The organism is Alkalicoccus chagannorensis DSM 18086 (genome assembly GCF_000429725.1).
In the GTDB taxonomy this organism is placed as follows: Bacteria; Bacillota; Bacilli; order Bacillales; family Salisediminibacteriaceae; genus Alkalicoccus; species Alkalicoccus chagannorensis.
The window spans coordinates 1-461,373 of the sequence record NZ_AUCK01000001.1 but is presented as its reverse complement, the minus strand read 5'-3'; the positions used below and the strand labels follow the sequence as shown (position 1 = coordinate 461,373).

Genomic DNA, 461,373 nt, shown 5'->3' with positions numbered 1-461,373 from the left:
CTTCGTATTGTGCTCCGCCGGCCGGTTGGAGGAGCGCTCCAGCCACTCGTGAGAAACGTAAATCCGCAGACAGTGGATGAAATCAGCTACAGGGCGATTGCCATCGGTTTTCCGATTTTCACCCTCGGGGGATTGATTTTCGCCATGATCTGGGCGCAGATTGCCTGGACCCGTTTCTGGGGCTGGGATCCGAAGGAAGTATGGGCTCTGATTACCTTCCTATTCTATGCAGCATATCTTCACCTTCGTCTATCCAGAGGCTGGCAGGGAGAGCGCAGTGCATGGCTCTGTGTCATTGGTTTTGCGCTGATTATGTTCAACTTAATTTTTGTGAACCTGGTGATCGCAGGCCTTCATTCGTATGCATAAGGGATGCAGCTTTCTGCTGACCTGTGAGATAATTAAGTAGCCAGGAATATGCCGGGACCGAATCAAGTTATGTTGAGACGGTCCCTTTTTTGGAGGGATAATAGATGAGCAGTCAGGAAACGAGGCTCCTTGTTGTTGATGATGAAGAACGTATCCGCCGTCTTCTTCGTATGTATCTGGAGAAGGAAGGCTACACAATTGAAGATGCTGAGAACGGGGAGAGCGCCCTGGAGAAAGCGTTAAAGTTCGATTATGACGCGGTCATTCTGGATCTGATGATGCCCGGGATGGACGGGATGGAAGTGTGTGAAGAAATCAGGAAACAGAAAGGGACGCCGGTCATCATGCTTACAGCAAAAGGTGAAGAAGTGAACCGGGTCCAGGGGTTTGAAGCAGGTGCTGACGATTATATCGTCAAACCATTCAGCCCGAGGGAAGTCGTGCTGCGGGTGAAAGCGCTTCTGCGGAGATCTTCGTCGACAAAGTTTCTTCATACGGATACGAAAGAAAAACAGCTGTATGAATTTCCTTACTTGACCATTGATGATGAAGCTCACCGTGTCACAGTGCAGGGAGAACATGTCGGTCTGACACCGAAAGAATACGAACTGCTGCTTTATATGGCGCAGGCTCCTGATAAAGTATTCGCCAGAGAGCAGTTACTCAAAGACGTGTGGAACTATGAATTTTTTGGGGATCTGCGAACGGTGGATACACACGTGAAACGACTTCGGGAAAAATTAAGTCAGATCGAGCCGAAAGCCGCAGACATGATCAAAACTGTCTGGGGTGTCGGCTACAAGTTTGAGGTGGAAACAGCCTCATGATGTTCTGGCGCAGTGTCGTCGGCAAACTCTGGTTTACGATTCTGCTGCTTGTTTCGGTCGTCCTGCTCGTTCTGACCGTGCTGCTTCTTGAGTATTTTGAGCGGTTTCACTACGAACAGGCGGAAGACGAGCTGATCAATCACGCGGACTTGATTGTGACGTTTCTGGAAGATGAAACGACGGGAGGAGAAGCGCTGGAACTGAGTGAAACTATCTCCGGTTCCTACTCCTCCAATGCCCTGCTTGTCGGAGAAGATGGCTATTGGTATACAGATGAAGAAGACGAGGAGCGTCTGCCGTTATCTTCCTTTTATGAAGATGAAGTGCTTGCTTCCGTCCTGGAAGAGGGGGAGGAGGCCGTGACGGGATCCGGCTACATAACCCCGGAGGGACAGTATCAGGATAGAGAAATGATGATTGCCGGCATACCGGTGCAGTTTGCGGATGGTGAAGAAGGGGCACTATATCTGTATCAGCCTCTGGATGTGATTGAGGAAGCTTCGGATCAGACGAAACAGATTATCTTTTTTTCTGCAGGTATTGCTATCATCCTGACGACGGTATTTGCTTTTTTTCTCTCGTCGAGAATCACAGCACCCCTGCGTCAAATGCGGACAGCTTCCCTGGAAGCGGCCAAAGGAAATTTTGAAACAAAGGTACCCGTGCAGTCCAAAGACGAAATCGGCCTGCTTGCGATGGCTTTTAATCGCATGGGAAGAGCACTCAATACGAACATTGAAGCATTGAATAAAGAAAAGGAACAGCTGGCCCGTATTTTAAGCTCCATGGCAGATGGCGTCCTGACATTCAGCCGTGCAGGCGACATGATGGTCACGAACCCGCAGGCGGATACGTTCCTGGATGCGTGGAGGTATGAGCATGGCCTTCCGGATAAGGCAGAACCGGAAGAACTGCAGCTGCTTCTTGAGAATGTGATGACAACCGGACGGGAACATTCAGATGAATACTCTATCCAGGGAAGATCCTGGGTGATTCTGATGACGCCGTTATATGACGATAAAGAAATTCGAGGGGCTGTCGCCGTACTTCGGGACATGACAGAAGAACGACGGCACGACAAGCTTCGTAAAGATTTTATCGCCAACGTGTCCCACGAATTAAGGACCCCGATATCCATGCTCCAGGGGTACAGTGAGGCAATTGTCGATGACATAGTCGAGACACCGGAAGAGAAAAAAGAGATGGCTAGTATTATTTACGACGAATCGCTGCGGATCGGCCGTCTCGTCAATGAACTGCTCGATCTGGCGCGTATGGAAGCCGGCTATATTACATTGACGAAAGAAGAAATCGATATTCCTACATTTGCAGATAAAATCATCCGGAAGTTTCAGGTTGTTGCCTCCGATCAGCAAATTGATCTCCGTGGGGACATCAGCGAAGAAAAGGCGTTTATCTACGCTGATCCGGACAGGCTTGAGCAGGTGATGACGAATTTAATCGATAATGCGATCCGTCATACGTCGGAACGGGGCACGGTACTGTTCCGAACGGTGAAGGAGGAGAGCGGTGTTCGTCTGGAAGTTCAGGATACAGGAGCCGGTATCCCCGAAGAAGACATCCCGTTTGTATTTGAACGATTTTATAAAGCGGATAAAGCGCGGACGAGAAGTCAGTCCGGAACGGGGCTTGGCTTATCTATCGTAAAAAACATTGTAGAAGCTCATAACGGAAAAGTGCAGGTGCATAGTAAAGCAGGTGCCGGTACGACGTTCAGTGTCTACCTGCCGGATGACATAAATGAGGAGGCTGAATATGAAGATTTATACAAAGCACGGGGATAAAGGGGAAACGCAGCTGATTGGCAGAAGGGTCCGTAAAACGAATGAACGCGTTGAGGCGTACGGTACAGTCGATGAACTCAACAGTTTTTTAGGGGCTGCAGTCGTCATGCTGGAGCAGAACGAACTGTACGCAGATCTGGTTGCAGAGCTGATCGAGATTCAACATGAATTGTTTGACCTTGGAGGCGATCTCGCCGACGTCACGGGAAAAAGAACGTGGGCTTTAGCAGAGACGTCGATCCATAGACTGGAGAGCAGTATCGACACGTACTGGGAAGAAGCTCCAGAAATAAAAACCTTCATTCTTCCCGGAGGAACGTCTGCCGCTGCGCAGCTCCATGTCTGCCGTACCGTTGCCAGAAGGGCAGAGCGTCTAGTGAGCGGGATTGAAGATGAGCATGAAGTTGCTCCACAGGCACTTCCTTACTTAAACCGGCTCTCCGATTATTTCTTCGCTGCAGCAAGAGCGGTGAATGCAAGAGCGGGCCGAAGCGATGTATTGTACAAGCGCGGCGGGAATGAGTTTAAGTAACGACAGTCTTGCGGGAGAAAAGCTCTTTTGAGGGCTTTCAATTGAAGCCGGCCGATTCTCTTCTGAGCACCGGTTTGTCTGTATGCACGTAGGATCATCATAAAAAGAACCACGCTGGGGGCCTGCTCTCCAGCGTGGTTCTTTTTTGATCTGCAGGAACGTATAAGCTGTCATGACAGGGGAGCAGGATCGAGGGAAGTACGGGAAATTAAACATGCATTTATCCCTCACAAAGCCTGCAGCGCACGCGGTTGCAAATGAAACGCGCACAGCGCTTTTTTTCTTGAAAGAGCATTGTGAAGCAAATAACTTTATCCGGTGGAAAATATCCTGAAAATAACGCAACCCGTTGTCACATTAGATATCGTGACTTTAAACGTCGGAGAAACGGTCTTTTTTTGCTGAGAAATCGTAAGACGAGCGAAAAATAGTTTTCCGGGATTGCCTGCATGGGCAGGAGGCCTTTGTCTCTACACCGATCAGTACAAAAGAAGAGACCTCCCAGTACGGGAAGCCTCAACTTGGTACTGTTTATACGTGGATTTCAATGTCAGCCTGTTCATAAAGGTCTTCGATATACTGACTAAGGCGCAGTTCATTCATGAACTCATCCTCTACATCTTCGAATTCCTGACCTTCCATTTCAGGGTTCTGCATCTGGGCCATTTCAAATTGTTCTCTAGCTTCATCTTCATCTACATCGTACTCGTCTTCATCGATGTGATCGAGAGAAACGAGTTCAGCAATGCGGAGATCCATGCGGAGAACTTCTTCGAGATCGCCTTCCAGTCCCTGGGAAGCGAGGAACTCATCGATTTCTTCTTCAGATTCAAACTGTGCTTCAAACTCTTCGACTTGATTTTGTACTTCATCTTCATCAACGTCAATGTCAAGCTCTTCTGCTTCTTGAGCGAGCAGCTCCCGGTTGATCATTTGATCAAGGATTAACTGCTGCTGCTGCATCACCATCATGTCAGCTTCCTCATCTTCCATTCCCTGTTCATCAAGCAGCATCTGGATCTGAGCAAACTGTGGATTCTGCTGAACTTCTCCTGCTGTCAGCTCTTCTCCATTGATGGTAGCGACTACTTCATCTTCTTCCATGTCCAGGATGTTTTCGCCGTCCATGTCGGCAATATCATCGTGCATTTCATCGTCCATCGCGTCGTTCATTTCACCGTTCATATCACCATTCATATCATCATCCATGGCATTATCATTATTCATGTTATCGTCTGCATCATTATTCTCTGCAGCGTTTGGATCGTTATCTACTTCAACGTTGTTATCGTTACCGTTAACATCGTTGGCATTGTTGTTGTCTCCGTTTTCTTCGTTGCCTCCACAAGCTGCAGCGACAAGCACTGTAGAAAGAGAGAGAGTCATTAAACCTCGGCGAGTCATTTTTTTCATAATCGATATCAACCTTTCTTTGAATAAGTCCCATTACTGAGTATAACTGTATCACACCTGTTGGATGCATGACAATTTGCGTAATCTATAAAACTATGGTGCGGCGCTGAATAAGTCATTTGATACAGTGTTGATAATTGACTGTAACAGAGTAGGACATCGATGCCAACCGTGTAGACCTTATTTGATAATCTTCCATGTTTGTTGGGGCAGCTAAAGAGAATATCAGTCTTCAAAGTATGCAGGCAGCCACGTTGTCGTCAGCACAAAAAGTGTCTGCTCCTCATAAAGAAAGCTTGGTTTATGCGCCTGCTGCTTTTTGTTTAAGACTGCCGACTTCTAGCGGCGTGCTCGGCCGTCATACGAGCCTCCGCGGGTCGTTCACGCGACAAGAGAAAGACCCGCCAGCATAATGTCTGACGGGGAAGGACCAGCTTCGTTATGGTTGATGGAACCTTGGGAAAATTAACCTAACTCAATGGAGGAGACCGAAACGATTTCATCGATTTCCTCAAATGCACGGATGACTGGTTCTTTGCATTCTTTATCTGTTGAGAGCAGCATAATTGCTTCGCCGCCTTCTTCTTTACGGCCGACCTGCATCGTAGCAATGTTGATGTCGTGACTGCCGAGAAGCTGGCCGACTTTACCGATCACCCCGGGGCGGTCATTATGACGAACGTAAAGACTGTGCGGAGCTGGTTGGAAGTCGATTTGAAACCCGTTGATTTCAACAATGCGGGGGCCGATTTCTCTGCTGAATGTGCCGTGCACATGGATTTCCCGGCTCTCACCGCGGACGACTGCTTTGACGAAGCTCGCATAACCTTTTGATTCGCTTTCGTGCCGCTCCAGCAGTTCAACATCGCGTTCTTTTGCCACAACCGACGCATTCACTTCGTTGACGTAGTCGTCCACTCTATGACGGAAGAAACCGGCAAGAAAGCTTCGGTTGAAGAGTCCGGTTTCCTGGTCGGAGATTTCGCCAGCATAGCTGATTTCCACCTGCTTCACCGGCTCTTTAAAAAGCTGGGAAGCGGTATCGCCGAGTGTTTTTGTCAGCTTGGTGAAGGGAGAAAACTTTTCAAATGCATCCTGATCAAGATAAGGGAGGTTCAGCGCATGAGGCGCAGGGCTCCCGCATAAATAATCAAGCACTTCTTTTGAGACGGACTCTGCCACATTCTGCTGGGCTTCTGAGGTTGAAGCAGCGATATGTGGTGTCGTAATCACTTGAGGCAGCTTCGTGAGCGGATGATTCTGCGCCGGTTCTTCTTCAAAAACATCGATCGCAGCACCTCGGACATGACCAGACTCCACCGCCCGGAAAAGGGCATCCTCATCGATAATGCCGCCGCGTGCACAGTTGAGGATGAAAACACCGGGTTTCGTCTGCTTCAACGTCTCGTCATTAAGGAGGCCTTTAGTATCTTTCGTCAGGGGAGTGTGTACCGTGAGGACATCACTCTGTTCCAGGATTTCCTCGAGAGAGACTGCTGTCACATGATTTTTTTCAGCACGGCTTTGTGTAAGGAAAGGATCAAAGGCAAGCACATTCATTCTAAAGGCTCTGGCTCTGGAAGCAATTTCGGCGCCTATGCGCCCAAAACCGATGATACCGAGGGTTTTCCCGTATAGTTCCGCGCCCTGGTACTTTTTTCTGTCCCAGCGTCCATCTTCCATAGACTGGTTCGCCTGAGGGATGCTTCGGACGAGGGATGCCATCATCGCGAACGTATGCTCGGCAGTAGAGATGGTATTGCCATCGGGTGCATTGACGACAACGACTCCGTGAGCAGTTGCTGCATCAATATCCACATTGTCCACGCCGACACCGGCGCGGCCGATGATTTTCAAATTCGGCATTGAAGTCAGAACCTGTGCTGTCACTTTCGTTGCGCTGCGGATCAGCAGGGCATCTACTTCGTCCAGAGGAGTCGTGGTTGTATCAATCGATTCCTGGATTACGTTCACCGCTGAACTTTCCAGAATAGGCTGAAGTCCTTCTGCACTCATTGCATCTGATACGAGTACAGTGAATGTCTTTTTCTCATCTTTAACAACCATGAGTATACCCACCTTCACTTTCTTCTCTTATGATTTTTATATCGTAACACGTTTTTCAGAAAATTTGGGTAGTACACGCTCAAAAAGCAAAAGTTTTTTTCGTGTGGACGCCTGGGGGATGTTTTCTTTCATCATAAGAGGGGCGCAGGTTCGAGCGGCTTCAGCCGGATGCCTGGTTACCGGGGTTGGGAGGAATAAAAAAACCGCCGGCAGTTGTACCGGCGGAATGGGAGAAGTGGGAGCGGCAGAGCAGTCCGCGCTTCCTTTCACGGCTTCATGTAAAACCGTTCAGTTTTTGAGTGCAGCTGCCAGAAACTATTCGAATTTCAGCGCATCGCCGTTGAACGGCTCTTCCGCAATCTTGATGGAGTCCGTAGGACAGCCGTCAAATGCGTCTTCAAGATCTTCGTATAGATCTTCCGGCACTGCTTCTGTGCCTTTATTGTCATCCAGGATGACAAAAGCGATGCCTTCATCATCATAGTCGTAAATATCTGGTGCTGCAGCTCCACACGCGCCGCATGCAATACATGTATCCTGATCTACAATTGTGTATTTAGCCAATGTTGATCCCTCCTGAATTTTACAGCTGGTGTTATCATAATGATACGTTCATTCATCAGCTTCGCCTTCATATTTTACTCCTAATATGCTCATATTTCAACAGTTGAGAAAGGTAATATGATATCATCTTTCTTGTTTCAACACTCCTGAAGAAGGGAGATCAAGCGATGAATACAGTCGATTTTTTATCCATGATCACGGGACGAATGAACGGAATGAGAACCGCTATGGGAGCCGTTCATCTGCTCAGAGGCAAGCGGTCCGGGCAGTCCATTCAGGATGCTTCGCTCTTTCAGCTGAACAGATGGTACGGAAGCTTAAAGCACATACCGGAAGCTGACCTGCAGCGCATATTAGAGGCGATGAAAAATCGTGGCGACCTGATGGAATCAGACGGCTGCGTCTTTTTAGGAGAAACGGGCCGGCGCAGAGCCGAGAAGGCCGAACGGTTCTTTCAAGATCATCCGTATCACGCACAGCGGTGGGAATGGAATGGAGAGGCGCAGCAGCTCTGGATGCGTCTGTCTCTCGCGGTGCAGCTGTACAGCTGGCGGGCCGATCAACAGCAGGTTTTTTACCCCGTCTATGCGGATAGAGAAGCAAGAGCATCCGTGCGGCACTATTGGAAGCATCATCCAGATGGACGCGCGACATTATACCGCTTTCTCTATAAATTTATGAATCAGATTCCGCAGGAGGAAGCAGACCTGTTTGTTTTTCAGCTGAGCGGAAGCCGTCTGCAGGGCCGCACGCTGACCCAGATGCGTCCGAAAGACGAGCAGCTGGCTTCCTATTTTCTATTCCGAACCTCTCTGCACCGCATGCTGCATGATGGTCCAGATGAAGGAATGGAAGCTTTATTCCCCCCGGTCAATCAAAAAAGCTGGACCGAATCTGCTGAAAAAACGAGAATGCTTCTTCAGAGAAAATGTCTAGACATGGATCAACTTGCCGAAATAAGGCAGCTGAAACGAAGTACAATCGAAGATCACCTTGTCGAGCTTGCTATCTCCGATCCTGATTTTCCAATCAGGGCATTTCTGCCGGAGGAAAAAGAAACCGTGATTCTTCGAGCCAAAGCACTTCTTAGAGGTGAAGCGAAACTAAAGAAGGTGAAAGAGAGCGTGCAGGAAGATGTCGATTATTTTCAGATCCGGCTGACGCTTGCACGACAGAAGAAGGAGGAAGCTTGATGCAGGAACTGTTAAAAAAAGTAGGCATCGCTTCATTCAGACCTGGACAGAAGGAAGTCATTGCTTCGGTACTGGAACAACGGCATACACTCGGAATCCTGCCGACCGGCAGTGGGAAAACGTTGTGCTATCAGCTTCCATCCCACGTTTTCGAAGGAATGGTTCTCGTTGTCTCTCCACTCATTTCCTTGATGGAGGATCAGGTGAATCAGCTGAAGATGATGGGGGAAAGGCAGGTAGATTTCGTCAACAGTACACAGAACAAAAAGGAAAAAAAACAGGTTCTGAAAAACATAGAATCCATCTCCATTCTCTATGTGTCGCCGGAAATGCTTCAGCAGACGTGGCTTGTGGACAGATTAAACAAGCGCAGCGTATCGCTTTTCGTCGTTGATGAGGCACATTGTCTTTCCCAGTGGGGGCACGACTTCCGGCCGGAGTACAGGCGGCTCGACAGCATCAGAGAAAAAATTGGAAGCCCGCCTGTTCTGGCCCTGACAGCGACAGCACCTCCTGAAGTAGAGAAAGATATCTGCCAGCAGTTATCCATTGAGAGGAGCTGTGTCTTCCGCCAGTCGGTAGACCGGGAGAATATCTTTCTCGAAAAAAGGGACACTGCATCCGCCAAAGATAAATGGGAGATGCTGTCGACGTATCTTTCCAAAGTTGAGAAGCCATGCCTCGTGTATACCGGCACCCGCCTGGAAGCGGAAGAAGGCGCGGCGCTGCTGGACGGGGCGGCCTTTTACCATGGGGGACTGCCTTCCAGTGAGCGGACGCTGATCCAGAGCCAGTTTCTATACAATCAGGCAGAGGTGCTGTTTGCCACGAATGCTTTCGGCATGGGAGTAAACAAACCGGATATCCGAACCGTTATTCATGCATACATGCCCGGATCCATCGAGCAGTTTGTGCAGGAAATCGGCAGGGCAGGCCGGGATGGACACCAGGCAAGAAGCGTGATCCTCCACGCCCCGGACGACCCTTTTCTGCCGCATCGCTTTATTGAACAGGAATACCCGGATGATGGCTGGCTGGAGCATACATTCTATCCAGCTGCCGCTGCGGGGCACACGCTGGATGAGCTCCAACTTCCTTTGGAGATATCTGATGACATGCTGCAGATGCTCCGTGTACACCTGGAGGACCTCGGCCTCCTGGAGAACAATCGGCTGCGGGAGGCGCCGGACGCCCTGAAGAAAATACAGGAGTTGAATAAGCGCTATCAGCGCCGCATGCAATATAAGAGAAATCAATTGAAGCAGATGAATGAGCTCTTATCCTCGCGGCAGTGTATCCGCAGCGGGCTGTTGTCTCATTTCGGTGAAAAGCAGCAAGATAAACCGTCCTTCTGCTGCACGAACTGCGGTGAATCGCTGCCACTCCCGGACACGGTATCTCCGGGCGGGGGTTCCCCTGACGTTGAAACGTGGCAGGATCGACTGAAGCTGCTTTTGTATCCGGAGGAGAGTTCATGAAAAACAAACAGGCAGAACTGCTCCAGCAAATGACGGATCAAGAAGTTTATGCGAACGTATGGTTTACGCAGCTGCTCATAGCCGCAGCTGCTTTTACGGGCGGTTGGATCGTATTCAGCCATCCGCTGTATCCGCTCCAGCTGATTGAGTTGGAATGGAGCGCTGCAGCGGCAGGGACCGTGTTTGCCGCCGTGATCGTGCTGCTGCAATGGCTGCTGTACGCTGTGCTGCCATCTTCCTGGCTGGATGACGGCGGAATTAATGAACGTATTTTTTCCAGGATGCCTGTCTGGATGATTGCTGTACTTACCTTCTTTATCGCCGTGGCTGAGGAATGGCTTTTCCGCGGTGTGCTTCAGGAAACGTTCGGCATTATCGCAGCCTCTCTGCTTTTCGCGGGCATCCACATCCGCTATCTCTCTAAGCCGGTGCTTCTTTTTTTCGTCACGGCGATGAGTTTTGGTTTCGGCCTCGTTTATATGTGGAGTGGAAATCTCCTTACCGTCATTACTGCTCATTTTCTCGTCGATTTTATACTTGCTCTCGTCATCCGCTTCCGATCCGACCAAAACGGGGCAGTCGGTACTGGTGTAGAGGAGGAAAACTTGCTATGATGGAAAAAGTGGGGTGATGATCATGGCTCATGAAGAGGAAGAACGTAAAGCAGCTTTTCCTCCAAGAAGTGCAAAGCACCAGCGCAGAAGAGTAAGCCGGAAAAGAAAAAAGAAAAAAGGGAAGGGAAGGCAGGTCCCGCTTATTCAATTGTGGCTGTTTTTGTTCCTGTCGCTCGTTCTTGGCATGGCGACTTTTCCGCTCTGGGGCGGCATCCTTCAGTAGAGGGATCATCCGTGCGGACAGAGAAAAAGAGAGCGTTACCAAATGAGGATTCAATATCATAATCTATTGAAGGGGGTGCAGCTGTCCTTCGGGGCGGCGGTACATATGAGTATTCCATCAGACATGCACATCGCGCAGCAGGCTTCCATGAAGCCGATTCACGACATCGCGGAGAATCTCGGTGTTTCACCCGGAGACCTGGAACCTTACGGCCACTATAAAGCGAAGCTTTCGCCTGACGTACTGAAGAAGAACAGCAGCAGCCCGGATGGCAGGCTGATCCTTGTGACGGCGGTCAATCCAACGCCGGCAGGGGAAGGAAAGTCCACGATGACGGTTGGGCTCGGACAGGCGCTGAACCATACAGGCCGAAACGCGGTGGTTGCATTAAGGGAACCGTCGCTCGGGCCGACACTTGGGATGAAAGGCGGTGCCTGTGGAGGGGGTTACAGTCAGGTTGTGCCGATGGAAGATATCAACCTGCACTTCACCGGTGACATCCATGCAATTACGACAGCACATAATGCCCTGACAGCTCTGATCGATAACCACATCCACCGTGGGAATGAGCTGCAGCTGGATCCGAGAAGGCTCACCTGGAAGCGTGTCATGGATATGAACGACCGCTCACTCCGCCATGTAGTGGCGGGACTCGGGGGCCCCCTTCAGGGAGTACCGCATGAAACGGGATTTGATATTACGGTTGCCTCTGAAATCATGGCTATCCTCTGCTTGGCAGATGGGATACAGGATTTAAAAGAACGCCTGAAGCAGATGCTCATCGGATATACATATACAGGAGATCCAGTGACATGCGGAGACCTTGGTGCTGAAGGTGCGTTGACACTTCTGCTGAAAGAAGCGGTGAAGCCCAACCTGGTACAGACGCTGGAGAACACCCCTGCGTTGATTCACGGAGGGCCGTTTGCCAATATAGCGCATGGATGCAACAGTGCTGCTGCTACGAAAACAGCATTGAAGCTCGGCGACTATGTCGTAACAGAAGCCGGTTTCGGGGCCGACCTTGGGGCAGAAAAGTTTTTGAACATTAAAGCGAGAGCCGCAGATCTGCATCCTGATCTCGTAGTGCTGGTGGCAACCGTTCGAGCATTGAAGATGCACGGCGGAGTCTCGAAAGATAAGCTGAAAGAAGAAAATCTCGAGGCTCTGGAAGAGGGCATGAAAAACCTGGAAAAACATGTGGAGTCGATCAAAGCTTTCGGACTGCCGGTGCTTGTCGCTGTAAATAGTTTTATCCATGATACAAAAGAGGAGATTGCTCTGCTGCATGAGCTGTGCCGTCAACGCGGCATTGATATAGAAACAGCCGATGTGTGGCAGTATGGAGGCAGTGGTGGAGAAGCCCTGGCGGAACGAGCGGTACAAATGATCGAGGAAGAAACCGCTTCTTTCAAACCTCTCTATACGCTGGATACGTCCATCCCCGACAAAATTCAAACCATTGCCAGGCAGGTATATGGGGCTGCGGATGTCCAATTCAGCGCGGAGGCGGAAAAACACTTGAAAGAAATAGAGAAACACGGATGGGATCAACTTCCTGTCTGTATGGCGAAAACACAGTATTCGCTGAGCGATGATCCTTCCCGCACCGGGCGTCCTGAAGGTTTCACCATTCATGTACGAGAATTGAAGGTCTCAGCAGGTGCCGGCTTTATTGTAGCTTTGACCGGAAAAGTTATGACCATGCCGGGACTGCCGGCACGTCCCGGCGCGATGGATATGGATGTTAACGAAGAAGGAGAAGCGCAGGGGCTCTTTTGATCGGCGTTTGATCGATGGTTCAGGAGTGCTCATCCAGCCGTTGAAAAGCGGGTGTCCTGCTCCTGTTTTCGAACATAAGTAAAACTCGAGAACAGACGGTCACTGTCCGTAACGGTACGACTGCCGGCAGACAGCAGACAGCGCCCTTCCTCCTGCTCTGCTGAGCGTGTTCAGCGCATGCTGCAGTTGGAGGAAGCACCTGGTCTGTATGCTTTCTTTTCAGGCCTCCCGGTGTTAAGCTGTTCTCTGCAAGAAATCGGCATGGATCATGAACTTGTATTCCAGGTGTGGGGGCACGATATGAAAAAAAGACTGCTTACAGGGCTCGCTCTGCTGGCGGCAGCGGCTGGATGGATGAAGAGCAGCGCTGTCTTAACAAAAAAAGAGGTACGCACAGTGCCATTTTTTCAGAGTGATGAGAAGAAAACGCTGCTGTTCGTTGCAGATCTTCACAGCAGAAAACTGAGGAGACAGGATCTCCCCAGAGAAAAAGCAGACTATGTTCTTATCGGTGGAGACCTTGCTGAACCTGGGACACCGATGTCTGTCGTTCATTGGAATCTGCAGATGCTTACAAAAGCAGGCCCGTGCTTTTTTGTCTGGGGCAACAATGATCATGAGCTTGCTGAAAAACTGGCACCGCTCCTGAAGCAATACGGTCTGACCGAGCTGAATAATACTGCTGTTTCTATGGATAACGGCAGCTGGTTCCTGGCAGGGGTGGATGATGCGACCTCTTATAGAGATAATCTGCATCAAGCAATGCGCCATACCGAGGACCCGGTGCTCCTCCTTTCACATAATCCGTACATTGACTGGGAGTCGTTCAGGAGTGCTCGGTTAGTTCTATCGGGTCATACCCACGGCGGGCAGATCCGGATCGGCCCATTTGGCGTTGAACCGCTACCGGGCTGGTATGCTTTTGACGGGAGGCTGATCCTGTTGAGCAGCGGCTATGGAACGACCAGAGTGCCGTTGAGATTAGGCACAAGACCTGCTGTGCACCTGATTCATTTATGTCCAGCGGAGGAATAACTTGCATCATATACGAATGTCCTATATGGTTGAATCAATAGTATTATTATTAGCAGCGAAGCAGGTGACATCATAATGAGCGAGCCCCAAGGGAAATATAATATCAAAGCGGTATCCAATCTTCTCGGTGTTCACGCGGGAACGCTCCGGGCCTGGGAGCGGCGGTATTCTATTATTGAACCTGTCCGTAACGAGGCGGGGCATCGTCTGTACACAGAGGATCACGTCCGGATTTTGAAATGGATTGTCAATAAAGTAGATAATGGGTTTACCATTGGTCAGGCGGTAGACCTGCTGAACAACCAGGAAGAAGCAGCGTACATCGATGACGATCCGCGCTATATTAATCAGATGGACCAGCTCCAGGAACAGATCATGCATGAACTGCTGCGGTTTCAGGAGAAAAAAGCCCATGATCTGATTGACCGGGCATTCGGTCTTTTTTCGACGGAAAAAGTGCTGATTCACATTATGGGCGGTATCATGATGGAGATTGGTCTCCGATGGGAGCGTGGAGAGATCCGGACAGCACATGAACATTTTGCCACGTCGATTCTCCGGACGAGAATCGGCATGGTCTTCCAGTCTCTTCCGGTAAACAGTTTTCTGCCTAAAGTAATCTGTGTCTGCGCTCCTGAGGATCAGCATGAAATTGGCCTGCTGATCTTCACGTACTTTCTTAAACAGAGAGGATACGAAACAGTCTATCTCGGCAGTGGTATTCCCGGCGAAGACGTCGCCTATGTAGTAGAGGAGCTTGGTGCAGCGTTCACCGTTATCTCTACGACGATTCCCGCTCACAAAAGAAACGCGCTGCGGCTGGCCGAATCTCTCTCCAGACAATATCCTGATCTTCGGGTAGGGCTCGGTGGTTATGCTGTGCAGCATTTCTCAGAAGAGGAGATAGAACGGGTTTCCGGCATGCTTGTCGGTTCGAACGAAGACGAATGGCTCCGCTGGCTGAAAAACGGCTCCTGATAAGGAGCTTTTTCTTATATGATAGGACTGTATAAGTTTTCATACAGTCTGACGGCGGTTCAATGCGCTGCTGGGAAGAAACAAAGAACGTTTTCTTCCTCAAAAAGCTTGCTGCGCTTCCCCACGCCGTTCCGACCAAAAGGCGCTTCGCGCTTTTGTTCTAGGCGTAACTTTACACATACTCATGGACTGCCGACGAAGGCTGGAACGGCATCACTGAACAACGCTGCGAACCGGGGTGTATTGACACCATCATCCTGCAGGAAAAGAACCGGTCATCGTGTTTCGGGCGAGCATGCTGCCACTGCCAGAAGCTCTTTATGCCTTTGGTGCAGAACCTGCGGAAGAGGTGGCATGCACAAAATTGGTAAGCTCGTTTGTCTAATTGTTAAAAGGGTATGGAAAAACAGCACACACTTCTTTATAGTAAAAGGTGAGGAAGGTTTGAGAAAAGAACCGATTCGACACTTGAGGTGAAGAGGATGGACGAAAAAGAAAAGAACAATGAGCAGCATCAGGAGAGAGGAAAAGAGCCGGATGTGCTTGATTCGACTCAGACAGTCATTCATAAAGCGCTCGGCAAGCTCGGATACTCCGATGAGGTATATGAACTAATGAAGGAACCGATGCGGATGATGACCGTGCGGATTCCAGTGAAGATGGACGACGGATCGACGCAGATTTTCACCGGGTACAGAGCGCAGCATAATGATGCCATCGGTCCGACCAAAGGTGGAGTAAGATTCCATCCGGATGTGACGGAGACAGAGGTGAAAGCGCTCTCGATCTGGATGAGCCTGAAAGCAGGTATCGTGAATCTTCCATACGGCGGAGGGAAGGGCGGCATTGTTTGTGACCCACGCAACATGTCGTTCCCGGAAGTGGAGCGGCTCAGCCGCGGCTATGTGCGGGCAATCAGTCAGATTGTAGGACCGACAAAAGATATTCCTGCTCCAGACGTACTTACCAATTCTCAGATTATGGCATGGATGATGGATGAGTACAGCAGAATGAAAGAGTTTGATTCTCCAGGCTTTATAACTGGTAAACCGATTGTGCTCGGCGGCTCGCATGGACGCGAGTCTGCAACAGCCAAAGGTGTAACGATTTCTATCAAAGAAGCGGCGAAACGGAAAGGCATTCATCTCGAAGGGGCGAGGATCGCCATCCAAGGTTTTGGAAATGCCGGCAGCTTCCTGGCTAAGTTCATGCATGATGCCGGTGCAAAAGTTGTTGGAATTTCTGATGTGCAGGGAGCTCTGTATGATCCGGAAGGACTGGATGTTGACTACCTTCTCGACCGAAGAGACAGCTTTGGCACGGTGTCCAACCTGTTTAAAAATACGATATCGAATCATGAGCTTCTGGAGCTGGAGTGTGATATCCTGGTTCCCGCTGCAATTGAAAATCAAATTACAGAAGAAAATGCAGACCGTATTAAGGCAAACATTGTTGTGGAGGCTGCGAACGGCCCGACAACCATGAGGGCAACGGAAATTCTTTATGATAGAGGGATCCTCGTCGTACCGGACGTCCTTGCGAGTTCCGGTGGAGTGACGGTTTCCTACTTTGAATGGGTTCAAAACAATCAAGGGTACTACTGGGAAGAAGAAGAGGTAGAAGAGAAGCTTGAAAAACTGATGGTACAGGCATTCGATAATGTATATCGAGTAGCACAGATGCGGAATGTAGACATGCGTCTGGCAGCCTACATGGTGGGAGTCAGAAAAATGGCCGAAGCCAGTCGGTTCCGAGGCTGGATTTGAGTATTGGCTCAGTCAGATGCAGCAGGATCTGTTTCAACATAAACGAAAGCTCACAGCCTGATTCGATAATCGGGCTGTGGGATTCCGTCAAAAGACGACGTCTCGATGGTTGGCAGAGAGATGTCGTCTTTTTATGATTATTCCGGGCCGCTTCAGCGTATAACTCTCTGCCGGCAGGAAGTGTTGTAGCTGATAAGAATGTATGCATTCTCATCGAGGGAAACGGCGTCGCGCGCTGCGCGGGAAGCAGGAAGACCGCTTTCTTCCCTTCAAAAACGTGCGGCAAACGCCGCTCGTACAAATAGACGCGCTGCGCTTTCGTTCTTAGGAACCCTGCTATCGAACAAAAGAACGCTCCGCGAAATATTCTTCTGACGTTCAACAAGACTTGTCCTGTGGAGGAGAGTCCGAAACGTTTAACATGTCTCGATGTTGAGCAGAGCATGAAAATGCAGGTCTCTGCAACTGAGAGTGAGGAACATGCAGCTCTGCTGGGCAGACAGGAAAGCCGCGCCGCCCCAGCACTCCACTGCATGCATCTAGTAATCACATTTTGAACAAGGGTTTTGAGCTTTGGCGTGTCTTGTATTAAACTATAACAAGCAGAACAAAGGAGGATTTTTCGTGCAGAAGGAAAAAATCATTATTATTGGAGCTGGACCATGCGGCCTGTCTGCAGCGATTGAACTCCAGCAGCGAGGGTATGATCCCCTCGTTATCGAAAAAGGAAACATTGTCGAAGCCATCTACCGGTACCCGACCCACCAGCAGTTTTTTTCTACGAGCGAGAAGCTCTCCATCGGCGGCATTCCATTCTACAGTACGGAACGAAAGCCGAAACGGAATGAGGCCCTGGTTTACTACCGCAAAGTAGTAGAAGAAAAGCAGGTGCGGGTCCATGCATATGAAACCGTCACAGGCGTCGAACGGGATACATCCTTTACCGTGACAACGAAAAAGAAAGGAGGGGTCCGCAAGTATGAAGCTGAGGCAGTCGTCATCGCCACGGGCTATTATGACTCCCCGAACTACATGAATATTAAAGGGGAACATCAGCCCCATGTGTATCATTATTTTCATGAAGCGCATCCGTTTTTCGGTCAGAAAACAGCTGTGATCGGGGGTAAAAATTCCGCCGTCGACGCTGCGCTCGAACTCGAAAAAGCCGGGGCGGATGTAACGGTGTATTATCGGGGCAGCAGTTATTCCTCAAGCATCAAACCATGGATTCTGCCCGAATTTGATTCGCTCGTACGCAAGCATGCCATCCGCATGCATTTCGACAGCTCTGTGGAGGAAATCAAGGAGTCCACACTTCTGGCGCGGACGCCGGATGGGCTCCTCGAAGAAGAGGCGGACTTTGTGTTCGCGATGACCGGGTATCATCCGGACCATTCTTTTATAAGGAGCATCGGTGTGCACGTAGACGAAGCGACGGGCAGGCCGGAAGCAGACCCGGAGACAATGGAGACGAATGTAGCGGGTGTTTATATTGCAGGTGTCATTGCAGCCGGCAACAATGCGAATGAAATTTTCATTGAAAACGGCAGGTGGCACGGGGAGAAAATCGCGGATCACATTACTTCACTCGTGACAGCTGACCGCTGACAGGAGGAAACGGATGAAGAAAGTAAAGATTTTGACTACAGGCGGCACAATTGCCAGCAGGAAAAATGAAGAAGGACGTTTGGAGGCAGGTCTCTATACAGGGGAGGAGCTAGCCTCCCGACTCGGACTTCCTCAAGATATTCATATCTCGATACGCTCGGTTTTCCAGAAGCCGAGTGTACATATCACAACCGAGGATATCCACCATCTATATGCGTGTGTAAAGGAAGCGGAAAATGAGGTGGACGGCATCGTCATCACCCACGGAACGGACACATTGGAAGAATCGGCGTATTTCATGAGTCTGATCTACGGCGGGGAGAAGCCGATTGTGTTTACCGGATCCCAGCGCGGGCCGGACGCTCTCGGAAGTGATGCCTACATCAACCTCCGGCATGCCTGCTACACCGCTGCAGCCCCGGTGATGACAGGCATCGGGACCGTGGTCGTCTTTAACGAAAGAATTTTTTCTGCTAAATATGTAAAAAAAGAACACGCGTCCAATATTCAAGGGTTTAACGCTTTCGGTTTCGGCTACCTCGGTATCATCGATAACGATGCTGTGCACCTGTATCAGAAACCGGTAATCCGTGAATGTTTTGCAGCGGCAGATGTGCCGGTAAACGTCGAGCTTGTCAAAGCCGCAATGGCTGCATCCCCCGGTTATCTTTATGCCTTAATCGAAGACCCTCCGGATGGAGTTGTGATCGAAGGGATGGGGAGAGGGCAGGTACCGCCATCGTGGATTGCTCCGATCGAGACCCTGGTTCAACTGGGCACAGCTGTTGTGCTGACTACGTCAGCGGAAGAAGGAAACGTCTATACGACGTATGAATACCCGGGGAGTGCCTGGGATATGGAAAAATCAGGAGTAATCCTCGGTCACGATGAAGACAGTAAAAAAGCAAGAATGAAACTTACTGCTTGTCTGCAGGCGGGCAGCAGCGCATCGGAAGCATTTTAATAAGGTGTTTATTCTGATCCTTACAGCAGCGGCTGCCCCTGCTGCGGCGCTTCTATTTTTCTTTTATATGAAAGATGAGTTCGAGCAGGAACCACCGTCCTTCGTACTGAAGTGTTTTTTTCTCGGAGGAATGCTCGTTGTTCCTGCACTCTTCCTTCAGTATGCTCTCTCAGAGGCTGCGGAGCAGACGTCGGTCGTGCATGCTGCTGCAGGTGCTGGTATCGAAGAGTTTTTCAAGTGGTTCCTGCTGCTCGTGTTTGTCTACCCGCATGCGGCGATGAATCAGCGTTATGATGGTATTGTCTATGCAGCAGCGGCTGGTCTCGGCTTTGCTTCTGTAGAAAATGTTCTTTATTTAACGGCGTATGGCCTGGATACAGCTTTCTACCGGGCTCTGTTTCCGGTCAGTGGCCACGCGCTCTTCGGCGTGGTAATGGGATATTATTTTGGCCGTGCCAAATTCGCTCCGGACAAAAAAGGGATGTTTTTAACGGCTGCTCTGATCTTTCCCCTGCTCCTTCACGCTGGTTACAACGCCGTCCTTCGTGCACCAGCAGCTTCACAATGGCTGCTTCCCGCGTTCATGCTTGTTCTATGGGGGGCTGCAGTCTGGAAAGTAAAGCGTGCAAACACGGCACAGCGCATGGCGTCACAGCGCGAAACTTGAATGCTGCCGCACTTTCATTGTATAGTGGTATAATAAAGTGAAGGAAAGGAAGTGACGTCGTTGCCTGAAACAAAACAGCGCTATAAAGTGATCATCCGTTGTGAAAACTGTGGAGAGAAGTATATCCTGCGTGGACGACCGAACGAAGCAGGAGGCTTTGATACAGGATTTAAGCGTTGTGTCTGCGGCAATGAAACGGCCTTTGACATGGATGTTTCACCCGAGTAGCACTCCAATAACAGGACCAGCCTTCAGCATGCTTTAGCAGCAGTACGTATAGATGAAAGAAGGATTGCGCCCCCATGAATTAGAGGGTAAGAGCGCTTTTGATCGATAGAACAGCCGCTAACCGGTTGAAAAAAGGCACCAGAAGCGATTTATCTTCTGGTGCCTTTTTGTCCAGGAGGGACACGCTGCAGCAGCAGAAGCCGCCGGTCTGCGTAGATGACATGCAGCGGCGGCCGGTGTACCAGCATGAATTCCTTCTGCTGATACCGCCCATGGAAGGCTTTCGTCCGGTATGTGTGGCGTTGAAAAGGCTTGATTTATGTATGCGGGACCAACATAATAGAATAGGAACGGATGGGGGAGGAGGAAGCAGCTTGATTAAAGTCGGGAATATGATTCATCTGGAAGCAGAAGATGAAGAATCAGGCGTAGAAAAACTCAGGAGCAAAATTCTTGATTACGATAAGGACCGTATTTACATAGACTATCCAATCTCTGAAAAAACCGATAAACAGCGTTTTTTTCTCGATGGGACGCAGTTCAACGTCTCGTTTATTGGAAAGGATGAAGCTGTCTACAGTTTCAGAACGGAAGTGACTGGAAGAGCGAGAGACCGGGTGCCGATGCTGGTGCTCAAAGATCCTGGGAAAGACAATTACACCCGGATTCAACGCAGGGAATTTGTCCGGCTCGATACGTCGCTGGATGCTGCTTTTTATAGTCCTGATGATCTATTTGAACCTTTCACGACAACGACGATAGATATCAGCGGCGGTGGGATGGCAGCAAGACTGCCGGAGACGTTGACTATTAAAAAGGGAGAGCTCGTTGACATCTGGTCTGCCGTTCCATTCCGCAACGGAGATATTGAATACCTGCGACTGAAAGCAGAGACGGTCAGAGTGGTTCCGGGTACCGGGTGGTCAACCGGATCGTTCAAATTTATCGGTATTGATGAGTCCATGCGTCAGAAGATTGTCCGCTACATCTTTGAAAAGCAGCAGGAATATAAAGAGCGAGGGTTGTAAATACAAGTACTGATTATTGGAGGGAACGTTGTGAGCAGCAGAACAGACAGCAGGGCCAATATCGCGGTGGATGGTCCCGCCGGCGCCGGAAAGAGCACGGCAGCGAAACTATTGGCTGAACGACTTGGGTTTGATTATATCGACACGGGGGCGATGTACCGCGCCTTGACGTGGAAAGCGGTCCAGGAGAAGGTCGATGTGCATAATGAACAGGAACTGGAGCGGCTTCTTCAGGAGATGAAACTTGTGATGAAGCCCGCCGGGGGGGAAATAGACATCTTTGCGGATGACAGGCGGATTACAGAGGAAGTGAGAAGCAGTGAAGTCACCAATCAAGTTTCCTATACGGCAGCCCACCAGAAAATACGCAGCGGAATGGTCGAGAAGCAGAAGCGGATGGCTTCCGGCGGCGGCTGCGTGATGGACGGCCGGGATATCGGTACCGCCGTCCTGCCGGATGCGTCGTTTAAATTTTTTCTCACCGCTGAAGTGGAAGAGCGTGCCAGGAGACGCCATCTGGAGCAGCTGGATAAAGGGATTGAATCAGATCTGGAGACGCTGAAAGAGGAAATTGCCTCTCGGGATAAACTGGACTCCGAGCGTGAAACTGCACCACTGCGAAAAGCTTCCGACGCCGTTGAAATTGATACAACAAGCATGTCACTTGAAGAAGTTGTTGAAAAAATGTATAAAATAATCACAAAGCGGGTAAATGATTATGAGTAAACTATATTCTACAGGTCAGTTTGTCTGCAGAACGTTTTTCCGGCTTTTCTTCCGGGTCCGGATTCTGGGCAGAGAGAATATCCCGGAAGGGGAAGGGGTCATGCTCTGCAGTAACCACATTAATAACCTGGATCCGCCGCTTCTGGGAGCCTTTATTAAACGGCAGACCAGATATATGGCCAAGTCGGAACTGTTTCATGCTCCATTGTTGAAGCAGCTGCTGCCGAAGCTGGGCGCTTTTCCCATCAAAAGAGGAACAAGCGACCGTCAGGCACTTCGCAATGGGCTGTCACTATTGAAACAGGAGGAAGTGATCGGCATTTTTCCTGAAGGTACACGCAGCCGCACAGGAGAATTGGGAGAAGGTATGACCGGAGTAGGGTTTTTTGCCCTTCGCTCGCAGGCTGTTGTGATACCGTGCGCGGTGGTCGGAAGTTATAAGCCATTCTCAAAACTGCTGCTTGTCTACGGTGAGCCTCTCGACATGGAAAAACTACGGCGCGAGAAGGCCGATGCTGAAGAGGCCACGAAAGAAATCATGAACGGAATCCAGAATCTTTTAGATAAATATAAAAAATAAGCAGGAATCTGCGGACAGACTGTAGAAGTAACACTAGTGAAGAAGTATAGGCCCGGTTTTGACGGGATATAGGGAGGTAATTGTCCATGGTAGAAGAAATGAACAATGAAATGACAGACTTTCGTTCACTGTCTGTCGGAGATCTTGTGACAGGTACAATTGCAAAAGTAGAGGATAAACAGGCTTTTGTAAATGTCGGCTACAAAATGGATGGCGTGCTGCCAATCAGCGAATTATCCAGTCTTCATGTTGAGAAAGTCAGCGATGTCCTCGCAGAAGGAGAAGAACACGAGTTCAAGGTAACGAAGCTTTCAGAAGATGAGCTTGTTCTCTCCAAAAAAGCAGTAGCTGCTGAAAAAGCATGGGAAGAAATGGAAAAGAAGCTGGAAAGTGGAGAGATTTTCGAAGCGGAAGTCGCTGATGTTGTAAAAGGCGGCCTCGTCGTAGATGTTGGTGTCCGCGGCTTCATTCCGGCATCACTGGTAGAACGTCATTATGTAGAAGATTTTTCATCTTATAAGGGTAGAACGCTGCGTCTGAAAGCAGTGGAAATGGACAGAGAACGCAACAAGCTGATTCTTTCTCAGCGGGCCGTGCTGGACGAAGAAGCGTCGCTGAAAAAGAAAGATACCCTGGAGAAGATTCAGGAAGGAGACGTCATTGCCGGTACCGTACAAAGATTGACGGACTTCGGTGCCTTCGTTGATATCGGTGGTGTAGACGGACTTGTTCATATTTCCCAGATGGCACATCAGCATGTGGAGAAGCCGTCCGATGTCGTTGCTGAAGGAGATCAGGTGAATGTGAAAGTCCTTTCCGTAGACCCGGACAATGAACGGATTTCTTTATCTATCAAAGATACACTTCCAGGGCCTTGGGAGCAGATTGCTGCTAAGATCAAACAGGATGATGTCATCGAAGGTACAGTTAAGCGCCTTGTTTCCTTTGGTGCATTTGTGGAAGTGGCACCTGGAGTAGAAGGACTTGTTCACATTTCGCAGATTGCCAACCGCCATATCGCAACACCAGGCGAAGTGCTTTCTGAAGGCGACACCGTCGAAGCGAAAGTACTCGACGTTAACGTCGGCGAAAAACGAATCAGCCTGAGCATCCGTGTCCTGCAGGACGACAATGAAGAACAGCAGTCCGGCGGTTCGCAGGATGATTACCAGAATGAAGATGAAGGCGGATTTTCCGTCGGTGATATGATTGGTGATCAGCTGAAAAAGTATAAATAAGCGCTGTGATCAGCGATGTTAGATGATAGCAAGCAACGGCCTGCAGTTGATCTGCCCGTTGCTTGCTTTATCATGTTTTAGACGGTATGCAGAAAATCCGACCGGTTCTGCTGACGGTTTAGGATAAAGGTATTGAAAGTCAGCAGGTAAAATCGTAAAGGGAGTGGCAGCAATGTCCAGAAGCCAGCGCAAAATAGACCACATCAAACATGCACTTAATCAGGAACCGCCGGGCGGTGGATATGACGACATCCGCTTTGTGCATCAAAGTCTTCCTGAAACCGATGCAGCCGACGTGAATCTGAAGCAGAAGTTTCAGGGGAAAGATTGGGATTATCCAGTCATGATCAATGCGATGACCGGCGGAGGAGGCACGGAAACGGAACGATTGAATGAATCCCTTGCGGAGGCATCCGCATACTTGAAGATACCGATGGCTGTAGGCTCACAGACAGCCGCAGTGAAAGACGTTTCGCAGGAGCACAGCTATACCATTGTTAGAAGGAAAAACCCGAGCGGTCTTATTTTCGCCAATGCCGGCATGGATTGTACATATGAACAGGCGTTACGCTGTGTAGACATGATTGAAGCTGATGCGATGCAGATTCATTTAAACACGGTACAGGAGCTCGTCATGCCGGAAGGGGACAGAGCCTTCAGCGGGATTCTCGCAGGACTGGAAAAGCTGGTGCGTGATCTGCCAGTACCGTTGATTGTGAAGGAAGTCGGGTTCGGGATGAGCCGTGACACGATAAACAAGCTGAGCAGTATCGGTGTTTCCCGCATTGATGTCGGCGGAAGAGGCGGGACGAATTTCGCCTCTATCGAAAACGCCCGGCGGTCCCTGCCGCTCGAGGGATTCAACAGCTGGGGGATGACTACGGCGGAAAGCCTGTTGGAGGTACGTGGATTCGGCGGTCATGTGACGGCAGCAGGCGGCATTCGTGATGCCGGGGATGCCGTGAAATCATTTGCACTCGGGGCAGATGCAGTCGGCATGGCCGGCCCTGCCCTGCGGATGGCGAATGAAGGAGGCACCGAAGCTGTCATCGACGGAATGAATCATATGATCGAAGAAATTCGATTTATCATGACCGCCCTCGGTACCGAAACGGTCGAAGCCGTCCGGCATGTTCCGTATGTGCTGCATGGTTCATTAAAAGAGTGGGCAGAACAGCGGCCGTCTCAGTAGTGTTCCGAAGAGGAGCAGCCAGAAAAAGAAGAAAAAAAGGCTGATCTCTGGACACGGTCCCAGTTCTCACTGCTTCATGTTATAATAACGTAGGCAAGCTCCGTCAACAGCCTTATACCCGTCTGTACCTCCTGACACAGGGGGAAATAATACTCAGAAGGGGACGTCTAGACAGCCGCTGCCAGAAAAGATAGATTTGTAAAGATAGAAAGTGGGGAACAATATTGTCAAAACCAGTATTAGCTGTGGTCGGAAGACCGAACGTAGGAAAATCGACCATTTTTAACCGTTTAATTGGAGAGCGTCTTTCCATCGTAGAAGATAAACCCGGGGTTACGAGGGATCGTATTTACAGCTCGGCGGAATGGCTCCATCATCAGTTTTTTATCATTGACACCGGTGGCATCGAAATGACCGATGAACCGCTTCTTACACAGATGAGGATGCAGGCGGAACTTGCCGTGGATGAAGCCGATGTGATCTGTTTCGTCGTCGATGGCAGGCAGGGCATGACAAGTGCCGATGAAGAAGTAGCAAGGCTGCTTCAGCGTTCGAATAAAGATGTTATCGTGGCCGTGAACAAAATGGATGACCATTCGATGCATGAAAAAATTTACGAGTTTTACAGTCTCGGTATCGGCGACGTGTATCCGGTTTCGGGGTCCCACGGTCTCGGATTTGGTGATCTTCTCGATGCCGCATGCAGTATGTTTCCGCTGGACGCTGATGATCCATACGAAGAGGATACGATCCGCATGAGTCTGATCGGACGACCGAATGTGGGTAAATCCTCGCTTGTGAATGCCATCCTCGGAGAAGAGCGGGTCATCGTCAGCAGCATTCCCGGGACAACAAGGGACGCGGTAGACACGCCATTTACGAAAGAGGATCAGGATTATGTCGTCATTGACACAGCCGGCATGCGGAAAAAAGGGAAAGTATACGAGTCCACGGAAAAATACAGCGTACTGCGGGCGCTGAAAGCGATCGACCGTTCGGATGTTGTTCTGATGGTGCTGGATGGTGAAGAAGGTATTATCGAACAGGACAAAAAGATTGCTGGGTACGCTCACGAAGCAGGGCGAGCGGTTGTCATCGTCGTGAACAAATGGGATGCCGTCGAGAAGGACGACAAGACCATGAATGAATTTGAAGAGAAAATCCGCGGCGAATTTCAATATATGGATTATGCGCCCATTGTGTTCCTGTCCGCGAAGACAAAGCAGAAACTTCACAACCTTCTTCCGGTCGTGAAAGAAGTGAGTGAATCTCAGAACATGCGGATCAAGACAAACGTACTCAACGATGTCATCGTCGATGCGGTCACATCGAATCCGACCCCAGTGGGACACAGCGGAAGAAGGCTTAGGATTAATTACGCAACACAGGTTTCCGTGGCACCTCCGACGTTCGTACTATTCGTCAATGATCCGGAACTGATGCACTTCTCCTACAGACGCTATATTGAAAATAACCTGCGCCGTGCCTTTGGCTTTGTCGGTACGCCGATTCGAATTCTCGAGAGAAAGAAAAGTGATTAACCAGCCCTTTTACTAGAGAAAGGAGGTGGAATCAGCATGATTATTGCAGCTATCGTGATATCTTATCTGCTTGGAGCGGTCAGCTTCAGCTATTTGATGGGGCAGTTGTTAAAAAAGCTTGATATTCGCGAGCATGGCAGTGGCAATGCCGGTGCCACGAATACACTGAGAGTACTCGGGAAAGGCCCGGCTGTCATCGTGCTGCTTCTGGACTGTGCGAAAGGTATCGGCGCTGTCTGGATCGGCTGGTCCATGACAGGAGGCGACCCACTGGCCGGAGCAGCTGCAGGTGCGGCCGCTGTGATTGGGCACAACTGGCCTGTTTATTTCGGTTTCCGCGGCGGTAAAGGCGTTGCGACGACCATTGGTGTATTAGCGACACTAGTATTCCTGCCGGCTCTTGCGGCAGGCATTACAGCTATAATTTCTATCATTATTACCCGCTATGTGTCGCTGGGATCCTTGATCTTTGTATCAGGAACGGCCGTCATCACCTTGACGTCGTCTTTCTGGCATCTATACCCATGGGAATACACTTCCGTTGTCGTCCTGCTTGCGGTTTTATCCATCTGGAAGCATCGAAGCAATATCGAAAGGTTACGGAGCCGAACGGAGAGTAAACTCGGACAGTAAAGCAGACCGGAGGAGGAATAATCATGAGCAGCACTGCGGTAATCGGTTCAGGCAGCTGGGGAACAGCTCTGGCTAGTGTCCTGCATGACAACAATCGTGAAGTAAGGTTATGGACGAGATCAGAAGATCATGCTGAAACGATGAAACGAACAAGAGAAAACCCGAAATATTTGAAGGGAGCACCTCTTGGGAGCCACATTCATCCAACTGCCTCTATAGAAGAGGCGGTATCCGGAGCATCGCATATCGTTCTTGTCGTCCCGACGAAAGCGATACGGGATGTGATGGAGCGCATGCGCCCTTATCTAGAACCGGATGCCCTGCTCATTCACGCCAGTAAAGGAATCGAACCAGGGTCCCACCTGCGGATTTCCCAGATTATCCATGAGTATGCTCCGGACCACATGATCGCCTGCCTCAGCGGACCGAGTCATGCAGAGGAAGTCTGGCAGCAGCAGCCGACGACGGTTACAGCGTCCTCGCTTCACATGGAAGCAGCCGAGGCGGTCCAGGATCTGTTCATGAATCAGGCCTTCCGTGTCTATACGAACCCGGATCTGATCGGCGTTGAAATCGGTGGTGCGTTGAAAAACATCATCGCGATCGGCTCCGGCATGACCCACGGGCTCGGTTTCGGCGATAACGCGCGTGCGGCATTAATGACGAGAGGGCTCGCGGAGATATCGCGGATCGGAACACGCATGGGAGCAGATCCGCTGACCTTTTCCGGCTTGTCCGGACTGGGAGATTTAATTGTTACATGCACCTCCGTCCACAGCCGGAATTGGAGAGCTGGGAACATGATTGGCAAAGGATACTCCGTGGACGCGGTCGAGTCGGAAATGGGAATGGTTGTTGAAGGGATGAGAACGACAAAAGCAGCGGCGCAGCTTGCAGAAAAACTGCAGGTCGAGATGCCGATCACCGAAGAGCTCCATCAGGTTCTGTTTCATCGAAAAGATGTAAAAGAAGCCGTGGAGGCGCTGATGGGAAGAGTGAAAAAACGGGAGGCAGAAGGGCTTATGCTCGGTCGTCCTGCCGTTATGGAAGATGATCCGCTCGACCATTTTGAACCATAAATGCGATAACGCCGCTCCGGATTCGGCGCTGGATCAAAAGAAGATAAGCAGGAACCATCGCGCCGGGAGTCTCTTCCGGCGCGATGGTTTCCGTGGAGACGTGCTTGTTCCCGCATGGACTGAAAACACGCGTGGGCGCTGTTTTCCTCGTCGGCAGGATGCTTCTTTATGAACAAATCGTGACAATTCGTCAGAAGAGGCTCGCTTCCTTCATACCAAAGTGTGTTTGAACATGCGTTCCGCTGCGCTGATATGCTATAATTGCGGCGCAAACAGCTCGAGAAGGGGGGATGAACAACATGTTTGAAGATCCATTACTCAAAATGTGGATTTCCTTTATTGCGATGGGACTAATGTTTCTCTCCGTAGTTATTACTATATTCACGAAAGAAAAATTGACAGGTTTTTTTCGATATACACTGCTGTCTTTAAGTTTCGTCTGCATTGTCGTCTCCGGATTGATTGTCATATTGGTGACCTTCAGTGGTCCGGTGCCGGAATAAAATTTCAGAAAGCAGAGGGATGAGTTATGAAAGTCCTGCCGTCCGCTTCACTGCTTGCTGCTGTCCTTCTTCTTACAGGATGCATGTATCCTCAGGAAGAACGAAGCCGTAATCATGGACCGAATCAGGAACAGCTCGACCGAGTACAATCAGCTGTTGACCAGTTCCATGAAAACCGTGGAGTGCTTCCAATCGCCACAAGAGATGCGGATACCCCGATTTTCCAGCGGTATCCTATCGAATTTTCACAAATTGTTCCATCCTATATGAGTGAACCACCGGGAAATGCGTTTGAGAATGGTGGAGACTACCTGTATGTGCTGACGCATGTGGAAGAAGAGCCGCAGGCAGGCCTCATTGATCTTGGAACGACCAGCACCATCCAGGAATTGGAACGAAATATCCACGATTATCGGGCTCAGCACGACTATGCCCCAGTTGATGAAATCGTAGGGAACGAACTGCTGCTCCTTGATTTCGATGCACTCGGGTATGAGGAGCCACCAACAGTAGCAAGTCCGTTTCACCCTGACCATCGGCTTCCGCTCCTGTATACGACGCAGGGGGATGTGATCATTGACTATTCTCTGGATATTGAATATTATGTGGAAGAATACGGAGCTGACAGTATCGATGACGAAGATCTCCGCTGGCTTCTCGTTGAGCACGCGCCTTTCGTTCCGGCGTATTCGATGCCTCAAAAACAAAGCGGCGGCGACATTGTCTTTTTCGATGAGGAATCAGGTGAAGAGATTTCCCAAGCTGCTGAATGACAGGAGCAGGTGCACACAATGTGTCATCCGTTCGGCCTGCGTGAACCATAGAGGCTATGCCGGCTGCATTTTTTCCGGCGTAACCTTCTCTGGTTAAGGCAGCGGGCTGATACCGGCTGCGCTGTGTATAATAACATAAGTGAATCCTAAAATATGGTACATCCTTCTTTCAAAACACGGTGACTTGGATTTCACCGGAGGGGTTTACTTTAGAACAGCTCTATGATGCGGGTTAAGCCGATCTATCCTGAATTACCCATATTTAACAGGAATTTAATTAAAAATCGAAGAAATCCTGAAAAAATGTTGATTTCATGGGCTTTTTCGTTTAACATAAGCCTTGTTATACCGTGTGTAAGCGGGTAGCCTGGAAGTGAGTTTTCATGAACGATTACTTTACAGGGAGGTGAATTGCATGAATAAAACAGAACTGATCAATGCAGTTGCTGAAAAAACGGATCTTTCCAAGAAAGATGCGACTGGCGCTGTAGATGCGGTATTTGACATTATCACAGAATCTCTCCAGAAAGAAGAGAAGGTTCAGCTGATTGGTTTCGGTAACTTTGAGGTCCGTGAGCGGGCTGCACGTAAAGGCCGTAATCCTCAGACAGGGGAAGAGATTGAAATCCCTGCGAGCAATGTCCCTGCATTTAAACCAGGTAAAGCTCTGAAAGACGCTGTAAAGTAATTACATAAGTTTCCTTATGTAATAAAGAACCCGGCAGAAACTCTGTCGGGTTTTCTTTTATGTGAGGGAAATGGATACGTTTTTATAAAGGGGGAGGCGGGGGCTGTGTCCGCTGCATGAGAAGAAAGCAGTCTATTTTTGTTTTGTCATCAACAGAAACGCAGTTCATTTTCCGGCAGGGGGCTTCTGCTCTTTTTGTTACTGCTTATTCTGCACTGGAACAAGTGCTCGCGTTTTCACGGGAATCGCTTTGCTGGAAGGATGTGTCGTTCAACGAAGCGCAGCTGCCTTTAGTAGGTTATGGTCGTGCTTTTCCTGCTTTTATGAAAGGGGTCTTCAGCTTGATCCCGGCCGTGCTGATTTGTTGTACGCGCACTTTTGGTTGTGCTATGCTCAAAAAGACACAAAACTAAATTACATCCACGATGGAGGCTGAAAACTATGAGCCAGTTTGACTATGATAAAATTCAGCAGGCGGTTACGATGATTCTGGAAGCAGTCGGGGAAGACCCATCCCGTGAAGGTCTTCAGGATACGCCGAAACGGGTAGCAAAGATGTATGAAGAAGTTTTCCAGGGACTGCATCAGGACCCGAAAGAGCATTTCAGCACAGTGTTTGGGGAAGACCATGAAGAGCTGGTCCTCGTCAAAGACATCCCGTTTTATTCGATGTGTGAACACCACCTGGTGCCGTTTTTCGGCCGGGCCCACATCGGCTACCTTCCACAGGGCGGTAAAGTCACCGGACTGAGCAAGCTGGCGCGTGCGGTGGAAGCTGTTACGAAGCGCCCGCAGCTGCAGGAGCGCATAACCTCAACGATTGCTGATTCTATGGTTGATACACTGGATCCAAGGGGAGTTATGGTGATTGTGGAAGCTGAACACATGTGCATGACGATGCGCGGAGTGAAGAAGCCTGGTTCCATGACCGTAACGTCGGCTGTCCGCGGATCATTTAAAGATAATGAGGCGGCAAGAGCAGAAGTACTTTCTCTTATCGGACATACAGCCCGTTGACTGCTGCAGGAAAGGAGTGGCTGTCTGTGAGCCAGAATAATGACTATATAGTGATCAAAGCCATGGAAGACGGTGTCAACGTGATCGGACTGACACGGGGGACGGATACACGGTTCCACCATTCGGAGAAACTGGACCGCGACGAGATGATGATTGCTCAATTTACTGAACATACCTCAGCCGTGAAAATCAGGGGGAAAGCGGTCATCCAGACGTCCCATGGAGAGATGAGTACGGATGACGGTGCATAATCAGCGGAGGACAGAGGAGTCACGACAATCTGCTTCGATTCCTTCCTAGAGGGAACGTGGTTATGCTATACTGAACAAGCGATAAAGAAACTGCCCGGCCCCGGGAATACCGGCAGTCTGGAGGAAGCTGACATGACCGCAATTTATGATAACGTGCATACTCTACACCGGCTGACATCCGAATTTCGTCATCGGGTGACCCACCCGTATGTGCAGCGGTTCATTCCAGAACCTGTGCTGAACCCATTGCAGGCGGGTGTCCTATTAAACGTTCTGGAAGGAAAGCAACTTAACGAAGATCAACGAGTATCGACAGCCCTTGCTGCTCTTCTTGTGCAGACAGCGATGGATATTCATGACGAGATCGGGAACATCGAAGTAACGAACGAGGCTGACCGGAAACAACGTCAGTTGACCGTGCTTGCCGGAGACTATTTAAGCAGTCTTTATTATACGATTTTAGCGGAATCCGGCGATCCGGACTTCATCAGCGTTTTTTCGGCATCCGTACAGGAAATAAACGAAGCGAAGATGAGAATGAAATACAGCACAAGTATGCGGGAAGCGTTCCCGCACTATATTACAGCAAGAAGTTCTCTGGCTGTTCATACGGCTGCATCGTGTGGTCAAAGCAGCCTGGCTCCTGCCATCAGGCAGCTCTTTTTACTGCAGGCAGCGGCAGGAGAGGTTACCGACGTCCTGTTTGAAGATGTACAGCCGCTCGTCGCAGCTCAACGGGAAAACATGCTCAGCGCTGCCTATTTTCGATTTAAGAGCGAAGCAGCCGAAGCCGGTGAATCGGTTCCGGGATTTCTAATGTATGAAGCTGAACGCCTGAGAACGCTTGTGGAGCACAGGAGTGGGTGAGTTCGTTGCAGACCAATAAAGAAAAGCGTGTACACGAAGTATTCGAATCGATTTCCGGCCATTACGACCGTATGAATGCAGTGATCAGTTTCAAGCGGCATGAACGCTGGCGGATCGATACGATGGAAAGAATGAGCGTATTTCCCGGAGCGTCAGCCCTGGACGTCTGCTGCGGCACCGCAGACTGGACGAGGCAGCTGGCGGATGAAGCCGGTGAAACGGGGCGGGTTGTCGGTCTCGATTTCAGTCGGTCCATGCTGAACGAAGGAGAAAAGAAAATACAGGGGTACCCTCAAGCATCGTTGATACAGGGAAATGCGATGGAACTTCCTTTCGAGGACAATTCGTTTGACTTTGTCACTATTGGATTCGGACTGCGGAACGTCCCCGACTATGTCCAGGTGCTTAAAGAAATGAATCGGGTCGCCAAACCTGGCGGCCTTGTTGTATGTCTGGATACGTCGAAGCCGACGCTGCCTGTCATTAAACAGATGTACTGGTTCTATTTTTCTACGGTTATGCCGATGATGGGCCGGTTGTTTGCGGACAGCTATGAACAGTATTCCTGGCTTCAGGAGTCAACCAAAGCATTCCCCGGAAGAAGGGGGCTGGTCCGCTGCTTCTTTCAGGCAGGGTTTACGAAAGTCCGTGTAAAAGCATATGCGCTTGGTGCGGCAGCGGCCCACTTTGCTGTCAAACCTGGGGGAGAGTAAGAGATGCTTCGTAAAACAAAAATTATTCTTGAAATGATAAAATTTGAACATACGGTTTTCGCGCTGCCTTTTGCCTTTTTAGGGGCGCTTCTCGGGAGCTGGTCTATTCTCGGCACGTGGCCTGCATGGATGGATCTGCTTTGGATTACGGTGGCGATGGTTGGTGCGAGAAGCGCCGCGATGTCGTTAAACCGAGTGATTGATGCCCGGATCGACAAGGAGAATCCGCGCACGGCTGGCAGAGCTATACCGGCAGGACTGCTGTCCATCGCTGAAACGATGCTGTTTATCATCGTATCGTTTGCCGTCTTAATTTTTGCAGCCTTTCAGCTGAACATGCTGGCTGTGTACCTTCTTCCTGCCGCCGTGTTTTTCCTTGTCTTCTATTCCTATACGAAACGCTTCACATGGGCCTGTCACGTTTTTCTCGGGTGTACCATCGGCCTGGCCCCGCTCGGAGGATGGGTCGGCGCGGCAGGCTCATTAAATTGGGAGGCGTTCGTCCTTTTCACTGCTGTGGCACTATGGACCGCAGGTTTTGATGTTATCTATGCAACACAGGATGCCGAGTATGACCGGGAAGTGAATCTGCATTCAATACCGAGCCGGTTTGGCATTGCCCCTGCGCTCACGTTTGCAAGAATGTTCCATCTTGTCAGTTTCGCTTCGATGACGGCGCTTGTCTTTATTACTCCTCTCAGCTGGTTGTTTGGAGCTGGCGTTTTGATTGTCGGTGCGATCATGGTGTATGAACATACGCTCGTTAAACCTCACGATCTCTCTAAAGTGAACGTTGCTTTTTTTACGATGAACGGGATCATCAGCATCACGATGCTGACCTTTGCGATCGGAGATTTATGGATGTAAATAAAGGAGGCTGCTCGCATGGCTCTTCATGTGGGTGAAATAAAATATACAAATATACAGCCGATGTTCTCCAAGCTGCCGAAGCAAGCGCTGGAGGATGAAGGATTTTCTTTTTCCACTGCGGTTCCTTCCCAGCTGAATGAGCGAATGGCTCAGGGCACAGTGGATGTCGGGGGCATCAGCTCTTTTGAGTATGCCCGTCATGCAGAAGAGTATATGCTGCTTCCGGAGCTTTCGGTTGCTTCTGATGGTGCTGTCGGCTCGATCTACCTGTTCAGCCGGTTTGCCGCTGAGGAGCTGGAGGGCAGAAATGTTGCCCTGACAGCCAGTTCTGCAACATCGGTTCATCTTCTCAAGCTGATCCTGCAGCGGTCATACGGTGTGCAGCCGTACTATCGGGTGATGGAGCCGGATCTGGAACAGATGCTCTCCGAGTGTGATGCCTGTCTCCTGATAGGAGATGACGCTATTCAGGCATCCTTTCAGACAGAGGAGAAGATGTATCAGTATGATTTGGGCTGGGAATGGAAAACTTTCACCGGTTTTCCGATGACGTATGCGCTTTTTGCTGTACGTTCTGCTGCGGCAGCCAGGCACCCGTCATCTACGGAGCGGATACATGAAGCTTTTAAGGAAAGCAGGAAATCAAATGAAGCAGAGGATTTTCAGCAGCTGACAAGCTGGGCTCATGCAGCGTTTGGAGGAGGATTCGACTTCTGGCGCTGTTATTTCCGGACGCTGCAGTACAGATTCACTGCAGAACAAAGAAAAGGATTGGAACTCTTTTATCAGATGCTGGAAGAAGAAGGGTTTCTTCATACTGCTCCGGATTTAACCTTCTGGAAGCCTGAAAAGAGAGATGCGGCTGATAAGGTGGATATAACATGAAACTCACGGATATATACCGGCAGTACCGCCGGGATATTGCTTTTTTGGAAAAAGAAATAGAGAAAAACACGTCTTCAGAGCACCCAGTACTGCAGCAGGCATCTTCTCATATCCGCAAAGCCGGTGGAAAAAGAATAAGGCCTGTGTTTGTGCTTCTCAGTGCCGGCTACGGGGAATACGACCTGGACAGATTAAAAAATGTCGCCGTACCGCTTGAACTGATTCACATGGCATCCCTTGTCCATGATGATGTCATTGATGATGCAGACAAAAGAAGAGGCAAAATGACGATTAAAGCGAAATGGGATAATCGTACAGCCATGTACGCGGGCGATTATATGTTTGCAAAAGCTACAGAAATGGCAGCAGCGGGCGGACAGTCGGAAGTTCATCTGATCCTCTCCAGAACCATGCGGGAAATGTGTCTCGGGGAAATTGAACAGCTCCGGGATCAATTTGTCATTCACCAGCAGCTTCGTGATTATCTCCGCAGAATCAAACGAAAGACTGCACTGCTGATTTCAGCCAGCTGTGAACTTGGAGCTGTCGTAAGCGGAGCAGAACCGCAGTATATCCGGGCCCTTCGTCAGTATGGCTATTATGTCGGGATGGCTTTTCAAATTACAGATGACATTCTGGACTTTGTCGGGACGGAAAAGGAACTCGGTAAGCCTGCTGGAAGCGACCTCGTGCAGGGGAATGTCACGTATCCGGCGCTGTACGCGATGCAGCGGGACGAGGAGCTTCGTAAAATGGTGACAGGATATATGATGAATCCCGATAATGAAGACCTGGACATTGAAGAGGTTATCAGCCGGATTCGAAGCACTGGTGCTGTGGAAGCGTCAAAAGAGCTTGCTGATCTGTACGTGCAAAAAGCGCAGGACGCTCTTCATCCTCTTCCGGGAGATACTGCACCCCTCAAAGAGATAGCAGCTTATATCGGCAGTAGAAAATTTTAGCTGTCCGGCTGCTTTCTTCTTCTGCTTCCCTGAGACTTTGAAGCATGTCAGAACCTTATATTTGTAAAAAGTGTGTTGAAAGCGTTGTCATCGGTTCTCCCTTTTGCTATAGTGAGATAGGATTAAAAATGTATGCATATGAGGAGTGGACTTGATGGAACAATCGTTTGTTATGGTAAAACCAGATGGAGTCAGACGCGGGCTGGCGAGCACTATCATGCAGCGCTTTGAGCAGAAAGGGTATCTCGTTCGTGGTGCCAAGCTGATGCAGATGAGCAGGGAGCTTGCTGAAACGCACTATGCAGAACATAAAGAGCGTCCTTTCTTCGGTGATCTGACGGCATTTATTACGTCAGGCCCAGTATTCGCTATGGTTCTTGAAGGCGAAGATGTTATTACAGAGGCGAGAAAAATGATTGGCAGTACCGATCCAAAAGAGGCAGCACCGGGAACGATTCGTGGAGACTTTGCGATTAAAAAATCCGAGAACATTATCCACGGCTCCGACTCTCCGGAAAGTGCGGAAAGAGAAATTCATCTTTTCTTTCAGGCTCAAGAGCTGATCCCATCTCAGGGGTCAGAAGCATCTGTCAAATAATCCTGAACCAGCTGCCGGTTGATGCGCTGATACCGTCATCTCCCCCGCAGGGTTGCGTTTCCGTCTGACATTCGTCAGGCGGATTCTTTTTGTACACGTCGTTGTTCAGCTGCCAGGTTTTCTTTCTTCGTGGAGATGCTGTCCCATTGTTCATCATGGTGATGTATCAAAATCTCCGTCTGTTTCATTCAAATCGGACTGCTTGGTATAAAAAAGAGGAGCGGGTGAGCGGGCATCACGTGTCTACACCTTCCCCACACCGGGGAGTAAAAGGGCAGATGGTGGCGAATCAACGAAGGAGAAGGGACCACTTAAATGAAAAGAGGAGCAGTCCCGGCTGGCACCAGCCACGTCAAGGACACCAGATGCAGAGGTTCATCCGGATGAAAGTTATCTGCGGATGGATGGACAGAACAAGGGATTTGGCTTAGAGTAGAGAAAATAACATCACTGCTGGGGGAGTCACGATGGACGACTATCAGACATTCATTCAAGCGATTTACAAGAAGACCGGTATTGACTTGTCTCTTTATAAAGAGGCGCAGATGAAACGCCGGTTGACCTCATTAAGAGATAAGCGTGGCTTTCGCAGTTTTGAAGCCTACTACCAAGCATTAACGAAAGACCAGGAATTGTTTGAAGAGTTTCTGCAGCGGATGACGATCAATGTATCTGAATTTTTTCGGAACCGCCCGAGGTGGGACGTTCTGGATCAGAAGCTCTTACCTGCACTTGTCAAAAACACGCCGAAGCTGAAAGTCTGGTCTGCAGCATGCTCCACCGGCGAAGAGCCTTACTCTTTATCGATTCTTCTCCGCAAGCATCTGCGGTCGGACCGCTTTTCGATTCTGGCTACGGACCTGGATCAGTCTATTCTCGACAGGGCCTGTTCCGGCTATTACACCGAGCGGGCGCTGAAGGAAGTGACGGAGCAGCATGTGAACGCCTACTTTGACAGCGAAGGCGCCGCCTACCGGGTGAAGAAAGAACTGCAGCAGCCGATTACCTTCCGCAGGCACAACCTGCTCGCTGATCCGTACGAGGAGGGTTTTGATCTGATTGTCTGCCGGAATGTGATGATATACTTTACGGAACAGGCGAAAGCAGAGATTTATCAGCGTTTCAGCCGTGCGCTGAAGCCTGGAGGCCTTCTTTTCGTCGGTTCAACAGAACAAATCTTTAATCCTGAGCAGTATGGATTAAAGACCGCTGACACGTTTTTTTATCAAAAAAGCCAAGGATGATTTCTGAAAATTGAGGTCTTCCTCTTGAAATTCTTTGTTATATCATGAACAATGGATGTACAGCAATTTAACGCATAAAAGCGATAAAGAAAGCAGAGGATGATGCATGATGAGATTTTTAACTGCAGGAGAATCACACGGTCCCCAGCTGACCGCAATTGTAGAAGGGGTGCCGTCCCAGCTTCCGCTGACAGCGGAAGATATCAATGAGCATCTCGCCCGCCGTCAGAAAGGGTATGGCAGAGGGCGCCGCATGCAGATCGAAAAAGATCAGGTACAGATCATGAGCGGCGTCCGTCACGGAAAAACGACGGGAGCCCCCATTACGCTTGTAATAGAGAATAAGGACTGGACTCATTGGACGAAAATCATGGGTGCAGAACCGTTATCTGAAGAAGAAGCAGAGAAAGTAAAGCGAAAAATTACGCGGCCGAGACCGGGTCATGCTGATTTAAATGGAGCAGTGAAGTACCGGCATCGGGATATGCGGAATGTACTGGAGCGCTCCAGTGCCCGAGAAACAACGGTCCGTGTTGCTGTCGGTGCGCTCGCTCAGGTGATTCTGCGTCAATTCGGCATCCGGCTCGCCGGGCATGTACTTGAAATCGGCGATGTAAAAGCGGCGCAGCTCGATTTCAGCTCCGTGGAGAAGCTGAAAGAAGTAACCGAGTCTTCTGAAGTGCGCTGTCAGGATGAAGAAGCTTCGGAAAAAATGAAAGCAGCCATTGACGATGCGAAAAAGAATGGTGATTCGATCGGCGGGATCGTCGAAGTCATTGCTGAGAATGTGCCGATCGGTCTTGGCAGCCATGTTCATTATGACCGTAAACTTGACGGGAAAATAGCCAGGTCCGTCCTCAGTATCAATGCTTTCAAAGGGGTGGAGATTGGTCTCGGATTCGATGCTGCCCGGATGAAAGGGAGCGAAGTACACGACGAAATCACGTACGATGAAGAAACAGGTTTCGGACGGAGCTCGAACCGCCTCGGCGGCTTTGAAGGGGGCATGACGAATGGCATGCCGATTGTCGTGCATGGTGCGATGAAACCAATACCGACTTTGTATAAACCACTTCAGAGTGTAGATATCGATACAAAAGAGCCGTTCACAGCTTCCATCGAACGCTCAGACAGCTGTGCTGTTCCTGCTGCAGCTGTTGTATGTGAAGCTGCTGTTGCCTGGGAAATTGCTGATGGATTCCTGGAAAAATTCGGATCTGACACCATGGAGGATATTCACAAGTCCTACGAGGCTTACATGAAAGAAGCGAGGGAGTTTTAAATGACGGCTGAGAGCTTGTGGATCCAAAGTCAGCATCACCAGTATCCTGTATTCGTTGAATCGGGCATTCGGAGCCGCACAGGAGATCTGCTGGCATCCAGCTGTCCTGGAGCGTCCTCCGTCCTGATTGCTGTAGATGAGCATGCTGCGCCGCTGTATCTTGAGGAAATCAAAGCTTCGTTCGATCAGCCGCCGTTTGTGTATGTCGTTCCTTCGGGAGAACAGGCGAAGTCCGAGGAAGAGTGGAGCCGCCTGTTAACATTTGCGCTTGAATGCGGACTGGATCGAACTTCGGTCATCATCGGTCTCGGCGGAGGGGTCACAGGTGATCTTGCCGGCTTTGCTGCTGCCTCCTATATGCGCGGAATCCGTTTTATCCAAATGCCGACGACGCTGCTTGCTCATGACAGCAGCGTCGGAGGGAAAACAGGCATCAACCATGAACTTGGGAAGAATTTGATCGGTGCCTTTCATGCCCCTTCAGCAGTCTTTTATGATCCGGACATGCTCCACTCTCTTCCGTTAAAAGAATGGCGCTCCGGCTATGCTGAAGTGTTGAAACATGGGTGGATCCGCCGCCCGGACTTACTGGAAGCATGGATGCAGGAAATAAAGCATCTGCCTGTCACTTCCGGTGAGAAGCTGAACAACCTCCTCCTCTCTTCGATTCAAGTGAAAGCAGACATTGTGGAGGAGGACGAACGGGAGTCCGGGATCAGGGCGTACTTGAATTTCGGTCATACGCTCGGGCATGCAGTTGAATCGGCCGTCGGCTATGGGGAGTTGACGCACGGGGAGTGCGTCGCGGTCGGGATGCTTTTTGCCCTCCGGTTGAGCGAAGAAGTGTACGAAACAAAACTTCATCCTGCCTCCTTTGAGGATTACCTTGAAGAACTTGGTTTTACTACGTCGCTTCCGGCAGGCCTTTCGGCAGATGCATTGATGAAAAAAATGAAACTGGATAAAAAAGCAGGGGCGGGGGAGCTCCGGTTTGTACTTCTTCAGGAAGCAGGGAAGCCGGAGCTGAAGCACGTAGATGAAGCCCACGTCCGTGATCTGCTTGAAAGGAGTTTATCATGATAAGAGGGATCCGCGGAGCGGTTACTGTAGAAGAAGACCGTCCTGAACTGATTCATGACGCTGTCATCCGCGTCGTGCGTGATATGGCTGACGCTAATGATCTTCATCCCGAGCAGGTCGCTCAAGTGATCATCACCATGACGGAAGATTTGACGTCAACATTTCCTGCCGGCGCAGTAAGAAAAATGGAAGGGTGGCAGTTTGTACCCGTTATGTGTGCGCAGGAAATTCCGGTGCCCGGCAGTATGGAAAAGTGCATCCGTCTGATGGTGACCGCGGAGGTTTCCGTTTCCCAGGCGGAAGTCCAGCACGTCTATCACGGAAAGGCAGCATCGCTGCGTCCGGATTTAAAGGCTGAGCAGAGACAGTAAGAACAGCATAGCAGAGCTGAGCGGAGAAGAGCTGATACAGCCTGATCCGCTTCGTCATTCTATTGATGAGGTGAGACGATGTTTTCAATGACAAAAGAAACATTCCGAACAGAGGCAGCGGTGTACCGGACAGTTCCGCTGTCGGCAACGGTTGTTGCAGATACCAAGACGCCGATCCAGCTGTTTCAACAGTTTGATCAGGAGGCGGCATTCCTGTTAGAAAGTAAAGATCCTGTTTCCCCGTGGTCGAATTATTCTTTTATTGGTCTGACGCCGACTTCGTTCCTGCAGGATGAAGAAGAAACTTTCGTACACCGCGGAAGAGACGGCACATTCTATTGGAAGGAAGCGGATCTTCAGACTGCATGGGAGAGAATCATGGATGAGCTGCACATGTCACCGAAGCTTCCGGATCTGCCGTTTCCCGGCGGAGCTGTCGGGTATCTCGGTTTTGAAGGGTTCCGTTATTATGAGCCGCGTGCCGGGGGGGCGGAGCCCGGAGTACATGATGCCAGGTTTATGTTCTGCAGCACGATTCTTGCTTTTAACCATAAAGAAGAAACGCTGACGCTCGTTCATTTTCAACAGACAACCGCCGGGGTGGACAAGGCCTACGATGAAGCAGAAGGCATTCTCCGGGACTTGATGCAGCGGATCGAGGAAAGCCCGGCCTCCGGATTTCCACTGATTCCGGTGGAGGATGAAGTACCGGATGACGTCTTTGCCGGGGTGACATCGAATTATTCAAAAGAAGGATTCGAAGCAGATGTACAGAAAATCAAAGATTACATCGCCCAGGGAGACGTGTTCCAGACTGTCTTATCCCAACGTTTTGAACTACCTGTACAGTCGGACGGATTTTCCTTATACCGGGTGCTCCGGAAAGTGAATCCGAGTCCGTATTTGTATTATATTCGATTCGATGATCAGGATATTATCGGGAGTTCACCGGAAAGACTGGTCAAGGCCGACCAGGACCGGAAGCTGGAGATTCATCCTATCGCCGGGACGAGGCGACGCGGTGCAGACAAAAAAGAGGATGAAGCATTAGCTGCAGAACTGGCAGCCGATGAAAAAGAACAGGCGGAGCATCTGATGCTCGTGGACCTTGCCAGAAATGACATCGGCAGGGTCAGCGAATACGGAAGTGTAGAGGTGCATGACTTGATGGACGTCTCTTATTTCTCCCATGTCATGCATTTAACGACCCGGGTGACCGGAATGCTGCGGGAAGACGTGCACCCGTTTGAAGCTCTCTATTCCACGCATCCAGCAGGTACTGTCTCCGGTGCTCCTAAAGTACGGGCGGTGGAAATCATCCAGGAGCTTGAAAAGCAGCATCGTGGCGTTTATGCCGGTGCTGTCGCTTACTACGGATTCAACCGGGCGATTGATTCCTGTATTGCAATCCGTACGATTGTGCTCAAAGATGGCCGAGCTTACGTTCAGGCAGGCGCAGGAGTTGTTCAGGATTCGGTTCCTGCTTTAGAATGGGAAGAGACGAGAAACAAGGCGAAAGCACTGCTTTACGCCATTCAGTTAGCAGAGAAGAGAACAGCAAAGGAGGAGATCCTGTCCTATGAATCTTCACAAAGTAATGACAGGTGATCAGTTGAGCAGAGAAGAAGCCCGGCAGCTTGTCGAAGCGATGATGAGCGGGTCGGTAAGCAGAGAAGAGATGGCTGCCGTACTTGCAGTGCTTTCCTACCGCGGAGAAACAGCGGAGGAGATTGCCGGATTTGCATCCGGGATGATCAACAAAGCGGTAAATGTAGAACTGCCGATGCCGCTTCTGGATACGTGCGGAACGGGAGGAGACGAGGCTGGAACGTACAACATTTCAACAGCTTCAGCGATCCTGCTCAGTGCTCTCGGAGTTCCTGTCGCAAAACACGGAAACCGGAGCGTATCATCTAAAAGCGGGAGCGCAGATGTGCTGGAAGAGTTGAACGTTCCGTTTCAAACCGGTCAGACGGCGGCGGAAACGAGGCTTAAGGAACATCACCTGACCTTTTTCTTCGCGCCGTTTTATCATGAAGCCATGAAGCACGTAGCTCCGGTCAGAAAGGCACTTGGAAGAAGAACGATTTTCAACCTCCTCGGGCCGTTGACGAACCCGGCACAGGCGTCGCATCGGGTCATCGGTGTATACAGCAGGGAGGCTGCTTCCAAGATGGCTGAAGCCGCACGGCTGCTGAATATCGAACGGGTCCTCTTCGTCACAGGAGAAGACGGCCTTGATGAAGTGACAACCCAGGGGGTTTCCCACGTTATCGAAGTATTCGACGGTCAGCGCAGGGAATACGATGTCACCCCTGAAGACTTCGGCATGTCACGAACCTCACTGGAAGGTGCCACTGCTGCGGATGCCGCAGAAAGTGCCTCGATCATCCTTCAAGTATTCAACAAGGAAGGCTCCCGTGCTGCCGAGCAGCTGCTGCTGCTGAATGCGGCGGCCGGGCTCTATACGGCCGGCCGGGCTTCCACCTGGAAAGAAGGTGTGGAACTGGCGAGTGAAGCACTCGGGTCTACCGTTCTGCAGCATATGGAAGCACTTCAGACAAAGGAGCGGAACAAAGCATGAGTATCCTGACGACTATTAAAGATCGGAAAAAGGAAGAAATCCGCAGCCTTCATCTGCCGGAGCGGGCCGATGTGAGCAGAGAGAAGCGTTCATTTGCAGATTCTCTCCGTCGTGCTTCCCTGCAGCCGGGTGTTATCGCCGAAGTGAAAAAAGCATCTCCTTCCAAAGGCGTCATTGTAGAAGATTTTCATCCGGCTTCAATTGCTGCCGAGTACGAAGAGGCTGGAGCGGCAGGGATCTCGGTGTTGACCGACCGTGATTTTTTCCAGGGAGACAATGCCTATCTGACTGCAGTGAAGCAGACAGTAGGACTCCCCGTGCTGCGCAAAGATTTCATTATAGATGAAATTCAGGTCCGGGAGGCGGACTTGATTGGAGCCGACGCTGTCCTGCTGATTGCAGCCATTCTTGACCGTGCACAGCTCCAGGAGCTTCATGATCAGGCTGTTGAAGCGGGAATGGAAGTTCTTGTAGAGGTTCACAACGAAGAAGAGGCGGAGAAAGTCCTTTCCGTTATCCGTCCCGCCCTTTTCGGGGTTAATAACCGGGATTTAAATACGTTTGAAACGGATCTGGAAGTGACGAAACGGCTGGCAGGATACACACCGGAAGGCAGTCTTCTCATCAGTGAGAGCGGTGTCCACACCGCTGCAGATGCTCAAAGGCTCAAGTCCTATGGAGCCTCAGGGCTTCTCATTGGAGAAGGGTTTATGCGGAGTCAGTCCCGGAGCAGTTTTCTGCAGACGCTGCTGGGTGGTTCAGCATGACAAATCTGAAGCTTTGTGGAACCTCAACCTATGAGGACTATGTAAAAGCCGTTTCTGCACAACCAGATGCTGTCGGTTTCATTTTTGCTGACAGCAGGCGGCGGGTATCCCCAGTGGATGTAAAAGGGTGGACACGTAAATACCCTGCACCGGATGTCCTGCTGGCAGGCGTGTTCGTGAACGAAACTCCTGAGACGGCGGCACGGACGGCAGATATTGCCGGACTGCATGTCATTCAGCTGCATGGAAACGAAACCCCTGCACAGGTGCTAGCACTCCGTACGTTGACGAGTAAAAAAATATGGAAGACGATTCATCACGGACCGGACGCCCTCGGTTGGATGCAGCAGTTCGAAGGGCTCGTAGACGGGTATGTCATAGATACGAAAACAGACAGTCAGTGGGGCGGCAGCGGCATTCAATTTGATTGGAAGACAGTACCAGCCTATACGAACGAAGCCTCCCGGCAGGGTGTCTTCTGCTGGACGGCTGGAGGAATTAAACCGGAGAATGTTCATGAGCTGCTCGCCTATGCACCGTGGGGAATCGATGTTTCTTCCGGTATAGAAACCGATGGAAAAAATGATGAAGGGAAGATTGCTGCTATGAGTAAAGCTGCGAAAAGTCGTTATGCTGCGCCGGACAAACTTGGCCGCTATGGGGACTTCGGTGGTAAGTATGTTCCCGAAACGCTGATGTTTGCCCTGGAGGAACTGGAGAATGCGTACCGGGAAGTAAAAGACGATCCAACGTTCCAGGAGGAGCTGGACAAGGAGCTGAAAGAATACTCCGGACGGCCTACAGCTTTGACGCACGCACCGCGCCTCTCCGAATATTACGGCGGTGCACAGATTTATTTGAAGCGGGAAGACTTAAACCACACCGGCGCGCATAAAATAAATAATGCGCTGGGGCAGGCCATTCTGGCAAAACGAATGGGGAAAACCCAGATTATAGCAGAAACAGGTGCTGGTCAGCACGGGGTCGCCTCCGCAACGGTTGCCGCTCGTTTTGGTATGAGCTGTAAAGTGTTCATGGGTGCAGAGGATATTAAGCGGCAGGAGCTGAACGTCTTCCGTATGCGTCTGCTTGGAGCAGAGGTAATCGAGGTAACTTCCGGCGGGAAGACGTTAAAAGATGCAACAAACGAAGCGATCCGGCACTGGGTTGCGAACGTCAACGACACCTTTTATCTGATCGGCAGTGTCGTCGGTCCGCATCCGTACCCGATGATGGTCCGGGATTTTCAAAGCATCATTGGAGTGGAGAGCCGTGCCGGTATGCTCGAACAGCTCGGCAGACTGCCGGATGAAGTCGTCGCCTGCGTCGGCGGGGGAAGCAATGCGATGGGGATGTTCTACCCGTTCCTGAATGATCAAAGCGTTCAGCTTGTCGGTATCGAGGCTGCAGGAAAAGGCATCGATACGCCGTTGAACGCAGCAACGTTGACAAATGGACGCAAAGGGGTGCTGCACGGCTCACTTTCCTACCTGATTCAGGATGAAGAAGGAAATATCATTGAACCTTATTCTATTTCGGCCGGGCTTGACTACCCGGGAATCGGTCCGGAGCATGCACACTTAAAAGATACGGGAAGAGTAAAATATGAACCGGCGACCGATGACGAATCGATGAGAGCACTTGAAGACCTCTGCCGTAAAGAGGGCATCCTGCCGGCTATCGAGACCGCTCATGCACTGGCCTATGCGGCCAGAGAAGCGGGCAAACGAGGGAAGGATGAAACGATGCTGATTTGTCTTTCCGGCCGTGGAGACAAAGATGTAGATACGATTCAGGAAGCACTGGAGGGCACCAGCGAATGAACCGATTAACGAATGATACGTTCCAACAGAGCAGGGAAAAATTTGTTCCCTATATCATGAGCTCCTTCCCTGATTATGATTCTTCGATCGACATTGCGCTGTCGCTGGAAAAAGCCGGAGCGGATGCACTGGAATGGGGCGTGCCATTCAGTGACCCGCTCGCAGACGGTCCAGTGATTCAAAAAGCAGGAGAGGCAGCGCGGAGAGCCGGAGGTGGACTGAAGACAGCCATTGCCGGAGCAAAAGAAGCGAGGGAACGCGGACTAGCAATTCCGATGGTCCTCTTCACCTATGTTAATCCTGTGCTCTCTCTCGGATATGAACAAGTACTGGACCGGATGCAGGATGCAGAAATGGATGGCATCCTAATACCGGACCTTCCTCACGAAGAGGCAGCAGAGCTGAGAACACGCTGCCGTGACCGGGGAATTTCGCTGATCAATCTGGTTGCGCCGACATCGAAGTCAAGGATGAAAGAGATAGCCGGTCTTGGAGACGGATTTTTGTACTACGTGACTTCTCTTGGGGTGACAGGTACAAGGGAAAACTTCAACAAAGATCTGGAACAGTCGATCCAGGAGCTCAAACAGGCTTCACATGTTCCTGTGCTCGCAGGATTCGGCATCTCCAAAGCGGAGCACGTCCAGTACTTTCAGCAGATTGCAGACGGCGTCATCGTCGGCAGTGCGCTCGTTCAGTTCATCACCGATAGAAGCAGCGCGCTTCTGTCCGATCAGCGTGAGCAGGCTCTGGAAGAAATTGAGGACTTTGTAAGAGAACTGACTGAAGGAGGGCAGCCTGTATGAAAGTAAAGCAGTCGATGGTAGGCCTTACGCCTTACCAGCCCGGCAAACCAATAGAAGAAGTGAAAAAGGAGCTTGGTCTGGAAGAAGTGATCAAGCTTGCTTCCAACGAAAATCCGTACGGAGCATCCCCGTCTGTCGGACCTGCCGTACAGGAAGCCCTCGGTAATGTTGCGGTGTATCCGGATGGATATGCCAAGCTGCTGCGGATGCGGACAGCGGAAAAACTCGGCGTGAGCGAAAAGCAGCTCATTTTCGGGAACGGCTCGGATGAAGTAATCCTGATTCTCTGCCGAGCGATGCTTGGACCGGAAGATAATATCGTAACCGCGGTTCCAACGTTTCCGCAGTACAGACACAATGCGGTGATTGAAGGAACAGAAGTGAAAGAAGTACCGCTGCAGGATGGGGTCCACGACCTGGATGCCATGGCAGATGCAGTAGATGAGAAGACGAAGATCGTCTTTGTCTGCAATCCGAATAATCCATCGGGAACGTATGTAAATGAAGAAGCTTTCCGGGACTTCATGAAGAACATTCCGCCTCATGTGCTCGTCGTCAGCGACGAGGCTTATGTGGAGTATGTCCAGGCGGATGACTACCCGGATACGATTCCGATGCTGAACACGTACACGAACCTCCTTATTCTTCGTACGTTCTCTAAAGCTTACGGCATCGCTTCTCTGCGCGTCGGTTTCGGCATTGGCCATGAGGCGCTCGTCCAGTCGATTGAACCAGGCAGGGAGCCTTTTAATACGAACAGCGCGGCCCAGGCGGCGGCTGTCGCAGCATTGGAAGACGAAGCCTTCCTTCAGGACTGCGTAGCGAAAAACACGGAAGAACGGCAAAAAATGGAGCAGTTCTGTGAAGAGCATGGCTTCTCCTACTATCCTTCAGAAGCGAACTTCATCCTCATGAGCGTCGGCAGACCCGGTGGAGAGGTATTTGAAACGCTGCTGAAGGCTGGATTCATCGTTCGTAACGGGGAAGCACTCGGTTTTCCTGACTACGTCCGCATTACCCTCGGCAGCAGCAGCCAGAACGAACGCATTCGTCATGAACTGCTGCAATGGCTGAAGCAGGAGGTTTAATGTGGTCAAAAAGGTGTTTATTGCCGGCCTCGGCCTGATCGGCGGGTCACTCGCCCTGGCTGTAAAAAAGCAGCATCCTCAAGTGACCGTGACTGGTTTTGATATTGATGATCAGGCCGTGAAATTGGCCAGCAGCCTGCAGATCATCGATGAAGCGGCTCCGAGCCTGGAAACTGGAGCGGCGGAAGCAGATGTTATTATTATGTCCGCTCCTGTTGAAAGTACGATCCGTTTGATTCATGAACTGGAGCAGACAGACCTGAAACCCGGCGTTCTGATTACGGATGTCGGAAGTACGAAGCAGTCCGTTGTCCAGGCGGGCAGAAAACTCACTGCTAAAGGAGCTGTTTTCATCGGAGGACATCCGATGGCGGGTTCCCATAAAACAGGTGTGGAAGCTTCCAAGGAACGGCTGTTTGAGAATGCTTTTTATGTTTTAACACCGACCGAAGATACTCCTGCGGGCTCCCTGATCCAGCTGCAGAACCTGCTTCGGGGAACGAAGGCGAAATTCATGGAACTGGACCCGGAACAGCACGACAAGTACGCCGGCCTTATCAGTCATCTCCCTCATATCATTGCTTCTGCGCTCGTCCATCAGATGGATGAAACCGGGAAGGAAGAGCCGGTCGTCCAGCAGCTCGCTGCAGGCGGCTTCCGGGATATCACCCGGATCGCGTCTGCTTCTCCTGCTATGTGGCGCGATATTCTTATGCATAATAAGGATACGCTGCTTCCGATGATGGCGGACTGGCGCGGCAGAATGGAAGAAATAGAGCGCCTCCTCGCAACCGGAGATGAACAGGCTGTGTATGCATTCTTTTCGGACGCAAAAGCTGCCAGAGACCGACTTCCTTCCAAACAAAAAGGGGCAATTCTTCCTTTTTATGATTTGTATGTCGATATTCCGGACCATCCGGGTGTGATTTCCGACGTGACAGCAATCCTGGCGAAACAGAATATCAGCATTACCAATATCCGTATTATCGAAGCGCGTGAAGGAATCATGGGCGTGCTCCGCCTCAGTTTCCGTTCAGAAAGTGACCTAATCTACGCGAAAGCAGTTCTGAAAGAACATATGTATGAAACATACGATGCACCATAAACCGAGGAGAGGATGAAGCACGAATGGATAGAGTCATACAGCAGGCGGAACACCCCCTCCGCGGCGCGGTGACGATTCCAGGGGACAAGTCCATCAGCCACCGGGCAGTACTGTTCGCATCCATTGCCGATGGAACGAGCGTCATACGTGGTTTTCTGCGTGGCGAGGACTGTCTGAGTACGATCCGCTGCATGCGGGCTCTTGGAGTTGAAATCGAAGAAACGGAGAACGAAATCATGGTGCACGGCAGAGGAGTGCACGGCCTGAAAGAGCCCGAAGCACTGCTGGATGTCGGCAATTCGGGCACGACGATCCGCCTGCTGTCCGGCATCCTCGCAGGGCAGCCGTTTGGAACAGCGCTGGCGGGGGATGATTCCATCGCCAAGCGACCAATGAGGCGGGTCACGGGTCCGTTGAAGATGATGAACGCTGCGATTGACGGCAGGGACCATGGACAGTTTACGCCGCTCTGGATCCGTGGAGGTTCCCTGCAGGGAGTGCATTTCTTTTCCCCGGTTGCGAGCGCCCAGGTGAAGTCCGCCGTTCTTCTTGCCGGTCTCTATGCAGCTGGTACGACAACGGTCACAGAGCCGGATATTTCGAGAGATCATACGGAGCGGATGATGGATACGTTCGGCGTGACGGTAGCCCGCAGCGGGCGGTCTGTCTCCATTGATGGAGGCCAGGAACTCCGCGCTGCAGAGGTGGAAGTCCCCGGTGACATTTCTTCCGCCGCCTTCATGCTGACAGCTGGAGCGCTCGTTTCCGGCAGTGAGGTGACAGCAGCAAATACAGGGATGAACCCCACTCGGACAGGAGTGGTGGATGTTCTGCAGCGGATGGGGGCGGATTTGACAGTGGAGAACGAACGAATGCTGGGGGGAGAGCCCGCAGCAGACCTCCGTATCCGTGCCGGCCGGCTGAAAGCAGTCGAAATTAGTGGTTCAGACATCCCCCGGCTGATTGATGAGATTCCCGTGCTGGCTCTCGCAGCAACGCAGGCAGAGGGAACGACGCGGATCAAAGATGCTGCTGAATTGAAGGTAAAAGAGACGAATCGTATCGACACGGTCGTGAACCAGCTTAACAAACTCGGCGCTTCCTGTGAGGCTACTGAAGATGGGATGGTCATTCATGGACCGACGCCCCTCTCCGGTGCCGAAGTCGAGAGTTTCCATGACCACCGCATCGGTATGACCATGATCCTTGCGGGGCTGATTGCAGATGGAGAAGTGACGGTCAAAGATACCGAAGCAGTCAATGTTTCCTATCCGGGCTTTTTCGAACACCTTTCTTTTCTTCAGTCGTCGTCGCAAGCACAGTGAGCAGACGTCCGCACAGTTGAATAAACAGAAGAAGCCGTCCCGCAGGAGGAGCCGGCTTCTTTCTTTTTCCACACCATGAAAAACCTAGGGCCACCTGATATTCCAGTTGTACAATTGGCAGCGCTTCTGGGAAAATGAACAAGGTAAAGGAGTGAAGCGTAATGAATGAAAAACTACAGGAAGCCATTAAAAATATTGAAGAAGGCTATCATGAAGAAGGGCTTCAAAAAGTCAATGAGCTTATTAAAGAGGCCGATGATGAAACGAAGAGAACAGCAGCAGAACTTTATTACGAGCTTGGGCTGGTCGATCAGGCACTGGAGCTGGCGGAAGAATTAATGTTCCGGTATCCGGACCACGGTGAACTGTTTGCTTTTGCATCCGAGTGCTATATCGAGCTCGGGAGAGAAGAAGAAGCGGTCGATATGCTGAATGAAATCGGGGAAAAAGATCCGAGCTTTGTCCAGGCGAGGCTGCTTCTCGCTGATTTGTACGAGCATCAGGGACTAGAGGAAGTAGCAGAGACGAAGCTGCTGGAAGCAGTAACCCACATGCCTGAGGAGAGCGTCCTGCAGCTTGGTCTTGCGGAATTTTATTTGAACCGCGGAGACTATCAGCAGGCAGTCAGCTATTACAAAAAGGTGATTTATCAGGGGAACCTGCCGGATGATCTGCCTGTCCACCCTCAAGTCCGCCTGGCAGAAGCGTATAGTGCGAGCGGGCAGTTTGAAGAGGCCCTGGAACATTATAAAGAAGGACTCAAAGAAGAACAGACGGCTGACGGTTTATTTGGTTTCGGCATCACTTCACTGCAGCTGCAGGATTACCAGACGGCAGTTGACGCGTTTACGCAGCTGCTGGAACAGGATCCGGACTATACAACAGGCTACGGCCCTCTTGCGAAAGCTCAACTCGCGATGAAGAAGTGGGAGGACGCTCAGGAAACGCTGCAGGAAGGGATTCAGCGGGATGAATACAACGAAGAGCTCTACCTTGAAATGGCCCGGCTTCAGCTGTCCAGAGGCGCAGATGAAGAAGGGCGTGACTTCTTAAAGCGCGTGATCGCGCTGAATCCGTCCAACGTAGGCGCAGTCCAGGAAGCTCTTTTTTACTACGACGAAGAAGAGGATTACGAAGAGATGCTGGAACTGATTCGTTTTCTGGATGATTATCATGAGTTTGATCCATTGTACGAACGTTTCCGGGCAAAGGCTCTGTTTGAAGAAAACGATGTTGCAGGAGCTGCTCAGGCAATGGATGTCGCCGTATCCAGCCTCGCGCGGGACGAACGTCTTCTGGAAGAGGCGGCCGTGATGTTTTTTGCGAACAGGCAGAAAGAAAAAGCCGTGCCGCTGCTGAAAGAACTGCTCGAAATGGACCCGGAGCGAGAAGACATCCGACAACGCCTTCAGGAAGAAGAAATTTAGCAGGAAAGCGCTTTTTTTGCAGGATTACGAGAACGTGCGTAGAATAAGTACTGTAAGCACAAAAATATGATACCCAGTAGTACATGGGAGGGATCTGCAGTGAATAATCCGATACCAGTGATGGACAAAAAGGAATTTTTGAAATGGTTTCTGGAGAAATACCAGCTGAAGCGCCGGGAATGTGCATGGCTTCTCAATTTTCTGATGAGTGATGACATGCTGATGGAACGAGTGCACTTTGTTGAACATGCAGAGCATTGTCCGAAAGCATTGATGATTTCATCCAACGATGTCGATCAGGTGCCTTTTGCCTTTCACAAACACCGCCACGTGACGATGGATGCAGAGAAATCTTTTCATGATATCAGACTGAACCGGAACGAGGATATTTACATCCAGCTGAATTTTCAGGATAAGCTGGCACTGCCGAACTATGCCGCTGTCCTGGAGGAAAACCCGTACCTGCCTAAAGATGAAAAGGAAGCGTCCGTGAATGCGCTTCTGGCCGAACTGGTACTCGATGAATCGATGCGGTCGGTTAAAATGCTGCAGCTGGAAGAACAGATTGATGCAGCGCTGGAAGAACAGGATAAAGAACGGTTTATTGAGCTTTCCAGAACGTACTCCCAATTAAAAGCCCTTGAATCCTAGGGCTCTTTTTTCTGCGCACGCAGTCAGACTCAGGAAAGGAACGATTTTGTTATGAAATGGACGAATGCAGATGCCGATCTCTATCAGAAGGCGAAGGAATATGTTGATACAGCGGTTATTCCGCTTGTGCCTGCTGCGGGTGGAAAGAAACTGGAAGAATCCATTATGATGGGGGAGTTTGTCGAACATTTGACTGATTATCTGGAACGGCAGTATAAAGGACGGGTGTTTCTGCTGCCTTCGTTTACTTACCTGAGGGGGGAGACGGGTGCTGCAGACCGCCTCCGTGAATGGACGTACCATTTCGAGGAAGAAGGGTTCCAGCATTTCCTTTTTGTGACTGCCGATATGGCATGGCGTCAGGAACGGATGGAAGATGCAGGTGAGCTCGTCTGGCTGCCGGCATTTGATGTCTCCGGACTGGATGGAGCCCAGCGCAGACAGGCTGTTGAACAGCAGGCGCAGCAGATCATTCCGCTTATGACCGGAAAGTGGTCCTAGGCTGGGCGGGACACACTATTATTCTTCAAAAGTGATTGTCTGCTCACGATTGACACGGCAGTATTTGATGGGCTATGATGATTATGTCTTAGTATGATATTTTCTTTTATTGTGTGTAGAAACGGAAGTGAGGAGGGAAGGTCGTGAGCGAGAAAAAACACCGAGTGTCAAGGCGCCAGTTCCTTACCTATACACTGACCGGTGTAGGTGGTTTCATGGCAGCAGGAATGCTCGCTCCAATGGTCCGCATGGCACTGGATCCCGCGCTGGAAGTCGGCGAAGAGGGTGACTTTGTGTCCGTGGGACTGAGTGAAGACGAGGTATCGGAAGAGCCTCAGCGCGTGGACTTCACGAGAGAAATTGAAGACGGCTGGTACGAATCCGAGCAGAACCAGTCTGCCTGGGTGGTCCGCATAGATGGAGAAATTCTAGCATTGTCTCCAATATGTACGCACCTCGGCTGTACGGTTGACTGGGGAACGAACGATGACCATCCGGAAGAATTTTTCTGTCCATGTCATTTTGGACGGTTTGAACGGGACGGAACAAACGTTGCGGGTACGCCGCCGACAAGGCCGCTTGACGAGTATGAAGTCGATGTCAGGGACGGTATGATTTATCTGGGAGATATCAATCAGCGTGGTTAATGAAGGGGGGCCAACACTTTGCTGAATAAAATCTACGATTGGGTGGATGAACGGCTCGACATAACCCCTCTTTGGCGCGATATCGCCGATCACGAGGTTCCTGAGCACGTCAATCCGGCCCATCACTTTTCGGCTTTTGTTTACTGTTTCGGCGGGCTGACATTCTTTGTCGTCGTCATTCAGATTCTGTCAGGTATGTTCCTGACAATGTATTACGTACCGGATATCATTCATGCCCACGAATCTGTTTATTACCTGCAGAACGAGGTAACGCACGGGATGATTGTACGCGGCATGCACCACTGGGGTGCCAGTCTGGTTATCGTTATGATGTTTTTACACACCCTGCGTGTTTTCTTTACCGGTTCCTACAAAAAACCGCGTGAATTGAACTGGGTGGTCGGTGTGCTATTATTCTTTGTCATTCTTGGTCTAGGTTTCACAGGATACCTTCTGCCATGGGACATGAAAGCTTACTATGCGACAGTAGTAGGACTTGAAATTGCGGAGGCAGCACCGTTCGTCGGCGAATTTGCTCGGATACTGCTTGCCGGTGGAGACGTCATAGGTGCTCAGACGCTTGCCCGATTCTTCGCGATCCACGTCTTCTTCCTTCCGGGAGCGCTGCTTGGACTGCTGGGAGCCCACTTCTTCATGATCCGTAAGCAGGGTATTTCCGGACCATTGTAAAAAGAAAGGAGGAGAGGACAATATGCATCGCGGAAAAGGCATGAAGTTCGTCGGAGACTCACGGGTTCCGGCGGAACGTAAACCGAACATACCCAAAGACTATTCTGAGTATCCTGGTAAAACAGAAGCCTTCTGGCCGAACTTTCTTTTGAGAGAGTGGATGGTCGGAGCGGTATTTCTGATCGGGTACCTTGTATTATCCGTAGCTCATCCTGCGCCGCTTGAGACCATTGCGGACCCTACAGAAACCGGATACATTCCAATTCCGGACTGGTATTTCCTTTTCTTATATCAGCTGCTGAAATATGAATTCGCTGCAGGTCCATACACAGTGATGGGAGCTGTTGTTATACCGGGAATTGCCTTCGGCGCTCTGCTGCTGGCCCCTTGGCTCGACGGCGGGAAAGACCGACGTCCTCAGAACCGGCCGATCGGCACCGGCCTGATGCTCCTCGCAGTTGTCGCTATCGTTTTCCTTACCTGGGAATCCGTTGACCAGCACGACTGGACAGCAGCAGATAACTACGCGGTAGATGCCGAAGAGCTGGATATAGATGAGTCTGCGGAGGGGTATGAAATTTATCAATCGCAGGATTCCTGTATCGGCTGTCACGGCGGAGATATGCAGGGCGGAGCAGCCGGCCCGAGCGTATTCGAAAGTGACTACGATGAAGAAGAGATCATCGATCTTATTCAGAACGGTATTGGTGAAATGCCGGCAGACCAGTTTGACGGGTCTGATGAGGAACTTCAGATCCTTGCTGAGTACATCGCTGCGGACGGCCAGCCGGAAAACGGCGGCGGTAACGGAGACGATGGTAACGATGACGATGAGAACAATGATGAGAACGACGAAGACGAAGACAACAACGAAGAGAACCAAGAGAACGAAGAGAACAATAACGAATAAAACGAGGGGAGAGCCGGCTGATGTGTGTGTCCGCCGGCTCTCCCTCTGTCTGTCCGGGAGGTAGCCTGCGTTGAACGAATACATAGCAAAAGTGCTGCTGGATAAACCAATATTATGGACGCTTTTTCTCATCAATGCGGCAGGAACAATATACGGATATTACTGGTACGAACAACAACTGATGCAGACACCTTGGTATTTTCTTCCTTTTGTGCCGGACAGTCCTACAGCGAGTTTATTTTTTACGATTGTACTTGCCGGTTACATCTTCGGAAAACAGTGGCCGCTGATTGAAGCACTGGCAGCGGTGACGTTAATCAAATATGGGGTTTGGGCAGTCGTCATGAATGTGTCAGCAGGTGTCGTAGGCGGGGAGCCGATCAGCCTCGTGAGCTGGATGCTGATCTTTTCCCATGCGGGTATGGCGCTGCAGGCACTGCTGTATCTGCCGTTTTTCAAACTGAAGGCATGGCATCTTATATGTACGGCAGTATGGACGATACACAATGATATCATTGACTACCTCTTCGGGATGCACCCCTGGGTCGCTCGATCGCTGACCCCCTATCTCAGCGAAATTGGCTACTTCACGTTCTGGCTCAGCCTGATTTCTCTCGGGGCAGTCTGGTGGGGAAATAAGGCGTGGCGTCCGCTCTTTCAGCAGTTCGCAATGATTGACACTTCTAAAAAGTTTGACTAAAATTGATGTTAGACAACGAGAGGGGAGGAAGATACATGTTCGGCTCTATGACAGCGTTTATTATTTATTTCGCAATCCTGCTTATTGTCCCTCTATGGGCCAGCTCCAGGGTGAAAAGCACCTATAAAAAGTACTCTCAGGTACGTGCCTCTTCCGGAATGACCGGCGCAGAAACAGCGCGCAAGATTCTCGATGACAACGGGTTATACAATGTGTCGATCGAACCGGTCAAAGGACAGCTGACGGATCATTACGATCCACAGTCTAAAGTGGTGCGGCTCTCAGAAGGCAACTACTACGGTAACTCAGTAGCTGGTGCAGCCGTAGCCGCCCATGAGGTGGGCCACGCCATCCAGGATGCGGAGAATTATGCTTTTCTCCGGTTCCGTTCTTCTCTCGTCCCTATGGCGAGTTTTGGTTCAAATGCATCGATTTTCCTCATCATCGGCGGCATGCTGCTGACGATGTCCGAGTTAATGCTTGCCGGGATCGTGCTCATGTCCTTCGCAGTTCTATTTCAGCTCGTGACACTGCCGGTGGAATTCAATGCTTCCACCAGGGCCATGGACCAGGTTGTGGCCAGTGGCGTCATTCAGAACAACGAAGAGCGTGAGACGAAAAAAGTGCTTAACGCAGCTGCACTTACGTACGTAGCATCTGCTCTCGTCGCGGTCATTGAACTGATCCGTTTCGTGCTGATGTACTTCATGATGGATGATTAATCAGGACAACCGGGATGGAAAGATGCCCGGGCGAAGAAAGAAGAGGCTGGGACAACATCGTTCTCCAGCACGTTAAAAACGCTTTCGATGATCCGATTGGATCGTCGAAAGCGTTTTGTTTGTATAACATCATCATGAACCTGCCTCCCCTGCAGTGAACGTTCTCACATTCTCTCCAGGAAGGGCAGCCTCTGTTTCACCTGGAGATCTTTTTTACACGTTAGGAATGTGTACGTTTTTTTGCAGGGGGACGGCGGCGATGTCGGCTGCGCGGGAAGCAGGATGCCCGCATGGTTTCCTCAACGAACCTGCGATACAAGCCGTTCCGACGAAAAGCTGCTCGGCACTTTTGGTCTGGAGATATCAAGCCCGTACAGTCTGGACAGTGGGTTGATTATGGAAAGACAAGCACTCGGGAAAAGGGAGAGCTGAAGATGTCCTGCTGCTGTTCTTTCAACGGTCAGCGGAAGGCTTGCCAGCGACAGGCGATGCTCCTTGGGGGAAATCACCCTTGCGATGCAGAAAGTCCTCACCAGAGACAGGCTGAGGACTTCTTTCGATTCTGGTATTTTCAAGCCTTTTTCTTTAAAGGATGGATGGAAGACGAGGCGGGACAATGACTGGTTTTAGCTGCCGCTGTGAATGCATGCAGCACCTTCCGTTTTTCGAAACCATCCGAACTATATTCGGAAAGAACGTGCTGCTTCGACCGGCTGGCGGTGAAAACCGAGAGATTCAGTCCTGAGCGGCCCGGTATGCCGACGGTTAAAAAGGCGGGAGCGCCCGATGTTGATCCATGAAGCCTACCCCTGCACATGTTTAGTACTTAAGGAACCTGAATTGGCTTCTTATCTTCATCCAGGGTGAATCCTTCCCCCATGATGTCCTGAACGTCCATTAACGTAACGAAAGCATGAGGGTCTGTGCGTGCAATCAGCTGCTTTAAGCGTACCATTTCATTTCTTGATACAACGCAGTACAATACTTCTCTGTCAGCACCGGTAAAAGAGCCGCGCCCCTGCAGCAGGGTGGCGCCGCGGTCCATTTCTTCGAGAATGGATTTTGCCAGAATCGGGGCATTGTTTGAAATGATCATTGCTGCTTTCCCAGAATAGGCGCCCTGCTGAATAAAATCGATGACTTTGGCAGCGATAAACACGGCGAGCAGGGTGTACATCGCTTCGCGGTAATTCAGGTAGATCAGTGACGTCGTAATAACACCCGCATCAAACACGAACATGGTTCGTCCCATGCTCCAGCCGTAGTATTTGAATCCGAGTTTGGCGATAATATCGACGCCACCGGTCGTACCCCCGTAACGGAAAACAATACCGAGACCTGTCCCGATGAAGACGCCGGCAAAAAGGGCTGCGAGGGTCATATCATCGTGAAGAGGGATTTCTATGAACCTGAATTCCTGAAACACCCATAGGAAAATAGATACGGCAAATGTACCAATCAACGTATACAAAAAGACAGTGCGGCCGAGCACTTTCCAGCCAATGAAGAAAAGAGGGAGATTGAGCCAGATGTTGGAATAGGCAGGATTCAATTCAAACATGAAGAAAAGCAGCAGCGTAATACCGGTAAAACCTCCGTCAGCCAAGTTGTTTTCCATGTTAAAATAGACGAGTCCGAAAGACATTACCGCCGAACCTAAAAGAATGAATGCAATATTTTTGGCATGCTGCCATGGTTTCATGATGCACCTCCAAGTATAGAGAATCGATGTGTGCGTCCGTTTCAGTCAATCGTTGGAAAGAGACATACGACTCTATTACATCGCAGTCATGTGCCTGCGTCAAGCTCATACGGGAAGTTTACGGGCAGCAGTCTGCTCTATTTGTCAAAATCAGACGAATCGGCTACGATGATGGTGGAGTACATAGCAGGTATGGAGGGATGGACGTGACGAAATCAACGGAAGACATGCAGCAGGAAGTAGATCAGTACATCGGACAGTTCAAGGAAGGCTATTTCGGACCGCTCTCCATGATGGCCCGGTTAACTGAAGAAATGGGAGAACTGGCAAGAGAAGTGAACCATTTTTATGGAGAAAAGCCAAAGAAAGCATCCGAGGGAGAAAAAACGATGGAGCAGGAGATCGGCGATGTCCTGTTTGTGATGATCTGCCTGGCGAATTCGCTCGATATCGACCTAGAAGAGTCGTTCGATCTGGTGATGGAAAAATTTAAAACAAGAGATAAAGACCGATGGACAAAGAAGGAGGATGCCTGACATGACGAGAATTGCAGTCGCAGGACCAAGAGGGAATATGGGGAAGGAAGCGGTGCAGCTGGTTGAGCGAACGGACGGGTTTACCCTGGCAGCTGTGATCGATCATCGTTTCAATCAAGGGAAGATGATGGATGCCGAAGGGATGGCGGATCTGGATGTTCCCGTGTACAAGGACGTCGACAGCTGCTTCACATCGGAAAAAATCGATGTCCTCGTAGATCTCACCAATCCGGAGACGGGGAAAGTTCATCTGCGTAAAGCATTGGAGCACCGAGTCCGGCCGGTCGTCGGGACGACCGGATTTTCAGAGGAAGATATTGACGAACTAGGTCGTCTTGCAGAAGAGAAAGAGCTGGGCGCGCTGATCGCTCCCAACTTTGCAGTGGGAGCCATTCTTCTAATGAAATTTTCCAAAATGGCTGCAGCTTACATGGAAGATGTCGAAATCATTGAACAGCACCACGACCGGAAACTCGATGCGCCTTCCGGTACAGCGATGAAAACAGCGCAGATGATCGCGGAAGTGCGGAAGGAAAAACAGCAGGGACACCCTGAAGAATCGGAAGCATGGGCTCATGCACGAGGTGCAGACTATGAAGGCATGAAAGTGCACAGTGTCCGTCTTCCTGGGCGGGTGGCCCATCAGGAGGTTCTGTTTGGAGGCGAAGGGCAGACCTTGACTCTGCGGCACGACTCCTTGAACCGGACGTCGTTCATGCCCGGAGTTAAACTCGCGATTGAGGAAGTGCAGACTTATACGGGACTGGTATACGGACTGGATCAGCTTATAACGCTGGAAGGAGATCAGTGATATGAATATTGCATGTATTGCACATGACAAGAAAAAAGACGACCTCGTTCAATTTTTGACAGCATATGAGCCGGTGCTGGAGCCGCATTCCCTTTTTGCAACTGGAACAACAGGGCAGCGGATTATGGAGGCGTCAGATCTGCATGTGGAACTTTTTCGTTCCGGCCCGCTCGGTGGAGACCAGCAGATTGGCGCACTGATTGCGGAAAACCGCATGGATCTCGTCTTTTTCTTCCGGGATCCGCTTACAGCACAACCCCACGAACCGGACATCAATGCCTTGATCCGTCTCTGTGATGTATACAGCATTCCACTCGCAACCAATATGGCGACTGCGGAAGTACTGATTGCAGGTCTCGCGAGGGGAGATCTGGCGTGGAGAGAAATTGTGCGCGGCGAGGCAAGGGGGAACTCCTGATGGCCGATGTGCTCTGCGTCGGAGCTCATCCGGATGACATTGAAATCGGCATGGGAGGAACCGCTGCTAAAGCTGCAGCGTCCGGGAGAAGCGTGGAATTTCTCTCCTTGACGGAGGCAGAATGTTCTTCGAATGGAAATCCGTCCATACGCCGACAGGAAGCCGCAGAAGCGGCTTCCTGTATCGGAGCGGGACATACCATATGGACATTTCCGGACAGAGGGCTGCATCTTCATTCGGAGGACATACGTGCCGAACTGATTCAACTGATCCGTTCGCTCCGGCCGGGTCTTGTATTTGCTCCAGCTGCTCCCGACCGACACCCCGACCATGAAACATGCGGCAGTCTCGTGCGTACCGCTTGTTTCGATGCCGGTGTCAAAAAAATCGGAACGGGCCCCCCATATCGGCCTGAAAAGCTGTATTATTATCAGATTAACGGGCTCGGCAGACCCGACACAGCTGTGGATATATCAAGTACGGCTTCGTTGAAGCGGGAGGCGCTGCAGTGTTATGCGTCCCAGTTTGAAGGGGGATCTGGTCAAACGGCGACTCCACTAACAAAAGGATACCTGGATGATACTGCTGCAAGAGATCGTCTTTACGGTCGGGAAGCGGGAACAGAAGCAGCAGAAGGGTTTCAAGTGGAGGGGCTGCCGATACTGCCCTTATTTGAGGAGTTTTCATCATGAAAATAGGAATCACGTGCTACCCGACCGTCGGCGGATCCGGCGTGGTTGCCACCGAACTCGGCAAAGCCCTTGCTGCAAAAGGGCACGATATTCACTTTATAACCTCGAGCATGCCCTACCGATTGAATGGAGGGGAATCGAATATTTATTTTCATGAAGTAACGGTCAGTTCCTATGCTGTGTTCCAGTACCCACCTTACGATCTGGCACTCGCAAGCCGGATGGCGGATGTCATTAAGCGGGAGGAACTCGATGTCCTGCACGTTCACTATGCTGTTCCTCACGCGGTGAGCGCCTACTTGGCGAAAGAAATGGCCGGAAGTGATGTGAAAATTGTAACGACACTGCATGGAACAGATATTACCGTGCTTGGATACGATCCTTCCCTATCCGACATTATCCGTTTCGGCATCGAAAAATCGGATGCGGTCACTGCTGTATCCCATGACTTGATCCGCCAGACGAGAGAACTGCTGGATGTAGAACGACCGGTTGAAACGGTTTATAATTTTGTGGATCCGGACATATATTACCCAAGAGAAGATAAAGAAATACGGGAATCGATCGGGCTTGATGAAAGCACGTTTATCATGTCCCACGTCTCCAACTTCAGAAAAGTGAAACGGGTGGAGGACGTCGTACATACGTTTGCTCGTGTTAGACATGAGCAAAAGGCTGCGCTGCTGCTGATTGGGGAGGGGCCTGAAATGCCCGTCATCCGACGGCTGACAGAAGAACTCGGGGTCGAGGACGATGTGATTTTTGCCGGCAGTCAAAAAAGAGTGGCTGAGCTGCTTGCAGCCAGTGACGTGAATCTCCTTCTGTCTTCAAAAGAGAGCTTTGGATTAGTTCTTCTGGAGGCGATGGCCTGCGGGGTTCCTGTCATAGGTTCCGATGCAGGTGGCATCCCGGAAGTAATCGAAGAAGGCATCAGCGGCTTTATCCGCCCGCTCGGAGATATTGATGCGTTTACAGAAGCTGCGCTGCAGCTGGCCGAAGATCAACCGCTGCAGCGGCGTATGGGATTAGCTGCTGCTGAGCGGGTACAGACGACGTTTAACCGCGATTTGATTGTGCAGCAGTATGAACGTGTGTATCTCCAGGCGTGCGGTCGATGACGATGAAGCGAGGACGCAGCATTTTGAATCAATGCTCAGCGTGCGGAATCGAGGCCTTTCTTGTCGGGGGAGCCGTCCGCGACTATGTAAGAGGAAGTATCAGTCAAGATCTAGATGTAGCTGCAGCGGCAGATGAAGCTGATTTACGGCGCTGTTTCGGCCGGGTCGTGCCCGTCGGGAGGCAGCATGATACGTATTTGATCTTCCCTTTTGGAGAGCCGGTGGAAGTAACGAGAATGAGAACCGGACTGAAAGAGGATTTAAAGCGGCGGGACTTTACCATCAATGCGATGGCTATGGACCGTGAGGGTACACTGATAGATCCGTATTCCGGAAGCAGACACCTGCAGGAAGGCATCCTTGCTTCTCCGGTGCCGGAGACGGTTTTTCAAGAGGATCCTCTGAGGATTTTACGAGCAGTCCGGATGATGACGGAATTTGAATTAGAGATGGAGCCGGTGCTGTATGAAGCCTGGAACAGGGACTGCCGACGGACCGAAGAGGTGCCGGCGGAGCGTCTCGTGAAAGAAATGGACCGCTGGAGAAAAATCCGCTGGCATAAGGCATCTTGGAAACGGGCAGCCACACTGCTTCTCCGCTGCAGCCTGCCGATTCATCCCGATCCGGATCAGGTGCAGCGCTTCCCGCAGGGGGAGGTCCCTGCGGCTGTCTGGTGGGCACTTCTGCTCCCGGAGCAGGCATTATCGATGCCGGGACTTGCTGCAGACGTGCGCAGAGGAGCTGCGTCTATTCGAAGAGCAGTTGACAGAGTCCCATGGTCGGACTGGGAACTATACCAGCTCGGTCAGAAAAGGCTGGAAGAGACGCTGACCTGTCTCTGGATGTGTGGCAGCAGTATAGACGTCCACTATTGGATGGGAAAGTATCATCAGCTTCCGATCCACGAAACATCTGATCTGCAGGTGAATGGGAGAGATTTTCAACACCTCTCCGGGAGGGATATCGGCACTCTGCTGAAAAAACTGGAGTACGACGTAGTAACAGGGCAGCGGCAGAACAGCAGAGAGGCCCTGATGAATGCTGGGAGGATATACGATGATTAAGACAGACTTGCTGCGACTGCTGCAGCAGACACCGGGCTATGTATCCGGGGAAGCAGCTGCAGCAGAGCTGAACTGCTCCAGAACGGCTGTCTGGAAAGCCGTCCAACAGCTGGAAAAAGAAGGATATGAGATCCGAGCAGTCAGACGAAAAGGATATGAGCTGCTTACCGACAGCGGCACGTTCTCAAGCCACGGGCTTGCTGCTGCACTCCGGCATCCTCGACGGATTGAGCATTTCGCTTCGATCCCGACGACGCAGACGAAGGCGAATCAATTGGCGGCTGAAGGAGCCGGAGCCGGCACCGTTGTCTCTGCGGATGAGCAGACAGGCGGCCGTGGACGGCTCGGCAGGCCATGGGCGACGGCGGAGGGTACCGGTTTGGCGGTCAGTATTATTGAACGTCCGGATATCGGGATAACGGAAGCTCCGGCTATTACGATGGCGGCGGCAGTCACTGCAGCCGAAGTACTGGAGAAGCACGGGGTTCATCCTGCGATTAAGTGGCCGAATGACCTGCTGCTCGAGGAGAAAAAAGTGTGCGGCATTCTGACGGAGATGCAGTCAGATCCTGACGAAATCCGGTCGATTGTCATCGGGATCGGCATGAACGTGAACGAGACGTCGTTTCCTGCAGACATCCCTGCTGTTTCGCTGTATCAGCATACCGGTGTCGTGTGGAACAGAACCTCATTGACGGCAGAGCTGCTTGATCACTGGTTTGAGCAGCTGCAGCTGTTTGAGCGCGAGGGATTTGCCGCTTTTAAAGACCGTTGGGAGAAAAGAGCATATAGAATCGGCATGGAGATTACCATCCATCAGCCCCGTGGTGACATAACCGGAACGATGGAAGGGATTGACGAGACAGGCAGGCTGCTGCTCCGTCTGAGTGACGGGACGCTGCAGCCGGTTGTCTCCGGAGATGTTCCGATTGGATGATTTCGACACAATGCCTGGAAATTGATATAATATGAGCTGGACAGTACCAGAAGGACTGTACCGGAAAGACACCATCAATGGAAAGACTGCCTTGATCCTGATTATAGGACAGGGACAGAAGGAGGCTGACATGAAGCATACAACAACTTCTCTGAAGAAGATGAAGCAGGAGAAGGATCCCATTGTCATGATGACTGCCTACGATGCTCCAGGTGCTGGGGCAGCGGAAAAGGCGGGCGCCGATGTCATCCTGGTCGGCGATTCACTTGGCATGACAGTGCTCGGCTTCGACTCTACGGTTCATGTGACGATCCCTCATATGACACACCACGGGAGCGCCGTAAAGCGTGGAGCTGCGGAGACATTTATTGTTATTGATATGCCATTTATGGCATCAAGGATCAGCAGTGCCGACACGAAAAAAGCCGCGCTGCAGCTGATGCAGCAGGGCGGTGCGGATGCTGTGAAAATGGAAGGCGCCGGCCCCCTCGTCCAGGAGACGGCTGAACTGACAGCCGGAGGCATTCCGGTAGTGGCCCACCTCGGGTTGACTCCGCAGACGGTCGGCGTGGAAGGTGGATATAAAGTGCAGGGGAAAACTCCGGAAGCACAGAAGCAGCTGCTGGAGGATGCGGAGGCGCTCGAACGCGCAGGTGCATGCATGCTGGTTCTGGAATGTGTACCGGAGGAAACGGCGAAGCTCGCTTCAGAACAGCTCCAGATTCCGGTGATCGGTATTGGCGCAGGACGCTGGACAGACGGTCAGGTTCTGGTATACCACGATATTATCGGCATGTATCAGGGACATCAGCCGAAATTTGTCCGGCAGTTTTCAGATGCCGGCGCGGTTGCCGAAGAAGGACTGGCTGCTTATAAAGAAGCGGTGAAGAAGCGGGAATTTCCGCAGGAGGCACACGCATTTCAACCTTTAAAGGAGACCTATTAAGATGGAGGTCATCCGCACAAAAAGCGAATTGAAAAGTATCCTGCAGCGAAGAAGGAAGGAGCAATCCCGGATCGGCTTTGTTCCGACGATGGGATATCTCCACTCCGGCCATACGTCCCTGATCAACGAAGCAGCCGCAGTAAGCGATGTGACCGTTGTATCTATTTTCGTTAATCCTCTGCAATTCGGAGAGGGGGAAGATTTCACAACGTATCCCCGCGACGAAGATCACGACCAGAGAGAAGCCCGGAAAGCCGGGGCGGATATTCTCTTCCTGCCTTCCCCGGAAGAAATGTATCCATCTCCGATGCGTTTTAACCTGCACGTGCAGGAAGGAGCCGATGTCCTCTGCGGTGCCTCCAGGCCGGGTCATTTTGACGGAGTAGCAACGGTTGTCATGAAGTTGTTTCAACTCGTCACCCCTGATGCTGCTTTTTTTGGACAAAAAGACGCGCAGCAGGCGGCACTGATCACAAACATGGTCGAGGACTTCGATATTGATACTCGTATTCACGTAATCCCGACCATCAGGGAAGAAGATGGACTTGCGGAGAGTTCCCGGAATGTCCGGCTGCTGCCCGAGGAGAGGGAGGAAGCGCCTCAAATCTACAGGATTCTGAACGAGGGGGCTTCCCTGGCAGAGAAAGACGGTCCCTGGACGGCAGAATCGTGGATGCAGGATGCCTTTCAAGCCTTGTCGGGAGAACTTGACTATGCAGAAATTCGTTCGTACCCAAGCCTGAAGCGGGAACAGGATCGCACCATGATTGCTGCCGCCGCATTAAAGTACAAGCACGTGCGATTAATCGATAATGTGATCTGGAACACAGATCAAAGGAGAGAAACAGAATGAGAGAAATGATGAGTGGGAAACTGCACCGTGCAGTCGTAACCGAAGCCAATCTGCAGTATGTCGGCAGCATTACCATCGATCCCGAGCTGCTGGAGGAAGTAGACATGCTCGAGAATGAAAAAGTGCAGGTGGTAAATAATAACAACGGTGCCCGCCTGGAAACGTATATAATCCCTGGTGTCAGAGGCAGCAGAACGATTTGTCTGAACGGAGCAGCTGCCCGGCATGTCCAGCCTGGGGACCACGTTATTATCATCGCGTATCAGTGGATGGACCATGCACAGGCGCTGGAGCACGTACCGAAAGTGGCGGTACTTGATGAGGAGAACAATGTGGTACAGCGCATTGGGACAGAACCGGCTTCCACTATTCTCTAGCCGTTCGAAGAGCAGTAAGAGGAGAGAGTGCCCTGCATTCTCTCCCCTCCTGTGATAGAAACGTTCATTTCAGCATCAGGAGAGGGTACATATTATGAAATTTGTCGTAGTGGATCTGGAGACAACCGGCGTTTCCCATGAAAAGGGAGACCGGATGATACAGCTCGCCTACAGCGTGCTGCAGGAAGGAGCGATCACACACTCCTATGATACGTATGTACACACAAACGTACAGATACCTGAGTTTGTCGAGCATCTGACCGGCATTGAGCAGCCTCACCTGGATCATGCCCCGCAAGTCGATGACGTGCTTCCAATTCTGCTTCAGGAATTAGAAGAAGCATATTTTGTGGCCCACAACGTAGACTTCGATCTGGCTTTTCTAAATGAATCGCTGGAGGAAGCTGGATACACCGCGTTTTCCGGACCGGTCATCGACACCGTCGAGCTCGCGCGCCTGATGTATCCTTCAGAGGAAAGCTACCGACTATCGGACTTAACAGCCTCCATGCAGATCACTCATGAGCATCCGCATCGGGCAGGAAGCGATGCATGGGCATCAAGCAGGCTGCTGCTGCAGATGATTGAAGCAATGTCGGAGCTTCCGCCCGCTGCGATCAAACATCTGCTTGCGCTGGAACCTGCGCTGAAAAGTGACCTGCGTCCACTGCTGGAGAGCTTGTATCGCAAAGCAGAGGTAGCAGATGGGCTCGAAGAGTATCGAGGTATCGCGCTCCGGACTTCTTTGGAGCGGGTAGTAGAAGAGAGGAAACCAGGAAGTTTTGCCTCCTTTCTGGAGACCTGGGAGGAAAAAGCAGCAGCTGCGATTCCCTCGTTTGTGAGCCGGGAGGGACAGAATGACATGATGTCGTTCGTGCATCGCAGTTTTTCAGAAGACAAAATTGGTCTCGTGGAAGCGGGAACAGGTACAGGCAAAACGCTTGCCTATCTGCTGCCCGCCGTTCATCATGCTGCTTCAAACAACAAAAGGGTCGTCATCAGCACAGAAACCATCCAGCTGCAGGAGCAGCTGCTGTACAAAGAAATCCCGGTTGTTCGAACGATGCTTTCATACGACTTTCAAGCCGCTTTGTTAAAAGGGCGCAGTCACTATCTCTGTCTCCAAAAGCTCGAGCAGGTGCTGGAGCATACGCTGGAGGATAGTTACGAGATTACCCTTTCGAAAGCACAGCTGCTGATATGGCTGACGAAAACAGAAACGGGGGATCTGGAGGAAATCCAGCTGGCTTCTTTGTCCGATCGGTTTTACCGCATGATTGCGAGTGACAAAGATTCCTGTGCAGGACCAGAGTGTCCCTGGTTTTCCCGTTGTTTTTTTCAACGGGCGGCCCGGTCGGCACGCCAGGCGGATTTGGTCATCACGAACCACGCTCTGTTGTTTACGGATGTCGTGCACGGGGCGAGTTCGATGCCGTCTTATCAGTCTCTTGTCATCGATGAAGCTCATCACTTAAAAAAAGCGGCGGAGCGGCAGTACCGTGCTCAGCTTCATTATACAGACGGTACTGCACTTTTTAATGAACTGCCTGCTGCTGAAGCGGACTGGAAAGAAGCGGCCGGAGCATTAAGGATGGAGTGGAACGACTTGTTTCACGCGCTTGCCGCTGCAGCGGGACGCGGAGAAGGTACGACGGACACCGGTGACAGAACGAAGCAGCTTCATCGTGATGGGGACTGGGAAGAGCTTCGAGAGGTCAGCAGCCGGACAGAACGTGGACTGATGCGCGTAACGGAGATGCTGAGAGCGAATGAAGAAGACCGGCTTCTGCAGGAATTTGAATCACTTGCGGCAGCACTGCAGGTGTTTTTTGGAGAATGGGAAGAATCCTTCGTGTACTGGATTGAACGTCCGGACAAAGGACCGAAACAAGCGGTAACGTTGACGGCGAGCCCCGCAGATGTTTCCGACACGCTCGCTGACCATTTTTTCTCCAAGAAAAAAAGCGTCATCTTAACGAGTGCGACGATGACGGTCAATCAATCTTTCTCCTATTTGATTCGGGAGCTTGGGCTCGAAGATTTTGAGCTCGCCGAGAAGCTCGTCGCTTCCCCGTTTGACTGGAAAAATCAGGCTGCCTTATTTCTCCCGACCGATATGCCGATGATACAGCAGGATGGAGAGGAAGTGTACATTGAAGCGCTGACTCATGCTGTCTACCAGTTCTCTCAAATAACAAACGGGAGGATGCTGGTTCTGTTTACTTCCTACCAGATGCTGCGCCGCGCCTACCAGCAGCTGACCAAGGTGATGGATGAATCCTACCTCGTTATCGGTCAGGGGATCCAGTCCCGGAGCCGGTCGAAGCTTGTAAAAATGTTTCAGCAGTTTGATCACACGATTCTACTCGGGACAAGCAGCTTCTGGGAAGGGGTCGACATCCCGGGAGATGACCTGCAGATGATTATTATGGCACGGCTCCCTTTTTCCCCGCCGAATGATCCTTTATTCCAGGCGAAATCCGAGCGGCTCAAAGAAAAAGGCGGTTCTCCTTTTATGCAGCTGGCACTGCCGGAAGCAGTGCTCCGGTTCAAACAGGGATTCGGCAGGTTGATCCGTACGGAATCCGACCGCGGGATTGTCATGGTACTCGACCGACGCATTCAAACGGCACGTTACGGGAAAAAATTCATTGATTCCCTTCCAGACGTTCAGGTGGAGACAGCTCCTCTGCATGAATTGGAATTGAAAACAAAAGCCTGGCTCGGGAGAGGGGAGGAGAACGAATGACGATACATGCGTGGAAACATGTCTGGATTGTGGAACCCGGCAAAGCTCCTCTTTACGGCAACTTTGTCATTCAAGAAGAGACGATTCTAGGTTCAGGAGATGTCGATATCCCTGAAGGGGCTGTGGTCCACGAGGGAAAGGGGCGGTGGATACTGCCCGGATTTGTGAACACACATGGTCATGCGGCGGCCTCTCTCATGAGGGGGGCTGGGGATGACATGATGCTGCAGGACTGGCTTGAACAAGTGATGTGGCCGAGAGAAAAGCAGATGAACGAACACCATGCTGCTGCAGGTCAGGATCTTGCGCTGGTCGAGATGCTGAAAACGGGGACCACCACGTTCCTGGACATGTATCATCTCGGAGTGAGACGCCTGGCTGAAAAAACGGCGGAAATCGGCATGAAGGCGGTGATTGGCCGCGGGATGATCAGTTTCGGCAGCGACAGCGCGAATCAGGCGAAACTGGAGGAAACCCGTTCCCTTATCAAGGATTTCCATGGATATGACAACCGCCTGCGGGTCTGTGTGGCTCCTCATGCCCCTTATACCTGCCCTCCCGCCTTTCTGCAGCAGGCCTCTGAGCTTGCGCATACAGAGGGCGTGCTGCTTCATACACACTGCGCAGAAACGACGCAGGAAGTCCGGCAGCATATCAAGTCGTACGGACTGCATCCGGTTGATCATCTCTATCAACTTGGCCTTTTTGATAACGAGCTTCTTCTTGCTCATGCAGTCCACGTGCAGGATTCGCATCTGGAACTGATGGCTGCACACCGAACGGCTGTTGCTGTTAATACTGTTTCCAATGCGAAACTCGGGTCAGGCATCCCGCCTTATGTGAAGATGAAAGAAAAAGGAGTGCGTACCGGGCTCGGCACAGATTCTGCTGCCAGCAACAACAACCTCAGTATGATCGAAGAGATGCGGTTCACAGCAATGCTGCCGAAAGCGTACGAACAGAACCCTGCCGCGACACATGCAGGTTCCGTCTGGCAGGATGCCACGGTCCATGGAGCGGACATACTCGGATTTCCCGGGAGTGGCAGCCTGGCGCCCGGTTCGCCGGCGGATTTTCTGATTGCGGATCCGCAGCAGAGTTTTTCCGTCCCTTTTTCACCGGAGAAAGCTGCTTCGCACCTTGTCTATTCGATGCAGTCCGACGCGGTGAAAAGTGTCTGGATATCCGGAAGAGAACTCATGAGGGAGAGGGAACTTTTAACTCTGGATGAAGAAAAGGTACTGTATGAAGCAGACAAAAGTGCAGCCGGCTTGCTATAATCAAGAAGGAAGCCCGAAGGAGGAATCAGGATGGATGATGAGATCAAATTGTTAAATAGAGCCACGTTTCAAAAGTCCAGCGATGCGTATAAAATTGTCGATGTGCTCAACCGGACACTCAAAGACCGGGAGCTGATGTTTGGACTGGCACTCGATCCAGAAGATGAAGAATCGATGATTCTCTCCATCTATGATACGAAGGGAACGAATGACTCATGAGAATCCTGATTCTTGTCATCCTGCTGCTGACGGCTGCAGGCGGAGGCATGTTCTATTATACGTACCAGGCATCCCAGTCGCCGTTGGAAGAACGTCAGGAAGCGGCTTTGCAAACCGCATCGGCAGAAGCCGCTGTTGCAGAAGTGCATGCCGTCGATTTTTATCACGGGGACGCCTCCTACCAGGTTTTTGACATCACCAATGAAGAGGGGATCCGTCAGTTTATCTGGGTTGAAGAAGAGCCGGATGACCTGGAAGAGGAAGCAGGGGACGAAGAGGAAGCAGCATCCGACTGGGAACCGTCTGTCGTGATCCGCGATGCAGAAGCCGGCATTTCCCCGGATGCCGCGAGGGAAACCGCAGCGGCGGAAGCGTCCCCTGTCCAATGGCGTCATACGAAGCTGGGGATCCGTGGAGGAGAACCGGTCTATGAAGTACACTACATCAACGAGGATGAGCAGTTCGGCTACCTGTACGTTTCTTTTGAAGATGGGTCCTATGCCGGCAGTTTTCATTTCGCTGAGCAGCCGCTGTAGAGCTGCTTCGGCATTTTATTCTGATGAGGAGGAGAGATACACTTGAAATTTTCCAGTAAAGTTGAATCCATAACCCCGTCGTCGACCCTTGCGATTACTGCAAAGGCGAAACAGCTGAAAGAGGAGGGTCATGATGTCATCGGGCTCGGTGCAGGCGAACCGGATTTTAATACACCGGACTACATCATCGAGGCAAGCTGTCAGTCGATGAAAGACGGTCATACGAAATATACGCCGGCTGCAGGACTGCCCGCGCTGAAAGAAGCCATATGCACAAAATTCAAAGAAGATAACCATCTTGATTATCAACCGGAGAATATTATTGTTTCTACTGGGGCGAAGCATTCCCTGTCCTCGATTTTTCAGACGATTCTGCAGGACGGCGAAGAAGTCGTTATTCTGACTCCTTACTGGGTCAGCTATCCAGAACAGGTGAAAATTGCCGGAGGGATTCCGGTATACGTTGAAGGGAAAGAGGAAAATCAGTTCAAGGCTACGAGGGAGCAGATTGCCGGAGCCTTGTCACCGAACACGAAGGCGTTGGTGATCAATTCACCGTCCAACCCGACAGGAATGACGTATTCGGAAGAAGAACTTCGTGAAATTGGGGAGTTGTGCCTCGAAAAGGACATCCTGATTATTTCTGATGAAATTTACGAAAAGCTTCTTTATGACGGCCAAAAACACATATCAATTGCCCAGCTTTCTCCAGAGTTAAAAGAGCAGACGCTGGTCGTCAATGGCGTATCCAAATCCCATTCTATGACCGGCTGGAGAATCGGCTATACGGCGGGACGGGCAGATATCATCAAAAGCATGTCGAACCTGGCGAGTCACACGACATCGAACCCGGCGGTCATGGCTCAGCACGGAGCGATTGCTGCCTACACAAAAGAGGACGGTTCTGTCGAGACGATGCGTCAGGCATTTGAAGAGCGGCTGAACACCGTCATCGACAAAGTGAATGATATACCGGGATTCAGCTGTCAAAAGCCGCAGGGGGCGTTCTACTTGTTCCCGAATGTACGTGAAGCGGTAGAAGCAAGTCCGTACGCGAATGTGAATGAATGGGTGGAAGCTCTGCTGGAAGACGCCAAGGTCGCTGTCGTACCAGGGGATGGCTTTGGTTCTCCGGATAATATCAGACTGAGCTACGCGACGAGCCTGGATCAGTTTGAGGCAGCGCTGGACCGGATCGAAACTTTTGTGAAAAATACAATGAATCAATGATGCTGGATGGAGGGTCTTTTTTTGAAAACAACGATTAAACAGATTGGCAGTCATGAAAACGAAGAGGTCACGATCGGCGCCTGGTTGGCGAATAAACGATCCAGCGGGAAAATTGCATTCCTGCAGCTGCGGGATGGGACGGGTTTCATTCAAGGCGTTGTCGTCAAGAGCGACGTAGGAGAGGAAGCGTTTCAGCAGATCAAAGAGATCAGCCAGGAAAGCTCGCTGTATGTCACCGGGGTGGTCAAGGCGGACGACCGGGCTCCTTCCGGGTATGAACTCGGGGTGACAGGAGTGGAAGTGATCCACGAAGCAGTTGATTATCCGATCACACCGAAAGAACACGGAACGGAATTCCTCATGGACCACCGCCATCTATGGCTGCGCTCAAAAAAGCAGCATGCGGTTATGGTAATTCGTAATGAAATTATCCGGGCTACCTACGAGTTCTTTAATCAGGAAGGATTCGTCAAAATTGATCCGCCGATCCTGACGGGCTCTTCCGCAGAGGGGACGACGAATCTGTTTCATACGAAATACTTTGACGAAGATGCCTATTTGTCTCAGAGTGGCCAGCTCTATATGGAAGCTGCAGCTATGGCATTTAATAAAGTATTTTCGTTCGGTCCTACTTTTCGAGCTGAAAAGTCGAAGACACGCCGGCATCTCATCGAGTTCTGGATGATAGAACCCGAAATGGCATTTATGGATCATGAAGAGAGCCTGGAGCTCCAGGAACAGTATGTCTCGTTTATCGCGGAAGCAGTACTCGCGAACTGTGCACAGGAGCTGGAAGCGCTCGAGAGAGACACGGGGGCACTGGAAAAAATTCAAGCACCATTTCCGCGCATCAGCTATGACGATGCAGTAGCGTTTCTGCAGAAGGAAGGACATGAGATCGAATGGGGAGAGGATTTCGGCGCTCCGCATGAAACAGCGATCGCCGAAGCGTATGAGAAACCTGTCTTTATAACAAATTATCCGAAGGACATTAAGGCATTTTACATGAAGCCGCATCCGGACCGGGATGATGTAGTTCTCTGTGCAGATTTGATCGCACCGGAAGGATACGGAGAAATCATCGGCGGATCTCAGCGTATAGATGATGAAGCACTGCTGCAGCAGCGGTATGATGAACATAACCTGTCTGCAGATGCTTATCAGTGGTATATGGACTTGAGAAAATACGGCTCCGTGCCTCATTCCGGATTTGGTCTGGGATTGGAGAGGACGGTAGCATGGATCGCCGGTATAGAGCATGTCCGGGAGACAATTCCGTTTCCGCGTCTGCTCAACCGTCTCTACCCGTAAGCTGAAGAAGGAAAGGATCGATGCAGATGAAACGAGCACAAGCTGTTCAATGGATGCAGCAGCGCCATCTACAGATTCCCGCACTGCTGATAAGCCATTACAAGGAGCTGGGATTGAATGACGCTCAATTTACAGCGCTGCTCCACGTCATTCAGTGGAAGGAGGAAGGAGTGGAACTTCCTTCCCCCCATCACCTGGCAGAGCGGATGACAGCCGACGAACAGGAGTGTTCCAGACTGCTGAACGGACTTTGTGCTGCTGGTTTTCTTCAAATTGAAGAAATGGTCATCCAGCAGCGCAGAACAGAATGCATACTGACCGATCCGCTTTATGAGAAACTGTACGATTATCTCTGCAGCGAGGATCAGCAGCAGGAGGACGAAGAGCGGCGCATGCTGGAAGGACGACTTTTCTCTAGTTTTGAAGAGGAGTTCGCCAGACCACTGACACCGATGGAAATGGAAATGATCTCGATGTGGCTGGATGAGGATGGTCATTCTCCTCAGCTGATTGAAGGCGCTCTTCGCGAAGCCGTCATTTCGTCGAAAATCAATTTCCGCTACGTCGACCGCATCCTTCACGAGTGGAAGCGAAGCGGTATTCAGACCCTCGATCAGGCAAAAGAACACGGGGAATCCGTGCGGCGTCATCATAAAAAGAAAGCACCGCAGCAGTCATCAGTCAAACCTGCTCCAGGATACAACTGGCTGGAGGGCGGGTCCTCCTTATGCTGAACAAGACACAGATCAGAAGAGTACTGGACACGTTTGAGTCGATGTATCCGGATGCGGACTGTGAACTGACGCACAGCAATGCTATGGAGCTCACTGTGGCGGTAGTTCTGTCGGCTCAGGCAACGGATGCGCTCGTGAACAAAGTAACGCCGGATCTATTCCGAAAATACCGTACGCCGGAAGATTACCTTGCCGTGCCGCTAGAGGAACTGGAGAACGACATCCGGCGGATCGGCCTCTTCCGGAGTAAAGCGAAGAACATTCAGAAGCTCTGTCGTGCGCTGCTTGATGACCATGACGGTAAGGTACCCCGGGAGCGGGACGAATTGATGAAGCTCGCCGGCGTCGGCCGGAAAACGGCGAACGTCGTTGCTTCTGTGGCTTTTGACGAACCGGCGATCGCCGTTGATACCCACGTAGAACGTGTAAGCAAAAGGCTTGGCTTATGCAGGTGGAAGGACTCGGTACTGGAAGTAGAGAAAACATTGATGAAAAAAATACCGGAATCAGAATGGTCGGCTACTCACCACCGGATGATTTTCTTCGGAAGGTATCATTGTAAATCCCAAAAGCCGTCCTGTCCGGTATGTCCGCTCCAGGACATCTGCCGGGAAGGGAAAAAGCGTATGAAGCACGTATCGGGTGAATAAGCTGCACGCTCTCGTTCGTCTTCTATCATGCCGACAGGCAGAGTCTTGCGCCAAAAGTTCCAAATAAGAAAAAACGCTTCCGATGATCCCAGTGGATTGTCGGAAGCGTTTCGTTTTTACATAGACATAACACAGCAGGCTCATAGCCAATCATTCCCAGGCTTCCTGGCGAGAGTCGTCGTCAAAGAAGGTTCTAAAATATATGTTGGGGTGTGGAAACAACGTTTACGCCGATTTCCTTCGTTTTCGGCGGACGCTTGTCAAGGGGCGCTGCCCTCAACGATCATTCGCGGAGCGAATGAGGATGTTCGGACTGTGCTCCTGCGTTTACTCGTCGCAAGAAAACCGGTCGCTGCTTCTGTACCGTCGCCTTCTGCTCGGGCACGCCAAAAGCCGTATGTCATCTTCTTTTTTTAAGAGCGGGATAAGGTCAATCGGCGTCCGGTGACGCTTATGATAGTTTAGAAACAAAGGATTCCTGCATCACCGGCGCCCATGGCAGGTAATTCGTCAGGACATCGGCTTCCAGGGAAAGCAGGTTCGGATCTCCAAAAACGACACGCCGGAAGCAGAATGCTTCCGGCGTGCTGACAGCTGCGCGGACGTGCTGGGCTCGTTTCCTGGCTGTAAGCCCTGTTATTGATTGTTTCCGTTGCTCGTAGTCTCATTCGAATTGTTGTTAGTGCCGGCTTCGCTGTTGTTTTGACTGTTTTCATCGGCACTGCTGGTAGAGGCGCTGCTATTGTTCTGGTTGTTACCATTTGAGCTGCTGGTAGAGGCGTTGCTGTTATTCTGGTTGTTACCATTTGAGCTGCTGGTAGAAGCGTTAGCGTTGTTATTACTACTATTATTATTGTTACTGTTTGTGGCGTTGTTTTCCACGCCGGAGGTCTGCCCGTTACTGCTGTTTTCACCTCCGGAGTTATTCGCTGGTGCGTTGTTTTGAGGGGCGTTGTCCGCACCGTTATTTTCGGGTTCAGCTGTATTTTCTTCCGGTGCCTCCACGTTATTTCCCTCATTGTCCGTCTCGTTCGTACCGTTGTTGTTATTGTTCATGTTGTTATCCTGGTTTTCGTTGGCGTTCTCTTCTTCATTCAGGTCGTTTGGTTCGTTGTTGTTGTCGTTGTTCTCTTCCATGTTCTCATTTTCTTCTTCTAACTCATCATCCGGAATGGTAACCTGAACTTCAGCTGCATCGCCGGCGGAACTGCCGTCATCGGCATCCACTGGGGTTACTCTGATCGTATAGGTGCTTCCCGGCTGCGGATTGGTGAAGGAGAAGGACATGGCATCGGTTCTTTCTTCAGCCTGTACCGAACCATCTGAAACTGCTTCTACGTTGAAGTTAAAGAATTCAAGCTCTTCTTCCGGGAAACTCCACGATGCTTCAATAGAATCAGATGCTTCGTTGTAGGAGGCTGATAGATTCTGAATACCGGAAGCTTCTTCTATTTCGAATTCCTCTGAGACGCTTCCCGGCTCCGTCCCTCGAACAAAGAGCTCCTGAATAATCTCACTCTCCGGTGTAAAATCACTTGGCAGCATGCCCGTCGCGGCTTCGATGTCCATTTCGATCACGGAATCCGGTCTTGTAAAGCTGCTGCTGTTTTCATCATGGGCGAAATTCATCACTTCCTGGAACAAGTCCTGTGAAATATGGTGTTCGTTCGCTGCACGATCAATATACCCGTCGTTAAAGCTCGGATAGCCGGTCCACACTGACGTCGTCAGTTCTGGTGAATAGCCGACAAACCAGGCATCAGGAATGGCATCGGCATCCGCCGGAATTCCGTATTGTTCCCGGTCCTCATCCTGGAAGTTCGAAGAGCCGGTTTTACCAGCAACATCAAAACCGTTCATCTGCATTCTCGCAGCTGTTCCATCGGTGATGACATCCCGGAGCATGTCGGTCACCATGTAGGCGGTATAATCATTCATCGCATTCGTTCCTTCCGGTGCCAGATCGATTTCCTGACCATCCGGAAATTCGACCCGGGTGACGGTATGAGGTTCGTTATACACTCCTCCACTGCCGAAGGCTGCATAAGCGCCGGCCATTTCCATGGAGGAGGCTTCATTCGTTCCGAGAGCGAAGGATTCATTCATCGTCTCGAAATCCATGCCCAGCCCGCGGGCAAAGGATTCACTATTGTCCATCCCCGCTTCATTCAGTGCTTTGACTGCAGGGACGTTCAAAGAGTCCCGGAGTGCTTCCCTCATGGAAACATCACCACGATGACTGCGGTCAAAGTTACGCACTTCTCTGTCTTCGGTCTGATACTGATATGGTTCATCTGCAATTTGTTCGTATGTGGACCACTGCTCTACGTCAATAGCGGGGCCGTAGGAAAAAATCGGCTTGGCCGTAGAGCCGACCGACCTGGAAGGATTCGTGGCCCAGTTATAGCCGCGCAGGGTTTCGGACGCTTCCCGGATGCCGCCGATAGCCTGAACTTCTCCACTTGCAGTATCCATCACGGTAACACCGGCCTGCATCAGTTCATCAGGAAACTGAATGACCTCTCCGCTTTGAATCAATCCTTCAACATGGCTCTGAAGGTCCTGGTCGAGGTTCGTGTGAATCGTTAATCCCCCAGTATAAATATCGGACGATTCGATACCGTCAATCGCTTCCACTTCATTCAGCACCTGATCGATATAGGACTGGTAGGCATTCGTGTCACGTTCGGTCTGTTCCAGCTGTTCGGAGACAGGCACCGCTTTTGCGGCCTCTCCTTCTTCTTCCGTGATTTTATCATAGTGAACCATCTGATTGATGACGACATTACGACGGTTCTCTGCCTGTTCCGGATGATTGAACGGATTGTGTGCGTTCGGACGCTGCGGAATTCCTGCAAGCAGAGCAGCATCTTCAATGTTAAGCTCTGACAGATCTTTGTTGAAATAATAGTTGGACGCTTCGACAATACCGTAACGGCCGTCGGAGAAGTAGATCGCATTCATGTACATTTCCAAAATCTGATCTTTTGTATACTGCTGTTCCATTTGAACGGCAAGGTACTGTTCCTGCAGCTTTCTGGTCATCGTTTTATCGAAATCGAGGAACAGGTTTTTCACCACCTGCTGCGTAATGGTGCTCGCTCCCTCAGCGCCGAAGCCGCCGCGGACGTTCGCTAACACGGCACCGCCGAGGCGGCGGATATCAACACCGAAGTGGTCGTAGAATCGTGCATCTTCAATGGCGAGAACAGAATCGATCATCACCTGCGGCACTTCTTCTATGTCTGCAGAGCGTCTGTTCTCAGAAGACTGCAGCGTCGTAATGACTTCACCCTCCCGGTCCAGAATCTCTGGATTCTGTTCGAGTGTGAGCCGGTCATGGTCCAGAGGAGGAGCATCCCGAATGATGGCGAATGCGGTAATACCTCCTGCGACAATACCGACGGCAAGAAGCAGCAGCAGGGCTATCAGCGTCTTCTTAATCAGGCCTCGGCTTTTTTTCTTGTTCTTTTCCGGTTTTTTAGATGTTTCCCGTCTTTTCTTTCTGGACAGCTCTTCTGCCATCACTCATCTTCCTTTCTGTCTTGACTGTCGATGTAGTCATCCACAGCCTTGAGAAAATCGATCCTCGGCAGAAAACCGACAGGTACATGATAGCCTGCCGCTTCAATGTCTTTTTTCGGAATGGATTTTCTCGTTTTATCTTTATTTTCGTACCAGTCGACGATCACGGCTGCAGGAACAAGATAGACTTCTTTGTGTGCGCGGAAATGCATCAACAGAAAGCATGTTCCGCCGTGGGCTTCTGCCTGCTTCATGTGATCAATCTGATGAGCATGAATGTTTTTCAGAGGAAAACTCGTTTTGTTGCGCGTTTCCTTCGCTTCAAAGTCGACATAGCGGCCCCGGTAAACCCCATTGAAATCTGTGGTGGACGGCTGCTGAAAATACGCTTCCGTCACTACCGCTGCACTCCGTTTCGGGTAGTGCACCCGCACAATCTGCAGGGGGGTTGGTTTCTTGTGAATCACCGCTTTGTCTCTGGCAAGATAGAACGCACAGGACTCCTGAATATCCTCTTCAAAACGCATTCCCCGGTTCGAGAATGTGTTCTCATGTTGTTTGACGTTATTTTTATCTGTGGAGATACGCTTTTTAACAAATTTTTTTCCATTCGGATAATGTATAGTCAACTTGCTTCCCTCCAGACCGCTGGAATCATCCATTAATGGTATCACAACAAACAGCGGAGGCAATACTATCGCAGGAAAATAGAGAATTTGTTACAATCGCTCTGAGGTGAACAGCATGAGCACATATAGCAGATTAATCGAATTAACGGTCGAGTTGAAAAAGAAGACCGATGAGGCAAAAACGTATTTTGAACGGCACCGTCTCGGTGGGGAAGAAGCAGACTTTTATCAGGACGTCAAACCGTTCGCCGACAGCGTGAGACAAACAGTAGAGGAATGGGAGCCGCTCGTAAGAAGCATGATACAAACGGAGAAGCCAGCGTATCTGCATGAGCAGCAGATCGATACGATGCTCGAGAACATGGAGATGGCAGCTGTTACCTGCTTCCAGCAGGATACGAAGAAGAAACGATTCCAGGAGCGGTATAAATCCATTCATTATACGCTGTCCATGGTTGAACAGGCGGTGGAAGCATGAAGCTGTTGAACGCAGCAATTCTATTGCTGCTTCTCACTGCCTGTGGCGGGCAGGGGGAGTGGGAGGATGATAACCGGAATGCAGAAGATGAAGAAGCGTTTATTCTCAGCTATCTGGATGACTGGGAAGAGAGCCTGGAAAGTGGCAGCTTCAGCTACATGGAACCGTATTACATTCTGAATAACCACGGGTATCACAACGAACGCCGCTATCATCAGCAGCTCGTTTCCTCGAGAACCATCGAGAGAGTAGCAGCGGTAGAAGAGACAGTGCCTGAAGTTAATGAGTACGAGGAAGAGCGGATCCGGATGACGATCACGTATGAAATTGAAGAAGGCGGAGCGGTCACGGAAGAAACGAGAACTCGTTTTTTCTATCTCGGCGAAGATGATGGCGAGCCTGTGATCGAAGCAATTGGGAGAAGAAGTGATGAGGACGAATAAAGAAGAGGACCGCCCTGATGGATGTCAGGGGCGGTCCTGCCGGGACGAAGCGAAGCGGAGCTGCAGTCCCGGGTCATCCGGTTTCGTATGAAGCATTAAATGCGCTCGATGTCGAAGACGCGGAATCCTTCTTTTTCCAGATGCTGCACGAGCTGATCAAGCAGGGCCTCGGTTGTTTCTTTCGGCAGCGTGACAATCACTCTTCTGAAAAACGTGCTGTCATTATCGAGTGTCATCATGCTGTGAATAGTGGAGAACTTTTTGATGCTGTCCATAATCGTACTTAATGCACCTTGATACTCATGAGTGGAAATGGTCATTGTGTAATTTCCTCTCTCAATGCCCCAGGAGTCTTCCAGCAGCTCCATCACGTTAGCGTGCGTCAAAATGCCGGAAAAACGCTGCTGTTCGTCGATGACCGCAAGGTAAGGGTAGCGTTTAATGTTTGTGAACACTCGAAAGAACGATGCCTGTTCGTCAATATGTACAAATTCATCTTCGACTAAGGAAAGAATGTTGTCGGTCTCGCTGCTGTCGTTATACAGCAGCTCTCTGTAAAGCACCTGCGCATAAATATTGCCTTTAAACTGTGTGCCGGTTTTGTCGAGAACGGGAATACAGCGGTACCCGCTTTCTTCGAGTGTTTTTCTTGCTTCAGCGACCGTCATCTGATCATGGCAGGTGACGACGTTTTCTGCCGGAATGATATTGTACTTAATTTTCATGTTATTCAACCCTTTCTTTTTTACCCTGAGTTTCTCTATTATAGAACAAACAAGGCAGCATTGGAAACCTGTTTTCCAGTTGTATGGTATGATAGTACTGTTGAACAGGTCGAACGAAGAGGCTGCAGATTGAAAAAGCAGAGATAGTCTGCGGATGGAGGAGACGATCATGGAAGCATGGATCATCATTGATTATACCGAAGATTTTGTTGCGGATGATGGAAGGCTGACGTGCGGAGAGCGCGGTCAAGCCATCGATTCCGCAGTGGCAGGGCTCATTGAGCAGGCAGTGGAACAACAGGACTTCCTCGTTTTTGCAGTGGATGCGCATGAACAGCAGGATCCTTGGCATCCTGAAACGAATTTGTTCCCGCCGCACAACATTATTGGCACAAAAGGCCGGCGTCTGTATGGACAGACTGGTGAGACGATGGCTGAACTGGAACCGGAGCAGTATTATTGGATGGATAAGTCGAGGTACAGCGCTTTTGCGGGAACGCCGCTCGCACAAAAGCTTCGCGAACGGGGAATTACGTCGATCCATCTGGCCGGCGTCTGCACCGATATCTGCATCCTGCATACCGCGGTGGATGCATATAATCAAGGCTTTGATATGACGATTCACGCCGATGCAGTAGAGAGCTTTGATCCGGAAGGACATGCCTGGGCGCTTCGTCATTTTGAAAATACGCTAGGGGCCGTAGTGGAAGGAAAAAAACAGGATTGACCAATGGATTGGCAGGGTACGTCTGCAGTAGGAGGGATGCTGAATGGAACTGCATGGAACTAGAAAAAAGCTGGAAGATGTAGCGCACGCCGCCCAGGAATTGAAGAACTCCTATTTACGGCTGGACGAAAATGCGAAACAGGAATTCAAAATCGGATACCACATGGAAGTCGAAGTGGATGAACTTGCCAGAAGGCTCTTTGAATGGTCAGAAACACAGCTGGAGCGTAAGCACGGAGAAGAATAACCGTCTGCTTCTGCACGTAGATAAACAAGGTGCTTCACCGGCGGCCGTCCCTGGCAGACACTGGGACGGCTCTCGCTGTGTGAGAGGAAGGAGCATGAATATGCTGATTGATATAAGCCAGTACATAGAAGAAGCGATGGAAGTCTGGCCTGGGGATGAAGCGGTACAGTTTCGGACTACCATGTCCATCTCGGAAGGGGAGGCGGTTAACGTCTCTGCTGTCACGATGAGCACGCACACAGGCACGCACATGGATGCCCCTTTTCACTATGATCAGGACGGTATAACCATTGAGGACGTCCCGCTTGATGCCTGTATCGGCACGTGCAGGGTCATCGAAATGTATGGAGAAGACACCATAACTGCAGCACATTTGGAGAGCCACAAGCCTTTCTCCGAAACACGGCTGCTGATTCGAACGAGTGATCATGGACATGGATACGAACAATTTCCTGTTCTGACGGCAGAGGCCGTGCACCTTTTAGCGGAGGAGGGGATCCGGCTGATCGGCATTGATGGTCCTTCCATAGATCCGCTTGAAAGCAAGGTGCTGCCGGCCCATCATGCCTGCCGGGAGAACCGCATCATTATTCTGGAGGGGCTCCGCTTCCGGGAGGCGCGGGCGGGAACGTACGACCTCGCAGCTCAGCCGCTGGCATTAAAAGGTAGAGACGGTGCCCCGGTCCGGGCTGTATTGAGGCCGGTCACCGTATGACACAGTACTGGTTTTTCTATACCCCGCTCTGCGGCACCTGCGCGACAGCGTCAGCCTGGCTTGATATACTGGAAGCATCGGGGGATATTCAAGTAGAAAGAAAAAATATCAGCGAGTATCCGCAGACGGCTGTGGACTGGGAAATCACCAGTGTTCCCTGCCTGATGAAGACGGTAAACAATATCCCTGAAGCGCGGATGTACGCTATGCAGGATATTACAGCGATGTATGAATTTTTAACGAGGTGATGAAATGACAGTACCAGCATTTACGCTGCCGGAAATAACAGGAGAACAAGAATGGTCGCTCGAAGACTTTCAGGGGAAGCCGCTTCTTTTGACGTTCTGGGTCTCCTGGTGCCCTGACTGCCAGAGAGATCTGGAAGCAAAGCGTACATTATACGAAGCGATGACGTCTAGTGAACTGCAGGTCGTCATGATTCATGTCCCCGGCCGTGAAGGAAGCAGGGAAGCAGGGCTGGAGCACTACGAAAAGCAGGAGTATCCATTTTTATCTCTACAGGATGATGGGCAGAAAACGTACGATGCCTACCAGGCAATGACGCTGCCGACGACCGTGGTGGTGAATAAAAATGGAGGACTGGAAGCGAAGTTCCATGATAAGTCCTCCATCCAGGAAATGATGCCGGCTATTGCGAATGTTATGATGTAGGCAGGGATCCGTTCCGGTAGACATGTTCGAGCAGAGGGACTGCCTGGGCCGGATAGCCGGTGTCGTGAAGGTCCTGAACCGCCTGGTCTACATTATACTGAACTCTTCTGTGTTCCGTATGGATCCCGCTGTCCGTCCGGTGGATGATAACGTAGGAAGCGGCAGGGTCCCCATCAAATGGCAGACCGATGCTTCCTGTGTTGATGATTTTTCTTCCCGCCATATGACGCTCATGGGCCGTGTGGATGTGACCATAGGCAAAAAACTCTGCCTGCGGATGGGCATCAAACCAGGATTCAAAAGCTTCTGACGGTGCGTCGGCCCGGACCGGTGGAAATGGATCCTCCGGTTCAGCATGAAAGGCGAACAGCCGCCGCTTGTTTGTAAGCGGGATATCGAGATGAACCGGCAGCGCGTGGAGGTAGCTGATGTCATCACTGCTCAGCTGCGAAGCAGTAAACGTCTGTTCGACTCTCATCATCTCCAGAGCAGCGTCAGGCACTTCACCATCCTTGATCCCGCGGACCGTCCATAAATCTGCATTGCCGACAATGACACGATCCGTTACCGAACGAACGAGGTCGAGCGAAGCTTTCGGCTTCGGTCCTCTAAAAGCAATATCACCGAGACAGATGTAATCAGATACGCCCGCGGATGATGCGTCTTCTAATACAGCATGCAGGGCCTGTTCATTCCCGTGAATATCAGATAAAAGTGCAGTTTTCATGTTATCCTCTCCTTCAAAGCATTTGGTGATACTGTATCAGAGAAGGACAGAGAGGACCAGTCGAAACTGCTGTTACTAATAGATGGAGGTATTTTTGATGAAAATTACTGCAATCGAACCGACGCCAAGCCCGCACACGATGAAACTGACGCTGAGTGATGCGCTTCCTTCAGGTGATGCAAACAACTATAAGCCTGATACTGCGGATCAGGCACCGTCGTTTGTGAAAGATATTCTGCAGATTGAGGGAGTCAAAAGTGTTTACCATGTGGCGGACTTCATCGCGGTTGACCGTCATCCGAAAAGCGACTGGCAGACGATCCTCCCGCAGGTGAAGCGGGTGTTCGGTGAAGAAGCGGAAGAGCAGAGAGCACAAATCGATGAGCACTACGGAGAGATTCAGGTGTTCGTACAGACGTTTAAATCGATTCCGATGCAGGTACGCGTGACCGATGGAGAGGAAGAAAAAAGGGAAGCTCTTGCTGACCGGTTTGCTGCTGCCGCAGGTGAGGCTGCACTTCCGGAAGACAATATCGTCATGATGAGGCGCTGGGAGGAACAGCGTGCCAGGTATGGCGATCTTCACGAGACAGCGGTTGATGTGAAAGAGGAACTTGAAGCGTCTTATGATGAGGCAAGACTCCGGCAGCTCGTCCAGGAAGCAGCAGCACCGGAGAAGAAAAAAGTCGAACGGGACTGGCTGACTGTGACGTTGGATATGCTGGATGAACCAGACTGGCGTACTCGCTTCTCCTATCTGGATAAAATGGATCCAAAAATCGAGGATCTCCCGGTACTGGAGAAAGCACTTCACGATGAAAAGTCATCGATCCGACGCCTGGCGGTTGTTTATCTCGGGATGATTGAAACAGAAGAAGTTCTTCCGTATCTGGAACAGGCAATGGAAGACAAGTCGGTAACCGTCCGCAGAACAGCAGGCGATGCATTCTCGGATATTGGAAGCGAAAAAGGAATACCGGCTATGATCCGGGCTTTAGAAGATAAGAGCAGGCTCGTCCGCTGGCGCGCGGCCATGTTTTTGTATGAAGTCGGCGATGACACCGCGCTGCCGGCGCTGAAAAAAGCGGAAGAAGATCCTGAATTCGAAGTCTCCCTCCAGGCGAAGCTTGCAGCCGCCAGAATTGAAGGCGGCGAGGCGGCAAAAGGATCAGTATGGAAGCAGATGGCAGAAGCGTTTGATCAGGACAAGGGGGATAATGAGAATGGACAATGATATCAAAAAAGAACTCGAAGAACGGAACCTGGAAGAAGTACTGGAACTGGTACAGGACGCAGAAAAAGGGCACTTGAAGGAACTGGAACTGGCAGCACCGCTTGGACTGTTGAGAGACGAGGATCTCAATAAGCGGGTGCTGCAGTATCTTGAAGAGCAGGGTGTCGAAATCATCTATGTGGATGAGACGGATGAGTAAAGGAGGAGGCTTATGAGGGCACTCCCGGATCAGCCGCTCGCGGAGCGTACACGCCGCGTCTGGAAAATAGGCGCGGCCTTTGAATCATTATTTCTACTGTTTATCCCTGCAGGCTACTGGGGATTGATGCAGGTATGGGAACTGCCTTCATGGATCCTCTATGCTCTTGCCACTCTTTTTCTGCTTACAGCCATGTTCAACATATTTATTATGCAGACACTAAAATGGAACAGGTGGCGCTATCAGATATACGACAACGAAGTGGAACTGATGCGCGGGGTGCTGGTGAAAGAGCGCGTCATCATTCCTATGATCCGGGTGCAGCATGTCGATACACGTCAAGGACCGATTATGAGGCATTACAAACTTGCGTCGGTAACGGTCTCAACCGCTGCGACGATTCATGAAATCCCGGGGCTGCGAACGGAAAAGGCGGATGAACTGCGTGATCAGATCGCCAGACTCGCCAGGGAGGCAGATCCGGATGAATAGCTGGCAGCGGCAGCACCCCGCCGCAGTTTTTATCTCTTTCTTAAGCAGCTTGAAACAATTGCTCATCACGCTTGTCGTCGTATTTATATTCGGGCAGACATCCGACGGCATGCCGCTGTTTGTCATGCTCGGTGTCTTTGGTCTGATTCTACTCTTTGCCCTGTTGAACGGGTTCATCAGCTGGTGGCGCTTCATGTATTATCTGCAGCCTGAAGAACTGCAGGTGAAGCAGGGGCTGATTTTCCGAAAAAACCGCTTTATCCGCCGCGACCGCGTACAGAGTATTGACATTAATGCCAACATTCTTCAACGATTGTTCGGACTGGTCGAGCTTAGAATTGAGACCGCCGGGGGAGGCAGCGAACCGGAATTCCGTCTGATCGCCTTGAAACGGGAGACCGCTGAAGCGATTAAAGGAGAACTGCTTACGCGCAGAAAGAGAGAAAATCACGTTTTTGGCTATGCAGGAGAAATCAGCGAAGGAATGGATCATGTGGTGAGCCGTCAGGATCATGCTCCTGCAGCGAAGGAACCCGCGGAAACGCCAATATCCTATTCATGGGAACTTGGTATACCAAGGCTTCTCATCGCTGCGGTGACGTCCAGCGGTGTTGGCATCGCAGCTACGTTCATTGCTGCTGTCGTATCCCAGGCTCCGCAATTCCTTCCCGACTGGATTCTTAATCTGGCTGTCGGATGGATTGTCCAGTCCAGTATTGTTTATGTCGGAATGTTTTTCGTTACCGTCCTCTTGTCTGCATGGGTGTTTACGATCATCTCCACTACGTTGAAATATGGCTACTTTACCGTGAAAAAGCAGGGGAAGGATATTCATATTTCACGAGGTGTCCTGGAACAGCGTCAGCTGACGATTCAGTCAGACCGTATCAACGCCGTCCGGATTGTACAGAATCTGCTTCGTGAGCCGATCGGTTACTGTGCCGTGTATGTCGAGAGTGCAGGCGGCGGCACAAAAGACGAAGATTTATCAACGATTCTGCTGCCGCTCGTCAAGCGTAGTCAGGTACAGGACGTTCTCAAGGAGCTTGCACCACAGTATGCCCTGCAGCCGGACTATGAAGGGCTTCCGAAAGAAAGTATGAGAAGGTATATGATCAAGCTGATGATACCTACGCTGCTAGCAGCCGCCGTCCTCACGTATGCGTTCTCCTACGGCTGGATCAGCTTCCTGCTTCCCATTCTTGGAGGGCTGCTCGGTTATGTTCAGTATAGGACAGCAGGACTGACGACGATTGATGAGTATTTATGCTTGAAATCAAGAGCAGTGTCACGAAGTGAAGTCCTCCTGCCAAGACCAAGAATTCAAGACATGGGATTCTCTCAGAACCCCCTGCAGCGGCTGAATGAACTTCATACGCTGTATGTATCGGTGCTTACGACAGTGATTGGGAAAACCTTCTCCTTGAAACACATCAGTCGTACACAGCAGGAACGCTACATGCTTTGGTATTCGTATCAATACAGTCTGGGTGACGAGAACCGCATGCTGGATACAACAATGCATGAAACAGGAGAGAGTGAAGCTGAAGACGCGCCTCAAAGGTAACAGCAGCGAGATAATTTCTGCTGAGCGGGTGCCGTTCAGAGTACCTCTGCCCTGGAAGCATGCATGTCACACAGGTCCGAACAAGAGGCGGTCATTCGAAACGGCTGCAGCTGCGGCGCATGCCGTTCGCCAAGAGGATCTATGGTTGGTGCTGATGAATAAGTGCATGATGCTGAGCGAGTAAAAAAACGCTTCCGATCGTCCGTCTTGGATTGTCGGAAGCGTTTTTTCTGAAGATAGTAATAACGAAACCGGCTCACGGAAGGGAGCTGCTTCATGCTTCCTGCCATGAGTGCAGAACCCCTCTCCGTTTGTCTGCTGCTCACCGTCATGTTGATGAAACGCACATCCACGTGCAGAAAGTTTAAGATAGCCGAGTTGAACAAACGGATTTCCTCCAGATCCTATCAGGATCGCAGCAGGCTGCACGTGAGCTGAAAAAACGTGAAAAAATCGGCTTGATGCGAAAAACAACAAGCCTGCGGTTAAAGAAGGAGGGAGGAGCTGTCCGCCTGTGTGTTCAAGTATAGTAATGGATCAGTTTTCATACAAGAAGACGGCGTCTTCATGCGCTGTACGGGGAGAAACAAAAACGTCTTCTTCCCTCAAAAGGCTTGCAGCGCTTCCGCACGCCGTTCCGACCAAAAGGCGTTTTGCGCTTTTATCATCGGACGTTCAACTGAAGCCTCCCCGCGTGCCGGCTAGAGCTTCTGTCAAAGAAACAGGATAAAAAAAGAAGACTGGAAGCGTCAAAAGGGGACGTTTCCGGTCTTCTTACAAGGGTTTTCATTGCCCTCCCTAAAAAAGGGGAGGGCCTCTGGTATATCTGCTTTTTGACTCAGCTTTCGCTGTCTGACGACAACGTCGTTGCATACGTGGTGATCAGCCGTTCACCCTGGTCGGTGGTGAATTCAAATCGGTCGAACGTTTCATCCTCTTTATCATCATGAATGGTGCGCTCATAATGATGCTGCACGAGAAGCTGACTCGAGCCGTGACCATAGGTAATGAAGTTTACTCCTGCAAACGACCCGTTATCGTAAGAGGAAAGGAGCTGCATCAATAACGAATTATGGCAGTGTACGTGATACTCATGGCTGTACTGCAGGCGGGAAAGACCACGTTCAAGTGCCTGGAGCGCCGGCTTTTCCAACTCGTTTCGAAGCATTTTGTAAGGGTCAAACTGGTCCTTGTTCAAGCGGATTTCCTGACCTTCAGATACCCGGATGCTCCGTCCTTCCTTTGTTTCAAAGGTAGAATCTGCTTTAAAATAAGCAGGTGTCCACCGGCCTTTTGATTTAATCTGGAATTCAAAAGGGCACCCGTCAAGGGATAATGCATCGTCCTGCTCCTGATCATGGATCGCCAGGCCGTGCTCACCCTGGATCACGTGGTAATAGGCGAAGCTTTCCTCCTGCAGGACATGTTCCATCTGCCACTGTCGAAGTTCTTGTTGAATGATAGTTCGTACATATTCGCTCTGCTCCAGATTTTCTGTTTCTATATCCCAGCGGTATTTCAACGCTTCTGCGTAGGACTCCCGGTAGGAAGCCGTGAATTCACCATCAAATCTCGCCAGCGCTCTCCCGGGAAAGCGGACAGATTCTTCTTTCTCGTATTTCAGTGACTGGAGTCCGTTCATGTCCTCGTTTAAAGATGGAATCTGGAGGATGCCTTTGATGGTAACGACGCCCTGCCATGGTTTTTTGGGCTCTGCCTCGACATCGTCGAGCACGCCGATATAGATCCCCTGTGTACCTTCATCCACAGTAACGAGTCCACCGGTCCATTTGAATGCTTGTTCTCTATTCATTATAATCCCTCATTTATTTCATTCTCCCAATATCTTATCATTTCCTACGTTAATCTACCATTCTTCGAGACTGAAAAGCAAGACAGGCCTAAATGACTAACGCCGGGTCAGCATAAAATACAAAATAATGGATGTATTATAACAACTGGCTGACAAGCAGCGCACAATGCCCCCGGGGAGGGGGATTATGTTGCAGTCTGTAACGAAGTTAAACATAAATGTAATCGTCCAGTAGCACCATTGTCCCTGTAAGAAAAATCACAAGAAGGTATGATAGAGACAGTAGCAGTAATGAGTAGAGCCGAGGTGTCAAGATGCTGAAAACCGAATGGAAAAAGGCAAACGCAGAAACAGCATTGAAGCAGAAAATTCTGCTCGTGCAGCAGGGGAATAAAGAAGTCGAGAATGAACTGATCATCGAATACAGCCCGTTTATTAAAAGAATGGTATCCAAAGTCTGCCGCAGATTCGTGGAATCCGGCAGGGATGAGGAAATCAGCGTTGGAATGATGGCCTTTCATGAGGCCCTGCACCAGTTTGATACGAGCCGGCAGAGTGCGTTCCCTTCTTTTGCTTCTGTCGTAATCAAACGGAGGCTGATTGATTATATCCGGAAAAACAAGCGGAGCATTACGGCGCTGTCAATGGACTTTACGGAACCTTCCTGGGAAAGGAGAGAACATCCAGCAGAGGCAGAAGCTGCCTATGCATGCTACCTTGCGCAGAACCGAGCGCGGGAAGTCGAAGCCGAAATCGAAGAGCTGAAAAGAGAACTATCCAGGTTTTCCATTTGTCTGGAGGACGTCGCAGATCAGCGTCCTATTCACGTAGATGCCAGGTCGAATATGCTGCAGACAGCGAGGATGATCGCAGGCCAGCCGGACGTGGTGGAAAGACTGAAAAAGAAAGGCAGACTGCCGATGAATGAAGTCATGCGGTGTGTTGCTGTCAGTAGAAAGACCATCGAGCGGAACAGACGGTATTTGATTGCCCTCGTTGTCGTCTTCACCGGAGAATTTGAGCGTATTCAGGAATTTCTGCTGCAGCGCTGCCGCAGTTCAGAAGAGGCGGCAGCCGTCATTTAAAACATGTTCTCCTTCACATGTTCGGGGGAATAGGCTGAAGCATGCTCAGACGCTTTTCACATGGCACCTATGATTCTTTTGGAAAAGAAAAAAACAAAAACCCCCCCTTATCAGGAGGAGAGGGCGGCGACGCCAGAGGGATCAAGCGCCGTCCTCTCCTCCTCACAATGCGAAGATCATTGAAGGCAGCACTCATTCGCAGGCGTCCGCCTGCAACGGAAGAAAAGATGCCGCGGAAACGAAGCTCTACCCCAACATTTATTTTAGAACTTATAAAAACAGCTGGATGGGCTACTGCTCATCCAGCTGTTTTTGATGACGGCGCATCAGTGTCGACGTTTTTGTGTGCTGATGATCTTCCTGTTCGTAACGGAGCTGCTGTACTTGCAGGACGTGGTTCATTCTGTCCATTCTCGTTTTTTCGAGATCTTCTGTATAGCTGCGCAGATGCGTGAGCATTCTAGCCAGTGAGTTTTCCACTCTCGGCGCAGATTCCTGCCTCTGTGTGTCGGAGAGGGAGCTGAACGTGCGGATCAGATCCGGAATATCGTGCAGCATCATCCGTTTCAGTTCATAACGTTCCTCGACGGCGAAGAGGTGATATTCCTCCGTTGCCTGCTGCAGCTCTTCTTCGAGAAGAGAAAGATGTTCTGTCATCGATTCGGTGAGGCCCTTCGTTTCACGTCTGAGCTCCTGGAGAGACTGCTGCATCATGAGCGGTTCCTGCGCAGGCATTGTGGACGTGCTCTCAATGGCAGCCGGTTTCGCTTCCTGACCCGGAGGGAGCAGTTCTGTCGTTTGCCCGGAGAGGGACATGTCCAATCGGTGCAGGTGATAGAACAGTGTTTGAAAACTCTCATGACGGCGGACGCTTCGCACGTAGGTTCTGCCGCTCTTTTGATAATAAATCGTGGAGTCAGCCACTTTTCCGGATCCGTTTTCTGATTTATGGTGGGACCGGTGTACCGTAATGAATACCCGCTTTTTCATGGTCGAAGCTGATTTGTGCGTGTCGATCATTTCCACCAGAAGCTTTTTCGGTTTCATTTTGACTTTGTAGGTAAAACCCTGAATGCTCCGCTTGAATGTCTTGTTCATCCGCGGAAGTTCAGCCAGAGCTGCCAGATCCGATATAAATTCCTCCGCTTCGTAAATGAATTCACGCATATTTTCATTCATGAGTGATGGTTCATCAAGCGGCTTCATATAATTTGGCAGGAGCGGCTGGAGCCAGGCTTGTTCAAGCAGCCTGTCCCGCCAGTTCATAGCGGTCATTTGTTTCCCTCCTTCCGGCGAAGCCAGCTGTGTGCTTTACTTGAGAAGTTTCTGTTCCATCTGTTGATTCAGCTCATCCATTTCCGAGATGAACTTCTTGCTGGAGCTGATGATACGCTGGTTGGACTGTTCTGTCATTTCGATTGCAGAATAGACGTCTTCATATGCTTTGCGGAATGTTTCCATGGCAATAGCCGGTTCTTCCAGTGTCCGCATCGTTTCTTCGCTGTTGGATTTGAGCATCTCAGCATTGCTGAGGAGCATCTGTTCTGTCGATTTATTGACGCTCTGCACAGCATCGATAACCTGTCTCTGGTTACTGAGCGCCATCTGGATAGACGCTGTAACGGTGATAATGTTTTTCGTCATCGTGATGGAGTTGAAGATGGCTTCCTCCAGCTTATCGTTATTTTCAACAATAATATCGACAGAGGCAAGCGACTGCTGAAGCACGAGCACCGCCTGCTGCATGTTTTTAACACGCGAGAGCACTTTTTGCTGCCCTTTTTGTACGGGTGTAGGATCTTCCTGCCATTCCGGTTTGCGGAGTTCTTCCTCCAGCATCAGATTCAGCTGCTTGCCGACCTCGATTTGTTCATTCAGGCCGGAGATCCGGTCTTTAGCAACGTCTTTCAGCTGGTGCAGCATAACGGTATCTTCCTGCAGCTTGTCCTTTCCATGCAGCAGTCCTTCGATAATCGTGTTGACTTCGTTTTCTACAGACTGGTACTTTTGTGCGTATTTTTCAATCGGACTGCGCCGGACCATTTTCGAGAGGAATTTTTTTACTTTTCCCTGACGAAGATAATCCGGTTCGAGTTCGCCCACTGTTTCTTTCAGTTTAGAGAGCTGATCCGGCAGGCTGTGATTCGGGTCATTCATCATATCCGAGACTGGACGTTTCAGCGCTTCCAGGGATTCTCCGGCCCTTTCCTGTTCTGCCGCCCCGAGGTCATTGAGTGAATCCAGAATCTCTTCAATATTTTTCGTGTTCCGCAGTCTCGTTACATACCCTTCCGCTTCTTCGCGTCCCTGGTTGGTCTGCGGCACTCCGATATTCTGTTCCTCTTCTTTTAGAAATGAAGAAATGTCCTCATTGTTAGGAGCACTCTGCTGCTCCTGTTCTTCCTGCTGTTCTTCTGCTGTATGGTCATTGGTTTTATTTTCCTGTGTCAATTCGGCTACCCCCTTCATAAAATAAAGGCTACTCTTTTATATACGTTCCCTTTTTATCGAGGTTTCATGTATGTTTATTATAGCTTCTTCGAGAGGACGGCACAATCAATAGAGTGTAGAGGCTCCGCACATACTACGATGCATCGGCATATGATACGATAGCATACAGTTGAAAGTGGAACGGGGGATTTGATGACGACGCGCGGATGGGAACAGTTTGGGCTGCAGCCTGTTCCAGAAGATAGGAAAACATCAACGGCCTGGGATTTTATGCGGATGCAGACCGTGATCAATGTGAATGCCGGTAACATGCTTGTACCTGCTTTAGCCGTTCTGGAGGGGGGACTTTCCTTTCTGCAGGCGGTATGGGTGACGCTGCTGGGATCGGCAGCTGCCTACATCTTTGTTTCGCTGCTGTCTCTGGCCGGTTCCAGACAGGGAATTCCGGGACAGTTTGCGCTTCGTTCCATGCTCGGCAGGATGGGGGCGGTTCTGTTTGCTTCCCCTCTGCGGACCGTCACGTCATTATACTGGTTTGGCGTGCAGGCGCTCGGCGGTGCCTATTTTCTACATACGTTTCTGACGAGGGCAGGGGCATCGATTCCATTTCCGCTGCTGTCCTTTCTCCTGGCGCTTCTCATGGTAATAACGGCGCTGGTAGGCTTTGAGGCGATGAAACGCTTTTCGGCTTATTTTATGCCGGTGCTGGCACTTGGTACAGTAGCGATGTTTTTCGTATTTTTCTATTCTGGAACAGCGGCAGAAGTGACAGCGGCCGGTTCTCCTGATCCTGCGTGGCACGTCATGGTGTTTTTCGCGAGTCTGGCATTCGTTCAATACGTTTCCGGCGTTACTTCTTCCTCTGATCTTGCACGGTATGCGGTGAGTCCGGCTCAAGGTTTCTGGGGCCTGTTCGCCGGCAATGTTACAGGGTATTTTCTCACCGCTGTGCTGGGTGCCTGGACTGCTGCCGCTGCAGGGGACTGGAACGCGTTTTTGATAACAGCTGAGATGAATATCCATCCGCTGCTGACGGGAGTGATCGCTTCAGCAGCTGTCGGCAGCATGTTCATTATTAATGTTAACAATGCGTATACAGGCGGCTACAGCCTGCTCAACAGTGTTCCTGCATTAGGGAGAATGCGGGCGGCCTGCCTGTTTGGAGCCGCAGCAATTGCAGTCAGTCTGATGCCGCAGCTGGTGGAGGAGGCCGAATCCTTCATCTCCGGACTGGGAACCCTGGTCATACCATTGACGGCTGTCGTCTGTGCGGAATTTTTGATCCGGCATAAAACATGGCTGCAGCCGGCAGATCGAGCGTGGAATTTTGCAGCCTGTGCATCCATCGGAACTGGAGCCGTAGTCTATATGCTGCTGCCCCAACAGGCTGCACCCGGCTTTACTGTTTTCTTCCTTTCATTTGTTATGCAGGCTGGCTGGATTATTTTCCGGCAGAAAGAGAACCGGATTCAGCAGCAATTCAATCAGAAAGAAGGGTGATCTATGTGTATTATCAGTGTCTCGATCAAGCAGCATGAAGCCTATCCATTTGTGATGGCGGCCAACAGGGATGAATTTTATCACCGGCAGTCAGAAGGGCTCCACTGGTGGGAAGAACGTGACATTCTTGCAGGCAGAGATCTCGAACAGGGGGGCACCTGGCTCGGGGTGAACATGAACGGGGAGATCGCAGCGGTGACGAACATCCGGAATCCGGATGAATCGAAGCAGCCAGCTTCCCGTGGCTCTCTAGTTACATCCTGGCTGGAAGACAAAAAGCAATTTGACGAGAAGCTGAAACACCCGGAGAAATTTAACGGGTATAATCTGCTCTACGGGACGATGCGGGAGGTTTATTACACAACGAATGGCCAAGCTCCTGACAAGAAGCTGGCAGAAGGGGTCCACACCCTCTCCAACGCGAATATAGAATCGGCCTGGCCAAAGACGGAACGGCTGAGAGAGAATCTGCTCGATACGCATCGACGGAACCTTCAAGGGGGCGAGCTCGAAGATGCCTTGCTTCACGCGCTCGAAAACCGGGATATGTATAGCGGAGAGGACCTTCCAGATACCGGTGTTGGTATCGATCTTGAAAGAAAATTGTCTCCGGTCTACATCCACATGGACGGGTATGGAACGAGATGCAGCTCGATTGTTTATGCAGATTGGGAAGGAACCATTACGTTTCTAGAGAAAAATCAGCGGACGAAAGATATACGCAAGTACAAGTACCACGTACCGGGACTATTTGACTAATTAGCGCCGTTCATGTGTGAGGTCCGAGTGTTTGTGGTATAATATAACTACAAACGACTTCAACATCATGTTGTAAAGGACGGATGAATCATGGACCGAAAACAAGCCGGCCTTCTAACCGGAGCAGCACTCTCGACGATAGGGGTATGGTCGGCGGTATTGGTCACTGCATGGAGTGGAGGGTCCGCTGAAGACCAAGTTTCAGACAGTGTCGATCCACTCAATGATAATGATGCTGGCTATGCAGAAACGGTAGAGGATGAACAGACAGACCGCAGCATCCTTGATAACGCGTATGGTTCGGAGACAGAAGACGATGGAAAAATGGAACTAAACGATGAAGACCTGCCGGACGCAGAACAGAACCAGGAGAATAATGGTAACGCCGCTGATGACGACGAACAAGCGGAGACCTCCGGCACGCCGACGAACGAAGAAGAAACACCCGGCGAAGCAGAGCGGGATTCCGGTTCCGGTGAATCCACCGAAGTAAGAGAAGTGAGAGAAGGGGATTCGATCGGCTATGGTGATGGTGTGTCAGTCGAGGAAGTATTGGAGCGTCTGAACGACAGCGAGCAGTAAAAGCGCAGCGGTCATCCTGAACGAGAACATTTTTTACCGCGCAGGTAAAACAAGCGCCGGAAGCAGACCAGCTTCCGGCGCTTTTGTTCAAGTATAAGAATGGATAAGTTTTCATTATGGGGGACGGTGTAGCCAGCTGCTCGGGAAGCATGAAAAACTTATGCTTCCCTCAAAGAACCTGCGGTACATGCCGTTTCGACCAATAGGCGCTCTGCGCTTTTGTTCATTCCGCCGTTCATGGCAGTGGTATCGTTCAGCGCTCCTCCAGCTCTTCCGCCACCTTCCGGCCGAATGCGCCGAGCGAGCCTGTCAAGTAAGCTTCGGCGGTACCCGGCAGTGTTGATCTGCACGAAGCTTCTGCCAGCGCGTGAGGATAACCGTGTTCCGCTGCTTTCGTGGATAATCGTGATGCAGAGGTCACCGCCTCTTTAACTGCAGCTTGATTCATGGTCCATACAGCCGCTTCCTCAGCAGAGATAACCGGGGCGATACGTTCAAAAAGAAGACGGAGATGGTCTGTATGCCGCGCAGGAAGGGGTTGGTCTTCCATCACAAACGCACCGGCTCCTTCCGTTTTTAAGCGGGAAGCATGGCCCGCAAATTTCACACCAGCCCACTGATAGTCCGGGTACATGACGCGCAGTTCATCGGTATGGAGACTCGTGCTCAGGTTGACGAGAGTTGTTCTGGTTAAGTCCGCGCCGGCTGCCGAGACATCCTTGGGGAATGACTTCAGACGATCCGGCGGAAGTGCAAGCAGAAGGCAGTCCAGTCCGCTTAATGAAGGTGCTGAAATGCCGCGCATCAATCGATAAGCGCCGGCGTATCTTTCCCGCTTGTCTTCATCCGGGTGATAGAGCGCTCCCGGCATGCCTGCCAAGTTCCACTGATGCAGAAGTGCACTACCGAGTTTTCCGGCACCCGCGATGCCCCATGTTATTCGATTCATTGAAATCTCCTTTCTGGAAGGCTTTCCTAAAAATATTCCGCGTGTCCAGTCTTCTCTTTATTGGATCTGTCGCCGTATGTCCCTGTACAGCGCACACAAGGCATGCGGGCGGCAGTTTTGCGTACATGATCCCTGAGAACGGCATCTCTCTTTTACTCGAACGGGAGAGGACACGTCGGGAGTATGTCTGCCTATACCCGGGAAGCGAGGTTCTTTAAGCATGAATGCCGCTTACGTGGATCGGTTATGCGCATGTACTGGTGTTACAACGGCAGATGTGATAAAGTCGGAAGTGCAGATATCTTTGCGTTTTCCGGATGAAGGAGGGATCGTATGTTCAGTGGAATTGGTGTACCTGGACTGGTTTTAATTCTTGTCATAGCACTAGTGATTTTCGGACCGAAGAAACTTCCAGAAATCGGACGAGCTATGGGTCAGACACTTAAAGAATTTCGAAATTCAACAAAAGACCTGACGCAGGATGACGATACAGACAGTAAGAAACAAGAGTAGAAGAAGAGAAGCCCCCGCTTCCCATGCAGGGCTTCTTTTTATGTAACGATGATGCCATGAAGTACCCGGACGGGTCCGGGGATGTCTTTCCGGATGGAAAAAAGGAGTAGTCTATGGTCAAGCAGAGTATGGAAGTAACAGAACACCTGGATGAATTAAGAAAACGGATTATTCTTGTCCTTTCCGTTTTCATTCTCTCTTTTATAGCAGCCTTTATCTTCGTGCAGGACATCTATAACTGGCTGACCCTGGATGTGGATATGACGCTGGCGGTACTGGGACCGCTCGATATCATTCTGATATACTTCAGCATTGCGGCAGTTGTTGCCGCAGGAGTGACGATTCCAGTCGTGATTTTTCAGATCTGGCGTTTCGTAGCTCCCGGTCTGACAGGAGAAGAAAGAAAAGTAAGTGCGGCGTATATTCCCGTTTCCCTTCTTCTGTTTGCCGGTGGATTAAGTTTCGGCTATTTTATCGTTCTGCCGCTCGTACTGGATTTTCTGCTGGCGCTGGGAGAGGGAACGTTTGAAACGATGTTTACAGCCGATCGGTATTTTTCTTTTGTGCTGCGGATGACAGTGCCGTTTGCAGTTCTTTTTGAGATGCCGCTTGTGATTATGTTTCTTACGAGTATTGGGGTAGTGACGCCTTATGGGCTTCATAAAAACAGGAAGTATGCCTATTTCATCATCGTCATTGTCAGTGTACTCGTATCACCTCCGGATTTTCTATCCGATATTCTTGTGATCATCCCGCTGATTTTCCTGTATGAGATCAGCATTAGTCTTTCTAAAGGGGTTTACCGCAGGCGTCTGAAGAGAATCGAGGCGGAGGAATGATGGATCCGCTCTGCGTGTCAGCGGACAGTTCCCTTTTTCTGCAGAGACGAAACGGCGCCGGAAGCGTGATTGCTTCCGGCGCCGTTTTGGCCGGGATAGGAGATACCTTGCCGCTGGTAAGATGATGTAAGGCTCCGGACCGGGCACGGTCCATTTGCCGTAAACCTATGGCAGTATCACCTGGCGGCCCTCACGCAGAGCAAGATGAACGGGCCCGCTGCTGTGCTGGAGGGTTTCAAGGGCAGTAGTGATTTCATTCATGGAAGCTTCTTCGCTGCAGTCGTATTCATCAATATCAAGATGCAGCACGGGACATTCCCGGAAATGGTGAATCCATTGCTGATACCGGTCGTACAGCTCCTGCCAGAAAGCTGTCGGCGTTTCGATCTCCATCTGCCTTCCGCGTTCATGGATGCGGCGGAGAATACTGTCGAAAGAACCATTGATGAAGATGAGGACGTCCGGCTTCGGGAAATAAGGATTCATCACCATGGCTTCAAACAAGGAATGATACGTGTTGAAATCACGTTCGGTCATATTGCCCTGATCGTACTGAAGCTTGGCAAAAATACCAACATCTTCGTAGATACTCCGGTCCTGCACATAGCCGAGACCTTCTTCGTGCATCCGTTTCTGCTGCTTGAATCGTTCGGCAAGAAAATACATCTGCAGATGAAACGACCATTTGGAAAAATCCTCATAATAATCTTCCAGATAAGGATTTCCGTCGACTTTTTCAAACGCAGCGCGGAAATTCAGCCTATCGGCCAGTGCGTTGGTGAGGGTCGATTTACCAACACCGACCGTACCGGCAAGGGTGATCAGGGCATCGCTTTTAAGGTTATGATTGGGTGAAGTCATATAGGGCTCCTTTCTTACAACAGGTTCTGTTTCTTCGTTAACGCCTCTTCCAGCTGATCTGTGATTCGTTCAAAATCCTGTTCGTTTTCTACAAAGTCCAATTCATCACCGGAAATGGAAATAACGGGAATCTCCGGATAGACGCGCTGATGATCCCTCATCAGCTGGTCGTAGTCGTGGCTGAGCTGCGCGAGGTAAGCAGGGTCGATGGACTGTTCCATGTCTCGGCCTCTCTTTTGAATGCGCTGCAGCAGCGTATCCAGGCTGGCATGAAGATAGACAATGACGTTCGGCCTAGGAAGGTCATTCGTCAAAATATGATAAATTCGTTCGTACTTTTCCAGATGAGCTTCTTTGAGCGTCTGTCGGGCAAAGAGGTGGTTTTTAAAGATGTGGTAATCACTGACAACGGGATACCCTTTTTGAAGATGCGTGGTGTAAAGGTCCTCGAGCTGCTTGAAACGATTACATAGAAAGAACATTTCGGTTTGAAAGCTCCATTCATCTATGTCCTCATAAAATTTAGATAAAAACGGGTTCTCATCCACAATTTCATTCAATAAATGGTAGTCGTATTTCCGGCTGAGTTTTTGAGCGAGCGACGTTTTACCGACACCGATGGCGCCCTCAACGGCAATAAACGGAGCGTGGAATTCTCTTGTCACACAGGAAGCCTCCTTCGATATGTATACCGGGTCTTCCGTAAAAAATGAAGAAGGGGATACCCCGGTTCAAATTCGGTTGTAGTTGATCACGCAGCAGCCGCTCCTGAAGCAGCAAAAACTATTCTATCATATCCAGAGCTAGAGAAGTAGAGAGGTTGCACGTATTCATACGAGAGTCTTGAAAATGATACACGTGCGTACCTGTGTATTCATCCCGTACATCGATTCTGCCCATCCCTCCGCTGGATGAAGCAGGAACATGACAAGCAGCGGCAAGTCAGCAAAAACGTGAGGCTCGCGGGGGAAAACGAAGCCGGGTCCACAGTTGGATGGCGAGCGCAGCAGAGGTGTGACTTAACAAACGTCAGATAACTATAGTATCCTATAGATAGAGCAAATGTAAGCGTCAAGAAGTAATGGAAGGAGCTGAGAAAGTGAGCGGGCAGGTACAGATTGTAACAGACTCCACACTCGATCTAGACGAAGAACTGATCAGCAGGTACGGCATCCATGTTGTTCCTTTATCCGTAACGGTAGACGGTGTATCCTACAAAGACGGGGTGGATGTCAGCAGAAAAGAATATTTAACGATGCTGACATCAGCAGAAGAGCTTCCGAAAAGTTCTCAGCCTTCTCCAGGTGATTTTCAGGAGGTCTACGATAATTTATATCATCAAGGACACAGCAGCATCGTTTCCATCCATATGAGCAGCGGCATGAGCGGTACATATACGAGTGCGGAACAGGCGGCAGCGCTGACAGAAGCGGAAGTATCTGTGATTGATTCTGCCTACATCTCGACGGCACTCGGATTTCAAGTATTGGAAGCGGCCGTCATGGCAGCTGACGGCCGCAGCCCGGATGAGATAATAGACCGGCTGGAGCGGGTCCGCAGCAGTACGTCCCTTTACATTATGGTGGATACGCTTGAATATCTGCTGAAGGGCGGAAGAATCGGACGCGGGCGGGCGCTCGTCGGTTCCCTGCTTAAAATCAAACCAATTGCTTCGCTGGAGGATGGGGTGTACACACCGGTTACGAAAGCGAGAACCCATGCTCAAGTACTGAAGCAGCTGCAGCAGTTATTTGAAAAAGATACGAACGGGAAGACGGTAAAAGGCGCGGGCATTGCGCATGCAGGGGCCCTGGAACTCAGCGGAAAGCTGAAAGAAAAGCTTGCGCCTGCCAGCGGGGCAGAGATCAGCATCATCGATACAACACCGATTATCAGCACACATACAGGACCAGGGGCAGTAGCCCTCATGTTTTATACAGAACCAGACGAGGAGGCGTAGCTCGTGAAACATACGGGATTAGTACTGGAAGGCGGAGGAATGCGGGGCGTGTTTACCAGCGGCGTTCTGGAGTACCTCCTGGAGAACGACATCTCTTTTCCTTACGTAGTGGGTGTTTCTGCGGGAGCGTGCAACGCAGTCTCCTATATCTCCCGTCAGTCCGGGAGAAATAAAGCCGTAACCGTTGATTATGCCGAGCATCCGGATTATATATCGGTAAAACGTCTCCTGCGCCAGGGAGAGCTGTTCAACATGGATTTGATCTTTAACCAGATTCCGAATAAGGAAGAACCATTTAATTACAACCGATTTTTCTCTTCAGAACAGCTCTTCTATACTGGAGTTACGGATTGTGTATCAGGAGACACGGTGTATTTTGAAAAGCAGGAACTGTTCGATGACCTCAACAAAATTTTACGGGCATCATCTTCTCTCCCCGTAGTGGCTCCAGTCGTTGAGCATGACGGCAGAGCTTTCATGGACGGAGGGATCAGTGATCCGATTCCAATCGGAAAATCAGAAGCAGATGGAAACAGCAGACACGTGATCATACTGACACAGCCGAAAGGGTACAGAAAAACGCCGGCACGAAGAGGCATGTGGTATTTCCGGCGGAAGTATAAGGACTATCCCGGCCTGATCCGGGTCGTCGAAAACCGCTACCGTATCTACAACGACACGCTGGATAAGATTGAGAGGATGGAAGAGGCTGGAGATGCCGTCGTCATTCGTCCGGAAACTTTGTATGATGTCTCCAGAACAGAGAGAAAGAAAGAAAAGCTCGAGGTGCTTTATTGGCACGGCTATGAACAGATGAAAGAACGGGCGGAGTACATTGCCGCTTTTGTCGATGAAAAACTCGTCAAGTAACCAGCAGCTGAGGAAAGAGCTGCTTGGCCGAAGCTGCGCAGCGGTTCCGTTCAGGCCGGAGCAGTCATCCGTGTTCAGCTGCCCTGTCAGCCGGGGCCGTCTCATATTCTTATAGAGACGGCCCCATTATTCTAGTATGATATTACGTGAGTCGAACTATTTTAGAGGTCGTGTTGTTATGGGTAAACGAAATTTAATCATCATGTGGACCGCGAATTTTTTTGTTGCTGCAAGTGCCACCATGGTGCTGCCGTTCCTTTCTATATATATCGAAACGTTCGGCGATTTCAGCGACGCCTATGTGCAGCGCTGGTCTGGATTTATTTTTGGCATCACGTTTCTTGTTGCTTTCGTGGTGGCGCCGTTCTGGGGACGATTTGGAGATAAATTTGGAAGGAAAAAGATTCTGATCATTACCGGCTACGGGGTTGCTCTGACAATCATTGCTATGAGTCTGGTAGACAGCACGGCTGAATTGTTTGTTCTTCGTGCGCTGATGGGAGTAGTGACAGGGTTTATTCCTACGTCAATGGCGTTGATTTCCGCGCAGACGGCGAAGCACGAAGCCGGAAAAGTGCTCGGTACGCTGCAGATGGGGACAGTCTCCGGCGGCCTGTTCGGCCCTGTTATCGGCGGATTGCTTGCAGATGCTTTCGGCTTTACTTATACTTTTTTCATAACCGGTATTGTCATTATGGCAGCTACTACGCTTGTTGCTTTCGGCATTAACGAGTTCGTCAGAGAAGAAAATGAACCTGCCGCTGAAAAGAAATCCATGATAGAAGTCATCAAGTGGACGATCTCCAGTCCAATTCTGCTGATGGTGATGATTCTGTCTTTTGTCGTGCAGACAGCGAACTTCAGTATTCAGCCGCAGCTTGCTCTTTATGTCGGCCAGCTGACGGAGGCAGAAAACCTTGCTTTTCTTGCCGGTCTGGCGTTTTCTGTCACAGGGCTGGGAAATCTCGTGGCAACAAGAATTTGGGGTATTCAGGGCGATCGTCATGGCCATGATAAGATCGTCATGATCTGTCTTGTGCTGTGCGCATTGTTTTTCCTGCCTCAGGCGTTCGCCGGCTCGGTTTCCGAGCTGATCGTTCTCCGTTTTTTGTTCGGGATCGCACTCGGAGGCATCATTCCCTGCGCTACTGCCTATATCCGTACAAAAGCACCGATGGATATTCAGGGGGAAGTGCTCGGTTATAACCAAAGCTTTCGTTTTCTCGGCAACGTGGCAGGCCCGGCAGCTGGCGGGGCATTTGCCGGCTCGTTCGGTATTGCGTCGGTGTTTTATTTATCTACGGGACTGCTGCTGGTGATGGCTGTATTATTTTATATTGTTTACAAAAAAAGTGGATGAGCATAAAGGAGAGTCTACATGCTGTTGACGTCGAAAGAGAAAAAAATCCTGATCCGGCTGTTAAAAAAGGACAGAAGGCGTCTATTCGGCGGGGAATCAAAAGAAGACATTGATGAACTGCTGGAAAAACTGGAACAGAGCCGGAGAAATGAATCCATCAATGAAACAAAACCGTCGAAATTATAGAGGGATATCGTATGGTCATCGGCGCTCCGGTACGATATACTAACTGACGGAGTAGAAAGAGAGGTGATCTTTTGCAGTCAATCTGGAATGCCGCTGTAAAATACCACATTCGAACTGTGGTCATAATTTCTATCGTAGTTAATCTTCTGGTTGTGGCATTGTCCTTCATCCCTGGTTATGTAGGAGAGCTGCCCTTCCTGGTTACCCAGCTGCCGCTGTTGAATGCGGTCATGAATTCATTTACGTTTTTATTTCTTCTTGGTGCATTGTTTGCCATCTTAAAACGGAACATTACACTGCACTACCGGCTGATCTACTGTGCTTTTACGACAACTGCAGTATTTCTCGTCTCCTATGTAACCTTTCATTTTATGGCTGAATCGACGCCGTTCGGCGGGGAAGGCTTCATTGCCGGTTTTTACTACTTTATTCTAATTACACATATCATCCTGGCCGCAGCGATTGTTCCGCTTGCGCTGATGAGCTTCTTCACGGGGTATAAAGATATGCGGAGTGTGCATAAGAAGTGGGTGCGCTGGACGATGCCGCTTTGGCTGTACGTCAGCTTTACAGGCGTCCTTGTCTACATCATGATCAACCCGTATTATTCTTTTTAGAGATGGTTAACGTGCACAGGTCTAATCTGCTTCACGCAAAGTGAAGGGAAAGAGCAGAGACCGACACGAATGCGGCTGACGACGGCATAACGAGCCTCCGGACCTTCATCGGCCGCGGGCTCGTTTTTTGATGTGTTACGAAAGTCCGAATCATGCCTTGAAGGAGCCGTCTCCCATCTGATGGAGGAGGATGACAGGCCAGCTCTTGACAGCAGGCAGGTTTATCGGTGCTGCCGTCGGTTATACGAAGGAACGTTTCACGAAAGCAGCTGACAGCGTGCTTTATCAGCCACCCTCCACACAGCACGAAACAGAGCGGCTCCTTCCCGGAGCCGCTCTGTTTTTTACTTTTCGGCATGCATGATTTCCGCTCCGTGGATCTTAATTATCGTCCATCGTGGAAAGATCCCCTGTCGGTTCATCAAGCTCCCATGCTTTGAGCACACGACGCATGATTTTCCCGCTCCGCGTTTTCGGCAGGTTATCGCGCACCTCAATTTCACGGGGAACGGCGTGAGCTGCCAGTTCTGATTTAATAAACTTTTTAATTTCGTCTTTCAATTCGTCCGATTCCTCATACCCGGAGCGAAGAGCGACGAAAGCTTTGATGATGTGACCGCGGATCTCATCCGGCTTCCCAATGACGCCAGCTTCAGCAATGGCCGGATGCTCAACGAGTTTACTTTCAATTTCAAACGGACCTACCCGCTCGCCGGCAGTCATGATGACGTCGTCATTTCGACCCTGGAACCAGAAGTAGCCGTCTTCATCCTGATAAGCAGTGTCTCCAGAGACGTACCACCCTTTGATTGCAAAATATTCGTTGAACTTCGGTTCGTTATTCCAGATTTTACGCATCTGTGCAGGCCACCCAGTTTTAATGGCCAGGTTGCCCATCTCGTTCGGCGGGAGGACATTGCCCTGATCATCAACAATCGCAGCATCAACGCCTGGGATCGGTTTTCCCATGGAGCCTGGTTTAATCGGCTCTGTCGGGTAGTTACAGATGAGCATGGCTCCTGTTTCTGTCATCCACCATGTATCATGAATACGGAGGTGAAAGACCTCCCATCCCCAGCGGACAACTTCCGGGTTCAACGGCTCACCGACACTCAGAATGTGGCGGAGAGAGGAAAGGTCGTGGTTGTCCAGCGTCTCCTGAGGCGCTGCCATAAGCATACGGAACGCAGTAGGGGCGCTGTACCAGACGCTTACGTTGAATCGATCAATCGTTTTGTACCAGTCATCCGGCGAAAAGCGTCCGCCGCGGACGACGTTGGTCACGCCGTTGAGCCATGGACCGAATATACCGTACGACGTCCCCGTGACCCAGCCTGGGTCAGCTGTACACCAGTACACGTCATCTTCGCGGAGATCCAGCACCCATTTCCCAGTCTGATAATGCTGGAGCATTGCGTAATGGACGTGGTACACGCCTTTTGGCTTGCCAGTAGAGCCGGATGTGTAATGAAGAATGAATCCATCTTCCAGATCCACCCATTCGATTGCACTGTCATCTTTTGAAGCCGCTTTCATTTTTTCGTCAAAATCAATAAACCGTTCGTCTTCACCAGCCTTGGATGCAGCACCGGAGAGCGCGATCATTTCCAGATCGGGCAGATCGTCTATCGGTATCCGGGAGAGAAGCTCATCTGATGTGACGATCATTTTAGCACCACTGTCCTCGAGGCGTGCTTTCACAGCATCGTGCATAAAAGCTTCGAAAAGCGGTCCGACGACAGCACCGATCTTTACCGCACCGAGCAGAGCAAAATAAAGCTCCGGACTTCTCGACATAAAGATGAAAACGCGGTCGCCTTTCTTGATTCCAAGATCCCGCAGAGCATGTGCTGCCTGATTGGTTTTTTCTTTCATCTCAGCGAAGGTATAAGATTCCTCGCGCGATGCATCGGAGTAGAGCAGTGCCGTTTTGTCACCTCTGCCTTCCTCCACATGACGGTCTATTGTTTCGTACGCTATGTTTACATTTCCGGTTTTGTTCCACGTAAATACTTCTTTCGTCTGCTCCCAGTCGAAGGTTTCTCTCGTCTTTTCGTAATCTTCGAGCTGAAAGGATCCTTGTGCTGCCTCTAGTACTTCCATGCGGACACCTCCAATAAATGTTAAAACCTACAATATCATCATACCTCACCTTGTTCAGAAAATTCAATCGTAATATTCAAATTACCGAGGTCCCCCCCTGGCAGGCTGACCGTTCGACAAGTAGGCTACTGCACGAGAAATGCGTGCATTCTCGACAGCGGTTTCAATCCGGACCCGTGCTGGATAGAGACGATCTGTCGTTCATATTATAAGTGGAAAGGACCGCGACAGGCTTCCCCTTTTGATCCCCGACCAAAAGACGCTCCGCGCTTTCGGTCTGCATTTCTTTTTTGACCGCTTCCCCGCAAGATATTTTCAATTTTTCACAGCTTTCTGTTAAAATAGAAGAGTATGTAAACCATTTCAAACTACATAGGCCGCTACGAAGGAGGATGTTGTATGAATTACCGTACAGAGAAAGACACGCTGGGAGAAGTGCAGGTTCCCGCTGATAAATGGTGGGGCGCACAGACGCAGCGCAGCAGGGAGAACTTCAAGATCGGAGAAGAGGTTATGCCGCGAGAGGTGACTGATGCTTTTTCCATCCTGAAAGAAGCCTGCGCAGCAGCGAACCAGCGGCTAGGCAGCATGGATGAGACTAAGGCGGACATGATCCAGCGTGTCTGCCGCGAGGTGCGGGAATCACGAAGCTACGAACACTTTCCGCTTGTAGTATGGCAGACCGGAAGCGGTACGCAGTCCAATATGAACATGAACGAGGTCGTGGCTTTCCGCAGCAACGAGCATTTTGAACAGGAGCAGTCAGAGCTGCGTATTCATCCGAATGATGACGTGAACCAGTCGCAGAGTTCCAACGATACTTTCCCGACGGCCATGCATATTGCAGCACTGAAAGAAGTGCATGAAACTCTGCTGCCGTCCCTGCAGAAGCTCCGCAGCACGTTTGAATCCAAGGCGGCACAATTTGATGACGTTATTAAAATCGGCCGTACCCATCTTCAGGATGCGACGCCGCTGACACTCGGCCAGGAAATGAGCGGCTGGGTCCATATGTTGAGAAAGTCGGAAGAAATGATCGGTCAGTCAGCAGAACAGCTGCGTAACCTCGCTATCGGGGGCACGGCAGTGGGTACCGGTATTAACGCCCACCCGGATTTCGGCAGCATGACAGCGGAGGAAATTTCACGGATCACCGGTGTCACGTTCCATTCCTCTGAGAACAAGTTCCATGCATTAACAAGCCACGATGAAATCGTCTATGTTCATGGGGCATTAAAGGGGCTTGCAGCTGATTTAATGAAAATCGGCAACGACGTGCGCTGGCTTGCAAGTGGTCCACGCTCCGGTATTGGTGAAATTACGATCCCGGCCAACGAACCTGGAAGTTCTATTATGCCAGGGAAAGTCAATCCTACTCAGTCTGAAGCCTTAACAATGGTAGCCTCCCAGGTGATGGGAAATGACGCTTCCATCGGTTTTGCAGCGAGTCAAGGGAACTTTGAACTCAATGTATACAAACCGGTAATCATCTATAACTTCCTACAGTCCATCCGACTGCTTTCTGATGCGATGGTGTCGTTTAACGACAAGTGCGCCGAAGGTATCGAAGTCAATGAGGAGATCATCAATAAGCACGTGAAAAACTCGCTCATGCTCGTGACCGCGCTGAACCCGCATATCGGCTATGAGAAGGCCGCAACCATCGCGAAAACGGCGTTTGAGAAAAATTCAACGCTGAAAGAAACTGCCGTGGAGCTGGGGTACTTAACAGAGGAACAGTTCGACGAATATATCGATCTCGAAAATATGGTAAGACCAAAGGGGAATTAATCCGTGGGTATTTTTGATCTTCATTGTGATGCTCTGCTGCGCTTGCAAATGGACCCGTCCCTTTCATTCACAGATTCGCCGGAACTGGACGTAAACCTGGAAAAGCTGCAGCAGGGCGGGGTGCAGGTACAGCTTTTCGCTGTCTTCGTTGAGCCCGATATTCCATTTGATAAAAAGTTTGAGCATGCTGCGGAACAGGTGGATCTGTTTCATAAAAAAGTACTGGAACCCCACGAGCAGGTGGTTCACATCACCAGCTGGGAGCAGATTCTGACGCTGGAAGAGAATCAGATCGGCGCTGTCCTGACGTTGGAAGGGGCGGATGCATTCGGGAATGATCCAGAAAAACTTCGTTGGTTTTACCGAGCAGGTGTTTTATCGATGGGACTGACGTGGAATAATGCGAACCTGACTGCTGACGGCATCGGTGAACCGCGCGGCGGCGGACTGACGGAATGGGGAATGGAAGTCGTCCGGGAGAACAACAAGCACGGTGTCTGGACAGATGTTTCACACTTGTCGCTTCAGGCATTTGATGATGTGATTATCGAAGCTGACTATCCAGTTGCTACACATTCAAATGTATACGCTGTGTGCGGGCATAGAAGAAACTTGAATGATGATCAGATCCAGGCTCTGATCGAACGCGGAGGACTCATGGGTATGGTCTTTAATCCGCCCTTCACTGCTGATATCGAAGAAGAAGCATCGATCCAGGGACTGATTGAACACATTCAGGCTGTCCATCATGCCGGAGGCGCAGACATTCTGGCTCTAGGATCTGATTTCGACGGCATCGAAACGAAAATTCCTGAGCTGAGTGATGCTTCTGAGTATCCGAACCTCATTCACCAGCTCGAAGGAGTGCTGGAAGATGCGGATACGGCGAAAATTAAATATGGGAATGCCATTCAGTTCATAAAAAAACACTTTTCGTCATAAAGCCGATGAAGTCAAAAGTTCGTGTTGAACGAATTCATTCGAGGGGACGGAAGCTCAACCTTCGTCAACGTTCCGGCAGGAGAAGAATACCGAATGCTGATCGGCTTACAAACAAAAAACCACGGTGGAAGATACTGCTTCCAGCGTGGTTTTTTGCAGAGGCGTTCGAATTGTCTGCCGTCTGGCTGTTGGAAAGACACTTTCTGACAGCCAGGCTCGTTCTGCGGGCTGATTGTTATCACACTTATGCAAGGAACTCCATGCAGCAGGGACGGACAATCGAGAGCCTGTCAGTGAGCGGTGCTCTGCGATTCCCAGCGCTGTTCTTTCTCCAGCGCTGTCTCATGAAAAGAACAGGTCGAACTGCTGCACCGGACAGCGCGGTAAATGTATAAGGTCCCGCTGCCGTCCCGTTCTGTGCTGATGGTCTGCCAACGGTGAGAGTATAAATGAGAATTGCACTCAGGGCAGGTGGATCTCATTGTACCGCCTCCTTTTTACTACCATACCAGCAATAGTCGGAAAATTCAATATAATCGTTTTGTTTTCTGGATCTCCTTCTTCAATGATAAACTACAGGTACAAACTGAAGGAGGAATGCTGATTTATGAAAAAGGCTGTATTCGCAGGGGGCTGTTTCTGGTGCATGGTCCGTCCGTTCGAAGAGACCCCCGGCATTCACTCTGTGGTATCGGGATATACCGGTGGTAAAACGGAGAATCCGACGTATGAAGAGGTATGCTCCGAGACAACGGGACACGTGGAAGCTGTTGAAATCACATATGATCCGGAACTCATAAGTTATCACTATCTGCTTCAGCTGTTCTGGCAGCAGATTGATCCGACAGACCCGGGTGGACAATTTCACGACCGGGGGGGATCCTATACGACAGCCATTTTTGTCGCAGACGAAGAACAGAAGGAAGCCGCTGAAAAGTCGAAAAAAGAACTCAATGAGAACGGTCCGTTCCAGCAGCCGATCGTGACAAAAATTCTGCCTGCAGAAACGTTTTACCCGGCTGAAGATTATCATCAGCGCTATCACCTCAAAAATCCGATGCATTATAAAATGTATTACCACGGAAGCGGCCGAGCCGGCTTTATTAATAAATACTGGAAGGAGAATCAGTCATGACGAGCTACAGCAAAGATCATTTGAATGACGTTCAGTATAAGGTAACCCAGCAGGACGCAACAGAACCGCCTTTTCAAAACCCGCTTTGGGATTTCTTTGAGGACGGCCTCTATGTAGATATTGTATCAGGAGAGCCTTTATTTGCATCTTCTGATAAATTTGAATCCAACTGTGGATGGCCGTCTTTTACGAAACCAGTATCCGAAAAAGCTGTCACCGAGCACACAGACACCACGCATTTCATGGTAAGAACGGAAGTGCGCAGCGCAGAAGCCGATTCGCATCTGGGGCATGTATTTCCTGATGGACCTCCCCCGGGTGGACTGCGTTACTGCATCAATTCAGCTTCGCTGCGCTTTATTCCGCTGGAAGAAATGTCGGAAGCAGGGTACGGCAGTTATATAGAACAAGTAAAGAACAAAGCATAACGGCACGCTGCCAATATAGGTTGACAATCGAAGGTCCGGCGGCTGTTCCTGGCAGAAGGCGCGCTTTAAGATGGGCTTTACATCCGTAGACAAAGCCGCGCCGGACATTTCCTCCGGCGCGGCTTTTCGCTGTCGGGATGCTCCTGCTGCGGAGGACCCGTCAGGATCTTATTCGATTCAGTGCTGCTGCGATTTCATACCGTCTCGGCATAGCAAGGCTGCCTGGATGACCCTGGAAAGGAGAAACAGCGTCAATGCCGTCTTTTTCTATCAGGTTCATGCAGTCGTCCAACAGCTGTGTCAGCGGACGGGGCGACTGCTTTCCGGCCCACTTCAAGACAGCAGCAATCGTTTCGGTCTGACTCGAAGAAACGAGCTGCTCCACATCGTGGAGCGGGAGCGGTGTTTTTCCAATCGATATTTGATGCAGACCTCTTGCCTGAATTTTTCCTTTCTGGTCCAGTTTCTTATTAATGACATCTGCATGGAAGGGACGTTCCAGGCTCCCGGGAAATGCAGCTTCTCCTTCCATGCTTCGAATCGTCCTGAATTCGTCCGTCAGCTGGGCGGCTCTCTCGGTCACATCGTAAGGAATGTACTCATCCATCATAATCACCCTGTCGGCAACGTCGAAATAATCCCCCGATCCACCGAGCACGAGAATCGTGGAAATCCCTTTTTCATCAAATAACTGGCGTACGCGGTCTATGAACGGGGTGATCGGCTCTTTATCCCGGCTGACGAGCTTCTGCATCCGCGCATCCCGTATCATAAAATTCGTGGCGCTGGTGTCTTCGTCAATAAACAAGGTCGAGGCGCCGGCTTCCATCGCTTCTACAATATTTGCGGCTTGTGAAGTACTTCCGCTCGCATCGGCAGAAGTGAACGTTTCGGTCTTCTTTCCCATAGGGAGTTCATTAATGAAAGGCGATATGTTCACATTCCGGATCGAGCGCCCGTCCTCTGCCCGTATCTTGACCGCTGACGCGTCTGCCAGGACATATTCTCTGCCGTCTCCTGGTTCGTGATTATAAACACCATGTTCGAACGCCTGCAGGAGCGTACTTTTGCCGTGATAGCCGCCTCCGACAATCAATGTGACTCCTTTTTCGATACCCATTCCGGAAATGCTGCTTCCATCAGACAGGGAAAAGGTGAACCGAAAGGCTTCCGGACTTTGAAACGGGATGACGCTGCCTTTCATCGGCTTGGAGCTGGCCCCGCTCTCCCTCGGAAGGAGTGCCCCGTCGGCAGCAAAAGCGACGAGATTATTTTCCTTCATTTTCTGGCGGAGCAGTACTTGGTCATCCGCGAGCTTTATAATCCGCTGCAGTCCGTGCATGTCCAGTTCCCGAAGCGTCTGTTCGGCCGTTTCAGGAATGAGTTCGGTAAGCAGCTGGGCAGCCTGTTTGCCAAGAATTTTTCGTCCTTTAGCAGGAATTCCGCATGAAATTCGGAATTCGACACGATCCTGATCTATATAAACGGAACTTCTGTCCAGCATCTCCGGTCCCGGCGTATCGATCATGACCATTCCGCTCTTTCCGGTACCTCCGACCGATGTCTGTTGTTTTCGGCGGGTCTTCTCGAAGGATGACGTCAAATAGTGCTTTACTGCCGTTCGTCTGGCAGTCGTGTCAAAATGGTTACTTTCAACCGGAGTGGACGACAGCGGGAACGATACACGAATTCTGCTTGGCGCTGCGAACGGATCTCCCTGTACATAATCTATATGAAGCTTCCGGCCGGAAGCTTCCTCATACGTGCCCTGTATCGATTTTAATGCGCGGTAGGATTTATTATCCATGCTGCGCAGCTGACTGTTGAGTTGTTTTACATTTGAGGTCATTACACAATCCTCCCACAATTTTTTAGAAATGAGACTTCTATGTCTTCGCACGAAGCAGAAATGATGTATAATAGTAATCAGAAAATAACGTAATTTCTGCTCAACGGGGCTTTACCCCGGGGGTGGATCAGATAAAACCACTTTTTGTTCAGGAGGCTCTCATTATGGGCAGATGGCTGAAAGCAGCGGTCAGAAATGTGTTTCTTGCGTGTGCACTGACGACAGGGTTACTGATTATTACGGTTGCAACAGCTGTTTTTTTCTGGCAGTCTACAGAAGAAGGACGTCTTCCAGCTAAAACAGCGGTTGTCCTGCACGCGATCAATAATAATCTTGTCGACCTTGATATTGATATTACACCACCGAGAATTGTGTCCGGAGGCAGTTCCAGCGGAGGAGCTCCTTCGATGCTGAAGGAAGATATTCAAATCCCTGTACAGGGCGGCGGCCGCGTGGATGCCCGTATGTACCGACCGCGTGGAGAGGGACCTTTTCCCATTGTCATGTATTACCATGGCGGCGCTTTTCTTGAAGGGTTCGGCAGCATTGATACCCACGATGACCTGATCCGCTCTATTGCAACGGAAACAGACAGTATCGTTATTGCTCCGGCATACAGATTGGCACCGGATCATGTTTTCCCGGCGGCGGCAGAAGACAGCTATTCTGCCCTGCAGTGGGCAGACAGAGAAGCCGATACGTTCAATGGGGATACGGATAGAATTTCTGTAATGGGGGACAGTGCCGGAGGAAATCTGGCGACGGTCACGGCAGCGATGGCGAGGGACAGGAACGGTCCGGATCTGGAAGCGCAGGTGCTCCTGTATCCACTTACGACATTCCAGGACATCCCGCTGGCTTCGAGGGATATTTATGATTCCGGCTATTATCTGCTGTCACGCTCCGTCATGTACCGTGCCAGAGATGCCTATACACCGGAAGAGTGGATGTGGTCCCATCCCTACACCTCTCCGCTGCAGGCCGAGAACCTGGAAGATCTCCCGCCGGCACTGATCGTAACCGCGGAATTTGATCCTCTTCGGGATGAGGGGGAGCAGTACGCGGAACGTCTGCACGAAGCCGGTGTGCCTGTTAAAACATCCCGGTACCAGGGTGTCATGCACGGATTTGTATCCTTTTATGAAGTGATGCAGAGTGGCCGGAATGGGATGAGCGAAGCTTCAGCCTTTTTAAATCAATCGCAGGAGAATCAGCTCGTATTCCATGAAGAGTATGAGTTGACAGTCAGGGAGACGCCTCAAGGAATCGAGCGTGCCCGGGAACAGACGGAAGCTTTCGCGATCGCCGCCTATCTTATCGGAAGATCCGGCGCGGACGCTATCAGTTCAGAATAAGGTGTTGGTGATGGATGGAACAGAGTTATAAGGACAAACTGGAGTGGGGGATCCGCGCTGCCGGTGCGGCTCTCCTGCTTTTCGCTGTTATTTATTTTATTTACTACTTTTATATTGCAGCTGTATTTGGTCTGCGGGAAGGACTGCTTCCCGTCTTGATCGGCGATGCTGTGTTTCTCTTGTTTATCCCGGCCGGGATTCTGCTGCTGCTGCTGAAGCCTCTCGGCTGGTGGCTTGCGATGGCGTCGTTCTGCTACCTGCTTCTGGCCAAAACCGTTTCCGTTCTTGCAGGTATTCTGCTCGACACGCTCGGAATTGCTCCTGAGGGTGGCACGGCATTTCAGTTTTCGCCTGATGTGCTGCAGCTCGTGCTCTATGGCGGAGCGCTGATTCTGTTATCCGTCAGACCGGTCCGGCATGCTGCAGGCGTGCAGACCGAGCAGAAAAAATTCAGCGCGTTCTGGTACGTTTTTCCGCCTGCCCTGCTGCTCTATGCGTTTTACTTTTACGCTTCGTTCCAGCAGTGGACGTAGCAAAGATACATAATTAACGAAGGAAGTGTCAGAATGAGGGAAGAACAAATCAATTCTGAAGTGCGGAGGCTTCAGATTTCCGGTATACGGCAATTTTTCAACCAGGTTCAGGCATATCCGGATGCTGTGCAGCTGACACTCGGACAGCCGGATTTTCCGACCCCGGAACATATTAAACAGGCGGCAAAGTCCGCAGTGGACCAAAATAAAACAACTTATACTGCCAACGCAGGGACGATGGAGCTGCGGTCGGCGGCAGCAGCCTGGCTGGCTGAAAAATATGATCTTCACTACGCTTCTGATACAGAAGTCATCGTCACGGTGGGCGCTTCGCAGGCATTGGATGTGACGATGCGGACGATCCTGGAGCCGGGTGATGAAGTCATTATTCCCGCTCCGGTATATCCGGCCTATGAACCGCTCGTGCGGCAGTGCGGCGCAGAAGTCGTGTACGCTGATACCCGTGCCACTTCGTTTATGCTGACGCCGGATCATTTGAACGAACTGATCACCGATAAAACGAAAGCTGTGATGCTCCCTTATCCGTCTAATCCTACCGGCAGAGTGATGAAACGGGAGGAGATGGAGGCGCTGCACCGTATACTGAAAGAAAAAGAACTCTTTGTCATCTGTGATGAAATTTACAGTGAACTGCGCTATGATGGTACCCATGAATCCATTGCTTCGCTGCCGGAAATGAAGGAAAAAACGATTGTCATAAACGGACTGAGCAAATCGCACTCCATGACAGGGTGGAGGATTGGATTTCTCTTCGCTCCAGCATGGATTGCATCACACATGATTAAAGTACATCAGTATAATGTCAGCTGTGCATCTTCCGTCTCTCAGGCTGCTGCGCTGGAAGCGCTGACGAAGGGAAGCGGAGATCCGGAGGCGATGAGGAAAGAATACGCACAGCGCCGCAGATTTGTGGTTGACTCTCTTCGTGACATCGGTGTGCCGGTTGTAGAGCCGGAGGGGGCTTTTTACGTCTTCCCGGATATCAGCAGCAGCGGACTCAGTTCCGAAGCCTTCGCTGTGCAGCTGCTCGATCAAGAAGAACTGGCCGTAGTACCCGGCACCGCGTTTTCAAACTTTGGCGAAGGCGGCGTCCGTCTGTCTTATGCGTACAGCATGAGAGAGCTGGAAGAAGCAATCGAACGTTTCCGTCGATTCTGGTCCCGATGTGTTCCTCAACGCAGCGGATAAAACAGCGGTTATGCCGCTGAAAAAATGTAAGAAAAATGCGGCGCCTCAGCAAACTAACCTTTGAGGAAACTGGTAGATGATGATAGAATAAGTGTGTAAACGCTTTAGGATTGCACGGGAACATACTACGTATTCACAATTCACTGGAGGTAGCAGAACATGGGTAGTGAGTCAATTAATTTGAATGAGGGATGGACACAATTTTATGGTCCCAATCTCGGCTATATGCTGGAAATGTACGATGTTTATCAGCAGGATCCGGGTGCAGTTGAAGAGGATCTGGCTGCCTTTTTCGATCGATGGGGAGCTTACAGAGAACCTGTTTCGGCTGATCAGACGGCACCATCTTCCGGTGCTGCAGGCAGCAGAGGTGACTATTTCACAGCTGTCAACGCAATGAGACTGGCGGAGTCTATCCGCAGAAACGGCCATTTGATGGCGGATGTATTCCCAATCCGCATGAAAGAACCGCCGGAAATGTTTCACTACAGCGATTTTGACCTGACTGCAGAAAATCTTAAGCAGGTCCCCCCGGAACTCCTTTCACCATATAATCATGATTCCTTTAATAACGGTCTGGAAGCGATTGAGCACCTATACGACACGTATACGAACAAACTCGCATTTGAATTCAAACATGTGAACAATACGCAGGAGCGCTCCTGGCTGTTTGAAAAAGTCGAATCCGGTGATTATCTTCCGGCGTTGACAAAAGACATCCGCCACCAGCTGCTCGAGCGTCTGAATCACGTAGAAGGCTTTGAACATTTCATACATAAAACGTTCAAGGGTCAGAAGCGTTTTTCTATTGAGGGACTCGATACGATGGTGCCGATGCTGGATGAAGCAGTGACGGAAGCTGTGGAAGACGGCGCAGAAAAAGTGATGATCGGCATGGCGCACCGGGGACGATTGAACGTGCTTGCCCACGTACTCGGAAAACCTTACGAACTCATTTTTTCGGAATTTCACGATGCTCCGAACAAAGACCTTGTTCCTTCAGAAGGGTCTGTAGGAATTAACTACGGCTGGACCGGGGATGTGAAGTATCACCTTGGAGCGGACCGGGAAATTAACAATTCCTCGAAAGATACGACGATTACGCTCGCCAATAACCCGAGTCACCTGGAATTTGTGGATCCGGTTGTGGAAGGACTTGCGCGTGCCGCGCAGGACGACCGTTCAGAGCGTGGCAAACCAAAGCAGGACATGAGCAAGTCGATGCCGATACTCATTCATGGGGATGCCGCTTTCCCTGGACAGGGAATCGTCGCTGAGACATTAAACCTCAGCCGCCTGGAAGGATATGCTACCGGGGGAACTTTGCATGTTATTGCAAACAACCTTATCGGATTCACCACGGTAAGTGATGATTCCCGTTCAACGACGTACGCTAGTGACCTCGCAAAAGGGTTCAATGTACCGGTCATTCACGTCAATGCGGACGATGTCGAAGCTTGTCTCGCTGCCATGCACCTGGCCTATCTCTACCGTAAAGAATTCAGTAAAGATATTGTGATTGATCTGATTGGTTACCGCCGCTATGGGCATAACGAAATGGATGAACCACTGGCTACCCAGCCTCAGCTGTATAAAAAAGTGCAGGAGCATCCGACTGTTTTTAATATTTATGGAGAAAAGCTGATAAATGAAGGGCTTCTTAAGCAGGAGGATTTCGACAGCATGCGCGGCGAACTGCTGAAAGAACTCGAAGGCTATTTCGAAAATATTAAAGGCAACAAACGGGAGAATATCGACGGAGAAATGAATCCGCCGGAGTATGTTGAAGACCGTCTGGAAGGCGTCGAGACGAAAGTCGACAAAGATACTCTCCGTCGTATTAATAATGAACTGCAGGAATATCCTGAAGGCTTCACCGTCTTTCCGAAGCTGAAGAAAATTCTCAGCCGGCGCATTGATGCGTTTGATGAAGGTGGAGGCATCGATTGGGGCCATGCAGAGACGCTGGCATTCGGTACCATCATCTCGGAAGGAACACCGATTCGGTTAACGGGACAGGACTCTGAGCGGGGGACCTTCTCTCAGCGTCATCTCGTACTCCATGACTATGATCAAAAGCAGTCTTACTCGCCTCTGCACGGATTGTCCGATGCGAAAGCATCTTTCACGGTTCATAACAGTCCGTTATCGGAAGCGGCCTGTGTCGGTTTTGAATATGGGTATAATGTGCAGTCACCTGAAACGCTCACCCTGTGGGAAGCTCAGTACGGAGATTTTTCCAATGGAGCGCAGGTCATTTTCGACCAGTTCATCTCTTCAGGAAGAGCGAAGTGGGGACAAAAGTCAGGGCTCGTTCTGCTTCTCCCTCACGGGTATGAAGGTCAGGGACCGGAACATTCTAGCGGCAGAATGGAGCGCTTTTTGACGCTGGCCGCTGAAAACAACTGGCACGTAGCGAATTTGACCCGGGCCAGTCAATATTTCCATCTGCTCCGCCGGCAGGCAAAAATGCTGAAAGAAGATGTGATTCGTCCATTGGTGCTGATGGCACCAAAAAGCCTGCTGCGAAACACCAATGTAGCTTCGGATCTGGAAGAGTTTGCAGAAGGCGAATTCCGTCCGGTCATTCCTCATCCTGATCTGGCTTCGAAGCCGAAGAAAGTGAAGCGGGTTGTCTTCGCTTCCGGGAAAGTGGCTGTAGATCTCGAGGAAGCACTGGAAGAGAGTGGGAAGACGCCGGAATGGCTGCAGATTCTCAAAGTGGAGGAACTGTATCCATTCCCAAGGAAACAAATAAAAGACGTGATCCAGGACTATACCAACCTGGAGGAGATCGTATGGGTTCAGGAAGAGCCTCAGAACATGGGGGCGTGGCACTACATTTACCCTCATCTGCAGAGCCTCACCAGTGGAGATGTGCCGGTAGAGTTTATTGGACGCCGCCGCCGATCGAGTACGGCCGAGGGAGATCCTAAAGTGCACAAAATGGAGCAGAATCGAATCATTGAACAAGCACTGAACCGAGATGCCGAAGGGAGCAATGACTAATGCTAGAAGTACAGGTACCAGAACTTGCAGAATCCGTAACGGAAGGAACCGTCGCCGAATGGCTGAAAAAGCCGGGTGACTATGTGGAAAAAGGGGAAGATATCGTCGAGCTTGAGACAGATAAAGTGAACGTGGAAATCTCCGCAGAAGAAGCCGGCGTGCTGAAAGAAACAAAAGCGGAAGAAGGAGACACAGTGCATGTCGGAGACGTCATTGCTGTGATTGATACCGAAGCATCTGAAGGAACTGCTGACAGCAGCGGATCCGGAGACGAGGCGCCGAAGAAGGAAGAGAAGAAAGAAGAGAAACAAGAAGCACCGAAAGAGAAGCAGCAGCCGGCCTCTTCAGAGAGCAGCAGTAGCGAAACTTCCGCCGGCAGCGGTGAAGAACGAGTTGTGGCTTCTCCAGCCGCACGGAAATATGCACGAGAAAAAGGAATCAAACTCGAAGAAATCTCTCCTAGAGATCCTCTTGGACGCGTACGTAAAGAAGATATCGATGAGCACGGTTCTAAAGGAGCCTCCAGCGCTCCAAAGAAAGAGGAGCAGGCGCCTGCAGCGGATCCCGAGAAGCCGGTTATCCGTGAAAGAATGTCCCGCCGACGTCAGACGATAGCGAAGCGTCTTGTAGAAGCACAGCAGACAGCTGCAATGCTCACAACCTTTAACGAGGTTGATATGACCAATCTGATGGAACTGCGAAAGCGTCGTAAGGACAAGTTCCAGGAAGACAATGATGTGAAACTAGGTTTTATGTCGTTCTTCACGAAAGCCGTCATCGGTGCGTTGAAAAAGTACCCGTACGTCAATGCGGAAATTGACGGTGACGAAGTTGTACTGAAGCAGTATTATGACATCGGGATGGCTGTATCGACAGATGACGGTCTTGTCGTTCCGGTTGTCCGAAACGCGGACCGCCTCGACTTTGCCGGTATCGAAAAAGAAGTTGGAACACTTGCGGAGAAAGCGCAGAAGAAGAAGCTGAAACTTGATGAACTGCAGGGAGGAAGCTTTACCATTACCAACGGCGGGGTATTCGGTTCTCTTTGGTCCATGCCGATCCTGAATACACCTCAGGTGGGTATTCTAGGTATGCACAAAATTCAGATGCGTCCAGTTGCCATTGATAATGAACGATTTGAGAATCGTCCAATGATGTATATCGCTCTGTCTTATGACCACCGTATTATCGATGGGAAAGACGCTGTGCAGTTTCTCGTCAAAGTGAAAGAGCTGATCGAAGATCCTGAACAGCTCCTTCTGGAAGGCTGATTCACATTGTAACGTTGAAGAATCCGGGACGCGGAGTCCTTGATACCAGGCTTCCGGCTGTCCCTTATGGACGGCCGGAAGCCTTACTTCTGCACATACACGTATAACGACAGAAGGCGGTGAACGCAGAGACGTTCACCGCCTTCTGTATGAACCGTATTTTCTGGTTCAGGCGGACGCTTGCTGAGGGGCGATGCACTCAATGATCCTTGCGTGGAGAGGAGGATTTCCGGACGGCACTTGATTCATCTGGCATTGCCGCCCTTCACTCCTGAAAAGGGTTCGTTTTTTTCTTTTCAAAGAGATTCATAGCTGCCATTGGAAAAGCGTCTGATCATGCCTGTGCCTGTTCAACATGTGAATGAGAACCAATTTTCTGCGGCATGTTGTTTCCTTTTGCAGTAAACGTCAAAAAATACGTACGTGTTAATTGGTGCGCTTTTTTCTATACGTAGAACCAGCTTCGAAGTAGAAAGAATCATGCATGAGCAGCCTTTCTCATGATCAGGAAGAACGAGCTTCTCGTCGAGGATTGCGAGGACCGAAGGCGGTGAAGGTTGATACGTCCCTCCAGTACGTGATGGAAATCATGCCGAACCTGCTCTTCATGGAATCAGATGCTCTGAAGAAGCACCTGTCATGGGCTCCGGCGATGCAGGGGAAAAAGGAGTTGAAGACGAGCCATGCGAAGCATGCAGTCCGCCCTCTTGCTAAACGGATTCTGTGACACGCTTACCTTCTTCATGACCGTGGACATTAATAAACAGATACAATCCCAGCACAGGCTTTCGTCGGTAAGCGCAGGGAGAAGCATAGATATCCTGCTGATGTGATTTTCGCTCCTCTGCCTTGATGCTAAAGGAAACGAGCTTCCTTTCCGCCGTTTTGAAGGTGACGGCGGACCCGAGGAGGTGGTACCCCATCTGCATTTGCTGGATGGGATTCGTCCTGCCAGCCAGTCTCTTTTAACGCAGCACGGTGCAGAATACATTATGGCAGACGTGTATTTTTGCATCCGGCTTCGTTCAATAGCATAATGGAGACAGACACAGTCGATACTACTGCTGCATACAGTCAGCTGGAGAGGAGGGAGTGCAGCCGGCGCTGAGGCCCGGTTCACGTCAGAAATGAGAACAGAAGTACTGGTAGTAGGATCCGGATTTGGAGGGATCACCGCCGCTTCCCTGCTGCAGCGAAGCGGAAAGCAGGTTCACCTGCTGGAATCGGCTGCAGAGTGGGGTGGCTCCGCCGGCAAATTCCAGCGGGGACCGTATCGGTTCCCTGTTGGAGCTACGGTAATGATGGGCCTTGAGAGAGATGGAATTCACGATAAAATCAACCGCTATCTGGGTATTCACGTAGAGGCAGAGCCGCTCGAGACAGCCATGCTCGTGCATGCTGGAGAAAGAACATTTACGTACTATCAGAACCGGCACGCTTTTTTAAGAGAATGGGAGCGGCATCTTCCGGAACGTGCCGGTGCCATTCGAGCTTTTTTTGAAGAAGTATGGGCGTTTGCATCGATTTTGCGCAGACACATGACGACGTTTCCTGTCCTGCCTCCGGGGAACTTGCTGGAGGCGGCAGCTGTGCTGCGCGGGGCAGGTTTAAAATCACCTTTGCTGCTGCCGCACTTGACCAGCACACTGGAAAAACTGCTGAAGAAACATCATCTTCAGCACGAATCACGGTTCACCGAGTTTCTCGATGGTGTGCTCCTCGACAGCATGCAGACACGCTACAAAGATTGTTCCATGCTGCTCGCCTGTACAGCGCTGGATATTTATCACAGGGGGATATGGTATGTAAAAGGCGGTCTTTATCGATTAATCGAAGAAATGACAATCCGTTTTCAAGAAGACGGTGGCACCTTGAAAAAGCCCCGAAAAATCACCCGCCTGGAACCTGTCCCCGATGGAGGATGGGAAGCAGTGGATCACCGCGGAAATGTCTATGAGGCGGAGCAGGTGGTTGTGAACATGCCGATTAAAAATGTATATGATCTGCTTCCGGCGGAAATGCAGCCAGCTGCAGCAGCCCGCTGGAAAAAAGAAATTGATCCGGAAAGGCAGTGGGGAGCTGGGGTTCTCTACGCGGCGTTTAAAGATATCGTTCCCGATCATGAGCCTCTGTTTCAGCAGTTTCTCATCGATCCGGAAGCTCCGCCAGTGGAGGATAATCATTTTTTTGTTTCACTGTCAGCACGAGGAGATACCCTGCGGGCTCCGGAAGGGTATCGGACCATGACTGTGTCGACCCACATTCATATTCAACGATGGAACGAGTCACAGGAAGCGTATGACAGCAGGATGGCTGCTCTTCGTAAAAATGTGACGAATCGATTGAATGAGCGGTGGCCGGGATTTATCGATGCGGTGGAGAAGCTGGAACAAGGTGGTCCCAGGGCGTGGGAACGTTTTACCCAGCGCGCGTCCGGAGGTGTCGGTGGATTTCCGCAGACCCCGGATCAGGCTCTTTGGAATGCAGCATCCCACCGCACGCCGTTTCCCGATTTATATATTGCCGGGGATAATGTATTCCCAGGAGCCGGCTCTATTGCCGCCGCAAGTTCCGGTGTGCATGCTGCTCGGACGATAACAGGGCGGCGGATCCTTTAAAATTGAGGTGACACGATTGACGGATAGATATTCCCGAAAAGATAAAGAAGAGTTTCCTCCAGGAGATGATGACTTCTGGGATGATGAGTTTATAGAGGATGATATCGTGCCGGAGGACGATGAAGAGGACGAGTTCGGCGGATCAGAAGAAAAACCGAAAGAACCACTTTATTTTGACGGCGAAAGGTACATGACCCGGGAGGAATTTTTTAATCCCCCGGACGAAGTACAGGAGTCCGTACCAAAACGAAAATCGAAACGATTTCTCAAAGTGACGATCGCTTTCGTGCTTACTGCCGCTCTGCTGGTCAACGTATTTTCTGTCTGGCCGCAGCTGTTTAATTTTCCAGCTGCAGCATTCTTATCGAATGCTGCAGAGTTACGGGGCAATGAGGAGGTTCAAGGGTATAAGGACTCGGTTGTTGTTGTGCGTGCAGATGATTCCAAGGGCACGGGCTTCGTATTCGATGACGGGATGATCATGACAAACGAACACGTGATTCGTGATGGGGTGGACGTCACGGTGCATTTTGAAAATGGCGATGCCTATCAGGTGGAAGTAGTCGAAGAACGTGAAGACCTCGACATTGCCATCCTGGATACCCATGCACAGGAAGACTGGGATCACCCCGAACTTCCACTGGATGGAGACTGGGAAGAGAGGCAGGAAGTTTACGTTATCGGCAACCCTGGCTTCTTTAATTTTATTCCAAACGAAGGAGAACTGCTCGGCCAAGTGCCGATGTCGAGTAAAGAAGAACCGGTCACCGCTCTGGACGCGCCGATCTACCGGGGATCCAGTGGAAGTCCGGTTATTACCGGGGATGGAGAGGTCATTGCCGTGGTGTATGCGACATCGAACATTGAGCATGCTGGTGAGTCTATGCGGGCTGGACTGGCAATCGATATGAACTGGATTGTAGACGAGATGGATACGATTGACTTTACTACAGAGACCGAGTAGCGTTTGTACCCCGTGAGTGTGACTCGATTCCAGCAACCTGCACGAATCACCCCTTGCAATTTCGCAGGATTATTGAGATAATGGCTGATGGTTTTAAGAGACGGGAATAAGAAATACTGGAAAGAGGGATAGGAATGAAAGAATCCATTTACGGGTACACCATGCCTGCACTGGAAGCGTGGTTTACGGAGCGTGGACATAAAGCGTTCCGTGCGAAGCAGGTGTGGGACTGGTTATATAAAAAGCGTGTCGATTCCTTTGATGAAATGTCCAATATAAAAAAAGAACTGATTGAGGAAATAAAGGGTGCTTTTACGATGCAGACGCTGGAAGTTCATTCTAAGCAGGTCTCTTCGGACGGCACGATGAAATTCCTGTTTCGTCTGGAGGACGGCAACCTTATCGAAACTGTACTGATGCGCTTCGACTACGGCTCCTCTGTCTGTGTGACGACACAGGTCGGCTGTAACATCGGATGCAGCTTCTGTGCCAGCGGTCTGCTTTCAAAAGACCGTGACCTTTCCTCGGGCGAAATTGTGGAGCAGATTATGAATGTTCAAAAGGCAATGGATCTCGAACAGAAGGAACAACGCGTGAGCCACATTGTCGTCATGGGCATCGGGGAACCATTTGATAATTACGATAATCTGATGTCGTTTCTGCGGGTCGTCAATAACGATTCCGGCCTCGCTATCGGCGCGCGTCACATCACCGTGTCGACGAGTGGTATCGTGAAGCGGATTTACGACTTTGCTGATGAGAACATTCAGGTGAATCTGGCTGTTTCCCTTCACGCACCGAATAATGAGCTTCGAACGCAGATCATGAAAATCAACAAGGCGCAGCCTATTGAGAAGCTGATGGATGCCGTTGATTATTACCTTGAAAAAACGAACCGCCGGATTACGTTTGAATACATTCTCCTTGACGGGGTGAATGATGATAAAGCAACGGCATTGGAACTGGCTGAATTAATCAAAGATAAGAAGAAGCTCTCCTATGTGAATCTCATTCCTTACAATCCGGTAGATGAATATATTAACTACGAACAGAGCAGGAAGAGCAACATCCTCACGTTCTTTGATACACTGATGAAGCAGGGCATTCAGTGCGGCGTCCGGCATGAACAGGGCTCCGACATTGATGCAGCCTGCGGTCAGCTCCGGAGTAAGCAGATGCAGAAGGATAAAGAAGCGAAGAAATCAAAAGCCCGGGCAGGAGAATAACAGTGAGTGGACGTGATGTCCTGTTGGACTGTCCCGCTGTTTTTCAACTGATAAGGGATGGTGTATCTGCAGCCGCATGTTCGGCTGCTCACGTCGATGGAACACGTGTCATCACCGAAGCTGCTTCCCGCACCGTATGACGATGATCCCGCCGGAAAAAAATCCGGCGGGCATTTTTTTAAGTATAAGAAAATATACGTTTTCATACAAGGTGACGGCGGCTCCATGTGCTGCACGGGAAGAAACAGAACCTTTTTCTTCCCTCAAAAAGCTTGCGGTACACGCCGTTCCGACCAAAAGGCGCTCGGCGTTTTTGGTCAGAGGAACTGCTTATATCATTTCTTTTAACGAAAACGGAGGAACTCGCAAGTCCTCCGGCTGACAGGTGCATCAATATGCAAGCCGTTCTTCCCGTTTAGAGCAGCAGCACTATCTGGGATAAAACAAATGGAGGTGAAAGCAGTGAAAGCATTATTTTTTGATCTGGACGGCACACTGCTGCCGATGGATACGGACAAATTCGTAAAGCAGTATGTACAGGAGCTCGCGCCGAAAACGGCCTCTCTCGTAGATCCGCAGACGTTTACGAAAGCCCTCTGGAAAGGGACAGAAGCGATGATGAAAAGTACGGATCCGTCAACAACGAACGAGACCGTGTTTATGGAAACGTTTCTTCCGGAAGCTGGGGTGAAAAGAGAAGAGATTGAACCCGCTCTGGCTCATTTTTATGAGCATGATTTCGGACAGTTTCATGTCTGGACAGAGAAAGACGAAGAAGCAGGCAGACTGGTGGATACTGCCTATCAGATGGGCTATGAGATCGTCATTGCCACGAATCCTCTGTTCCCAGAGCGGGCTGTGCAGCACCGGATTGAATGGGCGGGCATCAATCCCGAGCAGTTAACGCTCGTTTCGAGCTATGAGAACAGTACATTTACTAAACCCCACCGGCAGTATTATGAAGAGCTGGCTGCAAAAGGAGGATGGGATCCTTCAGACTGCATTATGTGCGGGAATGACACTGTAGAAGATCTGGCCGCGGCCCGTGCCGGAATGAAAACATTCCTCGTTGAAGGGTGGGTCATTGAAAGAGAAGGGGCGCTCGAACCCGATGACCGTGGAACGCTGGCAGAGCTTCATCAAAAATTAAAGAGGCGGGAAGGCATCTTTGCCTGAACTTCTTCTGCTGCTGATTAATAACCAGATGTTTAATTCCTCCCTTTTACGTGTATAAAGCACATAAGGTGAAAGGAGGATGATTATGGATCAGGAACATCTGCACTATTTTCAAGATATCCTATTAAAAAGAAAAGAGGAGCTTCAGCAGGCCTCATCTACTTCCAGCTATCAGGATGACGAATTGTCATCGTATGATAATCATCCGGCTGATCAAGGGTCGGAACTTGCAGAAGAGCATACGGAGATGGCGTTATCGCGCAGGCAGCAGGAAGAACTCAATGAGATAGATGAAGCACTTAAGCGCATGGAAGACGGCAGTTATGGTATTTGTGAAGTGAGCGGAGAGGCGATTCCTGTAGAGAGGCTGGAACTCGTTCCAACCGCGCGGACGACCGTGGAGAACAGCGGGGATACTATCGCTGACACGCGTCCGCCGGAAGAGGATGTAATCAGTCCGATAGAGGATGACGGAGCCCGGGACAGCCTCAGGGCTGAATTCTGGGAGCAGACAGAAGAACATGGCAGTTCCGATGCAGATCTGGAAAATTGGACAGAGGAAGACGAGGAAGATCCGTACAGTTCTTAAATACCGGCGTGGATCTTCCGTGGACCGCTGGAGGACGAGAAGAACAATCTCACTGCCTCTGCAGCAGAGACTCCCTATACTTTTGCCCGCCAATCTTTATTTTCTTGTTGATACACCCTTGTTCCTGGAGCATCCTGCTTTGATCTGATGTAGAGATGCAGCTGGAGATCGGCGACGAAAAAAGAGGAGATCAGCGTTGACTGCTGATCTCCTCTTTTCTTAATCGTTTCTTTTTCATGACAGCAAACAGAATCATAAAAAGCAGGTACAGGACGGTGGCGACAATAATCATATTCGAATATTCGATCATGGCATTGTACCTCGTAACAATCATTAGTGAAATTAACAGTGCTGTAATGATGATGGTGTACTTCGGTACCGGGACGTCTTTCAAACTCGGCACCGGTATGCGGCTTACCATTAAGATACATAATAGCATATAGATCGAAGAGAGTACCGCTTGAGGCACTGCGTAATTAAAAAGGGTCATCAAGGCGATAATTCCGCCTGCCGCCGTGATCGGAACGCCTGTAAAAAAGCGCTTCGCTCCTGAATCTTCGTCTATATTGAAACGAGCGAGACGAATCGCACCGAATATAGGAAACGTTCCAGCGATAAGCATGCCCATGTAGCCGAGATCGGCAAAAGTCGTTCCGAATATCAGCATGGCAGGTGCTACACCGAACGTGACGATATCCGCCAGTGAGTCAAGCTCTTTTCCAAATGTTGTTTCTACACCGAGTTTTCTTGCGGTCCATCCGTCCATGCTATCGAGCATCATACCAATAAGAATGAAAATAGCAGCATTCTGGTAATCGCCTGTGTAAACGGCTCCAATAGATAAAAAACCGAAAAGCAGGTTGCTCAGGGTGATAGCGTTGGGTATATGTTTAATAAACAACGTTCTGCCTCCTCTGCGCACCACTGTTGTTATATTATACCTTAAGCGATAAGATGAAGGGAAGTTCTGCAGAAGAATAATGCGATTCACAACAGGAAAAAAACCGACAAAATGCTTCGGCTGTGGTAGGATAGAAGAAGCGATTGACACATGATGATGGAGGTATCCGCATGCTGAAAGACACGAAGATTTTTACATTAAACTCCAATAGAGCGCTTGCTGAATCCATAGCCGGTGAGCTGGATATGGAAATCGGCGATTCCTCGATTACCCGTTTTTCGGATGGAGAAGTGCAGATCCGAATTGAAGAAACGGTACGAGGGTATGATACATACCTGATTCAGTCTACTTCTGAACCGGGAAATGAATATTTGATGGAACTGCTGATCATGATTGACGCGTTAAAACGAGCTTCTGCATCAAGCATCAACATTGTGATTCCTTACTACGGCTATTCAAGACAGGATCGTAAAGCCAGATCAAGAGAGCCGATTACGGCGAAGCTGATCGCGAATTTACTGGAATCTGCGGGCGCGACACGGATTTTAAGCATCGATCTCCATGCTGCCCAAGTACAGGGATTTTTCAACATACCGGTTGATGAGCTGCGAGCCAACCAGCTGATTGCTGATTACTTTAAGCAGAAGAAGCTGCAGGACGTTGTCGTCGTAGCACCTGAAAACGCAGGGACATCGCGGGCCAGAAAGCTAGCCGATCAGCTGGATGCTCCTATTGCGTTTATTGATAAACAGCGGAAACATTCAGCGGACGCTGTGCAGGGTATCAACATTATTGGGGACATAGAGGGCAGGGCGGCCATCATTATTGATGACATGATAGACACTGCCAGAACAATCACGTCCGGGGCTCATGCGCTGATGGAACTTGGAGCATCAGAAGTGTATGCCTGCGCCACTCACGGCGTATTATCGGAACCGGCAGTTTCACGGATCCGGGAATCAAACCTGAAGGAAGTCATCATTACTGATACCGTGCATCTTCCGCCACAGAAAAAAGATGAGCGGATCACGGTGCTGCCAGTAGCGCCTCTGCTTGCGGAAGGCATCCGGCGCGTGCAGGAAAACGAATCGGTCAGCACCCTTTTCTAACGGCCGGATCAGCTGCATCCTGCTCATCTCAAAGGAGCCATGCGGCACCGACCTTCCGGCATTACTATCCTGTCACAAGGGTGGAAAGCAGCTTTCGGACGCCCGCGGGTCAGCAGGTTCGTATAAAGCAGCACGCAGCTTGATCAAGCCAACGGTTTAAAACCGCAGTACATCATGATGCTGCGGTTTTTTCCGTATCGACATGAAACGTGATGGCAGACGTCTATGGAGCAAAAAGGCGGCTTCCTCTCCAGATGAAGCTCCAGGCACGTGTTCGATCCTTGATAACCGCGCCCTTGTCATGTGCTGCCTTTTGTTCCACGGTCGGAATTTTTATGGGACATCACCTGTCTCTGATCGCTCTTATCGACGGTTGTTACGCAAAAATGGAAAAATCTTATTGTATTTACTTTTGAAAATGCCTGACCGAGGGAACTAGTCCGTTAGAAGGGAGATGCATACGATGCCGAAATCAAGATGGTTTTTATTCTTATATAGTATTGTGCTAATTCTCGTTATTATCAACCTCTCCGTCGAAGTACCCTTTGTGTTCCATCCGATCGGAGTTGCTTTTTCCAGTCTCGCTCCGGTAATCATCGTGGGCGGCGTCCTCTATTATATCCTACGGCCGCTCGTCCATCTGCTGCAGAAGTACATGCCGACAGTTCTGTCGATTCTGTTGATCTTTTTGACGTTTCTCGGTATTGTCGCAGCGCTCGTGATGTTTGTTGGACCGATTTTAGTACGGCAGGGACAAAACTTTGTGAACAGCTTTCCAGACTTTGCATCCGATATAGAAAGCTGGATTACGAATCTCATGCAGCATCCATGGGTGGAAAGGCTGCAGAACGAACCGGTTATGGAGGATTTTGATCCTCAGGTCATTACAGACTACCTGACAGATATCCTTGCTCAGTCCGGAGGGAATATCGCCAGTTTCTTCGGGATGGTCGTCAGTATCGTCATGGTGATCGTCGTGCTGCCGTTCGTATTATTCTTTCTTCTCAAAGATGCGCATAAACTTCCCAACAGCATCCTCCGCTTTTTCCCTCAGGATCAGCAGGAGGAAGGGGGGCGTATCATGAGTGATATGGACAGCACCCTCAGTGCTTATATTCAGGGTCAGGCGATCGTCAGCTTTTGTATCGGGATTCTTTCCTATATCGCCTACTTGATTATTGGACTGGATTATTCTCTCGTACTCGCGCTGATTGCCATGTTTACAAACCTGATTCCATTTATTGGACCATTCATCGGAACGATTCCAGCCGTTTTTGTCGCTCTTTTCGACGCGCCGTTAACGGCAGTATGGGTCATTATCGCGATTGTTATTATCCAGCAGATTGAAAGTAATCTGATATCACCGAACGTGATGGGCCACAAATTGAACGTGCACCCGCTCACCATTATTCTTCTTCTGTTGATTGCCGGTAATCTGGCAGGTTTGATTGGACTTATCCTTGCGATACCAACCTATGCGGTGTCCAAAGTAATTGTTCAAAATGTGTACCGCCTGCTGAAGCTGAAATACCCGCAGTTAAACAGCTGATCGACGGGGCGCCTCTAAAGAAAATGGAGGCGTTCTTTCAGCATCCTGAAGAAACGAATCCTACCTTATAAAGGTAAAAAGGCCGGTGAGAGCAGATGTTTTCCTTAATTAAATCCTATGCACTCGAAATAAAAGAGGAGTGGACAAAAGACAACGGTCCGATGCTGGCTGCAGCTCAGGCTTATTACTACGTCCTCGCCATCGTTCCGGTGATGATTCTATTACTGGCCCTGCTTCCATATTTTCAGTTTGATCCTGATGAAGTGATCAGTCTCGCTGAAGAGTTTCTGCCTGCCGCTGCTATGGATATCATGGAAGATACGATTATCGATGCGGTAACAGAACCGAGCGGAGGTATCCTGACGGTAGGGATTATTGGTACCATCTGGTCCGCTTCGAACGGAATGAATGCGTTCATTCAAGCGGTCAACGCCGCGTATAATGCGGCAGAAAAGCGGAGCTTTCTCATCCATCGGCTGCTTTCGATTGCGATGACGTTCATGCTTCTTTTGACCGTACTGATTTCACTGCTTCTTCCTGTATTCGGCGGAGTGATTCTCGAAGGCATAGAGGAGGTAGTTGATCTTCCTGGAGGGCTCTCGACGCTTTTCCTCATTCTCCGGTGGGTCGTTGCATTCATTATTATGGTTCTTATTCTTTCCGTTTTATATAAACTGGCGCCGAATGAAAAGGTTCCGTATCTGCACACACTGCCGGGCGCTGCGGCATCGACGTTACTCTGGCTTTTGATTTCTTATGGGTTCTCCATCTACATCAGCAATTTCGGCAACTTCTCTGCTACCTACGGCAGTCTTGGCGGGATCATCATTCTGATGATCTGGTTCTTCCTTACGGGAGCGGTACTGGTGGCAGGAGCGGAGTTGAATGCCGTCTATCACCGGCGCCGAAAAGCGTTTACAGCCGCAAAAGCTGAGGAACGGCCGATGTGACACCGCTGGAAGGGGAAGCCTCCCGGAAAAGTTGTCGGTACGTGCGTGGCTTGTTATCCATCAACCGGGCCTGCACATGACCGCGGCAAAGGGGCGTTCGTCCTCGTTTCCGCCAGTAAACATAAAGGTTCTGATTCACATGTTGAACAGGCTCAGGCATGCTCAGACACTTTTCACATGGCACCTATGATTCTAATCGAAAAGAAAAAACAAAATGAACCCTTTTCAGGAGTGAAAGGCTGCGACGCCAGAGGGAACAAGCGCAGGCCGAAATCCTCCCCGCAGCGCGAGGATCGTTGAGGGCAGCGCCCGCCGAAAACGAAGGAAATCGGCGTAGACGTTGTTTCCACACCCCAACATATATTTTAGAGCCAAGGAACCTCTACCCGAATATTTATTTTGAACCAACATAAAACGCTTCCGGTTCTCCAAGCTTTGTTGGATGACCGGAAGCGTTTTTTACTGATGCCGTCCTGTTGTTTCCGCTGGTGACTTGGTAGTCAGACTGCGGATGAATAAAGCTTATGGCGGAGTTGTGAAAAGACGAGCTGGCTTTCTGCCTCATCAAGCGGCATCATTGGGAGGCGGACAGAGCCAGCACGGATCTCCAGCATCTCCAGCGCTGCTTTTACAGGAGCCGGACTTGGTGCTGAGAACATAGCATCCATCAGTGGAACGAGTTCCTGATGCATTTTTGCTGCGAGAGCAGGCTGTCCATCTGCATAGGCCGTGACCATCGCCTGCATTTCTTCGCCGGCAACGTGGGAGGTGACGGAAACAATTCCGTCAGCACCGACGGCAAGTGCAGGAAGCGTCAAGGAATCATCTCCAGAATACAAAGTAAAATGATCCGGCGTACCGGAAATGACGGCAGTCATATGATCGAGGTTGCCGCTGGCATCTTTGATGGAGACAATGTTATTGATCTCCTCAGCGAGACGGATGGTTGTAGATGCATCCAGATGAACGCCGGTCCGTCCAGGAACGTTGTACAGCATCACCGGCAGGGACGTAGCTTCTGCTGCCGCACGAAAATGCTGGAACATGCCTTCCTGATTCGGTTTGTTGTAGTATGGGGTGGACAGCATAACGGCATCCACACCGGCCTGTTCAGCAAGCTGGGTCAGCTCGACAGCTGCATAGGTGCTGTTTGTTCCTGTACCTGCAATAACAGGGACGCGGCCTTGCACGAAGTCTACCGTATTCTTGAACAGGGCGGCTTTTTCTTCGTGGGAAAGCGTAGGGGCTTCGCCTGTCGTACCGCCGACAACGATGGCGTCAGAACCGTGATCGATCAAATGCGTAATAAGGTCCCGAAGTGCCTGTAAATCGATGCTTCCCTGTTCATCAAATGGGGTTACCATTGCTGTAATCACTCTGCCAAAATTCATGTTCAACACCTCTATTCAAAATTTGTGCGCTTCTGCGCGGTTGAATAGAGCTAAATCATCCCTCCGGAGCACAAAAAAAACAGCGGAAGGCCGCTGTTGACTGCACGTGTGCATCCAGCGTGAGATAGCCCTCCATACAGATAATTATCTGTACGACAGTCCTGCACTTGTTCAGTACAGTCCCAGCAGACGTCTGTGGATCAGTACGGCTGCTTCGGCACGACATCCTTTCAACCGGGCTCATCGGAATCCATCCTGTCCCCGGTTTACTTATCTACCGCGCTCCTCTAAACTCACTTCTTGTAGAAGTAATATTTTTCTACAATCACCGTAACAGAGATACTCCAGGATTGCAAGAAAGACATACAACGTCAGCGTCAAAGATGGCGTACCTTCATCATCTGCTTGAAACCCCGCTGAACCAGCCTTCAATGGAACCCTTAAGGAGAGCAGGCTGAAGACGAGCCCTGTGTAGAAGCGTTCGTAGGAGAACACGCTCTCTCTGAACGCATTCGTTGACGCTTACCTGCAGTCGAAGCCGCCGCCCGCCGAAGTTGTCAGCAGGAGCCCGCTTCGATAGAATAGGACAAGCGACTTGAAAAAAGGAGTAGATTACTATGAAATTACATGTCATCGGCGGCGGCATTCTCGGCGCTTCGGCAGCTTATCACGCAGCGGCTGCAGGAGCTGAGGTGCGGTTGTTTGACGCTTCCCATACAGGCACAGCGACGCAGGCAGGGGCCGGCATCATCGGACCGTGGATGTCTCAGCGCCGGAATAAAGCCTGGTACAACATGGCCCGGGGCGGGGCTGCATATTATGAGGAGCTGCTGGCGCGTCTCGCTGAACAGAACGAGACGAACACGGGATTTAAACGCGTCGGAGCCATCCATCTTCACGATCTGGACGAGCGCCTTCAGAAGAAATATGAACATGGACTGAAACGGCGGGAGCAGGCACCGGAAATGGGAGACATCGAACTATTAAGTGAAGTGGAGACGAAACGCGCATTCCCTCTTTTGTGCGATGGCTACAGATCCGTTTATGTCAGCGGAGCGGCTAGGGTGGACGGCAGAGAGCTGCAGCAGGCCTTGATCCGTGCCGGAGAAAAACTGGGCGTTGAACGTATAGCAGGAGAAGCTTCACTCATTCGGCGAGGAAGCGTGATCGAAGGCGCGGAAGTGAATGGCTCAACCTACGATGCCGATATCACGATCTGTACGGGCGGGGTCTGGAGCAGACACCTGCTTGAAGCAGCCGGCTTTCATACGGAGATCACCCCGCAGAAAGGGCAGCTGATTCATTTTCAGATCGATGAGGAAAACGACCATTGGCCTGTTGTTATGCCGCATAATGAATTCTATCTTCTCAATTTTGGCGGTGGACGAGTCGTCTTTGGAGCTACCAGAGAAGACGATAGTGGCTTGGATACGAAAGCAACGGCGGCCGGGCAGCTTGAAGTGCTGGATTCCGCCCTGCGCCTCGCTCCCGGTCTCAAGCATGCAGAAATCCTAGAAACACGGGTCGGTCTCCGTCCCTTTACACCGGGCTTTCTCCCGATATTCGGGAAGGTGCCTGGAATGGAAAATCTATTTGTTGGCGACGGATTGGGAGCTTCTGGTCTTACTTCCGGCCCTTTTTTAGGCAAAGAACTAGCGATGGCGGCTCTCGGTCAATCGCATGAGCTCGACCCCGAAGATTATCCGGTCTCTGCAGCTGTTCATTCCATCTGACCGGCATGAGCAGGGCCGTCGTTTTTCGCCGGCCCTGACCCGCGGCTGAGGAGCCGGCATGTCTGCGCGTGCCCGCAGCAGGTCGTAACCACAGGGGCGGTGCGGCTCTCTTCCTCATGGAAGAAATGGAGAAGTCATAAGTTGAAGGTTAAGCTCGAACGTTTTCGGTAATAGTAGATAAAAGGAGAGGTGCCGCTTTGGTTACGATATGGAGAATAGTGCTGGTAGTGACGGTACTGGCCGCCTTATATTATATAAATCAGGAATATTTAAATCTGGATCCGGAACAGGTGCAGTCCTTCGTGCTTTCCTTCGGGCTGCTGGCGCCGTTTATCTTTCTGATCGCTTTCACACTGAGGCCGTTTCTCCTTTTTCCTGCTTCGATTATGGCAGTAGCAGGGGGACTGGCTTTCGGGCCCTTGTTTGGTCCCCTGATTACGTATGCAGGTTCCCTCAGCGGGGCTGTTGTTTCTTTTTTGTTAATAAGAAAAATCGGCGGCTTTAAAAAAATGAGCAGCCACGGGGATAAACGAAAGATGATCCAGAAGAGGATTCAGGAAAACGGTTTTTTCTATATCACATCCCTCCGTATTCTGCCGGTATTTAACTTCGATTTAATCACGTACCTGGCTGCCCTGTCCCGTGTAGATTTTAAAACGTATGTGTTTGCAACAATGACGGGAATCCTTCCGGGGAGTATTGCCTTCACCATGATCGGCGCGTCGATTGCAGACCTGACGCCGGGGATGATTATCACCACGGTGCTCTTATTTGCAGCTGCAATGGCCATACCATTTTTCGTAAGGAGAAAGCTCCAGCAGAAAAATCTTGATATAGAAATGGAAAAGTAAACGAAGGTGGTGAGGGAGTGGAACAGTTTGATGTTGTCATTATCGGCGGTGGTGTCGGCGGGCTTACCCTTGCACTCAGGCTCGTACAGGCCGATGTGAAAGTACTGGTAGTCGAAAAAGACAAAAATCCCGGAAAAATATACAAAGGGGAGCTGCTTCAGCCGAAATCGCTGCTTCATTTTGACGAAATGGGAGTGGTGGATGACATTTTGGACGTCAGCCACCCGCTGCCGGCGATTCACACGTACGAGATGAAAGAGCACAATGATGGAACGACGGAAACGATGGCCTATATTCCGCTCCACTACGACCGGCTGCAGACACGCTTTCCAGAAGCGAGAATGATCCCGCACGAGCAGTTGAAAAATATTCTTCTTGATCGTGCGAAAACATTTGATTCATTCCATTACTGGAATCCGGCTACATTCAAGGAATTTACGGCCATGGATGAAAAAGCAGGCAGATTTGACGAGGCACGGATCATGTACAACCAGGAGGAACACCACATCCGCTCCTCTTTCTTTGTGGGAGCAGAAGGGCGTTCATCCATCATCCGGCGGGCCATGAAACAAAACCTGGTGACCACCCAGTATAACCACCATTTTCTTACCGTCACGTTCCCGAGACCGGAGGAGTACACAGAAGCGAGGATGTATGCTTCGCACAAGTCGTTCATCGGTCTCTTTCCGCTTCCGGACAACGAGATTCGCTGCGTCATGCTCATTAAGCCGGGAGATTACAATAAAATGAAAAAGGCCGGCCTTCATACGTTTACTGATCCATTTATCCAGTTTGAACCAGAGCTTCAGGATTATGTGACACAGATTGAATCCTGGAAAGATATTCAGCTGATGATTCCGATCCGGCACAACATTCATGAGTATGTGAAAGGGAATGCGGCCATCATCGGGGATGCTGCTCACGCTGTGCATCCGATGGCCGGAGAAGGCATGAACCTCGCTATTCAGGATGGTGCCGTTCTCGGCGATCTGCTGCAGTATATGTATCAGAGCGGCAACCTGGAGCCGAAGCAGCTGAAGCAGTTCGAAAAAATACGAAAGAAGCGCTCCGACCGCCTTTCCATGCTCAGTCACTTTTCTGCGCTCGGGTATGCATGGCCGTTCCGCTGGTACCAGTGGGGCCGCGTTGCTGCGCTGAAACGGTTTGAGCGGCATCCGATTCTCCATTATAAGCATATGCTGAATATATCCGGCGTCGGCTGGTGGCAGTACACACCAATGGATGCCGTCCGTTTTGCAGGACCTTCCTGGCTGTACAGGAGAAGACGCTTCCGCAAGAGAAGCAAACTTGCCACGTTTTCCGACCGGGATGATTATCCATGGCGGTTCCGGAATCAGTAGGCAGTAAATGGCCTTGACTACCTCACTACACACCACGACAGGGTGACTATTGAAGGGAGGCAGGCGGAAGGCATGTCAAGCATCATGCCACCGCTGCATACACATGAATCAGAAGCAGATGAAGCAGAAAATGAAAGATGCAGCTGATTATTGGGAACTTCCGGACGCATTTGTTCAGCTGATGACAAAACCAGAGCGTCAGCTGGCTGTCTCCGTTCCCTACCGCTGTGATGACGGAAACATGAAAACAGCTGAAGGATTCAGGACGCTGCACAGTTCGCTGCTAGGCCCTGGAAAGGGTGGAATTCGTATTCAGAAGGATGTGAATCAGGAGGAGGTGCTGCTGCTATCCTGGTGGATGACGATGAAGACAGCGCTGCTCAAGCTTCCATTTGGCGGAGCGAAAGGCGGAATTGCGGTCGATCCATCTCAGCATACAGACAAGGAATTCGAAGCGATCATCCGCTCGTACATTCAAAAAATGCACCCTTTCATAGGACCGGAACAAGATATACCTGCCCCGGATGTGAATATCGGTCCGAGAGAGATCGGCTGGATGCTGGATGAATATCAGAAGCATCATGCTGATCCGGATAACGCCTCCTTCACCGGAAAAGATCCCTTGATTGGCGGAGCACCTGGCAGAACAGAAGCAACGGCACTCGGCGTTGTGATGACCATCGAAAACTGGCTGGAATCGAAAGGGGAAAGCTGGGAAGGGCAGTCTGCAGCTGTTCAGGGAGCAGGAAATGTCGGACTTCTCTGCGCAGAAATACTGGAACAGCGGGGCTGCCGCGTCACGGCTGTATCGGATTCAAAGAGTACGGTGATGAACGAAGACGGCCTGAACGTAGCGGCAGTAAAGAAAGAAAAAGAAGAAAAAGGAACATTCACTTCTGCTTCCGGTTCGTCCGGGGATATTTTCTCTGCTCCCTGCACCATCTTCATCCCGGCTGCCCTGGAAAATACCGTCACCGAGGAAACCGCCTCGTCCATTCAGGCATCGCTTGTCGTCGAAGGGGCTAACGGACCGACAACAGCGGAAGGTGAAGAGGCCCTCGCAGACAAGGGCGTCGAAGTACTCCCTGATATACTGAGCAATGCAGGCGGGGTCGTCGTTTCCTATTTTGAATGGCGGATGAATGCACGAAAAGAAAAAATGGCGAAAGAGCATGTGCAGGAGGAACTGGGCAGTTACATGAAAGATGCTTATCAGCGAATGGAACAGGTGAAAGAGGAAGCAGGCATCTCCTATAGGCAGGCAGCCTATTATGCTGCTTCCCGCCATCTCGCCGATATCATGAAAGCCAAAGGCATTCTATCCCAGGATGAAGCATTGCAGCAGCGGGGTTCTGTGAAAGAATAAGAGCTAGTTTGCGAAAATCGCACAGGAAGAAGCAGCCATGGAAGTCATTCTGGAAGAGAATGGCTTCTTCTGCTATACTGAAAACACGAACATATGATTGGAGGCGGCATCCAATGACCTTGACACTACTGACCGGACGGTCCGGTACCGGTAAGTCGACGCGGCTTTTTGAGTACATACAGAATACCCTCGCCGAGGACATGGAACGACAGTGCTGGCTGCTTGTCCCTGAGCAGATGACGTTTCAGGCAGAGAGAAACCTTGTCCGAGCCGGGGGTGGTGCGGTAACCAGAGCCAATGTATTCAGCTTTACCAGCCTCGCCTATCAGCTGCTGGATGAAACCGGCGGTCTGACGGAAAGACAGCTCGGGGTGAACGGCATCCATGCGCTGCTTCGCCGGCTGATGCATGAACACGAAGACGAACTTCAGCTTTTCCATAGTTCCCGGAGAAAATCGGGTTTTGTGACGAAACTGGAGCAATTTTTAAGTGAGTGCAAGCGGTATCAGGCAGACTGCGGTAAGATGCAGCAGGTGTATCGTCATGCTGCGGAGGAGATCACCGACCCAAGGCTCGAAGCGAAACTCCACGACATCGAGCTCATGCAGCGCAAAACAGAAGAAGCACTGCATGGCAGCTATGTGGAATCGGAAGATCTTCTGCGTCTTCTCCAAACCGCGGTGCAGGAATCCGGCCGAATCTCGTCGGTGGATATATTTATCGATGGGTTCCATACTTTCTCTCCGAGCGAGCACCTGGTGCTGCAGCTGCTGTTGGAGAAAACGAATGTCACAGCTGCTTTCACCACCGGAGGTTCTGTGAAAGGCGGAACGAGGGCAGCCGGACCGATGGATGTTTTTTTCGAGCCGGAGCGTCATGCTCTTCGTCTTGCGGATTATGCAGAACAAGCCGGTGTGACGGTCAAGGAAGAACACGGCACCGTCCCTTTCCGGTTTGAAAATTTCCCCGCAGCAGCGCATCTGGAGGCGGCATTTGAACAGATGAAGCCTGATCCGGCTGAAGAGCAGGAGCGGGTGTACCGCTGGGAGGCAGTAAACCAGCGGACGGAAATAGAGCATATAGCCAGAGAGATTCATCATCTCATCCGTGAACATGGGTATCGATATCGGGAAACGGCAGTCGTGGTGCGTTCACTTGAACAGTACCGGGACTTCATTGATATGGTTTTCACACGAGAGCAGCTTCCTCATTTTCTCGATCAGCAGCGGCCGGCGCTGGATCATCCTCTGGCCGAACTGCTGCTCTCTTCTCTCGAAGCGGAACGAAAATCGTGGCCGTTTGAGGCCGTCTTCCGTGCCGTGAAAACGGGGTTTTTCTATCCCGAAGAAGACCAGAGGTATGTGGATGCCGGAGACCGGCTTGAAAATCGGGCTCTGGAATTCGGCGTTCGTGGAAACCGATGGTGGGACGGTGGATGGCAGGACCAGCTGGACGAGGATGAACTAAACCTTTTAAGCGTCGTGACAGCGGCGTTCAGCCAGCTTCACAAGGATCTAAAAGCAGCGGCGACGCTAAAAGATGGTGCGGCGGCTCTCTACCGCTATCTCGAGCGGCTAGATGCCGGATCTGTCCTGGAACGGAGGGCTCTTGCTCATGAGCAGAGCGGGAGAACCGATAAAGCACTGGAGCATGAACAAGTGTGGAAAGAAGTCATATCGCTGTTGGATGATATTGTTGAAGTCAGCGGGAATACTCCGTTTGAAAAAACAGTGTTTCAAGATATGATCAGTGCCGGCCTTGAATCCATGACGTATTCCATCATTCCACCTGCATTCGACCAGGTGATCATCGCGGATGCGGAGACCTCAAGAATTCCCGAAGTGCGTGCCCTCTTCCTGATCGGGATCAACGAAGGCATCTTTCCGCAGCAGCCGGATGAAGAAGGACTGCTTGAAGAAGGAGAGCGGCAGCTGCTGATGGAGGGGGGGATGGAACTGGCTCCTGGTGCGGAAGAACAGCTTGCAGGGGAAAAGTTCCTTTTCTACCGCGCCCTGACGCATGCTTCGGAACGTCTCTACCTATCCTATGCTCTCGAGAGTTCGGACGGCAGTGCACTGCAGCCGTCCCTCTTTCTCGACTGGGTGGTCGAGCGGCTGCCGGATGTCAGTCTGGAAGAAAAATATGCGGCCCTGCCGGAGCATGATCCTGAAGACCAGAAAAAAGCGGTAACTAATGAGAAGATGGCGTTTACCCACTTGACCCTGCAGCTGAAGCGGGCGGAAAAAGGATATGCTGTACCGGATTTCTGGTGGGGACTGTACAATCAGCTTCTGCAGCACGGCAGCCGCAGCAGGATGGAGCAGATGATCCGCGCCGTACAATATAAAAACGTGCCGGAGTCGCTGTCAACAGAGACCGCGGCCTCCCTCTACGGGAAAAAATTTCGTGCCAGCGTTTCCAGGTTTGAGTCGTTTCAAGCTTGTCCTTTTTCCCAGTATGCAAAATACGGACTTCAGCTTCAGGAGAGAAAAATAAGAAGACTGGAAGCGCCTGATATCGGCATCCTATTTCATGATGCCTTAAAAGATGTGACCAACGAAGTCCGCAGACGAGGCCGGAGATTCAAGGAAATGGAAGACCCTGAGCTGAGAACACTCACGCATGATGTGACGGAAAAGCTTAAACCACAGATACAGCGGAACCTGATGAGTGAATCACATAAGTATGAATACATCTTTGAAAAACTACAGCAGGTGGTGACCAAGGCTGCATTTATGATGGCTGAACAGGACCGCAGGCAGCAGTTCGTTCCTGTAGGTCTCGAAGTCGGATTCGGACCCGGTATGGAGCTTCCGCCGCTGGAAATCAAACTGGATGACGGGACCCTCGTTGATGTTGTCGGCCGTATTGACAGGGTTGATCAGGCGGACACCGCAGGCGGTATGTTCCTTCGTATCGTTGATTATAAATCAAGCAGCCGTGACCTGCGCCTGGACGAGATTTACTATGGTCTGGCAATGCAGATGCTTGTTTACCTCGATATCCTCCTGGAAAATGCTGCGTCGTGGCTTCATGTAGAGGCAGACGCGGCGGGTATGCTCTATTTTCACGTCCACAACCCGATGCTCAGGCAGACAGAACGAGTCTCAGAAGAAGAGATTGAGAAAGAGATGCTCAAGCAGTTCAAAATGAAGGGACTGATCAGCGGGGATCCCGAAGTGCTCGCAGCTTCCGACACCTCCATTGAGAGCGGCTGGTCAGACATCGTTCCGCTCAATATAAAAAAAGACGGTACGCCGTCGAGTGCGAAAGGGTCGAATGCCGTAGAGCCGGAAATACTGGAGCGCATGCGGCAGTTCATCAGAACGTTTATGAAGAGTACAGCCGAAGGTATCGCTGGCGGATCGACGGCGCTCGAACCATATCGAAAAAAAGGCAGAACTCCCTGCATGTTCTGTTCCTACCGTGCTTTCTGCCAGTTTGACCCTGATCTGGAAACAAACAACTACCGAAAATTAGAAGATATAGAGGATAAAGAAATGATCGAAAAGTGGAAGGAGGAGCACGCCATTGATGAACAAACCGGAAGGAAGCCGATGGACTGACGCCCAATGGCAGGCAGCAGCAGAGGAGTCAAGACCGCTGCTCGTATCAGCCGCAGCCGGAAGTGGGAAGACGGCCGTCCTGGTAGAGAGAATCATTCGGAAACTGCTCGATCCGGACGTCCGCGCCGATCTTCAAGAACTGCTTGTTGTAACATTTACGAATGCAGCAGCATCTGAAATGAAACAGCGGATAGGAAAGGCAGTGGAAGAGGCCCTGCGCCGAGAGCCGGAGTCCGAGCACCTGCGCAGACAACTTTCCCAGGTTCAGCGAGCTCCTATCTCCACCCTGCACTCGTTTTGTATGAAAGTCATCCGGCGGAATTATTTTGAACTCGGCCTCGATCCGTCCTTTCGACTTCTGGATGAAACAGAAGCCTCGCTGATTCAGGAGGAAGTCATAGAAGAGGTGTTTGAGAGCCGGTACGAGAGCGGAGATATGTCGTTTCTGCAGCTGGCCGATTATTTTACGGGAGATCAAAAAGATGATGAGCGTCTAAAGGATATGGTACTGCGGGTGCATCGTTTTTCGCGCTCTCAGCCATCACCGTCCCTGTGGCTGGATCATATGGCGGCGGTATACCACGCAGCTTCCGAGCGCCCCTTTGACGAGCTGTCCTGGGTGGCGCAGGGACTGCATTATGTCCATGTAGAGCTGGAGCAGGCTGTTTCCGGATTAAAGCAGGCCGAAGAGGCGGCGGAGGCCCCGGGTGGACCTGCTGCCTATGCAGCAGCTCTGCAGTCAGAAATAGGGGAGCTGGAACTCGCGCTTCAGTCCGCCGGATGGGAAGAGACGAAGAAATCGGTGAATGGACTAGCCTTCAAGCGGCTTCCACCAGTTAAAAAAGGCGATGATGTCGATGAAGCACGGAAGAAAGAAGTCAAAGATCTCCGCGATAAAGTAAAAAAACAAATAGAGTCTCTGCAGAAGTCATTTTTCAGCCAGACGCCGGAAAGCATCGTGCAGGAAATGACCTTGATGGCTCCAGTGCTGGATACCCTCGCTGACGTCACGAAAGCGTTTGATGAACAGTTCAGAGAAGCGAAGGAAGAGCGTACGGCACTGGATTTTTCCGATCTGGAACATTACTGCCTTCAAGTTCTTCAAGGAGAGAATGGCCCCTCACGGGAGGCGGAGCGCTATCAGCAGCAGCTCCAGGAAGTACTCGTGGATGAATATCAGGATATCAATGAAGTACAGGAAGCGATTCTACAGCTGCTCTCCGGAGGAAAGATCATGTTTATGGTTGGAGACGTAAAACAGTCCATTTACCGGTTTCGTCAAGCAGACCCGACGCTTTTTCTCAGGAAATACGAGCAGTATCGCCATGGAGAAGGAGGGACGCGGATCGATCTATCTGAAAATTTTCGAAGCCGGGGCGAAGTCCTTGCCGCGGTAAATGAAATTTTTTACCCACTGATGACGAAATCATTCGGGGAGCTGGATTATGATGAAGCTGCTTCGTTGAAGGAGGGGGTACAACAGTTCCCGGATATGCCGGATCAGCCAGAGGTGCTGCTGATCGACCAGAAAGAGAGCAGCATGGAAACGGCAGAAACGGAAGCGCATGCAGCCGCCTCCAGGATTAAATCCATGATCGAAGAAGGGCGTCTTGTGTACGACAAAGAAGCACGGCAGATGCGTCCGGTTGCATATCAGGATATCGTGATTCTTCACCGCTCGATGACGTGGGCAGAGACGTATACAGAAGTGCTCCGGATGTATGACATACCGGTGCATGCGGACCTGCGGGGAGGGTATTTCGATGCGGTGGATATCCGGGTGATGCTTTCGCTTCTGCAGATTATGGATAACCCTTATCAGGATATCCCGCTTGCTGCAGTGCTGCGCTCTCCAATATTCGGTTTTGGAGAAAATGATCTGGCCAGAATCCGTCTCTACCGCCGGGAAGGAAGATTCTATGAGGCGCTGCAGGAGGCTGCAGGTGCAGAGCCGGATACATTCGGTCCGGTGATCGATCGGTTGATCGAGTGGAGACAGGAAGCGTCGGTTCGTCCATTGGCTTCGTATATCTGGTATCTATACGAAGAATCGGGCTACTACGAATTTGCTGGAGGCCTCCCGGAAGGCCGGCAGCGGCAGGCAGATCTGCATGCGCTTATTGATCGGGCGAAAGCGTATGAAGCTACTTCCTTCCGCGGCTTGTTCCGTTTTCTCCGTTTTATTGACAGGCTGAAAGAACGGGGGGAGGACCTGGGAAGGGCACGGGCTGTCGGTTCCCAGGAAAATGTCGTGAGACTGATGACCGTGCACAAAAGTAAAGGACTTGAGTTTCCTGTCGTGCTCTCAGCCGGGGCGGCGAGGGAATTCAATACGCAGGAACTGTCTAATCCCTTTCTTATGCATCGTGACGGCGGGATTGCTTCCCGCTGGGTAGATCTTCAGCAGCGGGTTTCCTATGAGACCGTTTACTATCATACGCTGCAGGAGCAGATCCGCAGAGAGATGCTTGCCGAAGAAATGCGTGTGCTGTACGTCGCTTTGACGAGAGCCGAACAGCAGCTGATTGTGCTCGGAACGGTGAAAGGCAGGGAAGAGGCTTATAAGAAATGGACAGCCGATCCACCCGCCCTGCCTCTTCCGGAAACGGGAAGAAGACGAGCCGACTCTCCGCTCGACTGGATCATGAGAAGTCTATTGAATTCCTATGAAACAAGAAAGAAGGACCTTGATCAACCGTTCTCTGCAGGCTCGTGGCTGGTGCAGTGGACCGAGCCGCAGAGCCGGCTGTCAGGTTCTCAAAAGCAAGAATATGCTCAGATACGCAGGGTGATGAACAAGCAGCCAGTGGAAGCGCCTATCACCGCTTTTCCTCTTACTTCGTCGTATGTGCACCAATCGGCTTCAACGACGTACGTGAAGCAGACTGTGTCTGAGCTGAAGCGCAAAAAAGAAACAGAGGATCCATATGCTGCCGTCCGTTATAGAGAGAGCAGCTACCCGCGTCCGGAATTTATGCAGGAAACAGCAGCCGCAGGTGCAGAAATAGGGACGATGTTCCACGCTGTTATGGAAAGGTTCGATTGGACGCGCTGGGGGAAAGAGGAGGTCGATCAGCAGTTGAAAGACATGACGATTAAAGGATTTTTGAAAAGTTCTGAAGCTGCGCAGCTTCCTGCTTCCTGGTTTTACACGTTTGATCATTCCGAACTCGCTGCGTCCCTCCGACGTGCTGACAAAGTCGAAAGGGAGCTTCCGTTCTATCTGGAGGTGCCTGCGTCCCGGTTTAACCCGGATTGGAACGGTCCGGAAGAGGAGATGTTTGTGCAGGGCATTATCGATGTCGTCTATGAAGACGAGGAGGGCATTCACATAGTCGATTACAAAACAGACCGTGTATCAGAAAATGAACTGGAGTCGCTCGTCAGCCGCTATGCGTTTCAGCTCGATATGTACAGGAGAGCCCTTGCCGAAGCGAGGGATCTTGATCCAGGCACCATTACCACCGAGATTTATGCCGTGCGGAGCGGCCAGACGATCCTCGTTCCACCTGAAGAAGAGCCAGGTGGAAGACATAAAGCTCCGTGAGGTTTTGGGATCTAGCCATTGAGGCTGTCTTTACGCGCAAACGGAGAGAGAGCTCTCGATCATACAAAAGGGCTCTAAAATAAATGGAAGGGGAGAAGTTCTTTTCTGTGACGTTTTTTCATTCGTTTCCGGTCGACGCCTTTCACTCCTGAAAAGGATTCTTTTTGGGGTTTTTCCCTTTAAAAAGAATCCTTTCTGTATTCGAGAAGTATCGGAGCGTCCTTCGGTACATCAACCCCACATGTGAATGAGAACCACAAAAAAGAGCCGGACTATAATGAAAGTCCGGCTCTTTTTTTAATGTTGTTGTCTACAGGTGTGCGGCATATTGTTATACGTTCGCCTTCAACCGCTCTTCCACGTATTCGTCAAAGCTCATTTCTTTATCAAACACGCCGTTATCTGTGATCTCAATAACCCGGTTTGCAAGAGACTGGTTGAATTCATGGTCGTGAGTAGCAAAGATCATGGAACCTTTGAATTCCATCAATCCGTTGTTCAGAGCAGTAATGGATTCCAGGTCGAGGTGATTCGTCGGTTCATCCATCACGAGGACATTGGCACCAGAAAGCATCATCTTCGAGAGCATGCAGCGTACTTTCTCTCCACCAGAGAGGACGGCAGGACTTTTCTTCGCTTCTTCTCCGGAGAAAAGCATTCTGCCGAGAAAACCACGGACGAACGTTTCAGACTGATCCTCCGGGGAGTACTGGCGCAGCCAGTCGATCAGGTTGTTCTCTTTTCCCTGGAAGTAATCACTGTTGTCCTTTGGAAAGTAGGACTGGGTTGTCGTAATGCCCCACTTGTACGTGCCGCTGTCCGGTTCCATCTCACCCATAAGAATCTGCATGAGAATCGTTTTCGCCTGTTCATTCGGTCCGGCAAGAGCGACTTTGTCGCCCGGCTTTAACGTGAAGCTGACGTTGTTCAGGTACGTTCGGCCGTCGATTGTTTTCGACAGGTTCTCAACAGTCAGCAGATCGTTCCCGATTTCGCGTTCCGGTTTGAAGGCGATATATGGGTATTTTCTTGATGATGGTCGGATGTCTTCCAGATCAATCTTTTCGAGCAGTTTCTTTCTGGAAGTGGCCTGTTTTGACTTGGAAGCATTCGCGCTGAAGCGCGCAATGAAGTTTTTCAAATCGGCAATTTTTTCTTCCTTTTTCTTGTTGCGCTCCTGTGCCATCTGCAGTGCCAGTTGACTGGACTCATACCAGAAATCATAGTTGCCGACATAAAGCTGGATTTTACCGAAATCGAGGTCAGCAATATGCGTGCAGACATTATTCAGAAAGTGACGGTCGTGGGAAACGACAATGACGGTGTTCTGAAATTGGATCAGAAAGTCTTCGAGCCACTGGATCGCTTCGATATCAAGCCCGTTTGTCGGCTCGTCCAGAAGCAGTACTTCCGGGTTCCCGAACAGCGCCTGTGCCAGGAGTACTTTTACTTTATCGCCTTCGGTGAGCTCTGCCATCGTCATGTAGTGCTTGGCATCTTCAACACCGAGACCCTGAAGAAGGACAGCCGCATCAGACTCCGCTTCATACCCGTTCATTTCAGCAAACTCTGATTCGAGTTCCGCTGCACGCATGCCATCTTCGTCGGAGAAATCCGGCTTCATGTAGATTTCATCCTTTTCAAGGCGGACGTTGTACATCCGTTCATGACCCATCATGACGACTTCCAGCACCTGTTCATCTTCGTAGGCGTAGTGATCCTGCTTTAATACAGCCAGTCTGGCGTCTTTAGCAAGGGATACGTGACCGTCCTGAGATTCAAGTTCTCCGGATAGCAGTTTTAGAAATGTCGATTTACCAGCGCCGTTGGCACCAATGAGACCGTAGCAGTTGCCCGGTGTGAATTTAATATTAACGTCCTCAAAAAGCTTTTTATCGCCGAATCGCAGACTTACGTCCTGGACTTGCAGCATGTTCATCATCCTTTTCCTGAGCAGGGAGCATTTCTCCCTTGTTTTTAGCCATACTGTTCTATAGTATAACATCCAGAAGAAAGAATGACGAGAGTAAATTGGCCTCTATGCAGAAAAAAGCCGTCATAGAAAGCAGGGGTAGTGTGAGTTACATAAGAGAATTACGGCAGCTGCCTCCAGGTGTCCGGCGCTTTTTTATGAGTGAACCTTTTCTCGGAGCGGCTTTCGGCTTGTTCCAGCTGCTCTTCAACCTGCACATGCTGGCTTATGGTGTGACAGAAGTTGAAATTGGGACGATTCTTGCAGCAGGTACACTGATGATGGCTGCGGCCGCTGTTCCAGCAGGCCTGACAGCGGACCGTATTGGAAGGAAGCCGGTTCTTGTCACAGGCCTCCTGCTGATAACGGCAGGACACGCAGCAGCAGCGTTCGGGACAACCCTTGCGGCATTTATGGGTGCGCAGCTGCTGATTTCTGTCGGCATGGCCATGATGGTCAGTACTGAGATTCCGCTCTTGTACAATTACTGCAGAAACCCGAGACAGCAGACGCAGACATACAACCTCATGTTTGCACTTTTTACAATGTTTATCGGCCTTGGCACACTGGCGGGCGGGTATCTGCCTGCCCTCTTCGGGGAAGGAGGAGGAGCGGGGTATCAGCAGACGATGCTGGTCATGGCAGCATGCACCGCCGTTACTGCGGTTTCAAGAATGTTTCTTCCTGCCGAAACACGAGAAAAGCAGCAGGGCTGGGGCTGGAGCAGCATCGCTTCCCAGCGGCCTAGCCGGAATACGATGAAATACATCGGATTTTCGCTGATTGCCGGCGCGGCACACGGATTATTAATTCCGTATTATAACGTGATCCTTGCTTTTCGTTTTGAGTGGACGGATACGATGATCGCCTGGCTGCTGACCGGTACTGGAGTGATTGCTTCGCTGACCGCTTTTGCCGCTCCGGTGCTGCTTGATAAATGGGGGGTCAGGAAAGTGAGCGTGGTGCTGCTTATTCAGGCTGTGCTTACAACATTTCTGCTGGCGACCCTGCTTCCTTTAGCCGTCTTTCTGCTCTTCTTCCTTTTCCGGCACGGATCTTTCTTAACGTTTGTGAACGTGATCGAAGGAAAAGCGATGGAAGCAACCAAAGACAGCCAGCGCAGTCTGCACGCATCGCTTCGAATGATCGGCAGAAACCTCGGAACAGCGGCCGGGTCCTATGCAGCCGGCTTTCTGCTTGCGGCTCAGGCGTATGGTTCTATCTTCCTCTGGACGGCCGTTCTGATTGCTGCTTCTGGTATTTATTTTTATTGGGTGATGCTTCCATCCCTTGAAGATGACTTATCTCTTTCGAGTGCAGAAAGGTTTAATCAGGGAGAAAAAAGGAAATAATAAACAGGGATGAAACACGGAAAAGCCTGATAAAACAGTCAGCATAGAGAATGAAACGAGAGTGATACAATGAACCCGATACCAGAACACAATGAATACGAAGCTGCGCTTGAGCAGACGCTGATCCATTTTATTGAATCCATGACGCAGTGTGACATGAACTGCTCGTGGCATTTGTTTGCGATGTTGAGCGAGGACCGTACCGAAGTATATAAAGAGAACGGCCGGAGAAAAAAGCGTCGGCGCTTTCAAATCTACTACCGGCACAAAATAACGTATGAAGGCTACATCAGCTGGTGTTATCCATACGTGGAAGAGGGGCGCATGCAGGCGGTCGTTGCCGTTCGTTTCGATCGTCTACGCTCCGGCAGTGATCTTGACTTAACGGATCATGAATTTGAGATGGACGTAGACCTGTGCCGATACGTAACGGATGACCAGCGTGAACTGTATATGGACACGGTGGATCTGCCCGAGCACTTGGATGCGAGAGACCGGGAGAACATGCATCTCCTGCTGTCGAAGTGGGGGCTGGAAGGTGCTTCATCGATTTCTCTGGAGGACCCGGATCCCGAACAGATGCAGCAGCTGGTTAAACACCTCATTTCCGCAGCCATCCTCGTACATGCCGGGATGAAGGGCAGATCCCTCACCAAAAATTCCGCATCAGCCAATTAGAACTGCCTCTGCCACGGATGATCAAGGCCGATTTTTGGTCTGTGCTCGATACATCGGTTACAATAGAAGTATACGATCAGTTAAATAAAGAACCGGTTTCAGGAGGACAGGCATGAAAAGTTTAAATGAAGTGATGTCAAAAACACTGGAAGAGCGCCGTCTTTTTCAAAAGTGGACGAGACAGGAGGAAAGACTCACTTCTCTTCTGAATGAGAAGGAAGAACACAGCCGCAAGCTGCTCGGCAGTCTTGATCCGCAGCTCTTACAGACGATCAATTTAAAGACGCTTTCTGCCATGGAAATGCTGGATCAGGCCGACGCACCGGCTGACGCTGCTGTTGTCCTTCGGCTTCTGCAGTCCCAGGAAGTGCTGCGGTCCACGGAGGAAGTCAAACACGAGTACAGCATGTATGCGCATCATAAGAGCAGAATTCAAGAAAATCTCGGAGACTATGATGAGATGCTGGAAATGAAGAACGCTCTGATCCAGGATGCAGAAACAGTCTGGTCTGAAGCGCTCTATGAGGCGGCCGGGAAAGAAATTCACGCCCTCGGTCTGCAGCAGGAGGCAGCGGAAGCCGCAGAAGCAGGGGAAGATGCCTACTATGCCACAGAGGATGTGCTGAAGTCCATCAGCAGAGCTGCTGATACTGCCATGAATCTTCCGGATAAGCATCCGCTTGTCGCCTATCTGCGAGAGACGAATGCAGATGATACAAAGGAGCGGCTGCACAGGCTGGAAAGACTGATCCGGCAGTTTGAAAATGAACTCGCAGATATTTCGCTGCATCCGGCATGTCCGGATTTCTCCTCCGATTCCAAAATAAAATCGGAATCGCTCTTTGATGAGATAATGAGCGAATGGATTTTTGAGCGGAATCTGCAGCAGAGTGTAGACAAATTGACCAGACTCCAGGAGCATGTAAGTGACACGGTCAACGAAATAAAAGAATACATGCAGACACTGGAGCAGACGCGCCGTGAGCTTTCAGAAGCCCGTATTAAGCTTCTGTCCCGGGCGTAACCTGCTGCGCATCTGCATGGATGCATGAACAGCAGGCGCAGCGGCAGATCAAGACCGCAGCCCGCGCCACGCTGAGCTCACCAGAAGGTTCCCCGTGAAATGCCGGGCACTCTATGCGGAGGGCTGCTTTTGTTATAGAAGGAAGGAGGCCGGACACCATGAAAGTTTTCGTATATGGAACGCTGAGAAAAGGTGGAAGAAACTCACCGCTGCTCCAGCAGGAAGTCTGTCTTTATAAAAAGGCTTACCTGAAAGGGTCTCTTTATGATACCGGAAACGGCTATCCGGCCTATGTCCGGGATGATGAGGATTATGTCTACGGTGAAATTTATGAAGTGAGTGATGAACTGCTGCCCGTGCTGGACCAGCTGGAAGGATACAAGCCGGAGCGCTCAACCGGGAACCTTTTTATCCGGACCGAGCGCGACGTTGGAACCGATGATGGTCCGGTGACGGCCTATGTGTATGAATACGGAGACAGAACAGCTTTGAAAAACAAAACTGCTTTTCAGGACTGGATGGTGGACCGTCTGCTGCAGGCGACCGGGAATATTCAATACTTCGCCTATGCTTCCTGTATGGACGATCAGCGGATTCGTGCTGCCGGCATGGAAACGCATTTCGATCAGGGAGAGCGGGCTGTTCTGCAGGGGTGGCAGCTCAGCTATGATTTTGAACGGAGCGACGGCCACCGCGCCAACCTTCGTGAATCGGCAACCGCAATGGAAGGGGTCCTGTATAAGGTTGCTCCGGAAGGGATTGACTATTTGTTCCAGAGGGAAGGAGTTCCCTACGGGCATTACCGGCCTGCAGCCGTTGTGGTGGAGACAGATTCCGGACGGCACCTTGCACTGACATTCATCGTCCGCTATCCTGCGGAAGAAAAAGCTCCTCCTGGTCACTACGCGGCTGAAGTCCTGCGCGGTGCGGAAAAATATTTATCCAACGCCTATGTGCAGCGGATGTATGATCATTTGAGGTCGTTTGATATGGAAGAGGAAAAAGAGGGGAGCACAACAGAATAACGCAATTCCGTCCTGTGGTCGCTTTCTTGTATGAACGCAGCTGAAGGAATCGTAGAAGGACATGCGGACTGCATTCACCGATTCCTTTTGAATAAAGCGCTGTTAAAGCTTGATGTTGTTATTTGATGAAAGTAGCGATAGGCGGCGACGCTCAAGGGATAAGCGCAGTCCGAAAATCCTCCTTCGCTTCGCGAAGGATAGTTGAGGACAAGCCCCTGAGCAAGCGTCCGCCTGAAGCGGATGAAATCAACAACGAACGATAACATAGCCTTGAATAAAAGATCGAAGCTCCCTTTGGTCGACACGTCTGCTGCCGCTGGCTCATAGGAGAGACTGCTTTTTATTCTTCCCCGCGCAGCATGCCAAGCGGGCGCCTCCTTTAAGGAGCATGTCATCATGCTAATCAAGAAATAAAGGGGCTCTCCAGAAAGTCTGTTTCAGACTTTCTGGAGAGCCCCTTTTGATCTGGCCGGGCACGTCTTGGACAAACGGCTGGACAGTCGTTTACCTATATCAACATTCGGCTTCGTGAAAGCATAAGCCCTGCGACTTCCAGGAAGAGAAGGGAGCAGGGTCCGGGACTTTTCAGCATACGGCTTGGTGGACATCCATCGTCGAGAAACGTGAATCCAGCTGCCTTTGCTGAGGCGTGTTCAGGCTGCTTCCCAGCGAATATTTCCAGCTTTCGCCTGCTCGTCCAGCGTCAGATGAAACCCGTGTTTTTCGTAAAAATGAATCAATCGTTCAATATGATCCCAGTCTCTAGGAACGATGCTTCCCGTGAGTGCGTGTACGTGTTTTTCCTGAACGTATTTTTTCGCATGATCAAGAAGGACCGATCCATACCCGTATCCGGCATCCCCTCGAATATCATCGATGTGAAGGCTGGACTCCTTCCACGTGGCGTGGATGGAATAGTCCCAGTGGCCATGATACGGATGCAGGCAGCTGTCGATCATGAGCCTGCATACCACCCCGTCATCATGAACGTAAACGATGACGTGTTCATGGTGTTTGGTCTGATCGACTGCAATCACACGGTAGTCAGCCGCTATTTTCGGTATATTCTGCTGCAGCCGGATAAGCTGCATTTCCATTGACGCCATTTCCTCAATTAACTGATCTTTCGGCTTTGCTTCTTTAGGTTCCTCCAGAAAAGCGGACATGGTCTACCAACCTTTCTTTGCTGTTCTTTTTACAACAGCAGTTATTGTACAGACATCCTCCGCGGATTTCAAGTCTGCCTGTTCCGGTGCACGATAGGTGCACTGCATCATTCCAGCTTTTATAATGATAGAGGAAAGGTCGTGATGCGATGGAAGTGAACATCTTTGCGATGGATGGCAGACATGATGCCTACGAATTCGGTCTGAACCAAGCAAGAGCACTGATCCGTACCCCGCTCTACCGGAAGCATGCGGGAAGAAGGCGGAAGTCGATACGCAAATATACTACCGACGTGAAGGAAGTGCGGACCTGGGTGGAAGCCTTGATTCCTGATCTGTGGGAAGAGATGGAGGGGATCTCCGATGGGCTGCAGTGGCAGCTTGAGGACGTGATCCACGAGTACGGCGGGTACCAGCAAAGCTGGGTGAAAAGCGGATGCAGCGCTTTTATGACCCCGCATCTGTATGCACGAAACTATGATTACCATCCAAAAACATACGACGGCAGATTCGTGCTCTGGCAGCCTGAGCGAGGAGCAGCGCACGTCGGCTTTGCTCAGAGAATGATCGGCAGAATGGACGGCATGAACGAACATGGACTTGCGCTCGGCTATCATTTCGTGAACCGGATTTCCCCTGAGGATGGATTCATCTGCTGCACTCTGGCAAGGTTTGTCCTTGAATCGTGCAGAAATACGGAAGAGGCGGTGGAAGCGTTAAAAAGACTTCCGCACCGGCATTCCTTTAATTACTCGATCTCGGATGCAGCTGGAAGTTCTGCTGTTGTGGAAGGATCCGGAAAGGGAGCGGAAGTATTATGGGATCATGGTCACGTATGCACGAATCATTACAGGCTGCCGGACAAGCAGAAGGAGAACCGGCACCGTACCGAAGAATCGATTCAGCGGCTGCAGCGGCTATCCTCCTTGTATCATGGAGACATGACGCCGTCTGAAGCGTTTTACAGGCTGAATCATCTGGAATACGGCGTGGCAAAGACAGACTATGGAAACTGGTCGGGGACGATCCATACAGCAGTCTATGATACCCGCGGGCTGAAGGTGACGGCCGGCATCGGCGTGGACGCGCGTCCGGCTGTGATTGATTTCGGCAGCTGGCTGCGGGGCGAAAAACTCCGGCTCCGCAGTCTCCGAGGAAAAATTCCGGTACCTGCCGGCGGGGAGCATCTGTTAAAAGAAAAGCAGGATGAAGAGCGTTTTTAACAACTGGCAGAGCCGTCAGTCCCTTCCAGCAGGGAGAAAGGCATAAGCGAAAAGATATTGAGAGCTGAAGGAGGAAAAGGAATGAGCGAGAGATCAGAGCAGGAAATTCTGGACTACCTTGAACGAGCAGAAGTGGCTTCCGTTGGCACATCCAACATGGGAAGACCGCGTCAGCGGATGATGCACTTTGCTGTCGATGATACCTTTCAAGTCTATGTGTCGAGCATGAAAGGAGACCCAAAGGTGATTCAGTGGGCCAATATACCGGAGACGGCGATGCTGATTCATCAAGGTCAGACGTTCATGGAGATGGAGGAATGCGAAATCATCGGGAGAGCGGCCGTCGTCCGTTCTGCAGAAGAACGGGAAAAAGCCCTCGGTCTGTTAAAAGACAGGTCTCCGATTGTCGGCAGCTTTGTCGAGCAGGATGCTGTAGACCGGCTCGAGTTTATTAAAATTGTCCCGAAGACAGTAAAATACCGGTACGTACCGGAAATTCTTCAAGGGGAAAAGCCGACCATCTTTGAGTTTGATACAGATGAAAAAGCAGAGGACCGGAGCGGGCTGCTATCGCGGGCAAGAACCTGGAAGGAAGCGGTTCGTCCGCTGTCGCTCACGGCCTCACTAGTACCAGTACTCGTCGGCGGGGCAGCCGCTTTCGGCCTGGCTGGCATATTTTCATGGCCGTTGTTTATCTTGACGCTGCTTGCAGCTGTGATGGTTCAGTCGGGAACCAATATGATCAATGATTATTATGACGCAGAGCGGGATGCTGAAAATACAGGCGGGATTCGTCCATTTACTGGTGGTTCGAGGATGATCCAGCTCGGTCTCATATCCAAAGCCGACATGGGCTTTTTCGGTATACTGCTGACCTTTGCTGCAGCAGTGATTGGTATTTATTTGAGTGCCGCCGCAGGATGGGGGATTCTGCCGTTGATCGCGTACGGACTGATCGCAGGATTTTTCTATACGAATAAAAAAGGCAGATTTTCGTTCATCAACTCATTTCCGGGCGCGGCTGAATTTTTTATAGCTACAACATACGGGACGGCCATGACGCTCGGTACGTACTATGTTCAGACCGGGACCTATTCCTGGTCGGTGTTTCTTCTCTCCATTCCGGTTGCAGCACTCGTAACCAATGTGCTGCTCATCAACCAGTTCCCGGATGCAGCTAGCGATGAAGAGCAGGATAAAGCGACGCTGGTTGTGCGCCTCGGTAGAAAAGGAGCAAAGAATGTACTGATTGCCTTGTTCCTCTTCAGTGCCGCCATGATCGTGCTGCTTCCGTTCCTGACGGAGCTGCCGATTACAATTCTTGCAGCGCTGCTCTCACTGCCGTTCATGTTTCAGGCTGTCCGCTACAGTCAGCGGTATTATGACAGTGGTTCGACGGACATGATACCAGGCAATGCGCACACAGCCATCCATCACTTATTGACGGGGCTGCTGCTCGCTGTTGCATTGATCATGCTTGAGGCGGAGATTTGGATTACGGTTCTTCTCTTTGCAGCAGCTGCTGTCTTTGTGCTGTGGGTGTGGCGCTACATTGAACGTCAGCGGAAAGTCATGACAGGATTTAAACAGGCTTTTGCAAAATGAGGTTTATACGGATCATTTCCAGTGAATAGTGGAAAATGTGCGATATATTTTTTCGAGGGGTGAAAAACATGGCAGATAAAGTATTTTCTACCAAAGCGACAGCAACAGGCGGACGTGAAGGACATGTAAAATCAGACAGCGGGTTCCTTGATTTGCCGCTGCAGATGCCGGATAAGAACGGTATTCCTGACGACGCGACAAATCCGGAGCAGCTTTTTGCGGCCGGCTACAGCGCCTGCTATGACGGTGCCTTGAATTTGATGGCTTCGAAAGCGGAAGTCGACATTTCGTCCGAAACTACGGCCGAAGTAAGTCTTCTTAAAGATCCGGCGGACAATGGCTTTAAACTGGCGGTCACGCTGCATGTTCACATTAAAGGTGCCGATCAGGATCAGGCAGAAGAACTGGCCCACCGCGCCCACGAATTTTGTCCTTACTCCAAAGCAACAGGTGGAAACATCGACGTGGATCTGCAGGTTACTGCAGGATAATCACGTTTCCGACACGATGATAGAGCTGGCTGCAAACCAGCTGGACCGTCTCAGCAGAACGTTGAGGCGGTCCTTTTTCAGTTGGATCAGAATGTATACGTTCTCATCGAGGCAGACGGCACAGGGTTCTGCTGAAGATGAAAGACGACAAAGAGAAGCATGTTCTGCTTATTAGAGTATAGGAATGTATAAGTTTTCATTCAGGGTGACGGCATTTCGTCCCAACGGGTCGCTGCCGGATGCTCTGAAGCGCCTGCTGTAAAGGAGGAAGACGATGGTGTAAAACCGGAAGCCTGACCTACAGGGAAGTGTTCAGCCGCAGCTGCAGGTGAAAAGGGGCCAGCCTGAAGAGAAGGTCGTGATCTCTACAAGCAAAGGCGGGTTTTGCCTCGTTTTTCTTATCGATCATCTGAAGGCGAATCCATCGTTCTTTGAGCTGTTCTCCTTTATAATAGGATCAGGAGGTGCTCCAAGTGAAAAAATGGCTTATTGCTTTTTTCGTTGTTATTACAGGTGCAGCCGCAGTTATCTTTATTCCTATTATGTACGACTATTTTACGATTCGCTCGTACGGTAGTGAACCTGTGGAAGAACAGGATGAAAATCTCGAAACCGCAGCATTTGCGGGAGGATGTTTCTGGTGTATGGAACAGCCGTTTGAAAACCTGGACGGTGTTGAAGAAGCTTATTCCGGCTACACTGGAGGAAGCGAAGAGAACCCTTCCTACGAGGAAGTGGCTGGAGGAGAAACAACTCACCTGGAAGCAGTACAGGTGCACTACGATCCCGATGTCATCCGGTATGAAGATCTGCTCGAAGTGTTCTGGAGACAGGTAGATCCAACCGATGATGGCGGTCAGTTCGTCGATCGCGGTAACCATTACACCACCGCTGTTTTCGTCAATAATGAAGAAGAGCGTGCCGCTGCCGAACAGTCAAAGGAAGAGCTGGAGGCATCAGGCAGATTTGATGATCCAATTGTAACGGACATCCAGGATGCCGGTGTATTCTGGATGGCTGAAGAATATCATCAAGATTTTGCCGAGGAAAACCCGGTGCGCTATAATATGTATCGGTCCAGCTCCGGTCGTGATGATTTCATCGACGAGTACTGGGGCGATGAAGCAGATTATGAAGTAAAATCTGTATCGGCTGAACAAGCTCCATGGTCCCACAGGGCGCTGGATTCAGATGAAGTGGAGGAGACCCTCACCGAGATGCAGTATTATGTCACGATGGAGGACGGCACGGAACCGGCCTATGACAATGCATACTGGGACCAGGAAGAGGACGGGATTTATGTGGATCTGCTGTCGGGTGAACCTTTGTTCAGTTCAACGCATCAGTATGATTCAGGCACCGGGTGGCCGAGCTTCACAGAACCGATAGATGAGGCGTTTGTTACGGAGCATGACGACTGGTCTTTTCTCGTGCGACGGACTGAAGTACGCAGCAGCGAAGGGGATGCGCATCTCGGTCATATCTTTACCGACGGTCCGGATCCAGATGGGCTGCGGTACTGCATTAACTCGGCAGCGGTAGCCTTTATACCGTTTGAAGAGATGGAAGAAGAAGGATATGGAGACTATATCGATTTGTTTGATGGAGGAAGATAGCATGCCACAAGTTGAAGTAGCAACATTTGCAGGAGGCTGTTTCTGGTGTATGGTCAAACCGTTTGATGAACAGCCGGGTATTCTCAGAATTCGTTCCGGCTATACCGGAGGAGAAGTAGAACATCCTTCCTATGAACAGGTAAAAAGCGGGACGACCGGCCATCTCGAAGCAGTACAGATAACTTTTGATCCAGAACATTACGATTATCACACGCTGCTCCAGCTGTTCTGGCAGCAGATCGATCCGACGGATGATGGCGGCCAGTTTTTTGACCGCGGTCCACAGTACCGCTCCGCTGTTTTCTATCATACCGAGGAGCAGAAGGAACTGGCCGAAGCCTCGAGAAAAGAGCTGGAAGAGAACGGTCCTTTCCGCGATCCGATTGTAACTGGTATTTTTCCTGCAGCTCCGTTCTACGAAGCGGAAGAAGAGCACCAGAAATTTCACGAAAAAAATCCGGATTTGTATCAGCGTGAGCGCATTGAATCCGGAAGACAGCAGTTCCTCCAGGAGCACTGGGGAGATGCCCAGTGAATCTCGATGCCTTGGCCGAAAAAGTCGAAGCGGAACTGACAGCAGGATTCGTTTGCAGAGACGGCAGCGTACTCTATTCCTGGAAATCGGATGATGCGCTGCATCACGTCCGGTCAGTGAGCAAGTCCATGCTTTCGATCATCGTTCATCTGGAGGTGGAGAAAGGGACGCTCGCCCTCGATGACCCTGCATCCTATTGGCTTCCCGGAGCGGTTGGTACAGCGGAAGAGATGCTGACCATGACCTCCGGGAGAACAGAATCATTATTCAAGCAGGCAGCGGAAGATGGTTCCTGGAGCAGAGGGATGCTCCAGCCGGAAGACACAGCTTACTTCCACTACAACAATGCAGATTCCTATCTTCTGGCGAGGCTTGTTGAACAGGCTTCCGGTAAAAAGCTGGAAACGTTATTCCAGGAGCATATTGCAGACCCTGCTGGTTTGGACAGCTGGGAGTGGGATCATTCGGAAGAAGGGGCGGCGCTCGGAGGGTATGGTCTCCGGATGCTCCCCGGCGATCTTTTCCACACAGCAGAACTGCTGTCCTCTGGAAAGCTGATCAGCGAACCACTCGCTGACAGGATGCTGCAGCCGAAAGTGGAAACAGGGATGCGCGGGCAGAAATATGCCCGCCACTGGTGGATGAGTCCGAACAAACATCCTGTGTACTACGCAGCAGGGAGAGGCGGCCAGCTTCTTTTGACTGTCCCCGATCTGCGCATCACCGCTGTGTTTTTAGGTAACTTGACGAAAGAAGACATGAAGCCATTCACCTGGTTTCTTCAGGATGTGCTGCAGGGGGTCTGAGAACAGAAGGCTGCTCTATGCACAGCCAAGACAATGGACAATAAGGAGAGATAGTCAGTGCCGGAACCAATAAAAGGAATTCACCATGTATCTGCAATTACAGCGAGAGCGGATAAAAATCTCGCTTTTTACACGAACACATTGGGAATGAGGCTCGTTAAAAAAACCGTGAATCAGGATGATACGAGCATGTACCACCTTTTTTATGCGGATGAGCAGGGCAGTCCGGGGACAGACCTCACTTTCTTCGAAATCCCGCGTGCCGGCCGCACCCACACCGGTTCACAGAGTATCAGCAGAACGGGACTCCGCCTGGCAGACGACGCAGCGGTTGATTACTGGAAAGAACGTCTTGAGCAGGCAGGGGTGACGGTGCACGATCGTGTGATAGAAAGCGGTCGGCTGACACTGCCTTTCGAAGATCCCGAAGGACAGCGTCTCGCCCTCGTATCAACAGAGCAGGACGAAGTGAAGCCGGCATCCGTTCCGCCGCAGCACAGTGATGTCCCTGATATCCATGCCATCCAGGGACTCGGTCCAGTCGAACTCACCGTACCGAAACTGCAGAAATCAGAAGAGGTACTCGTCAGTGTGCTCGGATTCAAACGCCTTGATGATGACGTGCATGGACACGGTACGACGGCGGTATATCAAGCACCGGGAAGCAGCGGTGCCGCCTCAGAGATCCGCATTGTTGAATCGGTGGAACCGAAAGAGCGTCCCGGACGCGGCAGTGTTCACCACGTCGCTTTCCGGGTCAGAGATGAAGAAGACCTCCGCGACTGGGCTGAGCTGATTAACAGCCGGGGCTGGGCAAATTCCGGTGTAGTGGAACGGTATTATTTTAAGTCGTTTTATTTCCGCGAACCGAATGGTATTCTTTATGAACTCGCGACAGATGGACCGGGATTTGACATCGATGAACCGCTGGAGTCGCTCGGTCGTTCGCTCGCTCTTCCTCCGTATCTGGAACATAAGCGCGGGGAGATTGAACAAACGCTGACACCGCTTCCGGACCAGGACTGAAAGAAGAAAAGGCTTATCAGCGGAACGGGCGGCACTTCTGCGTCATCGACGGAAGCTTCTATCCACCAAAAGAGACACTCCTCCAGCATGGCGCCGACCTTCCGGAGCCATGCGTTTTACTCATGGCAGCAGTCGTATGTTGGTAATCAAAGCGTCTTCGTTCTGCTGTTCGGAAAAACCGAAGAGCTTGTGCCTCCTGTTTAGAACGTGCAGCAGCGCCGAACGCGGTTCCTGCCAAAAGGCGCTGTGCGCTTCAAGTCTCTGAACAAGGCTGTACAAAAGCTGGAAAAGTACGGTAAACTACGGTAAGAATGCATTTCCCGCTGGAGGAACTATGGATATCCTATCGATTCTTTTAGTTATACTTTTTGTCGTGAACATCCTTTTCGCAGGGATTATTATTTTCATTGAGAGAAAAGATGCGAGCGCTACCTGGGCATGGGTGCTGATTTTATTCTTTGTTCCTTTTCTCGGTTTCATCATTTACATTTTTCTTGGACAGAACCTGACAAGAAGACGACTGTTTGACTGGGAAGGTATCAGAAAAATCGGCATCATCGATATCTTGAACCGGCAGATCGAGCAGATCAGCAATCCTTCGTTTTCTTTTCATAACAATGATATCGATTCCTACCGCGATCTCATCTATATGCATCTGATCAATAATGATGCAGTACTTACAAGAGACAATCACATCGATGTATTAAACGACGGCGTACAGAAATTTGATCAGCTCAAGCTCGACATCGATGCTGCACGCGATCACATTCATATTCAGTATTATATTTTCCGTCATGACCGGCTCGGAAAGGAACTGATTACGCTGCTGACGAAAAAGGCGAGACAAGGGGTGATGGTCCGGGTGTTATATGATGATCTCGGTTCACGTCAGCTCCGGAGAAAACATTTCGCCGATTTAATCGAAGCCGGAGGCAAAGTCGGTGTTTTCTTTCCATCCAGAATTGCACTGATCAACCTGCGTTTGAACTACCGGAACCACCGGAAGCTGACGATCATCGATGGGAAAATCGGCTACGTCGGTGGATTCAATGCCGGAGATGAATACCTCGGAAAAAGCCGGCGTTTCGGCTACTGGAGAGATACGCATCTCCGTGTGAAGGGAAGCGCGGTGGATCCGATGCAGACACGCTTCATCCTTGATTGGAATCAGGCGGCAAAAGAGCAGATGATTGCCTACGAAGCCCGTTATTTTCCTATGAAAGAACCAGAAGGAAGCGCCGCTGTTCAAATTGTCTCCAGCGGTCCGGATTCCGAGTGGGAGCAGATTAAAAACGGTTACTTGAAATTGATCACATCGGCTAAGGAATCTATTTATATTCAGACTCCTTATTTCGTACCTGATCAGAGTCTGCAGGATGCTTTACGTATCGCAGCGCTGTCTGGAAAAGATGTCCGTGTGATGATTCCGAGTATGCCCGACCATCCTTTCATCTACTGGGCGACGCTTTCTCACATCGGTCAGCTGCTGAAATCCGGTGCTCATGTGTATATTTATCAGAATGGATTCATTCATGCAAAATCTATCGTGGTGGACCGGCACGTCTCTTCCGTTGGAACGGCGAACATTGATATGCGCAGCTTCCGGCTGAATTTTGAAGTCAATGCGTTCATTTACGATCAGCAGACAGCGGAAAAGCTGGCACAGGATTTTGAGCAGGATATGATGCGCAGTGACACACTGACAATCGAAAAATACGAAAAGCGCTCCAAGACGGTCCGGTTTAAAGAATCCGTTTCTCGTCTTTTATCCCCGATTTTATAATCGGGGATTTTTTATGCATTCTGCTTACCAGGCAGGCCGACTGCATGACAGCTGATTTTACTTGGAATGGCAGCGGGATTATGAAAGGGAACGAGGCGTCTGCAGTCGTTTCAAAGTACGATAACGGCCGGCTTTTCTGCAGGGTCTCGCCCTTTCGCTTCCCGTCCATCCCGCCGGTGTCGAACCAGTCAGATCGATCATGCATAAAAATTTAGTTTTATCTATAATTATTATTGCATGTATATTACCTTGTGTGTATAATAATGAATTAACATAGACGAACTGGAAGGGCGGAATGATGCAGTGAAACAGGCAGCCATTGTAGGAGGAACTGGGTACGGAGCACTGGAACTGATCCGGCTCATGGAAAATCATCCATATGTGCAGGTATCTGTGGTTATGTCACAGTCCGAGGAAGGAGAGCTGCTCGCCTCCCGCTATCCACATCTCGCAGTACAGCGGACGGATGCATTTGCTGGACTCGATCACGCAGAGCTCGACAAGGTTGATATCGTCTTTTTCGCGACCCCGGCTGGTGTTGCCAAAGAGATGCTGGAAGCAGGATTTGCTTCTGGAAAGCAGGTAATTGATCTGTCCGGGGATCTGCGCATTGATGATCCGGACACCTACAAACAATGGTATAAGCTAGATCCTCCGAAGCAGGATCTGCAGCAGCGTGCGGTGTACGGACTTCCGGAACTCAACCGCGGTATTACAGCCTCAGCTGAGCTGATTTCGAATCCCGGATGCTTTGCTACGGCGGCTCTTCTCGCTCTGCTCCCTTTCACGGAATCGGGTTCGGTGGATGCCGGGCATATCATTATCGATGCCAAAACCGGCGTCTCCGGTGCAGGGAGAAAACAGTCACCGCTGACTCACTTTTCAGAGACGAACGATAATTTTCAAGCATACAAAGTCGGCGCTCATCAGCACACACCGGAAATCGAGCAGTATGCTTCAGCTTCGATGAATGAAGAGCTGAAAGTTCAGTTCCAGACGCATCTGCTGCCGATGACCCGGGGCATCCAATGTGCCGTGTACGCACCATTCACAAGCAATGACGATCCGCAGAAACTGTTGGAGAATCGGTACGGCAGCCACCCGTTTGTCCGGGTACGGCCGAGCGGTTCTTTCCCTGGCACAAAAGAAGTCTACGGCAGCAATTACTGCGATATCGCAGTGCACCTTGATGAACGCACAGACCGAATCATGATCATTAGTGTCATCGACAACTTGATGAAAGGTGCTTCCGGTCAGGCAGTGCAGAATATGAATATCATGAACGGCTGGGAAGAGGACGCTGGACTGCAGCTCCTTCCCGTCTACCCATAAAAGGAGCGATGAATATGCTGGTCAGCCAGAAAAACGAACTGCATGTACTAGAAGAAGGACACGTAACAAGCCCTGCCGGGTACATTTCCGGAGGAACCCACTGTGGTCTGCGCCGCAAGAAACTGGATTTCGGCTGGCTTTATTCGGAAACACCAGCAGCGGCGGCAGCAGTGTATACGCAGAACAGCTTTCAGGCTGCTCCGCTTAAAGTTACGAAACAGGCAGTAGCGGTGGAAAAGAAACTTCAGGCCGTGCTGATCAACTCCGCGAATGCGAATGCGTGTACAGGAAAGAAAGGCATGGAAAATGCCGAGCTGATGCAGCAGTGGGGAGCCGAGATGCTGCAGCTTCCTTCTCATTATGTTGCCGTGCAGTCAACGGGCTTGATCGGGGTTCAGCTTCCGATGGAAAAAATTCAGGCTGGCATAGCGCAGGTGGACTTGTCAGCAAACGAAGCAGAAGCGTTTGAGCAGGCGATTTTAACAACAGACACGGTAACAAAGCACACCGCCGTAGAGATGGAAATTGAAGGAAAGCCGATTTTTATCGGAGGAGCTGCTAAAGGATCGGGGATGATCCACCCGAACATGGCAACGATGCTTGCCTACATGACGACCGATGCTGCAGTGGATGCAGATGCTCTCCAGCGGCTGCTATCTCGTTCAACAGACCGCACCTACAATATGATTACCGTAGATGGGGATTCGAGCACGAACGACACCGTGATTGCGCTTGCGAACGCAGCGAAAGAAACATCCGTGCTGGATGAATCCCACCCGGAATGGGATAAATTCGAGGCAGGATTTCAGCTGGCGTCCGAAATACTGGCCAAAAAGATCGCCAGAGATGGAGAAGGAGCCACCAAGCTGCTGGAAGTCCACGTACAGGAAGCTGCCACGTCGGAAGCTGCCCGGGCGATGGCCAAAGCCGTTATCTCATCCAACCTGGTGAAAACAGCCGTATACGGCGCCGATCCGAACTGGGGCCGGGTTGTCTGCGCCCTCGGATACAGCGGAGAGGAAGTGGATCCCGATGCTGTTGATCTGTATCTGGGACCCATCAAGGTTGTCGAAGATGGACTTCCGACCGATTTTAGTGAAGCGGAAGGTACAGCCTACCTCGAACAGGATCATGTTGTTGTGACAGCGGTTGTCAAAGCAGGTCAAGCAGAAGCAGCTGCGTGGGGATGCGACTTAACGTACGACTATGTCAAAATCAACGCATCTTACAGAACGTAAAAGATGGAGGGGACCGACGTGAAGCAGGTAGTAATCAAAATCGGCGGGAGTCTGCTTCAGGAGCTTCCCGCGGCATTTTATCAAACCATAAACCGGATCAAGGAGGAACGAAACCTGGAGCCGGTGATCGTTCACGGCGGGGGACCGGCCGTCAACGAACTGCTTCAGGTGCAAAAGATCGATCCCATTTTTCAGGACGGACTCCGGGTCACCTGCCGGGACACTGCGGACGTCTGTGAAAAAGTTCTGAGTGGTTCGGTGAACAAACAAATCGTCCGATGCCTGCAGGCCGCCGGCATTTCAGCTGCCGGCATCAGCGGAGCCGACGCGGGAATGCTGGAGACAGAAGCACGGAGGGGTCTCGGTTATGTCGGGAAAGTAACGAGGGTGAATACAAGCGTGATCGACGCCCTGCTTCAAGCAGGCATCACGCCGGTTATATCCCCCGTCTCCACGGCCGATGATGGCGTGCCGCTCAATGTGAATGCAGATGAGGCAGCGGGTGCTGTAGCTGCGGCGATGGAAGCCGAGCTGCTTTTCATCACCGATGTTGCAGGGGTGATGAACTTAGAAGCCGTACCTGCTTATCTGTATTCAGAGTTAAACGGAGAGGAAGCAGAATCGCTGATCGGATCCGGAATCATCAGCGGTGGCATGATCCCGAAAGTACGGGCAGCCCTTCAGGCGGCAGAAGCCAGCGGGAAAACCGTCATGCTCGATGGAAAAAACCCCGAGGCACTGGCTGCATGGGCTGCTGATGGGTCAGGTGGAACAACGCTACGAAAGGACATGATAGCACATGGATAAAGCAGTACAATCTCCAGTAATGAATACGTATAAACGCCTGCCTTTCGCTCTCCAGAGCGGCAGCGGATCCTATGTAACCGCGGAGGATGGCACATCCTACCTTGATTTCACTTCCGGTATCGCCGTCTGTAACCTCGGCCATGCCCCGAAAGAAGTGTCGGAAGCAGTCAAAGCGCAGATGGATCAATTTTGGCATTGTTCCAATCTCTTTCCGATTACGCTTCAGGAAGAGGCAGCGGCAGTCTTAACAGAAGCCCCAGGGATGGACGAAGTGTTTTTTTGTAACAGCGGGGCAGAAGCAAATGAAGCAGCATGGAAGCTTGCCCGAAAATATCAAAGAGACCAGGGTTTTGCTGAAAAATATCATATTCTCTCTTTCCACCAGTCGTTCCATGGCAGAACGGGAGGCGCGATGGCTGCTACCGGGCAGGAGAAAATCAAACATGGCTTCGAACCTGTCATGCCTGGATTCAGCTCGATTCCATTCATGGACCAGGAGGCGCTGAAGCAGATCGATGAGACCACGGCCGCCGTGTTTCTGGAAGTAGTACAGGGGGAAGGCGGTGTCCATCCTGCCGGGAAAAACTGGCTGCAGCAGCTGCAGAACGTCTGCCGCGACAAAGGAGCACTGCTCATCATCGATGAGATTCAGACGGGGGCGGGACGAACAGGCACTTGGTTCGCCTATGAACAGTTCGGGCTGGAACCGGATATCGTCACAGCAGCGAAAGGGATCGGCTCCGGTTTTCCTGTCGGCGCTGTGCTGGCATCCGCAGAAACGGCAGCATCGTTCAGCCCAGGGACCCACGGCAGTACATTTGGAGGCAATCCGCTGGCCATGGCCGCGGTAAAGGCAACGAAAGAAGCCATGACGGAGCCTTTTCTTGAGGATGTTCAACACCGGTCTGCCTGGTTTAAACATCAGCTGCAGGAAACAGCAGCACCTTATGGCTGGGAAGTACGTGGACTCGGGTTTCTCCTCGGGATTGATCTGAAGGAACCGGCCGCACCACTGCTGGAAAAACTGCGCAGCAACCAGGTTCTGGCGCTTCCGGCAGGGGAGAACGTCCTGCGGATTCTACCGCCGCTGACCGCTACAGATATGGAACTGCAGCTGTTTCTGCAGGCGCTGACTCAAGCAGTACAAGCATGGAAGGAGGAAGTATGATGAGCAGTATGTATCTTCATCTGGAAAGCGGAGAGTGCTTTGAAGGAACAGCGATTGGTGCTGCAGCTTCCTGCTCCGGAGAAATCGTATTCAACACCAGCATGACCGGGTATCAGGAAATGATGACAGATCCTTCCTATAAGCACCAGCTCCTTACATTTACGTATCCGCTGATCGGTAATTACGGCTGGAATACCATTGATGATGAGGGGACGGCTCCTTCTGTTGCAGGTGTTCTTGTGCACAGCGGCTGTGCGGGGCCCAATCATTTTGAATCTGCGGGATCGCTTGATGACTACCTGAAAAAACACGGCATTCCGGGTGCTGACAATATCGACACGAGAGCCGTTGTGAAAGCGATCCGACGGCACGGTACTGTGAAAGCTGTTCTTTCTCCTTCACCGGAAACACCGTCGTTTACCCCGCTGAAACACACCGCGGCGCTCGTCGAGGATGTAACAACAAACGCGGCCTACACGTTCGGCAGGGAGGAAGGCAGACGGGTGGCCGTGCTCGATTATGGCTGTAAGCAATCCATTCTCCACGCGCTGAAGGACGCCGGCTGCCACGTGAAAGTATTCCCGGCAGAAACCGGTGCTGACGAGGTTCATGCTTATCACCCGGACGGGGTCCTCTTCAGTAACGGACCTGGTGATCCTGCGGAACTGCAGGAGTACTATCCGGTGGTCCGAGAGCTGAGCAGCGCCTATCCATCGCTCGGTATCTGTCTCGGACACCAGCTCATTGCGATGGCGTACGGTGCAGATTCCGAAAAACTTCCTTTCGGTCACCGAGGCGGCAATCACCCGGTCCGACATCAGGAGAGCGGATTTGTCGCTGTGACGTCCCAGAATCACGGGTACGTCATCCGGGAAGAAAGCCTTCGTCAAACGCCGTTTGAATCGACGTTTGTGAATGTGAATGATGGTACGGTGGAAGGCCTTCAGCATCCCGAACTGCCGATTCAGACGGTCCAGTTCCATCCCGAAGCACATCCGGGACCGAGCGACACGCATTTCGTATTTCAGCAGTTTATCGATGTTCTGCAGACAGGAGGAAAACAGGCATGTCCGACAGCATAAAGAAAGTACTCGTTATAGGATCGGGACCGATTGTCATCGGTCAGGCAGCCGAATTTGATTATGCAGGTACACAGGCGTGCCTGGCATTGAAAGAAGAAGGAATCGAGGTCGTTCTCGTCAACAACAATCCAGCTACCATCATGACGGATGAGCACATTGCAGACCGGGTGTATCTGGAGCCGTTGACGAAAGATTCCATCCACGCGGTTATTCAAAAGGAAAAACCAGACGGACTGATCGGTTCCCTCGGAGGACAGACCGGGCTGAATTTGACGATTGAACTCGAAGAGGCGGGCGTACTGGAAGCGGAGGGAGTAGCGCTTCTCGGCACGTCCGCCTCCTCGATTCAGCAGGGCGAAGACCGCGAACAGTTCCGGGCACTGATGCATGAGATCGATGAGCCAGTTCCTGCGTCGGATATCGTTTCCTCGATGGAAGCAGGTTTTCGTTTCGTTGAACAGGCCGGCTTTCCGGTTATTCTGCGGCCGGCGTATACCCTCGGCGGAGCCGGAGGCGGGTTCGCCTATTCGGAAGAAGAACTGGAGACAAAGCTGTATCAGGCGCTGCAGGCAAGTCCAATTCATCAGGTGCTCGTTGAAAAAAGCATCAAAGGATGGAAAGAAGTTGAATATGAAGTGATGCGGGATGCAAATGATACGAGCATGATTGTCTGCAATATGGAAAACATGGACCCGGTCGGCGTTCATACCGGGGATTCGATTGTGACCGCGCCCTCGCAGACGTTGACCGATCGTCAGTATCAGATGCTTCGAAACAGTTCCCTGAAAGTGATCCGGGCACTGAACGTCGTCGGTGGCTGCAACATTCAATTCGCCGTGCACCCGGAAAAGAATGAGTATGCGATCATCGAAGTGAACCCACGTGTCAGCCGTTCCTCAGCCCTTGCCTCCAAAGCAACAGGATATCCAATTGCAAGAATCGCTGCGAAGGTCGCATGCGGGTATAAACTCGATGAAATTGTGAATCCGATCACCGGCAATACGTTCGCTTCTTTTGAACCCGCGATTGATTATATCGTCGTGAAACTGCCGCGTTTTCCTTTCGATAAATTTTCGGAAGCGGACCGTACGCTCGGCACGCAGATGAAAGCAACAGGGGAAGTGATGGCGCTGGACCGCACGTTTGAAGGGGCACTGAATAAAGCGGTCCGTTCGCTGGAGATGAACATGAGCGGCATGCTCTGGCCTCGTATGCAGAAGAAAACAGATGAAGAAATCCGCGAGCTGCTCCACGTACCAAACGATCTGCGTCTGCCGGCGCTCGCTGAAGCCTTTCACCGCGGCTGGTCGGAAGACAACGTGTTCGATCTGACCGAAATCGACCGCTGGTACCTTCGAGGAATACAGAAGGTGACGGAGGCTGAAATGAAGATAAAAAGTGAAGGCTGGGAACATCTCCTGTCCAGTGCGAAAAGCATGAATATTGCAGATGCCCAGATCAGCCTGCTCACCGGAACGGCTGAGACAGAGATCAGGAATGCACGAAAAGCAAAGCAGCTCGTTCCAGCCTATAAAAGTGTCGATACGTGCGCAGGTGAATTTGAAGCGGAAACGCCGTACTTCTACTCTACTTGGCACGGAGCGGATGAGGTGGAGACGGTCTCTTCCAAAAAGAAACTGCTCGTCGTCGGCTCCGGTCCGATCCGGATCGGACAGGGAGTGGAATTTGATTATTGTTCTGTGCACGCGGCAGAAGCGGTAAAAGAACTTGGATACGAAGCTGTTGTCATCAACAACAATCCGGAGACCGTGAGTACAGACTATTCTGTTGCGGATCGTCTCTACTTCGAACCAATCACGACAGAAGATGTGCTGCACGTAGCGGAAAAAGAACAGGTTGCCGGGGTTCTCCTGCAGTTCGGCGGGCAGACAGCCGTCAACCTTGCCCATGATCTGGAAGCCGCGGGACAGCATGTTCTGGGTACCTCTGCAGACAATATAGATCTTCTGGAAGACCGCGGCCGCTTTTATGAGATGCTCGACGGCCTCGGTATCCACCGCATCAAAGGAACAACCGCAGCGACCGAATCCGCTCTCCACGAAGCAGCGGGAGCGCTCGGCTACCCGGTGCTCGTCCGTCCGTCCTTCGTGATCGGCGGGCAGGCGATGTATATCTGCTATGGCCCGGATGAACTTGACGATTACGTGAAGCGTCTCGCTGCCACGACGAACGATCGCTGCTGGCCGCTTCTGGTAGACTCTTTCGTTCCGGGAAGAGAGTGTGAAGTCGATGTCATTACGGACGGCCGGGACGTCTGCATTCCGGGGATTTTTGAACATGTCGAAAAGGCCGGCGTGCATTCCGGGGACAGCATCACGGTGTTCCCGCCGCAGCAGATGACCGAGGAAGAAAAGGAGGAAGTGACTGCGATCAGCCGCCGGATTGCTTCCGCTTCCGGAGCTGTCGGCATGATCAATATCCAGTTCGTCCTTCATGAAGGCAGCACCTACGTACTGGAAGTGAATCCGCGTGCGTCCCGCACCGTGCCAATCATGAGTAAAGTCACTGGGGTCAACATGGTCAAAGAAGCCGTACAGGCCCAGCTTGGCACTCCTCCTGCGCGAACGGGTCTGCTTCCGGAGCCGCCTCATATTACGGTGAAAGCCCCTGTTTTTTCCGTGAAAAAACTCAAAGGGGTGGATCATGCGCTGAGTCCGGAAATGAAGTCAACGGGCGAACAGATCGGCATTGCCTATACGCTCGATGAAGCCTGGGCAAAGGCTGCTCCGACAGCGCCCGGCAGAGGCGGGGTGTTCGTCTCAGTGGCATCCAGAGCCTACAACGATCTACTGCCGCTGCTGTCTTCGATGGAAGGGCCAGTCTACGCAACAAAAGGCACGGCAGCCTGGCTGCAGGAGCATGGTGTAGAGACAGCGGTTGTAGAAGATATCCTTGAGGCAGAACAGCTGTTAAAAGCAGAGGAACTGCATACCGTCATCAATATTCCGAAGCAGGGACGAAATCCAGGTTCGTTCGGGTTTCAGCTGCGGGAACTGGCAGCTGCCTACGGTGTTCACTGTTTCACCCATGCGGATACAGTCACTGCCGTCTGGAAACAGCCGAAGCTCCTGACACAGCCTGCTGCTGTTCAGGACATAACAATGAATCTGCTGGAGGGTCAAAAATGATGACATCAACATTCAACCATGTGCTTACAATGAATGATATTTCCAAAGAAGATCTGCACGAGCTGCTGGAAGATGCACTTGTGATGAAGCAGCAGGTGAAAAAAGGCATTCCCCATGAACATCTCCGCGGTAAAACGCTCGGCATGATTTTTGAGAAAGCATCGACAAGAACGAGAATTTCCTTTGAAGTAGGCATGACCCAGCTCGGGGGTCATGCTATCTTTCTCAGTCCAAGGGACATGCAGCTGGACCGCGGTGAATCGGTAGAAGACACGGCCAGAGTGCTCTCCCGCTACGTGGACGGCATCATGATCCGCACGTTCTCACACAGCATGGTCGAAACGTTCGCCGATCATTCGTCCGTGCCTGTGATCAATGGATTGACCGACCACCATCATCCAACACAGGTACTGGCGGATCTCATGACAATCTATGAAGAAAAGAAGCAGCTGGACGGGCTGACCATGGCTTTCGTAGGCGATGGAAATAACAACATGACTCATTCTCTGATACAAGGAGCAGTGCTGGCGGGCATGAACATTCAAGTGTCGAGCCCTTCAGGATATGAACCGTCGGCAAAAGTGTGGAACGAGGCAGAAGCAAAAGCAGCGGCACAGGGTTCCGGAATACATTTTTATTCAAACCCATACAAAGCTGTAACCGGAGCCGATGTCGTTGTCACTGATGTGTGGACGAGCATGGGCGATGAAGAAGAAGCCGCAGAGCGGCTGAACACATTCCGATCCTATCAGGTGAACGAAGCGCTGATGGCGAAAGCAGCAGAGGGAGCCATGTTTCTCCACTGCCTTCCGGCCCACCGCGGGGAAGAAGTAACCGCCGAAGTGATCGATGGTCCGCAGTCCCACGTATTTGATGAAGCAGAGAACCGTCTGCACGCCCAAAAAGCCCTCCTCAAAAATTTATTGGCTTAATTTGAATTTATATGTTGCCAAATGCATAAAGATACGTTATTATTTATTTAAATACTAATTGAGGAGAGGTTTTACTATGAGTAACGGCAAAGTAGTTCTTGCATATTCCGGCGGACTCGATACATCGGTCTGCGTTAAATACCTTCAGGAAGAATATGGATTTGATGTCATCGCACTTGGACTGGAAATTGGAGAGGGAAAGGATCTGGAAGCGCTGAAGGAAAAAGCGCTGAAAGTAGGAGCGGAAAAGGCCGTCATTATTGACGCCAATGAACTTCTTGCAGAAGAATATCTGCTGCCGGCGCTGCAGGCGAATACGATGTACGAAGGAAAGTACCCGCTTTCCTCTGCGCTGTCGCGTCCTCTGATCTCCAAGCTTCTCGTTGAAGTCGCGGAGCAGGAAGGTGCTGTTGCAGTTGCTCACGGTTGCACCGGTAAAGGAAATGACCAGGTTCGATTTGAAGTATCGATTCAGGCACTCAATCCGGATCTGCAGGTGATTGCACCAGTACGAGAGTGGGGCATGAACAGGGAAGAAGAAATTGAGTACGCGAAAGAAAAAGGCATCGACGTTCCGGTAAACGTGGAGAAGCCGTACTCGATCGACGCAAACATCTGGGGCAGAGCGTGTGAAGCCGGTGTTCTCGAAGATACATGGGCAGAAGCACCGGAAGAAGCGTTTGACTGGACGGAGAACCTTGCCCACACACCGGATGAGCCGGAATACGTCGAGATTGCTTTTGAAAAAGGCAAACCGGTCTCCCTGAATGGAGTGGAAAAGCCTTTCCAGGACATCATTAAAGAGCTCAACGTTACGGCAGGCAAGCACGGCGTCGGGAGAATCGACCACATCGAGAATCGACTTGTCGGCATTAAAGCAAGAGAAGTGTACGAAAATCCGGCAGCCTTGACGCTGATCAACGCGCATAAAGAGCTGGAGTTTCTCACACTGACGAAAGAAGTGTCGCACTTCAAGACGTCTATTGAACAGAAATTCACGCAGCTCATCTACGACGGACTCTGGTATTCTCCACTGAAGACAGCACTCTATGCTTTCATTCAGGAGACGCAGGAGCAGGTGAACGGGAAAGTAAAAGTGAAGCTGTGGAAAGGCACCCACACGGTGGTTGCAAGACATTCTGAAAACAGCCTTTACAACGAGGAGCTGGCAACCTATTCAAAAGGGGATGCTTTCGACCACAACGCAGCGCTCGGCTTTATCAAACTGTGGGGCCTCTCGACGAAGACGTACTCTCAGGTGCATAAAAAAAAGCCCCTCGTCGAAAGTAAATAATCAGATTGGAACGAGCTGAAAAAAGAACGGTCATGGCTGCAGCGGCCATGACCGTTTCTGTTTCAGTGAGAAGCATGTAGAAGTTTTCATCGAGGAAGACGGAGCCGCACGCCGCCAGGGAAGCAGCTCTCGCTGCGTGCATCAAACAGCGGAGACAGATATTTCTAAACAGGAGCGTCATGTGCAGCACACATTCATTCCTTTCGTTGAACGTGCAAGAAGAGGAATCAGTGCGTTGCTGTCGAATCAGTAATAAAGAACAGTTCAACATTGAGGAAAGGTGGAGGTTTGGCATGGGAAAACTCTGGGGAGGACGTTTTACGAAAGCAACGAATAAGCTGGTGGAAGAAGAGACGGCGTCGATTTCATTTGATCAGAAACTGGCTGCGGAAGATATTAAGGGAAGCAGAGCGCACGTGACGATGCTCGCGACTCAGGGCATTGTCACAGAGGACGAGCGTGACCAAATTTTAGATGGGCTCAGCAGGGTCGAAGAAAAGCTGAAACAGGGAGCGCTGACGTACTCTGTAGCAAACGAAGACATCCATATGAATATCGAAGCCTTTTTAATCGAAGAGATCGGACCGGTCGGTGGAAAGCTTCATACCGGCAGAAGCCGCAACGATCAAGTTGCCACGGACATGCATCTCTATCTGCGTGAACACACGAAGCAGATCATCACTGCGGTCGGAGAAGTTCAGCGGGCGCTGCTGCAGCAGGCGGAAAAGCACGTACATACGCTGATACCCGGCTACACTCATCTGCAGCGGGCACAGCCGGTTTCATTCGCTCATCACCTGCTCGCCTACTTCTGGATGCTCGACCGTGACAAGCAGCGTTTCCAGGATGGCTTGAAACGGACGAATATCTCCCCGCTCGGTGCCGGAGCACTGGCCGGTACAACGTTCCCGATTGACCGCCATCAGACGGCGCGTGAGCTCGAATTTGACGGCGTCTACGCCAACAGCATGGATGCCGTCAGTGATCGTGATTTCATTCTGGAATTTTTATCTGCTGCCTCTATTTTTATGATGCACCTCTCCCGCATGTCGGAAGAACTGGTTCTCTGGAGCAGCGAAGAGTTTTCTTTCATCGAACTGGATGATTCGTTCTGTACGGGCTCGTCGATCATGCCGCAGAAAAAAAATCCCGATGTACCGGAACTGCTCCGTGCAAAAACCGGGCGGGTCTACGGCAACCTGCACGGCCTTCTTACGGTGTTGAAAGGACTTCCGCTCGCCTATAATAAAGACATGCAGGAAGACAAAGAAGGCATGTTCGACACGGTCGAGACGCTGGAGGCTTCTCTCGCGATGCTTGCTCCGATGATCGAAACCATGCAGGTGAAAGAACAATCGATGCGCGAAGCTGTAAACCAGGACTTCTCCAACGCGACCGACATTGCAGACTATCTGGTTACAAAAGGAACCCCTTTCCGCGAAGCGCATGAGGTGATCGGCAGTATTGTACTTTATGCTATTGAAAAGAAAAAATTCCTGCTTGATCTGACGATGGAAGAGTATACATCGTTTCATCCCCTGTTTGAAGAGGACATTTATCAAGTATTGAAACCGGAGCAGGTCGTGCGCAATCGGAACAGCTACGGTGGAACAGGGCAGGAGCAGGTAGCTTCACAGTTGAAAGAGGCGGCATCAGCGTTGATGAAAGAATAGGATTTACATGAATTTTCGGTCTATTTCATGGGCACAGCGCGGAATTCATGATACAATATGAATCATTCTCACACGAAGATCTGAAGGAGTGGAACATCATGGAAGCAACTGTCGCAATCACGAAAGCAGATACATTAAAACCGAAACCGCACCCGGATGAGCTGCAGTTCGGTAAAACGTTTACCGATCATATGTTTACAATGCAGTACACCTCGGAGAAGGGCTGGATTCAGCCGGAAATTAAACCTTACGCCCCGGTGGAAATCGACCCTGCCGCCATGGTCTTTCATTACAGCCAGAGTGTGTTTGAAGGGCTGAAAGCTTATAAAGACCCGGAAGGCAATGTCGTGCTTTTCCGCCCGGATGAGAACTTCAAACGTCTTAACCGATCGAATAAGCGTCTTAGCATTCCGCCGGTAAATGAAGAGCTGGTCCTCGATTATTTAAAACAGCTGCTGGAGCTGGAAAAAGACTGGATTCCAACAGCAGAAGGAACTTCGCTTTATATTCGGCCTTTCATCATTGCAACAGAGCCGAGTCTCCAGGTCGCTCCTGCCCATCAATATCAGTTTTTCATCATTCTTTCACCGGTCGGCTCCTACTATCCAGAGGGGATCCATCCAGTCAGCATTTCGGTCGAGAGCCATTTCACGAGGGCGGCACGAGGTGGTACCGGCACGGCGAAAACGGGCGGAAACTATTCTTCCGGCTATAACGCCCAGGCGAAAGCATCCAATGAAGGGCACGCTCAGGTACTGTGGCTGGACGGTGTCGAAAAGAAATATGTCGAAGAAGTCGGGAGCATGAACGTCTTCTTTAAAATTGATGGTGAAATCATCACTCCTGAACTCAACGACAGTATTCTGCAGGGAGTGACACGTAAATCGGTGCTCGATCTTCTCCGGTACTGGGAGATGCCGGTATCGGAGAGAAAGATCTCTATGCAGGAGATTTACGAAGCGCACCAGGAAGGCCGGCTGGAAGAAGCATTCGGCTCCGGGACAGCGGCAGTTATTTCCCCGATTGGGGAACTTTCTTGGAAAGATGAAACGATGATTATTAACGGACGCAGCACGGGAGACGTTACGGCATCGCTTTATCAGACGCTGACGAGTATCCAGACTGGAAAGCAGGAGGATCCGTTCGACTGGACTGTCGTTGTGCCAACTTAATATCACTCGTTGTCCACGCACTGCGGAACAATCCGCAGTGCTTTTTTGAATGTTCGCAGCGGGGACTTTTTTGATACAATGAGGAGCAGACATAGAAAGAAATGAGGATGAGGCATGCACATCACCCTGCTTCCGTGCGGAAAAAAGAAACGTTGGGATGTTGAGCCTGAAGCTGGTGCGCTGCCGGCTGGCGAAGTGTATACGGGGACGCTGCATCAAAAGTGCCGGAAGTGGGCAGAGGCTGCAGGTACAACGCCGGTGATTTTGTCGGCACGATACGGGTTCCTGTTTATTGGTGAAAGCATTCCTGGAAATTACGATCAGCCTTTCCCGTCGGACAGAGCAGTTACGGTGGAACAGCTCATCAGGCAGGCAGAAGCGATGCAGCTGGATTGTGCCGAAGAGGTTCATGTCCTGCTGGGGAAGAAATTCCATCCTTATTTGAGGGAGGTATTTCCAGTGGACCGTATGACGTTTCCACTCGAAGGGGGCCGCGGCATCGGCGATATCTTACAGACCCTGGAGGTGCAGATAGAAACGATGCTGAAACGAAAACAAAGTATGAAGCCAATCCTGCCGTCCAATCCTTCCATGCTGATTGTCGGCTCCATGCCGGGAGAAAAATCGCTCGAACACCAGAAGTACTATGCGCATCCGCGTAATCATTTCTGGCCGATCATCTCCGCATGGACTGGGGAACCTCTCATGGAGGAGGCGTACGAGAGAAAAATAAGGGTGCTGCAGGAACACGGCGCAGCGCTCTGGGACGTCATCCAAAGCTGCGAGCGGAGCGGAAGCCTGGATGCAGCGATTAAAAACGAAGAGGTAAATGATATTGAGCACCTTCTGCAGCGCTTCCCGGGCCTGCGCCGCATCGGCTGCAACGGGGGAAAAGCGTATTCCCTGCTGCGAAAACATATTCATATACCGGATCATGTTGACATAATGCAATTACCGTCAACAAGTCCGATACCGGGGAAGAATGTAAAATCTTTTGATGAAAAACTGGCAGTCTGGCTGCAGTTTTTAACGAACAGGGGGTTCTGATATGGAAACGCGTTTATTAATTGACGGTTTCAATCTGCTGAGCCGTACGTATTTTGCCACAGCTTACGGAAAAGAACCGGAACAGCTTGAGAAAAACAACGAGGGCCGCTACGTGCAGGCTATCCGTCTATTTATGACGAAGCTGCACCAGCTGGAACGGCAGCATCGTGCCTCGTATGTGCATATCGCCTGGGACGGCAAACGGGGTGATACACACCGGCAGCAGGAGCACGCTTTTTACAAAGCGCAGCGGGCAGATCTGCCGGCACCACTGATCGACCAGTACCATCTCGGCAGGGAGCTGCTGGACGAACTCGGCTACCATCAGATGCAGGCACCTGGCTACGAGGCAGATGATATTATCGGCACGCTCAGCATGAAAGACGCCTGCAGCGATATTATCTATTCCAACGACAAGGATCTGTTTCAGCTGCTGAGTCCGCAGACGTCCCAGGTGTTTGTCCGAAAGAAAAAAGAGGTCTTTTACCGGGCCGAGGATTTTTTCGAAGAGTACGGAATCCGGCCGGATCAATGGGTGGATGTGAAAGCACTGCTTGGCGATCCTTCCGACAATATCCCTGGCTGCCGCGGGGTAGGTGAAAAATCCGCCCTGCCGATGATCCGGCAGTACGGCAGTCTAGATCATCTTTACGAATCGCTGGATGAACTGGATCCTTTGTTTAAGCGGTATGAGAAAAAGCTGAGAGACGGCAGGGAGGATGTGTTCATCAGCCGGGGACTTGCAGATATCGAAACGAACGTACCGGATGCGCTGGCACTATCGCTGGATGCGATGGCCGTTCCCGAAGATGACGTTCACAGGCAGAGCGTTCTTATGAAGCACGGTCTGTTGAAAGGCGGGTGAACAGCATGAAAATCGTATCCCTCTGTCCAAGTAATACAGAGCTCATCTACTATGCCGGGGCCGGAGAACAGCTCGTCGGCATCGATGACTTCTCTGATTTCCCTTATGAAATAACCTCGCAGCTGCCGAGACTCGGACCAGATCTGGATATCCGGATGGATGACGTGGAAAAGCTGCAGCCGGACCTCGTGTTTGCCTCGCATTCGGTACCCGGGATGGAGAAGAACACAGCGGAAATGGACAGACGAGGCATCCCGTATGTACTTGTAACCAATCCTGTTTCGCTGCGCGGCATTGGCGAAGCGTTGGAAGAGACTGCCGGAGCTCTCGGCCGGAAAGCGGAGGGGAAACAGAAGCGACAGGCGTTCGATCATTTCCTTGACTCCTATCAAACAATGGCCCAGGCAGTTCCACATCGTCCCCGCGTCTACTGGGAATGGTGGCCCAAGCCCGTTTTTACACCTGGCAGAACCAACTGGCTCACTGAATTGACCGACTTGGCTGGAGGCAAAAATTTGTTCGGGGATTATCCGGAAGCGAGTGTCCAGACGACGTGGGACGAAGTGCTGGCGCGGGATCCTGATCGTATTTTTGCTGCCTGGGTAGGTGTCCGGCGTCAGAAGGTGAATCCGGAAGTGTTGTTGAAAAGACAGGGATGGCGAGATATGCGTGCGGTTCGCGAGGATCATCTGTATATTCTTGATGAACCTCTGTACTGCCGTCCTTCTCCTCGTCTGATGGCCGGGCTTGCTGAAGCAGCCCACCTGCTTCATCCTGACATCTTTCCCGTGCCGGATGGGGAGGAAGATCTCCGCACTCTAGGCATCAAAGGCAGGGGGTTGTCGTAGTGATTAGGCGGGCCTCCGTAATCATGGCAAGGAGTCGGGAAAAGAAATGTGGCAATACGAAAGGCTCTCACGAAAAAAGTGAGGGCCTCTTTTATCGTATAAGAATGCAAAAAAAGGGTGGAAAGGGTAGACCGCGCGAGCTGCGGGGGAAGTAAGATGACCTCTTTCTACTCTTAACAAGCCTGCGGCGCAGGCCGTTCCGGTCCAGAGGCGCTGCGCATTTTGTATGCCGATTCATGTTCCAGTACAGAGACAGCAGAGGAGATACCGGCCGCGCCCCGTCGGAAAGCGTGGAGGGACTGCGCATGAGAAGACAGTGTTCACCGAAGAACTTTACATAATGTTGTTATTGTTGAGTATCGTCAGTCAAGAAAGCGGCGCTTATCTACGTTTTCAGGCAGTTTGAACTCTTTTCTGCCGAACCATTTAAAGCGGCTGCCTGCTATCAGATCGTAACAACGGTCCCGGATCGAGCGGGGAAGAAACGTCAGCACAGCGGCTGCGCGAAAAGGGCTCTTGAGCTTGGAAGCAATAGTAAGTGCAGCATCGGACTTATACAGCACCGTTCCATCCGGACGGATCAACACGACAGAATCAGCATCTTCATCAATAGCAAACTGCTTGATATATTCCTTCCCGCGCCTGCCCTGCAGAGATGCAAAGCGGAAATGCATGTCCGGATCTCTGGCTGTTATAAACCGGACACTTTTATCACATAAGTTGCATTCCCCGTCAAAAAGTACAATATGATACATCAAAATCACCTCTCCTGTATTATACCGCGCTGATGAAGACTTCCACGAATCATTTACTTGGTGTTTCTTCGTTTTCTATCGTCCAGCGTAACGTTCTAAAGCTGGATTCGCTGGTTCTAAACCCGCATCAGCAGGTTTGCAGAATGAAAATACAAAGAGCTCATTTTGTATCTTCATGAAAAAGTAGAAGGGAGAACGAATCAAATATCTTGATATGCCGGTCTCATTTCTTCCCCAGCATCACGAGCCGTTCTGGATGATGATACAAAATGAATGCTGTAGTATTATAAAGACAGAGGTGATGATCATGGAGAAAAAAAGGTACGGAGATACAGTGTACCTGACGGAGGAAGAATATGAACGACTCCGCAGCAGACTCGGTGAACAGCAGACGAAGAAAAGAATCAAGCGCCTGATGCAGCTGAAAGCGGAAGGAAGGCGGCCGGTCTCAATGAAATCGGATTACCAGGCGCTCCAGGCGATGACACCTAGGGCCGTAGAGCCGATCCGCAGCCGTGAGCAAATTGCATGCATGAAAAAGGTGCTGCGCGAGGAAAGCGAACGTGATTATTTTTTATTTCTGCTCGGATTAAATACTGGTCTGCGGATCGGCGACCTGCTGCCGCTTCAAGCGGGCGATGTACGAGGGAGACGCTATATCGTAAGGCATGACGAGAAAACAGGAAAAGAAAAGCTGTTCCCGATGAACAAGGAGATCCGCAGTCTGGCATCTGACTATACGGCCGGCATGACAGATGAGGCGTATTTGTTTGCTTCGGCTAAAACGAAACAGCCGATTAAACGCGACAGAGCATATAAAATACTCCGCCGGGCGGCTGAAAAAGCCGGGGCGGAGTTTGTCGGTACACACACATTGAGAAAAACGTTCGGCTATCACTTTTATAAACAGTACGGGGATGTTTCCACGCTGCAGAACATTTTCAACCACTCTTCTCCTAGTATAACGCTCCGCTATATCGGTATTGCTCAGGAGCAGATTGATGAGGCGATGGATGATTTTCATTTGTAGAACATTTTTTTCAACAGCGGGGGTACGAAGGTGACGATCAGGATCACGCGCAGCAGCTGCAGGGAAGTGACGACGGCGGGGTCGGCTCCGGTCACCGATGCTGTAAGCACCATCTCAACGATGCCTCCGGGAGCCGTACTCAGAAGCGCTGTTTCTATCTCCATGCCGGTCCACCACGCCAACAGCAGGCCGAGCAGCATACTCAGTGCGATAAGCAGGAAGGCGATCAGAGCAAAATAGAGCGAATAAGAACCTGCTTTTCGAATATCGCTGAAAGAGATGCTGATGCCGAGGGAAACCCCGACAGCCAGCTGGGCACTGTAAAACAAGAGTTCCGGAACTGCCGGGAGCATGACAGGTGATATCATCAATACAACCGTTAACAGCAGCGGAATAATCATAATACCGGCTGGAAGCAGGCGCTGCAGGAGAAACCCCGCAGCACCAACACCAAGAAACAGCAGTGCCTCCGGGCTGAAAAACGAGATACCATCTCCGGACGGCATCTCTGCCTCAGGGGTACCGCTGCCGGTAAACAAATAAATCATGAGCGCAGGGACGGTGAACAGTACGACAACGAGCCGCACAGTCTGAAAGATAAGTACCTGCTGCGGCTGTGCCTTTAATTCTTCGCTGGCAATCACCATCTCTGTCAGACCACCCGGGATGGCGCCGAACACAGAAGGCGTACGTGAAAGGCCCGTCAATCGTGCAGTCAGCAGGCCGAGCGAAACAGCTGCACTGAGTAGAATCGTCGTCATCAGTATGTACGGAGCAAAGTAGGTCGTGATCTGCATCAGCAGTTCGGTCTGGAAATAAAGCCCGAACGATATACCAAGGACGATCAGTCCGAGCTGCTTTATGAGAGGAGACCAGAGGAGGGGGCGCGATGCTGACTCCTGATACAGGAGCACAGCCGTCAGCGGTCCGAGCATCCATGGCAGCGGCAGGTTCAGTGTTTGAAAAAGAAAACCGCCCAGAACGGCGGGGATCAGCGTTTCCAGATGTCTCATGTATCAACTTTCCTCTCTGACAGCTGCTGTATGTTCAGCCTTGGTGCAGCGCTTCCATCATCTGCACTACGTGCAGCACTAGCGGCTCCCTGACAAAGCCGCTCCGGCAGCCATGAGGTGAGAGCGGCTTTTCAAGGTTCGTTCATCATCTTTTAAACCGATGAAAACGTATCCCATCTTATCACCCAGAAAAGGCCGTCTGGAGAATAATGAGACGGCCTTTTTGATGATGCTGGGTACGAATCCGTTCCGCTCACAGAGCGGCACGTTCTTTTTTCATTGTAGCACAGGCAGATCTCAGTTCTCTATTGGATCCTGCCGGAGATTCATAGAAGCAGAGGCAGCCTGCACAGCTTTCCGGACGAGGGAGAGCCCTTTCTTTAGATCTTCCTGACTAATGTTGATCGGAGGAAAAAGCTTGAATACCTCGTCGTTTCCGCCTGCCGTCTCCATGATCAGCCCAAGCTCGAACGCATGGGCTGCCGTTTTTTCGCTGAAGCCTTCTACGTCCGATGCGATCCCCTGCATCAGGCCCCGGCCGCGTCTCGTTCCTTGAATTTCGGGAAATTCCTTCATGATATTCTCCAGGAAGAGTGTCACTTCGCGTCCTCTCGCTTTGACTGCCTCCTCAAAAGCAGGGTCAGCCCAGAAGGTGAGAGCCTCCGCGGCTGTTATAAATGCGGGGTTATTTCCACGGAAAGTGCCGTTGTGCTCCCCGGGAATCCAGTCGTCGAGGTCCGGCCGGATCAGGGTGACCGCCATCGGAAGCCCAGAGCCGCCGATGGATTTTGACAGACAGATAATATCCGGCTGAATACCAGCTGGTTCAAAAGAAAAAAAGGTTCCCGTTCGTCCGACGCCCGCCTGAACATCGTCTACGATCATGAGAATCCCCCATTCCCTGCAGATATTCTCTAAATCCCGAAGCCACTTCATTCCCGCGGTGTTCAGACCGCCTTCCCCCTGCACGGTCTCAACGATCACCGCTGCCGGAACAGCTACGCCGCTCCCGTTATCCTCCAGAAATTTTGTCAAATAGGCGAGGGAGTCTTTTTCGTCGTTCAAAAATGTGTCGTAGGGCATTGTTACCGTGTGAGAAAGGGGAATCCCCGCTCCTTTTCGTTTCATCGAGTTGCCTGTCACGGAAAGCGCACCGACGGTCATGCCGTGAAACCCATTAGTGAAACAGATGACATCGGTCCGTCCCGTCATTTTCCTTGCAAGCTTTAACGCACTTTCAACGGTATTTGTTCCAGTCGGACCGGGGAACATAATGCGGTATTCCATCTCCCGCGGCTGCAGAATGATATCCCGGAAGCGTTCGAGAAACGTCACTTTGGCTGAACTGGCCATATCAAGAGAGTGGATGATGCCATCGTCGAGAATGTAGTCAACGAGTTTCTGCTTCATCGCCGGCTCATTATGTCCATAGTTCAACGCTCCGGCTCCGGAGAAAAAGTCGAGGTACTCTCGTCCGTCTTCATCCCAGATACGGCAGCCCTTTGCCCGGTGAAAAACAGCTGGGAAACTGCGCACGTAGCTGCGCACACTGGACTCCATGTCATGAATGACCTGCAGTTTCTCGTGTTGATTTGTCATTGTTCTGCTCCTCTTCATGTATTTGGCCGAACCAGCTCCTCTCCTCCGTACTCCCCATCGGCCATAGAGAATACAGAGGATGGAATACTTCATGAGCATGCTGTTGGTGAAGTATTCCCTCAGCTCGACGAAACTGTTCTGCTGCGCAGGAGGGAGGGGGGGGATCTGATGGATGTCGAAGACCTGCGCTCCTGCGGAACGAGTACGGGCAGAGCATGGAGAAAGCGAGTGTGCGGTGGAGCGGGAAGATGGATTCACATGCCATGCTGAAGGCCCTCGTGCTGCCCTGTGGTTCCCCAATAAACGTTGAACGCTTATCTTCTTTCACTGGGACCGTTTCGTCCTCTGCAGGAACAAAGTATAAAACAGAAAACAACAGTACGTGGTATTATACTACCCTTTTTTCGAGAAACGAACCGTGAAACAGCCAATCGAGTGAGATAGGAAGCCGTAATTAGGGAGAATCAGTTTGGAAAAACAAGTACGGACAAGAAAGGGAAAACGCCTTTTGATTGGTACGCAGGCCGTTGTCGCTGCAGGCTTTTGCAGGGAAGAAGGCATACGCCGTTCTTCCCGGGTAAGCTTCTTCATAAATAACAGTTTTTACGTTCTCGTCATGCATTAAAAACATCCCGCCAGATTGTCATCTGACGGGATGGAAAATGGTCCGGATGTTGCTGCCCGAGGACAGCGCGAAGGACCTTCTTTAAGATTCTTTTGTTGTGAGCTTCTTCCGCTTTTCTTCCCGCTCACGAGTAGATTTATCAAGCGTTTTCTTCCGGAGGCGGATGGCTTCCGGTGTAACTTCACAGTACTCATCGTCGTTCAGGTATTCAAGTGCTTCTTCCAGTGTAAGCAGACGAGGCCGCTTCATGGTAACCGTCTGTTCTTTCGTCGCAGAACGGATGTTGTTCTGAGCTTTCATTTTCGTGATGTTGACGGTGAGGTCATTGTCACGGCTATGCTCGCCGACAATCATGCCTTCGTATATTTCTGTACCGGCTTCAACAAAGAGGGTACCGCGGTCTTCGACTTGAAGCATCCCGTAGGAAGTCGCTTTCGCCGTCTCCTGGGAAACGAGCACACCTTGACGTCGTCCGCCTACCATACCCTGTGCGAGAGGACGGTAGCTGTCAAACGTGTGGTTGATGATTCCGTAACCTTTTGTCTGTGACATGAATTCAGTGGAGTATCCGATCAGGCCGCGGGAAGGGACGATGAACTCGAGACGCATCTGTCCGTCTCCTTTGTTGATCATGTTCATCATTTCGCCTTTACGATCTCCAAGGGATTCCATGATAGAGCCGGTGTATTCTTCCGGAACATCAATTTGGACGCTCTCATACGGTTCGCAGTCTTTTCCGTCTACTTCTTTGATGATTACTTCCGGCTTCGATACTTGCAGCTCAAAACCTTCGCGGCGGAGGTTCTCGATCAGAATAGAGAGGTGAAGCTCTCCACGTCCGGAGACGGTCCAGGCATCCGGAGAAGAAGTCTGTTCTACCCGGAGACTGACATCTGTTTCCACCTGTGTGAGCAGGCGGGCTTCGATTTTCCGGCTCGTTACGTGATCGCCATCGCGTCCGGCAAATGGGCTGTTGTTGACGAGAAACGTCATCTGCAGGGTCGGTTCATCAATGCGGACAAGTTCCATCTGTTCCGGGTGTTCCGGTGGACAGATTGTATCGCCGACCATGATATCCTCGACACCGGAGAGTGCGATCAGATCGCCCGATTCCGCCGTCTTGATTTCTTCCTTTTTCAGGCCGAAGAAACCGAACATTTTCGTAATCCGGAACTTTTTCTCGGTGCCGTCCCGTTTGATCAGCACGGCCTGGTCTCCGACGTTGATCGTTCCGCGGAACACACGGCCGATGCCGATACGACCGAGATAGTCGTTGTAATCAAGCATCGTCACCTGAAATTGGGCCGGTTCTTCTCTGTTGTCGATCGGTGCAGGGACATTCTCCATAATGGATTCAAACAAAACGTTCATGTTCTCATCCTGCTTGTTTTCATCCCGGCTCGCTGTCCCATTAATGGCGGAAGCATAGACAACAGGGAAGTCGAGCTGATCTTCGTCCGCATCCAGTTCAATGAACAGGTCGAGCACTTCATCGACGACTTCGGATGGGCGGGCCATCGGACGGTCGATTTTATTCAGAACGACAACGGGTGTCAGTTTCTGTTCCAGTGCTTTTTTCAGCACAAATCTCGTCTGCGGCATGCAGCCTTCAAACGCATCAACTACCAGCAGTACGCCATCGACCATTTTGAGGATCCGTTCCACTTCGCCGCCGAAATCGGCATGGCCTGGAGTATCAAGAATGTTGATACGATTGTCTTGATATTTCACAGCTGTATTTTTTGCCAGAATCGTAATGCCGCGCTCTTTTTCGATATCGTTGTTATCCATCGCGCGCTCAGCTACTTCTTCATGTTCGCTGAAAGTGCCTGACTGCTTCAGCAGCTCATCCACCAGTGTGGTCTTTCCGTGGTCGACGTGGGCAATAATCGCGATATTTCTCAGTTCATTCCGTACGTTCATCCTTTAAAACGCTCCTGTCTTCGTAGAATCACATCCGTACTAGTATAGCACAAATAAGAGCGCTGTGCACGATCGTGTATTAATCTTCTTGACTGAGAGGCAGATTTCCTTTTTTTTGTCCATTCCCTTGGACGAGGTATTTCACGGTGGTTAACGCTTCGAGTCCCATCGGTCCGCGTGCATGCAGTTTTTGGGTGCTGATCCCGACCTCAGCGCCGTAGCCGAATTCCTCCCCGTCTGTAAAACGGGTGGACGCATTATGGTAGAGCGTGCTGGCATCGACAAAACGGAAAAACTGTTCCACTGCCTGTCCATCTTCGGCTACGATGGCTTCAGAATGTTTTGTGCTGTGCTGATCAATATGATCCAGCGCTTCCTGCAGGTTCTCTGTGATTTTCACTGCCGCTTCGAGACCGTGGAATTCGGTGCTCCAGCTCGTCTCGTCTGCTGGAATGACAGCGGCATGGAGCTGCTGGGCCCGTTCGTCTCCATAGAGCGTCACCCCATGCAGCTGCATATCCTGTACAAACCTGCTGAAGTGGGCTTCGGCCCAGCTTTTGTCCAACAGGAATGTTTCGACGGCATTGCACACGGACGGACGCTGTGCTTTTGCATCGACAGCGATCTGTCTAGCCAACAGCGGCTCGGCATCCTCGTGGATGTAGAGGTGGCAGTTGCCTGCGCCGGTCTCAATGACCGGTACCGTCGATTTTTCCACGACGGTGTCGATCAGTTTTTTACTGCCACGAGGGATGATCACATCCAGAAGTCCTCTGGCGGTGAACAGGCTGTCAGTCAACTGCCGATCGGTATTTTCAATCAGCTGGACGGCTTCCGGCGGCAGTCCTGCAGCTTCCAGCGAGGAGCGGATCAGCTTCACCAGTGCCTTATTGGAATGGATTGTCGAGGAGCTTCCGCGCAGAACGACGGCATTGCCTGTTTTCAGGGCGAGTGCGGTAATGTCGACGGTGACATTCGGACGTGCCTCATAGATGACGCCGATAACCCCGAGCGGCACGCGGACTTCCGATATGCGCAGGCCGTTTGGACGCTCCCATTCTGTTCCGGCGGAAAGAAGCGGGTTCGGCAGCTCGGCTACGTGTTCGACGGCGCCGGCGATGTTGTGAATCCGGCTGCTGTCGAGATGCAGGCGGTCCAGCAGTGAATCGCTCATTCCTGCTTCTCTTCCGCCGTCCATATCCAAGGCGTTGGCTTCGATCAGCTGCTTGTCGTGTTCCCGGAGATCCGCGGCAATTTGTCTCAGCGCGCGGCTGCGGTCCTGCTCCTCGAGTGATGCCAGCGTTCGTCCTGCTTTTTGTGCAAGCTTGGCCTTCCTGATTACTTCATCCATCGTGATCATCCTTTCAGGTAGTTATCGGTTGTTCATCGCGACCCATTCATCCCGGTGAATAATAAGGAACGAGGCATCATCTTCCTGAAGCCGGGTTCTCGGTGCGGCAGCTTTCCCTTTGCCGAGAAAATGATCCTCTTCATCGTATACGTCGATGACATCGCCGGTATCGAAGTCGCCAGCAGCTTCTATCACACCGACGCTGAGCAGACTTTTCCCCGATTGCAGCAGCGCTTCGGCAGCTCCCGGATCAACCCGGAGCATGCCGCGCGGGGAGGCATGGTAGGCAATCCACTGTTTTCTCGTCTTCATGGCAGCGGCGCCTGCCTGGATGTACGTGCCGCTTCCAATGCCTGCGGCAATCGAAGCGATGGACGTATCGGGTGCAAATCGGCCGATGTAGACGCCGACCCCGACTTCCTGGGCAGCCTCGGCTGCTTTCAGCTTCGCGCGCATGCCGCCGGTACCGACGGCGGTTGTCTCCGTATCTGCAGCTCCTGTAATGTCATCTGAAATCACAGCGATGTGCCGGAATTTTTCGGCGGCAGGATCTTTCTGCGGGTTTGCGGTATAGACGCCGTCGGCATCCGTGAAGAGAATGAGTTTGTCGGCGTGGGTGGCACCGCTGATCAGAGCAGAGAGCATATCGTTATCACCAAAAGTCAGTTCATCTACAGCAGTTGAATCATTCTCATTGATGATTGGCAGTACATGCCGCTTCAACAGCTCACTCAAGGCAGCCGAGATATTTTGATAATGTTCGCCGTCACGGAAATCATGCCTCGTCAGCAGCAGCTGCGCAGCAGTAATGCCGTACTGCTGCAGCATGAATCGATACTGCTGCATGAGAAGACTTTGACCTACTGCGGCCGCCGCCTGCTTCGCTTGAACGGTGACTGGCCGGACGGGATAGCCGATTTCACGGAACCCCGCGGCCACGGAACCTGACGATACGACAATCAGTTCGTGGCCCGCCTGTCTTGTTTCAGCAAAAGCATCACAGAACTGAGCCAGTTTGACAGGGGAGAGGGAGCCATCCTTTTTCGTCAGTGAACTGCTTCCAATCTTCACGACAATCCGTTGTTTCTTCTGTTGCATGATGTGAACCTCCTTCTGGATGCCGCATAGAAAAAGCCGCCCTCTACTAGTAAGTAAAGGACGGCATCAGCCGCGGTACCACCTTCATTAGCGTCTCAGGGACGCCCGCTTGACACCCTGGTAACGGCAGGCGGCCGCAGACAATAGGCAGGGAGCAGGTTCCGTCCTTCGCACCTTATTTCTGCTTACAGCCGGCGGCAGAAACTCTCTGAGAGGGGAGTGGGACGTACTAATCTCCATGTCTGAATGTGTTTTGTAATATTTCCATTATTCAAAAGAAGGCGTCGTCTGTCAACCTTAATTGATGAGAGACTGAAGAGGTGCAGGAATTCTGCCGCCGCGCTGCATCAACTTTTCGGAAGAGTGCGGATTAAGCCCCATAACCGGGGCACGTCCAAGCAGGCCGCCGAATTCTACCATGTCCCCTTCGCTCTTATCCGGCACAGGAATGACGCGGACAGCGGTCGTTTTTTTGTTGATCATGCCGATCGCCATTTCATCTGCAATCAGGCCGGCGATTGATGCGGAAGGAGAACTGCCGTTGATCGCAATCATATCGAGTCCAACCGAGCAGACGCACGTCATCGCTTCAAGCTTATCCAGCGACAGGCTGTTTTCTTCGATGCCGCGGATCATGCCGTTGTCCTCGGAAACAGGGATGAAGGCACCGGAGAGACCGCCTACGTAGGAACTCGCCATCGCACCGCCTTTTTTGACAGCATCATTCATGAGCGCAAGGGCTGCGATCGTGCCGTGTGTGCCGACACGTTCAAGCCCGATTTCCTCCAGGATCTCAGCGACAGAATCATTCATAGCGTTAGTCGGAGCGAGAGACAAATCCATAATGCCGAATTCGACGCCGAGCCGGGAAGCGACTTCACGGCCGACTCGTTCTCCGGCGCGGGTGATTTTAAATGCTGTCTGCTTAATCACTTCAGACACTTCACCAAGATCAGCTTCCGGGTGGCGCTTCAGCGCAGAGAGCACGACACCTGGTCCGCTGACGCCGACACTGAGGACAGTTTCTGCTTCGCCTGTTCCGTGGAAAGCGCCTGCCATGAATGGATTATCTTCCGCCGGGTTGCAGAAGACGACGAATTTAGCACAGGCGAGACCGTCCTGGTCGGACGAGAGTTCAGATGCTCTCTTGATGATCGAACCGAGCTCATGAACCGCATCCATGTTGATACCGGCGCGTGTCGAAGCCGCAGAAACGGAGCCGCACACCCTTGACGTGGAACTGAGGGCTTCCGGAAGGGCATCGAGAAGCACTCGATCTCCTTTCGTAATCCCTTTGTGAACAAGGGCGGAAAAGCCGCCGATAAAATCAATATCCAGTTCTTCTGCTGCCTGATCCAGTACGCGGGCTAACCCGAGTGCATCGTCTTTTGTCGCCCGGCCGAGCAGTTCAGCTGCGGGCGTGATGGCAATTCGTTTGTTTACAATTGGAATGCCAAATTCCCTGGCTGTTTCATCAGCGGTCTCTTTTAAACCGGCAGCGGCCGTCGTTATTTTCTCATAGACGAGCCGCTGCATTGCTGCCGGATCGGGGTCGATACAGTCCCGAAGGCTGATTCCCATCGTGACGGTACGGATATCCAGTTTCTCCATCTGGATCATTCGGATAGTTTCCTGCATTTCCTGAAAGGCTAGACGCATACGTAAACACTCCTGTTCTGCAGATGTTTCTCATCAGCTTAAATACGGTGCATGGATTGAAATAGTTCTTCGCGTTGAATGTCGATTTTGAGCTGCATGGAGGAACTCACCTGATCCATGCGCTCTTCCAGTTCCCTCCGCTCCATATGTTCCGGAATCTCCACGAGCATCATCATTGTAAAAAAGTCCTGGAGAATGGTCTGGGATATATCGAGAATATTGACCTGCTTATCCGCAAGGGCGGTGGTGACTGCGGCGATAATACCGACCTGATCCTGGCCGACAACACTGACGACAGCTCTCGTTCTGCTCATGACTGCATTCCTCTTTTCCTTAAGTAATAAAGTAGTACGGGCCAAAGATCTTCTGCCGGGCGGATGATGCCCGCACGCCTTGGATCCTGCCCGTCTGCAAACGGCATTAAAAAAAGCCGGTTTTTACCGGCATGAAAATAGGAGACGGCAGAGCCGTCTGGTCACTTCTGTCCGTGTGCCTGAGATCGTGAACCCTTCGGCGCTGTCTTAGAAGACAGTCTCTCCAGAAGCTGCTCCAGCTGTAGTAGACCCACAGCCTTCAATGCCGCCTGTAAAATTGTATATTCAAGCTACCAGCTTTTTTAGATTCCGTCAAGATGAATGCATAGCAGAGAAGCCGCTTCTCTGTTATATTATAAGGGCAGAGCTGAGCAGAGGATGATCCTGTTGTTTAATAAAACTATCGGTGGCCTTATCACACTGATTATTGGATTGGTGGGGCTGTTTATGTATGTATACTATTCAATCGAAGCGGCGGAGGAATCCACCTGGCCGAGACATGAATCAGTGGAAGACGCAGGATTCAATCCGGAAACCCTGGAACAGGCCCGTGCGTATTACGATTCAATCAACTCCACGGCTGCGATGGTGATTTACGATGGAAAAGTGCTGTTCGAATGGGGGAGCACGACGAAAAGCACCAATGCCCATTCCGTACGCAAAAGCATGATTTCCGCCCTCTATGGAATCGAAATAGAGCAGGAAACATTCCGTCTGTTTGACACGCTGGAGGATTACGATATTGATGAGAACCCTTCTCTGACGACCATCGAGAAGCAGGCTTCTCTTTCGCACTTGATGACGTCCAGCTCGGGAGTGTATCTTCCGGCAGGAGAGGAATCGATCGGTATGCGAATGAACCGGCCGAGCCGGGGAAGTTACCTGCCTGGACAGCATTATTACTACAACAACTGGGATTTTAACGTGCTCGGCACGATTTATAATGAACAGACAGAATCCGATATTTTCGAGGATTTCGAGCGCCGCATTGCCCAACCGCTCGGCATGGAAGACTTCGAGATGGGACATACACAGTACAAGTACGAAAACCGGCGCTCTCAGCATCCGTCCTACTTATTCCGCATGTCGGCGAGAGATCTCGCCAGGTTCGGCCAGATGTATCTTCAGCAGGGAGCGTGGGAGGGAGAGCAGATTGTACCGGAGGACTGGGTGGAACGCAGCACGAGACCGCATATCGAAGTCCCCGGTAACCCGTTGTTTGACTACGGGTATCTCTGGTGGACAGCTACGGCTCCGCCGTTTGATGAGCTCGGCATGTATTCCGCTGTCGGCCGATATGGTCAGTCCATCGACATTATACCGGAGCTGGATCTTGTTTTCGTTCACCGGGTCGATTCCAACCGGCTGGCCTTTCAATTTACACGAAATTCCGTCAACGACCTGCAGCGACTGCAGCTGCTCCAGCTGATTCTTGATTCGGAAAGCTCCAGCTGACGATCAAACAGCAGCCCCCTTCAGGAGGCTGCTGCTTTCTTTGGTTTAAATTTCGGGCCGATTTTGCCGATGATGAAATGGCCGTACTTCCATTTATTCAAGATAAAGATAGTCAGTATGGAAGCGCCGAGACTGAAGGTGAACAAGATCAGAATATAGCCGAATCCGACCTGTACCGGGAACTGCTCATAAATGAAGTCCATTAGAAAAATATAAAAATAATGAAGCAGATAGATCCCGAAGGAGTAGCGGCTGATGAATTCAAGAAAGGACGGGAGATGTTTGAGTTTCTGCGTTACATAAAAAAGAAAGAAACTGCACATCAAGGTATGAATTAGAATATCCGTCCGTTTGGAACTATGCACCATCAGAAAACCGGAATGATAGAAAATCAGCATGCCGACGCTCGTCAGGAGCGGTCCGGCTAAAATCAGCCACCGCCACTTGTGGAGAAGCTGTTTAAAGCTCTCGTAATACGTCCCTGCATAGTAGCCGACGGTAAAGTAAAAGATCCATCCGAACATCGGGACCCAGTAAAAGCGTTCCCAGATGTAGGTGCCGTAGGGCAGGCCTTCCGGCGGCAGTGTGAAGTTAAAAAACATCAGGTAAGCCGCATTAATGCCAAAAGCAGCGGCAAGAACAACCGACGGCTTCCAGCGCCGCAGCCATCCGTGAAACCAGTAGTGAAACACGTAAAACTGGAAGATAATCAAGATGAAATAGCCGTGGTAATCACCGACAAATATATTCATCATCATGCTGTTGATCCCCTGCTCGAAACTGAGCTGGAAGAACGGGAGCGCATAAAAAACGCCCATGATCACGAAGGGGATGAGAATAAAACGCAGCCGTTTTCGCAGGAAGTCGTCGGGGAGCTCCCTTTTTCGATACGAATAAGCAATTAAAAATTCGGAAATAAAGATAAACATCGGCGTCCCATAATACAGAATCATCTGGATCGAATCGAAAAAAAGGGCCGTTCCTTCACCCATCTCCTCGATGCCAATTTGATTGATGCCTATATGGATGCTGTGGAGCAGCACAATGCTGAGACAGCCGATACTCCGCAGAATAAATATTTCGCGGATCAAAAGGACACCCCCTCCACACAGATAACCTGTCCTGTCTAACATACCATAAACAGTAAAGCAGTAGGAACGTTTGACTGCTTTCATTTATTCAGAAAGGAAGACCTATTCTATGAGGAATGCATCCGTATATCTGCTTCTGATGTTCGTCATGATGATCTGGGGACTGAACGTCGTCGCAGTGAAATTTCTGGTGGAACACATGCCGCCTGTCCAGATGCAGGGGCTTCGGATCAGCATTGCTGCTGTGACGGCGCTGCTGATTGTCTGGTTATTGAAAGAGTTTAAACGAATAGATAAAAAGATGCTTTTCATGATTGCCGGAGCTGCACTGTTCGGTCAAACGGCCCACCACTCTCTATTGGCTGTCGGTCTGACGGATACGACAGCGGCCAATGGGTCGTTGATCCTCGGTTTGATTCCGCTGACTACTGCTGTTCTTGCCGTTATTTTTCTCGGAGATCCGCTGACGAAGTTCCGACTTTTCGGTATTCTGCTCGGCTTTTCCGGAGTGACCTTCATCATCCTCAGTCCCGAGGAGGGGGTGGGCACCGTATCCCGCGGTGATCTGCTGATCTTTCTATCGATGATCAGCCAGGCGGTTTCGTTTATCCTGATCAAAAAAGCATCCAGCACTTTGTCACCGCGTCTCATTACAGCGGTCATGCTCGTCTTCGGTGCCGCAAGTATGCTCGTCATCAGCTATTTGTTTGAACCAGGTGCCGCCGTTCCGCAGCCGCCGCTCGTCTGGATGGTATTTTTCAGCTCGGCAGTAATCGCCACGAGTATCGGTCATCTGCTCTTTAATGCGGCGATACAAAAAATTGGTCCCGGTCCGTCCGCGCTGTTTAATAATTTTGTGCCATTCTTTGCTCTGCTCGGTTCTTACTTTCTCCTTGGTGAAAACATATACAGTCATCAGATTTTCGGTTTTATTCTCATCGTCACCGGGGTGCTGTTTGGGACCGGCTATATCGAATCACAGGTACTGAAACGAAAAAATGCTCAAAGGGCGTAAATTTGCCGGAACAGTTGCAGCTGCAGAGGAAGCGCCGGCAGATCATCGGAGGGGGCATTCTTTCTATAATAAGAGAGGAGCTGGACGGAAGCGTCCGCTCCTCTCTTTTTTGAAAGTATAAGAATGTATTCGTTTCCATACAGAGTGACAGCGTAGCCGGCTGCTCGGGAAGCACGGAGAACCTATGCTCCCTCAAAGAGCCTGCGGTACACGCCGTTCCGCTCAAAAGGTGCTCCGCGCTTTTGTTCACAGCGGAAGCGGACGCTCATTTTAGAGGAAGGGCAGTGCATCCAGGTGCATGTACAACGCATAGAGACTGTCGCTCATATCGAATCACTGCGGTCGTGCTTTTACTGATTGCAGGCAGCTCCCTGGAGCAGAAATAGCGATAAATACTGCGAATGGATTTATTTCATGCGAGATAGCGTTCTCACACTTGATAGACGTACGTTTGTGGTTTATAACTTATTTAATATTCGGTAAATACTATGTTATATAATCTTACATATTCGTTGTGTCAGAATTTTCTGTCCGTATAATCATACACATAGCTGCTGAAGCAGTGATAAAAATTGATTAAAGGAGCGTGTCACCATGGACGAAATTTTTCTCATGAACAACGTTTGGATTATTCTCTGTTTTGCGCTTGTACTGCTGATGCAGGGAGGGTTCATTCTATTGGAGGCAGGCTCAACGAGAATGAAGAATGCCGGGCACATCGCCGGTAAAACAATCTTTACTGTAGGGATTGCTTCCCTCGTATTCTGGGCTGTCGGTTATGGCTTCATTTACGGTGAAGGAAATGGCTTTATCGGAACGTCCGACTTTTTCTTCGGTGATTTCACCACTGCTGTGGATGGATTAGCCGGTTCCGTCGACTTCATCTTCCAGCTTGCTTTCGCTGCTATTGCCTTGACGATTGCTTTCGGCGGCTTTGCAGAACGTGCGAAATTATCTGTCTATATTATTTTTGCCGTCGCTTTTTCCGCTTTCATCTATCCCGTTGTTGCTCATTGGATCTGGGGTGCAGGCTGGCTTGCAGATCTTGGTAAGCAGGATTTTGCCGGCTCTACGGTCGTTCACTTGACCGGTGCGATGGCAGCGCTGGCAGCAACACTGATTCTTAAGCCTCGTATCGGTAAATTCAACAGTGACGGCACATCCAATAACATTGCCGGTCATAACCAGGTGTATACAGCTCTTGGTGTGCTCATTCTCTGGGTAGGCTGGTTCGGGTTTAACGGTGGTTCTACACTTGGTGTTGATGGAGCATTCTTCGGTTACGTAGCACTCACAACCCAGCTCGCAGCAGCAGCCGGTGCCGTTGCCGCTATGCTGATCGTCTATGCGATGACGGGAAAGAACGACATCCCGACGATGCTCAATGGTGCACTGGCAGGACTAGTTGCTATTACAGCATCCACAGCATTTGTTGCTACTTGGGCAGCGGTTGTGATCGGTATTGTAGCCGGGTTCATCGTCCACTTCTCCATGGTTTTCTTTGAAAAGTCCAAGATTGATGATCCAATCTTCGCGCTCTCCGTCCACGGTGTGGCCGGGATCTGGGGTACAATCTCCACTGGTTTCTTTGCTACACCAGCTCTCGCAGAAATGAATGGCGGGTTGGCAGGCCTGTTCTACGGCGGCGGCTTTACGCAGCTCGGCGTTCAGACCCTGAGTGTGACCGTGTCCGGTCTCTACGCGTTCACCGTAGCATTCATCGTACTGAAAGTACTCGACAAAGTTCTCGGGGGACTCCGTGTTTCTGAAGAAGAGGAGCTCATGGGTCTCGATATTTCCGAGCACGGCAGCTACGGCTACCCTGAAAACATGCAGGAGCAGCTGGAAAACGAGTCGAAAAAGCCGACAGCATGATGGAAATCACGGGTTTCAATCAAAAGCATGATGCGCATATGCTGCAGCTTTTAAAAGAAGCGACAGGCGGGCAGAATCTCGATTCTGCCCGCTTCCAGCTGTTACTGCTCGGAAGTGCCGGCAGAGAAGAACAGCTTCGTTTTGCAGATCAGGATCACATGATGATCTGCAGCGAAGGCGCTGAAGCTGAAGCGGCTGCCGTAGGTGAGACGTTCAGCAGTCTGCTGGAAGCTTCCGGCTATCCGCGGTGCGAAGGTGGAGTAATGGCCGGAAATGACATGTGGTGCCGCACGGAAGCTTCAATGGAAAAACAGCTCCGGCGCTGGATCGAAAAAAGAGACTGGGAGTCGCTGCGGTATATTCTTATCTTTTATGATGCCCGGCCGCTGCACGGGCCAGGCGATACGACAGTGCGGCTGAAGCAGCTTACTTCCAGTCTGATACAGGAATACGGGCTGGAAGCGGCCATGTTTCAGAATACGCGATTCCGGCTTAAACGACGGAATGTGTTCGGTCAGATCCTCACTGATCAAAAAGGGGACATCAACATGAAAAAAGACCTGCTCTTTCCTTATGCTAATGCAGCCCGTGCGGCCGCTGCAGCAGAAGGCATTACCGTGGCAGCTACCAAACTCCGCCTGGAGCAGCTCAGTTTCCGGCATCCCCACCTGAAACCAGTGAGCAGCTCTTTTCAGAAGCTTCTCGAGTTCCGCCGCGAAAAATCAGCTTCCGCTGCCTCCTATGAGGACGTGCATCTGCTGCGTGTAGACGAGTTAACAAAAGCAGAAATGAAGCAGGTGAAGCATTGGATGAAAGAAGGCAAGAAAGTGACGAACGACCTTCGCTCGGTGTACAGCAGAGAAAGGGCTGATCAGCGATGAGTGTGTTTGATTTTTTTTCGATGCGGAAACAGCCCGCCCATTCCTTCACCGACGCTGCCCGGCTCAAACAGCTGACGAAAGATCAAAAGTATGCCGACCACCTTCTTCTCCCGCTGGAGAAAGTGCCCGCAGTCGTTTTCGATCTGGAGACGACCGGGTTTCGACCGGAAAAAGGGGATGAGATTCTGTCGATCGGCGCCGTAAACCTGAAAACGGAAAAGGAATTTTACTCGCTGGTCCGAACAGAAAAAACGATCCCCCTGGAAGTGACTCAGCTGACTCATATTTCGGAGGCAGATACGAAAGAGGCGCCGCCGGCAGGCGAGGTCATGCAGGATTTTTTTTCATTTGCAGAGGGCAGCACCTTGATCGCCCATCACGCCGCGCATGAAAAATCCTTTCTGCAGCATCTGCTGCGGCGGCGTTTCGGAAGCAGCTTCACCCACCGCCTGATTGACACATCCTTCGTCGCGTCTATTCTCCCTGAAATGGAAGGGGCGTTTCATCTGGAAGACTGCTGCAGTGTGTATGATATCGCCTGTCCCTCGAGGCATCATGCTTTAGAAGATGCACGAGTGACAGCGGCTTTGTGGCAGTGTATGATGAAAGCAGCAACCCGGGAACAGCTGTTTACATTAAAAGATATCTACAGTGCAGCTGCAGGGAGAAGGAGAGGATAATCATATGAAGCGGGCAGTCATTACGGATTTTGACGGTACCATCACAACGAAAGACTTTTACTGGCTTGCCATTGAGTCGGGCTGGCCGGAAGGAGAAGCCGCGTACAGAGATTGGAAAGAAGGAAAATGGAAAGACCGAGATTTCCTGCAGGAATCCTTCAGACGGATCGCTCACGGCAGTGATTCTGTCGAGGAGCTGACAGATCAAATTCCCTATGATCATACGTTTCCTGCCTTTTTCCGGCGGGTGAAAGAGGCAGGGCATGATGTCTATATCGTCAGTGCCGGTGCAGATTACTACATCCGACGCTTTTTTGACAAATTAGGGATAGAGGTCGACGGCCTGTATGCCAACCCGTCCTACTCAGCGGAAGGTGCGCTCTGGTTTGATCTCGATCCGTCCTGGGAGCATTACAACGATCGTTACGGCATCAGCAAAAAAAGCGTCGTGGAAGCGATCGCTGCCGGCTATGATGAAACGTGCTACATCGGCGACAGTGAACCGGACCGGCATGCTGCCGGAGCAGTCGATCTGATGTTCGCGAGAGACCAGCTCATTGAGATTCTTCGGAGGGAAGGCAGGCCTTTTCATCCGATTGCTGCTTTCTCCGAGGTGGCTGACGTACTGCAGAAGCAGGGCTGGATCAAGTAAACGCTTACACTTAAAAAAACCGCGGGTGCCTGACACTCCGCGGTTTTCAGCGTGCACCTGGTGTGATAAGATTAGTCATAATATTCGAAACTGAAGAGGAGATATGAGCGATGGAAGACACAAAGCTTCAGAGTGTACACGTAAAAGATATTCTGCTTGCCCATCAGGCACTGAAAGATGTCGTCGTGAAAACGCCGTTGCAGCGGGACACGATTTTATCGGAACGGTACGAGGCAGACGTGTATATCAAGCGGGAGGACCTGCAGGTGGTCCGTTCCTTTAAGCTGCGCGGAGCCTACAATAAAATGCAGAGCCTCTCCAGGGAAGAACTCCAGAATGGGGTTGTCTGTGCAAGTGCAGGCAACCATGCTCAGGGTGTCGCTTATTCGTGTAAAGCACTCGGCGTAAGAGGGAAAATTTTCATGCCGAGCACGACGCCGCGCCAGAAAGTGTCGCGGGTGGAATTTTTCGGGGAACCTTTTGTCGAAGTCCGTCTCGTCGGGGATACGTTCGATGATGCTTACGCTGAAGCTATTCAGACGTGTGAAGCGGAAGAGATGGCTTTTATCCATCCATTTGATGATCCATTGACCATTGCGGGACAAGGGACTGTCGGGATGGAGATCCTCGAGGATATTGATGTGCCGATCTCCCATGTGTTTATGAGTATCGGCGGCGGTGGATTGAGTTCCGGCGTCGGGTCTTACTTCAAGGAAATCTCTCCATCCACGAAAATCATCGGCGTGGAACCTGCCGGTGCACCGTCAATGAAAACGTCCTTGAAACAGGGCGAAGTGACGCCGCTCAGCAGGGTGGATAAGTTCGTGGATGGTGCCTCCGTGAAGCGGGTCGGCGATACAACGTTTGACATTGCGCAGCAGGTTATTGATGACATCACCCTCGTAAACGAAGGTAAAGTGTGTGCTACGATGCTCGATCTCTATAATGAAAATGCCATTGTAGCTGAACCTGCAGGTGCCCTGTCGATTTCAGCGCTCGATCACTACAGAGAAGAAATTAAAGGCAAAACAGTTGTCTGTGTACTCAGTGGTGGAAATAACGATATCGACAGAATGCAGGAAATTAAAGAGCGTTCCATGATTTATCAGGGGCTCAAGCATTACTTTATTGTGAACTTCCCACAGCGGGCCGGAGCACTGCGCGAATTTCTGATTGATGTACTCGGGCCGAACGACGATATTACCCGCTTTGAATACACGAAGAAAAACAACCGGGATAAAGGACCGGTGCTCTGCGGGATTGAACTGAAATATCAGGAAGATTACCATGCACTTATTGACAGAATGGACAAAAAAGGGTTTGCTTATATAGAGATTAACAAAGATGAAGATTTGTTTAATCTGCTGATTTGATTCGACGGGAGCCTTGTCATCAGGATGAGGCTCTTTTTTTACGGAAATGGAGGAATAAGAATGAAAGAGAAACAGCCGATTACCGGCGGATGGTATAACGGAACGTTTAAGAAGCAGACACGCTCGAAGGTGTATTTTGATGTGGACGGGACGGAGGTCGTTATGGACGGCACAGAGCTGGACCGGCCGATTGGAAAAGAAACGGACGTGTTCATTTATGAAACAAAATCCGGTGATCCTGCCGCAACCATGCAGGAACCTGTTATTACGACGGCATCTTATGACTGGGTGGACGTTGTTGATGTGATCGATGCAGGTGTATTCGTTCACATCGGCATGCCGAAAGATGTCCTCGTGTCGAAAGATGATCTACCTGATGAAAAAGAGCGGTGGCCCAAACGCGGAGACCGGCTTTTCTGTACGCTCGGGCATGACCGGAAAGGACGGCTCAAAGCCCTTCCTGTTCAGGAAGAGATTGTCGATCAGGAACGGGACCGGGCGGACAAAAAAATACTCGGCGCCGAAGTGAAAGGGAACGTCTACAAATTAAAAGAGGCAGGCGCGCTGATGATCACCGAAGATGGATACCGGACGTTTATTCATCACTCCCTGCAGCCATTTCCACCCAGACTCGGACAGCTGCTTCAAGGAAAAGTGATCGAAGTCAAACCAGACGGCACCTTGAATGTGACGTTAATGGATGACCGGGTCGTTTCGCAGGGCCGCGATGCGGATAAGATTCTCGAAGTGCTGGAGGAACGCGGCGGAGAAATGCCTTTCACGGATAAATCGACCCCGGCAGAGATCGAGGCAGCTTTCGGGATGAGTAAAGCTGCCTTTAAGCGGGCGCTCGGCAGACTGCTGAAAGAACAGAAAGCTGCACAGGAACCCGGTGTGCGGACATATTTAATGAAAGACTAGCTTACAGTTGCTGTAAGGCCGTTGTTTTTATATAATATAAAAACAAACGTTCCCTTATGGAGGTTGCCATGAAACTAATTATCGCTGAAAAACCGGATCAGGCGAAGAAACTCGCCGCCCCGTTTTCGTTCCAGCAATCAGGCGGTGCGCTGCAGATTAGTGCCTGTGACACGTTTCCGGAAGGAGCGGTCGTTGTGTGGGCACTCGGCCACCTGCTGGAACCAGTCCCGCCGGAGCAGTATTATGCTTCCTGGAAGCGGTGGAACCGTCAGGCCCTGCCGATGATTCCAGATGAGATCCGCTACCGGGTGAAGCGCCGGAAAGAGTACCAGGTCATCGCAGGATATGCGAGAAAAAAAGAGATAACGAGCATTATTCACGCCGGGGATGCAGAGCGGGAAGGGGAAGCAATCATCCGCCTGATTCTACGTGAAACCGGTGTTCATAAACCACTGGAGCGGCTCTGGATATCTTCTTTGACTCCGCAGGCGGTAATCAACGGCTTTCAGACGCTCCGGGACGGGGCCGAGACGGAACCGTTGTTTCATGAGGCGGTCAGCCGCGCTTTTGCCGACTGGCTTGTCGGCATGAATGCCACCCGCGTCTATACGCTTCTCATGCAGGAAAAGGGAGCTGCCGACGTGTTCAGCGTCGGCCGGGTACAGACACCGACGCTCTGTTTTGTAACGGGCCGTGAAGACGCGATTGCAGCGTTCACCCCTGAAGACTACTGGGAAGTTCACGCTGAGATAAAAACGGAATACGGCACGTATACGGCGGTCTACGAGCAGGAGAAAGACAGGGCTGTGAAAGATCAGGCGCTGGCTGAAAAAATCGCAGCTTTTGCAGCGTCGAAAGAGACGATCGTGGACGCACTAACGTCCAAAGAGCGTTCGATCCCGCCGCCGCAGCTGTTCTCCCTCTCCAGTCTGCAGTCTTTTATGAACAAGAAGTTTAAAATGTCACCGAAGGAAACACTTGATACGGCCCAGCGTCTGTACACGAAAGGATACTTGTCCTACCCGCGTACCGATGCCGTGCACGTCACGGCGGAAGAAGCTCAGCAGTTTCCGGGCATCCTCAAGTCCCTTCAGAAGCAGGAGCGGTTTGCTGCTCATTTTCCGCTGCCGAAAACGTCCCTGCTGCAGGATAAGCGCTACGTGAACCCGAAAAAAGTGAGTGATCACTATGCCGTTATTCCGACCGAACAAGTCCCCTCCGTCAGCCGGCTTTCCAAGCAGGAGGCCGACCTGTATACTGCCGCAGCGGAGCGGTTGATTGCAGCGCATGAAAACAACTGCACGATGGCAGACATTCATGCCGTCACGCTCGTAGGCGGACGAGCTCCGTTCCACGCAAAAACATCGTCGGTGAAAGCACCGGGCTGGAAACGGGTGCTTCCTGTTTCACGGGAAAAAGAACAACAGGATTTAACGTTTCTTGAAAAGGGCATGGAAGGAGAGGTGACCCATGTCGATATCCGGGACAAACAGACCAAACCTCCGAAACGATTCACGGAAGGAGATTTGATCCAGCTTATGAAAACGTGCGGCAAAGAGCTGGATCCGGAACTCGCACAGGTGATGAAAGAAAAGGAAGGGCTTGGAACGGAGGCGACAAGAGCCGGAATCCTGACGACCTTAAAAGACCGCGCCTATATTACGGTGGAAAAGAACATTGTTTATCCGACTAAAAAAGCAGAAGCTCTTGCTGCAGCGGTGGAAGGCACCGTACTGGCCTCGCCTGAAATGACGGCGCAGTGGGAACAGCGCCTGAAAGAGGTAGGAACCGGTGAAAAAGGGGCGGGTCCTTTCCTGGAGAAAGTCAAAACGTTGACCGCCTCCATTGTAGAAAAAGCGGAAAGCAGCCACAGCGGCTGGAAGGTGAACGCTTCAGAGCTGCCGGCTGGAAAAGGGAAGAAGAACAAAAAGACGTATGCAAAAAAGCAGAGGCCGCTCGGCACCTGCCCGTCCTGCGGTGGATCTGTTGTTGATAAAGGCACCTTCTTCGGGTGCTCGACCTACAGAACAAGCGGCTGCCGTTTCACTGTGTCCAAACAAATGCTCGGAAAATCGATTCCGCAGAAACAGATTCAGAAACTGCTGAAGGAAGGACGTACAGATACACTGGAGGGCTTCCAGAAAGAGGGCCGGACTTTTTCAGCGGTGATAGTGTGGGAGAAAGAAAAGCAGCGGCTTCGTTTTGACAGCAGCTCTTAGTTTGCAAATGCGCTCGTTTGTATTAAAATATAAAGATGTCCTTCATAGGAGGTATAGTCATGAAATCAATCGAGCTGAGAAATGGGAAACTATACACGGAAGCGAAGATTCAGCAGGGAGACTCATTCGAGACGCTTCAAGTGGTGATCGATACCTCGAGAGAGAGGACCGTGCTGAACAGCCGTTTTATACAGGAAAAGCAGCTGGAGGCTGTCAGTATCGGCCCCCTTCGTGTCAGCTCCTTCCACGTACTTCTTGACGATATGGATGAAGCGGGTATCATTGGATTGGATTTTCTAGTAAAAACGGGCGCTAAAATCAACTTGGATGCGATGGCAATTTCCAGTTCGCGTACATAAACAGAAAGGAGAATGGCAGATGAGTGAAGAATTCGAGAACAACGAACAACAGAATGAGGAAAAGCCGGTAGAAAGCGAAAAAAGCGAGAAGGAAGAAAGTGATGAGAGCGACGAAAGCGGAGAGGAAGAAGAAAAGCAGGAAGAAGAGATTGAAGAAGAACCGGCACCGACGGTCCAGTCGGGGGATGAAGTGCTGGTAACAGGCGGAGAGTACAAAGGAGAACTTGCGAAAGTGATCTCTCCGTATACAAATTCCATTTCAATCGAACTCGAGAAACGGGACGAAGACGGCGCAAAACCACGCACCGTTCTCCGCCATACGGAGTATGAAATAGTAGAAAAGGCAGAGTAACTGAACGAGCAGGACCCGGCGGAGATCCACCAGATGCCGGGTCTTTTTTGAGTGATCGGCATGTATAAGCTCTCATGAATGGAGACAGCGTCGTCGTGAGCTGCACGGGAAGAAAGAAGAGTCCTTCCTTCCCTTTAAAAGCCAGCGGCACGAGTGGTTCCAACCAATAGGCGGCTTCGCGCTTTAATTCCCGTATGTTCCAATTTCCTGCCTGCGTCAGCGGAGGCAGGAAACTCGTCATCTTCGTGTAGCGGACTTTTACATAAGACCGCTGTGGTGTCCGGCAAGCAGGAAACTGCATAGAAGAACTGCTCCGGCTGCTGTAAAGCCGGCGTTTTCTTTAACGAGGCGTACTGGTTTCATGTTCCCGAGACGGGAAGCAAGCAGCACCTGGCCTGAGAACGGGGAAACTTGCGTAGCCAGCGTCCAGCTGCACAGCAGCAGCATCGACAAGTACACAGGCGTAACCCCGAATGTCTCTGGTGTCAGCGCGCTTCCAATACCGACAATAACGATGATCGGATGAATGCCGATGACCGCAAGAAGAATCGTGCTGCCTAACACGGCCGCGGTAAACACAGTCACCGACCCAAACGTCCACTGTTCTAAGTAGAGAGACAGCTGAGCCCCCGTTCCCGATATTTGTACCGCTGTTCCGAATACGCCTGCTGTCACGAAGACGGCGAGCTCGTTTTTCATGCGGCCGAACACCCCGCTGCCTTCCTTCTTTACATGCTGAAAAAAGGGTGCGGTTTCCCTGCGCAGAGCTGCATACAAAAATGGAAATACTCCGCCAAGAACGGTAACAACGGCGAGCATGTTCAGCGGAAGAACGATATAGGCTGCCATGGACAAGATGATGAAAATCACGATGTAACGGAGTAGTGGCAGCAGCTCGGCTTTTGTTTCCGGCGGAGCTTCCGGTGCTTCGACAAGCCGGTCATACGGCGGTTTTGTTTTCGGAAGCCAGATGACCGCGAGCATCCCATACAGCAGAGCTGCCGTCAGTCCCCAACCTGCTATGTTGAACCAGGAAGCATCGTAAATCGACAGCACGAGACCGACATTCACAAAATACGGCGACCAGAGCATGCAGCAGGCGAAACCCCTCATCGTGTGGATCATCAGGCGTTTTTCATGAAAACTCTTAAAGCTCTCCGAGGCGGTCTGTTTAATAATAGCCATCGTCCCGAAATTTAATATAAAGCCGACGCCCGTCATCAAAAGAAAGCTGAGCCGATACGGATGATTTCCTTTGACGGCAGCCCGCCGCTTGATGACCTGCTGCAGCGAAGCGAGGTATCCGCTGAACGTCATGAACATGCCGACGATCGGGATGAACAGGAACAGGCCGAGCAGGTCGGCATTGGAGGCAAAGCCCATCAGCACGTCGGACGGCGAGGCGCCTGCCTGAATGTAGAGCCAGGCTGAAAGCAGAAGGAGAATGCCGAGCACAATTCTCGAAGAGGGATTGATTTTCGGATACGCCGCTGCGAGCAGAAACATGGAGCCAATCCCCGCGAGCAGCGGAAACGGCTGCGGAAGAAGATAAACAGCGGCGGTTATGTACGCGGTCAGGCTCAACAATCTCATAAATATCAACTCACAATCTAGGAGTGGAAGGGACAAAGCAATGCTGCCGAGACGATATCACTATATGCTCTATACTTCCGTCATTCTTCTATACATTATAGGCTTATTTCTTCCAAATTTCTATTTACATACACTGACAGCAGGTTTGACGATCCTCTTGTTTGTGCTGTCCGTTCCTTTTGCAACCCGGTTGTTCAAGATTCTGGGCGGAGTGTTCACTACGGGAGCTGCGGTGCTGATGATTCTTTATCCTGAAGCACGCAGCGGGGCATTTTTTTATGTAACGGAAAATTTATCGCTGCTCGGACTGCTGCTGATGCTCCCGTGGATGAACAGCGTGGTCCGCGCGGGAAAATTCGATAAGCGGATCAACCAGATGCTCGCGGCCGAAGTGCCGCATCTCGGATCTTTGTATGATCGTGCTCTCGTGACGAGCTATACGCTCGTGACATTCATCAACCTCTCTGCGCTCAGCCTCAGTCAGGATGTGCTGAGAAAGAACCTCGCAGGCTATTCGGAAAAACTCCAGCAGTCCTTTATTTCGAGAACGACGCTGCGCGCGTTTGCCGTTGCCCTCTGCTGGAGTCCGATGGAGATTCTTGTGGCGATCAGCGTCGACGCGACAGGCATTTCCTATTTCACCATGCTTCCGTATTTGATGCTCGTGTCCTTCCTCGTGCTGACGATGGACGGGGTGTTCGGACGACTGCGGTACCGCTCCGTCCCTTATGAGCCGCTCGAGACGACAAAGCATGTGCAGATGAGTGACATCGTCAAACCGATCCTTGTTTTAACCGCAGCGCTTGCCGCATTCATGATGCTGATTGTAGTGATTGGCAACAGCGCCGGTCTTGACTTTATCCTGACAGTCACGCTCGTCATCTTTCCGTTTGCTTTCATCTGGTCGATCCTGATGCAGCGAAGGAAGCGCTTTTTAATCATTGGTTTCCGCACTTGGGTGGAACGGACGAACCATATGCAGAATTTTGTCCTTTTATTCGTCTCCCTTGCCTTTTTCTCCTCCACATTAAATGAAACGCCCGTCCTGGAACAGATTCAGGCGCCGTTTTTAGCTATGGAGGAAACGCCCTGGGTTGTGCTTGTGATGATCCAGCTGACATACCTTGCCGGAAGTATGGCAGGTATTCATCCCATCGCGACAATTGCTGTGCTGATCGAAGCCGTCCAGCCGATGTTTGATACGGTCAATCCATTGAGCTTTGCTATCGTCTTCGTTACGGGCGCTCTGGCGACCGCTGCGGTTGGAACGTATGGGGTGACGGTAACGATGACGGCCATGAACACCAGTCAGAATCCATACCGGATCACGGCGCGCAACATGCCGTTTGCGCTCTTGTATGGATCAACCGGCACCATTATCGCTGTGCTGCTGCTGTAAGATCGCGGCGATAGAAGGTATAGATCAGGAGGAACAAGAACAGCAGCTGGACGGCGGCGGCACCAGCGTGGCCGTCCGAAAACGGATGATAAACAATCAGGATGCCCGCGCCGGCTGCCGCCGCATAGGCAAGAAACGAGGGCAGGGCCGTAAACCAGATTACAGCAAGCCCTGTAAACAGCGACTGGGCATACAGTGAGGATGCAAACCAGGGTGCTGATGCCGTCTCAGCATGATAAAATAAATACGTACTTAACACGATCAGCATGAATGTAAAAAATATACGGTCCAGCATAGCAGCGACCTCCCGAGGTGATAATGTGCAGGCAGTGTTATATGATGTCGATGGGGTACTGGCAGATACAGTACCGATGCATTATGAAGCATGTAAGATCGTCGCCGATCAGCTCGGTGTCGATTTTACAAAGGAAGACAACCAGGCCTGGCAGGGGAGAAGCAGAACAGATCTTTTGAGCCACCTTGCAGCCCTGTCGCCGGTCCCTGCTGACGTAGAGCAGCTCGGCAGGGTTAAAGACGAGCATTACCAACGGCTCATCGCAGCGCTCACCCCGCTAGATCAGCCAGCAGGGGTTTCAGCTTTTCTTGATACGCTGCAGTCGGAAGGGGTTACCCAGGCTGCTGCTTCGTCCAGCCGGAATGCAGCTTTTGTCCTTCGCCGACTCGGAATAGACCACTACTTCCATTGTATCGTAACGGGCAGGGACGTGAAAAACCTAAAACCTCATCCGGAAGTGTTTCTCCGGGCAGCAGAAGCTATCCAAATACCCCCACAGCAGTGTGTCGTGATAGAAGACAGTGCCGCCGGTGTAGAAGCCGGCAGAGCAGCCGGTATGTTCACGATCAGCTGTGGTCCTGCTGCTTATGGAGCCGACGACTATGTACCTGTTCTGAACAGGGAGGCCGCCCGGAGACTGCTGACAAAAAGGAGAGATAGCCGTGAACGTTGAATTGACGGAACAGGAACAAGAACGACTCCGCAGGATTGAAGAAAAGAAAGAGAGCGGAACATTCGAAATAGCCTTCTGCGGCCATTTCTCTGCTGGAAAATCGACACTGTTAAACGGCATCCTCGGGGCGGAACTGCTGCCGACGAGTCCGATCCCTACAAGTGCCAACATCATCCGCATGATGCACGGAGATTTCGCCCTGAACCTGTACGGTGCCGCCGGGAAAAAGACGGCATCCTACGAAGGGGAGCTGCCGTGGCAGAAAATCAGCGAATGGGGACGCGATGGAGCGGATATTAAAGAAATTCACATCCATGCGCCGCTTCCATTACTATCGCAGGGAGGCGTTATTGCCGATACGCCCGGCGTGGACTCCACGGACCCGACCCACGCGGAAGTGACGATGGAACAGCTGTACGCCACGGATGCCATCGTTTACGTCATGGACTACAACCATGTTCAGTCAGAAACGAACCTTCACTTTTTGAAACAGCTGTCGGAATCAGGGAAACCTGTGTTTATCGTGATCAATCAGATCGATAAACACGACGAAACGGAAGTCGACGCTGCGACCTTCCGAAGCGACGTGGACCGGATCTTTGAATCATGGCATATCCGCTATGCCGATTTCTACTTCACGTCGATGAAGGAAGCGGAACATCCCCTGAACGAATTAACTCGGCTCAAACAAAAGCTCCACGGAGTCATGCAGCAGGGGGCGGCTTTCACCGCGCCTGCACAGGCTGCTTTATACCAGGGATTCTACACCGCCTTAAAGCAGCGGCTGGACGAGGACCAGGAAACGACGGACCAGATGATTTTCGACGAAGCGGCTGCTGCCGGTTTCTCGGAGGAAGAAGTACAGGATGCCGGAATAACGGCAGAACGTCTTGAATCACTCCGCGAGTTCGAACAGCAGCTGGAAGACGATTACGAAGAAGACATGAAGCATTTATATGAGAATGTGCATCTATTCCCCTACACGACGACAGAACTGCTGAAAGCATACACGGCTTCTCTGCAGTCCTCGTTTAAAACAGGGTTTCTCTTCTCCGGAAAAAAGACACGCCAGGAACAGGAGAAACGGCTGGAGCAGCTTGTCACTGAGCTCAATGACAATCTCAAATCCCAGCTTCTCTATTATGTAGAGGATTATTTCAGATCGCTGCCTCAGGCTGAACTGCAGGACGCGGCGTCCTTCGATCAGCGTATGCAGGAACTGCCATTGCTGATCACCGCCGACTGGCTCCGGGAGCGGATTCCTAAAGGAAGCTCGAATCACGAGTATAATTATCAGCTGAGCCGCTCGATCAACAGCGAGATCGTACGCGATGTAAGGCGGCGTGCGAGTGCTGTACTGGAAGCTTATATCGAAGCTGTCCGTCCGGAAAAGGAAGCACAGATCAAAGAACTGGAAACGCGCGCCGGGCAGCTGGAAGAGGTGAAACAGTTTCAGCACCGGCTCCGGAAATCAGCAGAGGAGACGAAGCAGAAAAAAGAGGCTGTCAAAACGTACAAACCCCGTGCCGGTGCTGTGAAACCGCTGGATGATCTGCTGCGGGAGCAGGAAGCTGCTGCCCTCGATACCAGTACGGACATCTGGGAAGGTGTCTCCATCATTCACGAGCAGCAAGAAGCAGAACAGGTGGAAGAGGCAGAAGCAGAAGAAGAAACAGCCATCATGCTCGATGAATCGGCCGTCCCGGCGTTTTTGACGAGCGTCCGGGAGGCAGCAGCGAAACTGGAGCTGCCGGAGCTGTTCCAGGCGGAGAAGGATAATCTCCTGGACGCGGTAGAAAATGCGGAAGCTTCTACATTTACGCTGTCGCTGTTCGGGGCTTTTAGTGCCGGTAAGTCAAGTTTTGCCAATGCGCTGCTCGAGGATAACGTCATGCCTACTGCCCCGCATCCGACAACAGCGACAGTGACCCGCGTCACGGCACCCGAGAACGGCCGCCCGCACGGGACGGTTATTATCGCATTCAAAAGCCGCACCGCACTTTCTGAAGAGATTGCGTCGGTTGCACGCTCTTTTGGGGCCGATCTGGATATTGATACGATTGGTAAATGGAATCCGGAGAGCGTCAAGCATGTGTCCAGGCAGCAGCGCACGTCGGTAGATTATTTGAAAGTGATGCAGGCGAGCCTCCGGGACAAAAAAGAGTGGATGGATACAAAGAAGGAAGTCCCACATGCCGAGATTGATGCCTATGCAGCTGATGAGTCGACGGCCTGTATGATAGAAGATGTCACGATCTACTATGATGCCCGGCTTACACGCGCCGGAATCCGGCTTGTCGACACGCCGGGAGTAAACTCCATCCACGGCCGCCACACGAATGTCGCTTTCAAACAAGTCGAGGAGTCCGACGCGATTTTCTACGTTACGTATTACAATCACGCCTTTTCCAAGTCCGATCAATATTTTCTCGAGCAGCTGAGCAGCATTAACGAAAGCTTCTCAGCAGATAAAATGTATTTTATCCTCAACGCGAAAGATCTCGCTTCTGATGAGCGCGAGCTACAGGACGTGCAGCAGCATATCCATGGCCAGCTGCGCCGTCTCGGTTATCAGGCTCCGCGTATTTTTCCGGTCTCCAGCCGTGGAGCGCTCACCTCACCGGGAGATACTTCGTTCGAGACATTCCGCAGCTACTTTTACACGACGGTAGCAGGAGAACTGAAACTGCTGAACATTCGTCTCGTGGAAGAAGCGTGGGGAAAGCTTGCTTCTGCAGCAGACAAGCTGATCGAAGAACAACAGGAGGCCGATACCGGACGAGCAGCAGAAAGAAAGCAGCTTCGGCAGTCTCAAAAGGAAGACATGGAACAATATGCCTTTCCGTATATCTTCCGAGATGCACAGCGGGAACTCGAACAGCTGAGTCTGCACCTTCGGAAGCGAATGACGTTTGTTCTGCATGATTACTTCCAGGAGACCATCAACGTTTCTACGGTACAGGGATCGACGAGGCAGGAGCTGCAGAAACAGCTGCAGGCGGCTGTGCAGGACTGGGCTGCAGCCGGCGAGCAGTTCTTCCGGCAGGAGTGGGAAGCAGTGTCGATCCGGCTGGATTACGCTGTGCAGCGGGTGCTGCGGCGGTGGTGCATGGAAAAAGAATCAGAGCTGCACGTAGCCGTTCGTCTTCCTTCGCTGCAGGTCAAACCGGAAGCAGTCTGGGAGAGTGGTTCCCTTTTAGAAGAACCTGCGTCATTTGCCAAGTCGGTGAAAAGCAAAAAGCAGTTCTTTGAAGAGGGCGGCAAGGAAAAATTGAAAGATGCTCTCGTGGAAGAAGCCCAGAAGGAAGTAACCCGCAGAACGACGATGCTCGAAGCGAGAACGAACGAACAGCTGCAGAACTTGATGCATGAACGCACCGAAGATGTCCGGCGTGCATTTATTCAGGCACTCGATCAGCAGCTGCTGAAAATTCAGACGCTCACGGAACCGGATGAACAGAAAAAAGCTGCGTCGGACCAGCAGCTGCTCAAGAAGAAGCCGGCTTCGCCGCTTCTGGATAAATCAGAGGCGCTGCACCGGTAATTACGCTATGAAAGGAGCGTTCCTATGAATATGCTTCCTTACCTTGCAGCAGCTGTAATTTTATGCCTCATCGGGCTTGCGGCTACGATTGCCGTCGGCCGGAATCCAACAGATAAAAACTATGATGACAAGAAGAAATCGAGACAGCATTTACAGATGCTCGGCCTGATTTACGTGGTCGTGTTCATTCCGGCTGTGGCCATTACCGTAATTTACTTTTTCATACGTTAGAGGAGAGATGACATGAACCACGATATCAGACTAATCGTCCTGGATATGGATGGAACGACGTTAAACAGCAGCCATCAAATTTCCCGATCGAATACGCTGGCTGTACATGAGGCTTCTGAAGCGGGCTATGAAATGATGATTGCTACCGGTCGATCACTTCCTGCCGTGGCTCATTTCGCTGAAGAGCTGAAGATGAAGGACTGGATCATTACCGGCAACGGCAGTGAAATCTGGGAACTGAGCGGGCCGGAACTGAAACACCGGCAGCTGCTGAACGCGGCGCTCGTTGAAAAAATGAACCAGATTAAAGTGAAACACGGTGCCAGGCACTGGGCAGCCTCAGTGGATAAAGTATGGAAAAACGAAATGCCAGAGGACATTCAGAGCAGGCAGTGGCTGAAGTTCGGCTATGACCTGGATGACACGGCTGTCCGTGACCAGATACTGCACCTGCTTCATCAGGAAGATGAACTCGAAGTCAGCAATTCCAGCCCATTGAACATTGAAGTGAACGCAGCCGGCGTGCATAAAGCCGCTGCGATAGAGAAAGTGCTGGAAGATCGGGGATGGGGCTTTCATCAAGTGATGGCTCTCGGAGACAGTCTGAATGACTTGACGATGATCCGGGAAGCTGGTGTCGGTGTAGCAATGGGAAACGCGCAGGAAGAAGTGAAACAGGAGGCCGATTTCGTGACAGCTGATTTCGAAGCAGACGGTGTCGCCGAGGCGCTCCGACATCTTGGGATTATTAAGAAATAGATAGGGTATAAGACTCGGGAGGGCATTTTTTCCGGGTCTTTTTTCATGCCAAAAGCTGAACATAAGTTTGAAAAAAGTTGTACAGGGTATTAAATTTCTATACAGAAATCAATCCTGAAACGCAAGGAGTGTTCCAGCTATGTATGCTTTATACATCATACCAGACCCACTTCACCCCGCCGTTGTCCATATCCCAATTGCCCTCTGGCTTGTCGGTTCAATGTTTGTCGTTCTTTCCTTGTTCTGGCAGACACGGTTTTTCGAACAGGCAGCCATTTGGATGCTGAGTATTGGGACAATCGGTGGCGTTGCAGCCTACGTTACCGGCGAAGACGCTGTCGGAGTAGCTTTGCAGCTTTACGGGGACTCGGTAGGAGAATTTTTAGGGCCCCATCAGCAATTTGCATTTTATTCTTTGATTACCTATATCGCCGTCACTGTCCTGCAGGTGTTCAACTTTTTCTATCAAAACACTTACGTGCGCTGGGGGCTGGCGGTACTTGCCGTTATTGGCGCGGTGCTGACCATCATTACCGGGCATTATGCCGGGCGAATGATGTACGACGATGTTTAACATAAGATAAGGGAGGCAACAGAAATGCCGAAGAAATATTTCACCGTAGATCAGGCAAACAGGCTGATCCCTATGGTCAAAACAGAAATTGAGGAATTGAAACGAATCCAAAAAGAGTTCGACGATACATGGACGATGTATCAACAGATGAAAGAAAAGAAGGATCGTCTCGTCAAAACGAGGACAGACAGTATGTTCAAACTGGAGTGCCAGCTTGAATTCATTGAGATGCAGGCTCAGCTTCACGTTAATAATATCCAGCATACCGGTGCCCAGCTGAAAGGGATTGAACCGGCACTGGTGGATTTCCCTTCATTTAAGGGCAAAACGGAAGTACTTCTCTGCTGGAGAGAAGGGGAAGATGAAATTTTATTCTATCATGAAAAAGCAGATGGATTTGCAGGAAGAAGACCGATTAAATAGACAGCGCATGCGCGACGGCTATGAGCACAGCAGCATGCTGCCCGTGAGGGGTGTCTCCATGAATGAATGGGGCGCTCCTCTTTCTTTTGTTTACATCTTCGATCTCTGCGGCTTCGACAGGCACGTACGCTTTTATTTGTGATGACGCAGCTGATATACTGAATAACAGTGAAAATGAAAAACAGGAATGAGGGTGAGTTATGGGTCATGTAGTTCTGGCGGTTCCCCATTATGAGGAACTGCGCGGCAATAAAATCACGGCAGACCGCATGCAGGTATGGCTGCATGAGAGAGGCGTTAACACGACCATCATTTCCAGTACGCTCAACGACGAGATACCGGATGACACGTCACTGCTGCATGGATTTCATGCAAGGAAATTTGCGCAGTATTACGAAGACAATGAGCTGGATATCCCGTATATCATCACGATTACCGGCACTGATATAAACCAAGATATTGAGGATTCTGAGCTTGGGCCGTTGACGAAACGCTGTCTCCGTCATGCAGCGTTTATTCATGTCTTTGATGAAGGCATGAAAGAAAGAGTGCGGGCTTATGTACCGGATCGAGAAGAAGCCATCGTTGTCCAGCCGCAGTCAGTTCCGATTCCGGACTATAACGAGCCGGATAATACCATTCCCCAGCTTTTGCTGCCTGCAGGAATCCGGTCGGTCAAAAATATACGCGGAGCCGTTACGATGCTTGATTCCCTCGCTGAAGAAACATCGTTATCTTTGGCTGTCGTGGGGCCGGTACTGGAAGAAGAGGAGGGGGAGTGGCTTCGCGAAGCAGCTGCAGGGAGAGACTGGCTTCATTACCTTGGCAAAGCAGCCTATGAAGACATGGGTGAGCTTTATGCAAACGCCGATATCGTGTTGAATACGTCCTTCAGTGAAGGGCAGTCTTCTGCTGTGATGGAAGGTATGGCGGCTGGCCGGGCCCTGCTTGTATCCAATATCAGCGGCAACCGCAGCCTGGTGACACATGAACAGACAGGACTTGTCTACGATGACAGCAGGTCGTTCAGCGATTCGTGCAGAAGGCTTCTCGAGGAGCCGGCACTTCGACAGCGTCTCGGCCTGGCAGCGAGAGACATGATGAAAGAGCACTATCATCCGGCTGTCGAGGCAGAAAAACTGCAGGACTTGTATAAGAAGGCAGGCGTATAACTTTCTTAGCGCCTGCTAGAATGATATTGTAAAGGAGTCACACAGTATCTATAAACAGGAGTGTTCATTATGGCAGATCAAACTACTTTTCGTAACATCATGGGTAACTATCCGACAGGCGTGACCGTAGTAACAACAGCAACGCCGGAGAAGGAGCCGGTCGGGCTGACCGTCAATTCTTTTACTTCGGTCTCGATGGATCCTATGCTTATTTCGTGGTCGATCGATAAAAGCGTGACGACCCACGATATGTTTGCAGAAGGCTCACACTTCGTTGTTCACACCCTGGCACATGATCAGGGCGATGTCTGTATGCTCTTCGCAACAAAAGGCACCGATCGTTTCAGCCAGGTAACGTGGGATTGGAATGAAGAGGGCCAGCCGGTGATTGCAGGGTATTCCGGTCTTCTGGAATGCCGCGTATATAAAACGGTAGATGCAGGCGATCATACGATGCTGATTGGCGAAGTTGTGCGCGCAGACCATGCTGAAACAGAGCCGCTTCTATACCATAAGCGCGCGTTCGGCGGCATTCCTTCGTCTTTCTACGACAACTAAAAGACACCTGCAGGATGATCCGTAGTCGTGCAGGCCGGTCATGGATTCGTCACGTCCGCTGCAGTACACGTTTCCTGCAGCGGACGTACTCATGCCGGCATCACGTATATAACAACGAGCAGGGAGGTATGACCACGTGGTCTGGATTCGAACACAGGACGGCTTATATCACGCAGAAGATGACAGCAGGAAAAAATTCCGTACGAACATATCTGCGTCTGTACTGGCATCGATGCAGCAGCAGGCAGAAGCACACAATACGTATGTTAATTATCTGCTGGAGACAGGGCTGGAAAACATCCTGAGCAATCCACCGGCAGAGATCCATAAACGCAGACCCGGCGACCGCCGGCAGTATAAAACGACGTACGATACGGAACTGCTGACAAAAGTGAAGACATTTGCTGAAGAGCACAAAGTAAACGTCAGCGACGTCATTGAACTGGCAGCATCTCACGTGAGCCCGCAGGCAGCGAGAAGGAAAGGGTACCGGCACCGCATCGAATAAACGTCGGTTTCTCTTATCCATTATAACGCCCCGGACATAATATAAATTGTGCGAACCAATATAAACACCGCTGGTTTTGTCTCTTAAATAGAAGATTACCTTAGTAATGAGACAAAACAGATGTTAAGAGACAGAGTCCACCAGTTTCATGACACTCAGCTTATCAATTCCTAGTTTTTCTGCCGCTTCTTCATACGACCATCCTTGGTTATCAAGTAAATGAACCGCATAGGCACGCCGGATTTGATTCGTTGTCAAAGAATCGAGTCCTGCAGCTTCAGCAGCTTTGCGAAGATGCACACTGATCGTCATCCGCTGCAGCGGCTCTTCGCCGGTACTCCGATTTACTGACGATATCAAATACTGCCGCTCTTTACTCAGCTGATCACGAAGCTGCTGTTTAATCACCTGTGCACGCAGTCCGTCCATGGTGATAATCCGCTCGTGGCCGGATTTACTGACGTATAACCGTACAAGCTGTTCTTCTGTAATGATCTGATCGACCGTAACAGCAAATTCATCCGGTCTCAAACCTTCGCCGGCTAGTACAAGAATACACTTTCGTTTCAACGACATTTCTTCGTCTTGTACAGCATCATCGATAATCTGCTGAATCTCATCAAAACCGTCCGCACTGATTGGCTGCTTGGAGTCTTGTATATATCTCAGTTTTTCAGCTGGATCTGCTGCGATGAGACGCTCTTCCCAGCAGTAATCGAAAAACCGTTTCAGAATGGAAATAATCTTATTGATCGTTCCCGGCTTTAACTGCTGAGACTTCTTAAATTGAATATACGATTTGAGATCCGAAGGCTTGATCTCGTATAGTTCAGGAACCGTTTCGTGAATATAATCGACGTGTTTAAAAAATAGTTCGAGCTGTTTGGCATGCTCCTGAACGGTCACCTCTTTGTATCCTTGTTTTTCTAGATATCTGCTGTAACCGAAAGGCATATGAATCCCTCCCTTGTGGATGTATGTTATTGTTATTATATTATTTACAGTGGTAAATCACTGTAACTATTCTACATAACAACAAATTTCTCTCCCAGAAAGTCTATCCCCTGCTTCTAATCGCATGAGCTATGAGCTGGCACCTGCCTGCGCAACCGAAGATCCGCTTCTCCTCTGCGGCAGGATCGCGCCGGGATCCTCCATGATCTCCGACGCTCGTCTGCATGCGTTTACCGTTCTTTTGCTACAAGCCAGCTGTCTATCGGCTCGCCTGATTTATCTGTATCAATCACAAAACTACCGTTCGTATAACGATCTCCTGCCCTCATCGTAGATGGATCGACGGTATAGAACTGGTCTTTTTCCGTTCGGACATGAATGATCGTGTTCTGCAAAGTAAGGTGGACGGACGTGATCCGGTGAGGCGCTTTTTTTAATTCCTTCAGTGTGCGTACACCACGGCCTGCACGGCTCTGTCGCTCAAAAATAGATGTTTTCATTTTTTTCGCCGCCCCGCGGTGGGTCAGCAGGAGCACATCCCGCTCTCCGGTGAAACACATGGCTGCTGCTGTTTCGTCTCCATCTTTCAGGCTGACTGCCTTCATCCCTGTGGTACGCTGGCCTGTCTGGGCTGCCTCAGTCTCATGAAACCGGAGCCCGTAGCCTTGCTTTGTAAATACGAGCACGTCTGCACTGCCGTTCGTTCTGCATACGGCGGTTACTTCATCCCCTGCTTTTACTTTCACTGCCATCAGCGACCGCGAGTATCGCTGTGCATGGTAGTCGACGAGCGGTGTCCGCTTGATCATACCATGCTTCGTAAAGAAGACGAGCATATCGTCTTTTACATTGTCAAAGGACGTTACGTGTTCCGAGCTGATTATTTCATCATCCTGCTGCAGCTGAATGAAATTACCGATATGCTGGCCGGTTTCTTTCCACTTCAGCTCCGGCAGTTCGTGTACTGGAAGAAAGAGGTAGTATCCTTTTTTCGTAAACAGCAGCAGTGTATCTGTCGTATTGACTTCCTGATTCACAAGCAGCCGGTCGCTGTTTTTCATCGTTGGAAGTTCATCCTGCGAAGCCCCGTAGCTGCGCATGCTGGAACGTTTAGCATATCCTTCTTTCGTAATGGAGACCCGAACGTCTTCAGACGGCACGACGACTTCAAGATCGATTTTAATTTCTTCGATCTCTTCTTCCACCATGGTGCGTCGCTCTTCGCGGAGCTGTTTTTTTACACCGCGGAGCTCTTTCTTCATCACCTGGGCCTGTTTTTTTTCTGAAGCGAGCAGCGCTTTCCACTCAGTAATATTGTCTGCAAGCTCCTGCGCTTCTTTTTCCAGCGTGGTCACATCCGTATTCGTCAGACGGTACAGTTGGAGGGTCACGATTGCTTCCGACTGCTCCGGAGTGAAGGAGAAGGTCTGCTCCAGCTGATGCTTGGCATCACTTTTGTCAGACGCACCACGGATCACGGCAATGACCTCATCGAGGATGGATAGTGCATAGATGAGTCCCTCTACAATGTGAGCCCGTTTTTCTGCCTGGCTGAGATCATATTCCGTTCTCCGCAGCAGCACTTCACGCTGATGTTTGACATAGGCGTTCAGCAGTTGTTTCAAATTCATCAGTTTCGGCGTCTTGTCCGCGATCGCAACCATATTGAAGTTGAACGTCGTCTGCAGATCCGTATGCTTATATAAGTAATTCAGAACCCCGCGCGCATCCGCTTCTTTCTTCAGCTCGACGACAATCTGCATTCCTGTGCGGTCTGTTTCATCACGGACTTCAGCAATACCATCGACTTTCTTATCAATACGGAGCTCATCCATCTTCTTCACTAGATTCGCCTTATTCACTTCAAATGGAATTTCATTGATGACAAGCTGCTCCCGGCCTCCGCGGACAGAAGCTACTTCAGCCCGCCCCCGGACGACGACTTTTCCCCGTCCGGTTTCATATGCCTGACGGATGCCTTCAACCCCTTGAATAATCCCCCCGGTAGGAAAATCAGGACCCTGAATGTGCTTCATCAGATCATCGATCCCTGCATTCGGGTGGTCAATGACATGCACCGCTGCATCAATCACTTCACCGGGATGATGCGGAGGAATATCAGTAGCATACCCGCTGGAGATTCCTGTCGAACCATTCACGAGCAGATTCGGAAAGGCTGCCGGCAGAACAACGGGTTCATGCTGGGAATCATCGAAGTTCGGCATAAAATCAACCGTATCTCTGCCGATATTCTCCAGCATAATCTCCGCGAGCGGGGCGAGTCTTGCCTCTGTGTACCGCATGGCGGCCGGTGGATCTCCGTCGACAGAGCCGTTATTCCCGTGCATTTCCACGAGCGGTCTTCTCATTTTCCAGTCCTGGCTTTGACGGATCATCGCTTCATATACTGACGAATCACCGTGGGGATGATAATTCCCGATCACATTACCGACGGTTTTTGCCGACTTTCTGAACGGTTTATCCGATGTGTTTCTATCTTGATGCATCGCATACAGAATACGACGCTGCACCGGTTTGAGGCCGTCCCGTGCGTCCGGCAGAGCCCGGTCCTGAATGATGTATTTACTGTACCGGCCGAAGCGGTCTCCAAGCACCTCTTCCAGCGGCATATCCAAATAACGTTCTTTCTGAGCCAAAGCTTACTCCTCCTCTGTTACGTGCAGGCTGTCGTTTTCCATGATGTTGGTTTCTTCATTGAGACCGAACGCTACGTTATGTTCAATCCACTTCCGGCGCGGCTCCACTTTATCGCCCATAAGGGTAGACACGTGTCTTTCTGCACGGGCAAGGTCATCCATGGTAATACGGACCAGTGTTCGTGTTTCCGGATCCATTGTAGTCTCCCAGAGCTGCGAGGCATCCATCTCACCGAGACCTTTATAACGCTGGACGGTATAGCCTCTGCCGATCTTTTTTACAGCATCCTGCAGGCCGTCTTCGTTCCAGGCGTACTCAGCCTTTTCTTTCTTGCCGCTGCCCCGGCTCACTTTATACAGTGGGGGCAGCGCGATAAATACACGGCCGGATTCAACGAGGGGCCGCATATACCGGTAGAAGAACGTCAGCAGCAGCACCTGTATATGAGCGCCGTCTGTATCTGCGTCGGTCATGATGATGATTTTATCGTAATTCAAGGAATCAAGATCAAAATCCGCTCCGACATCTGCTCCGAGGGCATAAATAATCGTCCGGATTTCTTCGTTCTTCATAATGTCAGCAAGCTTCGCCTTTTCGGTGTTGATGACTTTCCCGCGGAGCGGCAGCACAGCCTGGAACCGACGATCCCTTCCTTGTTTGGCTGAGCCGCCGGCGGAGTCGCCCTCGACGAGGTACAGCTCATTTTTTTCCGCATTTTTGGACTGTGCCGGCGTCAGTTTCCCGGAGAGCATTGCATCTTTCCGCTTGTTTTTCTTTCCGCTCCGGGCTTCATCGCGTGCTTTCCGCGCTGCTTCCCGTGCCTGTGAAGCTTTAATGGCCTTTCTGATCAGCTGGTTGCTGAATTCGGCGTTCTCTTCCAGATAATACGTGATTTTTTCCGTAATGATCTGATCGACAGCTGCGCGTGCTGCAGGCGTACCGAGCTTGCTTTTCGTCTGCCCTTCAAACTGCAGAATTTCTTCCGGTACCCGGACCGAGAGAACGCCGGTGAACCCTTCCCGAATGTCACTTCCATCCAGATTTTTATCTTTTTCTTTCAGCAGCTGCAGCTTCCTTGCGTGTTCATTAACCGAACGGGTCACTGCTGTTTTCGCGCCGAGCTCGTGGGTACCTCCGTCTTTCGTACGGACGTTGTTGACAAAGGATAAAATGTTTTCCGTATAGCCGTCGTTGAACTGAAAAGCAAAGTCCACTTCGATGCCTTCGTTCTGTCCTTCCATCGACACGACTGGGTGAAGCGTTTCTTTATCTGCGTTTAAGTAAGCGGTGAAGGCTTCCAATCCCGTATGAAAGCGGAAGGATTCCCCTGCTCTGTTCCGTTCGTCGACCAGTGTCAGTTTCGCTCCTTTTAGGAGAAAAGCCGCCTCGCGCAGACGTTCCGCTACCGTATCGTAATGAAAACTTGTCGTCTGAAAAATCGATGCATCGGGCATGAAATGCAGGGATGTTCCTGTCTTCTTCGAGCTTCCCTTTTCTTCAAGCGTGGTGACGGGACGCCCCCCGTCAGCAAATTTCTGTTCGTACTTTTTTCCTCCGCGGTGGATCGTCACGGTCAGAGAAGAGGAGAGCGCATTCACAACCGAGGCACCGACTCCGTGCAGGCCGCCACTCGTCTTATAACCACCCTGCCCGAATTTACCTCCGGCGTGCAGTACCGTCAAAATTACTTCCGGGGTTGGTTTTCCTGTGGCATGCATACCGGTTGGATAGCCGCGCCCGTTATCCGTTACCGTGACACTGCTGTCTTTATGGAGGGTGACCGTAATGTGATCTCCATACCCTGCGAGTATTTCATCGACAGAGTTATCAACTATTTCGAATATTAAATGGTGCAGCCCGCGGTGGTCTGTACTTCCGATATACATCCCCGGCCGTTTCCGGACCGCCTCCAGTCCTTCCAGTACTTGAATGGCATCATCATTGTATTGAAATGCTTCGTTTTTCATTCATGGTGCTCCTTTCGAACATCGCTGTGAGCATTTACTCTAACACACAATGTATTCATCTTCACGAACTTCTTTGGTCCTTCTCTATTATTACCGGAAAGATGGTGGCTTTGTCAAACGTATGTACGCATTTTCTTTTTACAGGCCGTGCTCTGCCCTCCTGTGTTCTCCGGATGCAATCGGTTTCCCTCCCGGCATACCTCGGGATCGCGACTCCCGACCGCCGGCTTCCTGCTTTGAAAAACGGTCTGCAGCTGGTTGAAGGAGCCCCGTGCCCCGCTGTACGGAGAAAATCGCGCCGGAAGAAAGCCGCTTCCGGCGCGAAATCCAGACCCGATATCCGGTTCTTTCGTCGCTGCTGACGGACGTCACTTTCAGTGATCAACGAGCGTCCGTGCCTTTCTTTTGCTTCCGTCCTGCTTCTCGCAGGTCCCTGCTTTGAGGACGAAATGATGGGAGCGGAGCTGCCTGAAGATGGGAACACTTCCGGCAGGAAGCATTTACTTCTTTTTCCCTATCAGGCGGGCATGCTCTACTTTGATACAGTAATCCATCACGACCTGCTTTCCTTCTCGTTCCAGCTTTTCTGCTGCGGTCAGGTCCCGGATGCCGAGCTGCGTCCAAAAAACCGGAATATCGGTCTGCAGACATTCTTCCGCCAGTCCGGCAACGTGACGGGACTGCCGGAATACGTTGACGATATCAACAGGTTCGTTCACATCACCGATACTTGCAGCCGCTTTTATTCCGAAAACTTCTTCAATATTCGGATTCACCGGCGTCACCTTGTATCCTGAGGCGATCAGCGCCTCGGCAATCTGATAGGACGTTCGGTGAGGTTTATCAGAACAGCCGACTACCGCAATATGGACAGCCTCTTCAAGCACCTTTTTTCGTTCCTGTTCCGTAAGCATCATCACGCCTCCTATTTCACAATCATAACTGGACATTCCGCCCGCTTGGCAACTTTGTGGCTGACACTTCCGAGCACCATCTGCTGAAACTGGTTCAATCCCCGGCTGCCGATCACCACCAGATCCACCTTCTCATCGTTTGCCTCCCGGACGATCGTCGGGCCGGGCTCCCCGAAAACGTGCTTGACTTCGTAAGTGACTCCGGATTGCTCCACTGCTTCTACTACCGGCTTCACCCTCTCCCGCCGGTGCTCTGGGATGTCTCTGGGACGCATCGCTTCATCCATCACATCGGTTCTTGTCGGCAGATCATCGACGACATGAATGATAGTGATCCGGCAGCCCGGTGTTTTCTCTGCTATATAAACTGCTTTTTCACAGGCGCGCAGGGCGTGCTGAGAGCCGTCTGCTGCCAGAAGGATATGTTGGAACATGAAGACCGCCTCCTTTAGATTTCTCTTCTCTTTATACTATTCGTCTGATGAGGTCAATAATCCTGCTTCCCGCAAATATTCTTCTGCTACGTCTGAAGCAGCTTCATCATCCACATCGACCGCATAGTTCATATCAATCATGTCCTCTTCGGTGATACGGCCGCCGAGTTGATTTAACACGTCTTCAATCTCGGGATGGTCGTCGAGAACGTCAGCTCGAAAAAGCGGCGCTCCGTTGAACGGCGGGAAGACATTTTCCGTATCTTCCATCACAGCGAGGTTGTATTCCCTCATGTAGCTGTCCGTCGAATACGCATCAATCACCTGAACATCTTCTGAGACGAGCGCACCGGAGCGGAGTCCGGCGTCCATCGTCTGTACATCATCAAATGCCAGATTATAGGTTTCCTGAATGGCCGGATAGCCGTCATTACGGTCATAAAATTCAAATGTGAACGCCGCTGTAATGTCGTCTTCATAGGCAGTCAGGTCCCCGATCGTTTCGGCTCCTGTTTCCTCCTGAAAGGCTTCCGTTACAGCAAGTGCGTACGTATTCTGATAATCCATGGCTTCGAGAAAAACGAGGTCGTACGTCCGCAGCATACCTTCGCGGGCCTGTTCAAACGCTTCATCCTCATCATTGCTGACAGGTTCTTCACCGAGCAGTTCGGTAATGGCAGTTCCTGTAAACTCAAGGTAGCCGTCCAGGTCTCCATTCTGCAGCGCCTGGAAGACGATGTCTGTTGTACCGAGCTGCGCTTCCAGCTCCACCTGAATATCCGTTTGATCTTCGATTAAGTGCTGATACATGGAAATGATGATTTCAGGTTCTGCACCGAGTTTGCCGCCAATGATAATCTCTTCTGTCTCTTCTTCCGGCATCGCCTGCTGGACGCCGTAGGGCAGCGTGACAATCAACAGGGCGGCAGTAATCACGAAGATCATCGGCTTTAAAGAGGAGCCTGTCGTCTTCTTCTCCGCGGCTCTCAGTATACCGTCAATCAATAACGCCAGGAGTGCCGCGGGTATCGCGCCGAGAAGAATATAATAATTATTGCTGCGGTTAAGTCCGGTCATGATCAAATCGCCGAGTCCGCCGGCGCCGACAAGGGCTGCCAGCGTCGCTGTACCTACGATCAGCACCATCGCTGTCCGAATACCGGCCATAATCGTCGGCATGGCAAGCGGAACCTGAATCCGCCACAAGGTCCTGGCGCGGCTCATCCCCATCGCCTCTGCCGCTTCTACAAGCGCCCGATCGACCCCTTTGATTCCTGTATACGTGTTGCGCAGGATCGGCATGAGAGCATAAGCGCTCAATGCGATGATCGCAGGGAGCGTTCCGATGCCGACGAAAGGAATGAGGAATCCGAGCAGTGCGAGACTCGGTATCGTCTGCAGAACGGCCGTAGAACCGATCACCGGTTCGGCACCTTTTTGTCTGACGGCGAGAAACACACCGAGCGGAACCGCGATAAACACGGCGATCAATAAAGATACGACCGACATCTCTACGTGCTGCCAGAATGCTTCCATCAGAAGATTGGACTGGTTTGATGCAAGCTGAAAAAATTCACGAAGAACGTCCATCACCAGCCTCCTTCCCGCGCTGTACGTCATAAACGTAGTCGAGAATCATCGTATCGGTCACGAGATACGTTTTTCCTCCTGCATGCACCGGCAGTTCCTGTACTTGTTTACTGCGCAGCATGCTGTAGACGTCCTCGAGACTTGTTTCGGCTGAGGCAGCAGTGCCGGAGGTATCCCCGGAGATGTTCATGGTTGTTTCTTCCATAGGAAGAACCGCTGCCTGCCGCTGCCAGACACTCTGCCTTTCTCCGATAAACGAGCGGACAAAGTCATCAGCAGGGGCTGCGGTTACCCGCTCCGGCGTATCGAGCTGCACGAGTCTTCCTTCCTTCATCACGGCAATGCGGTCACCGAGTTTTAATGCTTCGTCCATGTCATGAGTCACAAAGACGATCGTTTTCTGAATCGTCCGCTGCAGTTCTTTCATTTCATCCTGAAGCTGGCTCCGGCTGATCGGATCCAGTGCGCTGAAAGGCTCATCCATCAGCAGAATATCCGGATCCGCTGCCAGGGCTCTCGCAACGCCGATGCGCTGCTGCTGCCCCCCGGAAAGCTCTGCAGGAAGCCTAGAGCGGTACGTACCCGGGTCCAGTCCGATCAGCTCCAACAGCTCATCTGTCCGGCCGCTGACCGCAGAGGCAGACCAGCCGCACATCTCCGGCACAACTGCGATATTTTCTTCTACTGTCATATGGGGAAACAGAGCGATCTGCTGCAGGACATAGCCGGTGTTCCATCGTAACTGCTGCAGCGGCAGTTCTTTAATGTTTTTATCATCGATCAGAATCGAACCGCTGTCCGGTTCTATGAGCCGGTTCATCATTTTCATGGTCGTTGTTTTCCCGCAGCCGCTGGGACCGATCAGGACGAACAATTCCCCCGCATGAACCTGGAACGAAATCCCGTCCACCGCCGCAGCACCTGAGAACGTTTTCGTCACGTCGTTGAATTCAATCATCGATCCAGCTCATAGACTTCCGTGTATTTTTCGGTCAAATGGCGGATCAGCGGTGCAGCATCAAGATCGCTGCCGGTAACCGCATGTAGCAGCTCGAGTGGTTTCCGGCTGCTTCCGTGCTGATGAATACGATCGGTGAGCCATTTTTTAATTTCCTGAAGCTCTCCGGCACGCAGCTGGTCTTCAAAAAGCGGTTGATCCTGACGCATGACCTCATAGAGCTGAGCGGCATAAATGTAACCGAGGGCGTAGGAAGGGAAATAGCCGAACATACCTGCCGGCCAGTGAACATCCTGGAGTACTCCTTCTCCATCGTGCTGCGGCCTGACGCCGAGCAGTTCTTCCATTTTGTCGTTCCACGCTTCCGGCAGCTGCTTTACTTCCAGCTCTTCGTTGATAAGTGCTTTTTCCAGTTCGTATCGAACGATGATATGCAGACAGTACGTCAGCTCATCCGCCTCTATACGGATCAGTGATGGTTCCACTTTGTTCACCGCCCTGTAGTAGCGCTCTACTTCCACCTCTTTCATGGATGGAATGTACTGGGCAAGAACCGGTAGATGTGCTTCCCAGAAAGCCCGCTGTCTCCCGACAAAATTTTCCCAGAACAGAGACTGCGACTCGTGAATACCCATAGAGGCTCCTCCTGCGAGTGGAGTTCCGTCGTACGCTTCATCAATATTCTGTTCGTACAGTGCGTGCCCGCCTTCATGAATCGTTCCAAACACGGCGGTGCGGAAATCATCCTCGTCGTACTTTGTCGTGATTCTGACATCCCTCCGGTTAAGCCCCGCAGCGAATGGATGGACGGTGGTATCGAGGCGTCCAGCCTCAAAGTCATACCCCATCGACTGAAGAACATCCCGGCTGAACGCTTCCTGTTTCGCCGCCGGCACGTGCTGGAACAAAAACGCATCTTCCGGCTGTTCCTTCTCGTGTATGTCTTGGACAAGCGGCACCAGTGCCTCCCGCAGCTGTTTGAACACAGCATCGACTTTGGTCGTCGTCAGGCCTGGTTCAAAATCATCCAGCAGAGCATCGTAAGGATTCTCGTCATATCCTTTCCATGCTGTATACTTCCGCTGGTAGGCTACGATTTTTTCAAGGTACGGCGCAAAGCTGTCGAAGTCCGCTTCCTCTTTGGCAGCTTCCCAGGCGGACTCGGCTTCAGAAGTCAGCGTCACAAACGCCTTGTATTCGTCTTCCGGAATGTTTTTGTATTTGTTCCACGTACGTGCGCTCTGCTCCACTGCCCGTTTTGTCTTCTCATCCAGCCCTTCAGCAGCTGAAAGGTTGTCTATGTACCCCTTCATCTCCTCGGAAGTGGACATCCGGAAGACGTCGGAAGCAAGGGTGCCGACAGCACTGCTTCGCCGCGGTATGCCTTTTTTCGGTGCTCCCGTCCGCATGTCCCATCCCATCAGCATCAGTGCTTCCTCATAATGAGCCATTTTTTCTGTCAGTGCATAGTAATCCGCTATTGTTTGTTCCATCCTCTCAGTCCTTCCTGAATAGATTTCTCCTTCATTATACGGAAAACGCTGTCAAATTTCACTATCCGGGCTCATCTGATATACTTCAAAAAGGAGGTGCCTGAATGGAATTCAACATGACAGAAAAAGCTGCCTCGTTTTATGCAGCGGAGATACCGCAGGCGGCACGAACCGGTTTATGGCTGTATGTCCGGGTCGGCGGCATCGGATCCGGTGGTTTTTCTGCCGGTCTGCTGCCAGGCGTGCCAGATACAGCCTACTATGTAAAAAAAGCACCCGGACTCGATTTATATATCACCGAGGCGGATGCGTGGTATTTTGACGGCATGACGGTCGACTTTGACGAAGACATCGGCGATATCGTCTTCCGGCACGATGCCATCAGCGATCCTTCGTATCCGGACCGGGATCTTTCGTGATCTTTTCGTAGACCGCATACAGGAAGAAGGGAACAAAAGCTCAAAGCGCCTTTTGGTCGGAATGGCGTGCGGAAGCGCTGCAAGCTTTTTGAGGGAAGAAAACACGTTCTTTGTTTCTTCCCGAGCAGCGCATGGAGCCGCCGTCACACTGTATGAAAACTTATACATTCCTATCCATCAAGAAAACGCCGTCGACAGTAAATACCGACGGCGTTTTTGCCATTTCCGGATTGGCGGTTCCCGGCCCGCTGTCCTTCGATACAGCCCAGGTTCAGGCAGCAGAGATCTAGCCGCCTACACGGTGCATTTCCAGCTTTCTGCGCGGCTTCGTTGCCGAGAGACGTTCCTCAGAATAGCGGTCATTTCTTGCTCCCCAGAGTTCTTCAAGTTTCTTCTTCAGTCCCTGGTCACCTGCTTCTCCCCGCAGTACGGAACGAAGGTCAGTGCCTTTCGAAGCAAACAGACAGGTCAGCAGCTGCCCATCAGCAGTCAGCCGGGCTCTGTTACAGGAACGGCAGAAAGCGTCTGTTACTGAGGAAATGACGCCGACTTCGCCGCCTTCGTCCCGGTAGGCAAACCGCTCAGCTGTTTCACCTGCGTGAGCCGGAGGCAGGGGATCAACGGGAAGCTTTTCTTCTATAAGACGGATCAGTTCTTTTTTGGTTACGACGTGATCCAGCTTCCAGCCGTTTGCGTTGCCGACATCCATATATTCAATATAGCGTAGCGTCACGCCTGTTCCATGGAAGTGTTCTGCCATAGGAACGATGTCTTCTTCGTTCATGCCGCGTTTGACCACCATGTTCACTTTCACACCGAGTCCAGCCTGTTTTGCTGCTTCGATCCCGTCGAGTACATGCTTGACGCGCATCGTTCTGCCGGTGATTTCCTGAAAGCGCTCGTCGTCCAGCGAGTCCAGACTGACGGCTACCCGGTTCAGACCTGCTTCTTTCAGGGCCTGGGCGTGCTTAGGCAGCAGAATACCGTTTGTTGTCATCGCAGTATCTTCAATCCCGTCGATCGCTGTCAAACGGCTGATCAGCTCCGGCAGGTTTTTCCTGAGCAGCGGTTCGCCGCCGGTGATACGCAGCTTTCTTACACTGCCGACAGCGGCTGACGCTCTCGCTACAGTTTCAATTTCGTCAAAGCTAAGCAGTTCCTGTTTTTCCAGAAAGGGAAAATTGTCATCGAATATTTCTTTCGGCATGCAGTAGCGGCAGCGCAGATTACACTGGTCGGTGACGGAGATCCGCAGGTCACGGAATGGTCGTCCGAGCTGGTCTGTCAGCATTATGTGCCCCTTTCTATTTACTATCCATTCTGACGCGGCATCCGCTCACCCCAGAATTGATAAAATTGCGTTTTCATATTGCCATTGTACAGCTTCCGGCGCTTTGTTGCACTTTTTCCATACAACAGCTCAAATTTCTCGTGGGAGGTCAGAATATACGTGCTCCAGTGCGGATAGTGCTTCATTTTCTCCCCGAGACTGCGATAAAGTTCTTCCACTTCTTCTTTCTCGTTCATCCTCTCCCCATAAGGTGGATTGCCGATCAGCACTCCGCGCGGAGACGAGGAGGAGAAGTCGAGCGCGTGCATCTGCTTGATATAAATCTGGTCGGGAAATCCAGCCTCCATCGCGTTATGTCTCGTCAGCTCCACCATTTTATGATCGATATCCGATGCAGTGATGTCAAACGCAGCATCATAATCGGCAAGATCTTCTGCTTCGACCAGCGCTTGTTTATGCGCTTGATTGGTAAACCATTCCCATCCTTCAAAAGCGAACGATCGGTTGACTCCCGGCGCTATGTTCTGTGCTATCATCGCCGCTTCGATAGGAATGGTACCAGACCCGCAGAAAGGATCGTGAAGCGGCATGTCCGGCTTCCAGTTGGCGAGAGAGAGCATCGCAGCCGCCAGCGTCTCTTTGAGCGGAGCAATGTTCTGCATCGTCCGGTATCCTCGTTTATGAAGTGCCTCCCCGGAAGTGTCGAGCGTGATTTCCGCATGATCTTTATGAAGGGCAATCTCCAGCCGGTATTCTGCGCCGGTTTCTTCAAACCAGCTGACCGGATACTGCTGCTTCATTTTTTCCACTACGGCTTTTTTGACGATCGCCTGACAGTCGGATATACTGAAAAGCTTGGATTTCACGGAACGCCCGAGGACGGGAAAGGCAGCGTCTTTTGGAAGCCAGTCCCCCCATGGAAGAGCCTTTGTGTTCTCAAAAAGTTCGTCGAAGGTAAAGGCATCAAACTCACCTACGAGGATCTTTACCCTGGCCGCGGTACGCAGCCAGAGGTTGGCTCTGGCTATACCGAATTCATCTGCCTGAAACCGGACTCTCCCATTCTCCACTTCTATGTTTTCAAACCCTAGTGCTTTAATCTCTTTTGCCACAACGGATTCAAGCCCCATTGTCGCAGTCGCAAATACTGTATATGCTGCCATTTCATCACCCTCTGCCATTAATTCCTGATAAGAAAAAAACCTCACGACATCCATCGTGAGGCAGTCATTACGCAGGACGCCATCTGTGCTCTGTAAGCCATGTTCTGTACTTTGTACTGCAGACGGGAGTCACCCTCGTACTAAAGTGGTAATCATCTGTCTGCGGCTTCATGCCGCCTTCTGCTTCGTTGGATTCCTCAGCAGAAGTGCCCCTACCAAATTTTGGGTTTCTCGCTCGCGGGGTTTACCTCGTTCCACCTCATCCGTTTCCGGATGAGCTACGTCACTGTGGCACTTTCAAGAGGCGTCTGCCATATTCATCAACGTGAACACAGGCATTACCTCTGCCGTCAGCCCTAATACAGGGCTGCCCCGGCTTATCGTTTCGCCGGGCGCGGACACTACAGCCGTTGCAGGCTGTGCGAGCATGGACTTTCCTCTATGTGCCTGAAACAGGCACACAGCGATTACCCGAGCACAAATGGAGTTGTAAACAACATAGTTCATCCTATCACAGAAGATGTCTGGAAATCAATCTCCTTCTGCAACGGACGTCCGTACCGCTCTCTTTGCGAGACTGTCGGCCTCACCATTCTGCTTCGAGGGAATCCATTTCAGGAAGACGTGATCGAATCCCTCTTCCATTTCCGCCAGGATCCGCGACAGAAGCGGACGAACACGGTCATTGGACGTATAGTTTTTTTCTACCGCATCGACGAGTGCCTTGGAATCTGATCGGAGGGAGACAATAGGAAAGCCGAGATCCCGGCAGATGCCGAGGGCTTTAATACAGGCCCAGAATTCCGCCTCATGACTCGTCATCGGCGGAAGGGGAAGGCTGTGCTGCCAGTGCGATCCACCCTGTTTGACGTAGACTCCGCATCCGGCACTTCCCGGATTTCCTGTTGTGGCCCCGTCAATATACACTTCTGCTATCATGAATCATGAAGCCTGCTTCCAAAAACATGTTTTTCCAGGTTGGAGAGGCGCCGCAGAATGTCATAATTTGTACTGCCGGTCTGCTGCGGTTTGGGCGCGCGGGGCGGTTCCTCCGCAGGTGTGCTCTGCTTCTGGGAAAGCTTTTCTTCCAGCTCCTTGATGCGGGCTTCGTAAGCTTCATAATCTTTAATGATGTCATCGAGAAACTGATCGACTTCTTCCTGGTTGTACCCTCTCATGCTTGTTTTGAATTCTTTTTCATAAATATCCGTTTTCGACAGCTTCGGGATGCGCTGTTCCATATGCTCTCACCTCGCGTTTATTCTATTTTTTCATTGTCTCAGCAGAATGTCAATTCCAGTCATCCATCCTGCTCCGGATGGAATCCTCGATGTCTTCCGGGGTCATATAAATAATAGGATAATCGCTCCGCCGCTCTGCAGCCTGCTGATAAAAACGCGGCGTTCCTTCCTGCTCTTCGTCATACAAGAGCAGCATCGCATCCGTTTTTGTCACGAGAAACTCATTCTTCTGCCGGAGCTGCTGCGGCGAATCATATGGACGTCTCGTAATATAATCCATATAGTCCGCCTCCGAGGTGACATGTTCATATAACGCCTTCACCGCTTCCGGGAAACGTTCCTCCTGTTCAAAGAACGGAGCGAGAACCGCAAGCTGGACCGGCCATCCTTCTTGCCTGAGCTGGACGGTCTGCTCACCAGCCCAGAGCTCAACCCCTGCCTGGCCGCTGATAACGATCCATTCTACCGCGTACGCTTCAATCTGGGCCAAAATCTTCTCTTTAAGTGCTTCTTTTACAAAAGGAAGCTGATCATGTTTTTCCTGAAAAACACCGAGTTCATGAGGTTTATAACCGGAAACCAGCAGGGATCGGTACATAGCTCCTCCTTCTCTATATCAACTCATCATCTATTCATCGACTTCCACAAGAACCCTTCTTGTGTAGAAGGACCGCCCCGGCATGCGGAGGCGGTCCCTGTCCCAGCGCTGCAGTACCGGGGTATTTCCGTATTTACTGCATCAGCAGAACCGTACTGAAAATCACGGTAAAAAACAGCGCTACAAAAAGCTTTGGCATCTTTCTCTCCCCTTATCACGAGTTTTCCACTTCAAATCATAGCTTACTCCTGCCGCTTTTGCAATCCGGCAGGAGCCGAAAAGAGAAAGGAATCCTGATCATCCCTATTCTCCCCAACGTATCGAAAAACAGCGAACGCAGCCTCGGCATCCTCCAGCGCATGATGAGGACGCTGCTGGGTAAAGCCGGCAGCAGAAGAGGCTTTCTGGAGCCGGGCGTCTGCATCCGGAAAATCATGCTGATATATTCCCTGGATGTCGAGACACGGCTTGTGCCAGAGCGGCAGATCCCATCTTTTCAAGAGATGCTGCAGAAAAGCATGATCGAAGGAGGCTGGATACGCAGCAGGCAGACATCCCCTGCAGAAAACAGCAAAATCATACATTACTGCCGGAAACGACGGCGCCTCCTGCAGGTGCTCCTCTGTGATGCCGGTCAATTCTTCCACGACCGGCGGCACCGGGCAGGACGGGCGGACGAGCGAATAAAAACGGGAGCCGTCACTCCGGACAGCACCGATGGATATCATTTCATCTCCTGCCTGGGGATAGAAACCCGTCGTCTCCAGATCGTAGACGACAACCCCATCATCCGACGACGTTTCCTGCAGCAGGGGCAGCAGCGCCTCTTCCAACACAGGATCCTTCATCATTCGTTTATAGCGGGCAAAACGACGGAGGTCCACCAGGACATACTGAATCAGACGCATGTATATCGACATCAGAGCCCTCCGGCCCGGCGAAAGCTCAATTCGCTCATCTGCTGCATCCGTTTTGCTGTCCGCAGCGCCTCTTTCAGTTCACGTCTCTCTCCTTTGTTCATGTCGGCAGGCACAATCTCATTGTGCAGAGGAACCCCTTCCTCCAGCTGCCCGAGATGAAGATCGAGCCGCATCCGCATAAACGTATCGATCGATCGACGTATGCCTGCAGCGTCTCCGGGGTGGAAGACCCCTTTCTCTTCCAGCTCCGTCAGACGCTTCTCTGTCTCCGGTGCCTGAATCCCGTACTGGATAGCAAAAATCCGGATACCGTTGATAATCTGCATGAGCGCCTGCTTTTTGACGTCGAGCTTTCTTTTCTGCTTCCGGGAGGTACTCCACTGCCGCATCGGAACCCGGAAACGGATCGTATCTTTCATGAGCATCGCATGCAGGAGCCGTGCCTCTTTCAATCCTTGGGTAATACTGCTGCGGAGACGTTCCGCAAGCGTGAAATCGCCGTATACAGGCCTGTAATCAATGAAAATCGTAAAATCCCTCACATCCTGTGCATCGGCGCTCTGGATCCAGCCACGTACGGTCTGCTGCCATTCGTTCAGCTCGCGGCACCATTTCCTCTCTCTCGCCATGATGCCGCCGCTGCATTCCGGAAAGCCGGCCTTTCGCAGGCCTTCGTTGACTTTCGCAGCAAACCGGTGGAAAAACTGTTCCACTTCCCGATGGTTCGGCAGGTGCCGGTAAGGCTCCAGAATCAGGCCATTATCCTGATCTGTACTGAAGGCCTGCTCCCGGCGGCCCTGGCTTCCCATTACAATGAAACAAAAGGCGACAGGCGGAGCACCGTATCCTTCCCGGCGCATCGCCTGAAGAGCCAGTTCAATCATGCGGCGGTGCACCTGGTCGTTGCAGCCGGAAATAAAGGCGCAGATCTCTGAGGCGCGTATATCATCCTGCTGCAGTTCGCTCACAAACTGATGAAAAGACGATTCGTAAACAGGGGAATAACGAGCCAGCTCACGCATGGAACCGGCCCGCCGCCAGTTCCAGGAGAGCTGCAGGTACTCGGAGTCACGCAGAGACAGGAACGATTCCGCCCGCAGCATCCCGATCACCATACTCCCGCGCATGACGGGAACGACATCGATGTGCTGCCAGCGGAACAGCGGCAGCACGTGGTAGACGAAAGTATCTTCCTGGACCGCTTCCGGATACTGAAGCCATTGTTCCAGCGGGTCTCCTGCACCGCCCGCTAAAAAGGCGCGGAGCAGCTGGGTCTGTGTGACGACGCCGGGCATCGTCCTATCTGCGGTCTCCACGATGACACCGGGCCTTCCATCCAGCAGCAGCGCAGCAGCATCCTTCACCGACGCACGTCCGGAAAGAAATACAGCCGGTTCCATGATCGTATGCACCTTCGTCCGGAAAAGCGAAATGAAATCTTCCCCGCCGGTCTGCTGATCGACCCGGAGATCGTCGTATAACGACTTCATTCGATCTCCAATATCCTGCAGCACCGCTGTACGGAAGGATTCATGTTCCTGCATCCACGTTTTCAGCAGCTGCTTTGGTATTTTCAGCACCCGGCACGACTCGAGTGCCTGCACGGAAAAATTCATCCCGCCTTCTGACAGCAGCATCAAATGCCCGGCAAGATCACCGGGATAATAAAACCGGACGGAAATGTAGCGTCCATCTTCTCGATGCAGGACATTTTTCGCCATTCCTTCAAGAATGAAAAAGACGCTGTCCCCGTTCTCTTCTTCATACAGCAGATATTCACCTCTGCTGTAGACCAGCTCCTCTACGTCCACGGCTGCGTCTTCCCACGTTTCTCCGGGCAGCAGTGAAAAAGGATGCATCTGTCCTGCGGCAGTGATCATAACCCGAGCCCTCCTGTTTTTTTCTGCAGTCTGTCTGCGCGCTTTCTCAGTTTTGCCATCGTCCTGCTGTCCGGTGCAGCATCGAGCCCTCTCTGAACTGCCCGCAGCGCCCTCTCCGAATCTTTCTCCTCGTGCTCCAGCAGCTTTGCGAGTTCGTCCATCACCTCCGGCGAAGGTGAACGGTCCTGAAGACACGGAAGCAGCAGCGCGAGCGCTTCCTGCTTTTTCTTTCGTTTCTGCAGCATCATGGCATAGCGGAGACGGTATGACGATCGAGGGTCGGCTTCAAATGCCTGCCGCCAGTGATCCTCAGCATGCGCAGGAGAACCGGCCTTTTCCCACCAGTGGGCAGCCGCAGCATGATCGGCACTGCGCAGCGTATCCAGCTGCAGTACCTTTTCAGACAGAAGCACATAGAGCTCCATCAAGGTCCTCACATCCTGATCGTGGTGGTCGAAGATGCCTGTCAGTTCCTCTGTTTTTCCGGTCTCCATATAGTCAAAATAAAGAAGCGGGGCGAGGGCTCCCGGCGTATCATTCGTTCTCGGCTTCCGCAGGACATGCTCTTCGATCACTGCAAGTCTGCAGGAGGGCAGCTCGTGTTTCCAGAACCGCCTTGCTGCATGCAGAAGATCGATATGGCCGCTTTCCGGAAGCCTCGGCAGCTCTCTCCGGAGAAATTGATGCCTGGATTTCACCTGAGGCCAGTCAAAAGATTTGCCGTTGTAGGACACGATGACATCGCTTGCCTGAAAATCATCGAGAAACCCGCCGAGAAAAGGAGCTTCTTTTTCGGGTCCTTCCAGAAAGTGCTGCGTTACTTCCAGCCCGTCCCCGGTCAGCCGGGCATAGCCAATGAGGAAAATAAACGTGCCCGCCCCTGTCGAGAGCCCTGTTGTTTCGGTGTCGAAGAACATCAGCTGTTCGACAGCTTGTTCATGCTTAAGCGGATGATCCGGGGCTTCCTTCCAGTTCTCCACAACCCGCTCCATTCTCTCTCTGAACGCCCTGCTTACCTCATAGACTGTACGACGGCGGAGGGAAGGCGTTTCATCCAGGTAAAAAGGAACAAACCCATACTTCTCCAGCGGCGAGACATCCGGCAGGTTCTCCGGTGCCGGGGCTGGTGCAGGTTCTTCCTGTAAATGGGTTTTCATCCTGGCCAATTTCTTTTTCAAACTCACTTGGTCACCTTCCCTCCTGCAGCCTCAAGCAGGTAAATCGTCCAATCTTTTACTGCCAACTCCGCTTCAGCCATTCCTGTGCACGATGGACACCCATGGGAGCAGGGACATCCGGCAATATAGGAAGCAGCTTTCTGCAGCACGGTATCCGCGTCGTGATAAAGTCTATCTGCCAGGCCGATGCCTCCGGGATAACGATCGTATAAAAAGATCGTCGGAAGCTGATTGTGCGGGGCTTTCACTTCCGGTACCGAATGAAGGTCCGACCTGTCACACATAACATGGACGGAGGCGATATACTGCAGCACGTGGGAAGCTCCGAGCAGCACTTGTTCAATGTCGTCTTCGCCTAGTGATCCGAACAGCTCTTCTGTAAACTCCAGCATCAGCGCATTCGTATGCAGCTCCTGTTCCGGAAGATGAATCGGGCCGGAACCGACGTTCTCAAAACTTTCCAGCTTGATCTTCTTAAAGATCGTCGCCATGGCGCTGACCATCACATCGCCATATTGAACAGAAGCTTCAGCCATCTGCTTCTCTCTGTCGACTTCCAGCACCGAAAGCCGGACAGCCAGGTTCGCATCGGTGTAGTAATCGACTTCCACTTCGCGCACATATGCTTTTTTCTCTTCCCAGTCCAGTTCTTCCACTTGATGCTGCACCCCTTCGTGCAGATAGATCGCTTCCTCATGAAGCAGTGTCATGGCGCTGAAGGTATCCATTTCTCCAATCACCCTCGACTCCCCCGGAACAGACTGATCGATAATGACCACATTTTCCTGAGCCGCAGACCGGAGGCTGATATTGTGAGCTGGAAACGCATCATTCATCCAGTACCAGGTGCTGCTCCGTTCGTGAATCACTCTCGATTCGACAAGGTATTCCAGCAGTTCCTCTGTATCTTCTGCGGGAAGATCATCAAAACCGCTGCCGCGGGAGAACGGCAGTTCGTAGGCAGCACACTTCAAGTGGTCGGCTAAGATGATGAGGTTATCTTTATTGAGCCTTGCCGATTCCGGCGGGGCTTCAAAAAAATATTCAGGATGAGAGAAAACATACTGATCCAGCGGCGATGAACCTGCCACCATCACGACGAGCGATTCCTCCTGCCGTCGGCCGGCACGGCCGGCCTGCTGCCAGGAGGACGCGATTGAACCAGGGTAGCCGGTCATGACGCAAACTTGCAGCTGACCGATATCCACACCGAGCTCCAGGGCATTGGTACTGACCACCCCGATCGTCTCTCCGCTCCGGAGGCTTTGTTCAATATCCCGGCGCTGCTTCGGCAGATAGCCTCCCCGGTAGCCGCGGATGGATCGTTTCGTATACTCATCCTTGATCAGTTCCTGCAGATGGCTCAGGATGATTTCCACGCGGACCCTGCTCCTGGCAAAAACAATCGTCTGGATTTTCTCCTCCAGAAACGATGCCGCAAGCTCATTGACGACCTTCACCGGGCTCCGGCGGATATTCAATTCTTTATGCACAACAGGAGGGTTATAGAAGGCAAGATGCCGCCGTCCCCTCGGAGCACCATTATTGTCAATCAAAGTCATCTGCCGTCCGGTCAGCATGGCAGCGAGCTCCTGCGGATTGGCAATCGTTGCGGATGTACAGATAAAAGTTGGACTGCTGCCGTAATACGCACACAATCGCTTCAGCCGACGGATGACGTTGCCGACATGAGAACCGAAAACCCCCCGGTACGTATGCAGCTCGTCAATGACGATGTACTTCAAGTTTTCAAAAAGAGAAATCCATTTCGTGTGATGCGGCAGGATGGCGGAGTGAAGCATATCGGGATTGGTGATAACGATGTTACCTGCTTTCCGCACGAGCTGCCGTACGTTCGACGGGGTATCCCCATCATACGTAAAGCTCTTCACGTTCAGCTCCATATGATCAATCATGTCCGTCAGTTCAGAGAGCTGATCCTGGGACAGTGCTTTCGTTGGAAATAAGTACAGCGCCCGGGCGGAAGGATCCTCCGCAATTTCCTGCAGCACCGGCAGATTGTAGCAGAGCGTTTTGCCCGAAGCCGTCGGTGTGACAGCGGTGACATCTTCTCCTCTGCGGACGGCCTCAAATGTACTGAGCTGATGGGTATACAGCTCCGGAATTCCTTTTTTCCGCAGTGCTGCCGCCAGTCCTTGATGAAGATCATCCGGGAGAGGCACAGCGGCTGCCGGAACGGGAGGAATTTCATGCCAGTTTACGATATTTTCATCCTGCTTCAGTTCCTGTATACATTCGTTCAGCGTTTTTCTGCGGATCATGGTGTTCTCTTCCTTTCCCTCATAGCGGTTGATCAGACGTAGACGGCAGCTTCTTCTCTCTATCATACCAGAGGAAGAACGGACGTTCCATCTGTACTGACAGATACCGGGAAACAATTGACTGCAGCCTCGCTGACTTCTCTCGGATGAACAAGGGAATCGAACGAGAACCGCGAACCGGCAAGAAAACAAGGGTCTTCCTGCTTCCCGGGCAGCCGACACAGCCGCCGTTTTCCTGCTGTGACATGTTATCCTTTCCTACAAAGTAAAAAAGCCCCGCTGGAGGAAGCTGCACTTCCAGCGGGACCGTTTGAAGACAGGCAGCTGCCTGCCAGTGATTCTTTTTGGTTATTTCTTCCGTCCGTGCGTCAGATCAGCCGGCAGGGCTTTCATCTGCCAGCCCTTCTCTTGAAGCGCCGTTAACATCTCCGGCAGCAAAGCAGCTGTCTGACGGAGCTCATGAAGAAGAACGATATCTCCACCCCGCACGGTCGACAGGACATTATCAAGGACTTGATCGGCGGGACAGTTCCAGTCAAAGGAGGAGATACTCCACATAACGGTCTGCATATGCATGTCCCGCACACGCCTGAGCACCTCTTCATTATAGCGGCCGAACGGAGGCCGGAAAAGTGCCGGCGCTGTTCCTGTCACGTGATAAAACGACTGCCAGCCGTTCCGCATTTCTTTTTCTAGCCGCTGCGGACGCAGCCTGGACAGATCTTTATGAGAGTGGGCGTGAGATCCGATCTGATGCCCTTCATCAAGCAGCCGCTGCCACGGCCGCTCAGGGTGGAGCAGCCGTCCCTGCCAGAAAAACGAGGCAGCAGCTCCTTTCCGGGCCAGCGCATCCAGAATCGGATGAATCCAGCGCCCGGGTCCGTCGTCAAAGGTTAAATAAATCGTGTCATCTGTTCCACGGATGTTTGAAACAATCCGGGGGTCTTTGAAGTTGACCTCAACTTCATCTGTGACCACTCATGGTGTTCGCGGCAGCATAGCAAGCCTCCCTTTCAGGTGAGAAACCATTTTTTGACCGCTGTTTTCGCAGAATGGAGGACCTGAACGTCCAGCTCTTCCTTAAACGGCGCCAGTGTCCTCGCGTGCGCAGGTTTCAGTCCGATGAGCACCGGTTCAATCCCCATCTGTTTAAAAGACAGCAGGAGGTTCTTCATGCTCTCGGCGGCCCCGCGCTCAATATCTCCAACACCAGTGAAATCAACGAGCAGCCGATCCGGCTGCGCCCTGTAGGCCCGCTTGAACACGTTTCGTTCAATCGCTTCAAGTTTCGCCGATGTCAGATCGCCAAAAATAGGCACGAGGGCGAGATCCTCACTCAACTCAATGAATGGACCTGACAATTTGTTCGACCGGTACACGAGCGATGCCAATTCCTCTTTCCGCTCATAAAGTTCAAAATTCGTTTCATTCAACCGGCTCTGCAGAGCGTCCAGTGAATCCCTCACCTCATAGTAGGAGGAAGAAAGAGGAACGAACACGGCTGAACCGGCTTCTGCGAGCCAGGATGCATACAAAGAGCATAAAATCCGTTCTCCTTTGACCCCCACAACGTTGACTTCCTCGCCGCGGATAACGTCGCCTGTCATCAGGAGCCTGCGCAGTTTTCTGGAGCTGGCTTCATCGGCCAGCTCCATCATGGAAGCACAAACTGGAAACATTCTTGTTGCTTCCTCTGATTGTGCATGAATGTGAAGCTGTTTATCAAAACTAAATGATGGAAGTGGAACCAGATTTTCCATTGACTTCATCCCGCCTAATTTTCTCGTTATCAATAAACCAGCGCTGCAGCGCATTCAAATCTTCGATGAAGGTCGTGTCGAGCGAACCAATCGAAGAGAAATCATACTGGGAGACCAGCCTTCCTCCTATGAGTACCTGCGGGTCCTGGAGCCGGGCGCTGAAAGACTGTAAATAACCCGTCAATTCTTCAACGCGGTAGCTGAGGGAAAAAGACAGTCCGATCACCTGCGGATTCCACCGTTCTGCTTCTTCAAGTACTTCGCGGACGGGCAGATCCGATTGAAGGAAGCGTACGTTCCAGTTCCGCTCCCGGAACAGGATGGACACCATTTTCAGTCCGAGGTAATGGTGCTCATTTTCTACGGTAAAAAAGAACGCTTTCGGCGTGGCATCAATTGACTTCGACTGGCTCACAAGTTCATATTCCGTCTGTGACAGGACAAAATCGCACACTCCCGTAGCGAGATGTTCCTGTGCCACGGTGATATCTCCGTGCTGCCAGCGGAGGCCGATATCATACATAGCAGGAGTAATCAGGTCTCTGTAGACTTCCAGGCGGGAGGAGGAAGCACGCCATTTTTTGACAATGGCCAGGGCGTGTCCATGGTCTCCCTCGAGGAGTGTTTTAATGAACACTCTTGTACTAATATCCATTGAATGGTGTCCCCATTTCCGGGTAAAAGTTATTCCTATTTCAGTAACGGATATTATAACATGGATAACTACCGGATTTCTACCGGTGCAGCCAAGTGTGCAGATGGTCTGCCATTTCTTTTTCCACCAGTCTGCGGACAGCACGCCGCTCGTTGAAAAGTTGATGACCCGCCTCATGGTAGAGGACGGCCTTCATGTTCGGACATTTTTCACGAAAGAATGCCGCATTCCGTTTCCAGTCCACCGTTGTATCTCTGGCTCCCTGCAGCATAAGGACGGGCAGTTCGACACTGCCGGAAGCCTGCATCTGTACCTGCCAGTGTTCCAGCGCCTGCATCCATCCTGCGTGCAGGTGCTGTACCTGCAGCGGATCCTGCTTGACGAACTGATTGTATGCTTTGTCTTCGGTATTGCGTTTGAACGGGCGCCGGCTGCTTTCACGGAAAGTTCTTGTACATTTCACGGCCCGGCGCACGATATTCCATTTGTACGGCTCAAACAGCGGGGCCCCCATCACGAGTGCCGGAATATCTGCAAAACCCGTCCCGGCAGCCTGAAACAGCACACCGGCTCCCGTACTGTGTCCTACGGCTGCATCGACTTTAGGCAGCGCCTGGCGTACGGTTCTGACAGCCGCGGCGTAACTGCCAAAAGCATCTATTTGTCCAGCAGTGCCACCGGATAAGCCATGCCCTGGAAGGTCCATGGCGTGGACGGAATACCCCTCCTGCAAAAGAAAGTTGATCGTGCGGCTCAGTCCTCCGCTGTGATCGAGGTACCCGTGCACGATCAGGATAGACGGAGCATCCTGAATGATGAAACTCTGGAGAAAAACGGGCACTTTATCTTCAAAGAGCCAGCCTGCCTTCACCTCATCACTTTTATCTGAACGGATACCATAGTAGTCCAGGTAAACCGCATAGGCATTTTTGTGCGTCCGGGGAAGATCCGGATACACGGATGCCACCTGCTGAAGATCACTGATAGATTTCATACGTCACAGGCACAGCGGCCGGATACATTATTCCCGGCTGCTGTACCTGCATTCCCCCCCTTCTATGTAGAGCGGTCCGCCCTCTGCAGGCGGACTTTCCTGTCTGCTCCTCCATTCCAATCCAGAACAAAAGCGCAAAGCGACTTTTGGTCGGAACGGCGTGAGCCGCAGGCTTGTTGAGGAAAGATAAGGGCATTTTTTCTTCCCGAGCCGCGCGCGGCGACATCTCCCTCGATGAGAACTTCTACCTTCTTGTCACAACGAAAAAGAGCCGATCATCACTGGATCTGTCATCGGCTCTTTCCGTTCGTATGCGCCTTGTGTTTACTCTGACAGTTTGTCCACGAGCGCACGACCATAGGCGGGCAGGTCAGGCGGTCTGCGGCTGGATACGAGATGACCGTCGACGACCACTTCTTCGTTATGCCACTCGGCACCGGCATTTATCATGTCATGCTTAATGCCGGGAGTGCTCGTAACTTCCATGCCTTTCAAAATATCAGCACTGATCAGCACCCATCCCGCATGGCAGATCTGCCCGATCATTCGTTTATTCTCATGCATATACGTGACCATGTCGAGCACCTGGTCATACCGCCGCAGCTTATCCGGAGCCCAGCCGCCGGGAACGAGGATACCGTCGTATTCCTGAATTTGAATCTGATCAAACGACAGATCACTCTCCACCGGTACACCGTTTTTCCCGATGTAGGTTTTCTCTGATTCTCTGCCTACGATATGCGTAATAGCTCCTTCTTCCCGCAGCCGGTAATGCGGGTAGATCAGCTCTGAATCTTCAAAATCGTGCTCGATGACGGTGAGTACTTTTTTATCTTTTAAACGCATTGCTGCATCACTCCTTTATCCTTTGTCTTTTCCCTGATACATAGAACCTTAATCCGCTTTTTGTTCCCACTCCTCGAAAAACCATTCCAGAAAAACGGTCATTCGATTTTCAAGAACAAGAGCCTCTCTTCTTCCTGAGGCGGTGGAGATCCCCTCTTTCAGCTTAAATAATTTCTCATAAAAGTGCTGAACCGCGGACCCGTCTCTCCGTTCATAGGCATGCTGATCGAGTTCTCTTTCAAGTGGATCTCCGGGACGGTGCATGCTGCTGTTGTGCGCACCGGCAAACATGAACGTCCTGGCTGTACCAACTGCACCGAGGGCATCCAGCCTGTCGGCATCGCGGACGATTTGTCCTTCTAATGTCTCCGGATCGCGGTTGAAGCCTCCTTTGTACGAGACCGTATCAATGATTTCCATGATGGCCTGTATGCTCTCTGTGCTCAGCTGCTCGGAACGAAGAAAGGAAACAACGTCTTCAGCACCTTCGCCTTTTGTATGATAAAACTTATCATCTGCTATATCGTGAAGCCAGGCTGCGAGCGCGCATATCCCGGCATCCGCTTCTTCTTCCCGGGCGAGCCGGACTGCACGTGATGCCACCCGCTTCGTATGATGGTAATCATGCCCCGTTGAGTCAGACTGAAAAAAATCCCACGCCCATGCTGCCGCCCGGTCGATCGTGTCGTTCATGACCAACCTCCTCTCTCCGTCCATATTATACGGAGGACAAGCAAATCCCGCAACGTGAAAGATGCCGAGCGTCCGACTCGAACGGAAGACTGCTTCTACTCGTGCGGAAGCCGCATCCTTGGATGGTTTTTTCTACAGTTTTCGGCGGCCTCTTGTGCACCGACGATGCCGGATGCAAAGCAAAGCCCCGTCAGAAGCCGGCTTCTGACGGGGCTGAGAACGTATAATGATGTGTGACGGCACGCAGCGAACGTGGCCGATGCATTTCCGGTATGGCGGCGGAACAATCGTTCCAGCGCCCACTCATCTTTTACTTGCTTGTACGGGGGATACCCTGCTCTTCACACTCATCACACTGCTGTACATACGATTCATGCATTTCATCTAGAACTCCACCACAGCGGTTGCACTGCTTCGGCGGCAGATTACGGAAAAATTCAACACTGGACATCATCATAGGAACAATCCCTCCAAATTTTTATTGTAACTGTATTGTATTATAACAGAAGGGATAAATCAACCCTATTTCAGTACAATTTTTAAATAAATATTGTCCTATCCCCTTTCTTAAGGCACAGCCACGAAGACTGTACTGGTACAGATTCTAGCTTTTTCGTTGAATCCATACGATTCAGCTGGAAAACAAAACAAAAACAGAGCAGCTGTTCCACTCTGTTTTTGCTCGTGTTTCTTTTTTATTTTTTGCCTGATCTTCTATTCGATGCCTCGTCATCGTTCTTTTGCAACGAGTCCGATACACGGACGCAGAAAGCTTTGACGCATATTCCCATCTGGTGATTGGAGAAGCGCTCCCTGCGTTTCAACCGCTGGACAAAGCTGTCATTACACCCCGGCCGCTTTCAGACCTGTCATTTTATCCAGCATGTCCACGAGCTCCGGCGCCTGCGGCTTACTAATCTGCGCATCTGCTCCAACACGCTCTCCTTTGTGATAAAGATCCCCTGTGATCAACGAGGAGAAGATGATCACCGGCACATCTTTCCACTCGGAGGACTCTTTGATTTTTTTCGTCAGATGATGCCCATCCATCCCCGGCATCTCAATATCTGTTATCACAACGTCAAATGCTTTCGCCCGTGCATCTGTCAGCTTCTCCCATGCTTCCCGTCCGTCACCGGTAAAGGTAAGAGACGTATAGCCTGATGCCTGAAGCGTATCATCGAGCAGCTGCCGGAGCATATTGGAGTCTTCTGCAATAAGCACGTGTCTGGATGCCCGTTCCGGACGCGATTCCTCTTCTCCACTTCCATCGAGACGAGAATCCGGGACTACATCATAGACGATTTTTTCATAATCGAGCAGCAGCACCATGTTGTCTTCCATTTTGACAACACCGATCGTCAAGTCTTTCAATCCTTGACTCATTTCATTCGGCTTCTCGATCTGTTCCCACGAAATGCGGTGGATTCTGGACACCTCATGGACTCTGAAAGCGACCTTCATCTGATTCAGCTCAGATACGATCAGCTTGTCCGTTTGAGCAGAACCCTCGTTCCTGTCAAACCCAATCGCCTCCGACAAATCGATGACGGGGATGATTTCTTCCCGCAGTCTGATGATGCCTTCCATATGGGGATGAGAATGAGGCATAATCGTGACATCAACCGGTTGTATAATTTCTCTTACTTTCATGACGTTTATGCCGAACGTCCCACGACCAATACCAAACATGATAACTTCCAGCTCGTTCGTTCCGCTCTCAAGCAGAATTCCATTGTTATTTTCCAACTGGCAGCGCCTCCTATACATAGTATCTCCTTCTACATTACCATGACTGAAGCCTCTCTTCCATCCTTTCTGCTGAAAATGGATATTCAATTGCAACGCCTGCTGATTCGTTCTATAATATAAAGTGACTCGTCAGTAGAATTGGAGGTTACAACCTATGTTGACTAAACTATTTCCTGTACCGCTTCTTGCCGCGATACTGGTTATGCTCCCTGCAGCTGCAGCAGCATCCGAAGATGGGGAAGGCGGCGGTGGTTTCACAGAAATCATCTTCATCATTCTGTCCTTCGGTGTATTGGCCATGTTCATTTTCTATATGGTCAGAGACCATGCCAAATAACAAAAAAACAGGTGCAGCTGTCTTTCATGAAAAGATGGCTGCACCTGTTTTTATTATGAGGCTTATCCGCGCCTGCGCTCAAAGGACGGTACCCCGCTGCCGCGGAGGATCGCCTGCAGGGAAAAAACGGGCACTCTAGGGACCCGCCGCTGCTCCCGGCCGGAACAGGGACGGTCCTGTTTTTTAACAAGGCTATGTTATCGTTCGCCGTTGATTTCATCCGCTTTCGGCAGACGCTTGCTCAGCGGCTTGTCCTCCACGATCCTTGGCGATGCGAAGAATCGTGGAGGACGGTGAGTATCTCTTAAGCGTCCTCGCCTATCGCTACTTTCATCAAATAACAATAACAAGCTTTAACAGAGACCCACTCATGCAACCTCGCTGCACCATGATAGATGAAAATAGACTCCTATGTTCTATTTTCAAGGTAGCTTTAAACAAAGGCGCTCTTTCTGCATATACTGCCGGCGTCAGTCCGCTTCAGGATCCCAATGTTCGATGATATCAATATTTTCGATAAAGACATCCTCTTCCGGCATATCGGTGTTGTTCGTCTCTACAGCGGCGAGTTCGTCGACCGTATCCATCCCTTCGTATACATGTCCGAATACCGTATGGTTAAAGTCGAGATGTGGAGTGCCTCCCAGCTCGAGATACTGCTCGACAGTCTCCTCAGGAAACCCACTGTCGGCAAACATGTCTTCGGATACAGCATCTGGTCCGGCGTGGACGATAAAGAATTGGCTGCTGTTCGCATCCGGTCCGCTGTTCGCCATCGACAGCGCTCCCCGGAAATGCGCCATCGATGCATCAAATTCATCTTCGAACGGACTGCCGAACGCGCTTTCTCCTCCCATACCACTGCCGTCAGGATCGCCTCCCTGAACCATGAAATTTTCAATGATCCGATGGAACAGAATATCATCATAGTAATCTTCCTCAGCCAGCGTCAGAAAGTTCTCCACGGCCAACGGCGCATACTCCGGGAAAAACATGATGTGGATGTCACCCATGTTCGTCTCCATCACTACGCGCGGCTGTTCTTCAGGATCCGCTTCAAGCTGTGGGAACGAAGACACGTCCATATCCGGTTCTTCATCCAGCTCCCCCATGTTGTCTTCCTGTTCATTTTCATACGTATTTTCCTCATCATTCACGGGATCATTGTTGTCTTCCGCGTTCTGATCCGCTTCCTCTGATGCGGCGTTGTCCGCATGGTTATTCGCAGCATCGTTATTCGTATTCTCGTCCGTTCCGTCTGCGCATCCTGCAGCAGCCAGCACGGTTAAACCTAAACCAGCAAGTAGTTTTTTCAACTTCCTCTCCCCTTTCCTACGCTATTGTAATCCAGCTATGGATGGATTACAAGAAGCGGAGGACGACCGATCAGGAAAGTTTTAGAAGCGGGTAACCTTCAGAAACAAAAAGCGACTAAACATATCAGAGGAAGCTTCCGATCTACTCATCAGAGAAGTTTTTCTCCTTCACCTGCTCATATGCATTGGACAAAATCCCTTGAATGGCGCGGCCTCTGTTCTTTTTACGCCTGCGGTATTCTTCATACAGCGCTTCTCCTTCATAGCCTTCATCAAGAAGGTTACGCAGGAGCATATCGGATAAATCATCTTTTTTCGCGACAATGTCCCCCTGCATGTGCACAACAATATGCTCGTGAAGCTGGTGCACATCACTGACGCGGCATACCAGCGTCGCTGGATCATTCGTGCGGTTAGTGATCGTTACTTCTGCCATAAACGTCTGGTTTTCCTGAAGGTAGTCCCGAAAAAAAGAATCCCACTCCTGATCCAGTACCGCTTCGAGCAGCCAGCTTTTTTCAGCCTCTTCTTTATTGATGATCAGCCCTTCTACCAGCGGCACTTCCCGGCCCTTGATCATTTCGTGTTCTTCCGGGGGTTCATCAAAGAGGATGTTGATGGAGCATAAACGAAAAGTTTTCATGTTTCTCACCTCAGAATGCGGATTTTGGTTTATTATAGCATGATTCATCCGTCCCCGCCGGACGGTTTTAAGGAGGATTTCATATGAACACCTACACTGCGGTCGTCTCCATACACCCAGAAAAGCATCTAGCTGAGGCTGCTTTTTATCTCCATTCATCCCTGACACCCGGGAGCATCAGGCTCACGCCGGCATCAATCGAACATCTATGTACGCAGTATCAGCAGATCGTCCTGCTGATGCCTGCGACAACCAACGATGCATTCCAGCAGGGATCTCAGAACAGCCGTGAGGCATTCCTGCTCGAACTTTTTCAGCAGTTTGCCGATATCCACCGGACGACGCTTAAAATCTCCAAAGACAGAAATGCCCCCAGCGTTGCGGCTGATGGCTGTGTCACTTCCGTTCAGACTTGGTATGAAAAACACGGGGCGGATGTGAACACGATCGCAGAGAGCTATTTCTGGTTTCTCCCTGCCTGGACGAAAAAATGGGTCCGGGTGAAAAGAGACATGAATCAGATGACAATCTCTGCCGCCGGGCTTCCCTTATTACAGCTGCAGAAAGAAAAAAAGCAGCTGCCGACAACCATCAGCAGCTGGAAAATAACCGGAGGGCTTTTAACATCCAAACGTAAGCCCGCCGTCGGGCGGTTATGGTTCATGAAATCAAAGCTTCGTTCCGGCTTGTGCTATGCTGCGCTGACCCATTACGAGCCGTCTGTGCCGGCCGTTTTTTATAAATGGACGCAGGCACCGCTCCACAAACTGGTGATGCACCAGTTCGCGCTTTACCGGTACCGGCTCAGCCGTCGATCCCGTCAATCGTAGCAGTGGCTGCACCGCTGTCGGGAAGGGTGAGCTGATCAAGTGGAAAAGCCAGGTCGTTCAGTTGATCCGGGCTGATCAGCCAGACAGCCGCGGAACCAGGGACTGCTGCGTAGAGCGGGAAAGGCTCTTCTTTCATCCGAAGCGAAGAAGCGTCACGCAGCAGAGGCCTGTCAGCCGTATCGGGAAGCACATCAAGGGCTGCTGCCCAAATATAATCGCTTCCGGCCGCCTGTGCCGGAGGTTCCCGCTTCAGACGCTGATAGAGAACCTCAACGGACTGCTGTTCCCCGAGTCCGAACAAGGTTAGCTGCTTCGTCTGCAGTGAAAGCAGCATCAGCATCACGGCTCCCGCCCACGCGGTTAATGTAATCCCGGGAGCAGCATAAAGCGCTGAAGCTCCTGAAATGCCGAGCAGAACCGCAAACAAAATCAGCGATGCTCTCGTCTTTTTCGTATCGACGGAGAGACCATAGCGTTTCATATCAGAAAGAAGCGTGCCTCGCCATTCTTCCAGTCTTTCCGTAAAGGCGCCCTGAAGAGCGGGATCCTCTGTATACCTGTATAAATCGGCCGGGGTAAACACCCCGCCGCTCCCCACTTCGTAAAAAAACCATTCCGCAAGAAAACGTTCATGTTTATCATACGTTTCATCGATACTTTCCAGGATAAATCTGGCGTCACGATGTTCCGTGTCCACACGGACAGCGCCTTTATCTACGAGGGTCAAAAGAGATGCAGTAAGCTGGGGCGTATACACCTGCTGCCGGATGAGAAACGAGCCGACGGCCGGGGGATAACCACGGTCACCGAGCCTCGGCCGGGTGGAACGCGAAGACTGCAGCTGCCGCAGCCAGACGGCGCAGCCGGAAACAAACAATAAGAGCGAGAGAATGAAAATAACGTTCATGTTACCCCTCTCCTTTGATATAGATAATACAGCAGGAGCATCATGAGAAACACCCCGAACGCTGCGCTGAAGATCAGCAGCTCCTGGATCGAGCTGCTCCAAACAGGAGACACGAGCAGTGCCAGAACGAAAATCATCGACATGTTTCCAAGAATCGTCCCGGCCGTGTAGATACGTACCGTCATAGGAGACAGAGCAGCACCGATCGAGATAAGGTTGCTCGGCATAACCGGAATGCTCCGCAGCACAATCATGGACAAGACGCCGTGCGCGCTCATTGTTTCAGCTGCTCGCTTCCAGCGACCTTCCTGCTTTTCCCAGAATTGAAGCGCCCAGTTTTCCAGCCAGGAACGACCGAGGAAAAAGCAGACCATGGATCCTGCCGCAGTGCCCGCCCAGCTGTAGAGAAAGCCTTCAATCGGACCAAATGCAATAAAATGAAACAGGATCACGATAATCACCGGGAACACCGTAAAGATATTCTGCGCGATCAGCAGTGGAATCGTTAAAAACAGAAGGACGTATCCATAGGATGGAAGCAGTTCTTCCAGAAGGTACGACACGTTTTCACTTCTGAGTTCCGAAATCACATCCCACTGCGTAAGCAGGAATATGCCGAGTGCCAGGGCACAAAGCGTGCTGATGCTTCTCTTCATAGCATATCCACCACCGTATTTTCTATAGTATAACGCGCCTTCAGCTGTTTGAAAACGAATCCGGGCTGCGACGCATGTAATACCGTCTGTACAGAAGAGCCCCGGTGAAGCCGACAAGAGAGATGAGGAACATCACCTGATAAAGCAGGTGAACACTGCCGGCGTCAATAATAACACCGCCGATACCGGAACCGATCACGCCGGAAAGCCCGAAAAAGACGGAGATGAACAATAGATGCCCGGTTGATTGAAACTCTTTCGGCACTAATCGTCCAATGAACTGGAAAGCTGTAAGGTAAAATACAGCAAAAGCAATGCCGTGAGTCGCCTGAACAGCCAAAATCATCGCCGGCGTTTCGGCAAGAGTAAACAAGCCCCAGCGCAGTACATAAACCGCGCCCGCTGCTGCAATCAGAGTCAGCGGATGAAAGCGGCTCATCCAGTAGGCACTGAGCGCAAACATAGCCGCCTCTGCTGTAACCCCGATAAACCAGGCCATGCCAATGACCGACTCGCTTCCACCGAGTTCTACAATGTAGAGTCCGATAAATGCATCGTTCATCCGATGAGTCAGACTGATCGACACGATGAAAGCCAGAAACAGCAGAAGCTGAGGATTCCGCAGCAGCTTCAGCGCACCGGAGAGGTGTACCGGTTTGGCTGAAGGACGACTATCCGGAGCAGTCATGGAAAAAAGGATCGCCGTCGTTAGAAATACGGCAAACACCGCAAAAATATGGCCGATGCCGATCCAGTCGAGTATGTAACCTCCGGCCAATGATGCACTGCCGAACCCGAGTGAGCCCCACATGCGGATGCTCCCGAATGAAACGCCGCGTTCCATTGCGATTTTCTGAGAGAGGCTGTCCCCAAGCCCTCCACCAGGTGATAAAAATCCAAAAAAGATAAACATGGTCAAGATCAAGAAAGCAAATTCTTCCATTTGAAAAAGGACAAAACCCGCGGCCAGAGCTCCGCTGAGACAGAGGACCAGGATTTTCTTGACTGTTTTCCATTTATCGCTGACAAATCCCCAAAAGGGCTGGGATAGTATGGAGGCAGCCGGTCCGACTGCCATCAGAATCCCGATTTCTGTCCCTGTTAAACCGAGCGACTGGAAATACACCGGAAGATAACTGATCATGATCGTCATCGAGGCGTGAAAGAAAAAGAGCGTCCCTTTTAAATTCCAGACCGAGCTTCCTTTCATTGTTACGTCCCTCCTCTGCACCGTACCGGTCAGCCTGCTGCCAAGGCCGCTTCAATGAACCGCTCTGTATGATACTTGGCGTCCGCTGCATGCAGCCGCCGGTTAAGGTTCATCGGCCATGGACCAGGCCTCTGCTTTTTCCGATAGAGAGGACCGTCCCGTAAAGGGAGACGGTCCTGAAAGCGGCAGTATGCCGGCATGTTGTATCCTGATGCACTCAAACTGCCGACCCCCTCCTGTTGAGCGGAGGTCCATATGGCACGGCACTACTGCCAGTTCACATCGTACAGAAAGACAGGATCAATATCCATAAACAAATAACTGTCTTTTGTAATTGGATACGAATAGGTGCGGATCGATTCATTCGAAATGATGTCCCGGTATTTATCAGAGAGCAGGCCTTTTTCATTAAACTCCATCTGTATCACATGATCGAGAAAATAAATCCGCCAGCTCCAGTTCTTTCCTTCTGCATCTTCCTCCTGAATCCATTCATGATCCTTTTTCGTCCAGTTGGCTGAAATTTGGTATCCGTAGCTGTCACATATGTACAGCCGGAACGTCTCCCGGGTAAAGTATGAAGCAAGTTCTTGCAGAAACGGTTCGGTCTGGGAATGTTTCTTCCAGATTTTTTTGATACGGTCATCCATGCTGCTGAGGAAATCCGTCTGCTGTTTTAACCTTCGGTAATGCAGATCAATGAAGCCATGAATAGACTCTTTCATCCGCGTCTGAAGAATATCCGGTGAAGGCAGAACGTCTTTCGGATGTGCGAGATAATAACCTTGATAATAGCGTCCCCCGTATTTCCAGGCCAGCTGCAGCTGATGCTGGTCTTCAATCCCCTGGAAATGCAGTGATGCGCCGATTTTACGTGAAAAGAATGCCAGCGTATCAATAATCTCTGCGTAGCTCACGTAGGAGGTCGATGTTTTCAAATCGGAAATCCCGATTTTAATGATATTCGGTTCCAGCATCGAAAATTGGTCGAGATGCGTATCTGTCACTTTTACTCCGTCGAGGGAAGTCGTATAGCCGCTCGCTTTCATGTAAAGAAGGATGTGGGAAAGCTCCTCAAGATGATGCTCAAAGCCTTCTACTCTTACTTCCAGCACCATGTTCTCCTTTGGAAACCCATCGGCTTCAAACGAATCGAGCAGTGCAAATAACTCCTCCAATGCATCGAGTGGTCCGAGGACGGCAGGATGAATATTGAAAAACAGTTTCGGAACAACCTCGAGCTGCAGCGCATATGCTACCGCCTGTTTATACAGCAGTTGATCCACGTACCATTTTTCTTCATCTGTGACGTCTTCTGAATGAAAGAAGGGCCCCAGGGATACCGTTCCATCCGCTGTTTTCATTCTTCCAAGAATTTCGCATCCGGACATCCGGCACGTTTCCGCATCGATCACCGGCTGCAGGGCCACCTGCAGCTGATCTTCTGCATCAGCGGCATCCAGTAGATTCATTCTTTTCGGCAGAGTACGTTACTCGTTCAGACCTTTCGTCCGGGAGAACGTAATCTGCCTTCCCCCCTTTCGCTCCTTCGTCTTAAGCTTCAGGCTTTCTTCAGCCTGAAGTGTTTTGGATTATGTTCCACGTACATGTTCGAGATGCTTCAGAAGCTGTTCTGCACAGCGGTCCGGAAGCGGAGAATCCCCGATCCTCTCCCCTTTTCTTCCGAAGGAGTCATGATGGTAATCCGTCCCTCCGGTTACAAGCAGCGGCAGACCTTCGATCATAGAGGCATAGCGGACCTGGTCTTCGGTCGTGTGATCCCGGTGATACACTTCCATCCCATCGGCTCCTCCACGCTGCAGCCAGACGCGGATCTCCTCATCCAATCCGTAGTAGACCGGGTGGGCAATGACGGCGGCACCTCCAGCCTGACGAATGGTCCGAACAGCTTCATCCGGTGTCATTTCTTCCGCCTTTTTTTCGTAGCAGGGGCGTCCGCTGCCGACAAAACGATCGAATGCATCCGCCACATCCACCGCGTAACCTTTCTCAACAAGAACGGCAGCCAGGTGGGGGCGGGAATACGTGTCGCCGGTGACCTTTTTTTCGATATCTTCCATGGACACTTGCATGCCTGCCTCGCAGCAGGATGCCACCATTTTTTCCATCCGGCTGTAGCGGCGCTCCCTGTGAAACGCGAGTGTTTCCTGTAGACGCTGATCTGTGTAGTCTATCCCGTATCCGAGGATATCGACGCTGGTTCCATGCCAGTCGGTAGACAGCTCAATGCCGGGAATAAAGCGGATGCCCTGTTTTGCAGCCTCCTGCTCTGCGTCCGGCAGCCCCGCCGTGGAATCATGATCCGTCAGGGAGACAATCTGAACACCTGCCTGCGCCTGCTGCTGCATCAATGCTGCAGGTGTCAGCAGGCCGTCGGAGACAAGGGAATGCATGTGCAGATCCGGAGCAGCCATTAATGCTGCCACCAGTGTTCGAACGGCGTTACCGGCATTTGTCGTTTGTGCTCCGTTTTTCCATACCATGATTCGATCGTTTCTGCGGCCTTATCGGAAACAGCTTCTCCTTGAAGGTAGGCATCGATATCGTCATAACTCACACCGAGCGCTTCTTCATCCGTCAGCTGCGGACGGTCGCTTTCCAGGTCAGCCGTCGGTGCTTTTTCGGAAAAAAGCGACGGCGCACCAAGCTCATCGAGCAGCTGCTTCCCCTGTGTTTTTGTCAGCCCGAACAGCGGCGCAACATCGCATGCACCATCGCCGAACTTTGTGTAAAAGCCGGTGACTGCCTCCGCGGCGTGATCTGTGCCCGCCACGAGAAGCTTATGTTCTCCAGCAAAGTCATACTGCACTTTCATTCGTTCCCGTGCTTTCGTATTTCCTTTCACAAAGTCGGACAGCGACTCTCCAGAGGCCTGTTTGAACTGCTCTGCTGAAGCATCTACTGCGGGTTTTACATTAACGGTGAAGGTCCTGTCCGGCTTGATATAATCGATGGCTTTTGCTGCGTCATCTTCATCTGCCTGCTCTCCATACGGCAGGCGCAGTCCATAGAATACAAACGCCGCTCCTCGTTCTTCTTCGTTCAATTCGCTGACGGCCATCTGAATCAGCTTTCCGGCCAGCGTGGAGTCCTGCCCGCCGGAGATGCCGAGGACGTAGCCGGTCATCCCGGATTTTTTTAAATACGCTTTGAGGAAGTTGATTCGTTCTCTCATTTCTGCAGCCGGGTCAATAGACGATTTCACCTGAAGCGTCGTCATAATATCATTCTGCCTGCTGTGCATCATGGTCCTCATCCTTTCTTTGCGCCGATGCGCGCATGAAGTTTTTGAAGCTGTTCAAGACAGCCTTCCTGCTTTAATATCGAGTACTCCCATGAACCTATTAAATCAAAGTGGGGTGCATGACTATCTTCATGAATCCATTCCGGCCGGAGCCCGTATTCCTTCCCCCAGTCTTCCAGCCGCTCCCTGCTGCAGCATGCAGCTTTGGTGACGGTCGGATGTTCGGGAAAACGCTCGTCATACCAGAAGTGTGTTAAAAAGGCTATTTCCCCACTGGCAACCGCTTTCCGCCACGCTTGTACCTCTTCACGAGTAACGCCGAATGCCATAATGAAAGCAGCCTCCTGTTCTTGATGATCTGCTCTGCAGGATACCCTTCACTATATCATTCTCTCGTCAGCACTGCCAGCTGCAGCCATCTCATACACCCGGTGCCATTCGGGGAACGCTTTTTTCAGCGCTGCCGGGCGGAAGGACGTTTTGTTGACGAGCACATGCTCACTTCTGCCGCTGAACAATTCCTCTGCTGCTTCGTTTTGCATACTGTAGCCGTACACCACGCGGACGCCGGTATAATCTTCGACCCACGTCTCTACGGTCACCGTATCGCCGTAGCGGGCTGGCGCACGATAATCCGCCTGAATATTCGTCACCGGGGCCAGCATCCCCTGCTCTTCCATCTCGCGGTAAGGAATTCCCAGCTGCTTCATAAGGTCTGTGCGTCCGATTTCACACCATACGAGATAATTCGCATGGTAGACAACCCCCATCTGATCCGTTTCGGCATAGCGTACCTGGATAGTAGAATTAGTTTTCATCGTCGACTCCTTTCAGTCCAAAGTCTTCCGGCAGCAGGAGGTCCGATATGTCCCCCGACTCGATCAGCCGGTGGGCCTGCTCTTGAATGGCATCTTCCACCATATCTTTGACGGCTCTTGCATTCCCATTGACGGGAACCTCTCTGACATAATCGGTAATCGCCTGCGCGGCCTCACCAGAAAGTTCATAGCCATAGTTCGACACGTACAATCTTAGTATTTCGATGAGTTCGGATGGAGAATAATCCGGAAACTTCAGATGCTGCTTCACCCGGGAGCGGAGACCGGGATTACTGTCCAGCAGCCTCTCTACAGGCTCCTCGTAGCCGGCAAAAATGATAACCAGCTTGTCTTCATGCTTGGTCATCTCCTCAACAAGCGTATCAACTGCTTCCCTGCCGAAATCCTGATCCGCTCCCTGCATCAGACTATAGGCTTCATCAATGAACAGCACGCCTCCGAGAGCCTGTTTCACAAGCTGCCGGGTTTTAAGCGCCGTCTGACCGGTATAGCCTGCAACGAGATCGCTTCTTCCAGCGGTGATCACATGACCCCGTTTTAAAAGCCCGAGCTTGTGCAGCACTTCTGCGTATATTCCGGCAACCGTCGTTTTCCCCGTTCCCGGCGGTCCGGAAAAAACAGCGTGCAGCTGCACCGGCACTACCGGGCGGCCGGAAGCTCTTCGCTGCTGCTGTACCCGAACGAAGGAAGCCAGCCTGGCTACCTGACTTTTCACATTTTCCAGCCCGATCAACTGATGCAGCCGCTCTTCGGCATCATCACGATCCTGATCGTCTTCTTCGTGGAAAGCATCCGCTCCCAGCACCGTCATCTGCTCGGTGGAGAAATCATCTTTTTCCACCGCGGCAGCCCCCTGCCTGAAAACAGCTTCATCAATCAGCTGTCTGGCCGTTCTCGCATTGCCGAAGCTTTCATCCACCTGTGCTTTTTCCAGCCTACGACGTAACTCAGGATACGCTTCCCGGCTCAGCGTATAGTCACGGTCGAGCGCCGCCGCTTCTGCGATCTGCACCAGTTCCTCCATCGAATAATCTTCCAGATGTACAAAATTGGCTTCCGGAAAACGACTCCGCAGCCCCGGATTCTGCCGCAGAAGTTTCCGCATCTCGTCTGCATACCCTGCCAGTATGACCGCAAACGTGCCGGCTGTTTCCCCGCTTGTCATAGCTGCTACAAGCGTATCTACGACGATGCTGCCGTAATCCTGTCCACTTTCCGATCCTAAAAGCGCTGGTGCCTCATCGATAAAGAGCACGCCGCCGCGGGCTTCCTGCACGGCCGCACGAGTTTTCTCTTCCGTTTGTCCCATATAGGCCCCTACAAGCTTGGCCCGGTCTGCTTCCACAAAGATCCCATCCGGAAGGACTTCCAATTCTGCATAGATGGAACTCAACAGCGACGCAATGGTCGTTTTTCCCGTCCCCGGGTTTCCGGTGATGATCATATTAAGGCTTTGAATTCCCCCGGCTTCATAGCCCGCCTTCTTTCGCTCTTTTTCAAAAACGAGGTAGGAGCGGATGCGTTCAACGTTATCCTTGACCCGCTTCATGCCGATCAGCCTGTGCAGCCGCTGCATGGCTTCAGATGCAGGGGCTTCCTCTGTCAGAAGTGCTTCCCATGCAGTCGTTTCAGATGTGAGCTGAGCAAGTGCATGATCCAGCTCCTGCTTCTTTTCTTTGGAGCTGTAGATTCCGGTAATACTCTGTTCGTATCCTTCAGCGGCTTCGTATGCATTCGTGACTGCCTTTTCCACTTCTGGAAGCTGACGGACGAGTTTTTCCAGCACGGGCATCTCGGAATAAACGCAGACCGCCGACGCAGGCCCGGACCAGGTCTGCAGCTCCTGTACATGCGCTTCTGCTTTCAACAGCATGTTTTTCAATATCGTAATTTTACGCTTTTTTCCCTGACTATGGTCGGTCTCTCGTAATTTCGGGAAAGGTTCTTCCAGCCAGTAGCGGTTAAACACGGCATACATGATGCCGGATGCCATCCGGCAGGCTTCCGCGGATGGTTTCCGCTCTTCGACAGCAAGGCGGACATACTGCGCAGTCCGCTCATCCACTTCTCCCGTCCGCGCAAATCTCGCTTCTGCAGCTGCAGCGTGAATCGTGCCGTCCTCATCAGGTTCTTCCTGAATCATCCGTGCCAGCGCTGCTTCTCCAAGATCGCTGGAAATACGACCTTCTTCCCTGATTCTATTCTCTTCCGGCATCTTCGTCCCTCCTCAAGTGTCCGTTTTGTGTCATCAGATGATTGTGCTTCAGGCTGATGCTGCCAGTACGATATAATGTTTCTGAGAGGAGTCATGTCTATGGTACGCAGAATCTGTTTTATTATTAGTTCTATTTTGATCATTGCCCTGTTATGGCTTTACCACCCTGCGCTGCTCACTTGGGTGGAAACGAGCGGAAGAGAATCCGTTGTTCTGACAACGCTGATCGCTACCGTCATGTCACTGTTCCCGGTGATCCCATATCCGCTCGTCGGCGGGGTGATTGGTGCCGTCTTCGGTCCTGCCGGAGCTGTCATCATCTGGGCCGGCTCGAGTCTCGCCTCTATCATCTTCTTTTTGATGGTCCGCTACGGAGGAATGCATCGGTACGGTGAAAGGCTTCTCAGGAGTTATCCTGCTGTATCCAGATTGACGGTCCTTTTTGAGAGAAATGCTTTCATGTCTCTTACCGTGCTCCGAATGATTCCAGTGATTCCTTCAATTATTATTAACGCCTATGCTGCACTCAGCCGGGTGAAATTCGGCATTTATGCCTTATCCAGCTCGCTCGGCAAAATACCTTCCATGACGCTCTTTGCCCTGATCGGTCATACGATCATTCAAAATCCGCTGGAACTCGTCTATATGATAGCCATCTACGGCGTTTTTATCACTGTCGTCTACTTTATCTACAGACGGTGGCTGAAGAACGTGTCAGCCACGGCGCCGGTAGAAGAGGTAGATCCCGTAGCCGACAGCACCGCCGAGCGTATTTAAGAGCACATCATCTACGTTGGCAACGCGCTGCGTGAACAAAAACTGGTTGACTTCGATAAATGTCGACCAGAGAGAGGCAAGCAGGATGGTGAGGAGGAAACTGAACCGTCCTGCCTGCTGTCGAAAGCGCTCCATTAAGAGCGGCACAAAAAAACCGAAGGGAACAAAAAGCAGGATGTTGCCCCCGAGTATACGAAGCGGGTGCTCCCATCCTACAGAGTAGGTCATGATGTTGTATATACTCAACAGTGGTTCCAGGTTATAATTCCGTCCTCCCGGTGCAAGCGGACCATAAGAGGCGCCGTAGTTCCAGGCAAAAAACACGATGTAGCTGACCACACCCATATATACTGTAAATAATAGAAGCAGCAGCCACTTTTCTACTGCTGATCCAAACCACTGGATCCTTCCAGTGTCCTCATTTTTCCTCGACAACATGTGCACCTCTTTCATCTAAAAAACGCAGTGAATCTACCTTCCCTATTATCCTTAACCGGTGAGAATTTGACAAGCAGGAGGAACAGATACGATCAATTTACACAGAAGCAGTGTGCAGCGGACCGCTGGGACGAAATAGATGTTTCGTGCTTTTTATGCAGCAGCAAACGCAGCTGCCCTTCACTTCTTCGATCTGTATCGATTTGAGGAACCAAAGCGCAAAGCGCCTTTTGGACGGAACGACCTTTTCACAGACTTTGAAAAGGGAAAGTTCTGCTTTCTTCCTGCGCAGCACACGAAGTCGCTGTGACCCTTTCCAGCGAAAGGAATCCTCAAACACCACCTCGGCTTCGTTGAATGCGGAGGCAGGATTGCGGAAAAAGAAGCCTGCCCAGTGTCCAAAGAAAAGAAGGGGGCGTCTCCACTAGTGTGTGTGAGACGCCCCCTGTCGTGCATCCTCGGATGCCGGATAATGCTATTTACGCTTTCTGCAGAGTGTTTCGAAGCACCATCTGCAGAATCCCGCCGTGGCGGTAGTAATCTACTTCTACTTCACTGTCAAAGCGGGCAATCACGTCGAACGTCGTTTCCTTTTTGCTGTCAGGATCAACAGCTGTAACTGTGACGAGATCACGAGGCTTCACATCGTTTGTTACCTGCACATCGAAGTGCTCCTGCCCAGTCAATCCAAGAGAATCCACGCTGTCCCCTTCCTGGAACTGGAGCGGAAGGACGCCCATAAGAACGAGGTTACTGCGGTGAATTCGCTCAAAGCTCTGAGCGATCACTGTTTTAATTCCGAGCAGGTTCGTACCTTTGGCAGCCCAGTCACGGGAGCTTCCCATGCCGTAGTCATGGCCTGCCATAACAAGAAGACCTGTATCGTCTTCTTTGTACTTCATGCATGCATCGTAAATAGCCATCACTTCACCGGTCGGCCAGTACGTCGTGTACCCACCTTCCGTACCTGGTGCAAGCTCATTTTTGATACGGATGTTCGCAAACGTTCCGCGCATCATGACCTCATGGTTACCACGACGGGAACCATAGGAATTGAACTGGGAAGGCTTCAGCCCTTTTTCCATGAGGAAACGGCCTGCAGGGCTGTCTTTTGCGATAGCTCCTGCTGGAGAAATGTGGTCGGTTGTCACAGAATCACCGAACTTGCCGACTGCCCGCAGTCCGTTCAGCGGCACCACATCTTTCGGTTCTTTAGACATTTCGTCAAAGAACGGCGGATTCTGAATGTACGTAGAATCCTCTTCGAACTGATACAGTTCGCTGTCCGGTGTATCCAGCTTGTTCCACTCTTCATTGTCGTCAAAGACGCGTGCGTATTCCTGCTTGAAGAGCTTCGGATCAACTGCTTCTTCCATAGCCTTCTGGATCGTTTCGTTGGAAGGCCAGATATCACGGAAGTAAACGTCCTTTCCGTCCTGGTTCTGTCCGATCGGCTCATTATAAAAGTCGATATCCACCGTGCCGGCCAGTGCATAAGCAACAACAAGCGGCGGAGACGCCAGGTAGTTGGCTTTCACGAGCGGATGGATCCGCCCTTCGAAGTTCCGGTTACCGGACAGTACCGAAGATACCGTCAGATCATTGTCTGCGACAGCCTTTTCGATCTCTTCCGGAAGCGGACCGCTGTTACCGATGCATGTCGTACAGCCGTAGCCGACCAGGTTGAATCCAAGCTGATCCAGGTATTCCATCAGACCGGCGTTCTCGAGATAACCGGTAACGACTTTCGAGCCTGGAGCAAGACTTGTTTTGACGTATTCAGGCACGTCCAGTCCCTGATCAACCGCATTCTTGGCAAGCAGACCTGCGCCGAGCATCACGTGCGGATTCGACGTGTTCGTACAGCTCGTAATTGCTGCGATAGTCAGAGAGCCGGTTTTCAGTACGGACTTTTCTCCACTCGGATGCTTAACATCGACAGTCTTTTCGATTTCCTCAGGAGAAAGGCCGAAACCTTTGTTGCTCACAGGTGCGGTTAGCGCTTCCTGCCACTCTCTCTTCATATCTTTCAGTTCAATTAGATCTTGTGGACGCTTCGGACCAGCAAGGTTCGGCTGGATTTCAGCAAGATCGATACGGAGAACGTCGGTAAACTCGGGATCGTCTCCTCCAGGAGTATAGAACATCTGGTTTTTCTTCGTGTATTCTTCTACGAGGTTGACAAGCTCTTCCGAACGTCCTGTAAACCGCATGTAGTTCAACGTTTCTCCATCCACAGGGAAGAAGCCGCAGGTTGCACCGTATTCCGGAGCCATGTTGGAAATCGTTGCTCGATCAGCCAGTGTCATCTCAGCGAGACCAGGACCGAAGAATTCAACAAATTTCCCTACCACGTTTTTCTCCCGGAGCGCCTGGGTTACTTTGAGCGCCAGATCCGTCGCTGTCGCTCCTTCCGGCATCGCGTTTTCCAGTTTCACACCGATGACTTCCGGAACAGGGAAGTAAGAAGGCTGCTGCAGCATACCTGCTTCAGCTTCGATCCCACCGACACCCCAGCCGAGTACGCCGAGGCCGTTGATCATCGTCGTGTGGGAATCTGTTCCTACAAGCGAATCCGGGTAGGCTACCTTCTCGCCGTCACTGTTTTCAGACTGCTGCACAACGTTTGCGAGATACTCCAGGTTCACCTGGTGGACAATTCCTGTAGCCGGCGGAACAGCACGGTAGTTATCCAGCGACTTTTGAGCCCAGTTCAAAAACTTATAGCGTTCCAGATTTCTCTCGAATTCCAGTTCCATGTTCCGGCGCAGTGAATTCGGGGTACCGAATTCATCTACTTGAACGGAATGGTCTACGACGAGATCCACCGGGATAGCCGGGTTGATTTCACTCGGATTTCCGCCCATGTCAGCCATGGCTTTCCGCAGGGAAGCAAGGTCAACGACAGCCGGTACGCCGGTGAAGTCCTGCAGGATGACACGGGATGGTTTAAACGGAACGTCGATGCTCTCAACATCTTTCGTTCCCCACTTAGCAAGGTTTGTTACATGCTCATCTTTGATGACATGGCCGTCGCGCTGACGCAGTACGGATTCAAGCAGCACGCGGATGGAGTATGGAAGGCGGGATATTTTCCCGGCACCTGCTTCTTCCAGTGCGTGCAGATCATAGTAGTGATACGTCTCTCCATTGACATCAAAGCTTTTTTTCGCCTGATTCAATGTCTCATTTACGTTAGACATATGTAGTTCCCTCCTCATTTGAAATCATTGCATAAACTAAATCACTGTCGATTGTACCATAGACAATGCCTGAAGAAATGCTGCCACTCACTATTATGAATTGAAAACGAATTCAATGCAAGTTTATTTCATTCAGGCATTGTCCAATTTTTCCAGGTGTTTATTGACAAAGCCCCACTCTTCCTCGGAAATAGTCCGCATGTCCAGCCAGCAGGCGCTGTCCTGGAGACGGACAACAAGCGGAGGACTGCAGGAACGGAGAAAGGCTGCACAGGAGGCTTCCGACCATCCCGCTTTTTCCAGACGCAGCAGTCCTGTCGGCAGTTCCACGAGCGGCATAGTGCCTCCGCCAACCTTGGACACACCGCTCGCCGGTTCAAGTGTCAGCGTCTGGAAATCATCTCTTCTGCGCTGTTGAGCCAGATCCATCAGTGCGGACTGCGGTGACGTAATCATCGACACCGCCGGTGGATACGTTTCGTTCTCGTGTTCGTCAAACGCTGATTCCAGTGCAGCAATACTCATTTTATCCAGGCGGAGAACACGGGCAAGCGGATGCTGTTTCAGCTGGTCAATCAACACTTTTTTCCCGGCTATGATGCCCGCCTGCGGACCGCCGAGCAGCTTATCTCCGCTGAACGAGATGATATCCGCCCGGGCCGCCGATTCTCTGACGACTGGTTCATCGCCGATACCATCATGCTGAAACGGATAGAGCGACCCTGATCCGAGGTCATCATAAATGATGAGATGCGGATATGCTTCTTTCAGCTTCTGCAGCTCCCCTGTGTCTGTTGTTTCGGTAAATCCGACAACAGCAAAATTGCTCGTGTGTACTTTCATTACCATGGCCGTCTCTTCATGAACTGCGGATGCATAATCGCTGTACCGAGTTTTATTCGTTGTGCCTACTTCACGAAGAATGGCCCCGCTCTCTTCCATGATAGTAGAGACACGGAAAGAACCGCCTATCTCAACCAGTTCGCCCCGGGAAACGACGGTCTCTTTATGCTTGGAGAGCGCTTTTAATACCATGTATACTGCGGCGGCGTTATTGTTGACGACCATCGCTGCCTCGGTACCGCAGAACGATGCTGCCCGTTCATTCAAATAGGCAAGCCTCGACCCACGCTCTCCAGATCCCAGATCAAATTCCAGGGAACTGTATCCGATTGCGGTTTCATACACTTTCGACGCCGCTTTCTCACTTAAAGGAGCGCGGCCGAGGTTGGTATGAAGCACGGTACCTGCAGCGTTGATCACCCGCTGCAGGCCACGGTCCGGCATGTCCACCAGCTGCTGATACCGTTCCATTGTTTTCTGCATGGCTTCTTGTCTGTCTGCAGGTTGAAAGGAACCATCGGCAATGGTCGTCCGAATCTCTTCAAGTGCTTTTCGGATGATCTGCATCCGCTTTGGAGTTTCCGGCCCTCCGCCTTCCTCTTCGACGGCGGAAGCCACTTCATGTACAGGAGGGAGGTACCGGAAATAGGACGGATCGGTCACGTGAAGTCCAGCTCTCTACGTTTTTGTTCGTCTTCCCATAAGCCGTAGGCATAAACCGTTAAACCGGTTAGAAAAGCGAGTGCTGCTAATTTCCCCATGCTGATCTCTCCTTTAATCTACTTTTTTTCGTTTCGGAGCAGTCGTACAATCTCTTCATGTGCAGGAAATTCACCCGTCTCTTTTTTAGAATAGAGCAGGGTATCTCCACTCTTCACCTCGAATTCACCACCACTGCCCGGCACAAGCGTCAATGCTTTAACATCGTTGCGCATTTCTTTAAATATCTCTTCTGCGAGACCCGCAGCTGTCGGCGCATAATTTCACATCATGCAGAACCTGATTGATACATGCACGGAACCCACTCCTTTCAGAACATTCTTACTGTCAGTTTAGAGGAAAGTGGGCATACGGTCAATTGTGCAGAACAATTGGCATCCGTACGTATTCATCGTACAATGGACTAGTAACAGACAGAACTTGATGATTGGAGGCGGATATGGATGATGAAACAAATGCGCTCAAGCGGAAAAAAATTGACGTCTATGACCAAAAAGGCTGGCTGAGGATGCAAAATTGGTCCTGAAGACCTGACGCAGGTCCTGCGTCATCTGCCGAAAGACAGTGGAAACGAAAATTTGATTGTCGGAATCGATACGTCGGATGATGCCGGCGTATACAAACTCCGCGACGATCTTGCTATTGTACAGACCGTTGATTACTTCACACCGATTGTGGATGACCCTTACCAGTTCGGCCAGATCGCTGCAGCTAATGCGCTAAGTGATATTTACGCCATGGGTGCCGAACCTGTGACGGTGCTTAACATCGTCGGATATCCAGTCGATAAATTACAGCCGGAAGTCCTCGCAGGCATCATGCAGGGCGGTGCTGACAAAGTGAAAGAATCAGGGGCTGTCATAGCCGGCGGCCATTCTATTGATGACCCGGAGCCGAAATTCGGCCTCAGCTGTACCGGCACCGTGCACCCTGATCACGTATGGAAAAACGTCGGTGCTGAACCCGGCGACAAGCTGGTTTTGACCAAACCGCTGGGTGCCGGCATCGTGACGACAGCCATCAAGTATGATAAAGCAAGCCGGCAGGAAATCTATGCTGTAACGGAAACGATGGCGGCACTGAATAAAGAAGCTGCGGATAAGCTCAAACCTTATCACCCGCATGCCGTTACCGATGTGACCGGGTTCGGTCTGATCGGCCACGGCTATGAAATGGCTTCCGGCAGTGGCGTGTCCATCCAGTTTGATTTTCCAAAAGTGCCGTTTCTTCCTGGAACGAAGCGCCATGCGTCAGCTGGGACGATTCCCGGCGGAACGAAAGACAACGTGAAGTGGCTCGAGAAAGAGACAACGTTCCCGACTTCGATGAAAGAACATGAAATTTACGCTATTTCCGACGGCATCACTTCCGGCGGCCTGCTCGTCAGCATGACTGCAGATGAAGCAGATGCTTATGTGAAAGACATGCAGGATTCCCGCTTCGGCGCCTGGATTGTCGGAGAAGTAAAGGAAAAACAAGATCATACCATTATCGTGACAAACGATAGAGACGAAGCGTAAAGATCCCGCCTGTGCAGGATCTTTCGTCCCTTCACACTGCCTGTCAGACGAACACTCGTCTGACAGGCTTTTTTTCATGATAGGAATGGATAAGTTTTCAAGCAGTGTGACGGCGGCTCCATGCGCTGCTCGGGAAGAAACAAAGAACGTTTTCTTCCCTCAAAAAGCTTGCAGCGCTTCCGCACGCCGTTCCGACCAAAAGGCGCTTCGCGCTTTTGTTCACTTTTCCAGCGGCTGGAGGACGTGCCGGAGCTGCTCATGTTCTCATCGAGTCATATCACGAACATAAGTTCGATACAGCCTTCAGCACAACAGGTATAGCGTAAGCTCGTTATTTCGGTCGTTTCCACGTCCGGGTGCCTTCGGTAAAGCGGGTCCAGTTCAAGGAATCAAACAGCTCAAGAAGCGGAACGAGATATTTTCTCGGCAGATCGAGAACCGCTTTGGCATCCTGCAGCGAAAAACTGTCTGGACAGCTGTCCCGAAGGCGCTGGGCGGCCTGCTCCACGGCGCTTCTGCTGATCAGGTGCTTGTCGTTGAGTTCGAGCATACTTCCAGCGTCTACTAGATAGACATGGAGTGGTTTCTGCCATGAAGCAGGCAGTCCTGTTTCCTGATAGACATCTGCTTCTGCCGGCGGCCGCATGCCTCCCTCTGTGATCTTCTGCTCGGCCTGCTCCATTCTTTTTTTCCATGCCTTTGGATAATGCTGCTGGAAAGACGGGAGCTGGGCGTAGGGCCCGCTGAATCGAAGATGCCCCTCTGCTTCCATTTTGATAAGCTGCTGTTCAGCGGCCGGCTTTCGGCTGCTTATTTCTCCAGCAAGAGCGGCACGCTCCAGCCCGGGCTTCAGTGGATTTTCTTCATGCGCTTTTGACAATCGTCCGATGACCTGCTCTTTCACTTGTTCCCATACGTCTGCCGACAGCCAATAGCCGCCCGCCTCAATAAAAGGCCCTTCCTGCAGGGCACGTTCAGCCGACGCTTTCTCCATACCGGTTTCTTCAGCTGCCTCAGCCGCCGTGATCTCATTATGATTGTGGATCGCCTGAGCGAGCCTCTCCTCCGGACTCCCCTGCTCTTTCAGCGTGAGCATCTTTACCGTTTCCGGTGAAAAACGATATTTCCCTCCGGCCGGATCGATGATAGTTCCACCGCCAATCGTTTCAGCCGGGGTCGGTCTGCGGAGGATGAAGCGGTCTCCTCTCATGCAGGGAACCTCCTCTTCCAGCCGCAGCTGGCAGAGCACAGTCTCCCCGGGTTTCAGTTCATTACGGTCGAAGAAAACGATGCGTCCGTATACCTCGGCGGTGCCGGTATGAAGTTTAATAGGGGCTCTTTGTTTTAAGGGACGCTGAAACAAGGTCGTTGTCTGCAGCGACACATCGATCGTCCGGCTCATCGGTCCCGGCTGGTCTACGAGAACATTTCCCCTATGGATCTGTTCATAGCTGATTCCGCCGAGATTGAATGCGGCGCGCTGCCCTGCCCGGACCCGATCCTGCTTGGAATGATGAACCTGAATCTGCCGCACGCGGACAGGGGTATTGCCTGGCTGGACGTACAGCGGGTCTTCGAGTCGGGCCTCTCCTTTGACGACGGTGCCGCGGACGACGGTTCCCTGACCTTTCACCGTGAATGATTGATCAATAGGCATACGGAAGCCGGTGCCTGCGGGACGCGTCGAACCGTGTTGAAGTAAATCACCAATGAGGGTGCGCACCTCTTCGATCCCTTCTCCGCTGATGGAATCGACGAAAACGGCCGGACTATCGGCAAGAAACGTCCCGCGGAGGGCTTCCTTCGTTTCTTCATAGAGAAGCCCGCGCAGTTCTTCTTCCAGAAGAGATGCTTTTGTGAAGATGACGGCTCCCTTTGTAATCCCGAGCAGATCAAGAATATGCAGGTGTTCCCGCGTCTGCGGCATCACACCTTCATCTGCAGCGATTACTAGGAGCACCGCATCGATACTTGCCACACCTGCTATCATCTGCCTGATAAATCGCTCGTGTCCGGGTACATCGACGATAGCGGTTTCGGTTTCTTCGGTCTGTTCGTAAAGGGCATACCCTGGTTCAATAGAAATAGCCCGGTCCTTTTCCTCCTGGAGCCGGTCGGTTTCGATATTGGTCAGCGCTTTCGTTAAGGTTGTTTTTCCATGGTCTATATGGCCTGCCATGCCAATTGTATAAAAGTGTTTCAACACGCTTCCCCCTCTCCTGTCTTGTAACATTGTATCGGATTCAGCCTCGTTATTCGAGAAGTCTGCACAATTGCATTTCGGCAGACAATCGCTTATAATGAAGTCTGCTGCTATGGGGCCGGTTGTAAAGCTGGTGCTTGCCTGGGCCTTCAAAGCCTTTCGGGAGGCGCGTGCCGTCTCCGGTGGGTTCGATTCCCACACGGTCCCGCCATACACAATCACATCCAAAAAGGAAGGTGAAAGGACGTGGAAGACATATTCATGTGGCTGATTTTTTTCTGGTCGGTCTTCGTATTTGTCCTTGTAGCCATAGGCGGATATTTTATGTTCCGCAAGTTTTTAAAGAAAATGCCGAAGCAGGACGGGAAATCGATCCTGGACTGGCAGGATTATCATATTGAGAAAACTCTTCATCTCTGGACCCCGGAGAAAAAAGAGCTGTTAAATGAGCTGGTGGAACCCGTTCCAGAAATTTTCCGGGATATTGCCAAGCAGAAAATTGCGGGGAAAATCGGCGAATTCGCGCTTGCGGAAAACGCCGAGGTCCTGACGGAGGAACTGATCGTCAAAGGGTACATTGCTGCCACGCCGAAGAGAGATCATAAGTTTCTGCGCCGCAAACTGAATGAAAAAAACATCGATGTCACCCCTTACGAAACATATTTCCAGCAGTCTCCATCCTAAAAAGGGATGGAGCGCTTTTTTTCGTTCCTGAAACCAGCTTCAATCGGCAGCACGGCTGTGGTATACTGGACGTGCTAAAATAAATGGGGGAGTTGCATGAACGCACTAATTTTTATGATACTGGCATTCATCATGACGCTGTTCGCCCTGGCCGTCCGGATGCGCTCCATGAAAAAGCCCGCATCAGCCAGGAAAATTTTAATTCCGCCGCTGGCGATGTCCACCGGCTTTCTTATGTTCTTTTATCCTCCTGTCCAGGACATCACCTGGCTGGAAGTAGGAGAGGCACTTGCCGTAGGCATGCTGTTCTCCATCATTCTGATTAAAACATCCTCCTTTGAAATCAGAGACGGCGATGTGTACATGAAGCGGTCCAAGGCTTTTCCCTTTATTCTCCTTGGTCTTCTCATTGTCCGCGTCACGTTCAAAGCCGTCCTCGGAATCCACTTCGAATATGAAGTGCTGGCCGGGATGTTTTTTCTGCTCGCTTTCGGCATGATACTTCCATGGCGTATTGCGATGTGGATGAAATTTCGTGAGGTGCAGCGGCAGTTGTTTTCCCGACAGTCTCCTGATACTGTGCAGGCGCCCGGCAGTACGAACACCGTATAGCCGAGTTCTGACCGGAGAAAATGGCAGCACCATCCAAGAACTTGCGGATAAAACAAGGCTGGGACAACTTCGTTCTCCAGCACGTAAAAAACGCTTTCGATGACCCGTGTGAGGTCGTCGAAAGCGTTTTGTTTGAAAGAAACAATGGCGAATCTGTCTCATGGCAGTGAACGTTCTCACGTTCACTGCCATGAGTGCAAATCCCAGCTCCAGTTTTACCTTCGCTTTGTCTCTCACCGACATAAAGAAAGTCCTCACCAAAAGGCTGAGGGCTTTCTTTTTATTCTCGTTTTGTCCCAGCCTCGTTTATCAGGCATACGCGCTAACCGGACGAGCCGGCTTGCAGCTGTTCTGCTTACGGATGTCTGTTTTCCGCTGCCGGAACGCTGCTGGCCTCTTTTAATTTTTCTTGGATCCGTTCCAATGCCTGTTTCTCGCTGCAGTCGTGCAGCGGAACTTCAATGACCTCCCGCTGTCGGCCGGTGCGGTCTTTATGACTGTAGCGGGGATCGTAATAATGTTCGAGGAGCAGTTCGAATAACCTGCTGTATTCTTTCATCGAAGCAGCTTCAAGAATATCTGTTTTCCATGTCTGCGGAAGCCGTCGCTCCAGTTTTTCCAGCGCTTCGTTAAATGCCGCTTCATGATCGTCCGGCGAATATTCTTCGAGCAGATAGGCTACCCGGTTCTCCATCTTGTCGGCGAGTTCCACCATTACACTGCGATCTTTTTCTTCATCGAGCCATTCCGGCAGCAGGACTCTTCCAATTCTTCTGCTTTCCGCTTCCACAATCATCCATGACTCCTGCTCCAAGTCTCTCAGCCGCCGAACGAGCAGCCATTCAAACATTTTCTGCGAACGAGTCTGCATGCCGATATGACCGAAAATAGACCCGCGATGGCCGGCGAGCTGCTCCAGGTTCAGTACCGGAAACCCTTCCTGCTCCAGAGCTTCGAGGTATATTGTTTTCTGGGTGCCTGTATATCCACCGAGAACAACGATATGCCACTCGTTTCTGCCAAGCCGGTCCAGCTCTGCCTGAACCCACCGCCTCACCGACCGGATGCCCCCTTCCAGCTGATACACGTCGAATCCAATACTCTGCATCAGCGATACGAACGTGCCGCTTCTCATTCCCCCTCTGGCACATGCGATCAGCAGAGGCTGCTGCCGCTCTTCCTGCAGCTGTGTCACTTTCTCATAAAACTCTGGCAGTTTTTCCGAAAAAAATTGAATACCGAGCTCCTTCGCTCTTTCTGGACTTTCCTGTTTGTAGGCGGTACCGACAACGGCCCGTTCATCATCCGTAAACAAAGGAATATTGACGCTTCCGGGCAGCGCAAATTCCTGGAACTCTTCCGGTGCGCGGACGTCGATCACAATCATGTCATCCGGATTCCATTGTTCAAACGTTAATTTCGCCATCATCCTTATAGATCCTCCCAGTATTGAGCTTCGTCTATGTGAGTATATCATATTTGCCCGCTGTAGAAAGCAGACGGAAGCTCTAGCCGGCCGTGCTTCTGAAACGTCAATCAAAGAGAAGAAGACACTCCGGCGGAATGCCGGAGTGTCTTCTGCAGGCCGGCACTGCCAGCCGGCTATTTTTTGTCATCGTTGGCGTTGTTCATCGCCTTCATCATTTGATTGATTTTCTTCTGGGACGGGTTCATCCCCATCTGCATCATCATAACGCGCAGCATCTTTTCGTTAATAGGCGGGTTCTTCTTCATGTAATTCATCATGTATTTACGTGCAATGAAAAACCCGAGAGCTACACCCGCAATAAGTGCGACCACGATCAGCAGAATGGAAAGCCATAGTTCCATCAGCGGGATCCTCCTTCATGCTATACTGTATAATTTCGACCTTTACCAGTATACATGAATGATGAAATTTTGCAAAGGTGACGTTTTCGATTACATCTTTTTAAAACGGGATGCTGCGTTCTCCGGAGTGAATCCGTACTTTTCCATGATTTCCCCTCCGGGAGCAGAAGCTCCGAACGTATCGATGGCGAGAACATCACCCTGAATGCCTGTGTAGCGTTCCCAGCCGAGAGAAGCAGCAACTTCCATACCGAGACGTTTCGTGATATGGGAAGGAAGCACGCTCTCTTTGTATTCATCCGACTGCTTGTCAAAACGATCCCAGCTCGGCATCGAAATCACACGTGTCTCGATCCCTTCTTCACGGAGCTTTGCCTGTGTTTCTACAGCAAGCGACACTTCAGAACCTGAAGCCAGCAGGAGGCCTTCCGGTTCTCCCTCAGCATCACTGACCACATACGCTCCGCGGCGGACGCCTTCCTCTGCACGATCGGCCGTTGTTTGCAGCGTCGGCAGACCCTGACGTGTCAGTACAAGCGCGGTAGGCTGATCTGTCGATTCAAGCGCACAGCGCCAAGCAGCAGCTGTTTCATTGCCATCTGCCGGACGGATAAGAGACAAGTTCGGTACGGCACGCAGCGAAGGCAGCTGTTCGACTGGTTCATGGGTCGGGCCGTCTTCTCCGACAGCGATGCTGTCATGTGTGAAGACGAACGTGGATGGGATCTTCATCAGCGCAGCGAGACGAAGCGCAGGTCTCAGGTAATCCGAGAAGACAAAGAACGTTGCCCCGTAGGGATGAAGCCCGCCGTGAAGCGTCATGCCGTTGACTGCTGCGGTCATGGCGAATTCCCGCACTCCGAACCAGATGTTGCGTCCTGCGTAATTGTTGCGGGAAAAATCATCTTCCCCTTTGAGCATCGTTTTATTGGAAGTAGCAAGATCGGCCGAACCACCAAAAATAGATGGGACGTTTTTCGCTGCGGCGTTAAGCACTTCGCCTCCGGAAGCACGGGTAGCAGCACTGCTGCCGGCTTCGTATACCGGGATATCTTTGTCCCAACCTTCAGGAAGCCTGCCTTCCCTTGCATCGCGGAACTGTCGGCCGAGTTCTGGATAAGCTTGCTCATAGTCTTCAACAAGCTTGTTCCACTGCTCTTCCGACTTGCTTCCCTTCTCCTTTAAGGAATCGAAATGCTCCTGGACTTCTTCAGGAATATAGAATTTTTCTTTGTATCCCCAGCCGTATGCTTTCTTCGCTGCATCAGCTTCCTCTTCTCCAAGTGGAGCACCGTGGGAGTCTGACTTACCGCTCTTGTTCGGAGAACCGAAGCCTATGACCGTTTTCACTTCAATCATGGTTGGACGTGGATCCTGCTTAGCATCTTCCAGCGCCTTTGTAACAGCACCGAGATCGTTTCCGTCCTCCACTCGGATGACCTGCCATCCGTAAGCTTCAAAACGGGATTGAACGTCCTCGGAGAAGGACTGGTGGAGATCACCGTCCAGCGAGATGTCATTGGAGTCATACATGACAATCAGCTTACCGAGCTGCAGATGACCAGCGAGGGAAGCCGCTTCCGCTGAAACCCCTTCCATCAAATCACCATCGCCGCAGATGCTGTACGTATAGTGGTCGACTACCGGATATCCTTCCTTGTTGTATGTAGCCGCCAGGTGTGCTTCTGCCATAGCGAATCCGACCGACATGGCAAACCCTTGTCCGAGTGGTCCTGTTGTCGCTTCTACCCCTGGTGTGTGGCCGAACTCAGGATGACCTGGTGTTCTGGAACCCCACTGACGGAACGATTTTAAATCATCCATCGTAACGTCGTACCCTTGTAAATGGAGCAGGCTGTACAGAAGCATGGAGCCATGCCCGGCGGAAAGAATAAAGCGGTCACGGTTGAACCAGTCCGGGTTGGACGGATTATGCTGCATGAATTCTGTAAACAGTTTGTACGCCATGGGAGCAGCTCCCATCGGCATACCAGGATGACCAGAATTTGCCTTTTCAATGCTGTCGATGGACAGCGTTCGGATTGTGTTGATCGACAGTTCTTCTACTGATGTAGTCATGTTCATTAACACCCTCACTTTGTTATTGGATTCAACAGCCGTTCTCATTTTATCATAAATGTTTCTACAAGGGCTTACAACCACTTTTGTTCAGTTTATAAACAAAGGATGGCATCCTTTGTCCCGCCAGGACTTTTTTGGTCCCGCTCATCAGGAAGCAGGCGGCCCCATGTCCTTCCACACGGAAAAATCGAACGTTTCTTTTTTCGTGCTCATGAAAATGATGCCCCATCGCGGTACGCGGGGCATCATGTTTTACCGTATGAAGAGAAGCTGCTGCTGACGGCCCGAATTAATGGAGGCCCCGCTGCGCTTTTTCCTTTTTCAGTTTCTCGGGCGTGACGTCCGTGCCTTCTTCGTCAACGACTTTTACGGAATTTAACTGATTCCGGAATGAACTGCGTACGTTGTCCAGATACTCCTGGCGCAGCTCTTTCTGTTCCTTCTGTTCTTTTAAGCTCAGTCCTTCCTGCTTGGACTTACGTGCAAGTTCGTTAATACGATTGAGCTTATCCTGACTGATCATGCTATTCCTCCTATAGATTGCTGGTATCTATCATACCGGAGGTGTCAGCTGATTTCAATTGTTCTGCCTGATACTCCTTGTAGCGGCGGTGAATAGTCGCCCTTGAAACATTGTAGCCGAGCCCCTGAAGCATGACGGTAATATCGCGGAAGGTCATTCCCTGCCGTTTCAGCTTCTCCACTTCGTCGATTGGAACATCTTCGCGGTTTCTTCCTCCATTACCCCGGAGCAGATGGCGGTGGGGCTCATAGCCTTTTTCCACCGCTTTTTTCATGCCGCGCTTAATTTTTGCATTGTGAAGCTTCCGCTGGTATTCCTCCACAATAGAGACGATGTCGAGCACCATCGTATCCGTTTCTGACACTTGAAGTTCCCCGTGATCCTGAAGGGTATGAATACGGCAGTTCAGCTTATGGAGCTGATGGATGAGCGCCATCCGTGCATGTCCCCGCCCAAGTCTCGTTTCATCCTGAATATACACCACCCGGACGCCTTCCTTCTTAATGAACTCCAGCATATCCAGAAGTTCCGGACGGTCAATCTCGTACCCGCTCGCTTGTTCTTCAAATACTGCGGCCGCCTCAATCCCCTGCTTCGCAGCAGCTTCGATCAGTTCCTCTTTTTGCCTCACAAGGGAGGACTGCTGTGCATCTTTATCTGTGCTTACCCTCGCATATATGACGGCTTTCAATCTGCTGCCACTCCATTCATTGTCGACGGTACCGTGAGCGACTGTCCGGGGTGGACGACCGCTCCGTCGAGGTTATTGTGTTTCTTCAGCCATTGTACCGTTTCTTCTGTTTTCAAGTCCATGCCGTCCGAAACGTCATCTGCGATCTTCCAGAGGGAATCCCCTTCACTGACAACGACTTCTTGATGGAGGGTGCTGTCTTCGGTCTCGTTATCTGCAGCGGCATAGAGTCCCCCAACTGTAAAACCTATCGAAAGCACCCAGATAAACCAGGTTCCGTTCTTGAATAGCTGCTTCATTTCGTTCCCCTCCGTTCTGAGAATAAATGTTCGCGTTCCTGTATACTGATCATAACCGGAACGAAAGTTCGTGTCAACACCCAATTAGAACGAACGTTTGCAAAACCTGTGTTCTCATGATATGATTATTCATATTGTTTCGATGACAGGATGACGAAATAATACATTTTTATAAAGGTAGGTGCAGAAATGACAAAACTATCCGTACGACAGGAAGCAATTATTGAATTTATCCGGGCGGAAGTTCGTGAAAAAGGATATCCGCCGTCTGTCAGGGAAATCGGAGAAGCAGTCGGTCTCGCATCGAGTTCTACCGTGCACGGGCATCTCTCCCGACTGGAGAAAAAAGGACTCATCCGGCGCGATCCGACAAAACCTCGTGCCATCGAAGTAACAGATCCGGAAGAAGACGCACAGTCCCTTCCTAAAACGGCTTCGATCCAGGTTCCGGTTATTGGTAAAGTTACTGCCGGATCTCCGATTACTGCTGTTGAAAATGTGGAGGAGTATATGCCGATGCCTGCGAACATGGTGCAGGATCATCAGTCGTTTATTCTTGAAATTGAAGGGGATTCGATGATTGAAGCTGGTATTTTTGACGGCGATTACGTTGTCGTCGCGCAGCAGAGTCATGCGGATAACGGCGACATCGTTGTCGCGATGACCGAAGAGAATGAGGCTACGGTAAAACGGTTCTTTAAAGAGGAAAACCACTTCCGGCTTCAGCCGGAGAACGCTTCCCTCGATCCTATCCTGCTTGATTACGTGCATATTCTCGGGAAAGTAGTGGGCGTATTCCGTTCCCTGCATTAACGGGGAGCTTTGACTGCGGAAGAGAAGCGTACCATTTCACATTACCTAAAAAAGAGGCGTCCCCAACATTATGGGAACGCCTCTTTTTTTAGGATTTTCCGTCAGGCAGTCACGCTGCATACAGCAGTGCATTTCTGCCGCTTACGTCACCTTTTCGTATTTCACCAGTTTGATGTTCGTATCAGGTACTTCCTCAGCAAGTTTCTCCTCTACGTACACATCATCTTCAATTTTATCATCAGGAATGGAGAGCTGCTTCGTTTTTTCGTGGTTGTGATCCCAGATCACATTGCCGCTGCTGTTTTCTCCTGTAATGTAAGTGACGATAATATCCATAACTCAAGCACCTCCGATGGGATAATCCCTTTATAGGGTCTACAGGAAATCTTCCCCTGCTTTTTTGCTTTTAAACATCCTTTCCACTGCAGGTGGCTTCAGCACACGTCGGCACCAGAGCCATCGACAGCAGCAGTCGCCGCTTCTCGCTCGCTGACGACAGCCTCCCGCCACATAGCAGGGCCGTTACTATCTGCATGCAAAAACGCTTCCGACTATCCTACTCAGGATAATCGGAAGCGTTTGTGATTTGGACCTTGTTTATACTACCAGCATCTGCTGGATAGTATTAATACTGCTGCAGGTACTGTTCACGCTCCCAAGGGTGAACCTGGGTGTTGAACATCTCCCACTCAATTTCTTTGGATTCCACGAAGTGTTCCACTACGTGCGTTCCAAGAGAGTTCTTGATAATGTCGTTTTTCGCAAGCGCTTCAATCGCTTCTTTCAGTGAACCAGGCAGCGCTTGGATGTTTTCTGCTTCGCGCTCTTCGGCGTTCATCGCATAAATATTCTGGTTCGTTTCTTCCGGTGGCGTCAAGTTGTTGCGAACGCCGTCCAGGCCTGCTGCGAGAAGTGCTGCCATAGCGAGATAAGGGTTCGCTGCAGGGTCAACGCTCCGCACTTCAATACGTGTACTCAGACCGCGGGAGGAAGGAACGCGTACCAGCGGGGAGCGGTTACGCATAGACCAGGCGATATAACACGGTGCTTCATAGCCTGGAACAAGGCGCTTGTAGGAGTTTACCGTCGGGTTCGTGATTGCGGTAAACGCATCCGCGTGCTTAAGAATCCCTGCCATGAACTGCATGGCTGTCTCACTCAGCTCTGTTGTCGTGCTGTCATCATAGAAAGCATTGTCCTTCGCGCTCTTGAACAGGGACATGTTCGCATGCATCCCGTTCCCGTTCACTCCGAAAAGCGGCTTAGGCATGAATGTGGCATGCAGCCCGTGCTTTCGTGCGATCGTTTTAACAACGAGCTTAAATGTCTGAATGTTATCGGCCGTTGTAACAGCATCAGCATACTTGAAGTCGATCTCGTGCTGACCCGGAGCCACTTCGTGGTGGGATGCTTCGATTTCAAAGCCCATATCCTCCAGTTCCAGTACGATATCACGACGGCAGTTTTCACCAAGGTCCGTTGGAGCCAGGTCGAAGTAGCCGCCTTTATCATTCAGTTCGAGCGTAGGCTCGCCCTTTTCGTCATTTTTGAATAAGAAGAATTCTGGTTCAGGTCCGATGTTGAAGTCAGAGAAACCAAGGTCTTCCGCTTCTTTGAGAACTTTTTTCAGAACGCCGCGCGGGTCGCCTGCAAATGGGGTACGATCCCGATCCGGATTGTGTACATCACAGATGAGTCGTGCTACTTTCCCTTTTTCCGGTGTCCACGGGAAGATCACCCATGTATCAAGATCCGGGTGCAGGTACATATCTGATTCCTCAATGCGGACAAAGCCTTCGATGGAAGACCCGTCAAACATCATCAGATTGTCGAGCGCTTTCTCAAGCTGATCCATTGGAATTTCAACGTTCTTGATTGTTCCCAGCAGATCTGTAAACTGGAGACGGATAAATTTTACGTTCTCCTCATCTGCCATTCTTAGAATGTCTTCGCGGGTATTTTGTGCCATGCAATCATTCTCCTCCTTCAATATGCTGTACATGAACAGGGAACGATTTCCCTGTTCGATGCGATAGTTGTATCGTACAGCAGGAGCGTCCGGCTGTGTATTACATTGTCAGATTATCTTACAAACAAATTTTCTGACAACGATCTGCGTTTATTCTGGCTTTTGAGGAAGGAAATCTGCCGAATAGGGCCGATGAAAACGAGGAGACTGTCGTTTATGTCCTTTTTCTCCGGCTCACGCACCTGATTGACGTTATATCTTTCCTGATTTATCCAATTCTATGACGGCATCCAATACGGCAATCTTGACGTGCTCAAAGGTGAGTCCCCCTTGAATGTACGCTCTGTAGGGAGGACGGAGTGGTCCATCCGCAGACAGTTCAATGCTCGCGCCCTGTATGAAGGTACCAGCGGCCATAATCACGTCATGCTCATAGCCAGGCATATAAGAAGGCTGAGGACGGACGTGCGCATCAATCGGCGAGCCGGCCTGGATTTCCTGGCAAAAAGCGATCATCGTATCTGCCTCCGGAAACGAGACGGATTGGATCAAGTCCGTACGATGCCCTCCAGGCGCAGGATCTGTTTCCATTCCTGCCCGCTGGAGGAGCGCAGCGGTAAATTCCGCCCCTTTCCAGGCTTCTCCGACCGTGTGCGGAGCAAGAAAAAGACCTTGAAACATTTCCCTCAAAATACCGAGAGATGCGCCTCCCTCCGCACCAATACCGGGCGCGGTCAATGCATAAGCACAGCGGTCCACAGCTTCCTTCGTTCCAGCGAGGTAGCTCCCGGTCCGCACCAGGCCTCCCCCCGGGTTTTTTATTAACGAACCGGCCGTGATATCAGCACCAGCTGCTGGAGGTTCTTCCCGCTCGACAAATTCTCCATAGCAGTTGTCGACAAACACGTAGACGTGAGGATGCTTCTTTTTAACAGCGGCGACAGCCTCCCGGATTTCCTCGATAGGAATGGAACGACGGTCGTCATATCCCCGCGACCGCTGAATTCCGACTACACGGGTCTCCCGGCGGATCCTCGCCAGCACAGCAGGAATATCAATGTTGTTTTCGCGCAGAGGAACCTGGTCATACTTGATGTCAAAATCCTTCAGCGTTCCTTGATTCTCCACTCCGCTGCGGATGCCGATAACTTCTTCCAGCGTATCGTACGGGGCTCCTGTTATGTAAAGAAGTTCCTGGCCCGGGCGGAGCAGTCCAAACAAGGCTGTACTGATTGCGTGGGTTCCCGATACAAACTGAGGACGGACGAGCGCAGCTTCTGCACCAAAGACGTCTGCGTACACCTGCTCCAGCACCTCCCGGCCGCTGTCGTCATATCCATATCCTGTTATTTCCTGGAAATGAAAATCGGATACCTGTCTGCTTCTGAACGCCTGCAGCACTTTCCGCTGGTTGGCTTCGACCACCTGTCCAATCCGCTCGAACGAGGCTGCGAGACTGCGTTGTATCTCTTCTGCTTCTTTCATCCAATTCGTCATATAAAAGAACCGCCGCAGCGGTTCTGTACCCACCCTTCTATTTTTGCATTTCGTAGTAAATCGCAGCATTGTCGGAAACATAGCCTTGGATTTCATACGTTTCATCTTCTTCATGGAATCGTTCTTTCTGAATAATAGTCTCTTCTTTCAGCCGGTGCAGCCATTTTCCGTCCGCCGCCGGGAATCGGGATACATACGGCTGGAAGGAGTCCATCACCGCTGCCTGAAGCCTTTCCAGAAAGGAACGGAGATCCTCATCGTCGACCGCACTGATGAGCATGGCATGCCTGCTCGAAGATGCGATGAAATCTTTCTGCAGCTGGTCGCGCTTGTTGTATACGGTCAGCACAGGGATGTGCGAAGCATCCAGCTCCTGAAGCAGTTCGTGCACCGATGACTCATGATTCGCTGCATCAGGGTGGGAGGCATCGACAACGTGCACCAGGTAGTCGGCTTCTTTCACTTCCTCAAGCGTCGAGCGGAATGCTGCGATGAGCGTCGTCGGAAGCTGCTGGATGAAGCCGACCGTATCGGTCATCAAAAACGAAAAACCGGACGGCATCACCATCTTTTTTGTTGTGGGATCGAGGGTGGCGAACAGCTGATTTTCGACCAGCACATCTGCATCCGTCAGCCGGCGGAGAATCGTCGATTTTCCGGCGTTTGTATAGCCGATCAGCGCCACTTGATACGCCTTGTTTTCCTTTCTGCGTTCCCGGTACTGAATACGATGTCTCGCCGTCTGATCCAGCTGACGGCGGATCTCCGTCATTCTGTTTCGGATGTGGCGCTGGTCCATCTCCAGCTTGGTTTCACCCGGGCCGCGGGTACCAATCCCGCCGCCGAGACGGGAGAGCACTTTCCCCTGCCCGCGCAGGCGGGGCAGGGTATAGTTCAGCTGTGCAAGCTCCACTTGCAGCTTCCCCTCCCTGGACTGTGCACGCTGAGCGAAGATGTCGAGGATCAGCTGCGTACGGTCAATGACGGCTATCTCCGTTTCTGCCGTGATGTTCCTGAGCTGCGACGGCGTTAATTCATCATTAAAGACGATCAGATCGGCTTCCGCTGCTTCAGCCTCCTCCATCAATTCCTCCAGTTTTCCACTCCCGAGATACGTTCCTGTTTTCGGGTGCTTGAGTGTCTGCGTCATTGTCCACACTACTTCGCCTCCCGCAGTTTCTGCAAGTGCTCGCAGTTCTTCCAGACGATAGTGAAAATCTTCTTCCGATGTTCCCTGCCGGTGCACTCCGGTGATCACCGTTTTTTCTTTGTAGGGCATAGGTTCCTCCTTCTTCAATTACTTTTATGTAGGCCTGCTGCAGCGAATCCTCTTACGCACCCTTCTGACTGCCGGGGTCTACTGCGAAAATCCCCCTCAGATCCAGTGCTGGTCTGAAGGGGATTACACGACTTCACGTAAGCGGGGGCCTTTACGTAGGCGCAGTTGGTTTTTCCTGCTGTAGCTGCACATGACGCTGGGGAGAGAAAGTCGAGATCGCGTGCTTATAGACCAGCTGCTGTTTTCCGTCCGTATCAAGAACAACCGTAAAGTTATCGAAACTTTTGACTGTCCCCCTCAGTTGAAAGCCATTCAAAAGAAATACGGTGACCGGTATGCTTTCTTTCCTCAGCTGGTTGAGAAACTGATCCTGAATATTTACGGGCTGCTGTTTCATAGAGCCGTCCCCCTCGTTATGTTAGTTACGATGCTGCAGTCGCTCTTTGATGACGTTTATAATATCAGTTTCCCCATAAACATCGACATCAAACCACTGCACCGGCATTTTGTTACGGAACCAGGTCAACTGCCGTTTCGCATACCGTCGGGAATTTTTCTTCACAGCATCTGCTGCTTCCTGGAGGGACTGCTGATTGTCAAGGTACGGAAGAAGTTCTTTATAGCCGATAGCACGCATCGGAGGCACGTCCGGGCCATAGCGGTTGTAGAGTCCGTCAGCTTCCTTCGGCAGACCGCGGTCCATCATAATGTCCACCCGCTGATTAATTCTGTCGTACAGGGCCGCTCGGTCACGGTAAAGGCCGATCCAGATCACGTCATACACCGATTCTTTTTTCTCCTCTTCTGCTGTTCTTGCAGGAGTGCTTCCGGTATGAATATTCTCCAGCGCCCGGATCACGCGCCGGGTATTGTTTACATGAATGTGTGCAGCTGTTTCCGGAGCCAGGCTGCGCAGCTCTTCATGCAGGTGTACCGGACCCTCTTCGCGCAATCTCCGCTCCAGACCGGCCCGATACTCCGGATCTTCCTGGTGATGGGCGAAATGATAATCATAAATCAGGCTCTGCAGATACATCCCAGTGCCCCCGGCAATCACAGGAACTGCACCGCGGGAAGTGATATCTCTCACCGCTGCGGAAGCTTCCAGCTTAAAATCCGCAGCTGAATACGAGGCTTCCGGTGAGCGGATATCAATCAAGTGATGCGGCACTCTGCTGCGGGTGCGTTCATCTACTTTAGCAGTCCCAATATCAAAGCCCCGGTACACCTGCATGGAATCCCCGCTGATGATCTCGCCATGAATGGTTTCAGCAGTATTTACTGCCAGTTCACTTTTTCCAACGGCTGTTGGTCCGCAGATAACGATAAGCGGCTGTTTCATGTTCTTCCCACCCCCGTATTGATAATCCCGTAATGCTGTTTTGCAGAAGGGCGGTGCAGCCGATCAAACCCGAACTCCTCGAAGACCGGGCTGCGGAAGTGGTCTTTCACCACGATAATTCGTGCTGCCTTCGTTCTGGCGGCTGCTACTGCCTCTGCCTGCAGAGGAGATGTATTCCAGGAGTCCCGCAGCATGTCTATGCCGGAGGAGGCGTCCACCGATTCATAAAAAGCAGGATCGAAATACACAATATCGGTGCTCCCATCCGGAATGGACTGCAGATAGCCGGTATGAGGGCTGTGAACAACGGTGATACGTGCAGCTGCCTGCTTCATCCACTCTTGTGCAAAAGGATAGCGCCGCAGGCCTTCCCGCAGAAGCACAGCCTGAACTGCTTCGCTCTCCACTGCCGTGACCGAGGCACCCGCACCGGCACACACGAGGGCATCCGCCCCCAGTCCGGCTGTAGCATCGATCATGCTGTCACCAGGAGAGATGGCCGCTGCATCCACGAGCGCATCGTTCTGCCCTCTTGCAAGCCGTTTCAGACGAAGCACTGCCGTATTCGGATGGTACCACCGGTAAGAGTGACCATTCGTCCAGGAGATCGTATCGCGCTCGAGAATAAACAAGCCGTCCGGAGCCGAGGCCAGCAGCGTTTCCAACGACTGCTTTTCACGCTGAATATATGGAACATGGTACGCTTGCGCGAACGATTCCGCTTCTGAACGGAGGTGCCGGGCATGCTTAGCGGCAGTGGTTACCGCGGTGTTCATGAATTCATCACCCGCTGAAACATCTTCTCAAGTTCATAGACGGAATAATGCACCATCACCGGCCTTCCGTGCGGGCAGGTGAATGGATCTCTGCAGTGTCTCCAGTTATCGACTAGGGCCGTCATTTCCTGACGGGATAAATGATGGTTCGCTTTCACCGCTTTTTTGCAGGCCATCATAGCCGCCGCATCGTCACGAAGACGGCCGATATGGATTTCTTTGTCCCTGCGGAGCTGTTCGATAATATCATCGATACACTCTTTCTCAGCTCCAGCAGGAAACCAGGCCGGAACGGACGGAATCCGGAACGTGCGCGGGCCGAACGGTTCCAGAAAGACGCCTGCTTCCGCCAGTTCTTCCAGATGCTCGGTAAAGAAGACTTCTTCCTCCACCGTCGTCTCCAGCATGATAGGTACCAGCATCTCCTGCTGGTCCCTCTGCGGGGATGCGAGCTTGTCGTAATAAAACTCATAGTTGATGCGTTCCTGAGCAGCATGCTGATCAATCATGTACATGCCCTGTTCATTCTGAAGAATAATATAAGTTCCATGTACCTGTCCGACAATGTCCATCTCCGGAACCCGGACGGCATCCCCCTCCTTTGCAGCGGCTTGTTCTCCTGCAGCGCTTTCCTGAAACGACACATGTTCTGCTGTATCCTCTTCTGCAGACTCGGTCTGCTGTTCTGCATAGGAAGAGGGGGAGGGGTCTGGGGTTCTCTTTTCCTGCGCAGCAAACGAAACGAAAGTTTCCTTGATCTGTGGATCTCGTGCAGCTCTGCCGGCTTCGAACAGCGTCTGCTGCTCCGATGCGGGCTTCGGCTTTCTGGCAGCCGGCTCGGGAATGACAGCCTCCTGCTTCCACTGCCTGCGGAGGGTTTCTTCAATCAGCTGCTGAAGCTCTTTTTCTTTGCTGAGCCGCACTTCCAGCTTGGATGGATGCACGTTGACATCAACAAGCAGTGGATGCAGCGTAATGTGAAGACAGATGATCGGGAAACGTCCGATCGGCAGAAGCGAGTCATACCCTGCTGTCACAGCCCGAGCCGCGGCGATGCTTTTTACAAAGCGCCCATTGATAATCGTTGTGATGTAGGAGCGGTTTGCCCGGTAATCCGATGGACTGCCAGCATAGCCCTGAATATGAAAGTCCTCGTTCTCAGCTTCGAAATGCGTCATCCCTTTCGCTGCCTGATGACCGTAGACCGCCATCATTACCTGCTGCATCGATCCGCTGCCGGTAGTCCGGAGCAGCTCTCTTCCTTGATGGACCAGTGTGAAAGCAATGTCCGGCCTCGCCATTGCCTGTCTATTCACGACATCACTGAGATGACCCAATTCGGTGTGGATTGTTTTTACATACTTGAGCCGGGCCGGTGTATTGAAGAACAGCTCCCTGACTACGATATCCGTGCCCTGTCTCGGCGGAGCGGCTTTCCGGCTTTTCAGGCTGCCTCCCCTGTAAACGAGCTGCTCTCCTTCCAGACCGTCCGTCGACGTGGTCAGCGTGACGTCGGATACCGAAGCGATACTCGGGAGAGCTTCTCCTCGGAATCCGAGCGATTGGATCCGGAAGAGGTCTCTGTCGGTTTTAATCTTGCTTGTTGCATGCCGTTCAAAGGCTGTCTCCCGGTCATCCGGAGCGATACCGCGCCCATTATCCATCACACGGATCAGCTGCAGCCCTCCCTCTTCTGCTTCAATACGAATAGAGGTGCTGCCGGCATCAACGGCATTTTCCACAAGTTCTTTCACGACAGAAGCAGGGCGTTCAACGACCTCCCCAGCCGCGATTTTATTGGATAAGTGATCATCCAGCTTCTGAATATCAGCCATGACCTTCCTCCTTCAACGTTTGTTTCCAGCGGTCAATCAGCTGGAGCGCCTCCATCGGGGTCAGGTGAGCGGGATCTATCTCCTTGAGTTCTTTCATTGCAGGGGATGTTTCTCCCTCCACTGGGAAAAGGGTCAGCTGCTCTGCCTCTTGATGCGGGGCGTCGTCTGCCGAGGGGCTTTTCTTCGGCTGCTTCTCCAGCCCGTCCAGAATGGCGGAGGCCCGCACGAGAAGTTCTTCCGGCAGTTCCGCAAGTCTCGCAGCATGTATCCCATAGCTTTTATCAGCGGCGCCTTCTACCACTTTATGAAGAAATGTCAGGCTGCCGTTTTCTTCATGGGCAGACACATGCACATTGACAAGTCCTTCCAGAACATGATCGAGTTTCGTCAACTCATGGTAATGCGTGGAGAACAGTGTCATCGCTCCGATCCGGCCATGGATGTATTCCACGACCGCCTGAGCCAGCGCCATCCCGTCATACGTCGACGTTCCTCTGCCGATTTCATCAAGCAGGATCAGGCTGTTTGGCGTAGCCCGGGTGACCGCATGTTTCGTCTCCACCATTTCCACCATGAACGTACTCTGCCCCTGCGAAAGATCATCGGCTGCTCCAATCCTCGTGAAAATATGATCGAACAGCGGCAGTTCTGCTTCTGCTGCTGGAACGAAAGACCCTGCCTGGGCCATGACGACAATCAAGGCCAGCTGCCGCATATACGTGCTTTTCCCTGCCATATTCGGACCCGTGATGAGCAGCATATTCCGATCAGGGTGAAGGTCGATATCGTTTTCGATATAAGCACCTGCTGCGATGGTCCGCTCCACTACCGGATGGCGGCTGCTCCGCAGTTTAACTGCCCGATGCTCTGTAAAGACCGGCCGTACGTATTGATGCTGTTCGGCAGCTTCTGCAAAGCTCTGCAGCACATCCACTGTGCTCACAGCAGCGGCTGCTTTCTGCAGCTGAGGAATGTAGCGTTTGACGTCTTCACGCACGGCGAGGAACAGCTCATATTCAAGCCTGCCGCTCTGATCTTCTGCTTCCAGAATGACGCGTTCTTTTTCTTTTAGTTCAGGGGTGATGAACCGTTCAGCATTCGTGAGTGTCTGCTTCCGCTCGTAGCGGCCTTCGGGAAGGTATTTCAAATTCGGCCTGGATACCTCGATATAGTAACCGAACACTTTATTAAAGCCGACTTTCAGCGATTTGATGCCAGTCTCTTCTTTTTCCTGTTTTTCCAGCGATGCGATCCAGCTGCGGCCGTTCTTCATCGCATCGCGGTATTCATCCAGCTGGGCATGGTACCCATCCTTGATGATGTTTCCCTCGGTGATCGAGGGAGGACAGTCTTCTTTTATAGAAGCCTCCAGCAGGGAAGCAAGGTCATCCTGGGTCTCCATGCTCTCAGCAATCTCGTCAGCAGCATCCGTCTGCAGACTGCGCAGACGTTCTTTCAGAGCAGGGAGCTGCTGCAGGGAGTGTTTCAGCTGCAGCAGATCTCTGCCGTTCACATTTCCGAACGACACCCTGCCGCTTAAACGTTCGAGATCATAGACGCCTTTAAGGAGCTCCTGTACTTCCAGTCTCTCCATAAACAATGTCACGAACGCATCGGTCAACGCATGTCTCGCTTCCGCTTCGGCCCGGTGCAGTACCGGACGCTCGAGCCAGCGTTTAAGCATCCTCCCGCCCATGGCTGTACGTGTATAATCCAGTACAGCAAGCAGGGATCCCTGCTTTTTCCGGTCCCGGAGCGTTTTTGTAAGCTCCAGGTTTCTGCGCGAGTCCTGATCGATCGACAAAAAGTGAGCGGCTTCATAGGAAACAGCCGGCTGCAGATGATCCAGCTGCCTTTTTGCCGTTTCGTGCAGATACTGCAGCAGCAGCTGACATGAGCGTGCTTCGGCTTCGTTCAGGGAGGCTGTCACCGTACCATCCTGCACCGCTGCATCCGGCTCAATGCCGCTGACAAGCGCGGAAAGCCTCGTATCCGCTTCTGTCTGCCACTGCTCCTGCTCTTCCTTTACGGTGATAATTTCTTTTGGCGCAAAGGCAGACAGCTCCTCGAGTACTTCCGCCCGGGTCTGGAGACGGGTTACGTGAAATTCTCCGGTTGTCAGATCAGCAGCCGAGAGAAAATAAGCTCCCTGCAGCGGAAGCACTGCACATATGTACTGATTTGCTGCTTCTGCTACCCCTTTTTCCGACATCACCGTTCCCGGCGTAATCACCTGCACCACTTCCCGCCTGACGACGCCTTTCGCGGCCTGCGGATCTTCCGTCTGTTCACAGACGGCTACCTTATACCCTTTTTCTACGAGCTGGGCGATATAATGTTCGGAAGAGTGATGCGGCACTCCGCACATCGGAATGGCTTCCTCTCCCTTTCCCCGCTTCGTCAGCGTTATCTCCAGCTCTCTGGCAGCGAGTTCGGCATCATCATGAAAAAGCTCATAGAAATCACCGAGCCTGAAGAAGAGAAAAGCGTCCTGATGCTCCTGTTTGATGGATTCATACTGTTTCATCATCGGCGTTGCTGTCTGCGTCACCTCTGCGTCCTCCTTTGAGCGGAGAAACGCCCACCAGAAGCTGTTCTTCCGATGGGCGGTCCGGATTTTTATTTGAGAGGGTTTTTCCTCGTTGTTCCGTGCAGGAGATCCCCGCCAGTTGATTCAATGATCTTATTGGTTACCGTATTGGAAATCGTGTTGCTCACCATCTGCAGCAGCTCATTGACTTCGATCTGTGACTGCTTAAACTCCTGAACGAGGGGAATATCGTCCAGTTCGTCCTGCAGGGCGTCGATTTTCGCTTCCGTTTCTTTCAACGCCTCCGTCTTGTCATAGTGCTTTAAGTTCACGGCTTCTTTTTGGAGTGATTTAATTTTACCGATAATCTCCTGTACTTTCAAATGATCATTGATCTGAAGTTCAGCACGCTTGAAAAAGTCGACTTCTTCTGTCTCTGCAATTTTAGATGCGAGTCCTCGAGCTTCTTCCATGATCTGCTGCTTCGTATAAAATTCTGCCATGTTATTTCACCTCTGCCGGTTCGACAACGCGTCCGTTGAGCGACCATGTTTTAGCTTCTGTTATTTCTACGTGTACCAGAGTGCCGACAGCCGATTTCGGCGCAGCAAAATTGACGAGGCGGTTCGTTCTAGTCCGTCCGCTTAAAATATCAGGGTTCTTCTTGCTCTCACCTTCGACAAGGACCTCTACTACCTGTCCTTCACACGCTTTGTTCTTTTCAGCTGAAAGCTCATTGACGATTGCATTCAGACGGGCGAGCCGCTGCTTTTTCACCTCATGCGGGACGTTGTCTTCCATTTTCGCAGCCGGTGTACCGTCCCGGGGAGAATAAATATAGGTGAAGGCACTGTCATACTCCATTTCCTTGACGAGAGAGAGCGTTTCTTCAAACTGTTCTTCCGTCTCGTTTGGAAAACCGACAATAATATCGGTTGTAAACGACGCGTGCGGGATTGCCTGCTTGATTTTATTCGCGAGTTCTATATAGGACTCCCTCGTGTACTTTCGTGACATGAGCTTCAATACGTCACTGCTCCCGCTCTGCACCGGGAGATGAATATGCTCTACGAGATTGCCGCCTTCGGCAAGGACACTGATCAGATGGTCGTCGAAGTCACGTGGGTGGCTTGTCGTGAAACGCACCCTCGGGATGTCGATTTTCCGGATTTCCTCCATCAGATCTCCGAGACCGTAGTCGATATCGGCCAGATCTTTACCGTAGGCATTCACGTTCTGGCCGAGAAGCGTAATTTCTTTGTAGCCGTTTCTGGCAAGGTGCCTGACTTCCTCAATGATATCTTCCGGTCGTCTGCTGCGTTCTTTGCCGCGGGTGTAGGGAACGATGCAGTATGTACAGAATTTGTCACAGCCGTACATGATGTTCACCCACCCCTGGATCTTCCCTTTTCTGGCGCGGGGCATGTTTTCAATAATGTCCCCTTCTTTCGACCAGACTTCAATCACCATTTCCTTGGAGAAGATCGCGTTCTGGATCAGTTCCGGCAGACGGTGAATATTGTGAGTTCCAAAGATCAGGTCCACGTGGGGATGTTTGGACAAGATCCGGTTTACAACCGCTTCCTCCTGTGACATGCACCCGCAGACACCGATGATTTTCTCCGGATTGTCCAGTTTCATCTGCTTCAAGTGACCAATCTCTCCGAAAACTTTGTTTTCGGCATTTTCTCGGATCGCACACGTATTGATGAGAATCACATCGGCTTCTTCCGTATCCACGGTAGAGGTAAAACCCATTCTCATCAGAATGCCGGCCATGTTTTCCGAATCATGTTCGTTCATCTGGCATCCATACGTCCGGATCAGAAACTTCCGTCCTTCGCCGATGTTTTTCATGCCTTCCGGTATATCGAAATCGTAGTGGATTTCCACGTCTTCTTTGCCGCGTTTTTTCGCCTGCTTTAAGCTGGGAGGTTCATACGTCGTCTGGAAATACTGGGAATAATCCTTTTCCTGACGCTGCCCCGCTTCCTGCCGGCGGCGCTGTTCTTCATTCATATGAAGCAGGTCTCCTTTATTAATACTATCAACCTATAATTATAGAGGCTATTCCGCTTCAGCACAAGCACCAGCTTCAACGGAAGAGCCGTTCGTGGACGTGACTCCTCAATATTTTCTGATTCTATCAGGCGTTCGACAGAGACTGTTTCCGCTGAGTCCGTCTTTCATGACGTTCCCACGGTGCCCCTCTCCTTCCATGTTATACGAGCAGCACTTATCCGCACTTGGAATAGAGGATGTGACAAAACCAGAACAGATAGAAGCCTCCGCCTTTTTTGGTGAAGGCTTTCTGTAACCACAGGGTGGATCCTTCCAATGACAATTGCCTGCCGCGGACATCTCTAAACTTTCCATGATCAACCCGACGTATAGACGGTGCGCGGTGATTTTTCCCGACTCAAGCGCAAAGTGCCACGCAGTCGGAACAGGGTGTGCCGAAAGCTTATTGAGGGAAGAAAGAGGGTTTTTCATTCTTCCCGTGCAGCTGGCTGCGCCGTCAACCTGTATGAAAACTTATACGCTTATACTTAAATAAAACGCTTTCGACAATCCAGATCGGATCATCGAAGGCGTTTTTTACGTGCTGGAGATTGATGATGTCCCAGCCTCTTTATCTGTTCATAGAAAAGCAGCAGGAACGGTTTCCAGATCGACACGCGGCCGGCGCGGCCGGGGAAGTCATCTTTTTTCTCCGAAGCTTTCTCCTTTATTCAGCCCCGCAGGTTGCGGTATCGATCATCGTCGGCCGCCCGGCTTCTGTCCATATCAGGAGATGATGCCCAGATCCCTGCCGGCTCTCTTGAACGCGTCGAGGGCTTCATCCAGTATCTCCTGGTCATGTTCCGCCGTCACAATGGTACGCACACGGGCTGACCCTTTCGCCACCGTCGGAAATGCAATTCCCTGGGCAAAAACACCATATTCCCGGAGTTTATCGGATAGCTCATGCGCTTTTTTTTCATCTCCTGTAATGACAGGAGTGATTGGCGTTTCGCTCACGCCGGTGTCAAATCCGAGTTCTTTCAGACCTTTCTTGAGATACCTCGCATTATCCCAAAGCTTCTCAACCAGCTCCGGTTCTTCGAGCAGGACATCGACAGCCTCACTGCATGCCGCCGTTACTGCGGGTGGATGGGAGGTGCTGAAAAGAAACGGACGTCCTTTATGAATCAAATAGTCACGAACAGCTTTCGGAGCTGCAACATACCCTCCAAGGACGCCGACAGCCTTACTGAGCGTACCTACCTGGATGTGCACCCGTCCATTCAAGTCAAAGTGGTCGACTGTACCCCGGCCGTTTCTGCCGAGAACCCCGCTTGCGTGCGCATCATCGACCATGATTAAGGCGCCATAGCGCTCACAGATCTCTACGATCTGAGGGAGCGGTGCAATATTGCCGTCCATCGAGAAAACACCGTCCGTCACAACAAGCTTCTTTCTCCAGCCTTCTTCCTCCGCTTCCTTAAGGGATGCTTCCAGGCTTTCAAGATCCACGTGCTTATAAATCTTCCTGCCCGCTTTAGTCAGACGAATGCCGTCGATGATCGAAGCGTGATTAAGTTCGTCGGAGATGACAACATCCTCTTTGGATAAAAGAGATGCAAGCACTGCCTGATTTGCTGTAAAGCCAGACTGAAGTACAAGGGTAGCTTCTGTATGCTTGAACGCAGCCAGTTTTTCTTCAAAATCATTATGCATCGAAAACGTGCCCGCTATCGTCCGCACAGAACCTGTACCGGCGCCGTATTGATCGGCAGCTCTCACTGCCGCCAGCTTGAGGCGTGGATGGGAGGTAAGACCGAGGTAATTGTTCGAGGAGAGCTGAATCATCTCTCTGCCGTCAATGGTCACTCTCGCTCCCTGGTCGGATTCAATCGGTACGAGCGTACGGTATACACCATCTTCTTTCATCTGCTCCAGTTCCTGCTCTATATGTTCAAATCCATTCATTTGATCTCCTCCTAGTTATGATTCCTGATACTGAGGCTTCAATATGACTTTACCGCAGCGCCCCTCGTTCATCAATGCAAAACCCTTCTCAAACTCTTCCATCGGCAGTACATGGGTGATCAACGGCTTCAAATCGACCCTTCCTGCGTGAAGCAGGCCGGATGTCTGCTGCCACGTTTCAAACATGCGCCTGCCGGTAATCCCCTGAACGCGGAGCCCTTTAAAAACGATGTCGTTCGTTACATCGATTTCCACCGGACGGATCGGCAGGCTGAGGATCGATACTTGTCCCCCGTTCGCCGCCATTTTGAATCCCTGGTTCATCGCCACCGGATGGCCGCTCATTTCGTAGACAACGTCCACCCCTTCGCCGCCGGTCCCTGTCATGATGGTGTGAAGAGGATCCATCTGCAGCGAATGGATGCAGTCAGTTGCCCCCATTTTCTCTGCCAGTTCCAGCCGGTATTCGTTCAGATCCAGAGCAAAAATTCTCGAGGCACCGGCTGCTCTGGCAATGCTGACCGCCATCAGGCCGATCGGACCGCAGCCGATTACCGCTGCTGTCTTCGCTGTCGGATCTGCGGACATCACCGTATGGACAGCATTTCCCATTGGCTCCTGAAGGCTGGCTTCTTCCCAGGATAAAGAAGGGTCATTCTTCCAGATGTTTTCTTCCGGCAGAACGACATACTCCGCAAAGCAGCCGTGGGTATCTACGCCGATTATTTTCGTCTCCGCACAAATATGAGCATTCCCGGAACGGCACTGCCTGCATCTCCCGCAGACGATATGGGTTTCTGCTGAAACGAAGTCCCCTGCCTGGACATGTTTTACCTGACTGCCGGTTTCCACCACCTCGCCTGAGAATTCATGCCCGAATGTATAAGGCGGCTTCACTCTGGATGCAGACCAGTCGTCCCAATTATAAATATGTACATCTGTTCCGCAGATCGATGCCGCTTCCACCCGAATCTTCACATCAAAAGAACCTGGCTCGGGCACTGGAACCGTTGTCATTTCTGCTCCTGGTCCACGTTCATGCTTAACTAACGCCTTCATTACTTCTGTCATGCTGCAGCCTCCTCCCGCTCCAACCAAGTTATTAACCTACCTGCAATATATCACGGGGGTATGTATTTCACAAGAAAACTGTCCATTCAGAAAAGACAATTTTACACACGAGAAAAATTAGGATGAAAGACTCAGTAACGCAGAAGAACATCCACCTCCCCCGTCGGCTTGAAACAGAACGGGACGCAGCGGGGCAGCCCTGAATCAATGCATTCCGGCTGCTCCGCAAGGCGCGCAGCGTGTTGTTGACACGACACATACGCTGCAGGGCGGGACCGGCTGTTTTTCGATGCTGTACCTCCCTTTCCCTACAGCAAAAAGCTTCCGCCGCGGTTCATCCGGGCGGAAGCGATACTTGTTTTTCGTGATCCGGAGCTGACTGCAGAACCACGTTAACGAGGTTCTACAATCAGCTTGATCGCCGTTCGTTCATCACCATCAATTTCAATATCCGTAAAAGCGGGCACACAGATAAGATCGATGCCGCTTGGAGCTACAAAGCCTCTGGCAATAGCCACGGCTTTAATGGACTGGTTCAGCGCTCCCGCTCCAATAGCCTGAATCTCTGCAGTTCCTCTTTCACGGATGACTCCGGCAAGTGCCCCGGCTACTGAATTAGGATTGGATTTAGCTGATACTTTTAAAATTTCCATGAGGAGTACCTCCTTTGGTTTGAGTAAAAGTAGGTGCATTGCTTTCTCTTGGAACGGGTATTGCCTGCTCCGGCAGCACTGCTTCCGGTCCTTGTCCTTCTTTACCACAGAAAAGGCCTCAGCTAAACCTATAATGAACGTCAGTCAAAAAACGGCGCGTCCTCGCTGATGTGCACTCGTTCAATATGCCGGGCTCTGCCGGTATCGTTATCAAACTCCATGACCACACCGTTCAGCTGCACCGACCCCGAAGCGACTTCAAATCTCGCCGGCAGTGTATCATGGAAACGCTGGATGATGACCTCGCGGTCCATGCCGAGGATGCCGTCGTACGGGCCTGTCATGCCTGCGTCCGTAATATATGCGGTTCCTTCCGGCAGTATTCGTGCATCTGCTGTCTGAACGTGCGTGTGCGTCCCCGTCATGCCGGAGATCCGCCCTTGCAGATGCCATCCCATTGCCAGTTTTTCGCTCGTCGCCTCCGCGTGAAAATCGAGAAAGATGAGGCTCGTTTCTTTTGATGCTTCTCGAACAAGCTCATCCGCTTTGCGGAAAGGACAATCAATGGGAGGAAGGAACGTGCGACCCTGCAGATTGAGGACCGCGAGTTTCTTTCTGCCGGATTTGATATAGCGGATCCCGGTCCCCGGCACACCTTCCGGGAAATTGCCGGGGACGACCATTTTATCCGCTTCGTCAATAAACTCGAAAATGTCTTTTTTATCCCACGTATGATTTCCCATCGTCAGTATATCGGCTCCCGCTTCCAGCAGTTCATGGTAGATCTTTTTCGTGATGCCCTTGCCTCCGGCGGCGTTTTCCCCATTCACGATCATCACGTCTGCCCGTTTCTTTTCCTTCAGCCGCCGGCCGTACTCTTTCAGCATCGTCCGTCCCGGCTGTCCTACAATATCCCCGATAAATAACACTCTCATGCTGGACCTCCTCTGTTTATTCAGCTCGTGAAGCGTCTTTGATTCCGGCGCTGCGGGTCGCTGCCGGTTGGTAAAGGAAGAACAGCGCTCCACTTTTTCCCACAGTACAGCGCCTTCGTCTTCTGCTGGTGCACCGAAGGTTTCTTCCTCTGTAAAAAAGGAGCTGCAGAAGGCAGCTCCTTTGTTTTCCCTTTTTATTTTGCGTACTCCACTGCTCTTGTTTCTCGGATCACAGTGACTTTAATATGACCAGGATAATCCAGTTCATCTTCGATCTGCTTCGTAATATCTCTTGCGAGACTGTATGAATCTTCATCTGAAATCGTATCAGGCCGGACCATAATCCGGATCTCTCGTCCTGCCTGAATGGCATACGTTTTCTCTACACCTGTAAAAGACTCAGAAATTTCTTCGAGCTTTTCCAGCCTCTTAATATACGTCTCCAGCGTCTCACGTCTTGCTCCTGGTCTCGCTGCTGACAGGGCATCAGCCGCTGCCACGAGAGTGGCGATAACCGATTCCGCTTCGGTGTCGCCGTGGTGGGAAGCAATGCTGTTGACGACGACAGGATGCTCTTTGTATTTCGTACCAAGCTCCACGCCGATCTCCACGTGGCTGCCTTCTACTTCATGATCGATTGCTTTACCGATGTCATGAAGCAGCCCTGCTCTTCTGGCAAGCTGGACATCTTCGCCGAGCTCCGCAGCCATAATCGCGCTTAAATGGGCCACTTCCATTGAATGCTTCAGCACGTTCTGACCGTAACTGGTACGGAATTTCAGACGTCCGAGTATTTTGATCAAATCCGGATGAAGGTTATGAATACCCATTTCAAAGGTTGTCTGCTCCCCGTACTCACGGATTGCCTCGTCGACTTCTCTCCGCGATTTCTCCACCGTTTCCTCAATACGTGCAGGGTGGATCCGTCCATCCTGAACCAGTTTCTCCAGAGACGTTTTAGCGATTTCCCGCCTGATTGGGTCAAAGCCGGAAAGGATCACTGCTTCCGGTGTGTCGTCGATAATCAAATCGATGCCGGTCAGCGTTTCCAGGGCACGGATGTTACGTCCTTCACGCCCAATGATGCGGCCTTTCATTTCGTCATTCGGCAGGTTGACAACTGATACTGTTGTTTCCGCAACGTGATCGGCAGCACAGCGCTGCACAGCGAGAGACAGAATTTCCTTGGCATTCTTATTCGCCTCTTCTTTCGCTCTCGTCGTGTAGTCTTTCACCATGACTGCTTTCTCATGCGTCAGCTCATTTTCCATTGTCTCCATGATCATATCTCTGGCCTCATCTTTCGTAAAGCCTGAAATACGCTCTAATTCCTGCTGTTGTTGATTCACCATCTCCTCAACTCTGCTATTCATTTCCTCGATTTCATGCTGTTTGTCGGTAAGCTGCTTTTCACGGGTTTCCAGTGTTTCTTCCCGTTTATCCAGCGTCTCACTTTTACGATCAAGGACTTCTTCTTTTTGAACTAACCGGTTCTCCTGCTTTTGAATTTCATTTCTACGGTCGCGGATTTCCTGTTCGGCTTCAAGACGAATTTTGTGCGCTTCATCCTTTGCTTCCAGGACACCTTCTTTGCGTGCAGCCTCCGCTTCCCGTTTCGCTTCATCCACCGTCTGTTTCGCGAGTGTTTCTGCACCCGAAATTTTTGCTTCGGCAATGGATTTCCGCGTGAAATATCCAATAAAGAACACGATTACTGCAGTGAATAGCAAAATGAGGATAAATAAGGTCGTACTCATGATTGACTCACCTCCTCATGCTATTGCGTTAGTGTAACGTTTGTTTCATTGCTGTGTGTAACAGACGCGTTCGTATAGAACCTGCTTTATGTAAGCCGACTTCAGCTGTTATAAAGGGTTCTTGTTAATTGTATGCGTCCATGCTTTTTCTGTCAAGCAATGGCAGAGGCCGAATCCAGCTCCAGCACGGCTCCCGCACGGGTTTTTGACGCTTTCGATATCTGGCTTTCCGGGAAGAGACAACCTTCCCTTCTGCATGCATTCGATGCATCCCGAAAGGATCGACGCGTTTTCTTCCGCAGAGATACGATCGACGGCCCGAACACCTGCCCATCGGACTGTATTATACGACAGACCCTCTCTGTTCATAAAGACGATGCTGGGACAAAACCAGAATAAAAAGAAGTCCTTAGTCTTTTTAGTGGGGGCTTTCTGCAGGAGGGGGTGATCCTTCCAATGACAATCGCTTAACGCGGGCAAGGCTTCAGCTAACTGTCGCAAACACAGCGGCGGGGCATCTTCAGCCCTTGCTTTTCTGTGTGCTTGTCTTTACACGATCAGCCCAGTGACCGTACGGTCTTGATTTCTCCAAAACAAAAGCGCAGAGCGCTTTTTGGTCGGAACCGCGCGTACCGTAAGCTTTTCAAGGGAAGAAAGAGGTTTTCTTTCTTCCCGTGCAGTGCATGAAGCCGCCGTTTTCTTGTATGAGAACTTATCCATTCTAATACTTTTAAAAAGCATACCTTCAGGTTACGTTAGAACGACCAAGTTATAACAAAACCGGAGGCATCCTTATGTTTAAAGTGTATGACATGAATCAACTTGTGCTGCCGGTGGATTTGTCCTTTCCATGACAAAAACATGATGGGCCGTTTTCCGTGATCGACCTCATTGGACCGATACCTGTGCTTTTCGAAGAGCATCTACGGTCGGCGCAAAACCGACATGGAAGCCGTTTTTGGATTTCTGAAGGAGCATTTGCGTTTCACCAGCATGTCGGTGAGAAGCAGAGCCAAGGTAAAACAGGAACTCGGATGTGCACTCATGGCAGTAAACGTGAGAAAGCTCACTGCCATGCGACAGATTCACCATGATTTCTTACAAACAAAACGCTTTCGACGACCTCACACGGGTCATCGAAAGCGTATTTTACGTGCTGGAGAACGATGTTGTACCAGCCTCGTTGGTGCAGGCGCCTCGCGGAAGGCTGCTGCTCTTACTGCTGCGGTCATGCGGATGAGTTCACCGCTTCACCGAAAGATCAAACGAGAGAGTTATCTTCATCATCCGGTTTTTCTTGATCTGCCGGCGGAACTTCTTTCGGTTCGGTCAGGCTGTGATGTTCACGGATGCGCTGTTCGATATCCTGCATTACTTCATTGTTTTCCTTCAGGAACTGCTTTGCGTTCTCGCGGCCCTGTCCCATCCGCTCATCGTTATAGGAATACCAGGCTCCGCTCTTTTGAATAATATCGAGCTCAGAGGCAATATCGATAATCGAACCTTCCCGGGATATGCCTTCTCCATACATAATATCTACTTCAGCTGTACGGAACGGAGGTGCTACCTTGTTCTTAACAACTTTGATCTTTGTTTTGTTACCGATCATTTCGTTCCCCTGCTTCAACGTCTCTGCACGGCGTACTTCCAGACGCACGGAGGAATAGAACTTCAGTGCACGGCCGCCCGGGGTTGTTTCCGGATTACCAAACATGACACCGACTTTTTCACGAATCTGGTTGATAAACACGGCAATCGTGTTCGATTTGGACACTGCGCCCGAGAGCTTTCGGAGCGCCTGTGACATCAGTCTTGCCTGGAGACCTACGTGGCTGTCCCCCATTTCACCCTCGATCTCGGCCTTTGGTACAAGGGCAGCGACAGAGTCCACGACGACGATATCGACAGCTCCGCTCCGTACAAGCGCCTCGGCGATTTCCAGTGCCTGTTCCCCGGTGTCAGGCTGGGACAGGAGCAGTTCGTCAATATCCACCCCAAGTCTCTGAGCGTAGACAGGATCGAGTGCGTGCTCGGCATCAATGAAAGCCGCCTGTCCGCCGTTCCGTTGTGTTTCAGCAATCGCATGAAGTGCGACTGTCGTTTTACCTGAAGATTCCGGTCCGTAGATCTCAATCACACGGCCTCTCGGATAACCGCCGACACCAAGAGCTATATCCAGAGCGAGCGCGCCGGAGGAAATCGTCGACACCCGCCGGTCCGTCTGTTCTCCAAGCTTCATAATGGATCCTTTACCAAACTGTTTTTCAATCTGCTTCAATGCCATATCAAGCGCCTGTTTCCGGTCTGACACGTAACATCTCTCCTTTTATTGTTTCTCGTTCTGCAGAGTCTTTTCTCTGCCCTGCAGTTTTTCATCCAATACGGACATCTTTCCTGTCTTCGCTGTCGTTGTCTTCTCAGCGGAACTACAAACATTCGTTCGCTTATTTTAGTATATAGAAAACCATCCGTCCCGTCAATCAAAAACGGGCGGATGGCTGAGAAATTTTATTTACGTTTTGGACGCGGCTTTGCCGGTTCCAAATTGATTTTCGCACCGCCGACGCGTGCGTACTTGAGCCCCTCGTAGACGAAAGGCGCGGACTCTTCCGGCACTTCCATGAACGTGAAGTTTTCGAAGATATCAATTTTGCCGATTCGGCCTGCATCGATACCGACGAGCTTCGCGACGTCTTCCACGAGTTTTTTCGGGGTCATGTCGACATTGCGTCCGACATTGATGAAGAATCGGGTCATGCCCTGCTGCGCTCCCGTTTCTCCGAAATCATAGCCTGCCGTTTCCACTTTTTCATCAGAGTGGCTGTAGAAAGCCAGCTTCATGAGTGCAGTTACAACTTTGTCTGCTGAATAATCGGAAAGGAGATCCGCTGTGATATTACCATAGAGAGAATCATCGCTTTCGTGATCTTCAATCAGCTGCACGACCTGATGCTTCCAGGTTTCCTGCTGCTTTTCAACGACTTCTTCAATGGACGGAACACTCTTCGACTGGATCGGATTCTTGATTTCCCGCTCGATCGAACGAAGGTGCTTCATCTCCCGCGGCGTCACGAGGGTAATCGCAATTCCTTCCCGTCCGGCACGGCCTGTCCGGCCAATCCGGTGCACATAGCTTTCCGGATCCTGCGGGATATCGTAGTTCACCACGTGGGTGACGTTCTGTACATCGATTCCGCGCGCGGCAACATCTGTTGCGACGAGGAATTCCACCGTGGATTTCCGGAACTTCTTCATCACAACGTCCCGCTGTGACTGTGTCAGATCGCCGTGCAGGCCATCAGCCATGTAGCCTCGTGCCTGAAGAGCTTCCGTGAGCTCGGCTACCCCTTTTTTCGTACGGCAGAAAATAATACCAAGATCCAGCGTTTCGCTGTCGATGATTCGGCAGAGAGAATCGAGCTTATTCTTCTCGAGCACTTTATAGTAAACCTGCTCAATCGACGGCGCTGCTACTTCCCCTTTATCAATCGTCACCTGCTTCGGCGTACGCATATACTTGTTGGAAAGTTTGCGGATCGCCGGAGGCATTGTAGCAGAGAAAAGCATTGTCTGACGATCTTCATTCGCATTTTTTAGTATCTTTTCAATATCTTCAATAAAGCCCATATCGAGCATTTCATCCGCCTCGTCCAGAACGAGGTGGGAGATGCGGTCCAGCTGCAGCGTACCGCGGCTGATATGATCAAGAACACGTCCCGGCGTACCGACGACGATCTGCACACCGCGCTTCATCGTTTTAATCTGATGACCGATCGACTGACCGCCGTAAACCGGAAGTGTCTGTACTTTATTAAACTTCGACAGCTTCTGGAATTCGCCGGCAACCTGAATCGCGAGTTCTCTTGTCGGCGTCAGCACCAGCGCCTGTACGTGCTTTTGTTTTGAATTGATGCCATTGATCAGCGGAATGCCGAAAGCGGCCGTCTTGCCTGTACCAGTCTGGGCCTGACCAATAACATCCTGTTCTTTCAAAAGTTCAGGAATGACTTTCTCCTGAATCGGGGATGGAGCTTCAAAGCCCATCTCCTTTACTGCTTTCTTTAAGTTGTTCGAAATTTCAAATTCTTCAAATGTCATTACCATGTATTCATCCACCTTTATTTTTTCGTAGCTCCTGAAACAGTAAATACAGACCGTGTTTAACGGCATACATGCGAATACGGCTCCGGCTTCCACCGAGCCCTGCGAAATATGATGTCGTTTTCTCAGGACCGGCTATTCCGATGAACATTTCACCAGGTTGATAACCTTCCAGCGGGTCCGGCCCCGCTGCACCTGTAAAACTGACGCCGTAATCAGCATGAAAGCGACGACGTGCTCCTTCCGCCATAGCTTCTGCTGTTTCGGCGCTGACAGCACCGTGCTTTTCCAGTATTTCCGCTGATACTCCGACCGCTTCCTGCTTCGCTTCATTACTATAACATACGATGCCGCCGGGGAAAATCTCTGAGGCTCCCGGGAAAGCGGTCATCATGTCTGCAAAAGCGCCGCCGGTCAGGCTTTCAGCCGATGAAACAGTTTTTTTCTGAGCGCGGAGCAGTTCCGTCGTCAGAGCCTCCATCGTTTCACCGCCCTCGCTGTAGCACCAGCTGCCGACGCGGTCGAGAATCTTCATTTTCATGTCATCCAGCATTTCCTGGTTGCTCTCAGGACTCGGCCCTTTCACGGTGAGGCGGAGCGACACTTCCCCGTCGGATGCAAGCGGAGCGACGGTTGGGTTCGTCTGCGCTTCAATAATATCTTTGATTTCATCTGTCAATGTCGATTCGCCGATTTCATAAAAGCGGAGAATCTGACTCTGGATCTGCTGCTGTTCTTCCATTGTTCCCTGAAGCAGCGGCAGCAGATGGGAATTCGTCATCGGCTGAAGCTCTCGGGGAGGTCCTGGCAGGAGCACGATTCGGGAGCTGCCGTAAACCATGCTGCATCCGCAGGCCAGCCCTTCATCATTCTGGAGGACCTCCGCCCCTTCCAGCACGAGTGCCTGCGCCCAGTTGTTCTCTGTTACTTCCCTGCCGCGCGCGTCATAGAAAGCCTGAATACGCCGGACTGCTTCTTCATCATGCTGCAGTGGGACACCCGTCCAGTTGGATACAGCCGTCCTGGTCATATCGTCTTCTGTAGGACCGAGACCTCCGGTGAGAAGAATAATATCCGCACGGGACTCCGCTGTCTGCAGTGCTTCCCTAAGCCGCTCTTCGTTGTCTCCGACGACTTGATGAAAATACACATTGATGCCGATTTCTGATAGTTTTCTGGACAGATAAGATCCGTTCGTATTGTCGATCTGGCCAAGAAGAAGCTCTGAGCCGACGGCGATTATTTCTGCATTCACGATCCATCACTCCTGTTCAGCTGTCGCGCAGTACATGTTTATTTTTGACAAAATAGTCCACTCCGGAAAATACAGTGAGAAGGACAGCGGCATAGATCATGATGACATCAAAAGGAATGCCGATCAGTACGAATATCGTATTATGCAGAAGCAGCGCTGCCGCTGCAACAATCTGACTGACTGTTTTCCATTTCCCCCATATGCTTGCAGCAATCACTTCTCCGCTGCCGGAGGCAACAAGCCTAAGACCCGTCACGGCGAATTCCCGGCTCAGGATCAGCACGGCCGCCCAGGCAGGAAACATGTCGAGACCGACGAGGCCGACAAATGCCGCGGTGATCAGCAGCTTGTCTGCAAGCGGATCAAGAAACTTTCCCATACTGGTCACAAGGTCGTATTTTCTTGCATAGTACCCGTCCAGCCAGTCCGTAGCAGCTGCAATAATAAATATGATGGCTGCAACAAAATGAGAGACAGGTATGTCCGCTCCGAAAAGCTGAATCGATCCCCAGTTAAATGGAATAAGGAGAAACACCATAAAAACAGGTATCATCAGGATTCTTGAGATTGTTATCTGATTCGGTATGTTCATTGTTGACCTCCCCGCACGGCCTTGTTTACAGCCATTTTTTATTCTAGCAGACCCCGGATAGGAAAGCGAACACCAGCAGCGCCCGACGGCATGGAAAAAGTCTATCCAGGACAGCTTTGCGTGCCGCTGGACAGACCACCATCTTACGCGTTCTGCTCAATAATAATGTACTGGCGTACTTCTCCGGATTCATATTCCAGCTCTTCTCCATTGACGAAAATCTGCGCAGCGGAAGTGTTTCCCATGTTGAACACAATGGTCTCCTCGCCGCTGAATTCTAAGGAAAGTGTATCGCCTTCGCTGTGCGTCTGTTCGTGTACCTGATCGCCGCTGCCGTCTTCGACAGCCAGCCAGCTGTCGCCGCTGAAGTTGACTTCGATTTCTACATCCTCAGTGCCCTCGAGCTGGTACGTATAGCGGATGCCGTCGGCGCTGTCAAAAGAGAGGTTCTGTTCTTCTGCTTCCCCGTTATCCTCGTTCTCATTCCCGTTGTTGTTGTTGTTATTGCTGCTGTTGTTATTTACGCTGTCGTTATTGTTGTTCTCATTGTCAACAGGGGTGCCGTCGTTTTCTCCGTCATTCTCATCTTCCGGAGTTCCTTCCGTATTGTTTCCTTCGCCGCTCTCATCCGTTTCTTCAACTGCATCATCTACTTCCGCCGTATTATTTTCGTTATTGATGTTTCCGCCTTCCGGAGCAGCCTGATCGCCATCCTGGTTGAACAGCCAGATAACAAGACCGGCAGCTACCACGAAAACGATAGCCAGGACGCTCGGCAGAAGGGCTTTTGCACCACTCTTTTTTTCAGGTGGTGCCGATCGTGTTCTTGACTTTCTTGGAGGGAGGTCTGCCGGGGCTTTTTTTGGTTTCGGCAGCTCAGACTCATGTTCAGCAAACAGCTGCTCGGCATCAAAATCCAGGGCTTCTGCATAACTTTTAATAAACGCTCTGGAGTAGAATTCGCCGGGCATCTGACTGTAATCCCCGTCCTCGATTGCCTGAAGGTACCGCTTCTGAATTTTTGTCTTCTCCTGCATTTCCTCCAGTGAAAAGCCCTTCTCTTCCCGGGCTGTCTTTAATCTGGTTCCGAGTTCTGACACTTCTATCCACCTGCAATTCTTCTTGTAATATTAGTTTTATCCGGGCTGCGTTCCAATTCATCCAGCCTCGGCCGGTATATCTTCCTCCTACATGCCTGGTCCGCCGAAGGAAGAATAATTCTGCTCTACTTCTTCATAAGAGATGACCTGATCAGCATCACTTCGAAGTTCAATAATATAGTCGAAGTCATCCAGCGTGTATTCCGTCGTCTGCACAAAAATATCCGGATGTTCTACTACTTTTGTGGACGGCAGGCGCATCATTTCGGAGACGAGCAGACGATGGCGCTCTGATCCGCGCATGGTCGATACGATACCATCGATAATATAGATGTTATCTTCAAGCATCTCATCATCAGCGAGCTGACTGCGGATCGTCTGTTTCAGCATCGTAGAGGATAAAAAGGACCACTTGCGATTGGCACAGACGCTGGCAGCTACAATCGATTCGGTTTTGCCCACCCTCGGCATTCCGCGGATTCCAATCAGGCGGTGGCCTTCCTTCATGAACAGTTCGGCCATGAAGTCGACGAGAATGCCGAGCTCATCCCGGACAAAGCGGAACGTTTTCTTCTCGTCTTCATCGCGTTCAATATAGCGTCCATGCCTGACTGCCAGCCTGTCTCTCAGCTTCGGTACGCGCAGTTTTTTCAGCGTAATGACATCCATGGTATATAAAATGAACCGCAGCCGTTGAATACTCTCGTCGTTCCAGCTCCGCAGCAGCATGCCTCTGCGGTTCGACTCGACTCCATTAATGGTGACGATATTGATGCGGAGCATGCCGAGCAGGGATGATATTTCCCCGAGCAGACCAGGACGGTTTTCATGAATTTCGTATTCAAGATACCATTCTTTTGCCTCCATACAAACGTCTCCTCTCTTTCCTTTCATCATAATGCAACTGCATCAGGAAAAAAAGAGCCTTGTTCGAATATCACGAAAATTACTATATTTCACAAAGGTTTATGTATACCAGCCGCCGTTCACCCGGAGAATATGACCGGTGACGTAAGAGGCTCCGGCCAGATAATGCGCAGCGGCTGCAGCCTCTTCCGGTCGTCCGGATCTTCCTGCTGGTATTTCCTCGTGGAGCTGTTCCAGCGCTTCGGTGGAGAGCGTGCTGTTCATATCAGTGGCCATCAGGCCGGGAGCACATCCGTTCACGGTAATACCCGATGGCGCTGTTTCTTTGGCCAGCGCCTTAATGAAGCCGATCTGGGCTGCTTTCACGGAAGAATAAGTCGTTTCCATAGCCGCTCCAGTTTCCCCCCATATCGATGTCATGATCACGATAGCACCGGCCTGTTTCCGTATCATGGCCGCGAGTACCTGCTGCAGGTAGGCAGCAGGCGTAAACAGTGCGGTATTCATCTCCCGCTGCCATTCAGTCAGGTCGGCATCCTGAAAAAGCGATGCCGAGGCGTTCCCCGCACAGTGGATGATCACGTCCGGGTCCGGCAGAAACGCAGCCAGCGTATCAGCAGCTTCTACCGCCGCCAGGTCCGCCTGGATCCACTCACTGCCGGGGAAACGGGATTGAAGTACCGCTGCCTTATCGTGACTGCTGTGGTAATGAAGATGCAGGTGCTCCCCGCGGAACGCTTCCGCAGCGGCACTCCCGATTCCGCCGGTGGCACCGGTGATCAGCACTTTTCTCATGACGTGACGGACTCTTCCGGATAGATCATGTGTACACTCTTCTGCCTGCTCAGGTCGAAATGCTCCTGGAGCACCTCGTCAAGATCGTGAAGCGTTAACGATTCGAGGACAGGAATAACATCAAACAGCTGCATCTCATTCATATGATAACGAGTGAACTGATTAGCAATAAATTCCGGGGAGTTCATTGCACGCAGAAAGAACCCGATTTTCTTTTTCTTCAGTCTCTCAAACGCGGCTTCAGAGAGCCCCTCCCGCTGGGCCGACTGAATAATGCCGCTGACGGCATCATCAAGTTCCTGCGGCGAAGTCGTGTCGCTTCCGATCACCGAAAAGCCAAACCCTTCTTCTGCTGTATAGTCAAAGCTGAACGTTTCGTCAATGAGTCCGCGGGAGAACAGCGAAGCATACCCATCAGAGCTCTGGCCGAACATCATTTCGAGCACCAGCTGTGCCGACAGCTCCCTCTTCAGTAGGTCCCTTCCTCTGCGGAAAGGATTTTTTTCTTTGAATCCGATCAGGCATCTGCCCACCTGGACGGGCATGGCCATCGTCACGCTTTTCTCAAACACTTCCTCCGGTTCATCAGCCTGAAAGCGTACCGGTTCCTCTGGATCAGGAAACGTTTTTGCCTGCTGGTTTTCCCGGATCTGCTTCATGGTCGACTCCGGTTCGACAGCACCTACGATGAAAAGCACCATGCTGGCAGGATGGTAGAACGTCTCGTAGGCCATATAGAGATCTTCTTTCGAAATGTCGTATATGGAGGAGACGGTACCGGCAATGTCCGTGCGGACAGGATGACGGTGATACATCGCCTTGAGCAGACCGAAGAAGTTCTGCCAGTCCGGATTATCCTGATACATATTGATTTCCTGTTCGATGATTCCTTTTTCCTTTTCCACGGTTGCATCAGTGAAATATGGCTTCTGAACGAAGTTGAGGAGCGTTTCCAGACTGTTGCTCACTCCGCTCGTACTGGAGAACAGATAGGCAGTTCGGGTAAAGCTCGTAAAGGCATTTGCGCTGGCCCCCTGCCTGCTGAACTCCTGAAACACGTCCCCGTCTTCATCCTCAAACATTTTATGTTCAAGAAAATGGGCGACCCCGTCCGGCAGCTGTACCGGCTCCGTGCCGCCAATCGGAATGAAGCGGTCGTCAACGGATCCATATTTTGTGGTGAAAACGGCGAAAGCTTTCTGGAACCCTTCCTTCGGGAGAAGAAACACTTCGAGCCCGTTATCCAGTTTTTCTTTATACAATGTTTCCTGCAGTTGTTCAAAATGCATCGTTTCCATTATGATTCCTCCCCTTGGAGAAAATAGACGGTGTCTTTCGTTATGCCTGATGCAGCCCGGATCATGTCTTCTTTTGTTACCGAAGCAAGTGCATCGAGCCAGTCGGATGCCTGCAGCTTCGTACCCGCGGTCTTACTGTGATAATCGAGTTCGACCAGGCCTCGCGCGGTATCCATGGTTTCCCTTATCTGATTCATCAGGACAGCACGCGTCTGTTCCACGTCCGCCTCCGTAAAATCACCTTGCTTTACAGCATCGAGCTGTTCATCAATGATCGCGTCTGCCTGATCAAATTTCTTCGTATCGATGCCTGCCATCACAATCATCAGCCCTTTATGACTTTCCAGTCTGCTGGCGGCGTAATAAGCCAGACTCTCTTTTTCCCTCACGTTCACAAAAAGCTTGGAATGAGGCGCTCCGCCGAAAAGACTGTTTGCCATCTGCAGGGCAAAGTAGTCGCTGTCACCAAAGCTGATACCGGTACGGTACCCGATATGGAGTTTCGCCTGCTTCAACTGCTGGGTTTCCTTTACTACCTTCACGTCTGCCGGCTTCTCGTGAGCAGGCAGCTGATACTCGCCTGGCATGTGCTCCCGGTCCGGGTGCATGTAATGTTCGATGAGCGCGCCCGTTTCTTTCGGATCAACATCGCCAACGACATAAAAATCCATCTGTGCCTCTGATATCAGCCGCTGATACGCGTCGTACAGAGACGCCCCTGTGATCTGTTCCAGATCTTCTTTCATACCCAGAACTGGAAGGGCATAGCCTTCCCCATCACACATTTCCTCTGCGAGACGCTTATTGGCAAAACGCATCTTGTCGTCATACACCGACTGGATTTTCTGCGCATGGGAGCGTTTCTCTTCCTGCAGGATGTCTTCAGGAAAGGCACCATCCTGGATGTTAGGATAAAACAGAAGAGAGGCCGTCATCTGCACAGCTCTTTCCAGAAGAGGCACCTCTTCCTGGAGAAATTTCTCATTCGCTGCCTCCAATTTAATAGTCACAACGTGGTGCTCTCCCTTCTTTACGACATCTCCGCTCAGCGAAGCACCGTAAAGCTCCTCGAGAGCTCCTTGAACATGCTGCCGGCTCGGAAAGTGTTTCGTTCCCCTTTCCAGCATGGAAGGCAGCAGCGCTTTTTCCGTTAAATCTTTCCGCTCCAGTCTGGTTCTCAGCTGAAACACCAATGTTGTTGTTTTAAACGTGTCCAGCTGCTCAATATGCGTCCGGATCGTGTTAATGTCCATTGTCTGCAACGTCATTCCTCCTAAAATACGCGTTTCCGTACGACATGAAATTTGAATTTATCAGCCCGGAAATAGTTTTTGGAATACAGTACGGCCCTGTCCTGATCATCGTAGTGCATTTGTTTCAGCACGAGGAGAGAGGTCTCCGGTTCGCATTCCAGAATCTCGGATATCCGGTCATCATAGCCGATCGGTTCAATATGGGTCATCGCATACGTAATGGTTATACCTGATTTTTCCATTTGATCAAAAATCGACTGCTCTCCGTGGAACGTCTCATTCAGAAATTTATCCGGTGCACGGTCGAGGCAGTAGACCACCGGCTCATCATCAGCGGTACGTACCCGCTCCACGGTAATGATGTTATCGATGTGCTGATCGCGGAAGCGGTGTTTATCATCTTCATCAGCCGGCTCCATGAACGTCGAGAGATAATTGGTGCCTGGTTCTTTTTTCCCCCGGCGGATCATGTCGGTGACGCTGAAAAGCTCCTCGATGCCGGAGGAAAAGAGAGGCTTGTTGTTCACGAAAGTGCCGACTCCGTGCCGACGGACGACGACATTTTCATCTTCGAGCATGCGCAGCGCTTCACGAAGAGTAGCTCTACTGACGCCGAGCTGGCGGGAGAGCTGGAACTCTGATGGCAGACGTCGCCCGGTTTCAAACACACCGGATTCGATATCTTCTTTTATTTTGTCAATGACCTGCAGGTACAGTGGACGGGAATCAGATTTGATCACGTGAGCCTCCCTCTGGATGTGAATGTACATTCCGTTTTATTCTTCATCAGGTTTTGCGACAAGAACTTCTCTCGGCTTGCTTCCCTCATAAGGTCCGACGACACCGCGGACTTCCATTTCATCGATCAGCCTTGCCGCCCTCGCGTAGCCGACCCGGAACCGACGCTGGATCATCGAGACAGATGCGGTCTGCATTTGTGCCACCATGTTGACGGCATCCTCATACAGCTCATCATCCGAGCTGCTTTCATCCTTTTCCGGCTCCTCGGACGGCATCATTTCTTCCGCGTACTGGGCCTGCTGCTGCTCAATGCAGTGCCGGACGACGGTCTCCACTTCTCCGTCGCTCAAAAATGCTCCCTGGATCCGGCCTGCTTTGCCGGCTCCGACAGGCTGAAACAGCATATCCCCTTTCCCTAGGAGTTTTTCTGCACCGACGCTGTCGAGAATGGTCCGTGAATCCGTTGAGCTGGAAACACCGAACGCGATGCGAGAAGGGATATTTGCCTTGATGACGCCGGTTATGACATCAACGGAAGGGCGCTGCGTAGCAATGATGAGATGAATTCCTGCAGCCCGCGCCATCTGCGCCAGCCGCGTGATCGCATCCTCAACTTCTCCGGATGCAACCATCATCAGATCTGCCAGCTCGTCCACGAGCACGACGATGTATGGAAGCGGGGAAGCGGCTTCTTCTCTATTCTCATTCTCTCTTTCAATGTACTGGTTGTACCCTTCCAGATTCCGAGTACCTGTGGAAGCAAACAGCTCGTAGCGCCGCTCCATCTCCGAGACGACCTTTTTGAGCGCCTGCGCCGCTTTCTTCGGTTCAGTAACGACCGGGGAAAGAAGGTGCGGGATGCCGTTGTACATGTTCAGCTCCACCATTTTCGGGTCGATCATCATCAGTTTTACTTCATGGGGTTTGCTGCGCAGCAGTATGCTGATAATAATGCCGTTGATGCAGACACTTTTTCCGCTTCCTGTCGCACCGGCAACCAGGAGATGGGGCATTTTGTTCAGCTCGGCCATGACGGCTCCACCGGAAATATCACGGCCGAGTGCAATGGCAAGCGGGTTGGTTGATTTCTTCATCTCGTCACTGTCGAGTACTTCTTTCAGCGTGACGAGTGCAACATCCTGATTTGGCACCTCGATCCCAATCGCCGATTTGCCTGGGATCGGCGCCTCCATCCGGATGTCTTTCGCCGCCAGTGCCAGCGCCAGATCATCACTTAAGTTCACGATGCGGCTCACCTTGACGCCGGTGGACGGATAGACTTCATATTTTGTGACAGACGGACCGAGATGCACTTTCGTCACTTTGGCCGAAACGCCGAAGCTTTCCAGCGTTTCTTCCAGTTTCCGCGCATTTTTAGAGAGCATGCTCCGCTCTCCGCTCTGGGACTGCTGGGACGGCTGCTGCAGTAACGTCATCGGCGGCAGCCGGTAGTCTGTGTTCTCATGTTCTTCTACAACAATAGAACGGGATTCATCCTTCTCTTCGACGGATACCGGTTCTCGTTCCGGTTCTGCCTGTTCTTCTTTGCTGTTCGTCTGCACATTGTCTGTAAAATCGTAAATAACAGGTGCTTCTTCGGAAGTAGACGTGTCTGTTGTTTCCTGAGGTTCCGGCGGAACGGACGGAACGTGATCTGGTTCTTCCGGTGTCTCCACCGTCTCATTGTTCTCTCGTTTCCTTTTTCCTTCTTCTCTAAACTGCTCCCAGCGTATCTGTATCTTTCGTTTGAGCGCTTTCCAGAATGGTTTCTGCTTCTCGCTGCTGTAGCGAAGAACTTCTACGAATGATCGTCCAGAGAGCAGCACAATGCCGGCAACAATCAGTGCAGAAGCAGTAAGGACCGCTCCGGCCGGGGCAATCAGAGATTGAACCGACTGAAACAGCAGGGCTCCTGCTACTCCTCCGGACATGCCTTCAGGAGCACCGAACTCCGCCCACTGCTGCTGCAGCGGAGCTGTAAATCCATCCTCTGTCGTTCTTCCCCGCAGAGGGAGATGCAGAAGCATGACAAGCCCGGCCGTGCTCAGGAATGCACCTGATGCACGATCCGCCGCTGGAATCGGGAACGATCGCTTCCACATGAAATACCCTGCCACAAGCAGCAGAAATATGCTGAAAACCGGATGCATACTGCCGATGAGGTACCGGAGCAGATCCTGTCCAAATGTACCAGCCGGACCCAGTCCGAGCAGGACAACGAGTACTGCAGCGGCGAAAAAGATGCCTGCAATTTCTTTTTTAAGCAGCTTTTTCCACTGCTGTGTTTTTTTAGTTGTTTTCTTTTTTTGAGCCATTGCATGCACCTCCACTAAACAAGCCAGGGGATGCTCCCTCCGCTGGAGAGCGGGTGGGAGCATCCCCTGCAGGTTCTCTGCCGCTATGCTTCCATAATGATCGGCATAATCATTGGACGGCGCTTCGTCTTTTCATACAGATATCTGCTCAGCTGATCCCGGACGTGGCTTTTCAGCTGGGACCATTCCGTCTGATTCTGCTCGATTGCTTCCCCTAGAGATTTCGTTACCAGTACTTCCGATTCCTTGATCAGTTCTTCTGATTCCCGTACGTAGACGAATCCTCTGGAAATGATGTCCGGACCGGATAGAATCTGGTTGTGTTTCTTGTTCAGCGTGACTACTACGACGAGAATACCGTCTTTGGACAGCAGCCGGCGGTCGCGGAGAACGATGTTACCGACATCGCCGACGCCGAGTCCATCGATCAGTACGTGACCAGTCGGGATTTTGGTCGTCCGCTTCCCTTTGCGCTTCGTGAACTCCACGATTTCTCCTTTTTCAAGCAGGTGAATGTTGTCGGTATCCACATGCACAGACTCGGCGAGCCGCCGGTGGGAATACTGCATCCGGTACTCGCCGCTGACCGGAATGAAATGCTGCGGTTTCACTACGTTCAGGAGGAGTTTCAGTTCTTCCTGGCTGGCATGACCCGCCGTGTGTACTTTTTTGTTTTTCCCGTAAATACAGTCGACTCCTGTCCGGGAAATCAAATCGATCAGCTGGGACACCAGCTTCTCATTTCCCGGGTTCGGCATAGAGGAGAGGACCAGCCGATCTTTCTTCTGGAACGTAAAGAGCTGATGTGATCCTTTGCCCATCCGCATCAAGTCGCTCATCGGCTCGCCCTGACTGCCCGTCGTTAGAATGACGAGGTCTTCACGCGGCATTGAGGCGATTTCCTTTTTCGGAATCAGCAGACCATCGTCATCGTTCAGATAGCCGAGCTCCATCGCTATTTCTGCTGCCCGTTCCATTTCTTTGCCGACAATCGCTACTTTTCGTTCTTTTTGAGCCGCAGCATCCAGTACCTGCTGCATGCGGTGAATATGTGTCGCATACATCGACACAACGATAGCTTTCGGAGCTTCATGGAAAGCATCTTTCAGACCTTCCGATACGATCGATTCGGAAGGTGTATAGCCGGGTACCTCCGCGTGACTGCTGTCGGAAAGCAGACAGAGGACCCCTTTGGATCCGATCTCGGTCAGCTTATCGATATCCATCGTCTGACCATCTACCGGGTTCTGGTCAAACTTGAAGTCGCCGGTGTAAAGGATCGGTCCCTGGCTCGTATGAATGACGACGCCGAGGGAATCCGGAATGCTGTGGTTGGTCCGGAAAAAACTGACCGGCGTTTTTGCTACTTTGATTCTGGAGTCCGCATTCACTTCGTGGAACTTCGGTTTTTTCTTCAGCTTAATCTCATTGCAGCGGTCCTGCAGCAGTGCAAGGGTGAATTTGGATCCGTACACCGGCATTTTCAGGTCCCTCAGCAGATACGCGGCCGCCCCGATATGCTCTTCGTGGCCGTGCGTAAGTATCATCGCTTTGATCCGGTCTTTATTCTCCGTCAGGTACGTGGTATCCGGGATGACGATGTCCACGCCGAGCATGTCGTCTTCCGGATGCATGCAGCCTGCATCAAGAATGAAAATATCTTCGTCAAGTTCGACGACGTATAGGTTTTTGCCTGTTTCTCCTAATCCGCCGAGGGCGAAGATGCGGATTTTTTCAGTCTGTTGGTTTGACAATGGTTGTTCCTCCTGTGTATTGAAATAGTTCATACGTGCAGATTTTCTCTTTTTAAGTATACATGAATGAGGAACTGCTCTACAAGCAGGACAGGAAATTTCTTCACGCACGCCTTCAAGTCTTTTCTATGTACTCCTTCGTTCACTCATCGCAAGATGTCCGCTCGCTGATCCTGAGCCGCCGCCTTCTGCTCAGCCACGTCAAAAAGCCGTCTCCCTTTCTCTTTTTTCAAGAGTGGCATACGCCGGCCAGCGGCTGTTAACGCTTCTTTAGGCTTCGAAACATGCGCCTCCTGCACCGTCAGTGATAATGCAGGTACGCATGTACGGCGGGTTCGGCTGTGCGGCGTGAACGACTCGAGGTGGACACTGACTTCCGTGCGACGATGAAGAGGTCGAAAAGAGCCAGTGTTTCGTCCCGATGGCAAACGGATGGCGTACTCTGCGGGATGATTGTCGATCACCGCGGTCAGTTCTCCGATCGCTTCTCTTACATGGAGCTCCTGCCTGCGGGCGCAGGCGGGCGTACGGCCAAGGCTGCTTTTCTTCGTGGCCTTCAGCTCGTCTTCCTCCTCCAGTGGTAAGCGTCGAGCGCCTGCTGAAGAGCCGCGGCTGATGCAACCTCCTAACTGGAAAATCTGTGTGCTTGACCATAAGACAGGTTATTCCTGCATGATTCCTTCTCCCTCGATGAGAACGTCAACATTTTTACCAAAGGCTATGTTATCGTTCGATGTTGATTTCTTCCGCTTTCGGCGGACGCCTGTGGAAGAAGGAGATCGGAGGATCCCACAGGGCGTCAGACCGAGGAAGCTGGAGATTTCCTCCACGGCAAGCCTGCCGAGTTGCAGCGGCGTTTTCTGTCATTATCAACAATAAACAATCACAGAGCTTCACCAAAAGAAATAAGATAATCTGATCAACAGATAGGAATGCTTTGACGCCTGCTCTCTATCCTGAAAAACCCCCCTTTCAGCCTGTCGAAGAGGCTGAAAGGGGGGGATACACGATCGATTTGTTTTTTCAGCCTGTAAAGGGCTGATGTTCACGTGATGTCAAGGTGTCGAGAGCCTGAGCGACCACAGCGTGTTCTTCTTCTGACAGTGGAATGAGCGGCAGTCTGACCGGACCGGTATGAATGCCCTGCATAGCGAGAGCAGCTTTGACCGGAGCCGGGCTCGGGGCAAGGAACATCGCCTTCATAAACGGCACCAGCTGCTGGTGCAGTGCTGCTGCATGTGCGGTACTGCCATTTCTGTACGCCTGGATCATCTCCTGCATCCCGGCGCCGATAATATGGCTGGACACCGAAACAACACCATCTGCTCCGACGGCAACCGATGGAAGCGTCAGGCTGTCATCCCCGGTGTACACTGTGAAGTCATCCGGAACACCCGCGATAACGGCTGTCATCTGGTCCAGATTCCCGCTCGCTTCCTTCACGCAGGTAATGTTCGGTACTTCCGAGAGGGCAATGGTCGTTTCTGGAAGCATGTTGACCATCGTTCTTCCCGGAACGTTGTAAAGCATCACCGGCGTATCCACCTGCTCTGCGATCGTCTTGAAGTGTTCGTAAATCCCTTTCTGGGAGGGCTTGTTATAATACGGCGCTACGAGCATAATGCCATCTGCACCATCTGCGGCTGCCTGCTTCGATAGCTCTGCAGTTGCATACGTATCGTTCATTCCGGTCCCGGCGATGACGGGGATTCTTCCCTCTGCCGCACGGACTGCCTCCCTGTACAGCAGTGCTTTTTCCTGCATACTCAAGGTAGCAGATTCCCCCGTGGTTCCGCCAACGATGACCGCTTCGGTGCCACGGTGAATCAGCTCATCCAGCAGCGGTTTCAACTGATCGACTGCTACATGACCTTCTTCATTGAAAGGTGTCACCATCGCCGTTACGACATTACCTAGTTTCATCACGCATCCTCCTTTAATTGTGCTGAGGCAGAAAAGCATTGTGCAGCGCTTGAACTGCCGCTCTGACGTGTTCATCCCGGACGAGAACCCAGATCGTCGTGTGAGAATCTGCGGACTGCAGAATCGGGATGTTCTTCTCATGCAGGGCATTGACGATTGCTGAGGCAATCCCGGGCAGCCCTGTCATTCCTGCGCCTACAGCTGCCACTTTTGCACATTTGTCCGTCCATCCTACTTCAAAGCCTGCTTTCTGTAAAGAGCCTTCAGCCTCAGCACGACGGGATTCCGGGACAGTAAAGCTTAAAAAATCCGGATGAATAGAGATAAAATCAACGGAGATTCCCATCTCCGCCATCAGGCGGAACACCTCGGCTGCTCCGTCATTCGTGTAGATTTTCAGCTGGGACAGACCGGTCATATGCGTCACGGCTGTTACCGGACGCTCCACGAGATCTCTTCCTCTTACCTGTGAAGTGGAAGTGGTAATTAAGGTTCCCGGATGGTCCTCCCACGTAGAACGTATGCGGAGAGGGATCTCTGCCTGCATGGCGACTTCTACCGCACGCGGATGAATGACTTTTGCTCCCTGATGAGCCATGTTACTCACTTCATGGTACGTAATGACTTCCAGCGGAGCCGCATGCTCGACCATCCTGGGGTCTGCTGTCATGATGCCCGGGACGTCGGTGAATATATCAACACGTGCCGCATTCAGAGCAGCGCCTACGGCCGCGGCGGACGTGTCGGAACCACCTCGGCCGAGCGTAGCGGTGGTCCCTTTCGGCGTCATTCCCTGGAAGCCGGTTACTACGATGACATCTTGTTCTTTCAGCGCCTCTTCCAGCGCTCCGGTTTCCATGCTGATGATACGCGCATCGCCGTATGTATCCGTTGTCCGGAACCCAGCTTCCGCCCCCGTCATTGCCGCTGCGTGAATGCCGCGGGACTGCAGAAGGGACGTGAAAACGACAGCAGATATAGATTCTCCGCAGGAAACGAGCAGGTCGCGGTCTTTAGACGATACGACTGGCGCTTCTCCGCCTATTAAAGACAACAGCGTGTCCGTAGCGTATGGATCCCCGGAGCGGCCCATCGCCGATACGACGACAACCACTTTCGCTCCATCACGAAGCGCCGCAGCAACGTGCTCTGCACACTGGCCGCGGCGCTCGTCGTTCTGGAGCGAGGATCCTCCGAATTTTTGAACAATGATTTTTTTGTCCATGCTATCCCCACTTTCGATTGAGGTCGTTTAGCTGCAGGTGGCGCGGCCGGTTATGTACATGTTCCGTTCCGCCTCTTTCCACCGGATGATCAAGAGAAAAGGCCTCTCCACCGGACGGATCCGGCGGAAGCCTCTTCCATGTTCTGCTGCTGCTTCTCCTGTTCTGCCGGAAATGCAGCGGCGATACTGCCGTGTCGTTGCAAAGTTATTTTAAAAGTCCCTGCCGGATGAGGGAAAAAGCGATCTGGACGGAGTTCAACGCAGCACCTTTTAACAGATTATCTGCTACAACCCAGAGGTGGAAACCTTTCGGATTATCAAGATCCTGGCGGATACGCCCGACGAAGACATCGTCTTTTCCGTGGGCATCTGAAGCCAGCGGATACAGCTGGGATGACGGATCATCCTGCAGGGTGATTCCCTCCGCATCGCGCATCAGCTGCTTCATTCCTTCCACCGTGAGTCCATCCTTATCCGTCTCAATATAGATGGATTCAGAATGACCAGTCTCGACAGGGAGACGGACACAGGTAGCAGCCACATGCATGGAATCATCACCTGTGATTTTCTTCGTCTCGTTGATCATTTTCATCTCTTCAAAGGTGTAGCCGTTCTCCGTGAATACATCAATCTGCGGCACGGCGTTGAATGCGATCTGATAGTGCTTTTTATCACCGGATACCGGCAGTACTTTCGGCTCTATGTCATCTCCATCGAGAATTTGACGGGACTGTTCATACATCTCATCTACGGCATCTGCACCAGCGCCGGATACTGCCTGATACGTGCTGACGATGAGTTTATTTATTCCGTAAGCACGTCGTACCGGTTCAAGCGCAGCCGCCATTTGAATGGTGGAGCAGTTTGGATTAGCAATAATGCCCTGATGTTCCTTCATGGCATCCGCATTGACTTCCGGCACAACCAGGGGCACCTCTGGATCCATACGGAAGGCACTCGTGTTATCTACAACGACAGCTCCGCGGTCCACTGCCTCCTGAGCCAGTGCTTTCGAAACCGAACCACCTGCTGAGAACAAGGCCAGCTGCACGTTCTCGAATGATTCCGGCTTTGCCTCTTCCACGGTGAGTTCCTCGCCTTGAAAGTGGATTTTCTTCCCTGCTGAACGACTTGAAGACAAGAGCTTAATGGAAGCGATCGGAAATTTCAGCCGGTCAAGCACCTCGAGCATCTGCTCTCCTACGGCTCCTGTAGCGCCTACGACGGCAATATTGAATGTTTGGTTGGACATGATTGCGACCCCTTTCACGTTGGTTGATTCTTTCCACTCCAAAATTATAGCAGTTCCACGGATGCTCTGCACCAGCCATTCTGCACGATGAGAGACGATACAACCGCTTCAGTCGTTTTGAACACCGGTCTGCATTCGATTTCTCATGGACTCTGGCAGACGCCCCTCTCTGCTGACAAGAGCAACCGCCGGCTCCGTTTGAAACATCCGCCGGGCCGTTCTGCGGATATCTTCCATGGAAACTAAATCGATCTTTTCCGTGATTGTCTCCATTTCTTCGTGCTCACCGAGAAGCAGTTCGTTCTTCGCATTTCGGCTCATGTGCGCGCTGGAGCTCTCCAGGCTTAAGAGGAGGCTTCCTTTCAGCTGCTCTTTCGCGTGATACAGTTCTCTTTCGGTCAATCCGTCTGCTGCGATGGCCGCCGTTTCCTGCTCAATCAGCCGGCATACTTCGTCCAGGTTTTCCTGCTGGCAGCCGGCATAGATTGTCAGCATCCCGCATCCGGCAAACGCTTCGTGGTAGGAAAACACCGAATAAGCAAGCCCGCGGTCCTCCCGGATTTCCTGAAAGAGCCTGCTGCTCATGTTTCCACCAAGTACATTATTGATCAGTACCGCCGGATATAATGTTTCGTCTTCCATGCCAAATCCTTCGTAACCATAGCAGAGATGAGCCTGTTCGGTTTCCTTCTTTCGAATTTCCGTGCCGGGATGAAAAGCAGGAGTATCCGCTTCTGGAAGTCTCTCTCCTGGCTGGAGTGGTTCAAACAGCTTCTGCGCATGCTCCACCAGCTCCGGGCTGACATTGCCCGCAAGCGACAGGACGACTTCCTCTGCTCCGTAATGGTGCTTCATGAACGAGAGGATATCTTCTCTCGTAAAAGCATCGAGCGTCTCCTCTGTACCAAGAATCGGTGCGGCCAGCGCATGGTTTTTATAAGCTGCCTCCGCAAGTATCTCATGAACGAGATCATCCGGCGTATCTTCATACATATCAATTTCTTCTTTTACGACCTGTTTCTCTTTGTCCATCTCGACACTGTCGAAATTCGAGTGGAAAAACATATCGGCGAGCACTTCCAGCGCATCCGAAGCATGCGTATCCAGTACTTTCGCATAGTACGCTGTGTATTCTTTGGAAGTCATCGCATTGACATAACCGCCAACAGCATCAAAAGCTTCGGCAATTTCTTTCGCCGTCCGTTCTTTTGTGCCTTTAAATATCATGTGCTCGATAAAGTGGGCCATCCCCTTCATCTCCGCTTTCTCATATCGGGAACCGATCCGCACCCAAATCCCCATAGAGACGGAACGGACGCGGGTATCCACATCCGTCAGGAGACGGACGCCATTGATTAACGTGGTTTTCTGCAGCAATTCAGCAGCTCCTTTCTTTCCTCATCCAATCCAGCCTAAGCAGCTCGTACCTGCTGCGGATATAAGGAAGGCAGCAGCAGGAACGGGGCAAGTTCCGGCTGCTGCCTGGTGTCATACGAATTATTGACTGTCCAGCATCGCTTTGCGCGACAGGTTGACACGCCCCTGATTGTCGATTTCCGTTACTTTTACCATCACTTCATCGCCGATTTCGACAATGTCCTCGACCTTTCCGACTCGTTCATGCGCGAGCTGGGAAATATGAACGAGGCCGTCCTTGCCTTTAAACAGTTCCACAAATGCACCGAACTTTTCAATCCGCTTCACTTTCCCGAGGTACGTCTGTCCTACCTCTACGTCACGGACGAGATCTTCAATCGTCTTTTTCGCTTTCTCGTTGTCTTCGGCATTCGTGGAGGAGATGTACACACGACCGTCTTGTTCAATGTCAATTTTCACACCCGTATCATCGATGATCTGATTGATCGTTTTTCCGCCCGGGCCAACAACGTCACGAATCTTATCCGGACTGATGTTCATCGTCATGATTTTCGGAGCATAATCACTCAGCTCACTGCGGGAGGAGCCGATAGCCTCCTGCATGTTGTCCAGAATCGTCATACGGCCGTTTTTCGCCTGCGAGAGGGCCTGTTCCAGCACCGCCCGGTCAATGCCTTCGATTTTGATATCCATTTGCAGCGCCGTGACACCTTCGCGGGTTCCGGCAACCTTAAAGTCCATATCTCCGAGGGCATCTTCCATCCCTTGAATATCTGTGAGTACTTCGACATCGTCTTCGTGCTTAACCAGTCCCATCGCTATCCCTGCGACCGGTGCTTTAATCGGAACACCCGCTGCCATCATGGCAAGCGTACTCGCACAAATGGAAGCCTGGGAAGTCGATCCGTTTGATTCGAGTACTTCCGACACGAGACGAATCGTATAAGGAAACTCTTTCTCAGATGGGATGACCTTTTCCAGCGCACGTTCACCGAGAGCTCCGTGCCCGATTTCCCGGCGGCCGGGTCCGCGTATCGGCCCTGTTTCACCCACGCTGAACTGCGGGAAGTTGTAGTGATGCATGAAGCGTTTTGATTCTTCGATTCCGAGACCGTCGAGAATCTGAACATCTCCAAGTGCACCGAGTGTACAAATGCTGAGCGCCTGCGTCTGCCCCCGGGTGAACATGGCAGATCCATGTGTACGAGGAAGCATATCCACCTGTGACTGCAGCGCGCGGATTTCGTCCACACCGCGGCCGTCCGGTCGGATTCCTTTCTTTGTAATCAGTCTGCGCACCACTTCTTTAAACAGTTTGTCGAGGATGTCCTTCACTTCTTTGGAGCGGTCCTGGTCCGCTTCTTCGGATGCATACGCTTCCGCAAATTCATCCATGACCGCTTTCACCGCCGTGTCACGATCCTGCTTGTCGACTACCATAGCAGCTTCCTCGAGCTTGGAGACGGCACTACTGCGCAGTTCCTGTTCCAGCTCAGGATCATCGGTCTTCAGCGCAAATTCCATTTTTGCTTTTCCAACAGCTGCGATTACCTGCTCCTGGAATTCCACCAGCCGCTTGATCTCTTCGTGTCCAAAGAGAATGGCTTCCAGCATAACGTCTTCAGGAACTTCTTCCGCGCCGGCTTCCACCATGTTGATCGCGTCTTTCGTCCCTGCAACGATGAGGTCGATATCACTCTTCTCCATATCATCCGTACTTGGGTTGATCATAAACGCCCCGTCAATGCGTCCTACCGTTACGCCGGCGATCGGTCCACCGAATGGGACATCCGACACACCAAGCGCCAGAGAGGAACCGAGCATAGCGGCCATCTCCGGAGGGCAGTCCTGATCGTTACTCATGACGATGCTGATCACCTGCAGATCATTGCGGAATCCGTCCGGAAAAAGCGGACGGATCGGCCGGTCGATCAGGCGGCTCGTCAGCACGGCATGGTCACTCGGACGCCCTTCTCTTTTAATAAAGCCGCCGGGAATTTTGCCTGCGGCATACAGTCGCTCTTCGTAGTTGACCGTCAACGGGAAAAACGGCAGGTCTTTTGGTTCTTTGGATGCCGTTGCAGCGGAGAGAACTGCTGTATCTCCGTAGCGCACCATCACCGCGCCGTTCGCCTGTTTTGCATATACACCGGTTTCCACGGTCAGTGTTCTGCCGGCCCATTCTGTAGTAAATGTCTGATTGTCGTTACCCATATTTATTGTACCCCTCTCTTCATCTGCATCATCTGCGCAGTATGTAAAACATCGTATCTGTTGGAGTATAGGTTGATGCCCTCGAATCCTTATTCATCATATCAGAAATGATAGGGGAAGAAAAGAATCTCCAGGCGGTTTGAATACAGAAAAAAAGCGGGGGCAGTGCCCCCGCTGTCAGCCTTATCGGCGTAGTCCAAGTTTGTCAACAACTTCACGGTAACGAGTAACGTCCTTCTTACGCAGGTACGTCAGCAGGTTACGACGCTGGCCGACCATCTTCAGAAGTCCTCTTCTGGAGTGGTGATCCTTCTTGTGTGTGCGCAGATGTTCGTTCAGCGTTGTGATTTGTTCTGTCAGGATAGCAACCTGAACCTCTGGGGATCCAGTGTCGTTCTCGTGCGTCTTGAACTGGCTGATCAGCTCATTTTTACGCTCTTGAGTCAAAGCCATCCTATTCACCTCCTGAAAAATTAGTAATCGCCGTCCGCCCAGCAGGCGTTGGTGAATCGCGCTGCCATGCGCCGGTTCGACTTTACTATCATAACGAAAATTCATGACGAGTGCAACCATGAATTTAATCCGCTGCGATGGTTCTCGCTTTCTCCGCATCCGCTTGGATCTGCGCTTTTAACCCTTCCAGAGAATCGAATTTTTTCTCTCCGCGGACCCAGTCGATAAACGATACGGTGACTGCTTTACCGTAAAGATCCTGATCAAAGTCAAACACGTGCACTTCAAGTGTCTGGGGATGGTCTTCGTGGAATGTCGGTTTGGAGCCAATGTTGGCGACCGCGGCGTACTCTTTTCCCTCTGCCATCAGCTTTACGGCGTAGACACCGTCTGCCGGAAGCAGTTTTTTCCGTGGAACCTGCACGTTTGCAGTCGGAAAACCGATTGTACGTCCCCGTTTTTCTCCCTCCACAACGGTCCCTGTGACGGAATGAAGCCGCCCGAGCGCATCGGCGGCCGCCGGCACATTCCCTTCTTCGAGTGCTCTGCGCACCGCCGTTGAGCTGATTTTCTCGCCCTTCTCCTCAAATTTATCCACCGTTGTGGATGTAACTTTTCCACGTGAATGAAAGGAGAACGTTTCCATGGTACCTCTTCCTTTCTGACCGAAGGTGTAGTCAAATCCTGCTGTGACATGGGTGATGGACAAACCAAGAATGAACTGGTCTACAAACTGCTGGGGCGTCAGGGATGCAAAGCGCTCATCGAATCGGACAACATAAAAAAGGTCGACACCCATGTCGCGGCAGAGTGCTTCTTTCTCATGAAGAAGTGTAATGTAACCGGCATCTATACCGCGGAGAACTTCTTTCGGATGGGGATCAAACGTCATAACAGCCGAGTGAACACCGGATTCGCGAGCCTTGTCTATGGCAGTCTGTATCACCTGCTGATGTCCGCGGTGAACGCCGTCGAAAAAACCGAGAGCACAGACGGACGGGTCAAAGCCGCCCTGCTGCACAGGATGCTGCAGATGAAGAGTTTTCATTGATGCTCCTCCTTCTGATCCGCCGTCCGGATCATTTTCTCCGGCTTGATCATGCCCTCCCGTTTTTCATCCCACTTGTACAGGGCAAGAAGGTGCCCCTGTTGATCATAAACAGGGAAATAAGGCTTTGAAAAAAGCCCGCTTCCTTCCGGTGCACGGAGGAGACCTCCGTGAAGAATCTTCTGCCGGGTCTCTTCATCCACCGTCATTCCGTGGAGGTGATCGACCGCTTGTTCCATTGGAAGAAGAAGCTGTTCCGGGTCATCATGCTGCCTCAATGTCTCCAGCCCGACACAGGCATTCGCATCCATCGAACCGCTTCGCGTGCGGATGAGATCCGACATGTGCGCTTCTGTGCTCAGCGCATGACCGAATTGGACACAAAGCGTTCGGATAAACGTCCCTTTGCTGCAGCGGACTCGAAAACGAAATGATGCTGAGGTGTCATGATATGTAACATCCCCCTGACGGGACAATTCATGAATGAAAACTTCGCGCGCCGGCCTGTCGATAACACGGCCTTCCCTTGCATATTCATACAGTTTCTTCCCGTTTATTTTAACGGCGGAATACATAGGAGGAGTCTGCATCAAAGAGCCTGTAAAAGAAGCAAGCAGGTGATCGGCATCTGCATTCGTGAGCTCGGGCACCGGTCCGTGAGCAGTGACCGTACCGGAACTGTCCTCCGTGTCCGTCGCCGTCCCGAATGTCACTTCTCCTTCATAGACTTTGTCCTCCCCTGTCAAATACTCCACCAGTTTCGTAGCACGGTTCAGACATACTAGAAGCACCCCTTCGACATCCGGATCAAGCGTCCCGGTGTGTCCTGCCTTCTTTGTCTGATAGATTCGTCTGACCTGCTGAACTGCGTCAAATGATGTCATTCCTCTCGGCTTCCAGAGCGGAACGATTCCTCCAATATCTTTCATGCTGAACTCCCCTTCCATTCGTCTACCCTACACTTTACCAAAAACTGCGGAACGTGAGAACTATGCTGTCCCGGACCAGTCCCAGTGTTTCTGTTTACCGCGCCGAACAAATAGGCGGAACGGCGCGTGCCGCAGGTTCTTTAAGGGAAGCATGCGACTTTCTGCTTCCCGCGCAGCCGACAAAGCCGCTTTCCCCCAGTATGAAAACTTAGGTTCTCATTCACATGTTGAACAGGCTCAGGACTGCAACCTCGCTGCACGATGATAGATGAAACTCCTATGTTCTATTTTCAATGCAGCTTTAAATAAAAGGCTCTGTTCCTATTCCTTGTTAATATAAGGATCCTTCCCTTCAACTCGGCATGCCTGCCGTGGACGCGCCCCTCCGCCTCGTTCTTGCTTTGCAATAGAAAAGACAGAGATGGTTTCTTTTTCCCATTTTCTATCAAAAAAGCGTAGGGAAAGCGATGTTTCGAGACGCCTGCGGAAAAAGAAATCGTGACGATCATCCCGGGCGAAAGGAAGGGATAGCGGAAGGATTTCTCCGCGGCAAGCGAAGAAAAAGGAGCCGCAGGCGTCCTGTTTATATCAACACCAGCCTTTAACAGAGACACTCATGCAACCTCACTGCACCATGATAGATGAACATAGACTCCTATGTTCTATTTTCAAGGTAGCAAAAAGAAAAACAAAACGAACCCTTCTCAGTAGGGAAGGGCGGCGACGCCAGAGGGATCAAGCGCCGTCCGAACTTCCTCCTCGCAGCGCGAGGAGAGTGGAGGGCAGCGCCCCTTGGCAAGCGTCCGCCTGAAACGGAAGCAAAAATGCCACGGAAATGAACCTCTACCCCAACATTTATCTTAGAACCAAAACTTATACATTTTTATCACATAAAAAAACCGCCGGAAAGCGGGTGCTTCCGGCGGGGGATCGTCAGAGGAGCTGCTGCAGGTCAACCTGCAGCCTCCCAGGATCTATTCGCGCTCACGCATATCGCGGAGCAGTGATTCGATTCTGTTGCCGCGCTCAATACTCTCGTCGAACTCAAAATAGATTTCCGGTGTTTTGCGGAGCTGCACTCTTCTGCCTGCTTCGGTCCGGATAAAGCCTTTCGCTTTTTCCAGTGCCTGCAGCGTTCCCTGCTTTTCCTCTTCTTCTCCATAGACAGTGACAAATACCGTTGCCTGCTGCAGATCACCGGTGATGTCGACATCCGTCACGGTCAGAAAACCAATTCTTGGATCTTTGACTTCGCGCTGGATAATGTCAGAGATTTCTTTTTTTAACTGCTCCGCCACCCGTTTCGCTCTTACGTTGGACATTCTTTTTCCCTCCAGTCTACAGCCATTCCCACTGGACGTTCATCACTTCCAGAAATGGCTCTTGATCCAGGAGCTTCAGTACAGACTGAAGCTCCTTTTCGGCGTGAATGCGGGATCCACTTACAGCTACTGCTACCCACTCAGCACGCTGCCAAACCTGCTGATGGTCGATTTCGGAAAAAGAAACATTAAACCGGCGCCGGATGCGGTCGGCCACACTTTTGACCACTGCACGCTTGTCTTTCAATGACTGGGCATCTGGAAGATGCACGTCGAGCGTCAGCACGCCAATGGTCACCGCTTAATCTCTTCCATCACGTACGCTTCGATCTGATCGCCTTCTCGGATATCGTTGAATTTGCTGAGTGTGATACCACATTCGTAGTTTTTCGCTACTTCTCGGACATCGTCTTTAAAACGTTTTAAGTCGGCAATCTCACCGTCAAAGAGAACAACCCCATCGCGGATAAGACGCGCTTTTCCGTTTCGGACGATTTTTCCGTCCGTTACGTAGGAGCCGGCAATCGAGCCGATGCGGGATACCTTAAATACTTGACGGACTTCTGCTTGACCAATTACTTTTTCCTGATAAATAGGATCCAGCAGTCCTTTCATCGCCGCTTCCACTTCTTCGATCGCTGCGTAAATAACCTGGTGCAGACGAATGTCTACATTTTCAGCATCTGCGGTCCGCTTCGCGTTCACATCCGGACGTACGTTGAAGCCGATAATGATCGCGTTGGATGCAGAAGCGAGAATGATGTCGGATTCGGCAATAGCGCCGACTCCAGTGTGAATGATGTTAACCTTCACGCCTTCCACTTCGATTTTCTCCAGGGAGCTCTTCATCGCTTCGGCGGAACCTTGAACATCCGCTTTAACGATCAGATTAATATCTTTAATATCACCCTGCTGAATCTGGTCGAACAAATCATCCAGCGTCACCGTGGAGTTTTCTTTACGATTGGCCACTTTCTCTTTCATAGCGCGGGTTTCCCCGATAGAACGTGCTTTTTTCTCATCCTGGAAGACTTTGAACTGATCTCCGGCGGACGGTACGCCGTTCAATCCGGTAATTTCAACCGGTTCGGATGGTCCAGCGCTTTTCACGCGTCTGCCTACGTCGTTGACCATCGCACGTACTTTACCGAATGTCGTACCGACGACGACAGGATCTCCCACCTGCAGCGTACCGCCCTGAACGAGCAGCGTTGCTACTGGGCCGCGGCCGCGGTCCAGTTCGGCCTCTACTACGGTACCGTGTGCTTCTTTATCCGGGTTCGCTTTGAGCTCTTCCACTTCAGATACGAGAAGGATCATTTCCAGAAGGTCATCGATCCCTTCCCCTTGTATCGCCGAGACATTGACAAAGATAGTTTCTCCGCCCCATGCTTCCGCGACCAGTCCGTGTTCCGTCAGCTCCTGCATGACACGGTCTGGATTGGAGCCTTCCTTATCAATTTTATTGACAGCAACAATGATTGGTACTTCTGCAGCTTTAGCGTGGTTGATAGCTTCAATCGTCTGCGGCATGACGCCGTCATCCGCTGCAACGACAAGAATCGTGATATCTGTAACCTGAGCACCGCGGGCACGCATGGTCGTAAAGGCCGCGTGGCCGGGAGTATCCAGAAATGTAATTTTCTTGCCGTTTTCTTCAACCTGGTAAGCACCGATGTGCTGGGTGATGCCACCTGCTTCCGCCGCCGTCACCTTCGTATGGCGAATGCTGTCCAGCAGCGTCGTCTTACCATGGTCAACGTGCCCCATGATTGTCACAACCGGGCTGCGCTCCTTCAGGTCCGCTGGATCGTCTTCTTCTTCAATGGTTTCAAACTCTGTTTCATCAACGACGATTTCTTCTTCGGTCGTAATACCAAACTCGACCCCGAGGAGATCGACGGTATCTTTATCCAGCTCCTGATTGATCGTTGCCATCGTGCCGAGTGTCATCAGTTTTTTGATTAATTCTGATGGTTCGCGATGAAACTTGTCTGCAAGTTCACCGACCGTGATCGGCTGCTGGAACGTAATGTGCTCCGGCGCCGGCTTCTGTGACTTCAGCTTCGTATTCTGCGGCTTACGTCCACGCTTGTTTGGTCCTTTTCCGCGTTTCTGACCGCCGCCACGGTTTCCCGGCTTGTTCTGATTCTGTTTCTGCTGCGGCGTGGATTTCTTTTCCTTCACCGAGTTTTTATCGCTGGAACGCTTCGGCGTAGAGGCAACTGTCTTTTCCTCTGTTCCGCCTTCCAGTTTTTTGATTGTGTCCTCTGTAATCACACTCATGTGATTGTTCACTTCTATATTGTGATTCTTCAATTTGTTGATGACTTCTTTGCTGGACATGTTTTTTTCTTTGGCATACTCATAAATACGCATTTTTTTCATATACGTACCTCCTTGATCTATGGTAGACGGAAGTTAAGACTCCCGCTTCTCTTCCTGTTTCCGGTACGCTTCGGCAAAGCCGCTGTCTTCAACTGCCGCTGCCACTCTGCTTTCTTTTCCGAGGGCACGTCCCATTTCTTCTTTCGTCCCCCCTCTGTAGAGGGGCACTTGATAGGAATGACACTTGTTATGAAAGACTTTGCTTGTATTAACACCGGCATCTGACGCGAGAATGACCGCTTTTGCGCGGCGCTTCTGAACGGATGCGATACATTGTTCTTCTCCTGTCTTCAGCGCGCCTGCGCGCTGCATCAGACCGAGAAGCTGTTTCTGTTTCTCATTCATAGTCTGCTCCTCAAATGAATACGGAGCATATCATCATACACAGCATCCGGCACTTCTGCCTTCAGATGTCTGCTGAGCACCCCTTTTTTTCGTGCATCTTCGATTACTTGTTCATCACTCGACACGTAAGCGCCGCGGCCTGACTTTTTGGATGTTGTATCCACCGTGACTTCACCTTCAGGGGAGCGCACAACGCGGATCAGCTCTTTTTTCGGCTTCATTTCCTGCGTCACGACACATCTACGCAGCGGGGTTTTCTTTTTGGACATGAGGGACCCCTCCTGTTACTTAGTACTGATCATCATCATCATCAGAGAGCCATCCGGCTACATCATCGGTCGATGCTGCTTCCGGAGTGGAGAAAGCTTCCAGCTCTTCTGCTTCCTGTTCGTCCAGCAGGCCGAGTTCCTCTGCTTCCGATTCACTCTTTATATCGATTTTCCAGCCTGTCAGCTTAGCAGCAAGACGTGCGTTCTGACCGCGTTTTCCGATCGCGAGCGACAGCTGGTAGTCCGGTACAATCACCTGCGTCATCTTCTCTTCTTCGTTCACCGTCACCTTGAGTACTTTAGATGGGCTGAGAGCATTGGCGACATAGACTTTCGGGTCTTCAGACCAGCGGACAATGTCGATTTTTTCACCTTTCAGTTCATCGACGATCGTCTGCACACGCTGACCGCGTGGCCCTACACAAGAACCAACGGGATCGATTTCTTCATCTTCCGCATGGACCGCAATTTTTGATCTTTCTCCGGCTTCTCTGGAAACGGACATGACATCGACAGTTCCATCGTATATCTCCGGAACTTCAAGTTCAAATAAACGCTTCAGCAGCCCGGGATGTGTCCGGGAAATCATGATTTGAGGCCCTTTGGTGGTCTTTTCCACTTTTGTAATGAAGGCCTTGATCCGGTCATTGTGCTTGTAGGACTCGGTCGGCATCTGCTCATTCAAGGGCATCAATGCTTCCACTTTTCCGAGATCGACGTAGATGAAGCGGTGATCCTGACGCTGGACAATGCCGGTCATGATATCCTCTTCTCTATCAATGAAATCCGAATAAATAATCCCGCGCTCCGCTTCGCGCACACGCTGGGTTACAACCTGCTTGGCTGTCTGAGCTGCGATCCGTCCAAAATCCCTCGGCGTAACTTCGATTTCCACCACGTCATCCACTTCATAGAGTGGATTGATATCGTGCGCTTCCACAAGGGAAATTTCCAGTCTCGCATCGAAAACTTCTTCGACAACCTCTTTTCTGGCGAATACACGGATTTCTCCATTTTCTCTGTCAATGTCGACACGGACGTTCTGAGCGGAGTTGAAGTTCCGCTTATAGCCGGTGATCAAAGCCTGTTCAATAGCTTCCAGAATAATCTCTTTATCAATTCCTTTGTCTTTCTCGATGACGGTCAATGCATCCATAAATTCACTGTTCATGGAGCCTGCGTCCCCCTTTCAGTCATTTCCGGGAATCGGCCGATGCCTAGAATGCAACGGCCAGCCGGGCTTTTGCTACCTGCTGGTAAGGTACTTCGAATGTTTTAAAGCGGCCTTTCATGTTCACTTTTATAAAAAGGATGTCGTGATCGAATGCTTCCAGTACGCCTTCGAATACTTTCATGCCGTCGATGGGGGCATAGGTTGACACGTACACATGACGGCCGACAGCATTTTCAACATCTTTCTGCTTTTTGAGCGGCCGCTCGGCTCCAGGGGAAGACACTTCCAGGTAATACGCCTGTTCTACAGGGTCTTCTGCGTCCAGCTTTTCGCTCAGCTGTTCGCTTACTTTCGTACAGTCATCAAGGTCCACCCCGGTTGGGGAATCGATGAATACACGGAGAAACCAGTGTTTCCCTTCTTTCGTGAATTCAACGTCCACCAGCTCCAGACCCTCTTGTTCCAGGATAGGATGAACCACGTTTTCGACACGTTCCTGTATCGTCATTGTCACCTTTTCCTCCTTTCTGTTCAGCTGTATAGGTGCTTTACCGCAAAAGAAAGAGTGGGAAGCTCCCACTCTTTCGGTCCGGTCGTATCGCGCTGTCTGTCATTATAATACCACAGCGCCGAGTGTGATGCAAACCGGCGCCGGTCTTAGAAGAGCGAGAGCTGATTAGAATCGGGAAGCCCTTCGAGACATCCGTGCTCGTCCAGCTTCTCGATGACACTTTTCGTCACCTTCGTGCGCTCACGCAGGTTTTCTTTCGAGAGGAATTCTCCATCCGCTCGAGCCTTCTCAATCGCAATCGCAGCGTTGGTTCCAACACCGGTGACCGCATTGAACGGCGGCAGAAGCCCTCCGTCTTTCACCTGGAATTCGGTTGCTTTCGATTCGTACAAGTCTACTTTCTGGAAAGCATACCCGCGCTCGCACATTTCCAGCGCCAGTTCCAGCACCGTCACGAGACTTTTTTCTTTCGGCGAAGCGTCCAGCCCTTTGCCATGAATGTCTTCGATCACACTGCGGATCGAAGCTGATCCGCGTACCATGGTATCCAGATCGAAATCATCGGCCCGGACGGTAAAGTACGCCGCATAAAACATGAGCGGTTCATGCACTTTGAAATATGCAATGCGGACAGCCATCAGGACATAGGCCGCTGCGTGGGCTTTCGGGAACATGTACTTGATTTTCAGGCACGAGCCGATGTACCAGTCCGGCACCCCGTGCTTCTTCATTTCGTCGATCCACTCCTGCTCCAGGCCGCGCCCTTTCCTCACAAACTCCATGATTTTGAATGCAAGCGGATGATCGAGCCCTTTATACATCAAGTAGACCATGATGTCATCCCGGCAGCCGATGACGTCTTTCAGCTCACACGTGCCGGCAGCGATCAGATCTGCTGCGTTATTGAGCCACACATCAGCTCCGTGGGAAAGCCCGGAGATCTGGACGAGTTCACTGAACGTGGATGGTTTTGTTTCCTCCAGCATCTGCCGGACGAATCTTGTACCGAACTCCGGAATGCCGTATGTGCCCGTTTTGCACATAATCTGTTCTTCCGTCACTCCTAAAGATTCCGTACCGCTGAACAGCTTAAACACTTCCGGATCATCCACCGGAATCGTTGTCGGATCCATTCCGCTTAAATCCTGGAGCATGCGGATGACGGTCGGGTCATCGTGGCCGAGAATATCAAGCTTCAGCAGGTTGTCATGAATCGAATGGAAGTCAAAGTGCGTTGTTTTCCATTCCGACTCGCGGTCGTCTGCGGGAAACTGAATCGGAGAGAAGTCATAAATGTCCAGATGATCAGGGACGACGATGATGCCGCCCGGGTGCTGACCAGTCGTCCGCTTCACTCCTGTGCAGCCCTGCACGAGCCGGTCGATTTCCGCTCCACGCAGCTGCATTTCTTCATCGTTTTCATATCCGCGCACAAATCCGTATGCTGTCTTCTCAGCGACAGTCCCGATCGTCCCGGCACGATAGACATAATCTTCACCGAACAGTTCTTTCGTATAATTGTGGGCTACCGGCTGGTACTCACCAGAGAAGTTCAAATCGATGTCGGGAACTTTATCGCCTTTGAATCCGAGAAACGTTTCAAAAGGAATGTCATGGCCATCTTTATTGTACGGTGTCCCACATGATTCACAGTCTTTATCGGGAAGATCAAAGCCCGAGCCGACGCTGCCATCGTTAAAGAAGTACGAATGCCGGCATGAAGGGCAGACGTAATGCGGCGGGAGTGGATTGACTTCCGTGATTTCCGTCATCGTCGCTACAAAACTGGAACCGACGGACCCTCGTGATCCGACAAGATATCCGTCGTTCAACGACTTCTTCACGAGCTTTTGTGAAATCAGATAAATAACAGAGAACCCGTTGGAAATAATGGAAGTGAGCTCTTTTTCCAGACGATCGATGACCAGCTGCGGAAGCTCCTCCCCGTAGAGGGATTTCGCCCGGTCGTAGCAGAGCTGACGCATCTCCTCATCTGCACCCTCGATATGAGGCGTATACAGGTCATCGGGAATCGGCTTGATGTGATCGATCCGGTCGGCTACGGCGTTCGTATTATCTACGACGATCTCCGCTGCCTTTTCCTCCGATAGAAATGAGAAGGCCTGCAGCATCTCGTCGGTCGTACGGAAATGTACTTCCGGCAGCCGCTGCCTGTTCAGCGGATTAGCCCCTCCCTGAGAGGCAATAAGAATTTTTCTGTAGATCCAGTCTTCCTTATGGAGATAATGAACATTGCCTGTAGCACAGACGGGTTTGCCGGTCTCTTCACCGAGCTTCACCATTTCTTTGATGATGTCTTTTACAGCAAGCTCATCGCGCAGAATGTCTTTTTCGATCAAGTGCTGGTAGTTGGAAGGCGGCTGCACCTCCAGAAAATCATAAAAAGCAGCTGTTTCTTTCGCTTCCTCCAGACCTTTCTGCATGATAGCATCGAATACTTCCCCATTGTCGCAGGCGGATCCGATCAGCAGACCACCGCGCAGCTTCTCGATCACGGACCTCGGCAGTCTCGGCACGCGGTGGAAATAATCGATATGTGCCTTGGAAATCAGCTCATACAGATGCTTCAATCCTTCTTTGTTCTGAGCGTAAATCGTACAGTGAACAGGGCGCTGCTTTTTGTAATCGTCGGAAGAACCTTGTTCGTTCAGATCCCGATGCACCGTGATTCCTTTTTCCAGGCAGTCCTTGATCATTTTCCACAGAAGATGTCCGGTTGCTTCTGCATCATAAATCGCACGGTGATGACTCACAAGTTCAATATTGAATTTTTTACAGAGCGTATTCAGCCGATGATTTTTGAAATGCGGATACAGAAGCCGTCCAAGTTCCAGCGTATCAATAACCGGGTTATGCGCCTTCTCCAGACCAATACGCTGGTAGCCTGCGTTTAAAAAAGCCATATCAAAACTGGCGTTATGGGCGACGAGCACATCGTCCCCGGACCACTCCTTGAACTGCTGGAGTACCTCTCCCGGTTCAGGCTCTCCCCGCACCATGTCATCTGTGATACCTGTCAGATTTGTAATCGTGGCAGACAGCGGTTCTCCTGGATCGGCGAAAGACTCGAATGAATCGACCACTTCTCCGTTTTGGATTTTCACAGCCGCAAGTTCAATCACTTTGTTATAGACAGCGGAGAGTCCGGTAGTTTCCACATCAAATACAACATACGTGTCTTCTTTCAACGACCGGTCCGAGGCATTATAGGCAATCGGAACGCCATCATCGACTAGGTTCGCTTCCACACCGTAAATCATCTTCATGTCATTTTTTTCTGCAGCTGCATAGGCATCTGGAAACGCCTGGGCTCCGGCGTGATCCGTCAGCGCAATTGCTGTGTGGCCCCAGGCCTTGGCCTGTTTTACGTAATCACCGATGTTGTTCACTGCATCCATCTGGCTCATCGTCGTGTGCAGGTGGAGCTCCACCCGTTTCTTTTCAGCGAGATCTTCTTTCCGTGCGGGCTTCACTTCCCTGACGCTCCGGGCCATCATCGTCAAGTCCTGAATAAAGTTATCAGCCTGTACGTTCCCCTTCACCTTCAGCCAGATTCCCGGTTTCACCGCCTCCATGAGCGGCACATCTTCTTTTTCGTTCGAAAACATTTTAATCAGCATGGAGTCCGTATAGTCGGTGATTTTGAAGGTCAGCAAGGTCCTTCCGCTCCGCAGCTCTCTCGTCTCCGCTTCAAACACATAGCCCTGCAGCACCATGTTTCTTTCTTCTTCCTGTACGGAAGCAATCGTCACCGGACTCTCTTTGATTTCCGCACCGATCGTCACAGCTTTGACTTCTTTCGTTTCTCCGTTCTCATCCTGCTGCTTTTTCTTTTCCATCATCGCTTCGACTACTTTGTTATGATCTTCTTCTTCCGTTTGTTTTTGGAACTGCTGAATATCTTCCGCAGATTCTTTTACGGTAGTCTCGATCCGGTAGGAGGGGAACCCCGTCCGGGCAAGGAGCTGGTGAAGCGGTCCTTCGACACGCCGCTTCAAAATTTCCGCCTCTGCTTCATTCGTGACAGCTATCTGCAGTTTCATGCCGGATAACACCGGTACCTGGGATTCTAGACGCTGAATCAGTCCGTTTGTAAAAGGGCGCAGCCTCTCGACGAAATAAGGCCAGTAACTCTCCAGCCGTTCCTCCGCCAAGTGCTGATTTTCTGTGCGCACATACACGTGCACATCCGCAATGTGCTGCAGCCCCTGTACGAGTCTTGATTCCAGCAGTTCAAACGCAGGAAACGGCAGCACATCCGGCATCATCAAGTGCAGGTGCCATTTCTTCTCTGCCTGATAAATCTCCAGTTTTTCAATCCAGGCATCCGAGGCATAGCTCGTCATAAAATCATCCGGCATCTGCACCTGGGACATCAGCAGGCGGAATCGTTCTTTGCGTTGTTCACGGTCAGTAGTCATGCACGCACCTCTTTTCAAGATGTAGCTCTTTCGATGGAAATCGGAGAAAAGAGACAGCAGCAGCCGAGAATGGCAAAATCCCGCCAGTGGAAGATCTGACGGGATTTCTCACGGGGCTGGATCCAGTAAGGAGCAATCCCTCTGAACCGGCTTTCTGCCAGCTGTTTATTTCCCCGTCAGCTCTGCAACGGCCTCACTGGCTGACAGCTCTCTCACTTCGCCGGTCCGGCGGTTCTTCACTTCGACTATCCCTTCGGCCGCCCGCTTACCGACCTGGATTCTCACTGGTATACCAATCAGGTCGGCATCCTTAAACTTGACTCCGGCTCGCTCCGGACGGTCATCGAACAGCACATCCAGACCAGCCCGGCGGAGCTGTTCGTATATATCTTCTCCAAGCTTGAGTTGTTCCTCCTGTTTCGCATTAATCGCAATCACGTGCACATCAAAAGGAGCAATATCTTCCGGCCATACGATGCCGTTCTCATCGTGATGTTGTTCAATGACTGCCGCGAGGGTTCTCGATACGCCAATCCCGTAGGAACCCATAACGATCGGTGCCGCCCGGCCCTGCTCATTTAAATACGTTGCTCCGAGTGCCTCGCTGTATTTTGTGCCGAGCTTGAACACGTGGCCGACTTCAATCCCCTCTTTAAACCGGATGGTCCCTTTCCCGTCCGGAGAAGGATCCCCTTCCTGAATCGTACGGAAGTCTCCATAGGCAGTAACAGTGAAGTCTCTGCCTGGCTGTACGTGCTGAAAATGGTAGTCCTGCTCATTGGCACCACAGATTCCGTTTACGACAGCTTCTACTGCATGGTCTGCGTGGACGGGCAGGTCACTGGAGATCGACACCGGTCCGGCGAATCCGGGTGGTGTTCCGAGCGCAGCTTTCGTCTGCTCTTCGGACGCCAATTCGACGTGTTCCGCGTGCAGTTCATGTTTTACTTTTATTTCATTCACGTCATGATCCCCGCGGACAAGAATCAATGTCAGCGTTCCATCCACATCAAAAAGCATCGATTTGATACAGCGGGATGCTTCCGTCTGCAAAAACGCCGTGACTTCATCGATGGAGCCTGCTGCCGGTGTATGTACTTTAGCCATTTCTTCCCGTGCTTCGCCGGACTGGCTGTAGACGGTATTCACCGGAGCAATCTCGATATTGGCAGCGAAATCTGATCCATCGGAATAAGCGATCGTATCTTCACCAATGTCGGACAGTACCATAAACTCATGGGTATCCTTTCCACCCATTGCTCCGGAGTCAGCTTTGACCGCGCGGAAATTAAGGTGAAGACGCTGGAAGACGTTGTTGTATGCTTCGTACATCGTCATGTAGGACTGGTCAAGGCCCTCGAAATCACGGTCAAAAGAATAGCAGTCTTTCATTAGGAATTCCCGGCCCCGCAGCACACCGAACCTCGGCCGGCGTTCATCGCGGAATTTCGTCTGAATCTGATACATCATTTTCGGAAGTTCCTTATACGAACGCACCTCATCCCGGACCAGGGAGGTAATGACTTCCTCGTGGGTCGGACCCAGGGCAAACTCCCGGCCGTGCCGGTCTTTTAAACGCATCAATTCTTCGCCGTATGCTTCCCAGCGCCCCGATTCCTTCCAGAGCTCCGCAGGCTGGATCGAAGGCATGAACATTTCCTGAGCGCCTGCTTTGTCCATTTCCTCGCGGACAATCTGCTCTACTTTTCTAAGCGCTTTCCAGCCCAGCGGGAGAAAGGAATAGACGCCGGCAGCGTTCTGTCTCATCATACCGGCTCTCAGCATCAGCTGATGGCTGATAATGTCTGCTCCGCTCGGTGTGTCACGGAGGGTTGGTACAAAAAAAGTTGATTGTTTCAACGTCAAGCCACCTCGTTTTTCCGGTGCCCGCCGTTCGACGGACACCGTCTATTATCAATCATGGTTTCCTGTTTATTCATATGCTACATAAAGAGACGATTAATGTCATTCCAGGTTACAGCGATCACTAAAAGCATCAGCAGTGCAAAGCCGACGAGATGGACCATGCCCTCTTTCTGCGGATCCACCGGCTTTCCGCGAACCGCTTCGAGACCAATGAAGAGGAGGCGTCCTCCATCCAGAGCCGGCAGCGGCAGCAGGTTGATGATACCGAGATTAACACTCAGGATCGCTGCCCATTGAAACAGCATCAGAAGTCCCATTGCAGCAACTTCGCCCGTATAGTCATAAATTCCGACCGGGCCGGCAAGCGCATCGAGACTGAACTGCCCTGTTACGAGCATACCGAGAGCTTCCAGAATCAGCGTCGTATACTGATAGGTTTCGGTGAACCCAAAAGCCAGCGCGCCGGTTATCGAACGTTCTGTCGGCGCCATTACTCCGATAACACCGATGTTATCCGCTTCCGGTATCTCCCGTTCATCGGCAGTCATTTCTGCCTCGAACGTCTCACCGCCACGGTCGACTTCCAGTGCCACTTCCTCGTTTGGAAGCTGCTGGATAATGGAAGTCATGTCTTCCCAGGTAGTGACGGACTCGCCGTTGATTTCTGTAATCCGGTCTCCAGGCTCCAGACCAGCTTCCACGGCGGGCCCATCGTCTGCCACGTCACCGACGAGCGATTCATTGACCGGGAGGCCGGCCACCGCAGCGTAGAGAATCAGCACGACGACAGCAAGCGCAAAATTCATCGCAGGACCAGCGAAGATAGCCAGCGCCCGCTGCCCGACGGTCTTGGATGAAAACTGACGGTCCTTCGGTGCAATCTGTGTCGCTTTCTCATCGTAGACGTACACCGCCTGCCGGTCCAGTTCGTAGGTTACCAGCTCTTCATCGACGTTGAATCCTTTAATGAAAAGTTCATCTTCCATGTCAATTCTTTCGACCTGAAGGACATGGCAGTCCGGGTACTTCGATTTGTTGTTAATAATCAGTTTCTCGACTTTCTCGTCGTCATTAAAAATAAGACCGACTTCATAGCCGGGCTTGATCTGTACAAGTTCCGGATCTTCCCCGGCCATCCGGACGAATCCCCCCAGCGGGAGTGCGCGGATGGTGTACGTCGTTTCGTTGCGGTCAAAGCTGAATATTTTCGGCCCGAACCCAATCGCAAACTCCCGGCAGAGGATGCCGGCCCGTTTGGCGAAAATAAGGTGTCCCCACTCGTGTATAAAAACCAGCAGACCGAAAATGACGATGACAGCTAATAGTGTTCCCATGTATGTTACCCACCTTTTCCATACGTGAGGCCATCAGGCGTAAGTACGGATGATTTCTTCCCGTATCTCCTGATCCACGCTCTGAATGTCTTCCAGCGATGGTTCAGAGATCACGTTGTGCCTTTCCAGCGCACGTTCGACAACGCGGTCAATATCAAGAAAGGTCATTTTATTATCGAGAAACAGCGCTACCGCCTGTTCATTTGCAGCATTAAGCACGGCTGTAGCTGAACCTCCGGTACGGCCTGCATCAATCGCCAGCTGAAGAGCACGGAATCGTTCGTAGTCCATCGGCTGAAAGTGCAGAGCGCCTACCTCCCATAATTTTAACCTCTCTGACCCGGAGACCGCAAGCCGGGAAGGCTCCGTAAGCGCATATTGAATCGGCACCCGCATATCCGGTGTCCCGAGATGGGCCAGCACACTGCCGTCGACGTATTCGACCATAGAGTGGATAATGCTCTCCTTGTGAAGAATCACATCGATATTATCATACGGCTGATCGAACAGCCAGTGGGCTTCAATCACTTCCAGACCTTTGTTCATCATCGTGGCTGAATCTATCGTGATTTTAGCACCCATGCTCCAGTTCGGATGATTGAGTGCCTCTTCCACTTTCACTCCTTCCAGCTCCTTCCTTGTGCGGTCGCGGAAACTGCCGCCAGAAGCAGTGAGAATCAGCTTGGATACATCTTTTTTCTCGCCGTGGAGGCATTGTGCAATGGCAGAGTGTTCACTATCGACCGGTGCCAGACGTACCCCGGTTTTTTTCTGTGCAGCCATGACTAGATGACCTGCGGTAACAAGCGTTTCTTTGTTGGCAATGGCAATATCAATGCCTTTTTCGATCGCCTTCAGCGTCGGCCCCAGTCCGACACTTCCCATGACCGCGTTAACGAGAACGTCACCGGGTTTTCCGGCTTCGGCACACGCATGAAGTCCATCGGAACCGACCGTGATCTCCGGCTTATAGCGCAGCCGCTGACGCAGTTCCTGTGCTGTAGGCTCATCAAAGCACGCGATAAGGGACGGTCTGAACTCCTCCGCTGCAGCTGCTCCTTTATCGAGGTTGGACCCGAAGGCCATGGATACGAGCTCAAAATGCTCCGGATGCGAGCGGATGACATCCAGCGTCTGTTCACCGATCGAACCAGTCGCCCCCAGCAAATGTATCTGTCTTTTCATGCTATTCCTCCTGTATGCTGCTGTTCTTCAAAGTTGGTACTCCGGGATTTCTCACGGATCGCGTATGGTACAGCTTGTTCACAGTATCGGCGTTTCTGCCCTCCATCAAGAGGGCCCCACGCGGACCTTCTTCCCTTCCACGGAATGCCTCCAGCCTGACCCGGTCCTTTTTAGTCGCGATGCCCGCAGGTTTCGCTTCCTGCAAAGAGAACAAGTGAAACCAGTTCTCTATCACAGAGCGCCACGTGAAGCCCAGCCGCAGCCGAAGACGGTAGTTTTATACGCTGTCCGGCAGAGCATGCTGGAGCTCTTCTTTATAACAAAGCACCAGAACACGCTGCCGCAAAGGATACCGCGGACGACCATGCATCATCGATACGCATTATAGAAACCCGAAAAGATATAGAATCGGCATCACGAAAATCAAGCTGTCAAACCGGTCCAGAATGCCGCCGTGGCCCGGAAGCACCTGTCCGGAATCTTTCACTGCATAATGCCGTTTAAACGCAGATTCCACAAGGTCTCCAAGCTGTCCTGCTGTACTGACAACGAGAACACACAACGTCAGCACCAGTGCTGAGCCAAAGACCGGGAAAAAGGCTGTGTAAATAAACCCGACGAGGAAAGCAAGCACGATGCCGCCGAGCGATCCTTCGATCGTTTTTTTCGGACTGATCTCCGGCCACAGCTTATGTTTTCCAAGTGTTCTTCCCGCAAAGTAGGCCCCTGTATCTGTTGCCCAGACAAGAAAGAGAACGAGAAAAACAAGCTCCAGTCCATTGTCGAGAAAGCGGGCCTGCATAAAGTAATGAAAGCCGAAGCCGATGTATACAGAGCCGAGCACCATAAATCCTGCTTCATCGAATGTAAACATGTTCTTTGTCAACACGGTTAAAGAGAGCATGACGATGACGAGCAGAAGAAATAGTTCGAGCCGTTCCACCTGCCATAATCCTGCCTCCAGCCAAGCATCCGGCAGAACAAGCAGCAGGACAAATAAAAAACCGATGCCGCCACGCAGCGACAGCGGCTGAATGTGTTTCATTTTCATCAATTCATATATGCCGATCAGCGCCAGCAGAACGACCAAAATGGTGAAAAAAATACCGCCGGCGAACAGCACGGCAAGAAAGCCGCCCCCGGCAATGACGCCGGTTATAATCCGTTGTTTCACAAAACCCCTCCTATACTCCGCCGTAACGGCGCTGCCTCTGCTGGTATGCTTCGATCGCCTCTTTCAAATGTTCCGGTGTGAAATCCGGCCAGAGGACATCGGTAAACCAGAACTCTGAATAGGCGAGCTGCCAGAGCATGAAATTACTCAGGCGCTTCTCTCCACTTGTACGGATCAGTAAATCCGGTTCCCGAAGCCCGTTCGTCATTAAGTAGTCAGAAACGAGCGCTTCCGATACATCCTCTTTCGCTATGACACCTGCTTCCACATCTTCATACATCGCGTGAAAGGCGTCCAGAATCTCGGAACGGCTGCCGTAATTAAGCGCAAAATTTAAAATCATGCCGGTGTTTCCACTCGTTTCATGAACGGCTCTATGCACAGCATCCTGAGTATACTGCGGGAGTTTATGTACATCACCAGTGATGCGGACGATCACGTTATCTTCCATCATCTTCGGCAGTTCCACACTTAAAAACCGCTCTGGCAGACGCATCAGGAAATCCACTTCCGTGCGTGGCCGCTTCCAATTTTCCGTGGAGAAAGCGTAGAGCGTCATCGTCTTCACGCCCAGCCGGCTCCCGGCCTGGACGATGGAACGAATCACACTCATGCCTTCGCGGTGTCCTGCCACTCTCGGCATGCCGCGCTGCTTTGCCCAACGGCCGTTTCCATCCATAATTATAGCAATATGGTCAGGCACCTTTTCCTCTAAAAGCGATGCCTCATCTGCTTCATCCAGTCCTTTTCGCTTTTTGATCAGTTTATTCAGCATATCTATATCCCCCAAATTGCTTCGACTTCATTCGCCCGCTCTTATTCTACCATGTTTACCGGAATTGGATAACATAGAAAACTGAATTTCCTTCTGATCATTCATAGAGACCCTCTGCCGAAAGAAACGACTTCTGCAGCTTCCCCCGCTCCTTTTGCTGCGGATCCACCAGAGCACTGTGCTCTTCGAGGGAGCCGTTCTTCGGCCCGCGGAGCCGATGCCGCTCTGCAGCGGTCACCGCGTGCCTCTTGCTGACGAGGCATCGGCTGCATCCATCCCCGATCCAGGACATCAGCTGCAAGCCTGTGCCATGAAAAATCCGCCAGAAGCAGGACACTTCTGACGGATGGGTAAACCACGTACAGCCGTTATGCCGGCTGAAGAGAACCTGCATGGAGTCCATGCCTTTTTCTGGTCCCCGCTTTAGACTTCTTTTACTTCTGCTTCTTTATTCTTTGCATATTCGTCGATGGTGGAGATCGAGCTGTCCGTCAGCTTCTGGATTTCTTCCTGGTTCCGCTTCAGGTCATCTTCAGTCAGCTCATTGTTCTTCTGCATTTTTTTCAGTTCATCGTTCGCTTCTCGACGAACGTTACGGACCGCTACTTTTGCTTCTTCCGCATATCTGCCGATAATCTTGATGAGCTCTGCCCGGCGCTCATTTGTCAGTGCAGGAATCGAAATCCGGATGACGTTACCGTCGTTGTTCGGGGAGAGACCGAGATCTGCTTTCTGGATCCCTTTCTCAATATTCTGCATTGCCGACTTATCGAAAGGCGTTACCATCAGTGTCCGGCCTTCCGGTACGGAAACACTAGCCAGCTGATTCAGCGGCGTCAGGGCTCCGTAGTACTCCACCTGAACCCGGTCCAGCAGGGACGGGTTCGCGCGTCCGGCACGGATGGTGGATAGTTCTCTAGTGAAAGCATCAATGGATTTGTTCATTTTTTCTTTTGCATCTGCAAACACGGCTTTTGACATTAGGACTGCCCCCTTATAATCGTTCCAATCTCTTCGCCCGCAACTGCTCTGCGGATATTTCCTTTCTCTGCAATCGAGAATACCAGAAGTGGAATATTGTTGTCCATACAGAGCGATGATGCTGTCGAATCCATGACGGCGAGACCATCTTTTAAAATGTCCAGATACGTCAGTTCTTCGTATTTTTTGGCATTCTCATTCGTAGACGGGTCGGCGTCATACACGCCGTCAACGTTATTCTTCGCCATTAAGATGACATCTGCTTCAATTTCAGCAGCTCTCAGCGCAGCGGTTGTATCGGTGGAAAAGTACGGGTTTCCTGTTCCCGCAGCAAAGATAACAACGCGCTTTTTCTCCAGATGACGAATCGCTCTTCGCCGGATATAAGGCTCTGCCACCTGACGCATTTCAATCGATGTCTGCACGCGGGTCTGTACGCCGGTATTTTCAAGGCTGTCCTGCAGGGCGAGCGAGTTCATGACCGTTGCAAGCATGCCCATGTAATCGGCTGTGGCACGGTCCATCCCTTTGGCGCTGCCGGCCATGCCTCTCCAGATGTTTCCGCCGCCGACAATGATGGCTACTTCCACACCCATTTCATGAAGTTCTTTCACCTGATCGGCGATTGACTGTATCATGTCAGGATCAATGCCGTACCCCTGCTCACCTGCAAGTGCTTCCCCACTCAGCTTCAGTACAATTCGTTTGTAGGCTGCACGCTCCATAGTCCCCTCCATCAGCAAACTTTCATCTGCGTTTATTCAATACCTTTCATCACATCAGCGGGACGCTGAGCATGCTGCTTCTCGTGAAGACCGTCGTCTCGGCGCCTCCACTGTCAGCAGTGTTCATCCATCGAGCGCCCGGCTTCCTAATCGCTCTCAAGGCCGTCTCAATACCTTGATGAGACGGCCTCTGCGACTAATTACTTTTTCACTTGAGACATAACTTCTTCTGCGAAGTTGTCTTCTTTCTTTTCCATGCCTTCGCCGACTTCATAACGATAGAAGGTCTTCACGGAACCGCCCTGTGCTTTCACATAGTCAGCAACCTTCTGATCGCCGTCTTTGACGAAAGCCTGTTCGTTCAGGCAGATTTCTTCAAAGTACTTGCTCAGGCGGCCTTCTACCATCTTTTCGACGATGTTCTCCGGCTTGCCTTCGTTCATCGCCTGCTGCTTCAATACTTCGCGCTCACGGTCAATCTCTTCTTCCGAGACAGCATCGCGGCTGACGTACTTCGGATTGATGGCAGCGACGTGCATCGCGATGTCTTTCGCTGTCTGCTCATCCGCACCGTCAAGCACTGCGAGAACGCCGATGCGTCCACCCATGTGGATGTAGGCGCCGAGCTTCTCGTTATCAGCAGCATCGACAATTTCGAAACGACGCAGAGAAATTTTCTCTCCGATTGTTGCGATCTGGGAGTTGATATAATCCTGCAGCGTAGCTTCTTCTCCTGCAAATTCCTGCGCCAGCGCTTCGTCTACATCTGCAGGCTGATTGGTGAGCACGTGCTTGGCGAGGGTATCAACCATCGTGATGAAATTTTCGTTTTTCGCAACGAAGTCGGTTTCCGCATTGATTTCCACGATGACCGCACGGCTGCCGTCCTGCACGATGTGCGCAAGTCCTTCAGCTGCAACACGGTCGGCTTTTTTCGCTGCTTTGGAAATACCTTTCTCACGAAGAAAGTCAACTGCTTTTTCCATATCTCCGTCTGTTTCGTTTAGTGCTTTTTTGCAGTCCATCATTCCCGCGCCTGTTTTCTCGCGAAGTTCCTTTACCATTCCTGCTGTAATAGCCATTGTTTTATTCCTCCTTTAATAGTTCCACATGCCTGAGCTGTGCTTCTTTAAAAAAAGGGTGATAAAGGGTCAGCCCCTCTATCACCCTTTGAATCGTTACGCTGTAGTTTCTTCACCCTGGTTGGCTTCGATGATTGCATCAGCCATCTTGGCAGTTAGAAGTCGTACTGCTCGGATCGCGTCATCGTTACCTGGGATGACGTAATCAATTTCATCCGGGTCACAGTTTGTATCGACAATTCCTACGATAGGAATTTCAAGCTTGTGTGCCTCTGCAACTGCGATTCGCTCTTTACGAGGATCGATGATGAACAGGGCATCCGGAAGCTTGTCCATTTCCTTGATACCACCAAGGAACTTTTCAAGTCTTTCCATTTCTTTTCTAAGAAGAACAACTTCTTTTTTCGGAAGGACATCAAATGTGCCGTCTTCCTCCATCTGCTCAAGCTGCTTCAGACGAGCGATACGCTTGCGGATGGTTTCAAAGTTTGTAAGCGTTCCGCCGAGCCAGCGCTGGTTGATGTAGTACATCCCTGCGCGCTCCGCTTCTTCTGCTACAGAGTCCTGCGCCTGCTTTTTCGTACCAACGAAAAGAACAGTGCCGCCCTGTGCCGCGAGGTCGCGGACAAAGTTGAACGCCTCGTCTACTTTCTTGACCGTCTTCTGCAGGTCAATAATGTAAATACCGTTTCTTTCTGTGAAAATGTAGCGATCCATTTTCGGGTTCCAGCGTCGAGTCTGGTGACCGAAATGCACCCCAGCTTCAAGAAGCTGTTTCATGGAAATCACTGCCATTTCCTCCACCTCCTGTTTTGGTTTTTTATCCTCCGGTCCGTTCATTCAGGCGAAAGACCCGCTTGGGCACCCTTTCTTCTGTCCGGAACCGTGTGTGCTTTAACACCATCATGAAATATACCATAGAGCGGGCATCTTCTGCAATAAAAACAGCAAAATTACTGGTGGAATTTCACAAGCAGCTCCACTTCACCAGCACCGATCCCGAGCTCTTTAGCAATCTGCTGTTCATTTTTCCCCTCTGCATGCAGCTGAAGCACCTTCGACTGTGTGCTCATTTCGGCCGTTTCTGCTTCCGGTTCCGCCGGCTCGGGCGGCGTGTAGACAGCAGGTGCCGCCGGCTGTTTCGGAGGAGCGTACGTCTGTGCAGCTCCATTCAAAATGTGCAGATCCTTCTCCACTGCATGAAGCGGTGGATAATAAGGAACGTTCGATTCCTGCGGAGCAGATGAGACCGTCTGTTCTTTTCTGATTTCTGCTTTTTCAGCCTGAAACCGGCGCAGCAGTTTCTCGTTGTTCTCTTTCATTTCAGCGGTATAGGAGATCATCATGTCTTCGATTTCACGCATCTGCTGTTCATAATGACCGGGCTGATGGGTTTCCTGGCGTTTATACAAAACAATGAATGCGAGGAACGTGAGAATATGAAGAAAGAGACTGATCAGCAGTAGGTAAATCATGATTATCCTTCCTTTTCTCCGGGAGGTTGCTTGCATGGCGATTATAACACGGCTACAGCTGGGAGAAGGAAATTTCTCCATTTTCAATAAAGAATTTCACCCGCTCCGTCTGCATCGTTACTTTTCTGCGGTACTTGCCGAAGTGGATATCGGTGTTCGGAAAACACGTTTTATGTATGGTAACGAACTTCTCGTCAAAGTTCTGCTTCACCTCGGTGATCTTCTCCAGATGCTCAGCAGCCTTTTGACGCATCAGCTCCACTTCCTTCAGCGACGTCTCCACTTTATCCAAAGACTGCTGCTCTTTTTCTGACAGTGGTTTCACCTGACGCTTTTTCTCCAGTGCCTGCTTTAGTACAAGCAGCTTCTTTTCTGTATCACCGGATTCTTCCATCTGTGATTCATATGCTTTTTCTGCTTCCTTTGTCTGTCGGCTGACACCAACATAAAGCGATGTCGGCGAATGCATTTTGTTCCCGACTTCCTGCACTGTTATGCCCATTCCGCCGGACACATGCCCTCCGACAATGCTTCGGCACTCCACCATCCCGCTGCAGCTGACCTGGCTGTGCAGTATCGTTTTTTCCACATGTACACTGCCGCCGACCGTTACAACCGCCTGGTTTAAAAAGCCGGCATGAAGATCGCCCTGTGCCGTCACAGAGCCCTGTCCCTGTGCGACAATGCCCTGCCGTATGTATATAGATCCTTCGGCTTCCAGGAACGCTCCTTCGACGGTGCCTTCCACACGGATATCCCCTCGTGTTTTTACCTTGAATCCTTCTGGAACCATTCCTCTGATGACAACGTTTCCATTAAATTCGATATTCCCCGTCTTTAAGTCCAGATCTCCCTGTACTTCAAACACGTTGTAGACGTGAACCGTCTTTGCATCCTGCGAGACCTGCCCCGGTTTATCCGCCTTGATGGCCATCCCGCTCTCGTCGAGCACCGTATTTTTGCCGGGACGGAGCGTCAGGTCTTTTCCATCCTTTGGTTCAATGGTGCTTCCATCCACTCGGATTCCCGGTTTCCCTGCTTCAGCTGGTATTTTCCGTCCAACGATGTCCCCCGGTTCAACGGTAGGGATGCGTATCACTTCCCGCAGATCAATCGTGTCATTCTGTTCCTTTCGGCCTTCCACAGGCGCACTTTCCTGCAGAATCGTCCAGAGCTCGGCATCTTTGCCCTTTTCGGCAGGCGTACCTTCCGCAGCGGTGATCGGCTCGGATAAATCCTGTGCTGCTGCCTGTTCCAGTGCCTCTGTCCGGATGCCTTCTGTCACACCGCAGGAGGATAAAAAGGCTCTCAGCTCCTCTACTTGCGGTCGCTGATCGTCATCCACTTTTGCCAGCTGCCTCAATTCAGCTGCAAGCCGGTCCTCTCGTATGTGAACATCATAATAGTCATGCAGATCCATCACAGCGGCCCCCTAGTCTTGTGCATCAGCATAAAAATGTTTTAATTTATAGATACATTTCGAGTGAATCTGGGATATACGGGAAGTAGACAGGCCCATTATTTCTCCGATTTCGGTGAGCGTCATTTCTTCCTGATAAAACAAAGCGATCACGAGCTGTTCTTTTTCGTTCAGCTGCTTGATTCTCTCAGCCAGCTCCTGCCGGGAAGCTTCGAAGAGAAGGGAATCCTCCGGCGCTGCCGATTTCTGGTCGGCAATCACCGAAGCATACGTTTCTTCTCCGTCTTCACTGCCGGTTGATTCATCGATCGAGAGAAGGTGGGAAAAGAAGGAGTCATTCATCGTCTGCAGCACATCGCTCGTCTTCAGCCCGGTTTCTTCCGCGACCTCTTCAGGCGACGCGTTTCTTCCAAGCCGCTGTTCCAGTTTTTCGACCGCCTGATCCACCTTTTTCGCCCGGTCACGGACGGAGCGCGGCAGCCAGTCTTCCTGGCGCAGACCGTCCATGATAGCTCCACGTATCCGGAAGGACGCGTACGTATCAAATTTCAAATCCCGGCTGGAATCAAATTTTTCCAGAGCATCGTAGAGGCCGATCATCCCGTGGCTGCGGAGGTCATCTGCCCGAATGCTTTTCGGAAGATGGATTTTGATCCGCTGCACATGATAATCCACCAACGGCATATAGGCTTCCAGTATCCGGTCTGCGGCATCTGTACTCTGGTTATCCAGCCAGCTGTTCCAGTACTTTTTCAGTTCTGCCCCGCCGTAATGCATGATCAGTTTCCTCCCTGCTCTTCAATAAAGTCGTCGACGGGGGTGCTGGATTGTTCCAGCGCACCTTCTTCGTCCGTCTCCGATTCCTGCCGCCGGTCCGCTGCAGGCGAATCGGCCTCCCCGCTTCTGCGGGCATCGTAGGTGATCAGCTGAATCAGCAAATAAAACAGTGCCCCCGCACCGATTCCCCCCGCCAGCCCGATACCTGCACGCACAGCAGAGACTTCCGGGCTGTTGACGAAAATGGAACTGAGAAAAACGAGCACGGCTCCGGCTGCGCCGGCGGAGAGAATAATGCGTAAAAAGAGTGTCATACCTGCACCACACCTTTATTGACGGTTCTGATCTCGAGAACGGACGTGGACGGATCAAATTCAATCGTCCGGCCGCTGCTTCCGCCTGTATCTTCAAACACGATTTCTATACGGTGCTGCCGGAGCAGCTGCCGGACAGCATCGGCGTTTCGAGGTCCGATCCGCATCGATTCACTGCTGGATGAAAATTGGAACATCTGAGCTCCGCCGGCCATTTTTGCTTTCAGACTGTAGAGCGGAGACCCTTTCTTTTTCATGCAGCTGATCATATCCTCGACAGCGGTATCCGCATACTTGGAACGGTTGAAACTACGGTCTTTTGCCATGGCGGAGTCCGGCAGCATGATGTGAGCCATCACTGCTGTCTTTTTCAGAGCATCATAAATAATAATACCGACACAGGAGCCGAGCCCCGATGTTCTCAATGTACTAGGAGGGACTGCACACTGTAAATCGGCCATTCCTACCTTTATGATATTATTCATCCAGAGAAACTCCTAAACTTTGAAAAATTTTGTCCAGCGACTCAGGATCAGGAAGCAGAAAAAAATACCCGTGAACCGAAGCGGCAGTTCCACCCGATTCTTCAATTTTCGTGTTGATGACAATAGCATAATCACCGTACTGGGAAGATTCGATCAAGCCGGAGGAAAGCAGGGCCATCGTCATGTCACAGGCAGCAGCAGGCGGGCTCGGCTGCAGATCCAGCCGCGTGAAATCCGCGAGACTTGAAAGATACGACCCGGCCAGAATATTCCCTACTTCATTGAAAGCCGATGCGCCCATCGGATCCATCGGTTCGACAGTCAGGTCAACGGATCTGCCGATCATGCTTCCAGCGAGTTCATTCGCTTCTTCCGCTGGAATCATAAAGAACATATTGCCGGGTGCTTCCCCTTCGATTCGAAGCAGCACCGCAGCAGACAGTGTTTCCTCTCCGCCGGCGGTATCGGCAATCTGCTCAAACGGGACGAGCTCCACGGAGGGTACATGCATGTGTATCGTCTTCTGGAGCAGGGTGGACAGAGCCGTTGCAGCATGGGCGGCACCGATATTTCCGATCTCTTTCAGCACATCCATATGCATGTCATTCAGACGGCTGAATTGATTCATCATACCTGCTTCTCCATGTGCTGGACTTCCTCAATCTCTTTCGGATTCAACACCTTTTCCAGATTTAAGAGGATCAGGAGCCGTTTATCCAGCTTAGCCACCCCTCTGATGTAATCAGCCTCCACCCCGCCGACCACTTCCGGCGGCGGTTCGATTGAATTTCCGGGAATATCAATGACGTCGTTGGCGGCGTCGACGATCAGACCAACATCCATGTGTCCGACGCTGACGATGATCACTCGCGTGGTTTCTGTATGATCCGCTTTATCGATCGAAAATCGTTGTCGCAGATCAATGATTGGGGTGACTACCCCGCGGAGGTTAATCACACCTTCTACAAATACCGGGGTCGATGGCACTCTAGTAATATGCTGCACCCGTTCGATGGAACGTACCTGCTCCACCTCCACCCCGTATTCTTCATCCTTCAGCTGGAACACAATTACTTTTTTATCTTCATTGGGATTCTCACTCATCACTGGACCTCCTTATAGTTGACGCACACCGGGTGCAGCAAAAACGCAGTTATTTGATCAGCGCATTGCAGTCAATAATCAGTGCTACCTGACCGTTTCCGAGAATGGTTGCCCCGGAAACTGCAAACACCTGCTGCAGGTAGTCTCCGAGCGATTTCAATACGATCTCCTGCTGTCCGATGAAGGAGTTGACGACCAGGGCAGCCATCTTTTCTCCTTTTCTGACGATCACAATGGAATAGTATTCATCTTCTTCTTTCACACGCGGAACATCGAAAAAGTCGGTCATATCAATGAGAGGTACCACGCTGCCCCGGAAATCAATTACCTTTTGATTATGAGCTGCCATAATATCTTCTTTTTTGATAATCGCCGTTTCGATGATAGAAGAAAGCGGCACCGCATAAATTTCTTCCTGGACTTCCACAAGCATCACGGAAATGATCGAGAGTGTGAGCGGCAGTTGAATCGAAAAGCGGGTGCCCTGGCCCGGCGTGGAATCCACGGCGGCATTTCCGCCAAGTGATTCTATTTTGTTTTTCACGACGTCCAGTCCGACTCCGCGGCCGGAGATATCCGAGATTTCATCTGCGGTACTCAGTCCGCTCGAGAAAAGAAGTTCATATACCTGCTTGTCTGTAAGCGAGGCCCCGTTTTCTTCCGTTACGACGCCGCTGGAGATTGCCTTTTTTAATACTTTGTCCCGATTGATGCCGGCACCGTCGTCCGAGACTTCAATAAAGACATGATTACCGCTGTGATAGGCGCGCAGGGTGATGTTTCCTTTCTCTTCTTTGCCAGCCGCACGTCTTTCCTCAGGCATCTCTAATCCATGGTCAATGGAATTTCGTAACAGGTGCACCAGCGGGTCCCCGATTTCATCGATCACCGTCCGGTCCAGTTCTGTTTCCGCTCCAATGATGTCGAGATTCACTTTTTTATTCAGTTCTTTTGCGAGCCCGCGTACCATCCGCGGGAAGCGGTTGAATACCTGCTCTACCGGCACCATTCTCATGTTGAGGATAATGCTCTGCAGATCGCCGGAAATGCGTGACATATGTTCCACCGTTTCAGTCAGTTCGCTGTTTTCCATCTCTTTTGAGATCTGCTCCAGGCGGCCGCGGTCGATAACGAGCTCTTCAAAAAGATTCATCAGGCTGTCCAGCCGGTCGATGTTCACCCGGATCGTTTTGCTTGCCGGCGCCGTCTTTTCTTCTTTCTGTTCGGGCAGTTTCTCAGCTGCCGCTGGGCTGTCTGGAACAGGCGGAGCTGATGTTTCTTCAGGCATCGCGCTGTTCCGCTCTTCCTTTTCTGGGATCTCCGTTCCGCTGTCTGCCGGCTCAGGCCTTTGGGAAGAGACTGCCTCCATCGCTTCGACTTCTACTGCGTGTACTTCCGAGACTTTGTTTACTTTCCCTTCGATGTCCTCGGCACTCTCTTTCGTAATGAGGATCACCTGAAAGTCGAGTTCAAAGTTCTCATCCTCCAGTTCTTCCACCGAAGGTTCTGCTTTGATGACTTCTCCCAGCTGCTCAAAAACTTCAAAAACCATGTACACTCTTGCTGCTTTTAAAATGACATCTTTGGAAAGTTCGACGCGCACTGCAAAAGCCCGGAAGCCCTGCTCTGAAGACTGGCGGAGAACCGTCAGCTCGAAGTCATCGAGCTCCATGGCGGAGCCGGCATCAGAGGAACGGGCTTCGTGCGGTTTCTCAGCCTGAGCCGCTGGCTGCTCTCCCTTTTCGATTGCTTCCAGCCGCGCGACAATTTCCTGAACGTCCCGCTTTCCCTCTCCACCGGAGGCGATATCTGTCACCATCGCTTCCAGGTCGTCTACAGACTGAAAAACGACATCCATCAAATCGGAACCGGCCGTGATGCGATCATTTCGTATCCCGTCCAGCACATTTTCCATCTGGTGTGTCAGACTTGCCAGGTCATCAAACCCCATCGTAGCGGCCATTCCTTTCAACGTGTGGGCGGATCGGAATATTTCATCGACAATTATCGTATCTGATGGATCATTTTCGAGTTTCAGCAGGTTGTCGTTCACGGCCTGCAGATGTTCTGTACTTTCGTCTATAAACATTTCTAAGTACTGATTACCTTCCAACACAACTCGCCTCCTGAATCAGCAGTAATCCAGCAGTACCCGGGCCAGGTCCTCCAGATCAGCGCGGCTGTCTGCCAGGCCTGTCTGCCAGGCTGCTTTCGGCATGCCATACACTACTGATGTTTTTTCCGTCTCTGTAATTACAATTGTATTCCCTTGATGTTTCAGCGTTTTAATGCCCTCTGTACCATCACTGCCCATGCCCGTCATCACCATCGCAATCACACGCTTACATCCTTGCTCTGCCAGGCTGTTGAACATCACGTCTACGGAAGGACGATGTCCTCGCACAGGCGGATCCTCTGTCAGACGGAGTGCTGCGGACGTCCCTGTCTTTCGGACGGTGAGATGACGGCCTCCGGGGGCGATATACGCGGTGCCCGCCCGTGCAATTTCCCCGTCTTCGGCCTCTTTCACATGGATCGCAGAAAGCTGATCGAGTCTTTCACTCAATGACTTTGTAAATCCTTTCGGCATGTGCTGGACGATTAGTATAGGATAAGGGAATGATGAAGGCAGTTTTGTCAGCAGCTTCTGAAGGGCTTTAGGTCCACCTGTCGAGGTCCCTACAGCTACTATCGTACCAGTTTGTGATTCTTTTGTCTCCCTGCTGAGCGGAAGTTTTTCTTCCTTTTTGCCAATGGAAGGGGTCATTTTTACGACCGGTATTGCAGCGGCTTCATGTACCAGGGCCAGCAGCTGTTTTTCGACCTTGTTAATATCAAGTGAAATCGAACCGGATGGTTTGGAGATGAAATCAAACGCTCCGTACTCCATAGCCTTAATAGCGGCTTCAGCACCTTGTTTTGTCACACTCGAAAGCATGATGACTTTGGATGGATGGTGCTCCATGATGAGCCGCAGCGCTTCCAGGCCGGACATGACCGGCATTTCAACATCCATCGTGATGACATCAGGCTTGTGTATTTCTGCTTTCTTTACTGCCTCAGCTCCGTTGCGGGCCTGGTCGACGACGTCAACAGCATCGTCGGACCGAAGCATTTCTGTGACCATTTTTCGCATAAAAGCAGAATCATCGACGACGAGAACGCTGATAGTGTCTCTCATGAGCGGGCCCCCCGCAGGAATCCTTTCAATCTGCGGACAAACGAGGGGAACGACCGTGTTTGATCAGCTTCTCCGCCCGTCATTGAACGAATACACTCCCGGAGTGCTTCCGCCGGAGGTGAATGTGGCGCATAGAGTACAAACGGTGTCTGCGCGCGGACCGCCTTCCAGACGGCATCGTCATTTGGAATAGATCCGTAGTAGTACAGTTCCTGATGCAGGAATTTTTTCGTTACCTGCTGCAGGTTGTCGAAGGTCCGGTACCCTTCTTTTTGATTATTCGTTCTGTTAACGATGACGGAAACCGGCAGATCGGCTTCCTTCACGGTCAGAAATTTGATCATAGCGTAGGCATCGGTAATGGATGTCGGCTCCGGTGTTGTTACGAGCAGCACTTCCTGGGCGGAAAGCAGAAAATGAAAACTATCCTGCGTGACACCAGCTCCCATGTCTAAAAATACGAAATCGAATGCGCCCTGGAGCGAAGCGATCTGATCGACGAAATAATTCGCTTTGTTCTCATCCATTTCAAATAGCTCATTCAGCCCCCGGCCTCCGGCAATATAGGAAATGCCTGCAGGACCTTCTTCCATGATCGACCAGATGGACAGCTGATGCTGCAGCATATCTACAATCGATTGATCAGCCGATTCCCCAAGCAGGATATCTATATTCGCCATCCCAATATCCAGATCGATGATCAGCACTTTACTGCCGTTCTGCTGCAGTTCGCAGGCTGCACTAATCGTGACATTCGATTTACCGACCCCGCCCTTGCCGCTCACGACAGAAATTACTTTCGTGTTCCGCTGCATGCTGGAGCGGTTCAGCAGTTTACTGCGGAGCGCTTCTGCCTGGTCACTCATGTCCATGCCTCCTTCTGCAGGAGAGCACGGATCATCGTTTCCCTGTCACCTGGACGGATATCATCCGGGACATTCTGCCCCGTTGTGTAGTAGCTGACAGGAATACCGTGGTCCAGCACCGCATTCAACGCTCCCCCCGCACTGTTCGTTTCATCCAGTTTGGTGAAAATCAAACGGTCGATGCGGATCAGTTCGAACTGGCTGATAATATGCTTCATGTCTTTATACTTCGAAGTAGCAGCAAGGACGAGATGATTTTCCATTTCCTGGTCAAAATCAATTAATTCCCGAAGCTGGTTGATATAAAGCGGATTGCGGAAGTTGCGTCCTGCAGAATCGATAAGAATTAAATCACAGTGATTCAACCGTTGTTTCGCTTCTTGAAAATCTTCCATGGAGTAGGCAACTTCAAGAGGAATCTGCAGAATGTCCGCATACGTTTTCAATTGTTCAATCGCAGCGATCCGGAACGTGTCGGTAGAGATGAAGCCGACGCTTTTCCCTTCTTTCACGGAAGCCTGGGCAGCGATTTTTGCCAGTGTAGTCGTTTTCCCTACACCTGTCGGCCCGAAGACATTTAAATACTTTCTTCCGGCGGGACCATTCGCTTCCGGCAGCCGCGAACGGATTTCTTCTTCGAGCCACTGCTGCAGCTCGGTGTCCGTGGCCTGCTCCTCCTGCTGATACCATCGGCGGAGCAGGCTGTTCATGAGCTGCAGCCGGATGTGCGGCGCAGTATCTTCTTCCTGCAGCATGCTGTTCAGGCTTTCCAGCTGTTCCGGAAAGGGAGCCGCTGCCGCTGTCTGGATCTCTGTCTGCGGCTGCCGGTCCGCAATCATTTTTTTCAGTTCAGCAATTTCCTTTTTCCACGCGTCCGATTCGGAAGCAGGCTGACGGGTCCTTGCAGCAGGTTTCGGCGCGGAGGCCGGCTGATCTGCGGCAGGGTCGACAGCGGCAATGACCTCGATATTTTTCTTCGTGAACATACCGAGAAAGCCTCCGCTTTCCACTTTTTTAGAATTAAGAATGACCGCATCGCTGCCAAGTTCACCACGGACTTTGACCATCGCTTCGTTCATGTCTTTACCAGTATATTTTTTTACTTTCATCCAATATTCACCACCCCAACACTCTGAACTTCTACCGTCGGCTCAAGCTCATTATAGGAAATAACCGGAACCTGCGGCATGTACCGTTCAATCAAATGACGGATGTACATCCGGACAGATGGAGAGCAGAGCAGCATCGGCATGTGACCTGCCTCCTGCATCCGTTCCACTTCTGCATGTACCGCCTCGACTATCTGCTGGGCGGTATCCGGATTAATGTTGAGAAATGGCCCGTGTTCCGTCTGCTGTACTGCATCAGAAACCGCCTTTTCGACCCCTCCGCTCACCGTGACGACATAGAGAGCGGACCCGTCGCCTGCGTACTGATCCGTAATTTGGCGGGAAAGCGCCTGGCGGACGTACTCCGTCAGCAGGTCGGTGTCTTTCGTCATCTGACTGTAGTCAGCTAAAGCTTCAAAAACGACAGGCAGATTGCGGATCGACACCTTTTCCTGCAGCAGTTTACTCAGCACTTTCTGAATATCACCTGTCTGGAGAGGACTCGGCGTCACATCTTCCACAAGCGTCGGGTGCGATTCCGAAATATGGTCGATCAGCTGTTTCGTTTCCTGACGTCCCAGGAGCTCGTGGGCATGGCGTTTGACGATCTCTGTCAGGTGGGTCGATACGACGGAGGGCGGATCGACGACCGTATACCCGGACAGCTCTGCCTGCTCTTTCATATCTTCTGCAATCCATTGTGCCGGCAGTCCAAAAGCAGGCTCAACCGTTTCGATACCGGTAATGTTCTCATCTTCCACTCCTGGACTCATCGCCATGTAGTGGTCCAGCAGCAGTTCTCCTCTGGCTACTTCGCTTCCTTTAATTTTGATCGAATACTCATTCGGCTGCAGCTGAATGTTGTCGCGGATACGAATGACAGGGACGATCATGCCCATTTCCAGAGCAAGCTGCCGTCGAATCATTACGACTCGGTCGAGAAGATCGCCTCCCTGATTGGCATCTGCCAGCGGGATTAAGCCATACCCGAACTCGAATTCGATCGGATCCACCTGCAGCAGATTGACTACGCTCTCCGGCGATTTCATGTCTTCGCCGCTCTCCTCTTCCTTCTTATCCTCCCTGGATTCCTGTACGTCCCACTGTTCTTCCCGCTGCTGGGCTCTGGACAAATAAAACCCGCCCGCTCCGAGAGCAGCTGCAACGGTTGTTGTTACGACAGGGTCAATCGGCGTGAAGAAGCCGAGAAGGGCAATGGTACCTCCAGCTACATACAGCATGTTCGGGTAGGCGAAGAGCTGCTCGGTAACATCATGTCCGAGGTTTCCTTCCGAAGCAGCCCTTGTTACGACAATCCCGGTGGCCGTCGCTATCAGCAGAGCAGGAATCTGACTGACAAGACCGTCCCCGACTGTCAGCAGCGTATATTTTTCCGCAGCCTCATTCAGCGGCAGCCCTTCCTGAAGCATACCGATGACGAGACCGAAGATGATATTAATAATGACAATGACAATCCCGGCGATTGCATCCCCCTTCACAAATTTACTCGCCCCGTCCATCGACCCGTAAAAGTCTGCTTCGCGTTCGATTTTCTCGCGGCGGTCCTTTGCTTCCTGGTCCGAGATCATGCCTGCATTCAAATCAGCATCGATACTCATCTGCTTACCGGGCATGGCATCCAGGGTGAAACGTGCACCTACTTCCGATACACGCTCGGCCCCTTTTGTGATCACGATAAACTGAATCACGACGAGGATGACGAAGACAACAAAACCAACCAGCGCGTTGCCTCCGACCACAAACTGGCCGAACGTCTCAATGACATTACCGGCATCGCCGTGGTTTCCGAGAATCGCTCTCGTTGTCGAGACGTTCAGGCCGAGCCTGAATAACGTAACGAGCAGAAGCAGCGTAGGAAAAATGGAAAACTGGAGCGGCTCCTGTGTATTCATCGAGACGAGAATAATAAGCAGCGCTGCGGAGATGTTTACAATTATTAGAAAATCAATGACAGCAGTAGGCAGCGGGATGATCAACATGACGACAATCATGATGACAGCCAGCAGGATGCTGAAGTCTTTCAGAGGCATATAAACTGCTCCTTCTCATACTGAAGTTCATCTTCCGGTGCAGAAGGCTGCTCAGCTGCAGGCGGCAGCCTTCCATGCCGGAAGTTAAATCTTTTTCTGCATGCGGTAGACGTAGGCGAGGACTTCCGCCACCCCTTTGAATAAATCTTCAGGCACTTGGTCTCCGATATCTGCCTGGGCATACAACGCCCGGGCGAGAGGGCGGTTCTCGACGGTCATCACGCTGTTATGTTTCGCGGAATTTTTGATTTTCAAGGCAATGTAATCCACGCCTTTCGCCGTGATGACCGGAGCATCCATCTTGTTATCATCGTATTTCAGCGCGATGGCATAATGAGTCGGATTCGTAATCACCACATCTGCTTTCGGTACTTCCTGCATCATTCTGCTCATCGCCATCTGCCGCTGCTTCTCTTTGATCTTGGATTTGATCAGCGGATCTCCTTCGGCTTTTTTATGTTCGTCTTTTAGATCCTGTTTCGACATCTTGATATTCTTTTCGAAATCGTATTTCTGATACAAGTAGTCAAGAATCGCCAGAAAGATCAGAAGAAAACCGACGGCAAGTCCCATAATCACGATGAGATCTCCAATGAGCACGGCTCCCTCACCGACGCTGTAAAGACCGAGCCGCAGCAGATCATCGATGAAGAACCACAGCACAGCGCCTGTCACCAGACCAACGAGAGAAATTTTCCCCATGGATTTTAGGAATTCCACCAGCGCTCTGACGGAAAAGATACGCTTAAAGCCTTTTATCGGATTGATTTTCTCCAGCTTCGGCTTGACTGCTTCCGGAGCGAAGAGGACGCCTACTTGAAGCATGTTGCTCGCAATACCTGCAAGCGCTGCGGCTGCCATCACTGGGGAAACAGCCACAGCCGCCTGAAACAGGTAGGTCACCAGCAGATGCTGGACGCTTTCTGTCGTCAATTCCGTCATTAAATAATCAGTGAAAGTGAATTCAGCGATCGTAAACAGCTGTTCAACGATGAAGCGGCCCGCCAGCCAGAACAAAAGAAAGACAAACATCAGAATGAAGGCGGTGTTGACGTCGGTGCTTTTCGCAACCTGCCCTTTATTCCTTGAATCTTTCCGCTTTTTCGGCGTCGCTTTTTCCGTTTTTTCCTGCGCAAAGAATTGAATATCCAGCTGCAGATACATTACACGTCCACTCCTCCGTAAAGCTGCATCAGCGTCCGCATCATTTCAATCGTGACTTCCGTCAAGTGTTCGACCAGGATGAAAAACGGAGCCATGGTCAGCATCATCATGATCAGACCGAGGAAAATTTTCAGCGGAAGGCCCACCACAAACACGTTCACCTGCGGGACGGTTCTAGCAATCATTCCGAGTGCCACATCCACTAAAAAAATCGAGCCGACGACCGGCATCGCCATCTGAAAAGCGATGATAAACATCGTATTGACTGCGGTAATGAAATGTTCTACCACGCTCTCATCACCGAACGGCAGGTACAGCTGCTCCATCGGAACGTACTGGTAGCTGAAAAAAGCGCCGTCGATCATGAGGTGATGCGCATCAATGGCAAGGATAAGCAGGAGAGAAAAAGTATAAAGGTAACTCCCGAGCAGTGGACTCTGTGTGCCTGTCTGCGGATCCATGACGTTGGCAATCAAAAATCCGAGTTTTAAATCCATCACACCGCCGGCAACCTGGATCGCAAAGAGCATCACAGCAGCGGTGAGACCTATCGTAAGGCCTGTCAGTGCTTCCTTTAGAATGAGCAGGAAATATTCATAGTTGATGCTGAGCGCAGGCCAGTCATCCGTGAAAAAGATAATCCAGCTCATAAAAACAGCGATACCGATTTTAACCTGACCGGGGATGGTCTGGTAGTTGAAAAAGGGGAGTGTCAGCATAAAGGCGGACATGCGCACAAGAATTAAAAGAAAAGCAGGGAACCACTCTAAAAATTCCATGTCATCTACCCGATAAAATGGTGGAGGTTACTATAGATCGACTCTGCAAATGTTAGCAGCTGCGTCAGCATCCACGGTCCGAAGATAATCAGACCGATCAGCACTCCTGCGATTTTTGGAATAAATGCGAGCGTCTGCTCCTGAATCTGTGTTGTTGCCTGAAAGATGCTGACACTCAATCCGATGACAAGCGCTGCGATCAGCAGCGGACCTGCAATCATCAGTGTCACAAAAACACCCTGCTCCGCCCAGCGGAGAACCATATCCTGTGTCATGCTGCCACTCCCCTTAGAAGCTGAATAATAACGATCTTACGACGAGATGCCAACCATCCACCATCACAAACAGCAGAACTTTAAACGGCAGGGAAATCATGACCGGTGGAAGCATCATCATCCCCATCGACATCAGCACGCTGGCAATCACCATATCAATAACGAGAAAAGGAACAAAAATCATAAAGCCAATCTGAAAGGCTGTCTTCAGCTCACTGATTGCAAAAGCCGGGACGAGTGCCGTCAACGGAACGTCATCGAGCGATTCTGGACGTTCTTCGCCTGCATAACCCATGAAAAGGGCCAGATCATTCTCTCTCGTGTGCTCCGCCATGAATTCTTTCATGGGATCTGCGGCTGCCTCAAACGCTTCTTCCTGGCTCATATCTCCATCAAACAGCGGCTGGAGCGCTTCCTCATTGACCTCCGCGAAGACCGGAGCCATGATGAAAAACGTCATGAAGAGCGCGAGGCCGATCAGGACCTGGTTCGGCGGCATTTGCTGCGTCGCCAGACCGGAACGCACAAACCCGAGTACGATGATAATTCTCGTAAAACACGTCATCAGGATAAGAATACCCGGGGCAAGCGACAGAACCGTCATGACGAGCAGCAGTTGTATCGTCGAACTCAGATTTTCGCCGTCGTCGCTGAATATATCGAGTGCTGGTATTTCCAGAAATGCCGGCATCATCGGCGGTCACCTTCCAATTCAGAGTGAAGCTTTTCCTGAGAATGCTTCACGCCGTCCATTTCCTGTGACAACACATCGCCGAAACGGCTGTTGTATGGATTGTCTTTCTGTTTTTTTCTGCTGAGCAGCTGCTGAATGACTTCCTTTGTCTTTGTCATGTCAGGACCGCTCTCTTCCTGTCGGATCATCTGTTCTATCTCTTCAGGATCCTCGATTTCTTTCAGTAGGGAGACGGTCTCCCCAACACCGAGAACGAGAAGCCGGTCTCCGACTCTCACCATTTGAACAGAACGGTTCTGGGCGATGCCTACGCCACCAACCGACTGCAGCGTCCGATGGCTGGAAAAACTGCGGGCCCGTTTGTTGACCACTTTCAGCACCGCATAGATCAGAAATAGAACAACAGCGAGTCCGAGAATCAGCTGCCCTGTCATCCAGAACAGATTCTGCCCGCCACCTACAGGCATTTCTGCCTCCCTGTCCTCTTCCCTGTCCTCGTCTGTCCTCGTCTCTGTATCGTCTGCATCCTCATCTGATTCAAGATTGTCAAAACCGTCTGTCACACTGCGGCCCGGGTCTCCGAAATTATCATCCTGCGCTGCTGCTGCTGTTGTCCCCATAAGGAAAACCAGGAGCAGCGTGATCAGCATTCTCACGCTGAATCCACCTCCTGCATACTTACCCTAACGTCTTGTCGATTGCTTCCATTACACGGTCTGCCTGAAATGGTTTGACGATGAAATCTTTCGCTCCAGCCTGAATGGCATCGATCACCATGGCCTGCTGGCCCATAGCTGAACACATAATCACATTTGCGGAAGGATCGTGTTTCTTGATTTCTTTCAAAGCCGTAATGCCGTCCATCTCCGGCATAGTAATGTCCATCGTCACCAGATCGGGCGAATGTTCTTTGTACTGTGTGACTGCCTCTGCTCCATCTGCGGCTTCTCCGACGACCCGGAAATCGTTCTTTTCCAAAATATCTTTGATCATCATCCGCATAAACGCGGCATCGTCGACAATTAATACTGATTTAGCCATGCTGGTTCCTCCATCCTGCTTATCTCAAATTTTTCAGTCGTTCTTCTCTGCTGACGATATCCGTGACGCGCACCCCGAAGTTCTCATCGATCACCACTACTTCCCCTTTTGCGACAAGCTGTTGATTGACGAGAACATCGACAGGTTCACCGGCGAGTTTATCCAGCTCAATCACAGACCCTTTTGTAAACTCCAGTATTTCTTTAATCGAACGCTTTGTGCGTCCAAGCTCGACTGTTACCTCCAGCGGAATTTCCATCAGCATATTCAAGTTTCTTGCTTCCTGTTCATTCAGCTGTGGAGCATCAAAGCTGGAAAACGCCGCCGGCTGTACGTTCACATCCTGGCCGTGTCTTCCGCCTCCCATGTGCTGCGGCCCCGCTGGCGCGGCCGGCGGTGCTTCCGTTGGCTGCTGGCTCTCCGTTGACTCGGCTCTCTGCTCCTGAACCGGCTCCTGTCGTTCCGGCTGGGAAGGTGCTTCCGCAGGGGCTTCTTTTTGCTCCGGAGCGGGGCTGCTGTCGGTCGGGTTCATCAATTTATCCACCATGCTTTTAGCAAAATCAACGGTGAGCATCTGCATGATTTTGGAGTCAATCAAGTCCCCGATTTTCAGATCAAAAGAAATCTGCACGAGTACTTCACTTCCAGGAATCTCGACGCCCTCCGGATCTTCCTTTAAATCCATCATTTCAATCTGCGGAGGCGTGATGTCGACTTTTTCATTAAAAATAGTCGACATGGAGGTCGAGGCCGATCCCATCATCTGGTTCATTGCTTCCTGCACGGCGCTTAGCTCCATCTCCCCCAGATCTTCGTTGGCATTGGTTCCGTCGCCGCCCATCATGAGGTCTGCTATAATCGCTGCATCACTCGTCTTGATCACGAGCAGATTGACGCCTTCAAAGCCGGCGGTGTATTCCACAGACACCGCAACGTGAGGTTTCGGAAACGCCTGATCGAGCAGGTTTTTTTTCACTACCTCAACTTCCGGAGTGGTGATATCCACCTTCTGATTCAGCAGCGTAGAGAGTGCTGTTGCCGAACTGCCGAACGAGATATTGCCGATTTCGCCCAACGCGTCTTCCTCGATCGACGTTAAGTAATCTTCCTGATTGATTCCTTCTTCTCCATCGGAAGGATCGACGCTCTGATCATCATCGTCATCATTGTCCATCCCGGCGAGCAGTTCATTAATTTCATCCTGGGAAAGCATATCATCGTTCATCATCGTACTCTTCCTCCTCTTCCACAAAGTCCGTTACCTGCACCGCGATCCGGTCCTTCATTCTGCCAGGCTGCACTTTGTATTTCGGTTCTGCGTCCACCAGCGCGGTCAGTGGTTCGTCGATCGACTGATTCAGCTCAATCGTGTCACCCTTGGTCATAAACATCAGTTCTTCCACCGTAATAGCAGATCTGCCGAGTTCCACTGAAAGCGGCACTTCAGCACGCTTCACATGACGTTCCAGCACCCCGTACTCAAGTGAATCCCGCTGCGTCTGTTTCTCCTGCATCCATAAATGCACCGACAGTTTCGGCAGCACTGGTTCGATCACGACATGCGGAAGGCAGATGTTAATCATGCCGGAGGAATCGCCGATGGTTGTCGAAAAAGAAATGACAACCACCGTCTCGTTCGGCGATACGAGCTGCAGAAACTGCGGATTCACTTCAATGTCCTCCATTAAGGGGTCCATTTCCTCTACGGAGAGCCACGCTTCCCGGAACACTTCCAGGACACGCTGGAACATCTGCTGCATGATCTTCACTTCAATCTCCGTCAGGTTTTCCACTTTGCTGTACGGCTCTCCTTTACCACCGAGCATCCGGTCGAGCATCGAATACGCGATGTTCGGGTTGAACTCCATGACGAGCCGTCCTGGCAGGGGAGAAGGTTCAAATACATTGAGCACGGTCATCTTCGGGACCGAGCGTATAAACTCTTCATACGGGAGCTGATCGACAGAAGCTACCTGTATCGATACGTATGTACGTAGCTGGGCGGACAGCTGTGTTGTTAAAAGTCTGGCGAAATTTTCATGAATGCGGGTAATAGACCGGATCTGGTCTTTCGAAAAACGGAGCGCCCGTTTAAAGTCATACGCCTTGACCTTCTTCTCTGTCTCTTCGTTCTTTAAATCATCCGCATCCACTTCGCCTGTGGAGAGAGATGATAAAAGCGCGTCAATTTCACTTTGGGAGAGAACGTCTGCCACTGCAGCTCACCTCACTTTCATTTCCATCATGCTGTTACTGGACTACTTTTTCTCTCATGTAAACCTGCGAAACAGAACCTTCCTGCATCAGGTTGTTCAGCTCGCTGCCGATACTGTTCTCCAGCGTCTGAATCCCTTCAGATCCTTGAAAATCATTCACGCTCATGTCTGCAAGCTGACGAATGATGATATTTTCCACTTGAAAATTTCGCTGCTCCAGTTCATCGGCCGCCTCTGTGCTGTCTGCTTCAATTACGAAAGAAGCGCGGATGACCTGATTAGAACGAAGGTTTGTCGTAATCTCTTCTGTTTCCACTGATCTTGCGATCACTTCTTCAATGGAGGGTTCTTCATTTTCACCTTCCGTCTGGAAGAACTGAGTGAACAATACAAACGTGAGCACACCGATCAGCGTCAGTGCAGCAAGAATAATCAGCATGATATTAACCAATCGATTCTGAAACATGGTTCAGTCCCTCCCTTCTTCTTTCGTAATAGAAGCAGCGGCCGATACCAGACCGATCGACTGATAAAAACCGGCGATTTTCGCTGCGAGCTCTTCTTCGGACTCTGTGACAACGATTTTCTTGCCATTGATCAACGTTATCGTCGTATCCGGAAACGACTGTATCTGTTCTATAAACAAGGCGTTGAGCGTAAATGACTGCTTATCTAATCTCGTTAATGAAATCATGATCCCCGTTCAATGACGGGCCCCCTCCTTTAATGCTGCATATGTAGGAGAACAGGCATCCGGGCCGGTTCAGCCGGCCCGGCTGTTCTCAAAATCATTATCGCTTCAGCTGAATCAGTTCCTGCAGAATTTCGTCTGCGGTTGTGATAGAACGGGTATTCGCCTGGAATCCGCGCTGGGATACAATCATTTCGGCGAATTCTTCCGACAGGTCTACGTTCGACATCTCCAGGGCAGAACCAACCAGTTCCCCTCGTCCACCCGTGTTCGAGGTGCCAATCTGAGGAGCACCGGAGTTGGCGGAGACTTCAAATGTATTCCCTCCGGTTTTGTTCAGACCGCCGGGGTTGGGAAAGTTCGCCATCGCCACAACGCCGAGAACGTACGTCTCGCCGTTCGAAAAGACGCCGTTAATTTCCCCGGACGGAGCTACGTTAAAACTTTCGAGGGTTGCATCATCGTCCGCATCGGCCGGAATATCAATGCCCGGAAAGTCGTCAATGCCTGCGCCCGTTCTTAGATCATCCACGGTCGCCCCTGCAGGAATATACAAGTTGGTAAGCGGATCATCTTCTTCTATGTCGGCAGCCTCAGTTGCAACATCTCCTTCGGCATTCAAAAATCCTTGAATACTCAACCCATCTCCGTTAACGAGCCTGCCTTCAGAATCAAGATAAAAGTTCCCCGCACGTGTATATAAAGCTTCATCACCATCTTCTACAACAAAGAACCCATCACCGGAAATCGCCATGTCCAGATCCCGTCCGGTCGACTGCAGCGACCCTTGGGTATCGATGGTGTCAATGGTAGCCATGCTTCCACCAAGTCCGATCTGCTGTGGGTTCGTTCCGCCGCGTCCGCCTTCCTGCGGTGTACCGGCCCCCTGCATCTGTTGACTTACGAGGTCATTGAACGTGACTCGCCCTTTTTTAAACCCCTGCGTGTTAACGTTGGAGATGTTGTTCCCGATGACATCCAGTTTGTTCTGGAAGTTGTTCATTCCACCGATTCCTGAGTATAGTGAACGTAGCATAATTATCGTGCTCCTTTGATTTTAGTAGGACTGCTTCGATCATTCCGCAGTCCGGCGGCTTCCTTTCGGTCCGGCCGCATTTATGTCAGTACAATCGCTCCATCAATGTTGGTAAACAGCTGGCCATCTGCTTCTTCCCGGTTCATGGCGGTGATGACTTTGTTGTTCTCGGCGCTCACAACCAAAGCTGCATTGTCAAGCAGAACGACAGAGTCCTGTACGCCTTTCTCCTTCGCTTCCTGTACCTTATCCTCCATACGATCCCACGTTTCCTGCGTGAGAGCGATGCCTCGTTCTTCCATTCTTTTTTCCGCATGACGGCTGAGTGACAGCGGCTCCTTCAGTTTATCCTGAAGCATGCTGCTGAAGTCGGCTTTATACTCCGTTTTTACAGGCTTGTGAACAGGAGGTTTGGGAAGCGGCTGCTGCAGCTGATGCGGCATGATTTTTCCGCTGTTCATGATCCTCCTCCTCTATTCTGCATTTCTAACGCTGACAAGCTTATCTGTATTCACTTTTTCTCCATCGATCACAAGGTGAGCTTTGCCATTCTGAAACGACACGGATTCAACCAGCCCTTCTTTGATCTGTTCGGAACCTTCCTCTCCTTCTACGTTGTATTCCACCTGTTTCCCGATCAAATCGCTGTGGGAGACGAAGCTGTTCTGCTCCTGCTTCTCGAATATGTCGGTCATCGTCTGGTTCAGCTGCGTCATCTGTTCGAGTGAAGAAAACTGCGCCATCTGCGCGACAAATTCCTTGTCATCCATCGGATCCATCGGGTCCTGATTCTGCAGCTGGGTCAGCAGGATCTTCAGAAAAGCATCCCTGTCCATATCCTGCACCGGTTCCTGATTTTTCTGCTGTTCTACGTAATCTTCATAGTACGTCGGCTGCTCTGTATTCAGTGCTGACTGTCTACCCGGTCCTTGTGCTGTGGTAGCACCTGCTGCCAGGCCATCCATTCCCATCGGCATATAACTGCTCCTTTCTATACTTCTTCAGAGAAAGATTCTTCAAGGAGTTCATCCAGGAAGTCGGTGAAATCCAGTTCTTCCTCCAACTCTTGATCCGCCTCAGGTTCTGCTTGATTCTGCTGCTCCTGCTGACGACGGTTTTCTTCCTGCTGATCTTTCCAGAGCTGGGTCTGCTGCTGTGTAATCTCAATTCGCTCCACCTGCAGATTCTGTCCCTGGAATGCCTGCTTCAACTGATGAAGCTGACTTTCAAGGAGCTCCCTTGTCATCTGTGTCGTCGCCATCAGCCTCGCCGTCATCACGCCATTGACCTGCTGCAGGGTAATATCCAGCCTGCCGAGATTCTCCGGGGTCAGGCGCACACTGAGCTGCTGTGTTCCATTTGAAAGTTGTTGAAGCGAGGATCTGGAAAGCATCTGCTCAAACTGACGGATAAACTGCTCCTGCGCTGGTCTCGCCGCTTCCGGCTGCTGGCCGCCTGTGCCCATCGACTGAAGAGACTGCTGCATGTGCAGAGACAGCTGTGGCTGCTGTACCGGCATTTCTCTTGCGGTCTGCTCTGCTCCTAACGTAGGCATCATCCAGCCTTTTCCGGACGATCTCCCTTCGGAAGACTTCAGTGCTGACTGAAGCTGTTGTAGTCTCTCATCAGAACTCACTGCTGAGCGAATCATTTGACGAAGTGTACTATGCAGCTGGTTTTCAGAAGACGCTCCTCCTGGAAGCTGCCCTCCTTGTGCAAAGGATGGGTTTAATTCCTTTACAGCCTGAAAAATTCCACTTTCATTTTTAGGCACTCCCCCATGGACTGCACCGATAAACTGAAGCATCACTTCCGATTCCTGCTTCTCCTCTAGATCTTGAGGCTGAGGAAGGTCCATGATTAAAGAAAGACTTTCTAATTCCCCGCTACTCATTAATTCTTTTAGTTCTGGAAGAACAGAGTCGTATGCCTCTTTAAGGACGTCTTCTACGCCGTTTTCCGTAGACGCCATCAGTTGAAGTATAGATGCAGCCGCAGCAACGGAACTTTGCTCTTCCGATGCTTCTTCCGTCAGGCTGTACAAGGAGCGATCCTGCTCAAACATCACCTTCACTTTTTGCTGGAGGTCTGAATCCAACGTTTCTAACAAAGAGAGTATATATTCTTCCTCTTCTGGCTGAAGAAACATATTTTCTGATACTAAATCGTGATGTTCCTCTAGAAGTTTCTCCAGCTCACTTATCAGTTTTATAAAAATTCCATCTGTTTCATCGTTCAGTTTTTCAAGCAGTTTCTTCATATTCTGCTCTTCATCAGCAGCTTCCCTGTCCAGTTCTTGATGTCCTCCAAGTATACCGGCCAGAAGCCCTTCAAATTTTGCTCCCTCAGGTTCCGGCATGCCGTCCTTTTTTACGTGGTGACTGCTATCGTTTATTTGAGTGTTCAATGCATGAAATACATTCATCTTTTTCACCTCCTTTCAGTATTGTATTTCTTAATCATCGGATATTTGGTTCAGTATGGATGCGGCAAGGTCCGGCTCAATCCTCGAGATAATCTCCGCCCGTGCGTTCACGTTCATCGCTCTCAAGTAGAGCACCGCCTGCGCTTCGGGAAGCTCCTCAATGATCTCCGCGGCACTGGACGCAGTCATTTCCTGCAGGGTTCTGACGACGTCATCAAAGTCAGCAGTCGCTTGTTCAGCATCTTCTTCCTCATCGAGTTCGTCATTCTGGAGCGCAAACAGCTCTTCCTGTGCCTCTTCCAGTTCTTCTTCCGTGTCGGCAAGAGCCGTTTCCAGCTCAGCTATCCGTTGTTCGAACGATTCGTTTTCGTGCTCCAGCCTGGCCACGTATTCCTCTTCCGGAATCTCTTCATCTTCGTCGGATTCTACAAATGGCAGCGACTGCAGCATGTCCCGCGCTGTATCGCCTACGTTGAATCCGAGATAATAGAGCATAACGACAGCAAGAACGAGCGCAAACAGAACAGGAACGATCACAACCATCAAGAACACGAGCACTCTGCTCTGCTTTTTTTCCGTATTTTTTTTACTATTGTTCTGCTGCTTAGCCATTTCCTCACCCATTTTTACTTTCGGACAAACTGCTGTAACGAAATGTCATCCAGAAAGTGAAGTTCATCTTTTTTCTCCTGATCCGCTGTCTTTTCAGCTTCGAGCTCTTTCATCCGCTCGTACTTTTTCACATCAATCGACTTCATCTGCAGAAAGCGCTCTTTGTCGGTCATATCACGGCGGGCGCGCTTCGTCTGCAGTTCAAGCTGTTCGATCTGCTTTTCCAGAAAGGCCAGCGTTTTTTCAGTCTGCTGGATCTGCATGATTGCCGTACCAGCCTGGATCTGCTCTCTGTTTCTCTGTTCCAGTTCTTCCTTACGTTTCAGCTGTTCGTAAAGCTCGGTTGCTTTAGCCTCAAATGTTTCAAGGGAATCTGCATAAGCCGTCTCGGCAAGATACTTTTCATGTTCTTTCACGTCGAGAATTTTTTGAAGACTGAAAGGGGTGCTCATGACGAACCTCCTCCGAATTGGACGAGCATGGCTTCGACGCTTTCTTCCAGACGCGGACTTTCCTCTGTCTGCTGCTGCAGGAAGGCCATGATTTTCGGGTACAGTTTGACTGCCTCATCCACCTCAGCACTAGCGCCTTTTTTATAAGCGCCAATATTGATCAGGTCTTCCTGGGATTCGTAGACAGATATCAGCCTCCGCAGCCGTTCCGCGGTCTGCTTGTGATCCTCACCGGCAATCTCATTCATGACCCGGCTGACGCTCTGGAGAACATTAACAGCCGGAAAATGGCCTTTATTCGCTAGTTTCCGGTCGAGTACAAGGTGACCGTCGAGAATTCCCCGCACTGTGTCTGCAATCGGTTCATTCATGTCGTCACCATCGACAAGCACGGTGTAGAACGCTGTCATCGACCCGTTTTCGCTCATGCCGGAACGTTCCAGCAGACGGGGGAGCAGGGCAAAAACCGAGGGTGTGTACCCTTTCGTAGTCGGCGGTTCTCCTGCGGCGAGTCCTACTTCACGCTGAGCCATAGCAACCCGAGTCACGGAGTCCATCATCAGGTTTACATTCATTCCCTGCGAGCGGAAATATTCCGCCACTGCCGTTGCTGTAAGCGCTCCTTTGATCCGCATCAATGCCGGTTTATCCGACGTGGCCACAACAACGATGGAGTTTTTCCTGCCTTCCGGACCGAGATCCCTTTCGATAAAGTCACGAACTTCGCGCCCGCGCTCTCCGATCAATGCGATAACATTAATGTCGGCATCCGAATTTTTCGCGGTCATAGCCATAAGGGTACTTTTCCCGACGCCGCTTCCGGCGAAGATGCCGACACGCTGCCCTTTGCCGAGCGTGAGCATCGTATCCACGGCGCGGACGCCGAGACTTAACGGCTCCATGATCCGCGGTCTCGTCATCGGATTAGGCGGATCATTATCGGTGGAGTATTTCTTCAGGCCGGCAGCTCCGTGTTCTTCCATCGGCCTGCCGAGGCCGTCGATGACGGAGCCGATCAGGCTGTGTCCGACGGAAACTTCCAGCGGCTTGTTCCAGGTTTCGACCAGACTTCCCGGGGCAATACTGTCAATTCTGTCATACGGCATCAGCAATACCTGCTGTTCCCGGAAACCGATGACCTCCGCAAGAATATCCTCTCTCCCACGTACCAGGATCGAACACATATCTCCAATCGATGCCTGCGGTCCTTCCGACTCAATCATGAGCCCGATCACTCTTGTCACTTTTCCGTACTGCTTATACGGTTTCAGTTCATGCAGTGATTCCTTCAGTTCTTTAAGCTTCATTCCCCTCACCCGCTTTCAGCTTTGCAGAAAGCAGCCGCTTCAATTCAAGCAGCTGCGTATCCAAGGAGGCTTCCAATTTGCCGAAGGGAGTATCGATGATGCACCCGTTCTCCTGGAGGCTCCCGTCCGGATAAATGACCAGTTCTTCCGCCTGGACGGCCGCCTCTTTCAGTTCATCCTGATGTTTTAATGTTTCTTCATACCAGAATGGATGGACAAAAATGTGGATGCGGGACTGGTCCCGGACTTCTGTGACTGCCTGACGTACGAAGGAGAGCCAGCTGTTATCCTGCTGAAGCCGCTCACCAATAATACGTTCCGCAACAGCTACAGCAAGTTCCAGCATCTCTTCTTCTGCCTGGCTGATTTTTTCGTAATAGTCCGTTCTCGAAGCATCGACGATATCGGTTGCCTTTTTGAGATAGCTGTCCACCTGCTGCTGTGCTTCCTGCACTCCCTGCTGAAACCCTTCTTCAAATCCCTGCTCCGCAGCCTGCCGGAAGCGTTCTTCCGCTTCTCGTTCCCCCGCTTCTTTCATGGCGCTGCGTTCCTGTTCCAGCTGCTCCTGCCAGTTCACCAGCTCGGCTTCTTTTTTCTGAAGCTCCTGCTCTTCGACTTGAAGACGTTCCAGCTCGTCGTCATGGAATGCGCCGGGGCGCTGCTCCTCGAGATCCGATCCGTCCATCGTCTCTTCTGTCTGCGACGGTTCGGCAAAGGTTTTGATGCGGATGAGTTTCTTTTCCTCTTCCCCGCGGACGTAGGGGGATTTGATTAACTTAGACAATGATATCATCCCCTCCACCACGGGCTATGACGATTTCACCCGACTCTTCCAGTCGTCGGATAATCGCTACAATTCTTGTCTGTGCTTCCTCTACATCACGCAGCCGTACCGGTCCCATAAATTCCATTTCTTCTTTGAACGTATCTGACATGCGCTGGGACATGTTGTTGAAGACGATCTCTTTCACCTCATCGCTGGCGACTTTCAGTGCCAGCTGCAGGTCTGCATTTTCCACATCGCGGATAACACGCTGAATGGACCGGTTATCCAGTGTGACGATATCTTCAAAGACAAACATCCGCTTCTTGATTTCTTCTGCGAGTTCGGGATCCTGAATCTCCAGCGCATCCAGGATGGTCCGCTCTGTACTCCGGTCGACGCTGTTGAGGACTTCCACAACCGCTTCGATCCCACCCGTTTCGGTGAAGTCCTGCGTCACTGCTGAAGACAGCTTCCGCTCCAGCACGCTTTCAACTTCGTGAATAATTTCCGGGGAGGTGCTGTCCATGACGGCAATCCGTTTGGCAATATCCGCCTGGAGTTCCTGTGGCAGGGCGGACAAAATCTGTCCGGACTGCTCACTCTCGAGATAAGACAGCACCAGCGCGATCGTCTGCGGATGTTCGTTCTGAATGAAATTGAAGATCTGCATGGAGTCCGTCTTACGGGCAAAATCAAACGGCCTTACCTGCAGGGTGGAAGTTAAGCGGTTGATTATTGAGGAGGCCTCATCCCCGCCGAGTGCTTTTTCCAGAACATCTTTCGCGTAGCCGATACCACCCTGGGTGATATAATCCTGCGCGATGGCCATTTGATGGAACTGGTCAAGTACTTCTTCCTTCTGATCCTGGTCCACTTTTCTGACACCGGCGATTTCGAGGGTGAGCTTTTCAATCTCTTCCTCCGATAAATGTCTGTATACCTGGGCGGATACGTCCGGACCAAGGGAGATCAGAAGAATCGCAGCTTTCTGCTTTCCTGTGAGCTCTTTCTTTTTTGCCATTGCTTCTCCCTCCTTAATCGTCGGACAACCAGGATCGGATCAGTTTAGAAAACTCCTCCGGCTTATCCTTCGCCAGTTCTTCCAGCTGTTTTCGGCGTGCTTTCGTTTCTGTATCGACAGCATCACCGTCAAGCGGAGGAAGGGTGAATTCATCCTGTGTAAACTCCTGATCGAATGTCTCCTCTTCCTCTGTACGTCCGCGCCGGACGAGCAGCACAATCAGAATGACAACCGCCAGCGCGAGCGCAGCTGCAACCCAGCCCCAGAAGGTAAATCCTCCACCTGGCTCTTCCATGTCGACTTGACCGATGAACGGCATCGAGGAAACGAGAATCCGTTCTGCAACTTCATCGTCTTCCCATTCGTCCGTAACCGTTGCATCAATAGAGGTTGCAACAACCTGGCCGAGGATGTCCTGAATATCGTCCAGGCGTTCCTGCGGCAGGGTTCCTTCATCTTCAGGGTCCGGTGGTTCCACCATGACCTGAATACTGATATCACGAATCATGTACGGACTTTCGACAATATCTCTGGAAATACGGTTCACTTCGTTGTTGATGCGCTCCTCGATTCTTTCGTAGTCTCCGTCTCCGCCGCCTCCGATGACGCCGGGGAAGGCCGGTATGTCGTCTTCACCGGCTCCAGGAACACCGCCGTCTTCGAATTCTTCGCCTTCGTACGTTTCCGTGATGCGCTCCACACTCATCGCGATGCCTTCGTTGGTTTCTTCATCCACCGGCTCCACCAGCTCTTCCTGACGGTTCTCCTGGGTGAAATCGATGTCTGTGGAAACGGCTACGACCACTTTATTCTGTCCCATCATCGTTCCGAGCATCTGCTGCAGATCGCGCTGGATATCCTGTTCAATATCACGCTGAACAGCTCTGTTCTGTTCGTACGCATTTAATGAGCCATCGGACGAGGTGCCGTCCTCATATGTAAGATGTCGGCTCATCTGGTCTGTAATCACGACGTCTTCTACAGCGAGATTCGGTACACTCTGAGCAGTCAGATGATACAAGGAACGAATCTGTTCCTGATCCAGACCGGCACCTGCATCCAGATTGACCATGACGGAAGCCGTCGCCCTTCCCGTTTCGTCTGTCAGCCACGGGCTTTCTTCCGGCAGCGTGATCATGACCTGCGCATTACTGATTCCTTGAATATTGCGGATAAGGTCTTCCAGGGATGTCTGAAGTGCCGCCCGTTCCAGTACTTCAAATTCGTTGTCTGTTGTACCAAATCCCATATTCTCACTGAACGTGCTGTAATCGATTCTCCCTGACTGCGGAATCCCCTGGGCAGCGAGCGTAACCTTTAAATCATCAGCTTCATTTTCCGGAACATAGACCGTCGTTCCATCCGCGCTGACTTCATTATCGACTCCCTGTGCATCCAGTGTTTCTTTGACTTCACCAGCTTCCTGCATCGTCATATTCGTATAGAGCGGAACATAATGCTGCTGGGAGCCGAGCCACGTGAAGACAGCAATGAGGACCGCAGCCAGCGCAGCAGATCCGATAAACAGCCCTTTTTGGTTCTTTGTCCGAGTCTGCCAGAACTCTATGCTTTTTGTCTTGAAGTTAATCCATTGCTCCTTCATGCTTCCTCCCACCATTACCAGCGGCTTTTTGAGCCATATTATAGAAAGTTAGATAAATTATTGAAAAAGTATTAATTTTGATGTTATTGCAGCCGATATTCCGGGTATACGGAAATTATACCTGCATTCTCATCACTTCCTGATACGCTTCAATCACTCTGTCACGTACTTGGACCGTCGTTTCCAATTGGATAGAGGCTTTTTGAGCTGTCAGCATAACGTTATGAAGGTCAACATCCTCCCCGCGGGCCATCGCCTCCGTTGCCTGACTTGATTCCGCGCGCGATTCATTCACTGAACCGATTGCATCGTTCAGCCACGTTTTAAAACTGTCATGCGCCTCTGCCGGCGAGTTGTTTATTCGCTGGGCGCCGGGATTCTGCATCATCGACTGCACAGCTCCTGTTTCGTGTACTGTCATCCATCCTCACTCCTCTGTTTGATTTATCGGCCTATTTCCAGTGCCCGCATGAGCATACCCTTATGAGCATCTAATGCTGTGACGTTGGCTTCGTAGGATCTGGTCGCTCCCATTAAATCGACCATTTCTTTGAGCGGATCCACATTAGGCATAGCTACATACCCATCTTCATCGGCATCCGGATGATCCGGATTGTACTGCTGTTCAAACGGCGTTTCATCTTCAATGATCTGATTGATTCTTACCCCGTGCGGGTCCTGCCCCTGCGCAGCGCGGTGCAGATGATGCTGGAAACGGCTCCCTTCTCCATCCGACTGCATATGTACCATTTTCCTGCGGTATGGCTCCCACTCTCCGTCAACGAGACGGCCTCTTGTCGTATCGGCGTTGGAGATGTTGGCAGAAGTCACATCCATTCTGAGGCGCTGGGACGTTAATGCTGATGCTGATATATCCATTCCACTAAACATGTTTACCTCCCTCCTCCGGTGCCGAGTGCGGTACGAATAGAACTGAACCGGCCGTTGAGCCTCTCGATCAGTGCGTTGTAATAAATCTGATTTTCAGCCAGATCGCTCATTTCTTTGTCGATATCGACGCTGTTCCCATTATGATTGTAGGTAGTGTTCTGTCTTTCCACGATCTGTGGTTCATCTGACCCGCCTGTCCCGCTGAAAGGGATATGTCTCTCATCCGTCTGTCGTGCCTGCAGTCTCGCATCGGCACTGTCCAGCTGATGCTGGAAGACGGTTTTCTTTGCTTTGTATCCCGGCGTATCAACATTCGCTATATTAGAGGCGATGGTATCCTGACGAGTTGCAGAGGCATTGATGGAGTTTTCCATCAGCCGCAAATGATTATTGTCAAGTAAATTCATGTTCTATCCTCCTTTTATATTCACACGAAAGACTGATTGTTACTTCTTATTTTAATGAATTCTCCAGCATATGTCTAAGTTTCTCAAAAAAAATGTAAAACCTAAATGAAAGTCCCTGTCTTATCCTGGGTCATTCGACATGCTGGTATGATAGATCGACTATATGCACTTTAACACACTTTTCTACATCTGCGTATAAAGCTTGACATATGAGTCTTCCACCATGCAAAAAAGGGTCCATCCTCCTGATGGACCCTTCCTGTCAATAGACCTTTTATGCCCTCTGCTGCTTAAGTTCTACGAGGAATTTATCATTCAGTACCTTGATATAAGTTCCTTTCATGCCAAGTGACCGGGATTCGATGACACCGGCGGATTCCAGCTTGCGCAGCGCATTGACGATAACCGATCGGGTAATTCCGACACGGTCAGCAATCTTGCTTGCCACAAGCAGTCCTTCACTGCCGTCGAGTTCTTCGAAAATATGCTCTACTGCTTCCAGCTCGCTGTAGGACAGTGACCCAATCGCCATCTGTACGACCGCCTTGCTTCGGGCTTCCTGTTCGATTTCTTCTGCTTTTTCATGAAGAATTTCCATGCCGACGACCGTCGCTGCATATTCAGCCAGCAGCAGGTCATCGTCATCGAAGGAATCATCCAGGCGGGCGAGAATCAGCGTTCCGAGACGCTCCCCTCCGCCCTGGACTGGAACGATGGTTGTCAGACCGTTGCGGAACAAATCTTTGTTTTCTTCCGGAAAGGCGGTGTAGGAACTATTAATATCAATGTTCGCTGACGTTTCTTCAATATTGAAAAGGCCGGACGTATATCCTTCCGGGAACTGCCGTTCTTCCAGCATGTCTTTCATCCGCTCGTTCTCGATTTCCTGCTTGATGGCATAGCCGAGAAGCTTGCCTCGTCTGCTGACGATAAAAATGTTTGCTTCAATCACATCACGTAGTGTCCCGGCCATGTCCTTGAAATTTACAGACTGCCCACCGCTTTTCTGAAGCAGTTCATTGATCTTTCTCGTTCTGGTTAATAAATCCATGTAAAAACCTCCAGCGTTAATTTATAAAATATACCGGCTTACGTCGCGGTCTTTTGCAACAGAAGCCAATTTCTCGTCTACATAGGTCGGTGTGACCATGATGGTATCCATCGTGATTTCCGACGCTTCAAATGATAAGTCCTCGAGCAGTTTCTCCATAATCGTATGAAGCCGCCGTGCGCCGATGTTCTCTGTATTGGCGTTTACTTCAGCAGCAATCGCTGCAATTCGTCTGACGGCATCTTCTTCAAACTCGACTTGAATCCCTTCGACTTGAAGCAGCGCTTTGTACTGTTTCAGCAGTGCAAATTTCGGCTCCTGCAGAATCCGGACGAAGTCTTCTTCCGCCAGAGATTCCAGCTCGACACGGATCGGCAGACGCCCCTGAAGCTCAGGAATCAGGTCTGAGGGCTTGGATACGTGAAAGGCACCCGCACCGATGAAAAGCATGTGATCCGTACTTACTGCTCCGTGCTTCGTCACGACGGTCGATCCTTCAATAATAGGAAGAATATCGCGCTGGACCCCCTCGCGGGACACCCCGGCTGACTGATCCTGTTTGCCTGAAACTTTGTCTATCTCATCGATAAAGATGATGCCGGACTGTTCTGCCCTGCCGACCGCTTCCTGCGACACTTCATCCATGTTAACAAGCTTCTGCGCTTCTTCTTCTGTCAGCAGCCGGCGCGCTTCCCGAACCGGAAGCGTGCGGGATTTCTTCTGCTTCGGCATCATTCCGCCAAACATTTCCTGCATGTTCATGCCCATTTGTTCCATTCCGCTGCCGGAGAACATCGAGGAAAAATCTTTCGGCTGTTCTTCAAGTTCCACCGTGATTTCTTTATCTTCCAGACGTCCCTCTTTCAGTTCTTCTTCAATTCTTCTGCGGGCCTGGCGATAGGATTCATCCTGAGGCTGCTCTTCTTCCTCTTCTTCCTCCTCCTGCTCCTGCTGAAAAAACATTTCCAGAGGGTTCCGGATCTGCTGGTTCCGGCTGCTGCTCTTCTGCTTTTTTGGGTGGAGCAGTTCGACAATCCGCGATTCCGCGCGCCGCTCTGCAACATCCTTGACTTCATTCATTTTTTCTTCTTTGACGAGTCGTACAGACGTTTCCACGAGGTCCCGCACCATCGATTCCACATCCCGGCCTACATAGCCGACTTCGGTGAATTTCGTTGCTTCTACTTTAATAAACGGGGCACCGACGAGCTTTGCAAGGCGTCGGGCGATTTCCGTTTTTCCTACTCCTGTCGGTCCGATCATCAGGATGTTTTTCGGTGTGATCTCTTCCCGCAGCCCGTCCTCAACCCTGCTGCGCCGATATCGGTTCCTAAGAGCGACTGCTACCGATTTTTTGGCCTTCTTCTGACCGACGATCGTCTGATCCAGCCGTTCGACAATCTGCGAAGGAGTTAATGATGTATCCATATTATCCCTCCTCTTCTATTGTTTCTACAGTAATATGATGATTCGTATACACACACAAGTCTCCTGCTGTTTCCAGGCTGGCCCGGGCGATATCCGCTGCGCTCATGTGGGAGGCGTGCTTCTTCATCGCTCTGCCTGCTGCAAGGGCATAGCTGCCGCCGGAACCGATAGCAATCATGCCGTCATCCGGTTCAATCACTTCGCCGGTTCCCGCAATCATATACATCGACTCCGTATCCATTACAATCAGCATTGCTTCGAGCCTCCGCAGAACCCGGTCGCTTCTCCATTCTTTCGCAAGCTCGACGGCAGCACGCTGCAGGTTTCCGCCGAATTCTTCCAGTTTGCTCTCAAATTTCTCATACAACGTGAAGGCATCCGCTACAGATCCTGCAAATCCGGCTACCACTTTCCCATGGTAGAGACGGCGCACCTTTTTCGCAGAGTGCTTCATGACGACAGCACTGCCGAATGTCACTTGACCGTCACCGGCCATGGCTGCGGTTCCGTCATGCTTTACTGCAAAGATTGTTGTTCCTTTAATCTGGTCCAATGTCATACCTCCTGGAGCTGTATTCGTTCAGGCGCGTGGATGCGCTTTAGTATAGACGTCTCTCAGTCTGTCTTTTGTCACATGGGTGTACAACTGGGTGGCGGACAAATCTTTATGCCCAAGCAGCTCCTGTACTGTTCGTAAATCCGCCCCTGCATTCAGCAGGTGCGTAGCAAAAGAATGGCGGATGACGTGCGGGCTGATCCTGGCTCTGGCAGAGGCGTCGTCCGTCAGCCGCTCAATCACCTTCTGGATGCCTCTCGTTGAAAGCGGCCCACCACGGTAGTTGACGAAGAGGGTATCGCTCTGGGGATGGAGCATCGGCCTCCCATCGCGCAGGTAATGCTCCAGCGCGTCCAGAGCAAAGGAGCCGACAGGTACGTATCGTTCATAGCCGCCTTTTCCACGAATCAGCATCGTACCGAGCTCCAGATCGACATCTTTCCGTTTTATGCCTGCACATTCCCCTACGCGGATCCCGGTTGCATAAAGCACTTCGAGCAGCGCTCTGTTACGAATCCCCAGCGGTTTTTCATCTTCCAGCTGATCAAACAGGAGCTTCATCTCTTCCTCATAAAAAAAGACGGGCAGACGCCGCCCTTGTTTCGGCTGATGCACCAGCTGGACAGGGTTGTCTACTCTTATGTTTTCCCTTACAAGAAACTGATAAAACGAACGCAGAGAGGAGAGCCTGCGTGCTGTCGTCGTTCTAGCTGTACCAGCTGCATACAGCTCCATCAAATAACTGCGTATATGTTCATGAGTGATTTGAAGAATGCTGAGCTGCCATCGTTCTTCTGTAAATCGGGCAAATGCGTCGAGATCCTGTATATACCCGGTGATTGTTGATTCCGTGGCTCTTTTTTCCAGACGTAAATACGTTTTATATGATTGAAGTTCTTCCACAGTGGAAACTCCTCTCTATGCACACACAAAGCGAAAGCTACTAAATCGTATCACAATTCAGCAGCCCATTTCAATTCCGTTTACACTTTTTTCACAAAATTCAGATTTGATCGGCAGTCTGCTCTGTCTGCGGGAACATCTGCTGGAGAAACGCACTTCCTGTACAGATAAATTCGCGCCAGAAGAGAGCGCTTCTGACGCGAATGACAGCGTCCGTGGAAGATTCAGTGCCGGACGGAGGCACAAACCGTTAGTTGGCCTCTTCTTTATAGTCACATTCGGAACACTGGACGTGGACACCTTTTTTCGTTTTCTTCTCTACAAGCATGTGCTCACATTTTGGACAGGCACGGGCAATCGGCTTATCCCAGGAAATAAAATCACATTCCGGATAGCGGTCACAGCCGAAGAATATGCGCTTCTTCTTGCTTTTCCGCTCAACGACATTCCCTTCCTGACACTTCGGACAATCGACACCGATTTCTTTTACGATGGCTTTTGTGTTCCGGCATTCCGGGAAATTCGAGCAGGCCATGAATTTTCCGTACCGGCCCATTTTATAAACCATTTCATGACCGCATTTTTCGCAGTCTTCTCCAGCGGGTTCATCTTTGATCTCTACTTCCTTCATTTCTTCTTCTGCGGTCTGAAGCCGCTTTTCAAAATCTTTGTAGAAATCATCGATAATCGATATCCAGGAGAGATCTCCGTCTTCAACAGAATCGAGTCCAGCTTCCATCGACGCTGTGAACTCCACGTTAAGAATTTCCGGAAAGAACTCCTCGATCAGTTCCAGTACGATTGTACCAAGCTCTGTCGGCACGAAGCGTTTGTCTTCAAGAGCTACATACCCCCGCCGCTGGATGGTATCCAGGGTAGGTGCGTACGTAGAAGGACGGCCGATGCCGAGCTCTTCCAGCGTCCGAACGAGCCTTGCTTCTGTGTATCTCGGAGGCGGCTGGGTGAAATGCTGATTCGGTTCAATCGCTTCCGCTTTCGACTGTTCTCCTTCTTCCATTTCCGGAAGAAGCTTATCTTTTTCTTCTTTATTATCATCCCGGCCTTCAATATAAACTTTCATAAACCCGGCGAATTTCAGCTTGGAACCGTTGGCACGGAACTGAACGCCGTTGTTGGAGAGGTCGACCGTCATCGTATCCATGACTGCAGGAGCCATCTGACTGGCGACCATACGCTCCCAGATCAGCTTGTAGAGACGGTACTGATCTCTGGAAAGATACTGTTTGACGGTTTTCGGATCATTCATCACCGAAGTCGGCCGGACCGCTTCGTGCGCATCCTGGGAGTTGGAGGACTGTTTCTGCTCCTGCTGCACACCCGTATATTCTTCTCCGTACTTCTCCGTGATGTAATCATACGCTTCCGTTTTTGCCGTCTGCGAAATTCTCGTGGAATCGGTACGCATGTACGTAATTAGACCGGAAGTGCCGGATTTCCCGATATCCACCCCTTCATATAGCTGCTGGGCAAGCATCATCGTTTTCTTCGCCCGGTAATTCAGCTTTCTCGCTGCTTCCTGCTGCAGAGAGGAGGTCGTAAAAGGGACGACTGGATTTCTTTTTCTTTCCTTTTTCTTGATTTCATCGACGGTGAGCGTTTCCCCTTCCATTCTTCCAAGGACATCTTTGACATCCTCTTCACTGGAAAGTTCTTTCTTCTCTCCGTCGACGCCCGTAAATTTCGCCTCGAATTCCTTGCCGTCTTTTTCCAGCTGCGCAGTGATCGACCAGTACTCTACTGGTTCGAAAGCGTTGATTTCATTTTCCCGGTCGATGATCATTTTGACAGCAACCGACTGGACTCTTCCTGCACTGAGACCTTTTTTTACTTTCTTCCATAACAGTGGACTGATGTTGTACCCGACAAGCCTGTCGAGCACCCGTCGCGCCTGCTGGGCATCGACGAGGTTCGTGTTGATCTCTCGTGGATGCTTGAAGGAATCTTTGATCGCCTGCTTTGTAATTTCATTAAAAACGACCCGGCACTTTGAATCTTTATCAATGTTCAGGCTGTCCGCCAGGTGCCATGCAATCGCCTCACCCTCTCTATCCGGGTCGGCGGCAAGATAGACTTTTTTGGCCTTTTTCGCAGCCTGCTTCAGTTCTTTTAATATAGGTCCTTTCCCGCGAATCGTAATATACTTAGGAGTGAAGTTATTTTCGACATCTACGCCCATCTGACTCTTCGGCAGGTCAATGACATGCCCCATCGAAGCTTTCACAACGTATTTTTTTCCTAAATATTTTCCAATTGTTTTCGCTTTAGCGGGAGATTCCACAATCACTAAATAATCCGACATACTGGTGATGCTCCTCCCTCGTCTGCAAGTAAAAGAATCTCCCCTATTATTAACCACCCGCTCTCAATTTGTCAAACAACTTCTCTGCCGGGCCGCAGCCGACATCAACTCCTCCATGACATCTTCCGGCCTCAGTACCATGCCCGCTCCATCCTGAATCAGCTTATTCGTCCCTGCCGCATTCGGGTCGGTAATGCGTCCAGGAAGCGCCAGAACGTTCCTTCCAAGTTCCAGTGCTGCTTCTGCGGTAATCAAGGTACCACTCCGCTCTTTCGCCTCCACGACGAATACGGCACTGCTCAGGCCACTGATGATACGGTTGCGCTGGGGAAAAAACCATTTTTCCGGCCGTACATCCGGGGGATACTCCGACACAAGCAGCTGCGATCGCCCCATGTACTCCTGTACGCTGCGGCTGCTTTCCGGGTAGACATGATTGAATCCGCATCCAAGGACAGCAATCGTTCTTCCGTTGTTCTGCACAGCCTGCACATGCGCTGCCGTATCAATGCCCCTGGCCAGTCCACTGACAATCGTTACCGGCACCGGATGCAGGGGCGCAAGAATGTCTTTCATCGTTTCCAGCGCATGAGCGGAAGGGTACCTGGAACCAACAACGGCCAGGCTGAGGTCGTCATGCAGCATCGAGCTGAAGCCTTTTACGTAAAGCACGGCAGGTGGGGTGTGCAGGTCCTTTAACTGGGCGGGGTAGTCGTCATCGAGTATCGTAATAACAGCTCCCCCACTCCGTGCCACCGCGTCCGATCCTTCTTCCATGCCGATGTTCTGGAGCCGCTGATAAAACTGCTGCACTGTCGACCGGCGGAATCGTCCTGATGGAGTAAACGGGGACCTGTAAATCCGCTGCAGATCCGGGTCCTGCTGCCGCAGCGCGTGGACGAGGGCGCTGTTCCCTGCAGCTGCGTAATGTATATGGAACAACCTTTTCCTTATATCTGAATTGTTCATGAGCTTCCTCCTATACGATAGTCTGCCTCGTGCGTATCTCCGGCAAAGCGTGTTGCAATCGACCATTCCGGTAATCACGGCAGGAGGCACGATATGTTTTCGAGCAATGCGCTGCTCCGAGGCCTTTGACGTAAAGCAGCCCCCCTTTACCGGCATTAATAGCGGATCCTCTGCAGCTTGCCGGGATGAAGACGGATGTATTCCAATCTTGAACAAAAGCGCGGAGCGCCTTTTGTTCAGAAAGGCGTGTACCGCAGGTTCTTTGAGGGAACCGTGGGTTCTTCATGTTTCCCGAGCAGCTGGCTGCGCCGTCACCCTGTATGAACACTTATACCCTCTTATCAAACAAAAAAAAGAGCGTGTGAAAAGGAAGATTCCTTTTCACACACTCATCAACGTGCCGGGCAGCTTATTTATTCACTGCGTGTGTGACACATGCTTCATAAATGCCATTATTTTTCAGGACGCTGATGAGCGTTTCACCCATCACCGCCGGAGTTTCTGCTACTTCCACGCCAGCGTCATTCAGCGTCTTGATTTTCTCATCAGCCGTTCCTTTACCGCCGGAAATGATCGCACCGGCGTGACCCATGCGCTTTCCTGGAGGTGCCGTTTTACCACCGATAAAGCCGACAACAGGTTTCGTCATGTTCTCCTTGATCCACTCTGCTGCCTCTTCTTCAGCTGTACCGCCGATTTCTCCGATCATGATGACGGCTTTCGTATCATCATCTTCGTTAAACAGCTTCAGGACGTCGATAAAGCTCGTTCCATTTACCGGGTCCCCGCCGATACCAACAGCGGTGGACTGGCCGATGCCTTCTGTAGAAAGCTGATGTACAGCTTCATACGTCAGTGTACCGGAACGGGACACAACGCCTACGTGACCTTTTTTGTGAATGTAGCCCGGCATGATGCCGATCTTGCATTCTTCCGGTGTGATAACACCAGGACAGTTCGGTCCGATCAGACGCGTTTCTTTATCTTCCAGATACCGCTTCACTTTGATCATGTCGGTGACAGGAATGCCTTCCGTGATCGTAATGACAAGCTCTACGCCGGCATCTGCAGCTTCCATAATCGCATCTGCAGCAAACGGAGGCGGAACGTAGATAACGGAGGCATTTGCACCCGTTTCTTTCACGGCATTTTCTACCGTGTTGAATACCGGAATCCCTTCAATTTCTGTTCCGCCCTTACCCGGCGTGACGCCGCCGACGATCTGGGTTCCGTATTCCACCGCCTGTTTCGTATGAAAGAGACCGGTGGCGCCGGTAATGCCCTGAACAATCACTTTCGTGTCCTTATTTAATAAGATACTCATTTGTTACCCCGCCTTTCTGACTAGTTAACTGCACTGACGATTTTTTCTGCACCATCAGCCATAGAGTCTGCAGAAGTAATATTCAGTCCGGATTCATCCAGAATTTTCTTCCCGAGCTCTACGTTTGTACCTTCAAGACGAACAACCAGCGGCAGTTCAAGCCCCATCTGCTTCGTCGCTTCTACAATCCCGTCTGCAATGACATCACATTTCATGATTCCACCGAAGATATTCACGTAGATTCCTTTAACGGATTTATCGGAGAGAATGATCTTAAATGCTTCCGTTACTTTTTCTGCATCTGCACCGCCCCCGACGTCGAGGAAGTTTGCAGGATCACCTTTGTGGTATTTAATAATATCCATCGTCGCCATAGCAAGTCCGGCTCCGTTGACCATGCACCCGATATTGCCGTCGAGTGAGATATAGCTGAGGTCATACTTCGACGCTTCGATTTCTTTCTCGTCCTCTTCATCCAGGTCACGCAGCTCATGAATGTCATTCTGACGGTAGAGAGCATTGGAATCAAAGTTGAGCTTGGCATCCAGCGCCATCACGTTGCCATCACCTGTTGTGACAAGCGGGTTAATTTCTGCGATCGAGCAGTCTTTTTCATCAAAAACTTTGTATAGACCAAGCATAAACTTCACGGTTTTGCCGATCTGTTCTTTTGGAATGTTAATGTTGAACGCAAGACGGCGTGCCTGGTACGGCATCATACCGGTTACGGGATCAATCACTTCTTTAAAGATCTTCTCCGGCGTCTCCGCTGCTACTTCCTCGATTTCTGTTCCGCCTTCTTCAGAAGCCATCATGACGATACGGGATGTAGCCCGGTCCACGACAAGTCCGACGTAATATTCGTCTTTAATATCGCATCCTTCTTCAATGAGGAGCCGCTTTACTTCTTTCCCTTCCGGACCAGTCTGATGCGTCACGAGTGTCTTCTCGAGAATCTCGTCCGCGTATGTACGAACCTCATCCAGATTTTTTGCCACTTTCACCCCACCGGCTTTTCCTCTTCCTCCGGCATGGATCTGTGCTTTGACAACGGTTACATCAGTGCCTAAAGATTTAGCTGCATCCACCGCTTCCTGGCGCGTGTAGGCAACTTTCCCATTAGGGACAGCAACACCATAGTCCCTTAGAATCTCTTTCGCCTGATACTCATGGATATTCATAGCCATCCTCCTTACTTGATTCAATGCTGAATCTCTTGTGCGAATCATTTCACACAATAACCATTTTACAATAGATTGCCTGTAATAAACAGCGATGTGCACAAAAAATCAAATTTTTTCAGTGTTTTTCCCCGTCCCGTCCCGAGGCTTTCCCTCTATGCTTTTCAGCGGACAGTCCTTTTTCTCGGTCGATGCGGTAGATAAAGGCGAACACTTCCGCTACTACTTCATACAAATCTTCCGGTATCTTTTCGTTCACTTCCAGCTGGGAGAGCATCTCAACGAGGGAAGGATCCTCCTGAATCGGGATGCTGGAGGATTTCGCACGTTCGATGATTTCCTCGGCAACAAATCCTTTTCCTTTCGCTTTCACTTTCGGTGCATGTTCCCCCTCCCGGTAGCCGAGAGCTACAGCCCTCCGGCGCAGCGCGTCATCATATCTGCTCATGCCCGGTAGTCCACCCCTTTATGACTCATATTTTGACCATACAGCTGCGGGGCAGGATCCTCTCCGGTACTGCGCTGTTTCCACTGGACCGAAGAAAGGCGGTATTCCATGTTCTCCAGTGATTCTTTCAACAGCGGTCCCCAGATGCTGTCTACGTTACGTGGTTTCGGTTCATCGTTGTAGACGGTGACTTGAACGACCCGCTTTTGAATCTGGACATCCACGACGGTTTCTTTGAGGGCATCCAGCTGCAGGTAGAATAAAATCCGGCAGTGGTCGGCATTAAAGCTTCCATCCTCTTCTTTTTTTCCGGACCACTGCAGCGTCATGTCGGTATGTTTTTCAAACATCGTCAAGGGAATCTGGACAAGAAGCTGCTGGGAAGGCTGCTGCTGTTCATGCGACATGAGCTGGGAACCTGTAACGCGGTTCAAAAGAAATTCGGCCTGGCCTCGCCCTGCTGCATTGGCCGGCTGCTCCAGATACTGCATCAAGGCCGATTTCAGCGATGCCTGTGCATCCGTTTGAGCCGGTTGTTGTCCGCTGCCCCCGCGGAGGGAGGCTTCGTGCTGCAAGCCGAGCTGCTGCATCAGCATCCGCAGGGCCGGATCGCCGGCCTGTGCCTGTGACTGCCCCTGCTGCATTCCCATTTGACCGGCGGTACTGCTCCCGGTCCAGTTGGACTGATCCAGCTGCTGCAGGGAAGTCCATGCCGCCCGCAGCTGCTGCGGCGGGGCATTTCGTACAAATTGATCCAGCATCCTGAGGGGCTCTTGTCCTCCTCCCCCCATCAGCTGTACGAGCTGCTGTACTGCCTGTGGTGTATCGAGACGAAGACTGCCCATCAGCTGCTGAAAAAGCTGAGGTGCCGTCATCTGCTGCAGCGGTGTCGACGGCTGCTGAGAGCCCGTCCCTTCAGCTGCGGCACGAACAGCGGCTGCCTGATCTGGAAACAACGACTGCAGTGCCTGGCTGTTGGAAGGCTGCAGTACCTGCTGACGGAAATGTTCCATTACTGCCTGCGGTGAGCCTGCTGAAGAGACGCCGATCTGCTGGAGAACCGCTGCCGCCTGTGCCTGCTGCTGGGAGTTTCCCGAAGCGGCCATCTGCGCCAGCTGCTGAAGCTGCGGACCAGAAGCAGCAGGATCACTGCGTGAGAGAAGGGAGGACAGTACCTGTTGGAGCTGCTGTGACGCCTGCCCTTGTGCAGGAGCGGCCCGAAGCTGCTGCAGGAGCTCTCCCATAGCTCCTGCAGACGACGCGGGCATCTGCAGGGATGCCATCCCTTGAAAAGAGGCCTGCGTCAACGGCATATCCTGCCGAAGCATCGTTCCCATCAGCTGCAGGCTCTCCCGCTGCGCAAGCGGTGACTGCTGCAGCTGCTGGACCGCCTGCTGCATCGTCTCTCTGTTAACGGGGATGTTTTCTCTCGTGAAGTGCTGCAGCGCCTGTTCAGCTGTTCGTGTCGGCTGCAGACCCATCTGCTGCAGCACCTGCCTTGCTTCGGCGGAGGCATTGCGCCCCTGCTCGACCGGCCGCACATTTTCGAGAACTTGAAGCCTCGGCATTCCCTCGCTGGACTGCACTCGGAACCAGTAGGATCTCCCCTTCTCCAACTGTGCCTCGAGATGAGCGGTCAGATTCATCTGCCCGAGCTGCAGCTGAGCTGACGAACCAGGATAAATCTGGGTGATTGTTCCTTGAAACACCTGTCCTTGACGGAGCTGGATGGACGTTACGCCCGAAAGATCCATTCTCCGGGCTGCCTGCTGTATAAAATTCGTATCCATCACGTCCATCTCCTCTCATTGTCTTCGGGATAACCGAGCCTTCACAGGAGAAAAACTGCGGCGGTGATGCTCTGTTACACCTTCTTCATCAAGGGCAGCGAGGTGATCTTTTGTCCCGTAACCGGCGTTCTCTGCAAACCGGTAGGCCGGGTGCATGCTTCCGAGCTCCGTCATATAGTGGTCCCGGTGGATTTTTGCCGTGACAGATGCCGCAGCAATCGAAGCCGACAGCGTATCGCCTTTGACGATCGCCTGTTGTTCTATGTCCGTATCCAGCCCGACTGCATCAATCAGAAGCAGCTCCGGCTGAGGATCAAGCTGTTCTACTGCGCGAAGCATCGCCAGCCTCGACGCTTGATAAATATTGAGGCGGTCAATTTCCTCCACCGATGCTTCTCCGACTGCCGTGACGGCTTCGTTCTCCAGATGCCGCTGGAATACTTCCCGCTCCTCACTCGTCAATTTCTTGGAGTCTGTCAGCCCTGGAAACCACGCATCTTCCGGTAGAATGACGGCTGCTGCCGTGACGGGCCCTGCGAGCGGCCCTCTTCCGACTTCGTCTACGCCTGCTGTGACGAGCCTGCGGCCTCCCCTGCACTGGTCATCAAACGACAGCATCGCTCTCCAGTCTTCCTCCAGCTGCTTCTGCTTCCGGCGGCGGCGGTCATAGGAGGCGAGCGCCTGCTGCACCCCTTTTCGTTCGTCGGTACGCAGGTCCTCCAGAAGCCGGGCGTCCGGAACGTCGTCCTTCAGCGCCTGTTTAATTTCCTGCATTGTCAGCCGTTTGTTCATGTGGTTCCATCATCTCTCTTCGGATGCGGTGGCTCCTCGAGTGTTATACGGCCAAAACTCCCCTGCCTGAAATCCCGGAATATCATCTCTGCCGTTTTGTCGACATCGATGCTGCCGCCCTTGGCGAGGATACCACGACGTCTTCCTACAGCTTCAAAAAAAGCCGTCATATCTTCCGGTATACTGTTCAGATCGTACCGCTGTTTCAGAAGCTCAGGATAGACGCGGGATAGGTATTGGATCAAAAAGACGGCGCTGTCCTGAAAATCAAAGATGTCCTCTTTTACCCCTCCTGTGAGAGCAAGGCGGTATCCGACCGCTTCTTCTTCAAATTTGGGCCAAAGTATACCCGGCGTGTCCAGCAGTTCCATCTCTTTCCCTACTTTGATCCACTGCTGCTTTTTTGTGACTCCCGGCTTGTCACCGATCACCGCGATTTTTTTGCCGGCTAGTTTGTTGATAACCGTTGATTTCCCGGAGTTGGGAATGCCGACAATGAGTGTACGAAGTGCTCGTGGACGTATCCCCTTCCGCTCCCATCTGTTTAACAGCACTTCCGCTGCTTCCCGCACCGCTTCCGGAATCTGTTTCATGCCTTTGCCGTGCTGGGCATCAATAACAAGTGTTTTCGTGCCATCCTGTTCTATCCACGCCTGCCATTTCTTCGTCATCTCGGGATCGGCCAGATCGGCTTTATTTAAAATCATCAGCCTCGGCTTTTGGCCGGACAGCTCTTCAATGAGCGGGTTTCTGGATGAATATGGAACACGGGCATCCGCAATTTCGATGACGACATCGATCATTTTCAGTTTTTCTATCATCTCGCGTTTCGCCTTTGCCATGTGTCCCGGATACCATTGTATGGACATAAGTATGCTTTTCCTCCTAATTCATCAGCTTTGATGACGGAAAGGGCCAAAAAATAACATTCGCCTCTCCAACAATATCTTCAAAAGATACAAAACCGATATGTCTGCTGTCTTTACTGTGACGACGATTGTCTCCCAGAACGAAAACATGTCCCTCTGGAACGACCTCGTGCCCTGTTACTTCTGTCAGTTGAAAATCATGGGTCAGCGGCTGCTGGTCCCGGTGATAAGGCAGAAGAAATTCTTCTTCCACAGGCTGATGGTCCACGTACAGCTGATCTCTTTCATATCGGATATGGTCGCCTGGAAGACCGATCACCCGTTTGATGTAATCCTGCGTCTCATCCGCGTGAAAAACAACAATATCAAAGCGGTCCGGCTCCTGGAGCTGATAGCCGAACTTATTGACGATCATTCGGTTATCATGTTCGAGTGTAGGAAGCATCGACTGGCCGTCTACGACAATCGGGATGAACAAATAGCTTCTGACAACAAAGACGATCAGTATTCCAAACAGAATTACTTTCAGCCACTGGCGCAGTTCCCACCCCATGTATGACAACCTCCATATCCAGCTATTATCTCCTGCTATTTTACCATAGACGCCTGGAGATGTCCGTTTTTTTCAAACGAAGTCCAGCTCGCCCTGAACCGCGTCTCCCAGTCGATTCCCTGTACCCTGTCGACAGCATAGAGAGACGGAGAAGAGGTGGACACGCAGCAGCGAAGACAGGTTCGGGTGCCGCCTCTCTAGGGTGGCTGAGGCCGCAGGTGATATTGGTCCTACGAGACTGTCCGGAGAGCGTCACTTCCACTATGTTGGATGTCGTTGCTGCCGCCTGCTCTGAACCGGGTTCATGCATGATTAAATGAGCAGGATGCACGCCCCCCCTGATTGTCCTTGGTTCTGAACAGCGTAACTATCAAGGATAAAAAGGCTGTATGCTTTTTGTACGAATCGTAAGCGTCAAAAATACGTAAGGAAACACGGCGCTGTGCCTTCCGCACCAGGAGCTTCACATGGCTTATGTTCAGATGTCCTCTCAGACGGGGGATTAAGTAATGTTCAGACTCTACTCCTGAGGTTCCTCATCGCAGGAAAATCCCTCGCTGATCCTGCGCCTACGCGCAAAAGCCGTTTGCGTTTTGGCAGTCGTGGCTCAACCCGCGGAGCAGATCGTTCCTAAACGGCCGGGGGCAGCGTGTTCTGGGCGTTTGCCGGTTCCATTTTAAGCAGGTGACTCCTTTTTTCTAGGCTTCTCCCGCCCTCGTTTTGTACCCACCCGCTGCAGGAAGGCAGCCGTCTCCTTTTTTCCGTGTAACGCTCCGCTTCCTGGTATGCTCCTTCGGCCCTCAAACAGGAGACGCGGTCTTCCTGACCAGCAGGCAGGTTACTCCTGCATCATGCCTCCTATCTTCAAGTTCGCTTGGCGTATAGAAAAAGCGCGCTTCTCAACAGGGGCGGATTCTTTGACGCTTACTGACAATCGTTCTCCTATCCCAACAGAAAAGGTTCTTAATCACATGTTCCGGTGAATTGGCTCATACATGCTCAGACGCTTTTCAAATGGCACCGATGATTCTCTAGAAAAACAAAAACGAAACCTTTTTCAAGAAGGAAGGGCAGCGACGCCAGAGGGATCAAGCGCCGTCTGAACATCCTCCCCGCAGCGCGAGGATCGTTGAAGGCAGCGTCCCTTGGCAAGCGTCCGCCTGTAACGGAAGAGAAGATGCTACTGACATGAACCCTGTCCCAACATTTATTATAGAACCACAAAAAAGGCTGCCCATGCAGGGCAGCCTTTCTCTATTACGTGCGTTCTTTGATTCGGGCCGCTTTTCCGCGCAGGTTGCGCAGGTAGTACAAGCGTGCCTGACGTACCTTACCACGGCGTTTCACCTCGATCTTATCGATACGAGGGGAGTGTACTGGGAACGTACGCTCAACACCTACGTTGTAAGATACCTTACGAACAGTAAAAGTCGCGCTGATTCCAGTTCCGCGGCGCTTGATTACCACACCTTCGAATACCTGGATACGCTCACGTGATCCCTCTACGACCTTCGCGTGTACGCGGATCGTATCTCCTGCTCGGAATTGTGGGAGATCCGTCTTCATTTGTTCTTTCGTAATATCACGAATTAGTTGTTCCATGCTGTTCGCCTCCTTCCTGCAGACATTCATGCTCTCATGCAGCAGCGGAACATCTTGATCTGGCCTCATCAGCCACGGAGAAAATCATACCACACTGAAACACGGCTTACAAGCGTTTATGCGATTTTTCCCATTCCGCAATCCACTTTTTTTCTTCCTCACTCTGACTGCGCTTTTCCAGCAGGTCAGGTCTGCGCTCCCACGTCCTGAACAGGGATTCCCGGTGACGCCAGGCATGAATTTTTGCATGGTGGCCACTTAACAGGATATCGGGCACTTTCATCCCTCGGAAATCGGCCGGGCGGGTATAGTGGGGATATTCAAGAAGTCCCGTGCTGAAAGAATCCGTTATGGCTGACGTATCGTTGCCGAGGGCTCCCGGCAGCAGGCGTGTCACACTGTCTGCCACCGCCATAGCACCGACTTCTCCGCCGGTCATGACAAAGTCGCCGATCGAGATTTCATCCGTCACCAGGTGTTCCCGAATCCGCTCGTCATATCCTTCGTAATGGCCGCAGACCAGCACCACGTGGGACTCACCGGCAAGTTCTTCTGCCTTTTCCTGCGTATACCGCTCTCCCTGCGGACAGAGAAGTACCACTCTCGGTCTGGCCCCTGTCTGCTGCAGGTCTTCCACTGCATCAAAAAGAGGCTGCGGAGTGAGTACCATTCCTCCTCCTCCGCCGTAAGGATAATCATCGACCCGACCATGCTTATCGGTACTGTATGTGCGGAAATCGACTACATCATAATCAACGATCCCCCGTTCGCGGGCCTGATGGAGAATAGAGTGGGAGAACAACCCTTCAAACATTTCGGGAAATAAGGTGAGGATCGATATTTTCATAGATCGAGCAGTCCTTCCATCGGGGTAATAATCACGAAGTTGCGTTCCAGATCAATCTGCTTCACTACATCATCAATGTAGGGAAGCAGCAGATCTTTCTGTCCTTCCCGCTGCACCACCCAGACGTCATTGGCACCTGGAGACATGATCTCTTTGATTTTCCCGATGTATTCCTTCTGGTCGGTCCATACTTCCAGCCCGGTGATTTGAAAATAGTAGTATTCCCCTTCGTCCAGTTCATCCGCTCCCAGTTGATCTTTATGGATTTGCAGCATACTCTCTTTCAGGATTTCTGCTTCGGTGATCGAATCATATCCTTTAAAAGTGAGGAGATCAAATTGTTTATGCGGGCGGTGGCTCTTCACTTCCACCGGCCGGCGGCTTCCGTCTTTCATCCGGATGGATAGAGAAGATCCCGGAGCGTATCGCCGCTCCGGGAAATCTGTCTGGGAAATAATCCGAACTTCGCCACGGACACCGTGCGTGTTGACAATTTTCCCGACATCAAGCCAATCAGTCATCGTCCTCCATGCCTCCAGCACGCAGTTCGTTGACGACACCATCTTTGATCACGATTTCCGTTCCTTTCATGATCTCATCCCAGTTATCGCCTTCGTTCACTTCCTCAATCATCTGAATCGTTCCTTCCCGGAGTTCCGCTCCGAGTTCGAGTTCTTCCAGCTGACCGAGCTTCAGTTCGATCTGACGGATGCGGTCTTTCCGCTTCGCCGTTTCCTTATTATAGCTTTCCTGCAGAGAACGCTGATACTTCGGATCGGTCGTTTCCTTCATCTTTTTATGTAGAACAAACTCGAGCTGCTTCAGTTCGTTGGTCAGTTTGTACTGACGGGAGAGGAACTGTTCCTGCAGCTTCTGCTTGCTGTCCTCTGTTAAAATCTGTTTAACTACAACTTTTTTGATGATCTCCATGCGGAGCACCTCCTGAAATTTACGTTACTCTATCAGTATACATGGTCAGCGCAGTGAAAAAAAGGGTGAGGTTATCACCCCACCCTTTTATCCAATGTCCAGCTGGACGCGCTTATCCTGGTTGGTACCGGCTGCGTAGACGACGGCGCGGACTGCTTTTGCAATCCGTCCCTGTCTGCCGATCACCTTTCCCATGTCGTCCTCATGAACCTGAAGCCGGAGACGGAGGGTGCGGCCATCATCTTCTTCTGTCACAAGGACATCTTCGGGATGATCGACCAGAGCTCCGGCAATGGTTTCTACTAGTTCCTTCATCGCGCTCCGCCTCCTTCAGCTTCTTCTTACTTTTCGTTTTTTGCGTTGTGAAGCTTCTCCATCAGACCTTCGCTGGAGAAAAGGTTTCGTACAGTGTCGGAAGGCTTTGCACCTTCGAGCATCCACTTAAGAGCACGGTCATGATCTACGTTGAACTCAACCGGTTCTCTCAGCGGGTTATACGTACCTAGTTCTTCAATTGAACGTCCATCACGCGGGGCGCGGGAATCCGCGACAACCACACGGTAGAACGGAGATTTTTTAGCTCCCATTCGCTTCAGACGAATCTTAACTGCCATGTGTTTCACCTCCAAAAATGTCTAACACGATTACTTATGTTATCACAGCGTACCTGCATTGACAACCCCAGTAAAGGAAAAAATCTTTACACCTTAAAAAAGCGGTCTGCTCACGATGGAAGGCTGTCAGCATACGAAGCATCGGTGCATCATCCTGTTTTCCGTGCCGTCCGGCAGCAGATCAGCTGGACGGCACGGCGGACAGTCCCGATGCCGCTTCTTTCAAGTCTGTCTGTTTACATGAACGGCATTTTCATGCCGCCTTTCTTCTTGCCTTTTTGCATCCCGCTCATCTGCTTCATCATTTTCTTCATATCTTCAAACTGCTTGAGCAGGCGGTTCACTTCCTGAATGTTACGCCCGCTTCCTTTGGCAATACGGCGTTTTCTGGAAGCGTTCATGATCGATGGATGATCGCGCTCCTCTTTCGTCATGGAACGGACAATCGCTTCTATATGGGCAATCTGTTTGTCGTCCACCTGCAGGTTTTTCATGCCCTTCATTTTGTTTGCTCCAGGCATCATCTGCATCAGTTCATCAATCGGCCCCATATCTTTCACCTGGGAAAGCTGTTCCAGAAAGTCATCAAAAGTCAGATCATTCGTCTTCATCTTCCTCTCGAGTTCTTTCGCCCGTTCTTCATCGACGTTCGTCTGTGCTTTTTCGATCAGACTGAGCACGTCACCCATACCGAGGATGCGGGAAGCCATCCGCTCCGGATGGAAGGGCTCCAGTGCATCCGTTTTTTCGCCGGTACCGGCGAACTTGATCGGCTGTCCCGTCACTGACTTGACCGAGATAGCTGCACCGCCGCGTGTATCACCGTCGAGCTTGGTCATGACCACCCCGGTGATGCCGAGCCGTTCATGAAAAGTCTCGGCTACATTGACAGCATCCTGACCCGTCATCGCATCGACAACGAGGAGAATTTCGTCTGGCTGCACCGCTGCTTTGATCTCGTCAAGTTCCGTCATCAAATCTTCATCGACCTGCAGCCGGCCGGCCGTATCGATCAGCACATAATCCTGATGTTCTTCCTTTGCCTGCTCGACCGATTTTTTTGCGATATCAACTGGACTTACCTGATCTCCCATGGAAAACACAGGCATATCCAGCTGCTTGCCGAGCGTTTCCAGCTGATTGATCGCGGCCGGACGGTAAACGTCGGCGGCTGCCATCAACGGCTTGCGGTTGTGCTGTTTGCGCAGATGAAGGGCCAGTTTTCCGGTAGTGGTCGTTTTACCGGCACCCTGCAGCCCTACCATCATGACGACGGTCGGCGGCTTCTGCGCGGTGGCAATTTTACTCTGCTCCCCGCCCATCAGCTGTGTCAGTTCCTCGTTGACGACTTTGATCACCTGCTGGCCCGGCGTCAGACTGTCCATGACTTCCTGACCGACAGCGCGCTCCCGGACGTCCTTGACAAACTGTTTGACAACTTTGAAGTTGACGTCCGCTTCAAGAAGAGCCAGACGGACTTCACGCATCATTTCTTTGACGTCGTCCTCCGAGACCTTCCCTTTTCCTTTAATTTTCTTCATGGGACCCTGCAGACGTTCTGCTAATCCTTCAAATGCCAATGGATCCGCCTCCTATTCTAGATTTTCCAATTCCTGTATTATCTCCTGGAGTTTCGGGTGATCTCCCTGCTGGATCAACTCGTTTAACCTGCTGATCTGTTTTTTTCTGCCTTCATACTTTTCCAGCAGCCCGAGCTTTGCTTCGTATTCTTCCAGCAGCAGCTCCGTCCGGCGGATGTTATCATAGACCGCCTGCCGGCTGATCTCAAAATAATCGGCAATCTCCCCGAGGGACCAGTCGTCCAAATAATACATGCTCATGTATTGATTCTGCTTCTCTGTCAGCAGTGCATAATAAAAATCGTACAGGTAATTCATGCGAAGTGTTTTTTCAATCATCGTCTGCCTCCGTGAAGGTATCTGCCTTTACACCAAGCGTACAGGGCAGCAGAAATGCTGTCAATCAGGAACGCTGCTCCTCTTCTGCTTTCTGGTCTACTACGTCGGAGAACAAACCGTTGACGTACTGCTCTGGAATGAATTCCTGCAGGTCGTCAACTCCTTCGCCGAGCCCGACGTATTTAACCGGCAGATCCAGTTCATTCCGAATCGCCATGACGATGCCGCCCTTAGCGGTTCCGTCCAGCTTTGTCAGGACGATACCAGTGACTTTCGTGGCTTCTCCGAACGTTTTGGCCTGGGACATGGCGTTCTGCCCCGTCGTTGCGTCGAGAACGAGCAGCACTTCATGTGGAGCATCAGGGATCTCCCTCGTGATGACGCGCTTCACTTTTTCAAGTTCATTCATGAGATTCACTTTGTTCTGCAGACGACCGGCTGTGTCACAGAGAAGCACGTCGGCTTTTTTCGATTTGGCAGACTGGACCGCATCGTACATGACAGCGGCCGGATCTGTTCCTGCCTGCTGTTTGACGACATCCACTCCAACACGTGCGCCCCACGCTTCGAGCTGTTCAATGGCACCGGCACGGAATGTATCGCCGGCTGCGAGCACAACTTTCTTTCCCTCCTGCTGCAGCTGATGGGCCATTTTTCCGATGGTGGTTGTTTTCCCGACTCCGTTGACGCCGACAAAAAGCACGACGGTCAGCTCCCCTTCCGGCTGCAGATTCAACCGCGTATCCTCGTCGGATTTCACGAGCAGTTCGGAGAGTTTTTCCGTGATCAGCGGCCGGATGTTCTCTGCATCTTTAATGTTCCTTCTTTTCGCTTCTTCGCGGAGGTCATCCACCAGTTCCATCACTGTATTGACCCCGACATCCGCTGAAATCAGAATTTCTTCCAGTTCTTCAAAGAAATCCTCGTCCACGATCCGGTAATCCTTCACTAGTTCATTGACGGCACCGACAAACGAACTTCTCGTTTTGGAGAGTCCGTCTTTGAATTTATCTGTAACCGAATCGGTCTGTGTCGACAACTTTTCTTTCATCTTCTTAAAAAAACTCACGTGCTATTCCTCCTTCACTGCCCCGCTCTGCACTAGGGCTTCTGTTTCTTCCAGCTTGACGGATACAAGGCTGGAGACACCTGATTCCTGCATGGTCACCCCGTATAGCGCATCCGACTGTTCCATCGTGCCTTTGCGGTGAGTGACGACGACGAACTGCGTGCTCTTACTAAAATCTTTCAGAAAGGAGGCGAACCTGTTTACATTCGCTTCATCCAGAGCAGCTTCTACTTCATCCAGTACACAAAACGGCACTGGTCTAGTTTTCAGAATGGAGAACAACAGCGCAATGGCTGTCAACGCCCTCTCGCCTCCCGATAACAGAGCGAGATGCTGCAGTTTTTTGCCGGGAGGCTGTGCTGCAATATCTACGCCGGTCGTAAGCAGGTCTTCCGGATTGGTCAGTGTCAAGGACGCCTGCCCTCCTCCGAACAGATCCGCGAAGACTTCCTGGAAATGAGATTGAATGCCGTTGAACGTTTCCCTGAAGCGTGAAGTCATTTCCTCATCCATTTCTTCGATGATCCCAGTCAGGGTTGATTTGGCTTCTTCCAGATCCGACTGCTGGCCATGGAGAAAGTCGTATCGTTCCTTTACTCTCGCATACTCTTCCACCGCACCGAGGTTTACATCCCCGAGTTCTTCGATACCTCGTTTCAACAGCTTGACCTTTTCTTTTGCCGTGTCGGTGTCCATTTCCAGCGGATAGCGGTTTTTGGCCGCCTCGTAGGACAGTTCATACTCTTCCTGCAGTCTCTGAAGACGGTTATCAAGCTCAACATCCAGCCTGTTGGCCGTTATTTCATGCTGATGAAATTGTTCTTCCGCCCACTTGAGCTCGCCGGACATTTTGGAGAGGGCTTCCGATTTGACTCGTTCCTCCTCTGCCGCCGAATCCCGCTCCGCCTTTATCGAAGAAGCGGAGGTTCTGCAGGCTTCCTTCTGCTTTTCGGCATCCTGAAGCTGATCATCCAGTGTGGTACGGCTGCCGCTTTCTTCGTCCAGTTCGGCTTCCAGAAGCACTCTCGCCTCATCTTTTTCCCTGATTTCTTTTTCCAGCGCCTGACAGGACGCTTCCAGCCGCACGCGTCCGGACGCTGCTGCGGAAAGCTGTTCTTCTTCCTTCGCCGCCTGAATCTTCAGTTCTGTAAGCTTCTGTTCCAGCTCTTCTTGATCAACGGCCATTTGTTCATGGTGGCGGTTGAGCTGTTCTATTTCTTCTGAAGCTTGAGAAAGGCGAGCCTCCAGTTTTTCTTTCTCCATCTTCCATTTATGCAGCGCCTGCTGCCGTTCCTGTGCTTCTCGTTCCGCTTCCGCCGACTCCAGGTCAAAGCTGTGGAGGGAATCGGAGATGGACTGCACTTTAAGCGAGAGCTCATCAAATGCTTTTTTAGCCTCCCGCTCCCGGCTGTTCAACTCTTCGCCGGTCTCTTCCAGTTCGGCAAGCTGCTGTTCCGCTTCCGCTTTTTCCTGCTTCAGCGAACGCACGGACGATTCTGCTTCAGTGAGCTTTTCCTGCAGACGTTTCCTGTCCTCTGCCAGCTTGTCGATCTCCTTCCTGCGTCCAAGGAGCGGTGCTTTTTTCTGCTGCACACTCCCGCCACTCATGGCGCCGCCGGGACTGATGACATCTCCTTCCAGCGTGACAATTCTCGCCCGCCACTGAATACTGCGGGCCAGCTCCCTCGCTCCTTCTAGATCGGCAGCTGCAATCACATTGCCAAGGGCATGCTGAAGCACCCGGGTATAAGCATCATCTGCGTCCACCAATTCATTCATCGTTCCTAGAAAGGACGGGGACGCTTCTGCCCTTCTCCGGTCATCTGCACGCAAGGTTCTAGGCTGCACGACATCGCTCGGAAGAAACGTCGCGCGCCCTTTCTTTCTGCGCCGGAGCAGCTCGATCGCTCTTCCAGCGGACGCCTCGTTTTCTGTTACGACATGCTGCTGAGCGCCGCCGAGGGCCGTTTCAACCATCGTTCGGTATTTTTCCTCCACGTCGATCAGTTCCGCCAGTGCTCCGTGAATGCCGGATAAATCCTCGTCCCGCTGCTGCAGAATATACTTCACCCCGTGCTGAAACCCGGCATACTCCTGTTCCATCGTTTCCAAGGTTTCCTGCTTGGCGGCAAGCTGTTCTTCATGGCGCAGTCCTTCATAATACCAGGACTCCTGTTTTTCGAGACGCTGCTTCAGCTGATCAAGCTGCTCTTTTGTCTGCCGCCACGAGGCTCTGGATGATGCCAGTTCGTCCACGGTCTGCTGATAAGCTGCTTCCAGACGTTCTACTTCCTGCTGCAGTCGGCGCCTTTCCTCCAGCCGGGTCCGGTTTGCTTCCTTCCGCCGCTCTCCCGCTGCTTCTGCTCTGGCTTCCTGTTCTTCCAGGTAGCGGATCTCGTTGGCTGCTGCTGTCTTTTCATTCAGCAGATCAAAGTAGGTGGACTTCACCTGTTCCAGCTTGTCTTCCGGACGGAGCCCGCCCGCGTTCATTTTTTTCTCGATACGCTTCAGCTCGTTTTTCGTCTCTGCCAGTGCCTTTTCTGCCGCTTGTTCAGACTGCCGGTACGTATGGAGCTGCTCTTTTTCTTCCTGCTGTCTTGAACCGAGCTGCTGCAGCTCCAGTTCATACTGGGAGCGGTTCGAGGTGTAATGACGTTTTCTCTCTTCCCACACCTGCTTCTGTCCCTGAAGCTTTTCAAGCTGTTCACTCCAGTATAGAAGGTCCTGCTGGTTTTTTTCAGCAGCGCGATCGAAGCTTCTCACTTTCTCCTTCAGCGCTGCCAGTTCGGACTGGAGCTTGGTTATCCGCTGGCCGGTATGCTGCCGCTGACGCTCGAGCTGATTCAGCTGCTCCTTCTCTTCTTTCCACGAAACATGCCGCTCTTCGATCTCTGAGACGAGCACACCTGCTTCAATCTCTTTTAGCTCCGCTTTCTGCGCTTTGTATTCTTCCGCTGCAGACGCCTGCTCCGCGAGCGGTTCTACCTGGCTCTCCAGTTCGTAAAGGATGTCACGCACACGACTCAGGTTCTCCTCGGTGTCATCCAGCTTTTTCTCGGACTGCTGCTTCCGCTGTTTGTACCTTCGGACGCCTGCCGCTTCTTCAAATACCGCGCGCCGGTCTTCCGCTTTGCTGCTCAATATTTCTTCGACCCTGCCTTGACCAATGATGGAAAAAGACTCTCGGCCGAGCCCCGAATCGAGAAACAGATCATGTATGTCACGAAGTCGGCATGGCTGCCGGTTCATTAAATATTCGCTGTCACCGCTGCGGTGGATTCTTCTCGTTATTACTACTTCTGTATAATCAACGGGAAGCTGTCCGGATTCGTTGTTCATCACCAGCGAGATTTCCGCCAGCTGCTTACGGTTCCGGTGCTGACTCCCCCCAAATATGACGTCTTCCATCCTGGTTCCGCGCAGATTCCGGGCGGACTGCTCGCCGAGCACCCACCGGACTGCATCCGAAATATTGCTTTTGCCGCTGCCGTTTGGTCCTACAACAGCCGTAACGCCATCTTCAAATTCAATGTTTACGAGATCCGCAAACGATTTGAACCCTGCAAGCTCCAGTCTTTTCAGGAACATGCCGGTCACCTCAACCTTCATATATCTTCTTCTGACCTGCCTATTTTATCACATTTCACCAGTATCCATGCATACGAATCATGATTTTCCACGGCTTCTCCATGAGAGATCGATTAGCGGGAATTACTGTCTTCATGTTATGATAAGCAGGAAGAAACTCGAAAGGATGATAAACATGAGTCAAACGGAGAAACAGGAAATCGAGCAGATGATAGAGGATATAAAGAGAAAGCTTCAGGTCGTCAACGGCGCAGCTGTTAAAGCAGAAGATTACGGATCGGGTCAGTATGACGAGATTAAAGCTATCCACAATATGGTCATGGCCAAACCATCCTTCAGCGTGAATGAAATGGACGCTATCGTGAACGAGCTCGGCGCCCTGCGCAACAAATAGAAAGGAAGATGTTTATGCAGACCGGTGATCAGGTGCGGTGCACATACAAAACAGGAAAATACATTGGACGTATACATGAGCTTCGCCGGGACGGGGTACAGGCTGTTGTGGAAATTCTGGCCGTTGACCGTCACCCCATCCAGGGCGATCTGCACCAGCCGAACAAAACCGATGTCCCGCTGTTCCACGAACGAAAAGCCCTCAGCTTCAGAGAAAAAGCGAACATTCCGCTGAAACAGATCAAACCGCATGAAGGAGAGATTCCCGAATACGACCGTTCTCTTCAAGAAGCTGTTGCTGCTTATGAGCAGGAATTAGAGGAAAAAGACAGCGCATTTGCAGAAGCATGCCTGCAGACGCTGCATCGGGTTAAAGCGGACTACCGCATCAGCTGAAGCGGGCTGCTGTTTGTCCGTGAAGCAAAGCGGCGAACCGAATGCCGGTCGCGGCAGACCACGGTCAAACGTGTCCGCTGTCATACAGAACGTCCCGCTGCCTGTAATCAGGCGCGGGACGTTTTTGTGAGCAGCCGGCTTCTGAACCAAAGCGCGGAGCGCCTTTTGTTCTGACATCTTTCCCACGAAGTGAAAAATGCTGCCCCTGTCTTACCGGTGCAGCATTCATTGAAGGATCAGGGATATCCGATTCTAAAGAGCTGTCGCTGGCTGATCCTTTATTCTTCGTTCAGTTTCTCCAGCGCTTTCTGGGCGGCCATCTGTTCCGCTTCTTTTTTCGACTTGCCGGTACCTTTTCCGAGCGGCTCGTCATCGAGGCTCACTTCCGACACAAATTCCCGGGAATGAGCAGGTCCTTTTTCCTGTACGATATGGTACTGTACCTGGCCCTGGCTTTCCCTCTGGATCAGCTCCTGCAGCTGGCTTTTGAAATCCATCATGTGCGAAAACGCGCCGTCATGAATTTTCGGATAGACGTATCGTTCGAGGAAACGATACACTTCCTCCATTCCAGCATCAAGATACACGGCGCCGATAAACGCTTCGAATACATCAGCAAGCAGCGCCGGACGCTCTCTTCCGCCCGTCATTTCTTCTCCTTTTCCCAGAAGAACATATTCTCCAAAGTGGAGCTCTTCTGCATTGGTTGCAAGAGAAGGCTCGCATACGATCGCAGCTCTGAGTTTGGTCATCTCGCCTTCGCTCATATGATCAAAGAGCTTGTACAAGTACTGGGAGATGGCCAATTCCAAAACTGCATCGCCGAGAAATTCGAGTCGTTCGTTATCGTCGTGCGGCCGGATCCGGTGCTCGTTTACATAAGAAGAATGCGTGAAAGCCTGGATATAGACATCTTCCTTGTTGTAGGAGACGCCGACACTTTCCAGAAACTGCTTGTACTTTGCTTTTTGTGCTTTCGTCATCTGCAGTTTCCGCCCTTGGCGTTTCATCCCCCTCCGGTAAATTTTTCTGGACTGCTGCATGAAAACCTCCACCATTCTCTGTAATCTTTGTGAAGGAAAGGATGACCGGAACGCTCCCCTGAGGCCGCAGCTCTCAGAAGGAAGCCTCCGGTTCTTCCTTCGTCTTTTTACTTGTGACTCTCTATGTAGTCAACGACGTCTCCAACTGTACCAATTTTCTCTGCATCTTCATCAGAGATTTCCAGATCGAATTCATCTTCAAGTTCCATTACGAGTTCAACGACGTCGAGAGAGTCAGCGCCGAGATCATCTTTAAATGTGGCATCGAGCTTCACTTCGGATTGGTCCACACCGAGACGCTCGGAAACAATTTTAGCAATACGCTCTTGTTTAGTAGCCATGAGTTTCACCTCCTTCCGCCATTATAGGACAAACTACCGTGGAACACCACTCATTTTTACGGCATGTACATACCGCCGTCCACGTGGAGTGTCTGCCCGGTCATGTAGTCACTGCCGCTTCCAGCGAGGAATTCCACCACATTGGCGACCTGTTCCGGTTCCCCGAGCCGACCGAGCGGGATCATCTGAAGCAGTGCATCTTTCTGCTCTTCAGGCAGTTTATCGGTCATCTCCGTTGTAATAAAACCGGGTGCGACTGCATTGACCAGAACGTGCCGCTCCGCGAGCTCTTTGGCAAGCGATTTTGTCAGCCCGATCACGCCGGCTTTGCTGGCCACGTAGTTTGCCTGACCAGGGTTGCCGACACTGGCAACAACGGAGGAGATGTTGATGATGCGTCCGCTGCGCTGTTTCATCATCGGCCGTGTCGCTGCTTTCGCACAGTTGAAGACCCCTTTTAAGTTCGTATCGATGACGGCTTCAAAATCCTCTTCTTTCATCCGCATGACGAGGGTGTCCTTCGTAATTCCTGCATTATTCACGAGAACATCAATGGAATCGAATGTGTCGACGACTTCTTTTACCATCGCCTGCGCCTGCTTTCCGTCAGCAACATCAGCCTGGACCGTGTAGGCTTCTACGCCGGCACGACGGCAGGCTTCTGCCGTTTCTTCGGCTTTCTCTTTCGATCCTGCATAATTGACCGCAATGTTGTATCCAGCTTCGGCGAGCTTGATACAGATCGCTCGTCCAATCCCGCGGGATCCTCCTGTAATGAGTGCGTTTTTCGTAGTCATGATTGATCCTCCTTCCAGGTAGTCACTGCCTTGTGCAGCGTTTCTTCGTCGTAGACAGGAAGCGTCACCGCGCGGCGGTGGACCTTTTTCACGAGGCCGCTCAGTACTTTCCCCGGTCCGGCCTCAATAAAAGTCGTAACTCCCTCGTCCACAAGGCGGCGGATCGTGTCCTCCCATAAAACAGGTGCCGCCATCTGTGCCTCCAGCTGATGCCGGATCGTCGCAGCCGTCACGGGGGATGCATCCACATTCGCGATGACTGGGAATGCAGGTTCTCCAACGTCGAGCGCGTCGAGCTCCGCACGCATTTTCTCTGCGGCCGGCTGCATCAAGCTCGAATGAAAGGGACCACTCACCTGCAGCACCATCGCTTTTTTAGCGCCTGCTTCTTTCGCCAGTTCCACTGCCCGTTCTACACCGGGGACGGTTCCCGAGATAACAATCTGTCCCGGGCAGTTGAAGTTCGCCGGCTCTACCAGTCCGGCTTCTTCCGACGCCTGATTTGTCACCTTCTCCAGTGACGCCCGGTCCAGTCCCAGCACGGCGGCCATCGTTCCCTGTCCTTCGGGTACGGCAGCTTCCATCAGCTCCCCCCGGCGGCGCACAGCCCGCACGGCCTGTGGAAAGGAGAGCGCCCCCGCTGCTGTGAGTGCTGTATACTCACCGAGACTGTGACCAGCGGCATAGTCTGCACGGATGCCCTCCTGTTCGAGCACCTGCCATATTGCGGTGCCGGCTGTAAGCAGTGCCGGCTGTGTATTGACCGTTTTCTTCAGCTCGTCCGCATCCCCATGGAAGATCAAGTCGGTAAAATCACTTTCAAGCGCGCGGTCTGCTTCTGCAAAGACGTCAGCGGCTTTTTGGTCATACGCTGCCAGCGCTTTTCCCATTCCAGGTTCTTGTGATCCCTGGCCCGGAAAGAGTACGGCTGTTTTTCCCATCAGGCTTCCTCTCCTTTCTCTGCAGTCTTTACGGCATCTCCAATCGTTTCAATCACGTTTTCTTCATGCATCGTTTTCGCCTGGCGGAGCGCACTGAAAAACGCCTGCCCATCGGAAGACCCATGTGCTTTGATCACTGGCGCATGAAGGCCGAAGAGCCCTGCCCCTCCGTATTCTGCATAATCCATCTTGTTCTTCACCTTTTTGAAGGCAGGCTTCAGCACACCGGCTGCAAGCTTGTTCTTCAGCGAAGACGTCATCTCTGCGCGGAGCACCTGAAACAGAGACATGGCTGTTCCCTCAATCGTCTTAAGAACGAGGTTTCCTGAAAATCCATCTGTCACGACCACGTCGGCGACTCCCTCGAGCAGATCCCGTGCTTCAACGTTTCCGATAAAATGCAGGGGAAGCTGGTCGATTTCTTCGTATGCCTGTTTGACAAGTTCGGTTCCTTTCCCGCTCTCGCCGCCGACATTTAACAGTCCGATGCGGGGACGCTCAAGCCCCCGCACGTTTTTCATGTACACATCTCCCATTAGAGCATACTGGGCAAGATGTCCCGGCTTGGCTTCCATGTTGGCCCCGACATCCAGCAGCAGAAAGCCGCCGCCGTCCATCGTCGGAAGCATCGGTGCCAGTGCCGGACGTTCAACACCGTCTGCGCGGCCGGCAATCAGCAGCCCCGCAGTCATCAGGGCGCCCGTGTTTCCTGCAGACACAGCAGCATCAGCCCGTCCTTCTTTCACTTGGCGGACAGCTACCACCATGGAGGCATCTTTCTTTCGCCGCACCGCTTTCACCGGAACGTCATCTGACTCAATTTTTTCCGTCGTATGGAGTATTTCCACCCGATCGTGTCCGGTCAGTTCTTCCCCGACCAAAGACTCGTCTCCAGTCAGGATCAAGTGTAGATCCCCGAATGCTTCCAGAGCCCGGCGGCAGCCATCCAGCACACTGTCCGGGGCATGGTCGCCGCCCATTACATCCACCGCTATCTTCATGTTTTATCCCCCTTCACCTCATTGCGGAACATTTCGAACGTGCCTTCGAACACGAGCGACTGCTCCACGTAACTCGCCACTTTTACCGATGTCCGCATAGCTGATATTCCATCCACTTTTGCTTTAGCAATGACGCGTTCGCCTTCGTGCACTTGACGTTTAAATGAAATATCGGCATGCGCTGTCAATGCAAGTTCCTCATCGATAACGGCGACAGCAAGAGAATTCGCCTGAGCGAATAAGTAGTGGCCGCGGGCGATGCCATTCCGGGAAAATACGTGCTCCGGCCTGATATCGAGAATCGAAATCGCATAGTTGTCGAGTTCCAGATCTACCATTTCTCCGATTATTTCTTCTTCCGGAAGAGCTTTGACAGGATCATACTGCTGCTGTGCAACGTCTTTGATCCGCTCCCGTACTTCGGGTATGTTTAATTCCAGACGGTCCAGCCGGATGGTCTGCACGCTGACAGAAAAAAAGGCAGCAAGGGCTTCATCTGTGATGAAAGGGTCCTTCTGAATTTTTTCCTTCAGCTTCGGCTGGCGCTGCCGTTTCGTCCATTTCATGTCATCACTTCCATACTCATAGGACTAGGTACTAACTGTAGTATATAAAAAGTAGACCTCTTGTGCAAGAGGTCTAATCCATGGCGGCCTGCTGAAAAACGTCCTGCTGCTGAAGCCATGTCCGGAGCCCCTCGTAAGCAGGGTCGTTCCAGAACGCATCGGAAGCGATCAATGCCGCAGCGTCTTTTCTAGCTGCTTCCAGCGTCCGGTAATCCTCGACAATATCAGCTACTTTCATCACCGGAAGCCCGCTCTGCTTGTGGCCGAAAAAGTCACCGGGCCCACGGAGTTCGAGATCACGCTGGGAAAGTTCAAACCCATCGTTCGTTTCCGTCATGACCGCCATCCGCTCTTTGCCTGAATCGGATTTTGGATCGGCCAGCAGAATACAATAGGACTGATCAGACCCCCGGCCGACACGACCGCGGAGCTGGTGAAGCTGAGCAAGACCGAAACGGTTCGCGTCGTAGATGACCATGACCGTGGCATTGGGAACATTCACCCCGACCTCTACAACGGTAGTCGAAACGAGAATGTCCGTATCCCCCGATGCAAACGCCTGCATCGCCGTCTCTTTCTCATCAGAAGACAGCCGGCCGTGCATCAGTCCGGTCGTTAACCCGGGAAGAGCCCCCTGGATATCGCGGTGCAGGTCGATGGCATTCTGCACATCCAGCATGTCCGACTCTTCGATCAGCGGACAGATGACATAGGCCTGTCTGCCGGCTGCCGCCTGTTTTTCGATGAAACGGAGCACCCTTGGCAGCGTATCCGGTTTGGCCCAGTATGTTTCAATCGGCTTCCTTCCTGCAGGCATCTCATCAATCGTGGAAACATCCATATCCCCGAACGCCGTGATAGATAGGGTTCTCGGAATCGGCGTCGCCGTCATGAACAGCACGTCCGGGTCGAGACCCTTTTCTTTGAGCACCCGCCGCTGCTGCACGCCAAACCGGTGCTGCTCATCGGTAATGACGAAGCCGAGCTGATGAAAGTCCACGCCCTCCTGAATCAGCGCATGCGTACCGATGATCATATCGATCGAACCATCCCGGAGCGCAGCCAGCGTTTCCCGCCGTTTTTTTACACCGGAGGAACCGGAAAGGTGAGCAATGGATACTCCCATGCCGTCGAATAGTTCGTTCAGGGAGGCCGCGTGCTGCTCTGCAAGAATTTCCGTTGGAACCATCAGCGCAGCCTGGGAACCGGAAAGAACCGCTGCATACATGCCGGCGGCCGCGATAATCGTTTTTCCGGATCCAACATCCCCCTGCAGAAGACGATTCATTCTCGTCCCCGCACGCAGGTCATCCAAAATTTCACCGAGGACGCGTTCCTGTGCATGGGTCAGTGAGAAAGGAAGCCGACCGAGGAACGCTTGAAGCTGCTGCTGATCCCACGACTTTGCCATCCCTTTATCCGACTGTTTGCTGCGCCAGCGGAGATACTGCATTTTCAGCTGGAACTGAAGCAGCTCTTCATACACCATTCTCCTCCTCGCCTGATGAAAGCGGTCCATATCCTGCGGAAAATGGAGGTAGTAGCAGGCTTCCGCCCGCGGAAAAAGCCGGTACGTTTCCAGAAGCCTCTCCGGCAGAATTTCAGGTATATCCTCTTTGTACTGTTCGAGCGCTCCAGCAATCCACTTTTTCAGCGAATAAAGCTTTAAATCTCCCTTCAGCGGATAGACTGGTTCAATCGATCCATCTTCCGTCGGCTGCTTTAGTACAGCTCCTTCCACCATCAGCCGGTGCCGGTTCATTTTCCCGAAGAAAACGATATCCTCCCCGAGGTGGATCTGCCGCTTTAAAAAAGGCTGGTTGAAAAAGACAGCCTGTACAAGATAGCCGTCGACGAGGACGCGGATTGTAAGCCTGGATTTCTTTTTGCCGTAGAAGCGCAGCTCCGGCTCGGTATGAACCGTCCCCTGCAGGGTAACTTTTTCCTCATGTTCCACTTCCTCCAGTCTTCTGACGGCGTAATCCTCATAACGGAAGGGAAAATAGAACAAGAGATCCCCGATTGTGTCAATACCGAGGGCGGAAAGCTGTTCCGCTCCGCGGGGACCGACCCCCTTCAACGTATGAACCGGTGACTGAAGCATGATCAAGAATGCACTCCTGTCCCGAAGATCTCTTCCTTGTATTTTTTTCCGGTTGGCGTCGCAGCCAGACCGCCGTCTCCCGTCTCCCGCAGGGCAGCAGGCATGCTGCTTCCGATACGGTACATCGCATCGATCACTTCATCCGCCGGTATCCGGCTCTCAATCCCAGCAAGCGCCATGTCGGCTGCTGTCAGGGCATTGGAGGCACCCATTGCATTGCGTTTCACGCAGGGAACTTCCACCAGCCCGGCTACCGGATCACAGACGAGCCCGAGCATATTCTTCAATGTCATCGCCATCGCGTGGGCCGACTGACGTGGAGTACCTCCGGCCATTTCGACAATGGCAGCCGCAGCCATCCCGGCTGCTGAACCAACTTCTGCCTGGCAGCCGCCTGCAGCTCCTGAAATAAAAGCATTATTTGCGATTACATAACCAAACGCTCCACTCACAAAGAGGTAGCGGATCATCGCTTCCCGGTCCGGATGCAGCTTTTCTTTTACAGCGAACAGCGTTCCGGGCACAACGCCTGCAGCTCCAGCTGTCGGGGTTGCGCAGATCGTTCCCATGGCCGCGTTGACTTCGTTTGTCGCCATCGCTTTTGAGACTGCATCCAGGGTCAGATTCCCGGAGAGCGTCTCATGAAGCATCATGTATTCGTGCAGCTTCTTCCCGTCTCCGCCCGTAAGTCCGGAAACCGATTTAACCGTTTCCGTAATTCCACGGTTTACCGCCCTCTCCATCACATTCAGGTTCTCCTCCATTCGGGACATAACCTCATCACGCGTACGATCGTGCACACTCATTTCCTGCCTGATCATGACTTCCGACAGCTGGATATTCTCATTTTCTGCTGTCTGAACCAGCTCTTCCACTGTTTTGAACATGCTCAGCACCTCCTTTTATTCATGTATCTTGGTTACCTGAAGAACATGATCTGCCGCTTCAATTTTTTGGAGTGTCTCTGCGTCGATATTGTGGTCTACTTCGATCACCATCAGCGCTTCTTTCCCCTGTTCTTTCCGGGACACCTGCATATGCCCGATGTTGATCTGCCTCTCCGCGAGTGCTGCTGCCGCTTCTGCGATCACGCCGTAACGGTCTTCATGCACAATCAAGAGAGCAGGATGATTCCCGCTGAGGTTCAGGTCGAATCCATTCAATTCTTTGATTTCCACCTTGCCGCCACCAACAGAAATTCCGGTTACCTCCATCGTTTTCGATCCCGTCGTCATGACAATTTTGACTGTATTCGGATGAAGCACCACTTCGTTCTCTTCAATAAACTCCCACTTCATCCCGGCTTCTGCTGCATAGTCAGGCGCTGTGCGAAGCCGCTGGTCGCTTGTATCAAAGCCGAGTACTCCTCCGAGCAGTGCCTCGTCTGTCCCATGTCCCTGATGCGTTTTCGCAAACGAACCATACAAGTGAAATTGGACAAAAGCAGGCTGCTCCTGAAAGAGCTGCCGGGCTACAAGTCCAATTCTTGCTGCCCCTGCAGTATGAGAACTGGACGGACCTACCATGATCGGGCCGATAATATCAAACACGCTGCGGAACTGCATGGCAGCCACCTCCTTCAAGATTATGTATACTGCTATCTTATCAGATGTAAACGCTTTCTATCTACTGAATTTGTTTTTCTCTCATGGAAAGTTTTTTTGCTATGTACGTTCCGAGTGCTGCACACCTGTTGATCAAAACAGCTTGCGGCGTCGCTGCCGGTGTTTAGATTTTCCTTTCCCGGCAGCGGAAGAAGCCCCTCTCCCTCCATAAAAGCCACCACAAAGAAAACCGCGCCGGAAAGACGCTTCCAGCGCGTAGTTTTCACCCGGTCCCTTTCCATGCGGACCTCCTGGTTCGTTGCTTACTATAGATGAATGAGTACCATTGTGATTACGAACGGGGAAGAGGTGTCACAGCGATGGAGACAGTACCTGGACCGACATGTGTTCCGATGACCGGACCGATATCGGTAATGACTTCTTCTTGCACGTCGAAGGTATCTTTTAATTTCTGCATAATCTGTACAGCCTCTTCTTCTGCCTGTGCGTGGGAAATACCGACATGAAGTGGCATGCCGTTGTATTGATTTGTGAACTCATCCACGATTTTCTGCAGCGCTTTTTTGGACCCTCGTACTTTTTCAAAAGGGAATACTTCTCCCTCTTCATTCAGGGACAGGATCGGTTTGATTTTCAGCAGCGATCCAACGAGCGCAGAAGCTTTGCCGATTCTGCCGTTCTTCTGCAGGTATTCCAGTGTATCTACCATGAAAAAGACAGTCGTGTTCCGAAGCATGTCCTGCACCTTCTCCATAACGTCTTCTTTGGACGCCCCTGCCTGTGCTGCTTTTGCCGCTTCGACAACGATGATGCCGATTGCGTAAGAAGCTCTTCGGGAATCTACCACATCTACCGGCACTTCGTTCCCAAGCGTCTGCTGGGCAATATAGGCAGACTGGTACGTCCCGCTCAGTTTAGACGAAAGATGAATCGACACGATCGGTTTTTTCTCTGCTTCATACAACGCTTGATACATGTCCTCGAACTGAGCCGGGGTCGGCTGGGAAGTAGTCGGCATCAGCGTGCTCTTCCCGAGCTTCTCGTAAAATGACGCGGGAGTAAGATCGACACCGTCCTCGAATGTCTCTTCACCGAAGTGAACTTTCAGTGGAACAACGTGGATATTCAGCTTCCTGGCCAATTCCTCTGGAATGTCTGCGGTTGAATCTGTCACTATCGTTACCTGACTCAAGACGGATCCCCTCCTTATTCAGCAGAGATTATATAGGAGTACAGCGGCTGTTCTCCGGAGTGAACCTCTACTTCGATTTCTTCATCCTGTTCTTCAGCCCATGAGGCAAGCGTTTCTGCTTCTTCCTGGGTCCGGTCTTCACCGTAGATGATGGTGATGATTTCAGTATCTGCTGTTTTCAGCTCATGAATCAATTCTTTCGCCACATCCTGCACGGAAGAGCCGCAGGAGACAATTTTTTTGCCTTTGATCCCCATGTAATCCCCTTCAGAAATCTCCACTCCATCCAGGCTGGTATCTCTGACGGCATAAGTGACTTCCCCTGTCTGAATTTCATGCACAGCACTGCCCATGGCTTCTGCTGTCTCGGCAATCGGTGCTTCCGGATCGAAAGCGAGCATGGCAGCAAGGCCTTCCGGAACGGTCTTTGTCGGAACGACTTCCGCTTCTACATCCGTCACGTCTGCTGCTTGTTCCGCTGCCATGACAATGTTGCTGTTGTTCGGGAGAAGAATGACGCGCGATGCATTCACTTCTTCAATCGCCTTGATAAAGTCTTCCGTGGACGGGTTCATTGTCTGACCGCCTTCAATGACCTTCCGGACGCCGAGTCCTTCAAAAAGCCTGCGGATGCCAGCGCCCATACCGACGGTAATAACAGCTGTTCCGGTCTGAGGTGCCGCCGCTGCAGGAGCCCCGCCGCGGTCTTCCTGAACAATATTGGAGTGCTGTTCGCGCATGTTCTCCACCTTCACATTCACGAGGGAACCGAAACGCTGCGCTTCATCGATGACTTTACCCGGATACTCTACGTGAATATGTATTTTAAGCAGATCCTCGTCCGATACGACAAGAAGGGAATCTCCGTGTTCACTCAGCTCTTCCCGGAAAGCCTGTTCATCGTATGGATGTTCCTCCAGTTTTTGATTATCAAACTGCACCATAACTTCCGTGCAGTAGCCGAATTCAATGTCTTCCGTAGCCATATGGCCCTGGGCGCTCTGATGGTGCTCCAGCTTCACCAGTTCGTCCATGGACGGGATCTCATCTTCTTCCGCTACAGGCTTTCCATTTAGAATAGAGAGAAAACCATCGTAGATACTGAGAAGTCCCTGACCGCCGGAATCGACGACGCCGACTTCCTTCAGTACGGGAAGAAGTTCCGGCGTTCGTTCAAGCGAAGCGGCTGCTTCTTCCTGTACGATTTCCATCAGCCGGACGATATCATCCTCTTTTTCCGCCGCTTCCACCGCAGCGGATGCAGCATCTTTCGCCACGGTCAAAATGGTGCCTTCCACCGGTTTCATCACCGCACGGTAAGCAGTATCAACACCGTTCTGCAGCGCTGCTGCAAAAGCAGGTGCTTCCAGCTCCTTCTGCTTTTCCACCTCTTTGGAAAAACCACGGAACAACTGCGAAAGAATCACGCCGGAATTGCCGCGTGCCCCCATCAACAGCCCCTTGGCAAATGCTGAAGCCGTTGTCCCGGCATGTCCGCTTTCCTTCCCCTGCATCTCCTTCACACCGGAAGTGATGGTGAGGTTCATATTGGTTCCGGTATCTCCATCAGGAACCGGAAACACATTCAGTGCATCGATCTTCTGCGCGTTTCTGGAGAGCTCAGCTGCCCCCTGACGAAACATTCGGGACAGTATCTCTCCGTCCAATACCTTTACTGCCACGTCTTTTCCTCCTGTCATTACCTAGTTTGTCACTCTTACGCCGGAAACGAAAATATTGACGGAACTGACTTTCAGTCCGAGCATCTGCTCCAGCTGATATTTCACTTTCTGCTGCACGTTATGAGCAATTTCGGAAATCTTCGTCCCGTAGCTGACGATAATGTACATATCAATATGCACATGATCCTCTTCTTCGCGGATGACTACGCCGCGGGCAAGATTTTCTTTTTTCAGCAGATCGGTAATCCCATCCTTCAGCTGTTTCTGCGAAGCCATGCCTACTATTCCGTAGCAGTCGACTGCCGCTCCTCCGGCTATAACTGCTACGACCTCTTTCGATACATCAATATTTCCATATTTCGTATTCATTTCAATCGTCATATCAGGAAGGCCCCCTCCGGAATTATTTAGCTGAAAGGCTAAGGTCATTCTACTACATTCGTCGCTTGAAGGAAAGCTGTCCCTGACTTTCGTCGTACACTTCCTGTACACGCTGCCCAGGCCCGGGCAGCTGAAAGCCTTCCGTCAAGGCTGAAGCCTTGAAATTAATGGTTGAATTCTCGAAATGTGAATGCTAAAATACATGAGTATGAGAAACGAAGGGTTTTAAGAAGGAGGGAATATCATGTCACGACGTTGTGTTGTAACCGGCAGAGGCCCGGCTACTGGAAATAAACGCTCCCACGCGATGAACGCAAATAAGCGCCGCTGGGGTGCTAACGTGCAGAAAGTCCGCATCATGGTGGACGGCAAGCCGAAGCGCTGCTACGTTTCTACCCGCGCACTGAAATCCGGCAAAGTCGAGCGCGTATAATGCAAAAAGCTGTCTGTCCCATTCCGGGTCAGACAGCTTTTTTTCATGCACAAGAACGGCAGACGCACGCTGCCCGTATGTTACAGATCGCTGGACTCGACTACCAGCAGGAGCCCGGTACGAAACGAGACCGATGCCCGGCGCGCATCGATCTCATTACTGATGCAGCGCGAGCTGCCCCTGCTCAGTACAGCGTCCTGGAGCGGATAGCGGAAGCCGGAAAGGGTCAGTCCTGTTACTTTACCGGTCAGGGAGAGAAAGGAAATATAGTCGTACCCGTTGGTAAAGTCGTGCGTCCCCGGGTGGAGAAGACGGCACCGATTCTGTCTGTCATGCATTGTCACCGGTACCGGGCAGCCTTCCATCATCTGCAGTGCAAAGAGGGCATGGTCCATCCGTCCGCCGGTACCCGCGAACAAATGAATCTCGTCCGCTCCTTGCCGGATTGCCAGACGTACCGCCAGTTCAAGGTCGACTTCATCTTTCTCAGGAGCATGGTGCTCTACCCGCTCTGCCTGCTGTTGTACCCGATCCCACTCCTCCGGCGTCACCGAATCAAAATCTCCCACGGCCACATGGAGCGGGAGCGAGGCATCGAGAAGTCGAACAGCACCATGATCGACCCCGATATAGAAATCTCCTGCATCCGCGTCCGGCATCAAGGACAGATGTTCCGGCGCCCCTGCTGTAATCACCGCAATCAAGATTCTGCTGCATCCCTTATCTGCTGCAGTGCCGCAGCGCGGTCGCTGCTTTTAAAGACAGCGGAACCAGCAACCAGCACATCCGCCCCCGCTTCGGTACAGAGGGCAGCAGTCTCGGCATTGATTCCGCCGTCCACCTCAATCTCCGTGCCTTCTCCGGCAGCAGCATGAACTTCTTCAATCTTCGCTAATACGGAAGGAATGAAAGACTGACCTCCAAATCCGGGATTCACCGTCATCAGCAGAACGAGATCAACATCCGGAAGAACCGGACGAAGCGCATCCACCGGCGTCCCCGGATTAATGACGACCCCGGGCCTGCAGCCGGCTGCCCGAATCTGTTGAATCGTCCGGTGCAGGTGTGGACAAGCCTCCGTATGCACCGAGATAATGTCAGCACCCGCTTCAGCGAACTGCTCAATATAGCGCTCGGGCTGCTCGATCATCAAATGCACGTCCAACGGCAGGGAGGTATGCGGACGAACCGCTTCCACAATCAAAGGTCCTATTGTAATGTTCGGGACGAAATGACCGTCCATCACATCGATATGAATGTAGTCCGCTCCGGCTGCTTCTACTTCTTTGATTTCATTTCCAAGATCAGCAAAATCTGCTGCCAGGATAGAAGGAGCTAGTTTAATGTCTGCCATGATTAGTACCTCCGCTTCGTATTCGCAATTTCGTCATAGAACTGCAGATAGCTTGTGTAACGGAAATCAGCGATATCCCCGTCTTCCACCGCTGTCCGTACCGCGCATTTCGGCTCACTACGATGAGTGCAGGCCCGGAATTTGCATTCCTGTATACGCGCAGCCATCTCTGGGTAAAAATGAGACAGCGTTTCTGCTTCGATGCCATCAAAGTCCAGCGAGCTGAATCCCGGTGTATCTGCAACATATCCGCCCTCCGGAAGAGGAAGCAGTTCCACGTGTCTCGTCGTATGCTTACCCCGGCCGAGGCTGGACGATATTTCGTTCGTTTCCAGCTCAAGTTCCGGCCGCAGCTGGTTCATCAGAGATGACTTGCCGACTCCGGACTGGCCGGCCAGCACGGATACCTTGCCCTGCAGGACCGGACGGAATTCCTGCAGGGCCTGCTCATCGTCCATCGCTGTACGGTGAACGGGGTACCCGATCTCCTCATACACGGCCAGCTTTTCCTCATCCGAAGCCGTCAGCCCAAGATCCGTTTTCGTGACGCAGATGACGGTATCAAGATCATGGGCTTCCGTATGAACGAGCAGGCGGTCCAGCAGAATCGGGCTGAAATCAGGCTCTTTAGCAGAAAAGACGAGAAGAGCCTGTTCGATATTGGCAATCGGCGGACGGATCAGCTCGTTCTGCCGCTCTTTCACATCCAGCACATAGCCGTCCGTCCGGTTTTCCGCCTCAAACACAACCCAATCTCCAACTAGAGGCGAAATGCCGCGCTTCCTGAAGTTCCCTCTGCCCCGGCACTGAAACGTTCCTTCTTCATTCTCTACGTAGTAAAAACCACTTATTGCTTTAATGATACGTCCTTCTGCCATAAGCACCCCCGTGATTATTCTTCATACTGGAGCAGCTGCTGATACGTGTACGTATACGGTGACTCCTCAAACTCTTCATCGTTGACGATAAATTGCAGCTCTGCTTCCTCTTCTGGATCCAGTGTGATCTCAATATCAAACTGCGTGGAGCTGCTGATTGTTGCTGACTCGACCAGTACGTCGTCGTTCTCACTGTCCGTCAGATAAAATTCAATGTCATAAGAGACGTCTTCATCCGCTTCCGGGACTTCCACCTCAAAAGGGACGGAGGCAGTCACGCTCTCCTGCTCCTCTTCTTCCGTGTTCTCCGGTACTTCTTCCTCTCCTCCTGGATCGGGCTGCAGAGGAGCTTCAGCATCTTCGGGTTCCGGCTCCGGACCTCTCGACAGCACTACTTCCACTGTAGACGATTCCTCGATATCGGTTCCTCTAGGGGGATCCTGATCAATCACCGTCCCTTCCTCGCCTGTGGTGCTGTATGCCTCTGAGAAGGAGACCGTCATATATGGCTCCTCCTGCATTAAATCGAGTACCTCACCTCGAGTCATGCCAAGCAGGTTCGCCATTGTATACACATACCGTTCACTCACAACCAGTTCCACTCCGGTCTCAGCCGGGATGATGGTTTCGCCCGCTGCCGGGGTCTGTTCCAGAATCCGGTCATCCGGGTGCTCGGTCGTCTCTTCATACGACAGGGACACATCCGAAAACTCTTCCAGCACCTCTTCGGCTGCTTGCAGATCCATCCCTTCCAGATCCGGCATGTCCACGGAAGGATCATAACTGCTGACAATCATCGTGATGGAGGAGCCTTCTCGTACCGTCGTTCCGGCCTGAGGATCCGTACCTATCACATGATCGTTCATGATCTCATCGTCTTCACGGTACGTCCGCTCCACGGTAAGGTCCATATCCGACAGTTCAGCTTCCGCCTGATCTGCCGGCTCGTCCGTGAGATCCGGAATGGTGACTTCATCGACCTGCATGGCTGCGGGTACGATAAGGACGGCTAATAAAGCGAGAAGGACCAGTATACCAGCGGCCCAGAAAAATCGTTTTCGCGAGGTTTTCTTTTTGTCCGGCGCAGCAGCAGGTACTTTCGTTTCCTCTTCGGCTGCTCCCTGCTGCAGATCTGCGGCAGGGACTGCTTTCGTCGCTTCAAGATCTTCCTGAAGATCCAGCGGCGCTTCCCCGGCACGTGAAGGATCGAGTACCGTATCGAGATCAGCGAGCAGTGCGGAGGCAGAAGCATAACGATCATCCGGATTTTTTGCGGTCAGTTTCGTGATCACATTGTTCAAAGGCTGGGGAATGTCTGACCGTTCCAGCGGCGGCAGCGTTTCCTGCAGGTGCTTGAGTGCTACAGAAACTGCCGTATCTCCCTGGAAAGGCACTTCCCCCTGCAGCATTTCGAACGCGATCACCCCAAGCGAGTATAGATCAGACCTGTATGTAATTCTTCCTCCTCTCGCCTGTTCAGGCGAAAGGTAGTGAACAGATCCGAGAATCGAGTTGGTATGGGTAATGGTGGCCTCACTGATGGCTCTGGCAATACCGAAGTCTGCAACTTTAGCCGTCCCGTCCAGGCCGATTAAAATGTTCTGCGGCTTGACGTCCCGGTGAATGATCCGGTGCCGGTGGGCATGATCAAGAGCGGCGGTCATTTGACTGAGAATCCGCACAGTCTCCTCCGGTGTCAGAGGACCTGCACTTCGAATGTACTCCTTCAACGTCTGTCCTTCCACATACTCCATCACCATGTAATAGGTGGACCCGTCTTCTCCTACGTCATAAATAGGGACAATATGCTCGTGAGAAAGGCTTGCAGAGGATTCTGCCTCCCGGTGGAAGCGGCGGATGAACTCATCATCTTCGGCAAACTGTTCCTTCAGCATTTTCAACGCTGTATAACGATCCAGGATCAGGTCCTGCGCCAGGTAGACGTCGGCCATCCCCCCGCCTCCGAGCGGCCGGATCAATTCATAGCGTTCGTTTATTCGCCGGCCCTGCATCATATCCGGCCGCTCTCAAAGGGCTGGACGAGAACAAGGGTGATATTATCTTCGCCGCCCCGTTCGTTAGCAAGATTGATACACTGCCCGGGAGCCTCATCCGGGTCATGATTTCTCACGATCGTATCGATATCATCTTCAGATAGTTTATCCGTCAGTCCATCCGAACACAAGAGGAGCTTATCCCCTTCGCGCAGAAGCAGACTGCCTGTCGATACCTCCAGATCTGTATCGGTTCCGACAGCCTTTAAGAGCAGATTCTTTTTCGGATGGCGCTCGGCCTCCTCCGCTGTCAATTCTCCCTGACGCACGAGCTCGGCTACGAACGAATCATCGGAGCTCACCTGGGTGATTCCATGTTGATGAAGATGATAGAGTCTGGAATCGCCCACGTTGGCAAACAGAACTTCTCGTCCTTGGCAGAGAACGGCCGTCACAGTGGTTCCCATCCCGTGATACTCCGGGTACTTCTCCTGATAGCTGAACACTTCCCGGTTGGCGTCTGCTACGGCGGACTCCAGCCAGGAGGCATCGAGGGGGCCGGGTTCCTTCTCAAATTTATCTCTGATGACCCGGCAGACAATCCCGCTTGCGACATCCCCTGCTTTATGGCCTCCCATACCGTCGGCTACTGCAGCAAGAAGGAGATTTTGGTGCGAGGCAGTGACGTAACTATCTTCGTTGAGCTTTCTGACTTTCCCTTTATCAGTCCCGGCATAGAGCAATCGCTTCCCCTCTTTTCTATCGAGATTTCTGAACAGCTGCAGCAAAAAAGCCATCCGTGTCGTACCGGCCTGGAATCAGCTGCAGCATCCAGCCGTCCTGCACGTCGGCGTGAACAGCGGCAGGGATTTCTTCCATTGGCAGAGCGCCGGCGGATGCATCCTCATGCCGTTCGACGAAAGCAAGAATCTGTCGCTCATTCTCCTCTGCTTCAATCGTACACGTGCTGTAGAGGAGTGTCCCGCCCGGTGCAAGCTGCGTCCATACGTGATCGAGGATATCCGCTTGTATTTTCTGCAGCCGGTCAATATCTTCTTCCTGCTTGGTCCATTTCATATCCGGCTTCCGCTGCAGCACACCTAGTCCGGAACAAGGAGCATCGACAAGGATGCGGTCAAACGGCTCCTCCCACTGTTCCTTTCTGGCATCCCCCGTCTGTACGCGAATGTGAGGCAGACCGAGCCGTTGAGCCTGTTCTGCAATTAAGGACGTTTTATGCGGATGCAGATCCAGTGCTGTAATCGAAGCTTCCGGTGCAAGGGATGCAATATGAACGGTTTTGCCGCCCGGCGCGGCACAGGCATCCAGGATGCGTTCGCCCGGATGCGGAGATAGGAGCCGCCCGATCAGCATCGATCCCTCGTCCTGTATGCTGAAGAGCCCCTCTTCAAACGCTTTCGTTCCGGCGGCGCTCCCCCGCTGAATACGCAGGGCATCCGGCAGCAGCGGGCTCGGGGTGCTCTCCACCCCTTCTTGCGAGAGCCGCTCCTGCAGCTCTCCCCGTGTTATCCTGGTCAACTGTGTGCGGACTGCCGTATGAGGCGGAGTATTATTGCCGGCTGCAACAGCTTCCGCTGTCTTCTCCCCGTACTGATGCATCCAGCGCCGGATCATCCAGTCTGGGTGGGAATGCTCGATGCCGATCCTGGTAACTGGATCGACGTTCTGGGGCACACCGGTTTCTCCTCCACGCAGAAAAGCACGGAGGAGCCCGTTCACAAAGCCTGACGTTCCTTTATGACTACGCTTCTTAGCGATGGTTACCGCCTCGTCCACTGCCGCATGATCGGGCACCCGGTCCAGGAACAACAGTTGGAACATGCTCATGCGCAGCAGCACGACAACCCAGTCGTCCAGTTTGTCGAGCGGCTTCTTGCTTAACGCAGCAATTTCATGATCCAGCCTCCGCCTGTGCTGCAGCGTCCCGTATACGAGCTGGGTTAAGAGTCCTTTGTCCCTGGCAGGGATGTTTTTGTTCTTCATCACCTGATCCAGAAGCAGGTTGCTGTAAGCCTGGTTTTTTTCAATTTTGATCAGTGCATCCAGAGCTGCTTCACGTACGTCTGTCATCATCGTCTCCTAACCTGGTTCCTGTCTGCCATCCGGTGCTCTGCAGAAACGCGGCAGCATCCATCTGCTTCTTCCCTGCCGGCTGGAGACTGATCAGCTGCAGGCACGTGCCGTTTCCGCAGGCGATCAGCAGCTCTTCCGGCGCCGCTTTCGCGACCGTTCCCGGCTCCCGCTCCGTCGTCTCCGGGCTCACTTCGGCCTGGTGGATCTTGATCCGGCGTCCATCTTCCTCCGTGTACGCCACCGGCCACGGATACAGCCCACGGATCTGGTTGAATACAACTTCAGCCGGCTGGGACCAGTCTATCTTCTCTCGTTCTGCTGTAATGTTCGGTGCATAAGTGGCCATCGTCTCGTCCTGTGCTTCCGGTTCAATCAGATCGGCCTCCACTTCAGGAAGAACGTCCGCAAGCAGCTCCGCGCCGGCGCGGCTCAGTTTTTCATGCATGGAGCCTGTCGTGTCGGACGGGTCAATCGGCACAACCGCTTTGGCCAGCATGTCGCCTGCATCCAGTTTTTTGACCATGTACATTATGGTCACACCGGTTTCTTTCTCCCCCTGAATCACCGCTTCATGAATTGGAGCGCCGCCCCTGTATTTTGGCAGCAGGGAAGCGTGCACATTGACAGCTCCTTTAGGCGGGATTTCCAGAACAGCTTCCGGCAGAAGCTGACCAAATGCAGCGGTAACGATCAGGTCCGGTGCCGCTTCTTTGACCGGAGCGTAGTCGTCTTTGATCTTCTCCGGCTGAAAAACCGGCAGTCCATATTTTTCTGCCGCCTCTTTTACCGGCGGCGGCGTCATCAGCTTCTTCCGTCCTTTCGGCCGGTCCGGCTGGGTGACGACGAGCGAAACGGTCCATCCTTTTTCTATAATCTTATCCAATACCGGCACAGCAAAATCCGGTGTCCCCATAAACACTATGTTCATCCTGGATCCCCCTTCTGTCTACATCATCATGTAAGGATTTGTATCAATTGTCAGCTGCAGTCCCGTACGCTGCAAATCCGGCTGAAACGCTGCACGCAGGTCGTGCAGTACCCGTTCAAGATGTGGTTCAACTTTGTATTTTATCATGACTTGATAGCGATATCTATCTTTGATACGGGGAACAGCGCACGCATTCGGACCATACACCACCGTGTCCTGATGCAGCTCCCGGCGGAGATAGGAGGCCATCTGACCGGCCTTTTCCACTACCAGCTGCAGATCTTCATGCTGCACCTGGAGGAGAACCAGAAAATAAAAAGGAGGGTGCCCTCCCATCCGGCGCATCCGCATTTCTTTTTCATAAAAGCTGAGATAATCATGCTGCTGCATATCCAGAATACTATAATGATCCGGAGTGTACGTCTGTACGAGTACTTCCCCGGTTTTCTCGTGCCTGCCGGCTCTGCCTGCTACCTGCGTCAGCAGTTGAAACGTCCTCTCCGATGCCCGGAAGTCCGGGAGGTGCAGCATCGCATCGGCGGCAAGTACTCCGACCAGAGTGATGTTTGGGAAGTCCAGTCCCTTCGCGATCATCTGGGTACCGAGAAGCACATCGGCTTCGCCGCGGCCGAAAGCATCCAGCAGCTTCTCATGCGCGCCTTTGCGCTGCGTTGTGTCGACATCCATACGGATGATGCGGATCCCTTCAATCACCTTCTTCAGCTCTTCTTCCACTTTTTGTGTCCCGGTACCGAAAAAACGGATGTGGGCACTCTCGCATTCAGGACAGGAGGTCGGTGCGGTTTCTTTATAACCACAGTAATGACACTGGAGGTTCTGGTGGGCGCGGTGATAGGTGAGCGAGATGTCACAGTGGGGACATTCCGGCACAAACCCGCAGTCCCTGCACATCATGAAGGAGGCGTAGCCGCGTTTATTGAGCAGCAGCACGATTTGCTCATTTTTTTCCATCCGGGCTCTGATCTGCTCTGTGAGCCTGTCGGAGAACATAGACCGGTTCCCGTTTTTCAGCTCGGAGCGCATGTCCACCAGAGTCACTTCCGGCAGCTTTTCATCGTTTATCCGATTTTCCATCGTCAGCATGTGGTAGAGGCCTTTCGAGGCCCGGGCACTGCTTTCCAGTGACGGTGTTGCACTGCCGAGGACCACGGGACAGGAGAACGAAGCAGCTCGTTCGATTGCTGCATCCCTGGCATGATAGCGCGGTGATTCCTCCTGCTTATAGCTCGCTTCATGCTCTTCGTCGATGATGATAATACCAACGTTCGTAAACGGCGCGAACACAGCGGATCTCGCTCCTACGACAATGTCTACGTCTCCATCCCGGATACGTTTCCATTCGTCATATTTCTCCCCTTTGGATAGAGCGCTGTGCAGCACAGCCGTCCGGGAACCGAAGCGTCCTTTAAAGCGGTGAACCATCTGAGGGGTGAGCGAGATTTCCGGCACGAGGACCACGGCTTCCTTCCCCTGGGCGAGCACCTTTTCGATCGCCTGCATGTATACTTCTGTTTTTCCGCTTCCAGTCACCCCTCTTAAAAGAAAGGTCCGGTGTTCCCTTTGTTCACAGGCAGCCGTGATCTGTTCCATAGCGGAACGCTGTTCATCAAGAAGCGGCAGGGCATAGCTTTTTTCAATCATTCTGCCCGCGTAGGGATCTCTCCGGACGATGGTCTGTTCTTTGATCAGCAGTCCCTGTTCTGTCAGGGTGTCGAGGACGGCTTTTGTACAGATATGTTTCATATCTGCAGCCGTCAGAAGTTCGCCCGAAGCAAGCAGGCGCAGCACAGCTGCCTGTTTCGGGGCCTTTTTCTGCCGCGATTCCGCCCACTCTTCTGCCATAGCTGTGTCGGAGATCCGGTACACCAACTGCGTCTTTTCCGCTTTCCGGGTTGTCACTACCGGGTCTACGAGCAGATCTCCCCGACGCAGTGCAGCAGTGACCAGACTGAGCGATTCTTCATCCGTTTCCTTTTTCCATGCATCCCAGGAAGCAATGCCGCCCTCTTCATCGAGAAGTGCCAGCAGCTCTTCGGGCAGGTCGCCGGCATGACCGGCAGTATAAATACGTTTGTCGTATTTGGCCCGCATCGCCTGCGGGAGCATGGCTTTGAGCACAGCCACGTGAAGAGAAACGGTGGACGCCTTCAGTTTGTAGGACAAATCCAGCAGTTCCGGGGTCAGCGGCGGTGTTAAATCCAGCTGTTCCGACAGCGGCTTCAGCTTCGAGCCGGGTACATCCGATGTTTCTTTCAGTTTCATGACAAAACCCTGTACGGGCCGGCCTGCAAACGGGACGTGGACTCGGCATCCCGGTGCCATCGTATGGCGGAACGGCGGCGGCACTTGATAGTCGAACACTTTATCAACGGCCTGGCTCGGCACGTCAACGACCACTTCAGCGATCATGAGGTCCGCTCCATTTCCTGCCGGCCGCATCCAGAACTGCCGCTGCTGCCTCTTTCTTGCTCATTAATTCCAGTTCCTGACTGCTGCCATCCTTGAAGAAAAGCGAGAGCGTATTGTTGTCGGATTGAAATCCGGACGATCGGCCGCTGACGTCGTTGGCGCAGATAAGATCCAGGTTTTTCTTTTCCAGCTTCGCTTTCGCATATTCTTCGAGATCTTCCGTTTCTGCCGCAAAGCCGACAAGCACCTGTCCTTTTTTTCTGTTCCCAAGCTCGAGCAGAATATCCTTCGTTCTTTTCATGTTAATGGTCGTTCCCTCATCCTGCTTTTTCTCTTTTTGTTTCGTCGGCGTCGTCGGAGTGTAATCGGAAACAGCTGCTGCTTTGATCACGAGATCCTGCTCATCGAAGCGCGAGGTTACGGCATCATACATGTCTGCAGCACTCTCCACGTTGACACGCCGTACGCCGTGCGGATCCGGAAGTGAAGAAGGCCCGCTCACCAGCGTCACATCGGCTCCCCGTGCAGCTGCTTCTTCAGCGAGGGCAAATCCCATCTTGCCGGAAGAGCGGTTGGAGAGGAAGCGCACAGGGTCGATCTCTTCCTGCGTCGGTCCCGCGGTTACGAGCACTTTTTTCCCGTGCCAGGCGGGATGGCTTCGATAAATAAAATGATGCTGCACCATGGCCAGCAGGTCTTCAGGTTCGGCCATTCGTCCTTTTCCAGTATATCCACAGGCCAGATAACCTTCATCCGGTTCGATAAACTGATAACCGTCCTCCGTCAACTGTTTCATGTTTCTCTGGACGGCAGGGTGACTGTACATATGTACGTTCATCGCCGGTGCCGCCAAAACGGGACAGGTAGCAGCCAGCAGTGTCGTTGTAACCATATCATCAGCGATTCCGTTGGCGAGCTTCCCAATTACGTCAGCTGTTGCCGGGGCAATCAGGACCACGTCCGCCCAGTCGGCAATGTCGATATGGGCAATACCATGCGGATCCGGCTCATCGAAAGTATCGGTATAGACGTGCTCCCGGGACAACGCCTGGAAGGTGCGCGGCGTTACAAATTCCTGGGCGCCTCCGGTCATCATCACTTTAACAGAGAACCCCGCCTGCACCATTTTGGACGTGAGTGCAGCTGCCTTAAATACCGCAATACCTCCGCTGACAGCCAGCAGTATATTCTTTGTGCTCATGCTATTCCTCCTGATCTCCCGCGGCATTTCCATCAAAGCACTTCTGCGGGGCTACATATGTTCTTATTCTACCACGGGGCCGTGCTTCTGATAAGAGAACCGGTTCATCTGATTAAGACTGCCGGTCGCTTTTTTGTTCTGCGCGCGTATCGGCACGACCGCCTTTATGCGCAGAGAAGCATGCCTCATCCGTGTCGGTGCATCCGCTTGTCTCGTCCTCCGCCTTCTCTTTCAGATCGTTTCATTTTTGAGGAGAGACAGACCTTGGAATCGGGAAAAGCCCTGAGGTGTGCGGAACTTTCTGTCGAAACGATGTCTCATGCAGATGATTCGAACCAATTTTCCGTTCTTCCTGAACAGCGGAGAGACAACTTGACGTATGGACACAGCCGGTCCTGTCGAAAAAAAGAAACGATCTGAGGGTATCAGATCGTTTCGTGGACATCGTCTTCGTTCAACGTATAGTGGAGCTGTTCTGCTTCAATTTCTTCCAGCGCCATTCCGACGAAATTGACGGACTGTGCACCTTCCGGGTGATTGAATTTCTCCGGATGTTCGCGGAGCTGACGTGCGCGCTGGGCAGAAACGGTCACCAGCGTGTACTTGGAATTAATTTTTGTCTGCAGCGAATCGATCGATGGCTGAAGCATTGATCATCATCCTTCCATCAGTTGTTTGTATAAATGAATCAAGCGGTCTTTACGGCAGTTTTCTGCAGTGACGATAGATTTAATCCGTTCAACGGCAGCCTGTACTTCGTCATTTTCCACTACGTAATCGTACTTGTCCATCAGGTCTATCTCTTCTTCCGCAACCGTCATCCGGCTGTCGATCAGCTCATCGGTCTCTGTTCCCCGGCCTTCGATTCTGCTTCTCAGCTCTTTCAGGCTCGGCGGCATCAGAAAGATGAACACCCCTTCCGGGAACGTTTCCTTCACCTGCAGTGCTCCCTGGACCTCGATCTCCAGGATGACATCATGCCCTTTATCAATCATTTCTTCTACATAGGCACGCGGGGTGCCGTAGTAATTGGATACATACCGGGCGTATTCCAGCATTTCGCCGTCCCGGATCATCCGCTCGAATTCGTCCTTGGACTTAAAGAAGTAGCTGACACCATCCTGCTCCCCTTCGCGTGGAGACCTCGTGGTGGCAGATACAGAATACTTGATATCTGTGTCATGTTCGCGCAGTGCGCCGCAGACCGTACCTTTTCCTACTCCGGATGGACCGGAAAGCACAATCAGCAGTCCTTTTTCTCGCTTCATTCGTCTCCTCCACTCCAATGAATAGTACACATCAGTATAGCATGAAAACAGCCCGCTCGTCACGGGCTGTTCCAATTATTCCTCCGTTGCGTCTTCTTTGCTTGTAATAACCCGCTGCGCAACTGTTTCCGGCTGCACGGCAGAAAGAATGACGTGATCACTGTCGGCGATAATCACTGCCCGCGTGCGGCGGCCGTAGGTGGCATCGACAAGCATGTTTCGATCCCTCGCATCGGAGATAATCCGTTTGATCGGCGCTGATTCGGGACTCACAATCGAAATAATTCTGTTGGCGGATACAATGTTACCGAAACCAATATTAATCAGTTTAATATCCAAAACTGCATCTCCTCATTTCCTACTCGATATTTTGTGCCTGTTCGCGCATCTTTTCAAGATATTCCTTCATATCCACGACGAGTGGACTCATGCCGGCAGCTCCGGTTTTCGAACCAATTGTATTGATCTCTCTGTTCATTTCCTGAATCAGAAAGTCAAGCCTGCGGCCGACCGCTCCCGATCGGTCCAGCGACTCCCGGAACTGCTCGATATGACTCTCCATCCGTGTCAATTCTTCCTGAATATCGCTTTTTTCTGCGTATACAGCAACTTCTGTCATGATTCTGTCTTCGCGGATCTCGGAGCCTGACAAAAATTCCTCTACACGCTGACGGAGCCTGGACTCAACATTCCGGCGCAGTTCCGGAATGTGGATCGTGATTTTCTGACAAGCTGTCTCCAGTTCTGCCAGGAGCTCATGCATAGCATCATACAGCTTCTTTCCTTCAGCCTGTTTCATCTGCGTGCACTCAAGCACTGCCTGCTGAAATAAACGTCCCGCTTCTTTCTCTTCTGCCGGTGCAGCATGATCTTCTACGCCGACAAGAGCATCATCCTGAAGAAGGGCCGCTGCTGGAAACGTTTCGGTACTGCCTGTGTATTCTTTCAGCTGTTCGAACGCGCTGCGGTACTGCTCCAGAAGCTGCCAGTCTATGTGGAGCTGTCTCTGCGCTGCTGTATCTTCATGAAGATAGACCGCCGCCTCGAGCTTCCCGCGTTCTGCATATGTACGCAGCACCTCATGAAAGTCTTTCTCCATGTGCTGCCACTTCCTCGGCAGCCGAACGGAGGTTTCGCAGAATCGATGATTAACTGCTTTAATTTCGATTGAGACTCTTCCGGCATCGATTGTCTCTTCCGCCCGCCCGAATCCTGTCATACTTCTGATCATAGCTATCACATCCACTTTCCCATTCTAAACAATTTCATCATTTCCTACAAGTACTGCGGATGAATCTGCCTGAGCATCCGCTCACAACCACCTGCATGCTGCTCGTATTCCAGCAGAGCCGATTCTGTTATAATACGTGCAGAGGAGGAATGCAGTATGGCTTTTGACGGTACAGTCACGAGAGCCGTGACAACAGATATTCAAACAAAACTGGAAACGGGGCGGGTGGCAAAGATACACCAGCCTTATCCAACAGATATTGTGATGACGATCCGGGCGGCAGGAAAAAACTATCCTCTTTTTCTGTCGGTCAATCCGAACTTCTCCCGATTTCATATCACGAATGTGAAGTTTCAGAACCCATCGGAGCCTCCGCTCTTCTGCATGGTCCTCCGAAAGCACCTCGAAGGAGCCGTGCTGGAGAACGTCGAACAGGAGGGACTGGAGCGGGTCATTACGTTTTCATTCAAAGGACGCAATGAGCTCGGGGACGTCTCCTATAAAAAGCTGGTTCTCGAGCTGATGGGCCGGCACAGCAACCTGATTTTTCTGGACACATCCACCAATACCATCCTTGAGAGTATCAAGCATATTCCGCCGTCCCTGTCCCAGTACCGGACGGTGCTCCCCGGGCAGCCGTATACCGCCCCGCCGCACATGGATAAACGTAACCCTCTGGAAACTGCTTCCGAGGAGATCATCCACTATGTGAACTGGAACGAAGGAAAGCTCGATAAACAGCTGCTGAACACCTTCAGTGGTCTTTCTCCCCAGCTGATTCAGGAGATCCTTTTCAGGGCGGGGCTGCCTGACAAAACGTCACTTCCAGCTGCTTTTCAGGAGGTGATCGATCCGGTCAGAGAAGGACGTTTCGAGCCGCAGATCATTCGTGGAAAAAGAGATTTGTTCTCGGTCGTGCCACTGACTCATGCCGACGGGGAAACGATCCGCTATGACTCCGTGCATGCCATGCTCGACGGGTTTTTCACGAATAAAGCAGAACGGGACAGAGTCAAGCAGCAGGCTTACGACCTCGAGCGGCTCCTGCGGAATGAATACGACAAGAATAAGAAGAAAATTAAAAAGCTCGAACAGACCCTTCAAGATGCTGCGCGTGCAGCAGAACAGCAGAAGTACGGAGAGCTGCTGACAGCGCACATGCATCTCTGCCGGACCGGAGATAAAGAAGTGACTGTTACGGACTACTACGATGAAAATCAGCAGGAGCTGAGCATTCCATTGAACCCGAGGCTGAGCCCTTCTGATAATGCCCAGCAGTATTTCCGGCGCTACCATAAACTGAAGAACTCTGTGGCGCATGTGGAAAAAGAAATTGCTTCCGCCCGGCGGGAAATGGAGTACTTGGAGCGGCTTATCCAGCAGATGGAAATTGCCGACACGGAAGACATTGAAGACATCCGGGAAGAGCTGCGGCAGGAAGGGTACCTGAAGAAGAAACCTGCCGGTAAAAAGAAGAAAAAAGTGGATAAACCGGCCCCGGACCGCTATCTGTCCACGAGCGGCATCGATATGTACGTCGGAAAAAACAACAAACAAAACGAATATGTCACGATGCGCCTCGCCAGACAGGATGACTGGTGGTTCCACACGAAAGATATTCCGGGTTCCCATGTCATCATCAGAAGCACCGAGCCCGATGAAACCACCGTGCAGGAGGCAGCACTTCTTGCCGCTTATTTCAGCAGAAGCCGGCAGTCCGGCAACGTGCCGGTGGACTACACAAAAATCCGGCATGTGCGTAAACCGAATGGAGCGAAACCGGGATTTGTCACCTACGACCAGCAGACCACGCTGTTTGTTACTCCCGATGAAACAGCTGTTCATGCGATGAAGCAGCGATTTGAAGCAAAACAAAAAGAAGAACGGCGCAGCCAGAATGCCTGACTGAGCTGGGACAAAACGAGAAAAGTAAGAAGCCCTCAGCCTTGATTGGTGAGGGCTTTCTGTATGAAAGGGGGTTGGTCCTTCCAATGACAATCGCCTGCCGCGGGCAAGGCTTCAGCTGACCGTCGCAGGCACAGCGGCTCCTGCTTTTCCCGCGCAGCGTGCGCTGCCGTCTCCATCGATAAACACGCATCCTTTCTCATTACTTAAAAAAGGATATCCTCGTGAAACAGGGACTTCCCTCCTCGCCGTGAACGTGAAAGAGCGCACTGCCAGGAGTACATTTCATGATGGTTCTTTACAACTAAAACGCTCTCGACGATCTATACCGGATCATCGAAAGCGTTATTACTTGCCAGAGAAGTTTTTGTCTCCGTCTTTTTTTGTGCCTTCTACATTCGCAGCATCAGCCAGCCGATGGCGAAGAAGATCACATTGAATAGAGCGACGGCAAATAGAGCTGCCCCGGCGATCACCCAGAAGTTCTTCATCTTTCCTCCTCCCAGACGAGCGGAAGATAATCTGCAAATCCTTCCACGAGGCAGTCTTCTTCTCCGGGAGAAATCCAGTAGTAGGAAAACTCCAGGCCTTCTTCTGCTCCACCGCCCGTAGGTTCATGCACCCACGCCTGCGGAGCCTGCTCAGCAGGCATCTCAAAAAAATAGCGGTGGTGGCGCTCGCCATTCGGATGTTCCCATTCATCCTCTGCCAAAAACCGGGGAGACGTAGGGCTCAGGCCGGTTTCTTCCATCATTTCACGCACGGCGGCTTCGTCCGGTGACTCCCCTTCTTCAATCGTGCCTTTTGGTATTTGAATACCACCTTTAGGAAGAGGATGCCGGAAGACGAGGCACTCTTTCCGTGCGTTTTTCGTTCGGGTGACATACACGTATGCTTTCGGGAGGATTTTCACTGCAGATCCCTCCTTAAGGCAGTTGTTTCCGAAACACATAGCTGACTTTGCTGTACTCCATTTTCTCCTCATAAAACCGATGAGCTTCGGAGCGCTGCAGTCCGGAAGACAGAGCGATGCTGTCATATCCATTATTCAGCGCCCAGGCTTCCACGCTCTGCAGCAGCTTCTTCCCGTAGCCGGCAGAACGCCTGTCTTCGGCAGTGACGAGATCACTGACCCAGACAAAACGTCCATAATACAGCGTCACCATCGGCTGAAAACCGACAACAGCTGTCATAACGCCGTCATCATAAAGAGCGGTGAGCCGGTACCCCTCCTTCGGCTGTGCCTCCAGAACGAGTTCCAGGTACGTTTCTTCAGACAAGTGGGTGCGGAGCTGCTTCATAAGCGGATACGCCTGTATAATTTCATCTTCCGTTACCAGCTCTTTCATTGTGACAGACACGTCATCACCTCATTCACTTTACTGCTTCCAGTATATCATATCGGACGGGGCTGGATTGAATCATCTGCGCTCGGGGTACGAGAGAAAGAAGGATCGAATGGATAAACATACAGGAGGATCAACGATGATTATATTTGAAAGAAACGATGCATTCTATATGACCGAACAGGAACATCATGCAGAGATATCCGGGGATCTTGCGCACCACTGGCTTGCCGAATCCGACCCTCTCTCCCCAGAAGCCGTTCAGGCATGCAGGCTGCACGACCGAGCATGGAGGGAACCGGATGCAGCCCCGCGCTGGAATGACCGGGCGGATGCACCGGAATCGTTCTTACACTATCCCGTGGTCCCAAAGATGATTCATTACAGCTATGGGATTGATGAGGTAGAACGGACGTCAGCCTATGCAGCCTACTTGAACAGTCTTCACTACACGTCGTTAACCGGAAGCGATTCTGAAGCGGAGAGCGGCTTTCAGGAAAAAGAACGCCTCCGGAGACAGCGGCTGTATCCGGAGGCACCGGAGCAGGCAGCAAGGGATCTGCTCGTAATGCAGTTCACCGACAGCCTCTCCCTGTTCTTTTTTATGCACCCGCATGGGAGTACGTATAAAAACAGCTCCCACGGACTGACGGACAGCACCGACCACGCGTTTGCCGAAAACAGGGACATTACCGGGAGCTGGACGTCTGCGGACAGCTTCGAACTGGATCCGACTCCTTTTCATCACCCGTTTACGACCGAGCTCATCTGGCGGAAAGTCCTGAAATCCGACGCGTACGAACGCGGCCTGACAGCAGCATTTCATGATGCCGAACGAATCAGGAAAACGATCCGCATCTCCTGATCCGCACTATCCGGTCTGTACGGCGTCAAACTGGGAGCGGACGAGCTCATAATACTCTCCTCGCTGGTCGAGCAGTTCCCGGTGGTTCCCCTGCTCCAGCACGCGGCCGTTTTCCATCACGAAAATGGTATCCGCATCGCGGATGGTGGAGAGACGATGAGCAATCATAATTGCGGTCCTTCCCTCCAGAAGCCGCTCCAGCGCACGCTGGATCACCTGCTCTGTCTCCGTGTCAATCGAAGCCGTAGCTTCATCCAGAATTAATATTTTCGGATCGGCGAGAAGCGCTCTTGCAAAGGAAATCAGCTGTCTTTCTCCAGTAGAGAGGATATTGCCCCTCTCTTCTACTTCCGTTTCATATCCATGCTGCAACCTGGAGATGAAGCTGTCAGCTCCGACTGTGACAGCCGCACGCCGGCATGCATCATCATCTGCTTCTGGATTCCCGAAACGGATATTATCCATGATGGTACCGGAGAAAATGAACGTATCCTGAAGAACAATACTGACCTGACTCCGGAGACTCTGGAGCGTGACATCCCGAAGGTCCTCTCCATCGATCAGAACCCGGCCTGCCGTCGGATCATAAAAGCGGGTGATCAAATTAACGATCGTCGATTTCCCGCTTCCGGTATGACCGACGAGCGCTGCAGTACTGCCCGCAGGAATTGTCATCGTCACTTGATCAAGCGCCTTTCTTCCCGTCTCGTATGCAAAATCCACTTCGTCAAGCTCAATGTGACCTTTCATCTCGCCGATTGGTTCCGCCCCTTCTTTTTCCGGCACGGAAGGCTTTTCGTCCAAGAATTCAAAGATTCGTTCAGAAGACGCCATCCCGACGAGCAGTTGATTGTACACCTGGCCGAGCCGGGAGATCGGCTCCCAGAACATCCCTAGGAATAAGGAGAACGTAAAGAAGTCTCCAACTGAGATGCTGCCGCCCTGATACAATACAACCCCGAACCAGAGCAGAATAGCTGTACCAACTGCCCCGCTCATCTCCACGAGCGGCCGGAACATCGCACTGCGCTGGGTGGCATGACGCCACGATTCGTAGTTACGCCCGTTCAATTGATGAAAAAAGCCGATATTCGGTTTTTCCTGCGTGTAGGACTGCGTGACGCGGATGCCCTGGATACTCTCATTCAGATGGGAATTGAGCGTCGACTGTTTCTGGCGGACGTCCTGCCATGACCGGCGGATACTGCGGCGCAGCCTTGTAGAAATGAAAAACATGAGCGGCAGCACAATCATAATCGCGAGCGTCAGTTCCGGACTGATGATAAAGAGAATGACGATAATACCAGCGAGCATCAGAATATCCATCAACAGATTGATAACCCCGTTGGTGAAGAGGTCCTGCAGGCTGTTCACATCATTGGTGATCCTGACGAGAATCGAGCCTGCCGACCGCTGATCAAAGAAACGATGGGAGAGCTTCTGGATATGATTGAAGAGCGCTGTTCTCAGATCGAAAATGATCAGCTGTCCCAGCTTGTTCATAAATCGGATCCGCATCACGTTGCCGACCCAGGACATGACATACATCCCGATCAGCAGGAGGACGACGAAGGAAAGAAAGTCCAGCGACCCTCCCTCAATGATTCTGTCGAGAGCATAACTGCCGATGAGAACCGGTGCTGCCAGTCTGACTGCCGTTGACAGGAGCATGCCGATCACCGCTGCCGGAAGCAGCGTGAACGCATACGGGCGCATATACCGGAACAACCGGAGCATCTGCGACCAGTTGAACGGCTTTTCGATGATCTCGTCATTGGAGTAGTGAAATCTCCGGAGCGTCGGATCTTCTTTACGAGCTGCACCCATTATCTCACCTCCTGATGCGATTCCTGCATAAATTGATGCTGGTCCTGATATTGGAGATCATAAATCCGGCGGTAATGGCCGTGAAGATTCATCAGTTCCTCATGAGTACCGCGCTCCACGATTCTGCCGTTATCAAGCACAAGAATCTGATCGGCGTGCATCAAAGAGGAGATCCGGTGGGCAATGATGAAGGTCGTACGACCCTGCATGACCTCCCGGAAAGCGGCCTGGATTTTTGCTTCCGTCTCCATATCCACCGCACTGGTCGCATCGTCGAGAATAAGGACAGCCGGATCCACGCAGATCGCTCGGGCAATGGCAATCCGCTGCTTCTGTCCTCCGGAAAGTCCTCCCCCTCGTTCACCAAGCACCGTGTCATATCCATCCGGCAGCTGCATAATAAACGCGTGCGCATCGGCTCTGGCCGCAGCATCCATAATGCGGTCCATATCCGCGTCCGGCCGGCCGTAGGCAATGTTATCCTTTACGCTGGAAGAGAATAAAAAAGAATCCTGAAGCACCACACCCGTATTGCTGCGGAGTGTCCGCAGCGTGTAATCGTGGACGGGTCTGTCATCGATGCGGACGCTTCCGCTGTCCGGTTCATAAAAACGCGTGATAAGCTGCGTGATCGATGTTTTACCGGAACCAGTTGCGCCGATCAAACCAATCGTCTCCCCGGGGCGTGCTGTAAACGAGACATCCACCAGCGCCGCTTCCTCTTCGGTATCATAGTGGTGCAGGACGTGATCGAATTCAACTTTTCCATCGAGTCTCTCCCGGTGCAGGGCTTCCGGCAGATCTTCGATGTCCTCCGGTTCTTCGAGTACTTCCAGCAGTCTTGTCCCGGAAGCTTTAGCCTGGGAGAACGTATTGACGATAAAACCGAGGTTCATCAATGGGTTGATGATAAACCAGATCAGGCTGAAAAAGGCTGCCAGGACGCCGGGTTGAATGTCGCCGGAGATGACGAGAAAACCCCCGTAGCCGAGCAGGATCACCACGCAGAAATGACCGATCATCTCCATCAGTGGAAAATACCTGGACCAGATATTGGATGTTTCAATGTACTTGTCTTTATAGTCCGCGTTTTTGTCTTCAAACCTGCCCATCTCAAAATTCTCGCGCGAAAGGGATTTGACGGTCGGCATTCCGCTGATGTTCTCCTGCACTTTCGTCGTCAGTCCTGCAAACGAGCGGCGGATTCCAGTAAAAGCGGGGTGCACCTTTTTGTCAAAGCGGTACACGGTGACGAGCAGAAACGGCATCGCAGCAAGGGTCACAATGGCGAGCTGCGGGCTGTAATAAATCATGATGCCCATGCTGAACATCACGAGCATAACCATGTTGATCAGCTGAGCAAAGCCGAAGGAGAGAAAGAAGCGGAACCCCTCTACATCGGCCGTAAGACGCGACATTAAATCTCCCGTTCTTGCATTATCATAGTAACGAAAAGGCAGATACTGCAGTTTTTTATACAGTTCATTCCGCACTTCATAAACAGCCCGGATGCCGAACAAATCTCCCAAGTACTGATGGTAGTAGACGGCCACAGATTTCAGGAGAGTAATCAGAAAAAATCCAGCTGCTGCATAAGGAATCCAGTCATAATTGCCACCGAGAATGATATTGTCGATCGTAATCTGCAGCACAATCGGGTACACGACCGTAAAAGCAGTAACGGCAAGAAGCAGAAAGATGGAACCGATAAAATAACGTTTGAACGGCCAGTAAAATGGTTTTAACTTTTTAAAGATATCCATGGTCCGCCCCCCTTTCCAGCACAGTTTATTCAATATATCGATACACGAAATATTTTTCCAATCTTATTTTTCAGCAAATTCGGTCATTTATGTAGATGACCTCTTTCAACCGGCGGATTTCGTTTCTTTACGTCTGTTTACAGTGGTACACGAGGTTACTGCAACGAAAAGAACTCCGCACCGTCCAGGCGCAGAGCATCTGCTGTCCACATACGGAAGGCGTTCCCTTGAGCAGCGGGACAGCGGGCTATTTTCTCCAGAGAATACCAATCCACCAGACAAATAGAAAAATATGTATAAATCCGACGTAGAGAGAAAGAAGATCGAAATTCTCTATGCCATTCATCATAAAAAGGATGAAGCCAGCTTCGTACGGCTTATCCATCCAGAGCATCACGACAGACAGCGGGGCTGTAAGTACAACGATGATGAGGATCACGGACGGCACCATGTGACGTCCCTTCAGTACTTGATACACAGCGGCTGCGAGTGTAACAAGCAGAATGAGCAGATATACGTAGAATGTCCAGTCAGCCACAAACGTCAGTCCTTTCTGTTCCGCTTCTTACTGCTATTCCCTCCCAGACACCAGTACAAACGAGGGGGCAGCAGAAATTACAGCAGCACGCTGCGGTCGTTCCTGATCCAGCCTTTCTGTTCAGACGCAGCCTCCTCAGAAGATCATCCCCCCTGCCCCGGACAGCCATCTTTCTTCTATATCAAGAGAAGATGTCTTTAAGGCGAGGGAGGTTTCCGTACAGGTAGACAAACGCCGCCATGATTTATCGGGCTCCGGTACGCACCGCGCTTGTGATCATGCCGAAGGCGTTGGCAGTGCGCCGAAACGTGATATCAGAAAAGCCTTCCCGCTGGAGCCGGTCCAGAAGATCTTCTTCCGTAAACCGGTGACGGCGTTCCGCGATGTCGCCCCACTGTTTCATCATCGGCTTCTCCTGTTCCGGAAGTGCCTCTGCGGCCGCGGCTGCCCGGGCGGCGGTAAAGTCCGGCCCCGGATTCAGTGTCAGCAGCTTTCCGCCGGGCTTCAGCACTCTCGCAGCTTCTCTGAACGCCGGCTGGGGATCAGGCAGCAGAAAGAATACACAGACAGCTGTGACTGTGTCAAAGCTGCCACTCTCGAATGGAAGAGCTTCGGCGCGGCCGCGAACGAAGCTCAAACGACGGCATTCCGGATGGAGAGCCGCCGCCGCAGCAATCATTCTTTCTGAGAAATCGATTCCCGTCGCTGAGGCATACTGCTCGTGCCACCTGCCAAGCATCCGTCCCGTGCCGCAGCCGATATCCAGCAGGCAGCTGTTACCGACCGAGGACACCATTTCATCCTGCATGCCGGCAAACCAGGACGAGCAGGCCATCTGATCAAAAAAAGCTGTTTTCTCGTCGAACACCGATGCATCGATTTTCCGCATAGTCGACTGCTCCCTACTCCCAGCGGCGGCTCCACGCTTCCGGATCATCCTGCCACTGCTTCAAAGATTGCACTTCATCTTCTGCCATTGTAGCAGAAGCGGCGCCGAGAAGGGTATCAAAATCGGTCAGTGTCTTTATTTTCCTGGATGAAGCCTCTCCCTTTAGACTGGGTGCCTTCAGACCGTATGTGAAAATGGCCTGAATGGATACCACTTCACCGCCGGCGGCCTCCACCGCGTCAGCAGCTCGGAAAGCGGAGCCGCCGGTAGAGATCAGATCTTCGATGAGAACAACCTTGGCACCTGCCGGAAGCACCCCCTCAATCTGATTTTTGCGCCCATGGCTTTTTTCCGAACCGCGCACGTAGATCATCGGTAGTCCGAGGATGTCGGCCGCCCAGGCAGCGTGGGGAATACCGGCTGTTGCCGTGCCCGCCAGTACATCTGGTCCTTCTTCCTCCGCGGCCGCTGCAAGTGCTTCGGCTATCGACCTGCGCTGCTTCGGGTGTCCGAGCAGCAGCCGATTATCGCAGTAAATCGGCGATTTCAGTCCCGAGCTCCATGTGAACGGCTCTTCTGGTGAGAGCGTGACAGCACCAATCTCTTTCAATATCTCCGCTGCTTCTTCTTTCCTCATGATAACCACTCCTTCCAATAGGCCTCATAGGCTGCGCTGACATCAGCAGCCCGGGTTATGCCGCGTCCGACAACGATCGCATCAGCACCCGCTGCAGCCGCTTCTGCGGGAGTGACGACGCGTCTTTGATCATCCGGGGCATCGCCTGCCATGCGGATCCCCGGGGTCACAGAGAGAAAGTCGGCACCGCAGCTCCGCTTCAATGAGGCGGTCTCCTGCGCTGAACAGACAACACCGTCCAGACCAGCATGCTGGGTTAATCGGGCAAGTTTATTCACGGAATCAGGAAGAGAGACGGCAGAATGCTGCTCTTCGCGCACCTGCTGATCGGTTGTACTCGTCAGCTGCGTAACAGCAAGCAGCAAAGGACGCTTCTTCCCTGCCGGCGTCCCGGCTTCCAATCCTTCCACTGCCGCCTGCATCATCCTCGTGCCACCAAGCGCATGTACGTTTGTCATATCGATGTCGAGACGAGCGAGCTGTTTCATCGACCGTTTGACCGTCTCCGGAATGTCGTGAAGCTTCAGATCGAGAAAAACGGATATCCCCTTTCCTTTCAGCTCCTCAATGAAATCCGGTCCCTCCCTGTAGAACAGTTCCATCCCGACTTTCACGTACAGATTTTCTGATGGGAGCAATGCTGTTACAGCTTCCGCCTCCGCGCGGTCTGCGGCGTCCAGTGCTACGATGAGATCTCTCCGGCCCATGCTTTCCAGCTCCTTCCTGATAAATCACTGACATGATCCACGTTCATCTCTTCGAGCAGCTGATCGAGTTCTGTGATCAGATTCGGACAGGCAAATGGATCGCTGAAATTCGCGGTTCCGACTGCCACAGCAGAAGCTCCAGCGAGAAAGAATTCCACGATATCTTCTGCTTCATAAATGCCGCCCATGCCGATAATCGGAATGGAAACGGTCTGACTGACCTCGTGGATCATGCGGACAGCAACCGGTTTTAACGCAGGTCCGGATAAGCCGCCGGTTTTATTTGCTAAAATCGGTTTCCCGGTACGAATATCGATACGCATACCAACGAGTGTGTTGATCATGCTCAGCCCGTCTGCACCGGCCTTCTCCACAGCAGCAGCCATGTCGGTAATGCTGCTCGTATTCGGGGAAAGCTTCACATAGACCGGCACTTCCGATACTTCTTTGACTGCCCTGGTCAATTCGGCGGCCATTCCGGGATCGCTGCCGAATTGAATGCCGCCCTCTTTGACATTTGGACAGGAAATGTTCAGTTCCAGTGCATGAACATTCGCTACACGAGAAAGTTCCCGGGCCGTATACATATAATCTTCTTTCGTACGTCCCGCAACGTTCGCTACTACCGGGACGTCATACTGTGCCAGCCAGGGCAGTTCTTTTTCGGCAATCGCCTGAACGCCTGGATTCTGCAGACCGATCGCATTGAGCATGCCGCTGTCTGTTTCGGCCACGCGAGGGACAGGATTGCCGGCACGTTCTTCCGGCGTAGCCGCTTTGACCGCCACGGCCCCGAGAAGACCGAGATCATAGAACTGCGCATATTCTCTGCCGAAAGCAAAGCAGCCAGATGCCGGCATCACTGGGTTTTTCATCGACAAACCGGGGAGTTCTACCTGCAGTCTGCTCATAAAACCACCTCCCCAGCCCGGAATACAGGACCGTCACTGCAGGCTTTCGCGTACGTGTTTCCTTCTGCCTGATCTCTTCGCTCACAGACGCAGGCGAGACAGGCGCCGATGCCGCAGCCCATCCGCTCCTCCAGAGAAACATACCCAGATGGACCAAATGTTGTCTCAACGGCCCGGAGCATCACTCCCGGTCCGCATGCGTAGTATTGATCGAATGCCGATACTTCCGCCGCCGCATCCGTCACGAATCCCTGATGCCCAAAGGACCCGTCTTCGGTCGTGACGATGACACGGTCAGCCAGCTCGATAAAATCATCCAGTTTAAACAGCTGCTCTCTGGACCGGTAGCCGAGAATCACTTCCACCTTCACGCCGCGCGCTTTTAAGGCTTTCATCAAATAATACAGCGGTGGAATACCCACGCCTCCGCCAATGAGGAGCGCGCGGCCGCTTTCCGGGAGGGGAAAACCGGAACCGAGCGGTCCGAGGACATCCAGCGTCGAGCCGGGAACTGCTTCTTTCATCAGCTTGGTCCCTTCGCCTTCCACCCGATAGATGATGGTGAGCACATCGTCTTCCACATCAGCAATACTGATCGGTCTTCTTAGTACAGGGTGTCTTCTCGTGCCTGTTTTAATATGAACAAACTGTCCAGGGGACTGCATGGCTCTGACATGATCATGCTGCAGCTTCATTTCGAATATGCCTGGAGCTGTCTCCTTCTGTCCGATCACCTGCATCAAACGTTGTTTCATACAATCACCGGCGCCTTCGACCGAATCGGTTCAGTCGTAAAATGCATGGATTCGATCACGGTCAGCACAGCTTCTGTCGTATCCAGGGACGTGTTGCAGAGAATGCCGCGTTCCACCGCTTCTCTCCGGATACGGAAACCATCGCGTTCCTGTTTTTTTCCTCGGCTCAGCGTATTCACAATCAGCTGGGCTTCTCTGCCCGTGATGACATCCAGCATATCCGGAGAACCGCTGCCGATTTTCGCGGCGGTCGTTACGGGCATTCCCTGCTGTTCAAAGTAGACAGCAGTTCCTGCCGTCGCCATCAGATCGAAACCGAGCTCATGGAACCTCGCTGCGAGCAGCGCCGCCTCCTCTTTATCTTTGTCTGCGACGGTGAAGAGAACCGTTCCGTGCATCGGAATGTCCATCCCCGAGGCAATCAGCCCTTTATAGAGCGCTTTTTCGAGAGAGTGATCACGCCCCATCACTTCGCCGGTCGACTTCATTTCCGGACCGAGCGTAATGTCGACGCTTCGCAGTTTTTGAAAGGAGAACACCGGTACTTTCACCGATACGCTGTCGGGCTCCTCGAGAATCCCGTCGGAAAAGCCCTGACTGCGCAGGGACGTTCCCAACACCGCTTTCGCTGCAATCTCTGCCATGTTGACACCGGTGATTTTGCTGAGGAAAGGCACGGTCCGGCTTGACCTCGGATTCACTTCAAGCACGTACACCTCCTCATCCTGCAGGACAAACTGAATATTCATGAGTCCTTTTACGCGGAACCCTTTCGCGAGACGGATCGTATAGTCCACAATCTTTTCTTTGACGGATGGGCTGATATTCTGCGGTGGGTAGACGGCGATGGAATCACCGGAGTGCACTCCTGCCCGTTCAATATGTTCCATAATCCCTGGTACGAGGACTGTTTCTCCGTCGCTGACTGCATCGACTTCGATTTCTTTCCCGATCAAGTATTTGTCAATAAGTACCGGATATTTATCATTTACTTTGACGGCTCTCGTCATGTAGGTGAGCAGCTCGTCTTTTTGATACAGAATCTCCATTGCACGTCCTCCAAGCACGTAGGATGGACGGATCAGCACCGGGTAGCCGATGTCGTCTGCGATAGCTTCTGCTTCCGCAGTGGAGACGGCTGTCTTCCCTTTCGGCTGCGGGACGCCGAGAGACTGGATTGTCGCTTCAAACTTGTCGCGGTCTTCACAGGCATCAAGATCTTCAAGAGCCGTGCCGAGAATGGTCACTCCGCGGGCCTGGAGCTCATCCGCCAGGTTGAGGGCCGTCTGTCCGCCGAACTGAACGAGGACGCCTTCCGGCTTTTCCTGGCGCACCACATTCATGACATCTTCCACCGTCAGTGGTTCAAAGTAAAGCTTGTCGGAAACCTCAAAGTCCGTCGATACTGTTTCCGGATTGTTGTTGATGATGACCGCCTCGTAGCCCGCTTCACGAATCGTGCGGACTGCGTGCACCGTAGCATAGTCAAATTCAATCCCCTGTCCAATACGGATCGGGCCCGAGCCGAGTACGAGAATCGATGGGGTCGGCGTCGTTTCGGCTTCATTCTCCTCTTCAAAGGTGCTGTAGTAGTACGGAGTGGCCGACGCAAATTCTGCAGCACACGTATCGACCATCTTGAATACGGGATAGCAGGAGGTTTTCTCCTGCAGCGCTTCTACTTCCGCCAGACTGCTGCCGGTATAATGAGCTGCTGCCTCATTGGAGAAGCCGGCCTTTTTCGCTTCCCGGAGCGTTCCCGGCGTCAGTCCGGCCGACTGCAGCGAAGCTTCGATATCGATCATAAACGAGATTTCTGCCAGGAAGTAGTGGTCTATCCCGGTCCATTCGTGGAGTGTCTCCATCGTCACTCCTTGACGAAGCGCGTCTGCCACATAGAGAAGGCGTTCATCATCCTGCGCTCTGATTTTCTCTTCCAGTTCTCGTCCCGTAAGTGGTTCTTCCGGAAGCAGGTGAAACAGACCAATTTCTGCCGAGCGGACTGCTTTCAACAGCGATTCGGTCAGCGTTCGTCCGAGTGCCATCACTTCTCCTGTCGCTTTCATCTGAGAGCCGAGCGTCCGGTTTGCTGATTCAAATTTATCGAACGGCCAGCGTGGCCATTTCGTCACTACGTAATCCAGCGCCGGTTCAAAGCTGGCATACGTATTTTTCGTAATCGGATTCTGCAGTTCATGCAGTTCGTATCCGACGGCGATTTTTGCTGATAGTTTCGCGATTGGATACCCCGTTGCTTTGGAGGCGAGGGCAGAGGAACGGCTGACGCGGGGATTCACCTCAATGATATAGTACTGTTCACTGTGCGGATCCATCGCACACTGTACGTTGCAGCCTCCTTCTATCCCGAGGGCACGGATGATGCGCAGCGAAGCATTGCGGAGGATCTGATACTCACGGTCAGACATCGTCTGGCTCGGCGCCGTTACAATCGAATCGCCGGTGTGCACGCCGACCGGATCGATATTCTCCATGTTGCATACGACAATCGCCTGGTCGTTTTTATCACGCATAACTTCATACTCGATTTCTTTGAATCCGGCAATGCTTTTTTCTATCAGACACTGGTCTACTGGACTATAATACAGCCCGTTGGCCGTGATTTCTTCCAGCGCAGCGCGGTCTTCTGCAATACCTCCACCTGTGCCGCCAAGCGTGTATGCCGGCCGGATGATGACTGGATAGCCGATCGTTTCTGCGAAAGCCGCTGCCTCATTCACGGTATGAATAATCTCGCTCTCCGGTACCGGTTCCTCCAGCTCGTTCATCAGCGTTCGGAACGCTTCCCGATCTTCTGCTTTCGTGATGGCATCCAGGCTCGTTCCAAGCAGCTCGATGCTGTATCGATCCAATACTCCTTCCCGGGAGAGCTCCATCACGAGATTCAACCCGGTTTGACCACCGAGCGTCGCAATGACTCCGTCTGGACGCTCCTTCCGAATCACGGAGGTGACGAATTCTTTCGTCAGCGGCTCGATGTAAACTTGATCGGCTGTCGTCTCGTCGGTCATGATGGTCGCAGGATTGGAATTGACGAGAACGACTTCATATCCTTCTTCTTTCAGTGCCTGACAGGCCTGGGTCCCAGCATAATCGAATTCCGCTGCCTGTCCGATAATGATCGGCCCGGAGCCGACAACCAGAATTTTTGAAATATCTTCCCGCTTAGGCATGGGTGCGCACTCCTTTCATTATGAGCTTCTCAAATCGATCAAATAAATATTTGGCATCCTCCGGTCCAGGGGATGCTTCCGGATGATACTGGACAGAAAAGACTGGGAGCCGCGTGTGGGAAAGCCCTTCGACTGAACGGTCGTTGACGTTCCGGTGGGTGACCTGAAGGGGTGTTCCTTTTAAGGAAGGCTCGTCCACAGTATAGGAATGGTTCTGTGAAGTAATCGATGTCCTGCCGGTCTCCAGGTCCATTACCGGATGATTCGATCCGCGGTGGCCGAACGTCATTTTTTCCGTCTCTGCACCGAAAGCAAGCGCCAGCAGCTGATGCCCGAGGCAGATACCGAAGACCGGGACCGATTCGGCGAGCTGCTTTATATCAGGAAGAACGTGCCGTATATCCTGCGGGTCTCCAGGACCATTGCTCAGCATAATCCCATCCGGCGATAAATGAAGAATTTTATCCGCTGGTGTATCATAAGGCACGACGATGACTTCGAATCCTTTGCCGAGCAGGTCTTTGACGATCCCTTTCTTTGAGCCGAAATCAAGCAGTACTACCCGGGTATTCGTCCGGCCGGGGTGCCAGAATTGATCCTTTGCGGAAACGGCTGCGACCTGTGTCCGCTCCCTGTCTTTCTGCCTCAATTCCTCTGCGGTTATGACGGGATCACGGTCCGCGCTGCAGATAACGCCTTTCAGCGTGCCGTACGTGCGGATGATCCTCGTCAGTCTTCTCGTATCAATACCGGCAAGTCCGGGAATCCCCGAGCGCTTCAGCCACTCGTCAAGCGAATGTTCACTTCGGAAATGGCTGGGACGCCGTGCAGCTTCCTTCACGATCACCCCGTTCACGTTCGGTTCTACACTCTCGAAATCATCTCGGTTGATCCCGTAGTTGCCTATCAACGGGTAGGTTAATGTCACTATCTGCCCTTTGTAGGAGGGGTCAGTGAGAATTTCCTGATAACCGGTCATCCCGGTATTGAAGACGACTTCCCCCCATCCATCCTCTTCCGAGCCGATCTGATATCCTGTGAAGTACTCTCCGTTTTCCAATACGAGCATCCGTTTCATCGCTCCCGCTCCTCTCTGTAAACAACCTTACTGCCGCACATTGTCAGCACCGGCCATCCCTGCAGGGTCCACCCGTCAAACGGGGTATTGGTGCCTTTCGAAGCATGCTCCGCTGTATCTACGATGCCGCTTTTCTTCGTATCGAGTAGAACGAGGTCGGCAGGCGCGCCTTGTTCAATCTTTCTTTCGGGGAGTCCAAACAGCCGGTTTGGTCTATCCGTCAGCCAATGGAGAAGTTCCTCCACCTGCAGCACCCCTCGTTGACAAAGGTGCGTGTAAAGGAGCGGAAAGGCCGTTTCCAGACCGGTGATCCCGAATGGAGCTTCCAGCATCGAACGCTCTTTCTCTTCTTTCGTATGAGGCGCATGGTCCGTCGCGATAACATCAATCGTTCCGTCCAGCAGGCCTTCTATAAGCGCCATCTGATCTTCTTTCGCACGGAGCGGGGGGTTCATCTTATAATTTCCTTCATCTGCCGGGATATCCTGTTCGTTCAGAAGAAGATGGTGCGGTGTCACTTCCGCTGTAACATGAATGCCGGCTCGTTTGGCGTCTCGGATAACCCGGACGGACTCTTTCGTCGACACATGGCACACGTGGTAATGACAGCCGGCTGCTTCCGCAAGCAGCACATCCCGGGCGATATGTACAGATTCACTCACGGACGCAATCCCTGGAAGACCGAGCTCTCCGGCACGGCTGCCGTCATGCATTACTCCTTGATAGAGCAGACTGTTATCCTCGCAGTGCGCAGTGATGACCGCTCCGAGCGAAGCTGCTTTTTTCATAGCCGCAAACATCGTTCCAGCTTCCTGTACCCCGACGCCGTCATCGGTGAAAGCACAGGCATATGGATGCAGGGTGTCCATGTCGACAATCGTCCGTCCCGCCTGTCTTTCCGTGATCGCGGCATACGGAAGGACGTGAATCAAAGCGTCTTCTCGTATTTTATGCAGGAGCTTCTCCATCGATGCCTGATGGTCCGGCACCGGTCGCGTATTCGGCATAGCACAGACCGTCGTGAATCCCCCTTTCGCTGCAGCGGCTGTCCCGGAAGCAATGGTTTCCTTCGCTTCTCCTCCAGGCTCCCTGAGGTGGATGTGAAGATCGGTAAATCCTGGAGACAGGATGAGCCCCTCGGCATCGATGACCTCCTCTGCCGTGTCCTCCGACAGCTCTGCTGCTGTCACTTCTATCCTGCCCGTCGCCTCATCAACCAGGACATCCTGCTTGATCAGCCGGCCCTCCTGAAAAACATGTGCTCCTTTAACTAATCGTTTCAACACGATCCGCTCCTTTCGACTGCAGCAAAAAATGAAGTACCGCCTGACGCACTTTCACTCCGTTTTCCATCTGTTTAAATATTCTGGACCTTCTGCACTCCACCAGACTGTCAGCAATTTCGACACCACGGTTGACTGGGGCAGGATGCATAATCACAGCATGCGGCTGCATCCGCTGTTCCCTCGCTTCTGTCAGCCCCCAGCGGCGGTGATAGGTTTCCGGCGTGTACGCCACTCTGCCATCATGACGCTCGGTCTGGATGCGCAGCATCATCATGACATCCGCCTGCTCTACTGCTTCATCCATGCTCAGCACCCGGCCGCCGGACACCTCCTGCGGCATCCAGGCATCCGGCCCCGCATAAGACACTCGAGCTCCGAGCCGCTTCAGGATCCATGCATTCGTATTCGCCACCCTGCTGTGCGCCGTGTCGCCACAGATCACGACATGCAGTCCGCGGAAGGAACCGAATTCTTCTTTCATCGTGTAGAGATCCAGCAGCGACTGCGTCGGATGGTTCCCTGCCCCGTCACCCGCGTTGATCACCGGCACCTGCAGACCTTCCAGTTCTTCATAAAACCTCGCTCGTGGATGGCGAATGACGAATAGATCAACACCAATTGCTTCAAATGTCTTCAGCGTATCGTAGAGCGACTCTCCTTTTTCAATGCTCGATGCCTCCGCAGAAAAATCGAACCGGTGCATACCGAGCTTCGCCTCAGCCATTTCAAAGCTGTATTTCGTTCTTGTACTAGGTTCAAAAAACAAGTTTGCCGCAGCGTGAAATGCTCCCCCTGCAAACGATGTCTGACCCGCCGCTTCCAGAATGTCCTCAAGTTCCGTCATGGATAGATCTTCCAGAGTTCTCAGCTGTTTCATATCCTTCGCCTCCTTCTTTGTTGGAGGACGGATGAAAAAAGCACCCGCCCGTTACTCCGGGCAGGTGCCAGCAGAAGGACGCTCCGCAGCATCCCTCTCTGAAGCAACCCACCCTTCTGCGTCTCACTGGACGCGGTTAAAGGTGTGGTTAAGCTGCATCTGTTTCTTCTTTCTCAAACATTCCGTCATCAGACGGAACCGGATCTCTGCCCGGCAGAATAAAGTTAAGCAGGATGCCGATGACGGTAGCCAGGGCCATGCCGGCTATTTCAATATTGTCCGTTACTTCGATAAAAGCACCGCCGATCCCGATCACGAGAATCACCGAGGCAATGACCAGATTTCTTTTTCTCCCGAAATCAATGTTGTTTTCGATGAGCATTCTCATGCCGTTCGACGCAATGATCCCGAACAGCAGAATCGATACGCCGCCCATCACGGCAGTCGGAATGGTCGAAATCAGTGCGGACACTTTACCGATAAACCCGAATGCGACAGCAGAGACCGCTGCGCCCCCGATCACGAACACGCTGAAAACCCGGGTCAACGCTACAACGCCAATGTTCTCTCCGTACGTCGTATTCGGCGGAGCGCCGAGAAATGAACTGATGATCGTTGCGATGCCGTCGCCACCGATCGACCGGTGAAGTCCCGGCTTCTTGACGAGATTCTTCTCCACCACTCGGCTCAGCACCATTTGATCCCCTATATGCTCACTCAACGTGACGAGTGCAATCGGGACCATGATGGCTACAATCGTCCAGTTCATGGTCGGTTCGTACGTGACGAAGGGAACGAGAAACTCAGGGGCCTGAATCCAGGCTGCTTCGCGGACCTCTGTAAAATCAACGAGTCCCTGCCAGGCCGCAAAGCTGTATCCGCCGACAATCCCGATGAGTATTGGAATGAGACCGAAGAATCCGCGGAAAAAGACAGCGGCGGAAATCGTAATAAAGAGCGTCACGAGCGCCGTCGTAAAGTGAATGCCGCTGTAGCTTTCCGTAGCCGGATTTTCCATGGCCATTTCCACCGCTGTCCCCGCCAGCCCAAGGCCGATGACCATGATGACGGGACCCACCACAATCGGCGGCAGGAGCGCCAGCAGCCAGCTGACGCCGGTCGCTTTAATGATCAAGGCTGTAAGCCCGTACAGGAGACCGGCGAAAAAGCTTCCGATCATGGCCCCCTCCGGTCCTCCGATGCCGATGGCGGCAATCAGCGGTGCAATGAATGCAAAGGAAGAGCCGAGATAGGCGGGAATCTGTCCTTTTGTTACGACAAGATACGCCAGGGTGCCGAGGCCGCTGGAAACAAGGGCGACGGCCGGGCTTAAGCCGGTCAGAAAGGGGACGAGGATCGTTGCCCCGAACATGGCGAACAAGTGCTGAATACTCAGCAGCAGCCATTTGTCTAATCTTGGTCTCTCTTGGATACCGATCGTCTTCTCTGTCATGAATGGCCTTCCTTTCTACAGCAAAAAACCTCTTTGAGATCCAAAGAGGCTGCGCTTACCGGGACAGACGAATCCCGTGAAAGGAACCCCTTGCCGGTCTCTCTGGACTGGTTTAAAGGGAGGTTATCTGCTGTGCTGCTGTTGTTTACGTCAAATGGACGCCTTCCTCACTGTCTACTTCCTGCAGTTTCACTTCGACTACTTCACTCTTAGCGGTCGGAACATTCTTGCCTATATAATCTGGACGAATTGGAAGCTCCCGGTGGCCCCGGTCCACTAATACTGCGAGCTGTATCTGGGACGGCCGGCCGAGGTCGATGACGGCATCCAGGGCAGCCCGGACCGTGCGGCCGGTGTAGAGCACGTCGTCCACAAGAATCACCGTGCGCCCGCTGACCTCCACATCGATATCCGTTCCATGCACTTCCGGTTCGGCGGAATTGGTTTTATGCGTCAAATCGTCCCTGTAGAGGGTGATATCAATCTCACCTGTATCGATCGCTTCTCCTTCAATGTCTTTAATCCGCTCTGCCAGCCGCTGGGCAAGGTAGGCCCCTCTCGTCTTAATTCCGACGAGGACACAGCTTCGTATGCCTTTGTTCTTTTCAATGATTTCATGCGCGATTCTTGTCAGCGCCCGTCGTACCGCCTGCTCATCCAGCAGTTCCTTACTCATCTGTGCCACCACCCTCTCGTTTCGGTGTGCGGAGCCGCTCCCGGAAAACGACTCTCATCATCTTCCGCCGCAGCAGCTAACGCCCCCCATGTTCTGTCTTTGCTTTTTCCTTGATGAAGATGCTAAAAAAAATCCTCCCCGGCCCGAAGAAGGCAGAGGAGGACATACGTATCCTGTATGGTCCGGTCCTTTGCAGCCTCACGGGACTGTTTTAAAGGGGTGTTTTTCATCTTTCGTAACTATATCAGTACCGCTGACACTTGTCAAATTGGATATTATTCAGCGAATGTTTCAGCATGCTTCAGGCAGGCCAGAAAATCTTCCGGCAGCTCTGCGGTGAACACCATTTCCTCACCTGTAGCCGGGTGTTTGAACCCGAGCAGAGAAGCATGGAGCGCCTGCCCTTCAATCGGGAACTGATGCTTTTTGCGCGGCCCGTATTTTGGATCGCCGACGATCGGAAATTCGATATACTTCATGTGCACGCGGATCTGATGGGTTCTTCCCGTTTCCAGCTCACACGCTGCATGCGTGTGCCTCGGATACCGCTGCAGCACATGGAAGTGGGTGACAGCATCCCGGGCATGATGTTCCGTGACCGTCATCTTCTGCCGATCCTGTGGATCTCTGCCGATCGGCGCCTCAATCGTTCCTTTGTCGTGTGGAATAACCCCGGCAGCAATCGTTTCGTATCGTCTTTTCGTCGTTTTGTTTTTCAGCTGCTCTACAAGCGACGCGTGCGCCTGATCATTTTTGGCGGCCATAATAAGACCGGATGTATCTTTGTCAATCCGATGGACGATACCCGGCCGCATCGTGCCGTTGATACCGGAAAGATCAGTACAATGATGGAGCAGTCCGTTCACCAGCGTTCCTCTGTCATGACCCGGCGCCGGATGTACGACCATCCCTCTCGGTTTGTTGACGACGATGACGTGTTCATCTTCAAAGATCACGTCCAGCTGCAGGTCTTCCGGAACTGCTTCCACCTCTTTCATCTCCGGTACGTGCACCGTGACGGCGTCGCCTGCTTTTAGTTTATAATTGCTTTTTACTTGTTCTTCATTTACCAGGATATGTCCTTCTTTCATCCAGTCCTGGATCAGGCTGCGCGACCAGTCTCCCTGTTCTGCCAGCCACTTATCGAGCCGGCCGGCCGCAGTCTCTGTTTCAAAATGATGGGTCTCCATCCTTTATTCCCCCTTCGTAACGAACAGCAGGCGGTCAGGCCGCCTGCTGCTTCTCGCGCTTTTCTTCCTGGAACATATGAATCAATACCATAATTACTCCCGTCACTAATGCCATATCGGCAACGTTGAAGATGGGATAGTTGTACGCGAAAATATATACATCCACAAAATCGACGACTGCCCCTTCCAGTACGCGGTCAATAAAGTTGCCGACCGCGCCTCCGAGAATCAAGGCGAGTCCGATTCCAAACCATTTGGATCCATCGAGCTTACGCTGAATCAGGTACGTAACGTAACCAACTGCAGCAACGGTAACAATAAAGAAAATCCAAAGCTGTCCCTGCAGAATACCAAAAGCAGCACCTGCATTCCGATGGGAAGTCAGATGCAGCACATTTTCAATCAGCGGGATGCTCTGCCCGATTTCCATGTTTTCGACCACCAGCCATTTTGTCCACTGATCCAGTGCGACAACAACGACTGCAAGTATATAATACCACACGTCCATTCCTCCTGTTTCAGGACTACTGCCACATCACAGCATAGCACAGCATGCAAACGCCGGCAATACATTTCCATTCCACTCTCAAAAGCGGTTGAAACGGGACCATCTGCCCCTTACAGACCGTAAGCCAGAAAAGATCCACGGCTGCTGACAGCCTGCGTGGTTCAGATCTTCCAGCAGATGAAGAAAAGAATCTCTGTTTTCCGCACTGTGCCTGCAGCAAGGAAAAAAGGAATCCGTACAGCCCTCATGCATGTCACCTGCTCCCGAAGAGAGGAAGAAGCACTTCTACGTTGTCCAGGTTCTCATTCACACGTTGAACAGGCTCAGGCATGCTCAGACGATTTTCAAATGGCGCATCTATGTTTTTTTGAAGAGAAAAAGTAAAAAACGAATCCTTTTCGGGAGGGAAGGGCGGCGATGCCAGAGGGACAGGCGCCGTCCGAACATCCTTCTCGCAGCGCGAGGATCTTTGAGGGAAGGGCCCCTTGGCAGGCGTCCGCCTGAAACGGAAGAAAAGAGGCCACGTACATGAACCTCTATCCCAACATTGATTTCAGAACCGTTTTCACTGGCGCAAAGGCCACCCCCTGCTTCCGTGACAAAACCGCGCCGGGAAGATATCCGACGCGGTTGGATCAGCTATTCAGCACCAGCCCGGCACTGGCAGAGTACGTCAGCTCAGCCGGGCTTTGGCACTTGTGGCAGTTTCACATGCCAGTTCCGGCAGAAACATCGTTCAGCAAAGAACAGCTTCAGCGTTTTTTACGCTTCTTACACTTCCCGCGAAGCAAAATGCGTGACGACCGTTTCCGTACACACCGGACAGAGAGTTGGATGATCTTCGTCCTGTCCGAGCTCCGTCGTAACGATGCGGCACCGTTCACACTCTTCCCCTTCTTTTCTTTCAACGAGGACCTGCATGTAATCATACTCGACGGCCTGTGCCGGCGCTTCCTCCAGGGACTTCACGGAAGCACCGGAAACGATAAACAGCTTTTCGAGTTCATCGAGTGACTCCAGCAGCTCTTTATCCTGATCCGACGCATAGACGGTGACGAAAGCATGCAGATTCTTTTTAATACCCTGGTTATTACGAGCATCTTCGAGCGCCTTCATGACATCGTCCCGCAGCACCATGAAACGATCCCATGCCGCTTCAAGCTCCTCGACCCCTTCGAAGACTGCAGGCTGTGGCATATCCGTCAGCTGCGCTGCATCTGCCTCCGGCGTACCCGGCAGCTCTACCCAAGCCTCTTCCACCGTGTGCGGAAGAATTGGACTCATCAATTTCAGCAGGGCTGTCAGAGCCTCGTACATGACGCTTTGAATGCCACGACGCTCTGCGTCATCCGGCTGTTTCGTGTACAGCGTATCCTTTGAAATATCCATGTAGAAAGAGCTCATTTCAATCACACAGAACTGATGAATCTGATTGTACACGTGCGAGAACTGATACTGATCGTACGAGTCGCGGACACTGCGGATCAGCTCCTGCAGCTTGATCGTCATGTACTGATTGACACCGGATCGGTTTTCAAAGCGGACCATATGCTGTTCCGGCTCAAAATCCGCGAGGTTTCCGAGAAGGAAGCGGTACGTGTTCCGGATTTTCCGGTAGCCTTCCGATACCTGCTTCAAAATGTCATCGGACACCCGCACATCGGCTTGATAATCAACCGACGCGGTCCAGAGGCGGAGAATATCCGCACCGAGCTGCTTCATCACTTTGTCAGGTACCACGACGTTCCCCTGGGATTTGGACATTTTCTTGCCTTGTCCGTCCAGCGTAAATCCGTGGCTGATGACCGTGTTAAATGGAGCCTGACCAGTCACAGCTACAGCTGTGGAAAGAGACGAGTTAAACCAGCCCCGGTACTGGTCCGACCCTTCCAGATAGACATCAGCCGGGCGCTGCAGCTCTTCTCTTTCTTCAAGCACCGCCTGGTGGGAAGAACCCGAGTCGAACCAGACATCCATGATATCCGTCTCCTTCGTGAAGGTGCCGCCGGGACTATGCTCCGAAGTGAATCCTTCCGGCAGCAGATCCGCCGCTTCCTTCTCGAACCAGATATTGGAACCGTGCATGCGGAAGAGTTCGGATACATGATCAATGGTCTCATCGGTAATAATCGCTTCTCCGTCTTCCCCGTAGAAAATAGGAATCGGAACTCCCCAGGCACGCTGACGGGAGATACACCAGTCTCCGCGGTCACGGACCATGTTATAGAGCCTTGTTTCTCCCCACTTTGGCAGCCATTCCACCTTTTCCACCTCCCGCAGCAGGTCGCTGCGGAAATCTTTGATGGAGGCGAACCACTGCGACGTAGCACGATAGATAACCGGTTTTTTCGTTCTCCAGTCATGCGGGTAGGAGTGGGTGAAAAAGTCGAGTTTCAGCAGTCGGCCGGCTTCATCCAGTTTCTCACTGATCGTTTTATTCGCTGTATCGTAAAACAGCCCTTCGAACATCGGAGCTTCCTCGGTAAACACGCCTTGATCATTGACAGGACATAGAACGTCAAGTCCATATTTCTGACCGACGATGTAGTCGTCTTCCCCGTGCCCCGGCGCGGTATGAACACATCCCGTTCCAGCCTCCGTTGTTACGTGTTCTCCGAGAATGACGAGCGACTCTCTGTCGTAAAGAGGGTGTTTCGTGCGCAAGCCTTCCAACTCTTGTCCTTTGTAATGTGCTCGAATGTGGTACTCTTTCCACTCCAGCAGTTCCGCGAGTTCTTCGATCAGATCCTCAGCGACGATATATGTCTCTCCGCCTGTCTCAACGGCGCTGTAGGTAAGATCCGGATGCACAGCAATCGCCAGATTAGCAGGAATCGTCCACGGTGTGGTTGTCCAGATGATGAATTTTTCATCCCCCAGCAGCACACCTTTGTTTTCTGTCACGTCGAAAGATACGTAGATGGAGGCTGAACGCTTATCATGGTATTCAATTTCAGCTTCCGCAAGGGCCGATTCGGACGAAGGCGACCAGTATACTGGTTTTTTTCCTTTGTAAATAAAGCCTTTCTTTGCCATATCGCCGAATACTTTGATCTGCTGAGCTTCGTATTCATGAGTCAGCGTAACATATGGATTGTCCCAGTCTCCGCGGACACCGAGCCGTTTAAATTGTTCACGCTGGCTGTCGATCTGGCCGAGAGCGTATTCTTCACACTTCTTCCGGAACTCAGCCGTCGTCAGCTTTTTACGGTCCACTTTTCCTTTTTTCGTCAGTGCTGTTTCAATCGGGAGTCCGTGCGTATCCCATCCTGGCACATACGGCGCATGAAACCCCATCATCGAACGGGAGCGCACGATGAAATCTTTCAGGATTTTATTCAGTGCATGCCCCATGTGGATATCTCCGTTGGCATAAGGAGGGCCGTCATGAAGTACGAAAAGGGGCCTTCCTTCCGTTCTTTGCTGCACCTTGTCATACATACCTGCCGCTTCCCACTGCTCCTGCATGCCCGGCTCTTTATTCGGCAGGCTGCCTTTCATCGGAAAGTTGGTTTTCGGCATCTGCAGGGTATCTTTGTAGCTCATGTTTGGTTCCTCCTATATTATCATTCTCATCAGTACTGTCCTGTTCGACGGAACAGGGTCTGCCACATGCTCGTTAAGGGAGAAAAAGGATCTTCCTTCTTCCCTCGCAGCGCGCGATGCCGTCTCCGCCGATGAACACTTATCCATTCATTTCGTCAGAACAAAAGCGTAAAGCGCCTTTTGGTCGGAACGGCATGCGGCGTCGCTGCAGATTCTTTGAGAGAAGCAAGGGCCTTCCTGCTTCCCTAGCAGCCGACACAGCTGCCGTTTTCCTGCTATGACATTTTATGCTTTCCTACAAAGTAAAAAAAAGACTCCGCCCCCTCTTGCCTGGGACGAAGTCGGACTCCGCGGTACCACCCTGGTAACCTGCTCAGGCAGGCTCCTCTGTGTACGCGTGATAACGGGCGTCTCCGGTACATCCTACTGGCGGACATCCCGCTGTTCGGTGTACGGCTCGAGGGGGATTTTCTCAGGAGCGTCTCTGCCGGGCTTGCACCTTCCCCGGCTCGCTGGGAGAGAACTGCTGCTGATACTGTTCCTGTCGCTGCCTTTAAAAGTAAATTCAGTATAACGAAGCGGAGACGAAGCGTCAAGGTCAATACGAAATGTGCCCGTTCTCCTGATCGTCTTCCTCATTTTCCATGATGTCTTCCCAGTCTTCTGTTTCAAGCATGTTCTGCTGAGCTTCAATCAGCATTTTAAAACGTGTCCGGTAGACGGTGGCCTGCTTTTTGAGTTCCTCGATTTCCATCGAGATTTTTCTCGACTTCTGCAGTGCTTCATTCACAATCCGGTCCGCGTTTTTCTCAGCCTCTTTTATAATCAGTTTCGACTCTTTATCAGCGTTCCGCTTCACATCTTCCGCCGTTTCCTGGGCGACGAGAATCGATTTGTTCAAGGTCGTTTCGATATTGGAAAAATGGCTGAGCTTTTCCTCCAGTTCATTCACGCGGTTGAACAGCTCTTCTTTCTCCATCGTGACGGTTTCCATATCCTGAATGACGCGGTCGAGAAACTCATTGACCTCATCCTCATCATACCCCCGGAAAGAGCGGGTGAATTCTTTGTTATGGATATCCAGCGACGTCAGTGGCATGGTGGATCCCCCTTCTGCAGTGATATAGTTGTTATCCTGTAATATGTGAAAGCATCAAGCGCAGTCTGCCTTTTTTTGTTTCTCCCTCTACTGTGGACAGCCGGCACCGGCCCTTTTTCCGCAGCGAGAGCATGTCTCCTTCTTCGAGCATCATGGCAGGGTTATCAGCGGCCATCCAGTTTACTTTCACCGCCCCCTGCTCGATCAGAGGCTTGATTTTAGCCCTGGAGAGCGAGAAGGCTTCTGCTAAAACGGTATCCAGCCGCAGGGATGATACCGTAACCATCCGCTCGACCGAACGGATCTTAGGTTCCTGTAAATTATGTAAATCCAGCTTCTCGAGAGTAACCCCTGCTTTCCCGATGTGGGTGAGCTGCTGTTCGAGATAGGCGGCTGTTTCCTCTGCAGTCACGAGCTGAAAGGCCCCGTCCAGATCGGTAATGTCACCGAACTTCCCCCGGACTAATCCGGAACTTGTCAGAGCGCCCAGTATTTGGGGATGCTCGAGACGGACGAATTTGACCGGGTAATCAATGCGGTAGGCAGCTAGCTGAAAGTCCTCCATCTCAGGTTCGTAATAATCTGGATAGAAGAAAGCACGCTTTCGTTCAGCCCCCGCTGCAGCACCGTGAAAGGAAACACGGACTTCTCCGTGCTTCCCGGTGATATTCTCTGCGATCTTCTGCTGCCGAGGGTCCAGAAAATCTGTCAGCCTCGGACTGTATTCATCTGCCGTGCGTTCTTTCCAGTCGAGTACCTGGTCGATAAAAGGGTACTCGCTGCGCCGGTAATGCTGATAGATAGACACAACATCTCCTGCTTTCTTAAGTGATCATCGCAAAAAGGTAGTTCACGCCGTCGATAGCAAATCGCAGGGCGAAAAGGGCAACAATCGGCGAAATGTCAATCATGCCGAGAGGTGGAATAATCTGCCTGAATGGAGCGAATAACGGTTCCACCAGCTTCCCCACTGCCTGACCAAAGTTGGATTCCCGGGCATTCGGGAGCCATGACATAAAGATATAAATGATACATAAAAACCAGTACAGGTTCATCGCGGTGACGATGAGACTTTGAACGCCGTCTAAGATGCCTTCCATATTCGTTCACCTTCCTGTTCTACTCTTGTAAAATCTCGGAGATAGATCCGGATATGTCTACATTATCCGGTGCGCAGAGGAAAATAGAATCCCCGAGCTTTTGAATATCTCCACCTATAGCGTAAACCGTACCGCTTAAAAAGTCCACAATCCGCTTTGCCTGATCTTTAGGAATCCGCTGCAGATTGATCACGACCGCTTTTTTGTTTTTCAGCTCATCCGCGATGTTCTGTACCTCGTCGTAGGAATGCGGCTCCAGCAGGAGGACTTTCGAGGAATGCTCCTGACCTCCGCTGACAGAGCTGAGGCTGACCACATTTGCTTTTTCCTGCTTCCGCTGCTTTTTGTTCATGACAGGGTAGTCAGGCTCTTCAGCTGCAGGCTCATCAACCTGGACCTGCTGTTCCTCGTACTCGTCCTCCATTTCAAAAAAACGGCGCAGTTTTCCTTTTATGGTCATGCTTTCTCAGCTCCTTCCGTTTCTGAAGCGTCTGAACCGACAAGGGAAGAACCGATCCGGATGTAAGTGGCTCCTTCTTCTACAGCGGTCATGTAATCATTCGACATCCCCATGGAAAGTTCCAGGCAGGGTGCGTGCGGCAGACCCGCCTGCTGCACTTCTTCTCCAAGTTCGCGGAGTCTGCGGAAATATGGCCGTACCGTCTCCGGATCTTCTTCGTAAGGAGCCATCGTCATCAGGCCGATGACGTTAATTTTATCAAAATCGGCAAGGGAACGGATAAACTCCACCGTCTCCTCGGGCGCGAGACCGGATTTCGTCGATTCTCCGCTGACGTTCACCTGAACAAAGCAGTTGATTACTGCTCCCTCGGGCGCTCGCTTCTGAATTTCCTTTGCCAGGGAACGCCGGTCCAGCGAGTGTACAGCAGTGACTGTATCGATCATGTCCTTGACTTTTCTCGACTGCAGGCTTCCAATAAAATGCCACTCTGCACGATCGCCGATGGCGCCGTGCTTTTCCTGAAGTCCTTCAAGGCGATTCTCTCCAAGCATGGTAATCCCGGCGTCTACTGCTTCTTCTGCACGTTCATTCGTGACGTATTTTGTCACTGCAATAATATGAACCGATTCGGGGTCACGGCTGCTCCGCGTACAGGCTTCTTCTATATTTCCCCTTATGGTTTCAAGGTTTGATTGAAGACTCATTCCACTGCTCCTTTCGTTCAGGTGCTGAACATGACGGCATTTCTTTCCACACAGGGGCTGAAAAGAGGACAGCAGAGATTGGGCTAATCCCTGCTGTCCTCTTTCCAGCGTATACCAGCTGCGTTTCTCCACTGCACCTGCGGAAACTCCCGCCGGAATCTCGTTCCGGCGGGATGGTTTCATTTTGATCAGGGAGTCAGGCTGATATCTGTTTCAAGAAAAGAGGTTGGAGATGCTGCCCGATCAGCGTCTGCGGCGGTTTCGCAGGAAGGCCGGAATATCCAGCGTTTCCTCTTCCTGTGAAGACGAAGGTGCTTCCTGCTCTGCAGGCTCTTCTCTTGCTTCCTGCTGTTTTGGCTGCTCTTTGGCAGCAGGTTTCTGCGCGCGTCCCGGTTTGGAACCGCTCTGTTTCTGCTGATTTTCATCGAATCCAGTTGCAATAACGGTCACGACGATTTCGTCTTTCAAGTTTTCATTGATGACGGAACCGAAAATCATGTTCACCTCTTCATCAGAGGCAGAAGAGACGATTTCCGCTGCTTCATGCACTTCGAACAGACTCAGATTGGAACCTCCAGTGATGTTCATGAGAACACCCTGGGCGCCGTCCACACTTGTTTCCAGAAGCGGAGAGGAAATGGCCTTTTTTGCAGCTTCTGCAGCCCGACTCTCCCCTGTAGCGACACCAATCCCCATCAAAGCAGACCCTTGTTCACTCATGATGGTTTTCACGTCGGCAAAGTCGAGGTTGATCAGTCCAGGTACGGCAATCAAGTCGGAGATGCCCTGCACACCTTGACGAAGGACATTATCTGCTTCACGGAATGCTTCCAGCATCGGTGTGTTTTTATCGACAATTTCCAGAAGGCGGTCGTTTGGAATCGTAATTAGCGTGTCCACTTTTTCTTTCAGTGCATCAATGCCTGCGCCGGCCTGCGTCGTCCGCTTTCGACCCTCGAAGCTGAACGGTCGAGTGACGACGCCGACGGTTAGCGCTCCAGCATCTTTTGCGATTTCAGCAATCACCGGAGCAGCACCTGTTCCTGTGCCTCCGCCCATTCCGGCAGTGATAAACACCATGTCTGCTCCTGACAAATGCTCCTCCAGCTGATCCCGGCTTTCCTCGGCTGCTTTCTTGCCGATTTCCGGGTTCGCTCCGGCTCCCAGACCGCGGGTAAGTTTCCCTCCAAGTTGAAAGCGCTCATCGGCCTGAGACATCTTCAGCGCCTGTGCGTCTGTATTTACCGCAATAAATTCAACACCTTGAAGGCCGTTTTCTATCATTCTATTGACAGCGTTGCTTCCTCCGCCTCCGACTCCAATTACTTTAATCGTTGCCATCTGTTCTGTTTCCATTTCAAAATCTAGCATGTTGCAGTCCTCCCGTCCTTTAAAATATGTTCATTTATTCGATGCAGTCGTCATCCTCTGTCCGTTAATAAGGACTATTCCAGAAATGATTTAAAGAATTTTGATACTTTTTGCTTCATGCCGGGACCTTCACTACCTGCTGGTTCCGGACGGTTCCGCTTTTCACGGGATTTTTCCGGCACCGGCTGAGGATCCGCCCTGCCGGGACGTCCTTCAAGTGCATGCTGGAGAGACTTTCCCTGAATCTTGGCATTACGGTACGCAAATGTCAATGCACCGATGCTGTTCGTATACTCGGGTCCTCTGACACCGATGTAGTCCGGGATGGATGTTCTGATATTATTTTCAAATATCTCCCGCGCCAGCTCCAGCATCCCCGGCATGTTCATCGTGCCGCCGGTGAGAACAATTCCTCCGGGAAGATCATTGAACCCGGCCCGGTAGATTTCTTTCGCTGCCATCGTATAAATCTCCTCGGCACGCGGTTCAATGATACCCGCCAGCTGCCACTGCGAAAATTCCTGCAGTTCTTCACTGCCGATCTTCGGCACTTCAAACAGCTCGTCATCCGAGGCATCGTCCATGAGCGCATGTCCTTCCTGCTTTTTGATCCCCTCTGCTTTTTCTGTAGAAATTCTCATTCCTAGAGAGATGTCATTGGTGATATGCTCACCTCCAACCGGCAGCTGCCTGACGGCTTTTAATACACCGTTCTCAAAGACAGAGACTGTCGTCGTTCCGCCGCCGATATCCATGACGGCTGTGCCGAGAGCCTTCTCATCATCCGAGAGGGCAATGGATCCGGCTCCAAGAGGCAGCAGCACTCCCTCAGAAGGCTCCAGACCTGCTTTTTCGACACATCGATAGAGGTTATGCAGCACCGTTTTTGAGCCGGTTATCAGCGTCCCCTGCATTTCCAGCCGGACGCCGATCATGCCTCTCGGATCGTGAATTTCCTCCAGTCCGTCGACAATGAACTGGCTCGGAATGACGTCTACAATTTCTCTGTCCGGTGGAATCGAAACAACCTTCGCCGCATCGAGGACCCGGTGGATGTCTTCTTCCCGAATTTCTTTGTCATCACTGGAAACGGCAACAATGCCATTACAGGACTGGAGCTCGATGCTGTTGCCGGTAATTCCGACGATGACGCTGGTGATTTTCGTACCCAGCATCTGCTCCCCTTTCTCCACCGCTTTCCTGATCGACTGAACGGTGTCGTCAATATCTACAATCGCTCCCTTTTTCAAGCCGGAAGAAGGCACCTCTCCGGCACCGATAATATTCAATGCTCCACTAGCTACTTCGCCTACTACAATCCGCACACTGGACGTTCCCACATCCAGTGCTGCATATGTATGTTCCTGATTCAATATGAACACCTTCTCTGCTTGAAATCATCACGTGTATATCTGCTGTTCCTGAAGTGGAAAGAACTTGATTCTAAGGTTCGGCAATCTTCAAAACGTTAAGACAACAAAAGTCACTATGTACAGTCTACACCAAGTTGAACGCTCAGAAAAGCGATTATCCGGTCAGGAATGAGATTAATCAGAATTCCCCCTGCTTATGAGCTCAGACATGCTTCATGGTTACAGACCTATGACAGGGATTTACGGATGCCCTGCGGAAAATCCAGCATCTGACTCTACCTGCTGTGAGCGCTGTTGTTCAGTTTGATTCTCCGCTGCCTTCATGAACTTATTCAATAGCTTCAGGTTCTTCCATCCCGTCCATTTCTTCCTCATCTGCATCCTCCGCGGCCTCAAAATAAGGGTTGACTCTCATATGAATAGTACCTTCAGCATCGGGCTCAAGCCTTGCCGCAATCGATGGATAGCTGCTCATCCGCGAGGCGAGATCCTGCAGTGTGCTTCTTACCGTGTAGCCGTCCGTCATGTAGAGCGTTATTCCGCCTTCCCCGTCGGCATCATAGACGATGTCAGAGATTCGATGGAACACAGGTTCATCCATCGACGTCAATTCCGGTGCCGCCGCAGCATAGGCATCTTCACCAAACCCTTCAAGCACCGGAAGATCTCTGGACTCTCCGGAGAGCGGCATCACTTCCCCGCTTTCCAGCAGAAACATGTCGTCGGCTTCAGCTACGGCTGCGACGGCATCATACTCCACCGCATCGATTAGGACTGAGCGGAAGCCGGACCGGGAGACCGAGGCTTCTTTGATTAACGCATGTTCTTCCACCGCATCGGCAATATCATCGGTCTGCATCGTAACCATCGATGTTTCGGCGTCGATGCCGGCTAAGGAAATAATTTCTTCTTCATCGGCGTGCTCCAGTCCGGATACGCTCGTAGAAGCAACGTGGGAGAGGCTTGTTTCCAGATAGACGACGGCCGCTGCAAACAGGAGCAGCAGGGATACATACACGAGCAGCCGTCTTTTTTTCTTTTGTCGGCGCTGCTTCTGCAGATCCGGAAGTTTATGATCTAGATCAACTACTGTTTTGTCGGCCATGCCGTCTACCTCCTTTCCGTCACTTTTCTGCCAGCTTAAGCAGCTCCGCATACAGTCGCTGGGCGGCGTCTGGCGTTCCCGCTGCCTCTGCGGCTGCCTGCATCGTTTTCCTGCGGTCCGGCTTCATAAGATGCTCCAGTTGTTCCGTTAACACCGCACCACTCAGCTCCGATTCCCTTATCATGACCGCCGCGCCGGCATTCACTAGGGAGTCGGCGTTTTTCTCCTGATGATTGTTAGTGACATACGGACTCGGAATAAGAATAGAAGGCATACCGACGGCCGTCAGTTCTGCTAATGTCGTCGCACCGGCCCTCGTCGTTACTGCCTGCACGTGCTGCAGCAGTGATGGCATGTCCTTGACGTATGGAATCACGCTCACATTGTCTGGGAGGTGCTGATCTTTCAGCCTGTTCCGGATGTCCTCATAGTGCACCTCGCCGGTCACATACAGGACGTGAAAGGGCTTTCCTTCCCATCCCGGTGCTGCTTCAAGCACCGCTTCGTTGATCGGTCTCGCCCCTCTGGATCCGCCGACAATCAAAACAATGGGAAGCTCTGTCGTAACGCCGAAAGATGCCAGTATGTTCTCGTCCGCATCAGCCGATACGACTTCCGTCGCTCTCGGATTCCCTGTGAAGACGACTTTTTCATCCGGAAAATACGAAGCAGCTTCCTCAAAGCAGACCGCGGTTTTCTGCACGTATCTGGCAAGAAATTTGTTCGTCAGACCAGGAACGCTGTTCTGTTCATGAATGACAGATGGAATTCCCAGCCTCGAAGCGGCATAGACGACCGGTCCGCACACATATCCTCCCGTGCCGACAACGACATCCGGATTAAACTCCTTCAGCAGTTTTTTTGCTTTCTGTACGGCTGCAGCAAACCGCCACAGCGTTTTCACATTGTCGAAGCTGATACGCCGTTTGAACCCGGTGATGTGGACCGAAGCGAAGTCAATACCAGCGTCTGGAACGATACCGGACTCCAGTCCGTTCTCGGTTCCGATGTAAAGAAACTCGTGGGCAGGATCGGCTGCCTGCATGTGGTGGATCAAAGCGAGGGCAGGATAAATGTGCCCGCCGGTTCCACCTCCGGAAACTACTACCTTCATGAGCGGTCCTCCCCTGCAGTCTTCCATTCTTCGACCGTTCGGATGAAATCGTCTCCCCGGGCTTCAAATGTCGGGTATTGATCCCACGAAGCACATGCCGGCGAAAGCAGCACAACATCGCCAGGCTCCGCGTGGCTCATAATATAGGCAAACCCTTCCTGGAGCGTCTCTGTCACCTTTGTATGCGAAACGCCTGCTTCTTCTGCTGAAGCCATGATAGCAGATCCAGTTTCGCCAAAGCCGGCTGCCGATTTAACCCGGCCGAGGGAAGGGACTAGTTCGTCAAAACCATTACCTCTGTCCAGGCCGCCGCAGAGCAGGTGAACCGGCTCCTGGAAGGCCTCGAGGGATGTCACGGCTGCTGGAATGTTCGTTGCTTTGGAGTTGTTATAAAATTTCACCCCATTGTATTCCCCGACAGACTGCATCCGATGCTCCACGCCCCGGAACGTCTTGAGCACGTTGATGGTTTTTTCTCGTGATGCTCCAGCCAGCAGGGCAGCTCCAGCAGCTGCCAGCGCGTTTGCCGCGTTATACAGCCCCGGCAGCGGGAAGTCTTCCAGTGGAAGAAGCGGCTGATCAAAAGCCATCATCCAACCCTCTTTCAGGCAGAGTCCGTGCGGCAGCTCCTGCTCGAGCGAAAAAGGCACGGTTCTCGCTGCGGAGCGGGCGGCCATGTTCGAGACGACAGGGTCATCTGCATTATAGACGAAATAGTCTTCCGGCTCTTGATTCACCGTGATCTGCTGCTTGGCAAGTTCATACCCTTCGCGTGATCCGTGATAATCCAGGTGCGCGTCGATGACATTCAGCAGTACCGCAATCTGCGGACGGAATGTATCGATCCCCATCAGCTGGAAGCTGGAGAGCTCCATGACGAGTATATCGTCCAGCGAGGCATCCCTTGCCGCCCTGCAGGCTGGAATCCCAATATTTCCTGCAGGTATCGGGTGCCTGCGGCTTCCCTCGAGCATCTGAGTGACGTACGTCGTTGTCGTCGTCTTACCATTCGATCCGGTGATACCAATGATCGGAGCACGAGATGTGTCGTAGGCAAGCTGAATTTCTGTAAACACCGGGATATGCATATCAACCGCTTTCTGGACGAGCGGATGATCATAGCGTATGCCCGGATTTTTAATGACAGCATCGAGCTTGCGGTGGATGAGGCTTTCCGGGTGGTGGCCGCAGACGACTTCCGCTCCACGTTCCTGCAGTTCTCCTGCAGCTGCATTTTCATTGAAAGGGGTGCGATCGTTAACTGTTACTCGGGCCCCTGCGTCGAGCAGAAAGTGTGCGGCTTCCGTGCCGCTTCTCGCCAGACCAAGCACAAGCACTTGTTTATTTTTCCATTGACGTGCCATTACGTCATCACCTCCAGAAGCAGACCGCCGCCGGCTGCAAGAGCCCCTGCGGTCCAGAATACGAGTACGACCCGCCACTCACTCCAACCGGACAGTTCGAAATGGTGGTGAAGCGGACTCATCTTAAAAATACGCTTCTCACGCAGCTTGTAGCTGGTTACTTGAATAATCACGGAGAGCGTCTCCACTACGAACACGGCACCAATCAGAATGAGAAGCAGCTCTGCCTGTGTAATCACGGCCATCATCGCGAGCGCGCCGCCGAGTGCCAGGGAGCCGGTATCTCCCATGAATACTTTAGCCGGGTGAGCATTAAATACGAGAAATCCAAGGAGCGCGCCGCTGACAGCAAACGCAAAGATGGCTGAAGGACCTTGATCTGCCAGCAGTGCGAGTACACCGAACGCCGCAAAGGCGGTTACTGCCGTTCCTGCTACTAGTCCGTCGAGCCCGTCTGTTAAATTCACGGCATTGCTTGCACCGACAAGCATGACGATCAGCAGTGGCAGATAGAGCAGCCCGATTTCAATGGACATCCCGGTCCCCGGAATATTCACCGCTGTATCGAGTCCTACGGTCTGTGTAAGCACGACGTATACGACAGCAGCGATCACAACCTGGCCAGCGAGTTTCTGACGGGAGGTCAGGCCGAGATTACGTTTCTTAGCAACTTTTATAAAATCATCCATAAATCCGAGTACGCCGAATCCTGCCATCACAAGAAGCAGCATCCACAGCTCGACACTCCAGCCATAAAGCACAACGGATACCGTCAGGGCGGATGCGGCTGTGGCGAGAATGATCATAACTCCCCCCATCGTCGGGGTTCCGGTTTTTTTCCGGTGACTTTCCGGGCCCTCCTCGCGAATTTCCTGACCGAATTTCAGACGGCGCAGAAAAGGAATCATAAACGGGGACAACGCAACGGAAATAACAAAAGATATAAGCAAGGCTGTGATCAGCCCATTAGCCAACATGAATAGGTTCTCCTCTCTCAATCACGGTTCAACTGGTGTAATATTTCATAAATCAATTCTCGGTTTGCACCTTTATACAGCATGATACTGCTGCTCCTTAACGCTTCACGCAGATCATCTACCGCTTCCACGTGGGTACTGTAATAACTGCTCTCGATATCATCTCTTTCAGATTTCATCAATGCTTCATGCACCCAGAATGCTTTTTCGCCGACCGCGAAAACATCTGTGACTGGGAGCGGGATATGCGCTGCAAACAAAGCATGAATCGTTTTGTGATACCGGTCGGCCTGGAAGCCTTCATCAATGACGAGTACCCTCCGCCTGTAGTTTCCCGTATCGGAAAGAAAGCCGACAGCGTAATCGAGGTCTGCTTTTTCCATAGATTCTGCTTCAAACAGCACGAGCCCCCTTGAACCTGCCTGCATCGTCTGCATGCCGAACACTTCCGGCTGCAGCAGCTCCGGCGGTACGACAGCCGCACCCGTCAGCCTGTTGACCACGGACGCTGCTGTTTCAGCAAGCGGCTGGAATCCCTGAAGCCAGTATGGCAGCTCAATTTCTTCCGTTGCAGGTTCCGCAGGATGAAGACTGGCGCGGATCGTCTGCTCGACCCCCGGCTCTTCGTCGTACCTGCGGTGCATGTCCTTGTCACGATAGCTGATCACAGCGATATCCGGGCGTAAAAGGGCAGCCAGTTCATGCATTCTTTCATCACTCTCGACAGCCTCTATAAAGACAATATCAATATCCTGATCCATGGACAAAACAAGCTCAGCTGCAGATACCTGGCGGTTTGCTTTCTCCCTGACGGCAAGTGTCTTTCTGCCATCCGTCCAGACCCTCAGCATTCTAAGGAGAATCTGCGCTGTATAGTCCCCTTCGACAAAGACCACCTGCGCCTGGTGCTCGGAGAGATAATCTGCGGCAAGCTGCCGGAGAACTTTCTCTGTGTCGTCTACAAGGTACAACGGGAAATCGTCCGGTATCGTCGATGGGATCGGCTCATCTTTGTGCCACAGGGCTCCTGAAGCTCCACTCTCCACCGCTGCTTCAATAAACTGATGACCGTCGTACCTGGAATCTTTTTTCGCAATGAAAAGCGATCCGTTCTCGATTTCGTATATGCTTCCGGCTGCATGACGAAAAGGTCCTGCTTTTTCCTTCCCTCTTACTTCCGAGGCATACGCCGAAATACGTTCACTGGTCAGAAAAGGTATCATGTGGGCTCCACTCCTTTAAGGCTGCCGCAGCTTCTTCGCGATCATCGAATGGGTGGCGTACTTGGTTGATCTCCTGATATGTCTCATGACCTTTACCGGCTATGAGGATAACGTCCCCTTTCCCCGCCCGTGCCACCGCAGAAGCAATTGCTTTACGGCGGTCGGCTTCCACCTCGTAGGAACCGGTAATACCGGCTTCCATGTGGTTTATGATGGAAGCGGGATCTTCTGAACGCGGATTATCTGATGTAAGGATAACATAGTCCGAACCTTCTTCAGCGGCAGAGGCCATGAGCGGCCGTTTCGTGACATCTCTATCTCCCCCGCAGCCGACTACCGTGATGATCCGTTGATCGGTCATCCCGCTGATGGTCTGCAGAACATTGACCAGGCTGTCCGGCGTGTGGGCGTAATCAACAATCACATGCACAGGCGCTACGGATTCGACGGGCTCAAAGCGACCCCGAACCCCCTTCAGCCCCGGCAGTCTCTTGATTACGGTTTCCCATCCAAGACCTGTTACAGCGGCAGCCGCTGCTGCTGCAAGCGCATTGTAGACCGAGAACTTCCCCGGTACCTGCAGTTCCAGGCTCGTTTCTCCTGCCGGCGTTCTTAAATCAAACACAGACCCTGAAGGAGTCAGTCGAAGGTTCAATGCCTGCACATCTGCCGGTTTGTCGATGCCGTAAGAGAGAACCGGCACCGCACAGCTGGCAATCATCACTTCTCCCCACGGATCATCCACGTTGACGATTCCATATTTCCCCTCCGTTGCTTCCCCGGAGCCCAGCTGGGCAAAAAGCAGGCTTTTTGCATGGGCATAGCTTTCCATCGAAGGATGAAAGTCAAGGTGATCCTGCGTCAGATTGGTGAACACAGCAGTGTTGAAGTTTGTCCCGTGCACCCGCCCCAGCTGCAGGGCGTGCGAGGATACTTCCATGGCGGTTGTTGTCGCTCCGGCATCCACCATACGCCGCAGAAGCCGCTGCAGTTCGACCGAAGCAGGGGTTGTATTCACCGACGGTTCTTCCCACCCAGGAAACCGGGTATACATCGTGCCGATCAACCCGAAATCGGTCCGGTACAGCTGTTCCAGAAAATGGGTAACCGTTGTCTTTCCATTCGTACCGGTCACGCCGATGATCGACAGCGCGGACGAGGGATGTTCATAAAACCTGGCGGCCATTACTGCCATCGCTTTCGAACTGTCCGGTACGATCAGCTGCGGTACGGCAAGATCGAGTTTTTTTTCTGCTACAATAGCGGCTGCTCCTGCTGCCTCCGCTGACTGGGCATAGTCATGCCCGTCTACAGTATATCCCCGGATGCAGAAAAAGAGCGCTCCTTTTTCTACTTCGCGTGAATCCATTGTCATGCTGGATACTGCAGCATCCCCAATCATTTTTTTCACTGGAAGGGGTTCAGCCAGTTCCTTCAGCGTTTTCACTATTTTCACCTTCATTTCCATCTTGTTCTTCTTCGGCTTCGTCCTCGTCTTCGTCGGTTTCTTCCTCTCCAGGCTCCTGCAGTGTTATCTCCAGCAAAGCCTCTTCCTCTTCAGCACCCGGAGCCGGATCCTGGTTCGTCACATACCCGCTCCCATCAAAGGTAACTTCACGTTCGACTGTTTCTGCAAACTGCTGGACGGACCTTCTGCTCCAGCCGGTGAAATCCGGGATGTCTATTTCTCCCCCCGTATATAGTATCACTTTTTCGCCCTCCGCCACCGTTTCACCGGCAGCATGAGACTGGCGTTCAACCTGACCTCCACTCCCGGCAGAAATGACTTCCACGCCTGCTTCACGAAGTGCGTCCGCAGCTTCCACGCTGTCTTCGCCGGTGAAGGATGGGATCGTGTGGTGGTCGACGATGACTGAATCGTCCCCATCAGGATCCGGATTAATGTTCATGTACTGCAGACTCTGTTCCATGACCTGCCGGAATATTTCTGCCACCGGCTGTCCTCCGGATTCATGATCTTCCAGATCCGGACGGTCTACTGCCACGTAGACGATGACCTCAGGATCTTCGGCCGGTGCCATCCCCAGAAAAGAATAGAGGTTGTTGCCATGACCGGTCATGTATCGCCCATCGTCTCCGACGATCTGCGCAGTTCCGGTTTTACCAGCCACTTCAAATCCATCGATGGCAAAAGGCTGGCCGGTTCCCGGCTCTTCTTCCACCGTTGATGTCAGAATGTCCCGGACGGTCTCCGCCGTTTCAGCGGATATCGGCTGACCAGCAGGGGTCGGCTCTCTTTCGTCGATTGCTTCACCAGTAGTACTGTCCAGAATACCGGAAATCGTATAAGGCTGCATCATTTGACCATCATTGGCTATGGCAGTCGCAGCCTGAACCATCTGCATCGGAGTCACCGCTGTCGCCTGCCCGAATGCCGTAGTGACGGCATCAATTGGATATGCCTCGGCAATACTGCCTCCATCGACCTCGTGGGGGAGATCGATCCCGGTTGGATTTCTGAAACCGAACTGATCTATGTAGTGATAGACACCTTCCGGCTTCAACAGATCCTGGGCGATATTGGTGAAAGCGACGTTCGAGGAGCGCTGCACGCCTTCATTGAACGTAATTTCTCCCCAGCCTTCTCCGTTGTTGTGATCTCTGATTCTTCTATCGTAAACTTCAATACTTCCAGATTCAAATGTATCTTCTCCGTCGTAAACACCTTCTTCTACTGCCCCTGCCAGCGTGAACATTTTCATCGTTGAACCTGGTTCGATTCTGGAGGTGACTGCATAGTTGGTGAAGTTTTCGATATTTTCGTACTCGTTCGGATTAAATGATGGACGATTGGCGATGCCGAGAATTTCTCCCGTTTTGGCATGTGCCGTAACCGCCGTAATTCTCTCCGGCTCATATTCTTCGACGATTTGGTTCATGGTCTGCTCCATCACCATCTGAATTTTCCCGTCGAGCGTCAGAACGAGGTCATCACCGTTTACCGGTTCTTCAATCATTTCATCCATTCCGGCAAGCTGCCTTCCACGGCCGTCCTGTTTATACTGGATCGAACCCGGGCTGTCACTCAAGTGCTCATCCATGCTCTCTTCCAGTCCCATTCTCGCTTCGCTCATGTCCCGCTCCGTGTATCCGATGACGTGGGAGGCAAATTCCTGATTAGGATAATACCGCCTCGGGTCTTCCCTGAACAGAATACCATCGAGGTCCATCTCTTCAATTTCCGTCATCAGCTCATAGCTCATGTTTTTTGCCGCTGGGCCCAGTTCGACCTGGACCGAGTCTCTGCTCAGCTGCTCTTCAAGAAAACCCTGGTCTGCTTCCAGTACGGATGCCAGGGCTGCCGCTGTCTCGGCAGGCTCCTCTACATAGCTGTCAAACCGGTCGTCCAGTACTGCCGTGATCGTGTACGAAGGAATCTCTTCGGCAAGGACTTCCCCGCTTCTGTCGAGGATCGACCCCCTTGTCCCGGGCAGCTCCCGTTCCTGAGACCAGCGTGATTCCAGCAGTTCTTGTAGATCTTCTCCCTGTACTTCTTTTGCTGACTGAATATAAGCAAAGCGGAAAAAGATCGTGATAACAGCCGCTGCTGTTACGACGAGAATCAGCATTGAGCGGTTAAATCGTTTTTTTCTTATCTCTTGTTCCATCTTTATCTCCTCCACGTTTCCAGGCTGCCTGCCTTTTCAGAAACTCCCGGATAACGGTGCTGACATAAGAGAAAACCTTGCCGGATCATCTCCAGTAAGGTTTTCTCTGAGTCATCAGTTTGATCCATAGAGAACCTGTACCTGCGCACTGTCCAGACTCATGCCCAAATCCTGTTCCGCAATAGTCAGAATACGATCCGGGTCGGACAGCTCGGTCACTTGAAGCGCAAGAGCATCGTTGGCACTCTGTTGTTCTGTGATCGATGTTTCGAGCACCTGGCCTTCATGGTTCAATGAATAAACGGCAGCTGCGTTGGATATGACAAAAAAACAGAGGGCAGCAAGGATCAAAATGGATCCGAGATAAAGGATTTTCTCTCCATATGTAATACCGCCCTTATATACCCGGACCTGCTTCGTTACCGTCTGTGTACGGCGTTGCGGGGAGTGAAGCGGCTGTTTCAATGCACTCATGTCTCATCATCCTCCTTTTTTCTTTTTTCCACCACGCGCAGCCTGGCGGAGTGTGCACGGTTATTGCCTTCCAGTTCTTCCGGTCCTGGAGTGACAGGCTTCTTCGTAATCAGCGTAAAATCCGGCTGCAGATGATCCGGAATCACCGGCAGGCCTTTCGGTATATCAGGAAGGCTGCTGATCTGTTTGAAAAACTTTTTGCATATCCGGTCTTCGAGGGAGTGAAAGGTGATAACAGCAAGCCTGCCGCCTGGACGGAGCAGCGAAGCAGCCTGCTCCAGCGCCCGTTCGAACACGCCCAATTCATCGTTGACGGCAATCCGCAGGGCCTGGAATGTCCGCTTAGCAGGGTGCCCGCCTTTGCGCCGGGCTGGAGCCGGTATGGCTGTTTTAATAATGTCGACCAGCTCGAACGTTGTCTCGACCGGCTTGACCGAGCGCGAGCGTTCAATTTCCCTCGCAATCTGCTTCGCAAACTTTTCTTCACCGAATTGATGAATGATCCGGTATATGTCCTGGAACCGCCATTCGTTCACAATTTCTTTTGCTGTAAGATCCGCGGACTGGTCCATCCGCATATCGAGCGGTGCATCAAATCGGTAGCTGAATCCTCTTTCTGGTACATCAAACTGTGGAGAAGATACTCCAAGGTCAAAAAGCACACCATCTACTTCTGTTACTCCATGATCGCCGAGTGCAGAGCGCATGTACTCAAAATTGGATTGAATGTAAACAATCCGTTCAGAGCCGAGTCTGCTTTCAGCGGATTCCAGCGCGTGCAGATCCTGATCAAACGCATAGAGCTGTCCTTGTCCATTCAGTTCGTCCAGAATTCTGCCGCTGTGACCGCCGCCTCCGAGTGTACAGTCTACGTAAACTCCTTCCGGCTTCACTGCGAGCAGTTCAACTGCCTCTTCTTTTAGTACAGTCTCGTGTTCAAACAACGACCTAACCACCTTCTACTCAAAATCAAACAGCTGCTCCGCCAGTTCACTGACCACTTCACTGGAAGTGTCGATGTATGTATCCCAGCGGTGCTTGTCCCAAATTTCCACTCTTGAAGAGACCCCGATCCAAAGGCATTCTTTCTCCAGTCCGGCATACTGCTGCAGGTTGCCGGGGACCTTCATGCGATGCTGTTTATCGACCGAACCTTCAGCCGCACCGGAAAAGAAGAATCTTGTGAACGCCCGGGCATCCTTTTTCGTAAAAGGCAATTCCCGCAGCTTGGCCTCCAGCCTCATCCATTCTTCTTTCGGATAAACAAACAGACACGTGTCCAGTCCTCTTGTGATAATAAAGTCATCACTCAGCTTTTCCCGGAATGCGGCAGGCACCACCAGCCTGCCTTTATCGTCCATGTGATGTTCGAACTCGCCAATGAACACGTTGGGGCACTCCTCTCCCTCTCCTTAACTCCAATTTACCACATCTCCCCACTTCCCACCACTTTATTTATGACATTTATACACAGCTCCACATTCTTGTGCCTTTTTCATGTATTGGAAATAGATCAAATGAAAGGGTGTGATTCCGTCTTTTGATTGATTATTCACGCTTCTCACAGGCATGAAGCGCTTTCTTTCCTGCAAGTACAGCTTTTCTCCCGTTGGTCTCTTTCTCTTGTCTCATCTCAAAATTAAGTCTTTAGAACTATGACCACCAGCGTCGTATGCAGCTGCAAAAAACATCTTCCGTGTCGGCTGGCCGAGGTCAAGAACAAAAGCGTGCAGCGACGCCGCTGTTTTCCTCGACCAGAGCGTATATATTCCTATAGCCAAAATGAGCGGTTGGGAGAAGACCAGTATAGAAAGAAGAGGCTGGGACAAAACCAGAATCAAAAGAAGCCCTTACCATTTTTTTGGTAAGGGCTTTCTGTACGAGGGGGATTGATCCTTCCAATGCCAATTGCTTGCCGCGGGCAAGGCTTCAGCTAACCGCCGCAAAACAGCGGCAGTGGATCTTCAGCTCTTGCTTTTCCCGCAGGCGTCTCTTGTTTTTTCACGATCAACCCATGATAAAGACACTACGGTCTTGATTTCTCGATAAAAAAAGGATACCTTCAGGTTAAGCTAGAACGACCAAGTCATAACAAAACCGGAGGTATCCTTATGTTTAAAGATTATAACATGAATCAGATCATTTTGCCGATGGATTTATCTTTCCAATTACAAAAACACGATGTGGCGTTTGCCGTGAACGATCTCGTTGAATCCATCCCAGAACAAGCTTTTGAAGCTTTTTATAAGAGTCATG

General features: G+C 51.4%; 430 protein-coding genes, 1 tRNA gene, 1 other RNA gene, 3 pseudogenes and 2 riboswitches (1 of these 437 only partly in view). Of the genes and pseudogenes, 181 read left to right on the top strand and 254 right to left on the bottom strand.

Annotated features, from left to right (window positions below):
- The 4 genes from ccsB to G477_RS0102320 all read left to right on the top strand — a co-directional run.
- On the top strand, nt 1-369 hold the 3' end of the coding sequence (gene ccsB / locus G477_RS0102335; protein ID WP_026696570.1) for a c-type cytochrome biogenesis protein CcsB. The gene continues 816 nt to the left of window position 1, outside the view; 369 of the gene's 1,185 nt are visible here — the last part of the coding sequence; its start codon lies off the left edge, out of view; it ends in the stop codon at nt 367-369.
- Between the two features lie 104 nt (nt 370-473).
- Entirely contained in the window at nt 474-1,196 is a 723-nt protein-coding gene (locus tag G477_RS0102330; protein ID WP_026696569.1) for a response regulator transcription factor, read from the top strand.
- Nucleotides 1,193-3,001 (top strand): ATP-binding protein, encoded by a 1,809-nt coding sequence (locus G477_RS0102325; RefSeq protein ID WP_051287610.1) that lies wholly within the window; start codon nt 1,193-1,195, stop codon nt 2,999-3,001. Before G477_RS0102330 ends, G477_RS0102325 begins: the two co-directional genes overlap by 4 nt.
- Nucleotides 2,973-3,533 carry a cob(I)yrinic acid a,c-diamide adenosyltransferase gene (locus G477_RS0102320; RefSeq protein ID WP_026696567.1) on the top strand — a complete coding sequence of 187 codons (561 nt, stop codon included), beginning with the start codon at nt 2,973-2,975 and terminating at the stop codon, nt 3,531-3,533. The genes G477_RS0102325 and G477_RS0102320 overlap by 29 nt, the downstream gene beginning before the upstream one ends.
- 531 nt (nt 3,534-4,064) lie before the next feature.
- On the opposite strand, the gene G477_RS0102315 is transcribed toward G477_RS0102320, so the two are convergent.
- The 3 genes from G477_RS0102315 to G477_RS0102305 all read right to left on the bottom strand — a co-directional run bounded on the left by G477_RS0102315 (nt 4,065) and on the right by G477_RS0102305 (nt 7,577).
- Entirely contained in the window at nt 4,065-4,946 is an 882-nt protein-coding gene (locus G477_RS0102315) for a SurA N-terminal domain-containing protein (RefSeq protein ID WP_026696566.1), read from the bottom strand.
- A gap of 465 nt (nt 4,947-5,411) precedes the next feature.
- Nucleotides 5,412-7,013, bottom strand: a complete 1,602-nt coding sequence (gene serA / locus G477_RS0102310; protein WP_026696565.1) for a phosphoglycerate dehydrogenase — start codon at nt 7,011-7,013, stop codon at nt 5,412-5,414.
- Nucleotides 7,014-7,328: 315 nt separating this feature from the next.
- Nucleotides 7,329-7,577 (bottom strand): ferredoxin, encoded by a 249-nt coding sequence (locus tag G477_RS0102305; protein ID WP_026696564.1) that lies wholly within the window; start codon nt 7,575-7,577, stop codon nt 7,329-7,331.
- Nucleotides 7,578-7,744: 167 nt separating this feature from the next.
- Here G477_RS0102305 and G477_RS0102300 point away from each other — a divergent pair, with 167 nt between their 5' ends.
- The 52 genes and pseudogenes from G477_RS0102300 to G477_RS0102040 all read left to right on the top strand — a co-directional run bounded on the left by G477_RS0102300 (nt 7,745) and on the right by G477_RS0102040 (nt 55,980).
- On the top strand, nt 7,745-8,770 hold the full coding sequence (locus G477_RS0102300; protein WP_026696563.1) for a YpbB family protein: 1,026 nt from the start codon (nt 7,745-7,747) through the stop codon (nt 8,768-8,770).
- Nucleotides 8,770-10,248, top strand: a complete 1,479-nt coding sequence (locus G477_RS0102295) for a RecQ family ATP-dependent DNA helicase (protein WP_026696562.1) — start codon at nt 8,770-8,772, stop codon at nt 10,246-10,248. Before G477_RS0102300 ends, G477_RS0102295 begins: the two co-directional genes overlap by 1 nt.
- Complete coding sequence (locus G477_RS18475) at nt 10,245-10,862, top strand: CPBP family intramembrane glutamic endopeptidase (RefSeq protein ID WP_051287609.1); 618 nt, start codon at nt 10,245-10,247, stop codon at nt 10,860-10,862. Before G477_RS0102295 ends, G477_RS18475 begins: the two co-directional genes overlap by 4 nt.
- A 328-nt stretch (nt 10,863-11,190) precedes the next feature.
- Nucleotides 11,191-12,867, top strand: coding sequence for a formate--tetrahydrofolate ligase (locus G477_RS0102280; RefSeq protein ID WP_035210878.1), 1,677 nt, complete (start codon nt 11,191-11,193; stop codon nt 12,865-12,867).
- Nucleotides 12,868-13,167: 300 nt separating this feature from the next.
- On the top strand, nt 13,168-13,902 hold the full coding sequence (locus G477_RS18470) for a metallophosphoesterase (protein ID WP_170203814.1): 735 nt from the start codon (nt 13,168-13,170) through the stop codon (nt 13,900-13,902).
- Between the two features lie 75 nt (nt 13,903-13,977).
- Nucleotides 13,978-14,880, top strand: coding sequence for a MerR family transcriptional regulator (locus G477_RS0102270; protein WP_026696559.1), 903 nt, complete (start codon nt 13,978-13,980; stop codon nt 14,878-14,880).
- A gap of 482 nt (nt 14,881-15,362) precedes the next feature.
- A complete protein-coding gene (locus G477_RS0102265; protein ID WP_026696558.1) occupies nt 15,363-16,646 on the top strand; it encodes a Glu/Leu/Phe/Val family dehydrogenase in 1,284 nt (427 codons plus the stop codon).
- Nucleotides 16,647-17,270: 624 nt separating this feature from the next.
- Complete coding sequence (locus G477_RS0102260; protein ID WP_026696557.1) at nt 17,271-18,254, top strand: YpdA family putative bacillithiol disulfide reductase; 984 nt, start codon at nt 17,271-17,273, stop codon at nt 18,252-18,254.
- A 13-nt stretch (nt 18,255-18,267) separates the two neighbouring features.
- Nucleotides 18,268-19,218 carry an asparaginase gene (locus tag G477_RS0102255; protein WP_026696556.1) on the top strand — a complete coding sequence of 317 codons (951 nt, stop codon included), beginning with the start codon at nt 18,268-18,270 and terminating at the stop codon, nt 19,216-19,218.
- 4 nt (nt 19,219-19,222) lie between these two features.
- Complete coding sequence (gene prsW / locus G477_RS18465) at nt 19,223-19,885, top strand: glutamic-type intramembrane protease PrsW (protein ID WP_245575342.1); 663 nt, start codon at nt 19,223-19,225, stop codon at nt 19,883-19,885.
- A gap of 60 nt (nt 19,886-19,945) precedes the next feature.
- Nucleotides 19,946-20,113 (top strand): hypothetical protein, encoded by a 168-nt coding sequence (locus G477_RS21350; RefSeq protein WP_170203811.1) that lies wholly within the window; start codon nt 19,946-19,948, stop codon nt 20,111-20,113.
- A 374-nt stretch (nt 20,114-20,487) separates the two neighbouring features.
- A complete protein-coding gene (locus G477_RS0102240) occupies nt 20,488-21,141 on the top strand; it encodes a flagellar brake protein (protein ID WP_035210877.1) in 654 nt (217 codons plus the stop codon).
- A 30-nt stretch (nt 21,142-21,171) separates the two neighbouring features.
- Nucleotides 21,172-21,867 (top strand): (d)CMP kinase, encoded by a 696-nt coding sequence (cmk, locus tag G477_RS0102235; RefSeq protein ID WP_026696554.1) that lies wholly within the window; start codon nt 21,172-21,174, stop codon nt 21,865-21,867.
- Nucleotides 21,860-22,447 carry a lysophospholipid acyltransferase family protein gene (locus G477_RS0102230; protein WP_026696553.1) on the top strand — a complete coding sequence of 196 codons (588 nt, stop codon included), beginning with the start codon at nt 21,860-21,862 and terminating at the stop codon, nt 22,445-22,447. Before cmk ends, G477_RS0102230 begins: the two co-directional genes overlap by 8 nt.
- A gap of 86 nt (nt 22,448-22,533) precedes the next feature.
- Nucleotides 22,534-23,685 carry a 30S ribosomal protein S1 gene (gene rpsA, locus G477_RS0102225; protein ID WP_026696552.1) on the top strand — a complete coding sequence of 384 codons (1,152 nt, stop codon included), beginning with the start codon at nt 22,534-22,536 and terminating at the stop codon, nt 23,683-23,685.
- Between the two features lie 172 nt (nt 23,686-23,857).
- A complete protein-coding gene (fni, locus tag G477_RS0102220) occupies nt 23,858-24,877 on the top strand; it encodes a type 2 isopentenyl-diphosphate Delta-isomerase (RefSeq protein ID WP_026696551.1) in 1,020 nt (339 codons plus the stop codon).
- A 224-nt stretch (nt 24,878-25,101) separates the two neighbouring features.
- Nucleotides 25,102-26,418, top strand: a complete 1,317-nt coding sequence (gene der / locus G477_RS0102215) for a ribosome biogenesis GTPase Der (RefSeq protein WP_026696550.1) — start codon at nt 25,102-25,104, stop codon at nt 26,416-26,418.
- Between the two features lie 36 nt (nt 26,419-26,454).
- Nucleotides 26,455-27,051, top strand: coding sequence for a glycerol-3-phosphate 1-O-acyltransferase PlsY (gene plsY / locus G477_RS0102210; protein WP_035210874.1), 597 nt, complete (start codon nt 26,455-26,457; stop codon nt 27,049-27,051).
- Between the two features lie 23 nt (nt 27,052-27,074).
- Nucleotides 27,075-28,130 carry an NAD(P)H-dependent glycerol-3-phosphate dehydrogenase gene (locus G477_RS0102205; protein ID WP_026696548.1) on the top strand — a complete coding sequence of 352 codons (1,056 nt, stop codon included), beginning with the start codon at nt 27,075-27,077 and terminating at the stop codon, nt 28,128-28,130.
- A gap of 299 nt (nt 28,131-28,429) precedes the next feature.
- On the top strand, nt 28,430-28,633 hold the full coding sequence (locus G477_RS0102200; protein WP_026696547.1) for a DUF2768 domain-containing protein: 204 nt from the start codon (nt 28,430-28,432) through the stop codon (nt 28,631-28,633).
- A 26-nt stretch (nt 28,634-28,659) separates the two neighbouring features.
- Nucleotides 28,660-29,406 carry a hypothetical protein gene (locus tag G477_RS0102195; protein ID WP_026696546.1) on the top strand — a complete coding sequence of 249 codons (747 nt, stop codon included), beginning with the start codon at nt 28,660-28,662 and terminating at the stop codon, nt 29,404-29,406.
- A 415-nt stretch (nt 29,407-29,821) separates the two neighbouring features.
- Entirely contained in the window at nt 29,822-30,094 is a 273-nt protein-coding gene (locus tag G477_RS0102190; protein WP_035210873.1) for an HU family DNA-binding protein, read from the top strand.
- Between the two features lie 116 nt (nt 30,095-30,210).
- Nucleotides 30,211-30,507 (top strand): hypothetical protein, encoded by a 297-nt coding sequence (locus G477_RS0102185; RefSeq protein ID WP_026696544.1) that lies wholly within the window; start codon nt 30,211-30,213, stop codon nt 30,505-30,507.
- Nucleotides 30,508-30,535: 28 nt separating this feature from the next.
- Nucleotides 30,536-31,111, top strand: coding sequence for a GTP cyclohydrolase I FolE (folE, locus tag G477_RS0102180; protein WP_026696543.1), 576 nt, complete (start codon nt 30,536-30,538; stop codon nt 31,109-31,111).
- A gap of 26 nt (nt 31,112-31,137) precedes the next feature.
- On the top strand, nt 31,138-31,362 hold the full coding sequence (mtrB, locus tag G477_RS0102175) for a trp RNA-binding attenuation protein MtrB (RefSeq protein ID WP_026696542.1): 225 nt from the start codon (nt 31,138-31,140) through the stop codon (nt 31,360-31,362).
- A 132-nt stretch (nt 31,363-31,494) separates the two neighbouring features.
- Nucleotides 31,495-32,229, top strand: a complete 735-nt coding sequence (locus G477_RS20400; RefSeq protein ID WP_051287607.1) for a heptaprenyl diphosphate synthase component 1 — start codon at nt 31,495-31,497, stop codon at nt 32,227-32,229.
- A gap of 5 nt (nt 32,230-32,234) precedes the next feature.
- Nucleotides 32,235-32,942, top strand: coding sequence for a demethylmenaquinone methyltransferase (locus tag G477_RS0102165; RefSeq protein ID WP_026696541.1), 708 nt, complete (start codon nt 32,235-32,237; stop codon nt 32,940-32,942).
- A gap of 3 nt (nt 32,943-32,945) precedes the next feature.
- A complete protein-coding gene (locus tag G477_RS0102160; protein ID WP_026696540.1) occupies nt 32,946-33,809 on the top strand; it encodes a UbiA-like polyprenyltransferase in 864 nt (287 codons plus the stop codon).
- Nucleotides 33,810-33,827: 18 nt separating this feature from the next.
- Nucleotides 33,828-34,697, top strand: a complete 870-nt coding sequence (locus G477_RS0102155; protein ID WP_026696539.1) for a menaquinone biosynthesis protein — start codon at nt 33,828-33,830, stop codon at nt 34,695-34,697.
- Nucleotides 34,694-35,659: a polyprenyl synthetase family protein gene (locus G477_RS0102150; protein WP_026696538.1), complete on the top strand. Its 966-nt coding sequence runs from the start codon at nt 34,694-34,696 to the stop codon at nt 35,657-35,659. Before G477_RS0102155 ends, G477_RS0102150 begins: the two co-directional genes overlap by 4 nt.
- A 154-nt stretch (nt 35,660-35,813) precedes the next feature.
- The gene (ndk, locus tag G477_RS0102145) at nt 35,814-36,257 is read left to right on the top strand and encodes a nucleoside-diphosphate kinase (RefSeq protein WP_026696537.1); all 444 of its coding nucleotides are present in this window, start codon (nt 35,814-35,816) and stop codon (nt 36,255-36,257) included.
- Nucleotides 36,258-36,724: 467 nt separating this feature from the next.
- The gene (locus G477_RS0102135; protein ID WP_026696536.1) at nt 36,725-37,501 is read left to right on the top strand and encodes a CheR family methyltransferase; all 777 of its coding nucleotides are present in this window, start codon (nt 36,725-36,727) and stop codon (nt 37,499-37,501) included.
- 109 nt (nt 37,502-37,610) lie between these two features.
- The gene (gene aroC / locus G477_RS0102130) at nt 37,611-38,783 is read left to right on the top strand and encodes a chorismate synthase (RefSeq protein ID WP_026696535.1); all 1,173 of its coding nucleotides are present in this window, start codon (nt 37,611-37,613) and stop codon (nt 38,781-38,783) included.
- Nucleotides 38,784-39,863, top strand: a complete 1,080-nt coding sequence (aroB, locus tag G477_RS0102125; protein WP_035210870.1) for a 3-dehydroquinate synthase — start codon at nt 38,784-38,786, stop codon at nt 39,861-39,863.
- Nucleotides 39,860-40,234: a chorismate mutase gene (gene aroH, locus G477_RS0102120; protein WP_026696533.1), complete on the top strand. Its 375-nt coding sequence runs from the start codon at nt 39,860-39,862 to the stop codon at nt 40,232-40,234. Before aroB ends, aroH begins: the two co-directional genes overlap by 4 nt.
- Nucleotides 40,235-40,312: 78 nt before the next feature.
- A complete protein-coding gene (trpE, locus tag G477_RS0102115) occupies nt 40,313-41,842 on the top strand; it encodes an anthranilate synthase component I (RefSeq protein WP_026696532.1) in 1,530 nt (509 codons plus the stop codon).
- Entirely contained in the window at nt 41,814-42,818 is a 1,005-nt protein-coding gene (gene trpD, locus G477_RS0102110; protein WP_026696531.1) for an anthranilate phosphoribosyltransferase, read from the top strand. The genes trpE and trpD overlap by 29 nt, the downstream gene beginning before the upstream one ends.
- A 2-nt stretch (nt 42,819-42,820) precedes the next feature.
- Complete coding sequence (gene trpC / locus G477_RS0102105) at nt 42,821-43,585, top strand: indole-3-glycerol phosphate synthase TrpC (RefSeq protein WP_026696530.1); 765 nt, start codon at nt 42,821-42,823, stop codon at nt 43,583-43,585.
- Nucleotides 43,582-44,184 (top strand): annotated as a pseudogene (locus tag G477_RS21655) (phosphoribosylanthranilate isomerase); the annotation flags it as partial. The gene trpC and the pseudogene G477_RS21655, both read left to right, overlap by 4 nt.
- A gap of 6 nt (nt 44,185-44,190) precedes the next feature.
- Nucleotides 44,191-45,408 (top strand): tryptophan synthase subunit beta, encoded by a 1,218-nt coding sequence (trpB, locus tag G477_RS0102100; RefSeq protein WP_026696529.1) that lies wholly within the window; start codon nt 44,191-44,193, stop codon nt 45,406-45,408.
- On the top strand, nt 45,405-46,214 hold the full coding sequence (gene trpA, locus G477_RS0102095) for a tryptophan synthase subunit alpha (RefSeq protein ID WP_026696528.1): 810 nt from the start codon (nt 45,405-45,407) through the stop codon (nt 46,212-46,214). Before trpB ends, trpA begins: the two co-directional genes overlap by 4 nt.
- Entirely contained in the window at nt 46,211-47,302 is a 1,092-nt protein-coding gene (hisC, locus tag G477_RS0102090) for a histidinol-phosphate transaminase (RefSeq protein WP_026696527.1), read from the top strand. The genes trpA and hisC overlap by 4 nt, the downstream gene beginning before the upstream one ends.
- Nucleotide 47,303: 1 nt before the next feature.
- Entirely contained in the window at nt 47,304-48,407 is a 1,104-nt protein-coding gene (locus G477_RS0102085) for a prephenate dehydrogenase (protein ID WP_026696526.1), read from the top strand.
- A gap of 23 nt (nt 48,408-48,430) precedes the next feature.
- The gene (aroA, locus tag G477_RS0102080) at nt 48,431-49,732 is read left to right on the top strand and encodes a 3-phosphoshikimate 1-carboxyvinyltransferase (RefSeq protein ID WP_026696525.1); all 1,302 of its coding nucleotides are present in this window, start codon (nt 48,431-48,433) and stop codon (nt 49,730-49,732) included.
- Nucleotides 49,733-49,893: 161 nt separating this feature from the next.
- On the top strand, nt 49,894-51,159 hold the full coding sequence (locus G477_RS0102075; protein WP_026696524.1) for a tetratricopeptide repeat protein: 1,266 nt from the start codon (nt 49,894-49,896) through the stop codon (nt 51,157-51,159).
- 66 nt (nt 51,160-51,225) lie between these two features.
- The gene (locus tag G477_RS0102070) at nt 51,226-51,810 is read left to right on the top strand and encodes a ReoY family proteolytic degradation factor (protein ID WP_084406087.1); all 585 of its coding nucleotides are present in this window, start codon (nt 51,226-51,228) and stop codon (nt 51,808-51,810) included.
- Between the two features lie 51 nt (nt 51,811-51,861).
- The gene (locus G477_RS0102065) at nt 51,862-52,311 is read left to right on the top strand and encodes a YpiF family protein (protein ID WP_026696522.1); all 450 of its coding nucleotides are present in this window, start codon (nt 51,862-51,864) and stop codon (nt 52,309-52,311) included.
- Between the two features lie 143 nt (nt 52,312-52,454).
- Nucleotides 52,455-52,958 carry a QcrA and Rieske domain-containing protein gene (locus G477_RS0102060; RefSeq protein ID WP_026696521.1) on the top strand — a complete coding sequence of 168 codons (504 nt, stop codon included), beginning with the start codon at nt 52,455-52,457 and terminating at the stop codon, nt 52,956-52,958.
- Nucleotides 52,959-52,976: 18 nt separating this feature from the next.
- Nucleotides 52,977-53,648, top strand: coding sequence for a menaquinol-cytochrome c reductase cytochrome b subunit (gene qcrB, locus G477_RS0102055; protein WP_026696520.1), 672 nt, complete (start codon nt 52,977-52,979; stop codon nt 53,646-53,648).
- 22 nt (nt 53,649-53,670) lie between these two features.
- Nucleotides 53,671-54,558, top strand: coding sequence for a menaquinol-cytochrome c reductase cytochrome b/c subunit (locus tag G477_RS18455; protein WP_051287606.1), 888 nt, complete (start codon nt 53,671-53,673; stop codon nt 54,556-54,558).
- Nucleotides 54,559-54,628: 70 nt separating this feature from the next.
- Nucleotides 54,629-55,258, top strand: coding sequence for a lipoprotein heptaprenylglyceryl N-acetyltransferase LhaT (gene lhaT, locus G477_RS0102045; RefSeq protein ID WP_035210866.1), 630 nt, complete (start codon nt 54,629-54,631; stop codon nt 55,256-55,258).
- A 35-nt stretch (nt 55,259-55,293) separates the two neighbouring features.
- Entirely contained in the window at nt 55,294-55,980 is a 687-nt protein-coding gene (locus G477_RS0102040; RefSeq protein ID WP_026696518.1) for a zinc metallopeptidase, read from the top strand.
- 826 nt (nt 55,981-56,806) lie between these two features.
- Here G477_RS0102040 and G477_RS0102025 read toward each other — a convergent pair.
- Nucleotides 56,807-57,682: a YitT family protein gene (locus G477_RS0102025; protein ID WP_026696516.1), complete on the bottom strand. Its 876-nt coding sequence runs from the start codon at nt 57,680-57,682 to the stop codon at nt 56,807-56,809.
- A gap of 227 nt (nt 57,683-57,909) precedes the next feature.
- Here G477_RS0102025 and G477_RS0102020 point away from each other — a divergent pair, with 227 nt between their 5' ends.
- The 18 genes from G477_RS0102020 (at nt 57,910) to nth (ending at nt 74,143) form a co-directional block, all read left to right on the top strand.
- Entirely contained in the window at nt 57,910-58,218 is a 309-nt protein-coding gene (locus G477_RS0102020) for a nucleotide pyrophosphohydrolase (RefSeq protein WP_415783231.1), read from the top strand.
- Nucleotide 58,219: 1 nt separating this feature from the next.
- Nucleotides 58,220-59,029, top strand: a complete 810-nt coding sequence (dapB, locus tag G477_RS0102015; RefSeq protein ID WP_026696514.1) for a 4-hydroxy-tetrahydrodipicolinate reductase — start codon at nt 58,220-58,222, stop codon at nt 59,027-59,029.
- Between the two features lies 1 nt (nt 59,030).
- Nucleotides 59,031-59,447, top strand: a complete 417-nt coding sequence (gene mgsA / locus G477_RS0102010) for a methylglyoxal synthase (RefSeq protein WP_026696513.1) — start codon at nt 59,031-59,033, stop codon at nt 59,445-59,447.
- On the top strand, nt 59,447-60,139 hold the full coding sequence (bshB1, locus tag G477_RS0102005) for a bacillithiol biosynthesis deacetylase BshB1 (protein WP_026696512.1): 693 nt from the start codon (nt 59,447-59,449) through the stop codon (nt 60,137-60,139). The genes mgsA and bshB1 overlap by 1 nt, the downstream gene beginning before the upstream one ends.
- Nucleotides 60,136-61,257, top strand: coding sequence for an N-acetyl-alpha-D-glucosaminyl L-malate synthase BshA (bshA, locus tag G477_RS0102000; protein ID WP_026696511.1), 1,122 nt, complete (start codon nt 60,136-60,138; stop codon nt 61,255-61,257). The genes bshB1 and bshA overlap by 4 nt, the downstream gene beginning before the upstream one ends.
- On the top strand, nt 61,254-62,321 hold the full coding sequence (locus G477_RS20395; protein WP_026696510.1) for a hypothetical protein: 1,068 nt from the start codon (nt 61,254-61,256) through the stop codon (nt 62,319-62,321). The genes bshA and G477_RS20395 overlap by 4 nt, the downstream gene beginning before the upstream one ends.
- Entirely contained in the window at nt 62,314-63,258 is a 945-nt protein-coding gene (locus G477_RS0101990) for a biotin--[acetyl-CoA-carboxylase] ligase (RefSeq protein WP_051287605.1), read from the top strand. The genes G477_RS20395 and G477_RS0101990 overlap by 8 nt, the downstream gene beginning before the upstream one ends.
- A gap of 130 nt (nt 63,259-63,388) precedes the next feature.
- Entirely contained in the window at nt 63,389-64,204 is an 816-nt protein-coding gene (gene panB / locus G477_RS0101985; protein WP_026696508.1) for a 3-methyl-2-oxobutanoate hydroxymethyltransferase, read from the top strand.
- A gap of 1 nt (nt 64,205) precedes the next feature.
- Nucleotides 64,206-65,057, top strand: coding sequence for a pantoate--beta-alanine ligase (gene panC, locus G477_RS0101980; protein WP_026696507.1), 852 nt, complete (start codon nt 64,206-64,208; stop codon nt 65,055-65,057).
- Nucleotides 65,054-65,434: an aspartate 1-decarboxylase gene (gene panD, locus G477_RS0101975; protein WP_035210864.1), complete on the top strand. Its 381-nt coding sequence runs from the start codon at nt 65,054-65,056 to the stop codon at nt 65,432-65,434. The genes panC and panD overlap by 4 nt, the downstream gene beginning before the upstream one ends.
- Before the next feature lie 94 nt (nt 65,435-65,528).
- Complete coding sequence (locus G477_RS18445; protein WP_051287604.1) at nt 65,529-68,183, top strand: helicase C-terminal domain-containing protein; 2,655 nt, start codon at nt 65,529-65,531, stop codon at nt 68,181-68,183.
- Complete coding sequence (locus tag G477_RS0101965) at nt 68,180-69,463, top strand: amidohydrolase (protein WP_026696505.1); 1,284 nt, start codon at nt 68,180-68,182, stop codon at nt 69,461-69,463. Before G477_RS18445 ends, G477_RS0101965 begins: the two co-directional genes overlap by 4 nt.
- A gap of 30 nt (nt 69,464-69,493) precedes the next feature.
- Nucleotides 69,494-69,682 carry a YpmA family protein gene (locus G477_RS0101960; protein WP_026696504.1) on the top strand — a complete coding sequence of 63 codons (189 nt, stop codon included), beginning with the start codon at nt 69,494-69,496 and terminating at the stop codon, nt 69,680-69,682.
- On the top strand, nt 69,679-70,218 hold the full coding sequence (locus G477_RS0101955; RefSeq protein ID WP_026696503.1) for a DUF5590 domain-containing protein: 540 nt from the start codon (nt 69,679-69,681) through the stop codon (nt 70,216-70,218). Before G477_RS0101960 ends, G477_RS0101955 begins: the two co-directional genes overlap by 4 nt.
- A 42-nt stretch (nt 70,219-70,260) precedes the next feature.
- Nucleotides 70,261-71,448 (top strand): pyridoxal phosphate-dependent aminotransferase, encoded by a 1,188-nt coding sequence (locus G477_RS0101950; protein WP_026696502.1) that lies wholly within the window; start codon nt 70,261-70,263, stop codon nt 71,446-71,448.
- 21 nt (nt 71,449-71,469) lie between these two features.
- Nucleotides 71,470-72,759, top strand: a complete 1,290-nt coding sequence (gene asnS, locus G477_RS0101945) for an asparagine--tRNA ligase (RefSeq protein WP_026696501.1) — start codon at nt 71,470-71,472, stop codon at nt 72,757-72,759.
- 26 nt (nt 72,760-72,785) lie between these two features.
- Complete coding sequence (locus G477_RS0101940; protein ID WP_026696500.1) at nt 72,786-73,493, top strand: DnaD domain-containing protein; 708 nt, start codon at nt 72,786-72,788, stop codon at nt 73,491-73,493.
- Nucleotides 73,487-74,143, top strand: coding sequence for an endonuclease III (gene nth / locus G477_RS0101935; protein ID WP_026696499.1), 657 nt, complete (start codon nt 73,487-73,489; stop codon nt 74,141-74,143). The genes G477_RS0101940 and nth overlap by 7 nt, the downstream gene beginning before the upstream one ends.
- A gap of 636 nt (nt 74,144-74,779) precedes the next feature.
- On the opposite strand, the gene G477_RS18440 is transcribed toward nth, so the two are convergent.
- Nucleotides 74,780-77,668, bottom strand: coding sequence for a penicillin-binding protein 1A (locus G477_RS18440; RefSeq protein ID WP_051287602.1), 2,889 nt, complete (start codon nt 77,666-77,668; stop codon nt 74,780-74,782).
- Nucleotides 77,668-78,297: a Holliday junction resolvase RecU gene (recU, locus tag G477_RS0101925; protein WP_026696498.1), complete on the bottom strand. Its 630-nt coding sequence runs from the start codon at nt 78,295-78,297 to the stop codon at nt 77,668-77,670. The genes G477_RS18440 and recU overlap by 1 nt, the downstream gene beginning before the upstream one ends.
- A 115-nt stretch (nt 78,298-78,412) precedes the next feature.
- Between recU and G477_RS0101920 the strand changes: the two genes are divergently transcribed.
- Complete coding sequence (locus tag G477_RS0101920) at nt 78,413-78,775, top strand: YppE family protein (protein ID WP_035210860.1); 363 nt, start codon at nt 78,413-78,415, stop codon at nt 78,773-78,775.
- Complete coding sequence (locus G477_RS0101915) at nt 78,772-79,218, top strand: hypothetical protein (RefSeq protein WP_026696496.1); 447 nt, start codon at nt 78,772-78,774, stop codon at nt 79,216-79,218. Before G477_RS0101920 ends, G477_RS0101915 begins: the two co-directional genes overlap by 4 nt.
- A gap of 95 nt (nt 79,219-79,313) precedes the next feature.
- Here G477_RS0101915 and cbpA read toward each other — a convergent pair whose 3' ends face one another.
- Entirely contained in the window at nt 79,314-79,943 is a 630-nt protein-coding gene (gene cbpA / locus G477_RS0101910) for a cyclic di-AMP binding protein CbpA (RefSeq protein WP_026696495.1), read from the bottom strand.
- A 169-nt stretch (nt 79,944-80,112) separates the two neighbouring features.
- Here cbpA and G477_RS0101905 point away from each other — a divergent pair, with 169 nt between their 5' ends.
- From G477_RS0101905 to G477_RS0101885, 5 genes are all read left to right on the top strand, one after another.
- Entirely contained in the window at nt 80,113-80,670 is a 558-nt protein-coding gene (locus G477_RS0101905; protein WP_026696494.1) for a cysteine hydrolase family protein, read from the top strand.
- A 43-nt stretch (nt 80,671-80,713) separates the two neighbouring features.
- Nucleotides 80,714-80,917 (top strand): hypothetical protein, encoded by a 204-nt coding sequence (locus tag G477_RS0101900; protein WP_026696493.1) that lies wholly within the window; start codon nt 80,714-80,716, stop codon nt 80,915-80,917.
- 100 nt (nt 80,918-81,017) lie between these two features.
- Entirely contained in the window at nt 81,018-81,632 is a 615-nt protein-coding gene (locus G477_RS0101895; protein ID WP_051287601.1) for a cyclase family protein, read from the top strand.
- Nucleotides 81,629-81,880, top strand: coding sequence for a thioredoxin domain-containing protein (locus tag G477_RS0101890; RefSeq protein WP_035210857.1), 252 nt, complete (start codon nt 81,629-81,631; stop codon nt 81,878-81,880). The genes G477_RS0101895 and G477_RS0101890 overlap by 4 nt, the downstream gene beginning before the upstream one ends.
- 4 nt (nt 81,881-81,884) lie before the next feature.
- Nucleotides 81,885-82,304 carry a TlpA disulfide reductase family protein gene (locus tag G477_RS0101885; protein ID WP_026696490.1) on the top strand — a complete coding sequence of 140 codons (420 nt, stop codon included), beginning with the start codon at nt 81,885-81,887 and terminating at the stop codon, nt 82,302-82,304.
- On the opposite strand, the gene G477_RS0101880 is transcribed toward G477_RS0101885, so the two are convergent.
- The gene (locus G477_RS0101880; protein WP_026696489.1) at nt 82,294-83,031 is read right to left on the bottom strand and encodes a metallophosphoesterase family protein; all 738 of its coding nucleotides are present in this window, start codon (nt 83,029-83,031) and stop codon (nt 82,294-82,296) included. The genes G477_RS0101885 and G477_RS0101880 overlap by 11 nt on opposite strands.
- Before the next feature lie 97 nt (nt 83,032-83,128).
- Here G477_RS0101880 and G477_RS0101875 point away from each other — a divergent pair, with 97 nt between their 5' ends.
- From G477_RS0101875 to G477_RS0101860, 4 genes are read left to right on the top strand one after another with little or no spacing between them, the layout of a single operon-like run.
- Nucleotides 83,129-84,265 carry a conserved virulence factor C family protein gene (locus G477_RS0101875; protein ID WP_026696488.1) on the top strand — a complete coding sequence of 379 codons (1,137 nt, stop codon included), beginning with the start codon at nt 83,129-83,131 and terminating at the stop codon, nt 84,263-84,265.
- On the top strand, nt 84,255-84,464 hold the full coding sequence (locus tag G477_RS0101870; protein WP_035210852.1) for a hypothetical protein: 210 nt from the start codon (nt 84,255-84,257) through the stop codon (nt 84,462-84,464). The genes G477_RS0101875 and G477_RS0101870 overlap by 11 nt, the downstream gene beginning before the upstream one ends.
- A 12-nt stretch (nt 84,465-84,476) precedes the next feature.
- The gene (locus G477_RS0101865) at nt 84,477-84,956 is read left to right on the top strand and encodes a PH domain-containing protein (protein WP_026696486.1); all 480 of its coding nucleotides are present in this window, start codon (nt 84,477-84,479) and stop codon (nt 84,954-84,956) included.
- Entirely contained in the window at nt 84,949-86,523 is a 1,575-nt protein-coding gene (locus G477_RS0101860; protein ID WP_026696485.1) for a PH domain-containing protein, read from the top strand. The genes G477_RS0101865 and G477_RS0101860 overlap by 8 nt, the downstream gene beginning before the upstream one ends.
- A gap of 838 nt (nt 86,524-87,361) precedes the next feature.
- Here the strand turns inward: G477_RS0101860 and G477_RS0101855 are convergent.
- Complete coding sequence (locus tag G477_RS0101855) at nt 87,362-88,336, bottom strand: DUF2777 family protein (RefSeq protein ID WP_026696484.1); 975 nt, start codon at nt 88,334-88,336, stop codon at nt 87,362-87,364.
- 314 nt (nt 88,337-88,650) lie between these two features.
- Here G477_RS0101855 and sigI point away from each other — a divergent pair, with 314 nt between their 5' ends.
- On the top strand, nt 88,651-89,421 hold the full coding sequence (sigI, locus tag G477_RS18435) for an RNA polymerase sigma-I factor (protein ID WP_051287600.1): 771 nt from the start codon (nt 88,651-88,653) through the stop codon (nt 89,419-89,421).
- Nucleotides 89,422-89,712: 291 nt separating this feature from the next.
- Here sigI and G477_RS0101845 read toward each other — a convergent pair whose 3' ends face one another.
- Both G477_RS0101845 and G477_RS0101840 read right to left on the bottom strand, forming a co-directional pair.
- A complete protein-coding gene (locus G477_RS0101845) occupies nt 89,713-90,696 on the bottom strand; it encodes a hypothetical protein (protein ID WP_026696483.1) in 984 nt (327 codons plus the stop codon).
- Between the two features lie 36 nt (nt 90,697-90,732).
- On the bottom strand, nt 90,733-91,695 hold the full coding sequence (locus G477_RS0101840) for a toxic anion resistance protein (RefSeq protein WP_415783232.1): 963 nt from the start codon (nt 91,693-91,695) through the stop codon (nt 90,733-90,735).
- A gap of 369 nt (nt 91,696-92,064) precedes the next feature.
- On the opposite strand from G477_RS0101840, the gene G477_RS0101835 reads away from it, so the two are divergent.
- The 3 genes from G477_RS0101835 to G477_RS0101825 all read left to right on the top strand — a co-directional run bounded on the left by G477_RS0101835 (nt 92,065) and on the right by G477_RS0101825 (nt 94,713).
- Nucleotides 92,065-93,372, top strand: coding sequence for a purine-cytosine permease family protein (locus tag G477_RS0101835; RefSeq protein WP_035210848.1), 1,308 nt, complete (start codon nt 92,065-92,067; stop codon nt 93,370-93,372).
- Nucleotides 93,373-93,375: 3 nt separating this feature from the next.
- On the top strand, nt 93,376-94,131 hold the full coding sequence (locus G477_RS18430; RefSeq protein ID WP_051287599.1) for an NRDE family protein: 756 nt from the start codon (nt 93,376-93,378) through the stop codon (nt 94,129-94,131).
- A 90-nt stretch (nt 94,132-94,221) separates the two neighbouring features.
- The gene (locus G477_RS0101825; protein WP_026696480.1) at nt 94,222-94,713 is read left to right on the top strand and encodes a hypothetical protein; all 492 of its coding nucleotides are present in this window, start codon (nt 94,222-94,224) and stop codon (nt 94,711-94,713) included.
- A gap of 253 nt (nt 94,714-94,966) precedes the next feature.
- Here G477_RS0101825 and G477_RS0101820 read toward each other — a convergent pair whose 3' ends face one another.
- Complete coding sequence (locus G477_RS0101820; protein ID WP_026696479.1) at nt 94,967-95,662, bottom strand: hypothetical protein; 696 nt, start codon at nt 95,660-95,662, stop codon at nt 94,967-94,969.
- Between the two features lie 333 nt (nt 95,663-95,995).
- On the opposite strand from G477_RS0101820, the gene G477_RS0101815 reads away from it, so the two are divergent.
- Together G477_RS0101815 and tatC are read left to right on the top strand one after the other, a co-directional pair.
- The gene (locus G477_RS0101815; protein WP_026696478.1) at nt 95,996-96,175 is read left to right on the top strand and encodes a twin-arginine translocase TatA/TatE family subunit; all 180 of its coding nucleotides are present in this window, start codon (nt 95,996-95,998) and stop codon (nt 96,173-96,175) included.
- A 113-nt stretch (nt 96,176-96,288) separates the two neighbouring features.
- Nucleotides 96,289-97,014, top strand: a complete 726-nt coding sequence (gene tatC, locus G477_RS0101805; protein ID WP_026696477.1) for a twin-arginine translocase subunit TatC — start codon at nt 96,289-96,291, stop codon at nt 97,012-97,014.
- Between the two features lie 165 nt (nt 97,015-97,179).
- Here tatC and G477_RS0101795 read toward each other — a convergent pair whose 3' ends face one another.
- Together G477_RS0101795 and G477_RS0101790 are read right to left on the bottom strand one after the other, a co-directional pair.
- On the bottom strand, nt 97,180-97,875 hold the full coding sequence (locus G477_RS0101795; RefSeq protein WP_026696476.1) for a deoxynucleoside kinase: 696 nt from the start codon (nt 97,873-97,875) through the stop codon (nt 97,180-97,182).
- A 14-nt stretch (nt 97,876-97,889) separates the two neighbouring features.
- Complete coding sequence (locus tag G477_RS0101790; protein ID WP_026696475.1) at nt 97,890-98,540, bottom strand: deoxynucleoside kinase; 651 nt, start codon at nt 98,538-98,540, stop codon at nt 97,890-97,892.
- Between the two features lie 434 nt (nt 98,541-98,974).
- On the opposite strand from G477_RS0101790, the gene G477_RS0101785 reads away from it, so the two are divergent.
- From G477_RS0101785 to G477_RS0101765, 5 genes are all read left to right on the top strand, one after another.
- Nucleotides 98,975-99,835, top strand: a complete 861-nt coding sequence (locus tag G477_RS0101785) for a DegV family protein (RefSeq protein WP_026696474.1) — start codon at nt 98,975-98,977, stop codon at nt 99,833-99,835.
- A 3-nt stretch (nt 99,836-99,838) separates the two neighbouring features.
- Nucleotides 99,839-100,705, top strand: a complete 867-nt coding sequence (locus tag G477_RS0101780) for a patatin-like phospholipase family protein (protein ID WP_026696473.1) — start codon at nt 99,839-99,841, stop codon at nt 100,703-100,705.
- 178 nt (nt 100,706-100,883) lie between these two features.
- Nucleotides 100,884-102,065, top strand: a complete 1,182-nt coding sequence (locus G477_RS0101775; protein ID WP_245575335.1) for an MFS transporter — start codon at nt 100,884-100,886, stop codon at nt 102,063-102,065.
- Nucleotides 102,066-102,083: 18 nt separating this feature from the next.
- Complete coding sequence (locus tag G477_RS21345) at nt 102,084-102,251, top strand: hypothetical protein (protein WP_170203809.1); 168 nt, start codon at nt 102,084-102,086, stop codon at nt 102,249-102,251.
- A gap of 80 nt (nt 102,252-102,331) precedes the next feature.
- Nucleotides 102,332-102,868 (top strand): DUF420 domain-containing protein, encoded by a 537-nt coding sequence (locus tag G477_RS0101765; protein ID WP_026696471.1) that lies wholly within the window; start codon nt 102,332-102,334, stop codon nt 102,866-102,868.
- A 381-nt stretch (nt 102,869-103,249) separates the two neighbouring features.
- Here the strand turns inward: G477_RS0101765 and acsA are convergent, their stop codons facing one another.
- Nucleotides 103,250-104,971 (bottom strand): acetate--CoA ligase, encoded by a 1,722-nt coding sequence (gene acsA / locus G477_RS0101755; protein ID WP_026696470.1) that lies wholly within the window; start codon nt 104,969-104,971, stop codon nt 103,250-103,252.
- Nucleotides 104,972-105,370: 399 nt separating this feature from the next.
- Here acsA and fumC point away from each other — a divergent pair, with 399 nt between their 5' ends.
- From fumC to msrA (G477_RS21435), 3 genes and pseudogenes are all read left to right on the top strand, one after another.
- Entirely contained in the window at nt 105,371-106,762 is a 1,392-nt protein-coding gene (gene fumC / locus G477_RS0101750) for a class II fumarate hydratase (RefSeq protein WP_026696469.1), read from the top strand.
- A gap of 3 nt (nt 106,763-106,765) precedes the next feature.
- Nucleotides 106,766-107,704: a dipeptidase gene (locus G477_RS0101745; RefSeq protein WP_026696468.1), complete on the top strand. Its 939-nt coding sequence runs from the start codon at nt 106,766-106,768 to the stop codon at nt 107,702-107,704.
- A gap of 607 nt (nt 107,705-108,311) precedes the next feature.
- Nucleotides 108,312-109,267 (top strand): annotated as a pseudogene (msrA, locus tag G477_RS21435) (peptide-methionine (S)-S-oxide reductase MsrA).
- Between the two features lie 160 nt (nt 109,268-109,427).
- On the opposite strand, the gene G477_RS0101725 reads toward msrA (G477_RS21435), so the two are convergent.
- Complete coding sequence (locus G477_RS0101725) at nt 109,428-111,116, bottom strand: ABC-ATPase domain-containing protein (protein ID WP_026696464.1); 1,689 nt, start codon at nt 111,114-111,116, stop codon at nt 109,428-109,430.
- A gap of 164 nt (nt 111,117-111,280) precedes the next feature.
- Here G477_RS0101725 and G477_RS0101720 point away from each other — a divergent pair, with 164 nt between their 5' ends.
- From G477_RS0101720 to G477_RS18420, 11 genes are all read left to right on the top strand, one after another.
- Nucleotides 111,281-112,471: an alpha/beta hydrolase gene (locus tag G477_RS0101720; protein WP_035210842.1), complete on the top strand. Its 1,191-nt coding sequence runs from the start codon at nt 111,281-111,283 to the stop codon at nt 112,469-112,471.
- Between the two features lie 14 nt (nt 112,472-112,485).
- Nucleotides 112,486-113,004 (top strand): hypothetical protein, encoded by a 519-nt coding sequence (locus G477_RS0101715; protein WP_026696462.1) that lies wholly within the window; start codon nt 112,486-112,488, stop codon nt 113,002-113,004.
- A 33-nt stretch (nt 113,005-113,037) separates the two neighbouring features.
- The gene (locus G477_RS0101710) at nt 113,038-114,213 is read left to right on the top strand and encodes an aminotransferase A (protein ID WP_026696461.1); all 1,176 of its coding nucleotides are present in this window, start codon (nt 113,038-113,040) and stop codon (nt 114,211-114,213) included.
- Between the two features lie 159 nt (nt 114,214-114,372).
- Entirely contained in the window at nt 114,373-117,222 is a 2,850-nt protein-coding gene (locus tag G477_RS0101705; RefSeq protein ID WP_026696460.1) for a 2-oxoglutarate dehydrogenase E1 component, read from the top strand.
- Nucleotides 117,222-118,493, top strand: coding sequence for a 2-oxoglutarate dehydrogenase complex dihydrolipoyllysine-residue succinyltransferase (gene odhB, locus G477_RS0101700; RefSeq protein ID WP_026696459.1), 1,272 nt, complete (start codon nt 117,222-117,224; stop codon nt 118,491-118,493). The genes G477_RS0101705 and odhB overlap by 1 nt, the downstream gene beginning before the upstream one ends.
- 550 nt (nt 118,494-119,043) lie before the next feature.
- On the top strand, nt 119,044-119,220 hold the full coding sequence (locus G477_RS0101695; protein ID WP_156897253.1) for a hypothetical protein: 177 nt from the start codon (nt 119,044-119,046) through the stop codon (nt 119,218-119,220).
- A 400-nt stretch (nt 119,221-119,620) separates the two neighbouring features.
- The gene (locus tag G477_RS0101685) at nt 119,621-121,111 is read left to right on the top strand and encodes a phytoene desaturase family protein (protein WP_026696456.1); all 1,491 of its coding nucleotides are present in this window, start codon (nt 119,621-119,623) and stop codon (nt 121,109-121,111) included.
- A gap of 16 nt (nt 121,112-121,127) precedes the next feature.
- On the top strand, nt 121,128-122,075 hold the full coding sequence (locus G477_RS18425; RefSeq protein WP_051287598.1) for a S1 family peptidase: 948 nt from the start codon (nt 121,128-121,130) through the stop codon (nt 122,073-122,075).
- Nucleotides 122,076-122,209: 134 nt separating this feature from the next.
- Complete coding sequence (gene rlmN, locus G477_RS0101675; protein ID WP_026696455.1) at nt 122,210-123,301, top strand: dual-specificity RNA methyltransferase RlmN; 1,092 nt, start codon at nt 122,210-122,212, stop codon at nt 123,299-123,301.
- Between the two features lie 462 nt (nt 123,302-123,763).
- Entirely contained in the window at nt 123,764-124,477 is a 714-nt protein-coding gene (locus tag G477_RS0101665; protein WP_170203807.1) for an HAD family hydrolase, read from the top strand.
- Nucleotides 124,478-124,562: 85 nt separating this feature from the next.
- Nucleotides 124,563-125,066 (top strand): TraR/DksA C4-type zinc finger protein, encoded by a 504-nt coding sequence (locus tag G477_RS18420; protein WP_051287597.1) that lies wholly within the window; start codon nt 124,563-124,565, stop codon nt 125,064-125,066.
- A gap of 190 nt (nt 125,067-125,256) precedes the next feature.
- On the opposite strand, the gene pssA is transcribed toward G477_RS18420, so the two are convergent.
- Nucleotides 125,257-125,967, bottom strand: coding sequence for a CDP-diacylglycerol--serine O-phosphatidyltransferase (pssA, locus tag G477_RS0101655; RefSeq protein WP_026696452.1), 711 nt, complete (start codon nt 125,965-125,967; stop codon nt 125,257-125,259).
- Between the two features lie 170 nt (nt 125,968-126,137).
- Here pssA and G477_RS0101650 point away from each other — a divergent pair, with 170 nt between their 5' ends.
- From G477_RS0101650 to G477_RS18415, 3 genes are all read left to right on the top strand, one after another.
- Nucleotides 126,138-127,076 (top strand): ribose-phosphate diphosphokinase, encoded by a 939-nt coding sequence (locus G477_RS0101650; protein ID WP_026696451.1) that lies wholly within the window; start codon nt 126,138-126,140, stop codon nt 127,074-127,076.
- Nucleotides 127,077-127,539: 463 nt separating this feature from the next.
- The gene (locus G477_RS0101645; protein WP_026696450.1) at nt 127,540-128,625 is read left to right on the top strand and encodes an AI-2E family transporter; all 1,086 of its coding nucleotides are present in this window, start codon (nt 127,540-127,542) and stop codon (nt 128,623-128,625) included.
- 95 nt (nt 128,626-128,720) lie between these two features.
- Nucleotides 128,721-129,575 carry a YihY/virulence factor BrkB family protein gene (locus G477_RS18415; protein ID WP_035210835.1) on the top strand — a complete coding sequence of 285 codons (855 nt, stop codon included), beginning with the start codon at nt 128,721-128,723 and terminating at the stop codon, nt 129,573-129,575.
- 500 nt (nt 129,576-130,075) lie between these two features.
- On the opposite strand, the gene dapA (G477_RS0101635) is transcribed toward G477_RS18415, so the two are convergent.
- Entirely contained in the window at nt 130,076-130,966 is an 891-nt protein-coding gene (dapA, locus tag G477_RS0101635) for a 4-hydroxy-tetrahydrodipicolinate synthase (protein WP_026696449.1), read from the bottom strand.
- 117 nt (nt 130,967-131,083) lie between these two features.
- Nucleotides 131,084-131,264, bottom strand: a riboswitch (Lysine riboswitch).
- A gap of 319 nt (nt 131,265-131,583) precedes the next feature.
- Here dapA (G477_RS0101635) and G477_RS0101630 point away from each other — a divergent pair.
- The 6 genes from G477_RS0101630 (at nt 131,584) to addA (ending at nt 143,390) form a co-directional block, all read left to right on the top strand.
- A complete protein-coding gene (locus G477_RS0101630) occupies nt 131,584-132,699 on the top strand; it encodes an NAD(P)/FAD-dependent oxidoreductase (protein WP_026696448.1) in 1,116 nt (371 codons plus the stop codon).
- A 197-nt stretch (nt 132,700-132,896) separates the two neighbouring features.
- Nucleotides 132,897-133,550 (top strand): TVP38/TMEM64 family protein, encoded by a 654-nt coding sequence (locus G477_RS0101625; protein ID WP_026696447.1) that lies wholly within the window; start codon nt 132,897-132,899, stop codon nt 133,548-133,550.
- Nucleotides 133,551-133,567: 17 nt separating this feature from the next.
- Nucleotides 133,568-134,911: an FAD-dependent oxidoreductase gene (locus tag G477_RS0101620; protein WP_026696446.1), complete on the top strand. Its 1,344-nt coding sequence runs from the start codon at nt 133,568-133,570 to the stop codon at nt 134,909-134,911.
- A gap of 103 nt (nt 134,912-135,014) precedes the next feature.
- Nucleotides 135,015-136,277 carry a Glu/Leu/Phe/Val family dehydrogenase gene (locus G477_RS18410; protein WP_051287595.1) on the top strand — a complete coding sequence of 421 codons (1,263 nt, stop codon included), beginning with the start codon at nt 135,015-135,017 and terminating at the stop codon, nt 136,275-136,277.
- A gap of 113 nt (nt 136,278-136,390) precedes the next feature.
- Nucleotides 136,391-139,843, top strand: a complete 3,453-nt coding sequence (gene addB / locus G477_RS18405; RefSeq protein WP_051287594.1) for a helicase-exonuclease AddAB subunit AddB — start codon at nt 136,391-136,393, stop codon at nt 139,841-139,843.
- Nucleotides 139,812-143,390, top strand: a complete 3,579-nt coding sequence (gene addA / locus G477_RS18400; protein WP_051287593.1) for a helicase-exonuclease AddAB subunit AddA — start codon at nt 139,812-139,814, stop codon at nt 143,388-143,390. The genes addB and addA overlap by 32 nt, the downstream gene beginning before the upstream one ends.
- 331 nt (nt 143,391-143,721) lie before the next feature.
- Here addA and G477_RS0101600 read toward each other — a convergent pair whose 3' ends face one another.
- Complete coding sequence (locus tag G477_RS0101600) at nt 143,722-145,323, bottom strand: ABC-F family ATP-binding cassette domain-containing protein (protein ID WP_026696445.1); 1,602 nt, start codon at nt 145,321-145,323, stop codon at nt 143,722-143,724.
- Nucleotides 145,324-145,466: 143 nt separating this feature from the next.
- Between G477_RS0101600 and G477_RS0101595 the strand changes: the two genes are divergently transcribed.
- The 4 genes from G477_RS0101595 to G477_RS0101580 all read left to right on the top strand — a co-directional run bounded on the left by G477_RS0101595 (nt 145,467) and on the right by G477_RS0101580 (nt 149,441).
- Nucleotides 145,467-146,714, top strand: a complete 1,248-nt coding sequence (locus G477_RS0101595) for an MFS transporter (RefSeq protein ID WP_026696444.1) — start codon at nt 145,467-145,469, stop codon at nt 146,712-146,714.
- A gap of 69 nt (nt 146,715-146,783) precedes the next feature.
- Nucleotides 146,784-147,392: a hypothetical protein gene (locus tag G477_RS0101590; RefSeq protein ID WP_026696443.1), complete on the top strand. Its 609-nt coding sequence runs from the start codon at nt 146,784-146,786 to the stop codon at nt 147,390-147,392.
- Nucleotides 147,393-147,504: 112 nt separating this feature from the next.
- Complete coding sequence (locus G477_RS0101585) at nt 147,505-148,416, top strand: hypothetical protein (RefSeq protein WP_026696442.1); 912 nt, start codon at nt 147,505-147,507, stop codon at nt 148,414-148,416.
- Between the two features lie 158 nt (nt 148,417-148,574).
- The gene (locus G477_RS0101580; RefSeq protein ID WP_026696441.1) at nt 148,575-149,441 is read left to right on the top strand and encodes a gamma-glutamylcyclotransferase family protein; all 867 of its coding nucleotides are present in this window, start codon (nt 148,575-148,577) and stop codon (nt 149,439-149,441) included.
- A gap of 653 nt (nt 149,442-150,094) precedes the next feature.
- Here the strand turns inward: G477_RS0101580 and G477_RS0101575 are convergent.
- Nucleotides 150,095-150,607 (bottom strand): GNAT family N-acetyltransferase, encoded by a 513-nt coding sequence (locus G477_RS0101575; RefSeq protein ID WP_026696440.1) that lies wholly within the window; start codon nt 150,605-150,607, stop codon nt 150,095-150,097.
- Nucleotides 150,608-150,756: 149 nt separating this feature from the next.
- Between G477_RS0101575 and G477_RS18395 the strand changes: the two genes are divergently transcribed.
- The 21 genes from G477_RS18395 (at nt 150,757) to G477_RS0101460 (ending at nt 176,299) form a co-directional block, all read left to right on the top strand.
- Nucleotides 150,757-151,830: a C45 family autoproteolytic acyltransferase/hydrolase gene (locus G477_RS18395; RefSeq protein ID WP_051287592.1), complete on the top strand. Its 1,074-nt coding sequence runs from the start codon at nt 150,757-150,759 to the stop codon at nt 151,828-151,830.
- 81 nt (nt 151,831-151,911) lie between these two features.
- Nucleotides 151,912-153,435 carry a prenyltransferase gene (locus G477_RS0101565; RefSeq protein ID WP_026696439.1) on the top strand — a complete coding sequence of 508 codons (1,524 nt, stop codon included), beginning with the start codon at nt 151,912-151,914 and terminating at the stop codon, nt 153,433-153,435.
- 68 nt (nt 153,436-153,503) lie between these two features.
- Nucleotides 153,504-153,926, top strand: coding sequence for an organic hydroperoxide resistance protein (locus G477_RS0101560; protein ID WP_026696438.1), 423 nt, complete (start codon nt 153,504-153,506; stop codon nt 153,924-153,926).
- Nucleotides 153,927-154,399: 473 nt separating this feature from the next.
- Entirely contained in the window at nt 154,400-155,542 is a 1,143-nt protein-coding gene (msrA, locus tag G477_RS0101550) for a peptide-methionine (S)-S-oxide reductase MsrA (protein WP_245575334.1), read from the top strand.
- 1 nt (nt 155,543) lies between these two features.
- The gene (gene msrA, locus G477_RS0101545; RefSeq protein ID WP_035210830.1) at nt 155,544-156,077 is read left to right on the top strand and encodes a peptide-methionine (S)-S-oxide reductase MsrA; all 534 of its coding nucleotides are present in this window, start codon (nt 155,544-155,546) and stop codon (nt 156,075-156,077) included.
- Nucleotides 156,074-156,883 (top strand): serine hydrolase domain-containing protein, encoded by an 810-nt coding sequence (locus G477_RS0101540; RefSeq protein ID WP_026696435.1) that lies wholly within the window; start codon nt 156,074-156,076, stop codon nt 156,881-156,883. The genes msrA (G477_RS0101545) and G477_RS0101540 overlap by 4 nt, the downstream gene beginning before the upstream one ends.
- A 57-nt stretch (nt 156,884-156,940) precedes the next feature.
- On the top strand, nt 156,941-157,909 hold the full coding sequence (locus tag G477_RS0101535; RefSeq protein WP_026696434.1) for a ring-cleaving dioxygenase: 969 nt from the start codon (nt 156,941-156,943) through the stop codon (nt 157,907-157,909).
- 334 nt (nt 157,910-158,243) lie between these two features.
- A complete protein-coding gene (gene cls, locus G477_RS0101530; protein WP_026696433.1) occupies nt 158,244-159,692 on the top strand; it encodes a cardiolipin synthase in 1,449 nt (482 codons plus the stop codon).
- Nucleotides 159,693-159,995: 303 nt separating this feature from the next.
- A complete protein-coding gene (argC, locus tag G477_RS0101525; protein ID WP_026696432.1) occupies nt 159,996-161,024 on the top strand; it encodes an N-acetyl-gamma-glutamyl-phosphate reductase in 1,029 nt (342 codons plus the stop codon).
- A 14-nt stretch (nt 161,025-161,038) separates the two neighbouring features.
- Nucleotides 161,039-162,262: a bifunctional glutamate N-acetyltransferase/amino-acid acetyltransferase ArgJ gene (gene argJ / locus G477_RS0101520; RefSeq protein ID WP_026696431.1), complete on the top strand. Its 1,224-nt coding sequence runs from the start codon at nt 161,039-161,041 to the stop codon at nt 162,260-162,262.
- 18 nt (nt 162,263-162,280) lie between these two features.
- Nucleotides 162,281-163,069, top strand: a complete 789-nt coding sequence (gene argB / locus G477_RS0101515) for an acetylglutamate kinase (protein ID WP_026696430.1) — start codon at nt 162,281-162,283, stop codon at nt 163,067-163,069.
- Entirely contained in the window at nt 163,062-164,237 is a 1,176-nt protein-coding gene (locus tag G477_RS0101510) for an acetylornithine transaminase (protein WP_026696429.1), read from the top strand. Before argB ends, G477_RS0101510 begins: the two co-directional genes overlap by 8 nt.
- Nucleotides 164,237-165,319, top strand: coding sequence for a carbamoyl phosphate synthase small subunit (locus G477_RS0101505; protein ID WP_026696428.1), 1,083 nt, complete (start codon nt 164,237-164,239; stop codon nt 165,317-165,319). Before G477_RS0101510 ends, G477_RS0101505 begins: the two co-directional genes overlap by 1 nt.
- A complete protein-coding gene (carB, locus tag G477_RS0101500) occupies nt 165,304-168,468 on the top strand; it encodes a carbamoyl-phosphate synthase (glutamine-hydrolyzing) large subunit (RefSeq protein WP_026696427.1) in 3,165 nt (1,054 codons plus the stop codon). Before G477_RS0101505 ends, carB (G477_RS0101500) begins: the two co-directional genes overlap by 16 nt.
- Nucleotides 168,465-169,400, top strand: coding sequence for an ornithine carbamoyltransferase (argF, locus tag G477_RS0101495; RefSeq protein WP_035210825.1), 936 nt, complete (start codon nt 168,465-168,467; stop codon nt 169,398-169,400). Before carB (G477_RS0101500) ends, argF begins: the two co-directional genes overlap by 4 nt.
- Before the next feature lie 76 nt (nt 169,401-169,476).
- Complete coding sequence (locus tag G477_RS0101490; RefSeq protein WP_026696425.1) at nt 169,477-170,694, top strand: argininosuccinate synthase; 1,218 nt, start codon at nt 169,477-169,479, stop codon at nt 170,692-170,694.
- Between the two features lie 293 nt (nt 170,695-170,987).
- Nucleotides 170,988-172,367: an argininosuccinate lyase gene (gene argH, locus G477_RS0101485; RefSeq protein WP_026696424.1), complete on the top strand. Its 1,380-nt coding sequence runs from the start codon at nt 170,988-170,990 to the stop codon at nt 172,365-172,367.
- 98 nt (nt 172,368-172,465) lie between these two features.
- Nucleotides 172,466-173,539: a branched-chain amino acid aminotransferase gene (locus G477_RS0101480; RefSeq protein WP_026696423.1), complete on the top strand. Its 1,074-nt coding sequence runs from the start codon at nt 172,466-172,468 to the stop codon at nt 173,537-173,539.
- 114 nt (nt 173,540-173,653) lie between these two features.
- Complete coding sequence (locus tag G477_RS21510) at nt 173,654-174,586, top strand: DNA-deoxyinosine glycosylase (protein WP_245575328.1); 933 nt, start codon at nt 173,654-173,656, stop codon at nt 174,584-174,586.
- 1 nt (nt 174,587) lies between these two features.
- The gene (locus G477_RS0101465) at nt 174,588-175,451 is read left to right on the top strand and encodes a 5'-3' exonuclease (protein WP_026696421.1); all 864 of its coding nucleotides are present in this window, start codon (nt 174,588-174,590) and stop codon (nt 175,449-175,451) included.
- Nucleotides 175,452-175,456: 5 nt separating this feature from the next.
- A complete protein-coding gene (locus G477_RS0101460) occupies nt 175,457-176,299 on the top strand; it encodes a cobalamin-binding protein (protein ID WP_026696420.1) in 843 nt (280 codons plus the stop codon).
- Nucleotides 176,300-176,661: 362 nt separating this feature from the next.
- Here G477_RS0101460 and G477_RS0101450 read toward each other — a convergent pair whose 3' ends face one another.
- Nucleotides 176,662-177,054: a thiol-disulfide oxidoreductase DCC family protein gene (locus tag G477_RS0101450; RefSeq protein ID WP_026696419.1), complete on the bottom strand. Its 393-nt coding sequence runs from the start codon at nt 177,052-177,054 to the stop codon at nt 176,662-176,664.
- 307 nt (nt 177,055-177,361) lie between these two features.
- Here G477_RS0101450 and G477_RS0101445 point away from each other — a divergent pair, with 307 nt between their 5' ends.
- Nucleotides 177,362-178,084 (top strand): site-specific integrase, encoded by a 723-nt coding sequence (locus tag G477_RS0101445; protein WP_245575326.1) that lies wholly within the window; start codon nt 177,362-177,364, stop codon nt 178,082-178,084.
- Here G477_RS0101445 and G477_RS0101440 read toward each other — a convergent pair.
- The 7 genes from G477_RS0101440 to G477_RS0101410 all read right to left on the bottom strand — a co-directional run bounded on the left by G477_RS0101440 (nt 178,075) and on the right by G477_RS0101410 (nt 187,666).
- Complete coding sequence (locus G477_RS0101440; protein WP_026696417.1) at nt 178,075-179,097, bottom strand: AbrB family transcriptional regulator; 1,023 nt, start codon at nt 179,095-179,097, stop codon at nt 178,075-178,077. The two genes, G477_RS0101445 and G477_RS0101440, sit on opposite strands and share 10 nt — an antisense overlap.
- A gap of 297 nt (nt 179,098-179,394) precedes the next feature.
- On the bottom strand, nt 179,395-180,696 hold the full coding sequence (gene ectB, locus G477_RS0101435; protein WP_035210823.1) for a diaminobutyrate--2-oxoglutarate transaminase: 1,302 nt from the start codon (nt 180,694-180,696) through the stop codon (nt 179,395-179,397).
- A 706-nt stretch (nt 180,697-181,402) separates the two neighbouring features.
- Entirely contained in the window at nt 181,403-183,244 is a 1,842-nt protein-coding gene (typA, locus tag G477_RS0101430; protein ID WP_026696415.1) for a translational GTPase TypA, read from the bottom strand.
- 79 nt (nt 183,245-183,323) lie between these two features.
- Nucleotides 183,324-184,595 carry a glutamate-5-semialdehyde dehydrogenase gene (locus G477_RS0101425; protein WP_026696414.1) on the bottom strand — a complete coding sequence of 424 codons (1,272 nt, stop codon included), beginning with the start codon at nt 184,593-184,595 and terminating at the stop codon, nt 183,324-183,326.
- Nucleotides 184,596-184,616: 21 nt separating this feature from the next.
- Entirely contained in the window at nt 184,617-185,693 is a 1,077-nt protein-coding gene (proB, locus tag G477_RS0101420) for a glutamate 5-kinase (protein WP_026696413.1), read from the bottom strand.
- A gap of 297 nt (nt 185,694-185,990) precedes the next feature.
- Complete coding sequence (locus G477_RS0101415) at nt 185,991-187,352, bottom strand: PFL family protein (protein WP_026696412.1); 1,362 nt, start codon at nt 187,350-187,352, stop codon at nt 185,991-185,993.
- Nucleotides 187,353-187,390: 38 nt separating this feature from the next.
- Nucleotides 187,391-187,666: an ACT domain-containing protein gene (locus G477_RS0101410; protein ID WP_026696411.1), complete on the bottom strand. Its 276-nt coding sequence runs from the start codon at nt 187,664-187,666 to the stop codon at nt 187,391-187,393.
- Nucleotides 187,667-187,823: 157 nt separating this feature from the next.
- A riboswitch (glycine riboswitch) is annotated at nt 187,824-187,903 on the bottom strand.
- 150 nt (nt 187,904-188,053) lie between these two features.
- On the opposite strand from G477_RS0101410, the gene G477_RS0101405 reads away from it, so the two are divergent.
- The gene (locus G477_RS0101405; RefSeq protein ID WP_026696410.1) at nt 188,054-189,121 is read left to right on the top strand and encodes a serine hydrolase domain-containing protein; all 1,068 of its coding nucleotides are present in this window, start codon (nt 188,054-188,056) and stop codon (nt 189,119-189,121) included.
- A 20-nt stretch (nt 189,122-189,141) separates the two neighbouring features.
- Here the strand turns inward: G477_RS0101405 and G477_RS18390 are convergent, their stop codons facing one another.
- Nucleotides 189,142-190,212 (bottom strand): acyltransferase family protein, encoded by a 1,071-nt coding sequence (locus G477_RS18390; protein ID WP_051287590.1) that lies wholly within the window; start codon nt 190,210-190,212, stop codon nt 189,142-189,144.
- Between the two features lie 109 nt (nt 190,213-190,321).
- Here G477_RS18390 and G477_RS0101395 point away from each other — a divergent pair, with 109 nt between their 5' ends.
- From G477_RS0101395 to G477_RS21505, 10 genes are all read left to right on the top strand, one after another.
- Nucleotides 190,322-191,227, top strand: a complete 906-nt coding sequence (locus tag G477_RS0101395; RefSeq protein ID WP_026696409.1) for a DMT family transporter — start codon at nt 190,322-190,324, stop codon at nt 191,225-191,227.
- 594 nt (nt 191,228-191,821) lie between these two features.
- Complete coding sequence (locus G477_RS0101390) at nt 191,822-193,102, top strand: ammonium transporter (RefSeq protein WP_026696408.1); 1,281 nt, start codon at nt 191,822-191,824, stop codon at nt 193,100-193,102.
- Nucleotides 193,099-193,983 carry a DUF294 nucleotidyltransferase-like domain-containing protein gene (locus G477_RS20390; protein ID WP_026696407.1) on the top strand — a complete coding sequence of 295 codons (885 nt, stop codon included), beginning with the start codon at nt 193,099-193,101 and terminating at the stop codon, nt 193,981-193,983. Before G477_RS0101390 ends, G477_RS20390 begins: the two co-directional genes overlap by 4 nt.
- A complete protein-coding gene (locus tag G477_RS18380) occupies nt 193,980-194,663 on the top strand; it encodes an exonuclease domain-containing protein (protein WP_051287589.1) in 684 nt (227 codons plus the stop codon). Before G477_RS20390 ends, G477_RS18380 begins: the two co-directional genes overlap by 4 nt.
- A 4-nt stretch (nt 194,664-194,667) precedes the next feature.
- Nucleotides 194,668-195,315, top strand: a complete 648-nt coding sequence (locus G477_RS0101375) for an MtnX-like HAD-IB family phosphatase (RefSeq protein ID WP_026696406.1) — start codon at nt 194,668-194,670, stop codon at nt 195,313-195,315.
- Between the two features lie 110 nt (nt 195,316-195,425).
- The gene (gene ilvA / locus G477_RS0101370; protein WP_026696405.1) at nt 195,426-196,688 is read left to right on the top strand and encodes a threonine ammonia-lyase IlvA; all 1,263 of its coding nucleotides are present in this window, start codon (nt 195,426-195,428) and stop codon (nt 196,686-196,688) included.
- A gap of 60 nt (nt 196,689-196,748) precedes the next feature.
- Nucleotides 196,749-197,609 carry a S1 RNA-binding domain-containing protein gene (locus G477_RS0101365; RefSeq protein ID WP_051287588.1) on the top strand — a complete coding sequence of 287 codons (861 nt, stop codon included), beginning with the start codon at nt 196,749-196,751 and terminating at the stop codon, nt 197,607-197,609.
- 68 nt (nt 197,610-197,677) lie between these two features.
- On the top strand, nt 197,678-199,828 hold the full coding sequence (locus tag G477_RS0101360; RefSeq protein ID WP_026696403.1) for a type IA DNA topoisomerase: 2,151 nt from the start codon (nt 197,678-197,680) through the stop codon (nt 199,826-199,828).
- A gap of 59 nt (nt 199,829-199,887) precedes the next feature.
- Entirely contained in the window at nt 199,888-200,187 is a 300-nt protein-coding gene (locus G477_RS0101355; RefSeq protein ID WP_026696402.1) for a hypothetical protein, read from the top strand.
- Nucleotides 200,188-200,206: 19 nt separating this feature from the next.
- Nucleotides 200,207-200,539 (top strand): hypothetical protein, encoded by a 333-nt coding sequence (locus G477_RS21505; protein ID WP_245575324.1) that lies wholly within the window; start codon nt 200,207-200,209, stop codon nt 200,537-200,539.
- 258 nt (nt 200,540-200,797) lie between these two features.
- Here G477_RS21505 and G477_RS0101345 read toward each other — a convergent pair whose 3' ends face one another.
- On the bottom strand, nt 200,798-202,132 hold the full coding sequence (locus G477_RS0101345; protein WP_051287587.1) for a hypothetical protein: 1,335 nt from the start codon (nt 202,130-202,132) through the stop codon (nt 200,798-200,800).
- Between the two features lie 40 nt (nt 202,133-202,172).
- Here G477_RS0101345 and G477_RS0101340 point away from each other — a divergent pair, with 40 nt between their 5' ends.
- Complete coding sequence (locus tag G477_RS0101340; RefSeq protein WP_026696399.1) at nt 202,173-203,531, top strand: hypothetical protein; 1,359 nt, start codon at nt 202,173-202,175, stop codon at nt 203,529-203,531.
- On the opposite strand, the gene G477_RS0101335 is transcribed toward G477_RS0101340, so the two are convergent.
- Entirely contained in the window at nt 203,509-203,826 is a 318-nt protein-coding gene (locus G477_RS0101335; RefSeq protein WP_035210820.1) for a hypothetical protein, read from the bottom strand. The genes G477_RS0101340 and G477_RS0101335 overlap by 23 nt on opposite strands.
- Before the next feature lie 25 nt (nt 203,827-203,851).
- On the opposite strand from G477_RS0101335, the gene G477_RS18375 reads away from it, so the two are divergent.
- The 9 genes from G477_RS18375 (at nt 203,852) to G477_RS0101285 (ending at nt 212,268) form a co-directional block, all read left to right on the top strand.
- On the top strand, nt 203,852-204,499 hold the full coding sequence (locus G477_RS18375) for an HAD family hydrolase (protein ID WP_051287586.1): 648 nt from the start codon (nt 203,852-203,854) through the stop codon (nt 204,497-204,499).
- The gene (locus G477_RS0101325) at nt 204,489-208,043 is read left to right on the top strand and encodes a dynamin family protein (protein WP_026696397.1); all 3,555 of its coding nucleotides are present in this window, start codon (nt 204,489-204,491) and stop codon (nt 208,041-208,043) included. Before G477_RS18375 ends, G477_RS0101325 begins: the two co-directional genes overlap by 11 nt.
- 24 nt (nt 208,044-208,067) lie before the next feature.
- Nucleotides 208,068-208,274, top strand: coding sequence for a hypothetical protein (locus tag G477_RS0101320; protein WP_026696396.1), 207 nt, complete (start codon nt 208,068-208,070; stop codon nt 208,272-208,274).
- 12 nt (nt 208,275-208,286) lie between these two features.
- Nucleotides 208,287-209,033 (top strand): Cof-type HAD-IIB family hydrolase, encoded by a 747-nt coding sequence (locus tag G477_RS0101315; protein ID WP_026696395.1) that lies wholly within the window; start codon nt 208,287-208,289, stop codon nt 209,031-209,033.
- A gap of 139 nt (nt 209,034-209,172) precedes the next feature.
- Nucleotides 209,173-209,607, top strand: coding sequence for a DUF2231 domain-containing protein (locus G477_RS20385; RefSeq protein WP_026696394.1), 435 nt, complete (start codon nt 209,173-209,175; stop codon nt 209,605-209,607).
- Between the two features lie 24 nt (nt 209,608-209,631).
- Nucleotides 209,632-210,030, top strand: coding sequence for a DUF2203 domain-containing protein (locus G477_RS0101305; RefSeq protein ID WP_026696393.1), 399 nt, complete (start codon nt 209,632-209,634; stop codon nt 210,028-210,030).
- Nucleotides 210,031-210,230: 200 nt separating this feature from the next.
- Entirely contained in the window at nt 210,231-211,202 is a 972-nt protein-coding gene (locus tag G477_RS0101295) for a glycosyltransferase (RefSeq protein ID WP_026696392.1), read from the top strand.
- Nucleotides 211,203-211,271: 69 nt separating this feature from the next.
- Complete coding sequence (locus tag G477_RS0101290; protein ID WP_026696391.1) at nt 211,272-211,760, top strand: flavin reductase family protein; 489 nt, start codon at nt 211,272-211,274, stop codon at nt 211,758-211,760.
- 136 nt (nt 211,761-211,896) lie between these two features.
- Complete coding sequence (locus G477_RS0101285; RefSeq protein WP_245575322.1) at nt 211,897-212,268, top strand: rRNA methyltransferase; 372 nt, start codon at nt 211,897-211,899, stop codon at nt 212,266-212,268.
- A gap of 123 nt (nt 212,269-212,391) precedes the next feature.
- On the opposite strand, the gene G477_RS0101280 is transcribed toward G477_RS0101285, so the two are convergent.
- The 8 genes from G477_RS0101280 to G477_RS0101235 form a co-directional block, all read right to left on the bottom strand.
- Nucleotides 212,392-213,222, bottom strand: coding sequence for a tyrosine-type recombinase/integrase (locus G477_RS0101280; RefSeq protein WP_026696389.1), 831 nt, complete (start codon nt 213,220-213,222; stop codon nt 212,392-212,394).
- Nucleotides 213,223-213,452: 230 nt separating this feature from the next.
- Nucleotides 213,453-215,879, bottom strand: a complete 2,427-nt coding sequence (parC, locus tag G477_RS0101275; RefSeq protein ID WP_026696388.1) for a DNA topoisomerase IV subunit A — start codon at nt 215,877-215,879, stop codon at nt 213,453-213,455.
- Nucleotides 215,880-215,882: 3 nt separating this feature from the next.
- A complete protein-coding gene (gene parE / locus G477_RS0101270) occupies nt 215,883-217,847 on the bottom strand; it encodes a DNA topoisomerase IV subunit B (RefSeq protein WP_026696387.1) in 1,965 nt (654 codons plus the stop codon).
- A 500-nt stretch (nt 217,848-218,347) separates the two neighbouring features.
- Nucleotides 218,348-218,761 (bottom strand): CoA-binding protein, encoded by a 414-nt coding sequence (locus G477_RS0101255; RefSeq protein ID WP_245575321.1) that lies wholly within the window; start codon nt 218,759-218,761, stop codon nt 218,348-218,350.
- 11 nt (nt 218,762-218,772) lie between these two features.
- Nucleotides 218,773-219,195, bottom strand: coding sequence for a universal stress protein (locus G477_RS0101250; RefSeq protein ID WP_026696384.1), 423 nt, complete (start codon nt 219,193-219,195; stop codon nt 218,773-218,775).
- A 36-nt stretch (nt 219,196-219,231) separates the two neighbouring features.
- Nucleotides 219,232-220,785, bottom strand: a complete 1,554-nt coding sequence (locus G477_RS0101245; protein ID WP_035210815.1) for an ABC transporter permease/substrate-binding protein — start codon at nt 220,783-220,785, stop codon at nt 219,232-219,234.
- Nucleotides 220,769-221,743, bottom strand: coding sequence for an ABC transporter ATP-binding protein (locus tag G477_RS0101240; RefSeq protein ID WP_026696382.1), 975 nt, complete (start codon nt 221,741-221,743; stop codon nt 220,769-220,771). The genes G477_RS0101245 and G477_RS0101240 overlap by 17 nt, the downstream gene beginning before the upstream one ends.
- Nucleotides 221,740-223,236, bottom strand: a complete 1,497-nt coding sequence (locus G477_RS0101235; protein WP_026696381.1) for a carboxypeptidase M32 — start codon at nt 223,234-223,236, stop codon at nt 221,740-221,742. The genes G477_RS0101240 and G477_RS0101235 overlap by 4 nt, the downstream gene beginning before the upstream one ends.
- A 104-nt stretch (nt 223,237-223,340) precedes the next feature.
- On the opposite strand from G477_RS0101235, the gene G477_RS0101230 reads away from it, so the two are divergent.
- Both G477_RS0101230 and G477_RS18365 read left to right on the top strand, forming a co-directional pair.
- Nucleotides 223,341-223,655 carry an iron-sulfur cluster biosynthesis family protein gene (locus G477_RS0101230; protein ID WP_026696380.1) on the top strand — a complete coding sequence of 105 codons (315 nt, stop codon included), beginning with the start codon at nt 223,341-223,343 and terminating at the stop codon, nt 223,653-223,655.
- 152 nt (nt 223,656-223,807) lie between these two features.
- Entirely contained in the window at nt 223,808-223,945 is a 138-nt protein-coding gene (locus tag G477_RS18365; RefSeq protein WP_156897250.1) for a hypothetical protein, read from the top strand.
- Here the strand turns inward: G477_RS18365 and moaA are convergent.
- The 18 genes from moaA to G477_RS0101135 form a co-directional block, all read right to left on the bottom strand.
- The gene (gene moaA, locus G477_RS0101220; RefSeq protein ID WP_035210811.1) at nt 223,942-224,946 is read right to left on the bottom strand and encodes a GTP 3',8-cyclase MoaA; all 1,005 of its coding nucleotides are present in this window, start codon (nt 224,944-224,946) and stop codon (nt 223,942-223,944) included. The genes G477_RS18365 and moaA overlap by 4 nt on opposite strands.
- A gap of 20 nt (nt 224,947-224,966) precedes the next feature.
- The gene (locus G477_RS0101215; protein ID WP_026696378.1) at nt 224,967-226,109 is read right to left on the bottom strand and encodes a THUMP domain-containing class I SAM-dependent RNA methyltransferase; all 1,143 of its coding nucleotides are present in this window, start codon (nt 226,107-226,109) and stop codon (nt 224,967-224,969) included.
- Between the two features lie 88 nt (nt 226,110-226,197).
- An RNA gene (rnpB, locus tag G477_RS20840) (RNase P RNA component class B) lies at nt 226,198-226,588 on the bottom strand.
- Between the two features lie 52 nt (nt 226,589-226,640).
- Nucleotides 226,641-227,048, bottom strand: coding sequence for a reverse transcriptase-like protein (locus G477_RS0101205; RefSeq protein WP_026696376.1), 408 nt, complete (start codon nt 227,046-227,048; stop codon nt 226,641-226,643).
- Entirely contained in the window at nt 227,045-227,350 is a 306-nt protein-coding gene (gene gpsB / locus G477_RS0101200; protein WP_026696375.1) for a cell division regulator GpsB, read from the bottom strand. Before gpsB ends, G477_RS0101205 begins: the two co-directional genes overlap by 4 nt.
- A 49-nt stretch (nt 227,351-227,399) precedes the next feature.
- A complete protein-coding gene (locus tag G477_RS0101195) occupies nt 227,400-227,948 on the bottom strand; it encodes an SLOG family protein (protein WP_026696374.1) in 549 nt (182 codons plus the stop codon).
- Nucleotides 227,949-228,190: 242 nt separating this feature from the next.
- A complete protein-coding gene (locus G477_RS20380; RefSeq protein ID WP_051287585.1) occupies nt 228,191-228,868 on the bottom strand; it encodes a 3'-5' exonuclease in 678 nt (225 codons plus the stop codon).
- Nucleotides 228,868-230,748, bottom strand: a complete 1,881-nt coding sequence (locus tag G477_RS0101185; RefSeq protein ID WP_026696373.1) for a DUF294 nucleotidyltransferase-like domain-containing protein — start codon at nt 230,746-230,748, stop codon at nt 228,868-228,870. Before G477_RS0101185 ends, G477_RS20380 begins: the two co-directional genes overlap by 1 nt.
- The gene (locus tag G477_RS18355) at nt 230,745-231,905 is read right to left on the bottom strand and encodes a ribonuclease H-like domain-containing protein (protein ID WP_156897249.1); all 1,161 of its coding nucleotides are present in this window, start codon (nt 231,903-231,905) and stop codon (nt 230,745-230,747) included. Before G477_RS18355 ends, G477_RS0101185 begins: the two co-directional genes overlap by 4 nt.
- Before the next feature lie 23 nt (nt 231,906-231,928).
- Entirely contained in the window at nt 231,929-234,205 is a 2,277-nt protein-coding gene (locus G477_RS0101175; protein ID WP_026696372.1) for a DEAD/DEAH box helicase, read from the bottom strand.
- A 351-nt stretch (nt 234,206-234,556) separates the two neighbouring features.
- Nucleotides 234,557-235,186, bottom strand: coding sequence for a polysaccharide deacetylase family protein (locus G477_RS18350; protein WP_051287583.1), 630 nt, complete (start codon nt 235,184-235,186; stop codon nt 234,557-234,559).
- Nucleotides 235,187-235,221: 35 nt separating this feature from the next.
- Complete coding sequence (locus G477_RS0101165; protein WP_156897248.1) at nt 235,222-235,968, bottom strand: STAS domain-containing protein; 747 nt, start codon at nt 235,966-235,968, stop codon at nt 235,222-235,224.
- The gene (locus G477_RS18345) at nt 235,937-236,623 is read right to left on the bottom strand and encodes a cobalamin B12-binding domain-containing protein (RefSeq protein ID WP_051287582.1); all 687 of its coding nucleotides are present in this window, start codon (nt 236,621-236,623) and stop codon (nt 235,937-235,939) included. The genes G477_RS0101165 and G477_RS18345 overlap by 32 nt, the downstream gene beginning before the upstream one ends.
- A gap of 79 nt (nt 236,624-236,702) precedes the next feature.
- Nucleotides 236,703-237,617 (bottom strand): alpha/beta hydrolase, encoded by a 915-nt coding sequence (locus G477_RS0101155; protein WP_084406074.1) that lies wholly within the window; start codon nt 237,615-237,617, stop codon nt 236,703-236,705.
- Between the two features lie 324 nt (nt 237,618-237,941).
- The gene (locus tag G477_RS0101145; protein WP_026696368.1) at nt 237,942-238,463 is read right to left on the bottom strand and encodes a type 1 glutamine amidotransferase domain-containing protein; all 522 of its coding nucleotides are present in this window, start codon (nt 238,461-238,463) and stop codon (nt 237,942-237,944) included.
- A gap of 48 nt (nt 238,464-238,511) precedes the next feature.
- Complete coding sequence (locus G477_RS0101140; RefSeq protein ID WP_051287581.1) at nt 238,512-239,156, bottom strand: HD domain-containing protein; 645 nt, start codon at nt 239,154-239,156, stop codon at nt 238,512-238,514.
- A gap of 310 nt (nt 239,157-239,466) precedes the next feature.
- Entirely contained in the window at nt 239,467-239,613 is a 147-nt protein-coding gene (gene yhfH / locus G477_RS20835) for a protein YhfH (protein ID WP_084406073.1), read from the bottom strand.
- Nucleotides 239,614-239,999: 386 nt separating this feature from the next.
- Nucleotides 240,000-240,905 carry a chemotaxis protein CheV gene (locus G477_RS0101135; protein WP_026696366.1) on the bottom strand — a complete coding sequence of 302 codons (906 nt, stop codon included), beginning with the start codon at nt 240,903-240,905 and terminating at the stop codon, nt 240,000-240,002.
- Between the two features lie 157 nt (nt 240,906-241,062).
- On the opposite strand from G477_RS0101135, the gene G477_RS0101130 reads away from it, so the two are divergent.
- Nucleotides 241,063-241,245 (top strand): hypothetical protein, encoded by a 183-nt coding sequence (locus G477_RS0101130; protein ID WP_026696365.1) that lies wholly within the window; start codon nt 241,063-241,065, stop codon nt 241,243-241,245.
- A 470-nt stretch (nt 241,246-241,715) separates the two neighbouring features.
- On the opposite strand, the gene G477_RS0101125 is transcribed toward G477_RS0101130, so the two are convergent.
- A complete protein-coding gene (locus tag G477_RS0101125; protein ID WP_245575319.1) occupies nt 241,716-242,561 on the bottom strand; it encodes a peptidylprolyl isomerase in 846 nt (281 codons plus the stop codon).
- Between the two features lie 142 nt (nt 242,562-242,703).
- Complete coding sequence (locus tag G477_RS0101120) at nt 242,704-243,204, bottom strand: YwpF-like family protein (protein WP_026696363.1); 501 nt, start codon at nt 243,202-243,204, stop codon at nt 242,704-242,706.
- 83 nt (nt 243,205-243,287) lie between these two features.
- Between G477_RS0101120 and G477_RS0101115 the strand changes: the two genes are divergently transcribed.
- Complete coding sequence (locus tag G477_RS0101115; RefSeq protein ID WP_026696362.1) at nt 243,288-244,034, top strand: hypothetical protein; 747 nt, start codon at nt 243,288-243,290, stop codon at nt 244,032-244,034.
- On the opposite strand, the gene G477_RS0101110 is transcribed toward G477_RS0101115, so the two are convergent.
- From G477_RS0101110 to G477_RS18335, 10 genes are all read right to left on the bottom strand, one after another.
- Nucleotides 244,009-244,941, bottom strand: coding sequence for a DUF2207 family protein (locus G477_RS0101110; RefSeq protein WP_026696361.1), 933 nt, complete (start codon nt 244,939-244,941; stop codon nt 244,009-244,011). The genes G477_RS0101115 and G477_RS0101110 overlap by 26 nt on opposite strands.
- On the bottom strand, nt 244,938-245,597 hold the full coding sequence (locus tag G477_RS0101105; RefSeq protein WP_026696360.1) for a TVP38/TMEM64 family protein: 660 nt from the start codon (nt 245,595-245,597) through the stop codon (nt 244,938-244,940). The genes G477_RS0101110 and G477_RS0101105 overlap by 4 nt, the downstream gene beginning before the upstream one ends.
- 40 nt (nt 245,598-245,637) lie before the next feature.
- Entirely contained in the window at nt 245,638-246,807 is a 1,170-nt protein-coding gene (locus G477_RS18340; protein ID WP_035210807.1) for an MFS transporter, read from the bottom strand.
- Between the two features lie 29 nt (nt 246,808-246,836).
- Nucleotides 246,837-247,028, bottom strand: coding sequence for a hypothetical protein (locus G477_RS21090; RefSeq protein ID WP_156897247.1), 192 nt, complete (start codon nt 247,026-247,028; stop codon nt 246,837-246,839).
- 45 nt (nt 247,029-247,073) lie between these two features.
- Nucleotides 247,074-248,279, bottom strand: coding sequence for an EAL-associated domain-containing protein (locus G477_RS0101090; RefSeq protein WP_026696359.1), 1,206 nt, complete (start codon nt 248,277-248,279; stop codon nt 247,074-247,076).
- A 120-nt stretch (nt 248,280-248,399) separates the two neighbouring features.
- Complete coding sequence (locus G477_RS0101085) at nt 248,400-249,242, bottom strand: PHP domain-containing protein (protein ID WP_035210804.1); 843 nt, start codon at nt 249,240-249,242, stop codon at nt 248,400-248,402.
- Complete coding sequence (gene nadE, locus G477_RS0101080) at nt 249,242-250,072, bottom strand: ammonia-dependent NAD(+) synthetase (RefSeq protein ID WP_026696357.1); 831 nt, start codon at nt 250,070-250,072, stop codon at nt 249,242-249,244. Before nadE ends, G477_RS0101085 begins: the two co-directional genes overlap by 1 nt.
- Before the next feature lie 8 nt (nt 250,073-250,080).
- Nucleotides 250,081-250,401: a hypothetical protein gene (locus G477_RS0101075; RefSeq protein ID WP_026696356.1), complete on the bottom strand. Its 321-nt coding sequence runs from the start codon at nt 250,399-250,401 to the stop codon at nt 250,081-250,083.
- Between the two features lie 51 nt (nt 250,402-250,452).
- Complete coding sequence (locus G477_RS0101070) at nt 250,453-250,890, bottom strand: acyl-CoA thioesterase (protein WP_026696355.1); 438 nt, start codon at nt 250,888-250,890, stop codon at nt 250,453-250,455.
- On the bottom strand, nt 250,880-253,126 hold the full coding sequence (locus G477_RS18335) for an AAA family ATPase (RefSeq protein ID WP_051287580.1): 2,247 nt from the start codon (nt 253,124-253,126) through the stop codon (nt 250,880-250,882). Before G477_RS18335 ends, G477_RS0101070 begins: the two co-directional genes overlap by 11 nt.
- A 99-nt stretch (nt 253,127-253,225) precedes the next feature.
- Between G477_RS18335 and G477_RS18330 the strand changes: the two genes are divergently transcribed.
- On the top strand, nt 253,226-253,903 hold the full coding sequence (locus tag G477_RS18330) for a TVP38/TMEM64 family protein (RefSeq protein WP_051287579.1): 678 nt from the start codon (nt 253,226-253,228) through the stop codon (nt 253,901-253,903).
- On the opposite strand, the gene G477_RS0101055 is transcribed toward G477_RS18330, so the two are convergent.
- From G477_RS0101055 to G477_RS20830, 4 genes and pseudogenes are all read right to left on the bottom strand, one after another.
- Nucleotides 253,841-254,341 (bottom strand): VanZ family protein, encoded by a 501-nt coding sequence (locus G477_RS0101055; protein ID WP_051287578.1) that lies wholly within the window; start codon nt 254,339-254,341, stop codon nt 253,841-253,843. The genes G477_RS18330 and G477_RS0101055 overlap by 63 nt on opposite strands.
- Before the next feature lie 479 nt (nt 254,342-254,820).
- Complete coding sequence (gene acnA, locus G477_RS0101045; protein WP_026696353.1) at nt 254,821-257,544, bottom strand: aconitate hydratase AcnA; 2,724 nt, start codon at nt 257,542-257,544, stop codon at nt 254,821-254,823.
- 132 nt (nt 257,545-257,676) lie between these two features.
- A complete protein-coding gene (gene selA, locus G477_RS0101040) occupies nt 257,677-259,050 on the bottom strand; it encodes an L-seryl-tRNA(Sec) selenium transferase (protein WP_026696352.1) in 1,374 nt (457 codons plus the stop codon).
- Nucleotides 259,051-259,166: 116 nt separating this feature from the next.
- Nucleotides 259,167-259,358, bottom strand: a pseudogene (locus G477_RS20830) (Rdx family protein); the annotation flags it as partial.
- Between the two features lie 204 nt (nt 259,359-259,562).
- Here G477_RS20830 and selD point away from each other — a divergent pair.
- Nucleotides 259,563-260,627: a selenide, water dikinase SelD gene (selD, locus tag G477_RS0101020; RefSeq protein ID WP_084406094.1), complete on the top strand. Its 1,065-nt coding sequence runs from the start codon at nt 259,563-259,565 to the stop codon at nt 260,625-260,627.
- Nucleotides 260,628-260,958: 331 nt separating this feature from the next.
- Here the strand turns inward: selD and selB are convergent, their stop codons facing one another.
- Nucleotides 260,959-262,830 (bottom strand): selenocysteine-specific translation elongation factor, encoded by a 1,872-nt coding sequence (gene selB, locus G477_RS18325; protein WP_051287577.1) that lies wholly within the window; start codon nt 262,828-262,830, stop codon nt 260,959-260,961.
- Nucleotides 262,831-262,944: 114 nt separating this feature from the next.
- Between selB and G477_RS21085 the strand changes: the two genes are divergently transcribed.
- The 3 genes from G477_RS21085 (at nt 262,945) to G477_RS0101005 (ending at nt 264,126) form a co-directional block, all read left to right on the top strand.
- A tRNA-Sec gene (locus G477_RS21085) sits at nt 262,945-263,041 on the top strand.
- A 50-nt stretch (nt 263,042-263,091) separates the two neighbouring features.
- Nucleotides 263,092-263,514, top strand: coding sequence for a DUF2621 domain-containing protein (locus G477_RS0101010; RefSeq protein WP_035210908.1), 423 nt, complete (start codon nt 263,092-263,094; stop codon nt 263,512-263,514).
- Between the two features lie 96 nt (nt 263,515-263,610).
- Nucleotides 263,611-264,126, top strand: a complete 516-nt coding sequence (locus G477_RS0101005) for a CcdC family protein (protein WP_026696349.1) — start codon at nt 263,611-263,613, stop codon at nt 264,124-264,126.
- A 355-nt stretch (nt 264,127-264,481) separates the two neighbouring features.
- On the opposite strand, the gene mnmH is transcribed toward G477_RS0101005, so the two are convergent.
- From mnmH to yneA, 6 genes are all read right to left on the bottom strand, one after another.
- Nucleotides 264,482-265,555 carry a tRNA 2-selenouridine(34) synthase MnmH gene (gene mnmH, locus G477_RS18320; protein ID WP_051287576.1) on the bottom strand — a complete coding sequence of 358 codons (1,074 nt, stop codon included), beginning with the start codon at nt 265,553-265,555 and terminating at the stop codon, nt 264,482-264,484.
- Nucleotides 265,556-265,728: 173 nt separating this feature from the next.
- Nucleotides 265,729-265,956, bottom strand: coding sequence for a YneF family protein (locus G477_RS0100995; RefSeq protein WP_026696348.1), 228 nt, complete (start codon nt 265,954-265,956; stop codon nt 265,729-265,731).
- A 90-nt stretch (nt 265,957-266,046) separates the two neighbouring features.
- Nucleotides 266,047-268,035 (bottom strand): transketolase, encoded by a 1,989-nt coding sequence (tkt, locus tag G477_RS0100990; protein WP_026696347.1) that lies wholly within the window; start codon nt 268,033-268,035, stop codon nt 266,047-266,049.
- 292 nt (nt 268,036-268,327) lie between these two features.
- A complete protein-coding gene (locus G477_RS0100980) occupies nt 268,328-268,561 on the bottom strand; it encodes a DUF896 domain-containing protein (protein WP_026696346.1) in 234 nt (77 codons plus the stop codon).
- Between the two features lie 10 nt (nt 268,562-268,571).
- The gene (locus G477_RS0100975; RefSeq protein ID WP_026696345.1) at nt 268,572-269,252 is read right to left on the bottom strand and encodes a YneB family resolvase-like protein; all 681 of its coding nucleotides are present in this window, start codon (nt 269,250-269,252) and stop codon (nt 268,572-268,574) included.
- Nucleotides 269,249-269,551 carry a cell division suppressor protein YneA gene (yneA, locus tag G477_RS18315; RefSeq protein ID WP_051287575.1) on the bottom strand — a complete coding sequence of 101 codons (303 nt, stop codon included), beginning with the start codon at nt 269,549-269,551 and terminating at the stop codon, nt 269,249-269,251. Before yneA ends, G477_RS0100975 begins: the two co-directional genes overlap by 4 nt.
- Before the next feature lie 189 nt (nt 269,552-269,740).
- On the opposite strand from yneA, the gene lexA reads away from it, so the two are divergent.
- Nucleotides 269,741-270,364 carry a transcriptional repressor LexA gene (gene lexA / locus G477_RS0100965; protein WP_026696344.1) on the top strand — a complete coding sequence of 208 codons (624 nt, stop codon included), beginning with the start codon at nt 269,741-269,743 and terminating at the stop codon, nt 270,362-270,364.
- Nucleotides 270,365-270,505: 141 nt separating this feature from the next.
- Here lexA and G477_RS0100960 read toward each other — a convergent pair whose 3' ends face one another.
- From G477_RS0100960 to smc, 112 genes are all read right to left on the bottom strand, one after another.
- Entirely contained in the window at nt 270,506-270,700 is a 195-nt protein-coding gene (locus G477_RS0100960; RefSeq protein ID WP_026696343.1) for a hypothetical protein, read from the bottom strand.
- 289 nt (nt 270,701-270,989) lie between these two features.
- The gene (gene glnA / locus G477_RS0100955) at nt 270,990-272,333 is read right to left on the bottom strand and encodes a type I glutamate--ammonia ligase (RefSeq protein WP_026696342.1); all 1,344 of its coding nucleotides are present in this window, start codon (nt 272,331-272,333) and stop codon (nt 270,990-270,992) included.
- A 252-nt stretch (nt 272,334-272,585) separates the two neighbouring features.
- Entirely contained in the window at nt 272,586-273,830 is a 1,245-nt protein-coding gene (locus G477_RS0100950; RefSeq protein WP_026696341.1) for a methionine gamma-lyase family protein, read from the bottom strand.
- 37 nt (nt 273,831-273,867) lie between these two features.
- Nucleotides 273,868-275,109, bottom strand: coding sequence for a GTPase HflX (gene hflX / locus G477_RS0100945; protein WP_026696340.1), 1,242 nt, complete (start codon nt 275,107-275,109; stop codon nt 273,868-273,870).
- 151 nt (nt 275,110-275,260) lie between these two features.
- A complete protein-coding gene (gene hfq / locus G477_RS0100940) occupies nt 275,261-275,506 on the bottom strand; it encodes an RNA chaperone Hfq (RefSeq protein ID WP_026696339.1) in 246 nt (81 codons plus the stop codon).
- A 21-nt stretch (nt 275,507-275,527) separates the two neighbouring features.
- A complete protein-coding gene (gene miaA / locus G477_RS0100935) occupies nt 275,528-276,451 on the bottom strand; it encodes a tRNA (adenosine(37)-N6)-dimethylallyltransferase MiaA (RefSeq protein ID WP_026696338.1) in 924 nt (307 codons plus the stop codon).
- Nucleotides 276,448-277,227 (bottom strand): class I SAM-dependent methyltransferase, encoded by a 780-nt coding sequence (locus G477_RS0100930; RefSeq protein ID WP_026696337.1) that lies wholly within the window; start codon nt 277,225-277,227, stop codon nt 276,448-276,450. Before G477_RS0100930 ends, miaA begins: the two co-directional genes overlap by 4 nt.
- A complete protein-coding gene (gene mutL, locus G477_RS0100925) occupies nt 277,224-279,062 on the bottom strand; it encodes a DNA mismatch repair endonuclease MutL (RefSeq protein ID WP_026696336.1) in 1,839 nt (612 codons plus the stop codon). Before mutL ends, G477_RS0100930 begins: the two co-directional genes overlap by 4 nt.
- A complete protein-coding gene (gene mutS, locus G477_RS0100920; protein WP_026696335.1) occupies nt 279,055-281,592 on the bottom strand; it encodes a DNA mismatch repair protein MutS in 2,538 nt (845 codons plus the stop codon). Before mutS ends, mutL begins: the two co-directional genes overlap by 8 nt.
- Nucleotides 281,593-281,681: 89 nt before the next feature.
- Nucleotides 281,682-282,095, bottom strand: a complete 414-nt coding sequence (locus G477_RS0100915) for a YlbF/YmcA family competence regulator (RefSeq protein WP_026696334.1) — start codon at nt 282,093-282,095, stop codon at nt 281,682-281,684.
- A 1-nt stretch (nt 282,096) separates the two neighbouring features.
- Nucleotides 282,097-283,611: a tRNA (N6-isopentenyl adenosine(37)-C2)-methylthiotransferase MiaB gene (miaB, locus tag G477_RS0100910; protein ID WP_026696333.1), complete on the bottom strand. Its 1,515-nt coding sequence runs from the start codon at nt 283,609-283,611 to the stop codon at nt 282,097-282,099.
- Between the two features lie 768 nt (nt 283,612-284,379).
- Complete coding sequence (locus tag G477_RS0100900; RefSeq protein WP_026696331.1) at nt 284,380-285,564, bottom strand: glycine C-acetyltransferase; 1,185 nt, start codon at nt 285,562-285,564, stop codon at nt 284,380-284,382.
- A 15-nt stretch (nt 285,565-285,579) separates the two neighbouring features.
- Nucleotides 285,580-286,635, bottom strand: coding sequence for an L-threonine 3-dehydrogenase (gene tdh / locus G477_RS0100895; protein ID WP_026696330.1), 1,056 nt, complete (start codon nt 286,633-286,635; stop codon nt 285,580-285,582).
- A 392-nt stretch (nt 286,636-287,027) separates the two neighbouring features.
- Nucleotides 287,028-287,288: a stage V sporulation protein S gene (locus tag G477_RS0100890; RefSeq protein WP_026696329.1), complete on the bottom strand. Its 261-nt coding sequence runs from the start codon at nt 287,286-287,288 to the stop codon at nt 287,028-287,030.
- 140 nt (nt 287,289-287,428) lie between these two features.
- Nucleotides 287,429-288,223 (bottom strand): TIGR00282 family metallophosphoesterase, encoded by a 795-nt coding sequence (locus tag G477_RS0100885; protein ID WP_026696328.1) that lies wholly within the window; start codon nt 288,221-288,223, stop codon nt 287,429-287,431.
- 194 nt (nt 288,224-288,417) lie between these two features.
- Nucleotides 288,418-289,980 carry a ribonuclease Y gene (gene rny, locus G477_RS0100880; RefSeq protein ID WP_035210792.1) on the bottom strand — a complete coding sequence of 521 codons (1,563 nt, stop codon included), beginning with the start codon at nt 289,978-289,980 and terminating at the stop codon, nt 288,418-288,420.
- Between the two features lie 1,261 nt (nt 289,981-291,241).
- Entirely contained in the window at nt 291,242-292,291 is a 1,050-nt protein-coding gene (gene recA / locus G477_RS0100875; protein ID WP_026696326.1) for a recombinase RecA, read from the bottom strand.
- 197 nt (nt 292,292-292,488) lie between these two features.
- Nucleotides 292,489-294,084, bottom strand: a complete 1,596-nt coding sequence (locus tag G477_RS0100870; protein WP_415783228.1) for a DEAD/DEAH box helicase — start codon at nt 294,082-294,084, stop codon at nt 292,489-292,491.
- 4 nt (nt 294,085-294,088) lie between these two features.
- Nucleotides 294,089-295,336: a competence/damage-inducible protein A gene (locus tag G477_RS0100865; protein WP_026696324.1), complete on the bottom strand. Its 1,248-nt coding sequence runs from the start codon at nt 295,334-295,336 to the stop codon at nt 294,089-294,091.
- A 16-nt stretch (nt 295,337-295,352) separates the two neighbouring features.
- Nucleotides 295,353-295,928, bottom strand: coding sequence for a CDP-diacylglycerol--glycerol-3-phosphate 3-phosphatidyltransferase (pgsA, locus tag G477_RS0100860; protein WP_026696323.1), 576 nt, complete (start codon nt 295,926-295,928; stop codon nt 295,353-295,355).
- Nucleotides 295,929-296,071: 143 nt separating this feature from the next.
- A complete protein-coding gene (locus tag G477_RS20375; RefSeq protein ID WP_051287574.1) occupies nt 296,072-297,028 on the bottom strand; it encodes a helix-turn-helix domain-containing protein in 957 nt (318 codons plus the stop codon).
- Nucleotides 297,029-297,115: 87 nt separating this feature from the next.
- A complete protein-coding gene (locus G477_RS0100850) occupies nt 297,116-297,895 on the bottom strand; it encodes a DUF3388 domain-containing protein (RefSeq protein WP_026696322.1) in 780 nt (259 codons plus the stop codon).
- A 99-nt stretch (nt 297,896-297,994) separates the two neighbouring features.
- Nucleotides 297,995-298,690 (bottom strand): elongation factor P 5-aminopentanone reductase, encoded by a 696-nt coding sequence (ymfI, locus tag G477_RS0100845; RefSeq protein ID WP_026696321.1) that lies wholly within the window; start codon nt 298,688-298,690, stop codon nt 297,995-297,997.
- Nucleotides 298,687-299,991 (bottom strand): EF-P 5-aminopentanol modification-associated protein YfmH, encoded by a 1,305-nt coding sequence (gene yfmH / locus G477_RS18305; RefSeq protein ID WP_084406069.1) that lies wholly within the window; start codon nt 299,989-299,991, stop codon nt 298,687-298,689. Before yfmH ends, ymfI begins: the two co-directional genes overlap by 4 nt.
- A complete protein-coding gene (gene yfmF, locus G477_RS0100835) occupies nt 299,988-301,241 on the bottom strand; it encodes an EF-P 5-aminopentanol modification-associated protein YfmF (RefSeq protein WP_245575353.1) in 1,254 nt (417 codons plus the stop codon). The genes yfmH and yfmF overlap by 4 nt, the downstream gene beginning before the upstream one ends.
- A gap of 20 nt (nt 301,242-301,261) precedes the next feature.
- Nucleotides 301,262-301,981, bottom strand: coding sequence for a GntR family transcriptional regulator (locus G477_RS0100830; protein ID WP_026696319.1), 720 nt, complete (start codon nt 301,979-301,981; stop codon nt 301,262-301,264).
- A gap of 36 nt (nt 301,982-302,017) precedes the next feature.
- Nucleotides 302,018-304,297, bottom strand: a complete 2,280-nt coding sequence (locus tag G477_RS0100825) for an FtsK/SpoIIIE family DNA translocase (RefSeq protein WP_026696318.1) — start codon at nt 304,295-304,297, stop codon at nt 302,018-302,020.
- 83 nt (nt 304,298-304,380) lie between these two features.
- A complete protein-coding gene (locus G477_RS0100820; RefSeq protein ID WP_026696317.1) occupies nt 304,381-306,051 on the bottom strand; it encodes a ribonuclease J in 1,671 nt (556 codons plus the stop codon).
- Nucleotides 306,052-307,074: 1,023 nt separating this feature from the next.
- On the bottom strand, nt 307,075-307,974 hold the full coding sequence (gene dapA, locus G477_RS0100805; RefSeq protein WP_035210781.1) for a 4-hydroxy-tetrahydrodipicolinate synthase: 900 nt from the start codon (nt 307,972-307,974) through the stop codon (nt 307,075-307,077).
- 13 nt (nt 307,975-307,987) lie between these two features.
- A complete protein-coding gene (dapG, locus tag G477_RS0100800) occupies nt 307,988-309,199 on the bottom strand; it encodes an aspartate kinase (protein WP_035210779.1) in 1,212 nt (403 codons plus the stop codon).
- 205 nt (nt 309,200-309,404) lie between these two features.
- Nucleotides 309,405-310,451, bottom strand: a complete 1,047-nt coding sequence (locus G477_RS0100790; protein WP_026696313.1) for an aspartate-semialdehyde dehydrogenase — start codon at nt 310,449-310,451, stop codon at nt 309,405-309,407.
- Nucleotides 310,452-310,559: 108 nt separating this feature from the next.
- Nucleotides 310,560-311,828: a M16 family metallopeptidase gene (locus G477_RS0100785; protein ID WP_026696312.1), complete on the bottom strand. Its 1,269-nt coding sequence runs from the start codon at nt 311,826-311,828 to the stop codon at nt 310,560-310,562.
- A gap of 120 nt (nt 311,829-311,948) precedes the next feature.
- Nucleotides 311,949-314,042, bottom strand: a complete 2,094-nt coding sequence (gene pnp / locus G477_RS0100780) for a polyribonucleotide nucleotidyltransferase (RefSeq protein ID WP_026696311.1) — start codon at nt 314,040-314,042, stop codon at nt 311,949-311,951.
- Between the two features lie 183 nt (nt 314,043-314,225).
- Nucleotides 314,226-314,495: a 30S ribosomal protein S15 gene (gene rpsO / locus G477_RS0100775; RefSeq protein WP_026696310.1), complete on the bottom strand. Its 270-nt coding sequence runs from the start codon at nt 314,493-314,495 to the stop codon at nt 314,226-314,228.
- 124 nt (nt 314,496-314,619) lie between these two features.
- Nucleotides 314,620-315,543, bottom strand: coding sequence for a bifunctional riboflavin kinase/FAD synthetase (locus tag G477_RS0100770; protein ID WP_026696309.1), 924 nt, complete (start codon nt 315,541-315,543; stop codon nt 314,620-314,622).
- Nucleotides 315,540-316,472, bottom strand: coding sequence for a tRNA pseudouridine(55) synthase TruB (gene truB / locus G477_RS0100765; protein ID WP_051287571.1), 933 nt, complete (start codon nt 316,470-316,472; stop codon nt 315,540-315,542). Before truB ends, G477_RS0100770 begins: the two co-directional genes overlap by 4 nt.
- A 974-nt stretch (nt 316,473-317,446) precedes the next feature.
- Nucleotides 317,447-317,794, bottom strand: a complete 348-nt coding sequence (gene rbfA / locus G477_RS0100755) for a 30S ribosome-binding factor RbfA (RefSeq protein ID WP_026696306.1) — start codon at nt 317,792-317,794, stop codon at nt 317,447-317,449.
- Nucleotides 317,795-317,810: 16 nt separating this feature from the next.
- A complete protein-coding gene (locus G477_RS0100750) occupies nt 317,811-318,092 on the bottom strand; it encodes a DUF503 domain-containing protein (RefSeq protein WP_026696305.1) in 282 nt (93 codons plus the stop codon).
- Entirely contained in the window at nt 318,089-320,182 is a 2,094-nt protein-coding gene (infB, locus tag G477_RS0100745; protein WP_026696304.1) for a translation initiation factor IF-2, read from the bottom strand. The genes G477_RS0100750 and infB overlap by 4 nt, the downstream gene beginning before the upstream one ends.
- A 33-nt stretch (nt 320,183-320,215) precedes the next feature.
- On the bottom strand, nt 320,216-320,527 hold the full coding sequence (locus G477_RS0100740; RefSeq protein WP_026696303.1) for a L7Ae/L30e/S12e/Gadd45 family ribosomal protein: 312 nt from the start codon (nt 320,525-320,527) through the stop codon (nt 320,216-320,218).
- Nucleotides 320,524-320,796: an RNase P modulator RnpM gene (gene rnpM, locus G477_RS0100735; protein ID WP_026696302.1), complete on the bottom strand. Its 273-nt coding sequence runs from the start codon at nt 320,794-320,796 to the stop codon at nt 320,524-320,526. Before rnpM ends, G477_RS0100740 begins: the two co-directional genes overlap by 4 nt.
- Before the next feature lie 19 nt (nt 320,797-320,815).
- A complete protein-coding gene (gene nusA, locus G477_RS18300) occupies nt 320,816-321,967 on the bottom strand; it encodes a transcription termination factor NusA (RefSeq protein WP_035210777.1) in 1,152 nt (383 codons plus the stop codon).
- Between the two features lie 46 nt (nt 321,968-322,013).
- Entirely contained in the window at nt 322,014-322,478 is a 465-nt protein-coding gene (rimP, locus tag G477_RS0100725; protein ID WP_035210775.1) for a ribosome maturation factor RimP, read from the bottom strand.
- Nucleotides 322,479-322,627: 149 nt separating this feature from the next.
- Complete coding sequence (locus G477_RS0100720) at nt 322,628-326,923, bottom strand: PolC-type DNA polymerase III (RefSeq protein ID WP_026696300.1); 4,296 nt, start codon at nt 326,921-326,923, stop codon at nt 322,628-322,630.
- Nucleotides 326,924-327,088: 165 nt separating this feature from the next.
- On the bottom strand, nt 327,089-328,783 hold the full coding sequence (locus tag G477_RS0100715) for a proline--tRNA ligase (RefSeq protein WP_026696299.1): 1,695 nt from the start codon (nt 328,781-328,783) through the stop codon (nt 327,089-327,091).
- Between the two features lie 83 nt (nt 328,784-328,866).
- Entirely contained in the window at nt 328,867-330,123 is a 1,257-nt protein-coding gene (rseP, locus tag G477_RS0100710) for an RIP metalloprotease RseP (protein ID WP_026696298.1), read from the bottom strand.
- 33 nt (nt 330,124-330,156) lie between these two features.
- Nucleotides 330,157-331,308, bottom strand: coding sequence for a 1-deoxy-D-xylulose-5-phosphate reductoisomerase (gene dxr, locus G477_RS0100705; protein ID WP_026696297.1), 1,152 nt, complete (start codon nt 331,306-331,308; stop codon nt 330,157-330,159).
- 382 nt (nt 331,309-331,690) lie between these two features.
- On the bottom strand, nt 331,691-332,482 hold the full coding sequence (locus tag G477_RS0100700) for a phosphatidate cytidylyltransferase (RefSeq protein ID WP_026696296.1): 792 nt from the start codon (nt 332,480-332,482) through the stop codon (nt 331,691-331,693).
- Between the two features lie 10 nt (nt 332,483-332,492).
- Entirely contained in the window at nt 332,493-333,257 is a 765-nt protein-coding gene (locus tag G477_RS0100695) for an undecaprenyl pyrophosphate synthase (RefSeq protein WP_026696295.1), read from the bottom strand.
- Nucleotides 333,258-333,354: 97 nt separating this feature from the next.
- The gene (locus G477_RS0100690; RefSeq protein WP_156897246.1) at nt 333,355-333,660 is read right to left on the bottom strand and encodes a hypothetical protein; all 306 of its coding nucleotides are present in this window, start codon (nt 333,658-333,660) and stop codon (nt 333,355-333,357) included.
- A gap of 20 nt (nt 333,661-333,680) precedes the next feature.
- Entirely contained in the window at nt 333,681-334,238 is a 558-nt protein-coding gene (gene frr, locus G477_RS0100685; RefSeq protein ID WP_026696293.1) for a ribosome recycling factor, read from the bottom strand.
- Complete coding sequence (gene pyrH, locus G477_RS0100680; protein WP_026696292.1) at nt 334,238-334,963, bottom strand: UMP kinase; 726 nt, start codon at nt 334,961-334,963, stop codon at nt 334,238-334,240. The genes frr and pyrH overlap by 1 nt, the downstream gene beginning before the upstream one ends.
- A 200-nt stretch (nt 334,964-335,163) precedes the next feature.
- Nucleotides 335,164-336,045 (bottom strand): translation elongation factor Ts, encoded by an 882-nt coding sequence (gene tsf / locus G477_RS0100675; protein ID WP_026696291.1) that lies wholly within the window; start codon nt 336,043-336,045, stop codon nt 335,164-335,166.
- 96 nt (nt 336,046-336,141) lie between these two features.
- The gene (gene rpsB, locus G477_RS0100670) at nt 336,142-336,840 is read right to left on the bottom strand and encodes a 30S ribosomal protein S2 (protein ID WP_026696290.1); all 699 of its coding nucleotides are present in this window, start codon (nt 336,838-336,840) and stop codon (nt 336,142-336,144) included.
- A gap of 158 nt (nt 336,841-336,998) precedes the next feature.
- Nucleotides 336,999-337,520 (bottom strand): DUF6115 domain-containing protein, encoded by a 522-nt coding sequence (locus G477_RS0100665; protein ID WP_026696289.1) that lies wholly within the window; start codon nt 337,518-337,520, stop codon nt 336,999-337,001.
- 52 nt (nt 337,521-337,572) lie between these two features.
- Nucleotides 337,573-338,940, bottom strand: a complete 1,368-nt coding sequence (locus G477_RS0100660) for a flagellar assembly protein A (protein WP_026696288.1) — start codon at nt 338,938-338,940, stop codon at nt 337,573-337,575.
- A gap of 12 nt (nt 338,941-338,952) precedes the next feature.
- Entirely contained in the window at nt 338,953-339,717 is a 765-nt protein-coding gene (locus tag G477_RS0100655; protein ID WP_026696287.1) for a FliA/WhiG family RNA polymerase sigma factor, read from the bottom strand.
- Nucleotides 339,718-339,719: 2 nt separating this feature from the next.
- On the bottom strand, nt 339,720-340,031 hold the full coding sequence (locus G477_RS0100650; protein WP_026696286.1) for a hypothetical protein: 312 nt from the start codon (nt 340,029-340,031) through the stop codon (nt 339,720-339,722).
- Nucleotides 340,028-340,516, bottom strand: coding sequence for a chemotaxis protein CheD (locus G477_RS0100645; protein WP_026696285.1), 489 nt, complete (start codon nt 340,514-340,516; stop codon nt 340,028-340,030). Before G477_RS0100645 ends, G477_RS0100650 begins: the two co-directional genes overlap by 4 nt.
- Complete coding sequence (locus G477_RS0100640) at nt 340,509-341,144, bottom strand: chemotaxis protein CheC (protein WP_026696284.1); 636 nt, start codon at nt 341,142-341,144, stop codon at nt 340,509-340,511. The genes G477_RS0100645 and G477_RS0100640 overlap by 8 nt, the downstream gene beginning before the upstream one ends.
- The gene (locus tag G477_RS0100635) at nt 341,144-341,620 is read right to left on the bottom strand and encodes a chemotaxis protein CheW (protein WP_026696283.1); all 477 of its coding nucleotides are present in this window, start codon (nt 341,618-341,620) and stop codon (nt 341,144-341,146) included. The genes G477_RS0100640 and G477_RS0100635 overlap by 1 nt, the downstream gene beginning before the upstream one ends.
- 49 nt (nt 341,621-341,669) lie before the next feature.
- Nucleotides 341,670-343,733 carry a chemotaxis protein CheA gene (locus G477_RS0100630; RefSeq protein WP_026696282.1) on the bottom strand — a complete coding sequence of 688 codons (2,064 nt, stop codon included), beginning with the start codon at nt 343,731-343,733 and terminating at the stop codon, nt 341,670-341,672.
- An 18-nt stretch (nt 343,734-343,751) separates the two neighbouring features.
- Entirely contained in the window at nt 343,752-344,801 is a 1,050-nt protein-coding gene (locus G477_RS0100625) for a protein-glutamate methylesterase/protein-glutamine glutaminase (protein ID WP_026696281.1), read from the bottom strand.
- Nucleotides 344,798-345,667, bottom strand: coding sequence for a MinD/ParA family protein (locus G477_RS0100620; protein ID WP_026696280.1), 870 nt, complete (start codon nt 345,665-345,667; stop codon nt 344,798-344,800). Before G477_RS0100620 ends, G477_RS0100625 begins: the two co-directional genes overlap by 4 nt.
- Nucleotides 345,664-346,776 carry a flagellar biosynthesis GTPase FlhF gene (gene flhF / locus G477_RS0100615; protein ID WP_026696279.1) on the bottom strand — a complete coding sequence of 371 codons (1,113 nt, stop codon included), beginning with the start codon at nt 346,774-346,776 and terminating at the stop codon, nt 345,664-345,666. The genes G477_RS0100620 and flhF overlap by 4 nt, the downstream gene beginning before the upstream one ends.
- Nucleotides 346,773-348,827 (bottom strand): flagellar biosynthesis protein FlhA, encoded by a 2,055-nt coding sequence (gene flhA / locus G477_RS0100610; protein WP_026696278.1) that lies wholly within the window; start codon nt 348,825-348,827, stop codon nt 346,773-346,775. Before flhA ends, flhF begins: the two co-directional genes overlap by 4 nt.
- A gap of 84 nt (nt 348,828-348,911) precedes the next feature.
- A complete protein-coding gene (gene flhB / locus G477_RS0100605) occupies nt 348,912-349,991 on the bottom strand; it encodes a flagellar biosynthesis protein FlhB (protein ID WP_026696277.1) in 1,080 nt (359 codons plus the stop codon).
- Entirely contained in the window at nt 349,991-350,770 is a 780-nt protein-coding gene (gene fliR, locus G477_RS0100600) for a flagellar biosynthetic protein FliR (protein WP_026696276.1), read from the bottom strand. Before fliR ends, flhB begins: the two co-directional genes overlap by 1 nt.
- 5 nt (nt 350,771-350,775) lie before the next feature.
- Nucleotides 350,776-351,045, bottom strand: a complete 270-nt coding sequence (gene fliQ, locus G477_RS0100595) for a flagellar biosynthesis protein FliQ (protein ID WP_026696275.1) — start codon at nt 351,043-351,045, stop codon at nt 350,776-350,778.
- Nucleotides 351,046-351,058: 13 nt separating this feature from the next.
- A complete protein-coding gene (fliP, locus tag G477_RS0100590) occupies nt 351,059-351,736 on the bottom strand; it encodes a flagellar type III secretion system pore protein FliP (RefSeq protein ID WP_245575351.1) in 678 nt (225 codons plus the stop codon).
- Complete coding sequence (locus G477_RS0100585) at nt 351,736-352,389, bottom strand: flagellar biosynthetic protein FliO (RefSeq protein WP_026696273.1); 654 nt, start codon at nt 352,387-352,389, stop codon at nt 351,736-351,738. The genes fliP and G477_RS0100585 overlap by 1 nt, the downstream gene beginning before the upstream one ends.
- Before the next feature lie 28 nt (nt 352,390-352,417).
- A complete protein-coding gene (locus G477_RS0100580; protein ID WP_026696272.1) occupies nt 352,418-352,780 on the bottom strand; it encodes a response regulator in 363 nt (120 codons plus the stop codon).
- 19 nt (nt 352,781-352,799) lie between these two features.
- Entirely contained in the window at nt 352,800-354,008 is a 1,209-nt protein-coding gene (fliY, locus tag G477_RS0100575; RefSeq protein WP_026696271.1) for a flagellar motor switch phosphatase FliY, read from the bottom strand.
- Nucleotides 353,995-354,996: a flagellar motor switch protein FliM gene (fliM, locus tag G477_RS0100570; RefSeq protein WP_026696270.1), complete on the bottom strand. Its 1,002-nt coding sequence runs from the start codon at nt 354,994-354,996 to the stop codon at nt 353,995-353,997. Before fliM ends, fliY begins: the two co-directional genes overlap by 14 nt.
- A 34-nt stretch (nt 354,997-355,030) precedes the next feature.
- Nucleotides 355,031-355,462, bottom strand: coding sequence for a flagellar basal body-associated protein FliL (gene fliL, locus G477_RS0100565; RefSeq protein WP_026696269.1), 432 nt, complete (start codon nt 355,460-355,462; stop codon nt 355,031-355,033).
- Between the two features lie 3 nt (nt 355,463-355,465).
- Nucleotides 355,466-355,690 carry a flagellar FlbD family protein gene (locus G477_RS0100560; RefSeq protein ID WP_026696268.1) on the bottom strand — a complete coding sequence of 75 codons (225 nt, stop codon included), beginning with the start codon at nt 355,688-355,690 and terminating at the stop codon, nt 355,466-355,468.
- Between the two features lie 97 nt (nt 355,691-355,787).
- Complete coding sequence (locus G477_RS0100555; RefSeq protein WP_026696267.1) at nt 355,788-356,723, bottom strand: flagellar hook-basal body complex protein; 936 nt, start codon at nt 356,721-356,723, stop codon at nt 355,788-355,790.
- An 80-nt stretch (nt 356,724-356,803) separates the two neighbouring features.
- Nucleotides 356,804-357,184: a TIGR02530 family flagellar biosynthesis protein gene (locus tag G477_RS0100550; RefSeq protein ID WP_026696266.1), complete on the bottom strand. Its 381-nt coding sequence runs from the start codon at nt 357,182-357,184 to the stop codon at nt 356,804-356,806.
- A gap of 12 nt (nt 357,185-357,196) precedes the next feature.
- Entirely contained in the window at nt 357,197-357,700 is a 504-nt protein-coding gene (gene flgD / locus G477_RS0100545) for a flagellar hook assembly protein FlgD (protein WP_245575313.1), read from the bottom strand.
- A gap of 14 nt (nt 357,701-357,714) precedes the next feature.
- On the bottom strand, nt 357,715-359,148 hold the full coding sequence (locus G477_RS0100540; RefSeq protein WP_026696264.1) for a flagellar hook-length control protein FliK: 1,434 nt from the start codon (nt 359,146-359,148) through the stop codon (nt 357,715-357,717).
- Between the two features lie 30 nt (nt 359,149-359,178).
- Nucleotides 359,179-359,760, bottom strand: coding sequence for a hypothetical protein (locus G477_RS18290; protein WP_156897244.1), 582 nt, complete (start codon nt 359,758-359,760; stop codon nt 359,179-359,181).
- 14 nt (nt 359,761-359,774) lie between these two features.
- Entirely contained in the window at nt 359,775-360,212 is a 438-nt protein-coding gene (fliJ, locus tag G477_RS0100530; protein ID WP_026696263.1) for a flagellar export protein FliJ, read from the bottom strand.
- Nucleotides 360,209-361,519, bottom strand: coding sequence for a flagellar protein export ATPase FliI (fliI, locus tag G477_RS0100525; RefSeq protein WP_026696262.1), 1,311 nt, complete (start codon nt 361,517-361,519; stop codon nt 360,209-360,211). The genes fliJ and fliI overlap by 4 nt, the downstream gene beginning before the upstream one ends.
- A complete protein-coding gene (gene fliH / locus G477_RS0100520; protein ID WP_026696261.1) occupies nt 361,509-362,303 on the bottom strand; it encodes a flagellar assembly protein FliH in 795 nt (264 codons plus the stop codon). The genes fliI and fliH overlap by 11 nt, the downstream gene beginning before the upstream one ends.
- Complete coding sequence (gene fliG / locus G477_RS0100515; RefSeq protein WP_026696260.1) at nt 362,296-363,306, bottom strand: flagellar motor switch protein FliG; 1,011 nt, start codon at nt 363,304-363,306, stop codon at nt 362,296-362,298. Before fliG ends, fliH begins: the two co-directional genes overlap by 8 nt.
- A gap of 13 nt (nt 363,307-363,319) precedes the next feature.
- Nucleotides 363,320-364,909 (bottom strand): flagellar basal-body MS-ring/collar protein FliF, encoded by a 1,590-nt coding sequence (gene fliF / locus G477_RS0100510; RefSeq protein ID WP_026696259.1) that lies wholly within the window; start codon nt 364,907-364,909, stop codon nt 363,320-363,322.
- 115 nt (nt 364,910-365,024) lie between these two features.
- A complete protein-coding gene (gene fliE, locus G477_RS0100505) occupies nt 365,025-365,330 on the bottom strand; it encodes a flagellar hook-basal body complex protein FliE (protein ID WP_035210768.1) in 306 nt (101 codons plus the stop codon).
- Nucleotides 365,331-365,353: 23 nt separating this feature from the next.
- Nucleotides 365,354-365,800 carry a flagellar basal body rod protein FlgC gene (gene flgC / locus G477_RS0100500; RefSeq protein ID WP_026696257.1) on the bottom strand — a complete coding sequence of 149 codons (447 nt, stop codon included), beginning with the start codon at nt 365,798-365,800 and terminating at the stop codon, nt 365,354-365,356.
- 2 nt (nt 365,801-365,802) lie between these two features.
- Nucleotides 365,803-366,207, bottom strand: a complete 405-nt coding sequence (gene flgB / locus G477_RS0100495) for a flagellar basal body rod protein FlgB (RefSeq protein WP_026696256.1) — start codon at nt 366,205-366,207, stop codon at nt 365,803-365,805.
- 274 nt (nt 366,208-366,481) lie between these two features.
- Nucleotides 366,482-367,258, bottom strand: a complete 777-nt coding sequence (codY, locus tag G477_RS0100490) for a GTP-sensing pleiotropic transcriptional regulator CodY (protein WP_026696255.1) — start codon at nt 367,256-367,258, stop codon at nt 366,482-366,484.
- Nucleotides 367,259-367,279: 21 nt separating this feature from the next.
- A complete protein-coding gene (hslU, locus tag G477_RS0100485) occupies nt 367,280-368,686 on the bottom strand; it encodes an ATP-dependent protease ATPase subunit HslU (protein WP_026696254.1) in 1,407 nt (468 codons plus the stop codon).
- 1 nt (nt 368,687) lies between these two features.
- Entirely contained in the window at nt 368,688-369,239 is a 552-nt protein-coding gene (gene hslV, locus G477_RS0100480) for an ATP-dependent protease subunit HslV (RefSeq protein WP_026696253.1), read from the bottom strand.
- Nucleotides 369,240-369,266: 27 nt separating this feature from the next.
- The gene (xerC, locus tag G477_RS0100475; RefSeq protein ID WP_026696252.1) at nt 369,267-370,145 is read right to left on the bottom strand and encodes a tyrosine recombinase XerC; all 879 of its coding nucleotides are present in this window, start codon (nt 370,143-370,145) and stop codon (nt 369,267-369,269) included.
- 250 nt (nt 370,146-370,395) lie between these two features.
- Nucleotides 370,396-372,465: a type I DNA topoisomerase gene (topA, locus tag G477_RS0100465; RefSeq protein WP_026696251.1), complete on the bottom strand. Its 2,070-nt coding sequence runs from the start codon at nt 372,463-372,465 to the stop codon at nt 370,396-370,398.
- Between the two features lie 63 nt (nt 372,466-372,528).
- Nucleotides 372,529-373,434, bottom strand: a complete 906-nt coding sequence (dprA, locus tag G477_RS18285) for a DNA-processing protein DprA (protein WP_035210763.1) — start codon at nt 373,432-373,434, stop codon at nt 372,529-372,531.
- 409 nt (nt 373,435-373,843) lie between these two features.
- Nucleotides 373,844-374,758 (bottom strand): succinate--CoA ligase subunit alpha, encoded by a 915-nt coding sequence (gene sucD / locus G477_RS0100455; protein WP_026696250.1) that lies wholly within the window; start codon nt 374,756-374,758, stop codon nt 373,844-373,846.
- A gap of 20 nt (nt 374,759-374,778) precedes the next feature.
- Nucleotides 374,779-375,939 carry an ADP-forming succinate--CoA ligase subunit beta gene (gene sucC, locus G477_RS0100450; RefSeq protein ID WP_026696249.1) on the bottom strand — a complete coding sequence of 387 codons (1,161 nt, stop codon included), beginning with the start codon at nt 375,937-375,939 and terminating at the stop codon, nt 374,779-374,781.
- A 118-nt stretch (nt 375,940-376,057) separates the two neighbouring features.
- Nucleotides 376,058-376,387, bottom strand: coding sequence for an EscU/YscU/HrcU family type III secretion system export apparatus switch protein (locus G477_RS0100445; RefSeq protein WP_026696248.1), 330 nt, complete (start codon nt 376,385-376,387; stop codon nt 376,058-376,060).
- Nucleotides 376,384-378,177, bottom strand: a complete 1,794-nt coding sequence (locus G477_RS0100440; RefSeq protein WP_026696247.1) for a hypothetical protein — start codon at nt 378,175-378,177, stop codon at nt 376,384-376,386. The genes G477_RS0100445 and G477_RS0100440 overlap by 4 nt, the downstream gene beginning before the upstream one ends.
- 15 nt (nt 378,178-378,192) lie before the next feature.
- On the bottom strand, nt 378,193-378,969 hold the full coding sequence (locus G477_RS0100435) for a ribonuclease HII (protein ID WP_026696246.1): 777 nt from the start codon (nt 378,967-378,969) through the stop codon (nt 378,193-378,195).
- Nucleotides 378,966-379,838, bottom strand: a complete 873-nt coding sequence (ylqF, locus tag G477_RS0100430; protein WP_026696245.1) for a ribosome biogenesis GTPase YlqF — start codon at nt 379,836-379,838, stop codon at nt 378,966-378,968. Before ylqF ends, G477_RS0100435 begins: the two co-directional genes overlap by 4 nt.
- A 16-nt stretch (nt 379,839-379,854) precedes the next feature.
- Nucleotides 379,855-380,391 (bottom strand): signal peptidase I, encoded by a 537-nt coding sequence (gene lepB, locus G477_RS0100425; RefSeq protein ID WP_026696244.1) that lies wholly within the window; start codon nt 380,389-380,391, stop codon nt 379,855-379,857.
- Nucleotides 380,392-381,648: 1,257 nt separating this feature from the next.
- Nucleotides 381,649-381,993, bottom strand: a complete 345-nt coding sequence (gene rplS, locus G477_RS0100420) for a 50S ribosomal protein L19 (RefSeq protein ID WP_026696243.1) — start codon at nt 381,991-381,993, stop codon at nt 381,649-381,651.
- Between the two features lie 106 nt (nt 381,994-382,099).
- Nucleotides 382,100-382,840, bottom strand: coding sequence for a tRNA (guanosine(37)-N1)-methyltransferase TrmD (gene trmD, locus G477_RS0100415; protein WP_026696242.1), 741 nt, complete (start codon nt 382,838-382,840; stop codon nt 382,100-382,102).
- Nucleotides 382,837-383,361, bottom strand: a complete 525-nt coding sequence (gene rimM / locus G477_RS0100410) for a ribosome maturation factor RimM (protein WP_026696241.1) — start codon at nt 383,359-383,361, stop codon at nt 382,837-382,839. The genes trmD and rimM overlap by 4 nt, the downstream gene beginning before the upstream one ends.
- Nucleotides 383,354-383,770: a YlqD family protein gene (locus G477_RS0100405; protein WP_026696240.1), complete on the bottom strand. Its 417-nt coding sequence runs from the start codon at nt 383,768-383,770 to the stop codon at nt 383,354-383,356. Before G477_RS0100405 ends, rimM begins: the two co-directional genes overlap by 8 nt.
- 87 nt (nt 383,771-383,857) lie before the next feature.
- Complete coding sequence (locus G477_RS0100400) at nt 383,858-384,085, bottom strand: KH domain-containing protein (protein WP_026696239.1); 228 nt, start codon at nt 384,083-384,085, stop codon at nt 383,858-383,860.
- 26 nt (nt 384,086-384,111) lie between these two features.
- Entirely contained in the window at nt 384,112-384,384 is a 273-nt protein-coding gene (gene rpsP, locus G477_RS0100395; RefSeq protein ID WP_026696238.1) for a 30S ribosomal protein S16, read from the bottom strand.
- Between the two features lie 236 nt (nt 384,385-384,620).
- Nucleotides 384,621-385,964: a signal recognition particle protein gene (ffh, locus tag G477_RS0100390; protein ID WP_026696237.1), complete on the bottom strand. Its 1,344-nt coding sequence runs from the start codon at nt 385,962-385,964 to the stop codon at nt 384,621-384,623.
- A gap of 12 nt (nt 385,965-385,976) precedes the next feature.
- Nucleotides 385,977-386,303, bottom strand: coding sequence for a putative DNA-binding protein (locus G477_RS0100385; protein ID WP_026696236.1), 327 nt, complete (start codon nt 386,301-386,303; stop codon nt 385,977-385,979).
- 64 nt (nt 386,304-386,367) lie between these two features.
- Nucleotides 386,368-387,372 (bottom strand): signal recognition particle-docking protein FtsY, encoded by a 1,005-nt coding sequence (gene ftsY, locus G477_RS0100380; protein WP_026696235.1) that lies wholly within the window; start codon nt 387,370-387,372, stop codon nt 386,368-386,370.
- A 3-nt stretch (nt 387,373-387,375) separates the two neighbouring features.
- Nucleotides 387,376-390,981 carry a chromosome segregation protein SMC gene (gene smc / locus G477_RS0100375; RefSeq protein ID WP_051287570.1) on the bottom strand — a complete coding sequence of 1,202 codons (3,606 nt, stop codon included), beginning with the start codon at nt 390,979-390,981 and terminating at the stop codon, nt 387,376-387,378.
- A gap of 154 nt (nt 390,982-391,135) precedes the next feature.
- On the opposite strand from smc, the gene G477_RS0100370 reads away from it, so the two are divergent.
- Together G477_RS0100370 and kapB are read left to right on the top strand one after the other, a co-directional pair.
- On the top strand, nt 391,136-391,354 hold the full coding sequence (locus tag G477_RS0100370) for a DUF1128 domain-containing protein (RefSeq protein ID WP_026696233.1): 219 nt from the start codon (nt 391,136-391,138) through the stop codon (nt 391,352-391,354).
- A 14-nt stretch (nt 391,355-391,368) separates the two neighbouring features.
- Nucleotides 391,369-391,749 carry a kinase-associated lipoprotein KapB gene (kapB, locus tag G477_RS0100365; protein WP_026696232.1) on the top strand — a complete coding sequence of 127 codons (381 nt, stop codon included), beginning with the start codon at nt 391,369-391,371 and terminating at the stop codon, nt 391,747-391,749.
- Between the two features lie 278 nt (nt 391,750-392,027).
- Here the strand turns inward: kapB and rnc are convergent, their stop codons facing one another.
- From rnc to G477_RS0100300, 13 genes are all read right to left on the bottom strand, one after another.
- Nucleotides 392,028-392,759, bottom strand: a complete 732-nt coding sequence (gene rnc / locus G477_RS0100360; RefSeq protein WP_026696231.1) for a ribonuclease III — start codon at nt 392,757-392,759, stop codon at nt 392,028-392,030.
- Between the two features lie 140 nt (nt 392,760-392,899).
- Nucleotides 392,900-393,133: an acyl carrier protein gene (acpP, locus tag G477_RS0100355; protein WP_026696230.1), complete on the bottom strand. Its 234-nt coding sequence runs from the start codon at nt 393,131-393,133 to the stop codon at nt 392,900-392,902.
- A 56-nt stretch (nt 393,134-393,189) separates the two neighbouring features.
- A complete protein-coding gene (gene fabG / locus G477_RS0100350) occupies nt 393,190-393,930 on the bottom strand; it encodes a 3-oxoacyl-[acyl-carrier-protein] reductase (RefSeq protein ID WP_156897243.1) in 741 nt (246 codons plus the stop codon).
- The gene (fabD, locus tag G477_RS0100345; RefSeq protein ID WP_026696228.1) at nt 393,927-394,871 is read right to left on the bottom strand and encodes an ACP S-malonyltransferase; all 945 of its coding nucleotides are present in this window, start codon (nt 394,869-394,871) and stop codon (nt 393,927-393,929) included. The genes fabG and fabD overlap by 4 nt, the downstream gene beginning before the upstream one ends.
- Nucleotides 394,871-395,872 (bottom strand): phosphate acyltransferase PlsX, encoded by a 1,002-nt coding sequence (gene plsX / locus G477_RS0100340; RefSeq protein ID WP_026696227.1) that lies wholly within the window; start codon nt 395,870-395,872, stop codon nt 394,871-394,873. Before plsX ends, fabD begins: the two co-directional genes overlap by 1 nt.
- Complete coding sequence (gene fapR / locus G477_RS0100335; protein WP_026696226.1) at nt 395,869-396,438, bottom strand: transcription factor FapR; 570 nt, start codon at nt 396,436-396,438, stop codon at nt 395,869-395,871. The genes plsX and fapR overlap by 4 nt, the downstream gene beginning before the upstream one ends.
- 73 nt (nt 396,439-396,511) lie before the next feature.
- Nucleotides 396,512-398,542: an ATP-dependent DNA helicase RecG gene (gene recG / locus G477_RS0100330; protein WP_026696225.1), complete on the bottom strand. Its 2,031-nt coding sequence runs from the start codon at nt 398,540-398,542 to the stop codon at nt 396,512-396,514.
- A 2-nt stretch (nt 398,543-398,544) separates the two neighbouring features.
- Complete coding sequence (sdaAA, locus tag G477_RS0100325) at nt 398,545-399,429, bottom strand: L-serine ammonia-lyase, iron-sulfur-dependent, subunit alpha (protein ID WP_026696224.1); 885 nt, start codon at nt 399,427-399,429, stop codon at nt 398,545-398,547.
- Between the two features lie 15 nt (nt 399,430-399,444).
- Complete coding sequence (sdaAB, locus tag G477_RS0100320; RefSeq protein WP_026696223.1) at nt 399,445-400,107, bottom strand: L-serine ammonia-lyase, iron-sulfur-dependent subunit beta; 663 nt, start codon at nt 400,105-400,107, stop codon at nt 399,445-399,447.
- A 32-nt stretch (nt 400,108-400,139) separates the two neighbouring features.
- A complete protein-coding gene (locus G477_RS0100315; RefSeq protein ID WP_026696222.1) occupies nt 400,140-400,388 on the bottom strand; it encodes a hypothetical protein in 249 nt (82 codons plus the stop codon).
- Between the two features lie 50 nt (nt 400,389-400,438).
- Nucleotides 400,439-401,299 carry a DegV family protein gene (locus G477_RS0100310; RefSeq protein ID WP_026696221.1) on the bottom strand — a complete coding sequence of 287 codons (861 nt, stop codon included), beginning with the start codon at nt 401,297-401,299 and terminating at the stop codon, nt 400,439-400,441.
- Between the two features lie 14 nt (nt 401,300-401,313).
- Entirely contained in the window at nt 401,314-402,981 is a 1,668-nt protein-coding gene (locus G477_RS0100305) for a DAK2 domain-containing protein (RefSeq protein WP_026696220.1), read from the bottom strand.
- 21 nt (nt 402,982-403,002) lie between these two features.
- Nucleotides 403,003-403,362, bottom strand: a complete 360-nt coding sequence (locus tag G477_RS0100300) for an Asp23/Gls24 family envelope stress response protein (RefSeq protein WP_026696219.1) — start codon at nt 403,360-403,362, stop codon at nt 403,003-403,005.
- Between the two features lie 244 nt (nt 403,363-403,606).
- Between G477_RS0100300 and rpmB the strand changes: the two genes are divergently transcribed.
- Nucleotides 403,607-403,795 carry a 50S ribosomal protein L28 gene (rpmB, locus tag G477_RS0100295; RefSeq protein ID WP_026696218.1) on the top strand — a complete coding sequence of 63 codons (189 nt, stop codon included), beginning with the start codon at nt 403,607-403,609 and terminating at the stop codon, nt 403,793-403,795.
- Between the two features lie 80 nt (nt 403,796-403,875).
- Here the strand turns inward: rpmB and G477_RS0100290 are convergent, their stop codons facing one another.
- The 13 genes from G477_RS0100290 to G477_RS0100220 all read right to left on the bottom strand — a co-directional run bounded on the left by G477_RS0100290 (nt 403,876) and on the right by G477_RS0100220 (nt 417,173).
- A complete protein-coding gene (locus G477_RS0100290; protein ID WP_245575344.1) occupies nt 403,876-404,490 on the bottom strand; it encodes a thiamine diphosphokinase in 615 nt (204 codons plus the stop codon).
- Between the two features lie 5 nt (nt 404,491-404,495).
- Nucleotides 404,496-405,149: a ribulose-phosphate 3-epimerase gene (rpe, locus tag G477_RS0100285; RefSeq protein WP_035210756.1), complete on the bottom strand. Its 654-nt coding sequence runs from the start codon at nt 405,147-405,149 to the stop codon at nt 404,496-404,498.
- Between the two features lie 2 nt (nt 405,150-405,151).
- Entirely contained in the window at nt 405,152-406,027 is an 876-nt protein-coding gene (gene rsgA, locus G477_RS0100280; RefSeq protein ID WP_026696215.1) for a ribosome small subunit-dependent GTPase A, read from the bottom strand.
- A gap of 14 nt (nt 406,028-406,041) precedes the next feature.
- On the bottom strand, nt 406,042-408,042 hold the full coding sequence (gene pknB, locus G477_RS18280) for a Stk1 family PASTA domain-containing Ser/Thr kinase (protein ID WP_051287568.1): 2,001 nt from the start codon (nt 408,040-408,042) through the stop codon (nt 406,042-406,044).
- Entirely contained in the window at nt 408,039-408,764 is a 726-nt protein-coding gene (locus G477_RS0100270) for a Stp1/IreP family PP2C-type Ser/Thr phosphatase (protein ID WP_026696214.1), read from the bottom strand. The genes pknB and G477_RS0100270 overlap by 4 nt, the downstream gene beginning before the upstream one ends.
- 16 nt (nt 408,765-408,780) lie before the next feature.
- Nucleotides 408,781-410,112: a 16S rRNA (cytosine(967)-C(5))-methyltransferase RsmB gene (rsmB, locus tag G477_RS0100265; RefSeq protein WP_245575312.1), complete on the bottom strand. Its 1,332-nt coding sequence runs from the start codon at nt 410,110-410,112 to the stop codon at nt 408,781-408,783.
- Nucleotides 410,096-411,043: a methionyl-tRNA formyltransferase gene (gene fmt / locus G477_RS0100260; RefSeq protein ID WP_026696212.1), complete on the bottom strand. Its 948-nt coding sequence runs from the start codon at nt 411,041-411,043 to the stop codon at nt 410,096-410,098. Before fmt ends, rsmB begins: the two co-directional genes overlap by 17 nt.
- Before the next feature lie 18 nt (nt 411,044-411,061).
- Nucleotides 411,062-413,473 carry a primosomal protein N' gene (gene priA / locus G477_RS0100255; protein WP_026696211.1) on the bottom strand — a complete coding sequence of 804 codons (2,412 nt, stop codon included), beginning with the start codon at nt 413,471-413,473 and terminating at the stop codon, nt 411,062-411,064.
- Nucleotides 413,463-414,674: a bifunctional phosphopantothenoylcysteine decarboxylase/phosphopantothenate--cysteine ligase CoaBC gene (gene coaBC, locus G477_RS0100250; RefSeq protein ID WP_026696210.1), complete on the bottom strand. Its 1,212-nt coding sequence runs from the start codon at nt 414,672-414,674 to the stop codon at nt 413,463-413,465. Before coaBC ends, priA begins: the two co-directional genes overlap by 11 nt.
- Nucleotides 414,675-415,099: 425 nt before the next feature.
- Nucleotides 415,100-415,324 carry a DNA-directed RNA polymerase subunit omega gene (rpoZ, locus tag G477_RS0100235; protein WP_026696209.1) on the bottom strand — a complete coding sequence of 75 codons (225 nt, stop codon included), beginning with the start codon at nt 415,322-415,324 and terminating at the stop codon, nt 415,100-415,102.
- A 6-nt stretch (nt 415,325-415,330) separates the two neighbouring features.
- A complete protein-coding gene (gene gmk / locus G477_RS0100230; protein ID WP_026696208.1) occupies nt 415,331-415,942 on the bottom strand; it encodes a guanylate kinase in 612 nt (203 codons plus the stop codon).
- A gap of 75 nt (nt 415,943-416,017) precedes the next feature.
- On the bottom strand, nt 416,018-416,281 hold the full coding sequence (gene remA, locus G477_RS0100225) for an extracellular matrix/biofilm regulator RemA (protein WP_026696207.1): 264 nt from the start codon (nt 416,279-416,281) through the stop codon (nt 416,018-416,020).
- 19 nt (nt 416,282-416,300) lie between these two features.
- Complete coding sequence (locus G477_RS0100220; RefSeq protein WP_026696206.1) at nt 416,301-417,173, bottom strand: YicC/YloC family endoribonuclease; 873 nt, start codon at nt 417,171-417,173, stop codon at nt 416,301-416,303.
- A gap of 156 nt (nt 417,174-417,329) precedes the next feature.
- Between G477_RS0100220 and G477_RS0100215 the strand changes: the two genes are divergently transcribed.
- A complete protein-coding gene (locus G477_RS0100215; protein WP_026696205.1) occupies nt 417,330-419,078 on the top strand; it encodes an Rqc2 family fibronectin-binding protein in 1,749 nt (582 codons plus the stop codon).
- 487 nt (nt 419,079-419,565) lie between these two features.
- On the opposite strand, the gene G477_RS0100200 is transcribed toward G477_RS0100215, so the two are convergent.
- Complete coding sequence (locus G477_RS0100200) at nt 419,566-419,991, bottom strand: NUDIX hydrolase (RefSeq protein ID WP_026696204.1); 426 nt, start codon at nt 419,989-419,991, stop codon at nt 419,566-419,568.
- Between the two features lie 13 nt (nt 419,992-420,004).
- The gene (locus G477_RS0100195) at nt 420,005-420,427 is read right to left on the bottom strand and encodes a GNAT family N-acetyltransferase (protein WP_026696203.1); all 423 of its coding nucleotides are present in this window, start codon (nt 420,425-420,427) and stop codon (nt 420,005-420,007) included.
- Between the two features lie 136 nt (nt 420,428-420,563).
- On the opposite strand from G477_RS0100195, the gene G477_RS20370 reads away from it, so the two are divergent.
- The gene (locus G477_RS20370; protein ID WP_051287567.1) at nt 420,564-421,289 is read left to right on the top strand and encodes a DUF3891 family protein; all 726 of its coding nucleotides are present in this window, start codon (nt 420,564-420,566) and stop codon (nt 421,287-421,289) included.
- Between the two features lie 6 nt (nt 421,290-421,295).
- On the opposite strand, the gene G477_RS0100185 is transcribed toward G477_RS20370, so the two are convergent.
- The 34 genes from G477_RS0100185 to mraZ form a co-directional block, all read right to left on the bottom strand.
- Nucleotides 421,296-423,116 carry an ABC transporter ATP-binding protein gene (locus tag G477_RS0100185; protein ID WP_026696202.1) on the bottom strand — a complete coding sequence of 607 codons (1,821 nt, stop codon included), beginning with the start codon at nt 423,114-423,116 and terminating at the stop codon, nt 421,296-421,298.
- Complete coding sequence (locus G477_RS0100180) at nt 423,116-424,879, bottom strand: ABC transporter ATP-binding protein (RefSeq protein ID WP_026696201.1); 1,764 nt, start codon at nt 424,877-424,879, stop codon at nt 423,116-423,118. The genes G477_RS0100185 and G477_RS0100180 overlap by 1 nt, the downstream gene beginning before the upstream one ends.
- Nucleotides 424,880-425,126: 247 nt before the next feature.
- Nucleotides 425,127-425,417 (bottom strand): hypothetical protein, encoded by a 291-nt coding sequence (locus tag G477_RS0100175; RefSeq protein WP_026696200.1) that lies wholly within the window; start codon nt 425,415-425,417, stop codon nt 425,127-425,129.
- 244 nt (nt 425,418-425,661) lie between these two features.
- Nucleotides 425,662-426,306 carry a class I SAM-dependent methyltransferase gene (locus tag G477_RS20365; RefSeq protein ID WP_051287566.1) on the bottom strand — a complete coding sequence of 215 codons (645 nt, stop codon included), beginning with the start codon at nt 426,304-426,306 and terminating at the stop codon, nt 425,662-425,664.
- 13 nt (nt 426,307-426,319) lie between these two features.
- Complete coding sequence (gene pyrE, locus G477_RS0100165) at nt 426,320-426,946, bottom strand: orotate phosphoribosyltransferase (protein ID WP_281171117.1); 627 nt, start codon at nt 426,944-426,946, stop codon at nt 426,320-426,322.
- The gene (gene pyrF, locus G477_RS0100160; protein WP_026696198.1) at nt 426,940-427,650 is read right to left on the bottom strand and encodes an orotidine-5'-phosphate decarboxylase; all 711 of its coding nucleotides are present in this window, start codon (nt 427,648-427,650) and stop codon (nt 426,940-426,942) included. Before pyrF ends, pyrE begins: the two co-directional genes overlap by 7 nt.
- A complete protein-coding gene (locus tag G477_RS0100155; RefSeq protein ID WP_026696197.1) occupies nt 427,626-428,561 on the bottom strand; it encodes a dihydroorotate dehydrogenase in 936 nt (311 codons plus the stop codon). Before G477_RS0100155 ends, pyrF begins: the two co-directional genes overlap by 25 nt.
- Nucleotides 428,558-429,316 (bottom strand): dihydroorotate dehydrogenase electron transfer subunit, encoded by a 759-nt coding sequence (locus G477_RS0100150; RefSeq protein WP_026696196.1) that lies wholly within the window; start codon nt 429,314-429,316, stop codon nt 428,558-428,560. Before G477_RS0100150 ends, G477_RS0100155 begins: the two co-directional genes overlap by 4 nt.
- The gene (carB, locus tag G477_RS0100145) at nt 429,313-432,507 is read right to left on the bottom strand and encodes a carbamoyl-phosphate synthase large subunit (RefSeq protein ID WP_026696195.1); all 3,195 of its coding nucleotides are present in this window, start codon (nt 432,505-432,507) and stop codon (nt 429,313-429,315) included. Before carB (G477_RS0100145) ends, G477_RS0100150 begins: the two co-directional genes overlap by 4 nt.
- Entirely contained in the window at nt 432,500-433,585 is a 1,086-nt protein-coding gene (locus G477_RS0100140; protein ID WP_026696194.1) for a carbamoyl phosphate synthase small subunit, read from the bottom strand. Before G477_RS0100140 ends, carB (G477_RS0100145) begins: the two co-directional genes overlap by 8 nt.
- Entirely contained in the window at nt 433,582-434,868 is a 1,287-nt protein-coding gene (locus tag G477_RS0100135; RefSeq protein WP_035210751.1) for a dihydroorotase, read from the bottom strand. The genes G477_RS0100140 and G477_RS0100135 overlap by 4 nt, the downstream gene beginning before the upstream one ends.
- A complete protein-coding gene (locus tag G477_RS0100130; protein WP_026696192.1) occupies nt 434,852-435,748 on the bottom strand; it encodes an aspartate carbamoyltransferase catalytic subunit in 897 nt (298 codons plus the stop codon). The genes G477_RS0100135 and G477_RS0100130 overlap by 17 nt, the downstream gene beginning before the upstream one ends.
- Nucleotides 435,749-435,896: 148 nt before the next feature.
- Nucleotides 435,897-437,201 carry a solute carrier family 23 protein gene (locus G477_RS0100125; protein ID WP_026696191.1) on the bottom strand — a complete coding sequence of 435 codons (1,305 nt, stop codon included), beginning with the start codon at nt 437,199-437,201 and terminating at the stop codon, nt 435,897-435,899.
- 145 nt (nt 437,202-437,346) lie between these two features.
- The gene (gene pyrR / locus G477_RS0100120; RefSeq protein WP_281171114.1) at nt 437,347-437,886 is read right to left on the bottom strand and encodes a bifunctional pyr operon transcriptional regulator/uracil phosphoribosyltransferase PyrR; all 540 of its coding nucleotides are present in this window, start codon (nt 437,884-437,886) and stop codon (nt 437,347-437,349) included.
- Between the two features lie 266 nt (nt 437,887-438,152).
- A complete protein-coding gene (locus G477_RS0100115) occupies nt 438,153-439,067 on the bottom strand; it encodes an RluA family pseudouridine synthase (RefSeq protein WP_026696189.1) in 915 nt (304 codons plus the stop codon).
- A 34-nt stretch (nt 439,068-439,101) separates the two neighbouring features.
- The gene (gene lspA, locus G477_RS0100110; RefSeq protein ID WP_026696188.1) at nt 439,102-439,569 is read right to left on the bottom strand and encodes a signal peptidase II; all 468 of its coding nucleotides are present in this window, start codon (nt 439,567-439,569) and stop codon (nt 439,102-439,104) included.
- Between the two features lie 777 nt (nt 439,570-440,346).
- Complete coding sequence (gene ileS / locus G477_RS0100100; protein ID WP_026696187.1) at nt 440,347-443,121, bottom strand: isoleucine--tRNA ligase; 2,775 nt, start codon at nt 443,119-443,121, stop codon at nt 440,347-440,349.
- Between the two features lie 598 nt (nt 443,122-443,719).
- Entirely contained in the window at nt 443,720-444,220 is a 501-nt protein-coding gene (locus G477_RS0100090) for a DivIVA domain-containing protein (protein ID WP_026696186.1), read from the bottom strand.
- A gap of 31 nt (nt 444,221-444,251) precedes the next feature.
- Nucleotides 444,252-445,028, bottom strand: a complete 777-nt coding sequence (locus G477_RS0100085) for a YlmH family RNA-binding protein (RefSeq protein WP_026696185.1) — start codon at nt 445,026-445,028, stop codon at nt 444,252-444,254.
- Nucleotides 445,029-445,044: 16 nt separating this feature from the next.
- The gene (locus tag G477_RS0100080) at nt 445,045-445,320 is read right to left on the bottom strand and encodes a YggT family protein (RefSeq protein ID WP_035210748.1); all 276 of its coding nucleotides are present in this window, start codon (nt 445,318-445,320) and stop codon (nt 445,045-445,047) included.
- 19 nt (nt 445,321-445,339) lie between these two features.
- Nucleotides 445,340-445,780: a cell division protein SepF gene (locus G477_RS0100075; protein WP_026696183.1), complete on the bottom strand. Its 441-nt coding sequence runs from the start codon at nt 445,778-445,780 to the stop codon at nt 445,340-445,342.
- On the bottom strand, nt 445,777-446,487 hold the full coding sequence (locus G477_RS0100070) for a YggS family pyridoxal phosphate-dependent enzyme (RefSeq protein ID WP_026696182.1): 711 nt from the start codon (nt 446,485-446,487) through the stop codon (nt 445,777-445,779). The genes G477_RS0100075 and G477_RS0100070 overlap by 4 nt, the downstream gene beginning before the upstream one ends.
- Before the next feature lie 243 nt (nt 446,488-446,730).
- Nucleotides 446,731-447,858 (bottom strand): cell division protein FtsZ, encoded by a 1,128-nt coding sequence (gene ftsZ, locus G477_RS0100065; RefSeq protein ID WP_026696181.1) that lies wholly within the window; start codon nt 447,856-447,858, stop codon nt 446,731-446,733.
- 74 nt (nt 447,859-447,932) lie between these two features.
- Nucleotides 447,933-449,231 carry a cell division protein FtsA gene (gene ftsA / locus G477_RS0100060; protein ID WP_026696180.1) on the bottom strand — a complete coding sequence of 433 codons (1,299 nt, stop codon included), beginning with the start codon at nt 449,229-449,231 and terminating at the stop codon, nt 447,933-447,935.
- A gap of 328 nt (nt 449,232-449,559) precedes the next feature.
- Nucleotides 449,560-450,336, bottom strand: coding sequence for a cell division protein FtsQ/DivIB (locus G477_RS0100055; protein WP_026696179.1), 777 nt, complete (start codon nt 450,334-450,336; stop codon nt 449,560-449,562).
- A 19-nt stretch (nt 450,337-450,355) separates the two neighbouring features.
- Nucleotides 450,356-451,450, bottom strand: a complete 1,095-nt coding sequence (murG, locus tag G477_RS0100050) for an undecaprenyldiphospho-muramoylpentapeptide beta-N-acetylglucosaminyltransferase (protein WP_026696178.1) — start codon at nt 451,448-451,450, stop codon at nt 450,356-450,358.
- Nucleotides 451,447-452,814 carry a UDP-N-acetylmuramoyl-L-alanine--D-glutamate ligase gene (gene murD / locus G477_RS0100045; RefSeq protein WP_026696177.1) on the bottom strand — a complete coding sequence of 456 codons (1,368 nt, stop codon included), beginning with the start codon at nt 452,812-452,814 and terminating at the stop codon, nt 451,447-451,449. The genes murG and murD overlap by 4 nt, the downstream gene beginning before the upstream one ends.
- Nucleotides 452,814-453,791: a phospho-N-acetylmuramoyl-pentapeptide-transferase gene (gene mraY / locus G477_RS0100040; RefSeq protein WP_026696176.1), complete on the bottom strand. Its 978-nt coding sequence runs from the start codon at nt 453,789-453,791 to the stop codon at nt 452,814-452,816. Before mraY ends, murD begins: the two co-directional genes overlap by 1 nt.
- Nucleotides 453,792-453,808: 17 nt before the next feature.
- Nucleotides 453,809-455,014, bottom strand: a complete 1,206-nt coding sequence (locus G477_RS0100035; protein WP_026696175.1) for a Mur ligase domain-containing protein — start codon at nt 455,012-455,014, stop codon at nt 453,809-453,811.
- Nucleotides 454,992-456,470 carry a UDP-N-acetylmuramoyl-L-alanyl-D-glutamate--2,6-diaminopimelate ligase gene (locus tag G477_RS0100030; RefSeq protein WP_026696174.1) on the bottom strand — a complete coding sequence of 493 codons (1,479 nt, stop codon included), beginning with the start codon at nt 456,468-456,470 and terminating at the stop codon, nt 454,992-454,994. Before G477_RS0100030 ends, G477_RS0100035 begins: the two co-directional genes overlap by 23 nt.
- Entirely contained in the window at nt 456,436-458,643 is a 2,208-nt protein-coding gene (locus tag G477_RS0100025; RefSeq protein ID WP_026696173.1) for a penicillin-binding protein, read from the bottom strand. Before G477_RS0100025 ends, G477_RS0100030 begins: the two co-directional genes overlap by 35 nt.
- Nucleotides 458,644-458,757: 114 nt before the next feature.
- Nucleotides 458,758-459,117: a cell division protein FtsL gene (gene ftsL / locus G477_RS0100020; protein WP_026696172.1), complete on the bottom strand. Its 360-nt coding sequence runs from the start codon at nt 459,115-459,117 to the stop codon at nt 458,758-458,760.
- Entirely contained in the window at nt 459,114-460,061 is a 948-nt protein-coding gene (rsmH, locus tag G477_RS0100015; protein WP_026696171.1) for a 16S rRNA (cytosine(1402)-N(4))-methyltransferase RsmH, read from the bottom strand. Before rsmH ends, ftsL begins: the two co-directional genes overlap by 4 nt.
- Nucleotides 460,062-460,076: 15 nt before the next feature.
- Nucleotides 460,077-460,505 carry a division/cell wall cluster transcriptional repressor MraZ gene (gene mraZ, locus G477_RS0100010; RefSeq protein ID WP_026696170.1) on the bottom strand — a complete coding sequence of 143 codons (429 nt, stop codon included), beginning with the start codon at nt 460,503-460,505 and terminating at the stop codon, nt 460,077-460,079.
- Nucleotides 460,506-461,373: the final 868 nt, after the last annotated feature.

What these genes read in the sequence shown, in the direction of transcription:
- G477_RS0100055 (WP_026696179.1), bottom strand. Translation starts at nt 450,336, where the DNA reads ATGGCCGACAAAACAGTAGTTGATCTAGATCATAAACTTCCGGATCTG.
- trpA (WP_026696528.1), top strand. Translation starts at nt 45,405, where the DNA reads ATGAACCGATTAACGAATGATACGTTCCAACAGAGCAGGGAAAAATTT.
- G477_RS0100125 (WP_026696191.1), bottom strand. Translation starts at nt 437,201, where the DNA reads ATGACAGAGAAGACGATCGGTATCCAAGAGAGACCAAGATTAGACAAA.
- G477_RS0101725 (WP_026696464.1), bottom strand. Translation starts at nt 111,116, where the DNA reads ATGACCTCAAATGTAAAACAACTCAACAGTCAGCTGCGCAGCATGGAT.
- G477_RS0102150 (WP_026696538.1), top strand. Translation starts at nt 34,694, where the DNA reads ATGAAACTCACGGATATATACCGGCAGTACCGCCGGGATATTGCTTTT.
- G477_RS0100115 (WP_026696189.1), bottom strand. Translation starts at nt 439,067, where the DNA reads ATGGAGACCCATCATTTTGAAACAGAGACTGCGGCCGGCCGGCTCGAT.
- typA (WP_026696415.1), bottom strand. Translation starts at nt 183,244, where the DNA reads ATGAACGTACGGAATGAACTGAGAAATATCGCGATTATTGCCCACGTC.
- nusA (WP_035210777.1), bottom strand. Translation starts at nt 321,967, where the DNA reads ATGAACAGTGAATTTATGGATGCATTGACCGTCATCGAGAAAGACAAA.
- argH (WP_026696424.1), top strand. Translation starts at nt 170,988, where the DNA reads ATGGGAAAACTCTGGGGAGGACGTTTTACGAAAGCAACGAATAAGCTG.
- mutL (WP_026696336.1), bottom strand. Translation starts at nt 279,062, where the DNA reads ATGGCTGATATTCAGAAGCTGGATGATCACTTATCCAATAAAATCGCG.
- G477_RS0100035 (WP_026696175.1), bottom strand. Translation starts at nt 455,014, where the DNA reads ATGATACCTTTTCTGACCAGTGAACGTATTTCGGCGTATGCCTCGGAA.
- aroB (WP_035210870.1), top strand. Translation starts at nt 38,784, where the DNA reads ATGACGGCTGAGAGCTTGTGGATCCAAAGTCAGCATCACCAGTATCCT.
- glnA (WP_026696342.1), bottom strand. Translation starts at nt 272,333, where the DNA reads ATGGCACAAAATACCCGCGAAGACATTCTAAGAATGGCAGATGAGGAG.
- G477_RS0101005 (WP_026696349.1), top strand. Translation starts at nt 263,611, where the DNA reads ATGAACGCACTAATTTTTATGATACTGGCATTCATCATGACGCTGTTC.
- miaB (WP_026696333.1), bottom strand. Translation starts at nt 283,611, where the DNA reads ATGAATGAAGAACAGCGCCGCCGGCAGGAAGCGGGGCAGCGTCAGGAA.
- G477_RS0101120 (WP_026696363.1), bottom strand. Translation starts at nt 243,204, where the DNA reads ATGAAAACTTTTCGTTTATGCTCCATCAACATCCTCTTTGATGAACCC.
- G477_RS0102270 (WP_026696559.1), top strand. Translation starts at nt 13,978, where the DNA reads ATGAGCGAGCCCCAAGGGAAATATAATATCAAAGCGGTATCCAATCTT.
- G477_RS0101440 (WP_026696417.1), bottom strand. Translation starts at nt 179,097, where the DNA reads ATGAGACATCTGGAAACGCTGATCCCCGCCGTTCTGGGCGGTTTTCTT.
- G477_RS0101955 (WP_026696503.1), top strand. Translation starts at nt 69,679, where the DNA reads ATGAGAATCCTGATTCTTGTCATCCTGCTGCTGACGGCTGCAGGCGGA.
- G477_RS0102230 (WP_026696553.1), top strand. Translation starts at nt 21,860, where the DNA reads ATGAGTAAACTATATTCTACAGGTCAGTTTGTCTGCAGAACGTTTTTC.
- nadE (WP_026696357.1), bottom strand. Translation starts at nt 250,072, where the DNA reads ATGCACAGCAGGCAGAATGATATTATGACGACGCTTCAGGTGAAATCG.
- hisC (WP_026696527.1), top strand. Translation starts at nt 46,211, where the DNA reads ATGAAAGTAAAGCAGTCGATGGTAGGCCTTACGCCTTACCAGCCCGGC.
- trmD (WP_026696242.1), bottom strand. Translation starts at nt 382,840, where the DNA reads ATGAAAATATCGATCCTCACCTTATTTCCCGAAATGTTTGAAGGGTTG.
- G477_RS0101990 (WP_051287605.1), top strand. Translation starts at nt 62,314, where the DNA reads ATGATTAAGACAGACTTGCTGCGACTGCTGCAGCAGACACCGGGCTAT.
- bshB1 (WP_026696512.1), top strand. Translation starts at nt 59,447, where the DNA reads ATGGCCGATGTGCTCTGCGTCGGAGCTCATCCGGATGACATTGAAATC.
- fliL (WP_026696269.1), bottom strand. Translation starts at nt 355,462, where the DNA reads ATGTTTCAGAATCGATTGGTTAATATCATGCTGATTATTCTTGCTGCA.
- G477_RS0101010 (WP_035210908.1), top strand. Translation starts at nt 263,092, where the DNA reads ATGTGGCTGATTTTTTTCTGGTCGGTCTTCGTATTTGTCCTTGTAGCC.
- G477_RS0101465 (WP_026696421.1), top strand. Translation starts at nt 174,588, where the DNA reads ATGGAAACGCGTTTATTAATTGACGGTTTCAATCTGCTGAGCCGTACG.
- fliP (WP_245575351.1), bottom strand. Translation starts at nt 351,736, where the DNA reads ATGCCGGCATTTCTGGAAATACCAGCACTCGATATATTCAGCGACGAC.
- rny (WP_035210792.1), bottom strand. Translation starts at nt 289,980, where the DNA reads ATGAGTACGACCTTATTTATCCTCATTTTGCTATTCACTGCAGTAATC.
- sigI (WP_051287600.1), top strand. Translation starts at nt 88,651, where the DNA reads ATGCTGAAAACCGAATGGAAAAAGGCAAACGCAGAAACAGCATTGAAG.
- dprA (WP_035210763.1), bottom strand. Translation starts at nt 373,434, where the DNA reads ATGAACAATTCAGATATAAGGAAAAGGTTGTTCCATATACATTACGCA.
- rnc (WP_026696231.1), bottom strand. Translation starts at nt 392,759, where the DNA reads ATGAAACGCCAAGGGCGGAAACTGCAGATGACGAAAGCACAAAAAGCA.
- G477_RS0101450 (WP_026696419.1), bottom strand. Translation starts at nt 177,054, where the DNA reads ATGTATCATATTGTACTTTTTGACGGGGAATGCAACTTATGTGATAAA.
- G477_RS18470 (WP_170203814.1), top strand. Translation starts at nt 13,168, where the DNA reads ATGAAAAAAAGACTGCTTACAGGGCTCGCTCTGCTGGCGGCAGCGGCT.
- cls (WP_026696433.1), top strand. Translation starts at nt 158,244, where the DNA reads ATGGATATCCTATCGATTCTTTTAGTTATACTTTTTGTCGTGAACATC.
- G477_RS18365 (WP_156897250.1), top strand. Translation starts at nt 223,808, where the DNA reads ATGAAAACTTATACATTCCTATCCATCAAGAAAACGCCGTCGACAGTA.
- G477_RS0101425 (WP_026696414.1), bottom strand. Translation starts at nt 184,595, where the DNA reads ATGGATGAAGTAATCAGGAAGGCCAAGCTTGCACAAAAAGCAGGACGA.
- nth (WP_026696499.1), top strand. Translation starts at nt 73,487, where the DNA reads ATGCTGAACAAGACACAGATCAGAAGAGTACTGGACACGTTTGAGTCG.
- G477_RS0100155 (WP_026696197.1), bottom strand. Translation starts at nt 428,561, where the DNA reads ATGAGCAGACTGCAGGTAGAACTCCCCGGTTTGTCGATGAAAAACCCA.
- mgsA (WP_026696513.1), top strand. Translation starts at nt 59,031, where the DNA reads ATGAATATTGCATGTATTGCACATGACAAGAAAAAAGACGACCTCGTT.
- G477_RS0100080 (WP_035210748.1), bottom strand. Translation starts at nt 445,320, where the DNA reads ATGGAAGGCATCTTAGACGGCGTTCAAAGTCTCATCGTCACCGCGATG.
- G477_RS0100995 (WP_026696348.1), bottom strand. Translation starts at nt 265,956, where the DNA reads ATGGAACTATGGCTTTCCATTCTGCTGATCGTGGTCGCACTTATTGCG.
- G477_RS0101315 (WP_026696395.1), top strand. Translation starts at nt 208,287, where the DNA reads ATGAACCACGATATCAGACTAATCGTCCTGGATATGGATGGAACGACG.
- G477_RS0101215 (WP_026696378.1), bottom strand. Translation starts at nt 226,109, where the DNA reads ATGGCAGCATATACAGTATTTGCGACTGCGACAATGGGGCTTGAATCC.
- G477_RS18395 (WP_051287592.1), top strand. Translation starts at nt 150,757, where the DNA reads ATGGAAGTGAACATCTTTGCGATGGATGGCAGACATGATGCCTACGAA.
- rimM (WP_026696241.1), bottom strand. Translation starts at nt 383,361, where the DNA reads ATGACTGATTGGCTTGATGTCGGGAAAATTGTCAACACGCACGGTGTC.
- aroA (WP_026696525.1), top strand. Translation starts at nt 48,431, where the DNA reads ATGGATAGAGTCATACAGCAGGCGGAACACCCCCTCCGCGGCGCGGTG.
- G477_RS0101590 (WP_026696443.1), top strand. Translation starts at nt 146,784, where the DNA reads ATGAACCCGATACCAGAACACAATGAATACGAAGCTGCGCTTGAGCAG.
- G477_RS0102200 (WP_026696547.1), top strand. Translation starts at nt 28,430, where the DNA reads ATGTTTGAAGATCCATTACTCAAAATGTGGATTTCCTTTATTGCGATG.
- murD (WP_026696177.1), bottom strand. Translation starts at nt 452,814, where the DNA reads ATGGCACGTCAATGGAAAAATAAACAAGTGCTTGTGCTTGGTCTGGCG.
- G477_RS0101885 (WP_026696490.1), top strand. Translation starts at nt 81,885, where the DNA reads ATGACAGTACCAGCATTTACGCTGCCGGAAATAACAGGAGAACAAGAA.
- G477_RS18345 (WP_051287582.1), bottom strand. Translation starts at nt 236,623, where the DNA reads ATGGATATTAGTACAAGAGTGTTCATTAAAACACTCCTCGAGGGAGAC.
- G477_RS0102205 (WP_026696548.1), top strand. Translation starts at nt 27,075, where the DNA reads ATGAGCAGCACTGCGGTAATCGGTTCAGGCAGCTGGGGAACAGCTCTG.
- G477_RS0100585 (WP_026696273.1), bottom strand. Translation starts at nt 352,389, where the DNA reads ATGCTGATCACGCTGCTCCTGGTTTTCCTTATGGGGACAACAGCAGCA.
- G477_RS0101845 (WP_026696483.1), bottom strand. Translation starts at nt 90,696, where the DNA reads ATGACCGCTATGAACTGGCGGGACAGGCTGCTTGAACAAGCCTGGCTC.
- G477_RS0101110 (WP_026696361.1), bottom strand. Translation starts at nt 244,941, where the DNA reads ATGAACGTTATTTTCATTCTCTCGCTCTTATTGTTTGTTTCCGGCTGC.
- G477_RS0100540 (WP_026696264.1), bottom strand. Translation starts at nt 359,148, where the DNA reads ATGAATGTATTTCATGCATTGAACACTCAAATAAACGATAGCAGTCAC.
- G477_RS0101510 (WP_026696429.1), top strand. Translation starts at nt 163,062, where the DNA reads ATGGATAAAGCAGTACAATCTCCAGTAATGAATACGTATAAACGCCTG.
- G477_RS0100130 (WP_026696192.1), bottom strand. Translation starts at nt 435,748, where the DNA reads ATGAAACAGCTGAGAACTCTGGAAGATCTATCCATGACGGAACTTGAG.
- pknB (WP_051287568.1), bottom strand. Translation starts at nt 408,042, where the DNA reads ATGATGCAGGGCCGGCGAATAAACGAACGCTATGAATTGATCCGGCCG.
- rpmB (WP_026696218.1), top strand. Translation starts at nt 403,607, where the DNA reads ATGTCACGACGTTGTGTTGTAACCGGCAGAGGCCCGGCTACTGGAAAT.
- plsY (WP_035210874.1), top strand. Translation starts at nt 26,455, where the DNA reads ATGATTATTGCAGCTATCGTGATATCTTATCTGCTTGGAGCGGTCAGC.
- mutS (WP_026696335.1), bottom strand. Translation starts at nt 281,592, where the DNA reads ATGATGAAACAGTATGAATCCATCAAACAGGAGCATCAGGACGCTTTT.
- G477_RS0102135 (WP_026696536.1), top strand. Translation starts at nt 36,725, where the DNA reads ATGGACGACTATCAGACATTCATTCAAGCGATTTACAAGAAGACCGGT.
- G477_RS0101890 (WP_035210857.1), top strand. Translation starts at nt 81,629, where the DNA reads ATGACACAGTACTGGTTTTTCTATACCCCGCTCTGCGGCACCTGCGCG.
- fabG (WP_156897243.1), bottom strand. Translation starts at nt 393,930, where the DNA reads ATGACTACGAAAAACGCACTCATTACAGGAGGATCCCGCGGGATTGGA.
- G477_RS0100435 (WP_026696246.1), bottom strand. Translation starts at nt 378,969, where the DNA reads ATGAACAAACGGCTGACAATGCAGGAAATTAAACAGGCGCTGAAGGAC.
- G477_RS0101280 (WP_026696389.1), bottom strand. Translation starts at nt 213,222, where the DNA reads ATGCCTTTCGGTTACAGCAGATATCTAGAAAAACAAGGATACAAAGAG.
- G477_RS0101575 (WP_026696440.1), bottom strand. Translation starts at nt 150,607, where the DNA reads ATGTCCGCTTTTCTGGAGGAACCTAAAGAAGCAAAGCCGAAAGATCAG.
- G477_RS0100400 (WP_026696239.1), bottom strand. Translation starts at nt 384,085, where the DNA reads ATGAAGGAACTAGTAGAAACCATTGCCGGAGCTCTGGTCGATCATCCC.
- smc (WP_051287570.1), bottom strand. Translation starts at nt 390,981, where the DNA reads ATGAAGGTTGAGGTGACCGGCATGTTCCTGAAAAGACTGGAGCTTGCA.
- G477_RS0102160 (WP_026696540.1), top strand. Translation starts at nt 32,946, where the DNA reads ATGCTTCGTAAAACAAAAATTATTCTTGAAATGATAAAATTTGAACAT.
- G477_RS0100720 (WP_026696300.1), bottom strand. Translation starts at nt 326,923, where the DNA reads ATGACTACTGACCGTGAACAACGCAAAGAACGATTCCGCCTGCTGATG.
- G477_RS0100900 (WP_026696331.1), bottom strand. Translation starts at nt 285,564, where the DNA reads ATGAATGGATTTGAACATATAGAGCAGGAACTGGAGCAGATGAAAGAA.
- rpsB (WP_026696290.1), bottom strand. Translation starts at nt 336,840, where the DNA reads ATGGCAGTGATTTCCATGAAACAGCTTCTTGAAGCTGGGGTGCATTTC.
- G477_RS0100180 (WP_026696201.1), bottom strand. Translation starts at nt 424,879, where the DNA reads ATGGATATCTTTAAAAAGTTAAAACCATTTTACTGGCCGTTCAAACGT.
- G477_RS0100550 (WP_026696266.1), bottom strand. Translation starts at nt 357,184, where the DNA reads ATGAACAGCGGAAAAATCATGCCGCATCAGCTGCAGCAGCCGCTTCCC.
- G477_RS0100695 (WP_026696295.1), bottom strand. Translation starts at nt 333,257, where the DNA reads ATGCTGAATAAACTGATCAAAAAGCGAAAAGGACTGGATGAAGCAGAT.
- G477_RS20385 (WP_026696394.1), top strand. Translation starts at nt 209,173, where the DNA reads ATGTATGCTTTATACATCATACCAGACCCACTTCACCCCGCCGTTGTC.
- sucC (WP_026696249.1), bottom strand. Translation starts at nt 375,939, where the DNA reads ATGAATATCCATGAGTATCAGGCGAAAGAGATTCTAAGGGACTATGGT.
- G477_RS20390 (WP_026696407.1), top strand. Translation starts at nt 193,099, where the DNA reads ATGATGGAAATCACGGGTTTCAATCAAAAGCATGATGCGCATATGCTG.
- addB (WP_051287594.1), top strand. Translation starts at nt 136,391, where the DNA reads ATGACCTTGACACTACTGACCGGACGGTCCGGTACCGGTAAGTCGACG.
- rpsO (WP_026696310.1), bottom strand. Translation starts at nt 314,495, where the DNA reads ATGGCTTTGACTCAAGAGCGTAAAAATGAGCTGATCAGCCAGTTCAAG.
- trpB (WP_026696529.1), top strand. Translation starts at nt 44,191, where the DNA reads ATGAGTAAAGCTGCGAAAAGTCGTTATGCTGCGCCGGACAAACTTGGC.
- G477_RS0100740 (WP_026696303.1), bottom strand. Translation starts at nt 320,527, where the DNA reads ATGAATGAGAAACAGAAACAGCTTCTCGGTCTGATGCAGCGCGCAGGC.
- G477_RS0101460 (WP_026696420.1), top strand. Translation starts at nt 175,457, where the DNA reads ATGAAAATCGTATCCCTCTGTCCAAGTAATACAGAGCTCATCTACTAT.
- mraY (WP_026696176.1), bottom strand. Translation starts at nt 453,791, where the DNA reads ATGTTGGCTAATGGGCTGATCACAGCCTTGCTTATATCTTTTGTTATT.
- G477_RS0101585 (WP_026696442.1), top strand. Translation starts at nt 147,505, where the DNA reads ATGAAAAGTTTAAATGAAGTGATGTCAAAAACACTGGAAGAGCGCCGT.
- murG (WP_026696178.1), bottom strand. Translation starts at nt 451,450, where the DNA reads ATGAAGGTAGTAGTTTCCGGAGGTGGAACCGGCGGGCACATTTATCCT.
- G477_RS18420 (WP_051287597.1), top strand. Translation starts at nt 124,563, where the DNA reads ATGGATCAGGAACATCTGCACTATTTTCAAGATATCCTATTAAAAAGA.
- G477_RS0101860 (WP_026696485.1), top strand. Translation starts at nt 84,949, where the DNA reads ATGAATAGCTGGCAGCGGCAGCACCCCGCCGCAGTTTTTATCTCTTTC.
- frr (WP_026696293.1), bottom strand. Translation starts at nt 334,238, where the DNA reads ATGTCAAAAGCCGTGTTTGCAGATGCAAAAGAAAAAATGAACAAATCC.
- G477_RS0101140 (WP_051287581.1), bottom strand. Translation starts at nt 239,156, where the DNA reads ATGAACGACACGATCGACCGGGCGGCAGCATGGGCGTGGGATTTTTTT.
- G477_RS0101875 (WP_026696488.1), top strand. Translation starts at nt 83,129, where the DNA reads ATGAAAATTACTGCAATCGAACCGACGCCAAGCCCGCACACGATGAAA.
- G477_RS0102065 (WP_026696522.1), top strand. Translation starts at nt 51,862, where the DNA reads ATGAAATGGACGAATGCAGATGCCGATCTCTATCAGAAGGCGAAGGAA.
- G477_RS0101255 (WP_245575321.1), bottom strand. Translation starts at nt 218,761, where the DNA reads ATGCTTACGGAACAGGAACGAAAAAAGGTGCTTGAAGAGGCTGTCCAT.
- G477_RS0101290 (WP_026696391.1), top strand. Translation starts at nt 211,272, where the DNA reads ATGGCAGATCAAACTACTTTTCGTAACATCATGGGTAACTATCCGACA.
- G477_RS0101705 (WP_026696460.1), top strand. Translation starts at nt 114,373, where the DNA reads ATGGGTAGTGAGTCAATTAATTTGAATGAGGGATGGACACAATTTTAT.
- G477_RS21345 (WP_170203809.1), top strand. Translation starts at nt 102,084, where the DNA reads ATGCTGTTGACGTCGAAAGAGAAAAAAATCCTGATCCGGCTGTTAAAA.
- rlmN (WP_026696455.1), top strand. Translation starts at nt 122,210, where the DNA reads ATGAAAGAATCCATTTACGGGTACACCATGCCTGCACTGGAAGCGTGG.
- G477_RS0101390 (WP_026696408.1), top strand. Translation starts at nt 191,822, where the DNA reads ATGGACGAAATTTTTCTCATGAACAACGTTTGGATTATTCTCTGTTTT.
- mnmH (WP_051287576.1), bottom strand. Translation starts at nt 265,555, where the DNA reads ATGATGGCGAAATTAACGTTTGAACAATGGAATCCGGATGACATGATT.
- G477_RS0102295 (WP_026696562.1), top strand. Translation starts at nt 8,770, where the DNA reads ATGCAGGAACTGTTAAAAAAAGTAGGCATCGCTTCATTCAGACCTGGA.
- G477_RS0101580 (WP_026696441.1), top strand. Translation starts at nt 148,575, where the DNA reads ATGAAAGTTTTCGTATATGGAACGCTGAGAAAAGGTGGAAGAAACTCA.
- G477_RS18290 (WP_156897244.1), bottom strand. Translation starts at nt 359,760, where the DNA reads ATGGCTAAGCAGCAGAACAATAGTAAAAAAAATACGGAAAAAAAGCAG.
- hslU (WP_026696254.1), bottom strand. Translation starts at nt 368,686, where the DNA reads ATGGATACATCATTAACTCCTTCGCAGATTGTCGAACGGCTGGATCAG.
- G477_RS18340 (WP_035210807.1), bottom strand. Translation starts at nt 246,807, where the DNA reads ATGAAAGGAAGCTCGGTCTGGAATTTAAAAGGGACGCTCTTTTTCTTT.
- G477_RS0101240 (WP_026696382.1), bottom strand. Translation starts at nt 221,743, where the DNA reads ATGATTGAATTCAACGACGTGACGAAAACGTTCTCAGGTGCTGCGGCG.
- ndk (WP_026696537.1), top strand. Translation starts at nt 35,814, where the DNA reads ATGGAACAATCGTTTGTTATGGTAAAACCAGATGGAGTCAGACGCGGG.
- G477_RS0100870 (WP_415783228.1), bottom strand. Translation starts at nt 294,084, where the DNA reads ATGGTAATGACATTTGAAGAATTTGAAATTTCGAACAACTTAAAGAAA.
- G477_RS0100635 (WP_026696283.1), bottom strand. Translation starts at nt 341,620, where the DNA reads ATGAGTGAGAATCCCAATGAAGATAAAAAAGTAATTGTGTTCCAGCTG.
- G477_RS0101940 (WP_026696500.1), top strand. Translation starts at nt 72,786, where the DNA reads ATGAAACGAGCACAAGCTGTTCAATGGATGCAGCAGCGCCATCTACAG.
- G477_RS0100560 (WP_026696268.1), bottom strand. Translation starts at nt 355,690, where the DNA reads ATGATTTCATTAACGAGATTAGATAAGCAGTCATTTACGCTCAACGCC.
- fmt (WP_026696212.1), bottom strand. Translation starts at nt 411,043, where the DNA reads ATGAACATAGTGTTTATGGGGACACCGGATTTTGCTGTGCCGGTATTG.
- G477_RS0100070 (WP_026696182.1), bottom strand. Translation starts at nt 446,487, where the DNA reads ATGAGTCTTCAATCAAACCTTGAAACCATAAGGGGAAATATAGAAGAA.
- ftsZ (WP_026696181.1), bottom strand. Translation starts at nt 447,858, where the DNA reads ATGCTAGATTTTGAAATGGAAACAGAACAGATGGCAACGATTAAAGTA.
- tatC (WP_026696477.1), top strand. Translation starts at nt 96,289, where the DNA reads ATGGTCAAGCAGAGTATGGAAGTAACAGAACACCTGGATGAATTAAGA.
- aroC (WP_026696535.1), top strand. Translation starts at nt 37,611, where the DNA reads ATGAGATTTTTAACTGCAGGAGAATCACACGGTCCCCAGCTGACCGCA.
- flhA (WP_026696278.1), bottom strand. Translation starts at nt 348,827, where the DNA reads ATGCCTCTGAAAGACTTCAGCATCCTGCTGGCTGTCATCATGATTGTC.
- pnp (WP_026696311.1), bottom strand. Translation starts at nt 314,042, where the DNA reads ATGGGTAACGACAATCAGACATTTACTACAGAATGGGCCGGCAGAACA.
- G477_RS0102320 (WP_026696567.1), top strand. Translation starts at nt 2,973, where the DNA reads ATGAAGATTTATACAAAGCACGGGGATAAAGGGGAAACGCAGCTGATT.
- lexA (WP_026696344.1), top strand. Translation starts at nt 269,741, where the DNA reads ATGACAAAACTATCCGTACGACAGGAAGCAATTATTGAATTTATCCGG.
- tdh (WP_026696330.1), bottom strand. Translation starts at nt 286,635, where the DNA reads ATGACAGAAGTAATGAAGGCGTTAGTTAAGCATGAACGTGGACCAGGA.
- plsX (WP_026696227.1), bottom strand. Translation starts at nt 395,872, where the DNA reads ATGAAGATAGCGGTGGATGTAATGGGCGGCGACCATGCCCCGGACAGT.
- priA (WP_026696211.1), bottom strand. Translation starts at nt 413,473, where the DNA reads ATGATCGCTGAAGTGGTCGTTGACGTGCCGAGCCAGGCCGTTGATAAA.
- carB (WP_026696195.1), bottom strand. Translation starts at nt 432,507, where the DNA reads ATGCCTAAGCGGGAAGATATTTCAAAAATTCTGGTTGTCGGCTCCGGG.
- G477_RS0101650 (WP_026696451.1), top strand. Translation starts at nt 126,138, where the DNA reads ATGCTGAAAGACACGAAGATTTTTACATTAAACTCCAATAGAGCGCTT.
- yfmF (WP_245575353.1), bottom strand. Translation starts at nt 301,241, where the DNA reads ATGGACATTAACACGATCCGGACGCATATTGAGCAGCTGGACACGTTT.
- G477_RS0101505 (WP_026696428.1), top strand. Translation starts at nt 164,237, where the DNA reads ATGAGCAGTATGTATCTTCATCTGGAAAGCGGAGAGTGCTTTGAAGGA.
- dapA (WP_035210781.1), bottom strand. Translation starts at nt 307,974, where the DNA reads ATGAAACTAGGTAATGTCGTAACGGCGATGGTGACACCTTTCAATGAA.
- G477_RS0100660 (WP_026696288.1), bottom strand. Translation starts at nt 338,940, where the DNA reads ATGGATCTGCATGACTATTATGATGTTCACATACGAGAGGACCGGCTT.
- parE (WP_026696387.1), bottom strand. Translation starts at nt 217,847, where the DNA reads ATGAAAAACGAAGCATTTCAATACAATGATGATGCCATTCAAGTACTG.
- fliI (WP_026696262.1), bottom strand. Translation starts at nt 361,519, where the DNA reads ATGAAGCTTAAAGAACTGAAGGAATCACTGCATGAACTGAAACCGTAT.
- G477_RS0102255 (WP_026696556.1), top strand. Translation starts at nt 18,268, where the DNA reads ATGAAGAAAGTAAAGATTTTGACTACAGGCGGCACAATTGCCAGCAGG.
- aroH (WP_026696533.1), top strand. Translation starts at nt 39,860, where the DNA reads ATGATAAGAGGGATCCGCGGAGCGGTTACTGTAGAAGAAGACCGTCCT.
- ileS (WP_026696187.1), bottom strand. Translation starts at nt 443,121, where the DNA reads ATGAGCTACAAAGATACCCTGCAGATGCCGAAAACCAACTTTCCGATG.
- rpsA (WP_026696552.1), top strand. Translation starts at nt 22,534, where the DNA reads ATGGTAGAAGAAATGAACAATGAAATGACAGACTTTCGTTCACTGTCT.
- G477_RS0100665 (WP_026696289.1), bottom strand. Translation starts at nt 337,520, where the DNA reads ATGATTTACCTACTGCTGATCAGTCTCTTTCTTCATATTCTCACGTTC.
- msrA (WP_035210830.1), top strand. Translation starts at nt 155,544, where the DNA reads ATGCCACAAGTTGAAGTAGCAACATTTGCAGGAGGCTGTTTCTGGTGT.
- flhB (WP_026696277.1), bottom strand. Translation starts at nt 349,991, where the DNA reads ATGTATCTGCAGCTGGATATTCAATTCTTTGCGCAGGAAAAAACGGAA.
- G477_RS18380 (WP_051287589.1), top strand. Translation starts at nt 193,980, where the DNA reads ATGAGTGTGTTTGATTTTTTTTCGATGCGGAAACAGCCCGCCCATTCC.
- G477_RS0100655 (WP_026696287.1), bottom strand. Translation starts at nt 339,717, where the DNA reads ATGCATTACGGCGGGGCAGAACTGAAAAAGTACTGGAACAGCTGGCTG.
- G477_RS0100580 (WP_026696272.1), bottom strand. Translation starts at nt 352,780, where the DNA reads ATGGCTAAATCAGTATTAATTGTCGACGATGCCGCGTTTATGCGGATG.
- odhB (WP_026696459.1), top strand. Translation starts at nt 117,222, where the DNA reads ATGCTAGAAGTACAGGTACCAGAACTTGCAGAATCCGTAACGGAAGGA.
- G477_RS0100385 (WP_026696236.1), bottom strand. Translation starts at nt 386,303, where the DNA reads ATGATTGAAAAAACACTTCGCATGAATTACCTGTACGATTTTTATTAT.
- G477_RS0100625 (WP_026696281.1), bottom strand. Translation starts at nt 344,801, where the DNA reads ATGAGAGACACTATCAGCGTTCTCGTCGTCGATGATTCTGCTTTTATG.
- G477_RS0102025 (WP_026696516.1), bottom strand. Translation starts at nt 57,682, where the DNA reads ATGAAACCATGGCAGCATGCCAAAAATATTGCATTCATTCTTTTAGGT.
- G477_RS0100370 (WP_026696233.1), top strand. Translation starts at nt 391,136, where the DNA reads ATGAGTCAAACGGAGAAACAGGAAATCGAGCAGATGATAGAGGATATA.
- G477_RS0101480 (WP_026696423.1), top strand. Translation starts at nt 172,466, where the DNA reads ATGGAAGCAACTGTCGCAATCACGAAAGCAGATACATTAAAACCGAAA.
- G477_RS0102185 (WP_026696544.1), top strand. Translation starts at nt 30,211, where the DNA reads ATGAGAAGAAAGCAGTCTATTTTTGTTTTGTCATCAACAGAAACGCAG.
- recG (WP_026696225.1), bottom strand. Translation starts at nt 398,542, where the DNA reads ATGCTTCAGTCACCGGTTCATACGTTGAAGGGGGTCGGTCCCCGCGGA.
- G477_RS0100640 (WP_026696284.1), bottom strand. Translation starts at nt 341,144, where the DNA reads ATGAATCAATTCAGCCGTCTGAATGACATGCATATGGATGTGCTGAAA.
- G477_RS0100150 (WP_026696196.1), bottom strand. Translation starts at nt 429,316, where the DNA reads ATGAAACAACGTTTGATGCAGGTGATCGGACAGAAGGAGACAGCTCCA.
- cbpA (WP_026696495.1), bottom strand. Translation starts at nt 79,943, where the DNA reads ATGAAAATTAAGTACAATATCATTCCGGCAGAAAACGTCGTCACCTGC.
- flgC (WP_026696257.1), bottom strand. Translation starts at nt 365,800, where the DNA reads ATGTTTAGTGGAATGGATATATCAGCATCAGCATTAACGTCCCAGCGC.
- G477_RS21510 (WP_245575328.1), top strand. Translation starts at nt 173,654, where the DNA reads ATGCACATCACCCTGCTTCCGTGCGGAAAAAAGAAACGTTGGGATGTT.
- G477_RS0101320 (WP_026696396.1), top strand. Translation starts at nt 208,068, where the DNA reads ATGAATATGCTTCCTTACCTTGCAGCAGCTGTAATTTTATGCCTCATC.
- G477_RS0101600 (WP_026696445.1), bottom strand. Translation starts at nt 145,323, where the DNA reads ATGCTGCAAGTCCAGGACGTAAGTCTGCGATTCGGCGATAAAAAGCTT.
- fliE (WP_035210768.1), bottom strand. Translation starts at nt 365,330, where the DNA reads ATGACAGTACACGAAACAGGAGCTGTGCAGTCGATGATGCAGAATCCC.
- rseP (WP_026696298.1), bottom strand. Translation starts at nt 330,123, where the DNA reads ATGGGAACACTATTAGCTGTCATCGTCATTTTCGGTCTGCTGGTTTTT.
- panC (WP_026696507.1), top strand. Translation starts at nt 64,206, where the DNA reads ATGGAGGTCATCCGCACAAAAAGCGAATTGAAAAGTATCCTGCAGCGA.
- G477_RS0101795 (WP_026696476.1), bottom strand. Translation starts at nt 97,875, where the DNA reads ATGACTTCACCCAATCATAACCTTAAAAGCGATGCCCTGATCACCCTT.
- G477_RS0102195 (WP_026696546.1), top strand. Translation starts at nt 28,660, where the DNA reads ATGAAAGTCCTGCCGTCCGCTTCACTGCTTGCTGCTGTCCTTCTTCTT.
- G477_RS0100220 (WP_026696206.1), bottom strand. Translation starts at nt 417,173, where the DNA reads ATGATCAGAAGTATGACAGGATTCGGGCGGGCGGAAGAGACAATCGAT.
- G477_RS0101195 (WP_026696374.1), bottom strand. Translation starts at nt 227,948, where the DNA reads ATGTACCGATCCCTGCTGGTTTCCGGTTATAAACCTCATGAACTCGGT.
- tsf (WP_026696291.1), bottom strand. Translation starts at nt 336,045, where the DNA reads ATGGCTATTACAGCAGGAATGGTAAAGGAACTTCGCGAGAAAACAGGC.
- sdaAA (WP_026696224.1), bottom strand. Translation starts at nt 399,429, where the DNA reads ATGTTCAAAACAGTGGAAGAGCTGGTTCAGACAGCAGAAAATGAGAAT.
- G477_RS0101115 (WP_026696362.1), top strand. Translation starts at nt 243,288, where the DNA reads ATGAACACCTACACTGCGGTCGTCTCCATACACCCAGAAAAGCATCTA.
- rnpM (WP_026696302.1), bottom strand. Translation starts at nt 320,796, where the DNA reads ATGTCCAAAAAGAAAACCCCGCTGCGTAGATGTGTCGTGACGCAGGAA.
- kapB (WP_026696232.1), top strand. Translation starts at nt 391,369, where the DNA reads ATGCAGACCGGTGATCAGGTGCGGTGCACATACAAAACAGGAAAATAC.
- ectB (WP_035210823.1), bottom strand. Translation starts at nt 180,696, where the DNA reads ATGACAAATCAACACGAGAAACTGCAGGTCATTCATGACATGGAGTCC.
- yneA (WP_051287575.1), bottom strand. Translation starts at nt 269,551, where the DNA reads ATGAAGCAGCTATTCAAGAACGGAACCTGGTTTATCTGGGTGCTTTCG.
- miaA (WP_026696338.1), bottom strand. Translation starts at nt 276,451, where the DNA reads ATGAAACAGCCGCTTATCGTTATCTGCGGACCAACAGCCGTTGGAAAA.
- G477_RS0100025 (WP_026696173.1), bottom strand. Translation starts at nt 458,643, where the DNA reads ATGGAACAAGAGATAAGAAAAAAACGATTTAACCGCTCAATGCTGATT.
- G477_RS0100315 (WP_026696222.1), bottom strand. Translation starts at nt 400,388, where the DNA reads ATGGAAAGGGACCGGGTGAAAACTACGCGCTGGAAGCGTCTTTCCGGC.
- G477_RS0100620 (WP_026696280.1), bottom strand. Translation starts at nt 345,667, where the DNA reads ATGAGTGACCAGGCAGAAGCGCTCCGCAGTAAACTGCTGAACCGCTCC.
- G477_RS0100445 (WP_026696248.1), bottom strand. Translation starts at nt 376,387, where the DNA reads ATGAGCAGATATGATGACGCGCTGCGCCGGAGGGCTGTAGCTCTCGGC.
- flgB (WP_026696256.1), bottom strand. Translation starts at nt 366,207, where the DNA reads ATGAATTTACTTGACAATAATCATTTGCGGCTGATGGAAAACTCCATC.
- G477_RS0101090 (WP_026696359.1), bottom strand. Translation starts at nt 248,279, where the DNA reads ATGAATCTACTGGATGCCGCTGATGCAGAAGATCAGCTGCAGGTGGCC.
- G477_RS0100980 (WP_026696346.1), bottom strand. Translation starts at nt 268,561, where the DNA reads ATGATCAGTCAGGATAAGCTCAATCGTATTAACGAACTTGCACGTAAG.
- lepB (WP_026696244.1), bottom strand. Translation starts at nt 380,391, where the DNA reads ATGGGGTGGGAACTGCGCCAGTGGCTGAAAGTAATTCTGTTTGGAATA.
- fliG (WP_026696260.1), bottom strand. Translation starts at nt 363,306, where the DNA reads ATGGCAAAAAAGAAAGAGCTCACAGGAAAGCAGAAAGCTGCGATTCTT.
- fliQ (WP_026696275.1), bottom strand. Translation starts at nt 351,045, where the DNA reads ATGACACAGGATATGGTTCTCCGCTGGGCGGAGCAGGGTGTTTTTGTG.
- rsmB (WP_245575312.1), bottom strand. Translation starts at nt 410,112, where the DNA reads ATGACAGACGTACGTGAAGCAGCTCTGGATGCACTGATCAAAATTGAA.
- G477_RS0100650 (WP_026696286.1), bottom strand. Translation starts at nt 340,031, where the DNA reads ATGACACTCTTTTTACGCATTATTCTCTCCGCCGGCGCAGCCGGAGCC.
- G477_RS18335 (WP_051287580.1), bottom strand. Translation starts at nt 253,126, where the DNA reads ATGCCGGAAGAGAATAGAATCAGGGAAGAAGGTCGTATTTCCAGCGAT.
- dapB (WP_026696514.1), top strand. Translation starts at nt 58,220, where the DNA reads ATGACGAGAATTGCAGTCGCAGGACCAAGAGGGAATATGGGGAAGGAA.
- G477_RS0101205 (WP_026696376.1), bottom strand. Translation starts at nt 227,048, where the DNA reads ATGATAGCAGAAGTGTATATTGACGGGGCCACAACAGGAAATCCGGGA.
- G477_RS0101335 (WP_035210820.1), bottom strand. Translation starts at nt 203,826, where the DNA reads ATGCTGGACCGTATATTTTTTACATTCATGCTGATCGTGTTAAGTACG.
- G477_RS18455 (WP_051287606.1), top strand. Translation starts at nt 53,671, where the DNA reads ATGCATCGCGGAAAAGGCATGAAGTTCGTCGGAGACTCACGGGTTCCG.
- G477_RS0102070 (WP_084406087.1), top strand. Translation starts at nt 51,226, where the DNA reads ATGATACCCAGTAGTACATGGGAGGGATCTGCAGTGAATAATCCGATA.
- G477_RS0101355 (WP_026696402.1), top strand. Translation starts at nt 199,888, where the DNA reads ATGAAATCAATCGAGCTGAGAAATGGGAAACTATACACGGAAGCGAAG.
- G477_RS0101155 (WP_084406074.1), bottom strand. Translation starts at nt 237,617, where the DNA reads ATGAAATCTATCAGTGATCTTCAGCAGGTGGCATCCGTGTATCCGGAT.
- moaA (WP_035210811.1), bottom strand. Translation starts at nt 224,946, where the DNA reads ATGCTGACAGACCAGCTCGGACGACCATTCCGTGACCTGCGGATCTCC.
- G477_RS0101775 (WP_245575335.1), top strand. Translation starts at nt 100,884, where the DNA reads ATGGGTAAACGAAATTTAATCATCATGTGGACCGCGAATTTTTTTGTT.
- G477_RS0101415 (WP_026696412.1), bottom strand. Translation starts at nt 187,352, where the DNA reads ATGCGTCTAGCCTTTCAGGAAATGCAGGAAACTATCCGAATGATCCAG.
- G477_RS0101055 (WP_051287578.1), bottom strand. Translation starts at nt 254,341, where the DNA reads ATGTTGTCGAGGAAAAATGAGGACACTGGAAGGATCCAGTGGTTTGGA.
- G477_RS0100440 (WP_026696247.1), bottom strand. Translation starts at nt 378,177, where the DNA reads ATGGATACGAATTTTATACAGCAGGCAGCCCGGAGAATGGATCTTTCG.
- G477_RS18415 (WP_035210835.1), top strand. Translation starts at nt 128,721, where the DNA reads ATGTTTTCCTTAATTAAATCCTATGCACTCGAAATAAAAGAGGAGTGG.
- rsgA (WP_026696215.1), bottom strand. Translation starts at nt 406,027, where the DNA reads ATGGCAGAAGGACGTATCATTAAAGCAATAAGTGGTTTTTACTACGTA.
- G477_RS0101410 (WP_026696411.1), bottom strand. Translation starts at nt 187,666, where the DNA reads ATGAGCAGAACGAGAGCTGTCGTCAGTGTTGTCGGCCAGGATCAGGTC.
- G477_RS0101865 (WP_026696486.1), top strand. Translation starts at nt 84,477, where the DNA reads ATGAGGGCACTCCCGGATCAGCCGCTCGCGGAGCGTACACGCCGCGTC.
- rplS (WP_026696243.1), bottom strand. Translation starts at nt 381,993, where the DNA reads ATGGAACAACTAATTCGTGATATTACGAAAGAACAAATGAAGACGGAT.
- G477_RS0101820 (WP_026696479.1), bottom strand. Translation starts at nt 95,662, where the DNA reads ATGAATCGAATAACATGGGGCATCGCGGGTGCCGGAAAACTCGGTAGT.
- G477_RS0100645 (WP_026696285.1), bottom strand. Translation starts at nt 340,516, where the DNA reads ATGAATAATATCATAAAGGTAGGAATGGCCGATTTACAGTGTGCAGTC.
- carB (WP_026696427.1), top strand. Translation starts at nt 165,304, where the DNA reads ATGTCCGACAGCATAAAGAAAGTACTCGTTATAGGATCGGGACCGATT.
- sdaAB (WP_026696223.1), bottom strand. Translation starts at nt 400,107, where the DNA reads ATGCAGTTCCGCAGCGTGTTTGATATTATCGGCCCGATCATGGTAGGT.
- G477_RS0102190 (WP_035210873.1), top strand. Translation starts at nt 29,822, where the DNA reads ATGAATAAAACAGAACTGATCAATGCAGTTGCTGAAAAAACGGATCTT.
- argF (WP_035210825.1), top strand. Translation starts at nt 168,465, where the DNA reads ATGATGACATCAACATTCAACCATGTGCTTACAATGAATGATATTTCC.
- G477_RS18440 (WP_051287602.1), bottom strand. Translation starts at nt 77,668, where the DNA reads ATGGCAGAAGAGCTGTCCAGAAAGAAAAGACGGGAAACATCTAAAAAA.
- tkt (WP_026696347.1), bottom strand. Translation starts at nt 268,035, where the DNA reads ATGACTACATCAGTAGAAGAACTGTCGATCAACACAATCCGAACGCTG.
- hflX (WP_026696340.1), bottom strand. Translation starts at nt 275,109, where the DNA reads ATGCCCTACAAAGAAAAAACGGTGATCACCGGAGTGCACCGGCAGGGA.
- G477_RS0101685 (WP_026696456.1), top strand. Translation starts at nt 119,621, where the DNA reads ATGAGAACAGAAGTACTGGTAGTAGGATCCGGATTTGGAGGGATCACC.
- G477_RS0100770 (WP_026696309.1), bottom strand. Translation starts at nt 315,543, where the DNA reads ATGAAAACTCTTCATCTGCAGCATCCTGTGCAGCAGGGCGGCTTTGAC.
- acsA (WP_026696470.1), bottom strand. Translation starts at nt 104,971, where the DNA reads ATGGAAGTACTAGAGGCAGCACAAGGATCCTTTCAGCTCGAAGATTAC.
- ymfI (WP_026696321.1), bottom strand. Translation starts at nt 298,690, where the DNA reads ATGAGAAAAGTGCTGATCACCGGTGCCACCGGCGGAATCGGGAGTGCC.
- trpE (WP_026696532.1), top strand. Translation starts at nt 40,313, where the DNA reads ATGTTTTCAATGACAAAAGAAACATTCCGAACAGAGGCAGCGGTGTAC.
- G477_RS0101560 (WP_026696438.1), top strand. Translation starts at nt 153,504, where the DNA reads ATGGCAGATAAAGTATTTTCTACCAAAGCGACAGCAACAGGCGGACGT.
- addA (WP_051287593.1), top strand. Translation starts at nt 139,812, where the DNA reads ATGAACAAACCGGAAGGAAGCCGATGGACTGACGCCCAATGGCAGGCA.
- G477_RS0101085 (WP_035210804.1), bottom strand. Translation starts at nt 249,242, where the DNA reads ATGGCTGCTCCGGATCTGCACATGCATTCCCTTGTCTCCGACGGCCTG.
- G477_RS0101230 (WP_026696380.1), top strand. Translation starts at nt 223,341, where the DNA reads ATGGAATTCAACATGACAGAAAAAGCTGCCTCGTTTTATGCAGCGGAG.
- G477_RS0101905 (WP_026696494.1), top strand. Translation starts at nt 80,113, where the DNA reads ATGGAAGCATGGATCATCATTGATTATACCGAAGATTTTGTTGCGGAT.
- G477_RS0101900 (WP_026696493.1), top strand. Translation starts at nt 80,714, where the DNA reads ATGGAACTGCATGGAACTAGAAAAAAGCTGGAAGATGTAGCGCACGCC.
- G477_RS0101920 (WP_035210860.1), top strand. Translation starts at nt 78,413, where the DNA reads ATGAGCACATATAGCAGATTAATCGAATTAACGGTCGAGTTGAAAAAG.
- fapR (WP_026696226.1), bottom strand. Translation starts at nt 396,438, where the DNA reads ATGAAATGGACGAAACGGCAGCGCCAGCCGAAGCTGAAGGAAAAAATT.
- G477_RS0100915 (WP_026696334.1), bottom strand. Translation starts at nt 282,095, where the DNA reads ATGGCAGAATTTTATACGAAGCAGCAGATCATGGAAGAAGCTCGAGGA.
- folE (WP_026696543.1), top strand. Translation starts at nt 30,536, where the DNA reads ATGAGCCAGTTTGACTATGATAAAATTCAGCAGGCGGTTACGATGATT.
- G477_RS18355 (WP_156897249.1), bottom strand. Translation starts at nt 231,905, where the DNA reads ATGAAAACCCATTTACAGGAAGAACCTGCACCAGCCCCGGCACCGGAG.
- G477_RS0101645 (WP_026696450.1), top strand. Translation starts at nt 127,540, where the DNA reads ATGCCGAAATCAAGATGGTTTTTATTCTTATATAGTATTGTGCTAATT.
- G477_RS21505 (WP_245575324.1), top strand. Translation starts at nt 200,207, where the DNA reads ATGAGTGAAGAATTCGAGAACAACGAACAACAGAATGAGGAAAAGCCG.
- G477_RS0101715 (WP_026696462.1), top strand. Translation starts at nt 112,486, where the DNA reads ATGGAACAGAGTTATAAGGACAAACTGGAGTGGGGGATCCGCGCTGCC.
- G477_RS18410 (WP_051287595.1), top strand. Translation starts at nt 135,015, where the DNA reads ATGAATCAGAAGCAGATGAAGCAGAAAATGAAAGATGCAGCTGATTAT.
- ylqF (WP_026696245.1), bottom strand. Translation starts at nt 379,838, where the DNA reads ATGTCCATACAATGGTATCCGGGACACATGGCAAAGGCGAAACGCGAG.
- rpoZ (WP_026696209.1), bottom strand. Translation starts at nt 415,324, where the DNA reads ATGCTTCAGCCATCGATCGATTCGCTGCAGACAAAAATTAATTCCAAG.
- G477_RS0101720 (WP_035210842.1), top strand. Translation starts at nt 111,281, where the DNA reads ATGGGCAGATGGCTGAAAGCAGCGGTCAGAAATGTGTTTCTTGCGTGT.
- G477_RS0101915 (WP_026696496.1), top strand. Translation starts at nt 78,772, where the DNA reads ATGAAGCTGTTGAACGCAGCAATTCTATTGCTGCTTCTCACTGCCTGT.
- G477_RS0100300 (WP_026696219.1), bottom strand. Translation starts at nt 403,362, where the DNA reads ATGACGATTGAAATGAATACGAAATATGGAAATATTGATGTATCGAAA.
- codY (WP_026696255.1), bottom strand. Translation starts at nt 367,258, where the DNA reads ATGGATTTATTAACCAGAACGAGAAAGATCAATGAACTGCTTCAGAAA.
- hfq (WP_026696339.1), bottom strand. Translation starts at nt 275,506, where the DNA reads ATGAAACAGCAGCCCGTAAATATTCAGGATCAGTTTCTCAACCAGCTG.
- G477_RS0102155 (WP_026696539.1), top strand. Translation starts at nt 33,828, where the DNA reads ATGGCTCTTCATGTGGGTGAAATAAAATATACAAATATACAGCCGATG.
- flhF (WP_026696279.1), bottom strand. Translation starts at nt 346,776, where the DNA reads ATGAAAGTAAAAAAATATACTGGTAAAGACATGAACGAAGCGATGGTC.
- fliY (WP_026696271.1), bottom strand. Translation starts at nt 354,008, where the DNA reads ATGATGAACGATGATATGCTTTCCCAGGATGAAATTAATGAACTGCTC.
- coaBC (WP_026696210.1), bottom strand. Translation starts at nt 414,674, where the DNA reads ATGAGCACAAAGAATATACTGCTGGCTGTCAGCGGAGGTATTGCGGTA.
- G477_RS0100850 (WP_026696322.1), bottom strand. Translation starts at nt 297,895, where the DNA reads ATGGAGGCAAAAGAATGGTATCTTGAATACGAAATTCATGAAAACCGT.
- gpsB (WP_026696375.1), bottom strand. Translation starts at nt 227,350, where the DNA reads ATGGAACAGCGCATCCCGAAGCTGTCGAAAACGGATATTTATGAAAAA.
- argJ (WP_026696431.1), top strand. Translation starts at nt 161,039, where the DNA reads ATGCTGGTCAGCCAGAAAAACGAACTGCATGTACTAGAAGAAGGACAC.
- G477_RS0101360 (WP_026696403.1), top strand. Translation starts at nt 197,678, where the DNA reads ATGAAACTAATTATCGCTGAAAAACCGGATCAGGCGAAGAAACTCGCC.
- proB (WP_026696413.1), bottom strand. Translation starts at nt 185,693, where the DNA reads ATGCAACAGAAGAAACAACGGATTGTCGTGAAGATTGGAAGCAGTTCA.
- fliR (WP_026696276.1), bottom strand. Translation starts at nt 350,770, where the DNA reads ATGGAATTTTTAGAGTGGTTCCCTGCTTTTCTTTTAATTCTTGTGCGC.
- G477_RS18475 (WP_051287609.1), top strand. Translation starts at nt 10,245, where the DNA reads ATGAAAAACAAACAGGCAGAACTGCTCCAGCAAATGACGGATCAAGAA.
- G477_RS0101130 (WP_026696365.1), top strand. Translation starts at nt 241,063, where the DNA reads ATGTTGACTAAACTATTTCCTGTACCGCTTCTTGCCGCGATACTGGTT.
- dxr (WP_026696297.1), bottom strand. Translation starts at nt 331,308, where the DNA reads ATGAAAAGACAGATACATTTGCTGGGGGCGACTGGTTCGATCGGTGAA.
- G477_RS0101305 (WP_026696393.1), top strand. Translation starts at nt 209,632, where the DNA reads ATGCCGAAGAAATATTTCACCGTAGATCAGGCAAACAGGCTGATCCCT.
- rbfA (WP_026696306.1), bottom strand. Translation starts at nt 317,794, where the DNA reads ATGTCCAACGTAAGAGCGAAACGGGTGGCGGAGCAGTTAAAAAAAGAA.
- G477_RS0102020 (WP_415783231.1), top strand. Translation starts at nt 57,910, where the DNA reads ATGCAGCAGGAAGTAGATCAGTACATCGGACAGTTCAAGGAAGGCTAT.
- G477_RS0100960 (WP_026696343.1), bottom strand. Translation starts at nt 270,700, where the DNA reads ATGGATATTATCGTCACTTACATTACAGGAGAAAACAGCAGCGGCAAT.
- G477_RS0102330 (WP_026696569.1), top strand. Translation starts at nt 474, where the DNA reads ATGAGCAGTCAGGAAACGAGGCTCCTTGTTGTTGATGATGAAGAACGT.
- G477_RS0102315 (WP_026696566.1), bottom strand. Translation starts at nt 4,946, where the DNA reads ATGAAAAAAATGACTCGCCGAGGTTTAATGACTCTCTCTCTTTCTACA.
- G477_RS0100790 (WP_026696313.1), bottom strand. Translation starts at nt 310,451, where the DNA reads ATGTCCAACCAAACATTCAATATTGCCGTCGTAGGCGCTACAGGAGCC.
- G477_RS0101070 (WP_026696355.1), bottom strand. Translation starts at nt 250,890, where the DNA reads ATGAAAACTAATTCTACTATCCAGGTACGCTATGCCGAAACGGATCAG.
- G477_RS20365 (WP_051287566.1), bottom strand. Translation starts at nt 426,306, where the DNA reads ATGCGGAAAATCGATGCATCGGTGTTCGACGAGAAAACAGCTTTTTTT.
- ftsL (WP_026696172.1), bottom strand. Translation starts at nt 459,117, where the DNA reads ATGAGTGCATTGAAACAGCCGCTTCACTCCCCGCAACGCCGTACACAG.
- G477_RS0101250 (WP_026696384.1), bottom strand. Translation starts at nt 219,195, where the DNA reads ATGTTCCAACATATCCTTCTGGCAGCAGACGGCTCTCAGCACGCCCTG.
- acpP (WP_026696230.1), bottom strand. Translation starts at nt 393,133, where the DNA reads ATGGCTACTAAACAAGAGCGTATTGCTAAAATTGTTTCCGAGCGTCTC.
- acnA (WP_026696353.1), bottom strand. Translation starts at nt 257,544, where the DNA reads ATGTCTAACGTAAATGAGACATTGAATCAGGCGAAAAAAAGCTTTGAT.
- G477_RS18430 (WP_051287599.1), top strand. Translation starts at nt 93,376, where the DNA reads ATGTGTATTATCAGTGTCTCGATCAAGCAGCATGAAGCCTATCCATTT.
- infB (WP_026696304.1), bottom strand. Translation starts at nt 320,182, where the DNA reads ATGAAAAAAATGCGTATTTATGAGTATGCCAAAGAAAAAAACATGTCC.
- G477_RS0101835 (WP_035210848.1), top strand. Translation starts at nt 92,065, where the DNA reads ATGACGACGCGCGGATGGGAACAGTTTGGGCTGCAGCCTGTTCCAGAA.
- G477_RS0101965 (WP_026696505.1), top strand. Translation starts at nt 68,180, where the DNA reads ATGACGATACATGCGTGGAAACATGTCTGGATTGTGGAACCCGGCAAA.
- panB (WP_026696508.1), top strand. Translation starts at nt 63,389, where the DNA reads ATGAAGCATACAACAACTTCTCTGAAGAAGATGAAGCAGGAGAAGGAT.
- G477_RS0100075 (WP_026696183.1), bottom strand. Translation starts at nt 445,780, where the DNA reads ATGACCATAAAAGGAAAACTGCGCCGTTTTTTTGAAATGGAGGACGAG.
- rimP (WP_035210775.1), bottom strand. Translation starts at nt 322,478, where the DNA reads ATGACGATACAGGAACGTGTCGAAAACGTGGTTCATCCTATCCTGGAA.
- G477_RS0102325 (WP_051287610.1), top strand. Translation starts at nt 1,193, where the DNA reads ATGATGTTCTGGCGCAGTGTCGTCGGCAAACTCTGGTTTACGATTCTG.
- G477_RS20400 (WP_051287607.1), top strand. Translation starts at nt 31,495, where the DNA reads ATGACCGCAATTTATGATAACGTGCATACTCTACACCGGCTGACATCC.
- fumC (WP_026696469.1), top strand. Translation starts at nt 105,371, where the DNA reads ATGAATTACCGTACAGAGAAAGACACGCTGGGAGAAGTGCAGGTTCCC.
- G477_RS0102040 (WP_026696518.1), top strand. Translation starts at nt 55,294, where the DNA reads ATGTTCGGCTCTATGACAGCGTTTATTATTTATTTCGCAATCCTGCTT.
- G477_RS18330 (WP_051287579.1), top strand. Translation starts at nt 253,226, where the DNA reads ATGGTACGCAGAATCTGTTTTATTATTAGTTCTATTTTGATCATTGCC.
- G477_RS0101245 (WP_035210815.1), bottom strand. Translation starts at nt 220,785, where the DNA reads ATGGACGTTCTTCGTGAATTTTTTCAGCTTGCATCAAACCAGTCCAAT.
- pgsA (WP_026696323.1), bottom strand. Translation starts at nt 295,928, where the DNA reads ATGAACATACCGAATCAGATAACAATCTCAAGAATCCTGATGATACCT.
- trpD (WP_026696531.1), top strand. Translation starts at nt 41,814, where the DNA reads ATGAATCTTCACAAAGTAATGACAGGTGATCAGTTGAGCAGAGAAGAA.
- G477_RS0101895 (WP_051287601.1), top strand. Translation starts at nt 81,018, where the DNA reads ATGCTGATTGATATAAGCCAGTACATAGAAGAAGCGATGGAAGTCTGG.
- fabD (WP_026696228.1), bottom strand. Translation starts at nt 394,871, where the DNA reads ATGGGAAAAACAGCCGTACTCTTTCCGGGCCAGGGATCACAAGAACCT.
- G477_RS0100825 (WP_026696318.1), bottom strand. Translation starts at nt 304,297, where the DNA reads ATGGCTCAAAAAAAGAAAACAACTAAAAAAACACAGCAGTGGAAAAAG.
- G477_RS0101960 (WP_026696504.1), top strand. Translation starts at nt 69,494, where the DNA reads ATGGATGATGAGATCAAATTGTTAAATAGAGCCACGTTTCAAAAGTCC.
- G477_RS0101815 (WP_026696478.1), top strand. Translation starts at nt 95,996, where the DNA reads ATGTTCAGTGGAATTGGTGTACCTGGACTGGTTTTAATTCTTGTCATA.
- G477_RS0101345 (WP_051287587.1), bottom strand. Translation starts at nt 202,132, where the DNA reads ATGAGATTGTTGAGCCTGACCGCGTACATAACCGCCGCTGTTTATCTT.
- rpsP (WP_026696238.1), bottom strand. Translation starts at nt 384,384, where the DNA reads ATGGCAGTTAAGATTCGTCTGAAGCGAATGGGAGCTAAAAAATCTCCG.
- G477_RS0101880 (WP_026696489.1), bottom strand. Translation starts at nt 83,031, where the DNA reads ATGAAAACTGCACTTTTATCTGATATTCACGGGAATGAACAGGCCCTG.
- G477_RS0102265 (WP_026696558.1), top strand. Translation starts at nt 15,363, where the DNA reads ATGGACGAAAAAGAAAAGAACAATGAGCAGCATCAGGAGAGAGGAAAA.
- G477_RS0100890 (WP_026696329.1), bottom strand. Translation starts at nt 287,288, where the DNA reads ATGGAAATTTTAAAAGTATCAGCTAAATCCAATCCTAATTCAGTAGCC.
- G477_RS0102075 (WP_026696524.1), top strand. Translation starts at nt 49,894, where the DNA reads ATGAATGAAAAACTACAGGAAGCCATTAAAAATATTGAAGAAGGCTAT.
- fliJ (WP_026696263.1), bottom strand. Translation starts at nt 360,212, where the DNA reads ATGAGCACCCCTTTCAGTCTTCAAAAAATTCTCGACGTGAAAGAACAT.
- G477_RS18445 (WP_051287604.1), top strand. Translation starts at nt 65,529, where the DNA reads ATGAAATTTGTCGTAGTGGATCTGGAGACAACCGGCGTTTCCCATGAA.
- G477_RS0100555 (WP_026696267.1), bottom strand. Translation starts at nt 356,723, where the DNA reads ATGCTACGTTCACTATACTCAGGAATCGGTGGAATGAACAACTTCCAG.
- G477_RS0100690 (WP_156897246.1), bottom strand. Translation starts at nt 333,660, where the DNA reads ATGGACTCCATGCAGGTTCTCTTCAGCCGGCATAACGGCTGTACGTGG.
- fliF (WP_026696259.1), bottom strand. Translation starts at nt 364,909, where the DNA reads ATGAAGGAGCAATGGATTAACTTCAAGACAAAAAGCATAGAGTTCTGG.
- G477_RS0100090 (WP_026696186.1), bottom strand. Translation starts at nt 444,220, where the DNA reads ATGCCACTGACGTCGCTGGATATCCATAACAAAGAATTCACCCGCTCT.
- bshA (WP_026696511.1), top strand. Translation starts at nt 60,136, where the DNA reads ATGAAAATAGGAATCACGTGCTACCCGACCGTCGGCGGATCCGGCGTG.
- dapG (WP_035210779.1), bottom strand. Translation starts at nt 309,199, where the DNA reads ATGGACAAAAAAATCATTGTTCAAAAATTCGGAGGATCCTCGCTCCAG.
- G477_RS0102280 (WP_035210878.1), top strand. Translation starts at nt 11,191, where the DNA reads ATGAGTATTCCATCAGACATGCACATCGCGCAGCAGGCTTCCATGAAG.
- pyrH (WP_026696292.1), bottom strand. Translation starts at nt 334,963, where the DNA reads ATGGAGCGTGCAGCCTACAAACGAATTGTACTGAAGCTGAGTGGGGAA.
- G477_RS0101375 (WP_026696406.1), top strand. Translation starts at nt 194,668, where the DNA reads ATGAAGCGGGCAGTCATTACGGATTTTGACGGTACCATCACAACGAAA.
- G477_RS0100930 (WP_026696337.1), bottom strand. Translation starts at nt 277,227, where the DNA reads ATGAACACCGCGGTAACCACTGCCGCTAAGCATGCCCGGCACCTCCGT.
- G477_RS0101490 (WP_026696425.1), top strand. Translation starts at nt 169,477, where the DNA reads ATGAGTAACGGCAAAGTAGTTCTTGCATATTCCGGCGGACTCGATACA.
- G477_RS0101165 (WP_156897248.1), bottom strand. Translation starts at nt 235,968, where the DNA reads ATGGAAAATCTGGTTCCACTTCCATCATTTAGTTTTGATAAACAGCTT.
- pyrF (WP_026696198.1), bottom strand. Translation starts at nt 427,650, where the DNA reads ATGGGCCGGAGAGATCTCATCGTAGCACTGGACGCCGCAGACCGCGCG.
- G477_RS0101395 (WP_026696409.1), top strand. Translation starts at nt 190,322, where the DNA reads ATGAGGAATGCATCCGTATATCTGCTTCTGATGTTCGTCATGATGATC.
- G477_RS0101105 (WP_026696360.1), bottom strand. Translation starts at nt 245,597, where the DNA reads ATGAAGAGAAGCATCAGCACGCTTTGTGCCCTGGCACTCGGCATATTC.
- ilvA (WP_026696405.1), top strand. Translation starts at nt 195,426, where the DNA reads ATGGAAGACACAAAGCTTCAGAGTGTACACGTAAAAGATATTCTGCTT.
- G477_RS0101185 (WP_026696373.1), bottom strand. Translation starts at nt 230,748, where the DNA reads ATGATCACTGCCGCAGGACAGATGCATCCTTTTTCACTGCTGCCCGGA.
- G477_RS0101445 (WP_245575326.1), top strand. Translation starts at nt 177,362, where the DNA reads ATGGAGAAAAAAAGGTACGGAGATACAGTGTACCTGACGGAGGAAGAA.
- G477_RS0100185 (WP_026696202.1), bottom strand. Translation starts at nt 423,116, where the DNA reads ATGGGTGCAGCTCGTAAAGAAGATCCGACGCTCCGGAGATTTCACTAC.
- G477_RS0100195 (WP_026696203.1), bottom strand. Translation starts at nt 420,427, where the DNA reads ATGAAAGAGCTGGTAACGGAAGATGAAATTATACAGGCGTATCCGCTT.
- gmk (WP_026696208.1), bottom strand. Translation starts at nt 415,942, where the DNA reads ATGAAGCGAGAAAAAGGACTGCTGATTGTGCTTTCCGGTCCATCCGGA.
- G477_RS0101870 (WP_035210852.1), top strand. Translation starts at nt 84,255, where the DNA reads ATGGACAATGATATCAAAAAAGAACTCGAAGAACGGAACCTGGAAGAA.
- G477_RS20395 (WP_026696510.1), top strand. Translation starts at nt 61,254, where the DNA reads ATGACGATGAAGCGAGGACGCAGCATTTTGAATCAATGCTCAGCGTGC.
- G477_RS0101340 (WP_026696399.1), top strand. Translation starts at nt 202,173, where the DNA reads ATGCTGCCGAGACGATATCACTATATGCTCTATACTTCCGTCATTCTT.
- G477_RS0101295 (WP_026696392.1), top strand. Translation starts at nt 210,231, where the DNA reads ATGGGTCATGTAGTTCTGGCGGTTCCCCATTATGAGGAACTGCGCGGC.
- sucD (WP_026696250.1), bottom strand. Translation starts at nt 374,758, where the DNA reads ATGAGTATCTTATTAAATAAGGACACGAAAGTGATTGTTCAGGGCATT.
- rpe (WP_035210756.1), bottom strand. Translation starts at nt 405,149, where the DNA reads ATGGCAGACATTAAACTAGCTCCTTCTATCCTGGCAGCAGATTTTGCT.
- G477_RS0101825 (WP_026696480.1), top strand. Translation starts at nt 94,222, where the DNA reads ATGGACCGAAAACAAGCCGGCCTTCTAACCGGAGCAGCACTCTCGACG.
- flgD (WP_245575313.1), bottom strand. Translation starts at nt 357,700, where the DNA reads ATGCCGATGGGAATGGATGGCCTGGCAGCAGGTGCTACCACAGCACAA.
- G477_RS0101565 (WP_026696439.1), top strand. Translation starts at nt 151,912, where the DNA reads ATGAGCGAGAGATCAGAGCAGGAAATTCTGGACTACCTTGAACGAGCA.
- topA (WP_026696251.1), bottom strand. Translation starts at nt 372,465, where the DNA reads ATGTCGGATTATTTAGTGATTGTGGAATCTCCCGCTAAAGCGAAAACA.
- G477_RS20370 (WP_051287567.1), top strand. Translation starts at nt 420,564, where the DNA reads ATGATTATATTTGAAAGAAACGATGCATTCTATATGACCGAACAGGAA.
- truB (WP_051287571.1), bottom strand. Translation starts at nt 316,472, where the DNA reads ATGAAAGATATTGGAGGAATCGTTCCGCTCTGGAAGCCGAGAGGAATG.
- G477_RS0100885 (WP_026696328.1), bottom strand. Translation starts at nt 288,223, where the DNA reads ATGAGAGTGTTATTTATCGGGGATATTGTAGGACAGCCGGGACGGACG.
- G477_RS0101365 (WP_051287588.1), top strand. Translation starts at nt 196,749, where the DNA reads ATGAAAGAGAAACAGCCGATTACCGGCGGATGGTATAACGGAACGTTT.
- serA (WP_026696565.1), bottom strand. Translation starts at nt 7,013, where the DNA reads ATGGTTGTTAAAGATGAGAAAAAGACATTCACTGTACTCGTATCAGAT.
- G477_RS0101145 (WP_026696368.1), bottom strand. Translation starts at nt 238,463, where the DNA reads ATGCGTTTAAAAGATAAAAAAGTACTCACCGTCATCGAGCACGATTTT.
- dapA (WP_026696449.1), bottom strand. Translation starts at nt 130,966, where the DNA reads ATGAATTTTGGCAGAGTGATTACAGCAATGGTAACCCCATTTGATGAA.
- G477_RS0100405 (WP_026696240.1), bottom strand. Translation starts at nt 383,770, where the DNA reads ATGGAGATCATCAAAAAAGTTGTAGTTAAACAGATTTTAACAGAGGAC.
- G477_RS0100215 (WP_026696205.1), top strand. Translation starts at nt 417,330, where the DNA reads ATGGCTTTTGACGGTACAGTCACGAGAGCCGTGACAACAGATATTCAA.
- G477_RS0101630 (WP_026696448.1), top strand. Translation starts at nt 131,584, where the DNA reads ATGAAATTACATGTCATCGGCGGCGGCATTCTCGGCGCTTCGGCAGCT.
- fni (WP_026696551.1), top strand. Translation starts at nt 23,858, where the DNA reads ATGTCCAGAAGCCAGCGCAAAATAGACCACATCAAACATGCACTTAAT.
- G477_RS0101855 (WP_026696484.1), bottom strand. Translation starts at nt 88,336, where the DNA reads ATGAATAGAGAACAAGCATTCAAATGGACCGGTGGACTCGTTACTGTG.
- G477_RS0101710 (WP_026696461.1), top strand. Translation starts at nt 113,038, where the DNA reads ATGAGGGAAGAACAAATCAATTCTGAAGTGCGGAGGCTTCAGATTTCC.
- G477_RS0101075 (WP_026696356.1), bottom strand. Translation starts at nt 250,401, where the DNA reads ATGGCATTCGGCGTTACTCGTGAAGAGGTACAAGCGTGGCGGAAAGCG.
- yhfH (WP_084406073.1), bottom strand. Translation starts at nt 239,613, where the DNA reads ATGATGATGTCCAGTGTTGAATTTTTCCGTAATCTGCCGCCGAAGCAG.
- G477_RS0100950 (WP_026696341.1), bottom strand. Translation starts at nt 273,830, where the DNA reads ATGACGAATTGGATGAAAGAAGCAGAAGAGATACAACGCAGTCTCGCA.
- G477_RS0100140 (WP_026696194.1), bottom strand. Translation starts at nt 433,585, where the DNA reads ATGAAACGGATGCTCGTATTGGAAAACGGAGAGTACTTCACAGGATAT.
- G477_RS0102300 (WP_026696563.1), top strand. Translation starts at nt 7,745, where the DNA reads ATGAATACAGTCGATTTTTTATCCATGATCACGGGACGAATGAACGGA.
- panD (WP_035210864.1), top strand. Translation starts at nt 65,054, where the DNA reads ATGAGAGAAATGATGAGTGGGAAACTGCACCGTGCAGTCGTAACCGAA.
- G477_RS20380 (WP_051287585.1), bottom strand. Translation starts at nt 228,868, where the DNA reads ATGTCGATATACATGCGTCTGATTCAGTATGTCCTGGTGGACCTCCGT.
- G477_RS0101235 (WP_026696381.1), bottom strand. Translation starts at nt 223,236, where the DNA reads ATGGAACAAACAATAGCGGATTACTATGCACTGACAGAAAAAATGGCT.